Origin of the sequence: Acidipropionibacterium virtanenii, from assembly GCF_003325455.1 — a bacterium.
Taxonomy (GTDB): domain Bacteria; phylum Actinomycetota; class Actinomycetes; order Propionibacteriales; family Propionibacteriaceae; genus Acidipropionibacterium; species Acidipropionibacterium virtanenii.
This window is the reverse complement of sequence record NZ_CP025198.1, coordinates 857410-1318782: the sequence shown is the minus strand read 5'-3', so window position 1 is coordinate 1318782 and position 461373 is coordinate 857410. Positions and strand designations below refer to the sequence as shown.

424 protein-coding genes, 13 tRNA genes, 5 pseudogenes, 1 CRISPR repeat array, 1 riboswitch and 1 other annotated feature (2 of these 445 cut by a window edge) are annotated in these 461373 nt (G+C 68.3%); of the genes and pseudogenes, 180 read left to right on the top strand and 262 right to left on the bottom strand.

Features of this window, described 5'->3' with window-relative positions; all coding sequences use genetic code 11:
- The 3 genes from JS278_RS06030 to JS278_RS06015 all read right to left on the bottom strand — a co-directional run.
- Window positions 1-727, bottom strand: the 5' portion of a protein-coding gene (locus tag JS278_RS06030) for a hypothetical protein (protein ID WP_114044393.1). It extends 680 nt beyond the left edge of the window; the window shows 727 of its 1407 coding nt (coding positions 1-727); it begins with the start codon at window positions 725-727; its stop codon lies off the left edge, out of view.
- On the bottom strand, window positions 724-1539 hold the full coding sequence (locus tag JS278_RS06025) for an Fpg/Nei family DNA glycosylase (RefSeq protein ID WP_114044392.1): 816 nt from the start codon (window positions 1537-1539) through the stop codon (window positions 724-726). Before JS278_RS06025 ends, JS278_RS06030 begins: the two co-directional genes overlap by 4 nt.
- Window positions 1540-1813: 274 nt before the next feature.
- Window positions 1814-2284, bottom strand: coding sequence for a ribose-5-phosphate isomerase (locus JS278_RS06015; RefSeq protein WP_114044391.1), 471 nt, complete (start codon window positions 2282-2284; stop codon window positions 1814-1816).
- A gap of 88 nt (window positions 2285-2372) precedes the next feature.
- On the opposite strand from JS278_RS06015, the gene JS278_RS06010 reads away from it, so the two are divergent.
- Complete coding sequence (locus JS278_RS06010; protein ID WP_114044390.1) at window positions 2373-3659, top strand: GNAT family N-acetyltransferase; 1287 nt, start codon at window positions 2373-2375, stop codon at window positions 3657-3659.
- On the top strand, window positions 3659-4261 hold the full coding sequence (locus tag JS278_RS06005) for a GNAT family N-acetyltransferase (protein WP_114044389.1): 603 nt from the start codon (window positions 3659-3661) through the stop codon (window positions 4259-4261). Before JS278_RS06010 ends, JS278_RS06005 begins: the two co-directional genes overlap by 1 nt.
- Window positions 4262-4276: 15 nt before the next feature.
- Here JS278_RS06005 and ligA read toward each other — a convergent pair whose 3' ends face one another.
- Both ligA and JS278_RS05995 read right to left on the bottom strand, forming a co-directional pair.
- Window positions 4277-6490, bottom strand: coding sequence for an NAD-dependent DNA ligase LigA (ligA, locus tag JS278_RS06000; RefSeq protein ID WP_114044388.1), 2214 nt, complete (start codon window positions 6488-6490; stop codon window positions 4277-4279).
- A 141-nt stretch (window positions 6491-6631) separates the two neighbouring features.
- Window positions 6632-7234, bottom strand: a complete 603-nt coding sequence (locus JS278_RS05995; protein WP_181833840.1) for a mycothiol-dependent nitroreductase Rv2466c family protein — start codon at window positions 7232-7234, stop codon at window positions 6632-6634.
- Between the two features lie 237 nt (window positions 7235-7471).
- Between JS278_RS05995 and pepN the strand changes: the two genes are divergently transcribed.
- On the top strand, window positions 7472-10066 hold the full coding sequence (gene pepN, locus JS278_RS05990; protein ID WP_114044387.1) for an aminopeptidase N: 2595 nt from the start codon (window positions 7472-7474) through the stop codon (window positions 10064-10066).
- 9 nt (window positions 10067-10075) lie between these two features.
- Here the strand turns inward: pepN and JS278_RS05985 are convergent, their stop codons facing one another.
- The gene (locus JS278_RS05985) at window positions 10076-10342 is read right to left on the bottom strand and encodes a hypothetical protein (RefSeq protein WP_147243158.1); all 267 of its coding nucleotides are present in this window, start codon (window positions 10340-10342) and stop codon (window positions 10076-10078) included.
- A gap of 110 nt (window positions 10343-10452) precedes the next feature.
- On the opposite strand from JS278_RS05985, the gene gndA reads away from it, so the two are divergent.
- Window positions 10453-11898, top strand: a complete 1446-nt coding sequence (gndA, locus tag JS278_RS05980; protein ID WP_114044385.1) for an NADP-dependent phosphogluconate dehydrogenase — start codon at window positions 10453-10455, stop codon at window positions 11896-11898.
- Window positions 11899-12003: 105 nt separating this feature from the next.
- A complete protein-coding gene (locus JS278_RS05975) occupies window positions 12004-12543 on the top strand; it encodes a GNAT family N-acetyltransferase (RefSeq protein ID WP_220150046.1) in 540 nt (179 codons plus the stop codon).
- On the opposite strand, the gene JS278_RS05970 is transcribed toward JS278_RS05975, so the two are convergent.
- From JS278_RS05970 to JS278_RS05945, 6 genes are all read right to left on the bottom strand, one after another.
- A complete protein-coding gene (locus tag JS278_RS05970; RefSeq protein WP_114044383.1) occupies window positions 12527-12889 on the bottom strand; it encodes a type II toxin-antitoxin system VapC family toxin in 363 nt (120 codons plus the stop codon). The genes JS278_RS05975 and JS278_RS05970 overlap by 17 nt on opposite strands.
- Entirely contained in the window at window positions 12886-13227 is a 342-nt protein-coding gene (locus JS278_RS16180; RefSeq protein ID WP_220150045.1) for an AbrB/MazE/SpoVT family DNA-binding domain-containing protein, read from the bottom strand. Before JS278_RS16180 ends, JS278_RS05970 begins: the two co-directional genes overlap by 4 nt.
- A gap of 158 nt (window positions 13228-13385) precedes the next feature.
- On the bottom strand, window positions 13386-13856 hold the full coding sequence (locus JS278_RS05960; RefSeq protein WP_114044382.1) for an HIT family protein: 471 nt from the start codon (window positions 13854-13856) through the stop codon (window positions 13386-13388).
- 143 nt (window positions 13857-13999) lie between these two features.
- Window positions 14000-14878 carry an acyl-CoA thioesterase gene (locus JS278_RS05955; protein ID WP_114044381.1) on the bottom strand — a complete coding sequence of 293 codons (879 nt, stop codon included), beginning with the start codon at window positions 14876-14878 and terminating at the stop codon, window positions 14000-14002.
- Window positions 14878-16794, bottom strand: a complete 1917-nt coding sequence (locus tag JS278_RS05950; RefSeq protein WP_114044380.1) for an AMP-dependent synthetase/ligase — start codon at window positions 16792-16794, stop codon at window positions 14878-14880. Before JS278_RS05950 ends, JS278_RS05955 begins: the two co-directional genes overlap by 1 nt.
- Before the next feature lie 45 nt (window positions 16795-16839).
- Complete coding sequence (locus JS278_RS05945; RefSeq protein WP_114044379.1) at window positions 16840-18690, bottom strand: AMP-dependent synthetase/ligase; 1851 nt, start codon at window positions 18688-18690, stop codon at window positions 16840-16842.
- A gap of 231 nt (window positions 18691-18921) precedes the next feature.
- On the opposite strand from JS278_RS05945, the gene JS278_RS05940 reads away from it, so the two are divergent.
- Together JS278_RS05940 and JS278_RS05935 are read left to right on the top strand one after the other, a co-directional pair.
- The gene (locus JS278_RS05940) at window positions 18922-19413 is read left to right on the top strand and encodes a MarR family winged helix-turn-helix transcriptional regulator (RefSeq protein ID WP_114044378.1); all 492 of its coding nucleotides are present in this window, start codon (window positions 18922-18924) and stop codon (window positions 19411-19413) included.
- 27 nt (window positions 19414-19440) lie between these two features.
- Window positions 19441-22311 (top strand): FAD-binding and (Fe-S)-binding domain-containing protein, encoded by a 2871-nt coding sequence (locus JS278_RS05935; protein WP_114044377.1) that lies wholly within the window; start codon window positions 19441-19443, stop codon window positions 22309-22311.
- Between the two features lie 66 nt (window positions 22312-22377).
- On the opposite strand, the gene ettA is transcribed toward JS278_RS05935, so the two are convergent.
- From ettA to JS278_RS05915, 4 genes are all read right to left on the bottom strand, one after another.
- Window positions 22378-24066 (bottom strand): energy-dependent translational throttle protein EttA, encoded by a 1689-nt coding sequence (ettA, locus tag JS278_RS05930; protein WP_114044376.1) that lies wholly within the window; start codon window positions 24064-24066, stop codon window positions 22378-22380.
- Window positions 24067-24283: 217 nt separating this feature from the next.
- Window positions 24284-24799, bottom strand: a complete 516-nt coding sequence (locus tag JS278_RS05925; RefSeq protein ID WP_114044375.1) for a single-stranded DNA-binding protein — start codon at window positions 24797-24799, stop codon at window positions 24284-24286.
- 172 nt (window positions 24800-24971) lie between these two features.
- Window positions 24972-26309, bottom strand: coding sequence for a PrsW family intramembrane metalloprotease (locus JS278_RS05920; RefSeq protein WP_114044374.1), 1338 nt, complete (start codon window positions 26307-26309; stop codon window positions 24972-24974).
- 41 nt (window positions 26310-26350) lie between these two features.
- Window positions 26351-26426: transfer RNA gene (locus tag JS278_RS05915), tRNA-Arg, on the bottom strand.
- 103 nt (window positions 26427-26529) lie between these two features.
- Between JS278_RS05915 and orn the strand changes: the two genes are divergently transcribed.
- The 7 genes and pseudogenes from orn to JS278_RS05880 all read left to right on the top strand — a co-directional run bounded on the left by orn (window position 26530) and on the right by JS278_RS05880 (window position 31908).
- A complete protein-coding gene (orn, locus tag JS278_RS05910) occupies window positions 26530-27144 on the top strand; it encodes an oligoribonuclease (protein ID WP_114046150.1) in 615 nt (204 codons plus the stop codon).
- Window positions 27145-27247: 103 nt separating this feature from the next.
- Window positions 27248-27320: transfer RNA gene (locus JS278_RS05905), tRNA-His, on the top strand.
- 528 nt (window positions 27321-27848) lie between these two features.
- The gene (locus JS278_RS05900; RefSeq protein ID WP_114044373.1) at window positions 27849-28415 is read left to right on the top strand and encodes a type IV toxin-antitoxin system AbiEi family antitoxin domain-containing protein; all 567 of its coding nucleotides are present in this window, start codon (window positions 27849-27851) and stop codon (window positions 28413-28415) included.
- Window positions 28416-28587: 172 nt separating this feature from the next.
- Window positions 28588-29067: a nucleotidyl transferase AbiEii/AbiGii toxin family protein gene (locus JS278_RS16770; protein ID WP_425451474.1), complete on the top strand. Its 480-nt coding sequence runs from the start codon at window positions 28588-28590 to the stop codon at window positions 29065-29067.
- A pseudogene (gene istA, locus JS278_RS05890) lies at window positions 28973-30531 on the top strand (IS21 family transposase). The gene JS278_RS16770 and the pseudogene istA overlap by 95 nt, the downstream one beginning before the upstream one ends.
- 33 nt (window positions 30532-30564) lie before the next feature.
- Window positions 30565-31287 (top strand): ATP-binding protein, encoded by a 723-nt coding sequence (locus JS278_RS05885; RefSeq protein WP_245935214.1) that lies wholly within the window; start codon window positions 30565-30567, stop codon window positions 31285-31287.
- 81 nt (window positions 31288-31368) lie between these two features.
- On the top strand, window positions 31369-31908 hold the full coding sequence (locus JS278_RS05880) for a nucleotidyl transferase AbiEii/AbiGii toxin family protein (RefSeq protein WP_114044371.1): 540 nt from the start codon (window positions 31369-31371) through the stop codon (window positions 31906-31908).
- 195 nt (window positions 31909-32103) lie between these two features.
- Here the strand turns inward: JS278_RS05880 and JS278_RS05875 are convergent, their stop codons facing one another.
- Window positions 32104-32469 (bottom strand): GNAT family N-acetyltransferase, encoded by a 366-nt coding sequence (locus JS278_RS05875; RefSeq protein WP_181833839.1) that lies wholly within the window; start codon window positions 32467-32469, stop codon window positions 32104-32106.
- Between the two features lie 311 nt (window positions 32470-32780).
- Complete coding sequence (locus tag JS278_RS05870; protein ID WP_181833838.1) at window positions 32781-33734, bottom strand: hypothetical protein; 954 nt, start codon at window positions 33732-33734, stop codon at window positions 32781-32783.
- Window positions 33735-34413: 679 nt separating this feature from the next.
- On the opposite strand from JS278_RS05870, the gene JS278_RS05860 reads away from it, so the two are divergent.
- Window positions 34414-34857, top strand: coding sequence for an MmyB family transcriptional regulator (locus JS278_RS05860; protein WP_147243157.1), 444 nt, complete (start codon window positions 34414-34416; stop codon window positions 34855-34857).
- 166 nt (window positions 34858-35023) lie between these two features.
- On the opposite strand, the gene JS278_RS05855 is transcribed toward JS278_RS05860, so the two are convergent.
- A complete protein-coding gene (locus tag JS278_RS05855) occupies window positions 35024-35392 on the bottom strand; it encodes a VOC family protein (RefSeq protein WP_114044367.1) in 369 nt (122 codons plus the stop codon).
- A 71-nt stretch (window positions 35393-35463) separates the two neighbouring features.
- On the opposite strand from JS278_RS05855, the gene JS278_RS05850 reads away from it, so the two are divergent.
- On the top strand, window positions 35464-35901 hold the full coding sequence (locus tag JS278_RS05850; RefSeq protein WP_114044366.1) for a MarR family winged helix-turn-helix transcriptional regulator: 438 nt from the start codon (window positions 35464-35466) through the stop codon (window positions 35899-35901).
- Window positions 35902-36041: 140 nt separating this feature from the next.
- Here JS278_RS05850 and JS278_RS05845 read toward each other — a convergent pair whose 3' ends face one another.
- Window positions 36042-36392: a winged helix-turn-helix transcriptional regulator gene (locus JS278_RS05845; protein ID WP_220150044.1), complete on the bottom strand. Its 351-nt coding sequence runs from the start codon at window positions 36390-36392 to the stop codon at window positions 36042-36044.
- 71 nt (window positions 36393-36463) lie between these two features.
- On the opposite strand from JS278_RS05845, the gene JS278_RS05840 reads away from it, so the two are divergent.
- The gene (locus JS278_RS05840) at window positions 36464-37471 is read left to right on the top strand and encodes a zinc-binding alcohol dehydrogenase family protein (RefSeq protein WP_114044365.1); all 1008 of its coding nucleotides are present in this window, start codon (window positions 36464-36466) and stop codon (window positions 37469-37471) included.
- A gap of 82 nt (window positions 37472-37553) precedes the next feature.
- Here the strand turns inward: JS278_RS05840 and JS278_RS05835 are convergent, their stop codons facing one another.
- From JS278_RS05835 to JS278_RS05825, 3 genes are read right to left on the bottom strand one after another with little or no spacing between them, the layout of a single operon-like run.
- On the bottom strand, window positions 37554-38555 hold the full coding sequence (locus JS278_RS05835) for a putative glycoside hydrolase (protein WP_114044364.1): 1002 nt from the start codon (window positions 38553-38555) through the stop codon (window positions 37554-37556).
- 5 nt (window positions 38556-38560) lie between these two features.
- Complete coding sequence (gene pelF, locus JS278_RS05830) at window positions 38561-40285, bottom strand: GT4 family glycosyltransferase PelF (protein ID WP_114044363.1); 1725 nt, start codon at window positions 40283-40285, stop codon at window positions 38561-38563.
- Entirely contained in the window at window positions 40279-41700 is a 1422-nt protein-coding gene (locus tag JS278_RS05825; RefSeq protein ID WP_114044362.1) for a hypothetical protein, read from the bottom strand. The genes pelF and JS278_RS05825 overlap by 7 nt, the downstream gene beginning before the upstream one ends.
- A 511-nt stretch (window positions 41701-42211) precedes the next feature.
- Between JS278_RS05825 and JS278_RS05820 the strand changes: the two genes are divergently transcribed.
- A complete protein-coding gene (locus tag JS278_RS05820; protein WP_114044361.1) occupies window positions 42212-42976 on the top strand; it encodes a hypothetical protein in 765 nt (254 codons plus the stop codon).
- 48 nt (window positions 42977-43024) lie between these two features.
- Here JS278_RS05820 and JS278_RS05815 read toward each other — a convergent pair whose 3' ends face one another.
- Window positions 43025-43612, bottom strand: coding sequence for a DNA-3-methyladenine glycosylase I (locus JS278_RS05815; RefSeq protein WP_114044360.1), 588 nt, complete (start codon window positions 43610-43612; stop codon window positions 43025-43027).
- Between the two features lie 106 nt (window positions 43613-43718).
- Complete coding sequence (locus tag JS278_RS05810) at window positions 43719-44222, bottom strand: PEP/pyruvate-binding domain-containing protein (RefSeq protein WP_114044359.1); 504 nt, start codon at window positions 44220-44222, stop codon at window positions 43719-43721.
- A 95-nt stretch (window positions 44223-44317) separates the two neighbouring features.
- On the opposite strand from JS278_RS05810, the gene JS278_RS05805 reads away from it, so the two are divergent.
- Window positions 44318-44881 (top strand): TetR/AcrR family transcriptional regulator, encoded by a 564-nt coding sequence (locus JS278_RS05805; protein ID WP_114044358.1) that lies wholly within the window; start codon window positions 44318-44320, stop codon window positions 44879-44881.
- Here the strand turns inward: JS278_RS05805 and JS278_RS05800 are convergent.
- The 8 genes from JS278_RS05800 to JS278_RS05765 all read right to left on the bottom strand — a co-directional run bounded on the left by JS278_RS05800 (window position 44848) and on the right by JS278_RS05765 (window position 54925).
- Complete coding sequence (locus JS278_RS05800) at window positions 44848-48462, bottom strand: DEAD/DEAH box helicase (RefSeq protein WP_114044357.1); 3615 nt, start codon at window positions 48460-48462, stop codon at window positions 44848-44850. The two genes, JS278_RS05805 and JS278_RS05800, sit on opposite strands and share 34 nt — an antisense overlap.
- Window positions 48449-50362, bottom strand: coding sequence for a phospholipase D family protein (locus JS278_RS05795; protein ID WP_147243156.1), 1914 nt, complete (start codon window positions 50360-50362; stop codon window positions 48449-48451). The genes JS278_RS05800 and JS278_RS05795 overlap by 14 nt, the downstream gene beginning before the upstream one ends.
- A complete protein-coding gene (locus JS278_RS05790) occupies window positions 50355-51671 on the bottom strand; it encodes a DUF6361 family protein (RefSeq protein ID WP_114044355.1) in 1317 nt (438 codons plus the stop codon). The genes JS278_RS05795 and JS278_RS05790 overlap by 8 nt, the downstream gene beginning before the upstream one ends.
- 105 nt (window positions 51672-51776) lie before the next feature.
- Window positions 51777-52424: a CatB-related O-acetyltransferase gene (locus JS278_RS05785; RefSeq protein WP_114044354.1), complete on the bottom strand. Its 648-nt coding sequence runs from the start codon at window positions 52422-52424 to the stop codon at window positions 51777-51779.
- 184 nt (window positions 52425-52608) lie between these two features.
- Window positions 52609-52890 (bottom strand): DUF3175 domain-containing protein, encoded by a 282-nt coding sequence (locus JS278_RS05780; protein ID WP_245935213.1) that lies wholly within the window; start codon window positions 52888-52890, stop codon window positions 52609-52611.
- A gap of 55 nt (window positions 52891-52945) precedes the next feature.
- On the bottom strand, window positions 52946-53824 hold the full coding sequence (locus JS278_RS05775; RefSeq protein ID WP_114044352.1) for an aminoglycoside phosphotransferase family protein: 879 nt from the start codon (window positions 53822-53824) through the stop codon (window positions 52946-52948).
- Window positions 53821-54300, bottom strand: a complete 480-nt coding sequence (locus JS278_RS05770; protein WP_114044351.1) for a MarR family winged helix-turn-helix transcriptional regulator — start codon at window positions 54298-54300, stop codon at window positions 53821-53823. Before JS278_RS05770 ends, JS278_RS05775 begins: the two co-directional genes overlap by 4 nt.
- Entirely contained in the window at window positions 54281-54925 is a 645-nt protein-coding gene (locus JS278_RS05765) for a DJ-1/PfpI family protein (RefSeq protein ID WP_220150043.1), read from the bottom strand. Before JS278_RS05765 ends, JS278_RS05770 begins: the two co-directional genes overlap by 20 nt.
- A gap of 236 nt (window positions 54926-55161) precedes the next feature.
- On the opposite strand from JS278_RS05765, the gene JS278_RS05760 reads away from it, so the two are divergent.
- A complete protein-coding gene (locus tag JS278_RS05760; protein ID WP_114046146.1) occupies window positions 55162-55758 on the top strand; it encodes a protein-L-isoaspartate O-methyltransferase family protein in 597 nt (198 codons plus the stop codon).
- Here JS278_RS05760 and JS278_RS05755 read toward each other — a convergent pair.
- Window positions 55712-56317 carry an HAD domain-containing protein gene (locus JS278_RS05755; RefSeq protein WP_114044350.1) on the bottom strand — a complete coding sequence of 202 codons (606 nt, stop codon included), beginning with the start codon at window positions 56315-56317 and terminating at the stop codon, window positions 55712-55714. The two genes, JS278_RS05760 and JS278_RS05755, sit on opposite strands and share 47 nt — an antisense overlap.
- 246 nt (window positions 56318-56563) lie before the next feature.
- Here JS278_RS05755 and JS278_RS05750 point away from each other — a divergent pair, with 246 nt between their 5' ends.
- Complete coding sequence (locus JS278_RS05750) at window positions 56564-58021, top strand: amino acid permease (protein WP_114044349.1); 1458 nt, start codon at window positions 56564-56566, stop codon at window positions 58019-58021.
- 13 nt (window positions 58022-58034) lie between these two features.
- Here the strand turns inward: JS278_RS05750 and JS278_RS05745 are convergent, their stop codons facing one another.
- A complete protein-coding gene (locus JS278_RS05745) occupies window positions 58035-58535 on the bottom strand; it encodes a nitroreductase family protein (protein ID WP_114044348.1) in 501 nt (166 codons plus the stop codon).
- Between the two features lie 299 nt (window positions 58536-58834).
- Between JS278_RS05745 and JS278_RS05740 the strand changes: the two genes are divergently transcribed.
- The 5 genes from JS278_RS05740 (at window position 58835) to JS278_RS05715 (ending at window position 72363) form a co-directional block, all read left to right on the top strand.
- Window positions 58835-59509 (top strand): type I-E CRISPR-associated protein Cas6/Cse3/CasE, encoded by a 675-nt coding sequence (locus JS278_RS05740; protein ID WP_114044347.1) that lies wholly within the window; start codon window positions 58835-58837, stop codon window positions 59507-59509.
- Between the two features lie 87 nt (window positions 59510-59596).
- Entirely contained in the window at window positions 59597-60865 is a 1269-nt protein-coding gene (locus JS278_RS05735) for a type I-G CRISPR-associated protein Cas7 (RefSeq protein ID WP_114044346.1), read from the top strand.
- Window positions 60866-60867: 2 nt separating this feature from the next.
- Window positions 60868-62193, top strand: a complete 1326-nt coding sequence (csb2, locus tag JS278_RS05730) for a type I-G CRISPR-associated protein Csb2 (RefSeq protein WP_181833837.1) — start codon at window positions 60868-60870, stop codon at window positions 62191-62193.
- Window positions 62190-65918 (top strand): type I-G CRISPR-associated helicase/endonuclease Cas3g, encoded by a 3729-nt coding sequence (gene cas3g, locus JS278_RS05725; protein ID WP_114044344.1) that lies wholly within the window; start codon window positions 62190-62192, stop codon window positions 65916-65918. Before csb2 ends, cas3g begins: the two co-directional genes overlap by 4 nt.
- A 38-nt stretch (window positions 65919-65956) precedes the next feature.
- A CRISPR array of direct repeats spans window positions 65957-70018; the repeat unit is 29 nt; unit sequence ATCCGCCCCGCGTATGCGGGGGTGAGCCC.
- Between the two features lie 455 nt (window positions 70019-70473).
- Entirely contained in the window at window positions 70474-72363 is a 1890-nt protein-coding gene (locus JS278_RS05715; RefSeq protein ID WP_114044343.1) for an APC family permease, read from the top strand.
- A gap of 50 nt (window positions 72364-72413) precedes the next feature.
- Here the strand turns inward: JS278_RS05715 and JS278_RS05710 are convergent, their stop codons facing one another.
- Genes JS278_RS05710 through JS278_RS05700 form a run of 3 tightly spaced genes read right to left on the bottom strand, consistent with a single transcriptional unit; the run spans window position 72414 to window position 78150 of the window.
- On the bottom strand, window positions 72414-75848 hold the full coding sequence (locus tag JS278_RS05710) for an error-prone DNA polymerase (RefSeq protein ID WP_114044342.1): 3435 nt from the start codon (window positions 75846-75848) through the stop codon (window positions 72414-72416).
- A 33-nt stretch (window positions 75849-75881) separates the two neighbouring features.
- Window positions 75882-77453: a DNA polymerase Y family protein gene (locus JS278_RS05705; RefSeq protein WP_483894258.1), complete on the bottom strand. Its 1572-nt coding sequence runs from the start codon at window positions 77451-77453 to the stop codon at window positions 75882-75884.
- Window positions 77446-78150 carry a hypothetical protein gene (locus JS278_RS05700; protein WP_245935212.1) on the bottom strand — a complete coding sequence of 235 codons (705 nt, stop codon included), beginning with the start codon at window positions 78148-78150 and terminating at the stop codon, window positions 77446-77448. The genes JS278_RS05705 and JS278_RS05700 overlap by 8 nt, the downstream gene beginning before the upstream one ends.
- Before the next feature lie 10 nt (window positions 78151-78160).
- Between JS278_RS05700 and JS278_RS05695 the strand changes: the two genes are divergently transcribed.
- The 6 genes from JS278_RS05695 (at window position 78161) to JS278_RS05670 (ending at window position 82832) form a co-directional block, all read left to right on the top strand.
- Complete coding sequence (locus JS278_RS05695; RefSeq protein WP_245935211.1) at window positions 78161-79465, top strand: Mur ligase family protein; 1305 nt, start codon at window positions 78161-78163, stop codon at window positions 79463-79465.
- A complete protein-coding gene (locus tag JS278_RS05690; protein ID WP_114044341.1) occupies window positions 79462-80190 on the top strand; it encodes a type 1 glutamine amidotransferase in 729 nt (242 codons plus the stop codon). Before JS278_RS05695 ends, JS278_RS05690 begins: the two co-directional genes overlap by 4 nt.
- 65 nt (window positions 80191-80255) lie before the next feature.
- Window positions 80256-80328, top strand: a tRNA-Lys gene (locus JS278_RS05685).
- 126 nt (window positions 80329-80454) lie between these two features.
- Window positions 80455-80527: transfer RNA gene (locus JS278_RS05680), tRNA-Lys, on the top strand.
- A gap of 228 nt (window positions 80528-80755) precedes the next feature.
- Window positions 80756-81982 carry an AAA family ATPase gene (locus JS278_RS05675; protein WP_245935210.1) on the top strand — a complete coding sequence of 409 codons (1227 nt, stop codon included), beginning with the start codon at window positions 80756-80758 and terminating at the stop codon, window positions 81980-81982.
- Window positions 81983-82085: 103 nt separating this feature from the next.
- Complete coding sequence (locus JS278_RS05670) at window positions 82086-82832, top strand: glutamine amidotransferase (RefSeq protein WP_114046142.1); 747 nt, start codon at window positions 82086-82088, stop codon at window positions 82830-82832.
- Between the two features lies 1 nt (window position 82833).
- Here JS278_RS05670 and JS278_RS05665 read toward each other — a convergent pair whose 3' ends face one another.
- Both JS278_RS05665 and JS278_RS05660 read right to left on the bottom strand, forming a co-directional pair.
- A complete protein-coding gene (locus tag JS278_RS05665; protein ID WP_114044339.1) occupies window positions 82834-83184 on the bottom strand; it encodes a GroES family chaperonin in 351 nt (116 codons plus the stop codon).
- On the bottom strand, window positions 83181-83771 hold the full coding sequence (locus JS278_RS05660; RefSeq protein ID WP_114044338.1) for a DUF3618 domain-containing protein: 591 nt from the start codon (window positions 83769-83771) through the stop codon (window positions 83181-83183). The genes JS278_RS05665 and JS278_RS05660 overlap by 4 nt, the downstream gene beginning before the upstream one ends.
- 137 nt (window positions 83772-83908) lie before the next feature.
- Here JS278_RS05660 and JS278_RS05655 point away from each other — a divergent pair, with 137 nt between their 5' ends.
- From JS278_RS05655 to JS278_RS05620, 8 genes are all read left to right on the top strand, one after another.
- Window positions 83909-84388, top strand: a complete 480-nt coding sequence (locus JS278_RS05655) for a peroxiredoxin (RefSeq protein ID WP_114046141.1) — start codon at window positions 83909-83911, stop codon at window positions 84386-84388.
- A 32-nt stretch (window positions 84389-84420) separates the two neighbouring features.
- Window positions 84421-84502 (top strand) — tRNA-Leu (locus tag JS278_RS05650).
- Window positions 84503-84579: 77 nt separating this feature from the next.
- The gene (locus JS278_RS05645; protein ID WP_220150042.1) at window positions 84580-84717 is read left to right on the top strand and encodes a hypothetical protein; all 138 of its coding nucleotides are present in this window, start codon (window positions 84580-84582) and stop codon (window positions 84715-84717) included.
- A 157-nt stretch (window positions 84718-84874) separates the two neighbouring features.
- Window positions 84875-86119, top strand: coding sequence for a sensor histidine kinase (locus tag JS278_RS05640; protein WP_181833836.1), 1245 nt, complete (start codon window positions 84875-84877; stop codon window positions 86117-86119).
- 32 nt (window positions 86120-86151) lie between these two features.
- A complete protein-coding gene (locus JS278_RS05635) occupies window positions 86152-86787 on the top strand; it encodes a response regulator (protein WP_245935279.1) in 636 nt (211 codons plus the stop codon).
- Between the two features lie 146 nt (window positions 86788-86933).
- Window positions 86934-87842: an ABC transporter ATP-binding protein gene (locus JS278_RS05630; RefSeq protein WP_114044335.1), complete on the top strand. Its 909-nt coding sequence runs from the start codon at window positions 86934-86936 to the stop codon at window positions 87840-87842.
- Complete coding sequence (locus tag JS278_RS05625) at window positions 87839-88585, top strand: ABC transporter permease (RefSeq protein WP_114044334.1); 747 nt, start codon at window positions 87839-87841, stop codon at window positions 88583-88585. Before JS278_RS05630 ends, JS278_RS05625 begins: the two co-directional genes overlap by 4 nt.
- A 1-nt stretch (window position 88586) precedes the next feature.
- Window positions 88587-89339 (top strand): ABC transporter permease, encoded by a 753-nt coding sequence (locus JS278_RS05620; RefSeq protein WP_114044333.1) that lies wholly within the window; start codon window positions 88587-88589, stop codon window positions 89337-89339.
- Between the two features lie 455 nt (window positions 89340-89794).
- Here the strand turns inward: JS278_RS05620 and JS278_RS16765 are convergent, their stop codons facing one another.
- Entirely contained in the window at window positions 89795-89911 is a 117-nt protein-coding gene (locus JS278_RS16765; RefSeq protein ID WP_425451493.1) for a hypothetical protein, read from the bottom strand.
- 111 nt (window positions 89912-90022) lie between these two features.
- Between JS278_RS16765 and JS278_RS05610 the strand changes: the two genes are divergently transcribed.
- The 3 genes from JS278_RS05610 to JS278_RS05600 are packed head-to-tail and all read left to right on the top strand — an operon-like array spanning window position 90023 to window position 92476.
- Window positions 90023-90631: a hypothetical protein gene (locus tag JS278_RS05610; RefSeq protein ID WP_114044332.1), complete on the top strand. Its 609-nt coding sequence runs from the start codon at window positions 90023-90025 to the stop codon at window positions 90629-90631.
- A 43-nt stretch (window positions 90632-90674) separates the two neighbouring features.
- Window positions 90675-91838: a sensor histidine kinase gene (locus JS278_RS05605; RefSeq protein ID WP_147243154.1), complete on the top strand. Its 1164-nt coding sequence runs from the start codon at window positions 90675-90677 to the stop codon at window positions 91836-91838.
- Window positions 91829-92476, top strand: coding sequence for a response regulator (locus JS278_RS05600; RefSeq protein WP_281269213.1), 648 nt, complete (start codon window positions 91829-91831; stop codon window positions 92474-92476). The genes JS278_RS05605 and JS278_RS05600 overlap by 10 nt, the downstream gene beginning before the upstream one ends.
- 105 nt (window positions 92477-92581) lie before the next feature.
- Here the strand turns inward: JS278_RS05600 and JS278_RS05595 are convergent, their stop codons facing one another.
- From JS278_RS05595 to clpS, 11 genes are all read right to left on the bottom strand, one after another.
- Entirely contained in the window at window positions 92582-94030 is a 1449-nt protein-coding gene (locus JS278_RS05595) for a DNA polymerase IV (RefSeq protein WP_114044330.1), read from the bottom strand.
- A 3-nt stretch (window positions 94031-94033) separates the two neighbouring features.
- The gene (locus JS278_RS05590) at window positions 94034-94519 is read right to left on the bottom strand and encodes a dihydrofolate reductase (RefSeq protein ID WP_114044329.1); all 486 of its coding nucleotides are present in this window, start codon (window positions 94517-94519) and stop codon (window positions 94034-94036) included.
- Between the two features lie 25 nt (window positions 94520-94544).
- Window positions 94545-95357 carry a thymidylate synthase gene (locus tag JS278_RS05585; RefSeq protein ID WP_114044328.1) on the bottom strand — a complete coding sequence of 271 codons (813 nt, stop codon included), beginning with the start codon at window positions 95355-95357 and terminating at the stop codon, window positions 94545-94547.
- Between the two features lies 1 nt (window position 95358).
- On the bottom strand, window positions 95359-95994 hold the full coding sequence (locus JS278_RS05580) for a non-canonical purine NTP pyrophosphatase (RefSeq protein WP_114044327.1): 636 nt from the start codon (window positions 95992-95994) through the stop codon (window positions 95359-95361).
- Window positions 95991-96734 carry a ribonuclease PH gene (rph, locus tag JS278_RS05575; protein WP_114044326.1) on the bottom strand — a complete coding sequence of 248 codons (744 nt, stop codon included), beginning with the start codon at window positions 96732-96734 and terminating at the stop codon, window positions 95991-95993. Before rph ends, JS278_RS05580 begins: the two co-directional genes overlap by 4 nt.
- Before the next feature lie 92 nt (window positions 96735-96826).
- Entirely contained in the window at window positions 96827-97690 is an 864-nt protein-coding gene (murI, locus tag JS278_RS05570; RefSeq protein ID WP_114044325.1) for a glutamate racemase, read from the bottom strand.
- Between the two features lie 86 nt (window positions 97691-97776).
- A complete protein-coding gene (locus tag JS278_RS05565; RefSeq protein WP_181833834.1) occupies window positions 97777-98112 on the bottom strand; it encodes a FeoC-like transcriptional regulator in 336 nt (111 codons plus the stop codon).
- On the bottom strand, window positions 98109-100217 hold the full coding sequence (gene feoB, locus JS278_RS05560) for a ferrous iron transport protein B (protein ID WP_245935207.1): 2109 nt from the start codon (window positions 100215-100217) through the stop codon (window positions 98109-98111). The genes JS278_RS05565 and feoB overlap by 4 nt, the downstream gene beginning before the upstream one ends.
- On the bottom strand, window positions 100214-100510 hold the full coding sequence (locus JS278_RS05555) for a FeoA family protein (protein WP_114046137.1): 297 nt from the start codon (window positions 100508-100510) through the stop codon (window positions 100214-100216). The genes feoB and JS278_RS05555 overlap by 4 nt, the downstream gene beginning before the upstream one ends.
- A 53-nt stretch (window positions 100511-100563) precedes the next feature.
- On the bottom strand, window positions 100564-101175 hold the full coding sequence (locus JS278_RS05550) for a DUF2017 family protein (RefSeq protein ID WP_114044324.1): 612 nt from the start codon (window positions 101173-101175) through the stop codon (window positions 100564-100566).
- 25 nt (window positions 101176-101200) lie between these two features.
- The gene (clpS, locus tag JS278_RS05545; protein ID WP_114044323.1) at window positions 101201-101515 is read right to left on the bottom strand and encodes an ATP-dependent Clp protease adapter ClpS; all 315 of its coding nucleotides are present in this window, start codon (window positions 101513-101515) and stop codon (window positions 101201-101203) included.
- A gap of 223 nt (window positions 101516-101738) precedes the next feature.
- Here clpS and JS278_RS05540 point away from each other — a divergent pair, with 223 nt between their 5' ends.
- Entirely contained in the window at window positions 101739-103082 is a 1344-nt protein-coding gene (locus JS278_RS05540) for a nicotinate phosphoribosyltransferase (protein WP_114044322.1), read from the top strand.
- A 126-nt stretch (window positions 103083-103208) separates the two neighbouring features.
- Complete coding sequence (locus JS278_RS05535) at window positions 103209-103484, top strand: HU family DNA-binding protein (protein ID WP_114044321.1); 276 nt, start codon at window positions 103209-103211, stop codon at window positions 103482-103484.
- Window positions 103485-103701: 217 nt separating this feature from the next.
- On the opposite strand, the gene malQ is transcribed toward JS278_RS05535, so the two are convergent.
- Together malQ and JS278_RS05525 are read right to left on the bottom strand one after the other, a co-directional pair.
- On the bottom strand, window positions 103702-105819 hold the full coding sequence (gene malQ / locus JS278_RS05530) for a 4-alpha-glucanotransferase (RefSeq protein WP_114044320.1): 2118 nt from the start codon (window positions 105817-105819) through the stop codon (window positions 103702-103704).
- A gap of 52 nt (window positions 105820-105871) precedes the next feature.
- Window positions 105872-106756 (bottom strand): RDD family protein, encoded by an 885-nt coding sequence (locus tag JS278_RS05525; protein WP_342767032.1) that lies wholly within the window; start codon window positions 106754-106756, stop codon window positions 105872-105874.
- A 127-nt stretch (window positions 106757-106883) separates the two neighbouring features.
- On the opposite strand from JS278_RS05525, the gene JS278_RS05520 reads away from it, so the two are divergent.
- Entirely contained in the window at window positions 106884-107141 is a 258-nt protein-coding gene (locus JS278_RS05520; protein WP_114044319.1) for a DUF3039 domain-containing protein, read from the top strand.
- Between the two features lie 199 nt (window positions 107142-107340).
- Here JS278_RS05520 and aroQ read toward each other — a convergent pair.
- From aroQ to JS278_RS05495, 5 genes and pseudogenes are all read right to left on the bottom strand, one after another.
- A pseudogene (gene aroQ, locus JS278_RS05515) lies at window positions 107341-107760 on the bottom strand (type II 3-dehydroquinate dehydratase); the annotation flags it as partial.
- 2 nt (window positions 107761-107762) lie between these two features.
- A complete protein-coding gene (locus tag JS278_RS05510) occupies window positions 107763-108779 on the bottom strand; it encodes a cation diffusion facilitator family transporter (RefSeq protein WP_181833882.1) in 1017 nt (338 codons plus the stop codon).
- Complete coding sequence (locus JS278_RS05505) at window positions 108718-109788, bottom strand: phosphoheptose isomerase family protein (protein WP_114044316.1); 1071 nt, start codon at window positions 109786-109788, stop codon at window positions 108718-108720. Before JS278_RS05505 ends, JS278_RS05510 begins: the two co-directional genes overlap by 62 nt.
- Before the next feature lie 8 nt (window positions 109789-109796).
- Window positions 109797-110009, bottom strand: a pseudogene (locus JS278_RS05500) (Trm112 family protein); the annotation flags it as partial.
- A 30-nt stretch (window positions 110010-110039) separates the two neighbouring features.
- Window positions 110040-110432, bottom strand: a complete 393-nt coding sequence (locus JS278_RS05495; RefSeq protein ID WP_114044314.1) for a DUF3499 domain-containing protein — start codon at window positions 110430-110432, stop codon at window positions 110040-110042.
- Between the two features lie 50 nt (window positions 110433-110482).
- On the opposite strand from JS278_RS05495, the gene JS278_RS05490 reads away from it, so the two are divergent.
- Complete coding sequence (locus JS278_RS05490; RefSeq protein ID WP_114044313.1) at window positions 110483-110917, top strand: metallopeptidase family protein; 435 nt, start codon at window positions 110483-110485, stop codon at window positions 110915-110917.
- On the opposite strand, the gene JS278_RS05485 is transcribed toward JS278_RS05490, so the two are convergent.
- From JS278_RS05485 to JS278_RS05465, 5 genes are all read right to left on the bottom strand, one after another.
- Complete coding sequence (locus JS278_RS05485; protein ID WP_114044312.1) at window positions 110914-112344, bottom strand: DUF5719 family protein; 1431 nt, start codon at window positions 112342-112344, stop codon at window positions 110914-110916. The two genes, JS278_RS05490 and JS278_RS05485, sit on opposite strands and share 4 nt — an antisense overlap.
- Complete coding sequence (locus JS278_RS05480; RefSeq protein ID WP_114044311.1) at window positions 112341-115661, bottom strand: glycosyltransferase family 2 protein; 3321 nt, start codon at window positions 115659-115661, stop codon at window positions 112341-112343. Before JS278_RS05480 ends, JS278_RS05485 begins: the two co-directional genes overlap by 4 nt.
- Before the next feature lie 118 nt (window positions 115662-115779).
- On the bottom strand, window positions 115780-116037 hold the full coding sequence (locus JS278_RS05475) for a WhiB family transcriptional regulator (RefSeq protein WP_114044310.1): 258 nt from the start codon (window positions 116035-116037) through the stop codon (window positions 115780-115782).
- A 144-nt stretch (window positions 116038-116181) separates the two neighbouring features.
- Complete coding sequence (locus tag JS278_RS05470) at window positions 116182-116679, bottom strand: hypothetical protein (protein ID WP_114044309.1); 498 nt, start codon at window positions 116677-116679, stop codon at window positions 116182-116184.
- A gap of 33 nt (window positions 116680-116712) precedes the next feature.
- Window positions 116713-117789, bottom strand: a complete 1077-nt coding sequence (locus tag JS278_RS05465) for a mannose-1-phosphate guanylyltransferase (RefSeq protein WP_114044308.1) — start codon at window positions 117787-117789, stop codon at window positions 116713-116715.
- Between the two features lie 93 nt (window positions 117790-117882).
- Between JS278_RS05465 and JS278_RS05460 the strand changes: the two genes are divergently transcribed.
- Window positions 117883-118638, top strand: coding sequence for a TIGR03089 family protein (locus tag JS278_RS05460; protein WP_114044307.1), 756 nt, complete (start codon window positions 117883-117885; stop codon window positions 118636-118638).
- Window positions 118639-118641: 3 nt separating this feature from the next.
- Here the strand turns inward: JS278_RS05460 and JS278_RS05455 are convergent, their stop codons facing one another.
- Window positions 118642-119688, bottom strand: a complete 1047-nt coding sequence (locus JS278_RS05455; RefSeq protein ID WP_114044306.1) for a glycosyltransferase family 2 protein — start codon at window positions 119686-119688, stop codon at window positions 118642-118644.
- 92 nt (window positions 119689-119780) lie between these two features.
- Here JS278_RS05455 and JS278_RS05450 point away from each other — a divergent pair, with 92 nt between their 5' ends.
- Window positions 119781-120995, top strand: a complete 1215-nt coding sequence (locus tag JS278_RS05450; RefSeq protein ID WP_483894257.1) for an LCP family protein — start codon at window positions 119781-119783, stop codon at window positions 120993-120995.
- Window positions 120996-121127: 132 nt separating this feature from the next.
- Here the strand turns inward: JS278_RS05450 and purE are convergent, their stop codons facing one another.
- Together purE and JS278_RS05440 are read right to left on the bottom strand one after the other, a co-directional pair.
- Window positions 121128-121721 carry a 5-(carboxyamino)imidazole ribonucleotide mutase gene (gene purE / locus JS278_RS05445; RefSeq protein WP_114044305.1) on the bottom strand — a complete coding sequence of 198 codons (594 nt, stop codon included), beginning with the start codon at window positions 121719-121721 and terminating at the stop codon, window positions 121128-121130.
- Window positions 121714-122829: a 5-(carboxyamino)imidazole ribonucleotide synthase gene (locus JS278_RS05440; RefSeq protein ID WP_245935276.1), complete on the bottom strand. Its 1116-nt coding sequence runs from the start codon at window positions 122827-122829 to the stop codon at window positions 121714-121716. The genes purE and JS278_RS05440 overlap by 8 nt, the downstream gene beginning before the upstream one ends.
- A 292-nt stretch (window positions 122830-123121) precedes the next feature.
- On the opposite strand from JS278_RS05440, the gene JS278_RS05435 reads away from it, so the two are divergent.
- Complete coding sequence (locus tag JS278_RS05435; RefSeq protein ID WP_114044304.1) at window positions 123122-123628, top strand: PH domain-containing protein; 507 nt, start codon at window positions 123122-123124, stop codon at window positions 123626-123628.
- Here the strand turns inward: JS278_RS05435 and JS278_RS05430 are convergent.
- Both JS278_RS05430 and JS278_RS05425 read right to left on the bottom strand, forming a co-directional pair.
- Window positions 123604-124320 (bottom strand): Type 1 glutamine amidotransferase-like domain-containing protein, encoded by a 717-nt coding sequence (locus JS278_RS05430; RefSeq protein WP_114044303.1) that lies wholly within the window; start codon window positions 124318-124320, stop codon window positions 123604-123606. The two genes, JS278_RS05435 and JS278_RS05430, sit on opposite strands and share 25 nt — an antisense overlap.
- Before the next feature lie 15 nt (window positions 124321-124335).
- Window positions 124336-125052 carry a biotin--[acetyl-CoA-carboxylase] ligase gene (locus tag JS278_RS05425; RefSeq protein WP_245935275.1) on the bottom strand — a complete coding sequence of 239 codons (717 nt, stop codon included), beginning with the start codon at window positions 125050-125052 and terminating at the stop codon, window positions 124336-124338.
- Between the two features lie 165 nt (window positions 125053-125217).
- Between JS278_RS05425 and JS278_RS05420 the strand changes: the two genes are divergently transcribed.
- Genes JS278_RS05420 through JS278_RS05410 form a run of 3 tightly spaced genes read left to right on the top strand, consistent with a single transcriptional unit; the run spans window position 125218 to window position 127693 of the window.
- Window positions 125218-126792, top strand: a complete 1575-nt coding sequence (locus JS278_RS05420) for an acyl-CoA carboxylase subunit beta (RefSeq protein ID WP_114044302.1) — start codon at window positions 125218-125220, stop codon at window positions 126790-126792.
- A 41-nt stretch (window positions 126793-126833) separates the two neighbouring features.
- Window positions 126834-127037, top strand: a complete 204-nt coding sequence (locus tag JS278_RS05415; RefSeq protein ID WP_114046132.1) for an acyl-CoA carboxylase subunit epsilon — start codon at window positions 126834-126836, stop codon at window positions 127035-127037.
- Window positions 127037-127693: a Maf family protein gene (locus JS278_RS05410; protein WP_114044301.1), complete on the top strand. Its 657-nt coding sequence runs from the start codon at window positions 127037-127039 to the stop codon at window positions 127691-127693. The genes JS278_RS05415 and JS278_RS05410 overlap by 1 nt, the downstream gene beginning before the upstream one ends.
- Here JS278_RS05410 and JS278_RS05405 read toward each other — a convergent pair.
- Together JS278_RS05405 and JS278_RS05400 are read right to left on the bottom strand one after the other, a co-directional pair.
- Window positions 127674-128090: a hypothetical protein gene (locus JS278_RS05405; RefSeq protein WP_114044300.1), complete on the bottom strand. Its 417-nt coding sequence runs from the start codon at window positions 128088-128090 to the stop codon at window positions 127674-127676. The two genes, JS278_RS05410 and JS278_RS05405, sit on opposite strands and share 20 nt — an antisense overlap.
- Window positions 128087-129346, bottom strand: coding sequence for an arginine deiminase (locus JS278_RS05400; RefSeq protein WP_114044299.1), 1260 nt, complete (start codon window positions 129344-129346; stop codon window positions 128087-128089). Before JS278_RS05400 ends, JS278_RS05405 begins: the two co-directional genes overlap by 4 nt.
- A 114-nt stretch (window positions 129347-129460) precedes the next feature.
- Between JS278_RS05400 and JS278_RS05395 the strand changes: the two genes are divergently transcribed.
- Together JS278_RS05395 and JS278_RS05390 are read left to right on the top strand one after the other, a co-directional pair.
- On the top strand, window positions 129461-130162 hold the full coding sequence (locus JS278_RS05395) for an SDR family oxidoreductase (RefSeq protein WP_114044298.1): 702 nt from the start codon (window positions 129461-129463) through the stop codon (window positions 130160-130162).
- An 8-nt stretch (window positions 130163-130170) separates the two neighbouring features.
- The gene (locus JS278_RS05390; RefSeq protein ID WP_114044297.1) at window positions 130171-131271 is read left to right on the top strand and encodes a winged helix DNA-binding domain-containing protein; all 1101 of its coding nucleotides are present in this window, start codon (window positions 130171-130173) and stop codon (window positions 131269-131271) included.
- Between the two features lie 4 nt (window positions 131272-131275).
- Here JS278_RS05390 and JS278_RS05385 read toward each other — a convergent pair whose 3' ends face one another.
- Entirely contained in the window at window positions 131276-132079 is an 804-nt protein-coding gene (locus JS278_RS05385) for a hydroxymethylpyrimidine/phosphomethylpyrimidine kinase (RefSeq protein WP_114044296.1), read from the bottom strand.
- A 61-nt stretch (window positions 132080-132140) separates the two neighbouring features.
- Window positions 132141-132653 carry an NUDIX hydrolase gene (locus JS278_RS05380; protein ID WP_114044295.1) on the bottom strand — a complete coding sequence of 171 codons (513 nt, stop codon included), beginning with the start codon at window positions 132651-132653 and terminating at the stop codon, window positions 132141-132143.
- Window positions 132654-132931: 278 nt separating this feature from the next.
- On the opposite strand from JS278_RS05380, the gene JS278_RS05375 reads away from it, so the two are divergent.
- Window positions 132932-134707, top strand: a complete 1776-nt coding sequence (locus tag JS278_RS05375; protein ID WP_114046131.1) for an acetyl/propionyl/methylcrotonyl-CoA carboxylase subunit alpha — start codon at window positions 132932-132934, stop codon at window positions 134705-134707.
- Window positions 134708-134996: 289 nt separating this feature from the next.
- A complete protein-coding gene (locus JS278_RS05370) occupies window positions 134997-135731 on the top strand; it encodes a hypothetical protein (RefSeq protein WP_114044294.1) in 735 nt (244 codons plus the stop codon).
- A 24-nt stretch (window positions 135732-135755) separates the two neighbouring features.
- Here JS278_RS05370 and JS278_RS05365 read toward each other — a convergent pair whose 3' ends face one another.
- Window positions 135756-137150, bottom strand: coding sequence for an NAD(P)H-quinone dehydrogenase (locus JS278_RS05365; RefSeq protein WP_114044293.1), 1395 nt, complete (start codon window positions 137148-137150; stop codon window positions 135756-135758).
- Window positions 137151-137335: 185 nt separating this feature from the next.
- On the opposite strand from JS278_RS05365, the gene JS278_RS05360 reads away from it, so the two are divergent.
- Genes JS278_RS05360 through JS278_RS05345 form a run of 4 tightly spaced genes read left to right on the top strand, consistent with a single transcriptional unit; the run spans window position 137336 to window position 142478 of the window.
- Complete coding sequence (locus JS278_RS05360; protein WP_114044292.1) at window positions 137336-138151, top strand: purine-nucleoside phosphorylase; 816 nt, start codon at window positions 137336-137338, stop codon at window positions 138149-138151.
- 35 nt (window positions 138152-138186) lie between these two features.
- A complete protein-coding gene (locus tag JS278_RS05355) occupies window positions 138187-139872 on the top strand; it encodes a phospho-sugar mutase (protein WP_114044291.1) in 1686 nt (561 codons plus the stop codon).
- Window positions 139873-139918: 46 nt separating this feature from the next.
- Complete coding sequence (locus tag JS278_RS05350; protein WP_114044290.1) at window positions 139919-141841, top strand: DUF2207 domain-containing protein; 1923 nt, start codon at window positions 139919-139921, stop codon at window positions 141839-141841.
- Window positions 141842-141878: 37 nt separating this feature from the next.
- On the top strand, window positions 141879-142478 hold the full coding sequence (locus JS278_RS05345) for a uridine kinase family protein (protein WP_114044289.1): 600 nt from the start codon (window positions 141879-141881) through the stop codon (window positions 142476-142478).
- A 19-nt stretch (window positions 142479-142497) separates the two neighbouring features.
- Here the strand turns inward: JS278_RS05345 and metG are convergent, their stop codons facing one another.
- Complete coding sequence (metG, locus tag JS278_RS05340) at window positions 142498-144288, bottom strand: methionine--tRNA ligase (RefSeq protein ID WP_114046130.1); 1791 nt, start codon at window positions 144286-144288, stop codon at window positions 142498-142500.
- 76 nt (window positions 144289-144364) lie between these two features.
- On the opposite strand from metG, the gene JS278_RS05335 reads away from it, so the two are divergent.
- Both JS278_RS05335 and JS278_RS05330 read left to right on the top strand, forming a co-directional pair.
- Window positions 144365-144631, top strand: coding sequence for a type II toxin-antitoxin system Phd/YefM family antitoxin (locus JS278_RS05335; RefSeq protein WP_114044288.1), 267 nt, complete (start codon window positions 144365-144367; stop codon window positions 144629-144631).
- 4 nt (window positions 144632-144635) lie between these two features.
- A complete protein-coding gene (locus JS278_RS05330; RefSeq protein WP_114044287.1) occupies window positions 144636-145064 on the top strand; it encodes a type II toxin-antitoxin system VapC family toxin in 429 nt (142 codons plus the stop codon).
- Between the two features lie 59 nt (window positions 145065-145123).
- On the opposite strand, the gene JS278_RS05325 is transcribed toward JS278_RS05330, so the two are convergent.
- The 8 genes from JS278_RS05325 to JS278_RS05285 form a co-directional block, all read right to left on the bottom strand.
- Complete coding sequence (locus tag JS278_RS05325; RefSeq protein ID WP_114044286.1) at window positions 145124-146074, bottom strand: RNase H family protein; 951 nt, start codon at window positions 146072-146074, stop codon at window positions 145124-145126.
- A 54-nt stretch (window positions 146075-146128) separates the two neighbouring features.
- Window positions 146129-146533: a cytidine deaminase gene (locus JS278_RS05320; protein WP_114044285.1), complete on the bottom strand. Its 405-nt coding sequence runs from the start codon at window positions 146531-146533 to the stop codon at window positions 146129-146131.
- Between the two features lie 17 nt (window positions 146534-146550).
- Window positions 146551-147912, bottom strand: coding sequence for an ABC transporter permease (locus JS278_RS05315; RefSeq protein ID WP_114044284.1), 1362 nt, complete (start codon window positions 147910-147912; stop codon window positions 146551-146553).
- Entirely contained in the window at window positions 147909-149147 is a 1239-nt protein-coding gene (locus JS278_RS05310) for an ABC transporter permease (protein ID WP_114046129.1), read from the bottom strand. The genes JS278_RS05315 and JS278_RS05310 overlap by 4 nt, the downstream gene beginning before the upstream one ends.
- Before the next feature lie 70 nt (window positions 149148-149217).
- Window positions 149218-150819 (bottom strand): ABC transporter ATP-binding protein, encoded by a 1602-nt coding sequence (locus JS278_RS05305; RefSeq protein WP_245935205.1) that lies wholly within the window; start codon window positions 150817-150819, stop codon window positions 149218-149220.
- Between the two features lie 109 nt (window positions 150820-150928).
- Window positions 150929-152065: a BMP family lipoprotein gene (locus JS278_RS05300; RefSeq protein WP_181833880.1), complete on the bottom strand. Its 1137-nt coding sequence runs from the start codon at window positions 152063-152065 to the stop codon at window positions 150929-150931.
- A 145-nt stretch (window positions 152066-152210) separates the two neighbouring features.
- Complete coding sequence (locus tag JS278_RS05290; protein WP_114044281.1) at window positions 152211-153446, bottom strand: phosphotransferase; 1236 nt, start codon at window positions 153444-153446, stop codon at window positions 152211-152213.
- On the bottom strand, window positions 153443-154819 hold the full coding sequence (locus JS278_RS05285; protein WP_114044280.1) for a hemolysin family protein: 1377 nt from the start codon (window positions 154817-154819) through the stop codon (window positions 153443-153445). The genes JS278_RS05290 and JS278_RS05285 overlap by 4 nt, the downstream gene beginning before the upstream one ends.
- Window positions 154820-155190: 371 nt before the next feature.
- Here JS278_RS05285 and JS278_RS05280 point away from each other — a divergent pair, with 371 nt between their 5' ends.
- Window positions 155191-156057 (top strand): type IV toxin-antitoxin system AbiEi family antitoxin domain-containing protein, encoded by an 867-nt coding sequence (locus JS278_RS05280; RefSeq protein ID WP_114044279.1) that lies wholly within the window; start codon window positions 155191-155193, stop codon window positions 156055-156057.
- 13 nt (window positions 156058-156070) lie between these two features.
- Here the strand turns inward: JS278_RS05280 and JS278_RS05275 are convergent, their stop codons facing one another.
- Entirely contained in the window at window positions 156071-158329 is a 2259-nt protein-coding gene (locus JS278_RS05275; RefSeq protein WP_114044278.1) for an NADP-dependent isocitrate dehydrogenase, read from the bottom strand.
- Window positions 158330-158478: 149 nt separating this feature from the next.
- On the opposite strand from JS278_RS05275, the gene purU reads away from it, so the two are divergent.
- The 3 genes from purU (at window position 158479) to JS278_RS05260 (ending at window position 162304) form a co-directional block, all read left to right on the top strand.
- Window positions 158479-159357: a formyltetrahydrofolate deformylase gene (purU, locus tag JS278_RS05270; protein ID WP_245935204.1), complete on the top strand. Its 879-nt coding sequence runs from the start codon at window positions 158479-158481 to the stop codon at window positions 159355-159357.
- A gap of 118 nt (window positions 159358-159475) precedes the next feature.
- Window positions 159476-160459, top strand: coding sequence for a malate dehydrogenase (locus tag JS278_RS05265; RefSeq protein WP_114044277.1), 984 nt, complete (start codon window positions 159476-159478; stop codon window positions 160457-160459).
- A gap of 474 nt (window positions 160460-160933) precedes the next feature.
- Window positions 160934-162304: an aldehyde dehydrogenase family protein gene (locus tag JS278_RS05260; protein ID WP_245935203.1), complete on the top strand. Its 1371-nt coding sequence runs from the start codon at window positions 160934-160936 to the stop codon at window positions 162302-162304.
- A gap of 202 nt (window positions 162305-162506) precedes the next feature.
- On the opposite strand, the gene JS278_RS05255 is transcribed toward JS278_RS05260, so the two are convergent.
- The 10 genes from JS278_RS05255 to JS278_RS15985 all read right to left on the bottom strand — a co-directional run bounded on the left by JS278_RS05255 (window position 162507) and on the right by JS278_RS15985 (window position 172380).
- Window positions 162507-162707: a DUF3017 domain-containing protein gene (locus tag JS278_RS05255; RefSeq protein WP_342767036.1), complete on the bottom strand. Its 201-nt coding sequence runs from the start codon at window positions 162705-162707 to the stop codon at window positions 162507-162509.
- 92 nt (window positions 162708-162799) lie between these two features.
- Window positions 162800-163654, bottom strand: coding sequence for a bifunctional methylenetetrahydrofolate dehydrogenase/methenyltetrahydrofolate cyclohydrolase (locus JS278_RS05250; protein ID WP_114044275.1), 855 nt, complete (start codon window positions 163652-163654; stop codon window positions 162800-162802).
- A gap of 100 nt (window positions 163655-163754) precedes the next feature.
- A complete protein-coding gene (locus JS278_RS05245) occupies window positions 163755-164681 on the bottom strand; it encodes a hypothetical protein (protein ID WP_114044274.1) in 927 nt (308 codons plus the stop codon).
- Between the two features lie 3 nt (window positions 164682-164684).
- The gene (gene purH, locus JS278_RS05240; protein ID WP_114044273.1) at window positions 164685-166235 is read right to left on the bottom strand and encodes a bifunctional phosphoribosylaminoimidazolecarboxamide formyltransferase/IMP cyclohydrolase; all 1551 of its coding nucleotides are present in this window, start codon (window positions 166233-166235) and stop codon (window positions 164685-164687) included.
- A 74-nt stretch (window positions 166236-166309) separates the two neighbouring features.
- A complete protein-coding gene (gene purN, locus JS278_RS05235) occupies window positions 166310-166891 on the bottom strand; it encodes a phosphoribosylglycinamide formyltransferase (protein ID WP_114044272.1) in 582 nt (193 codons plus the stop codon).
- A gap of 57 nt (window positions 166892-166948) precedes the next feature.
- Entirely contained in the window at window positions 166949-167440 is a 492-nt protein-coding gene (gene ribH / locus JS278_RS05230) for a 6,7-dimethyl-8-ribityllumazine synthase (RefSeq protein ID WP_114044271.1), read from the bottom strand.
- On the bottom strand, window positions 167437-168717 hold the full coding sequence (gene ribB / locus JS278_RS05225) for a 3,4-dihydroxy-2-butanone-4-phosphate synthase (RefSeq protein WP_114044270.1): 1281 nt from the start codon (window positions 168715-168717) through the stop codon (window positions 167437-167439). Before ribB ends, ribH begins: the two co-directional genes overlap by 4 nt.
- The gene (locus JS278_RS05220) at window positions 168714-169346 is read right to left on the bottom strand and encodes a riboflavin synthase (RefSeq protein ID WP_114044269.1); all 633 of its coding nucleotides are present in this window, start codon (window positions 169344-169346) and stop codon (window positions 168714-168716) included. The genes ribB and JS278_RS05220 overlap by 4 nt, the downstream gene beginning before the upstream one ends.
- Window positions 169347-169511: 165 nt before the next feature.
- Window positions 169512-170651 (bottom strand): bifunctional diaminohydroxyphosphoribosylaminopyrimidine deaminase/5-amino-6-(5-phosphoribosylamino)uracil reductase RibD, encoded by a 1140-nt coding sequence (ribD, locus tag JS278_RS05215; RefSeq protein ID WP_114044268.1) that lies wholly within the window; start codon window positions 170649-170651, stop codon window positions 169512-169514.
- Between the two features lie 188 nt (window positions 170652-170839).
- A riboswitch (FMN riboswitch) is annotated at window positions 170840-170987 on the bottom strand.
- A 46-nt stretch (window positions 170988-171033) separates the two neighbouring features.
- Window positions 171034-172380, bottom strand: coding sequence for a cell division protein PerM (locus JS278_RS15985; RefSeq protein WP_181833833.1), 1347 nt, complete (start codon window positions 172378-172380; stop codon window positions 171034-171036).
- A 206-nt stretch (window positions 172381-172586) separates the two neighbouring features.
- Between JS278_RS15985 and JS278_RS05205 the strand changes: the two genes are divergently transcribed.
- Window positions 172587-174443, top strand: coding sequence for a hypothetical protein (locus JS278_RS05205; RefSeq protein WP_114044267.1), 1857 nt, complete (start codon window positions 172587-172589; stop codon window positions 174441-174443).
- A gap of 227 nt (window positions 174444-174670) precedes the next feature.
- Here JS278_RS05205 and sucD read toward each other — a convergent pair whose 3' ends face one another.
- Both sucD and sucC read right to left on the bottom strand, forming a co-directional pair.
- Window positions 174671-175564, bottom strand: a complete 894-nt coding sequence (sucD, locus tag JS278_RS05200) for a succinate--CoA ligase subunit alpha (RefSeq protein ID WP_114044266.1) — start codon at window positions 175562-175564, stop codon at window positions 174671-174673.
- Between the two features lie 4 nt (window positions 175565-175568).
- Window positions 175569-176744, bottom strand: a complete 1176-nt coding sequence (gene sucC, locus JS278_RS05195; RefSeq protein WP_114044265.1) for an ADP-forming succinate--CoA ligase subunit beta — start codon at window positions 176742-176744, stop codon at window positions 175569-175571.
- A gap of 366 nt (window positions 176745-177110) precedes the next feature.
- Here sucC and JS278_RS05190 point away from each other — a divergent pair, with 366 nt between their 5' ends.
- Entirely contained in the window at window positions 177111-178241 is a 1131-nt protein-coding gene (locus tag JS278_RS05190; protein ID WP_114044264.1) for a M23 family metallopeptidase, read from the top strand.
- A 72-nt stretch (window positions 178242-178313) separates the two neighbouring features.
- Here JS278_RS05190 and pcrA read toward each other — a convergent pair whose 3' ends face one another.
- A complete protein-coding gene (gene pcrA, locus JS278_RS05185) occupies window positions 178314-180809 on the bottom strand; it encodes a DNA helicase PcrA (protein ID WP_114044263.1) in 2496 nt (831 codons plus the stop codon).
- A 445-nt stretch (window positions 180810-181254) separates the two neighbouring features.
- Here pcrA and JS278_RS05180 point away from each other — a divergent pair, with 445 nt between their 5' ends.
- The 5 genes from JS278_RS05180 (at window position 181255) to JS278_RS05160 (ending at window position 185625) form a co-directional block, all read left to right on the top strand.
- Complete coding sequence (locus JS278_RS05180) at window positions 181255-182232, top strand: MetQ/NlpA family ABC transporter substrate-binding protein (protein ID WP_114044262.1); 978 nt, start codon at window positions 181255-181257, stop codon at window positions 182230-182232.
- Between the two features lie 14 nt (window positions 182233-182246).
- Window positions 182247-183305 carry a methionine ABC transporter ATP-binding protein gene (locus JS278_RS05175; protein ID WP_114044261.1) on the top strand — a complete coding sequence of 353 codons (1059 nt, stop codon included), beginning with the start codon at window positions 182247-182249 and terminating at the stop codon, window positions 183303-183305.
- Window positions 183305-183961, top strand: coding sequence for a methionine ABC transporter permease (locus JS278_RS05170; protein ID WP_425451471.1), 657 nt, complete (start codon window positions 183305-183307; stop codon window positions 183959-183961). Before JS278_RS05175 ends, JS278_RS05170 begins: the two co-directional genes overlap by 1 nt.
- A gap of 58 nt (window positions 183962-184019) precedes the next feature.
- Window positions 184020-185279 (top strand): phospholipase D-like domain-containing protein, encoded by a 1260-nt coding sequence (locus JS278_RS05165; RefSeq protein ID WP_114044260.1) that lies wholly within the window; start codon window positions 184020-184022, stop codon window positions 185277-185279.
- An 82-nt stretch (window positions 185280-185361) separates the two neighbouring features.
- The gene (locus JS278_RS05160) at window positions 185362-185625 is read left to right on the top strand and encodes a GlsB/YeaQ/YmgE family stress response membrane protein (RefSeq protein ID WP_114046125.1); all 264 of its coding nucleotides are present in this window, start codon (window positions 185362-185364) and stop codon (window positions 185623-185625) included.
- An 83-nt stretch (window positions 185626-185708) separates the two neighbouring features.
- Here the strand turns inward: JS278_RS05160 and JS278_RS05155 are convergent, their stop codons facing one another.
- A complete protein-coding gene (locus JS278_RS05155) occupies window positions 185709-186389 on the bottom strand; it encodes a LuxR C-terminal-related transcriptional regulator (RefSeq protein WP_181833831.1) in 681 nt (226 codons plus the stop codon).
- A gap of 23 nt (window positions 186390-186412) precedes the next feature.
- The gene (locus tag JS278_RS05150) at window positions 186413-187750 is read right to left on the bottom strand and encodes an ATP-binding protein (protein WP_114044258.1); all 1338 of its coding nucleotides are present in this window, start codon (window positions 187748-187750) and stop codon (window positions 186413-186415) included.
- Between the two features lie 129 nt (window positions 187751-187879).
- Here JS278_RS05150 and JS278_RS05145 point away from each other — a divergent pair, with 129 nt between their 5' ends.
- Genes JS278_RS05145 through JS278_RS05135 form a run of 3 tightly spaced genes read left to right on the top strand, consistent with a single transcriptional unit; the run spans window position 187880 to window position 189581 of the window.
- Window positions 187880-189076, top strand: a complete 1197-nt coding sequence (locus JS278_RS05145) for a PspC domain-containing protein (RefSeq protein ID WP_181833830.1) — start codon at window positions 187880-187882, stop codon at window positions 189074-189076.
- A complete protein-coding gene (locus JS278_RS05140) occupies window positions 189073-189270 on the top strand; it encodes a hypothetical protein (RefSeq protein WP_114044256.1) in 198 nt (65 codons plus the stop codon). The genes JS278_RS05145 and JS278_RS05140 overlap by 4 nt, the downstream gene beginning before the upstream one ends.
- Window positions 189267-189581: a PspC domain-containing protein gene (locus JS278_RS05135; RefSeq protein WP_114044255.1), complete on the top strand. Its 315-nt coding sequence runs from the start codon at window positions 189267-189269 to the stop codon at window positions 189579-189581. Before JS278_RS05140 ends, JS278_RS05135 begins: the two co-directional genes overlap by 4 nt.
- Window positions 189582-189657: 76 nt before the next feature.
- On the opposite strand, the gene guaA is transcribed toward JS278_RS05135, so the two are convergent.
- Complete coding sequence (gene guaA / locus JS278_RS05130) at window positions 189658-191211, bottom strand: glutamine-hydrolyzing GMP synthase (RefSeq protein ID WP_114044254.1); 1554 nt, start codon at window positions 191209-191211, stop codon at window positions 189658-189660.
- A gap of 242 nt (window positions 191212-191453) precedes the next feature.
- On the opposite strand from guaA, the gene cysE reads away from it, so the two are divergent.
- On the top strand, window positions 191454-192020 hold the full coding sequence (gene cysE / locus JS278_RS05125; protein WP_114046124.1) for a serine O-acetyltransferase: 567 nt from the start codon (window positions 191454-191456) through the stop codon (window positions 192018-192020).
- A gap of 113 nt (window positions 192021-192133) precedes the next feature.
- Here cysE and JS278_RS05120 read toward each other — a convergent pair whose 3' ends face one another.
- The 7 genes from JS278_RS05120 to groES form a co-directional block, all read right to left on the bottom strand.
- A complete protein-coding gene (locus tag JS278_RS05120; RefSeq protein WP_114044253.1) occupies window positions 192134-192445 on the bottom strand; it encodes a chorismate mutase in 312 nt (103 codons plus the stop codon).
- A 222-nt stretch (window positions 192446-192667) separates the two neighbouring features.
- Entirely contained in the window at window positions 192668-192922 is a 255-nt protein-coding gene (locus JS278_RS16760) for a DUF7134 domain-containing protein (protein ID WP_114044252.1), read from the bottom strand.
- A gap of 87 nt (window positions 192923-193009) precedes the next feature.
- Window positions 193010-194113 carry a GuaB3 family IMP dehydrogenase-related protein gene (locus JS278_RS05110; RefSeq protein WP_114044251.1) on the bottom strand — a complete coding sequence of 368 codons (1104 nt, stop codon included), beginning with the start codon at window positions 194111-194113 and terminating at the stop codon, window positions 193010-193012.
- 38 nt (window positions 194114-194151) lie between these two features.
- Window positions 194152-195669 carry an IMP dehydrogenase gene (gene guaB / locus JS278_RS05105; RefSeq protein WP_114044250.1) on the bottom strand — a complete coding sequence of 506 codons (1518 nt, stop codon included), beginning with the start codon at window positions 195667-195669 and terminating at the stop codon, window positions 194152-194154.
- 56 nt (window positions 195670-195725) lie between these two features.
- Window positions 195726-197213, bottom strand: coding sequence for a polyprenol phosphomannose-dependent alpha 1,6 mannosyltransferase MptB (mptB, locus tag JS278_RS05100; RefSeq protein ID WP_114044249.1), 1488 nt, complete (start codon window positions 197211-197213; stop codon window positions 195726-195728).
- Window positions 197214-197320: 107 nt separating this feature from the next.
- The gene (groL, locus tag JS278_RS05095; protein ID WP_114044248.1) at window positions 197321-198913 is read right to left on the bottom strand and encodes a chaperonin GroEL; all 1593 of its coding nucleotides are present in this window, start codon (window positions 198911-198913) and stop codon (window positions 197321-197323) included.
- Between the two features lie 11 nt (window positions 198914-198924).
- Window positions 198925-199221 (bottom strand): co-chaperone GroES, encoded by a 297-nt coding sequence (gene groES / locus JS278_RS05090; RefSeq protein WP_015071167.1) that lies wholly within the window; start codon window positions 199219-199221, stop codon window positions 198925-198927.
- A 281-nt stretch (window positions 199222-199502) separates the two neighbouring features.
- Here groES and JS278_RS05085 point away from each other — a divergent pair, with 281 nt between their 5' ends.
- Entirely contained in the window at window positions 199503-200171 is a 669-nt protein-coding gene (locus JS278_RS05085; RefSeq protein WP_181833828.1) for an SIMPL domain-containing protein, read from the top strand.
- A 4-nt stretch (window positions 200172-200175) separates the two neighbouring features.
- Here JS278_RS05085 and JS278_RS05080 read toward each other — a convergent pair whose 3' ends face one another.
- Together JS278_RS05080 and JS278_RS05075 are read right to left on the bottom strand one after the other, a co-directional pair.
- Window positions 200176-201363: a class I SAM-dependent methyltransferase gene (locus tag JS278_RS05080; RefSeq protein WP_114044246.1), complete on the bottom strand. Its 1188-nt coding sequence runs from the start codon at window positions 201361-201363 to the stop codon at window positions 200176-200178.
- A 115-nt stretch (window positions 201364-201478) separates the two neighbouring features.
- Window positions 201479-201964 carry an NUDIX hydrolase gene (locus JS278_RS05075; protein WP_114044245.1) on the bottom strand — a complete coding sequence of 162 codons (486 nt, stop codon included), beginning with the start codon at window positions 201962-201964 and terminating at the stop codon, window positions 201479-201481.
- A gap of 185 nt (window positions 201965-202149) precedes the next feature.
- Between JS278_RS05075 and amrB the strand changes: the two genes are divergently transcribed.
- From amrB to amrS, 3 genes are read left to right on the top strand one after another with little or no spacing between them, the layout of a single operon-like run.
- Window positions 202150-202968: an AmmeMemoRadiSam system protein B gene (amrB, locus tag JS278_RS16175; protein ID WP_114044244.1), complete on the top strand. Its 819-nt coding sequence runs from the start codon at window positions 202150-202152 to the stop codon at window positions 202966-202968.
- Window positions 202965-203564, top strand: coding sequence for an AmmeMemoRadiSam system protein A (gene amrA, locus JS278_RS16170; RefSeq protein WP_114044243.1), 600 nt, complete (start codon window positions 202965-202967; stop codon window positions 203562-203564). The genes amrB and amrA overlap by 4 nt, the downstream gene beginning before the upstream one ends.
- 1 nt (window position 203565) lies before the next feature.
- On the top strand, window positions 203566-204657 hold the full coding sequence (gene amrS / locus JS278_RS05060) for an AmmeMemoRadiSam system radical SAM enzyme (protein ID WP_114044242.1): 1092 nt from the start codon (window positions 203566-203568) through the stop codon (window positions 204655-204657).
- Between the two features lie 27 nt (window positions 204658-204684).
- On the opposite strand, the gene JS278_RS05055 is transcribed toward amrS, so the two are convergent.
- The 6 genes from JS278_RS05055 to JS278_RS16755 all read right to left on the bottom strand — a co-directional run bounded on the left by JS278_RS05055 (window position 204685) and on the right by JS278_RS16755 (window position 210856).
- On the bottom strand, window positions 204685-206019 hold the full coding sequence (locus tag JS278_RS05055) for a C1 family peptidase (RefSeq protein ID WP_114044241.1): 1335 nt from the start codon (window positions 206017-206019) through the stop codon (window positions 204685-204687).
- Window positions 206020-206115: 96 nt separating this feature from the next.
- Window positions 206116-207159, bottom strand: a complete 1044-nt coding sequence (gene tsaD, locus JS278_RS05050) for a tRNA (adenosine(37)-N6)-threonylcarbamoyltransferase complex transferase subunit TsaD (RefSeq protein ID WP_114044240.1) — start codon at window positions 207157-207159, stop codon at window positions 206116-206118.
- On the bottom strand, window positions 207152-207682 hold the full coding sequence (locus JS278_RS05045) for a GNAT family N-acetyltransferase (protein WP_114044239.1): 531 nt from the start codon (window positions 207680-207682) through the stop codon (window positions 207152-207154). The genes tsaD and JS278_RS05045 overlap by 8 nt, the downstream gene beginning before the upstream one ends.
- Before the next feature lie 7 nt (window positions 207683-207689).
- The gene (tsaB, locus tag JS278_RS05040) at window positions 207690-208388 is read right to left on the bottom strand and encodes a tRNA (adenosine(37)-N6)-threonylcarbamoyltransferase complex dimerization subunit type 1 TsaB (protein WP_114044238.1); all 699 of its coding nucleotides are present in this window, start codon (window positions 208386-208388) and stop codon (window positions 207690-207692) included.
- Window positions 208385-209329, bottom strand: a complete 945-nt coding sequence (gene tsaE, locus JS278_RS05035) for a tRNA (adenosine(37)-N6)-threonylcarbamoyltransferase complex ATPase subunit type 1 TsaE (protein WP_114044237.1) — start codon at window positions 209327-209329, stop codon at window positions 208385-208387. The genes tsaB and tsaE overlap by 4 nt, the downstream gene beginning before the upstream one ends.
- Before the next feature lie 57 nt (window positions 209330-209386).
- On the bottom strand, window positions 209387-210856 hold the full coding sequence (locus JS278_RS16755; protein ID WP_114046123.1) for a DEAD/DEAH box helicase: 1470 nt from the start codon (window positions 210854-210856) through the stop codon (window positions 209387-209389).
- Between the two features lie 1275 nt (window positions 210857-212131).
- Here JS278_RS16755 and JS278_RS05025 point away from each other — a divergent pair.
- The gene (locus tag JS278_RS05025; RefSeq protein WP_114044236.1) at window positions 212132-213292 is read left to right on the top strand and encodes a glycosyltransferase family 4 protein; all 1161 of its coding nucleotides are present in this window, start codon (window positions 212132-212134) and stop codon (window positions 213290-213292) included.
- 48 nt (window positions 213293-213340) lie between these two features.
- Here the strand turns inward: JS278_RS05025 and JS278_RS05020 are convergent, their stop codons facing one another.
- The 3 genes from JS278_RS05020 to glmS form a co-directional block, all read right to left on the bottom strand.
- Window positions 213341-214732: an NAD(P)H-hydrate epimerase gene (locus JS278_RS05020; RefSeq protein ID WP_114044235.1), complete on the bottom strand. Its 1392-nt coding sequence runs from the start codon at window positions 214730-214732 to the stop codon at window positions 213341-213343.
- A gap of 74 nt (window positions 214733-214806) precedes the next feature.
- Entirely contained in the window at window positions 214807-215160 is a 354-nt protein-coding gene (locus JS278_RS05015; protein ID WP_114044234.1) for a holo-ACP synthase, read from the bottom strand.
- Between the two features lie 157 nt (window positions 215161-215317).
- The gene (gene glmS / locus JS278_RS05010) at window positions 215318-217165 is read right to left on the bottom strand and encodes a glutamine--fructose-6-phosphate transaminase (isomerizing) (RefSeq protein WP_114044233.1); all 1848 of its coding nucleotides are present in this window, start codon (window positions 217163-217165) and stop codon (window positions 215318-215320) included.
- 125 nt (window positions 217166-217290) lie between these two features.
- Between glmS and JS278_RS05005 the strand changes: the two genes are divergently transcribed.
- Together JS278_RS05005 and coaA are read left to right on the top strand one after the other, a co-directional pair.
- On the top strand, window positions 217291-218115 hold the full coding sequence (locus tag JS278_RS05005; protein ID WP_220150041.1) for a methyltransferase domain-containing protein: 825 nt from the start codon (window positions 217291-217293) through the stop codon (window positions 218113-218115).
- 90 nt (window positions 218116-218205) lie between these two features.
- A complete protein-coding gene (gene coaA / locus JS278_RS05000; RefSeq protein WP_114044231.1) occupies window positions 218206-219189 on the top strand; it encodes a type I pantothenate kinase in 984 nt (327 codons plus the stop codon).
- A 27-nt stretch (window positions 219190-219216) separates the two neighbouring features.
- On the opposite strand, the gene JS278_RS04995 is transcribed toward coaA, so the two are convergent.
- Window positions 219217-219993 carry a hypothetical protein gene (locus tag JS278_RS04995; protein ID WP_114044230.1) on the bottom strand — a complete coding sequence of 259 codons (777 nt, stop codon included), beginning with the start codon at window positions 219991-219993 and terminating at the stop codon, window positions 219217-219219.
- Between the two features lie 5 nt (window positions 219994-219998).
- Complete coding sequence (gene glmM, locus JS278_RS04990) at window positions 219999-221351, bottom strand: phosphoglucosamine mutase (protein ID WP_114044229.1); 1353 nt, start codon at window positions 221349-221351, stop codon at window positions 219999-220001.
- A gap of 212 nt (window positions 221352-221563) precedes the next feature.
- On the opposite strand from glmM, the gene JS278_RS04985 reads away from it, so the two are divergent.
- Entirely contained in the window at window positions 221564-222280 is a 717-nt protein-coding gene (locus tag JS278_RS04985) for an SDR family oxidoreductase (protein WP_114044228.1), read from the top strand.
- A gap of 77 nt (window positions 222281-222357) precedes the next feature.
- Here JS278_RS04985 and rpsI read toward each other — a convergent pair whose 3' ends face one another.
- Window positions 222358-222885, bottom strand: coding sequence for a 30S ribosomal protein S9 (gene rpsI / locus JS278_RS04980; protein ID WP_114044227.1), 528 nt, complete (start codon window positions 222883-222885; stop codon window positions 222358-222360).
- A 22-nt stretch (window positions 222886-222907) separates the two neighbouring features.
- Entirely contained in the window at window positions 222908-223351 is a 444-nt protein-coding gene (gene rplM, locus JS278_RS04975; RefSeq protein WP_114044226.1) for a 50S ribosomal protein L13, read from the bottom strand.
- Window positions 223352-223722: 371 nt separating this feature from the next.
- On the opposite strand from rplM, the gene JS278_RS04970 reads away from it, so the two are divergent.
- The 10 genes from JS278_RS04970 to JS278_RS04925 all read left to right on the top strand — a co-directional run bounded on the left by JS278_RS04970 (window position 223723) and on the right by JS278_RS04925 (window position 232906).
- A complete protein-coding gene (locus tag JS278_RS04970) occupies window positions 223723-224196 on the top strand; it encodes a MarR family winged helix-turn-helix transcriptional regulator (protein ID WP_114044225.1) in 474 nt (157 codons plus the stop codon).
- Between the two features lie 19 nt (window positions 224197-224215).
- Complete coding sequence (gene trmB, locus JS278_RS04965; protein ID WP_114044224.1) at window positions 224216-225007, top strand: tRNA (guanosine(46)-N7)-methyltransferase TrmB; 792 nt, start codon at window positions 224216-224218, stop codon at window positions 225005-225007.
- Window positions 225004-225867 carry a tRNA pseudouridine(38-40) synthase TruA gene (truA, locus tag JS278_RS04960; RefSeq protein WP_114044223.1) on the top strand — a complete coding sequence of 288 codons (864 nt, stop codon included), beginning with the start codon at window positions 225004-225006 and terminating at the stop codon, window positions 225865-225867. The genes trmB and truA overlap by 4 nt, the downstream gene beginning before the upstream one ends.
- Before the next feature lie 30 nt (window positions 225868-225897).
- Entirely contained in the window at window positions 225898-226488 is a 591-nt protein-coding gene (locus JS278_RS04955) for a class I SAM-dependent methyltransferase (RefSeq protein WP_114044222.1), read from the top strand.
- 298 nt (window positions 226489-226786) lie between these two features.
- Window positions 226787-227455 carry a hypothetical protein gene (locus tag JS278_RS04950; protein ID WP_114044221.1) on the top strand — a complete coding sequence of 223 codons (669 nt, stop codon included), beginning with the start codon at window positions 226787-226789 and terminating at the stop codon, window positions 227453-227455.
- An 8-nt stretch (window positions 227456-227463) separates the two neighbouring features.
- Window positions 227464-228723, top strand: a complete 1260-nt coding sequence (locus tag JS278_RS04945; RefSeq protein WP_245935200.1) for an energy-coupling factor transporter transmembrane protein EcfT — start codon at window positions 227464-227466, stop codon at window positions 228721-228723.
- The gene (locus JS278_RS04940; RefSeq protein WP_114044220.1) at window positions 228720-230450 is read left to right on the top strand and encodes an ABC transporter ATP-binding protein; all 1731 of its coding nucleotides are present in this window, start codon (window positions 228720-228722) and stop codon (window positions 230448-230450) included. Before JS278_RS04945 ends, JS278_RS04940 begins: the two co-directional genes overlap by 4 nt.
- On the top strand, window positions 230447-231265 hold the full coding sequence (locus tag JS278_RS04935; RefSeq protein WP_114044219.1) for an ECF transporter S component: 819 nt from the start codon (window positions 230447-230449) through the stop codon (window positions 231263-231265). Before JS278_RS04940 ends, JS278_RS04935 begins: the two co-directional genes overlap by 4 nt.
- A gap of 133 nt (window positions 231266-231398) precedes the next feature.
- Window positions 231399-232019, top strand: coding sequence for a superoxide dismutase (locus JS278_RS04930; RefSeq protein WP_114044218.1), 621 nt, complete (start codon window positions 231399-231401; stop codon window positions 232017-232019).
- A gap of 197 nt (window positions 232020-232216) precedes the next feature.
- Complete coding sequence (locus JS278_RS04925; RefSeq protein ID WP_114044217.1) at window positions 232217-232906, top strand: glutamine amidotransferase; 690 nt, start codon at window positions 232217-232219, stop codon at window positions 232904-232906.
- A 7-nt stretch (window positions 232907-232913) separates the two neighbouring features.
- Here JS278_RS04925 and JS278_RS04920 read toward each other — a convergent pair whose 3' ends face one another.
- From JS278_RS04920 to JS278_RS04910, 3 genes are all read right to left on the bottom strand, one after another.
- Window positions 232914-233558, bottom strand: a complete 645-nt coding sequence (locus JS278_RS04920; RefSeq protein WP_114044216.1) for a hypothetical protein — start codon at window positions 233556-233558, stop codon at window positions 232914-232916.
- The gene (locus JS278_RS04915) at window positions 233555-234793 is read right to left on the bottom strand and encodes a glycosyltransferase (RefSeq protein ID WP_114044215.1); all 1239 of its coding nucleotides are present in this window, start codon (window positions 234791-234793) and stop codon (window positions 233555-233557) included. The genes JS278_RS04920 and JS278_RS04915 overlap by 4 nt, the downstream gene beginning before the upstream one ends.
- A gap of 246 nt (window positions 234794-235039) precedes the next feature.
- Window positions 235040-236280, bottom strand: a protein-coding gene (locus JS278_RS04910) for an IS3 family transposase (protein ID WP_245935140.1) whose coding sequence is annotated in 2 segments (ribosomal slippage) — window positions 235040-236001 and window positions 236001-236280 — 1242 coding nt in all. Because the reading frame shifts where the segments join, the coding sequence is not laid out codon by codon here.
- Window positions 235868-236002, bottom strand: a sequence feature (AL1L pseudoknot). It overlaps the preceding gene by 135 nt.
- 60 nt (window positions 236281-236340) lie before the next feature.
- Here JS278_RS04910 and JS278_RS04905 point away from each other — a divergent pair.
- Window positions 236341-237534, top strand: coding sequence for an IS30 family transposase (locus tag JS278_RS04905; protein ID WP_114044214.1), 1194 nt, complete (start codon window positions 236341-236343; stop codon window positions 237532-237534).
- A gap of 100 nt (window positions 237535-237634) precedes the next feature.
- Here JS278_RS04905 and rplQ read toward each other — a convergent pair whose 3' ends face one another.
- The 12 genes from rplQ to secY form a co-directional block, all read right to left on the bottom strand.
- Complete coding sequence (rplQ, locus tag JS278_RS04900; RefSeq protein ID WP_114044213.1) at window positions 237635-238192, bottom strand: 50S ribosomal protein L17; 558 nt, start codon at window positions 238190-238192, stop codon at window positions 237635-237637.
- 393 nt (window positions 238193-238585) lie between these two features.
- The gene (locus tag JS278_RS04895; RefSeq protein WP_114044212.1) at window positions 238586-239611 is read right to left on the bottom strand and encodes a DNA-directed RNA polymerase subunit alpha; all 1026 of its coding nucleotides are present in this window, start codon (window positions 239609-239611) and stop codon (window positions 238586-238588) included.
- A gap of 244 nt (window positions 239612-239855) precedes the next feature.
- Window positions 239856-240461 (bottom strand): 30S ribosomal protein S4, encoded by a 606-nt coding sequence (gene rpsD / locus JS278_RS04890; protein ID WP_114044211.1) that lies wholly within the window; start codon window positions 240459-240461, stop codon window positions 239856-239858.
- 35 nt (window positions 240462-240496) lie between these two features.
- Complete coding sequence (gene rpsK, locus JS278_RS04885) at window positions 240497-240904, bottom strand: 30S ribosomal protein S11 (RefSeq protein WP_015071209.1); 408 nt, start codon at window positions 240902-240904, stop codon at window positions 240497-240499.
- A gap of 87 nt (window positions 240905-240991) precedes the next feature.
- Window positions 240992-241366 (bottom strand): 30S ribosomal protein S13, encoded by a 375-nt coding sequence (rpsM, locus tag JS278_RS04880; RefSeq protein WP_114044210.1) that lies wholly within the window; start codon window positions 241364-241366, stop codon window positions 240992-240994.
- Between the two features lie 428 nt (window positions 241367-241794).
- Window positions 241795-241908, bottom strand: a complete 114-nt coding sequence (gene rpmJ / locus JS278_RS04870; RefSeq protein ID WP_056606235.1) for a 50S ribosomal protein L36 — start codon at window positions 241906-241908, stop codon at window positions 241795-241797.
- 100 nt (window positions 241909-242008) lie between these two features.
- On the bottom strand, window positions 242009-242230 hold the full coding sequence (gene infA / locus JS278_RS04865; RefSeq protein ID WP_015071212.1) for a translation initiation factor IF-1: 222 nt from the start codon (window positions 242228-242230) through the stop codon (window positions 242009-242011).
- Window positions 242231-242344: 114 nt separating this feature from the next.
- Entirely contained in the window at window positions 242345-242716 is a 372-nt protein-coding gene (locus JS278_RS04860; RefSeq protein ID WP_181833827.1) for a DUF1707 SHOCT-like domain-containing protein, read from the bottom strand.
- A gap of 76 nt (window positions 242717-242792) precedes the next feature.
- Entirely contained in the window at window positions 242793-243638 is an 846-nt protein-coding gene (locus tag JS278_RS04855; protein ID WP_114044207.1) for an endonuclease domain-containing protein, read from the bottom strand.
- 352 nt (window positions 243639-243990) lie between these two features.
- Window positions 243991-244830 carry a type I methionyl aminopeptidase gene (gene map / locus JS278_RS04850; RefSeq protein WP_114044206.1) on the bottom strand — a complete coding sequence of 280 codons (840 nt, stop codon included), beginning with the start codon at window positions 244828-244830 and terminating at the stop codon, window positions 243991-243993.
- A complete protein-coding gene (locus JS278_RS04845) occupies window positions 244830-245399 on the bottom strand; it encodes an adenylate kinase (RefSeq protein ID WP_114044205.1) in 570 nt (189 codons plus the stop codon). Before JS278_RS04845 ends, map begins: the two co-directional genes overlap by 1 nt.
- Entirely contained in the window at window positions 245396-246721 is a 1326-nt protein-coding gene (secY, locus tag JS278_RS04840) for a preprotein translocase subunit SecY (RefSeq protein ID WP_114044204.1), read from the bottom strand. The genes JS278_RS04845 and secY overlap by 4 nt, the downstream gene beginning before the upstream one ends.
- A 146-nt stretch (window positions 246722-246867) precedes the next feature.
- Here secY and JS278_RS15970 point away from each other — a divergent pair, with 146 nt between their 5' ends.
- Window positions 246868-247473 carry a hypothetical protein gene (locus tag JS278_RS15970; RefSeq protein WP_181833826.1) on the top strand — a complete coding sequence of 202 codons (606 nt, stop codon included), beginning with the start codon at window positions 246868-246870 and terminating at the stop codon, window positions 247471-247473.
- 48 nt (window positions 247474-247521) lie between these two features.
- Here the strand turns inward: JS278_RS15970 and JS278_RS04830 are convergent, their stop codons facing one another.
- The 27 genes from JS278_RS04830 to gltX all read right to left on the bottom strand — a co-directional run bounded on the left by JS278_RS04830 (window position 247522) and on the right by gltX (window position 268822).
- Window positions 247522-249246, bottom strand: a complete 1725-nt coding sequence (locus JS278_RS04830; RefSeq protein WP_181833825.1) for an ABC transporter family substrate-binding protein — start codon at window positions 249244-249246, stop codon at window positions 247522-247524.
- Window positions 249247-249403: 157 nt separating this feature from the next.
- Window positions 249404-251518, bottom strand: a complete 2115-nt coding sequence (locus tag JS278_RS04825; RefSeq protein WP_114044203.1) for an ABC transporter ATP-binding protein — start codon at window positions 251516-251518, stop codon at window positions 249404-249406.
- The gene (locus JS278_RS04820; RefSeq protein ID WP_114044202.1) at window positions 251515-252507 is read right to left on the bottom strand and encodes an ABC transporter permease; all 993 of its coding nucleotides are present in this window, start codon (window positions 252505-252507) and stop codon (window positions 251515-251517) included. The genes JS278_RS04825 and JS278_RS04820 overlap by 4 nt, the downstream gene beginning before the upstream one ends.
- Before the next feature lie 13 nt (window positions 252508-252520).
- Complete coding sequence (locus tag JS278_RS04815; protein WP_114044201.1) at window positions 252521-253504, bottom strand: ABC transporter permease; 984 nt, start codon at window positions 253502-253504, stop codon at window positions 252521-252523.
- A gap of 333 nt (window positions 253505-253837) precedes the next feature.
- Complete coding sequence (gene rplO / locus JS278_RS04810; RefSeq protein WP_114044200.1) at window positions 253838-254278, bottom strand: 50S ribosomal protein L15; 441 nt, start codon at window positions 254276-254278, stop codon at window positions 253838-253840.
- Between the two features lies 1 nt (window position 254279).
- Window positions 254280-254462 (bottom strand): 50S ribosomal protein L30, encoded by a 183-nt coding sequence (gene rpmD / locus JS278_RS04805; RefSeq protein WP_114044199.1) that lies wholly within the window; start codon window positions 254460-254462, stop codon window positions 254280-254282.
- The gene (rpsE, locus tag JS278_RS04800; protein ID WP_114044198.1) at window positions 254459-255103 is read right to left on the bottom strand and encodes a 30S ribosomal protein S5; all 645 of its coding nucleotides are present in this window, start codon (window positions 255101-255103) and stop codon (window positions 254459-254461) included. Before rpsE ends, rpmD begins: the two co-directional genes overlap by 4 nt.
- A 23-nt stretch (window positions 255104-255126) precedes the next feature.
- A complete protein-coding gene (rplR, locus tag JS278_RS04795; protein ID WP_114046120.1) occupies window positions 255127-255510 on the bottom strand; it encodes a 50S ribosomal protein L18 in 384 nt (127 codons plus the stop codon).
- Window positions 255510-256052: a 50S ribosomal protein L6 gene (gene rplF / locus JS278_RS04790; RefSeq protein ID WP_114044197.1), complete on the bottom strand. Its 543-nt coding sequence runs from the start codon at window positions 256050-256052 to the stop codon at window positions 255510-255512. Before rplF ends, rplR begins: the two co-directional genes overlap by 1 nt.
- A 31-nt stretch (window positions 256053-256083) precedes the next feature.
- Window positions 256084-256491 (bottom strand): 30S ribosomal protein S8, encoded by a 408-nt coding sequence (rpsH, locus tag JS278_RS04785; RefSeq protein WP_114044196.1) that lies wholly within the window; start codon window positions 256489-256491, stop codon window positions 256084-256086.
- 215 nt (window positions 256492-256706) lie between these two features.
- Entirely contained in the window at window positions 256707-256892 is a 186-nt protein-coding gene (locus JS278_RS04780; protein WP_114044195.1) for a type Z 30S ribosomal protein S14, read from the bottom strand.
- Between the two features lie 14 nt (window positions 256893-256906).
- Entirely contained in the window at window positions 256907-257539 is a 633-nt protein-coding gene (gene rplE, locus JS278_RS04775; RefSeq protein ID WP_114044194.1) for a 50S ribosomal protein L5, read from the bottom strand.
- Window positions 257536-257904, bottom strand: coding sequence for a 50S ribosomal protein L24 (rplX, locus tag JS278_RS04770; RefSeq protein ID WP_114044193.1), 369 nt, complete (start codon window positions 257902-257904; stop codon window positions 257536-257538). Before rplX ends, rplE begins: the two co-directional genes overlap by 4 nt.
- A complete protein-coding gene (gene rplN, locus JS278_RS04765; RefSeq protein WP_114044192.1) occupies window positions 257905-258273 on the bottom strand; it encodes a 50S ribosomal protein L14 in 369 nt (122 codons plus the stop codon). It abuts the gene before it with no gap.
- Between the two features lie 267 nt (window positions 258274-258540).
- Entirely contained in the window at window positions 258541-261033 is a 2493-nt protein-coding gene (locus JS278_RS04760) for an excinuclease ABC subunit UvrA (protein ID WP_114044191.1), read from the bottom strand.
- A 176-nt stretch (window positions 261034-261209) separates the two neighbouring features.
- On the bottom strand, window positions 261210-261485 hold the full coding sequence (gene rpsQ, locus JS278_RS04755) for a 30S ribosomal protein S17 (protein ID WP_015071240.1): 276 nt from the start codon (window positions 261483-261485) through the stop codon (window positions 261210-261212).
- A complete protein-coding gene (gene rpmC, locus JS278_RS04750; RefSeq protein ID WP_114044190.1) occupies window positions 261482-261721 on the bottom strand; it encodes a 50S ribosomal protein L29 in 240 nt (79 codons plus the stop codon). Before rpmC ends, rpsQ begins: the two co-directional genes overlap by 4 nt.
- Entirely contained in the window at window positions 261721-262140 is a 420-nt protein-coding gene (rplP, locus tag JS278_RS04745; RefSeq protein WP_015071242.1) for a 50S ribosomal protein L16, read from the bottom strand. The genes rpmC and rplP overlap by 1 nt, the downstream gene beginning before the upstream one ends.
- Window position 262141: 1 nt before the next feature.
- Entirely contained in the window at window positions 262142-262960 is an 819-nt protein-coding gene (rpsC, locus tag JS278_RS04740) for a 30S ribosomal protein S3 (protein ID WP_114044189.1), read from the bottom strand.
- A 3-nt stretch (window positions 262961-262963) separates the two neighbouring features.
- Window positions 262964-263428, bottom strand: coding sequence for a 50S ribosomal protein L22 (gene rplV / locus JS278_RS04735; protein WP_114044188.1), 465 nt, complete (start codon window positions 263426-263428; stop codon window positions 262964-262966).
- Window positions 263429-263446: 18 nt separating this feature from the next.
- Window positions 263447-263728: a 30S ribosomal protein S19 gene (rpsS, locus tag JS278_RS04730; protein WP_114044187.1), complete on the bottom strand. Its 282-nt coding sequence runs from the start codon at window positions 263726-263728 to the stop codon at window positions 263447-263449.
- A 15-nt stretch (window positions 263729-263743) separates the two neighbouring features.
- Window positions 263744-264580, bottom strand: a complete 837-nt coding sequence (rplB, locus tag JS278_RS04725) for a 50S ribosomal protein L2 (protein ID WP_114044186.1) — start codon at window positions 264578-264580, stop codon at window positions 263744-263746.
- 33 nt (window positions 264581-264613) lie between these two features.
- The gene (gene rplW, locus JS278_RS04720) at window positions 264614-264922 is read right to left on the bottom strand and encodes a 50S ribosomal protein L23 (protein ID WP_114044185.1); all 309 of its coding nucleotides are present in this window, start codon (window positions 264920-264922) and stop codon (window positions 264614-264616) included.
- The gene (gene rplD, locus JS278_RS04715; protein ID WP_114044184.1) at window positions 264919-265812 is read right to left on the bottom strand and encodes a 50S ribosomal protein L4, sunset domain variant; all 894 of its coding nucleotides are present in this window, start codon (window positions 265810-265812) and stop codon (window positions 264919-264921) included. Before rplD ends, rplW begins: the two co-directional genes overlap by 4 nt.
- Entirely contained in the window at window positions 265809-266480 is a 672-nt protein-coding gene (rplC, locus tag JS278_RS04710; protein ID WP_114044183.1) for a 50S ribosomal protein L3, read from the bottom strand. Before rplC ends, rplD begins: the two co-directional genes overlap by 4 nt.
- Window positions 266481-266491: 11 nt before the next feature.
- A complete protein-coding gene (rpsJ, locus tag JS278_RS04705) occupies window positions 266492-266803 on the bottom strand; it encodes a 30S ribosomal protein S10 (RefSeq protein WP_015071250.1) in 312 nt (103 codons plus the stop codon).
- Between the two features lie 618 nt (window positions 266804-267421).
- Window positions 267422-268822, bottom strand: a complete 1401-nt coding sequence (gltX, locus tag JS278_RS04700; protein WP_245935273.1) for a glutamate--tRNA ligase — start codon at window positions 268820-268822, stop codon at window positions 267422-267424.
- 174 nt (window positions 268823-268996) lie between these two features.
- Here gltX and JS278_RS04695 point away from each other — a divergent pair, with 174 nt between their 5' ends.
- From JS278_RS04695 to JS278_RS04685, 3 genes are all read left to right on the top strand, one after another.
- Window positions 268997-270697, top strand: a complete 1701-nt coding sequence (locus JS278_RS04695; protein ID WP_114044181.1) for a glutamine--tRNA ligase/YqeY domain fusion protein — start codon at window positions 268997-268999, stop codon at window positions 270695-270697.
- 52 nt (window positions 270698-270749) lie between these two features.
- Complete coding sequence (locus JS278_RS04690) at window positions 270750-271277, top strand: mycothiol transferase (protein WP_114044180.1); 528 nt, start codon at window positions 270750-270752, stop codon at window positions 271275-271277.
- Between the two features lie 164 nt (window positions 271278-271441).
- Complete coding sequence (locus JS278_RS04685) at window positions 271442-273106, top strand: alpha/beta hydrolase (protein WP_114046119.1); 1665 nt, start codon at window positions 271442-271444, stop codon at window positions 273104-273106.
- 147 nt (window positions 273107-273253) lie between these two features.
- Here JS278_RS04685 and tuf read toward each other — a convergent pair whose 3' ends face one another.
- From tuf to rpsL, 4 genes are all read right to left on the bottom strand, one after another.
- The gene (gene tuf, locus JS278_RS04680; RefSeq protein ID WP_114044179.1) at window positions 273254-274447 is read right to left on the bottom strand and encodes an elongation factor Tu; all 1194 of its coding nucleotides are present in this window, start codon (window positions 274445-274447) and stop codon (window positions 273254-273256) included.
- Window positions 274448-274765: 318 nt separating this feature from the next.
- Window positions 274766-276817, bottom strand: a complete 2052-nt coding sequence (gene fusA, locus JS278_RS04675) for an elongation factor G (protein ID WP_220150062.1) — start codon at window positions 276815-276817, stop codon at window positions 274766-274768.
- A 242-nt stretch (window positions 276818-277059) separates the two neighbouring features.
- Window positions 277060-277530 (bottom strand): 30S ribosomal protein S7, encoded by a 471-nt coding sequence (gene rpsG / locus JS278_RS04670; RefSeq protein WP_114044177.1) that lies wholly within the window; start codon window positions 277528-277530, stop codon window positions 277060-277062.
- A gap of 3 nt (window positions 277531-277533) precedes the next feature.
- The gene (gene rpsL / locus JS278_RS04665; protein WP_028700981.1) at window positions 277534-277905 is read right to left on the bottom strand and encodes a 30S ribosomal protein S12; all 372 of its coding nucleotides are present in this window, start codon (window positions 277903-277905) and stop codon (window positions 277534-277536) included.
- 175 nt (window positions 277906-278080) lie between these two features.
- On the opposite strand from rpsL, the gene JS278_RS15805 reads away from it, so the two are divergent.
- The gene (locus JS278_RS15805; RefSeq protein ID WP_147243151.1) at window positions 278081-278410 is read left to right on the top strand and encodes a hypothetical protein; all 330 of its coding nucleotides are present in this window, start codon (window positions 278081-278083) and stop codon (window positions 278408-278410) included.
- 163 nt (window positions 278411-278573) lie between these two features.
- Here the strand turns inward: JS278_RS15805 and JS278_RS15800 are convergent, their stop codons facing one another.
- The 18 genes from JS278_RS15800 to JS278_RS04575 form a co-directional block, all read right to left on the bottom strand.
- The gene (locus JS278_RS15800) at window positions 278574-279509 is read right to left on the bottom strand and encodes a hypothetical protein (RefSeq protein WP_147243150.1); all 936 of its coding nucleotides are present in this window, start codon (window positions 279507-279509) and stop codon (window positions 278574-278576) included.
- A 243-nt stretch (window positions 279510-279752) separates the two neighbouring features.
- Entirely contained in the window at window positions 279753-283631 is a 3879-nt protein-coding gene (locus JS278_RS04655) for a DNA-directed RNA polymerase subunit beta' (RefSeq protein ID WP_114044175.1), read from the bottom strand.
- A 174-nt stretch (window positions 283632-283805) separates the two neighbouring features.
- Window positions 283806-287288, bottom strand: coding sequence for a DNA-directed RNA polymerase subunit beta (rpoB, locus tag JS278_RS04650; protein WP_181833824.1), 3483 nt, complete (start codon window positions 287286-287288; stop codon window positions 283806-283808).
- Window positions 287289-287617: 329 nt separating this feature from the next.
- The gene (gene rplL / locus JS278_RS04645; RefSeq protein ID WP_114044173.1) at window positions 287618-288004 is read right to left on the bottom strand and encodes a 50S ribosomal protein L7/L12; all 387 of its coding nucleotides are present in this window, start codon (window positions 288002-288004) and stop codon (window positions 287618-287620) included.
- A gap of 70 nt (window positions 288005-288074) precedes the next feature.
- Window positions 288075-288653 (bottom strand): 50S ribosomal protein L10, encoded by a 579-nt coding sequence (gene rplJ, locus JS278_RS04640; protein ID WP_114044172.1) that lies wholly within the window; start codon window positions 288651-288653, stop codon window positions 288075-288077.
- A gap of 388 nt (window positions 288654-289041) precedes the next feature.
- Window positions 289042-289740 (bottom strand): 50S ribosomal protein L1, encoded by a 699-nt coding sequence (gene rplA, locus JS278_RS04635; protein WP_114044171.1) that lies wholly within the window; start codon window positions 289738-289740, stop codon window positions 289042-289044.
- A 102-nt stretch (window positions 289741-289842) separates the two neighbouring features.
- Complete coding sequence (rplK, locus tag JS278_RS04630) at window positions 289843-290274, bottom strand: 50S ribosomal protein L11 (protein ID WP_114044170.1); 432 nt, start codon at window positions 290272-290274, stop codon at window positions 289843-289845.
- A 137-nt stretch (window positions 290275-290411) separates the two neighbouring features.
- Entirely contained in the window at window positions 290412-291365 is a 954-nt protein-coding gene (nusG, locus tag JS278_RS04625) for a transcription termination/antitermination protein NusG (protein ID WP_425451469.1), read from the bottom strand.
- A gap of 60 nt (window positions 291366-291425) precedes the next feature.
- Window positions 291426-292040, bottom strand: coding sequence for a preprotein translocase subunit SecE (secE, locus tag JS278_RS04620; protein ID WP_114044169.1), 615 nt, complete (start codon window positions 292038-292040; stop codon window positions 291426-291428).
- A gap of 100 nt (window positions 292041-292140) precedes the next feature.
- Window positions 292141-292213: transfer RNA gene (locus tag JS278_RS04615), tRNA-Trp, on the bottom strand.
- A 225-nt stretch (window positions 292214-292438) separates the two neighbouring features.
- Complete coding sequence (locus tag JS278_RS04610) at window positions 292439-293704, bottom strand: aspartate aminotransferase type Ic (protein WP_114046117.1); 1266 nt, start codon at window positions 293702-293704, stop codon at window positions 292439-292441.
- Window positions 293705-293724: 20 nt separating this feature from the next.
- Window positions 293725-294774 carry a UDP-N-acetylmuramate dehydrogenase gene (locus JS278_RS04605; protein ID WP_245935271.1) on the bottom strand — a complete coding sequence of 350 codons (1050 nt, stop codon included), beginning with the start codon at window positions 294772-294774 and terminating at the stop codon, window positions 293725-293727.
- A 97-nt stretch (window positions 294775-294871) separates the two neighbouring features.
- On the bottom strand, window positions 294872-295327 hold the full coding sequence (locus JS278_RS04600) for a MaoC/PaaZ C-terminal domain-containing protein (RefSeq protein WP_114044167.1): 456 nt from the start codon (window positions 295325-295327) through the stop codon (window positions 294872-294874).
- Entirely contained in the window at window positions 295324-295773 is a 450-nt protein-coding gene (locus tag JS278_RS04595; RefSeq protein WP_114044166.1) for an FAS1-like dehydratase domain-containing protein, read from the bottom strand. The genes JS278_RS04600 and JS278_RS04595 overlap by 4 nt, the downstream gene beginning before the upstream one ends.
- Window positions 295774-295893: 120 nt before the next feature.
- Complete coding sequence (gene rpmG / locus JS278_RS04590; protein WP_114044165.1) at window positions 295894-296064, bottom strand: 50S ribosomal protein L33; 171 nt, start codon at window positions 296062-296064, stop codon at window positions 295894-295896.
- A gap of 56 nt (window positions 296065-296120) precedes the next feature.
- Window positions 296121-296195 (bottom strand) — tRNA-Met (locus JS278_RS04585).
- Between the two features lie 65 nt (window positions 296196-296260).
- Window positions 296261-296333, bottom strand: a tRNA-Thr gene (locus JS278_RS04580).
- Between the two features lie 183 nt (window positions 296334-296516).
- Window positions 296517-296599, bottom strand: a tRNA-Tyr gene (locus tag JS278_RS04575).
- Between the two features lie 180 nt (window positions 296600-296779).
- Here JS278_RS04575 and JS278_RS04570 point away from each other — a divergent pair.
- Window positions 296780-297274 carry a YajQ family cyclic di-GMP-binding protein gene (locus JS278_RS04570; RefSeq protein WP_114044164.1) on the top strand — a complete coding sequence of 165 codons (495 nt, stop codon included), beginning with the start codon at window positions 296780-296782 and terminating at the stop codon, window positions 297272-297274.
- Window positions 297275-297359: 85 nt separating this feature from the next.
- Entirely contained in the window at window positions 297360-298247 is an 888-nt protein-coding gene (locus JS278_RS04565; RefSeq protein ID WP_114044163.1) for an exodeoxyribonuclease III, read from the top strand.
- On the opposite strand, the gene JS278_RS04560 is transcribed toward JS278_RS04565, so the two are convergent.
- From JS278_RS04560 to JS278_RS04540, 5 genes are all read right to left on the bottom strand, one after another.
- Window positions 298248-299180, bottom strand: a complete 933-nt coding sequence (locus JS278_RS04560; RefSeq protein WP_114044162.1) for an enoyl-CoA hydratase/isomerase family protein — start codon at window positions 299178-299180, stop codon at window positions 298248-298250. It lies immediately after the preceding gene.
- Window positions 299177-300631, bottom strand: a complete 1455-nt coding sequence (gene mptB / locus JS278_RS04555; RefSeq protein ID WP_181833879.1) for a polyprenol phosphomannose-dependent alpha 1,6 mannosyltransferase MptB — start codon at window positions 300629-300631, stop codon at window positions 299177-299179. Before mptB (JS278_RS04555) ends, JS278_RS04560 begins: the two co-directional genes overlap by 4 nt.
- A 137-nt stretch (window positions 300632-300768) precedes the next feature.
- Entirely contained in the window at window positions 300769-301098 is a 330-nt protein-coding gene (locus JS278_RS04550; RefSeq protein WP_114044161.1) for a 4Fe-4S binding protein, read from the bottom strand.
- Entirely contained in the window at window positions 301095-301598 is a 504-nt protein-coding gene (locus tag JS278_RS04545) for an NADH-quinone oxidoreductase subunit C (RefSeq protein WP_114044160.1), read from the bottom strand. The genes JS278_RS04550 and JS278_RS04545 overlap by 4 nt, the downstream gene beginning before the upstream one ends.
- Window positions 301595-302044 carry an NADH-quinone oxidoreductase subunit B family protein gene (locus JS278_RS04540; protein WP_114044159.1) on the bottom strand — a complete coding sequence of 150 codons (450 nt, stop codon included), beginning with the start codon at window positions 302042-302044 and terminating at the stop codon, window positions 301595-301597. The genes JS278_RS04545 and JS278_RS04540 overlap by 4 nt, the downstream gene beginning before the upstream one ends.
- Before the next feature lie 279 nt (window positions 302045-302323).
- Here JS278_RS04540 and JS278_RS04535 point away from each other — a divergent pair, with 279 nt between their 5' ends.
- The 3 genes from JS278_RS04535 to JS278_RS04525 are packed head-to-tail and all read left to right on the top strand — an operon-like array spanning window position 302324 to window position 307457.
- Window positions 302324-304291 carry a 2-oxoacid:acceptor oxidoreductase subunit alpha gene (locus JS278_RS04535; protein WP_114044158.1) on the top strand — a complete coding sequence of 656 codons (1968 nt, stop codon included), beginning with the start codon at window positions 302324-302326 and terminating at the stop codon, window positions 304289-304291.
- Window positions 304292-304317: 26 nt separating this feature from the next.
- A complete protein-coding gene (locus tag JS278_RS04530; protein ID WP_114046116.1) occupies window positions 304318-305430 on the top strand; it encodes a 2-oxoacid:ferredoxin oxidoreductase subunit beta in 1113 nt (370 codons plus the stop codon).
- Window positions 305431-305447: 17 nt separating this feature from the next.
- Window positions 305448-307457 (top strand): M13 family metallopeptidase, encoded by a 2010-nt coding sequence (locus JS278_RS04525; RefSeq protein ID WP_114044157.1) that lies wholly within the window; start codon window positions 305448-305450, stop codon window positions 307455-307457.
- Between the two features lie 647 nt (window positions 307458-308104).
- Here the strand turns inward: JS278_RS04525 and JS278_RS04520 are convergent.
- From JS278_RS04520 to JS278_RS04440, 17 genes are all read right to left on the bottom strand, one after another.
- Window positions 308105-308923 (bottom strand): HpcH/HpaI aldolase/citrate lyase family protein, encoded by an 819-nt coding sequence (locus JS278_RS04520; protein WP_114046115.1) that lies wholly within the window; start codon window positions 308921-308923, stop codon window positions 308105-308107.
- Between the two features lie 100 nt (window positions 308924-309023).
- Window positions 309024-309998, bottom strand: a complete 975-nt coding sequence (locus JS278_RS04515; protein WP_114044156.1) for a polyprenyl synthetase family protein — start codon at window positions 309996-309998, stop codon at window positions 309024-309026.
- 226 nt (window positions 309999-310224) lie between these two features.
- Window positions 310225-311862, bottom strand: coding sequence for an NADH-quinone oxidoreductase subunit NuoN (gene nuoN, locus JS278_RS04510; RefSeq protein ID WP_114046114.1), 1638 nt, complete (start codon window positions 311860-311862; stop codon window positions 310225-310227).
- Entirely contained in the window at window positions 311862-313382 is a 1521-nt protein-coding gene (locus JS278_RS04505; RefSeq protein WP_114044155.1) for an NADH-quinone oxidoreductase subunit M, read from the bottom strand. The genes nuoN and JS278_RS04505 overlap by 1 nt, the downstream gene beginning before the upstream one ends.
- Before the next feature lie 13 nt (window positions 313383-313395).
- Entirely contained in the window at window positions 313396-315303 is a 1908-nt protein-coding gene (gene nuoL, locus JS278_RS04500) for an NADH-quinone oxidoreductase subunit L (RefSeq protein WP_181833823.1), read from the bottom strand.
- A gap of 11 nt (window positions 315304-315314) precedes the next feature.
- Window positions 315315-315614 (bottom strand): NADH-quinone oxidoreductase subunit NuoK, encoded by a 300-nt coding sequence (gene nuoK / locus JS278_RS04495; RefSeq protein WP_114044154.1) that lies wholly within the window; start codon window positions 315612-315614, stop codon window positions 315315-315317.
- Window positions 315611-316438: an NADH-quinone oxidoreductase subunit J gene (locus JS278_RS04490; RefSeq protein ID WP_114044153.1), complete on the bottom strand. Its 828-nt coding sequence runs from the start codon at window positions 316436-316438 to the stop codon at window positions 315611-315613. Before JS278_RS04490 ends, nuoK begins: the two co-directional genes overlap by 4 nt.
- Complete coding sequence (nuoI, locus tag JS278_RS04485; protein ID WP_245935199.1) at window positions 316435-316986, bottom strand: NADH-quinone oxidoreductase subunit NuoI; 552 nt, start codon at window positions 316984-316986, stop codon at window positions 316435-316437. Before nuoI ends, JS278_RS04490 begins: the two co-directional genes overlap by 4 nt.
- Window positions 316986-318359: an NADH-quinone oxidoreductase subunit NuoH gene (gene nuoH / locus JS278_RS04480; protein WP_114044152.1), complete on the bottom strand. Its 1374-nt coding sequence runs from the start codon at window positions 318357-318359 to the stop codon at window positions 316986-316988. The genes nuoI and nuoH overlap by 1 nt, the downstream gene beginning before the upstream one ends.
- Window positions 318356-320830, bottom strand: coding sequence for an NADH-quinone oxidoreductase subunit G (locus JS278_RS04475; protein WP_114044151.1), 2475 nt, complete (start codon window positions 320828-320830; stop codon window positions 318356-318358). The genes nuoH and JS278_RS04475 overlap by 4 nt, the downstream gene beginning before the upstream one ends.
- On the bottom strand, window positions 320827-322146 hold the full coding sequence (gene nuoF, locus JS278_RS04470; RefSeq protein ID WP_114046111.1) for an NADH-quinone oxidoreductase subunit NuoF: 1320 nt from the start codon (window positions 322144-322146) through the stop codon (window positions 320827-320829). The genes JS278_RS04475 and nuoF overlap by 4 nt, the downstream gene beginning before the upstream one ends.
- A gap of 26 nt (window positions 322147-322172) precedes the next feature.
- On the bottom strand, window positions 322173-322946 hold the full coding sequence (nuoE, locus tag JS278_RS04465; protein ID WP_114044150.1) for an NADH-quinone oxidoreductase subunit NuoE: 774 nt from the start codon (window positions 322944-322946) through the stop codon (window positions 322173-322175).
- Window positions 322943-324271: an NADH-quinone oxidoreductase subunit D gene (locus JS278_RS04460; RefSeq protein ID WP_114044149.1), complete on the bottom strand. Its 1329-nt coding sequence runs from the start codon at window positions 324269-324271 to the stop codon at window positions 322943-322945. Before JS278_RS04460 ends, nuoE begins: the two co-directional genes overlap by 4 nt.
- On the bottom strand, window positions 324271-324981 hold the full coding sequence (locus tag JS278_RS04455) for an NADH-quinone oxidoreductase subunit C (protein ID WP_114044148.1): 711 nt from the start codon (window positions 324979-324981) through the stop codon (window positions 324271-324273). The genes JS278_RS04460 and JS278_RS04455 overlap by 1 nt, the downstream gene beginning before the upstream one ends.
- Entirely contained in the window at window positions 324978-325574 is a 597-nt protein-coding gene (locus JS278_RS04450) for an NADH-quinone oxidoreductase subunit B (RefSeq protein ID WP_114044147.1), read from the bottom strand. Before JS278_RS04450 ends, JS278_RS04455 begins: the two co-directional genes overlap by 4 nt.
- Before the next feature lie 11 nt (window positions 325575-325585).
- Entirely contained in the window at window positions 325586-325954 is a 369-nt protein-coding gene (locus JS278_RS04445) for an NADH-quinone oxidoreductase subunit A (protein ID WP_015071310.1), read from the bottom strand.
- Window positions 325955-326030: 76 nt separating this feature from the next.
- Window positions 326031-327329 (bottom strand): geranylgeranyl reductase family protein, encoded by a 1299-nt coding sequence (locus JS278_RS04440; RefSeq protein WP_114044146.1) that lies wholly within the window; start codon window positions 327327-327329, stop codon window positions 326031-326033.
- 426 nt (window positions 327330-327755) lie between these two features.
- Here JS278_RS04440 and JS278_RS04435 point away from each other — a divergent pair, with 426 nt between their 5' ends.
- The 3 genes from JS278_RS04435 to JS278_RS04425 are packed head-to-tail and all read left to right on the top strand — an operon-like array spanning window position 327756 to window position 329657.
- Entirely contained in the window at window positions 327756-328901 is a 1146-nt protein-coding gene (locus JS278_RS04435) for an isochorismate synthase (protein WP_181833877.1), read from the top strand.
- 39 nt (window positions 328902-328940) lie between these two features.
- On the top strand, window positions 328941-329318 hold the full coding sequence (locus JS278_RS04430) for a hypothetical protein (RefSeq protein WP_114044145.1): 378 nt from the start codon (window positions 328941-328943) through the stop codon (window positions 329316-329318).
- A gap of 54 nt (window positions 329319-329372) precedes the next feature.
- Window positions 329373-329657, top strand: a complete 285-nt coding sequence (locus JS278_RS04425) for a MafI family immunity protein (RefSeq protein ID WP_220150040.1) — start codon at window positions 329373-329375, stop codon at window positions 329655-329657.
- Window positions 329658-329894: 237 nt separating this feature from the next.
- Here the strand turns inward: JS278_RS04425 and JS278_RS04420 are convergent, their stop codons facing one another.
- Window positions 329895-331640, bottom strand: coding sequence for a DUF6297 family protein (locus JS278_RS04420; RefSeq protein WP_114044144.1), 1746 nt, complete (start codon window positions 331638-331640; stop codon window positions 329895-329897).
- A complete protein-coding gene (locus JS278_RS04415; protein ID WP_114044143.1) occupies window positions 331637-332281 on the bottom strand; it encodes an ABC transporter ATP-binding protein in 645 nt (214 codons plus the stop codon). Before JS278_RS04415 ends, JS278_RS04420 begins: the two co-directional genes overlap by 4 nt.
- Here JS278_RS04415 and JS278_RS04410 point away from each other — a divergent pair.
- Genes JS278_RS04410 through JS278_RS04400 form a run of 3 tightly spaced genes read left to right on the top strand, consistent with a single transcriptional unit; the run spans window position 332280 to window position 336689 of the window.
- Window positions 332280-333050: a demethylmenaquinone methyltransferase gene (locus JS278_RS04410; protein ID WP_425451468.1), complete on the top strand. Its 771-nt coding sequence runs from the start codon at window positions 332280-332282 to the stop codon at window positions 333048-333050. The genes JS278_RS04415 and JS278_RS04410 overlap by 2 nt on opposite strands.
- Window positions 333047-334837, top strand: coding sequence for a TM0106 family RecB-like putative nuclease (locus JS278_RS04405; RefSeq protein ID WP_114044141.1), 1791 nt, complete (start codon window positions 333047-333049; stop codon window positions 334835-334837). Before JS278_RS04410 ends, JS278_RS04405 begins: the two co-directional genes overlap by 4 nt.
- A gap of 49 nt (window positions 334838-334886) precedes the next feature.
- Entirely contained in the window at window positions 334887-336689 is a 1803-nt protein-coding gene (locus JS278_RS04400; RefSeq protein WP_114044140.1) for an ABC transporter ATP-binding protein, read from the top strand.
- A gap of 108 nt (window positions 336690-336797) precedes the next feature.
- On the opposite strand, the gene JS278_RS04395 is transcribed toward JS278_RS04400, so the two are convergent.
- Together JS278_RS04395 and JS278_RS04390 are read right to left on the bottom strand one after the other, a co-directional pair.
- A complete protein-coding gene (locus JS278_RS04395) occupies window positions 336798-337082 on the bottom strand; it encodes an antibiotic biosynthesis monooxygenase (RefSeq protein WP_114044139.1) in 285 nt (94 codons plus the stop codon).
- A 51-nt stretch (window positions 337083-337133) separates the two neighbouring features.
- The gene (locus tag JS278_RS04390) at window positions 337134-338012 is read right to left on the bottom strand and encodes a 1,4-dihydroxy-2-naphthoate polyprenyltransferase (protein WP_114044138.1); all 879 of its coding nucleotides are present in this window, start codon (window positions 338010-338012) and stop codon (window positions 337134-337136) included.
- Window positions 338013-338148: 136 nt separating this feature from the next.
- On the opposite strand from JS278_RS04390, the gene JS278_RS04385 reads away from it, so the two are divergent.
- The 4 genes from JS278_RS04385 (at window position 338149) to dhaM (ending at window position 341605) form a co-directional block, all read left to right on the top strand.
- Window positions 338149-339426, top strand: a complete 1278-nt coding sequence (locus JS278_RS04385) for an MFS transporter (RefSeq protein ID WP_114044137.1) — start codon at window positions 338149-338151, stop codon at window positions 339424-339426.
- A 76-nt stretch (window positions 339427-339502) separates the two neighbouring features.
- Window positions 339503-340504 carry a dihydroxyacetone kinase subunit DhaK gene (gene dhaK / locus JS278_RS04380; protein ID WP_114044136.1) on the top strand — a complete coding sequence of 334 codons (1002 nt, stop codon included), beginning with the start codon at window positions 339503-339505 and terminating at the stop codon, window positions 340502-340504.
- Window positions 340492-341139 carry a dihydroxyacetone kinase subunit DhaL gene (dhaL, locus tag JS278_RS04375; protein WP_114046108.1) on the top strand — a complete coding sequence of 216 codons (648 nt, stop codon included), beginning with the start codon at window positions 340492-340494 and terminating at the stop codon, window positions 341137-341139. The genes dhaK and dhaL overlap by 13 nt, the downstream gene beginning before the upstream one ends.
- Window positions 341140-341149: 10 nt before the next feature.
- Complete coding sequence (gene dhaM / locus JS278_RS04370; protein ID WP_114044135.1) at window positions 341150-341605, top strand: dihydroxyacetone kinase phosphoryl donor subunit DhaM; 456 nt, start codon at window positions 341150-341152, stop codon at window positions 341603-341605.
- On the opposite strand, the gene JS278_RS04365 is transcribed toward dhaM, so the two are convergent.
- A complete protein-coding gene (locus tag JS278_RS04365) occupies window positions 341602-342060 on the bottom strand; it encodes a deoxycytidylate deaminase (protein ID WP_114044134.1) in 459 nt (152 codons plus the stop codon). The two genes, dhaM and JS278_RS04365, sit on opposite strands and share 4 nt — an antisense overlap.
- Window positions 342061-342337: 277 nt before the next feature.
- Here JS278_RS04365 and JS278_RS04360 point away from each other — a divergent pair, with 277 nt between their 5' ends.
- Complete coding sequence (locus tag JS278_RS04360) at window positions 342338-343126, top strand: nucleotidyltransferase family protein (RefSeq protein WP_245935267.1); 789 nt, start codon at window positions 342338-342340, stop codon at window positions 343124-343126.
- A complete protein-coding gene (locus JS278_RS04355; RefSeq protein WP_114044132.1) occupies window positions 343123-344325 on the top strand; it encodes a galactokinase family protein in 1203 nt (400 codons plus the stop codon). The genes JS278_RS04360 and JS278_RS04355 overlap by 4 nt, the downstream gene beginning before the upstream one ends.
- A gap of 16 nt (window positions 344326-344341) precedes the next feature.
- On the opposite strand, the gene JS278_RS04350 is transcribed toward JS278_RS04355, so the two are convergent.
- On the bottom strand, window positions 344342-345292 hold the full coding sequence (locus JS278_RS04350; protein WP_114044131.1) for a cation diffusion facilitator family transporter: 951 nt from the start codon (window positions 345290-345292) through the stop codon (window positions 344342-344344).
- A gap of 218 nt (window positions 345293-345510) precedes the next feature.
- Here JS278_RS04350 and JS278_RS04345 point away from each other — a divergent pair, with 218 nt between their 5' ends.
- A complete protein-coding gene (locus JS278_RS04345) occupies window positions 345511-346308 on the top strand; it encodes a hypothetical protein (RefSeq protein ID WP_147243149.1) in 798 nt (265 codons plus the stop codon).
- Window positions 346309-346384: 76 nt separating this feature from the next.
- On the opposite strand, the gene JS278_RS04340 is transcribed toward JS278_RS04345, so the two are convergent.
- Entirely contained in the window at window positions 346385-346654 is a 270-nt protein-coding gene (locus JS278_RS04340; protein ID WP_114044129.1) for a DUF1540 domain-containing protein, read from the bottom strand.
- Window positions 346655-346976: 322 nt separating this feature from the next.
- On the opposite strand from JS278_RS04340, the gene JS278_RS04335 reads away from it, so the two are divergent.
- Window positions 346977-348497, top strand: a complete 1521-nt coding sequence (locus JS278_RS04335) for a patatin-like phospholipase family protein (RefSeq protein ID WP_114044128.1) — start codon at window positions 346977-346979, stop codon at window positions 348495-348497.
- Between the two features lie 13 nt (window positions 348498-348510).
- Here JS278_RS04335 and JS278_RS04330 read toward each other — a convergent pair whose 3' ends face one another.
- Window positions 348511-349302 carry an HAD-IIA family hydrolase gene (locus tag JS278_RS04330; RefSeq protein ID WP_114044127.1) on the bottom strand — a complete coding sequence of 264 codons (792 nt, stop codon included), beginning with the start codon at window positions 349300-349302 and terminating at the stop codon, window positions 348511-348513.
- A 182-nt stretch (window positions 349303-349484) separates the two neighbouring features.
- On the opposite strand from JS278_RS04330, the gene JS278_RS04325 reads away from it, so the two are divergent.
- Window positions 349485-350465 (top strand): MsnO8 family LLM class oxidoreductase, encoded by a 981-nt coding sequence (locus tag JS278_RS04325; RefSeq protein ID WP_114044126.1) that lies wholly within the window; start codon window positions 349485-349487, stop codon window positions 350463-350465.
- A gap of 35 nt (window positions 350466-350500) precedes the next feature.
- On the opposite strand, the gene JS278_RS04320 is transcribed toward JS278_RS04325, so the two are convergent.
- The 3 genes from JS278_RS04320 to JS278_RS04310 form a co-directional block, all read right to left on the bottom strand.
- Window positions 350501-351829 carry a DUF222 domain-containing protein gene (locus tag JS278_RS04320; protein WP_114044125.1) on the bottom strand — a complete coding sequence of 443 codons (1329 nt, stop codon included), beginning with the start codon at window positions 351827-351829 and terminating at the stop codon, window positions 350501-350503.
- A gap of 123 nt (window positions 351830-351952) precedes the next feature.
- Window positions 351953-352585: a CE1759 family FMN reductase gene (locus JS278_RS04315; RefSeq protein ID WP_114044124.1), complete on the bottom strand. Its 633-nt coding sequence runs from the start codon at window positions 352583-352585 to the stop codon at window positions 351953-351955.
- Entirely contained in the window at window positions 352582-353769 is a 1188-nt protein-coding gene (locus JS278_RS04310) for an LLM class flavin-dependent oxidoreductase (protein WP_114046107.1), read from the bottom strand. The genes JS278_RS04315 and JS278_RS04310 overlap by 4 nt, the downstream gene beginning before the upstream one ends.
- 266 nt (window positions 353770-354035) lie before the next feature.
- Here JS278_RS04310 and mvk point away from each other — a divergent pair, with 266 nt between their 5' ends.
- The 4 genes from mvk to fni are packed head-to-tail and all read left to right on the top strand — an operon-like array spanning window position 354036 to window position 358253.
- Complete coding sequence (gene mvk / locus JS278_RS04305; protein WP_114044123.1) at window positions 354036-355058, top strand: mevalonate kinase; 1023 nt, start codon at window positions 354036-354038, stop codon at window positions 355056-355058.
- Window positions 355055-356053, top strand: coding sequence for a diphosphomevalonate decarboxylase (gene mvaD / locus JS278_RS04300; RefSeq protein WP_114044122.1), 999 nt, complete (start codon window positions 355055-355057; stop codon window positions 356051-356053). The genes mvk and mvaD overlap by 4 nt, the downstream gene beginning before the upstream one ends.
- Entirely contained in the window at window positions 356050-357141 is a 1092-nt protein-coding gene (locus JS278_RS04295; RefSeq protein WP_114044121.1) for a phosphomevalonate kinase, read from the top strand. The genes mvaD and JS278_RS04295 overlap by 4 nt, the downstream gene beginning before the upstream one ends.
- Complete coding sequence (fni, locus tag JS278_RS04290; RefSeq protein WP_114044120.1) at window positions 357138-358253, top strand: type 2 isopentenyl-diphosphate Delta-isomerase; 1116 nt, start codon at window positions 357138-357140, stop codon at window positions 358251-358253. Before JS278_RS04295 ends, fni begins: the two co-directional genes overlap by 4 nt.
- 136 nt (window positions 358254-358389) lie before the next feature.
- On the opposite strand, the gene budC is transcribed toward fni, so the two are convergent.
- Window positions 358390-359217, bottom strand: a complete 828-nt coding sequence (budC, locus tag JS278_RS04285; protein ID WP_114044119.1) for a meso-2,3-butanediol dehydrogenase — start codon at window positions 359215-359217, stop codon at window positions 358390-358392.
- 170 nt (window positions 359218-359387) lie between these two features.
- The gene (locus tag JS278_RS04280) at window positions 359388-359867 is read right to left on the bottom strand and encodes a hypothetical protein (RefSeq protein WP_114044118.1); all 480 of its coding nucleotides are present in this window, start codon (window positions 359865-359867) and stop codon (window positions 359388-359390) included.
- A gap of 111 nt (window positions 359868-359978) precedes the next feature.
- On the opposite strand from JS278_RS04280, the gene JS278_RS04275 reads away from it, so the two are divergent.
- Window positions 359979-360605, top strand: a complete 627-nt coding sequence (locus tag JS278_RS04275) for a PadR family transcriptional regulator (RefSeq protein ID WP_114044117.1) — start codon at window positions 359979-359981, stop codon at window positions 360603-360605.
- A 62-nt stretch (window positions 360606-360667) separates the two neighbouring features.
- Here JS278_RS04275 and JS278_RS04270 read toward each other — a convergent pair whose 3' ends face one another.
- Both JS278_RS04270 and JS278_RS04265 read right to left on the bottom strand, forming a co-directional pair.
- Window positions 360668-361297: an NAD(P)-dependent oxidoreductase gene (locus tag JS278_RS04270; protein WP_114044116.1), complete on the bottom strand. Its 630-nt coding sequence runs from the start codon at window positions 361295-361297 to the stop codon at window positions 360668-360670.
- 146 nt (window positions 361298-361443) lie between these two features.
- Window positions 361444-362850: an MFS transporter gene (locus JS278_RS04265; RefSeq protein ID WP_181833822.1), complete on the bottom strand. Its 1407-nt coding sequence runs from the start codon at window positions 362848-362850 to the stop codon at window positions 361444-361446.
- A 250-nt stretch (window positions 362851-363100) separates the two neighbouring features.
- Between JS278_RS04265 and JS278_RS04260 the strand changes: the two genes are divergently transcribed.
- From JS278_RS04260 to JS278_RS04250, 3 genes are all read left to right on the top strand, one after another.
- The gene (locus JS278_RS04260) at window positions 363101-363733 is read left to right on the top strand and encodes a TetR/AcrR family transcriptional regulator C-terminal domain-containing protein (protein WP_114044114.1); all 633 of its coding nucleotides are present in this window, start codon (window positions 363101-363103) and stop codon (window positions 363731-363733) included.
- 139 nt (window positions 363734-363872) lie between these two features.
- Window positions 363873-366464: a PEP/pyruvate-binding domain-containing protein gene (locus JS278_RS04255; RefSeq protein ID WP_114044113.1), complete on the top strand. Its 2592-nt coding sequence runs from the start codon at window positions 363873-363875 to the stop codon at window positions 366462-366464.
- A gap of 44 nt (window positions 366465-366508) precedes the next feature.
- Window positions 366509-366802, top strand: a complete 294-nt coding sequence (locus JS278_RS04250; RefSeq protein WP_147243148.1) for a hypothetical protein — start codon at window positions 366509-366511, stop codon at window positions 366800-366802.
- 55 nt (window positions 366803-366857) lie between these two features.
- Here the strand turns inward: JS278_RS04250 and JS278_RS16345 are convergent, their stop codons facing one another.
- The gene (locus JS278_RS16345; protein WP_245935198.1) at window positions 366858-367415 is read right to left on the bottom strand and encodes a CGNR zinc finger domain-containing protein; all 558 of its coding nucleotides are present in this window, start codon (window positions 367413-367415) and stop codon (window positions 366858-366860) included.
- 171 nt (window positions 367416-367586) lie between these two features.
- Between JS278_RS16345 and JS278_RS04240 the strand changes: the two genes are divergently transcribed.
- Complete coding sequence (locus JS278_RS04240; RefSeq protein ID WP_220150039.1) at window positions 367587-368462, top strand: NAD(P)-dependent oxidoreductase; 876 nt, start codon at window positions 367587-367589, stop codon at window positions 368460-368462.
- A gap of 39 nt (window positions 368463-368501) precedes the next feature.
- Here the strand turns inward: JS278_RS04240 and JS278_RS04235 are convergent, their stop codons facing one another.
- Both JS278_RS04235 and JS278_RS04230 read right to left on the bottom strand, forming a co-directional pair.
- Window positions 368502-368825: a hypothetical protein gene (locus JS278_RS04235; protein ID WP_114044109.1), complete on the bottom strand. Its 324-nt coding sequence runs from the start codon at window positions 368823-368825 to the stop codon at window positions 368502-368504.
- A 44-nt stretch (window positions 368826-368869) separates the two neighbouring features.
- Window positions 368870-369472, bottom strand: a complete 603-nt coding sequence (locus tag JS278_RS04230; RefSeq protein ID WP_114044108.1) for a TetR/AcrR family transcriptional regulator — start codon at window positions 369470-369472, stop codon at window positions 368870-368872.
- Window positions 369473-369606: 134 nt separating this feature from the next.
- Between JS278_RS04230 and JS278_RS04225 the strand changes: the two genes are divergently transcribed.
- A complete protein-coding gene (locus JS278_RS04225) occupies window positions 369607-370173 on the top strand; it encodes a hypothetical protein (protein WP_114044107.1) in 567 nt (188 codons plus the stop codon).
- Window positions 370170-371582, top strand: coding sequence for a dihydrolipoyl dehydrogenase family protein (locus tag JS278_RS04220; protein ID WP_114044106.1), 1413 nt, complete (start codon window positions 370170-370172; stop codon window positions 371580-371582). The genes JS278_RS04225 and JS278_RS04220 overlap by 4 nt, the downstream gene beginning before the upstream one ends.
- Here the strand turns inward: JS278_RS04220 and JS278_RS04215 are convergent.
- On the bottom strand, window positions 371564-371986 hold the full coding sequence (locus JS278_RS04215) for a VOC family protein (RefSeq protein ID WP_114044105.1): 423 nt from the start codon (window positions 371984-371986) through the stop codon (window positions 371564-371566). The genes JS278_RS04220 and JS278_RS04215 overlap by 19 nt on opposite strands.
- Before the next feature lie 61 nt (window positions 371987-372047).
- Between JS278_RS04215 and JS278_RS04210 the strand changes: the two genes are divergently transcribed.
- A complete protein-coding gene (locus JS278_RS04210; protein WP_114044104.1) occupies window positions 372048-372818 on the top strand; it encodes a TetR/AcrR family transcriptional regulator in 771 nt (256 codons plus the stop codon).
- Window positions 372819-372876: 58 nt separating this feature from the next.
- Window positions 372877-373548, top strand: coding sequence for a dihydrofolate reductase family protein (locus JS278_RS04205; RefSeq protein ID WP_114044103.1), 672 nt, complete (start codon window positions 372877-372879; stop codon window positions 373546-373548).
- Here JS278_RS04205 and JS278_RS04200 read toward each other — a convergent pair.
- Window positions 373521-374531: a hypothetical protein gene (locus JS278_RS04200; RefSeq protein WP_114044102.1), complete on the bottom strand. Its 1011-nt coding sequence runs from the start codon at window positions 374529-374531 to the stop codon at window positions 373521-373523. The two genes, JS278_RS04205 and JS278_RS04200, sit on opposite strands and share 28 nt — an antisense overlap.
- Before the next feature lie 109 nt (window positions 374532-374640).
- Complete coding sequence (locus tag JS278_RS04195; RefSeq protein WP_114044101.1) at window positions 374641-376992, bottom strand: excinuclease ABC subunit UvrA; 2352 nt, start codon at window positions 376990-376992, stop codon at window positions 374641-374643.
- Window positions 376993-377058: 66 nt separating this feature from the next.
- Here JS278_RS04195 and JS278_RS04190 point away from each other — a divergent pair, with 66 nt between their 5' ends.
- Entirely contained in the window at window positions 377059-378045 is a 987-nt protein-coding gene (locus tag JS278_RS04190) for a helix-turn-helix transcriptional regulator (RefSeq protein ID WP_114044100.1), read from the top strand.
- A gap of 153 nt (window positions 378046-378198) precedes the next feature.
- Window positions 378199-379719, top strand: a complete 1521-nt coding sequence (locus tag JS278_RS04185) for a sugar porter family MFS transporter (RefSeq protein ID WP_114044099.1) — start codon at window positions 378199-378201, stop codon at window positions 379717-379719.
- Window positions 379720-380050: 331 nt separating this feature from the next.
- Here the strand turns inward: JS278_RS04185 and JS278_RS04180 are convergent, their stop codons facing one another.
- A complete protein-coding gene (locus tag JS278_RS04180; RefSeq protein WP_114044098.1) occupies window positions 380051-381199 on the bottom strand; it encodes a Gfo/Idh/MocA family protein in 1149 nt (382 codons plus the stop codon).
- 52 nt (window positions 381200-381251) lie between these two features.
- Window positions 381252-381617 (bottom strand): nuclear transport factor 2 family protein, encoded by a 366-nt coding sequence (locus JS278_RS04175; RefSeq protein WP_114044097.1) that lies wholly within the window; start codon window positions 381615-381617, stop codon window positions 381252-381254.
- A 92-nt stretch (window positions 381618-381709) separates the two neighbouring features.
- On the opposite strand from JS278_RS04175, the gene JS278_RS04170 reads away from it, so the two are divergent.
- Window positions 381710-382606 carry an SDR family NAD(P)-dependent oxidoreductase gene (locus JS278_RS04170; RefSeq protein ID WP_181833821.1) on the top strand — a complete coding sequence of 299 codons (897 nt, stop codon included), beginning with the start codon at window positions 381710-381712 and terminating at the stop codon, window positions 382604-382606.
- A 13-nt stretch (window positions 382607-382619) separates the two neighbouring features.
- Here the strand turns inward: JS278_RS04170 and JS278_RS04165 are convergent, their stop codons facing one another.
- Together JS278_RS04165 and JS278_RS16750 are read right to left on the bottom strand one after the other, a co-directional pair.
- On the bottom strand, window positions 382620-382850 hold the full coding sequence (locus JS278_RS04165) for a hypothetical protein (protein WP_114044095.1): 231 nt from the start codon (window positions 382848-382850) through the stop codon (window positions 382620-382622).
- Window positions 382851-382962: 112 nt separating this feature from the next.
- Complete coding sequence (locus tag JS278_RS16750) at window positions 382963-383355, bottom strand: ATP-binding protein (RefSeq protein WP_220150038.1); 393 nt, start codon at window positions 383353-383355, stop codon at window positions 382963-382965.
- Between the two features lie 224 nt (window positions 383356-383579).
- Between JS278_RS16750 and JS278_RS16335 the strand changes: the two genes are divergently transcribed.
- From JS278_RS16335 to JS278_RS04135, 5 genes and pseudogenes are all read left to right on the top strand, one after another.
- On the top strand, window positions 383580-384059 hold the full coding sequence (locus JS278_RS16335; protein WP_245935196.1) for a helix-turn-helix domain-containing protein: 480 nt from the start codon (window positions 383580-383582) through the stop codon (window positions 384057-384059).
- Window positions 384060-384826: 767 nt separating this feature from the next.
- Window positions 384827-385480 (top strand): hypothetical protein, encoded by a 654-nt coding sequence (locus tag JS278_RS04145; RefSeq protein ID WP_114044092.1) that lies wholly within the window; start codon window positions 384827-384829, stop codon window positions 385478-385480.
- 17 nt (window positions 385481-385497) lie between these two features.
- Window positions 385498-385617: pseudogene (locus tag JS278_RS16745) on the top strand (helix-turn-helix domain-containing protein); the annotation flags it as partial.
- 207 nt (window positions 385618-385824) lie between these two features.
- Window positions 385825-386535 carry an ImmA/IrrE family metallo-endopeptidase gene (locus JS278_RS04140; RefSeq protein WP_245935195.1) on the top strand — a complete coding sequence of 237 codons (711 nt, stop codon included), beginning with the start codon at window positions 385825-385827 and terminating at the stop codon, window positions 386533-386535.
- Window positions 386536-386689: 154 nt separating this feature from the next.
- A complete protein-coding gene (locus JS278_RS04135) occupies window positions 386690-387622 on the top strand; it encodes a hypothetical protein (protein WP_114044090.1) in 933 nt (310 codons plus the stop codon).
- Window positions 387623-388230: 608 nt separating this feature from the next.
- Here JS278_RS04135 and mobF read toward each other — a convergent pair.
- The 6 genes from mobF to JS278_RS04100 all read right to left on the bottom strand — a co-directional run bounded on the left by mobF (window position 388231) and on the right by JS278_RS04100 (window position 398840).
- Window positions 388231-391794, bottom strand: a complete 3564-nt coding sequence (gene mobF / locus JS278_RS04125; RefSeq protein WP_220150037.1) for a MobF family relaxase — start codon at window positions 391792-391794, stop codon at window positions 388231-388233.
- 124 nt (window positions 391795-391918) lie between these two features.
- Entirely contained in the window at window positions 391919-393694 is a 1776-nt protein-coding gene (locus tag JS278_RS04120) for a DUF262 domain-containing protein (RefSeq protein ID WP_114044088.1), read from the bottom strand.
- Between the two features lie 38 nt (window positions 393695-393732).
- Window positions 393733-396297: a DEAD/DEAH box helicase family protein gene (locus JS278_RS04115; protein ID WP_114044087.1), complete on the bottom strand. Its 2565-nt coding sequence runs from the start codon at window positions 396295-396297 to the stop codon at window positions 393733-393735.
- On the bottom strand, window positions 396290-397936 hold the full coding sequence (locus tag JS278_RS04110; RefSeq protein ID WP_114044086.1) for an Eco57I restriction-modification methylase domain-containing protein: 1647 nt from the start codon (window positions 397934-397936) through the stop codon (window positions 396290-396292). The genes JS278_RS04115 and JS278_RS04110 overlap by 8 nt, the downstream gene beginning before the upstream one ends.
- The gene (locus tag JS278_RS04105) at window positions 397933-398589 is read right to left on the bottom strand and encodes an N-6 DNA methylase (protein WP_114044085.1); all 657 of its coding nucleotides are present in this window, start codon (window positions 398587-398589) and stop codon (window positions 397933-397935) included. Before JS278_RS04105 ends, JS278_RS04110 begins: the two co-directional genes overlap by 4 nt.
- Entirely contained in the window at window positions 398586-398840 is a 255-nt protein-coding gene (locus tag JS278_RS04100) for a helix-turn-helix domain-containing protein (RefSeq protein WP_114044084.1), read from the bottom strand. The genes JS278_RS04105 and JS278_RS04100 overlap by 4 nt, the downstream gene beginning before the upstream one ends.
- Window positions 398841-398984: 144 nt before the next feature.
- Here JS278_RS04100 and JS278_RS04095 point away from each other — a divergent pair, with 144 nt between their 5' ends.
- The 14 genes from JS278_RS04095 to JS278_RS04030 all read left to right on the top strand — a co-directional run bounded on the left by JS278_RS04095 (window position 398985) and on the right by JS278_RS04030 (window position 411987).
- Window positions 398985-399953 (top strand): helix-turn-helix domain-containing protein, encoded by a 969-nt coding sequence (locus tag JS278_RS04095; RefSeq protein ID WP_245935194.1) that lies wholly within the window; start codon window positions 398985-398987, stop codon window positions 399951-399953.
- 202 nt (window positions 399954-400155) lie between these two features.
- On the top strand, window positions 400156-401235 hold the full coding sequence (locus tag JS278_RS04090; protein ID WP_114044082.1) for an ArdC-like ssDNA-binding domain-containing protein: 1080 nt from the start codon (window positions 400156-400158) through the stop codon (window positions 401233-401235).
- Window positions 401235-402155: a bifunctional DNA primase/polymerase gene (locus tag JS278_RS04085; RefSeq protein ID WP_114044081.1), complete on the top strand. Its 921-nt coding sequence runs from the start codon at window positions 401235-401237 to the stop codon at window positions 402153-402155. Before JS278_RS04090 ends, JS278_RS04085 begins: the two co-directional genes overlap by 1 nt.
- Window positions 402152-402943 (top strand): DUF2637 domain-containing protein, encoded by a 792-nt coding sequence (locus JS278_RS04080; RefSeq protein ID WP_114044080.1) that lies wholly within the window; start codon window positions 402152-402154, stop codon window positions 402941-402943. Before JS278_RS04085 ends, JS278_RS04080 begins: the two co-directional genes overlap by 4 nt.
- Window positions 402944-403101: 158 nt before the next feature.
- Window positions 403102-403335: a hypothetical protein gene (locus tag JS278_RS15795; protein WP_147243147.1), complete on the top strand. Its 234-nt coding sequence runs from the start codon at window positions 403102-403104 to the stop codon at window positions 403333-403335.
- A 97-nt stretch (window positions 403336-403432) separates the two neighbouring features.
- Window positions 403433-404293, top strand: coding sequence for a hypothetical protein (locus JS278_RS04070; protein ID WP_114044078.1), 861 nt, complete (start codon window positions 403433-403435; stop codon window positions 404291-404293).
- Window positions 404294-404299: 6 nt separating this feature from the next.
- Window positions 404300-405310 carry a ParB N-terminal domain-containing protein gene (locus JS278_RS04065; protein ID WP_114044077.1) on the top strand — a complete coding sequence of 337 codons (1011 nt, stop codon included), beginning with the start codon at window positions 404300-404302 and terminating at the stop codon, window positions 405308-405310.
- Between the two features lie 32 nt (window positions 405311-405342).
- Complete coding sequence (locus JS278_RS04060; RefSeq protein WP_114046104.1) at window positions 405343-406032, top strand: hypothetical protein; 690 nt, start codon at window positions 405343-405345, stop codon at window positions 406030-406032.
- Window positions 406033-406047: 15 nt separating this feature from the next.
- Entirely contained in the window at window positions 406048-407688 is a 1641-nt protein-coding gene (locus JS278_RS04055; RefSeq protein ID WP_114044076.1) for a M23 family metallopeptidase, read from the top strand.
- Window positions 407685-407951 carry a DUF6112 family protein gene (locus JS278_RS04050; RefSeq protein WP_114044075.1) on the top strand — a complete coding sequence of 89 codons (267 nt, stop codon included), beginning with the start codon at window positions 407685-407687 and terminating at the stop codon, window positions 407949-407951. Before JS278_RS04055 ends, JS278_RS04050 begins: the two co-directional genes overlap by 4 nt.
- 40 nt (window positions 407952-407991) lie before the next feature.
- The gene (locus JS278_RS04045; protein WP_114044074.1) at window positions 407992-408537 is read left to right on the top strand and encodes a putative immunity protein; all 546 of its coding nucleotides are present in this window, start codon (window positions 407992-407994) and stop codon (window positions 408535-408537) included.
- A 227-nt stretch (window positions 408538-408764) separates the two neighbouring features.
- Window positions 408765-409085: a DUF6112 family protein gene (locus tag JS278_RS04040; protein WP_114044073.1), complete on the top strand. Its 321-nt coding sequence runs from the start codon at window positions 408765-408767 to the stop codon at window positions 409083-409085.
- Window positions 409086-409122: 37 nt separating this feature from the next.
- Window positions 409123-410520 (top strand): TrbL/VirB6 family protein, encoded by a 1398-nt coding sequence (locus JS278_RS04035; RefSeq protein ID WP_114044072.1) that lies wholly within the window; start codon window positions 409123-409125, stop codon window positions 410518-410520.
- A 6-nt stretch (window positions 410521-410526) separates the two neighbouring features.
- Window positions 410527-411987, top strand: a complete 1461-nt coding sequence (locus JS278_RS04030; protein WP_114044071.1) for an SCO6880 family protein — start codon at window positions 410527-410529, stop codon at window positions 411985-411987.
- Between the two features lie 3 nt (window positions 411988-411990).
- Here JS278_RS04030 and JS278_RS04025 read toward each other — a convergent pair whose 3' ends face one another.
- Entirely contained in the window at window positions 411991-412845 is an 855-nt protein-coding gene (locus tag JS278_RS04025) for a DUF4062 domain-containing protein (protein WP_114044070.1), read from the bottom strand.
- Window positions 412846-412928: 83 nt separating this feature from the next.
- Between JS278_RS04025 and JS278_RS04020 the strand changes: the two genes are divergently transcribed.
- The 7 genes and pseudogenes from JS278_RS04020 to JS278_RS03985 form a co-directional block, all read left to right on the top strand.
- A complete protein-coding gene (locus tag JS278_RS04020; protein WP_114044069.1) occupies window positions 412929-413708 on the top strand; it encodes a hypothetical protein in 780 nt (259 codons plus the stop codon).
- Window positions 413705-415189: a VirB4 family type IV secretion system protein gene (locus JS278_RS04015; RefSeq protein ID WP_114044068.1), complete on the top strand. Its 1485-nt coding sequence runs from the start codon at window positions 413705-413707 to the stop codon at window positions 415187-415189. Before JS278_RS04020 ends, JS278_RS04015 begins: the two co-directional genes overlap by 4 nt.
- A 30-nt stretch (window positions 415190-415219) precedes the next feature.
- Window positions 415220-415750 carry a hypothetical protein gene (locus tag JS278_RS04010; RefSeq protein ID WP_245935193.1) on the top strand — a complete coding sequence of 177 codons (531 nt, stop codon included), beginning with the start codon at window positions 415220-415222 and terminating at the stop codon, window positions 415748-415750.
- A gap of 23 nt (window positions 415751-415773) precedes the next feature.
- Window positions 415774-417528: a type IV secretory system conjugative DNA transfer family protein gene (locus tag JS278_RS04005; protein ID WP_245935192.1), complete on the top strand. Its 1755-nt coding sequence runs from the start codon at window positions 415774-415776 to the stop codon at window positions 417526-417528.
- Window positions 417529-417606: 78 nt separating this feature from the next.
- On the top strand, window positions 417607-418065 hold the full coding sequence (locus JS278_RS04000; RefSeq protein WP_114044066.1) for a single-stranded DNA-binding protein: 459 nt from the start codon (window positions 417607-417609) through the stop codon (window positions 418063-418065).
- Between the two features lie 19 nt (window positions 418066-418084).
- Window positions 418085-418645, top strand: a complete 561-nt coding sequence (locus JS278_RS03995) for a hypothetical protein (RefSeq protein WP_114044065.1) — start codon at window positions 418085-418087, stop codon at window positions 418643-418645.
- 407 nt (window positions 418646-419052) lie between these two features.
- A pseudogene (locus JS278_RS03985) lies at window positions 419053-420108 on the top strand (recombinase family protein); the annotation flags it as partial.
- 610 nt (window positions 420109-420718) lie between these two features.
- Here the strand turns inward: JS278_RS03985 and JS278_RS03980 are convergent.
- Window positions 420719-420792, bottom strand: a tRNA-Lys gene (locus tag JS278_RS03980).
- Between the two features lie 89 nt (window positions 420793-420881).
- Between JS278_RS03980 and JS278_RS03975 the strand changes: the two genes are divergently transcribed.
- From JS278_RS03975 to JS278_RS03940, 9 genes are all read left to right on the top strand, one after another.
- Entirely contained in the window at window positions 420882-421508 is a 627-nt protein-coding gene (locus JS278_RS03975; protein ID WP_114044063.1) for a hypothetical protein, read from the top strand.
- 408 nt (window positions 421509-421916) lie between these two features.
- Entirely contained in the window at window positions 421917-424559 is a 2643-nt protein-coding gene (locus JS278_RS03970; protein ID WP_147243146.1) for an SH3 domain-containing protein, read from the top strand.
- A gap of 87 nt (window positions 424560-424646) precedes the next feature.
- Window positions 424647-424722: transfer RNA gene (locus JS278_RS03965), tRNA-Glu, on the top strand.
- 141 nt (window positions 424723-424863) lie between these two features.
- Window positions 424864-425553, top strand: coding sequence for a DNA adenine methylase (locus JS278_RS16160; protein WP_220150036.1), 690 nt, complete (start codon window positions 424864-424866; stop codon window positions 425551-425553).
- 73 nt (window positions 425554-425626) lie between these two features.
- Window positions 425627-425914, top strand: coding sequence for a hypothetical protein (locus tag JS278_RS16155; RefSeq protein WP_220150035.1), 288 nt, complete (start codon window positions 425627-425629; stop codon window positions 425912-425914).
- Between the two features lie 15 nt (window positions 425915-425929).
- The gene (locus tag JS278_RS03955) at window positions 425930-426601 is read left to right on the top strand and encodes a hypothetical protein (RefSeq protein ID WP_114044061.1); all 672 of its coding nucleotides are present in this window, start codon (window positions 425930-425932) and stop codon (window positions 426599-426601) included.
- A gap of 11 nt (window positions 426602-426612) precedes the next feature.
- Entirely contained in the window at window positions 426613-427263 is a 651-nt protein-coding gene (locus tag JS278_RS03950) for an NAD(P)H-binding protein (protein ID WP_114044060.1), read from the top strand.
- A 105-nt stretch (window positions 427264-427368) separates the two neighbouring features.
- Window positions 427369-427442, top strand: a tRNA-Asp gene (locus JS278_RS03945).
- Between the two features lie 58 nt (window positions 427443-427500).
- A tRNA-Phe gene (locus tag JS278_RS03940) sits at window positions 427501-427577 on the top strand.
- A 278-nt stretch (window positions 427578-427855) separates the two neighbouring features.
- Here JS278_RS03940 and JS278_RS03935 read toward each other — a convergent pair.
- From JS278_RS03935 to JS278_RS03890, 10 genes are all read right to left on the bottom strand, one after another.
- Complete coding sequence (locus JS278_RS03935) at window positions 427856-428752, bottom strand: carbohydrate ABC transporter permease (protein ID WP_114044059.1); 897 nt, start codon at window positions 428750-428752, stop codon at window positions 427856-427858.
- Window positions 428752-429648, bottom strand: a complete 897-nt coding sequence (locus tag JS278_RS03930) for a carbohydrate ABC transporter permease (RefSeq protein WP_114044058.1) — start codon at window positions 429646-429648, stop codon at window positions 428752-428754. The genes JS278_RS03935 and JS278_RS03930 overlap by 1 nt, the downstream gene beginning before the upstream one ends.
- Before the next feature lie 170 nt (window positions 429649-429818).
- Window positions 429819-431135 carry an ABC transporter substrate-binding protein gene (locus JS278_RS03925; protein ID WP_114044057.1) on the bottom strand — a complete coding sequence of 439 codons (1317 nt, stop codon included), beginning with the start codon at window positions 431133-431135 and terminating at the stop codon, window positions 429819-429821.
- Between the two features lie 249 nt (window positions 431136-431384).
- Window positions 431385-432335: an alpha/beta hydrolase gene (locus tag JS278_RS03920; protein WP_114044056.1), complete on the bottom strand. Its 951-nt coding sequence runs from the start codon at window positions 432333-432335 to the stop codon at window positions 431385-431387.
- A 69-nt stretch (window positions 432336-432404) separates the two neighbouring features.
- The gene (locus JS278_RS03915; RefSeq protein WP_114044055.1) at window positions 432405-432611 is read right to left on the bottom strand and encodes a DUF3073 domain-containing protein; all 207 of its coding nucleotides are present in this window, start codon (window positions 432609-432611) and stop codon (window positions 432405-432407) included.
- Window positions 432612-432741: 130 nt separating this feature from the next.
- Window positions 432742-433833 (bottom strand): phosphoribosylformylglycinamidine cyclo-ligase, encoded by a 1092-nt coding sequence (gene purM, locus JS278_RS03910; protein ID WP_114044054.1) that lies wholly within the window; start codon window positions 433831-433833, stop codon window positions 432742-432744.
- The gene (gene purF, locus JS278_RS03905) at window positions 433830-435347 is read right to left on the bottom strand and encodes an amidophosphoribosyltransferase (protein WP_114044053.1); all 1518 of its coding nucleotides are present in this window, start codon (window positions 435345-435347) and stop codon (window positions 433830-433832) included. The genes purM and purF overlap by 4 nt, the downstream gene beginning before the upstream one ends.
- Window positions 435348-435384: 37 nt before the next feature.
- Complete coding sequence (locus tag JS278_RS03900) at window positions 435385-436674, bottom strand: MFS transporter (protein ID WP_181833820.1); 1290 nt, start codon at window positions 436672-436674, stop codon at window positions 435385-435387.
- 117 nt (window positions 436675-436791) lie between these two features.
- A complete protein-coding gene (locus JS278_RS03895; RefSeq protein WP_425451466.1) occupies window positions 436792-438135 on the bottom strand; it encodes a dipeptidase in 1344 nt (447 codons plus the stop codon).
- A gap of 120 nt (window positions 438136-438255) precedes the next feature.
- On the bottom strand, window positions 438256-438957 hold the full coding sequence (locus tag JS278_RS03890) for an endonuclease domain-containing protein (RefSeq protein WP_147243145.1): 702 nt from the start codon (window positions 438955-438957) through the stop codon (window positions 438256-438258).
- A 583-nt stretch (window positions 438958-439540) separates the two neighbouring features.
- On the opposite strand from JS278_RS03890, the gene JS278_RS03885 reads away from it, so the two are divergent.
- The 3 genes from JS278_RS03885 to JS278_RS03875 are packed head-to-tail and all read left to right on the top strand — an operon-like array spanning window position 439541 to window position 443408.
- Complete coding sequence (locus JS278_RS03885) at window positions 439541-441889, top strand: nitric-oxide reductase large subunit (RefSeq protein ID WP_245935191.1); 2349 nt, start codon at window positions 439541-439543, stop codon at window positions 441887-441889.
- Window positions 441886-442632: a hypothetical protein gene (locus tag JS278_RS03880; protein ID WP_114044050.1), complete on the top strand. Its 747-nt coding sequence runs from the start codon at window positions 441886-441888 to the stop codon at window positions 442630-442632. The genes JS278_RS03885 and JS278_RS03880 overlap by 4 nt, the downstream gene beginning before the upstream one ends.
- On the top strand, window positions 442629-443408 hold the full coding sequence (locus JS278_RS03875) for a slipin family protein (RefSeq protein WP_114044049.1): 780 nt from the start codon (window positions 442629-442631) through the stop codon (window positions 443406-443408). Before JS278_RS03880 ends, JS278_RS03875 begins: the two co-directional genes overlap by 4 nt.
- 110 nt (window positions 443409-443518) lie before the next feature.
- Here the strand turns inward: JS278_RS03875 and purL are convergent, their stop codons facing one another.
- Window positions 443519-445777: a phosphoribosylformylglycinamidine synthase subunit PurL gene (gene purL, locus JS278_RS03870; RefSeq protein WP_114044048.1), complete on the bottom strand. Its 2259-nt coding sequence runs from the start codon at window positions 445775-445777 to the stop codon at window positions 443519-443521.
- Window positions 445778-445861: 84 nt separating this feature from the next.
- Window positions 445862-446890 carry a methylmalonyl Co-A mutase-associated GTPase MeaB gene (gene meaB / locus JS278_RS03865; RefSeq protein ID WP_425451465.1) on the bottom strand — a complete coding sequence of 343 codons (1029 nt, stop codon included), beginning with the start codon at window positions 446888-446890 and terminating at the stop codon, window positions 445862-445864.
- Window positions 446891-447001: 111 nt separating this feature from the next.
- Here meaB and JS278_RS03860 point away from each other — a divergent pair, with 111 nt between their 5' ends.
- Window positions 447002-448309 carry an MFS transporter gene (locus tag JS278_RS03860; RefSeq protein ID WP_114044046.1) on the top strand — a complete coding sequence of 436 codons (1308 nt, stop codon included), beginning with the start codon at window positions 447002-447004 and terminating at the stop codon, window positions 448307-448309.
- A gap of 33 nt (window positions 448310-448342) precedes the next feature.
- Here the strand turns inward: JS278_RS03860 and JS278_RS03855 are convergent, their stop codons facing one another.
- Entirely contained in the window at window positions 448343-449338 is a 996-nt protein-coding gene (locus tag JS278_RS03855; RefSeq protein WP_181833819.1) for an asparaginase, read from the bottom strand.
- 7 nt (window positions 449339-449345) lie between these two features.
- On the bottom strand, window positions 449346-450836 hold the full coding sequence (locus tag JS278_RS03850; RefSeq protein WP_114044044.1) for an amino acid permease: 1491 nt from the start codon (window positions 450834-450836) through the stop codon (window positions 449346-449348).
- Window positions 450837-451146: 310 nt separating this feature from the next.
- Here JS278_RS03850 and JS278_RS03845 point away from each other — a divergent pair, with 310 nt between their 5' ends.
- Complete coding sequence (locus tag JS278_RS03845) at window positions 451147-452808, top strand: nitrite/sulfite reductase (protein WP_114044043.1); 1662 nt, start codon at window positions 451147-451149, stop codon at window positions 452806-452808.
- A gap of 73 nt (window positions 452809-452881) precedes the next feature.
- Here the strand turns inward: JS278_RS03845 and purQ are convergent, their stop codons facing one another.
- Genes purQ through purD form a run of 4 tightly spaced genes read right to left on the bottom strand, consistent with a single transcriptional unit; the run spans window position 452882 to window position 457715 of the window.
- Entirely contained in the window at window positions 452882-453559 is a 678-nt protein-coding gene (purQ, locus tag JS278_RS03840) for a phosphoribosylformylglycinamidine synthase subunit PurQ (protein ID WP_114044042.1), read from the bottom strand.
- Window position 453560: 1 nt separating this feature from the next.
- Window positions 453561-454895: a phosphoribosylaminoimidazolesuccinocarboxamide synthase gene (locus JS278_RS03835; RefSeq protein WP_114044041.1), complete on the bottom strand. Its 1335-nt coding sequence runs from the start codon at window positions 454893-454895 to the stop codon at window positions 453561-453563.
- A 24-nt stretch (window positions 454896-454919) separates the two neighbouring features.
- Complete coding sequence (purB, locus tag JS278_RS03830) at window positions 454920-456353, bottom strand: adenylosuccinate lyase (RefSeq protein ID WP_114044040.1); 1434 nt, start codon at window positions 456351-456353, stop codon at window positions 454920-454922.
- 45 nt (window positions 456354-456398) lie between these two features.
- On the bottom strand, window positions 456399-457715 hold the full coding sequence (gene purD / locus JS278_RS03825) for a phosphoribosylamine--glycine ligase (protein ID WP_114046101.1): 1317 nt from the start codon (window positions 457713-457715) through the stop codon (window positions 456399-456401).
- A gap of 237 nt (window positions 457716-457952) precedes the next feature.
- Here purD and JS278_RS03820 point away from each other — a divergent pair, with 237 nt between their 5' ends.
- Together JS278_RS03820 and JS278_RS03815 are read left to right on the top strand one after the other, a co-directional pair.
- Complete coding sequence (locus JS278_RS03820) at window positions 457953-458204, top strand: type II toxin-antitoxin system VapB family antitoxin (protein WP_114044039.1); 252 nt, start codon at window positions 457953-457955, stop codon at window positions 458202-458204.
- Window positions 458201-458593: a type II toxin-antitoxin system VapC family toxin gene (locus JS278_RS03815; RefSeq protein ID WP_114044038.1), complete on the top strand. Its 393-nt coding sequence runs from the start codon at window positions 458201-458203 to the stop codon at window positions 458591-458593. The genes JS278_RS03820 and JS278_RS03815 overlap by 4 nt, the downstream gene beginning before the upstream one ends.
- Here JS278_RS03815 and JS278_RS03810 read toward each other — a convergent pair.
- The 3 genes from JS278_RS03810 to JS278_RS03800 form a co-directional block, all read right to left on the bottom strand.
- Complete coding sequence (locus JS278_RS03810; protein WP_220150034.1) at window positions 458587-459369, bottom strand: phosphotransferase; 783 nt, start codon at window positions 459367-459369, stop codon at window positions 458587-458589. The two genes, JS278_RS03815 and JS278_RS03810, sit on opposite strands and share 7 nt — an antisense overlap.
- Window positions 459362-460648: an adenylosuccinate synthase gene (locus JS278_RS03805; protein WP_114044036.1), complete on the bottom strand. Its 1287-nt coding sequence runs from the start codon at window positions 460646-460648 to the stop codon at window positions 459362-459364. Before JS278_RS03805 ends, JS278_RS03810 begins: the two co-directional genes overlap by 8 nt.
- 135 nt (window positions 460649-460783) lie before the next feature.
- On the bottom strand, window positions 460784-461373 hold the 3' portion of the coding sequence (locus JS278_RS03800) for a GNAT family N-acetyltransferase (RefSeq protein ID WP_114044035.1). The gene runs 289 nt beyond the window's last position; 590 of the gene's 879 nt are visible here — the last part of the coding sequence; the start codon falls outside the window, past its right edge; its stop codon occupies window positions 460784-460786.

Genomic DNA, 461373 nt, shown 5'->3' with positions numbered 1-461373 from the left:
GGACGGCGGCGAAGGACGGCGCCCAGCCGAGCGCCAGCCGGGTGGTGCCGCGGGACTGGCGGACCTCCAGCTCGTGGAGCCCCGGCCGGCCCGCCAGCACCTGTCCGTCGGTCTCGGCGCCGTCCATCATGAGCCCGGCGTCGGGGGTGTCGCACCAGATCTCGGCGCCGTCGGTCTCGATGAGTTCGGCCGGCAGCCAGTCGGGAAGGTCTCGCAGCAGCTGCCGCGGCGAGGTGACCTCGTGTCCGCGCCAGGAGCAGCTGACCGCCTCGCCGGCGTCCAGCTCGATGACCGCGCCCAGGGGGAGGACGCCGTCGTCGCCGATCCGCGAGTCTCCCGCCAGCTGCTTCCACACCAGGTGCCGCCCGTCGCGGGGCGCGGTGGCGACGGCACCGTCGGCCCCCGCCGGCCAGGCGTGGACGGGGGTGTCTGTGAGGAATCGCCAGCGCGGCCCCGGCACCCGGATCCGCCGGTCTCCGATGGCCCTGATGGTGATGCGGATGTCCCAGGTCTCCTCGATGGTGTGGCGGATCCGCATGCGAGCCCCGTCGGGGTGCTCGGCGGTCACCTCGAGTTCCCGGCCGCCGCACTCCAGATCGACGGGCCGCCACGGCGGGGGGGCGTCGACCGACACCAGGCCCGCGGCCGTGCGGGTGGCGGCGACCGGCCAGCCGTGGGCATCGGTGGTGAGGCTGAGGACGGTCCGGTCCCAGAGGTCGTCGCTCATCGGTGCCTCCGCTGGCAGCGCGGGCACCAGAAGAGGTGCCGTCCGCCGAGATCGGTCTGGCGGACCGGTGCCCCGCAGACCAGGCAGGGCTGTCCCGCACGCCGGTACACGTACACCTCTCCGCCGTGCCGGTCGACCCGCGGGGGCCGTCCCATCGCCTCGGGGGTGTGCTCGGCGGCGACGGTGTCGATGCGGCCGTTCGCCACGCCCAGGCGCATCAGATCGACCAGATCGGCCCAGATGCGGGTCCAGGTGGCGTGGCTGAGCCGGTTGCCCGGGGTCGTCGGATCCAGCCGGGCCCGGAACAGCACCTCGGCCCGATAGATATTGCCGACCCCGGCGGCGATCGACTGGTCCATCAGCAGTGCCGCGACGGACCGGGAGCTGCGATGGACGGCCCGCCAGGCACGCTCGGGATCGGCGTCGTCACGGATGGGATCGGCGCCCACGGTGGCCAGCACTGCGCGGCGCTCGTCGTCGGTCAGCAGTCGGCACCACTGCGGCCCGCGCAGGTCCGCCACCGATGTGGAGTTCTCGATCCGCAGCCTCACCTGGCCGTGCACCGGGGTGACCGGCCCTACTGTGAGGCGTCCGATCAGACCCAGGTGGATATGCACCCAGTGAGCCTCGGGGGCCGCGAAGTCGATGAAGAGGTGCTTTCCCCAGGCCTCGGCTCCGCGCAGCACCGTCCCGTCCAGGTGCACCGACTCCACCGCGAATCGCCCCTGCGGGGAACTCACCGAGACCTCGTGGCCCTCGAAGACTGCAGTGAGCTCGTCGGCGAGCCGATGGATGACGTGCCCCTCGGGCAAGTGGACCTCCTGTGGTGGAATGGCGGGGTGAGCAGACAGGGCAGGAATTCTGGCACCCAGCGGCACACCGGTCCGGTGATCGATCGCGTGCGTGCGCTGCGAGCCCGCGACCTCCACCACAGTAGCGACCGGACCGGGACCCCGGTCCCGGGAACGCCCCCGCAGATGCCGGCTCCGGGTCAGGAGTGGGGCGTCATCCTGGCCGACCTGCGGCGACGAGCCGAGGGGGACTCTCCGTCGACCGACTGAGCCCACCCGTGGCGCGAGGCCCGCGTCAGATACTGCCCGTGTTCTCCCAGGCGGCGAGCTGGTCGATTCGGCGCTGGTGACGCTCGGCCCCGGAGAAGGGGGTGGACAGGAAGGTCTGCACCCATTTCCAGGCCTCCTCGACGGGCTGCATGCGCCCGCCGAGGGAGATGACATTGGCGTCGTTGTGCTCGCGGGCCAACTTCGCGGTCTCGTCGCTGTAGACCAGGGCGGCGCGGATGCCGTCCACCTTGTTCGCGGCGATCTGCTCGCCGTTGCCGGAGCCGCCGCAGACGATTCCCAGGGAGCCGGGCTCGGCGACGACCGCACGGGCGCAGGTGATGCAGGGCTTCGGGTAGTCGTCCTCGGGGTCGTACTCGGTCGCACCGTGGTCCACGACGTCGTAACCGGCGGCCAGCAGCTGTTCCTTGAGGTACTGCTTCAGCTCGAAAGCAGCATGATCGGTGGCGATATGCACATGCGAGGGTGTGAAACTCATGGGGTCATCCTCCCATCGCCGCGCCCTGCGGGGGCCACGGGGCCGCGATTCAGTCCGCTGCTCACCAAGGGTGGATACCGTGGGGCCCATGTCCGAGATCCAGGAAAGCCCTCAGCTGCCCCAGCCCTACCGCCTGACCCGCGTCGTCTCAGACGGCCGGCTCACCGATGAGCTGGCCAATGTGTCGCGTGCGGTGAATCTCGGCTTCCACATGGCCGAACCCGATCATGATTTCCTCGTCCACTACGCCGATCATGTGGCCGGGGAGAGGCTGTGGGCGGTCCGCGGACCCGAGCCGGAGCTCGAGCTGCCGGGCCTTCCGGTGGCCACCCTGGCCAGTTACGACTCGACGGTGAATACCGGCCATGGCCATCTGGAGCCGGCCGACTTCATCACCGACGTCACCGTCCGCCCGACCCATCGCCGTCGCGGCATCCTGCGCGGACTCATCAGCCATGACCTGGCAGTGGCCCGGGAGTCCGGCCGCTCGATGGCCGTCCTGACGGCCACCGAAGGGGCCATCTACGGCCGCTTCGGCTTCGGGGTCTCCAGCCACGACCAGCGCGTCGAGGTCATCAGCGACGGTCGGTTCACCCTGGCCCACGAGCCGGAGGGCTCTGTGCAGATGGTCGCCGCCGATGAGATCGACGACGTGCGCCGCGAGGTCTTCGACGCCTTCCACCGCTCCCACCGGGGCTCCCACGGCCGTCTGGACTGGTGGGTGGAGTTCGCCGCCGGACGCTGGGACTACGAGGATCAGAAGCCCAACCGGCGGGTCCGCTCGGCGGTCCACCGGGATGCGGACGGACGGCCGGACGGCGTCGTCTCCTACGAGGTGACCGAGAGTTTCGGCTCGACCCTCAAGGTGCGGGACATGGAGGCGGTCACCACGGAGGCCGAGCTGGCGCTGTGGGAGTTCCTGGCCTCGATCGACCTGGTGACCCGGATCACCGCCTCGAAGGTGAACCCCTCGACGCCGCTGCCCTGGGCGGTGCGCGACCCACGGGTGGTGCGGTTCACCGGCAATGCGGACCTCACCTGGCTGCGGATCCTCGACGTCGCCCGGGCCCTGGCGGTCCGCGGCTGGGACCACACCGGATCGGTGACCCTGCGCGTCATCGACCCGCTGGAGTGGTGCTCGGGCGCCTACCGCGTCGATGTCGCGGAGGCCGGCTCACCGGCCGAGGTGACGCCTGTCCGCGACCGGGACGCCGTGGCCCTCGACATCGCCTCGCTGGGCTCGCTGTACTTCGGCACCGTCCGGGCCGAGGCGCTAGCCGGCGCCCGGCGGCTGCGCGGCACCCCCGATCAGGTCCGCACCGTCGCCAGGCTCTTCGCCACCGACGACACCCCCCACAACATCACGGAGTTCTGATGACCTGGATCGATCCCGATCTGACGCTCACGGGTCGGCTGGTGCGTCTGGAGCCTCTGTCTGCGGGCCATCTGGACGGCCTGGTGGAGGCGGTGCGCGACGGCGATCTGGGGGAACGGCTGTGGTGGACGTCGACCCCGTCGCCGGAACGGATGGCCGAGGACATCGCCTCCAAACTCGCGGCCCGCGACGCCGCAACGATGGTGCCCTTCGCCTGCATACGGCGCCGCGACGGGCAGCCTCTGGGCGTCACCACCTACTACGACCTGACGCCGGACGTGCCCCGCCTGGAGATCGGCTACACGTGGACCCGCGCCTCGGCCCAGGGCACCGGCGCCAATGCCGACTCCAAGCTGCTGCTCATCGGGCATGCGATGGAGCAGCTCGGCTGCCAGCGGGTCGGGCTGCGCACCAAGTGGACCAACCAGCAGTCCCGGGCGGCGATCGAACGGCTCGGGTTCCGGCTCGACGGGGTGCTGCGGGCCTATGCCCGGCACGCCAACGGCGTCCTGGACGACGCCGTGTGCTACTCGCTGCTGGCCCACGAGTGGCCGGCGGCGAAACTCCGCCTCCAGGATCGGGTGGCCCGCCACCTGGGCTGAGGTCCGGGCGAGTACTCACCCGACGGTCGGGACCCTCTGGGGTCCGTTGTCAAGGAGGTGGCGGAACCCCGCCTCGTCGAGGATCGGGCGGCCCAGGTCCCGGGCCTTCGTCTCCTTCGATCCGGCGTTGGCGCCCACCACCACGTAGTCGGTCTTCTTCGACACCGAGCCGGCCGCCTTGCCTCCTCGCGCCAGGATGGCCTCCTTGGCCTCATCCCGGGTGAATCCCTCCAGGGAGCCGGTGACCACCACCGTCAACCCCTCCAGGACCTGCTGAGGGGCCTCGGATGCGTCGTCGGCCATCCGCACCCCGGCGGCCTCCCAGCGCTCGACGATCTCGCGGTGCCAGTCGACGGTGAACCAGTCGAGCACCGACTCGGCGATCACCCGGCCCACCCCGTCGGTCTCGGCGAGATCGTCGACCGAGGCGTCGCGGATCGCCTGAACCGAACCGAAGCGCGCGGCCAGCGCGCGGGCCGCCGTGGGCCCCACGTGCCGGATCGACAGCGCCACCAGTACCCGCCACAGGGGCTGGCTGCGGGCCTTGGTCAGCTCGTCGAACATCTTCTTCGTATTGGCGCTCGGCACCGAGGGCTTCTTCGCGGTGGGCTTGGTCCAGAAGTACAGCTCCTGCTGCCAGGGCCCCGGTTCCCCCTTGACCTTGCGGCGTCGCCACACCTTGACGTCGCTGACGTCGTCGGCGGTGAGCTCGAACAGCCCGGCCTCGCTGGACAGCACCGGGGTCTGCGGTTCGGGCATCTCCCCCTCCGCATCCTCGGGGGCCGGCCTGGAGTACTCGGGATCGGTGAGTGCGATGGCGGCCTCCCAGCCCAGCGCCTCGATGTCCAGGGCGCCGCGACCGGCCAGGGCGGCGACCCGCTCGCGCTGCTGAGAGGGGCAGGAGCGGGAGTTCGGGCAGCGCAGGTCCTTGTCGCCCTCCTTCTCGTAGGCCAGGGTCGTGCCGCACGACGGGCAGCTGTCGGGCATCACGAACTCGCGCTCGGTGCCGTCGCGCAACGCCACCACCGGGCCGAGGATCTCGGGGATGACGTCGCCGGCCTTGCGCAGTACCACGGTGTCGCCGATGAGCACGCCCTTGCGCTTCACCTCGGAGGCGTTGTGCAGGGTGGCCATCTCGACCGTGGAGCCGGCCACGGTCACCGGCTCCATCACACCGAAGGGGGTCACCCGGCCGGTGCGCCCGACGTTGACCTGGATGTCCAGCAGCCTGGTGTTGACCTCCTCCGGAGGGTACTTGTAGGCCACCGCCCAGCGGGGCGCCCGGGATGTGGCTCCCAGTGCGCGCTGCACGGACATGTCGTCCATCTTGACGACGACCCCGTCGATCTGGTGTGACGCCTCGTCGCGATGCTCCCCCCAGTGGCGGACGAAACTCAGCACCGCGGCCCGGGTGCCGACCAGTTTGTAGTAGGGCGAGACCGGTAGCCCCCACTCGGCGAGCTTGTCGTAGGCCTTGCCCTGGCTGGGGAACTGGTAGCCCTCCACCCGGCCCAGACCGTGGCAGATCATCGACAGCGGCCGGTCGGCCGTGATCCTCGGATCCTTCTGGCGCAGCGACCCGGCCGCCGCGTTGCGCGGGTTGGCGAAGGGCGGCTTGCCGACCTCCACCAGGTGGGCGTTGAGATCCTCGAAGTCCGTGACGGGGAAGAACACCTCGCCGCGCACCTCCAGCAGATCGGGGATGTCGTCGCCGCTCAGCCGACGCGGGATGGCGGAGATGGTGCGGACGTTGCCGGTGACGTCCTCACCGACCCGGCCGTCGCCGCGGGTGGCGCCGCTGACCAGCCGTCCGCGCCGGTAGACCAGGTCGATCGCCAGACCGTCGATCTTCAGCTCGCACAGATACCTTGTCCTCTCGGGGGCCTCGGCGCCGGCCCGGGCCATCCAGGCCTCCAGGTCGTCGATGGTGAACACGTCGTCGAGGCTGAGAAGCCGTTCGATGTGCTCGACGGGGGCGAAGTCGGTGATCTTCTGCGGGGCGCCGACCCGCTGGGTCGGGGACTCGGGGGTGCGCAGCGCTGGGTTGGCCTCCTCCAGCTCCTGGAGCTCGATCATCAGCCGGTCGTACTCGGCATCGGAGATGGTCGGGGCGTCCTCGCCGTAGTAGGCCTGCTGGGCGGCCTCGATGCGGGCCACCAGATCGCCCCAGTGCTGCCGCGGCTCGGACTCCTCGGCGCTGCCCTCCACAGGGGTCTGCTCGTTCACCATGTCTCTATCCTTGCGCACCCCGGTGACACTCGGCCGATCGCGGCGCAGGCCCGACCCGCGGCGCGAGGCAAGCGACGTGGACGAGATTCGAGCGTCAACGACCGCCACGAGAGCGGTGCAGGGGGAGTCGGCTCCCCCGCCTCAATCAAATACGGGCCCCACCGTGCGGGTGCGCTTGAGTTCGAAGAAGCCGGGGTAGGCGACCATCTTCTCGAAGCCGTCGAAGAGCTCGCCGGCCTGCTCCCCCTTGGGCGCCGGGGAGATCACCGGGCCGAACAGCGCCATCCCGTTCAGGTGGATCACCGGGGTGCCGACGTCCTGACCCACCGGATCCATGCCCTGGTGGTGAGAGGCGATCATCGCCTCATCGAACTCCTCGGTGGTCGCCCGCGTCGCGATGTCGGGGTCGTATCCGCACTCGCTCAGCGCTTGCGCGACCGTCGCCTCGTCGTGCGGCGCCTTCTGGAGGTGGTAGCGGGTGCCCAGTGCGGTGTAGAAGGGGCGCACGGCCTCGTCGCCGTAGGTCTCCACGACGCCGGTGGCCGCCCGGGCCCCGATCCACGCCCGGTCCATCTCCTTGCGGTAGCCCTCCGGGAGGTCGCGGCCCTGGTTGAGCACGGCCAGGCTCATCACGTGGAAGACGGTGTGCACGTCTCGCACCTCCTCCACCTCGAGCATCCACCTGGAGGTCATCCAGGCCCAGGGACAGGCGGGATCGAACCAGAAGTCAACTGTCGTCGTCATGTCCCCAAGTCAACCCGCCCCGGGCCGACCGCGGGAGGCCCGGGGCGACGACGTCCGCCATGTTCGCGGTCGGCTCACAGCCGGGCGGCCAGAACTCCCCGGCCCTCGCATCACGGTCCCGCGATTCCGCGGAACCGCCCCGCCTGCGGCCCCGGGAGCGCCGGGCAGCCGATACAGTCTGGCCAGGAAGCGGATACCGATCAGGAGAGCCCGCGCCGACTCGCATACGGAGGCACCATGAATCCGGTGAATATCACCCGCGATGAGGCGGAGCAGCGCTCGCGCATCGTCACCGCCCACTCCTACCGGGTGGTCGTCGACCTGTCGGGCCGTGATCCCCAGGGCAACCCGCTCGCCGATCCCGCCGGCACCTTCGTCTCCTCGTCGACGATCAGCTTCTCGAGTACCGGGGAGGCGACCCACGCCGATCTCATCGCCGACGGCGTCTACGCCGCCGAGCTCGACGGGGTTCCGCTGGATCCGGCTCTTCACCACGACCACCGGTTCCCGATCGAGGCCGGGGTCGGCGATCACGAGCTGACCGTCGTCGCGCTGTGCCGCTACTCCCACTCGGGCGAGGGGCTGCACCGATTCGTCGATCCGGCGGACGACCGGGTCTACCTGTACACCCAGTTCGAGATCGCCGATGCCCGCCGAATGTATGCGAACTTCGAACAGCCCGATCTCAAGGCCGCCTTCGCCCTGAAGGTCCTGGCGCCACAGGGATGGACGGTCATCTCGAACGGCACCACCCCCGAGCCCTCCGACGGCCCTTACGAGGGGATCGCCACCTGGCAGTTCCCCGCGACCCCGCCGATCTCGACCTATCTGACCGCTCTGGTGGCCGGCCACTACGCCGTCGACCACGGCACGGTGCGGACCCGCGAGGGCAAAGACATCGGCGCCGACATCCTCTGCCGCCGATCGATGACCGAGTTCCTGGATGCCGAGCGGATCCGCACCACCACCCAGCGCGGGTTCGAGGTCTACGAGGAGGAGTTCGGCCACCCCTACCCCTTCGGCAAGTACGACCAGTCCTTCGTCCCCGAGTTCAACGCCGGTGCGATGGAGAACGCCGGCTGCGTCACCCACCGCGACGACTACCTGTTCCGCTCCCGGGTGACCTCGGCCCAGTACGAGGCCCGCGACAACACGATCCTCCACGAGCTGGCGCACATGTGGTTCGGCGACCTGGTGACGATGACCTGGTGGGATGATCTGTGGCTCAACGAGTCCTTCGCCGAGTGGGCCTCCCACCACTGCCAGGAGAAGATCGCCGCGAAGCACGGCGGGGTGAACCCGTGGGTGTCCTTCGCCAACCAGCGCAAGACCTGGGGGTACCGGCAGGATCAGCTGCCCACCACCCATCCGATCGCCGCCGACATGGTGGATCTGGCGACGGTGGAACAGAACTTCGACGGCATCACCTACGCCAAGGGGGCCTCGACCCTCAAGCAGCTGGTCGCCTTCGTCGGCGAGGAGCAGTTCCTCGTCGGGGTTCGCGCCTACCTGGAGGCCCACAAATTCGCCAACAGCCGGCTCTCCGACCTCCTCGAAGAACTGCAGAAGGCCAGTGGACGCGATCTGTCCGGTTTCACCCGGGAATGGCTGCGCACCCCCGGCGTCAATACCGTGCGGCCCGACTTCGACGTCGACGAGGACGGCAACTTCACCCGTTTCGACATCGTCCAGAGCGCGCCGGCGCGGTTCCCCACCCTGCGGACCCATCGGATGGGGATCGGCATCTACTCCCTCACCCAGGACGGGCTGGTGCGCACCGACGGCCTGGAGGTCGACGTCCACGGGGAGCGGACGCCGATCGCCGCCCTTGCCGGGCGCGCCCGCGGCGACCTGGTCCTGCTCAACGACGCCGATCTCAGCTACGTCAAGGTCCGGCTCGACGAGCACAGCCTGAAGACCCTCACCGAGCACATCGCCGCCCTGAGCGATCCGCTCGCCAGGGCGCTGTGCTGGGGGGCGGCCTGGGACATGTGCCGCGACGCGGAACTGCGGGCGCAGGACTACGTCGCCCTGGTCATCGGAGGTCTGGGCAGCGAGACCGATCTCACGGCGGTCCAGTCGCTCATCCGCCAGGCCACCACCGCGGTGCTGTCATATACCGCCCCCGAACTGAGGTCCGAGGTCCGGACCGCCCTCATCAGCGCGATCGCCGTCCAGCTCAAGGACACCGAGCCCGGCGGCGACCACCAGGTGGCTCTCGCGGGCGGGCTGCTGGCGGTTCTCGGGGCCGAGGGGGCCGACCTGCTGACGGGCTGGCTGACCGGCGAGGAGGTCCCCGAGGGGCTGGTCGTCGACCAGGGCATGAGGTGGCGGATCATCGCCGCCCTGGCACGGCTGGGGAGGGCCGAGGAGCAGCTCATCGCCGACGAGCAGGACCGCGACAACACGATCGCCGGGGCCCAGGCCGCCGCCGGGGCGCGGGCGGCGGTCCCCACAGCCGAGGCCAAGGCCACCGCCTGGAAACGAGCGACCGATGAACGCGGCGTCCCCAATGAGACCTACCGCGAGATCGTCAGCCACTTCATCAATCCGGACCAGCAGGAGGTGCTGGCGCCCTACGCCGCGAAGTACCTCCAGCTGTGCGCCGCGGTGGACGCCGGGGAGGGTCAGTGGGCCACGGCCGGACACGCTCAGATCCAGAACGCCCTCCAGTGGCTGTTCCCGGTTGAGAATGCCGACCGCGCCTGGCTCGACGAGCTGCGCCAGTGGGCGTCGTCGCGCACCCTCACCAGCACGGTGAACAGGGTGCTCCTCGAGGAGTCCGATGCCGCCGAGAGGGCCCTGCGCTGCCAGGCGAGGAGTCTGTCCTGAGGCGGGCCGTCAGCTCAGCTGCGCGTGCTGGGGAGGTTCGGGGGTCGGTGCCGCTGCCGAATCCTCGGGATCGGCGATCTCGGCCTCGACCTCCTCATGACGGCTGGCGCGCAGCCATCCCGGGGCGTGACCGATGAGGGCGAAGAGCACCGCGACCGCGATCGGGGCCAGGAAGCAGAGCACGAACACATGGAATCCGCTGTATGAAGCCGCCGGCCAGCCGGGCAGCACCTTCATCGGGACCAGAGTGTTCATCACAACAGCGGCTTCGCTCATAGGCGGAAGACTAGCCCAGTGCGGCCCCGGCTGCCCGCCTCCCGATCACCGGGACAGCGCCTCCCGGCGGACCTGCCAGAATTGAAATCGATCGATCACAGGAGGAGCAGATGTCCGATTCGAGTGCACAGGCCGATGTCGGCGTCATCGGTATGGCGGTGATGGGGTCGAATCTGGCCCGCAACATGGCGCACAAGGGGTTCCGGGTGGCGCTGTACAACCGGACCGCGGCCCGCACCGATCAGGTGATGGCCGACCACGGCGACGAGGGGGTGTTCCTGCCCTCCCATGAGCTGGACGATTTCGTCGCCTCTCTGGAGCGTCCGCGACGGGTCGTGATGATGGTCAAGGCCGGCGCCGGTACCGATGCCGTCATCGGCGAGGTGGTCCCACTGCTGGAGCCCGGCGACATCCTGGTCGACGGAGGCAACTCCTTCTTCAAGGACACCCGTCGCCGTGAGGCCGCGCTGCGCGAGACCGGCATCCACTACGTCGGCACCGGGATCTCCGGTGGCGAGGTCGGCGCCCTGGAGGGGCCGTCCATCATGCCCGGCGGCTCGAAGGAGTCCTACAAGGCGATCGGGCCGGTGCTGGAGAAGATCTCGGCCCACGTCGACGGCGAGCCGTGCTGTGCCTGGATGGGCACCGACGGGGCCGGGCACTTCGTCAAGATGGTGCACAACGGCATCGAGTACGCCGACATGCAGTTCATCGGCGAGGCGCACGCGCTGCTGCGCGCGGCGGGCCTGTCCAACGCGGAGGCCTCCGAGGTCTTCGCCGGCTGGAACACCGGCGACCTGGATTCGTATCTGATCGAGATCACCTCGCGGGTGCTGGCCACCAAGGATCCGCGCGGTACCGGCCAGGACCTGGTCGACGTCATCGCCGATGCCGCGGGCATGAAGGGCACCGGCACCTGGACGGTGCAGACCGCACTGGAGATGGGGGTCGGCGTCTCCACCATCGGCGAGGCGGTCTTCGCCCGCGCCGTCTCCAGCGCCCCGGCGCTGCGCGCCGCGGGCCAGGCCGCACTGCAGGGCCCCGACCGGCAGATCGCGGTCGAGGACCGGCAGGGGTTCATCGACGACGTCCGCTCGGCGCTGTGGTGCGCCAAGGTGGTGGCCTACTCCCAGGGTCTCGACGAGATCCGCACCGCCGCCCAGGAGTACGGCTGGGAGGTCGACATGGCGAAGGTCGCCTCCATCTGGCGCGACGGATGCATCATCCGTGCCCGGCTGCTGCAGAGGATCCGCGACGAGTACGCCGCCCACGACCTCACAACGCTGCTCGAGGCGCCGTCGGTGAGGGCCGAGCTGGGCGAGTCCCAGGGGGCATGGCGTCGGGTGATCGCCCGCGCCACCGAGGCCGGTGTGCCGGTGCCCGGCTTCGCCTCGGCGCTGGGCTACTACGACCAGGTCCGTGCCCCGCGTCTCAATGCGGCCCTCACCCAGGGACTGCGCGACCTGTTCGGCGCCCACACCTACAAGCGGGTCGACGACGAGGGCTCCTGGCACACGCTGTGGAGCGGGGACGGTTCGGAGATCAGCGCCGACTGACCGCACCCGTTCTGAGTGCGACCGCCCCGTGAGCCACTCACGGGGCGGTCGCACCACAGGGGTCGGCCGGGGATGTCGTTGGGCGGGGGTGGCACCCTCGGCCCCGTGACCTGGCCATCGGCGGAACCCCTGACCACAGGCGATCTGCGCCTCGACCCGCTGCGGGTGGCCGATGCCGGCGAGATGGCCGGGGTACTGGCCGACGAGTCCCTGTACCGGTTCACCGGAGGCTCGGCTCCGGCCCCGAGCCGGCTGCGGGCACGGTACCGCTCGCAGGTACGCGGGGCCTCCAGCGACGGCACGCAGGGATGGCTGAACTGGATCGTGCGTCCCGAGCCGCCCGGAGCGGCTGTCGGGTTCGTCCAGGCTACGCTGGAGCGCCGTTCGCGGACGTTCGAGGACCTGCTCGTGGCCTCGCTGGGATGGGTGGTCGGCCCGGTCTGGCAGGGCCGCGGGATCGCGACCCGAGCCACCGGGGCCGTCCTCGAGTGGCTCGTCTCCCGGGGTGTGGCCGAGTTCAGGGCCCACATCCACCCCGACAACGCGGCCTCGCAGAAGGTGGCGGCCAAACTGGGATTCCGGCCCACCGGGCTGGTTCTGGACGGCGAGATCCGCTGGGTGCTGGAGGTCAGCGGATCTGGATGACCGTGTCGTCAGAGCCCCAAGCCTGATCGGCGGTCAGCACTGGGCCACCGAGCCTGCCGGTGAGAGCCAGGCAGAGACGGTCGGCCAGGGAGAGCCCCGAACCGGTGCGCCACAGGAGCGCAGCGCGCTCGGCGTCCTCGGCGGTCACGGGCTCGACCGCCAGACCGTAGCTGCTCAGCAGTTTGGCGGCGAGGGGCCAGTCCGCCCCGCGCTGCCGCACCTTCTGAGCGACCTCCGACCAGTTGGCCGCACCGATCGCCGCGTCCTCGAGAGCCTCCTCGACCCGATCGGCCCCCGCCTCGCCCTGCAGGAAGGCGAGCACCGCCGAGGCATCGAGCACCGTCACCGGGCGTCCTCCCTCCGGGAGGAGGTGCGGTTCTCATCGCGCGCCTCCGCACGGTCCTCATCGCGCGCCTCCGCACGGTCCTCATCGCGCGCCTCCGCACGGTCCTCATCGCGCGCCTCCGCACGACGCGAGTCCACGAGTTCATCGACGAGGCTCGCTCCGCGGAGCTGGTCGCGCACCAGGGCCTTGGCCTGCTCGCGGGTCGCCAGCAGCACACCGCGGTCGGTCTCCACGAACAGCAGGGGCGTGCCCTGTTCCCAGTTCTGCCGCTGCCGCAGCTCGGCCGGGACGACGAGCCGCCCGCGATCTCCCATCGGAGCCACGAAAGTGGTATTCATGAACCAACAGTACCATCCAGTCACATTCGATGGTCCATGCCCGAGCCGGCCGATGCACCTCCTTCTCGGCTCTGCCGGTCCCCAATGTGGCGCACAGCGGCACACACTCCGCATCCGGGTGACTCTTCGCCGCCTCACGCCACATTGGGGACGCGACGTCAGGAACCCAGCCGGGCGATCTCGCGGGCCAGATCCCGGCGCCAGCCGTCGTGGTCCGGTGACAGCCGCCACTTCGAGGCACTCCAGTGGTCCCGCGAATACAACCAGACCGGCATGGCCAGGCGCGCAGCCGGTTCCCAGTCGTAGCGCGGCCAGATGTGGATGTGCAGGGCCGCATAGGTGTTGCCGAGGATCTCGATGTTGACCCGACGAAAAGCAGAATCCCTGGAGCGGCAGACGTTGGTGACCGCCTCCGCCAGCAGGTCGACGTCGGACAAGTAGGTCAGTCGGTCCTTCCTTGGCAGGTCTGTCAGCACCTCGATACCGGGGCGATCGACCAGAGCGATGCAGTACCCGGGCAGGAACTGCACGTCCCCCATCACGGCGAACGACGTCGCGAGCCTTGCCAGCACGGTCGGATTCTCTCCTCTCAGCGCTGAGACGACACGATCGTCCCGGAAGTCAGTCATGACTGTCACGCTATCGACCGCGCTCGGTCCCCGTGACACCGCTGCCCGACCCTGTCCTCAATGTGGCGTCCGGCGGCGCAGACAGGTGGTGACGGGCCCCGGCGCCGCTGGGCGCCACATTGGGGACGGGTCGTCGGATCGGATCAGGGAAGCTGAACCAGGTGCCCGGCGAGATCGGCCCGGGTGGCATCGTCGATCGGCACCGCGGCTCCCGAGGACGGGTCCACGGACACCAGGACGGTGACCGCCTGAAGGGCGGTGCCCTCGTCGGTGGGGATGGCGGCCGACAGGGTCACCGAGGTGCGACCCAGCCTGGTCAGCGCGGTGTGCACCGGGCAGATCCCGATCTCCGGATGCACCTGGTGACGGTAGGCGATGTCCTGACGGGCCACCACCCACAGCCTGTTGCCGGCCCGCCTCATCCCGGGCGACCAGGAAGTCGTGGACCGGATCCGCGCCTCCTGGAGGTATCCGGCCTGGGCCACATTGTTGACGTGCCCGTAGCGGTCGACATCCGACCAGCGCACCGGGACGTCGACGACCTCGCCGAACCCCGCCACATCGGGGTTGGGGAAATCCGCCCAGTCGGAGGCCGGGCCGCTCATCGCCTCGAAGACCGCGCGTTCGTCGGCTGCCAGCCGTCTCGGCCGGCCCTGCTCGAAATCGAAGGGGCACACCGTCCCCCGCGCCCGGGCCACGTCGACGCCGTGGTGGCGGGCCCGGTACTCCAGCCGGATCCTCGCCGCACCGACGTCCGAGCACCACACGTCGACGTCCAGAGGCTCCTCGTCGACGGTGAATGGGGCGATGAACTCGACATCCTGATCCACCACGACGATCCCGGTACCGAAGAGCTTCTCCACCGGGGTCCCGGCCAGTGCCAGCGAGCGGGCCTCCTGGACAAGCTCGGAGATGCTCACATTGTTGACGTGGCCCTGATAGTCCATGTCCGACCAGCGCAGCGGGATACGGACCCCCACCGGGGCTGAAGATCCCGGCTCCGCATCGGCGGATACTGCCATCAGTCCTCCTTGTCGAAGGGCACAGACTGCTCGTCGGTGTACATCGCCGAGATCTGGTCGGCGTACTCGTCGATCACCTTGCCCCGGCGCACCTTCATATTCTCGGTCACCAGGCCCCGGTCGCCGTCGAGCTCGTGATCGAGGAGGGTGAATTTCTTGACCGTCTCCCAGCGTTCCAGATGGCTGTTGGCCCGATCGACGTAGCGCTGGATCGAGGCTCTGATCTCCGGCTCCTGGGTGAGCTGCTCATAGGACTTCTCGGGGCGGCCGTGGCGCGATCCCCACGCCATCAGGGAATCGTGGTCCAGGGTCAGCAGAGCGACAGCGTACTTGTGCCCCTCCCCCACCACGACGGCCTGGGACAGGTACGGGCAGGCGCCCATCAGCGTCGACTCCACATGCTGGGGAGCGATGTACTTGCCTCCGGAGGTCTTGATCATGTCCCGCTTGCGATCGGTCACGACCAGATGGTCGGCCTCGTCGAAGTATCCGATATCGCCGGTGTGGAACCAGCCGTCCTCGAAGGACTTGCGGGTCCGCTCCGGATCGTCGTGGTAGCCGTTGGCGACGATCGGCCCGCGCACCATCACCTCGCCGTCCTCGGCGATCTGCGCCTCGACGCCGGGACACACCGCGCCCACGGTGCCGAAGCGAGGCCCGAAGCGGCCCTTCTTGGGCACGTTGAAGAAGGCGATGGCCGAGGTCTCGGTGGATCCGTAGCCCTCCACCACGGGGATCCCTGCCGCGAAGAACCAGCGCTGCACCTGGGGCGACAGTTTGGCGCCGCCGGCGATCATCATCCTGATCCGACCGCCCATGGTCTTCTTGAGTTTGGAGAAGACCAGCCTCTCCGCGACGAGCTGGCGGACCGCCAGCCCCTTGGGCATCGGCCGGTCCTCCAGTCGGTAGGGGGCGCTCTCGGATCCCACCTTGAAGGCCCAGGCGGAGACCTGGCCCGCCAGGCCGCCTGCGGTGATGACCCTGGCGCGGACCTTCTCGAAGATCCGCGGCACCCCGCACATGAAGGTGGGGTGCACCTCTCCCATCCCGGTGACGATGCGGTCCACCCGCCCGTCGACCGCCGAGGCGAAGCCGATGGTGATCTGCACCGCCAGCAGGCACTTGCCGAAGACGTGGGCCAACGGCAGCCACAGGTACTGCAGGTCGCCGGGCTCCAGAGGGTCCCAGGACTCCATCGCGACGCCCATGTAGGTCCAGGCGCGGTGCGGCAGCTCGACCCCCTTGGGCTTCCCGGTGGTGCCCGAGGTGTAGATGAGGGTGGACAGGGAGGCCGGGGTGACGGCGTCGATGACCCGCTGGACGCACCCAGGATCGCGACGACGGCGCTTCCACCCCCGCTCGCGCAGCTCGGCCAGAGACATCACCCGGTCGTCCTCGGCCACGGTGCGCCGAGGGGAGTTCGGGGCCCCCTGGATGAGGCGGTCGTCGTCGACGAGGATGATGTGGCGCAGTAGCCCGTCGAGTGCGGGCCGACCGACCACCTTGATGGCCTGCTCGCTGTTCTGGGCGACGTAGATGCTCGACTGCGAGGCGGTGAGAATGTACTCGACGTCCTCGGGATTCGAGTTGGCATAGACGGTGGTGGTGGCCCCGCCGGCGCAGGCGATCCCCAGGTCGACGCGGATCCAGTCCAGCGTCGTGTCGGCGCAGATCGCCACCCGCTGCTCGCGTTCCAGGCCCAGATCGAGCAGCCCGGCCGCCACCTCGTGGCTGTCCTGCTGGATCTGGCTCCAGGTGACCGGGGTCCACTCCTCGGGCCCGTAGGTCTTGTTCTCGGGATACCAGAAGGCCACCGCGTCAGGGGTCTGATCGACCCGTCGCCGGAGCATGTCGCCGAGGTTGCGCGCGCTGCGCGCCAGCAGTTCCTCCCGAACGGCAAGCGTGTCAGTCGTCATTGGTGGGTCGCCCTTTCCCGCTGGTGCCGCATGAAGTTCTCGAGTTCAGCCTCTGGGATCCCCATCTGCGTCGTACAAGGACTCCCACAGGCCACGATAGCGGTTGTCGACCACATTCCTGCGCACCTTGAGGCTGGTCGTGACCATCCCCTCCTCGTCGTCGAGCTCGGTGTCGAGGATCGCGAATCGCTTGACGGTCTCCCAGCGCTCCAGATGGGTGTTCGCACGGTCCACGTAGCGCTGAATGGAGTCATGCACCTGGGGCATCCGGGCGAGTTCGGCGTAGCCGGCCCTCGGATACCCGTGACGGCGACCCCACAGGGCCAGCTTCTCCGGATCCAGGGTCACCAGGGCCACGATGTACTTGTGGCCCTCCCCCAGCGCCACCGCCTGGGACAGGTAGGGGCAGTTGGCCATCAGCGCGGCCTCCACCTTCTGCGGGGCCACGTACTTGCCCCCGGACGTCTTGATGAGATCGGTCTTGCGGTCAGTGATGTGCAGGCAGTCGTTCTCGTCGAGCTCGCCGATGTCACCGGTGCGGTACCAGCCGTCGATGAAGGCGGCAGCCGTCTTCTCGGGCAGGTTGTGGTAGCCACGGGCCACGATGGGTCCCTTCACCAGCACTTCTCCGTCCTCGGCGATCCTCGCCTCGCAACCCGGGCAGACCGGGCCGACCGTCCCGAAGCGGATGGTGCTCGGCTCGGAGAAGAAGGCCACCGCGCACAGCTCGGTGGCACCGTACCCCTCCACGATCGGCACCCCGGCCGAGTAGAACCACTCCTGGACCTGCGGGGAGAGTTTGGCCCCACCCGAGATCATGAACCGCACATCGCCGAGACTCCTGCGCAGCGTGGAGAAGACCAGCCGGTCGGCCACCCGGTAGCGCGCAGCCAACATCGGCGGCATCGGCCGGCCCTGGAGCCGGTAGGGACGCGAGTCGCGGCCGACCGCGAAGGCCCAGTGGGCGATCCGGCTCTGCAGTCGGCCCTGGGGTGCGCGAGTCATGACACCGGCGCGGATCTTCTCGAAGATCCGCGGCACCCCGCACATCACGTCCGGTTTCACCTCCGCGATGCTGCGCACCAGCCGCGGTATGCGGCCCTCGACCGCCTGGGTGACGCCGATCTGGATGCAGATCGCCAGCAGGCACTTGCCGAAGGCGTGGGAGAGCGGGAGCCACAGCAGATGGACGTCGTCGCCGTGGATGAAGTCCTTGTACTCCCAGGCAGCCCCCATATAGGTCCACGACCGGTGTTCGATCTCAACCCCCTTGGGGGTGCCGGTGGTACCGGAGGTGTAGATGAGAGTGGCCAGATCCGTCGGTTCGATCGACTCGATGACCCGGCGCACCAGATCGGGCTCGGCCGCCAGACGACGCCGGCCGCGCGCGATGAGATCGGCCATCGACATGACGCGCTCGTCGCCGGCGTCCCCCTCATCTCCGTCGAAGAGGATGATCGCGCGAACGTGATCGTCGAGTTCGGATCGGGAGCGGATCTTCCTCAGCTGCTCGACGGTGTCGACGAAGACGATTCGCGAGTCGGAATCGGTGAGGATGTAGGAGGTCTCCTCCGCATTCGTGTTGGGGTAGACGGTCGTCGTCGCCCCACCGGCGCAGGAGACGCCCATGTCGGCGACGATCCACTCGGTGCGGGTGCCCGACATGATCGCCGCCCGCTGCTCGCGTTCCAGGCCCAGGTCCAGCAGACCCGCGGCCACGGCGTGGGCCTGACGCCGGAACTCGGCGAATGTCATCGGCACCCAGGTGTTCGCCTCGTCGTCGGCGCCCCGCGGGATGAGGAAGGCGATCCGGTCGGGATGCTCATCGGCCTGCCGGTCCAGCAGCGCCCCGAAATTGCGCGCCGACCTGGCCGTCAGGCCATTCTGCAGGCTCACCGGTGATCACCTCTTCGTCTCGGTTGGATCCGGCCCGATCATCGGGACCAGTTCGATCGACAGGGCTCCGGTCACCTCACATCAACCTGTCCCGACTCTATGGCACCGAGCTCTGGCCGGTTCTCACAACGTCCCGTCGCCCGGCTTGAAGGGTCCGCCCAACCCGGTCCCCCAAGTCTTCCCTCTGCCCGGCCACGCGCGACCGTTCCCGCGCCCACTAGCATGTACGCCATGCCCAATAACGACCTCGAGGAGGCGACGCCCTGGCTCGACAGCGGGGAACAGCAGGTCTGGCGCCGATGGCTGGTCGCCACCGCACAGCTCTACCGGTACCTCGACGAGGGTCTGCGCCCTCACGGGATCGATCTGGCCGAGTACGACGTCCTGGTTCACCTCTCGGAGGCCGAGGACCACCGTCTGAGGATGGGCGAGCTCGCCGGCCAGGTCCACCTCTCACGCTCCCGCCTCACCCACACCGTCTCGCGGATGGAGAGTCAGGGCGTGGTGCTTCGCAGAACAGCCAGCCACGACCGGCGCGGTGTCGTGGCCGTCCTCACCGATGAGGGCATGGCGCTCATCGAATCCGTCGCCGCCCACCACGTCAGGGCGGTACGCAGGGCCTTCATCGACGCCATCGGCCGCAAGGACCTGATGGTGATCGACCGAAGCATGGCGGCCGTCATCGCAGCCACCGATCCGGCCAGCGGTCCCCCTGATCACTGAGTGGCACGCCGTGCCAGACTGACAGGCATGTCCGCACCCACCACTGTCGGCACCGGTCTTCTCGACGACTTCAGGGCGGCCCTCTCCCGGACCGACTCCCGAGCGGTCGACTGCCTTGACGACTCCACCCTCGCCCGCGCCCTGTACTCCAGCGACGCCTCCATCTACCGGGTCGTGCCGCGGGCCGTGGCCCACCCCCGCAGCGTCGAGGAGGTCGCGGCCCTGGTGAGTGCCGCCGCCCAGGCGGGTCTGCCGATCACAGGGCGGGGGGCGGGCACCAGCTGCGCCGGCAATGCGGTCGGCGAGGGGCTCGTCATCGATCTGGCCGCGCACCTGCACACCATCCACTCCCTGGACCCCGAGACCCGCACCGCCGTCGTCGATCCCGGCGTCGTCCAGTCCGCCCTGCAGGCCGCCGGGAAGCCGTACGGGCTGCGCTTCGGCCCCGATCCCTCGACGTCGACCCGCTGCACCATCGGCGGGATGATCGGCAACAACGCCTGCGGCCCGAGGGCGCTGGGCTACGGGCGCACCTGCGACAACGTCGTGGACGCCGACCTGCTCACCGCGGCGGGCACGACGCTCCGCCTGGCGGCCGGTAGCACCGACGATCCGCGGCTGTCTCATCTCCACGATCTGGCGACGGCCAATCTGGGCGTCATCCGCACCGAGTTCGGCACCTTCTCCCGGCAGGTCTCCGGTTACCAGATGGAGCACCTGGCCCCCGAGAACGGGTTCAACCTGCCGGCCTTCATCTGCGGCACCGAGGGCACCCTGGGCCTGGTGACCCGCGCCACGGTCAGACTCGTCGCCGACCCCCCGCACGGGGTCACCGTGGCGCTGGGCTACCCGACGATGGCCGAGGCGGCCGACGCCGTGACAGCCCTGCTGCCCTTCCACCCGGTGGCCTGCGAGGGGATGGACCGTCGCATCGTCGACGTCGTGGCCCGGGCCAAGGGCCCCTCCGCAGTCCCCGACCTGCCGCGCGGCGACGGCTGGATGTTCGTGGAGCTGCGCGGCGACGACGCCGCCGAGGTCGCCTCACGGGCCGAGCAGATGACCGCCGCATCCGGGTGCCTGGAGGGACGGGTGGTCTCCGATCCGAAGGAGGCCTCCGCGCTGTGGCAGATCCGCTCCGACGGCGCCGGGCTGGCCGGCGTCAGCCTGGAGAAGCTGGCCTGGGCGGGCTGGGAGGACGCCGCCGTGCCCCCCGCCGGCCTGGGCGCCTACCTGCGCGACTTCGAGGCCCTGCTGGTCGAGCACGGCCTGCACGGCATGCCCTACGGCCACTTCGGGGAGGGGTGCGTGCACTGCCGCATCGACTACCCCCTGGACGCCGACGACGGCCCGGAGCAGTACCGCGCATTCGTGGAGGACGCCGCCGCCCTGGTGGCCCGCCACGGCGGCTCGGCATCCGGGGAGCACGGCGACGGGCGGGCCCGCTCGGCCCTGCTGCCGGCCATCTACTCCCCCGCCGCGATCTCCCTGTTCGGGCAGGTCAAGGACATCTTCGATCCCGCGAACATTCTCAATCCCGGTGTCCTCGTCGATCCGCGTCCGGTGGAGGCCGACATCCGGATGCACGCGGCCCGCAGGTCTCCGCTGACCAGAAGCCACCCGCGGTTCGCCCACGACGTCCACCAGTGCACCGGGGTGGGCAAGTGCATCGCCGAGAACTCCGCGAACGGCGGGGTGATGTGCCCCTCCTGGCAGGCCACCCACGACGAGAAGGACTCCACCCGGGGACGGGCGAAGGTGCTCCAGGAGATGGTCAACGGCACCCTGGTGCACGGCTGGGACTCCCCCGAGGTGGCCAGGGCCCTCGACCTGTGCCTGGCCTGCAAAGGGTGCGCCCGCGACTGCCCCACCGGCATCGACATGGCCACCTACCGGTCCCGGGTGTTCCACGAGAAGTACTGCGGCAGGCCGCGCCCCCGCTCCCACTACGTGATGGGCTGGCTGCCGCGCTGGGAGCGGCTCATCGCGGCGGTGCCCGGTCTGGCGAGGGTGACGAATGCGGCGCTGGGGGTGCCCGGCATCAAGCATCTGGGACGCTGGGTGGCGGGGGTGGACCAGCGGCGTCCGCTGCCGACCTTCCGGGTCGGCGGGGCGGCCCGCAAGGGGATGGACGCCGAGCACTCCACGACGGCTGCCGAGGCGGTGCGGGCCGGACGCCGCGGCACCGACGCTCCTGCCGGACGAGTGGCGATCTGGGTGGACTCCTTCTCCGACATGCTCGAGGACTGCGATCTGGGCGCCGTGGTGGCGGTGCTGGCCGACGCCGGCTACCGGCCCGAGGTGCTCACCGACGACGTGTGCTGCGGCCTCACCTGGATCACCACCGGGCAGCTCGACGGTGCGAGGAAGAAGCTGCGGGCCGCTCTCGACGTGCTCGCCCCACTGGCCGAGGCCGGCATCCCGATCGTCGGCCTGGAGCCCTCCTGCACCACCGTGTGGCGCTCCGACGCCCTCGAACTGATCGGCGACGACCCGCGCACACAGACCGTCGCGAAGAACGTCCACACCATGGCCGAGATGCTGGAGGCCGCCGGATGGACGCCGCCGAGCCTGGCCGGCCACACCGTCGTCGCCCAGCCCCACTGCCACCACGCCTCGATCCTCGGCTTCGGCCCGGACCAGCGGCTGCTGGAGGCCTCCGGGGCCGACGTCGTCACGGTCGGCGGGTGCTGCGGCTACGCCGGCAACTTCGGGGTGGAGATCGGCCACTACGAGACCTCGGTGGCGGTGGCCGAGCACGACCTGCTGCCGGCCATCGAGCAGGCCGGGCCGGGCGCGATCGTGCTGGCCGACGGGTTCTCCTGCCGGCGTCAGACCTCCGACCTGGCCGGACGCCGCGCCCTCACCCTGGCAGAGCTGCTCGCGGCCCACATCTCCTGAGTGGCGGGGGTATGTGAACGCCCCGCACCCTGATGGGTGCGGGGCATCGCGGATTCCGCTACGGGATCACTCGCCGCGAGTGAGGCGACGGTGCTTGGAGGCGTGCGGACGGGCGGCCTCCGGGCCGAGGCGCTCGATCTTGTTGGCCTCGTAGTCGGCGTAGTTGCCCTCGAACCAGAACCAGCGCGGCACCCCGTCCTCGTCCTCGCCCTCCCAGGCCAGGATGTGGGTGGCGATGCGGTCCAGGAACCAGCGGTCGTGGGATGTGATGACGGCGCAGCCGGGGAACTCCAGCAGGGCGTCCTCCAGGCTGGAGAGGGTCTCCACGTCCAGGTCGTTGGTCGGCTCGTCCAGGATCAGCACATTGCCGCCCTGCTTCAGCGTCAGCGCCAGGTTCAGGCGGTTGCGCTCACCGCCCGACAGCACCCCGGCGGGCTTCTGCTGGTCGGGACCCTTGAACCCGAAGCTGGCCACGTAGGCGCGCGAGGGCACCTCGAAGTTGGCCACCTTGATGTAGTCCAGCCCGTCGGAGACCACCTGCCACAGGTTCTTCTTCGCGTCGATGCCGGCACGGTTCTGGTCGACATAGGAGAAGCTCACCGTCTCCCCCACCTTCAGGGTGCCCGAGTCGGGCTGCTCCTGGCCCACGATCATCTTGAACAGCGTCGTCTTGCCGACGCCGTTGGGCCCGATGATGCCGACGATGCCGGCCCTCGGCAGATCGAAGGACAGGTCCCGGTACAGCAGGTGATCGCCGAAGGCCTTGGTCAGCCCGTTCGCCTCCAGCACCACGCTGCCCAGCCGCGGGCCCGGCGGGATGTTGATCTCGGCGGTGTCGATCTTGCGGTTGCGCTCGGCCTCGGCGGCCAGTTCCTCATAGCGGGCCAGGCGGGCACGGTTCTTGGCATGGCGGGCCTTCGGCGAGGAGCGGGCCCACTCCAGCTCCCGCTCCAGGATCTTGGCGCGCTTGGCGTCCTTCTTGCCCTCGATCTGGAGGCGCTGGCGCTTGGTGTCGAGGTAGGTCGAGTAGTTGCCCTCGTAGCCGCGCAGCTTGCCGCGGTCGACCTCGCAGATCCACTGCGCCACGTTGTCCAGGAAGTACCGGTCGTGGGTGACGGCCAGCACGGCCCCGGCGTAGGAGCGCAGGTGGCCCTCCAGCCAGTTGACCGACTCGGCGTCCAGGTGGTTGGTGGGCTCGTCGAGCAGCAGCAGGTCGGGCGCCTCCAGCAGGAGCTTGCACAGCGCCACGCGGCGTCGCTCGCCACCGGACAGGACGTCGACGGGGGTCTCGGGCGGCGGGCACTGGAGCGCGTCCATCGCCTGGGCGAGCTGGGCGTCGATGTCCCAGGCGTTGGCGGCGTCCAGCTCGGTCTGCAGTTCGCCCATCTCGGCCATCAGGGCGTCGAAGTCGGCGTCGGGATCGGCCATCGCCGCCGAGACCTCCTCGAAGCGGTTGAGCTTCGCCTTGATCTCGCCGACTCCCTCCTCGACGTTCTCCAGGACCGTCTTGTCCTCGGTCAGGGGCGGTTCCTGGAGCAGGATGCCGACCGTGGCGCCCTTGGCCAGGTTCGCCTCGCCGTTGTTGGGCGTGTCCAGGCCGGCCATCAGCTTGAGCATGGTCGATTTGCCGGCGCCGTTGGGCCCCACGACGCCGATCTTGGCCCCGGGGTAGAAGGAGAGGGTGACGTCGTCGAGGATGACCTTGTCTCCCACCGCCTTGCGGACGTTGTGCATGGTGTAGATGAACTCTGCCATCGGCGCTCCTCGTGACTGGCGTGCTGAACTCGCGGCCCTGTGAACCCGGACCTCGTGGACTGGAAAGACCTGGACCGTCGCCGCGTTCCCCCGACCGGGCGACCCCGGCCAGTATGCCAGCCGCGCCCTGCCCGGGCCACCGACGGCGGCCCGGGCAGGTAGGAGGAACTCCAACTCGACGCTCCGGAGGAGAACGCGGGGAGTGCGGATCATCGGGTCACCCAGACAGCACCTCCCCCGTGTCACGATCGACGACCATGCCGTCGACCTCTGCCGGACCCTCTGCGAGGGGCTCCGGCCGCTCGGGCACCGGAGCGTCCTCGGCCTGCTCCGGGTCCGCGAAGCGACCCGTCGGGTCGCTGATCGGGGCCTCCTCGGGACGCGGCGCCGGGCGGATCATCCGGCTCCTGCCCCGCTGCAGGTCGTGGCCGACCGAGATGGCCTGCACCACCTGCTGCTCGCGCTGGACCCCTTCCTGGGTGGTCCATACCTGGGTGCGCAGCCGGCCCACGACGACCACCGGATCGCCCTTGTTCAGACTCTCCTTGCAGTGCTCGGCCAGTCTGCCGTTGACCCGCACCGACAGCCAGGTGGTCTCCCCGTCGATCCAGACCCCGTCCCGCATGAACCGCGGGGTCTGGGCGACGCGGAAGCGCGCCCCGCACCAGTTCTCCCTGCGGACGAAATCGACATCGGTGCCGAGATTGCCGGTGAATGAGATGTTCGCGTCCATCGCAACTCCTTCCCTCTCACCTCAGTTATCGGTGCGGGAGGGGTCGATCTGTCGGCTGCGGGCAGATCTGTGGACAACTTCTCGTGAGGGCCTCTTCGGGCCTCCCCTGTGGACAACTTCTCGTGAGGGCCTCTTCGGGCCTCCCCTGTGGACAACTCCCGGCGAGGGCGATTCAGGGACGCGGCGGAGCCCAGCCGGCGGCCGGACGCGAACCCGGCGCCGGGGGCGCGAATCTCCGCACGGCCTGGGCGATCTGGCGGCGGCGCGGCCACCATGCCGGCAGATGCGGCGGCACCGGGCGGGCGCCGGCCGACTCGGTGACGGCGCGGGGGCGCAGCCCCTCGATCCGGTCGAGCAGTTCCTTCTGGCGCGCCTCGGCCCCGTCCACCGTCCCGCGGGTCACGGCGTCGCGCAGGTAGGCGAGCTCGGTGGTGGCGCGCATGAAGGCCAGCGTCGCCCACCACGTCCGCAGTCCGTGGGACAGGGCCACGAAACCGATCCACCAGCGCCGCCGCATCGCTGACAGCACGATCGGGTCGCGCGGCGTCAACCATCCCATCACCACGTAATCGCCCAGCCGGTTGCGGATCATCCGGCCCTCGCGGAACAGCCGGATCACCAGGAACACCACGACGGAGGCCACCAGCCCCAGGGCGATGAACCAGTACGTCATGAGCTTGTCCTCCGGGACCACCGACAGGGTGCCGTTGAAGGCCATGTGGCCGATCACCGCTCCCAGGAATCCGGTGACCGGGGCGAGGATCCGCACCAGCCGGCTGCGCGAGCGCAGGCCCAGGGCCAGCCCGATGCCGGTCATCGAGGTGAACAGCGGGTGTCCGAATGAGGTCACGACGCCGCGCAGGAAGGCCTGCCTGCGGACCGCCTCGATGGGGTCGCCGGCGGCGATGGTGATGCGGGCGTAGTTGTCGGCCCGCGCGTAGTAGATGACGTTCTCGATGAAGGCGAAGCCGATCGCCGACAGCCCGGCCAGGCTCACCGTCTGCACGATCGAGGTGAGTCTCTCGCGCATGAACAGGGCCAGCAGGAACAGGATCGTGGCCTTGCAGGTCTCCTCGACGAAGGGCGCCGAATAGATCGCCGGCCCAGCTCCCTGGGTGGGGTCGACGCCGCCGTCGACCTTGAGCAGGCCGGCCATCCAGGTGTTGATGTGGAGGCTGGCGGTGGTGGCCACCGGTCCCCCCCAGGCGAAGACCGTGAACCAGATCGCCAGGTGGCGGGTGCGGAAGCGGTCCAGCCAGATGAACAGCAGCGACCACACCGCCGCCGTGGGCCAGGCGTACTGGAAGGCGATCTTGAAGGAGCGCATCGTGATGCCGGGGATCAGGTACTTCTTGCCGTCGACGGTGACGGGGGTGTCGGCGTGGAATATCCGGTACTGGCTGTACAGCAGCGCGGCCGAGGCGAGGATCGTCGCCAGCACGATCCAGGTCCACGGATTGCGCACCAGCCGCGACCACCAGGGCCGCTGGGACACGATCGAACCGGACATACCGGCCACCCTACCGACCGGGTGGGCATCGTCAGGGTGTGTGGCGGCCCGGGTGGGAATCGAACCCACGCGCGACAGATTAGAAGGCTGCTGCTCTATCCGCTGAGCTACCGGGCCAGCGCTCGCGAGTTTAGTGGATTCGGGCGTTCGGGCCCAGCTGCACCGTCACCGACCTGCCTGCGATCGGCGGGCGGCGTCTAGGGTTGGGGGTGTGAACAACATGCTTGTGTGGATCGACTGCGAGATGACCGGGCTCGACCTGGTCCATGACGGACTGATCGAGGTCGCCGCCCTGGTGACCGACGGCGATCTCAACGTCCAGGGTGAGGGGGTCGACGTCATCATCAAGCCCCAGCCGGCCTGGCTGGAGCACATGAACGATTTCGTGCGCGGCATGCACACCCACTCCGGGCTGCTCGACGAGCTGGACTCTGGATTGAGCATGGATGAGGCCCAGGCGCAGGTCCTGAACTACATCAAGACGTACGTGCCCGAGGCCGGCAAGGCCCCGCTGGCCGGCAACACGATCGGCACCGACCGCTCCTTCCTGGCCAAGGACATGCCGGAGCTGGAGGGCTACACCCACTACCGCAACGTCGACGTCTCCTCCATCAAGGAGCTGGCGCGACGCTGGTACCCCGGCGCCTTCCGCCACGCGCCCGCCAAGCAGGGCAACCACCGCGCCCTGGCCGACATCCAGGAATCGATCGAGGAGCTCATGTACTGGCGCGAGGCGCTGATGGTGGCGGCCCCCGGTCCGAGTTCGGAGAAGGCCACCGAGATCGCCGGGAAGTACCAGGGACTGCTCACCGGATCTGGGCGCGAGCAGGCCTGAGCCCGGCCGCGCACGCCTGGGATCGGGTGCGTAGAGCCCGGTTTGCCAAGCCCGCGCGAAACCCGATACTCTCTCCGAGTTGCCCGAGTGATCGGGCGGCATGGTGGATATAGCTCAGTCGGTAGAGCACCTGGTTGTGGTCCAGGGGGTCGCGGGTTCAAGTCCCGTTATCCACCCGGATGCAACGGCCTCGGTTCTTGGATCGGGGCCGTTTCCGTTTCCGGTATCCCCTGGTCAGGTGGGTTTTTCCTCTGGTTTGCAATGGTGATCGTGCACCCGGACGCGTCCGGTCTGGCGGTCTCTGGTGGTGCGCAACAGCGACCTTGGCTGCCTCTCGGCTCGATGCAATGCGCTGTGGAGCGTCGTGTGCGTGACACCGAGCCGGCGGGCTGTGGCCCGAACGCTGGCCCCGTCCGAGACTGCCCCTCGGGCGGACCGCAGTTCCTCGTCACTCAGCGCGCTCAGGCGACCATGGGTGTCGACGCCAGCCTCGCGCAGCCTCTTTCGGAGGGCTAGAACATGGATCCCGTGCTTCCGGGCGATGCGCTCCCGTGTGAGTCTGTTGGCGTAGTCAACAACGACTGGAACGAACTGGTGCGCCTTCTCGCGTGAAGTTCCCTCTGGTTCGCAACGGGCGGTGTGCCCCCTGGACTTCCTAAACGCTGACACGTAGCGTAGACGTGTATGCGGATAGGAGGTGTTGTATGGGTGCTCTGCCAGCAGCGTTCACTTTGGCCGACGCGCGTGCATCGGGTCTGCGCAAGGATCAGGTCTACAAGGGCGTTGACAGTGGTGCGTTCGAGCGCATAGGCCGCGGCGTCTTCGTCATGTCCGGGTCGTTCGACCCGTCACTGGAATCGCTTGCAGCGGCAACGGCCGTCCAGCCGTCAGCGACAATGTGTTTGACGAGCGCATTGGTCAATCACGGGCTGAGCGATGAGATACCCATAGGTATGGACATCGCTCTCCCGAGGGGGCTCCGCCACCCGGCAGGTTTCGATCATGTCACGTGGCACAGCTTCGACCCGACAACATTCCAGATCGGGCGTGAGGTACTGGATGGCAGTTCCGGATTGTTCGCCTATTCTGCCGAGCGGACGATCATTGACATGTTCAGATTGGCCCATCAAGAGGGAAGCGACACGGCGGTCACCGCGCTCAAACGATGGTTACACCAACCCGGCCACTACCCGTCGACGCTGCTCTCCATGGCGAAGTCGTTCCCGAAGGCGTACCTCTCGATCCGCACAACGCTGGAGGTCCTGACATGAGTCCGGCTCCACCTCGCGGACCCCTTCAGGTCGTACCTACAACGATCTGCGGAATCTGGCGAGGCGACAGGGACGCGATGTCGCCGAGTACCTGTCCCTCTTTGCACTGGAGGGGTTCCTCGCCCGACTGTCGGCGTCGCAGTACGCCGACCAGCTGATCCTCAAAGGTGGAGTGCTGATGGCGGCATTCTCGGCCCGGCGCCCGACGCGCGACATCGATCTGTCGGCATCCGGCTTCCCCAATGATGTTGCCGAGGCTGAGGACCGAGTCCGCTCGATCGCTGCCATCGAGCTCGATGACGGCCTCAAATTCGCGACCAGCTCGGTGCGAGGAGAGGAAATCCGGGACGATTCGGAATATCACGGCGTGCGAGTCCACATCATCGCGCACCTGGCTGAATATTTGCGCTCGTGGGTCCCGGTGATGGCGTGTGTGGGGGCCAGTCGTTGTTGGGCGGGATTGTGTGGGTGGGGACCACCTGTGGTGGTGTTGGGGACCGGTCTGCTTAGGCTCCCTCCGTCATGTGAGAGGCACGTGACGGAAGGAGCTATCCACGATGGTAAATCGGATTCCGGCGAAGCGAGTGCTCCGCCTACGCGCTCAAGGGCTGTCGGGCAGGGCGATCGCCACATCCCAGGGAGTCGCCCGTAAGAGCGTTGCCGCGGTCCTGGAGGCCGCCGATCGGCTCGGCGTGGGATGGGATGACGTGGCCGAGCGCGAGGACGGCGAGGTGTATGCCCTCCTGTTCCCGGGCCGGGGCGAGCATGTCAGCGTGTTCGTCCAGCCGGACTGGGCCGAGGTCCACCGGCAGTTGGCCCGGGTCGGGGTGACGTTGAAGCTGCTGCACGGCGAGTACGCCGACAAGGTCGCCGCCACCGGCGGGGTGGCGATGAGCTACGACCGGTTCTGCCGGGGATATGAGCATCACGTCGCGGTGAGCGGGGTGGACTCCCGAGTCGGCCACAAGGCGGGGCGCACGGTCGAGGTGGACTGGTGCGCCGCCCACGATGGAGCTGATCGACCCGGCCACCGGAGAGGTGGCCACGGTGTACCTGTTCGTAGCCTGCCTGCCGTTCTCCCGGTACGCGTTCGTCGAGCCGACCCTAGACATGCGCCAGGCGACCTGGCTGCGGGCCCATGTGGCGATGTACGAGTTCTTCGGCGGTTCGGTGCCCCGGATCGTGTGCGACAACCTGAAGACCGGGGTGATCTCCCATCCTCGTGACGGGGAGATCGTCGGCAATGACGCGTATCGGGAACTGGCCGGCCACTACTCGGCGGCCGTGCTGCCCGGGCGGGTCCGCCGTCCGAAGGACAAGGCGAGTGTGGAGAACACGGTCGGTCACGTCGCCACGGTGGTGATCGCCGCACTGCGGGATCGCACGTTCACGAGCCTGGCCGATCTGCGCGAGGCGATCAGAGAACGTGTCGAGGCCTATAACACCGCCCCGTTCCAGAAACGTCCCGGTTCCCGGTCCTCCGTGTTCACCACCGAGGAGCAGCCGCTCCTGCGGCCCCTGCCGGCAGTCACGTTCGAGGTCTCGACATGGGTCAGGCGCCGGCGGGTCGGCCGTGACGGGCACGTGACCTGGGCCAGGAATCACTACTCGGTGGGTTGGACCCATGCCGGAGAGCACGTCGATCTGAAGCTGACGGCCTCCACGCTGGAGGTCTGGTCGCCCGATCAACGCCTGGCCAGTCACCGGCTGCTGCCGGCCACGGCGGTCAACCAGTACTCGACCCGCGAGGCCGACATGCCGCCCGGAGGCGGCTGGCAGCCCTGGGATCAGGACCGCCTGGTCACCTGGGCCGAGCGGATCGGGACAGCCACCACCACAGTGATCGAGCGGATCTTCGCCTCCGTGCCCGCCGCCGATCAGCCGATCAACCCGGCTCTGGCGGTCCTGCGACTGTCACACCGCTACTCGGCGGCCCGTCTTCCCCGTCGCCCGTATCGGCCTGGAATCAGGGATCGGCTCGCCCCGCTACGCGCACCTGAACCCCATCCTGGCCGCTGGCCGTGACTGCGCCGACGACCAGGCAACCAGCCAGCCCGAGGACCCGGGGGCCGGATTCGTCCGCGGGGCCTCCTACTACGGAGGAGACCAGCAGTGAGCATCATCGATATCGAGACCGCATGCACACTCCGTGAGATGGGGTCGACCGATCTGCTGGGCGCTCTGGAGGCCCCCGACGAGCAGTTGTCGGTCGGTCTGGCGTTCGCCGACACGGATCCGCCTGGCCGTCGATGACGCCTACACGGCGTTCACCGACACCAAGATCACAGGCCTGCTCCGGCGGGCCGGGCTGCGCTACCCGGCCGCGGACCTGCGATCGGTGGACCTGGTCGACCAGCGCGGCCTGGATCGTTCAGTCCTGGCCGAACTGGGGGCCTGCGGGTTCGTGACCGCCCATCGCAACATCGTGCTCCAGGGCTTCACCGGATCCGGGAAGTCCTACCTGGCCTCGGCGATCGTCAGCCCCGCCTGCACCCACCGGTACCGGGCCCACGTCGTCCGGATGCCGGACCTGGCCGAGGCCTGGCAGGCCGCTGGTGACCGCCCCCAAGGCACCGCGAAGTTCATCAAGAAGTACACGGCCTTCACCGTGCTGGTCCTCGACGAGTGGCTCCTCGACCGGCCCGACGAGTCCATGAGGGCCATGCTGCTGGAGTTGATGGAACGCCGCTACGACACCGGGTCCACGATCTTCGCGACCCAGTACGCCAAGAAGGACTGGCATACCCGACTCGGTGGCGGAGTCCATGCCGACGCGATCACCGACCGCATCGTCCACAACGCCACCTGGATCAACACCGGCGAGATCAACATGAGGGAACACACCGCCCACGCGGCCCAAGCGCTCAGCTGACCCGCCCCTCCCAGACGGGGCCAGGGCCCATGGCCCCGGCAGCCACCAGCCCTGGCCCCCACACACGCCATCACCGGCCCCATGACACACGACTACCCGGCCCCCAAGAGCCCGAATATTCACCTGGCGTCTGCGAAGATTTCGTTCCACGTGGATGTCAACTTCGGCGACCCCGTGTGGCCTGCGCCTGTGAGGACAGGACTTCCGAGGTTGCTGGGGGGTGAGATCGATGTTCTGGCGTACCCGGTGACGATGGTCCTGGCAGAGAAGATCGTCACGGCCGTCGAGCGTGGCGCCGCGAACACCAGGTGGCGCGACTTCGTCGATGTAGCGTTGTTGGCTGCGAAGGTCGACATCGGTGGTGACGACATGATGCGCTCACTCGCCATCGTTGCTGCGAGTCGACAGGTAGAACTCGCGCCGCTGGCTGAGGTGCTGGACGACATAGCAGACGGCGCACAGCGAAAATGGACGGCTTGGCGACGCAAGCAGAATCTCGTCGCCACGACGCCCGAGAGCTTCCAGGGTCTCCTCGACAGCTGCTCCGCCTTTGCTGATCCGGTGCTTCGGCGGGAAGTCGAAGGGTTTCGTTGGTCCTCGTCCGACTACAAATGGTCCTGACACCCCTGTGGTTTCAGACTCTTGCCGACTGCTCGTCGTCCGTCAGACCAGCTTTGATGAGCACAGCACACACGGCCTTGCGGTCCACACCCAACGTCGGCCGATGCACGCATCGTCATGCCCTCCCGTGATAGACGAACCGCCTCGGATCGTGCCTGATCCGGGTACCGGCTGTGAATGGGTCAGGCGAGGATGTCATTCAAACCCGAGATGGCGATAGAGGCGTAGCGCTCGTTTATTGGCGGCGCTCACCCAGAGTCGTAGTTCGGGCATTCCGGCTTCTGACAGTACACGGCACACATGGGAGATTAGGGCTGAGGCCACGCCGTTCCCAGTCTTGCCTGGGTGTATGAACACGAAGGCGATGAACGGCGTCCCATCATGTTCTCGCGCGATGAGGATCGCGCCTATCGGAGCACCTGTTCCCACGTCGAAGGCGAGAAAGGACGCTTCAGCGAGCCACCTCCCGAAGCCGCCGTCCATCGTCGATCGGATGACCTCAACGGTGTCCTCCAGAGTCTCACCCTCGTCATCGGGAGTCCCTCGGTAGGCAGCCAGCATGGATGGAGCCAACTGCTCGGCTGAGGGGAGTGGCTCGAACCGTACCCGGCTTGTCGCCCGGCCCTCATCGATTACGACTCCGGTTGGACGCTGGAGATGGAAGTGCACAGGTGCTGTCAGCTCAGTCGGGTTCATCGATGCTCTTTCATTCGACCGTGGTCAGGGTGGTCTCGACCTCGTAGCGGTCGCCTCCGTTGCATTGCACCCAGCGGCGTTCGTCGGTGTCGAGGTCGGCAAGGAATGCGTACCGTGTGCGGACGGTCGCGATCCACTCATCAATTCGGACGGGCTTGGTGAGGTAGCCGATGTCTTCAGTCCGGAAGTCGCTCGAGGTCCTTGCTGTGAGGATATCGTCGGGTTCGATGGGTGGGGCACCCCGGCAAACGGCGACGATGTCGAGAAGGGCGGCATCGCGTCCGCATTTCGCGCCTCGGTAGTGGCGAACCAGGTGTCCTTCGGTGACGCGGCTCACGATCCACCTCCAACGCTGAGATATGGGTGGAGCCGGTCGTCGCTGACCCTTGTGACGGGGTCGTATCGTCCGCCCGGACCACGCGGCCCGATCCAGGCTGTTCGGCAGGTGAATCTGCGTCGACGATCTCTTGAGCGGCCTCACGATTGCCAGAGGCCTGGAGCAGATAGGCCGTGCGTTGTCTGGCAGCGGCGCTCGCAGCTGCCAGCAGACGAAGGACCTTGTCGGTATCGACATCGAAGGGCGCCTCCGACAGCCACTGTCCCAATCCTGCGATGCCCTTGTATCCGGACGGACGGATGCCGACGAGTAGACCCTCTCGACCCCACGTCGGCAAGCCGTTGATCACTGTGACGCCTTCGTCGGGAATCTCAATGCGGACGCAACGCCACTGTCCACTCATCGCCTTCGGGAACGCCACATCATCGGGCAGAGCAATGACCTCACGGTCGAGGATGCGCTGTGCCAGCCCGAGCAGACTGGCCGACGATTCCATCGCGAGAACGCCAGACCACCCCGTTCGGAGCGCGTGTTGGGCCCGGAACTCCAGGAAACGGTCACCTGAGGAATAGGAGCCAGCGCGAGAACCGGGGATGAACTCCCACGCACCCCGTGAACGGAGTGTGCCCAGCCAGCCGTCGCGCTGAAGCTCGTACGCGAGCATCCGGGGAGAGCCCGTTGTGCCGACCTCGTCCATCACCGAGGCGAGCCGGTCCACCGTCACGATCGTGTCGCCGTCCAGCTCCAACTGCTCGATGATGTCGGCAACCGGTCGCGTGATCATGCGTGCCACTGTCATTCACCTCCGCTCTTCGGTTCATCGTGACAAAACACGGTCAGATCTGACAGTATTCCGAGGTTGGCTCGGGGGACTTCTTCCTCTATAGGTCAGATGCTGCGGGCGGGTCCGATCGCTCTAGCGTGGACAAGCGCTACGCGCGGGCCTTGCGGTCCACACCCATCCGGCGTCCGATCGCCCGCACCGACATGCCCTCCCGTGACAGGCACACGGCCTCGGCTTGCTCCTGCTCATTGAGTCCCGGACGCCGCCTCGGAACCTTACGTCGCTGGAGGTGGGCGAAGACGGTGGCGCGGTGGATACCGTACCTCGAAGCCAGCTCCTGGACGCCAGATCCAGCCTCGTAGTCGGCGACCAGCTGGTCGACCTCGGACGCGGTGAGAAAAAGTTTGTATTGTCTCCACAGTCCTCACAACTGCCCCTCACTGGTCCATCGGAGCGGTGTCTGGAGACCGGTTCTGCGGTAGGTAATGCACGGGAGGACCCTGGCACCTTGATCTGGAGCAGGGCAGGGGCGCCAAGCCCTCGGACACCCTGCTCGACTCGAACTCGGATGCACTTGGTCTTGACGCTGCCGAGCACCGCCGCCTGATGCCCCTGGCCAGCGCCATTCGTCAGGCGGAAGCCCCGATACGCCGTAATCAGGATCGCGTTCCCGGACAACGCGAAGCGGATGCTCCGAGCGATAGGACTGCCCGCATTTGTGCTCGGTCGCCACCTCGATCTGCTTGCCTGGAACGACACCGCCGCAGACCTGCTCGGCGACCCGCTCGACCTGCCCCCGGACCGCCGCAACATGCTTCACGTCCTCTTCCATGACGACGATTCCAGGCTGCGCTGCAAGGGCTGGGAGACCATGGCTCTGGACTACATCGGTCTGTTCCGCGATACGATCGGGCACGATCCCACCGACCCGAGAGCCGTGAAGATCGTCGGAGAACTGGGCCTGCGCAGCACGCCCGGCCCGATGATGATCGTCTTCGTCCCCCAGCCCGGCCACGAGAACCGGCTGAGCCTGCTCAACACCGTCATGACCACCGAATGCACGCCTCATGCTCGCCACCCCTCACCGCGAGCCGACGAGGGCCCCGACCGTCCACAACGACTCGAGCGGTGACCAGAACCTCCGCCACCGCCCGTAAAACGGTCCCTCCTCCTTGCTGGCCGGGACTCAAGAATTGACGTCACTGCGGTGAGTCAGCGCTCCGGGAAGTTCATGATGAAGCGGCCGCCGACCGCCAGGAAGAGCCCCGGCGGGCTCGGCAGCGCAAGTCAGCGAGTGCTCATGCCTGGTCGTGCACGGTGACGGCGTATCCGTCGGGGTCGGCGAAGGTGAACGTCAAGCCGAACGGGCCGGGGGCGGGGGCGCTGAGGATCGTCGTGCCCGCAGAGACCAGCGAGTCGTGGAGTGCCTGCACATCGTCGCCGAACAGCCACAGCGCGACACCCAGGCCGGGGCGCGGGGTCTGGTCGAGGTCGACGCCCGGCAGTGGCTCGCGCACCGCGAACGGGATCGGACTCGTGGTGAACACGACTGCTCCGGGAGGGGCTGCGGGGGCGCGGCGCAGGCCGAGGCGGCTCTCGTAGAACTCGGCGGAGCGCTGCACGTCACGTACTTGCAGGGCGATGAAGTCGGGGCCGGTGACGGACACGATGGGATTCCTTCCACTCAAGAACTGATGTCAGGATACTGACTTCCTTCACTCTATGTCAGAATACTTACATGACGCAAGTGAACGACGACCTCGGCGCACTGGTGGGCTACCAGCTCAAGGAGGTGCAGTCGGCGCTGCGCTCCCGCATGGACGAGACCCTGCGACCACTCGGGCTGACGACCCCGCAGTACGTCTGCCTCGAACTGCTCAGCCGCACCCCGGGAGCCTCGAACGCGGAGCTGGCCCGCGGTGCGTTCGTCACCCGGCAGACCATGAACACCCTCCTACGCGGACTCCAGGAACGCGGCCTGATCGAACGCGCGACCCGAGCACCCAGCGGCAGAGCCCTCCCGACCATGCTCACCCCGGAGGGTCAAGGCCTGCTCGGCCAGGCGGTCGAACGAACCCACCAGATCGAAGCCCGGCTCGTCAGCAGACTCACCGATGACCAGCGCCGCGACCTGCACACCGCACTCGCCGCATGCATCGACGGACTCCGGGACTGAACACCGCCAGCACGGAGCGTCGAGCTCTCCGGTCGCGGCCATGAAGGTGTGGTTGTTGATGATCTCGAAGGACCAGGAGGGTGGCCGGTAAAGGAGGATGCGGCTCCGACGTTCAAGAAGAGATTCCTCCGAAGCGCGGTTCAGGCTGGGGCGGTGACGTTGTCTTCGACCCAGTCGCGCAGCTGAGCGAGCGGGATGGCGGCGGAGCGTCCCAGATCGGTGAGTTCGTATTCGACGCGGGCCGGGACTTCCGGGTAGACGGTGCGGGTGAGCAGGTCGTGGTCCTCAAGCCGCTTGAGGGTCTGAGAGAGGACTTTCGGGGTGATCCCCTCCAGGTGTCGCCTCAGTTCCCCGTTGCGCAGGGGCCCGTCTTCCAGCGCCCCGATGGCCAGGGCGCTCCACTTGTTGGCGAGCAGGTCGAGCATGTCGCGGCACGGGCACATCGCGGCGTACACATCGTTGCGGTCGCACTGGTCAGTCGGCAGGTTCACCCCACCATGATATCCGAAAGATACTTACTGTCATTGACGGTAACCAGTACCGCTGGGGAATCATGAGTGGCATGACACGAACACAGGCCATCGGCTACACCACGAATCTTCCCGCCACCGACCCCGACGCCCTGGTCACCCACAAGATCGACGCCCCCGAGCCGGGTCCGCACGACCTGCTGGTGGAGGTACGCGCCGTCTCGGTCAATCCCGTGGACGTCAAGCAACGCGTGAGCGCCCCGGCAGACGGCTTCGCCGTCCTCGGCTATGACGCGGCGGGCGTCGTGCGTGAGACCGGCGCAGGAGTCACGCTGTTCGCCCCCGGGGATGAGGTGTTCTACGCGGGCACTATCGACCGGCCGGGCACGAACCAGCAACTCCACGTCGTCGACGAACGCATTGTCGGGCGCAAACCCCGAAGCCTCTCGTTCGCGGATGCGGCGTCGCTGCCGCTGACGTCGATCACAGCATGGGAGACGCTCTTCGACCGCCTCCGCCTCACCGAGGACTCCCGCGGCACGCTGCTGGTGGTCGGTGCGACCGGCGGTGTGGGCTCTGCGATACTCCAGCTCGCCGAGGCTCTGCTCCCGGACGTCACGGTGATCGCGACGGCCTCGAATGCGGAACGCACCGCCTGGGTCGAGGGATTGGGCGCTGAACGTGTCGTAGATCATCACCAGGACCTGGCCGCCCAGGTGCTGGAGGTCGCGCCGGGCGGGGTGGACTGGCTGTTCACCGCTCACTCGGAGGGGCAGATCCCGCTCTACGCCCAGATCGTCCGCCCCTTCGGGCATATCGTCGCCATCGACGACGGCTCCCGTGACATCGGACCCCTGAAGGGCCGCAGCATCGCATGGCACTGGGAACTCATGTTCACCCGCCCTCTCCAGCGCACCCCGGACATGGTCGAACAGCACCGGCTCCTGAATCAGGTTGCCGACCTGGTCGACGCTGGGCGTCTGCGGGCGACGACCACGACGGCGCTCACACCGATCAGCCCGGAGACGTTGCGCGAGGCACACCGGTTGGTGGAGTCCGGGCGGACGATGGGCAAGGTCGTCCTCCACGACTGGGCGTGACATCACCATGAGCCCTGGCATCCGGACGCCGCCATGGTTCTCAGTTCTGTCCTTGAAGCCCATGAGAGGTTATTCCGTCCGGCTACGAGACTGCCATGTGCAGATACCCGGTCCTCGGCCCCAGCGTCACGCCGTCGAACGTCGCCTCGGTCGCGCTCAGATTCACCATGGCCGTGCCCTTCGTCAGACGCCGTGAGAAGCACCCGGGCGCGGGCTGGAGCCAGGGCAGCTCCGGCGCACCCAGGTCCGGTGTCTCGATCAACGGCATCGCCGAGTATCCGTCGTGCGATGTCGCAGTCACGGCGACATCGGCCTCGGGGGCGAACACCCAGGCGGCCGCCAACGCGAGGGTCAGGCCGGGATCGCCCGGCGTCCCGCTGCCGGGCACCCGGGTGATCGTCAGGCCGGGCGCCGTCAGCTCCGGCAGCTGCGCCAGGCAGTCGGCCAGGTCGAGCCACTCGTCCGGTCCTGTCCCCCACCCCAGGAAGCATTCCTCGAGGCCGCCTCCGAACCGCGAGTGGCGCCCCCAGCGTCCGGGCTCTCGACGGGCCTCGGCGATGTTGGGGACCAGAAGCTTTCCGATTCCCGCCAGCGCGGCGCCGGCGTCATCGACCAGCTGGTCGAGCCCCTCGCGCAGCACCATCGGATCGATGCCGTGCCCGTAGTAGTCGTCGAACACGTCATTGTCGGCCATCACGCCGTCGAACGCCGATCCGCTCATCCACGAGACGACGTTGCTCACCCAGAGGCTGCGGTAGACGGGATCCCAGACCTTCTGCTGGTAGTGACCCGGGTACCCCTCCCACTCGATGAGTTCGCCATTGCGCATCGCGCAGGTGCCGGCCCTGTCGGCCACCTGCGGCGAGACCCCGGAGGTGTAGCGCGGTCCGGGTTCATAGATTCGCACGGACGACAGGCACTGGTAGGCCAGCACCGTCACGCCCGGATCGGCGTCCTTGAGACGGCGGGCGGCGTCCTCCTCCCACGGTTGGAGGATCACCGCGCGGAATCGCCCGGCGGCGCGCTCCACCTCGTTCCGCTCGAGCGGTCCGGCGTACCTGATCCATGCCAGCGACGGAGCCATCGCTGTTATCCCGCCTGGCTCGGGCCGAGGTATCCGTCAGCGACGGTCTTCCGGAGCGTGCCGGGCTGGTACGGCAACCGGACCTCGGAGGAGACGTCGTCCGGTCCCTCGCCGAGATCGGCGGGCTGCGAGCTGATCGGTACCCACTGCACATCTCCCGCTCCGAGCTCGCGGTAGATGGTGTTGTACCGGCTCATGATCATGTCGATCATGAATTCCGCCCGCAGACGCTCCAGTGCATTCCCGTGCCACTCCAGATACAGCGCGGGATCATCCATCAGATGGCAGAGCCGGTCGGCGAACCCTGTGACGTCTCCGGGCTCGACCAGATCGCCGCACGGGCCGATGATCGTTCCGTCCGCAGCTGTCACCGGAAGGGTCACGGTGTGATCCATGCCGCCCACCCGGGTGCCGATCACGGGCAGGCCGCAGGCCATCGCCTCGAGGACGACGAGGGGCTGGCCCTCGTTGAACGACGAGAGGACGAGGGCGTCGTAGTCATGCAGGCACTCGCGCACGACGACCGTGCCCCGGAAGGTCACGACGCCCTGCATTCCGGTCTCCTCCACATGCCTGAGGCACTCCTGGTAGTACTCCGGGACGTGCTCGGTGGGGCCCAGGACGTCGATCTCGAAATCCCGGTACCCGCGCGAGACGGCCTCGGCCGCGATGTCGATCATCTGGATGATGCCCTTGATCGGCACGACGCGCGCGATGCATGCGAACCGCCATGGGCTGTGCTCACCCGCGGCGATGCTCTTGATCGGCCGCTTTCGCCGCGCCCGGCCGTAGGCGAAGTCGTCCCAGTTCAGGCCGTTGGGCAGCACCTCGGTGCGAGACTCGTCCGCGCCGAGCTCGATCGCCTCCTTCACCGCGGCGGGGTAGAGGTAGGTGATGTGATCGGCCGAGGGGTAGAGCGCGGCACCCAGATCGCACCACCAGCGGACCCACATCCGGTCCACGGGGTTGTCGGGCAGATCGCGGTAGCTGTACCGGGTGACCGGCAGGTTCATGTCGCGCCCGAGCAGCGTGTTGATCGTGTCGCGCAGGTAGAGGTTGTGCTCGGTGAGGAGGAACGCACTGTCGTTCTGGCGCGCGGCGCACGCCGCGATCAGGCTGGCGTAACCGGTCGTGTGGGCGTGGTACACCTTCGCCCTGGGATGAACCCGATCAGTCAGCGCGAAGGCCAAGCTGAAGAAGTCGCGCAGATTCCAGAAGAGTTCAGCCAGGGTCAGTGACGAGCTCTGGGGAACGGCGGCGACGCAGGCCTCCATGAACTCCGACGTGGTGAGCACCGGCCACAGCCGCGCATGGCGGGTCGCCGGATTGATGGTGTCATCGTAGAGCGACCAGAACGGGGCGGGGTTGTTGGCACTCAACGTGTAGAAGGCGACGCGAAGGCGTCGCGTCATGGCGGCGTAGTCGACGCCGGGCTCGGGGAGGCTCGCCTGCTGGAAGGGCCGCGCATCCTCGCCGAGGGACAGGTAGACGACGTCGACCCACGCCACGTTCTCGGGGACGCCGTACAGGTCTTCGGACGGGTCGTTGGAGTCCCAGGCGATGTGGATGATGCCGAAGACCAGATCCGGGTTGCGGGTCACGATGTCATGCACCACGCCGGAGACCCCGCCCTTGAGGAACGGGTAGGTGGATTCCATCACGATCGCGACGTCCACCTCGGGCAGTTCCGTCGAATCGTCCGGTCTGCGGTAGTAGGGGCCCTTCACCATGCGATCGCCTTCTTCCAGAAGAGTTCGTATCCGAAGGTCGAGAGCGTCGATCTCAGGGTGCGTCCGCCGCGGCCGATGAGCGCCACCTCCACGAGCACGATCACGGCGAGGGCCTCGGCCGCGGGCAGAAGTGCGATCGCCGCGCAGCTCACCATCAGATGCGCGGCGCACAGGATCGCGGCGTCCCGGCGCCCTGTCACCTGCGTGAGTTGGAACGCCATCAGTGTGCCTCCGAGGAACCACAGCGGTGCCGCGAAGAGCGCGAGCTGGAGCAGCGTCGGGTGCGTGCCGACCGCGGGCGAGCACAGCAGCATCCCCACGGCCGTCGAGCCCGCCACCGCGATCGTGCGTGAGGTGACCGCTCTGCACCGCCGATCGGCGACATCGGTGTCATGTTCCAAGCTGCTGATGGGTCGGTTCTTCAGCGACAGCCGCAGCCCGTCGACGACGGTCTGGAACTCCTGGTACTGCGAGGCGAAATAGACGGCCAGCGCGACGACCACGGGAATCAGCGTCACGTAGAGCAGCACGATGTTGAAATCCCCGTGGTAGAGGACGATGAACAGGAACTTGTCCACCCACAGCACCGAGCCGTACAGCAGGCCGTAACCCACGTCGCGGGCCACCGCCCGGGCATCGCCCCGGCGCGGCCTCAAGACCGATGACCAGGCCTTCCGAAGCATCACGACCGCCGGGATGCAACCGGCGAGCGGAACGAGGTACCAGAGATGCGGCGCGAGGAACAGCGCTCCCGCGTAGCAGATCCAGGAGAGCACCACCGTGCCGAACCGGTGGGTCTCCTGCACCGCGATCAGCATGTGGGAGAACAGCACGTTGGCAGTGAGGCCGATCAGGAAGAGCCCCATCAGCCCCGGGCGCCAGCCGAGGAACGCTCCCACGACGGCCGCGAAGGCGAGGATCGGGATGATGCTCCAGACGAGGACCGCCGGAAGAATGCTCATGAACGCGCGGAAGAATGCCGGCTCATCGTCACGGTCGACATCCGTGAGCTGACCGTATACGGGCATCGTGGTTGCGGCGGAGATCCAGGGAACGGCCACGGAGACCGCGAGAATGGCCCTCACGTGCCCGATCGCAACGATGTCGCCGATGATGAGGGGAAAGGTCGCCATCAGGAGCGCGGTGGGAGACATCAGCGAGACCAGTTGCCAGACGGCAGGTGCCGGCCGGACCGGCGCCTTGACCACGGATCTCACCACCAGCACCACGACCCCGATCAGCGTTCCGGCTCCCAGAATCGTCGGAAGAAAGGTCGGGAGCGGCACATGCAGCAGGCACCAGACCACCGTGATCACCACCGTCCACAGGACGAGCACCCAACTTGTCGGAATGGTCCGGTTGACGGGGACCGCTTCTCCCGCGTCCAACGACACCGAACGGAGGATCGTACCCATGGCTTGCTCCTGTTCAAAGGCGGCGGCTGAGGTCGACAAATCCCTCCCAAGGTACCTATTCCTGAATGCGATGCAAAACACGAGTAAACATCGGGCACATCACGAGCTATGGCTGTATGCCGCTGGCAAGGCCTTTTACCGCGATTTGCTGACTTCTGGACGCCCCGGACGCTACCCCCCGCCAAGGCCGCCGACGCCGCCCTCTACAATGTCGACCGGATATCGGGATCAGGTCTGAGGGCCCTGATTCGCTCTGTCATCGGTTACGAGCCGACGCCGCCTCGAGGAACACGGCACGAGGTCTGCGCCGGTGTCGGTACAGGCGCGTTTCACGGCCCGGCGCCCGTCGCGCTCATCGACAGCGACCCCGGTGACCACAGGAATGTGCGGGCCCGGGCCATCACGACGGATCACTTGATTTCGGGTGGCGGGTCTGCACGGCGATCGGGCAGGATGGGACTCGGTCCGAAGCAATGGATGCCATGTCCAGGGAAAGGCAGCGTGAACGACGATGTTCGAGGAGACCGGGTCACAGACAATGGATACCAATCAACCGATCGACGCCCCGACCGGATCGGCCACCGACACCGGAGAACGTGGCGGCGGGCTCAAAGGATGGATATCGTGGATCGTCATCCTGTCGTTTTTCGGTGGACTGATCGCCGGTACCTCACTCATGTTCAAGGAACGATGGGATCAGGCTCTTCAGTTCTGGCTGTTGGGTACTGTCGCCGGTGTGGTCGCGGGAATCTCTCTTGTGCGCACGAGGAAGCCGGTGAACGGGCCTCGGGCCCCGCAGGGGCAAGGCAGCCGTCCGGCAGGATCGACATACCGAGCTACACGCCTGTACAACCACGTCTTCCTGTGGATGAACGTAGTGATCGCGGCCCAGTGCCTCAGCGGTCTGATTCTCCCCGTGGACAGGAAATTATCCTGCGTGAGCATTTTCGGCTCTGTCTTCGCGATGCTCTTTGTCGCAATGGTCATCTACTGCGTGAGATCAAAACACTGGATGGGAGCGCTGGCGTTCCTCATCCTGCTTCTCCTGGTCCTGAACGCCTTGGGAACGGGATGGTTCGGTTGGCCATTCCTGCCGTCCTCGATCGGAATCATGTGGCTGGTGCGGATCGTCATGGTCGCAGTGGTGCTCGCCGCCGCGGCAATGCTGCCCGTCTACAAGTCCAATCAGGGCCTCTACAAGTCCACCCACATCGCCCGTGCGTATCTGGGGATCGTGATCGGGATCGTCGGTTTCGCTGTCACGTGGTTGATCTGAGTCCCGATCCTGAATCGCATGTTGTCAGTACTCGCACACAGACCGGTATCAGCCGGCTGACGCCCGCCAGCAGCCGGCCAGGTGATCGTCGACCATGCCCGCCGACTGCATCAGCGCGTACATCGTCGTCGGGCCGACGAAACGGAACCCGCGTCTGCGCAGCGCCGTGCTCAACGCCGTCGACTCCGGTGTGACGGCCGGCACCTGGGCCATCGAGTCGGGGCGGGGGTCCCTGGTCGCGGGGTAGGTCGGCGCGAACGACCACATCAGATCGTCGAACTCGCCGTCGGCCATCTCGCGCACCAGCGCCGCATTGGAGATGGTGGCGTCGATCTTCGCGCGGTTGCGGATGATGCCGGCGTCGGCCATCAGCCGCTCCACGTCCTGCTCACCGAAGCCGGCGACCCGCACCGGGTCGAAGCCCTCGAACACCTCGCGGAACCGCGGGCGCTTGCGAAGGATCGTGATCCACGACAGGCCGGCCTGGAACCCCTCCAGCGCCATCTTCTCGAACAGCGCGCGATCGCCGTGCAGTGGCACGCCCCACTCCTCGTCGTGGTAGCGGCGGTACACCGGGTCGTCCCCGACCCACGCGCAGCGGGAGCGCCCGTCAGGCCCGGTCACGATCGCACACACGGGGACAAAGTATCAGCGGCCGAACCGCGGCCGACGGCATCCACTGTCAGGCGCTCCGGTGGGGCGGCGCCGAGGTGTCCCGTCGTCGGCGGGCACGTCATCGCGGTCAGCAGGGATGACGCCGCCTGTTCAGGAGCGCTGTGGCCGCCGATGCGAGAACTGCTGTGGCGAGCATGAGGGCGAAGGCGTACCGGGCCCCGGCCTCGGGCGCGGCGCCCTGCGTCCAGGACGGCGTCGCCCCCCTCATCCCGAGGTAGGTGTCCTGCTGGCCGGCGAAACTCGCCCCGGCCAGGTCCTCCGCCGTCGCCGACGACCGCACCGCCATCGGCCCGCCGCCCAGCCGGGCACAGGCGTCGCGGATCGCCGCCTCCACGGATGCCGGGAGAGCCAGGTTCAGAATCCGTTGTCGCGCCGACGCGGGATCCTCCCGGGTGACGTCGGCGACCAGCTCCTCCGCGATGGCTGCGGTCGCCTCCCTGTACGCCTCGGTGCTCAGGCAGAACCCCGGCAGCACCGGCAGCCCGCTCCGCGCGCACTCGCCCAGGTTCGCGGCCTTGCCGCCCACCAGCTCCGTGTCAGCTGCCCTGATCTCATCGAACCAGACGATCATCCGGCACACCCCATTCCTCTATGCCCATAGAGACTCCTGCAACTCTATACTCATAGAGGATCGAGAGACAGACAACGGGAAGAAGAGGCGCACCAGTGACCGATCGTCGGACCCGGATCGCCGAGGCAGGCATCCGAATCCTCGCCGCACGAGGGGCCCGCGCCCTCACGCATCTGAACGTCGACCGGGACCTCGGCCTGGCCGAGGGATCGACCTCGTACTACGCCCGCACGCGACGCGACCTCATCGTCCTCGTCGTCGACCGTCTCGCCACGCGCACCGGCGATGACCTGGCCGCGCACGACGTCCCCGGGGACCTCACGCCGCGGACCGCGGCACGGCTGGTCGTGGCGGGCCTCGATGACACCATGCGGCGGGCCGACGACCACCGGGCCAGGCTCATCCTCCTCCTGGAGTGCCACGCCGACCCCGAACTCCGCGCCTCCCTCGCCACCCGGCCACGGATGCGCGAAAAGTTCGCCCGGACGGCGACCTCGATGCTCCGGAAATTGAACGTCGACGATCCCGACGTTCACGCCCAGGACCTGGCGGGTCTCGTCGACGCGCTGCTCATGCAGCGGATCGTCCGAGCCGCGCCCATCGACGAGGAGGACATCATCGCCGCCTACCTCACAGGCCTTGCGGCCCGCACCCCGTAGACGTCCTGTCCGCGGACGGTCCGCGTCCGCACTGTGAGGGGCGAGGTGACCGCGCTGCATGTGACGGCTGCCGGCCTGTGACCGCAGGAAAGCTGTCGGCCGTGTGGTGTCAGGTCGATCATCGCAGCCCGTGTCAGATCGACGTCGTCGCCGGCATCCGGGCCAAGAACCGCAAGCAGCTCCTCCTGCCGTGGCTGGCCGAAGGCCATGCGATAACTCCCGAGCATGCGGACCAGTCGACGGTACTGCCCCTGCTCCCGGCTGAACGGGAGTGGCAGGACGCGTCGTTCGATCCGGACCGCATCGGACGCATCCGGCGACCACACCCAGAGCGGTTGCATCTCATCGTCCCTTCCTGATGCGGCGATATCCTCCTCGGCAACCCTGAACACGGTCTCCCACGGGTCCTGGGATCGCCAGACCCTGGTGTCGGGGCCCCAGGTGAGCGCGACATTCTGTCGTACCGCCAGACACTTGTACCGATGGACCCGGCCCTCGCGCTGCTCCAGGTCGACGGGATTGCTGGGAAGATTCCAGTGGACGACGCAGCGGCAGTACCGGTGGAAGTCGATGCCCTCCTGGCCGGCGGAGGTCGTCGCCAGCACGAACGGCCAGAACGGCGAGTTGAAGGCCGTTCGCACCACCTCGGAGCGGTTCTCCGCCTGGTCGGTGGCCGCCACGTCGCCGTATCTCAGGGCGAAGCGGCACGGCATCTTCTCGGGCTCGGCCTCCATGACGCCGCCGTCCTGGAAGGTCAATGGCCGGAGCTGCTGATTGGCTGTCTTGATGGAAAGCGCCGCGACGACCTCGTCGACGACCCTGATCACCGTGTCTACCTCGCGTCCAGCATCGAGCATTCCGACGGACTCGCCGATCTGGTGAAGATACTCGGGCAGGACGGCATCCAGATCCCCGGCCTGGCACTGGTCCAGCACTGCTCCCAGGTACGCCTGCGACCTGGACTCCGGATCTTCCTCGGCATGCCGGCCGCCGTGGTCCACCTGGAAGCCTGCCCAGACGGCGGCCTGGATCTCGGGACGATCGAAGAGCCGAAGCATCGCCCAGCCGATACGGAACGCACCGCTTCGAACCGCCTTCGTCTGCAGCGCCTGCGCCCATCTACCCCTCGACTCCCCGGACTCGACCCCGGCGAGCGCTCTCAGGGCGCACACTCCCGGCGCGGCGAGCGCCTGCTCGGCGAGCCGGTCGGCGAGATCGTCGGGCTGAGCGCCGAGCCCCTCGGTGTCGTCGAGGGCCTCAAGGTGGGCCTGGATCCCTTTCGAACTCCCCGGCAGGCTGCCGACCAGACCGAGCTGTGCGGGCCCCACCCATGCGGTGCCCGTCGCCGCGGCGGCCTGACGGTCGAGCAGGACACCTGCGACGCCGTACCACCGGGCGTCGACCGTGCCGTGACCGTCGCCGTAACGCTTCTGAAGTTCGACGAGTCGAGAGCGGAGGCACTCGGCCACATCCCGCCGCTGCTCGTCCGGATCGACCGGAAGGTTCTGTCCGGTCCGCCGCGTGTACTCGGTGACGTCGCCGAGCCGGGCCAGAGCCCAGGAGGGATATGCCATCCCCCACGTCCACACCTTCGACAGCGACCCGGACTCCTTCCGGAGACCCGGACGCAGCGGGTACTTCAGCGGCTGCCACCCTTCGCCCAGGAGACTGCGCGCCGCGTCGCGGGCCAGCGACTGGGAGCGGTTGCTCACCAGGATCGAGATCGATTTCGGCGCCACCGCCCACCGGGAGAACACAAGACGCTTTGAGAAGCGCTCCGCGCCCCGATAGGGCCCGGACAACCGGTGACGCGGCATCGACGGAGGCACCCAGATCATCCTCCACGACTCGGGGACGCCGTCGGACCCGCGGCCATCACCCCACAGATCTCGCATCAGGGTGCGCATCTTCGGATTGCCGGCATCCAGCCGCATCCGGGACAGGCCGGTGAGCGAGTCCATGTCCAGTGGCGACTCGTCGAACCCGTCCTCGTCCGAGGAGTCGGCCGTGTCGTCGAAGGATGGAGCACCGACCCAGTGCCCTGCCCGCTCCAGCGCTCCGGCCACCTCACGGGTCGCGTGGCGGTCCACCTCGCCACGCTCATCAGGTTTCAGCAGGCGATGGAGGCGCTGGTCCAGGTCGTAGCGAGTCCGGTCGTCCATCATCGCCAGCGTGTGGGGAGCCGAGCGCCACAGCTCCAGGGGATCGTAGGACCCGACCGAGCGGGCGAGGGTCCGCAGCGAGATGTAATCCTTGACGTCCTCGGTCGTGAGAGGCCCGGCCGGGGTGTCCACGGTTGTGAGCATCCCGTCGCGGTCGGGGGTCGCGGCCAGCCTCTCGGTGCGAGACATGATCCGCCGCAGCTCGTCCTGGACCCGGTCGCGCGCCTGTCTGGCACGCTCCAGGTCGCGGGACCGCATGGCACGGCGGATATCTGCCAGGCCCTTCTTCACCGAGTCGGCATGAGGGTGCTGGGGCGGCGTCCCCTCCCGCGCATCGGCCAAGGCGCGGACGGTGGCGATGAAGTCGTCGTAGTGATCGTCCCCCTGCGCATCGCGGCCCTGGGAGTACATCCGGTAGGGCGTGGCCGACAGCAGCAGCATCCGCGACCGGCGATCGCCTCCACCCTGCCGTCCGAGCATCATCGCCATCAACCGCCTGCTGAACTCGGCTTCGGCCCGGTCCGCGGCATCCGCGGCAGGGTCGGGCAGGAGGTCCTTGAACCGCTGGAACTCGTCGAGGACCACCAGGTCCGGGCGGAATGACGCCGCGACGAGCCATGCCAGCCGACGTCGCAGAGCCACGACCGCCTCAGTGCGCCGGGCCGCCAGATCCGGGGGAACCTCGCGGTGCGCGTCCCGGAACTCCCGGGCGATCCCGATGAGGCGCGACGTGGTCAGGGGAGCCGTGGATCCGGCGCCTCCCCCGGGCTCGATGCCCTGATCCAGATCGCGGCGCAGAGCCTCGGCAAGACGCCGCTCATCCGCACCGACCCACCGCCGGCTCTCCGCCGACCGGCCGACCTCTTCCGAGAAGCTCTCGAAACCGGACCATCCGCGCAACAGGTCGATCCAGGCCTCGCGCGCCCCCGCTAGGCCCTCATCGATGACACCGGCGGATCTCAGGAGCAGATAGAGGCGGACTCGTTCGCCGGCCTGCCCCAGCTGATCGCCGAAGCTGATGGAGGTGCCCGGCGTGAAGGCGGTGAAGGTGAGGCGCTGCGAGGATGGGGCGGCCGGCATCAGGGTGAGGCGCGTCGCCGACTGTTCGGCGCGGGCGGCTCCCGGGCCCATCATGAGTTTGGGCAGGTTCTGCCGGGCGATCTGGACATTCGAGCAGACGTAGAGGATGCGAGCCTGGGAGCGGCCCTCGGCTCGCAGAATGTGGTCGGCGGTACGGGCGATGACGCCGCGGGCCACCAGGGTCTTGCCCAGCCCCACCTCGTCAGCGACCAGGAAAGAGTCGACCGGGTCGGCGTCGTCGTACAGCCGGTTGAAGGCGTTGTCGACGGTGCTGCGTTGAAAATCCTTGAGGGGCGCGAGTTCGGACTCGACGTCGAACTGCCATTCAGAATCGTCCATGCCGATCCTCCCCCTCGTGGTCCTCCGACATCGCGAGCGGGGCGAACGCTCCCCACACATCGCGCAGTTCCTGTAGCTCGGGGGCCTCCGGAGTCTCCGCCAGCAGCACGTCGATATCGCGTCCCACGCGGGCCAGCTGCGCCCGATCGGAATACGCCAGATGAACCAGGGCCTCCAGCATCTCCGGCATCGGCGCAGCAGAGGCTGCCACCGATGCCTCACCGGCATGCGCACTGATGAGGGGCTCTCCCGCCTCGGGCAGGACCGCCTCACCTCCGGCGATGAGCATGACCAGGTACGCCAGGATCCGGCCCGGGTCGGAGAGAAGCTCGCGCATCACGAACTCCTCCCGGTCGGCGGAAAGATCGGAATCCAGATCCAGATCGGCCTTGATGACACGGGTGAGATGGGAGGTCGCGTCGCCTGATACGGCGTCGACCTCGACCACCAGCCAGGGTGTGACGCGGGTGTGCTCGGTGAGAGTCCAGGCCGCCTCGGCATTGGTTGGCACCTGCACGGCCCACGTCTCAGGAACGCTGAGTGGGCGCACCGTCGACGTCCAGCCCGGCCGGTTGAGCCCGGACAGGGTTGCGGAGGGCACGTCCAGAACCATCCGGAACGCGGGTTCCGGCGCGCCGGCGACCGCACTGACGCGCAGTCTCGGGCACGCCAGGGCGACACGGGCCATGGCCAGTTCGATCTCGCGGTCCAGGGCCCGCTGCTCGGCCTCCTCATCCTCGGCGTCGCTGGTCGCGGGACGGTAGTCCTCCAGGACGTCGGCCAGGCCGGAGGCCTCGCCCAGAACGCCGGAAATCCATCCGTGTCTCTTGCGCAGGCCGGCCCACAGTTCGACGCCGAACTCGATGTTGCCGCCGAAGGCGGCCGAGGTGCAGTTCGCCGAGCCGAGGAGGACGTGGCCACGGTATGACTCCCACCACGCCAGCACCTTGGCGTGCAGACCTTCGCGGGACTCGACCGCCGAGTTCTCCTCAGAGACGGGCTGTGTCCAGCTGCTCATCACCTTGAGCTCGGGTCTGCGATGCAGCCCGTCGATCTCCCCGGCCAGGCGGTCGAGGGTGTCGGGACGGGAGATCAGGATGTGGGTATCGCCGGATCGCGGAAGACGTCGCAGCGTTCCGGGGTCCAGGAACGGGGAGACGACGCCCCAGGACCGCTCCCCCTTGGGGATCGGCCACTGAGCGTCCAGGTCCGCACCGGGTAGACCGAGGGGAACCAGACGGCCTCCCTTGAACGGCTCGGGGACCTCGAAGCCGCCGATCGCCGACAGCGACGCTATGAGGCTCCCCACCTGGCGCCGGTGCCCTGAGGCCAGAGCTCCAGAACCGGGAAAAGTGAGGAGGGCGCGCAGGAAGTCCACGAGCGGGGCCGCGTCGAGAACACCCGGGCCTTGGCCGTCGGGGTCCGATACCGACTCGTCGCAGCTGAGGATGGCGTCCCACATCGTCTCAGTGGTGATGTTGCGCGAGGAGCACACCAACCGGTGCCGGGGCTCGCATCCGGGAGCGATGAATCGCAGCGCCCAGATCTTGGGGTGGAAGATGCGGCCCTCGCAGGGCGCGGTGACCTGGACGACGGCGTCCTCAAGAAAGGTGTGGAAGGCCCGGTACGTGCTCGGCGCATGGATGTTGCCCGCCTGGGCGAAGACCGTGAGCCGGTCGGCGTACCGACGCAGCGAGGCCAGCATCCGGGTCGGGTGCGCGTCGGCGTCGTCGCCGGCCGGGCTCGAGGACAGGATGAATGGGATGAGCAGGAGAGCATCAAGGTTGAGGGAGTACGTCGTCCCGACGCCGATGTCCAGGTCGTAGCCGGTCGGTGGACGCAACGCGTCGGACAGGAGCAGGCGACTCGAAGGGTTGAGGATGTCCTCGCGTTCAGGCATCGGCCGGCTCCAGACCCGCATGGATGTCGTCCAGATGTCGGCGGGCGACCAACCAGCGGAAGTCGTAATCTGTGCTCATCAGTCCGCTGCGAGCCTCGCGCGCGGAAGCGTGGGTGAGGCGGGCGCGGCGGCCCTTGAGCGCGGCCTCGCGCGCGGAGATGAGGGCCCGAGTGGCCGGGATGTTGGTGCTGCGGTGCGAAGTGAGCGCGTCGCGGATCCCGTCCAGCCAGTCCTCGACGAATGTCACTGTGGTCCGGGGAATTCGAGGGTTGAGGCTCAGCACGAGGCGTCGGAAGTCCTCGAAGTCCTCATGCCCGGCGTCGCGGCGCCACAGTGCTCCGGGCTCCGAGGCCTCTGCCAGCCACTGGTCCAATACGTCTCGGGCGCTCTCGCTCACCGGACCGGTCTGGTCTGCGAGGGCCTCGGCGAGTTGGACGTTGTACTGGGCTGCGGCCCCGCGGGTCAGCAGGTTGAAGTCGCGGGCGTGAATCAGGACACGGCGGATGTCGTCGGGGACGGCGTCGAGGAGATCCCGGTTCCAGGGGTATCGCGCTCCAGAGGTCTCGCAGCCATTGTCGCGGATCAGCCAGCACATCATCGACCGGGCGAGCACCGGCCGATCCTGGACGGGTTCGACGCTCTGGAAGCGGCCGGCGAGGAATTCTGCCTCGTCGCGATTCAGCTCGAAGGTCAGAGCCGCATCGTCCTGGAGAAAGCTGTCGGGAGCCGGGGGCAGCGTCCAGGTCAGCCCGTCGGACAGGCGGTCTGTCTCGTCGGTCTCGTCGGAGGACCGCCGGCGTCTCGATGCGGCGCGGGTGTCGATGACGCGATGGAGAAGACGGATCGGGGATGTCTCCGCGCCGTCGTGAATCCTAAGGGTGTTCATCGTCGACCAGTAGATGCTGGAGGGCAGCATGCGCAGCGCCCGGCCGGACTGGGCGCCGATGATGCCTCCGGTGCGCTCCGCGGCCGGGCGCGAGTCGCCGTTCTGCCTCTGTTTGAGAGCCCCGACGAGCTCCTGGTTGACGCCAGCCAGCACGTCTCGAGCTCCCCGGGTGTCTTTCTTCGCCTTTCTGCTGCGGCTCGGATCCGCCGCGATGTGTCGGAACATCCAAGGGATGAACAGCAAGTAGCGGATGCGCGTGTGCTGAGTTGAGGTAGCAGGGAACAAGGCGTCGGCGAAGGCGTCCCGGATGGTCCCGAACCCGAGCTCGTCCAGCGCGGTCCTCTCCCCCGTGGCATTGAGCATGTCGACCATCCGCTGGCGCTGGTCCGTGTCGCCGTCGAGCCAGGCCAGTACGGTCACCATGGCGCTGATCGTAGCCTCAACGGACGCGCCGCAGCCTCTGCGACCCGACCGTCGGCATCAGGGCGATCCCCACCCGTACTCCTCTTTCGCTGGCTCCGTCGAAGGTCACATGGACGCCCGCTCGGCCAGTTCTTGCGGGGTTCCGGCCATGATCACCGCGGCATGACGGGTGATGGTCTCAATGGGCCAGTCCCACCAGCGCACGGCGAGCAGCAGGTCGATCTCCTCATCGGTGAACCTGGCGCGGACCGGGCGAGCCGGGTTGCCCGCCACCACCTGGTAGGGGCCGACGTCCTTGGTCACGACGCTGCACGCGCCCACCACCGCACCATCGCCGATGGTGACCCCGGGCATGATCGTGGCGTCGCGCCCGATCCACACGTCGTTGCCGATGACGGTGTCGCCGGGCTGGTCGACGGCCAGGAAGGTGTCCAGCGTGGCGTCGGCCCAGTCGCCGCCGAACATGGCGAACGGGTAGGTGGAGGGCCCGATCATCGGGTGGTTGCCGCCGGGCATGAGGATCGTTACGCCGGGCCCGATGGTGGTGAACCTGCCGATGCGCAGCTTCTGCGGCCCATAGAGGTACTTCACACAGCGCCGCTCGAAGGGGGTGGGATCGCTCTCGGAGTCGGCGTAGCTGAACTCGCCGACGTCGATGAACTCCGAGGTGACCTCGTTCTTGAGGAACACGACGTTGGTGAGACCGGGCCGGGTGGTCGGGGTGAGCCGGTCGGGATCGGGCACGTTCTTCATCACACCTCCATCATGGATGCCCTGGCCTTGATGCCCCCTGCGGGGCGTGACCCGGGACATGTCCCATGCTGCCGGGCCGCCCTCTGCAGCATCAGACGCGGTACCCGATGTGGCGCCAGGCGGCGCAGATCTCACCTTCCCACGCCAGGACGTCATCTCGAGCCACATTGGGGATTCAGGGCATTCAGCTCTCATCTCGCAGACGACGCAGTTCGTCCTTGGCCCGGTCCAGCACCTGGCGCTGCTCGTCGTCCAGACCGCTGCCGGCCCTGTTCATGTAGAAGGTCAGCATCGACATCGCCGACCGGTAGGGCGATGACGCCTTTCTCCTGGTCGACTCCTTCGCAGATCGCATCAGCGACGCCGCGATCCGGGCCGGGTCCTTCCAACTGAACACCCCCTCCTCCAGGTCCAGGGAGTCCGAGTGCTCGGTGACGTCCTGGGACCACTTCTTCCTGTCGCTCATCTCCATCCCTCCTTCACCGGCGACACGTCACCACAGTAGGTCGCGATATGGCCACCTACGAGACGTCGATGCCCCGCCGCAGAGCCGCCAGCGCCTCTGAGCGGTCCCACCATTCGACCTCGTCGGCCCCGTCGAGCTCGATTAGGGGTTCGAGCGCCTCGTAGAGGATCGCCCTCTCGCGCAGAGACTCGTCGCCGGCGCCATAGGCACGGATCAGTTCATCCCTGAAGGAACTCCCGAACTGGTACGTGAAGCGGGCGAAGTCGATGGCCGGGTCCGACAGCGCGCTGTCGCCGAAATCGATCACTCCGATCAGATGACAGGCGTCGTCGACGAACCAGTGATCGCCCCGGAAGTCACCGTGGACCGCCACCGGCGCCGGCTCCAGCGCCTCCAGGCGCCCCAGCATCTCGCACACCCGGTCCGCGTCCCCGCGCGGAAGGATCGGGGCGACGCGCTGAAAGGCCTGGGCGAGCGCATCGAGCTGTGATCGTTCCGGCAGTCCGAGCCGGCGGGCGGTCGACGGCGGAACGGCATGCACAGTCCTCAGGAATGACGCTAGTTCGCCGACGATCGGCCCGGTGTCCGGTGGCGGGCCGGCCATCGGCCGGCCCCCGATCTCACGGGTGATGAGCACCCGTGGCAGCCCGCTGGCAGGATCGTCGAGACTGAGGGCGTCGCGAGGCACCGGCAGGCCAAGCGATGCCAGATGGCGCAGCCAGGGCACCTCGAAGGCACGTCCGCCGCCCCATCGCCACGGCTGCGGGTAGTCGTTCGGTACGCGGACGATCCAGGAGGAGTCCCCCGCCAGCACGCGGTACGCACGACTGGAAATACCCTCGTCCAGGAAGACTGCGCCCGTCACGTCGGCATCGGGCAGCGCCGCCCGCAGCTCCTGCTGGAGGGCGTCGGGGACCGGTGTGCGGAAAGTCACCGGTCCTCCGACCTGCGGGACCCTTCGCGGTACTGTCGCGAGACGTCGATGACGCGGGCGATGAGCGTTCTCAGGGTGCGTAGATTCTCCAGACCGACGGCGCCCCCGACGCGATCCGCCCAGGCGTGCTGCTCATGGGCCATCGCGGTCACGGCCCGACGGCCCTCCTGCGTGGGGACCAGGAGCTTCGCGCGCCGGTGATGCGGGTTGACCTTCCAGTCGGCCCATCCCCGCGCGACGACATCGTTGGCCACCCGTTGCACGCTCTGCCTGGTCAGCCCCAGACCGATCCGGCGGGCGATCTCTGCGACCGGCAACGGCGTCTCCAGGACAGCACCGAGCACCTGCCACCGGGCGGGCGTCAGTTCGTGCGGCGCGCTGATCATGGCCGCGGCGGAGAGGAACTCGCCGTTCAACTCGAAGGCCGGCAGCACAAGGCCGGTGAGCGCGTCCCCCTCAGGCGTCCTGCCAGGCATGGGTCGCCTCCATCAGCTCATAGAACGCGGCTGCCTCACCGGCCGTGTAGAGACGTTCCCAGGCTGCGACGACGTCGTCGGGATACAGCTCCGTCAGGCGCATGACCTCCGCGGTGAAGGCGACAGGATGCACCCCGCTCGCGGTGGTGATGCCGTCGTCGGTGACCACCGGCTCGGCCACATAGCGCTCCCCTCCGCGATAGCCGGACATCTGCAGGAAGGCGGTATCGTTGGACGTGTGCCTGCGCCGGTCGAGCAACCCGGCGCGAGCCAGCAGAAATGTCGCACCGCAGATCGCGGCGACCGAAACACCGCGCCGCAGCAGCGAGGCAATGAGTTCGAGCAGTCGATCGTGTCCAGTGTCGTAATGATCTCCTCCGGGGATCACCAGGGCCGCGAGCGAGTCGTCGCCGGCGAGGTCGGACAGGTCGACGGACGGCCGGACGGGCATCCCCCCGAGTGAGGACACCTCGGCGAGCCCGTCGCCCGCGAGCACCAGGGCGAACCGGCCTGGGCGGATCTCCTCCGCCCGGGCGATCTGGGTCGTGAGATAGGCGTACTCCCAGTCCGCCATCGTCTCTGTCGCGTACAGGGCGATCGTGCGCATCGTCATCACATCCTTCATCGGTAGTGTGCTGTCTATTATGACAGCATGCTGTCGTGACGCTAGATGTGCTCACGAGCGGGGATCAGCAGGAGGCGTCCAGCGACTCCAGCGTGTTGCATCCGGTCGCGTTGCGGGGCCCGATGAATCCCAATGTGGCACCAGACGGCGCGGACCCGTCCGTCTGGGGACCCGACGTCGCCTCGCGCCACATTCGGGACCGACTCCGCCTCGCTGACACCGTGGACAATGGGGGCATGGGACGGGATGCGGATGAGACCGGCGCCGGCCGGATCGGCGACGTCTTCCTGGCTGTGCCGAGATCGGAATTCCTGCCGAAGACGCTGCGCCGTTACGCCGACGTGGACGCCGCCCTGCCACTGGGCGACGGGCCCACCTGCTCCCAGCCCTCGACCGTACGAGAGATGCTCATCCTGCTCGACGTCCGCCCGGGCCAGCGGGTCCTCGACGTCGGCTCCGGATCGGGCTGGACGACCGGCCTGCTGTCCCGGTTGGCGTCGCCCGGAGGAGAGGTGATCGGTGTCGAGCTCGAACCGCGCCTGGTCGATTCCTCCCGCAGGGCGCTGGCCCGGATCCCCGGGCTGGGCCCCTGGAGGGTCGAGATCGCCGAGCCCGGCGTCCTCGGTCTGCCGTCGGCCGGTCCCTACGACCGGATTCTCGTCTCGGCCGACGCCCGCGCACGGGTCCCCTCCTCACTGGCCGCCCAACTCTCGGACGGCGGCCTCCTGGTGGTACCGGTGGACGGCGTCATGACCCGTGTGAGGCGATCCGGCGATCACCTGAAGGTCAGTCACCACGGGCAGTACGCCTTCGTCCCCCTCCAGGAATCCTGAGCGCACGCCCCGCCATCGGGGACCGCCCGGTCCGAAGCGCCTCGGCGACCAGTTCCTCGATCCGGGCCAGCTCGGAGGGCCGCAGGCCCACCATCGGTTCGGGAGCGAAGGCGAGGACCCGTCCGCTCCTGCGGGCCCAGCGACGGGCCTCGGACTCGTGAGCCAGGTCGTCGTCCAGCCACACCGCGAAGATCGGATCGGTCTGATCGACATGATCGCGGATGCTCGCGAACTTCTGCCACCGGCCGTCGGCCGACAGGCCACGCGACGGCAGCCATGTCCAATCGGCTGAACCCTCCAGGCCGACCTGCTCCCCGAACACCGCGGCCTCCGACTCCCAGGTCGTCAGCCAGTACGGTGTGACCTCCGGCGCAGCGAGCAGCCGGTTGATCCGTGCCATCATCTCGGGGGGCCACATGAGCACACCCCCCGCCGACGTGTAGGCCGACCACTCGTCCTCGTCCGGATCGACCGGGTCTGCGCCCGTCCTGCCACGACGGACCGGCCCGTAGCGGTTGAGCACCCCGTCGATGTCGAGATAGATGTTGATGCCGCCCATAGCTGTACTCTGCCTCACCGGTCAGGGCTGCATGGTCTGATCAGGGCCGCGCGACGCGAACAGGCCCCGATCTCGTCCCGCCCGCCGAATGCCGTGAGATCCGTCACATATCATGGGCACGGCTTCCACCATGCGGACCGTCCGAGGAGCGATCCAGGCCCGGGCACAGACTGCACCCATGGCTCCGAACCCGACCCATGGCCCCACGGCCGCGCCCGCAATGACGATCCAGGCGGTGACTCCCCGGTGAGCGCCGAGACCCGGAGCACCAGCTCAGAGCAGAGCGTCGCGACCGGCGATTCCCAGGACACCGGGGACCATCTGCGACGAGACCTCTCCAATCGTCACATCCAGCTCATCGCCATCGGCGGGGCGATCGGCACCGGCCTGTTCATGGGGTCGGGAAAGACGATCCACACCGCCGGCCCCAGCATCGTGGTGGCCTACCTGGTCATCGGCATCATGCTCTTCTTCGTCATGCGGGCGATGGGCGAGGTGCTGCTGTTCAACCTCAATTACAAGAGTTTCCAGGACTTCGCCGCAGACCTCCTCGGCCCGTGGGCCGGCTTCTTCCTCGGCTGGACCTACTGGCTGTGCTGGATCGCCACCGGCATGGCCGATCTCATCGGGGTCACGAGCTACTGGGAGTACTGGGTCGGCTCGAAGGGCCTGGCAGTCATCCTGGCGGTGGGCACCCTGCTGCTCCTGCTCGGGCTCAACCTCCTGACGGTCAAGCTCTTCGGCGAGCTCGAGTTCTGGTTCGCCCTCATCAAGCTCATCGCCATCTCGGTACTCATCATCGCGTCGGTGCTGCTGGTCGTCATCGGCCTGCGGGCACCCGACGGGACGCAGGCGTCGATCACCAATCTGTGGGCCCATGGCGGGTTCATGCCCTCGGGCTGGAGCGGACTGTTCGCCGGCTTCCAGATCGCGGTCTTCGCCTTCGTCGGCATCGAGCTGGTCGGCACCACCGCGGCGGAGACGAAGGATCCCGTCAAGACCCTGCCCAAAGCCATCAACGCGGTGCCGGTCCGGGTGCTGCTGTTCTACGTCCTGGCGCTGCTGGGCATCATGTCGGTCACCCCCTGGGACAGCGTCCACGCCGACTCCTCCCCCTTCGTCCAGATGTTCGGGCTCATCGGCTTCGGCGCCGCGGCCACCGTGATGAACTTCGTCGTCCTCACCTCCGCCGCCTCGGGGGCCAACTCGGGCATCTACTCGAACTCCCGGATGCTCTTCGGCCTGGCCCACAAGGGCATGGCGCCGAGGACCTTCGGGAGGCTCAGCCGATCCGGCGTGCCCACCTGGGGCCTGGTCTTCACCGTCGTCCTGGTGGGCGGTTCGGTGATCCTCACCCTCTCCAGCTCGATCATGGCGGCCTTCACCCTGGTGACGACGGTGGCCTCGGTGCTGTTCATCTTCGTGTGGTCGATGATCCTCGTCAGCTACCTGCGCTACCGGAAGCTGCACCCGGGTGCGCACCGGGAGTCGGTCTACCCGATGCCGGGCGGCCGGGGGATGTGCTGGGTTGTCCTGGCCTTCTTCGTCTTCGTGCTGGTACTGCTCACCCAGGAGCCCGACACCTTGGCGGCCATGGAGCTGACGCCGGTCTGGTTCGCCATCCTCGGAGCGGTCTGGGCGGTGGTGCGACGCCGTGCCCGCACCGACGACTCGGGCACCGAGTCCGTCCAGCCGGGCAAGTAGCCCCAGCTCAGGCTCAGATCCAGAGGAGCTGGTCGACGTCGACCCGCTCGCGCACGCCGGGGCCGACGCCGGCCGGCGGCACTCCGATCGCGGTCATGGTAATCGGCACGAAGGGGGCCTCGATGCCGAACTCGGCGGCCAGCCCCTGCTGGTCGAAGGAGCCGAACTGGCGGACGTGCAGGCCCATCTCCTCGGCCTGGATGCTCATGTGGGCGACGGCGTCCCCCAGGTCGTAGAAGCCGATGCCCCGCTCGTCGGACTCGCAGATGTTGACCACCAGGGCGGCAGCGTCCAGGGCCCAGTCGGAGTGCCCGGTCACGAAGGGCTCCAGCCGGGAGCGGGTCTGGTCGCCGCGGATGCCCACGATGAACCGCCAGGGCTGCCGGTTCATCGCAGAAGGCGCCCACCGGGCCGCCTCCAGCAGGAGACTGACGTCGTCAGGGGAGATGGTCTGGATAGGGTCGTAGGATCGCGGGCTCCAACGCCCGCGCAGCACTGGTGCGATGTCGGTCATGGCGTCAGGATAGGGACCGCTCTCAGGGCCTCGGCGGTGACCTTGCCCTGGCGTCGCGCCAGCCGGAGAACCGCGACATCGCCTTTCCGGACGGCGTCGGACGTGTCACCCGCGGATCGGGGGTGCGCATCAGCGATCCGGCACAACAGAGACCCCCGCATACGCGAGGAGGTGACACGCTCCAGTTGATAACACAGCCGCACAACCGGCGCACCGATCCAACAGATCGCTGAGAGCGATGCTAGTCTCATGGCATCACGAGCAAAATTGTACAGAGCCGTACAACCTTAGGAACCTCCATGACCTTTCGCTATTCCTATCTCATGTCCCCGCCGCTACGGGACCTTCTCCTCCAAGACCGCGACCGAGGCCACGTCCACGTCATGTCCGCATTCGCGAGGATTGAAGGCGATGCTCCAAGAGCATCGATGGGGATCCTCTGGCACATTGATCGGCACCGGAGCATCCTCACAGTTCAGTCAGACGCTCCACCGGCCCATCCCGGGCTGCTGGGCGACCTCCAGAGAGTCCACGAAGTGGCGATCCCCTCTGCCGGCGATGAGCTGGAGATCAAGGTGCTGCTCGCCTGCCAGAAGACTCCGCCATCACAGGTTCCCCGGGCTCTGCGCGCCCAGCTCAAGGCACGTACCGACGGCGAGCAGCCTGGCACGCCTCATGCACCGGGTCAGGGGCGCGCGTATCGGTCGCGCTCAGTCACCGTGCCGGAGGAGGAGCGCGCCGCCTGGCTGTCGCACGTCTTCGATCGCCACGGCCTGTGGGTCGAGGAGAAGACTCTCGAGGTCTCATCCCTGCGTCACGCCAACCTTGGCAAGCATGGCCGTGGCATCCCGGCCGTCGAAGTGACCACCCGCGCCATCGTCGAGCGGGCGCCCGAGTTCACCCATGCGCTGCAGCACGGCGTCGGCAAGGGCCGCACCTACGGGCTCGGTCTTCTTCGTACTCGGGCCCTCTGACCCCTTTCTCCCTCTCCCTACCTCGCGCTTCGGGGTGCGCTCGAATATCTGAACCGTCACTGCCGTACCCATCCTCAGGAGGACACCATGTCGACCACCCTCAAGAACAACGTCATGCAGCACGTGAAGGACCCGGCTGTTGCAGGCCTGGTCCTCGAGACCGTGCATCGGCCTCTCGGCGGAGCCAGCGTCGCCGTGTCACCGCCTACCTATGCCCGCCCGGAGGGGGACAAGTCGCGGATTCCGCTGCACGCCGTCTCTGATACTGCGTTCATCCCGGAGCGGGACGATTCCGGATGGTACAGCGCTTTTCGTCGCGATCCCGACGGCAGTCCCGTCCTCGGTGCACGTGTCGCGCTCGACAGCGTCGGCGCCGAGAGCGGTATGGCGGAGACATGTCTCTGGAACGCGCAGGACCGGTTGGGGATCCGTCTGCCCGCGCTTATTGTCGGCGGCAGCGATGCACCGTCGGGCGCACCAGAGCCTGACTCGCAGATAGCAGCGGCGCTCAGGGTGGAGGCATCAACCTGGGAAGTCGCCCACCGCCAGAACGATGCCTGGATGAAGTTCGCGCAGACCGAGTCCGGCACCCCGGTCTGGCAGGACGAGGCCCCTGGATCGGTCAAGGAACTCATCACGACGACCAGCCCCCGCACCGGTGAACAGCTCTACCGGCACTTCCCGAACGCGGCCATCTACGGCTTCTGGCTCTCCTCGGGCTCAGCCGCCCGGCATAAGATGCCCCGCGCCTACTCCTCGGAGATCGTCGGCTACGGTGCTCATGGGGTGAGGACCGGCGCGACCAAGCTCGATCCTGTGGGCGGCGCGTCCGACTCATCGAGGGTGAGTTTCAAGGACAACGCGCTGAAGGTCGGGGGCGCGAAGGGGAAGAAGCCTTCCGAGGCAGGCTTCGGGCAGGTTCCCCGCACCGTGTTCGTGACGCAGTACGCGTGCGAATTGATCCTCCAGCAGGCGAGCATCTCCCTCAGCGTCCTCCGCTCGATCCACTTCGCCGATACCCAAGCGAAGGACAGCGCATTGACCACCCTGACTCTGCTCGCGCTGGCAGGCCACGCACTCGCCGGGGAGGACGGATTCCTCCGTACCGGGTGCGCGCTGGTGCCCGTTGAGGAGCGTTTCGGCTGGGTCTCCAGGGGTCACGCCTCACCGGAAGAGCTGACAGTCAACTCAACAGATGAGATCATCGAAGCATTGCAGGAATCCGCCAAGGAGACCGCAAGCCTCGGTCTGGCCTTCGCCGAGCCCATCCGCCTGCACTACTCCGGGGCGGAGCAACACCTGATCGCCGAACGGGTGAAGACCGAACGCGACAAGGCCTTCAGCGAAGGGGAATGACGGTGATCGCTGTCACCATCACCCTGCTGAGACCCGCCTTCCACGGGCTGGACAGCCAGGGACAGGCGCAGTGGCCGCCCGCCCCCGTCCGGGTCCTGGGTGCCCTGAAGGCGGGCGCACACGCACTCGAGGACTCACATACAGCGGACCTCGCACATGCAGCGATCGCGCGCATCGCAGGATCTCCTCCGCCGGTCATTCATGCACCTGACGCGGTAGATCTGGAAGTCCCCGGCACTTATACCGATAGGACCTCCCTGCCGGAGAAGCTCACCAAGTCCAACGACAGCAAGCCGGAACGGTTCCTCGGCCTTCAGCTCTTCGGCATGGACTCGAAGAACCGGGACCTCAAGCCCCAGGGAGGAATGGCCCTCGATGGGCGCGTGATCGATGTGCTCATCGACATCGACCTTCCGTCAGACGAGACCGCCGCGCTCGACGCCGCAGCCGCTCTCATCCCCTATTTCGGGCGCTCCCAGGACCCTGCGATGATCGAGGTCCGGCATGCAGAGCTGCTACCGGCGTCTCCGACGCGTGTCAGCTGGTATCCCCGCGAGGACGCTGCCGGTCGCACGCGCGGCTGGCAGCCGAACACTATCGAGTGGATGGACGAGAACTACGCACGCGTCTTCGGCGAGGACCCGGCGCTGAACGCCCTTCCACCGCTCCCCGCCGGGGCCTACACCCGTACGCTGACGTACAGCCCGGTGCGGGTGCGCCCGGGATCGATGACTGTGGTTCCCCTCGAATTCCCTGTCGAACAGCACCGGGTGCGCAAGCTGTTCCTTGAGATGGCGCAGGACCTGCCATCCGGTTGGAGGGCCTTCCCTCTCACCGTGAGTGGGCACACTGCCTCCGACGGACGGCTCGTCGGTATCGGGTTCCTCGGGAACGGTGGCCATGCGGATTACTCATCACCTGCAATGGTCGTGGCCGACGCCGTCGCGCGCTCGGGTCTTCGTGGCGGCCGACCCGTACGGCTCTCAGCAGCACACGAACCACGCACGTGGGAGAGAGTTTCACGCAGGTGGGTATCGACGACGCCGTTGCGCGCCTTTCCGGATCCCCGGGTCCTCGCCTTCGTCATCACCCAGGAGATCGCGGATCGGTACGGCACCACTGCGATCGTGCAGGAGGCCCAGGCCAGCCCGGTGTCAGCGCAGGATCACCGCTGGTCCGGGGAGGGGCTCACCGATGGTCTCGGTCAGTGGTGGCTGAGCATCGAGACCGCGGACGAGATCAAGGGACCACTCATGCTCGGCGCCTCGACCGAACAAGGCTTCGGCATGTTCCGTCCGACCGATCACGTCACAAGGAGTCAGTCATGACCACGAGTTCGGGGTTCCCGACGTTCTCGGAGTTCTTTGCAGCGGTTCACGGTTTCGAGCCGCATGCCTGGCAGGCCGACCTGGCACGCAGCGTCCAGGAAACCGGTCAGTGGCCCTGGACTCTCGCCGTTCCGACCGGACTCGGGAAGACATCGGCCATCGATGTCGCCGTCTACGAACTCGCCCGGCAGTGTCATGAGGACAGCCGCCGAACGGCTCCCCAGCGCATCTTCCATGTCGTCGACCGCCGTCGGATCATCGACTCCACAGCCGCGCATGCAGCCCACCTCGCGGCCTGCATCAACGATCCGACGACCGATGTACTCAGAGCGGTCCACGACTCCCTCGCTCCGCTTCGAAGCGCAGGTAACGAACTCGTCGTCACCGTGAGCAGTATCCACGGCGAACGTCCGGATGACAGAGTCTGGATGCAGGCCACGGGCTGCTCAGTCATATCGCTCACCTCCCACCAGTACGTCTCGCGGCTCCTCCTGCGCGGTTACGGGGTCAGTCCGGGAACCCGCTCGATCGCGGCCGGCCTCTGCGGCATTGATGCCCTCGTCCTCTTCGATGAACCGCATCTGTCGTCGCAGAGCATCCACACGATTCTGCGAGTGCAGGAATTGCAGGCACGGGCACCTGAGGATCTCGGAGTCCCTCCGCTCCAGATGGCCCTGCTCGGGGCCACCGTGCCGCCTGCTCTCGCGGATTTGCAAGGTAGCGATCGAGGACGACTCGCTATAGACAGTGCCTCTGAGAGAGGACACGCCGCCGTTGAGCGTCTCGCAGCGAGGAGGACGGCATTCGTTCAGTGGGTGAAGCCGACCGACGGCGAGATCAGGAATGCCCTCGTCGCCGCTGCCAAGGAGGCCTGGAAGCGAAATGCCCGACGGGTGATCGTGTTCGCCAACACGGTGGAGATCGCCCAGGCGGTGTATTCCGGGCTCGCCCGCCGGAGAAAGGCCGGCGCCTCTCCGCTCATGCTGCTGACCTCGCACTTCAGACCGTTTGACAGAACGGGGCTGGACAGTGAACTCCTCGAGGGGCCCTGCACGGTTGTGGCCACCCAGACCCTGGAGGTCGGGGTGGATGTCACCTTCGATGAGCTGATCACTGAGGCGCCGTCCTGGGCCTCATTGAAGCAGCGGCTCGGGCGCCTCAACCGGGACGGCACGTCGAATGAGCATGGTCGAGCAACCGTCGTCGCCGGGTGGAACGACGCCTCTGCAGAAGCCGTCGTGCGCAAGGGCAGTGCCGCTGTCTACGGTGAGCGCACTGTCGGGGCGGCAACACGCTTGTTGCACTCACAGGACGACCTGACAGCTCGTCAGGGGATCGACATGGGCTTCGACGGGCTGCGTGCCATCGAAATGTCGGACCTGTTCGACGCTGAGGCGCTGGAAGCCGAACCAGCCCGAATCGGGACACTCACGTCATCGCACCTTCCCCTGCTCGCGCAGACCCGCCCGGTTCCCGACCCCGATATCCCGGTCGATGCACTCATCAGCGGCCCTGATACCGAACATGCTCGGGAGATCGCTGTCGCGTGGCGCGACGAACTATCGGTCTTCGATGACCCGAGCTCACCACGTGTCGATCCGAGCGAATACGTCACCATTCGCCGAGACCTCTTCGACGTATTCCTCAGATCCCTGCAGTGGAATCCGTTAGGCGGCAGTGATCGGGAGCAGATCCGAATCTGGGATCCGAGACAGGAACGCTGGGCGATCCCAGGTAGCCGCTTCGAGGCCAGTGAGGCTTCACAGATCATTCTTTCAAGCAGTCTCGGAGGATATACCCCTGAGCTCGGCTGGACCGGCGCCAGGAACGATGCCGGCGGGCTCGACATCTCAACAGATGCGCTGATCCGTATGCTGACGGCGAGTGCGGGCGGGCCCGTGTCATCATCGGCAGATCTGGTGATCACTCATTCCCTGTGGCTGAGGCTGACCGACGACGGCGACGCACGCAGGATCGAGGGCGTCGACACGAATGGCCTCTCAGATGTTCTGGCAACGCTGGGGTCCCGGTCCTCCGGAGGGGCCGACGATGATGAGACTCTCGAAGCGCTGGAGGATGCGGCGCAGGACCTCGCCGAGAACGTTGCGGAGTACTGCGGTCTCGATATCAACTCTGACCGACTGCAGATTTTGCAGAGCAGCAACCAAGCGGTCGTCGTGAGGTTCGCGCAGGACATCAAGGCGAGAACCTCGGAAGAGCAAACTCTGGACTTGCACCGGCGGCAAGTTGCGGCGTGGGCAGACGCCGATGCCACGGCGGTCGGCCTCCCGCAACCGATCATCGACATGCTGCTGGAGGCGGGTCTTTGTCATGACGATGGAAAACTTCGCCCTGAGTGGCAGGCATATATCGGGGCTGATGACGTGCCATTGGCACGCTCAAGCCGGCGGCGCGCCGCTCAGGTGGAAGCTGCGCGATGGAAGGCGTGCGGTCTTGAGGACGGGTGGCGCCATGAAGCAGACTCGGTCCGTCGCCTCGAGACGGCTCCATCACTGCTCGGCCATCTTGTCGGTTCGCATCATGGGTGGTACCGGCCGATTCTTCCTCCCGTACGGACCTCGGGTGGAGGAATTCCTGAGTATCCGCGTGTACTCGGTCATGCCGATCAGTTCGCGGAACTTAATACCAGATTCGGCGTGTGGGGGCTGTCCTATCTTGAGGCGGTTCTCCGCCTCGCCGACTGGAATGCAGCGGCGAAGGCCGAGGAGTGCCGACCACGAGATATTTCAGGGAGCAGCCACAAGTCCGATCCTGCCATTCATGGACCACTTGGCGGTCATCCTGAGGTACGCCGGCTGGACGGACTGCGTACGCACCCCTTGACCGGCTGGCACGCAGCGACGGGGCTGCTGATCGCGGCACATATCGCCGATCCGGCAGCGACGATCCACTGGGAGCCGTTTGGAGGCCCTGGTGCCGCACCGATCATCCCGGTCCTGACAACGACTGCACCACTGGACGAGCTGGTTTCCCAGATCCTCCACGACCCGCAGTGGAACAAGGCACAAGCGCTCGCCACATCGCACGGACTCAGCAATATGGGGTTCGGAGTCAAGTATCAGAAACTGGAGCCGGCCGCCTGCCTCCACGGTCTCCTCCTTGATGCTGACGATGCAGAAGTTGGACTCGCCGCCGGGGTGGCGAGTGATCTTGCGGCGACAGAGACGAAGGGTGCGATCCCGATGCCGATCGTGCCTTTCGCCAACATGGCGTCCTACCCGAGCGTTGCACTGAAGATGGTGGCAGGGAATAACACACCTTCCCATTCAGATATCCACGATGTGTGCGCCGCTCTCCTCTCCGAGGCAAAGGGATTCAGCGATGAAAAGTGCGACGGCGGCATGGACAGACCGGAGGCTGTGAAGCCAGGGATCAATGGCCTCGGAAGCCCCGAGACCAGACAGACCCGTTCTGTGCTCGCTCCCCTGGCGATGTACGGCATAGGGCTCCTGGGGAGCGGACCGGTGCGTGGTCTTGGCGTGACGCGATCCGGAAAACTGGTCCTCCCGCTGCCGACAACGCCAGTGACGCTGAATGAGTTGCGCGCAATGACGTATGTGGGTGCTGTGCATCCGAGATGGCCTTGGGCGGTTGACGGCCTCGACTGGGTGTACAGCGCAGAAAAGAAGAAGGTCCCTGCGGCGGGAGACAAAGTTTTCCAGTGGCTCGGAGGACCGCGCTCGCGCAGGGCTAGTGAGGTCTGACAGGGGGCCACAGCCAGTATCGCCCGTAGTCAGTTAGTATCCGCCCCGCGTATGCGGGGGTGAGCCGCACGTCGAATTCGAGGAGGCGCGCCATGCCGAATCCGCCCCGCGTATGCGGGGGTGAGCCGACGGGCACATCCACCCACCGGCCAAGCGCGGGATCCGCCCCGCGTATGCGGGGGTGAGCCGTAGCCGGATTTCTTGCTGATCCGTTCAGCGTTATCCGCCCCGCGTATGCGGGGGTGAGCCCATCATGGCGTCCCGCTACGACGGTAAGAAGACATCCGCCCCGCGTATGCGGGGGTGAGCCCTCGACGCGCTGCCTGAGGGATCGGTGGTGCTCATCCGCCCCGCGTATGCGGGGGTGAGCCCGCGCTCGCCGCCGACTACAACGTGCGCGGCTGATCCGCCCCGCGTATGCGGGGGTGAGCCCACATGGAGCTGGTGACGAATGCCGAGAACGTCATCCGCCCCGCGTATGCGGGGGTGAGCCCACTTTGCTGGGTCGTCAGAGGTCGAACGGAACATCCGCCCCGCGTATGCGGGGGTGAGCCCTCAGCCTTGGCGCGAAGGCGCTGTACGGGGCGATCCGCCCCGCGTATGCGGGGGTGAGCCCCGCAGCCATCACAACCTCACCAGGTGAATATCAATCCGCCCCGCGTATGCGGGGGTGAGCCCGAGAACCGTCAGTCTCCAGCATTCGACGCCAAATCCGCCCCGCGTATGCGGGGGTGAGCCCCCATCATGACCACGCAACTCCAGCTATTCACAATCCGCCCCGCGTATGCGGGGGTGAGCCCCGTGGGAAACTGAGTTCCCACGGCGGAAGGTCATCCGCCCCGCGTATGCGGGGGTGAGCCCTCCGAGAATCCGATTTTGCCAGCCGAGGCGAGATCCGCCCCGCGTATGCGGGGGTGAGCCCCTCATACCGCCACCCTCCCGGACAGTGGAGAGATCCGCCCCGCGTATGCGGGGGTGAGCCCGCGGGCCAGACGGTCGGCGAGCGCCCTCATGGATCCGCCCCGCGTATGCGGGGGTGAGCCCTTCCCGCTCCCAGGTGAGATGCCAGCAAGGCAATCCGCCCCGCGTATGCGGGGGTGAGCCCATGTCGAGCTCGGAGGCCACCTGGTAGATGGTATCCGCCCCGCGTATGCGGGGGTGAGCCCCATGATGCGCACATTCACCGCAGCACTGACCAATCCGCCCCGCGTATGCGGGGGTGAGCCCAGCGCTTCCTGGTGTTGACCGAGACAGGCTGGATCCGCCCCGCGTATGCGGGGGTGAGCCTTGTGAGCAGCACCCGGATTTGCCGCACCGGATATCCGCCCCGCGTATGCGGGGGTGAGCCCCCCGACGGCGGACCGCTCGGAGCGAGCGACTAATCCGCCCCGCGTATGCGGGGGTGAGCCCCGCACATCCGGACACCCCCACCGATCCCAGCGCATCCGCCCCGCGTATGCGGGGGTGAGCCGAGGAGACCAGATGGGCGGCGTGGAAGCATGAGATCCGCCCCGCGTATGCGGGGGTGAGCCCGCTTGTTTGACCGGATGGCCGTCCCGGTGACTATCCGCCCCGCGTATGCGGGGGTGAGCCCCGGTGGTCGGGTCAGGGTGGGCCTCAGACCGGATCCGCCCCGCGTATGCGGGGGTGAGCCCCAGATGGAGGCGCACGGGGTCTCCACCCGAGGATCCGCCCCGCGTATGCGGGGGTGAGCCCCGGACGCGTTCATCGTGTCGTAGCAGTTGCAGATCCGCCCCGCGTATGCGGGGGTGAGCCCGGCGGTGGCGCCGCGTCGCCTCTCTGGCCGATATCCGCCCCGCGTATGCGGGGGTGAGCCCTACCTCGCGGCGATGGGTGAATCGCAGCGGCAATCCGCCCCGCGTATGCGGGGGTGAGCCGTCACCGGACGCCGACGCATAGATCGGCGTCCCATCCGCCCCGCGTATGCGGGGGTGAGCCGATGAATGCGGGGATGACGGTGTCCGCGCCGGAATCCGCCCCGCGTATGCGGGGGTGAGCCGCAGTACAGGACGCAGGCGCACCTGTACGGGCGATCCGCCCCGCGTATGCGGGGGTGAGCCAGTCCCAGCCGCATACGAAAGGCCGCCCGATCAATCCGCCCCGCGTATGCGGGGGTGAGCCGATCTCGACTCCTCGTGGACAGGTTCCAATCGAATCCGCCCCGCGTATGCGGGGGTGAGCCGATGCAGCGCCTGATCCTCGACGCGTTGACGGAATCCGCCCCGCGTATGCGGGGGTGAGCCGCCGGCCCGCCCGCTCCTGGCGCCCTGGACCGTATCCGCCCCGCGTATGCGGGGGTGAGCCCGCGGAGTGAGTGGTGTTGTCGGCGTAGCACATATCCGCCCCGCGTATGCGGGGGTGAGCCCGCCCCATCCTCACATTCATGTCCTCACGGTCAATCCGCCCCGCGTATGCGGGGGTGAGCCCCTGTCAGGTCGTCTCACGGCCTCCTCCTTTCAATCCGCCCCGCGTATGCGGGGGTGAGCCGCAGTCGGCCGCCGCACGCCAGGTCGCCGTCGCATCCGCCCCGCGTATGCGGGGGTGAGCCGTGCACGTCGGTCTTGGCCCCCTGGCCGGTGTTATCCGCCCCGCGTATGCGGGGGTGAGCCCGTGCTGGTGCTGCACACGACCGAGGGCAGTAGATCCGCCCCGCGTATGCGGGGGTGAGCCCCCATCCCCGAGGAGATCGCCACCATGATCGCCATCCGCCCCGCGTATGCGGGGGTGAGCCCGCCACAGACGCTCCTGTCGGAGGATGGCCAGTATCCGCCCCGCGTATGCGGGGGTGAGCCCATCGAGGGCATCCCCGATCCTCCGATCAGCTTATCCGCCCCGCGTATGCGGGGGTGAGCCCAGGCAGCAGATCGAGACCGTGCGCGTCGTCCCATCCGCCCCGCGTATGCGGGGGTGAGCCCAGTACCGTCGCATCGAACAGGCCAACAAGGACATCCGCCCCGCGTATGCGGGGGTGAGCCCGCCATGGGGTCGATGGCTCCGAGCTGGCAGCGATCCGCCCCGCGTATGCGGGGGTGAGCCCACTGCCAGCCGGTCCCCGTCGAAGTCGCGCGTATCCGCCCCGCGTATGCGGGGGTGAGCCCAGCACTGTCGTCTACCTGTTGACCTGCGCCGAAATCCGCCCCGCGTATGCGGGGGTGAGCCCCACCGAGATTGTCCATGTCGGCGAGAGCGGTTCGATCCGCCCCGCGTATGCGGGGGTGAGCCCACGCCCTCGTCGGTGACGTCCTCGCCGGACAGATCCGCCCCGCGTATGCGGGGGTGAGCCCTCCTCAAGCATGATCGGTCACCCGCTCGGGGTATCCGCCCCGCGTATGCGGGGGTGAGCCCGCTCGGAGGAATTCACCGCGTGGCATTGTTTCGATCCGCCCCGCGTATGCGGGGGTGAGCCTTTGATCGTCGGCATGCGTGCGGCGTTTGCTCAGATCCGCCCCGCGTATGCGGGGGTGAGCCCTGCATCATCCCCTGTTTGAATTGCGCCAAGGGATCCGCCCCGCGTATGCGGGGGTGAGCCCGGGGAAGCCGGGGACGTTGACGGCCAGCGCGGATCCGCCCCGCGTATGCGGGGGTGAGCCCCGCTGCCATCCGCTCATCATCGGCAGGCCATAATCCGCCCCGCGTATGCGGGGGTGAGCCCGACGCGGCGAACGTGCCCGCCGTCCTCCAGTCATCCGCCCCGCGTATGCGGGGGTGAGCCCTCCTACGTGCGCTCCTACAACTTCGGGGCGACATCCGCCCCGCGTATGCGGGGGTGAGCCCCCGTCGATGCCGGTCTGGATGGTCTGCTTCGTATCCGCCCCGCGTATGCGGGGGTGAGCCCCTGTCCGGCAAAGACGTCGGCATGGTCGCCGAATCCGCCCCGCGTATGCGGGGGTGAGCCCAGCACCCGCAGCATGGCGTCGACGTCGGTGACATCCGCCCCGCGTATGCGGGGGTGAGCCCAGCACCCGCAGCATGGCGTCGACGTCGGTGACATCCGCCCCGCGTATGCGGGGGTGAGCCCTCTGGGAATTCATGGAGCTCGCCGACGAGGTGATCCGCCTCGCGTATGCGGGGGCGAGACCAATCGAGTCGATGCCAACTGGTCGGCGCCCGCCGAGCACGCCGGTGGGCGGATCTGCTACCAGGGGGACGTCAAGGGCCTGTGTTCCTCGGAAGCCCTCACCGGGAGCTGCCTGGTCATCTCGGTCACATCCTCAAGGACGAGGTCCGGGTCTACCGGCGGCATCGCGATCAGCCACGCGAAGCTGCACACCCTCCGCGACGTCTCGGCGAACCTCCCACTGGGCGTGCTGTGCGGGGTCGCCGGATCCGGGAAAAGCTCCCTCATCGACGGCTGCATGCCCGCCGACGCCGGGGCGATCGTCATCGACCAGATCCCGATCAGAGGCACGCGGCGCAGCAATCCGGCCGACGTCCACATGCTGGACGCATCGTCCCGACCGGCCGTGTGTGGCCGATAGGCTGCCCCACTGGTCCGACCGTTGCCGGGCCCTAGGAACGCAGGAGGAAGACGCGTATGTCGTTGCTGGTCAAGAAGGGCCTGCACCAGGTCGAGGAGGATCTCGGCGACCCGGAGCGCAGTCTCAAACGCGAACTCGGGGCGATGGACATCGCCGTCATGGGCGTGGCCGTCGCCGTGGGAGCGGGCATCTTCTCGGTCGGCGCCCAGGCGGCCGCCGATTACGCGGGCCCCTCGGTCATCATCTCCTTCATCCTCGCCGCCCTGGTCTGCGGCCTGGCGGTGATGAACTACGCCGAGTTCGCCTCGTCGGTACCGGTCTCCGGCTCGGCCTACACCTTCTCCTACCTGTCCCTGGGCGAGTTGCTCGCATGGGTGATCGGCTGGGATCTCATCCTCGAGATGCTGATGGCCGCCTCGGTCATCTCGAAGTACTGGGGCATCTACCTCCAGAACGTCTTCGAATTCCTCCACGTCGACATCGCCACCGAGTTCCACATCGGCGGGGTCGCGGTCTCCTGGCCGCCCGCGGTCATCGTGGCCTTCTTCACCACCCTGCTGGTACTGGGCACCAAGCTGACCTCCCGGGTCAACGGCATCCTCACCGCCATCAAGATCACCGTCACCCTGTTCATCATCGTGGCCGGCGCCTTCTACGTGAAGGCCTCGAACTTCACGCCCTTCTTTCCGCCCTCGGAGGCGGTGCCCTCCGGCTCGGCCACCGGCGTCATGGGCCAGAGCCTGTTCTCCTTCCTGTCCGGAGCCGAACCCACCCGCTACGGCGCCTACGGCCTGCTGGGTGCCGCAGCCCTGGTGTTCTTCGCCTTCGTCGGATTCGACATCGTCGCCACCACCGCCGAGGAGGCCAAGGACCCGCAGAAGACCCTGCCCCGCGGCATCTTCGGCGGCCTGGCGCTGGTCTCCGTCCTCTACGTGGCCGTGACCATCGTCGTCACCGGCATGGTCTCTTACAAGGAGATGGCCAAGCAGAAGGACGTCTCCCTGGCCACCGCCTTCAAGCTGGTGGGAGCCAACTGGGTGGGGACCCTCATCACGATCGGTATCCTCATCGGGCTGACGACGGTGGTCATGGTACTGCTGCTCGGCCTGACCCGCGTCGTGTTCTCCATGTGCCGCGATGGCCTGCTGCCCCGTCAGGCGTCCCATACCTCGAAGCGCGGCACCCCGGCCAGGCTTCAGATCCTCTGCGGCATCATCGTGGCGATCGTCGCCGCCCTGGCCGACGTCGACCAGCTCTCGGAGATGATCAATATCGGCACCCTGAGCGCCTTCGTGCTGGTGAGCTTCTCCATCCCGGTGCAGCGCAAGCGCTACCCCGATCTCAAGCGCGGATTCACCGTGCCCTTCTCCCCCGTGCTGCCGATCATCTCCGGCGTCCTGTGTCTGTGGCTGATGAGCAATCTGGCGGTCGAGACCTGGTTGCGGTTCGTGGTGTGGCTGCTGGTCGGCTTCGTCGTCTACTTCGGCTACTCCTACCTGCACTCCAGGGTCCGAATCGAGGGACACGAGCTCAGTGTCGCCGCCAACTTCGGCGACGAGAAGAGCGGCGCCCAGGTTCCGGGAGACGCCGCAGCACCGATCCGGCACCACTGGGCGGCGGTCGTCCTCACCGTCCTGGCGGGAATCGTGGTGCTGGCCGAGGTGGTGCTCGCACTGATCGGCGTCATCGACGTCAAGGACATGTCGACCGGTCTGGTGTGGCTGTTCATGCTCGTCCCGGTCCCCGGCATCGTCGTCTCCCACCGGGCTCTGTCGCGGGCCGACGCCGTCGAGCAGTCCTGGGACGCCGTGCCGCGCGACAAGCTGCCCGTCTGGGCGCGCTTCGGCGCCGCTATCCGGATGCCGCTGAGCCTGTTGTCAGTGGGCTACGGCCTCACCGCCGTGGCGGTGGTGGTCGCCATCGTGCACATGGTCGAGGTGCTCTGACCTCCATGTCGACGTGGCGTTGAGACGCCGGAGCCCCCGGCCGCGCGGCCTCAGCGGAAGTCCCGGGAGGAGACGACCACACTCAACTGCAGCCTCTCCAGCCGGTCGGCGTAGAGGTTCATCACCGAATCATTGCGCTCCAGGATGCCCCGCACGATCATCGCCGATGACGTGCGTGCCACCTGCCGGTAGTGCTTCCAGGCCCCCGGGGTCACGATGACGTTGAGCAGGCCGGTCTCGTCCTCCAGATTGATGAAGGTGATTCCACCGGCGGTGGCCGGGCGCTGCCGGTGGGTCACCACCCCGGCCACCTCGATCCGCCGGCCGGGAACCACCGCGAGCAACTCCTCGACGGGCACCACCCCGCGCCGTGCGAGAAAGGCGCGCAGATGCCGCAGCGGATGATCCTGCGTGCTGATCCCGGTGGCGCGAAGGTCGTGGCCCAGCAGTTCCACGGCGGTCGGCTCGGGCAGCAGCGGCGGTTGACTGGGCACCTCGATGCCGAGCTGGCCCGGGGCCACCCCGTACATCTGTCCCGCCTGCCACAGGGCCCCGCGACGCGAACCGACCAGAGCGTCGAAGACCCCGGCCAGCGACAGGGCCTCCAGCTGGTCGCCGTCCAGGCCGGTGCGCCGCACCAGATCGTCCATCCCGGTGAAGGGCCCGCGGTCCCGCTCGGCGATGATCCGGTCTGCGGTCTCCTCGGAGATCGCAGAGACGTCGGCCAGCCCCAGGCGCACCGCGAGACCGCCGTCACGGCGATGAGCGGCGGAGCGGTCGGGGGCCCCGGGATCGAAGAGCCCGATCTCGGCCTCGGCGTGATTGCGCAGGCAGTCCGCCATCCCGCGGCCGGCGCCGTCCAGGGGCTCGGCCGGGGAGTCGCCCAACGGCTCCAGCCCGGCATGAAGACCCGAGAGGGCCAGATCGGGCGGCAGTACCCGCACCCCGTGCCTGCGGGCGTCGGCGACCAGGGTCGCCGGGGCGTAGAAGCCCATCGGCTGGGAGCGCAGCAGACCGGCCAGATAGGCCGCCGGATAATGGAGTTTCAGCCATGAACTGGCATAGACCAGCACCGCGAAACTCAGCGCATGAGACTCCGCGAAACCGAAATTCGCGAAGGATTCGATGCGATTGTATATCTCCTGGGCGGTGTCATCACCAATGCCGTTGGCGGCCATTCCGGAGAACATCTTCTCGCGCAGGGAATCGATCTTCTCCACGCCGCGCTTCGACCCCATCGCGCGGCGCAGCAGGTCGGCGTCGCCCGGGGTGCAGCCGCCCACCGTGGTGGCCATCTGCATGAGCTGCTCCTGGAACAGCGGGATCCCCAGGGTGCGGCGCAGCACCGGTTCCAGCAGGGGGTGCGGGTAGGTCACCGGGTCGCGGCCGGTGCGCCGCCGGATATAGGGGTGCACCGCCCCGCCCTGGACCGGGCCGGGGCGGATCAGCCCGATCTCCACCGCCAGGTCGTAGAAGGAACGGGGCCGCAACCTGGGCAGGGTGCCCATCTGGGCGCGGCTCTCCACCTGGAAGACGCCGATGGTGTCGGCCCGGCACAGCATGTCGTAGACGCCCGGTTCGTTACGCGGGATCGTCTCCATCGTCCATCGCTGCCCGCAGTGCTCGGCGGTCAGGTCGAAGGTGTGCTGCAGAGCGGCCAGCATGCCGAGCCCGAGCAGGTCGAACTTCACCAGCCCCATCCAGGCGCAGTCCTCCTTGTCCCACTGCAGGACGGTGCGCCCGGCCATTCTGGCCGGCTCGATCGGGCAGACCAGCCCCACCGGGTCGTGGGTGAGCACCATGCCGGCCGAGTGGATGCCCAGGTGCCGCGGGGTCCCCAGCAGTTGGCCGGCCAGATCGCGCACCGGAGCGGGAATGGCGTCGGCCGCCGGCTCCCCGGGCCCCGACGACCCCGACCCTGACGACTCAGGCCCCGACGAGTCGTCGCTGATCCGTGTCCCCCATCTCTCCACCTGCCTGGTCCAGGCGTCCTGCTGACCCTGGGAATGCCCCAGCGCCCTGGCCATGTCGCGGATCGCATTCCTGGGCCGGTAGGTGATGACGTTGGCCACCTGGGCGGCGTTGCGCCGGCCGTATCGACGGTAGACGTACTGGATCACCTCCTCGCGGCGCCGAGCGTCGAAATCGACGTCGATATCGGGCTCCTCATCACGCAGCGCCGAGAGGAATCTCTCGAAGGGAAGGCCGTAGAAGACCGGATCGACCACCGTGATTCCCAGCACATAGCAGACCGCGGAGGCCGCCGCCGATCCCCGTCCCTGGTAGAGGATTCCACGGCTGCGGGCAAAACTGACGATGTCGTGGACGATGAGGAAATACCCGGCGAATCCCTTCGCCTCGATGACATCGAGTTCCGAGGCGATCCTGGCGGCGGCCTCGCGGTCCTCCCCGTAACGGTCCAGGCGGCCCTGCTCGGCCAGGTGCCGCAGCCAGCTCATCGGGGTGTGGCCGTCCGGCACCTCCTGGTCGGGCATCCGGGGCCGGCTGGAGCGCAGCGAGAACCGGGTCTGCTCGGCGATCTCCACGGTGTTGGCCACCGCATCCGGGTAACGGGAGAACAGCCCGGCCATCTCCACTCCGCTGCGCAGCCGGGCCACCGGACCGGCGGGCAGCCAGCCGTCGATCTCATCGAGGCTGCGCCGGGCGCGCACCGCGGCCAGCGCGCAGGACAGCTCGAACCGGTCGGGGGTGGCGTAGTGGGCAGCGCTGGTGGCGACCACCGGCAGGCCCTGCGTCCGGGCCAGGCCGGCCAGCAGGTCATTGTCGCGGGTGTCGCGGGGGCGCCGATGATCGGTCAGTTCCACGGCCACGTTGTCGTCGCCGAACAGATCGGTCAGCCGATGCAGCTGACGGTCCGCCTCCTCGACGCCGTGGGCCAGTCCTCGGCGCACCAGCCCCTTGCGGCAGCCGGTGAGGATGATCCAGTGGCCGCCGGCCTGCTCGGCCAGGGCATCCAGATCGTAGATCGGGCGCCCCTTCTCCGCCCCGTCGCTCAGGTACGCGTCGGTCATGGCACCGGCCAGTCTGCGGTAGCCCTCGGCCCCTCGGGCCAGCACCAGCAGGTGGCTGCCGGCCGGATCGGCGACACCGTTCTGCGGAGCGGGCAGGCCGATCGACAGCTCGGCGCCGATGATGGTGGGCAGTCCGTAAGCCTCGGCCGCCTCAGCCATCCGCACCACCCCGTAGAGGCCGTCGTGGTCGGTGAGCGCCAGAGCCTCCAGGCCCAGCTCCACAGCCCTGTGCACCAGCTCCTCGGGGCTGGAGGCACCGTCCAGGAAGCTGTAATGGGAGTGGCAGTGCAGCTCCGCGTAAGGCACCACCGGTCCCGCCGGAGGGGTCGGGTGTCGAGTGACGGGGCGGCGCCTGCGCGAGTACGCCGGGCCGTCGGAACCCTCCGTCGGGGCGCCTCCCTGGATCCGGTGCTCCAGCTCCGACCAGGAGATGGGCGGATTGTCATAGCTCACGACGGTCCCCCGGCCCCGGAACCGGCCATGCGGCTAGTCATAGCGGGCCTCCGCCCACCAGGATGTGCCGCTGGCGGCCAGCACCCAGGCCTGCTGATCCTCGGTCACCAGCTGGAAGCGGTCCACCGAGGTGGCCTGGGCACCCCACCAGCGCTGCCGGACCGGCCACGGGCCGGCCCAGGCGATCACCCTCCGGCGCTGACCGGCGGGGGTGGTCAGCCACTCCGGGCCGGCTCCCGCCCCCGGCTCGCAGGGCCGCGCCGGGGAGCCGTCAGCGGTCTGGACCCGCACCGGGCGCAACTGCTCGAAGACGACGCCGGGGGCCGGCCCCGACAGCCGGCCGGGCCAGGGCTGATCGGGGCGGGAGCGCTCCTCGGGCAGCGAGCCGAAGGGGGTGAGCAGCCGGCGCTCCTTGAGCAGCCGCCCCCCGGCGACCGCCGGGGTGAGCACGGCCCGGGGACCGAGCCGGTCCTGGAGGCGGGTGAGGATCTGCATCAGATGTTCGGCCGGACGGGCGCCGAACAGCCCCTCGGCATGCTCGGCGGCCGGGCGGGCGGTCGGGACGAGGCGCACGGCCTCCACCCCCGCCGGGACGCCGCAGGCCTCCTCGTCCTCGTCACGGTGCTGCCTCCCGCCCAGCTGCCAGACCACCCGGGAGACCAGATCCGCCGAGGAGAACTGCCAGGGATGCCGCCACACCTGTTCACTCAGGCCCTCGGTGGAGCGGATCACGATCCGTACCTCGTCGCAGCTCATCCCGCGCCGACCGAGATCCTGGAGCATCCGGGAGGCGAGCGGCTCCACCCCGGCGGCAACCTGCTCGGCCAGAGCCAGGGGTTCGGGGAAGGCGATCTCGACGACGTCATCGCTCTGTGGGCGCCGCGAGGTCAGGGGGGTGGCGTCGATCCCGGCGGCGAGCCGGTGTGCGCGGTCCCCGTCCTGGCCGAAACGCGTCACCACCTTCTGATGATCGAGGGCCGCGAACCGGCCCAGGGTGCGCAGCCCGAGCCCGCGCAGCGCCCCCACCAGATCCGAGGGGCCGCGGTCATCGTTGAGGCCGGGACGCACCCCGGCGTCCAGGGCGCCGATCTCCAGACCCGACAGGAACTCCTCAGAACCACCGGCCGGCACGATCCGGACCGGTTCGGCGCGCAGCGCGGCCTGCCCGGCTGCGAACAGCCCGTCGGCGATCCCCACCCGGGCCTCCAGGCCCTGGGCCTCCAGCACCTGCCGCATCCGCTGCGCGGCCGCCCGCTCCCCGCCGTAGAACCGGGACACCCCGCCCGCCCGGACTGCGGCGACGCCGGGACGCACCACATGGACCGCGGGAGCCACCTGCTGCTCGATCGCCGTCACCACCGGCGCGAAGCACTCCTCCTCGACCCGGTGGTCGTAGGGCACGACGACGGCCTCCGGGCAACGCAACTGGGCGGCCCGCACCCTCAGGCCGGCCTCCACCCCCTCCGCGGCGGCGAGATCGCAGCGGGCCACCACCTTCCCCTTCTCGGCGACGATGACCGGATCGGTGTGACCGGTGCTCATCCTGACCGCCCGGATCGTCCAGTCGGGGACCAGGGCCAGCAGCACCCGCGGGATGTCAGGCACGGCGTCCTCCTGCCATGGCGTCCTCGGAGACCTCGACGACACCCCCGTCTCCCCGCACCAGGGTGACTGACCTGCTGGAGTGATGGCGGGTCACCGTGACCTCCAGACGCTGGGACTCCAGGGCCCCGTAACCGCGTCCCAGCCCCTGCCAGCCGAGAGTCCGGGCGCCGATCCGGGCGTGCGCCCCGGGCCAGTCGCCCTGCACCACGAGGGTGGCGCCACGGTCCCTCAGCCGGGCCACCAGCCGCTGGGCAGCCGCCGCAGTGATGGATGCCGGTGCGGCCGCCATCACGACGTCGAGCCCCTCGATGAGCGCGGCCACGGTCTCCAGCCAGGAGCCGGGGTCGGGGACCAGCACCAGCCGGGACAGTTCGACCCCCCAGTCGCGGGCGGCCTCGATCCCGGTCTCGGGCAGCCCGACCACCCCGCACCAGCCGTCCACCATCAGCCCCAGGCCCACCGACGCGGCCCCCGACAGGGTGTACACCTCCGACTGGAGCCCGCCCGGGAAGAGTCTCCTCAACCCCGGGTGGACGGCCCTTCCCTCAGACCCGTTGGCCACGGGATCCGTCCCGCGACTCACCGCAAGATGCGCCAGAGCGGCCGCGATCCGGGAATCGTTGCCGCGCCCTCCTGCCCTGCTGTCCATGGCGGGCACACTGCCAGCGCGCACCGACAGTTCCCGCGGTCCTGCCATGATGGGACCCATGACGAGATCGACCCGTACACCCCGGCGGCCACGACGGCCGCGAAACTCCGCCCGGCTGGAGGCGGCGCTGCTCGCCGGACGGGCGGCGGCCCTGGCCTCCCGTCTGACCGGCCGGGGGTCGGGAGCCTCGATCCGGGGCCAGATCACCACGAAGCTCGATCCTGGAGCCTTCGCCGAACTCGTCGCGTCCCGGCGGATCGCCGCGGTCACCGGCACCAACGGCAAGACCACCACCACCCACATGCTCACCGCGGCCGTCCGCGCCGGGCTGAAGGACGACGGCACCAAGGTGGTCACCAACGCCGACGGGGCGAACCTGCATCACGGCATCGTCTCGGCCCTGGGACAGGCCCCCGACGCCCCGGTGGCGATCCTGGAGACCGATGAGCGGGTGGTGGCCGATGCCGTGCGACTGGGGCATCCCGAGGTACTGGTGCTGCTCAACTTCAGCCGCGACCAGCTCGACCGCAATCACGAACTGACCTTCCTCGGCCGCGACTGGCGGTCCGCCCTGGCGGCCGCCGGCCAGGACGGGCCGATGGTGATCGCGAACGCCTCCGACCCGCTCATCGTGTGGGTCTGCCAGCGGGCCAGAGCAGTGGTGTGGGTCGACACCCGTCCGCGCTGGACCGCCGACTCGACCCTGTGCCCCAGCTGCGGCGGGGTGCTGGTTCACGATGAGGACGACTGGCACTGCCCGGACTGCCCGCTGCGCCAACCCGAGGCCGACTGGTGGGTGGAGGACGGGTACGCGGTCTCCCGCCGCGGGGATCGGCATCGCCTCGATCTCCAGGTGCCCGGCGATTTCAACCTCACCAACGCCACCTGCGCCCTGGCCGCCGCCGTCGAGATGGGCATCGAACCCGACGCCGCGCTGGCCGGGATGGCGACCGTCACCTCCCCGGCCGGACGCTACGCCACCACCACCATCGCGGGGACGAAGGTCCGGCTGCTGCTGTCGAAGAACCCGGCCGGCTGGACGGAATCCCTGCCGCTGACCGTCTCCGACCCACTCGTACTGGCCATCGACGCCGTGGCGGCCGACGGCAAGGACGTCTCCTGGCTGTGGGACGTCGACTACGAGCAGCTCGCCGGGCGCACCGTGATCTGCACCGGCCCCCGGGCCCTGGACCTGGCGGTGCGACTGCAGTACGCCGAGGTGGATCATGTCGTCATCGAGGACCTGTCCGAGGCCCTGGAATCCCCACTGCTGGCCGGCCACTGGGACGACGACCATCCCATCGACGTGCTGTCCACCTACACCCCCTTCCAGAAACTGCGCCGACTTGGAGGCCTGGCATGAGCACCGCACCGGTGAGGATCGTCCTGCTGTACCAGTCGCTGCTGGGGATCTACGGGGACCACGGCAACGCCATGGTGCTCACCAGACGGCTGCAGTGGCGCGGCATCGACGCCGAACTGATCAGCGTCGACCCCGGTGACCCGGTGCCCACCGACGGGGCCGTGTACCTGCTGGGCGGCGGCGAGGACACCGCCCAGATCACCGCGGTGAAGGAACTCAAGGATGACGGCGGGCTGTTCAGCGCCCTGGACGACGGAGCCGTGCTCTTCGCGGTGTGCGCCGGCTACCAGATCTGCGGCCACAGCTTCACGATCGGCGCCCGCGATGAGGTCATCAAGGGCCTGGGGGTGCTCGACGTCGAGACTCGCAGGGGGCCGGAGCGGGCCGTCGGGGAGTCCCTGTCACGGTGGACGCTGCCCGACGGGACGACCTCTCTCATCACGGGATTCGAGAACCACGGCGGCTGGACCAGTCTGGGCCCCGACGCCACCCCGCTCGCCGCCGTCGAGAAGGGTTGGGGCAACGGCGACTCGAGGACCGAGGGGGCGGTCCAGGGCCAGGTGATCGGGGCCTACCCCCACGGGCCGATCCTGGCCCGCAACCCCCAGCTGGCCGACCATCTCCTGGAACAGGCTCTCGGTCGGTCCCTGGATCCCCTCGACCTGCCGGAGATCGAGGCGCTGCGCACCAGGAGGGTCGCGGCGGTGCGGGAAGGACGCCCCTGACCGGCAGGCCGGCGTCATCCCGATTTTGCGCGGCGGGCCCGAGGCGCTAGTGTTTCCACCCGTCGGCGCTGCTAGCTCAACTGGCAGAGCATCTGACTCTTAATCAGAGGGTTCAGGGTTCGAGTCCCTGGCGGCGCACAGATCAGAAGGCCCCTTCATCACGAAGGGGCCTTCGCCATCCCTGTCGGGAAGCTGTGGGCGCTGCCCGTTGTGCATCTGAGTTTTGCATCCAGGTGGCGTCAGAGCTAGCATCGTCTGTTGCTGGCGCTGCTAGCTCAACTGGCAGAGCATCTGACTCTTAATCAGAGGGTTCAGGGTTCGAGTCCCTGGCGGCGCACAGATCAGAAGGCCCCTTCATCATGAAGGGGCCTTCGTCATAATGAGATCACCGCTCTGAGCTCAGTGTCCGACCGGGTGGAGGGAAGCCATGTCAGTTGCGCGGATCACCAAGTTGTTCCTCACCGAGTTCAAGTCGTTCCAGGACGAGATACTCCCTCTGGATGACCTCACCGTCCTGACCGGTCTCAATTCCAGCGGGAAGTCGAACGCCCTCGACGGACTGGACGTGCTCGCCCGGCTGGCCACCGGCGACGAACTCGGCGAGGCTCTTGACGGGAGACGTCGAGGGATCGGCCCTGTGCGTGGTGGATCAGCAGGATGTGCCCCCCACGGCAGTGATCGCTTCACCTTGGGCTGTGAGGTCGAGCTGGATGACGCCGCCTCCAGCCGTTACCGATATGAGGTGACGATACTTGCACGCCCCGAGCTGCGCGTCATCCAGGAACGCCTGCACGGTCCGGGACGCAACGCCAAGTCCGGGACGACGACGGATCGGGACCTTGTATGGGCGGCCAACGATGGAGAAGATGGTTCACCCGGTATCGCCGCCCGGATCGACAACGGCAAACGTGGCCAAAACCCTGCTGAATTCTTCCGAGACAGCCGCCTCGTCCTCACACAGGTCGCTGTCCGACTGCCCGGAAAGAACCTGGTCGAACGAGCGGTCCTCCGGGCTGTTGATGCTGTGGTCAGTCCTCTTCGCACCGTTTTCGAGCTCGACCCCGTGCCCAGCGTCATGCGCGGTTACTCATCGCGAAAGGATGTCGCCCTCAAGCGCGATGGCTCTAATTTCTCGGCAGCGATCGGGCATCTCCAACAAACCGATCCACAGCGCGCCCAGAACGTCATTGACTCCATCAAGAAGATCGCCGCCAACGCCGTCACCGACACCCGGATGGAGACGTCCACGCTGGACGACGTCATGTTCTCCCTCGTCGAAGGGGACGAGGTCACTCCTGCTCGGGAGATGAGTGATGGACTGCTGCGCTTCGCCGCTGTAGCGACGGCTCTTCAGTCAGGTGCGCAGGATCTGGATGTCGACACCGAGGATGACATCCTTGCCGTGGCCAGTCCACAGCAGGAACAGGTCGATGGTCGGATTCTGATGGTGATCGAGGAGATCGAGAACGGTCTTCACCCCTCGCAGGCCCGGCTGGTGCTCGACATGCTCCGCAGGTCCACCGAGGAGTCCGGTCTGCAGATCGCTCTGACGACTCACAGCCCGGCCATCCTCGATGTGCTCACCGGGGTGCTCAACAGCAGCATCATCGTCTGTTATCGCGGCGACGACGGACACAGCTGCCTCAGTCGGCTCACCGATCTCGAGGGGTACGCAGCAGCCATGGCCCACGGACAGATCGGAGAACTCGTCACGCGATCCGAGTTGATCCGCCCTGCGGAACCGAGGAACACCGACCCCTTGGACTTTCTGGACAGAATCGGCGCTCGATGACATCGGTCAGGTTTGTCGACACGTCAATGCTTCTCAACCTGCTCGAGGTACCTGAGATGATCCGGGACGTCGGTTGCGCGCATCCCGCGACGTCTGGGACACAATGGTGCCCGTGAAACCCTTCCTGCTGATCTCCACCCGCCCCGAGGACGAGGCCGCGCAAGGCGAGTACGACGCCATGCTCCGCTTCACCGGACTGGCCCCCGACCAGGTCGTCTACTCCCAGTTGGACCGGGCTCCCCTGCCATCGGTCGATCTTGACGGGTTGTCGGGGATCATCGTGGGAGGCAGTCCTTACAGCACCTCGGATCCCGACGACAGGAAGCCGGCCGATCAGCTGCGCGCCGAGCGGGAGCTCGATCAGCTGCTCGACCGCGTCGTCCCGGCCGACTTCCCCTTCTTCGGGGCCTGCTACGGAGTCGGGACGCTGGGCGTCCACCAGGGAGCGGTGGTCGACCGCACCTATCCGGAGCCGGTCAGCGCCATCACGGTGACGTTGACCGACGAGGGCCTGCGGGACCCGCTCATCCGCGCTGCGGGTCTCCCGGACAGCTTCGACGCCTTCGTGGGCCACAAGGAGGCCGTGCACACCCTCTCCGAGGACGCCGTACTGCTGGCCACCGGGACGGCGGCACCGGTTCAGATGTTCCGGATCGGGAGCAATATGTACGCCACCCAGTTCCATCCCGAGCTCGATGTCGCCGGGATCGTCCAGCGCATCCACATCTACCGGGAGAACGGCTACTTCGACCCGGCCGGAATGGACGAACTCATCGACACCGTCAGCACCGCCCGGGTCGATCACGCCCACACCCTGCTGCGGGCCTTCGTGACCCGCTACGCGCGCTGACTCACAGGTACAGGCCCCCGGCACCGGGATCGGCCCGCCGACCGGTGGAGACCGCGTGCAGATCCTCCTCGTGCAGCAGGACGTAGGAGGTGCCGTCCAGCTCTACCTCCGCGCGCGACTCGGGGTCGAAGAGCACCCGGTCTCCCAGCCCCACCTGGTGGACCGCCGAGCCGAGCGCCACGACGGTCCCCCAGGTCAGCCGATGGCCGAGCCTGACGGTGGCGGGAATGACGATGCCCGAGCCGCTGTGACGCTCCGAGCCCTGCTTCTCGGGGGCCACCAGGAGCCGGTCGCCGAGCATCCGGATCGGCAGGTCCCCGGAGACCGGGGATTGCGTCGGGACATCGCTCACTTCGAATTCTTGGATGCTGCGACGTTGTGGCCGCGCTCGTCGGCGGCCTCCGCGCGCAGCACCGCGGCCTGCTTGAGCATCGCCTGGGCGACGCCGCTGACGGTGGAGTCGTCGGTGGCGAGCCTGGCGACCTTGCCCGCGTGCTTCTTGTCGGCCTTGGCGAGCTTCTTGTCGGACCTGCGCCCGGCCTTGGCGGCCTTCGCGGCCCGCTTGGCGTGGGCGAGCTGCACCCTCTCCAGCTTGCGCCGGGTGGTGGCGCCGCTGGCCCGACCGACGACGGCCCGCAGCACGACCAGGGCACCGACCGCGGCGACCAGGCCGCCGCCGATCACCGCGAGCCTGTCGGTGCGCCAGCCGTTCTCGTCCTTGACCTCGGAGGTGAGACGGTCCCGGACGCTGGTGTACTCCTTCTGGGCGAAGTCCTTGGCCTGCCCCACTGCACGATTCTTGATGGCCACCGGATGAAACTCCTCGGTGAGCCCCTCGATCGTCGACGACATCCTGGCCCGCGCTGCGGCGATATCACGCCTGATCTGATCGGCGGAACGGGTGTCCTTCGCCTTCTTCTGCTGTCGGCCTTCAGCCATCTTGGTCTCCCTGAAACGCGATCATCGAATCCTCGGGTACGGTCTCACCCCGTGCCACGGCTGTACGGCGCCCGGACCGTCATCACAACGCGGACTCCGCGCGCCAAGCCGTGCCGACAGCCTATATCGTGGTCGTCATGAGCATGCGCCTCGCCCCTGGAACGATCGCACCCGACTTCACGCTGCCCAGCGCCGGAGGCGGGACGGTCACCCTTTCAGCGCTGGCCGGGCAGCACGTGATCGTCTACTTCTACCCCGCCGCGATGACCCCGGGATGCACCACCCAGGCGGTGGACTTCACCGCCCACCACAGCCGCTTCACCGAGGCCGGATACACGGTGGTGGGCATCTCGCCCGACCCCGTGGAGAAACTGCGCCGGTTCACCGAGAAGGAGTCGCTCACCCTGACCCTGCTCTCCGACTCCGACAAGAAGGTCATGAAAGCATACGGCGCCTACGGCCTCAAGAACGTCTACGGCAAGGAGATCGAGGGAGTCATCCGCTCGACCTTCCTGGTGGACGTCCAGGACGACGGGCGTCCGATCGTGGGTCTGGCCCAGTACAACGTGCGTGCCACGGGCCACGTCGGCAAGCTGTGCCGAGAGCTCGGGATCTGAGATCCCGTGTCACGGGTCGCCCAGGCGCCCGGGCCGGAGTGGTGGAACTGGCAGACACGCAGGATTTAGGTTCCTGTGCCTTCGGGTGTGAGGGTTCGAATCCCTTCTCCGGCACCCTTTCAGCACGACCTCGATGTGATCCCTGACTTTCGTCAGTGTTGCCGCCGGTGCCGACCTCCCATGATGAACGGGTGATCTCTTTCGATGCGGTGACAAAACGGTACGGCCCGAAGACGGCGGTGGACCGTCTGACGGTCCAGGTGCGCAGCGGCCATGTGACGGGCCTGCTCGGCCCGAACGGCGCGGGAAATACCACATGTCGGGTTTGACACCACTCTGAATGATGGAGTGGCGGCTGAGCTGCGGCGTGTCTCTTGTCTCGCTTCACAAGCCGAGTCGAGTACGGCTCGGACAGTCACCATGTGGTTGCTTGCTCGCTTCCGGCACCTGGGGCGAAGGGAGACGCAGACGATAGAATCGGGTGGCGTGCGAGCGAAGCAGGCCTGGGGCGATGGTTCATCTTCGCGTGCCCCCGCTGCGGACACGCCGTTTGGTGGATGGCTGCACCGTCACGCCCTGGTCATCGACATCGTCGTCGCGGTGGCGCTGTTTCTGTACGACTCGATGTACCTGGCCGGGCAGTACGCAGGCTTCGGATCACTTTCGATGCCCGCGTTCATCGTGATGGAGGTGGTGTCTGCTGCGATCTGCACGCTGTATGTCGTGCGGCGCAGGTGGCCGTTGACCGCTGCTGTCCTCGTTTTCGTGTTCTCGTGCGGGTACATCGTGACCGATCTCGGCCCCGCCCCCGTCCCACTGGTCGCGCTGGATCTGATGGCGTACTTCCTGGCTGCACAGCGCGGCTGGAGATTTGGGTTGCTCGCAGCTGCGGTGGCCTCCGTGTGGATCGTCGTGGCTGCGGAGCCGATCCTGCAGAGAGAGTATCTGCGGGTCGGCGAGGTAGGTGTGCTCGTGCTGGCGACATTCTTCGCTGCAACTATCGGGATGGCGACCAGGGCTCGGAGGCGTCATGTGGAGGGTCTTCGTGAGCTGAACGAGCAGTTGGCGCGTGAGCGGGACGCGCGTGCGCAGGTCGCGGCGGCAGAGGAACGCGCCCGGATCGCGCGGGAGATCCATGACGTCGTGTCGCATAGTCTCGGCACGATGGTCGTGATGGCCGATGGCGCGACACGGACCGTGGAGAGCAACGCCGAGCAGGCAGGGGCGGCGATGGCTAGAGTCCGCGATACTGGGCGTGAGGCGATGGCGGAGATGCGTCGGATGCTCGATGTGCTCCGGAGCGACGATCCGGCGATGCGCGCGCCGCAACCCGGATTGGGACGGCTGGACCGCCTCATCGGCGAGGCGAGGGCGTCGGGGCTGCGTGTCGATCTCCAGGTCACCGGGACGCCGGTCGCTCTGCCTTCGGGGATCGATCTGGCGGCGTATCGGATCGTGCAGGAGTCGCTGACGAACGCGCGTAAGCATGGCGGCCCGCTGCTGAGCCTGGTGACCGTCACGGTGCGCTATCTCGACGAGTCAGTTGAGCTGCGCATCGTCGATGACGGACGCGAGCCTGTCATGAGCGGCGCAGAGCCTGGGAATCCGGGACATGGCCTGGTGGGTATGCGCGAGCGCGCGACCGCGTACGGGGGGACGCTGGAGACCGGTCTTCGCGCATCGGGCGGGTTCGAGGTGCGCGCCGTGTTGCCGATCGGAGGGACAGTGTGACGATTCGTCTGGTGCTGGTGGATGACCAGGAGATGTACCGGGCGGGGTTCCGCATGGTGCTCGGCACGCGCCCGAAGTTCGAGGTGGTCGGCGACGCGGACGACGGTGATACTGCGCTGGAGCTGCTGCGCACGGTGGATGCGGATGTCGTGCTGATGGATGTGCGGATGCCGCGGATGGACGGTGTCGAGGCGACGCGCCGCATCGTCGAGTCGGGAGGCCCCCGGGTGCTCGTGCTGACGACGTTCGACCTGGACGAGTACGCCTATGATGCGATCCAAGCCGGCGCGTCCGGCTTCCTCCTCAAAGACGTGCCGCTGGAAGAGCTCGCAGCGGCGATCACTCATGTACACGACGGTGACGCCGTGGTCGCTCCAAGCACGACCCGGCGGCTGCTCGATCATTTCGCCACCAGCCGCCCGGAGCCTGCGGCCGCGGACGCGTGGGACCGCGCGGGGCTGTCGGAGCTGACGCCGCGGGAGCGTGAGGTGCTCGGATTGATGGCGGAAGGCCTCTCGAACGGCGAGATCGCTGACCGGCTCGTCATCGCTGAGAGCACGACACGGGTCCACGTCGGCCGCATCCTGTCCAAGCTCGGCCTGCGCGACCGGGTACAAGCCGTCGTCATGGCCTACCAGACCGGGATCGTCACGGTTCGCGACACCTGACGGCTTATGCCGCGGTAGCGCTACAGGCTCTGAGGTGCGCGTAAGCGCCGCGCTTACCCGGTGCGGTTCGCATACGCGATTCGTGTAGCGGAAGATCAGCGTCCAGGCAGACGACTACGGGAGCCGTCTTCGCGAGAGTGGATGGCATGTCGTTCGTCGTCGCCACCGAGAAGCTGACCAAGAAGTACGGGGATCGTGCCGTCGTGCAGGACCTCGACCTGCGCATCCCCGAAGGAAGCGTCTACGGGTTCCTCGGCCCGAACGGGTCGGGCAAGTCCACCACGATGAAGATGCTCCTCTCGCTCATCCGCCCCACCTCCGGCCACGCGGAAGTGCTCGGGCAAGAGATGACCCGAGCCACCCGCCGGCAGCTCCTTGGACAGATCGGGTCGCTGATCGAATCCCCTCCCGGCTATGCGCACCTCACGGGCGGGGAGAACATGCGCATCGTGCAGCGTCTTCTCGGACTCACCGACGAGCAGGTGGATGTCGCGGTGCAGATGGTGCGGATGCAGAACCAGATGGACAAGAAGGTCCGCGAGTTCTCCCTGGGCATGAAGCAGCGGCTGGGGATCGCGATGGCACTCGCGAGGCAGCCGAAGCTGCTGATCCTCGATGAGCCGACCAACGGACTCGACCCGGCCGGGATCGAAGAGGTCCGCGGTCTCCTGCGACGCCTCGCCGAGGGTGGTGTCACGGTCATGGTTTCTTCGCACCTGCTCGAAGAGATTGATAAGACCGCTACCGTGCTCGGCATCCTCAGCCAGGGCCGCATGATCTTCCAGGGAACGCGCGATCAGCTCTTCTCCGCTGCGACCCCTGACGTGCTCATCGACTGCACCGACCCCTCGCAAGCTCACAATGTGCTGACCCGCGAGTTCGGGACGACGCTGGAGAACCAGTCCGTGCTCCGCCTCAGCGGCGTCGATGACGGGGCGATCGCGCGTGCTGTCGCGGCGCTCGTCGGTGCCCGGATCGGGGTCCACGGGGTGCGGCGGGAGGAGCAGTCGCTGGAGGACGTGTTCATGAGCCTCACCGCAGGTGGTGGACTGTGAATGGGAGGGTCATCGCGAACGAGTTCGCGAAGATGCGCCACCTGCACATCTGGCTCCTCGCGACCATGCTGCTGGTCGTCATCACCGGCATCACCGTCTACGGGGGCGTGTTCAACCCCGACTTCGACCGCGCCACGGACGGTGCGTGGAACTCGCTGCTCAACACGTTCAGCGGCGGAGTCCTCCTCGCCGCTCCGCTGCTGCTGGCGATCATGGCCAGTCGGCAGACCGATGTCGAGCACGTTGGCGGCGGGTGGCTCCTGTCGGCGACCTCAGGTGTCACGCCCGGGACGCTCTGCCGGGCGAAACTCGTGTCGCTGGGCGTCCTCGTCACGGCGTCGACCGTGGCCAGCAGCGCCATCGTTGCGGGAACCGGGCTGCTGCTCGGCGTCACCGCCCCGTGGCCGGCAGGCCGGTGGCTGGGCTGCACGGCCGCCGTCCTGGTCGTGAACCTCGTCCTCCTCGCCGTCCATGTCATCGTCTCCGCCCGGATCGAGAACCAACTCGTCGGCATCGGCATCGGACTGCTCGGCACGATCCTCGCGCTCATCGCCAGCAGCCTGCCCACCTGGGTCACGCATCTGATCCCGTGGGGCTACTACAGCTTCGCCTCCGCCGCCGGGTATATCGGATCAGACCTCGTGGCCGTCACGCCGTCCTACGGGAGCATCGCCGGGCTCGCCGTGGTCACGGCGGTCGCTTTCGGGATCTTCACCAGTCGCTTCGATCGTCAGGAGGCATGATATGCACGCCATCGCTGCCGAACTCGTCAAGCTCAAGCGGTCCATGAGCTGGACCATCGTCATCTTTCTTCCTGTCGCCCTCGTGCTGCTGGGGACGTTCATGACGATCATCGAGGGCACCGGGCTCGAGGACGGCTGGCACACCCTCTGGATGCGGTCGTTCGTGTTCTACGGGCTGTTCCCCCTCCCCGTTGGCATCGCGATCCTCGCCTCCCTCGTCTGGCAACCCGAACATCGGGGCAGCAACTGGAACGCGCTCATGAGCGGACCCACCTCGTCACTGCGGATCGTCACCGCGAAGACGACTGCGATCACCCTGCTTGCGATCCTCATGCAGATCATCGCCCTAGCCGTGGTGGTCCTGCTCGGCAAGCTCGTCTTCGGACTGCCGGGGTTCGTCCCGGCGACGTATCTGGGTATCTTCGCGCTGCTCCTGCTCGCCTGCGTACCTGTCGCGGCGTTGCAGTCCTGGCTGTCGATGGTGATGCGCTCGTTCGCCGCGCCCGTCGCCGTCGCGTTCATCGGTGCGGGCTTCTCCTCCTTGCTGCTCGTGTTGAAGCTCGACCCGGTGATGTTCATCAGCCCCTACGCGGCGCTCACCCGAGCCACGCAACTCGGCACCGCAACCTTCGCCGACACTGGGGTGATCACCGCCACCGTGCTCGCAATGATCGCTGCCGCCAGCGTCCTGCTTACCGGCGTGATCACCGCGATTTGCACCGCCGTCCTCGAACGCGGCGACGCCCACATCTGACCCCCACGTGACCATTCGGAGGAACCGACCATCTGGGCACACGCGCCCACAGCAGACTTCAGCACCCCGGTCGACGACGCACCGGCCTCCGGCCGCAGACGCTCCGGACGCGGGTATGGGCTCACCGCCATCATCACCTCCGCAGTCGCGGTCGTCCTCGCAATCGTGCTGCCACACTTCGCCGCGATCCGGAGGAGACGAGCGTGTTTCCGCACTTGCCGCACGTGATCAGCCCCGACAGCAGGGTCTTGGAGGAGCGGCCCACGCGACGGTCGGGATGGTTGAACACTGCCCGGATACGCGTCGTCTCCTCCGGGGTGATGATCGCCTCCCAGTTCCCCGGCCCGAGGATCGCACGGTCGCGTCGCTTCCATGTTGCTGTCGTCTTCGATGCTGGTTCGTAGGCGCGCTGCCCGGAGATCCTGGCCGAGCACAGGATCGAGCTGACCGTGCTCTCATGCCACACGTTCAACCGGCTCTTGCCCTTCGACGGCAGCACCTGCCCAACCGTCGCGGTTGAGCCACCTGGTGATCTGCCGCACCGACTGACCCGCAAGGAACCGGTTGGCCATTTCGCGGATGACGGCGGCTTCTTCGGGGATGAGGACGCCGCCGACGCCGTACCCGTACTTCGCATCGCCGTGCTCATCGCCATCACCTCGTCGACATTGGGCAACGACTTCGTGCACGGCATCGACATCGGGGAGCACCCCGCGTCCCAGACCATGCCCGCGATCGACGCCCTCGGCCCCGCGGTGCAGTTCGGGCTGCTGACATTCGCGGCCTTCGCGATGGTGCTGATCACCTCCGAGTACGCGTGCGGCAGCATCCGCTCGACCTTCCAGGCGCAGCCCAGGCGGGCGGTCGTGCTGGCGGGCAAGACCGTCGTCGGCGCCGCCGTGGGCCTTGTCTCCGGCTGTGTCGCGGGCGGGCTGGGCCTCGCCGCGGCGTATCTCGCGCTGGACGGTCACGCCGCCCCCGCGGCCGAGTCCCCCGCCCTCACGGTGCTGCGGGTCGGTGCGCTGTTCGCCGTGGCGGCGGTCCTGGTCATCGCGATCGGTGCGATCGTCCGCAACGGCGTCGGCACCCTCGCCGTCTCCGTCGTGGTCCTGGTCGGAATGCTGACGCTGCCCTCCTCCGTGAGCGTGTGGACGCCCGCCGGCGCGGCTGCGCAGTTCGTCACGGCCAACGATGACGACTACCCGTCGGTGGTCGGCCTGCTCGTCGTCGCCGGCTGGGCGACCGCGGCGTACGCACTCGCGTCCGTGCTGCTGCGACGCCGAGACGCGTGAACCGGTGATGCGGCCCCGCGGGACCGAAATAGGATTGGGAACCGTGGACCACCGTCCGTCCCGGCCGATGACCCCCGTCCTCACGGGGGTCGGCGTCGCCGCGCAGGTCGCCCTGATCGGCTGGTGGGCCGCGACGGGCGCGACGGTCGTCTACGTCGTCCTGCAGCTGATGCTGCTCGCGGCGGCCTGGCTCGTCCTCCTCGCCATGAGGTACCGCCGTTTCCGGGCAGACTACGAGCACAGGATCGTGACGAACACGGTCCTCGCCGATCGCAGCCGCCTGGCCGATGAGATGCACGACGCGCTGGGCCACGAGTTGAGCGTCATCGCCCTCAAGGCGGGGAGCCTTCAGGTCCGGACCACCGGGGCGGTGCACGAGGAGGCCGCGAGCATCCGGGCCGATGTCGAGAGGGCCGTCGACAGGCTGCACCGGGCGCTCGAGGGGGTGCGCGGTCCCGTCGTCGAACCGGTCGACGCCATGATCGACCGCCTGGTGGCGTCCGGGGCGTCGATCACGCAGATCGGCCGGCTGCCCGGCCGATGCTCGGCGACGGCCGGGAGCCTGGTCGCCCAAGTCCTGCGGGAGGCGTTGACCAATGCGCTCAGGCACGCCCCCGGCATGCCCGTCACCATCAGCTACCGCGGCACGCCGACCGGCATCGCCGTCGAGATCCGCAACCCGATGCCCGATGAGGAGCCGCCACCGGCACCGGGCGCGGCGGGCACCGGGATCGATGCCCTGCGCCGCCGTGTCGCGCCGCTGGGCGCGCGCCTGAGCACCGCCGACGATCACGACGCGTTCGTGATGACGGCGCAGATCCCCCGGCATCCGCGACCGCTGCCCGCCCCGGAGCCCGGTCGGAGGCCCTCGCCGCTGGGCGAGACCCTCCGGTCGGCGCTGGCCCCCGCCGCCGTCGCCGGAGTCGTCCTGCTCGGCTTCTACACGTGGTCCGTCCATGACGCCGTCATCGAGGACCAGGACTTCGCCCGGCTACACACCGGCATGCCGACCGATGCCGCGGCGGACGTTCTGCCCGCCCGCCAGGCACCGGTGCGGCTCATCGGCACGGCGCCGCACCCGACCGACTGGTCCTGCGGCTACTACACCGACGGCAACTTCCCCCTCGGGATGGCGGTCTTCGAGGTGTGCTCCCACGACGGCTCCGTCGCACGGGTCGCCGATCTCCGGAAGAAGTCATGGCTGTGATCCGGGTACTGCTGGCCGACGACGAGCCCGCCATCCGTGCGAGCTACCGCGCGATCCTGGGCACCGACCCGGGCATCGAGGTGATCGCCGACGAGGCCTCCGACGGCCGGCAGGCCGTGGCGCTCACCCGTGCCAGACGCCCCGACGTGGTGCTCATGGACATTCGCATGCCCGGGCTGGACGGCCTGTCCGCGCTGGAGGAGATCCGCCGCTCCCGCCCGCGGCAGGCCGCGGTCATCGTGACGACCTTCGGCGACGACGAGTACATCGCCCGGGCCGTCGGCCTCGGTGTCAACGGCTTCCTCACCAAGTCGGGCGACCCCTACGACCTGATCCGGGGCGTCAAGGCGGCCGCCGGCGGAGGCGCGGCCCTCTCGCCGGCCGTCGCGGCCCACCTCATCGACGTCCTGCGGGCGGCACCGCAGGACGACGCGCACCGCCGTGTGGCGGGCCTCACCGCCAGGGAGCGCGAGATCCTCGCCCTGCTCGCCACCGGCCTGTCCAACGCCGAGATCGCCTCGGAGCTGTTCCTCGTCGAGGGCACCGTCAAGGGGTACCTCAGCCACATCTTCATCAAGCTGGGCACCCGGAACCGTGTCGAGGCCGCCATCCTCGCCCACCGGGCCGGCCTGACGTGAGGCCGTCCCCAATGTGGCTCCTGAAGGCGGGGACCGGCGCTCCGGGGACCGGGCGCCGCTGTGCGCCACATTGGGTGCAACCGCATCGGGCACAGGGGCACGGCCTCAGTCGTCCTCGGCGGAGACCTCCCGGTCCTCCTCGCGGACAGTGGGATGCGCCAGCGTCCAGGCCAGTGGCAGCGGCGCGGCAGGTCGCAGTTCCGGATCGTCGGCCTTGAACGACCTCACCCGTCCGACCCCGCTGCCCCGGTACTCGAAACGCACCGTCACCACGCCGCGTCCCGATCCCCACACCCAGCCGCGGCCCCACTCGTCGTGCTCCACATCGGTTCCGGGACGCCATCGTCGCACCGTCCCCTCGTCGAAGGAGGCTCGCCTGCCGAACGGCCCCGACACCGCCTCCCCACCCTCCACGGCGGCGTCCTCATCTTCGGCCGGCAGCCGCTCCAGAAGCTCCCCCGTCTCGTCGACGGCGAAGAGCTCCTCCTGGGCGGCCACCGTGAAGTTAGACACGCCCACCCCGAGCAGCCGCACGCCCTCGCGCAGATCGAGCCCCTCGAGCAGGTGACGGGCCGTCCGGCGGACCGTCTCCACGGAGTCGGTGGCACCCTCCAGGGTCGCCGACCGGGTCCACGTGGTGAAGTCGGCCATCTTCGCCTTGAGGGTCACAGTGCGGGCGAACTGCCCGGAGCGCTGGAGCCTGGCGCAGACCAGGGCCGCATCCCGCTCGATGATCCGCGCGCACTCGGCCCGATCGGTGAGGTCGTGCTCGAAGGTGTCCTCCACCGAGATCGACTTCGCCTGCCTGGAGGCCTGCACCGGCCGGTCGTCGCGGGCCCGTGACAGGTTCACCAGGGCGCTCCCCCAGGCCTGACCCAGCTCACGGATCAGTTCTTCGGGCCCGGCCGCCCTCACATCGGCGACCGTGCGCATCCCGAGCTTGTCGAGTTTGGCGGCCGCCACCGGTCCCACACCGGGGATAGCACGGGCGGGCAACGGGCCGATGACGTCCTCCTCGGTACCGGGTGCGATCACCGCAACCTGATCCAGATGGCCTCTGGAGGGCTTGGCGAGTTCGGAGGCCACCTTCGCCATGAACTTGCTCGTCCCGGCGCCCACCGAACAACTCAGCCCCTCCGTGCGCCGGGCGATCTCGGCGCGCAACCACACCGCCAATTCGTGGACGGCCTCCTCGTCGGCCACATCAAGATCCGCCTGCTCGAGGTCGACGAAGGCCTCGTCCAGACTCAGCGGCTCCACCAGCGGGGAGAGCTGGCGCAGGGTCGCCATCACCACCCGGCTCGATTCCCGATAGGCCTCGAACCGCCCCGACAGGAAGGCCGCATTCGGTGCCAGGTGGCGGGCCTGGGCGCTGGACATCGCCGAGTGCACGCCGAAGACGCGAGCCTCGTAGGAGGCGGTGGAGACCACACCGCGCCCTCCGGTACCGCCGACGATGACGGCCCGACCCGCGAGCGACGGCTTGTCGCGCTGCTCCACCGAGGCGAAGAAGGCATCCATGTCCAGATGCAGGACGGATGCGCGCGGCCGCACCGCTCAGCCCTCGGATCGGCTCTCGAGCGGCCTGAACTGCACGAAGTCGAACCCGTCTCGCCGGTTCCGCGAGACCTCGCGCCACCGGGACGCGGCGATCTCGGGGAATCGTGCGGCGCCCTCGGGGCTCCGGTGCACGGCCGTGATGTCCAGACCGGTGCACAGTTCCATGGCCGCGGCGTAGATCTGCGCCCCACCGGCGATGAAGCAGATGTCCTCGCCCGCCGCCCTCGCCATCTCGACGGCCCGCGGCACCGAGAAGGCGACGTCGACCCCCTCGGCGGACCAGTCAGGATCCCGGGTGCAGACGATGTGGCGACGTCCCGGAAGCTTCCCGATCTGCTCGAAGGTCCGACGTCCGAAGACCAGGGTGTGGCCCATCGTCACCTGCTTGAAGCGGCGGAAGTCCTCGCCGATGTGCCACAGCATGTCCTCGCCCGAGCCGATGACGCCGTTGTCGGCCACGGCCGCGATGGCGATCACCTGCATATCAGTCCCCTCGCTCATCCGCGCCTCATACCGCGATCGGGGCCTTGATGGCCGGATAGGGGTCGTACCCCTCGACGCTGATGTCGGACAGCTCGAAGGCGTCGATGGAGTCGACGTCGGGGTTCAGCACCAGCCTGGGCAGCGGGCGGGGGGTCCGCGACAGCTGCTCATGCACCTGGTCGAGATGGTTGAGGTAGATGTGGGCGTCGCCGATCGTGTGGATGAACTCGCGGGCCCTCAGCCCGGTCACCTGGGCCACCAGGTGGGTCAGCAGTGCGTAGGAGGCGATGTTGAACGGCACCCCGATGAAGGTGTCGCCGCTGCGCTGGTACAGCTGACAGGACAGCCATGCGGGCTCCCCCGCCTCGTCGGCGGTCACGTAGAACTGGAACAGCGTGTGGCAGGGCGGCAGCGCCATCTCGTCGACCTCGGCCGGGTTCCAGGCGCTGACGATGTGACGCCGCGACCACGGATCGGTACGGATCTGCTCGATGACCTTGGCGATCTGATCGATGACCCCGCCGTCGGGACCGGGCCAGGAGCGCCACTGCGCCCCGTAGACCGGGCCGAGATCGCCGTTCTCGTCGGCCCACTCGTCCCAGATGTGGATGTTGTTCTCGTGCAGCCAGCCGATATTGGTGTCCCCGCGCAGGAACCACAGCAGTTCCCCGAAGACCGCCCGGGTGTAGATCCTCTTGGTGGTCAGCAGCGGGAAGCCCTCGCGCAGGTCGAAGCGCATCTGGTGGCCGAAGACACTCTGCGTCCCGGTGCCGGTGCGATCGGGGCGCCTGGTGCCCTCGTCGAGGATCCGGCGCAGCAGGTCCAGATACTGCTGCATCTCAGGCCCTCCCCTCGTCGGTCCGGGGGCCCGTCACCTGGGCGACCACCTCGGGGACGATCGCCCTCACGGCCTGGCCGCGGTGGCTGATCGCGTCCTTCTGGGCGGGAGTCATCTCGGCGCTGGTGAGCTCCCCGTCCTGGTCATCGGGCACGAACATCGGGTCGTAGCCGAAGCCGTTGTGCCCACGGGGCTGCCCGATGACCCGTCCCTCCATGGTCGCGGTGCGGGTGATGACGGCGCCGTCGACCCCGACGAAGGCCATCGCACACACGAACCGAGCGGTGCACCGCTCGGGAGGCAGATCGAAGGTCTGGTCGAGCAACAGCCGCAGGTTCTTCTCATCGGTGGCCTGCGGGCCCGACCAGCGGGCCGAACGGATACCGGGCATCCGGTTGAGCGCGTCCACCTCGATGCCGGAGTCGTCGGCCAGAGCCGGCAGCCCGGTCCGCGCCACGGCCTCGCGGGCCTTGATGAGGGCGTTGTCGACGAAGGTGGTCCCGGTCTCCTCGGGAGGCTCGTAGGACGCCACGTCGGACAGTCCCACGATCTCGACGTCGGATCCGGCGGCCTCGAAGACCCGCTGCAGCTCGGCCAGTTTCGCCCGGTTGTGCGAGGCCAGGACCACGCGGCTCACAGCGACACCCCCAGCGCGGCCTCCTGAGCGGCCTTGAGCTCGGCGCATCCCTTGGTGCCCAGATCCAGCAGCCGGCCGAGCAGGGCCCGGTCGAAGGGCTGTCCCTCGGCGGTTCCCTGGATCTCGATGAAGTCCCCCGAGCCGGACATCACGATGTTCATGTCGGTGTCGGCCGAGGAGTCCTCCTCGTAGGCCAGGTCGAGCATCGGGACTCCCCCGACGATGCCGGCGCTGATCGCCTGCACCGATCCGGTCAGCGGCTCGCCGACCAGGGAGCCGCGCTCGCGCAGCCATCCGATCGCATCCCACAGGGCCACGAAACCCCCGGTGATGGAGGCGGTGCGGGTACCGCCATCGGCCTGCAGCACGTCGCAGTCCACCACGATGGTGTTCTCGCCCAGCGCCTTGTAATCGATCACGGCTCTCAACGAACGGCCCACCAGCCGGGAGATCTCATGGGTGCGCCCCCCGATCTTGCCCCTGCGGGACTCCCTGGGGCTGCGGTCATTGGTCGCCCGGGGCAGCATCTCGTACTCCGACGTCACCCAGCCCAGCCCCGAACCCCTGCGCCAGCGCGGAACGCCCTCGGTCACCGAGGCATTGCACAGCACAGTGGTGCGCCCGAAGCTCACCAGCACCGAACCTTCGGCCTGGGACAGCCAGGAGCGCTTGATGGTGACCTCCCTCAGCTGGTCCAGGGCGCGGCCGTCGATGCGGGTCTGGGATGAAAGTTCACTCACCCGGCCAACCCTAGCTGTCCTGTCAGAGGAAGGACGGCCCCTCCTCGCTCGCGCGTGCGCTCGCTGCCACCCCCGAACGGGCCGGGCACCGCTCAGGACTTGACGACGGCCAGATCGCCCAGCGGCGCAGGCGGCTCGTCCATCCCGACCCGGTGGACGTCGTGGACGAAACCCTGCATGAGGCGGCGTCCCAGCCTCTCGAACTTCTCCGCGTTTCCGGTGGTGAGGAAGTACCGGCTGGGTTCTCGCGGCCCGGTGTGCAGAATGCCCCGCCTGGTCAGTGCGGTGTAGGAGGCCCGCGCGCACTCCTCGGAGGAGGAGATGAGGGTGACCTCCTCGCCCAGCAGCAGGGTGATGAGCCCGGCCAGCAGCGGGTAGTGGGTACACCCGAGGATGAGGGTGTCGCAGCCGGCCTCGCGGATCGGTTCCAGGTATCGCCTGGCCAGCTCCTCCAGTTCAGGGCCGCCGGTGATGCCGCGTTCCACGTACTCGACGAAACGCGGGCAGGGAGTGGTCGTCAGGGAGATCCCGGGCACCGCGGCCAGGGCGTCCTCGTAGGACCGCGACCGTGCTGTCGCCTCGGTGCAGATGACGCCGATCCGGCCGTTGCGGGTGGCCAACGACGCGCGTCTGGCGGCGGGCATGATGACGTCGATGACGGGCACGTCATAGCGCTCCCTGGCGTCGCGGAGCACGGCCGACGAGGCGGTGTTGCAGGCGATGACCAGGGCCTTGACGCCGTGGAAGTCCAGCCTGTCCAGACACTGCAGGGCGTACTCGCGCACCTGGGCGATGCGCTTCTGCCCGTACGGCGCCCGCGCGGTGTCGCCGAGATAGACGATGTCCTCATTGGGCATCAGGTCCACGGCGGCGCGAGCCACCGTCAGCCCTCCGAATCCGGAGTCGAAGATCCCGATCGGGGACTCGACGACGCCGGAAGGACTCTCATCACTCACGGCTCACCACCCTAGTGGCCTTCGCGACGAGGACTGTCGCCTACCGTGCATCCACGCCCGGCCGCCAGGGGTCGCCCCCGGCCGGGTCAACGCAGCCTCAGCTCCACCAGGACAGGTCCGCGACGCAGCGGAGACGGTCCGGCGGCGCCGCACCCCGGGGTGCCCTCGGCGGTCGCCGACGCGCACGACGAGCAGCCGCCGCCCGGGCAGCCCGCGGACAGCTCCTTGGCCTGGATCCGGCCCATCCTGATGAGATGTCCGACGCTGGTGCGCACGATGGTCCCCGGCAGACCCGTCCGCTCGGCGATCTGGTCCAAGGAGCCGGCACCCTCCCGGAAGGCTGACAGCACCTGGCTGAGCGGCCCCCCGGAACGAGGCCGGGCGGGAGGACCGGCCACTACCGCTGCGGCGGCCGACGTCACCACAGCAGGCTTCCGATCTGGAAGATGGTCACCGCACCGACCCAGGCGATGGCCAGCTGCAGGACCAGCCCGAACATCGTCCAGCCCAGGCCGATCTCTCGCTTCTGGGTGGCCAGGGTTGCCACGCACGGCGTGTACGAGAGCATGAAGAACAGGAAGGCCCAGACGGCCGGATAGGTGTGGCCCTCGGAGCTCTGCTCGAAGGACTGCGTGATCTTCTGCTGCAGCGGCTCCTCCTGGCCGGTCTCCTCCGGATCGTCGACCGCGTAGGTCTGCGCCCACGAGGACAGCACGGCCTCCTTGGCGACGAAGCCGACGACCAGGGCCGAGGAGGTCTGCCAGGAGCCGAATCCGGCCGGCTCGAAGGCCGGGGCCACCGCCTGGGCCCCGACCCCGAAGGCCGAGTCCTCGGGAGCGGCCTCGCCGAAGCCGGCATGGCCGCCGACCGGGATGGACTGCAGCAGCCACACGGCGGCGACGGCCACGACGATGATTCCGGAGGCGGTCCTCAGGAATCCCTTGAGCCGCATCCAGGTGACGGCGGCGGTCAGCCTCGCGGTCGGCACCTGGTAGGGCGGCAGGTCGAGCACCAGGGGCTCGGAGCCCATGGTGCGCCACAGGGTCCTGCGCAGCAGGAGCCCGACCAGCACCACCAGCAGTATCGAGATGACGTACATGATGAAGCACACCGTTCCCGCCATCCCGGGGAAGAATGTGCTGGCCAGCATCACATAGACGGTGAGGCGGGCGGTGCAGGAGGTGAAGGGCACCAGCAGCGAGGTGAGGATCCGCTGGCGCGCCTGGGGCAGCGCCCGGGTGGCCGAGATCGCCGGAACATTGCAGCCGAAGCCGACGATCAGCGGGATGAAGGCCCGGCCCGGCAGACCGATGGCGCGCATCATCCGGTCGGTGACCACCGCGGCGCGCGCCATGTAGCCGGAGTCCTCCAGGACGGCCAGCAGGATGAACATGAGGGCCATCAGCGGCGCGAAGGTCAGCACGGTGCCCACTCCGGCGATGAGGCCGTCGACCACCAGCCCGTTCACCCAGCTGTCGCCCAGCCCGACCGCGGCGAGGCCCGAGTGCGCCCAGTCGGAGACCGACCCCGAGAAGAAGCCGTCCAGCCAGTCCTGGAACGGTGCCGCCACCGTTGTGGTGATCTGGAAGACCGCCCACATCACGGCGGCGAAGATCAGCGGCCCGAAGACCTTGTGGGTCACCCATCGGTCGATCCGGTCCGACATGGTCCGCCGGTCCTCACCCGAGGAGGTGGTGCCCGAGGCGACCACCGACTCGATGAAGGAGAACCTCTCGTCCTCGCGGGCCATCTCGGCGTCCTCGTCGAGCTCGCGCCCGGCGACGACGGCCAGAAGCTCGTCACCGAGGGCGATCTCGCGAGGGCAGGGCGGCAGGTCGTCGAGCTCGCGTCGCACGGCCATCGCCAGCGTCTGCTCACCGTGACGACGGCGGGGATCCAGGGCGACCACCGGGACACCGAGGCCCTCCGACAGGGCCCAGGTGTCCACCTCGATGCCGTGGCGCCGGGCGACGTCCACCATGGTCAGCGCCACAATCACCCGCAGCGGGAGCTCGCGCAGCTGGGCGACCAGATAGAGGCTGCGGGCCAGGTGCGCGGCATCGGCGACGACCACCACCAGATCGGGCGCCTCCGAAGGAGGGCAGTCGACCAGCAGGGCACGGGTGAGCGCCTCATCGGGGCTCATCGGATCGACGCTGTAGGCGCCGGGAAGATCGATGAGGGTCAGATCGCGGTCGTGGCCGGCGATGTGGTCGCAGTGGCACTCGCCCTCCGCGCAGGAGCAGTCGATCTCGACCGGTGCGCCCTGGGTGTGGCGCGTGCGCCAGACTCCCCGCGAGACCGAGACGGTGGTGCCGGGCCAGTTGCCCATGCTCACCCCGGCCCCGGTCAACAGGTTGAACAGGGTTGACTTGCCGACATTCGGTGCGCCGGCCAGAGCGACGACGGGAGCTCCGGCGGCAGTCTCGTCGGGGCCGTCGGAGCAGCAGGCCTTGGCGGACATCACGGGCCTGTGGGCCCGGCCGGTCAGCTCCCGGGTGGCGTCCTCCGCCACCTTGGGGCTCATGCGACCTCTCCTGTCGAGATATGCAGGCTACGCAGCATCGAACGGTCCAGCGCTATCCGCGATCCTGCCACTGAGACGACGGCGCCTCCCCCGGCGGTCCGCATCATCAGAGTCACCGGAGCGCCGCGCCGCAGCCCCAGCGCCGCCAGGCGCCTGCGCATCCGCAGGTCCCCCTCGGCACGCACCAGCACCCGTTCCTCGTCGACAACGCAGGACGCCAACGACTCGTCGACCGGTCTCAGATCCAGCACAGACTCAGGATCACCGGGAATCCCGGTTGCACTCGAACTCATGGCCATGAGTCTAGAAGACAGGCAAGGCGAACCTAACACCGGGGGGCCGGCTTCTATTCCCAGCTCACCTCGACGAGCATCTCGATGAGCACGCCGAGCCACTCGTAGGCGGGGTAGATGACGTCGGAGGGGTCATCGACAGCGGCCTGTTCGGCCTGTTCGGCAGAGGTCTCGTCGACGATCCCCAGCCGGGTGGCCAGGACCAGACGGATCGCGTTGATCGTCCTCAGCCAGTACTCGACGCGCTCGGGCTGCATCGTCAGCGGCTGGCTCGACAGCACGTCCAGATCCACCCGCACATCGAGGATCTGATCGAGCCGCTCCCGTCGCTGGCCGGCAGCGGTGAACCGGCGGAACTCCGCACTCGCCTGCGGATCGTCGGGGTAGGCGTCGGGGAAGAGCCGATGCGTCGCCGGATCCTCCTGCGCCTCCGAGCCGGCCTCCTCGCCGATATCGGCCTCCCAGAAGTCGAAGGGGTCACTGGGTTCACTCTGGTGCACGGCTCCCTTCAGCCCGGCGGGATCCTGGGGATCGAAGGGCCGCGCCTCATCGGTCTCCTCGCCGTTGACCAGGGACTCGTAGATGTCGAGCAGGACCCCGAGCATCCAGGTCTCCTCGGGCTCGAACTCCAGAACCCACGGAGGCTCGCCCGCAGTGATCCTCATCGTCGCATCCCGTACCCCGGCCGACTCACTGGTCCATCCTGCTGAGGGTCGCCCACAGTCCGTAGGAGTGCATCGCCGCCACCGCGGTCTCCATCCTCTCCTTGGGGCCGCTGGCCACGACCGCGCTCCCCTCGTTGTGAACGGTGATCATGAGGTCATTGGCCTTGGCCCGTGAATATCCGAAATACGTGGCGAAGACCCGTGCCACATAGCTCATCAGGTTGACAGGATCGTCCCACACCACGGTCGCCCAGGCGGGCTCGCCAGCGGTGAGCCTCTCGGTGACGGGTTCCCCGGCGGGCAGCGAACACTGCGGGCCGACGACGACGGGATCGAACATGCCCCCCATTCTGCCCTGAGGCCCGGCCGACCCAACCGATGCCGGTCCCCAATGTGTCGCACAGCGGCAGGATCGGGCACGTCGAGCGGCCAAGACCGCCCCTGCGCCACATTGGGAATCGTCGTGGGACCCGTCATGGGAACCCTCGCCGCGGACCGCCATCGGCCGGTCCCGGACGCGGGGCCGCGGCGCCGCCGGCGACGAATCCCCATAGAATTCCGGCATGTCGACCGCACTGCTCACTGACCACTACGAACTCACCATGGTGGAGGCTGCGATGAGGGCGGGGACCGCCTGGCGCAGGTGCGTCTTCGAACTGTTCTCCCGACGCCTCCCCGAGGGACGCCGCTACGGCGTGGTCGCCGGAGTGGGTCGAATGCTCGAGGCGCTGGAGGAGTTCCGCTTCGATCCGGCAGAGATCGACTTCCTGGCCGGGCGAGGCATCGTGAGCCGTGAGATGGCCGACTGGCTGGCGGGCTACCGGTTCACCGGATCGGTCCACGGATATGCCGAGGGGGACCTGTACTTCCCGGGTTCCCCGCTGCTCACCGTGGAGGGCAGCTTCGCCGAGGCCTGCATACTCGAGACCCTGCTGCTGAGCATCTACAACCACGACTCGGCGATCGCCTCCGCGGCCTCCCGGATGGTGATGATGGCCGAAGGGCGCCCGATCATCGAGATGGGCTCGCGGCGCACTCACGAGGAGGCCGCGGTCGCCGCCGCGCGAGCCGCCTGGATCACCGGTTTCGGGCCCACCTCGAATCTGGCCGCCGGGATGCGATACGGGGTCCCCACCTCAGGTACCGCGGCGCACTCCTTCACCCTGCTGCACGACTCGGAGGAGGCGGCCTTCGCGGCACAGTTGGAGACCTTCGGCGGCCAGACCACCCTTCTGGTCGACACCTACGACATCGACGCCGCGGTCCGCACCGGCGTGAGACTGACCGACGGGCAGCTCGGCGCAGTACGGATCGACTCGGGAGACCTCGCGATCGTGGCCCGTCAGGTCCGCGACCTGCTCGACGATCTGGGGGCCACGAAGACCCGCATCATTGTCACCAGCGATCTCGACGAGTGGCAGATCGCGGCGCTGCGCGGCGCACCGGTGGACGGTTTCGGAGTCGGTACCTCGCTGGTGACCGGATCGGGTGCCCCGACCTGCAGCTTCGTCTACAAGCTGGTGGCCCGGGCCGCCTCCGACGACCCGGAGGCTCCGCTCGTCCCGGTCGCCAAGAAGTCCTCCCACAAGTCGACGGTCGGGGGACGGAAGTACGCACTGCGCCGGCTGGGACCCGACGGCATCGCCACGGCCGAGGTGGTCGGGGTCGGGCAGCCGCCGACCGCTGACCACGACGACCGCGATCTCATCGTCCCGCTGGTCGTCGACGGCACGGTTGTGGGCGCCGAACCGCTGGAGGCCGCGCGGGCGCGCCACCAGGCCGCGATGCAGGAGCTGCCGCTCTCGGGACGGCGCATCTCCAGGGGGGATCAGGCCATTCCCACCATCATGGTGCACCACGGATCCGATGGATCCGACGCCGTTCTCGGCGGTGGACTCGAGCTCTGATCCGCCATCAGAGCGGGTCAGAGGGCGCGCCGCAGCTTGACTGCGAGCCTGGAACGGTTAGTGTCCACTAGTAATGGAACGGCCAAATGGTCGTGCCTGCCCTGTAGTCAGATATCAGGAGACCCCATGACCAAGTCCGAGCTCATCAAGGCTATTGCCAAGCAGGCGTCTCTCACTGAGGCGCAGACCAATGAGGCCGTCAAGGCTCTCACCGACGTGATCACCGACGCTCTGGCCAAGGGCGACAAGATCCAGCTTCCCGGCCTGCTCACCGCCGAGACCGTCGAGCGCCCGGCCCGTAACGGCCGCAATCCTCGTACCGGTGAGTCCATGACGATTCCCGCCCACAAGGCGGTGAAGCTGTCGGCCTCCAGCACGCTGAAGAAGGCCGTCTCCGACTGACCTGTCAACGGGACGACCCCTCCACGCTCGCGCAGGCGCTCGCTCCTCCCCGAGCGGGTTGAGTCTGCGTCCGTGGCCGGGCCTCCCCCAGCACCCCCTCGTGGCGGCGGCCTGTGCTGATCACAGATCTGCGTCGCAGGCCCTATACCGCGAGTCGGGATGTGTGCGGCGCGGACGCTGATGCGTCTGCGCCGCCGTCATGTCCGGCAGGGCTGTGTCATCCCCCGTCGAGAACCTCCGCGATCCTGGCCGCCCGCTGGTCGACGTAGAGATCCTCCAACCACATCGGACGTCCGTCAGGTCCCGACAGGGGCACCCGCCAGTTCGGATACTCGTTCACGGTGCCGGGCAGGTTCTGGGTCCGTCGGTCCCCCACCGCGTCGGTGAGAGTCGCGTTGAGGATCCTGGACGGCGTCAAGGTGAGCAGGCGGTGCATCGCGACAACCACCTCCTCGTCGGAGGGGCAGGCCGAGGAGAGCGCCCCGCGACGGCGCAACTCCTGCACCCACTGCTCCCGTTCCGCGACGGCGCGTGCGCGTTCGGAGTCCAGGCTCTCGGTGAGCAGCCCGAGCCGGTGCCGCAGTTCGATGTGATCGCCGGCAAGGTAACCGATGGTGGGCGGCAGGTCGTGGGTGGTCACCGAGGACAGGGCGTATTCGCGCCAGTACTCCGGAGCCAGCGGATGCCCGGAGCCGTCCAGCTCGAACCACATCACCGAGGTGCCGAATACGCCGCGTTCGCGCAGATAGTCGCGCACCCACGGTTCGACCGTGCCGAGATCCTCCCCGATCACCAGGGCCCCGGCCCGGTAGGCCTCCAGCGCGAGGATTCCGACCATCGCCTCATGGTCGTAGCGCACGTAGGCGCCCTTGCGGGGGCCAAGCCCTTGAGGGACCCACCACAGCCTGAACAGGCCCATGATGTGATCCATCCGCAGCCCACCGGCATGCCGCAGCGCACCGGCGACCATCTCCCGGAAGGGCCGGTAGGCCATATCCGCCAGGACGTCGGGACGCATCGGTGGCTGCCCCCAGTCCTGACCGGCCTGGTTGAACTGGTCGGGCGGCGACCCGACGCTGACCCCCTCGGCGAAGAGGTTGGGCAGCATCCAGGTGTCGGCGCCGCACCCGCTGACTCCTACCGCCAGATCACAGATGAGTCCGAGCGCCATGCCGGAGTCCCGCCCCGCCCGGTCGGCCGCCGACAACTGCTGTTCGGCGATCCACTGGAGCCACTCGTAGAAGTCGCTTCGGCTGGCGTGGGAGGCGACGAATGCGGCGACCTCCCGGCTGCCGGGATGCTGGAGCGGCTCGGGCCACAGCCTCCAGTCGGATCCGTGGACCTCCGAGATGGCGCACCAGGCCGCGAAGTCGGACAGCCGGGTCCCGTGCAACCGCTTGAACGCCCGGAAGGCCATCCTGCGGGCCGGGCCCAGGCCGGTCCGGTGGATCGCCTCGAGGACCGGACGCCTGCACGTCCAGCTGCGATCCCGATCGATCCGTTCGGCTGCGGCGTCATCGCCCACCGCCTCGATCCGGAGGCGCCGGGCGCGATCGCGTGCCGCGTCGTCAAGATCCTGGAACTCGGGGATCAGCTCCGGGCGCACATAGATCGGATTGATGAACAGCCTGCTGGAGGGAAGGTACGGGGAGGGCTCCATAGGAGTGACGACCTCGGCGGCATGCAGCGGGTTGATCAGCAGATAGTCGGCCCCCTGCGTGGCCGACCAGGTGCACAGATCCGCCAGATCGGTGAGATCTCCCATCCCCCATGAGTTGTGGGAGCGCACCGAATACACCTGGGCGGCGTAGCCCCAGACCCGTCGCGATCCCATGGAGGCGGGCAGGCCGACCCAGCCCGGGGTGACGATGAGGCTCGCGGTGCTGCGCCGGTCGGCGGTGGCGGCGACCACCGTGTGGTAGCCCAGCGGCAGGTCACCGGGAACGCTGAAGGTGGCCTCACCGACCGCGCGTCCGTCGATCTGACGGTCGGGATTCCAGTTGTCCACCTGCGAGCACGCCCTCGTCCTGCCGTCCTCGAGCTCCAGAGAGACATCGACCCCCTGCCCGGCCGGCAGGTGGATGTCGATGCGTCCCTCCTGACCCTGCCGGAGCACCGTGCACGGAGGAAGGGTCCGCCGCCACGGCCGCTCCTCGACCTCGACCAGCGCCGCCCGTGCCTTCTGGGAGGTGCCTGCGTCGATTCCGAGTCCGCCGAGCACTGCCCGGACGGTCTCTTCGTCGACGAAGGTCTGCCGGCCCTTCCAGTCGGTGAAGCTCTGGGCGACGCCGAAGTGTTCGGCCAGGGCGACGAGGGCGGGGTCAGTCAGCGGCATTGCGGAGGAGCCTTTCTCAGGTGTCGGTATTCAGGTGTCGATGGGCGCGGGGTCAGTCTCGGGGCAGGCGGATCACCTGCGTGCCGCCGACGATGTCGTGGATGGTCTGCCGACGGCGCTGCCACAGCGGCATGAGGTAGCTGAACAGGCCGAGGAATCCCAGGGTGGTCTGGCTGACGTACTCCACAGCCCCCCAGACGGCCGAGCGGAGCAGCGCCCGTCCCCAGCGGAGACGACGGTGCTCCTGACCGTGATCCGCCTCGACCACCCGCAGCCGGCAGATGAGCTGGCCGATCGAGGCCGAGCAGATCACGAGCATGATGAACTGGTAGAGGGCCTGGCCGATGATGGCACCACTGACGATCGCCGTCGACGCCGACACCAGTTCCTGGTCGCGCGCGACGGCCTCGTACATGGCACCGTACGAATTCATGCTCTCGGCCGAGAGTTGCATCGAGCGGGTCAGGAAGAGGGTGAACTGGTCACGGAGCACCACAGCCACCACGATCCACACCAGAGCGGCGTCGATGATCGTGGAGAGCACTCTCCACCACCAGCCGGCCAGAGGCATCCCGTCCCCGGTGCGCGCCTCGACGGTCCGGCGGGAGTCCGGCTGCTGCTCGGGGTGCCGGGATGCCGGGGCGGCGCGAGGGGCGTCGGCGGACCTGCGCTGCACCACCTGGTGACGGGCTCCTGCGTCACCCGTGGGAAGCGGATCCGCGGTCTGACGCAGCGATCCGGGCCGTCGGTCGTGCTGATCCGCGACCGTCTCGATCTCACGGGGAGCCCGAAGGTTGCGGGTCCAGCGGGATCCGTCCCAGTAACGCTCCTTCTCGCTGCCACCGGGATCGGGGTACCAGCCCATCGGGGGCAGCATCGGGGCGTCTCCCGGGTTCTCGGGTCGGGTGTCCCGTCGGGTCGGCTCTTGACTGCTCACTGGTCAACTATCCCACGTGCGCACTGCGGACCCCAGCCGGTCGGGCCCGCCGAGCGGACCTGCTGTATCGCTCTGCGCTGAGCCGGGCGTCGGCCCACGTGGTGCGCAAGCCGCCTAGAATCGGCCTATGAGCACCCAGGCCGCACCAGGATCCGAGACAGTCGTCGAGGAGCGCACCCAACCGTCCTTCCAGGATGGCGACGCTGAACGATTCTCGCACTATGTGCCCAAGGCGAAGCTCACCGACGCGATCGTCAACGGCACACCCGTCGTCGCACTGTGCGGGAAGGTGTGGGTCCCGACCCGCAATCCGGACCGTTTCCCGGTGTGCCCGGAGTGCAAGGAGATCTGGGAGTCCCTCAACCCCGGCAAGCCCGGCAAATGATCTGACGATCCGCGGTGCGGGTCGTCACTCATATTCTGTGCACTGGCCGGCGACGCCCTCCGTCCTCGAACTCAGTGACCGACCCTCACCGTTCAGGGGTCGCGAGGGGGTTGTCCCCCCGCCCCATCAACTCAGCCTGGGTCAGTCCCGGAGTGATCTGGGCCGGATCGGTGCGGGTCTCCTCGGACTCCATCAGGGCCGAGATGTGAGCGAGGGCGTAGTCGTATCCGGAGGCCCCGAGGCCGGTGATGGTGCCGGTGACATAGGCCGAGATCACGCTGTGGTGACGGAACTCCTCGCGTGCGGCGATATTGGACAGGTGCACCTCGACGACGGGCGCCTCGACCTGGGCGACGGCGTCGGCGATCGCGATCGAGTAGTGGCTCCACGCGGCGGGGTTGATGACGACCGGGAGCTGCTCGTCGGCGGCCTCGTGCAGCCAGTTGATCATCTCCGCCTCGGAATCGGTCTGTCGCACCTCGACGTCGAGCCCGAGCCCCTCCCCGGTACCGACCAGATGCTCGCGCAGCCCGGCGTGAGTGAGGGAGCCGTAGATCTCGGGCTGGCGTCTGCCCAGCCGCCCCAGGTTCGGGCCGTTGAGGACCAGGACTCTCGTCATCGTCAGTTCTCCTTCACGTCGGCGTCCGACGGGGACGGACGCAGGATGTCGGGTTCCAGGTAGAGGGGGCCCACCATGGGCACGGCCGCGCGGACCGCGGCCTCGGCGTCGTCGATGATCCTGGCGACGCCGACCGCCGAGTCCCCGGGATCGACCGCGATCTTCGCGGCCACCAGGATCGTCTCCGGGGCGACGTGAATGGTGCGCATGTGGATGATCGAGTCGACGCCGGAGGTGTCGCTGATCGCCTCGGCGACGGCGGCGCGATTCTCGGGGCTGGCCGACTCTCCCTCCAGCAGGGAGAGCATCTCCCGGCCGAGGATCACCGCGACCACGACCAGCAGCAGGCCGATACAACCACTGCCCACGGCGTCGAAGATCTCATTGCCGGTCAGAAGGGTCAGCCCGATGCCGGCCAGTGCGAAGACCAGACCGAGGACGGCGGCGGAGTCCTCCAGCATGACCACCGGCAGTTCGGGCGCCTTCGCCTGTTTGATGAAGTCCAGCACCGAGAGATGAGCCCTGGCCTTGTGGGTCTCCTTCAGGGCGGTCCGCAGGCTCAGCGACTCCGCGACCAGCGAGATCCCGACGACCACCAACGGAACCCACCACCAGGTGGACTCGGTGAGGGCGTCGTGCTCTCCGGCGCGCACGGCCATGATCTTCTCGTAGCATTCGTACAGGGCGAACAGGCCGCCGAGCGTGAACAGCACGATGGCCACCATGAAGGCGGCCAGGTAGCGGGCCCGGCCGTAACCGAAGGGGTGCTCCTCGTCGGGCTCGCGGACGGCGGCGCGACCGCCGATCATGAGCAGCAGCTGGTTCCCGGTGTCGGCGGTGGAGTGAATGGCCTCGGCGAGCATCGACGACGCGCCGGTCACGCCCCAGGCCGCGAATTTGGTGGCGGCGATGCCCAGATTGGCACTGGCCGCGGCAATGATCGCCCTGCGCCCGCCCTCAGTACTCACCGGGGCCCCGTTCCTCGGACCGGTCGAGGCGCCCCAGCCCCAGGCCCAGATAGGCGGCTGCGAAGCGCCCCTGGAGCATCAGGGTGACGTATGTCCCGACCGGCCCCTCCTCCCCGGTACCCATCGGCAGGCCGATGGTGCGCACCGCCACATCGCGACTCCGGCAGGCCGCCTCCAGCCGGTCCCGCGATCCGAGAGGGTCCGGCGCGCCGTCGTCCATGACGACCAGGACGGGCCGGTCCGCAGCCCCGTCGATCTCCGGATCGGCGAACGGATCGCGCGGCTCGGTGGCGGTGATGACCGGCATCAGGGCCTCGGCATCGGCCGACAGGGCGGACCGGCCGCTGGCCTGTCGCAGGGACTCGGCGAAGCGCCGGGAGGCGCGGGCCGCCAGGACCGAGCCTCCCCACAGGAGGGGGTCGGCGTCGGCCAACGCACAGGCCATGTCCTTGGCCGGGTTGAGGGCCAGGTCGCGGTGGGGAGAGGCGGCCTCGGCCACCATGTCGGCGGCCCGTGCCACCTGCTCGGGGATCACGGTGGGACCGATTCCGATCCGCCCGAGAACGGCGAGCACCGCGACCGCGGCGGCCATCGGGTCGCCGGTGGTCATCGGCAGGCGCACCGAGGATCGCCCTCCGGCGGCCGCCCAGGCCGGCGAAGCGGTCTCGGAGGCGAGCAGCACGGCGGCTCCGCGGCGGCGTGCCTCGGCGACGGCGTCGAGGCACGAGTGGGGCTCCTCGGCGGTCTGCGCCCGGGAGTCCAGCGCCACCACCAGGTCGAGGGGTCCGACCCATGCCGGCACCCGGTCGAGTGGCCAGGCGACCATGGGGACGGGGCACTGCGGCTCCAGCACGGATCTGATCAGCCGGGCCTCGGGACCGACCACCAGGACCCCTCGGGGTCTCTCGAGGCGGGCGGCCGCCTCAGCGCACCAGGCCTCCAGATCGCCGGTGTCGGTCCGTATCCGGGCACCCGTGCTGGCCAGCCGGCGCAGCGTCTGCTCGGCGGCCGGAGGCAGCGTCTGCTGCTCCAGCCGGGAATCATCGAAGGCGGGGCTCACTGCTGCTCCTGCCCCCCTGCGGGACGCCGTGCCGAATCGACCCGCAGATCCGGCACGCCGTCCGACACCGGGAAGGCGAGCCCGCAGACCGGGGAGGAGCACACCAGTTCGCCGCGGTCGTAGTCGAGGGCGAACTTCGAGTGGCACTCGGGACAGGCGGCGATCTCCAGGAAGGCCGGGGAGAGGTCGAGCGCCTCGGGGGTGTCGGGAAGGTCAGGCATAGTCACACCCTAGTGCCCTGACGATCCCGTTCAGTGCGTCCGGCCCGCGGCGTCGGTGGAATCCACGATGACGCTGAGATGGCCGCGGGAGGCCACGACCCGCACCGAGTCCGGAGCCGGCACGCCGCCGCCGAGGGGCCCGCCCGACTCCCCCTCGAGCATCCCTGTCTCGCGGACCGCCCGGGCCAGCGCCATCAGATCGTCATCCGGGGTGATCGCCGGCGCCTCGTCGATTCCGGGCAGGCGGATGACCTCCCAGCCTCGGGGGGCCGAGAGTGCTCCTGAATGGTCCTGGCACAGGTCGTAGGAATTGGGTTCCCGGGCAGGCCCGAGGGGGCCGAGTACCGCGGTGGACTCCGCGTAGACGTAGGTCAGTGTCGCGACCGCGGGCCGCGAACATCCAGGACGAGAACACTCCCTCACCCGCCGGAGCCTACGCCCGGCGGATCGGCTGGACCACTACCGTGGGCCCCATGTCGTCACGTCGTGATCGCCATGGCCGGGGAATGCGCGGCCCCCTCGTGGTGCCCAGGGAGCACGGCGGCGTCCTGCGCCGTCCCGCCCCGACCCGCACGGAGTTCTTCGCCGAGGCCGTCGGTTCGGCCCTGGACCATGTCGCGCAGACCTGTCCCGCCGCCCTCGACGGGGTCGTGGTCGGCATCGAGGAGGTGCCCGAGAAGCAGTCCTTCGTCGAGGACCGGGTGCCGTTGGCGTCGGCTCAGGACGGAGACGGCCACCGGCCCTCCCGGGTCGTGCTCTTCCGTCGCCCTCTGGAACTGCGGGCGGCCACCCCGACAGGCCTGGTGATCCTGGTCCACCGCACCCTTGTCGAACAGCTCAGCGCCCTCACCGGACTGCCCGTCGACGTCATCGACGGAAGCGACGGCCAGGACGGTCGGGAGGTCTAGGACAGCTGGGGATCGATGCCCATTCTGGGGCCCTTCACCGCACCCGCCACCAGGCTCAGCGGCACCGATGAGAGCCCATTGCGGGCGGTCCAGACCCCGGCTGTCACCGAACGCGTGGCGGTGATCTGCAGGAAGCCGACGTCAGACCCCAGATCCTTGGTGAAGGTGGCTCCGGGCGCCACCGAACCGCTGACGGCCACCTTCTTGCCGGCGGTGGTGGTGAACGAACCCGTGAACTGCGCCGCCTGCTGCGAGGGGTTCGAGACCGCCAGGGTGCCCCCGGCCGGGAGCGCCGACTGCAGCCTCGTGCCAGAACCCGCGGGCACGGCCATCGCCCGATCGGAACCCTTGACACTCATCAACTGGGCTGCCACCGGGCTGTCGGCGCTGACCTGAAGGGCCACCGCCTCCCCGGCCAGGGCCTTGCTCATGTCGACGGCGATGGTGGTCTGCGGGTCCACCTGGACCTGATCGGCCCCCTCCGGGGTGAACGCTCCCCCTGAGGCCAGCGCCTTCACCGACACGGTGGTCCGCGAACTGCCGGGGTTCGACAGCAGCAGTTCCGCCGAGGTGGCCCCGGCCGGGACGGCCGGCAGCAACAGGCCCTGGGAGGCCTGCGACATCGGATAGGCCTCCCGACCGCCGGAACCGCCGGTGCGTGCGGACGCCACGATCCGGCCCGACTCGGCGCGGACGGTCGCCGAGACCGGACTGGTACCGGTCGCCCACACCGACAGCGGGAGGGCCTTGCTGGATCTGGCCGGCACCGTGATCCCCCGGGAGCCCTCGCTGTCGATCGCGCCCTTGGCCCCGCTGAGGCTCACGTCGACCGTGGCCTCCTCGGAGTCGGGGTTGGTGACGATGATGTCCGCGGAGCTCGGGTCGGCGACGATGAGAGTGCCGCCGGTCGCCGCGGTCGTGCACGGGCTCATCGTCGAGGTGGCGGCCGCCCCCGATCCGACCGTCGACAGTGTCGTGGCCACCGGCCGGCCCTGACCGGTCACCGAGCGCACCAGACGCGCGCCGGTCCCGATCGACGCCGCCGCCGGCATCCGGAGGTCGGTGGGCTCCCCGGTCAACTCGCCGACCTGCAGACTCGGGCTCGTCGAGCCGACCGCCATCGACGCCTTCTCGAGCGACGGCTGGCAGACCAGGGTCTGGCCCGGTGTGACACCGGGAACGACCTGGGTGTCGGCCTGCTGGGAGGGGATCACGGAGGCGCCCAGACCCACGGCCAGGGCGACCACCCCGAAGAGGCCCGCCCGTAGTGGACCGAACCACGAGCGCCGGGTCCGGGATCCCTCGGCGGCGGCCGGTTCCTCCACGGCCGGCCGGCCTCCGGTGACCCTGCGCGGCCCGGGCGAGACCTGCTCCGGCGGCTCGTCGGCCTCGTCGCGAGGATCCTCTGCGGCTCTGCGTGGTCTCACTTGTCCGCCTCCATCGAGCGTCGGGGAGCCGGAGCGCGCCGTGAGGCGTTCGGTCCGGCAACGATCATCAGGACGAGCATCGCGCCCACCTCCACCAGGGCGACCCATCCCTGGTTCGGCATCGACCAGGTCAGCTCGCCGGACGCCGAACCCAGTCGGTAGGTCTGCCCGATGCCCCCCGAGGGTTCCGCGTCCTGGTGTTGGAGATCGACACCGCCGACACTCACCTTCCAACGGTCATCACGGGGTTCGGCGATCACGAGCCGGCGGTCGGCCGGCCCTGCCGGAACAGTCCCGGACAGTTGCGTGACGGTGCGTCCCGAGACCGACCAGGCTCTCGACGGGTCCCCGTCCAGGCTCCACACGGTCGTGTCCGCGTCAGCCCGGGCAGAGGTCAGTCCGGAGGCGTTGCTCACCTGGGCGACGACGTCGTCTCTGGCCCCTCGCATCCACACGTGGGCCACGCCCAACGCCTTGAGCCGGGCCGAGAAGTCCTCACCGACATCGCCGGTGGCCACGGCCCGGGCGAGTTCTGAGGCGTCCGTCCTGATCCGCTGGTCGGTGGAGATCACCGGCCTCTCCCCGGTCCCCCAGCCCGGAGTGCGCGAATCGACGAGGTTCCAGCTGGTGCCGCTGTCCTGGACCAGGACCACGAGCGTGCGGGTGCGACGTGGCGAGTCCTGGACCGCGGTCACATAGGCCGGAAGCTTCGAGGACACCCGGTGCAGCGGCTGCCCGGCCCCGCCCACCGCCCACCACAGGGAGGACGCCACCAGGCCGACCGTCAGCACTCCGGGAAGCACCTTGGAGCCCCATCGCGCCATGAGTTCCCCCAGGCTCGGGGCCCGATCGGGGTCGCTCTCGTCGGCCTGCGCGCCGTCCTCATCGGTCTGGACGGCCAGCATGGTCCCCTGCCAGGCCGTGGCGATGAGGGCGAGGAGCCCACCCAGGCCGATCATCTGCCAGGTCTCGATCTCGGGATGGATCTGGGTGCCCCACAGGCCCACCAGGCGTCGCGACGCGACTCCCGCTGCCAGGAATGCCAGCAGTGAGACGGACGCCGTGCCGATGACCCGACCGCGCCCGGCGGCCCCCTCGGCTCCCCGGTGGCGCAGCAGCCAGGTGAGTGCCCACAGCGCCGCGAACCACATCGGCAGGACGCCGATCAGGCTGGCCCAGGCCGGCACCGCGGCCACACTCACTCCGCCGCCCAGCAGCACCCACAGTCCGGCCCGCGGCGCGAAGGTCCCGGTCAGCAGCGGGTCTGCGCCGGTGATGAGACGCGCAGGGGCCGAGGCGATCCGCACCAGCCAGGGGCTCACCACCACCAGGGGGGTCAGCAGAGCCAGCAGGGCCTGGCGCCACACCGTCCGGTCGGCCCGGACGGCCGCCACCATGACGACCAGCACCAGCACCCAACTGACCGGGACCAGGCTCACCGCGACCGCCGTCCAGGCGGCGAGGGCACCGGCGCTGCGCCAGCGGTCGGGGGGACCTGACGTGGCACCGGCCCCCCAGAGCTCGTCGATGTCGATGGTCGCCGGGGCGAGCAGCCGCCAGCTGTGCAGCGCGACCTGGGGAATCACCACGGCCATGGCGAGGCCGGTGACCGACCCCCTGGCCAGACTGCCGGTGATCACCGGCAGCAGGCCCCACATCGACGCCACCACGACGGCGGGGGCCCCCAGCCCGAGCACCCGGCGGGTGAGGTGGTGTGCCGACATCGCCGCGGCAAGTGGTGCCAGCAGGAGGCAGGCCCTCGCGAAGACCTCGGGCTGGCCGATCGTGATCACCGAGCCGAGTGCCGCGATGCCCAGCCACGGCGCAGATCCGCCGTACTGGCCGGGCACGGCGCCCAGCCACGCCGACCAGGCTCCGCTCAGCCCGTCCGGGGCGGGAGCCAGCCAGGCGGACACGGCTGAGCCGGAGCCGAACAGCGAGCGTCCGGCCACCATGCCGAGGACCAGCATGACGACGAGCATCACGCTGTACGGGTTGAGCACGGTGTGGTGCTCCCTGCCGGTGAACTCGTCGTCGGCGGTGAGTTCGTCGATGGAGGTGCCCAGATCGGCGTCACGGCCCGGATGGAGCCGGTCGGAGATGTCACCGGCGAACTGGTCGGCGATCCTTCGCCACATCCGACGCCGGGTCGGCAGCAGACGCTCGGTATGACTGATGTCGTCCGGATCGCAGCCCTGCCGGAAGTCCCGGATCCGTTCGGCCATCTCGATCGTGACGGATCGGCTGCTCCACAGCCGGGCACCGGCGCGCAGTTCGTCGGAGGCCCGTCCCGGCGCCTTCCCGAGCAGCAGCACCACGGCGCGCACCAGGCACTGGAGCATCAGAGCGAGGCTGGTGCGGCTGACGGAGGCCGAGCGCGCCGCGACCATCCGCATGCCGACCAGTCGATCGGTGAGATCGGGTCTGGCGGCCAGTACCGAGTCCCTGGCCCAGCCCCGTCCGGCCTGCCGGTGATGGATCGCGCAGGTGGGCGCGGTGCGCACCACCAGACCGGCCTCATTGGCCCGCCAGCCGAACTCCACCCCGTCCCGGAAGATCGGCACCGCCGGATCGAATCCTCCGACCCGCCGCCATGCCGCCAAGGAGACGAACATGCCCGCGGTCGAACCACCGAGCACCCGCGCCGGTTCGCCCTGGTGCTGATCGATGTCCCCGCGGTCCACGACCGGCAGCACGCGGGCACCGGTGCCGCTGAGGGTCTGGCCCTGTTCCTCGATGAACTCGGGATAGTTGCGCATCGCGGGGCGCAGCAGGGTGGGGAATGCGACGTCGGCCATCGGAGCCCGGGACACCTCGACCAGCATCTGGTGGAGGCTGTCGGGGGTGAGTTCGAGGTCGTCGTGAAGGATCCACAGGTGGGTGATCACGTCGGGCAGGATCCCCACCGCGGCCGCCACCGCCTGTCCCGGCGCCCGGTCCGCCGGCGTCTGCAGGACCTCCTCGATCAGACCGTCCCGGCGTGCCGAGGCGAGCAGCCCGGAGGACTCGTCATCCGAGCCCATGTCGACGGCGATCGTCACCCCCGGGCGGTCCCTGAGCCCGGCGAGCCGGGAGAGAGTGCGTCCGAGCCACTCCCCCGCCTGATGCACGAGCAGGATCGCCGCCACCTGATCGGCTCCGACCCGGGTCGGCGGCTCGGGGCGGCGCTCGTGGGCCCAGGCCCAGTCCTCCTGCTTCACCGGCATCGAGGGAACGACCGGGATACTCCAGTCCGTCAGGCCCTCGGCGGTGCGAGGAACATCCCCGCCCGTCGGAGCAGGACCTGTGTCCGGTGCGTCTCCGGTCTGATCATTCACGATGCTGGCTCACCTGACTCTCGGGACTTCGCTGGGATCCGGGTCGCCGTGACGGCCCGGGCTCAACGCTACGGGAAGATTCCCGGGGTCGAGCATAGGTGCGAAGTGTAGCCAGCGGTCAGGCGCTTCGCCTCAGCCGACGTCGCTCCATCTCGGACAGCCCGCCCCAGATGCCGAATCGCTCGTCATTGGCCAGTGCGTAGTCCAAGCACTCGGCGCGCACCTCGCAGTGCTCGCAGATCTGCTTCGCCTCACGGGTCGATCCGCCCTTCTCCGGGAAGAACGCCTCCGGATCGGTCTGGGCGCACAGGGAACGGGCCTGCCACGACATGGCTTCGTCGTCGGTGCCGACCAGCACCTGGAACATATCCTCCATGTGAACTCCTTGGGCTCCGATATCGGCGATTGCCGCGTGCCGTCCAAGTTACACGGGTGTGGTTCGTCTCGTGACGCAATTCAGCAGTCCGCAATGACCCCGTGCGGGGGACGGCCGCATCGTCAGGACGCCCCCGGTCCGGGATCAGTCCGGTGTTCCGGAGCGGTGCTGTTCAGCAGCGGGGGGCGCACCCTGATCCTCGTCGCGGGCCCGCGACAGGACGACGAGGGCCACCGCGACCGCGGCCTTCACCGCCACCACCAGCAGGTCACCGACGAGGCCCACGATCACTCCGAACGCTCCGCCCGGGGCGTGAACGGTGGCCAGTACCGCCAGAACCAGGTCGATCACCGCCGACAGGCAGGTCACCGCGGCGACCAGCTTCCCGATGAGGCGTGCGTGGGAGGTCACCGGTGAGACCAGCCGGCACAGCAGCACCGCGGCGACGGTCACCGCCAGGGCGCTGATACCCAGCGAGCTTCCCGAGAGCCGACGGGAAGTCTCGAAGAGCCCCGAGTGCTCGTGGAGGACCGACCATCCGAAATCGCTGGCGAACACGGCCACGAATCCGACCGAGACGATCAGCATCACCCAGGCGAAGGGCTCCCTGGCCTGCCGCATCCGCTCCAGGACCGTGTTCACCTCAGATCCTCCCGCCGCGCGTCGCAGGCCGGTTCACGCGAACTCTCCCCCGACCTGGGCCGCCACCTCGGCCACCAGGTCCTTGACCTTCTGGGACTCCGAGAGGGGCACCACCAGAGTGGCCCGGTCGGTGGCCACCACCGCCATCCGGTGCAGACCGGCGACCGCGAGGACCGCATTGGGGCGCTGGTTGATGAGGAGGTTGCCATCGCTGTCGAGGCTCACGGTCAGGCCCCCGACATGGTTGCCGTGCCGGTCATCGGGCAGATGCGGGGCCAGACTCTCGAAGGAGCCGACGTCGTACCACTGGATGTCCAGCGGCACGGCCACCACGCGCGCGCCGGCGCGACCGAGGGAGACCGGTTCCATCACCGCGAAATCCACCGAGATCTTCTCGAGCGTGGGATAGATCTCGACGAGTCTCGACGGATCGGCCACCAGGTCCTCGATGGCGGAGCGGGTCCGCGGCCGCAACTCCGCCAGCACGTCGAGGAGGGTGGCGGCACGCCACACGAACATGCCGGAGTTCCACCAGTACTCGCCCGAGTCCAGATATCGCCGCGCCAGTTCGAGACTGGGCTTCTCCGCGAACTCCAGCACATCGCAGGCCCCCTGCCCCCCGGGCAGGCGCAGGCCCCGATGAAGGTATCCGTACCCGGTGTTGGGCTCCGTCGGGACGACGCCGAAGGTCACCATGAGCTCGGCATCCTCCTCCGCCAGCTGGAAGGCGCGGTCCAGGGCGGCCCGGAAATCGTCGACCGGCCGGATGATGTGGTCGGCGGTGACCGTGGCGATCACCGCATCGGGATCCCTGTCGGCGATGAGGGCGGCAGGCCATGCGACCGCGTTGAGGGAGTCCCTGCCCACCGGCTCCCCGAGGATGTTCTGCCTCGGCAGCTCGGGCAACTGGGAGGAGACGACATCGGCGTAGGCGCTGCCCGTGCAGACCAGGATGTTCTCGTCGGGGACCAGACCCTTCACCCGCTCATAGGACATCCTCAACAGGCTGAGACCGTCGATGAGATCGAGGAGCTGTTTGGGCTCGCCCTGCCGCGACAGCGGCCACAACCTGGTGCCCGAGCCGCCGGCGATGATCAGTACATGGCGCATGCGTACAGGCTATCCGCCGGCACCCGAACGCCTCGCCGATCCCGCCGAGCTCCCCGTCACCCGTCCGGTGCCGGGACCGGCCACAATGGGCACATGGTTCAGCTGTCATCCACCCCGTCGCACTCCGTTCCGGTCCCCCGCCGTGCCGGCGTCCCCGCCACCGGGCCAGTCGCCGGGCTGGAGCTCCGCCGTCAGGACGCCTCCCCGCTCCTCACCTGGTACCGGGGGCCGGACCGCGTGGAGCTGTCGGGACGCACGGTCGGCGGCTGGGTGGCCAAGACCGTCCACCTCATGGCCGAGGAGGGGATCGTCCCCGGAGATCGGGTGGGGCTGCCTCTGCTCGCCCACCACCGGCTGCACTGGGTCAGCCTCACCTGGCTTCTGGCGTGCTGGTGGGCAGGGGCCGTGCCGGTGGTCCGCGAGCGCGCCGCCGAGCCGCCCACCGATCTGGAGGTCAGCGGTCCGGACCCGGCGGGCAGCGACCCCCGGGTGCCGCTGGTGCAGTGCTCGTTGAACCCCCTGGGCGGGCCCTGTCGCAATCCGGCTCCCGGAGCGATCGATTTCAGCGACGCGCTCGCCATGCCCGACGAGATGCCCGCGCCGGCTCCGGCCGACCCCGCCCGCCCGGGGATGGAGGGAATGGCGTCACTGACCGGGGCAGGTCTGGACGCCGCCGCCCGGATCGACCGCCGTCTGCTGATCGCCGGGACCCCCGAACCGGATGAACTGGCTCTGCTCCTGGCGGGATGCCTGGCCGGATCCGGATCGCTCATTCTGGTGGAGGAGATGCCCTCCGGGTCCACCGGGCAACAGCTGGCGGAGCAGGAGGGCGCCGAGATCGCGCTCTGACAGTCAGTCCATCAGGGGGCTGTCGTCGGAGGCCGACTCCTCGCGGGAGGCGGACAGCCCGATCAGGAACCCGGCCCCCCAGCTGAAGTGCATCACCGCCAGCACCAGAGGCAGGCGGGCCCGCACCTCTCGCGACATCGTCCTGGGCATCAGGGCCGATCCCAGTCCCATCGCGGCCAGGTATCCCATCGGCAACGCCCATCCGAACAGCATCCCGCAGCCGCGTCCCCTCAGAGCCCTCACCGCACCGGCGACGCCGAGACCGGCACCGGCGGCGCAGGCCCCCACCGTGGCCGGGGCCACCAGGTAACGCAGGTTCACCGAATCGCGATGACGCCTCATGACCTCGCGACGCCACTGACCGGTCCGGAAGAACTGGCGGCCCAGGGCACTGATGCTGGACCGTGGGCGATAGGTCACCTTGAGCCGGGGACTGAACCACACCTGACGCCCCGACTGACGCAGCCGGTAGTTGAGCTCCCAGTCCTGGGCACGGTCGAAGGTCGGATCGAAACCGCCGACGGCCACCAGGTCCTTCTTGCGGAAGACCCCGAGAAAGACGGTCTCAGCGGGTCCTTCCGGAGAGCCCGCAAGGTGGAAGGAGGACCCTCCCAGGCCCAGCCGGGAGGTGTAGGCCACCGCCACCGCCTGCTCGAAGGGGGTCCGGCCGCGGGCGTCCATCATTCCTCCGACATTCGCCGCACCGGTCCGTTCGAGCAGTTCCACAGCCGTGGCGATGTATTCCGGGGCGAGCTCTCCGTGGGCGTCCACCCGCACGATGATGTCGTGGCTGGCCGCCGCGACCCCGAGGTTCAGCGCCCTCGGGGTGGTCGACCCCGGATTGGTCACCACCCGGATACGGTCATCGGAGGCCGCCAGCGACTCGGCGATCGTCTCAGTGGCGTCGCCGCCGGGGGCCACCACGAGGATCACCTCCATCTCACCCGGGTAGCCCTGGGCCAGGATTCCGTCGACGGAGGAGGCGAGATATCTCTCCTCCTCACGGACCGGCATCACGACGCTGACCGGTGGGGCGAGATGAGCTGACATGGCGCCCATTGTGCCAGCAGCCGGACGCCGGCGCCCGGGCCGCACGGCCACGTCACGGGCGGGCGCGCACCCGGCGCATTACCCTGTGGCGCATGGCCGAGCGACGAGACGACGAATCCCGCCAGGAGGATCTGGACTGGCTCTACAGGGACGAGGAGTCCGAGGCGGAGAAGACCCGCGTCGAGCCCCCGCCCGCCCCTCGCACGACCTCGCGCCGGCCGGGCACCGCCGGATCGCGGGCCTATCCGCCGCTGCGCACGCACCAGTCGCGACCCGCCGGGCCGGGACGGGGCGCACGGCCCCCGGCTCCTCCCGCACCGCCAGGAGGCGGATCCCGGCCGCACAGGCCGCGCCGCAGGCCGCGGATCGGACGCCTCATCGGCCGGCTGCTGGTGCTGTGGCTCGTCTGGCTGCTCGTGGTGCCCGTGATCGCCGTCGTCCGCTCCGGCACCGTGGAGGCCACGCCCGACGGCGACCGGCCCGACCAGCAGCCCGGCACCGCCACCCTGCTGGTCGGCAGCGATCGCCGCGACGACCTCACCGCGGAGGAGCAGCGCAAGCTCGGCACCGGCACCGCCGAAGGCACCCGCACCGACACCATGCTCATCCTGTACACCCCGCCCTCGGGCAGCAGCGTGCTCGTCTCCCTGCCCCGCGACTCCTACGTGCCGATCCCAGGACATGGCCGCAACAAGCTCAACGCCGCCTACTCGATCGGCGGCGCACCCCTGCTGATGCAGACCGTGGAGCAGGTCACCGGGCTGCGGATGGACGGCTACCTGGAGATCGGCTTCGGCGGATTCGTCGACATGGTCGACGCCGTGGGCGGGGTCAACGTCTGCCTGGACAAGGCCATGGTCGACCGTGACTCGCACACCGATCTGGAGGCCGGCTGCCAGGACCTGGACGGTCTGGAGGCCCTGGGCTACGTCCGGATGCGCAAGGCCGACGCCCAGGGCGACCTCGGACGGGTCAAGCGGCAGCAGGAGATCATCGGCAAGGTGGCGAAGAAGGTCCTCACCCCGTGGACGCTCATCAATCCGGTGCGTTACTGGAAGGTCAACATGGCAGCCGCCGGCGCCGTCCGGCGCGGCGACAACACCTCCGTGTTCACCATGGTCAAAGCGGGTATCGGGATGGTCAAGGTGACCGGATCCGACGGGATCAAGATGACGGTCCCGGTCTCCGACGCCGACGCCTACACGTCGGCCGGCTCCTCGGTGCTGTGGGACACCACCAGATGCAAGGCGCTCTTCAACGCCCTGGCCGAGGGGGACACCTCGGTGGCGAAGCAGTACGCGAAATAGTCAGAGGATGGGCGACCCCTCGACGAGCGGCTCTGCCGGAATCCGGGTCCGCGTCCGCGGCCCTGCGCTGCGGTTCAGGTCCGTGGTCGTGTTCCAGGATGCACTGTCTGCCCGACCGGGCCGCCCCCTGCCTCAAGAACTGGAGTGTTTGCGGACCTTCTCCCCTTTGGCGGTCGCGATGTCACGCAGCTGGGACTGGTAGTCCACCATCTTCACGGTGAGCTCCGAGTCCCCGGAGGCGAGGATCCGCACCGCCAGCAGGCCGGCGTTCTTGGCATTGCCCACCCCCACAGTGGCCACCGGCACCCCGCCGGGCATCTGCACGATCGACAGCAACGAGTCCATCCCGTCCAGATGGGCCAGCGGAACCGGGACCCCCACCACCGGCAGCGGGGTGAGGGCCGCCAGCATGCCGGGCAGGTGGGCCGCCCCGCCGGCACCGGCGATGATCACCTGGATGCCCCGTTCATGAGCCCCCCGTCCGAACTCCACCATCTGCTCGGGCATCCGGTGGGCCGAGACCACATCGGCCTCGAAGGGCACCCCGAACTCGCCGAGGACCAGGGCGGCGGGCTCCATCGTCGGCCAGTCGGAGTCCGAACCCATCACGATCGACACCCTGGGCGCCGCGACGTCATCGCCCGCCACCCGGCGCGCCTTGGTGCGCGGCTCGGACTTGGTCCGCCTCGGCGCCGTGCTCCTGGCGTTCTTCCTGTTCTCAGGCATTCCGGTCTCCCATCAGATATCCGGCGGCATGCCGGGCCCGGCGCCGCACCTCCTCGACGTCGGTTCCGACGCAGGTGACATGGCCCACCTTGCGTCCGGGACGCACCTCCTTGCCGTACAGCTCCACATGAAGCCCGCGATCCCGGGCGAAGCAGTGCTGCAGTGCGCCGGTCAGGTCGGGCTCCGACCCACCCAGCACATTGGCCATCACGACCACCGGGGCCCTCAGCGAGGGATCACCCAGAGGCAGATCCAGCACCGCCCTGATGTGGTTCTCGAACTGGCTGGTGACGGCGCCGTCGATGGTCCAGTGGCCGGTGTTGTGGGGCCGCATCGCGAGCTCGTTGACGACGACCTCGCCGTCGGCCCGCTCCATCAGCTCGACCGCCAGCACCCCCACGACTCCCAGCCGCCCTGCGATCTCCAGCGCCATCTGCTGAATCCCGGCGGCCCGCCGGTCGCTCATCCCCGGGGCCGGTGTGATGGTCTCGGTGCAGATGCCGTCCTCCTGCACCGATTCGCTCACCGGATAGGCCACCGCCTGACCCGACGGCGAACGCACCACGATCGCCGACAGCTCACGGGTGAAGTCGACATACTCCTCGGCCAGGATGCGGATCGGCTGCTGCCCGTCTGCCAGGCCCCCCATCGCCTCGAAGGGCTCGGCCACATCGTCGGGCCCATCGACCTTCCACACGCCCTTGCCGTCGTAGCCGCCGCGCGACGTCTTGGCGATCACCGGCCAGCCGACCCGCTCTCCGAAGGCGACCATCGACTCGGGCCCGCCGCACACCTCCCACTGCGGGCAGGGGACGCCGTCGTCACCGGCGCGCTGCCGCATCACCGCCTTGTCCTGGGCATGCACCAGAGCCTCGGACCCGGGGCGCACCGCCACGCCCATCTCCTCCAGCTCCCGCAGGTACTCAGTGGGGACGTGCTCATGGTCGAAGGTGACGACGTCGCATCCTCGGGCGAAGTCAAGCACCGCCCGCCTGTCCAGATGGGAGCCGATCACCACGTCGCTCATCACCTGGGCCGCCGACTCGTCCGGCCCGGTGGCCAGCAGCCGGGTGCGGATCCCCAGCCGGATCGCGGCCTGGTGCATCATCCGGGCCAGCTGGCCGCCGCCGATGACGCCCACTGTGTACTGACGATGACCCGCATCGGGGGATCCCCCGGGCCTTTCGGCCGGACTCCCGGCAGGACGCGATGACGGGGGCGTCTCCGCCCGGGCTCCTGACTGGCTGCGATCATTCGGGGATGAACTCACCGTCGATATGTTAGAGGATCGGGCGATCCCGGTGCCCCGGCGTGGTCGCCGGCCCGCACAGGCCCTGAACCTGCCCCCGTCCCGACCGAATCCCACGGTTCACCGGGCCGGATAGGACACACTGGGAGCCATGGCACTGTCCCGCAGACTGCTCGGCCCCCAGGAGGACGAGCTGATCCACATGCGCACCCACCCCAAGGCCCTCGTGGGCCCCGTTCTCGTGCTCATCGTCGTGGTGGCCGGAGAGGGAACGGCTCTGGGCCTGATGCCACCGGACCTCGGCGCCTGGGTCCCCTGGGCCGTGGTGGTCCTCGGCGCTGTCCTCCTGGTCGTCGGCACCGTCATCCCCTGGCTGAGATGGCTCACCACCACATACACCGTGACCACACGCAGGATCATCACCCGCCGCGGCATCTTCACCCGGACCGGCCACGATCTGCCACTCACCCGGATCAATGACGTCTCATATGAGCGGAGCCTGCTCGACCGCATGCTCGGCTGCGGCACCCTGGTGCTCACCACGGCCGCGGACGCCCCGGTGACCCTGTCCGACGTCCCCCACGTCGAACAGGTCCACCTGGAGATGAACGAGGTGCTGTTCGAAGACCCCCCTCAGAGCACCTCGACCGCAAGCTGATCGCGCAGCACCCCGGCCGCCGTCGGCGAGTTGCTGCTGGTGAACCGGCTCACCTCCGCGCCATCGCGCTCGGCCACCGCACCGGCGAACTCCCCCTCGACGAAATGCACCGCCGCCCCGTCGTCGACCGCGTACCCGCCGGGCAGCACTCCCGAGGCGATCGCCTGGGCGTAGGCCGGCGGGCGATCCGGTTCCCCGTCGAAATGCGGGCAGAAGGAGCCGGGAAGCAGCCCGAGGCCACCGCGCCAGGGACGCAGGTCTCCGAAGGCATCGGTCAACGATCCGGCGAACCAGCAGGCCGCTCCCGCCGAGACGCCTCCCAGCACGAGGTCGCGGTCCCGGCCCGCCATCTTCCTGATCACATGGTCGACGCCGTGAGCCCGCCACAGGGCCACCAGGTTGGCCGTCGATCCTCCCCCCGACAGCACGACGTCTGCCTGGGACAGCCGGTCCACGGACTCGGCGGCTCCCTGCCACAGAGTCAGCACCATGGTGCGCACCCCCAGTTCCGAGTAGGCCGTCAGGAACCGGTTCACATAGACCGGATCGTCGGCCGCCGCCGTGGGCGCGAAGCACACCAGCGGCGAACGCTTCCCCGACAGGTCCAGCAGATAGCGGTCGAGAGCGGTCGGGGCGCCACGGTCGGACATCGAGAAGCCGCCGCCGCCCATCGCGAGGATGTGGGTGGTCATGGGGCCAGTCTAAGATCACCCGGCCGGACGCAGGTGCTGGACGTCGGCGGCCGCGAAGGACCGGCGCACCCCCTGCGACTCCACCACGATCGACCCGTCCTCGGCGACGTCGACCCCGATCCCCTCGACCACCCGCGGACCGGCCCCCACGGTCTGCGGATCGAAGGTGAGGCGCACCGGCGAACCGATGGTGTCGCACCGGTCGCGGTAGGCGTCACGGACCGTGCCGTCGGCCAGCCACTCGCCCAGCAGCTCGTCCACCCCCCGGATGATCGAGGCGACCAGACGGGCCCGGTCGTGAGGCAGGCCGCACAGCGCCAGGGAGGTGGCCGTCGGCACCGGAAGGTCCTGCTCGCCCATCGAGGCGTTCAGGCCGATTCCGATGATCGCATGCGGACCCTCCGGCCCGTCGACCCGCTCCGAGAGAATGCCGCACAGCTTGCCGCCGTGTTCGCCCTCAGCGTCGACCAGCACGTCGTTGGGCCACTTCAGAGTGACCCGGCCCCGCTGCGCCCCGGCCTCCTCCACGGCCCTCACCACGGCCAGACCCGCGACCATCGACAACCACCCCCAGTCCGCCGCCGGACGGTCGTTCGGGATCAGCAGCGACATCAGGGCCGAGGTACCCGGGGAATCCTGCCAGGGGCGCGAGAAACGGCCCCGGCCGGTCTCCTGGTGATCTGTCACCAGGACCCGGAAGCCCGTGCCGCCCTGACGCACCCACGCGGCCAGATCGGCATTGGTGGAGCCGGTCGAGCGCAACCATGAGATGCCGTCGGCGCCGTGCCGGGTGAATCGCGTCCCGTTTCCCACGAGACCCGCGATCACGGAGGCCGGATCTGTCTGGCTGATTGGCACCGACACAGCGTATCGCCGCTGAACCGCTAGTCTCGCCCCATGGAGATCGACATCCACACCACGGCCGGGAAGATCGCCGACCTGGGGCGTCGCATCGACGAGGCGGTCAACGCCGCCTCACCCGCCGCTGTCGAGAAGCAGCACGCCGCGGGCAAGATGACCGCCCGGGAACGGGTCATGGCCCTGCTCGACGAGGGCACCTTCTCCGAACTCGACGAGTTCGCCAGGCATCGCTCGAACAAGTTCGGGATGGAACGCAGACGCCCCTACACCGACGGCGTGGTCACCGGCGTGGGGGCGATCCACGGCCGCCCGGTCTGCGTCTTCAGCCAGGACGTCACCATCTTCGGCGGCTCCCTGGGCAAGGTCTACGGCCAGAAGATCTGCAAGATCATCGACTTCGCCGTCAAGACCGGCTGCCCGCTGATCGGCATCAACGAGGGCGGCGGGGCGCGCATCCAGGAGGGCGTCTCCTCGCTGGCGATGTACGGCGAGATCTTCCGGCGCAACACCCGTGCCTCCGGGGTCATCCCTCAGATCTCGATCATCATGGGGGCCGCGGCGGGCGGGCACGTCTACTCGCCGGCGCTGACCGACTTCGTCGTCATGGTGGATCAGACCTCCCAGATGTTCATCACCGGCCCCGCCGTCGTCCGGCAGGTCACCGGCGAGGATGTCTCCCTGGAGGAGCTCGGCGGGGCCCGCACCCACTCCGAGACCTCCGGCAACTCGCACTACCTGGCGGCCGATGAGAACGACGCCCTCGAGTACGTCCGCGACCTCATCAGCTACCTGCCCCAGAACAACCTCGAGGACCCCCCGGTCTACGACGAGGGCGAGGCCGATCTCACCATCACGGACCACGACCGCGAGCTCGACACCCTCATCCCGGACTTCCCCAGCCAGCCCTACGACATGCACGAGGTGATCGCCACGGTGCTCGACGAGGACACCTTCCTGGAGGTCCACGAGCTCTTCGCGCCCAATGTGCTGTGCGGATTCGGGCGGATCGAGGGCCGGGCCATCGGCATCGTGGCGAACCAGCCGCTGGTCAACGCCGGCACCCTCGACATCGACGCCTCGGCGAAGGCCGCCCGCTTCGTGCGCGAGTGCGACTCCTTCAACATCCCGGTACTCACCTTCGTCGACACCCCCGGCTACCTGCCCGGCGTCCAGCAGGAGCACCGCGGCATCATCCGGCACGGCGCCAAGCTGATCTACGCCTACGGCGAGGCCACCGTCCCGCTGCTCACCGTGATCACCCGCAAGGCCTACGGCGGCGCCTACATCGTGATGGGCTCCAAGACCCTGGGCGCCGACATCAACCTGGCCTGGCCCACCGCCCAGATCGCCGTGATGGGGGCCGACGGCGCGGTCAACATCCTGCACCGCAAGGACCTCGCCGGTGCCGAGGATCCCCAGGCGATGCGCGACCAACTGGTCGACGAGTACGAGACCACCCTGGCCAACCCCTATGTGGCCGCCGAGGAGGGATACGTCGACCAGGTGATCCATCCTCATGAGACCCGCGAGACGGTCATCCGGATGCTGCGGCTGCTGAGATCCAAGCGCGAGGCGCTGCCGCCCAAGAAGCACGGGAACATTCCGCTGTGACCGCCATCACGCCCACGGCGGACGGGCAGCAGCGTCCCCCCATCCAGATTGCCGGTGGCCGGCTCACCGACGAGGAGCTCGGCGCACTGGTGGCGGTGCTGGCCGCCGTCACCGGCCCGGGCCCCGATCCCTATGTGCCCGAGGACCGGCCCCTGGCCTTCGGCTGGAAGTCCTACTGGCGCACCATCCGCGAGCCCTTCCTGCCCGGCCAGGCCGCCTGGCGTGGATCGCTGCGGAGATACTGATGCCCTCGGTCCCCGGGCGACGCGCAACGGCCTACCACGTGGTGCTGGCCTCCCGGTCGCCCGCCCGGCTCACCAGCCTGCAGCACGCCGGGATCGATCCGCAGGTGATCGTCTCGGGAGCCGACGAGAGCCGCGTCGGGGGTGAGACCGCCGCCGAGCTCACCAGCCGGCTCGCCGAGCTCAAGGGGGAGTCCGTCCTCGCCAGGATCCGGATCGACGGCCCGACCGTCGTGCTGTCCTGCGACTCGGTGCTCGACCTCGACGGTCGCATCCTCGGCAAGCCGCACACCGAGGAGGCCGCCCGCCAGTGGTGGTACCGACTGCGCGGGCGCAGCGGAGTGCTGGTCACCGGGCACCATGTGATCGTGCTCGACGAGCGCTCGGTGCGCCGCGCCACCAGGGTCGGTTCCACCACCGTCACCTTCGCCGACCTCACCGACGACGAGATCGCCGCCTACGCCGCCACCGGCGAGCCCCAGCGGGTCGCCGGAGCATTCACCCTCGACGGGCTGGGCGGACCGTTCATCACCCGGATCGTCGGCGACCCGCACAATGTCACGGGACTGTCCCTCCCGCTGCTGCGCCAGATGCTCCTCGACGTGGACGTGGCCTGGGAGGGCCTGTGGAGAGGCTCCCTCAGGGGGTCCGCAGAGTGAGGGCCGCCACCGACTCGGAGACCGTGTAGGCACCCTCCCAGCCCCGGCCCGTGAAGGTGAGGGACTGCTGCCCGTCGGCCGTGATCCGGAACCCGGCGCCGCTCAGATTCCGGCGCAGGAACTGATAGGTGGACAGCCCCTGGCCGACGTCGATCACCAGGGTGACGTTGTTCGGGTTGTCCACCCGGTAGTCGACGACCAGGTCCTTCGGGAGCATCAGTGCCGCCGGGCCGTTCTCGACGCCGAAATCCCTCAGCGAGGCGCCCTCGGAGGGGGCCGACGCCGCACTCGTACGGCCGGTCGCCGGCAGTGGGGTCTGCTCGGTGCCGGGGTGCGCGGCACCGCATCCCGCCAGCAGGAGGGCCGCCATGCAGGCAACCGCACGGCGCGCGATCATCGGGCCCCTCCAGACGAGCCGGCCGCCGGGACGCCGCCTGCCGGGGCCAGCGCGTCCCGCAGCACCGGGCAGGACATGCACCTGGGCCCGCCGCGGCCAGACCCCAGTTCCGAGCCCGGGATGGTCAGCACCTCGACGCCCGCCTCCTGCAGCCGCGCATTGGTCCTCACATTGCGGTCGTACCCGACCACCACTCTCGGCTCGAGGGCCAGCGTGTTGTTGCCGTCGTCCCACTGCTCCCGCTCCGCGGTCACCGGATCCAGAGCCGTGTCGATCACCCGGAGCCGGTCGATCCCCATCGCCTCGGCCGCCGAGTCGAGAAAGGGCCTGGGCGGACCGACCCGCATCTCATCGCCCTCCATCGTCATGGCGAAGGCCACCAGGGTGTCGGCCACCGGCGGATACATCACGACCGCGTCGGTGTCGACCATCGTGCAGATCGTGTCCAGATGCATGGTGGCCCGCTGCTGGTTGATGGGCACCGCCAGCACGATCCGCGCGGCATCCAGCTCGAAGGCGGTACGGGCGAGTCTCTCTGCTCCTGCGGGGGTCGTGCGCTCCCCCACGCCGACCGCGACCACTCCCGGGGCCAGGTGCATGACGTCGCCGCCTTCCAGACTCTCCAACCTCCACCCGTAGCAGGGAGCATGACCGGAGAAGCGCGGGTGGTAGGCGTAGATGAGTTCGGTCAGCTGGGTCTCCCGGCGTCTGGCAGGCATCGCCAATGAGGTGACCGCCGGGTGGCCGGCCACCCACACGCTGGAGTCCCGCGTGAACAGCAGATTCGGCAGCGGGGCGATGACGAACTCCTCCGGACTCAGCATCGCCGTCACCAGGGACCGCGGAGCGGCCGGCTCGAAGGCCGCCAGCTCGCCGTTGGCCAGGCCGCAGGTGAGGATCTCGGCCAGTCGCTCACTCGAGAGGTCCGCCATCCGGTTGGCCAGATAGACGCGCACCGCCTCCCCCAGACGACGACTGGTGACGACGTCGTTGACGGCCCGGGACCGCGCCTGCTGATCGTCGAGGGTCTGCTCCAGCAGGTCGCGCAGCAGCAGCACCTCGACGCCGTGGTCGGCCAGCAGCCCGGCGAAGATGTCGTGATCGCGCTGGGCCTGATCCACCCAGGGCAGGCCGTCGAACAGCAGAGCGTCGGAGTTGCGCGGCGTCAGGCGGCGCAACTCGTTGCCCGGCCTGTGGAGGATGACCGTCCGCAGCCGGCCGACCTCGGAGCCGACCTCACAGCTGATGTGTGCCATGCGACGACCATACGGTGCCCAGCCGGCGACGACGGACGAGGACCGATCACCGAGGAGAGGGGGAGCTGCCGCCGACACCGGGCGGGGCACCACCCCACCGCCTAGGCTGTCCACATGACAGACCCGAACCTCAGGCATGTGCTGGTGACCGGAGCCTCGCGCGGGATCGGCCGGGCGATCGCCGTCGAACTCGGAGTCGACCATCACATCCTGGTCGGAGGCACCCGGGCCGAGACCGTCCAGGAGGTGGTGGACGCGCTGCCGTCGGCGGAGCCCTTCGTCTGCGATCTCGCCGACGAGCAGTCCACCACCCGGGCCGCCTCCCGCCTGTCCCGCCTCGATGCACTCATCAACTGCGCCGGCATCAGCGCCGAGGGTACGACGATCGCCGAGACCCGGCGAGAGGAGTGGCGGCGGGTGCTCGAGGTGGACGTCATCGCCGTCGCCGATCTCACCCGCCTCGTGCTGCCGCTGCTGCGCGCCTCCCACGGCGACGTCGTGATGGTCAACTCCGGGTCCGGATTCAGCCGCCCCGGCCCGGGAGGCGGCGTCTACGCCGCCGCGAAGTACGCGCTTCGGGCCCTCACGCATGCGCTTCGGGAGGAGGAGCGCGGCACCGTCAGGGTGACCTCGATCCACCCCGGCCGGGTCGACACCGACATGCAGGTCGACCTGCAGGCCCGCGCCGGAAGGCCCTACACCCCCTCGGAGCACCTGCGTCCCGAATCGGTGGCCGCCACTGTCCGGGCGGCCCTGGAGGCCTCGTCGGAGGCCATGATCGAGGAACTGTCCGTGCGTCCGGTCTTCCAGACCTAGGGGCGATCATGGCCGTCACACTGTCGGATCCGACCACCCTCTCCCTGCTCCGGATGGCGGGTCTCGGCCTCGCCGCCGGATGGTCTCCCGATGAGGGGCCGCGGACGACCTCGGCGCTCTCCCCGGCCGAGGAGCTGGCCGCCACCGTCTCCCGGATCGGCGCCGTCCAGTCGCAGAACTGGCGAGGAGCCCTCCACACCCTGGCGATGCGCACCCCGGACCGCAGCCTCGACACCGTCCGGCAGGCCTTCGACCAGGGCCTGCTGGTGCGCACCTGGCCGATGCGCGGAACCCTTCACACGGTGGCCTCCGCGGATCTGCCATGGCTGCTGAAGGCGACTCTGCCGAGGATGGACCGGCAGACCTCCAGGAGAAGGCTCGAGCTCAACATCTTCGAGCCGGTGCTCGAGGCCGTCGCCGAAACCACCCATCAGGAACTCTCCCGGCAATCACTCACCAGGACCGACCTCGTCGCCCGATGGCAACAGGAGGGCCTGATAGGGAAGATGCCGGGACGCGCCTACCACATCTTCATGACCCTCTGCTACCGCGGCATGCTCGCCCTGGGGCCCACTGATGACACGGGGGAACAGCTCGTGGTGGAGCTCGACCTGCCCAAGCTCATGGCAGACCCGTATCCCGTCTACATCCAGCGCTACTTCCGCAGCCATGGCCCGGCCACCCTGGACGACCTCGCCCGCTGGAGCGGCCTCACGAAATCCAGCCTGCGCTCCGACACGAGCAAGGCCAGAACTCGCGGGATCCTGGCCTCCACACCGATCGGCACCCACCAGCTGTGGCACCGACCCGATCTCGACGAGATTCCCGAGGAGGTCCTGGACAGCTGCCGCGAGATGATCCTGCTGTCGGGATTCGACGAACTCATCCTCGGATACCGGGACCGCTCATGCACGATCTCCCCCGAGCAGGAGGGCCTCATCTGCCCGGGAGGCAACGGCATGTTCAAGCACACCATCGTGGAGAACGGGCACGTCGTGGGCACCTGGCGGCGAGGCAGTGCCGGCCACCCGGTGCCCGAATGGTTCACGGACCCCACCGGGCCGCAGCTGAGCGCCTTCGAGCGGGCCGGCGCGCAGCTGCCGTCCTGAGCGATCAGGCCCGGTACTGGCCCTGGTAGGCGCAGTCGAAGGGCGCATTGCCGTGCATGCGGTGCTCGATGGCCGAGACGACGACATTCTTGGCGGTGCGGCAGGCCGCCAGCGGGGTGGCGCCCTTGGCGATCTCCGCGGTGACGGCCGCCGCGAGGGTGCAGCCGGCGCCGGAGACCCGCTCCTGGCCGATCGCCGGTACCTCGAGCACCTCGAGGACGTCGCCGTCGTAGAACACGTCCAGCGCAGTGCCGGTGCCGAGCAGTGTTCCGGCCTTCGCGAGCACGGCGGGGACGCCCTGGTCGTGGATCCGCTTCGCGGCGTCCTTCAGCTGGTCGACGGACGTGATCTCGCCGACCCCGGCAAGAATCTGGGTCTCCAGGAGATTCGGTGTCACCACGTCGGCGAAGGGCAGCACCTTCTCCCGAAGAGCGTTGTCTGTGTCCAGGGCCGCGCCGGCCTCCTGCCCCTTGCAGATGAGGACCGGGTCGACGATCACCTTCGGGAACCGGTACTTCGACAGGGCCTCGGCGACCGCCTCGATCGTGGCGGGAGAGCCGAGCATGCCGATCTTCACCGCGTCGACGGCGCCGTGCACCGAGACCGCGGCCTCGATCTGGTCGGAGATCACCTGAGGATCGATCGGCACGACCCGGTGGGCCCAGTCATGGGCCGGATCGAAGGAGACGATGCAGGTCAGCGAGACGCAGCCGAACACGCCGAGCTGGTGGAAGGTCTTGAGATCGGTCTGCGCCCCGGCTCCACCTGAGGCTTCCGATCCGGCGATGGCAAGTGCAATCTTGGTCACCTCACCAGTTCTACCCGCCCGGAGCGCGCCCCGCATCCCGTCCCGACCGTCGGGACGGGAGTCACTGCGGATCATGCTCCATCACGACACCGTCGCGACCTTCCGAGTCCAGGGCCACCTCGATCCTCCTGGCATGGCGAGCCGACATCTCGGGAAGCGATCCGACCGGGAACCACCGCACCTCGGTGGACTCGTCGTCGCCGACCCCCGCCTCGCCGCCGGCCCAGCGGCACAGGAAGTCGTGGTCCAGATAGCGGCAGCGATCGCCATTGGGGTACTCGAGAGGCCCGGAGACGCAGACCCGGACCATGCGGACCACCTCGATCCGCACCCGGGCCTCCTCAAGGGCCTCGCGCACCACCGTCTCGGAGGGGAGCTCCCCCGGTTCCACGATGCCGCACACCGGCGTCCACGCACCATTGTCCGAGCGCCTCACCAGGAGCACCTCACGGCCCTTGCCACGGCCCGGCTCCCCCGCACCGTCGCGGACCACTGTGGCCGTGGCTCCCGACAGCCACAGCTCCCGGTGCCCGATGTCCTCGCGCAGGTCGGTGATGAATCCGGGTGTCGCCATGGCGCAGACGCTACCGGACGCCGCGCGAGGTCCTGACACTCCAGTCCTGCCCCTCCACTCCTTCCGCTCGATGCCGTGCGGCGGGAACCCTGATGTGGCACGAACCCGGCCACACCGTCCGGAACCGCAGCCGAAATCGTCATCCGCGCCACATTCGGACCTGATGGCAACGCCCCGCGGAACCTTGCGAACGTGAGCTGTGCCACATTCGCGGCGAACTGCCCCTAGACTCCACATGGACTCGTCCCGGCAGGGATTCGTGAAGAATGGAGGCAATCGTGGGTCAGACCATCCACCGTGTGCTCGTCGCCAACCGTGGAGAGATCGCGGTTCGCATCATCCGGGCAGCGGCAGACGCCGGCATCACCAGCGTCGCCGTCTACGCGGACTCCGACGCCGACGGACTCTTCGTGAAACTCGCCGACGAGGCCTACGCCCTCAATGGCATCACCCCCGCGCAGACCTACCTCGATATCGACAAGATCCTCGACGTCGCACGCCGCGCCGAGGTCGATGCGGTGCATCCCGGCTACGGGTTCCTCTCCGAGAACGCCGACTTCGCCCAGGCCGTGACCGACGCCGGGCTGATCTGGATCGGCCCGCCCGCCGAGGCGATCCGCTCGCTGGGCGACAAGGTGCAGGCCCGTCATATCGCCCAGAAGGTGGGGGCCCCGCTGGTGCCGGGCACCCCCGACCCGGTGTCCGGGGCCGAGGAGGTCGTCGAGTTCGCGAAGGAGCACGGGCTGCCGATCGCCATCAAGGCCGCATTCGGAGGTGGCGGACGCGGGCTCAAAGTGGCACGGACCATGGATGAGGTCGCGGATCTCTATGAGTCCGCGGTGCGCGAGGCCGTCACCGCCTTCGGTCGCGGAGAGTGCTTCGTCGAGCGCTACCTCGACAAGCCCAGACACGTCGAGACCCAGTGCCTGGCCGACCAGTACGGCACCGTGCAGATCATCTCGACCCGCGACTGTTCCCTCCAGCGCCGTCACCAGAAGCTCGTCGAGGAGGCCCCGGCGCCATTCCTGACCCCCGAGCAGACCGAGCGCCTCTACCAGTCCTCCAAGGCCATTCTCAAAGAGGCCGGGTACGTCGGCGCCGGGACCTGCGAGTTCCTCGTCGGGCGCGACGGCACCATCAGCTTCCTCGAGGTGAACACCAGGCTCCAGGTCGAGCATCCCGTCTCCGAGGAGGTCTCGGGAACTGATCTGGTCCGGCTCATGTTCCACGTCGCCGAGGGTGGGCGCCTCGACGACGCCGACCCCGTGCTGCGCGGCCACTCCATCGAGTTCCGCATCAACGCCGAGGATCCGGGTCGCGGGTTCATCCCCGCACCGGGAACCCTCACCGCATGGGTGCCCCCCACCGGCCCCGGAGTCCGGGTCGATGAGGGCTATCACACGGGCATGACGGTGCCCGGCGCCTTCGACTCCCTGATCGGCAAGCTCATCGTCACCGGCAGCAGCCGCCAGCAGGCGCTCGAACGGGCCCGGCGGGCCCTCGACGAGATGCGCGTCGAGGGAATGCCCTCCGTGGTGGCCTTCCATCGCGTCGTGGTCCGCGACCCGGCGTTCACCGCTGAGGACGGCAGTTTCGGTGTCTTCACCGACTGGATCGAGACCGAGTTCAACAACGAGATCGACGCCTACACCGGCGAGCTCGGCAATCCCGAGGAGATCGATCCCCCGCACACCGTGGCCGTGGAGGTCAACGGGAAGAGGGTCGAGGTGCGCATCCCGGCCTCCCTCCAGGCGGCCCGCACCGTGCCCGGCAGTAAGCCGCAGCGACCCAGGAAGCGCTCTCACGGCGGTCACCGCCCCGCCCAGCCCAGCGGCAACACACTCGCATCGCCGATGCAGGGAACGATCGTCAAGGTGGAGGTCGTCGAGGGCGAGCAGGTCAACGAGGGCGACCTCGTCGTGGTCCTGGAGGCGATGAAGATGGAGCAGCCCCTCACCGCCCACCGGTCAGGAGTGATCCGCAACCTCATCGCCGACCCCGGGGCCGCGGTCGCCAGCGGTGAGGTGGTCTGCGAGATCGTCGACGCCGAGTAGTCGAGAAGGGGAAGGCAACTCCCCCTCCGCTCGCGCAGGCGCTCGCTGACCCCCTCGAGCGCCGGCTCAGCCGGGTGCCCGGACGGGCGCCGCCGGCCACGCGCTGCGGCGCGGCTCTGAGACCACGGCCAAACCCTTCCTCCCCGAACGGGTCGGGTCAGCGCTCGCCGACTACGCAGCAGTGCGAAACCTCACAGATCGAGCTGAACACTGTGGCGCTCCTGTGATCATTAGTCCGCTGTGGGCCATTCACCTTGAGCACAGGTGCTGTTGACGGCAGGATGGGACCATGCTTGGGAATCTCGTCCTGCTCGCCATGTTCATGGTGGGGCTTGTCGCGACCATGGCCGCCATGTCGCGCGCTCAGAAGCAGGCGCGCGAGGTGGAGGCCCGACGGGCCAAAGCGATCGAGTCCCGCGTCAACCAGATGCGCAAAGACACCGAGGCCGATGTCACGGCCTTCGGGGAGAGTCTGCGCGAGCTGGATCTCGAGGTCGGGGCCGAGGACCTCTCCCCCGAGGCGCGCGACGACTGGAAGCGAGCCCTCGACTGCTACGACCGCGCCAAGGACCTGATGCTCTCCGATCCCGGCACCGGCAACATCACCCTGGTCACCGAGGCCCTCGAGGAGGGGCGTCACGCGGTGGCCTGCGTCAAGGCCCGCGAAGCCGGCGAACCGGTCCCCGAGATGCGCCCGCCGTGCTTCTTCGACCCCGCCCACGGCCCCTCGACGACCGAAGTCATGTGGTCGCCTGAGGGCGGGGTGGCGCGCAAGGTTCCCGCCTGCGCCGCCGATGCCGCCCGGATCCAGCAGGGCCGCTCGCCGTGGATCCGCACCGTCGCCATGGAGGGCCACCAGGTGCCCTACTGGGAGGCCGGGAACGACTACGCGCCATGGGTGCGCGGCTACTACCACCGCTATGAACAGAGCCCCGTGATGAACGGGCTCGCCGTCGGCGGACTGGGCATCCTCGGACTGGGGCTCTTCTCCGCCCTGTTCGACGACGGCCCGATGGGCCCCTGACCCCCTCGAACCCCGACCCCCGGCTCAGCCGAGGCCGCCCGCGAGCAGCCGGGCAGCCTCTGAGACGGATCCCGATATCGACGGGTACACCGTGAAGTCGTGCTGGAAGGCGTCCACGGGGATGCGCTCCGCCACTGCGATCGACACCGGATGGATGAGTTCGGAGGCATGAGGCGCCACGACGACGCCTCCGATGATGTTGCCGGTCGCGGGCCTGCAGAACAGCTTCACGAATCCGTCGGTGATGCCCTGCATCTTCGCCCGCGGATTCCTCGGCAGCGGCACGGTCACCGACCGCGCCTCGACCTCTCCGGAGTCCACCGAGCGCTGGCCCACCCCCACCGTGGCGATCTCCGGAGAGGTGAAGACGTTGGAGGCCACCAGACGAAGGTCCAGTGGCTGGACCGCCCTTCCGAGCGCATGCCAGATCGCGATCCTGCCCTGCATGGCCGCGACCGAGGCCAGTGCCAGCACCCCGGTGCAGTCCCCTGCGGCGTAGATCCCGGGGACGCTGGTCCGCGAGACGCCGTCGACCCGGATCCGCCCGCGATCGTCGAGCCCCACGCCGGCCTCCTTCAGGCCGATCCCGGTCGTGTTCGGTTCCGATCCCACTGCCATCAGGCAGTGCGAACCCGCCACGATACGACCGTCCGAGAGCCCCACCTCGACCGCATCTGTACGGCGAGTGACCGATACCGCCCGCGACCGCGACAGGACAGTCATCCCACGCTCCTCGAAGACCCTCTGGAGCACCGCCGCGGCATCGGGATCCTCCCCCGGCAGCACCTGGTCGCGGGAGGACACCAGGGTGACCTTGCAGCCGAGGGAGTCGTAGGCGGAGGCGAACTCCGCCCCGGTCACCCCGGAACCGACGACGATGAGATGCTCGGGGCGCTCAGACAGTCCGTAGAGCTGCTTCCAGTTGAGGATCCGCTCACCGTCGCACGGCGCCCCGGGCAGTTCCCTGGGCGTGGTCCCGGTGGCCACCAGGATCAGATCCGCCTCGAACCGGCGAACCTCGCCCCCGGTCGTCACCTCGACCGCTCCGGACCCGGCGAGCCGAGCCGTTCCGGTGACGACGCTGACCCCCATCTGATCGAGCCGGGCGGCGATGTCATCGCATTGGGCGGCGGCCAACCGGCCGACCCTGGCATTCACGGCCCCCAGGTCCACCTCGACGTCCTCCTCCGGGCGGGCGGAGGAGCCGCGGGTGCGCAGCCCGAGTTCGGGAGCGCGCCGGATCATCTCCATCAGCTCAGCGGTGGCGATGAGTGTCTTCGACGGTACGCAGTCGGTGAGGACTGCTGCGCCACCGACCCGCAGTCTCTCCACCAGAACCACATCGACGCCGTATCCGGCCGCCACCATCGCGGCCTCGTAGCCGCCGGGCCCGCCCCCGATGATCACCATGGAAGTCACGGCGACATTCTGGCATGCCCGGCATCCCTCTCCGGTCGGTCCCAGCCTTCTCCGGTCCCAATGTGGCGCACAGCGGCGCCGACGGCTCGCGATGCGTCCGCCGGACGGGTCCGTGCCACATTGAGTACGCCGTCACGCGAGAGAGTCTCCGGACGCCCACGCTCGAGGGGCCATAGAGTTGCCGCATGAGCTCTGACGAGGACTTCAGCGACCCCTGGGCCGTCGCCGACCGGGCCGCACGTGCGGTCACGGACCGGCTGGGTATCGACGGCGCCGATATCGGCCTGGTGCTGGGATCAGGATGGTCCGCCGGGGCCGACCGTCTCGGCGATCATCTCGGCTCGGTGCCGCTGGCAGACCTGCCCGGATTCAGCGCACCGGTGGTCGCCGGGCACGGCGGAGAGTTGCGGGCCGTGCGCACCAGGACGAGCCGGACGGCCGTCGTCCTCACCGGACGCACCCACCTGTACGAGGGCCGGGGCGTGGATCCAGTGGTGCACGGGGTCCGGACCCTGGCCCGACTGGGCGCCACCACGATGGTGCTCACCAATGGTTGCGGAGGCCTGCACCGCGAATGGGCGCCCGGCACCGTGGTCGCCATCAGGGACCACATCAACCTGTCAGGAGCCACCCCGCTGCGCGGAGCGACGTTCATCGACATGTCCTCGACCTGGGCCCCGCGCCTCATCGGCCTGGCGCATGAGGTGGAGCCGGACCTCCCCACCGGCGTCTACGCCCAGTTCCACGGCCCTCAGTACGAGACTCCGGCAGAGGTCAGGATGGCGGGACTGCTCGGTGCGGATCTGGTCGGGATGTCCACCGTCCTGGAGGCCATCGCCGCACGTCAGGCGGGCATGGAGCTGCTCGGGCTGTCCCTGGTGACGAACCCGGCCGCCGGCATCTCCTCAGAACCGCTGAACCACCAGGAGGTGCTGGCGGCCGGGCAGGCGGCGGCCTCCCGGCTGGCCGACCTGCTCTCCCGGCTGATCGTCTCCCTGTGACGGCTCCCCGCCTCCCCATCTCCGGAAGGAACGCCATGACACTGCTGTCCGCGCAACGACTCGCCGAGGTCGACGACTGGATCGCCCAGGATCCCGACCCGGCCACCCGCGCCGAACTCGCCGGACTGCGCGCACGCGCCGCGACCGACGACCAGGAGGCCGCCGATCGGATCAACGAGGCCTTCGCGGGCCCGTTGTCCTTCGGCACCGCGGGGCTGCGCGCCGCGCTGGGGCCGGGACCGGCACGGATGAATCGGGTCGTCGTGCAGCGCGCCGCCGCCGGGTTCGCCGCCTGGCTCCACGATCACGGCCACGACGACGGGGCCGTCGTCGTCGGCTTCGACGCCAGGCACAACTCAGACGTCTTCGCCCGTGACACCGCCGAGATCATGGCCGGCGCCGGATTCCACGCCCTGCTGGCCGACTCCGCGATCCCCACCCCGGTCACCGCCTTCGGCATCCGGCATTTCGGAGCCATCGCCGCGGTGATGGTCACCGCCTCCCACAATCCGCCGGCCGACAACGGCTACAAGGTGTATCTGGGCGACGGATCCCAGATCATCCCACCCACCGACGCCGAGATCGCCGGCCGGATCAGCAAGGCCGCGTCCCGTCCGGTCTCCGAGATCCCCCGCGGCCAGGACATCGAACTCATCGGCTCCGGACTCATCGACGCCTACGTCGCCCGGGCAGCCTCCCTGATCCCCGATGACGCGCCCGCCGAGCTGAACTGGGTCTACACCGCCATGCACGGAGTGGGCACCAGGATCGTCCGGCGCCTCGTCGACCGCGCCGGGCTGAGCCCCTTCACCGGCGTCCCCGAGCAGCTGGACCCCGATCCGGACTTCCCCACCGTCGGATTCCCCAACCCCGAGGAGCCGGGGGCGCTGGACCTCGCCCTCGACCTGGCCCGGCGCAGCGACGCCGATGTGGTGATCGCCAGCGATCCCGACGCCGACCGGTGCGCCGTCGCCGCCCCCGTCGACGGCGCCTGGCGGATGCTCACCGGCGATGAGCTGGGCACCCTCATCGGCGCCGATTTCCTGGACCGCGGCGTCGACGGCGTCTACGCGAACTCCGTGGTCTCCTCAACGTGCCTGGCGCGGATGGCCGCGAAGGCCGGACGCCCGCACGCTGTCACACTGACCGGATTCAAGTGGATCGGCCGGGTCCCCGGGCTGGTCTACGGCTACGAGGAGGCCATCGGCTACTGCTGCGACCCCGAGAAGGTGCCCGACAAGGACGGCATCACCGCCCTGTCGATCATCTGGTCGCTGGCCGCCCGGCTCCGCGCCGCCGGCTCCTCGATCGGGAGCCGCCTGGACGAGATCTGGCTGGAGCACGGACTGCACCGCACCTCCCAGCTGGCCGTCCGGGTCGCCGACCTTTCGCTCATCACCGCCGCCATGGATCGACTGCGCCAGACCCCGCCCCCTCAGCTGCTGGGACAGCCGGTGAGCGTCCGCGACCTGTCCGATCCGGACAACGGATCCGGTCTGCCGACTCAGAACGCCATCGAGCTGACCGCCGACAACGTCCACGTCGTGGCGCGCCCCTCAGGCACCGAGCCCAAGCTCAAGGTCTACCTGGAGGTCCATCACTCCCCCGAGAAGACCCGTGACGACCTGGCAGCCGCCAAGCGGGGCGCCGACGAGAGTCTGGCGACTCTCCGCTCGGAGATGGCACAGGCGCTGGGAGTACCTTCGGTCTCCGACCGCTGAAGCCTGGACAGTCGAGTCGTGGCCCGGCATTCCGTATTGTGGGGGCATGAGCAGTGCCCCGCTTCCCCACCCTCCGAATCCACTGCGACCAGCGGAATCGCCCACCACTGGAAGGGCGAGGCGTTCCGCCCGCCCGGGCCGGCGACTACTGGCAGCACTGGCCTGCCTGGTCCTGGTGATGCTGTCGGCGGTGACCGTCCAGGGCACCGTCCCCGCCCGGGCCGATGACGACACCCCGTCGAGCTGGAACATCCCCAGCTATGACCTCAAGGCCCAGGTCGACAAGAGCGGCGACGCCCACGTGACCCTCGACATGGCCTTCGACTTCGCCGACGACGAGGGGCACGGCCCTTACATCACCTTCTCCACACGCCAGAAGCTCACCGACGATCCCGACCACTGGCGGATGATCGACTACTCCGACATCAGGGCCTCCAGTCCGTCGGGGGCCGACGCCACGGTCGAGACCAAGAATGAGAGCGGCGCCATGATGATCCGTCTCGGCTCCGAGGGCCGGGAGTTCACCGGGGTTCAGCGCTATCGGATCTCCTTCACCGTGCACGGGCTCATCTCTTTGAAGAATCCGCAGAGCGGCATGGACGAGGTCAACTGGCAGGTCTTCAACGGATTCGACGTGCCGATGGACAGCGCCAAGGTGACCGTCACAGGACCCACCGGCCTCAAGAAGGTGGCCTGCTTCAATGACGGGGACCCGTGCGACGCCACGAGCTCCGGCTCCACCGGGAGCTTCGATGCCGGAATGGTCCCCGCGGACGATCCACTGCAGGTGGTCGCCGGATTCCCGGCCGGCACCTTCGACAGCACCGCCGAGGCCCGTACCACCAAGAGGTTCCATGCCGGCAACACCTTCGGGCTGGGAGTCGGCTCGGGTCTGGGCACGGCGATCGCCGCCCTGGTCGCCGGATGGTTCGCGGTCCGCGGCCAGCGCCGCCGGCGAGACCAGGAGTTCCTCGGGGTGCCACCGGGCGTCATCCCGCCGCAGGGGCAGGGCGATGTCGGCACCCGCAAGTCCTCACCTCAGGTGGCGGTGGCCTTCCAGCCGCCGAAGAATGTCTCCCCGGCCGAGGCCGGCACCCTTGTCGACGGGACGGCCGGCACCGACGATGTCACTGCGGCGATGCTCGACCTGGCGGTCCGCGGTCACATGAAGATCACTCCGAAGGGCACGGACAGGAAGGGCCGGACGAAGGACTGGACCTTCACCCTCAACCCGAACTCTCCTGACGAGCTGCGCCCATGGGAGAAGACATTCGTCCAGAAGTTCTTCCACGGCAGCGCCACCGTCGACACCGCGAATATGCGGACCCAGAACGACGACACCACGCTGCCGGAGACCAAGAGCGCCCTCGATCAGGTGATGGTCACCTATGGCTGGTACCGCAAATCCCCGTCGACCGCCCGGGCGCTCGCCTTCCTGGCGGGCCTGGGAGTCCTGTTCCTGGGCGTCCTCATCGCCGTCGTCGGGCTCTTCTTCGGCTATGGACTGGTCGGCGTCCCGGTGGCGATCATCGGCCTGGTGATGGCGATCATCGGCATCGCCAGGACGCCGGGCCGCACCGCCACGGGCACCGCGATCCTCGACCAGATCAACGGCTTCAAGCTCTATCTGACCACCGCCGAGGCCGATCAGATCCGCTTCGAGGAGGGCATCGACGTGTTCTCCCGCTACCTGCCCTGGGCCACCATGTTCGGGGTCGCCGACAGGTGGGTGAAGATCTTCGCCGACCTGCAGGCCAGCGGCCGCTACACCGGCTACTACGGCTGGTACGGCGGAGACATCAACGCCTTCAACATGGGCTTCGCGGCCGGTTTCGCCTCCTCGATGAGCGACATGACGTCGGCGATGAGTTCCTCGATGGAGTCGGCCGCGACGTCGTCCACCAGCTCCTCGGGATCCGGGTTCTCCGGCGGGGGCGGCTTCGGCGGAGGGGGCGGCGGCGGCTGGTGACCTCCGGCCACGGGAGGCACGGATACAATCTCCTCCCGTGGCATGCACCGTTGTCCTGCTCGCAGGTCCCTCCGGCTCCGGCAAGTCCCGTCTCACCCGCCAGCTCGGCGTCCCCCAGCTGCGGCTCGACGACTTCTACCGCGACGGTGACGATCCCGGGCTGCCGGTGATCCGCTCGATGGTCGACTGGGACGACATCGCCTCCTGGAGTCTGGACGCCGCGGTCACCGCGCTGTGCTCCCTGGTGGAGCACGGCAGCGCCCGGACCCCTCGGTACAACCTGTCGACCTCACGGGCCGAGGGCACCAGGCCGGTGATCACGGACGGGTCACCGGTCATCCTGGCCGAGGGGATCTTCGCCCCAGACCTGTTGGAGCCCTGCCGGCGCGCCGGCCTGAGGGTGCTGCCGATCTGGCTGGACCGCAGCCGTGACGTCAACTTCGTCAGGCGCCTGCGGCGCGACCTCCATCAGCACCGCAAGGCCCCGGCCGTCCTGGTGCGTCGCGGCCTGGCCCTGCGCCGTTCCGAGACCGCGATCCGCAACCGTGCCGTGGCGCTCGGATTCCAACCCTGCGGGATGAGGCGGGCCAGGGCCGACATCGGCGAGCTGCTGGAGCAGGTCGGCTCCCGCTCCTGATCCGCGAACCGCCGGAAGGTCAGTCGTGGGCGATCGGCGCCCACTCTGGGCCGGTCTCGGCCAGCTTCGCGTCGAGCTTGCGGAAGATCGGGGACGGCTTGGACAACGGGGTGCCCACGGCGATCGGCTCGCAGGCCCAGTGCGCCTTCTCGGCGGTGTAGTCGCCCTGCAGCACCGGATAGCTGCGGCCGTTCTCGCTCACCTCCACCATCTCGGGCTGGGCCGCCCACACGCCCTGGCCCCCCATCGCCTCGTACACCTTCTGCGCCGCATGCGGCATGAACGGTGTGAGCAGGGTGTTGCAGTCGCTGACCACCTGAAGGGCGACGTGCAGCACGGTGTCGCGGCGGGCCGGGTCGTTCTTGAGCTTCCACGGCTCCTGGGCGCTGATGTAGGCGTTGGCCAGCCCGACGATCCGCATCGCCTCGGTGATGGCGGCCTTGAACCGGGCCCGTTCGAGGTACTCCCCGACGGTGTCGAAGGCGGACCGGGAGGCGTCCAGCAGCTCACGGTCGGCGTCGGTGAGCTGGCCGGCCGTCGGAATCTGACCGCAGTTCTTGTGGGCCATCGAGACTGACCGGTTGACCAGATTTCCCCACTCGTTGGCCAGTTCGAAGTTCACCCTGCGAACGAACTCGTCCCAGGTGAAGTCGGTGTCCTGGTTCTCCGGGCCGGCCACCGCAATGAAGTAGCGCAGCGCATCGGGGCCGAAATCGCGCAGGAAATCCCCGACGAAGATCGTCGCACCGCGGGAGTTCGAGACCTTGGAGCCGCTCATGGTGAGGAACTCGCTGGAGACCACCTCGGTGGGCAGGTCCAGGGTGCCCAGCTGCTGCGAGGGCCGACCGTCCTTGGCCCCCTGGCCGTTGACGCCGAGCAGGATCCCGGGCCAGATCACCGAGTGGAAGACGATGTTGTCCTTGCCCATGAAGTAGTACGACTTCTCGTCCCCGCCGGTCCAGAAGGCCTTCCAGGCGTCCGGATCTCCGGAGCGCCGGGCCCACTCGATGGAGGCTGAGAGATATCCGATGACGGCGTCGAACCACACGTAGATGCTCTTCATGTGGTCGGACTCCCAGCCCTCCACGGGCACCGGGATGCCCCAGTCCAGGTCGCGGGTGATGGCCCGGGGGCGCAGCTCCTCCAGCAGGTTGTGGGAGAACTTCAGCACATTGGGCCGCCAGTCGCTGCGGGTGTCGATCCACTCGGTGAGGGCGTGAGCCAGCTCGGGCAGGTCGAGGAAGAAGTGCTCGGTCTCGCGGAAGTCCGGGGCGGCCCCGGTGGTCTTGGAGCGCGGGTTGATGAGATCGGCCGGGTCGAGCTGGCGGCCGCAGTTGTCGCACTGATCGCCCCGGGCGTCGTCGTAGCCGCAGTGCGGGCAGGTGCCCTCGATGTAGCGGTCGGGCAGGGTGCGCCCGGTCGACGGCTCGAAGGCCCCCATCTCGGCCTTCTTCACCAGGTACCCGTTGCGGTACAGGGTGCGAAACATCTCCTGGACCACCTGGGCGTGGTTGTCGGTCATCGTGTGGGTGTACAGGTCGTAGGACAGGCCCAGTCCCTGGAGGTCGGAGGCGATGATCCGGTGGTACTTCTCGGCACACTCCTGGGCGCTCAGGCCCTCCTGGTCGGCCTTCACCGAGATGGCGGTGCCGTGGCAGTCCGAGCCGGAGACCATCAGGACGTCGTGGCCCGACATTCGCATGAACCGGGCGAAGACGTCGGAGGGGACACCGAATCCGGACACATGACCGATGTGTCGGGGCCCGTTGGCGTAGGGCCACGCGACGGCGGCGAGAATGTTGGCACACATGACTCCCACCATATCGGTGAGACGCCGCGGTCACTCCTCCGGAGCGGCGCCGGCATCATGTGGCTATAATTGAGCCATGAATGTGGCCACCGTCGGCATCCGCGAGCTTCGGGACGGTATCAGCCGCCACCTCGCCGCAGTACGCGAAGGCGGAGAGATCGTCGTGACCGATCATGGCAGGCCCGTGGCACGGATCGTGCCGATCGATCACGAATCGGGGCTGGACCGCCTGATCCGCGAAGGAATCGCAACCGTGCCGAATCACCCCCGGAAACGTGCCTATCCCGAGCCGACCACGGCGAGCGGCCCGGTCAGCGACTTGATCGCCGAGCAACGTCGATAGCCCCATGACCGTCGGCTACTTCGACACCTCGGCCCTCGTCCCCCTCATGGTCGCCGAGACGGCCACCGATCGCTGCGCACGCGCATGGGACGCCGTCGATCTCGTCGTCACGACCTCGCTCGCCTGTGTCGAGACCCGTGCGGCGCTCGCAATGGCGATGCGGATGGGGCGCCTCACCTGCGAGGAGCACGCGACCGCCCTTCGTGCATTCGCTGCACGCTGGCAGGACGCGGTCATCGTGCATCCTGCCGACGAGCTGTTGCACCACGCCGGCAGGCTCGCCCTGGATCATGCTCTTCGTGGTTACGACGCGGTGCATTGCGCGACAGCGGTCGCCGTGGCCTCCGCCGATTTCGTCGCCGTCAGCGGAGACCGCGATCTGCTGCGCGCCTGGGGCGACCTCGGCATCCACACCATCGACACGACCATGTGAGAGTCTCACTGATCGCCGTTCCGAGAAGTCATGCCAGCCACATGCGCCTCAACACGGGGCTACCGGACCAGCGTGCCCTGGTGGAATCTCATTCGCCAGCCGTGGACGCCGCCGCGAGACCAGATCGACGCCCTCAGCACCACCCTGGAGCCGGCTCGCTCCCGCCAGCGGAACAGCACCGAGTCCTCGGACAGCCTCATCATCCCCAGCACCTCGAATTTCGGACGCACCTCCAGGGGGGCCAGCTCCGCCAGCATCCGGCCGCGCGTCCACAACCGGCCGCTGGATCCGTGCTCGACGAAGTCGGGAGCCAGCAGTTCGCCCATCCTCGCCGGATCCGAGCGCACCTCGTCGCTCAGGGCGAGCTTCTCCAGCCGGGTCAGTTCGACGACGAGTTCCTGATCGGGGGTCAGCGGCGTCTCGGGGAGGTCGAAGAGCCCGGCCTGGGCGTCTCCCCCGTCCTCGACGTCGTCCCCGCCCAAGCGGCGGGTCGCGGAGCTCGCCGGGCCGGCCGGCGGCCCCTCAGGGGCCTGACGTCCGCCTCTTCCGTCCCCGTCGTATCCGGGGCCCTCGTCGACCGGGGTGCCGTCGCGGTAGGCGGTGGCCGCGGCCCTGGCGCGCGCGTCGGCGGCCTCGTTGAGCCGATGCCCGGCATGCCCCTTCACCCATTCGAAGGTCACCTCGCGTCCGGACAGCTCGGCGTCCAGCTGCTCCAGCAGATCCCGGTTGAGCACCGGCTTGCCGTCGCGCTTCTTCCAGCCACGTCTCTTCCAGCCCGGGATCCACTTCGTGCAGCAGTTGATGGCGTACTGGGAGTCGCACAGCACGGTGAGCTCCTCCCCGGCCCCGGAGGTGGCGCGCAGCAGATCGAGGACGGCCATCAGCTCGCCCATGTTGTTGGTGCCGCGCGGCCAGCCGCCGGCCGCCCACCGCCGGTCGTCGACGTACCAGGCCCAGCCCGCGGGGCCCGGATTGTCCAGGGAGGATCCATCTGCGGCGGCGGTGATCATCGGCACTCCCTGTTCTCGGACGGCATTGCGTTCCCCGGCTCGACGGCCTTGGGGTCAGTCCCGGGACAACCCCAGGCTGTCGGCGTCGAAGGCCTGGGGAAGCACCCGGGCCATCGACTGCACCCCGGCCGGCGTGGCGACCGCCAGTTCGGGGCCACCATGTTCCCACAGCAGCTGGCGGCACCGGCCGCACGGCATGATGATGCCGCCCTGCCCGTCCACGCAGCAGAAGGCGACCAGGCGTCCCCCGCCCCCGGCGACCAGCTCGCTGATCAGGCCGCACTCGGCGCACAGGGTCACCCCGTAGCCGGCGTTCTCCACATTGCATCCGGACACGATCCGGCCGTCGTCGACCAGTCCGGCCGCACCGACCGGATAGTGCGAGTACGGGGCATAGGCCAGCCGCGTCATCCGCAGTGCCGCATCGCGCAGCCCCTGCCAGTCGATCCCGGATTCCATCTCACTCCTTGACGACCTCAATCTTTGACAAAGGGATCTCCGTCGGCGGCCGGGGCCCGCACCTTCCCGACCAGCCCGGCCACCGCGACGATCGTGGCGACGTAGGGCAGCAGCAGGAGGAACTGGCTGGGCATCGGGGTGCCGAGCGGACCGAGCTCGGTGGACAACTGCGTCACGAAGCTGAAGAACAGTGCCATCACCGCGGCCAGGCCGGGCTTCCACCGCCCCATGATGAGGGCCGCCAGGGCGATGAAGCCGTTGCCGACCGTGATGTCCTTGGAGAAGGAGCCCACCGTGCCGATGGTGAAGTAGGCGCCTCCCAGGCCGGCGAGCACACCGCCGGCCAGCACCGCCGACCAGCGGATACCGACCACCGAGATGCCCACCGTGTCGGCGGCCTCGGGGTGTTCTCCGACCGAGCGGATCCGCAGCCCCCAACTGGTGTGCCACAGCACCAGGTGGACCAGCGGAATGCAGCAGATCGCGATATACACCAGGATCGTCTGGTCGAACAGCACGGGGCCGAGGAAGGGGATCCTCGACAGGCCCGGGATCGCGATCGGCGACATGATGGGCGCCGTGTTGAAGTGCTCGGTGTCCTGTCCCATCAACTGGTTGTAGAGGAACCCCGTCAATCCTGTGGCGAAGAGGTTCACCACCACGCCCATGACCACCTCGTCGACCAGGTACTTGATGGTGAACAGGGCCAGCAGGGCTGCCATCAGGACCCCGGCGATGATTCCGGCGACCATCGCCGCCGTGATCGACTGGGTCATCGATCCCACCAGTGCGGCCGCGAAGGCCCCGGTGAGCATCTGACCCTCGATGGCCACGTTGACCACTCCGGAGCGCTCGCACATCACGCCGCACAGGGCGCCGAGAATGAGAGGCGTGGCCAGTGAGATGGTTCCCTGGAACTGGCTGGAGACCTGGAAGGGGAGATCGCGCCCGGCCGCGGCCCAGGTGAGGAAGCCGATGATGATGGTGGCCCCCGCGACCGCCCCGGCACTCGCCGAGACCGGCCGGCGGGAGCGGCCCAGGAAGAAGGCCACGGCGGCTCCTGCGCACAGCAGGCCGCAGACCAGGACGATCGGCGTCCCCGGGATCGTGAGTGTCCCGAGGGCCTGACCGGACAGGCTGTCCCCGAAACCGAAGTGCGCCTTGCCGGAGGTCATCGACACCAGCCAGAGCAGAATCGCGGCCATCAGCCCGATGAGCACCGACGTCGAGAGCCGATGGGTGCGCGCCTCCCGGGACTCCAGGTAGGTCAGTGCCACCTCCTCGGCGGGGGGACGGCGGACGTCGGGCGGCAGTTCGATGCCGGTCTCGGCGGGATCGGTCTCGGTCGGTCTGAGCAGACGGACGTCGCGCGGCGTCATGCCAGCGCTCCCTTCCTGGAGTCGCGCTCCGACGGGCCGGCGGGGGCCCTGCGCCGCCGCTCCCGTGCCGTCCTGAGGAAGGGCAGCACGGTCTTGACCAGCATCGGGGCGGCCACGAACATCACGATGACGGCCTGGATGACGCTCACCAGATCCAGCGAGGTCTGCGCCAGGGCCTGCATCCTCAGGCCGCCCTGGCTCATGGCGCCCCAGAACAGGCCCGCCAGCACGATCCCGAAGGGCCGTGAACGACCGAGCAGGGCCACCGTGATGGCGTCGAATCCGATCGATCCCACCAGCCCGATCGACAGCTGGGTGGGGGTGGCCCCCGAGATCGGGCCAAGGGCCACCTCGACGCCGGCGAATCCGGCCAGGGCTCCCGAGATGGTCATCGTGACCGCAGTGACGGTGGCCACATTCATGCCGGCCGTCGCCGAGGCCCGCGGGTTGGCGCCCACCGCCTTGATCTGGAATCCCAACCGGGTGCGGTCCAGCAGCCACCAGGTCGCGACCGCCAGCAGCAGGGCGATGAAGAATCCCAGGTGGAGCTGGGAGCCGGCCAGCCGCGGGAAGGTGGCGTTCCAGTCGACCACCGGGGCGATCGGATCGGTCCGCCCGGGCATCTGGAAGGCCTTGGTGGTGAGCAGCCAGGCCAGCAGTCCCGAGGCCACATAGTTGAGCATGATCGTGACGATCACCTCGTTGGCCCCCGCACGGGCCTTGAGGACGCCGGCGATGCCGCCCCAGACCGCTCCGCCGAGCAGACCGGCGAGCATCGCCAGCACCAGATGGGGCACCAGCGGCAGGGAGTGGAAGCTGAAGCCGGCCCATGCCGCCAGCGTCGCCCCGGCGATGGCCTGGCCCTGGCCGCCGATGTTGAACAGGCCGGCCTTGAAGCCCAGGCCGATGGCCAGGCCGCCGCAGATCAGCGGGGCCGCCTGCGCCGTGGTGGCGGTGATCGCCGACCAGGAGCCGAAGGCTCCCTGGAACAGCGCCACATAGGCGGCTGAGACCTCCGACCACGAATCGGTGAGGGCGTCGGGGCGGGAGAAGAGATAGCTCCACTCCTTGGAGATATCCGGGTCCGCGGCGACCATCACGACTGCGGAGACGATGAAGGCCAGCACGAAGGCGGCCACCGTCACCCACACGTCGTTCCACGGGAAGCCGCGCCGGGCCTTCCGCTCCTGGACGGCGGCCGCCTCGTGGCTGGTCACCGGCTCATCGGTGGAGATCTTCTCGATCACAGACTCGTCGAGCGGGGCCGGGGAGTCCGCCGACCCCGGGTCGAGAGGGCCCGGCTCGTCACTGCTGCTCATCGTCAGCCGCCTTCTTCTCCTCGTCGGGCCGCAGGCTCGTCACGGCCTCCTCATGGCTGAATCCGGCCATCATGAGGCCGAGCACCTCGCGCGGCGTCCCGGCGTCCACGACGCCGACGATCCGGCCCCGGTACATCACGGCGATGCGGTCGGCCAGGGCCTCGATCTCGTCGAGCTCGGTGGAGACGATGAGCACCGCGGTGCCCTTGTCCCGTTCGGCGACCAACCGGCCGTGCAGGAACTCCACCGCGCCGACGTCGACCCCCCTGGTGGGCTGGGAGGCCACCAGCACCGACAAAGGCCGCGACAGCTCCCGTGCCAGCACCACCTTCTGCTGGTTGCCCCCCGACAGCGATGACACCGGCAGGTCCACCGAGGGGGTCCGGATGTCGAACTCCTCGACCCGGTCGACGGCGTTGCGGCGGATCCTCGCCAGGTTGAGGTTGCCGCCACGGGTGTACTCGCCCAGATGGTTGATGACCAGGTTCTCGGCGACGGTGAACTCGCCGACGAATCCGTCGCGCTGCCGGTCCTCGGGCACGAAACCCAGACCGGCCGCGATGGTGTCGCCGGGATCCATGTGCGCGGTCTGGGCGCCGTCGATGCGGATCGTCCCGGAGGTGGGTCTCGACGTCCCGATCAGCGCCTCGGCGAGCTCGGTCTGGCCGTTGCCCTGGACCCCGGCGATGCACAGGATCTCGCCCCCGCGGGCCTCCAGGCTGACGTCGTCGACCACCACCGCACCGGTGGTGTCGGCTACCGTCAGGTGCTCGATCTCCAGGCGTGGATCACCGATCTCGGGGGGCTCCTTGGAGACCCTCAGGCTCACCGCACGGCCCACCATGAGTTCGGCGAGCCGACCCTCCGAGTCCTGCGGGGAGGCGGTGCCGACCACCTTGCCGCGGCGGATCACGGTGATGTCGTCGGCGATGGCCTGGACCTCCCGCAGCTTGTGGGTGATGAAGACGATGGCGCGGCCCTCGTCGCGCAGCGCCCGCATCACCGTCATGAGCTCGTCGATCTCCTGGGGGGTGAGCACGGCGGTGGGCTCGTCGAAGATCAGGTACTTGGCGTCGTTGGCCAGCGACTTGAGAATCTCGACCCGCTGCTGGACGCCGACCGGCAGGTTCTCCACGACGGCGTCGGGGGTGACGTCGAGGTGGTAGCGGTCCGACAGCTCGCGGACCCGGCGGCGCGCCTGCCGCATGTTGAGCACTCCGGCGCGGGAGGGCTCGCGGCCCAGGATGATGTTCTCGGCGACCGTGAACACGTCGACCAGCATGAAGTGCTGGTGGACCATGCCGATCCCGGCGGCCATCGCCTGCTTGGGGTTGCCGAAGTGCTGCGCGCGGCCGTCGATGTGGACGCTCCCCTCATCGGCCTCCAGGAGGCCGTAGAGGATATTCATCAGGGTGGACTTGCCGGCCCCGTTCTCCCCCAGCAGACAGTGGATCCGACCCGGCACGATGTCCAGGTCGATGTGATCGTTGGCGGTCAGGGTGCCGAACTGCTTGGTGATGCCACGCAGGCTCAGTCCCTCCGCCACGGGATCAGCGACCTTCGTCTCCTGAGTGATGGCGCTTGTCACGAGCATTCCTTCCACGTCGCCGGGTGACGTACAGACGCGGCGGGAGCCACGGGGCCGTACAGACGCGGCGGGAGCCGCGGGGCCTGCGCCCCGGGCCCCCGCCACCGGCTCACTTGGGCTGAGCCGTCGAGGTGATCTTGATCTTGCCGGAGGCGATATCGGTCTTGATCGAGTTCAGCTCCGACTTCAGGTCGGAGGGGACCTTCGAGTCGAAGGTGTGGAACGGGGACAGGCCGGTACCGCCGTCCTTGAGCGATCCCACATAGGGATCGCCGCTGAAGTTGCCGTCCTTGGCGGCCTTGATGGCGTCGTACACGGCGACGTCCATGCCCTTGTACACCGAGGTGATGATGCTCGAGCAGTAGGTCGGCTGGGTGTTGCAGCCGTCGGCGTCGACCCAGATGGCATTGGCCTTGCCGCCCGAGGACTTCACCACCTGCAGGGCGCCGTTACCGGCGTTGCCCGCCACCGGGAGGATGATGTCGGCCCCCTGGTTGACCAGCGTCTGGGCCGTGGTCTTGCCGCCCGCGACGTTCTGGAACGGGTTGGGCTGGGGGACGAACTGGCCGTCCTGCTTCTTCGCGTTCCAGCCGAGCACCTGGACCGACTTCTTCTTCTGGGTGTTGTAGTAGTCCACGCCCTGTGCGAACCCGTCCATGAAGATCGTCACGGTCGGAATCTTCTGGCCGCCGAAAGTGCCCACCTTGCCGGACTTCGTCAGGGCCGCGGCGAGGTAGCCGGCCTGGAAGGAGGACTCGGCGGTGTTGAAGATCAGCGGCTTGAGGTTCTTCGGGGCGTCGGCCGGCTGGGAGTCGACGATGGCGAAATCGATGTCCGGGTTAGCCTTGGCGGCGGCCACGGTGGCCTTCTCGAGGAGGAAGCCCACCGAGACGATCATCGTGCACTTGGCGTCGATCATGGACTGAATGTTGACGGCGTAGTCCTTGTCATCCTTGGACTCGACCTTCGCGGTGTTGACCTTGAGATCGGAGGCCGCCTTGGTGAGGCCGGCCAGGGAGGTCTGGTTGAAGGACTTGTCGGTGAACCCGGCCGAGTCCGAGACCATGCAGGCCTTGAAACTGCCGGTGCCCCCCGCCCTGGTCGAGGTGCTGGACGCCGACGCGCTGGAGCCGCCCGACTCGTCGGGGGCCTGGGCGCAGGCCGTCAGGGACAGGGCCATGGCTGAGATGACAGCCGCGGCAGCGGTGAGTGACTTCTTCACGGAATGCCTCCTGAAGCAGGACATCTGCTGGTCTGAATGCCCGTCGGAGGGACGATCCTCACGCCGGGCGGTCCACACTGTAGGCCCCTCGTGATCGCACCGCTGCCCGGATCGGCCCATCGCGGCCAGACGTGACCAGATCGTCACATATCGGCGGTGCGAGGACCGATCAGCAGACCTGCCGGACCAGCGCCTCGGCGGCGTCGAGGATGGCGATGGTCTCCTTCTCCCAGTGCGGCTCCTGGCCGCGATAGGGGCCGGTCGCCAAGGAGATGATGACAGCTGCCGCGCGCAGCCTCAGCTCGGTGGGATCGACCCGCTCGTCGAAGACCGGCACCCAGGTGCGGATGAGATGGTGCACCCGGGCGGCCTGCTGGGCATCCATCCGCTGCACGGTCGACAGGTGGGCGACCATGCAGGCCAGATCGTCGGCGCGGCGTCCCGGTCCGATCGTGTCCACGTCCAGGACCCCGCAGACCCGGCCGTCGGCCACATGCACCTGTCCCTCGTGGAAGTCTCCATGGGTGGCCTCATGGCCGGGCGGTACCGCCGCCAGCCCCTGAAGAATCATGGAGGACATCCACGACAGCCTCCCGGACTGCGAGGGCAGCGCGGTCGCGACCATCTGCGCGTAGTGGTCCACCGCCTCGGTCCAGGGAGGCCGTCTCTCCAGGGCGGCGACCGCGGTCGGCATGGTGTCCAGCACATCGATGAGATCATCGGCGGTGCAGGGCTCAACGGGATCGAAGATCGCCTTGGCCAGGGGGCGGCCCGGCAGCTCGGCCAGGATGAGCAGGTTGTCGTCCGTGATGCCGGCCACCTCGGGGGCCGGGACGCCGCCGCGAAGCAGGATCCGATGACGGGTGAGGATCTCGTCGAAAAGCCTGTCGCGCAGCACCTTGACGTAGAAGGTGCGCCGTGGATCGGTGACGTCGACACGCAGTACGGCCCGGCGACGCGGTCGGTATCCGATCATGTGAAGGCTCACCTGAGCAGGACTGACAGGGCGGCCCACCAGGCCGAGCCGGGTGATGAGCTCGGCCATCCGCTCGGGGTAGGCGGCCGTGGCCAGACCCGGCAGGTCAGGGTCATCGGGGTAGAGCCAGACAGCCACCTCCCGGTCCCCGTCGGCGAAGATCTCGGCCCTCGCGTCGCTGGTGAGCGGCCCGGCACTGCGGGCGCTCACCCCCAACAGCTCGGGGCGCGACCCGTAGGACCACCGCACCATGGCCTGGTAGGTGGCCGTGGTCGAGCGGCCGGGATTGGCGTCGACGTGATCCAGCCGCCAACTCTCCAGGGCCCCTCCGGCGTGTTCGACGGCAGCGCGCAGGAGGTTCTCCACGGCGGGGCCGGTGAGCAGCTGCGAGCCGTCCGGATCGGGGCCGTGCGCCTCCACCGATGTCACGGCCTTCGCTCCGGCCCGTCAGCACCCGAGAGGCCGGCCGGCACAGGGCCGATCCGGCGCAGTTCCAGCCAGGAGGCGCGCCGCCCGTCGAGCTCGGTGACTGTCATCTCCACATTCGGCTCCGCTTCCTCGTCGATCTGATCGGACGCCGTGTCACCGGCGTGCAGGTGCATGCTGATCTTCGCACCTTTGACCGGCACCTGACCGTATTGGAACATGAAGTATCCGGCCACTGTGTCGTAGGGCCCCTCGGGCAGCACCAGCCCGACCCTGTCCTGGAACTCCTCCAGGGTGAGCAGCCCGTCGATGTCGCGCTGCCTGGCGTGCATCGCGTCAGTGGGGGCTACGGTGTCGTACTCGTCTGTGATGTCGCCGACGATCTCCTCCACGAGATCCTCCATGGTGACGATGCCCGCGGTGCCGCCGTACTCGTCGAGGACCATGGCCAGGTGGGCCTGCCTGCGGCGGAGCTCCGCAAGTGCCTTGAGCAGTTTCACCGAGTCGGGCAGGGAGGCGACCGGACGAACGAGCTGGTGCAGCTTGGCATGGCGCTCGGCCGGATCGAGCACCAGCATGTCGCGCACGTGGACGAATCCGGCGATCTGGTCGACGGAGCCGTCGGTGACCGGGTACCGCGAGTGGGATCCGTCGCGCACCACCTCGAAGGCCCGTGCGGCCGTCATGGAGCCGTCCAGGAAATCGACCTCGGTACGCGGCACCATCACCTCGCGCAACGACTTCTCTCCCGCGTCGAAGACGTCGTCGAGGATCCGGCGCTCCTCCTTCCCGAGGCTCGCCGAGGACACCACCATCGATCTCAGTTCCTCCTCGGTGACCTCCTGGCGGGCCGCTCGGGGATCGCCGCCCAGCACCTCGACCACGAAATCGGTGGAGATGCCGAGGAACCAGATGAGTGGCCTGAAGGCGACCGATATCGCACCGGTGATGGGGCCGAGCACCAGAGCGAACCCCTCGGCGCGCTGCATCGCCAGTCGTTTGGCGGCGAGCTCCCCCAGCACGATGGAGAAATAGGAGATCACCGCGGTGATGAGAACCAGGGACAGCGGGCCGGCCACCGCTCCGGGCACACCCCGGCCGATGAGAACCGGGCTCAGATCAGTGGCCAGCGTCGCGCCGCCGAAGGCCGAGGCCAGGAAACCCGAGACGGTGACGCCGATCTGGACCGATGACAGGAACCTGTTCGGGTCCTCGACCAGTTTCTGGATCGCCCGGCCCCGGGAGCCTCGGGTGACCACGAGCTGCTGGATCTGGCTCCCACGCAGGGTGACCAGGGCCATCTCCGCGGCTGAGAACACCCCGCCCACCAGGATGAAGAGCAGGACCAGGGCGGCGTTCGACAACACCTCAGTCATCTGCCTGCCACCTCATCCCACCGCGGCCGGGACTGTCGCCCTCCGTATCGGAATGCGGCTCAATTCGGACTGTTCCCACGACCCAAGCGTAGAGACAGCGGGGCGAGCGACCAAGACGGCGTCCGCAGCCCGTCTGCCTCCCGCCCGACCGCCTCCTTTCCCGCCCGACCACTGTTCCCCCGATCCCAATGTGGCGGCCACCGGCGGAACCGGCCCTGACGCGGCGCCGGGCCCCGTCCTGCGCCACATTGGGGATAGGACGGCTCCGGACCAGGGCGCCGAGTTGTCCACAAGAAGCCGCCTCGGCGGAAGTTGTCCACAGATCTGCTCCGGGACGACAGATCGGGCATCGGACCGCCGATAACTGAGGTATGAGAGATGTCGATCAGATACCGGCCGCCGATCGCCCCGGCGGGGTCATCACCACCGCGGCGCTGCGCCGCAACGGATTCGGCCGGCTGGCCATCCGCCGCGGCCTTGCCGAGGGGCGCCTGACCCGGATCAGGCGCGGCTGGTACCACCTGGCCCGGCCGCAGGAGGCCGTGGTGAGTGCCGTACGCCGCGGTGGCGTCCTGTCGTGCTGCTCGGCGCTGGCCTTCCACGGCGTCTGGGTGCTCACCGATCACGGCCACATCAGGACTTCCCGGCACGCCAACGAGAGGCTGCACCGTCGCACCTGCTGCCACCACCGGCGACGCCGCGCCCCTGCAAAGGCTGTCGATGATGTGGACGTCGCACTTGAGGTGGCGATGGACTGCCTGCCCGACGAGGAACTGCTCATCGTCATGGAATCGGTGGTCGACAAGGGTCTGCTCAGTCTCGACGAGGTCGGCGCCATGGCGATCCTGCACGGCCGGCGCGTTCGACGACTGGCTGCGCGGATGGCCCCGGCGCAGTCCGGCACCGAGACCCTCATGCGGCTCGCGGTCGCCGCTCTGCGCTCACACGTCCGGTGCCAGGTGGGGATACCGGGGATCGGTCGGGTCGATCTGCTGGTCGAGGGGTGGCTGATCCTCGAGTGCGACTCCAGGCGCTGGCACCTCGATGTGCAGGCCTGGACGAATGACCGCCGCCGCGATCGCAAGGCCGCCGTGGAGGGGTTCCGGGTGGTCCGCCTCACCTACGACGATGTCGTGCTCCATATGCGCGAGACCATCCAGGACATCATCGCCGCCCTGAGACATCCCCCGGGACGGGCCACCCGGCGTCACCTCGCCGAACTGGTGGGCGCCGGCTGATGCCGGCGCCCGGTCACCCGACCGGCGAGTCCCCGCTGGCGGTCCGTGACAGGACCCGGTCGATGACGGCGTTGAAGGTCTCACTCGGCCTCATCGCGGCGGCGGCCAGCCCATCGTCGACGTGGTAGTAACCACCGAGATCCACACCACGACCCTGCACGCCGATGAGCTCGGAGACGACGGCGTCCTCATTGTCCCGCAGCGCTTCGGCGGTGCGCGCGAACCGGCCCGCCAGCTGCGCGTCATCGGTCTGGGTGGCCAGCGCCTGCGCCCAGTACAGGGCCAGGTAGAACTGGGATCCGCGGTTGTCGAGCTTGCCGACGGCCCGGGCCGGGGACCGGTCGTTCTCCAGGTACGCTCCGATGGCGGTGTCCAGTGTGCTGGCCAGCACCCCGGCCTTGGCGGCCCCGGCGTCCTCGCCGGCGTGCTCCGCGATGTGCTCGAGGCAGGCCTGGATGGCGCAGAACTCGCCGAGCGAGTCCCAGCGCAGGTAGTCCTGTTCGACGAACTGGGCGACGTGTTTAGGTGCAGAGCCTCCGGCGCCGGTCTCGAAGAGCCCGCCTCCGGCCAGCAGTGGCACGATCGACAACATCTTGGCGCTGGTGCCGATCTCCAGGATCGGGAAGAGGTCGGTGAGGTAGTCGCGCAGCACGTTGCCGGTGACCGAGATGGTGTCCTCTCCCCTGCGGACGCGCCCCAGGGTGAATGCCATCGCCTCGGCGGGGGCGAGAATGCGGATGTCCAGGCCGGTGGTGTCGTGCTCGGGCAGGTAGGCCTTCACCTTGGCGATCACCTGACGATCATGCGCCCGCTCGGCGTCGAGCCAGAAGACGGCAGGCACCCCGGTGATCCTGGCCCGCTCCACAGCGAGCCGCACCCAGTCGCGGATGGCGACGTCGCGAACCCGGCTCATCCGCCAGATGTCACCGGCGGCGACCTGCTGGCTGGACCGGACAAGACCGCCGCTGCGCACCTCGACACGACCTGTCGAGTCGATGATGAAGGTGGTCGGATGGGAGCCGTACTCCTCGGCCTTCTGGGCCATCAGGCCCACATTGGGCACATCCCCCATGGTCGCCGGGTCGAGCGCTCCGTTGGCCCGGCAGTCATCCATGATGGCCGCGTAGGTCGTCGCGTAACTGCGGTCCGGGATGACGGCCAGAGTCTCCTGCAGCTGACCGTCGGTGTTCCACATCCGGCCCGAATCGCGGATCACATTGGGCATCGACGCGTCGATGATGACGTTGTTCCCGGCGTGCAGATTGGTGATGCCCTTGTCGGAGTCCACCATCGCCAGAGCCGGCCCGGCCGCGAAACTGGCGTCGATGGCGGCCCTGATGGCGGCAGCCCGGTCCTGCGGCAGCGAGCCCAGTCGCGAATAGAGGTCGCCCAGGCCCAGGTCGGGGTTGACGCCGGCCGCCTCCAGATCGTCGCCGAACTCGGCGAAGACGTCTGTCAGGAAGGTCTTGACGGCCCAGCCGAACAGAACCGGGTCGGAGACCTTCATCATCGTCGCCTTGAGGTGGAGCGACCACAGAAGTCCCTCCTTCCTCGCCGTGCCCAGAGAGTCGGCGTAGAAGTCGCCGAGGGCGGCGACCGACATGAAGGTGCTGTCCACGATCTCCCCGTCGAGCACGTCCAGGCCGCTCGCCAGCACCGTCTCGGTGCCGTCCTCGGCGACGTGGACGATGTCGAGGCTCTCGCCGCCCGAGACGTAGGACTCCTCGTGGCCGAAGAAGTCACCGGACTCCATGTGGGCGACCCGGGCCCTCACCTGCGGGCTCCAGGCACCCAGGCGGTGGGGGTGGGCCTTGGCGTAGGCCTTGACCGCGGCAGGTGCCCGGCGGTCGGAGTTGCCCTGGCGCAGCACCGGGTTGACCGCCGATCCGAGCACCGCGGAGTATCGGTCGGCGATCCGGCGGTCCTCCTCGGTGGCGATCCGGGAGGGGTACTCAGGGACGTCGAAGCCCTGGTCGCGCAGCTCGGCGACGGCGGCCCTGAGTTGGGGTACCGATGCGGAGATGTTGGGAAGTTTGATGATGCAGGCGTGCGGATCGGAGGTGAGACGCCCCAGCGCGGCGAGGTTGTCGTCCATCCGCTGGCCGTCGGTCAGCCGCTCGGGGAACTGCGCGAGAATCCGCGCCGCCAACGAGATATCGGAAGTGCTGATCTCGACACCGGTACCGGTGAGGAATCCCCGGATGATGGGGAGCAGCGAGTACGACGCCAGCGCGGGCGCCTCGTCGACCTTCGTCCAGACGATGGTGGGCATGACCAGTGCACTCCTTGTCCTCAGGGGTCTCCGACGCCCGGAGACGCACCGGAAGCCTACCCGAGCAGACGCCTCCTCCTCGCGGACATGTGTCACGGGACGGACGTCACCGCCCCACAGCAGTGGCGACGGGCGCTACTGTGAGGCCCGTGTCGAACCCCGTGATCCCTCCCCCTCGCACCAGCGACGACGAGCTGGTCGTCACCTGGCAGTGTCCTGACCGGCCGGGCATCGTCCATGCGGTCACCGGCGCATGCGTGAGCGCGGGAGGCAATCTCACCGAGCTCCAGCAGTTCTCCAGCACCGACACCGGTCGCTTCTTCATGCGTCTTCAGGTACGGGACATGACCTCGTCCGAGGACCTCACCGCGGCTCTGCGCGGGATCGCTCCCGCCTTCGGCGCCACGGTCCACGTCGACCGTCTGGGCCGTCCCGTCAGGACGATGATCCTGGCCTCCAAGGCTCCGCACTGCCTGTCCCACCTCCTGTTCAACAGGTCCTCCGGCCGGCTTCCGATCGACGTCGTCTCGGTGATGTCCAATCACCCGGATCTGGCGGATCTGGCAGCCTTCCACGGCGTGGACTTCGAGCACCGGAAGGTCGACCGGACCAACAAGGAGGAGTTCGAGTCGGCGATCCTCGGGAAGGTCGCCGAGCAACAGGTCGAGCTGGTCGTCCTGGCCAGGTACATGCAGATCCTCTCCCCCCGCATGTGCGAGGAACTGGCCGGGCGCTGCATCAACATCCATCACTCCTTCCTGCCCGGTTTCAAGGGCGCGAACCCGTATCGGCAGGCCCACGAGCGCGGGGTCAAGCTCATCGGGGCCACGGCCCACTTCGTCACCAGCGACCTGGACGAGGGGCCGATCATCGAGCAGAACGTCCAGCGCGTCGATCACTCCCAGACGGTGGCCCAGCTGACCGGGATCGGCCAGGACACCGAGTCGACGACGCTTGCCGAGGCGGTCCGGCTGTTCTGCGAGCACCGGACATTCGTCGACGGCATGCGCACGGTGATCTTCCGCTGACCGGCACCCCCGGCCGAGCCCGGGCGGTGCAGGTACCGGGGCGCCCGCACCGGCGCCGAGGGCCACTACTAGAGTGTCGTCCACAACGTGTCATCGAGGACTTCTGAGGAGATTTTCCATGAGCACTGCTCCCGTCAAGATTGCCGTGACCGGCGCCGCCGGTCAGATCTGTTACAGCCTGTTGTTCCGCATCGCCAGCGGTTCGCTGCTCGGCAGCACCCCCATCGAGCTGCGACTGCTGGAGATCACCCCGGCCCTCAAGGCTCTCGAGGGTGTCGTCATGGAGCTCGACGACTGCGCCTTCCCGAACTTGGTCAATGTCGAGATCGGCGACGACCCCAAGAAGGTCTTCGACGGTGTCAATGCCGCCTTCCTGGTCGGCGCCATGCCCCGCAAGGCCGGCATGGAGCGCTCCGACCTGCTGAGCAAGAACGGCGCGATCTTCACCGCCCAGGGCAAGGCTCTCAATGACGTCGCCGCCGATGACGTCAAGGTGCTGGTGACCGGGAACCCGGCCAACACCAACGCGCTGATCGCCTCCACCAACGCCCCCGACATCCCGAACGACCACTTCGCGGCCCTGACCCGCCTGGACCACAATCGCGCCAAGACGCAGCTGGCCCGCAAGGTCGGCGCGAGCGTCGCCGACGTCAAGCACATGACCATCTGGGGCAACCACTCCTCGACCCAGTACCCCGACGTCTTCCACGCCGAGGTCGCCGGCAGGAGCGCGGCCGACCTGGTGGACGAGGCCTGGGTCGAGAACGACTTCATCCCGACCGTCGCCAAGAGGGGTGCGGCGATCATCGCCGCCCGTGGCTCGTCCTCCGCCGCCTCGGCCGCCAACGCGACCGTCGAGTGCATGCATGACTGGCTGGGCAGCAGCGCCGAGGGCGACTGGGTCTCGATGGCCGTTCCGTCGGACGGCTCCTACGGCGTGCCGGAGGGTGTCATCTCCTCCTTCCCGGTCACCGTCACCAACGGCAAGGTCGAGATCGTCCAGGGCCTGGACATCGACGCCTTCTCCCGCGCCAAGATCGACGCCTCCGCAGCTGAGCTGCAGGATGAGCGCGACGCGGTCAAGGAGCTCGGCCTCATCTGAGTTCGCCTCGACGACCTGATTCGGGGGAGCAACCAGATGTGGTTGCTCCCCCGAACTGCGTCCTGGATCGTCTCCCGAGCCGTCTCCACACCTGACCGCGGCCCTCTCCCCGGTCCCCAATGTGGCGCACGGCGGCGCAGAGTGCCCCGAGCCCTTGCCCACGCCGGCCGGCGCCACATTGGGGACACCGCCGGCGGAAGCACAGGCCGGGGCCGGAACAAGCAGAGACCGGAGGTCCACCCTGCTGCACGGATGCTCAGGTAGTGACCATCTGTGCAGCTCCCGTGATTCGGAGTGCACCTGTGGTCCGATCAGCCGCGATTCCTGGCGTGGCCGCATGTCATGCACGTACGTTCTTGCCACCGGGCATCGCCAGCCTGGCGCAGCACCTGGAGACCGGACACCGACCGCCCGCACCAAGCACCCGCTGCCGGACCGCAGCCGACGACGATGCGCACCGATGAGGAGCATGCCATGACAACCCCCATCATCTCTTCGATCACTGAACCCTCAGCAGGCTGCCCCGATGACCGCCAACTCGGAGCATTCGACGATGTGGCCGAAGCCACCCTTGCCGCCCAGACCGCCTTCGAGGCCTACCTGGACTGCACCCTCGCCCAACGCCGCATCTTCATCGAGGCCATCCGTGACGAAGCCACCCGTGAGGAGAACCTGCACCACATGGCGGTCGAGGCCGTCGCCGAGACCAGGATGGGCAACGCCGATCACAAGGTGCTCAAGAACAAGTACGCCGCCACCCTCACCCCGGGCGTTGAAGACCTCCTCATGGAGGCCTTCCAGTCCGACGCCGGGATGACGACGATGGAGTACGCGCCCTATGGCGTCATCGGGGCCATCACCCCGACCACCAATCCGACCGAGACGATCATCTCCAATGCGATCAGCATGCTGGCTGCCGGAAATTCCGTGGTCTTCAGCCCCCATCCCCGTGCCCGCCATCTCAGCGTCTGGCTGGTCGATCGGCTCAACCGGGCCCTGATCGCATCCGGTGCTCCCGAGAACCTCATCACCATTGTCCGCAAGCCCTCCATGGAGGCGACAGCCCAGCTGATGGCAGCCCCCCAGATCCAGATGCTGGTGGCCACCGGAGGCCCCCAGATCGTCAATATGGTGCTGTCCAGCGGCAAGAAGGCGATCGGGGCCGGTTCCGGCAATCCGCCTGTGGTGGTCGACGAGACCGCGGACATCCCGAAGGCGGCCCGGGACATCGTCAATGGCGCCAGCTTCGACAACAACTTGCCGTGCACCGCCGAGAAGGAAGTGGTCGCGGTGTCGTCAGTGGTCCCCGAGCTGGTGGACCGAATGGTCGAGGAGGGCGCCCAGGTGGTGAGCGATCCTGAGATCCTCGAGAAGTTGCGCGAGCTGCTGATGAGCCCCGACCGCCAGCACCCCCGCCCATCCTGGGTGGGTCAGGACGCCGGGGCGATCCTTCAGGCGGTGGGCGTGACACCGGATCCAGGCACCCGGCTCATCATCACCGTGACCACCCCCGATGACCCGCTGGTCCAGGTGGAGATGCTCATGCCGGTGCTGCCGATCGTCGCCACCGGGGACGCGGGCGCGGCCATCGACCTGGCGATCGAGCTGGAGCACGGCCACCATCACACCGCGATCATGCACTCCCGCGACGTGTCGAGGCTGGAGACGATGGCGCGGCGCAGCCGCACGACCATCTTCGTCAAGAACGGCCCGTCCTACTCGGGCATCGGAATCGAGGGAGAAGGTTTCGCCACCTTCACCATCGCCGGACCGACCGGTGAGGGGCTCACCTCCGCCCGCAGTTTCGCCCGGCGCCGGCGCTGCGTGCTGAACGCCTCGATGTGACCGTCGGGGCAGCCTCTTTCACCTGACAGTCAGGGCGCCCGTACCCGCCCTGGGACGTGTGCCCTGCTCCGACGGCCCCAATGTGGCGCTCAGCGGCGGCCGGCCGATGACCGGTGATCGGCCGCCGCTCAGCGCCACATTGGGACGAGGCCGGAGGGCGACAGTTCAGGCGTCACCGACATTCGGCGTCGGGCAGTCGCCGTCAGGCCGGCCGCGAGTGCGGGACGAACATCACCAGAGTCGCCATCAGGGCGCCAAGCCCCAACAGGATGAGACAGTCGATCCACTTGGCGCGGACAGCCAGGAGTCCTGCCCAGCGCTCGGGTAGCACCAGACGGAGTATCCCGGCCACCAGGACGGCCACCGCGAAGGCCATGGAGCCCTTCCGCCAGTGCCCGGTCATCATGATCCCGACCGAGCCGACCACCCCCAGCAGGCAGAGCACCAGCGCCCAGGGGGAGCGCATGTGCTCCCGGTATGCCGGCGAGGGGGAGGTCACTGCGCCAGCTCCTCCGCGCGGTCGACGACATTGGACAGCAGCATCGCCCGGGTCATCGGCCCCACCCCGCCGGGGTTCGGGGACACCCATGCGGCCTTGTCCCAGACGTCGGCGGCGAAGTCCCCCTGGATCTTTCCCTCCGGGGAGCGCGACACACCGACGTCGACGAGCACGGTCCCTTCCTTGATCATGGAGGCGTTGATGAGTCCGGGCACCCCTGCGGCACCCACGACGATGTCGGCGGTGCGGGTGTGGGCCGTCAGATCACGGGTCCCGGTATGGCACAGAGTCACCGTGCAGTTCTCACTACGACGGGTCAGCAGCAGCCCCAGAGGCCGGCCGACGGTGGTGCCGCGGCCCACCACGCAGACCTCCTTGCCGGGCAGCTCGATCCCGTGGCGGGTCAGCAGCTCGACGATCCCGCGGGGTGTGCACGGCAGCGGGGCGGGCTCGTTGAGCACCAGGCGGCCCAGCGAGACCGGGGCCAGGCCGTCGGCATCCTTCAGCGGATCGATAAGCCCCAGCGCCCAGTTCTGGTCGATGTGGCGCGGCAGCGGCAGCTGGACGATGTAGCCGGTGCAGGCCGGGTTCTCGTTGAGGCCGCGGATCTCGGCCTCCAGGGTCTCGGCGCTCACGTCGTCGGGCAGGTCCACCCTGATCGACTCGATGCCCACCTGGGCGCAGTCGCGGTGCTTGCCGCGCACGTACTGGTGGGACGCCGGGTCGTCCCCGACGAGCACGGTGCCCAGCCCGGGCACCACGCCACGTTCCCGCAGCACCGCCACCCGCTCGGCCAGTTCCGCCTTGATGGCGGCCGCCGTCGCCTTGCCGTCGAGCCTCTGTGCAGTCATCACTCTCCTGTCCGCGATCGATCAGGCGCCACTTGCACCCGACGCCGTCCCCATCCTGCCATGGACAACCGTTGACGGTCCGCGGCCACCGCCCGGCAGGTCAGGGGCTCAGCACCTCGGCGACGAGCTCGACCTGCGACTCATCGAGGACCGTGGGCAGGCACAGTATCCTCTCGGGCCAGGCGGCCCCGGCAGGCAGGTGTTCGGGCCGGTCCCAGTGGATCGGGCCCACCATGCCGTGACGGAACAGTTCATCGGCCAGCTCGTCGGCGTGCGGGTCCCGGATCACCAGTGGGCACACCGCCCCGGGGTTGACGACGTCAAGGCGGGGGACTCGTTCGGCAACCCGTCGACGGGTCTTCAGGATCCTCCGGGCGAACTTCTCCGTATCGAGGCCGGACAGGGCCGACAGGGCGTCAGGGTGGGGAGGCACCGGTGTCCACGCCTCGTCGGCGAGATCCTCGGCGGCCTCGAAGGAGTCGACGCCGGGCTCGGCCAGGAACTGTTCCCGAGCCCGGGTGAGGCGGTCGTCGAGACGGCCGCGGGGTTGACGGCCGTCATCCTCCCCCCGAGGCAACCCACAGATCCACCCGACCTCGGGCAGCGCGAACAGCTTGCGGGTGCTCACCACTTCGATCCACCCCGGTTCTCCGCGTCCACCCAGGAAGGAATGGGTGCGGTCAACCACCACCGGGACGCCGCCGGCCGCGGCTCCGTCGAGTACGGATCGCAGCGAGGTCCCGGCTCGCACGCCGAAGGTCTCGCAGTGCAGCACCGCCGGGATCTCGCCGCGATCCAGGCGGTACCGGACCCGCCGAGCCAGCTCGTCCGCCGACATCAGCAGGTCGGGCCCGACCGGCACCCGGTCCACCGCCATCCCCTCCAACTCCCAGGGAGTCACCATCGTCTGGCAGCAGTAGGCCGGCACCAGGACGGTTCGCCGACCGGCGTCGCGCAGGACGCGGGCCGCCAGGCTCAGGGCCTGGCGGCCCAGCGCCACCGTGATCGCGTCGCGTGGAGGCAGCACGGATCAGTGGAAGAAGTGCCGGGTTCCGGTGAAGTACAGCGCGATGCCGGCGGCCTGGCACACCTCGACGGTCTGCTCGTCGCGGATCGACCCGCCGGGCTCGACGATGGCCCTGATGCCGGCGTCGGCCAGCACCTGGGGGCCGTCCCCGAAGGGGAAGAAGGCGTCGGAGGCGGCCACGGACCCGGCGGCCCTGTCCCCGGCGCGCTCCACAGCCAGCCTGCAGGAGTCGACGCGGTTGACCTGGCCCATGCCCACGCCCACCGAGGCCCCGTCGTGGGCCAGCAGGATCGCGTTGGACTTCACCGAGCGGCAGGCCCTCCAGGCGAAGTCCAGGTCCTTGAGGGTCTGGGCGTCGACGGCCCGGCCGGCGGCCAGCGTCCAGTTGGCCGGGTCGTCCCCGTCGGCCTGGAACAGGTCGCGCTCCATCATCAGCAGCCCGCCGTCGATCTCGCGCAGCTCGTTCCCCGACAGGTCCGGCGCCGGGGCCACCAGCAGCCGGATGTTCTTCTTGCGCGACAGGATCTCCACCGCGCCGTCGTCGTAGGCGGGGGCGACCACCACCTCGGTGAAGATGTCCTTGACCTGCTCGGCCATCTCCACGCTGACGGGACGGTTGGTGGCGATCACCCCGCCGAAGGCGCTCATCGGGTCGCAGGCGTGGGCCTTGCGGTGGGCCTCGGCGATGTCGGCGCCGATCGCGATGCCGCAGGGATTGGAGTGCTTGATGACCGCGACGCAGGGATCGGTGAAGTCGAAGGCCGCCCGGCGGGCGGAATTGGTGTCGACGTAGTTGTTGTAGCTCATGGCCTTGCCGTGCAGCTGCTCGGCGCCGGCCAGCCCGGGGCCCTCGGGGGTGAGGTAGACCGCCGCGCCCTGGTGGGAGTTCTCGCCGTAGCGCAGCGTCTCCTTGAGCTCGCCGGTGGTGCCGACGAAGGTCGGGACGCCGTCGACGGCCACACCCTCCTGGGCACCGAACCAGCCGGCCACGGCGACGTCGTAGGCGGCGGTGTGGGCGAAGGCCCTCGCGGCGAGCCCTCTCCGCTGGGCCGGGGTGTAGCCGCCGGCCGCCAGGGCCTCGGCCAGCCCGTCGTACTGGGCCGGGGAGGTGAGCACGGCCACGCTCGCGTGGTTCTTCGCGGCCGCGCGCACCATCGAGGGCCCGCCGATGTCGATCTTCTCGATGCACTCGTCGAATCCGGCCCCCGAGGCGACGGTCTGGCTGAACGGGTACAGGTTGCACACCACCAGGTCGAAGGGCGCCACGCCCAGCTCCTCGAGCTGGTCGCGGTGCGACTGGAGGCGGCGGTCGGCGAGGATGCCGGCGTGCACCGCGGGGTGCAGGGTCTTGACCCGGCCGTCGAGGCATTCGGGGAAGCCGGTGAGTTCGCTCACCTCGGTGACCTCGAAACCTGCCGCGGCCAGCGCCTTGGCGGTCGACCCGGTGGAGACGACGGCCACTCCGGCTGCGCCGAGGATTCCGGCGAGACGGTCGAGACCGGTCTTGTCATAGACGGAGACGAGTGCTCGGCGAATGGGTTGACGTTCGGTCACTTCAGATCCCTTCACAGGTGGATGAGGCTGTCATGTGCGCGGCGGCCGGACCATGAGGTCCGGCCGCCGCGGGGTCAGTCGGTGGTGGGGACGGCCATCGCGAGGCGATCGACCGCCTCGACGAGCATCTGGCGCTCGACCACCTTGATGCGTTCGTGGAGGGTCTCCACGGTGTCGTCGTCCAGGACGTCGACGGCCCGCTGAGCCAGGATCGTCCCGGTGTCGATCCCGGCGTCGACCATGAAGACGGTCGCCCCGGTGATCTTGACGCCGTGCGCCAGCGCGTCGCGAGGGCCATGGGTTCCGGGGAAGGAGGGCAGCAGCGCGGGATGGGAGTTGATGGTCCGGCCGCCGAAGCGTCCCAGGAAGGCGGGGCCGAGCAGCTTCATGAAGCCTGCGCAGACGACCAGGTCGGGCTCGTGGGCGGCGACCGCCTCGGTGAGCCCGCGGTCCCAGTCGGCCCGGTCGCCGCCTCGCTCCAGCGGCACGGTGAAGGTGGGGACGTCGACGCGTCGCGCCCGCTCCAGGCCGGTGATGTCCCGGCGGTCTGCGCCGACGGCGACGATCTCGTACGCCCGGTTCCCGGCCCGGGCGTCGAGCAGGGCCTGCAGCAGGGTTCCACTTCCGGAGACGAGCACCACGACACGAAAGGTCACGGCCTCACTGTATAAGGACGGTTCACGCCGCACCTCCGTCCGTGAGACGACGTCGGTTCAGCATCCGGCCGCGCGGATGGCCGCCAGTGTGGCGACCGCGGCCTGGGCGGCCTCGAACCCCTTGTCCTCGTGGGAGCCGTCCAGTCCGGCGCGGTCCAGGGCCTGGGCCTCGTCGTCGCAGGTGAGCAGCCCGAAGCCGATGGGGGTCCCGGTGCTCACGCTCACCTGGGTGATTCCGGCGGTCGCGGCATCGCACACGTAGTCGAAGTGGGGCGTGCCGCCGCGGATCACCACCCCGAGGGCCACCAGGATGTCGAACCGTCCGGCCAGCCGGGAACAGGCGATGGGCAGTTCGAAGGATCCGGGCACTCGGACCAGTTCCGGATCGGTGACGCCGGCCTCCGCCAGGCCGCGCAGCGCACCGCCGACCAGGCCGTCCATCACCACCGAATGCCACCGGGAGGCGATGACGGCGACGCGCAGGCCGGTCCCGTCAGCGCCGTGCAGGTCGGGGGCCGCGTCCCCCGTGGTACTGGTTCTGGCGCTCATGCGATTCCTTCCGTGTTGTCGTGAGCGGTGTTGTCCGGACCTGTCTCGTCGAGTTCGATGAGGTGGCCCATCCGGTCGCGCTTGGTGCGCAGATAGGCGATGTCCTCGGGGCGCGGCGGGATCTGGAGCGGGCGGGGATCCACCTCGATACCGGCCCGGCGCAGGGAGGCGATCTTGGCAGGGTTGTTGGTGAGCAGCCGCACCGCGGAGACGCCGAGGCCGGCCAGGACGGCGACCGCTGCGCCGTACTCACGGGCGTCGACGGGCAGTCCGAGGGCGGTCTGGGCGTCCACGGTGTCCAGTCCGCCGTCCTGGGCGTGATAGGCGGCGATCTTGTTGATCAGCCCGACCCCCCGGCCCTCCTGCCCGCGGAGCAGGATCACCGCTCCGCCGTGCCGGGCGACCTGATCCATGGACCTGCTCAACTGTTCCCCGCAGTCACAGCGCAACGAGCCCAGGGCGTCGCCGGTGAGGCACTCCGAGTGCACCCGTACCCAGGGCGCACCCCCGTCATCGGCTCCGAGCCCGGTGCTCGGGATGAGGAGCAGGTGCTCGGCCCCCGTGAGGTGGTCGCGGTATCCGGTGACCCGGAACTCTCCGTGACGGGTCGGCAGGACGGCCTCGTCGCCGGCGGTGACGCGGGCGGCCGGGGCAGCCGGGAGGTCGTCGTGGTCTCGGCGCCAGGCGGCCAGCTGCTCGATGGTGATGACACAGAGGTGCTCCCGGGCACCCAGCGCCAGCACATCGGGGGTCCGCAGGCAGGCTCCGGCGTCGTCGACGATCTCGCCGATCAGGCCGACCGGCTCCAGCCCCGCCAGGCGCGCCAGATCGACGGCGGCCTCGGTATGGCCCCGGCGTTCCAGCACTCCGCCGTCGCGGGCTCGCAGCGGAAGAATGTGGCCCGGCCGGATGAAATCGGTCGACTGTGCATCGGGGCCGGCCAGCGTGCGGGCGGTGGCGGCCCGCTCCGCCGCACTGATCCCGGTGGTGGTGCCCGTCGCAGCATCCACCGACACCGTGTAGCGGGTGCGCAGCGGGTCCTGGCTGGAGGGCCACATCAGGGGCAGGCCGAGCCGATCGGCCCGTTCCTCGGTCATCGGGGCGCACAGGTAGCCGGAGGTGTGGCGGACCATCCAGCCGACCCATTCGGCACCGGCGGTCCCGGCGGCCAGGATCGCGTCGCCCTCGTTCTCCCTGGTCTCATCGTCGAGGACCAGCACCGGACGGCCGGCGCGGACCTGGGCCAGGGCCTCCTCGATCGTCGCGAATCCGGTCATCGTGCCTCTCCTTCGTCGTCGTGCGCGTCGGCGTCTCCCGACGCGGCTCCCAGCAGCGATTCCACGTATTTCGCGAGCACGTCGACCTCGAGGTTGACCTCCTCGCCGATGCCCAGCCGGCCCAGCACAGTGGTGGCCAGGGTGGTCGGGATGAGGCTGACCTCGAACCAGCCGGGCCCGGTCGCGGCGACCGTCAGGGAGATCCCGTCGACCGCGATCGACCCCTTCTCGACGATGTAACGGGCCAGCTTCTGAGGGGCTGAGAAGCGCAGCGTCTCCCAGCGATCTCCGGGAGTGCGCGAGACGAGGCGCGCGGTGCCGTCGACGTGCCCTTGAACGACATGACCGCCGAGTCGTCCACCTGCCGGCACCGGGCGTTCGAGGTTCACCTCTGTGCCGGGGACCAGCCGGCCCAGGCCGCTGCGGGCCAGGGTCTCGGCCATGACGTCGACGGTGAACACATCGCCGTCGACGCCGGTCACGGTGAGGCAGACCCCGTCCACCGCGATCGACGATCCCAATGTGGCGTCAGATGTGACCAGCGGTCCCCGGATCGCCATCACCGCCGATTCGGCGCCACTTTCGAGCGAGACGACCTCGCCCAGCTCCTCCACCAGTCCTGTGAACATCTCCGATTCTCTCCCGTGTCTATTGTCTGTCTGCTGACTGTCTGTCTCCGGTGGCCTGTCGCGTCCCGCGTCCGCGCCCCGGGTCCTGTTCGGCCGGTCCCTGCGCCGTGAGGGGACGATGCCCTGAGCCGTGTCCCCAATGTGGCGTCCAGCGGCCGTGCCGGCCTATTCATGATCCGGGCGCCGCTGTGCGCCACATTGGGGATCGAGGTGAGGTCTGACAGGGCGGTGCGGGAATCCGGGGCGCGGCCGGGATCCGGGGCGCGGCGGGGATCCGGGGCGAGAACGGGGTTCGTGTTCGCAGTCGGGGCGGGCCCGGACGCAGATGTCGGGGCCGATCATCGAGACCTCGTCGATCACCAGCCGGTGGGCCTCACCGAGGGTCGACACCCCCGCCCCGATCAGGGCCGGCGCCCCGTCACCGAGGAGTGCCGGCGCCAGATGGGCCACCACCTCGTCGACGAGACCGGCGCGCCAGAACGCCCCGGCGAGGGTCGGCCCTCCCTCCAGCCAGACCCGGCGGATCCCGCGCCGGTCCAGTTCGGCCAGCACCGCCGCCGGATCGTGCTCCCGCAGGAGGACGGTGGGCGCCTCCTCCGAGCGCAGCTGCGCACCGACCGGCAGTTCCCGGAGTCCCACCACGACCCGCAACGGCTGACGCGGCACGTCGACGCCACGGACGGTCAGTCGGGGATCGTCGGCCAGGGCGGTGCCGGTGCCCACCATCACGGCAGCGCACCGGGCCCTTTCCCGGTGCACTTGGACACGTGCCTGGGGCGAGGTGATCCAGCGGCTGGTCCCGTCGGCGGCCGCCGACCGGCCGTCCAGGGTCGCGGCATACTTCCACACCACTTTCGGCCTGCCGTGCCGCACCGCGAAGAGCCAGTCCTCGTTGAGCGCGACGGCCTGATCTTCGAGCAGGCCGCGGATCACCTGGATACCGGCCTCCTCCAGAGCTGCGGCACCACCGGCGGCCACCGGGTTGGGATCGGTCTGGCCGATCACCACCCGGGCGATTCCGGCCTCGATGAGTGCGCGTGCGCAGGGACCGGTGCGGCCGGTGTGGTTGCACGGTTCCAGCGTCACCACGGCAGTGAGTCCGGCTGCCGGGCGGGAGAGGCTGCGCAGCGCCTCGATCTCAGCATGCGGTGTGCCGGCGCCGTGGTGCCAGCCCTGACCGACGATCAGCCCGTGGTCATCGACGAGGACGCATCCCACCCTGGGGTTGGGATCGGGTGCCGGGCCGCGCACCGCCAGCTCCAGGGCGCGCTCCATGGATGTACGCCATGAGTCCTCGTGGTCCATCTGGCACCCCTTCCCGGTCCGCAGCGTCACGGATCCCGGGGTTGCCAGAGCCCTTCCAGGGCGGGCGATCGTGCCCGGCCGCAGATGCGCGGGAAACCGGTCGTGCGGTGACACGACCGGCGTCGGCCACCGGATGCGGGTGCGGGCGTGGCCGCGCACCCCGATTCCGGCGCGTCGCCGCGCGGGCCCTCGTGCTGCCTCCCATCCGGACTTTCACCGTCGGTACCGGATTTCCACCGGTTCGGCCGCCTTCTGCCAGGAGTGTTCCCCCGACATCGAAAACGGTTCGCGGACTGTCACCGCCGGTTCGGACTTTCACCGACCCCGGAGCACGTGTGCGTGACCAGTATGCACCTTCACAGCCGGAGATCCACGTCCGAGGTCACCGGACGGGCCGGGTCTCCTCCCCGGCCTCGTCCTCCCAGCTGCGGGGCCGCGGCATCCGGTGGGAGCCGCCCGTCCCGCCCTCCCGGGGTTCCAGCGATCGGTGATCACGGACCAGCGCGGTCACCAGAGATCCGAGGGCGCCTCCGACACCGAGCAGTCCCACGGCCAGGCCGAGCGTCTGGGGCATCATCGCTCCCGTACGCATCAACCGTCCGGATCCGATCGCGCCACTCGCGAACACAGCGATGAGGCTCACCAGCAGGCCGGACAGCACGCCTGCCACCGCGCCGAGGCCCACCGATCGTCCCACTCCGGTCCGGTCCCTGTTCCGCACGACCACCACTCCGGCGACCGCGCCGGCGAGCACCGGTACCGCAAGCACGATACGGACGGCGACGGCCGGTGCGCCGATGCCGGGGAGCGCGCCCAGCACCGGGATCGACGGGATCATGCCGAGCCGCACCGCGAACGGGCTGACGGCCGATCCTATTCCGATCGAGAATCCGGAGCCGAGAGTCCAGGCCGCGGCCCAGACGATGAGGTCGGGAAGCCATGCCAGCTGTACGAGGAGCAGGACGACACCGCCCCATCCCCCTGGGGCGAGGCTCTGATGCAGTGCGATCGCACGGTCCCCGTGCATCAGCAGGGTGACCGCCAGCGCGACGGCACCTGCGGCGAGCACGATCGCGACTCCCGCGGTCGCGGCTGAGGGAATGCCCCGTACTCCCGCAGGCAGCTCATCGGTCAGATCGAGTCGTGCCCCCCTGACCGCCCCGAGGAGCCCGGAGACGATTCCCACGGCCAGTCCTCCGACCAGTCCCCTCGGCCACGGATCCGCGCCCGCCGATCCGCACAGCAGGAGCACCAGGACCAGATGCGTCGAGGCGTGCACCGCGGCGACCTGACCCGCCGCCCGCGTGCTCGGCCCCCGGCCGGAGGCCCGGCGACCCGCCGACATGACCCGCGTCCCGTAACGGCAGGTCTGCTCCCCCACCAGCAGGATGATCAGAGTGAGGCCCAACGGGGCCAGGCTGAGGTGAAGACCCAGACCGGTCATCGGGACGCCGTGAGCCAGCAGCCACAACCTGGTCGCTCCACGGGTGAGATCGGAGAACCGCGCGTTCTTGAGCGCCAGCCATTCGGGGGCGAGGAGCCCGGTGAGCACGACCCACACCCCGCCGACCCCCAGCAGGCAACCGAGCACGGTCACCACGGGCCACGGCCAGCGGGGCTGGGCGGCACCGGTCCGGGGCCTGGCCGAGGACTCCACACTCAGGTCGACACCTCCCTCGCGCGGGTCGGAGGTGTTCCCCCGGCCACGGGAACGGTGTGATGAAGGCACAGCGCGATTTCCTTCCTTCGGATGACATTTCCTACCATTCCAGATGGTCGGCGGTCACAACCGATCGACGGACCGCGCCCCCGCTCAGGGCGGAACGGTGAGGTCCGGGACCGCCCCACGGTCTGTCGCACGCCCTCGCCCGGTCTGGTCCGGGTAAGCTCGCGCGAGAGCCGAGTTCGGTGAAGTCAAGTCCTGGAGGCACCCGAGTGAGCGACGAACCCACGAACCGACCCCGGCGGGCGATGCCCGCCGGGAAGGGTGACCAGACCCCGCGGGGACGCCGTGATGAGGCCGAGAATACCTCAGCTCGGACCCCCTCCTCCGGTCCCTCGGCATCGCCTCGGACGCCCGCATCCAACGGCTCCGGTCCGCCCCCTTCCGCCGGCTCCCAGGACGCCTCGGTCGCGAACGAGGGCGGTCTGCCCCCCCGCCGCGGCTTCATTCCCGACACCGATGACGGCCCGGTTTTCGAGGAGGGCCCTTTCCGTGCTCCGGCCCGCTCCGCCGTGACTCCGACCACCCCGGTGCCGCCGCCGGCCGGCGGCGCATCGCCTGCCGGCGATGGGTCCACCGACTCCACCGGGGGTACTGACGACGACTCCGCCTTCCGCCGGCCCGCCGGCGGTTCGCAGGCCCATCAGCCTCATCGTCGCCACTCGCGTCGCTCCCGCAACGACGAACCCACCGCCGCACCTCAGCCCTCACCTTCGCAGGGCCTGCCGGCCACCGACCGGAAGGCGGCCGAGGATGACGACGGGTCCCCCTCCGGGGACCAACTGGTCGTCGACCGGTCCCCCTTCCGCCACTGGTGGACCTGGGCGGTCGTGGCGGTCCTGCTGGGCGCGATCGTCTTCGTGGCGGTCTCCAGGCTCGGCGGCCGTACTCCGGTCGCCGGCCCCAGTGCCTCGTCGGCCGGTGGCAGTACCGTCACCCCGATTCCGCAGACGGCCCTGATGGACGCCGCGGACGTCAGGAAGATCGACGAGAAAGCGAACTGGCGGATCGACGGCACCGTCTCCAAGGTGGCCTCGAACGCCACCGACAGCATCTCCTGCATCGTCCGGGACACGGATCATCCGAATCCGGTATCAACCTGGCAGCGGGTCTTCTCGACCTCGACGAAGACGGCGACCGCCGCCCTGCACCGGGTCGACGGCTATGCCGACGACGCCACCGCCAGGAAGGCGTTCAAGGTTGAGGCCGCGTCCCTGGCCGCATGCGACTCGGTACCCACCCACATCGTCTCAGCGGCCTCCGTCAGCGGCCTGGGCGACGAGTCCGTCTCGCTGACGATCGCCTATCAGGGAGCGAAGACCCAGTACCGCACCGTGGTGCTCGCCCGATTCGGTCGGGAGATCCAGGCCGTCGACGCCGCCAACTACGACTCCGCGATCGACGCCCAGAAGACCGGCTCGGCGATGGCCGGTGCCGCCGCCCGCAGCTGCGACCTGGTGGGCGGTACCTGCCCGACCACGGTCACCGCGAAGAGCACCGTGCCCCCGGTGGCCGGGGACCCCGGATGGCCGGTGACCTCCGACTTCCCGCGGATCACCCCGGACCAGGGCGAGTGGCGCCAGACCGCCGAGGCGAATGTGTCGAGCAAGGGCACCCAGTGCGAAGGGCTGACGCTTGCCACCGCGGCGGGCCCCAGCGAACGCAAGCAGCGCACCTATCTGCTGTATCAGGATTCGACGGCGCCCCAGGGCTTCGGGGTCGATCAGCTGCGTTTCAGCTTCAGCGACGCCAAGGGTTCGGCCGCCTTCGCCAAGAAGATCGGCGACAGCATCGCCGGGTGCGGCAAGTCCGTCAAGACCGCCAAGATCAGCGACGCCAAGTCCTTCAGCGGGATCGGTGAGAAGAACGCCGCCATCGCCGGACGCTCCTTCATCGTCACCCAGGACACCGGGTCGGGTCAGAACGCCATCTACCAGGTGGCGGTCGCCTCGGTGGGCGACAAGGTCGTCTATCTTCTGGCCAATGTCTCGCCGAGCTACCGGTTCTCCGACGCGGACTGGTCCCAGCTGACCGTGCGCGCCGCCCAGCGCGCCACACAGATCAGCTGATCCCCGCTCCGATCCACCGACATGGGTCGACCGGCGAATCCGGGGGACTGTTGCGTGCCCGCCGCCCGGTACCGAATGTGGCGCTCAGCGGCGCCCGGGTCCGGATCCGGGCGCCGGCGCCGCTGAGCGCCACATCAGGACCCCGGCCCGGCCGGAAGGTCGCCGAGAACGACACCGGGGCCCCGCACCGATCGGTGCGGGGCCCCGGTGTTCGGGTGGAGGAGACCTCAGCGGTTGAGTTCCTCGATGGCCTCGTGGGCCAGCCGGGCGGCCTCCGAGGGGGTCTTGCCGACGCGCACGCCGGCCGCCTCGAGGGCCACCTTCTTGGCGGCCGCGGTACCCGAGGAGCCCGAGACGATGGCGCCGGCATGGCCCATCGTCTTGCCCTCCGGGGCGGTGAATCCCGCCACATAGCCGATGACCGGCTTGGTGATGTGTTCGGCGATGTAGGCGGCGGCGCGCTCCTCGGCATCGCCCCCGATCTCGCCGATCATCACGATGACGTCGGTCTCCGGGTCGTCCTCGAAGGCCTGCAGGGCGTCGATGTGAGTGGTGCCGACCACCGGGTCGCCACCGATGCCCAGCGCCGTGGAGATGCCGAGATCGCGCACCTCGTACATCAACTGATACGTCAGGGTGCCGGATTTGGACACCAGCCCGACCCGGCCGGGCCCGGTGATGTCGGCCGGGGTGATGCCGGCGTTGGACCTGCCGGGGCTGATGATGCCGGGGCAGTTGGGCCCGATGATGCGGGTCCTGCCGCTGCGCCGGGCCGCGGCCACGAACTCGGTCTCGTCCCTGGCGGGCACCCCCTCGGTGATGCACACCACCAGGGGGATCTGGGCCTCGACGGCCTCCAGGACGGCGGACTTCGTGAAGCGGGCCGGCACGAAGATGACGGTGACGTCGGCCCCGGTGGCCTCCATGGCCTCCTTGACGCCGCCGAAGACGGGGACGCTGACCCCGCCCGGGAAATCGACCGACTGGCCGGCCTTGCGGGGGTTGACGCCGCCGACGATCTGCGAGCCGGAGGCCAGCATCCGGGTGGTGTGCTTCATGCCCTCGGAGCCGGTCATCCCCTGGACGATGATCCGGGCGTTCTGATCAAGAATGATGGACACGGGTTCAGGCCTCCCTGGATGCGAGCTCGGCGGCCTTGCTGGCGGCCTCATCCATGGTTGCGGCCATGGTCACGAGCGGATGGTTGAAGTCGTTGAGGATCGCGCGACCCTGCTCGACGGCGTTGCCGTCCAGCCTCACGACAAGAGGCTTGGTGGCTCGCTCGCCCAGGCTCTCCAGGGCGGACTTGATGCCGTTGGCCACTGCGTCGCAGGCGGTGATGCCGCCGAAGACGTTGACGAAGACGGAACTCACCTGGGGATCGGACATGATGAGGTCCAGCCCGTTGGCCATGATCTCGGCCGAGGCGCCGCCGCCGATGTCCAGGAAGTTCGCGGGCCTGGGCGATCCGGGGAACTCCTCGCCGGCGTAGGCGACCACGTCCAGGGTGCTCATCACCAGACCGGCACCGTTTCCGATGACGCCGACGCTGCCGTCCAGCTTGACGTAGTTGAGACCCAGCTGGGCGGCGCGCAGTTCCAGCGGGTCGGTCGTCGCCCGGTCGACCAGGTCGGCATGCTCGGGATGACGGAACCCGGCGTTGCCGTCCAGGGTCACCTTGCCGTCCAGGGCCAGGATCCGGCCGTCCCCGGTCTTCACCATCGGGTTGACCTCGACGAGAGTGGCGTCCTCGCCCGTGTAGACGTCCCAGAGACGCAGGATGACCGGCACGATGGCCGACTGCTCGGCATCCGGGAATCCTGCCTCGGTGAGGATCTCGTGGGCCTTCGCCTCGTCGATGCCGTCGATCGGATCGACCGCGACGCGGGCCAGCGCATCCGGCCGTTCGACGGCCAGGGTCTCGATGTCCATGCCTCCCTCGCGGGAGCACATCGCCAGGTAGCGCCTCTCCCCCCTGTCCAGCAGGATGGAGAAGTAGTACTCCTCGGCGATGTCGGCGCCCTCGGCGATCATCACCTTGCCCACCGTGTGGCCCTTGATGTCCATGCCGAGGATGGCCTCGGCATGCTCAGCCGCCTCCTGCGCGGACCTGGCGATCTTGACGCCGCCGGCCTTTCCGCGGCCGCCCACCTTGACCTGGGCCTTGACGGCCACGACCGGTGTGGCGAGTTCGGCCGCCGCAGCAGCTGCCTGCCGGGGGGTCTGGGCGACGATGCCGCGGAGCACGGGGACGCCGTGCTTCTCAAACAGGTCGCGGGCTTGGTACTCGTACAGGTCCACAATCTCTCCGCTCTGCGAGGTTGCCGTTCCGAATGCTCGGATCCGGGTCCCTGGGCAGCGGCTTCTCACCGGTCGCCGCCCAGCGCGGTCAGGCTAGCAACCTTCCCTGTCAGCGGCATTCGGCCGAGCCACGTCGTCGCCCTCCGAAGGCCACTGGATGAGCGTTGCCTGAGAACATGATTGACACGCGCAGCCGACGGCCCGCCGATGGCCTCCAGCACATCCCCTCCCGAATTGGATCGCTTCCTGAGAGATGCTAAGGTTTTCTCAGCATCTCCGAAGAGGCCCGGTCCCGACCCCGTCACCGGTCCCCGAGGAGCAGCAGATCCCGTCAGGACGTCAAGTCCTGCGACATGTAGGAGTTCAGTGAGCACTCGCACGACCAGGCGCCACCACGGCCGGTTCGCACCTCTCGACGTCCTCCGCACCGCGATCGTCGCCGACGATGACGACTCGACCGCACAATCACCGCTCACCGACGAGGCGGCTCCCGAGGAGCCCTTCGCCGAGCCCCGACGCCGCTCCCGGTTCAAGGTGGCCGTGGCCGCCTCGGTCGTCGCGGCCCTGGGCCTGGTGACCGGAGGCGCGGTGATGCTGACCAGCGCCTCCACCTCTTCGGCCACCAACGTCCACTCTCTGGCGATCGACAAGAATCACCCCGACATCACCAAGGGCGAGCCCGAGACCGAGTCGTCCCGGAGCACCACGACCAAGAGGTCGAGCGCCGACAACTCCGCGGCGGCCGCCGACAAGGGTTCCCTGCCGGCACTGGACGGACGCGGGTCCAACGTCTCGCGCAGCACCATCCGTTCCGAGCTCGACAAGGCGATGAGCCAGTCCATGGCGGACCAGCGCAACAATGCGATGGACGCCACGGACAGCCAGGCCAGAGCCAAGGCCGACGCGGTCTCCGGGACCGCCCGCGCCAAGGAGATGGACGCCGACGTCGCCAAGGCCAAGGCCCGCGCCAAGGAGATCGCCGCCGAGAAGAAGGCCGCCGAGGCCAAGCTCGCCGCCGAGGCAGCAGCGGCCGGCACCCCGATCAAGACCGGCGATCTCAGTGCGGTGACCGCCTCGGGTGCTGCCTCTCTGCCGCTCGCCACGGGTTCCTACACGCTGGGTTCCCACTGGGGCGAGTACGGCTCCTGGGCGCGCTGGCACACCGGCGAGGACTTCATCGCCAGTTGCGGGACGCCGCTGCACGCCGTGTCCGCCGGGATCATCGGCCAGCCCACCGGAGGGTCCTGGGCCGGAAACCACGTCGTGATCCACATGGCCAACGGCGCCTCCGTGCTCTACGCCCACATGAGCAGCATCAACGTCTCCGTCGGCCAGACCGTCAAGGCCGGCCAGCTGCTCGGTTACTCCGGTGAGACCGGACGGGCCTTCGGCTGCCATATGCACTTCGAGTACTACCCGGCGGGCACCACTCCTGGCGACGTGTACAGCACCACCGATCCGCTGGTCTTCCTGAGGTCCATCGGCCTCAAGCCCTGACCTCCCTCGTTCCGAGGCCCTCCGCCAACCCGTCACGGGCACGGAGGGCCTCATCACGTCCCCTCAGGCCGGTCAGAGCTTCTCCAGGGGCGCGAACTTCAGGGCCAGTCGCTTGGTCCCCACCGATCCGAAATCGACGTCGACGTTGGTGTTGGCGCCGCTCCCCCGGGTCGCCAGCACCGTCCCGAGACCGAATGTGCTGTGCAGCACCTTGTCACCGGGGGTCAGCGAGAGCACCGGGCTCTTCGGGGCGTGCCGTGGGCCCTTCCCCGATCCGAAGGCCCGCCCGGACCCGGCCTGGCTGAACGATGCGCCGTCGCGGTCCAGGCTCTCCCGTGCCGAGCTGCTGCGGTCCTGGGACTGCCAGTCCCATCCCGGTGACGCCTCGGCGAGGCGCTCCCAGTCGATGAGACGGGCGGGGATCTCCTCGATGAACCGGCTGGGCGGGTTGTACTGGGGGGTGCCCCACATGGTGCGCACCACGGCCCGCGAGATCAGCAGTCGCTTGCGCGCCCGGGTCAGCCCCACATAGGCCAGACGCCGTTCCTCGGCGAGTTCCTTCGAATCCCCCAGGGATCGGGCGTGCGGGAAGACGCCGTCCTCGAACCCGGTGACGAAGACCGTGTCGAACTCCAGCCCCTTGGCGGTGTGCAGGGTCATCAGGGTGACGACCCCCTCCCCCTCCTCGGGGATGGAGTCGGAGTCGGCGACCAGGGCGATCTGCTCCAGGAAGGCGGGCAGGGAGTCGTCCCCCTCCAGGGCCGAGTCGTCGGCCGCCACGTCCTCGGCCTCCGTGTCCTCGCCACCGGCGAGGTCGATGGTGTGGGCGCGGGCCACGAACTCCTGGGCCACTGAGACCAGCTCGACCAGATTCTCCAGCCGGGTCTCGTCCTGGGGGTCCTTGGAGTTCTCGAGCTCCGCGATGTATCCGGAGTCCTTGAGGATCGAGTCGAGGATCTCGTCGGCCCGCGCCCCGGCGTCCACCATGGCGCGATGACGGGCCATCAGCTCGCCGAAGGATCTGATCTGGTTGACCGACCGGGTGGCCATCGCACCGATCTCGCCGACCCGGTCGACGGCCTGGGAGAAGGGGATCCGCCGGGCGGTGGCGAAGACCTCGAGGGAGGCCTCGGCCCGGGCACCGATGCCGCGCTTGGGGACGTTGAGGATCCGTCGCACCGAGACGTCGTCGGCGGGGTTGGCGATGGCACGCAGGTAGGCGACGGCGTCGCGCACCTCGCGACGCTCGTAGAAGCGGACCCCGCCGACCACCCGGTAGGGCAGGCCGGTGCGGATGAACACGTCCTCGAAGGGACGCGACTGGGCATTGGTGCGATAGAACACCGCGACATCCCCGTAGGAGGTGCTCCCGGCATCGACCAGGGAATCGATCCTGCGGGCCACCCAGGCGGCCTCATCGTGCTCGGTGTCGGCGACATAGCCGACGATCCTCTCTCCGTCGCCGGCATCAGTCCACAGATTCTTCGCGGGCCGGTCGGGATTGGCCTTGATGAGACTGTTGGCGGCCGTGAGAATCGTCTGCGTGGAGCGGTAGTTCTGTTCCAGCAGAATGGTCGTGGCTCCGGGGAAATCACTCTCGAAGCTGAGGATATTGCGGATCGTGGCACCGCGGAAGGCGTAGATCGACTGGTCGGAGTCCCCCACCACCATGAGTTCGGGGGGATCGACCCTCACCGCGGCCTCCTCCTCCGGATCGCCCGGGGGGACGGGCTCTCGTCCGCACAGCGCCCGGATGAACTCGTACTGGGCGGCATTGGTGTCCTGGTACTCGTCGACCAGGACGTGGCGGAATCGCCGCCGGTACTGTTCGCGCAGGTCCGGGCAGGTTCGCAGGAGGGTGACGACCGACATGATGAGGTCGTCGAAGTCCAAGGCGTTGGCGGCGCGCAACCGCCTCTGGTACTCATCGTAGAGTTCGGCGTAGGTGCGATCGTTCCCGCTGGTTGCGGCATCCTTGGCCGCGGGGGGATCGATGAGATCGTTCTTCTGGTTCGAGATCCAGTTCATGATCGCCCGGGGCTGGAATTTCTTCGGGTCCAGACTGGCATCGCGGGTGACCAGTGTGATCAGTCTCTTCGCGTCCGTGTCGTCGTAGATGGAGAAGTTGCGAGACATCCCCAGCCGGTCGATATCGGAGCGCAGCATTCTCACGGCCGCGGAGTGGAATGTCGACACCCACATCGGGCGCGCCCTGTTGCCGACCAGTTCGACCACCCTGGCCCTCATCTCGGCGGCCGCCTTGTTGGTGAAGGTGATCGCCAGGATCGAACCCGGATGGACTCCCCTCAGCTGCACCAGATGGGCGATCCGACGGGTGAGCACCCGGGTCTTGCCCGAGCCCGCCCCGGCGACCACCAGAACCGGGGATCCCGCGTGCAGGACGGCCTCGCGCTGAGGTCCGTTGAGGCCTGCGAGAAGGCCTTCCTCGGTGGTGGGACGTCGTGCGAGGGCAGCGGGATCGGGCCGGCCCGCGGGGCGCGGAGCCGCCTCCCCGTCGCGCGGAGCAGTGGCGAAGAATGAGAACAGATCGGGTGTGGCGTCACTCATGGCGCCCCCAAGCCTACGGCCTGCGTTGACATCGCCGCACGGGCCCATCTACGCTTGCGTCCAGGTTGTGAGACCGGGTGTCACCGCTCGGTCAGCGGATCGGCACGGGCATCGGCCCGCCGAGACACTCCAGCAGCCCCGGTATGGGCCTTCGGGCACACGAACGCAGGAGAGACACCATGGCGACCGCCACCATTCATCGCGTCCACGCCGACCGGCGTGCGTCGATGATGATGTGTGGCTGCGACGCCATGTGTTGCCGAATGTCCGGCACCTGCTGATCCGGCCCCGCGCCCAGCAGGACCACCGCCATGACCGGTCGGTCCGCCTTGCCCTCCTCGCCCCCGCGACGACCCGGGCCCCTACGGCACCGATCCCCCGTGGCCTCATCCATCCCCCGGGCCCCGCCCGTGTCCGGTCACATCTCTTTGTCCAGGAGACTCCCATGAGCACCTCAGACCATCAGCCCACCCCCGCCGAAGAGCCCGCCGCGCTTCCTGAGAAGCCCGGTGGCGGCCACCGGGGAATCATCATCACAGCCGTCGTCGTCGTGATCGCCCTCATCGCAGGCGCCATCGTGTGGGCCACCCAGCGCGGTTCGGGCTCCGCCGCCGGCGGCGAGTCGGCCACCGGCGGAGCGAAGGTCACCGTCAAGATCGGCACCACCGAGGCGGGTGCGAAGTTCTGGCCCATCTTCATCAAGAAGGCCGCCGCCCAGGGGATCACCATCGAGAAGGTCGACTTCAGCGACTACAACCAGCCCAACCGGGCGCTGTCCCAGGGCCAGATCGACCTCAACTACTTCCAGCACATCTTCTTCCTGGCCAACTACAACCACGAGAACAACGACAATCTGGTGCCCCTGGACTCCACCTACATCGTGCCGCTGTCGATCTACTCCAAGACCCACAAGAAGGTCAGCGAGATCCCCTCCGGCGGCAAGGTCGCCATCCCGAATGACGACACCAACCAGGGCCGGGCGCTCCTGCTGCTGCAGAAGGCCGGCCTGCTGACCCTCAAGGACGGCGGCTCTCCGCTGTCGACCCCGGCCGACGTCGTCGCGGCGAAGTCGAAGGTCACCGTCACCGCGGTCGACGCCTCCCAGACGGTCACCGCGCTGCCGAGCGTCGACGCCTCGGTGATCAACAACGGATTCGCCGTGGACGCCAAGATCGACCCCGACACCGCCCTGGCCGAGGACGACCCGTCCAGCAAGGAGGCCGAGCCCTATATCAACATCTTCGCCGCCCGCGCCAAGGACAAGAACAATGCGACCTACAAGAAGGTGGCCCGGATCTGGCACGATCCGGAGGTGACGAAATCGGTGCTCGCCGAGTCCGGGAACACCGCACACGTCGTCACCGGCAAGTCACAGGCCGATCTTCAGAAGGCCCTCGATGACCTGCAGGCCGAACTCAAGTGACCACCGGAGCCGCAATGGACGATCCGATCATCCACTTCGATCACGTCGGCAAGGTCTTCCAGACCCGATCGGGCCCGGTCACCGCTCTCGATGACATCAACCTGGACTTCCGGGCCGGTGAGATCTCGGCGGTGATCGGGCAGTCCGGGGCGGGCAAGTCCACCCTGGTCCGGCTCATCAACGGGCTTGAGAAGCCGACCCGGGGTCGCGTGATCGTCAAGCGCACCGACATCTCGCAGCTGCCCGAACGGGCCCTGCGCCCGCTGCGCACCGACATCGGCATGATCTTCCAGCAGTTCAACCTCTTCGCTTCGCGGACCATCTACGACAACGTCGCATATCCGCTGAAGCTGGCGAAGTGGTCGAAGACCGAGGAGCGGGCCCGGGTCACCGAGCTGCTCTCCTTCGTGGGTCTCACCGAGAAGGCGTGGACCCATCCCGACCAGCTCTCGGGAGGCCAGAAGCAACGGGTCGGGATCGCTCGGGCGCTGGCCACCCGGCCCACCATCCTGCTGGCCGACGAGTCCACCTCCGCGCTGGATCCGGAGACCACCGCCGGGGTCCTCGGCCTGCTGCGCAGGATCAACGAGGAACTCGGGGTCACGGTCATCGTCATCACCCACGAGATGGAGGTGGTGCGCACCATCGCCGACCGGGTGAGCGTGCTGGAGGCCGGAAGACTGGTCGAGTCCGGTCCGGCCCGGCAGGTCTTCGCCGCCCCGGCGGCAGAGACCACCCGGAGGTTCCTGGCCACCATCATCGGCCAGCACCCCGGGTCCGAGGAGCTGGAGAGGCTGAGCACCGAGAATCCGGGCTCCACCCTGGTCGACGTCACCAGCGTCGATGCCGCCGCCTTCGGTTCGGCGTTGGCCGAACTGGGCAGGCGGGGCGGCGTCAACTACCGGATCGTCCACGGCGGTGTCATCGAGGTGCGCGGAGGGGCCATGGGCAACTACACCCTGGCGTTGAGCGGCGCCGATCACGACGTCGAGGACGCGGCCCGGCTGCTGCGCTCCCTGTCGGGCGACACCGTCCCCGACAGCCCGGCGTCGACGACGGAGGGACGGGACTGATGGACTGGACCACTCTGAGACCCATCTACCTGGACGCCATCTGGCAGACCCTGTTCATGGCCGTGATCACCCTGATCGTCGGCGGAATCCTGGGACTGGTGCTGGGTATCTTCCTGTTCGCCACCCGCCGCGGCGGGCTGCTGGCCAACCGCACGGCCAATCTGGTACTGAACGTCATCGTCAACATCGTGCGCCCGATCCCCTTCATCATCTTCATGACGGCGATCGGCCCGCTGACGCTGAAGGTGGTCGGTACCACGATCGGCGTCCAGGCGGCCACCTTCCCGCTGTGCATCGCCGCCACCTTCGCCATGTCGCGGATCGTCGAGCAGAACCTCGTGACCGTCGATCCCGGCGTCATCGAGGCTGCGAGGGCGATGGGTGCGGGCCCGTGGCGAATCCTCTTCGACGTCGTGGCCCGCGAGGCTCTGGGCCCACTGGTCCTGGGCTACACCTACGTGCTCATCGCCATCGTCGACATGACGGCGATCGCCGGCGCCATCGGCGGTGGCGGGCTCGGCCAGTTCGCCATCCAGTACGGCTACCAGCGGTTCAACTGGACGGTCACCCTCATCGCTGTCGTGACGATCATCATCATCGTCCAGGCCGCCCAGTTCGCCGGGAACGCCCTGGCCCGAAAGGCCCTGCGCCGCTGATGACGTACCCGATGATCCGATCGGATCGTCATCCGCGAGCCCGGATAGAGTGAGTGGCATGGTCTCCTCCCAGCGCTCCACCGGACGTCTGCGCACCGCCCTGAACCGGATCGCCGGAGCAACGGCGTTGGCTCAGGTGGTCGCGGCCGGGGCGTTGATGGGATATGCGGCGGTCAAGCGCCGTGGCCGGCGGCCTTACCGCTTCCCCACCGCACCGGTCGCCCCGATCACGGCCGGCCCGGACGAGGTGAGCGTCTTCACCTTCGGCCGTGACCTCTACGAGCAGATGCTGGCCGACATCGGGTCCGCCACCAGCACCGTCTACTTCGAGACCTTCATCTGGAAGGCCGACGAGGTCGGCGAGAGGTTCCGCCAAGCGCTGGTCGACGCCGCAGCCCGAGGGGTCGACGTCTACGTCGTGTGGGACCAGTTCGCCAATCTTGTCGTCGACCCCCGCTTCTTCCACCACCTGGACGGGGTCCACACCCAGAGTCAGCCCGTCGTGGCGATGGCGATGCCGAGCCTGCGCAATATCGGGCGGGATCACCGCAAGCTCCTCATCGTCGACTCGAAGGTCGCCTACGTCGGCGGATACAACATCGGCTCGACCTATGCCGACCGGTGGCGCGACACCCATGCGAAGGTGGTCGGGCCCAGCGTGGCCGACCTGGAGAATGTCTTCGTCGATCACTGGAACCAGCGGCCCTACGCGTCGCTGGCGCGCAGACGCCGGATCCCCGAGCTCCGGTCACCGGGTTCCCGCCGCTGGGACACCGAGATCGACGTCCACCGGAACACCCCCCGGGTCGCGGTCTACCCGATCCGCAACATGTACCTGGAGGCGATCGACCGGGCCTCGGAGCGGATCTGGATGACTCAGGCCTACCTCATTCCCGACCACGACGTCCTCGCCGCCCTGCACGAGGCCTGCGAACGCGGTGTGGACGTGCGGATCATCATTCCCGCGGAGTCCAACCATGTGGTCGCCGACTGGCTGAGCAGGGGGTACTACGAGCGGCTGCTGGGCTACGGGGTGCATCTGCTGCTGTACCAGGGCGCAATGGTCCACGCGAAGACCTGCACTATCGACGGGATCTGGTCGACCATCGGCACCGCCAACATCGACCGGATGTCGCTACAGGGCAACTACGAGGTGAACATCTCGGTGATCGGCGACCAGGTGGCCTCCCAGATGGAGGAGATCTTCGGGATCGACTCCCGCAACTGCCTGGAGCTCGACGCCGATCAGTGGCGCGACCGCTCCGTGATGGCCAAGTTCACCGAGGCCCTGCTGGCGCCGTGGCGCCCGTTCTTCTGACCGGGTGCGGCGACCCCGGCAAGTCCCTGAGCCGGGCCCTGGTTCCTTCTCCGCGGCCCGGACGGGCCCTATCGTGGACGGCATGGGATTTCTAGGTTGGATCATGTTGGGGCTGATCGCCGGATCGATCGCCAAGGCCATCCTGCCCGGACGTCAAGGAGGCGGTTGGTTCGCCACCCTGCTCCTCGGAGTCGTCGGGTCGGTGGTCGGGGGTTGGATCGGAAGCAGCCTGTTCCATGTCGGTATCTATCACTTCTGGAGCCTGCAGTCGTGGCTGCTGGCCATCGTCGGCTCCCTCATCGTGCTGATCGTCTGGGGATTCATCAAGGGGCGCCGCAGCGCCTGACCCGGTCCGCAGCGCCCCACACAGCCCCTCCCGATCCGGGAGGGGCTGTTCTTCGCGTCCGATCCGCGCGCCGATGGGCGAGGTCAGATGAGCCGGCGGTCGGTGGCCCAACGAGTGAGTTCATACCGGTTCGACAGCTGCAGCTTGCGCAGCACATTCGACACATGGGTCTCGACGGTCTTGACCGAGATGAACAGCTCCTTGGCGACCTCCTTGTAGGCGTAGCCGCGGGCGATCAGCCGCATCACCTCTCGCTCCCGGGGGGAGAGCCGGTCGAGATCCTCGTCGATGCTGGCCACCTCGATCGATCCGGAGAAGGCGTCCAGCACGAAACCGGCCAGCCGCGGAGAGAAGACCGCATCGCCGGTGGCCACCCGTTCGATGGCGGACAGGAGGTCCTCCGAGGAGATCGACTTGGTGACATATCCGCGGGCGCCCGCCCGGATCACGGTGATGACGTCCTCGGCGGCGTCGGAGACCGACAGGGCGAGAAATCGGGTGGCCGATCCCAGACCTGCGGCCTCGCAGCGCCGGATGACCTCGGCACCTCCGCCGCCTGGAAGGTGGACGTCGAGCAGCACCACCCGGGGCAGGGACCCCATCACCGCGCTCACCGAGGTCTCGACGTCCTGCCCCTCGCCGACCACCGTCACCCTGTCCCGGTGCCGTTCCATCTCCGCCCTCACCCCCGACCGGAACATCTCGTGATCGTCCACCAGGACGATGCTCACCGGACCGTCCAGCTCGGTCGTTGTCTGGGTCATCTCCGCCTCATCACCGGCGCCGGTCATGGCGCCATCTCCAGCCGAATCTCGGTTCCCTCGCCGACTCCCGTACGGATGTGCGCGCATCCCCCGTGCCTCTCCATCCGCTCGATGATCGAACGTCGCACCCCCATCCTGTCATCTGCGATGGTCTCAGGGTCGAACCCGACCCCACGATCGCGCACGAAGACCTCCACGAGCTCCGGTTCGACCTCCGCGTAGACGTCGACCTTGGCGGCATGCGAGTGCTTCGCCGCGTTCATCACCGCCTCGGCGGCCGCCTGAACCATCGCCCGGAGTCGCTCGGTGATGTCGGTGTCACCGACGCAGACCAGTTCGACCGGCACCCCGCGCTCGGCCTCGATGCGCGAGGCCTCGGCCGCCAGCGCAGCCTTGAGGGTGGACGGCTCGGGGCCATCGCCTCCCGCCGGCGTGCCCGCGGATGTGGCGCTCGCGCCGCCGTAGAGCCACTCGCGGAGTTCCCGCTCCTGACGGCGGGCGAGGGTGGCGACGGCGCGGGGATCATCCGCCTCCCGCTGGATCAGTGCCAGGGTCTGCAGTACCGAGTCGTGCAGGTGGGCCGCCATGTCGGCCCGGGCGTCGGCGACCGCCCGTTCCTGGTCCGCCTTGCGGAGCCGCACCCGCCAGGAGTGCACCCAGGGTGCCGAGACGAGGCCGGCCCCGGCGAGCACCAGGACGGCCATCAGCGCCAGGGTCGGCCACTGCCCCATGCCGATCTGGGATGCGGCGACCAGCGAGATCGCGCTGCCCACCATCGCCATACCGGCACCCACCCGCGTCGCGGCGATCAGCCGTCCGCCACCCAGCAGGGGCGTGTACCAGCGGCGGGGCTCGTCGTCGGCCGTCGAGGAGGATGCCGAGTCCTCGGCCTGGCGCCACACCAGCGCGACGCCGCCGGCCGCCAGGGCCAGCGGCCAGAACCACCGGGCGGTGACACCGCTCCCGATGACCTGGACCAGAAGCACCAGTCCGATGCCGATCAGCACCACGGCGCCGGTACCGCCCGCGGAGCGCCCGCCGTCAGCGCCCCTGCGACGCAGGCCGAGGCGAGTCGCTGCCTCGAGGCCCGGGCTGGTGACGTCGGTCTCGCGCGGCATGAGTATCCACAGCGCGCCGTAGAGCAGCGCTCCGAGCAGCTGGATGGGGGTGAGCAGAATGAATCCGAGCCGCACGATCCAGACCGGGATGCCGAGGTGCCGGGCCAGTCCTGCGGCGACCCCTACGAGCCAGGCCTGGTCGGCGCTGCGAGTGGCACGCCGCGGCCACGGCTCCACGGCGTCCGGGGCCGCCGGGCCTTGACGGTCCCGGCCGGGTCCGGGTTCACCCGGCTTCTGCTCCATCTGGCGCCCTCCTGGTCAGCAACGATTCCACCCGCGCGTCCCCGGGAACAGTGCGGCTGCACGGAATGGGGACCGGATCAGGGTGGGCCCCTATGGGCAGGACGGTACCGCCGGGGCAGCATGGGGGCCATGAGTTCGCAGCCCCTACCGGTTCCGGTGCCCGATCGGGCGCCGATCTGGCGGCGCGCGCACCGGTCGTCGACCGGCCGGCAGATCGCCGGGGTGTGCTCAGGGGTTGCACGACGCCTCGACGTGGATCCGCTGCTGGTGAGGGCGCTGACTGTGGTGCTCGCGCTGAGTGCGGGGGCAGGTGTCATCGGCTATGCCGCGGCATGGCTGCTGATGCCCGATGATACGGAGACGTCCCTGGCCGACAGGCATCTGCCGGGCCTGGCGAGGCGGCGCACCGGGACGATCGTCGCCGTGGTCCTCACGGCGTACCTGCTCACGCTGCCGGTCTGGACGTCGATCACCCCCTTCGGTGTGGGACCTCTGGTGGTCATAGGGGTGCTCTCCTGGATGGCATGGCGCGCGAAGACCGGGACGGCCCGTCGGACTCCGAGGTTCGCCTCGGCCCGTCCGGTCGGCGCGAGTTCGTCTCCGGACACGATCCGGACGGCACGCCCGGCGGGAGCGGCCACGGCCATGGCATCACCGGAATCTCCCGGGTTCGATCCTTACCGGGCCGCACCGGCCCGGGCGGTGGGCCGATCCTCGGAGCGCCCCCACCGCAGCTGGTGGCTCACCGCTGCGATGATCATGACGGCCTCGGCGGCCGCCGCCATCGGCCTGTCAGCTCCCGGATCACATCCTGTTCTGCTGGCTCTGGCCGCCGCCCTGGGAGTCATCGGCGCCTTCGAGCTCATCGGCACGATTTCCCGCCGGCCTCATCTCGGCCCGTTGCTCGGCATCGTGGTGGCCGTCAGCCTGGCGGCGACTGCGGCGGCCCCGGCTCTGGGGCTGCCGAGCCGCGTGGTGGCGGGTCAGGAGGCCACCTCGACCTGGAGCAACGCCTCCGATCTTCAAGGCGGCCTCACGGTGGCCGGAAGTTCGACACGGATCGACGCCTCCGGCCTGGAACTCGCCCGGGATGCCCGGACCACCGTCGCCGTGATCGGGAGCGAGATTGAAGTCGTGACACCGAGATATGCGAACATCGTTGTCACGACCGATATCAGGGGTGGATCGGTGACCGACCCGCAGGGGCGCCAGATCACATCCGGCCGCCAGACCTTCTGGCGGCACCGGAGCATCCCGGGCGTGCCGACACTGACCGTTCACCTCCGGGTCTACGGCGGACAGGTGAGGCTGGTGGGCCCGTCATGAGCCACCGCCGCATCGACGTCGGCGCCTTCATCTGGGGCCTGCTGTTCGTCATCTGCTCGGGGCTGGGTGTCGCGCTGGCCCTGGGAGCCCATCTCCTGTGGCGCGACATCATCCGGATCGGTCCCCTCATCCTCATCGGTGTGGGGGCCCTCGGACTCGTACTGACAATCATCACGAAAGGACACCGAAGATGAGCAACAAACTGACCCGTCCCCAGGAAGGCCGCATGATCGGCGGAGTCTGCGCAGGAATTGCACGCAGCCTCGACCTCGACGTCACCCTCGTCCGCATCGTCACCGCCGCGCTGGTGATCTTCGCCGGCGCCGGACCGCTGGCCTACGTGGTGGCCTGGGCCATCATCCCCAATGAGACGACCGGCTCCAGCTTCGCCGAGGACGCCACCGCACAGGCCAAGGAGTCCTGGGCGAACCGGAGCCAGCCCCGGCACCCGCAGAGCCCCGACGAGTCGACCGGCGAGTCCTTCGATCCGTACAAGGAGTCATGATCGGCCGCTGACACATGACGACGCCGCGGCCCGGGATCGGATCCCGGGCCGCGGCGTCGTCATGAGCTCGCTGCGGCTACTCCCACTCGATGGTGGCCGGCGGCTTGCTGGTGATGTCGATCGCCACCCGGTTGATCTGCGGGCAGGCGTTGGTGATGCGGGTCGAGATCTTCTCGAGAACATCGAAGGGCACCCGCGCCCAGTCAGCGGTCATGGCGTCCTCACTCGTCACCGGGCGCAGCACGATCGGGGATCCGTAGGTTCGCCCGTCGCCCTGGACCCCGACCGAGTGCACATCGGCGAGCAGCACCACGGGACACTGCCAGATCCTGCGGTTGAGCCCGGCCGCGCCGAGTTCCTCGCGGGCGATGGCGTCGGCCTCGCGCAGCACCTCGAGCCGGTCGTGCGTGACCTCGCCGATGATCCTGATAGCCAGACCGGGACCGGGGAAGGGCTGGCGCCACACGATCTCCTCGGGCAGCCCGAGCTCCAGACCGACCGCCCGCACCTCGTCCTTGAACAAGGTGCGCAGCGGCTCGACCAGGGAGAACTGAAGATCGTCGGGAAGACCGCCCACATTGTGATGACTCTTGATGTTGGCGGCACCGTCCCCGCCGCCGGACTCCACGACATCGGGATAGAGAGTGCCCTGGACCAGGAAGTCGACGGGCTGGCCGTCGTTGAGCACGCGGGCCCGAGCCTCGAAGGCCCGGATGAACTCGCGGCCGATGATCTTGCGCTTCTGTTCCGGATCGCTGACCCCGGCCAGCGCCTCGAGGAAGCGCTCGGACTCATCGGCGACGACGAGATCGGCTCCGGTGGAATCGACGAAATCATGCTTGACCTGCTCCGCCTCGCCCTTGCGCAGCAGTCCGTGATCGACGAAGACGCAGGTGAGCTGGTCGCCGACGGCGCGCTGCACCAGGGCGGCGGCCACCGCCGAGTCGACCCCTCCGGACAGCCCGCAGATCACCCGGCGATCCCCCACCTGGGCGCGGATCCTGCTGATCTGATCGCCGACGATGCTGGACGCCGTCCAGTCGGGCCGGCATCCGGCCACGTCGAAGAGGAAGTGCTCCATGACCGCCTGGCCGGACTCCGAGTGCATCACCTCGGGATGCCACTGGACGCCCACCAGCTTGCGCTCGACGTCCTCGAAGGCAGCCACGGGGGCGCCCGCGGTGCGGGCCAGGGTCGTGAACCCCTCGGGAGCCCGCTCGACGGAGTCACCATGACTCATCCACACGCTGATGGTGTGCGGGATCCGTGAGAGCAGATGACCCGGAGCGGTGATGCACAGACTGGTGCGGCCGTACTCGCTGGTTCCGGTCTGCGCCACATGCCCGCCCAGAGCTTGAGCCATCGCCTGGAATCCGTAGCAGATGCCCATCACGGGCACACCCGCTGAGAACAGATCCGCATCCAGCTGCGGGGCCCCGTCGGCGTACACCGAGCTCGGACCACCCGACAGGATGATGGCGGCGGGGTCCTTGGCCAGCATCTGCGAGACCGGCATCGTGTGCGGGACGATCTCCGAATAGACGGCGGCCTCACGGACCCGGCGGGCGATGAGTTGGGAATACTGGGCGCCGTAGTCGACGACCAGGACGACATCATGGAGTTGTTCCATGAGGCGCAAGTCTAGGCCGATCCTCGCCCTGAACTCATCTCGGCCGGTGGTCACGAGAAGCCGCTGAGCTGGAGGCGGAAGTGCCGGTCCGGCCATCTTGGGAATGCCCTCTTCCGGACGGCCTCCTGTTTATCGCGAGCCAGCGGCTGCATGCCGGCCCTGCGCCGGTAGGATCGCGTCACGTGGTGAACGGGCTCGAGCTCGTCGTCCGCGACACGTCTCGATCGGTGAGGTGGAACTCCATGACACAACGACCCCTGCGTGAGCGTCTCCAGATGGTCCGGGAACGGATGTCAGAGGATCTCGACGCGGCGATGCGGGAGGATCCGGCCGCCACCTCGCGGTTCCTGGTGGCCATCTCCTACCAGGGGGTGCATGCCATCTGGTCCCACCGGATCGCCCATCTGATCTGGACGCGAACCCCCGCGCTGAGACCGCTCGCCCGGTTGATGTCGCAGGCCTCCCGGCATTGGACGGGAATCGAGATCCATCCCGGCGCCACCATCGGCCGACGCTTCTTCATCGATCACGGGATGGGAGTCGTCATCGGCGAGACCGCGATCGTCGGGGATGACGTGCTCATGTATCACCAGGTGACACTCGGCGGGCGGGCCCGTGGACGCTTCAAGCGGCATCCCACTGTGGGCGACCGCGTGCTGCTGGGCGCCGGAGCCAAGGTGATCGGCGACATCACGGTCGGCGATGACGCCAAGATCGGGGCCAATGCCCTGGTGGTCAAGGACGTCGCCCCAGGATCGGTGATAGTCGGCATCCCGAGCGTGGTGCACTCCGGGGACGTCATCGCATAGTTTTGAGCGGAGGGGGCGACCCCTCCACGCTCGCCAGGGCTCGCGGCCTCCCCGAACAAGTCAGGTTCGCGACCGTGCTCGGCGTCCCTCCACGCTCGCCAGGGCTCACGGCCTCAGACCGAAGGGTCGATCCTCTGGTGGGCCTCGGCGATATCGGCGTGGTGGCGCACCACTTCGGCGACGATGAAACTGATGAACTTCTCCGCGAACTCGGGGTCCAGATGGGACGCCTCCGCTAGCCGGCGCAGCCGGGCGACCTGCTCCTTCTCGCGCTCCGGATCCGCCGGCGGCAGCCCCTGCGTGGCCTTGAGCACACCGACCCGTTGGGTGATCTTGAACCGCTCCGCGAGCAGATGGATCAGAGCCGCGTCCATATTGTCGATGCTGTTGCGCAGCTCAGCCAGTTCCGGGTGCACCTCGCTCATGCCGCCCACATTACTGGCGCCGGCACTGTCTCCCCGGTATCTGGACGTCTCCGTCCCGGATCCCTCGAACCCGTGCCCCAACGTGGCGTCCAGCGGCCTCGACGGTCGTACTGGCCCGCTTCCGCCGGTCAGCGCCACATCGGGGACCGCTCGATCTCCCCGCAGAGTCATCCCGTCGGCATCAGAAGGCATGACAGCCTCCTTGCCCAGGATGATTGCGCGTCAGCATGTGGTGCGACGGTGCCACTGCCCAGTTGCGTGGCTCTGGTGGCCAGCCCATTCCCCCGGCCGATGCGGAACCGGGTCCCGGGCCCGACTGGCCACGTTATACAGCCCCAGCGCCAGCATGACGTCGGAGACCATCACCCCCGCGCCCAGAACGGCCTGCACCCCAGCGACGCTCGACATGGCCACGAACACGGCGACCGGACGCCGACGGCGCAACAGGTACAAGCCGCACAAGCCTGCCGAGATCACCAGACCGACCGTCCACCAGGAACTACCTACCGCCGCACTGGCATGAGCCTATCGATCGAAGACGGCCAGCAATGAGGCCCCGCCGGCTCAGTGCAGGATCAGCTCGATCCGCTGGAACGACTTGACGTCGGAGTAGCCGGTGGTGGCCATCGACTGGCGGAGCCCGCCGACCAGATTCATGGTGCCGTCGGGAATCCGCGACGGCCCGTTGACCACCTCCGCCAGCGTGCCCACCGAGTCGAAACGCACCCGTTCGCCGCGCGGCAGGGTGCCGTGCCAGGCCTCGGAACCCCAGTGCCAGCCCTGCCCGGGAGCCTCCTTCGCCCGTGCCAGCGGCGATCCGACCATCACGGCGTCGGCCCCGCAGGCGATCGCCTTGGCGATGTCACCGGACCGCCCCACCGATCCGTCGGCGATGACGTGGACGTAGCGCCCGCCGGACTCGTCCATGTAGTCGCGCCGGGCCTCGGCCACATCGGCGATCGCCGAGGCCATCGGCACCTCGATGCCCAGCACCTGGCGGGTGGTGTGGGCCGCCCCGCCGCCGAACCCGACGAGGACGCCGGCCGCGCCGGTGCGCATCAGGTGCAGGGCCGTCTGGTAGGTGGCGCAGCCGCCCACGATGACGGGCACGTCGAGGTCGTAGATGAACTTGCGCAGGTCGAGCACGTCGGAGCGGTCTGATACGTGCTCGGCCGAGACGGTGGTGCCGCGGATGACGAAGAAGTCCACCCCGGCCTTCTCCACGACGTCGGCGAACTGGGAAGCGTTCTTCGGCGACAGCGACCCTGCCACCGGGACCCCGGCCGCCCGGATCTGAGACATCCGCTCGGTGATGAGCTCCTTCTTGATCGGTTCGGCGTAGATCTCCTGCATCCGGTGGGTCGCCGCCAGCGGGTCGTCGATGCCGGCGAGTTCCTCCAGCAGGCCGCTCGGGTCCTCGTACCGGGTCCACAGGCCCTCGAGGTTGAGCACGCCCAGTCCGCCGAGCCGTCCGAACTCGATGGCGGTCCGGGGGCTCATCACCGAGTCCATCGGAGCCGCCATGATCGGGAAGTCGAAGGTGAGGGCGTCGATCCGCCAGTCGAGGCTCACCTGATCGGTGTCCCGGGTACGCCTGGAGGGCACGATGGAGACGTCGTCGAGTCCGTAGGCCCTCGTCGCGCGCTTGCTTCGTCCGATGTCGTACATGTTTCCTTTCCTGCCGGCCCCTTCGGACCGCCGCGGCCTCAGCGGCCGGAGTAGTTGGGGGCCTCGACAGTCATCTGGATGTCGTGCGGGTGGGACTCGCGCAGGCCGGCGGAGGTGATTCTCACGAAGTGGCCCTTGGCGTGCATCTCGTCGATGTTGCGCGCGCCGGTGTAGAACATGGCTTGGCGCAGCCCGCCGACCAGCTGGTACGCCACGTTGCCGAGCGGCCCCCGATAGGCCACCTGGCCCTCGATGCCCTCCGGGATGATCTTGTCGTTGGAGGAGACGTCGCCCTGGAAGTAGCGGTCCTTGGAGTAGGACAGCTTCTCCCCGCGCGCCGACATGGCACCCATCGATCCCATGCCGCGGTAGCTCTTGAACTGCTTGCCGTTGATGAAGACGAGGTCCCCGGGGGACTCCTCGCATCCGGCCAGCAGGGAGCCGAGCATGACGGTGGAGGCCCCGGCCACGATGGCCTTGGCGATGTCGCCGGAGTACTGAAGGCCGCCGTCGCCGATCACCGGCACGCCGTGGGGCCGTGCGGCCCGGGTGGCGTCGACGATGGCGGTCACCTGGGGCACGCCGACGCCGGCCACCACCCGGGTGGTGCAGATCGATCCGGGCCCGATGCCGACCTTGACGCCGTCGGCCCCGGCCTCGCACAGTGCCCTGGCGCCCTTGTAGGTGGCGATGTTGCCGCCGACGATGTCGACCCCGGCGGCCCGCTTCTCGTGCTTGAGCCGGGCGATCATGTCGAGGACGCCCTGGGTGTGGCCGTGCGCGGTGTCGACGACGATGAGATCGACGCCTTCCTCCACCAGGGCCATGGCCCGCTCCCACGAGTCCCCGAAGAACCCGATCGCTGCGCCCACCCGCAGCCTGCCCTGGGGGTCCTTGGTGGCCCGGGGGTACTGGTCGGACTTCACGAAGTCCTTGAGGGTGAACAGCCCCTTGAGCCTGCCGTCGGAATCGACCAGGGGCAGCTTCTCGATCTTGTGGGCGGCCAGGAGCCTGAGGGCGTCGGCGGGGGCGGTGCCGACCGGGGCGGTCACCAGCGGCATCGCCGTCATGACGTCGCGGATCGGGCGGGCCGGGTCCTCCTCGAAGCGCATGTCCCGGTTGGTGATGATGCCCAGCAGGCGGGTGCGCTCGTCGACCACGGGGACCCCGGAGATCCGGTAGGTGTGGCACAGCTCCTCGGCCGCGGCGAGGGTGGCGTCGGGGCCGATGGTGATCGGCTCGTCGATCATGCCGGCCTCGGACCGCTTCACCTGGTCGACCATGTGGGCCTGGTCGGCGATCGACAGGTTGCGGTGCAGGATGCCCAGGCCTCCCTCGCGGGCCATCGAGACGGCCATCCGCGTCTCGGTGACGGTGTCCATCGCCGCGCTGACAAGGGGAATGGCGATCCGGATATTGCGGGACACCAGCGTCCCGGTGTCCACCTCGGAGGGGATGACGTTGCTCTCCACCGGCTGCAGAAGCACGTCATCGAAGGTCAGCGCCAGGGGCGCGATCTCCTCGAGGGGGCTGCGTCCGGGGTCCGCGGCGGACATCCCGCTGTCATCAGGAACGCGATCACTCATGGGCGGCCTTTCACCTGGGGTGGTCGTCATCCTAGTCCTGAGGCGCCGCCCGCCTCGACCCTCTCACCGGCCCTCATCGGGTCTCCGGAGGCGGCCGCGGCCACCGACTCCCACCATTGATGCCCCCGGGCCGGAAGCCATACCACCAGCCAGGTCAGGATCGCGACGGGAAGTGCGAGGAAGGGTGAGGAGAACCACTGCAGGAAGCACAGCCCGGAGCCCAGAACGCCGGCCACGACCAGGCCGGCGGTGAGACGCCTGGTCAGCGGAGTGAGGCTGAGAACGGCCAGCGCCCCGATGAGATACCAGGGCTGCAGGCTCGCCCCGCAGATCGCGAAGGCGGCGAGGGCAGCCGCCTGGAGTGCCAGCGGCCGGCTGCCGGCCGCCGCCCGGTACCCGGGTACAGGACCCCATCGGGCCCAGCACCAGATGATCGCCGCGGCCGTGAGCACCAGGCTGATCGTCGTGGCGGGTCCGACGAGCCGGGCAACCGGGATTCCGGTCCATCCGATCACCTGGACCGTCATCGCGATGAGTGAGTCGCTGGTCACCGAGGCCGGGGTCCCGGCGGTGTCGTTGAGCCACCCCAGCCCGAGCCCGCCGATGGCCGACACCCCTGTGAAGACCGCGATCGCGGCCACGGCCCCGGTCAGGGTGCGCCCGACCAGGGCCCGCCAGGTGTCGCGTCCGCCATCGGTCACCACCTGCCGGTGCACCAGTGCCACCAGCCCCAGGCCCGCCAGCACCCCGGGCTGCTTGATCGTCCCCGCCAACCCGACCAGGGCTCCTCCTGCCAGCAGGCCGAGCCACGGCCGTCGTGCCCGGGCCAGTGACCACCCGGACCACAGGGCGACCAGGGCGATGGCCACCTGGAGGCCGTCGTTGTGTGCCCCGCCGATGATGTTGAGCAGCACGAGAGGGTTGGTGACGATCAGCCACAGGGCCAGCTGAGGGTCCGCCCCGGTCATCCGGGCCATCCGGGCCACCGCCACGGCGATGACGACCATCGCCACCACCGCCGGAATGCGCATCGCCAGGATCGACCAGTAGGGATGGTTCGCCGCCAGGGCGGTCATGGCCGCCTGGATCCACAAACTGCCCGGCGGGTAGACGGCCGTGGTGCCGCTCCAGTGCCAGTCGACATGGGCGGCCATCGGGCCGGCCTGCCCCTGGGCCACCAGGTAGGGGTTGTGCCCGTGGGCCAGCAGCCAGCCCTGAGCCGCGTAGGCCCAGGAGTCCTGGCTGAGCATCGGCCGGGTGACGAGCATGGGTGTCGACCAGCATGCCGCGGTGAGCCCGCGTCGGCTCTTCAGCGAGGCCGAGCGCAACCATGCCGTCAGGAGCAACACCAGGCCGAGCAGGCCGAGCAGCCAGGGTCCGATCTGGATGCCGTGAAGCTGTTCGGGATGGCCCGGCTCCTCGTCCAGCCACGCCCACCAGGCCATCAGTCCCGACCCGGCGAAGCCGACCGCGAGGACCTCGACGAGGCGGCGTCGGCGGGCAGTCAGGGGCATGCGGATCCTCCAGTCAGTGGCCCGGCCCACACTATCGGTGCCCGGAACGCGAATCGGCCCCGGCAGCAGCCGGGGCCGATCTCAGAACCTCAGAAGAGGTTCATGACTCACTTCTCGTCGTCATCCTCGGGCTTGTCCACCACCAGGGTCTCGGTGGTGAGCAGCAGAGAGGCGATCGAGGCGGCGTTGGCCAGCGCGGAGCGGGTGACCTTCACCGGGTCGATGACGCCGTCGGCGATGAGGTCGACGTACTCGTCGGTCCTGCCGTTGTAGCCGTGCCCGGGCTCCAGCTCGGCGACCTTGGAGACCACGACATAGCCGGGCTCCCCGCCGTTCTCGGCGATCCAGCGCAGCGGCTCGCGCACGGCCTTCTCGACGATCTGGACTCCGGCCTTCTCATCGCCGGTCAGGCCGAGGCCGCCGGAGAGCACGCGGGCTGAGTGGACGAGAGCCGAGCCGCCGCCGGCGACGATGCCCTCCTCGATGGCCGCGCGGGTGGCCGAGACGGCGTCCTCGATGCGGTGCTTCTTCTCGTTGAGCTCCACCTCGGTGGCGGCACCCACGCGGATGACGCAGACCCCGCCGGCGAGCTTGGCGATCCGCTCCTGGATCTTCTCGCGATCCCAGTCGGAATCAGAGGCGTCGTACTCGGCGCGCAGCTGGGCCACACGACCGGCGACGTCCTCGGTGGAGCCGGCGCCGTCGACGATGGTGGTGTCGTCCTTGGAGACGACCACCTTCTTGGCGCGGCCGAGCACCTCCAGGCCCACCTGGTCGAGCTTGAGGCCGACCTCGGGGGCGACGACCTGGCCGCCGGTGAGGGTGGCGATGTCCTGCAGCATGGCCTTGCGGCGGTCGCCGAAGGCCGGAGCCTTGACGGCCACCGAGTTGAAGGTGCCCTTGATCTTGTTGACGACCAGGGTGGACAGGGCCTCCCCGTCGACGTCCTCGGCCACGATGAAGAGCGTGCCGCGAACCCCGATGACCTTCTCCAGCAGCGGCAGGAGATCGTTCATCGACGAGATCTTGCCGGAGTTGATGAGGATGTAGGGGTCCTCGAGCACGGCCTCCATGCGGTCCTGATCGGTCACCATGTACGGGGACAGGTAGCCCTTGTCGAACTGCATGCCCTCGGTGAACTCGAGCTCGGTGCCGAAGGTCTGGGACTCGTCAACGGTGATGACGCCGTCCTTGCCCACCTTGTCGAAGGCCTCGGCGATGAGCTCGCCGATCTGCTCGTCACGGCTGGAGATGGTGGCGACGCTCGCCATGTCGGCGGTGGTCTCCACAGCGCGCGAGATGGACTTGAGCTCGTCGACGACGGCGGTGACCGCCTGATCGATGCCGCGCTTGAGCCCGACCGGGTTGGCCCCGGAGGCGACCGCGCGAAGACCCTCATGGACCAGGGACTGGGCCAGCACCGTGGCGGTGGTGGTGCCGTCGCCGGCCACATCGTTGGTCTTGGTGGCGACCTCCTTGGCCAGCTGGGCGCCGAGGTTCTCGTACGGATCGGTGAGGTCGACCTCCTTGGCGACGGTCACGCCGTCGTTGGTGATGGTCGGTGCACCGTACTGCTTGTCGAGGACGACGTAACGGCCCTTGGGGCCCAGCGTCACCTTGACGGTGTTGGCGAGGGTGTCGACGCCGCGCTCAAGGGAGCGGCGGGCCTCCTCGTCGAACTGAAGCTGCTTGGCTGCCATGTATCAGCGCCTCACTTCTCGACGATCGCGAGGATGTCGCGGGCGTTGAGGAGCAGGTACTCCTCGCCGTTGTACTTGACCTCGGTGCCGCCGTACTTGGAGAAGATGACGACGTCGTTCTCCTTGACGTCCATGGGGACACGGGTGCCCTTGTCGTCAACACGGCCGGGGCCGGCTGCGATGACGCGGCCCTCCTGCGGCTTCTCCTTGGCGGTGTCCGGGATAACGAGTCCGGAAGCGGTGGTCTGCTCGGCCTCGAGAGGCTGGACGAGGACGCGGTCCTCGAGCGGCTTGATCGTGGTTGCCACGTCAAGACCCCTTTCATGATGAAGACGAATCATTCGAATCACGCGCCTGGGGTTGCGAGCCCCGAGCTGCGAGCGGACCGCCGACGTCGCGGGTGCCACCGGTCCGTTGGCACACTCCCTAGGAGAGTGCCAACAAGAAAAGTACACCGGCGTTAGCACTCCTTCAACCCGAGTGCCAGAGACCGGCGTGCGGCCGTCACCTGGTGCCCGGTGCCGCGCCCTTCCCCCGGCGCTATGCCGATCCCCGCGAGGTGTCCGCGGAGTCGGACACAATGGCGTTCATGATCATCACCGTGAAGGGAACCTTCACGCTCAGCCTTCCGGCCGAACGTGGCACCGTGCGACTCACCTCCGGCGCGGAGGGGGACGACCGCGCAGTGGTCACCCGGGCGGCGACCGGCACGACCGAGGAGCTGCGGTACCAGCTCGTCGATCTCGAGGAGAGCGGCGCGGCCACCTGGTACTCGGTGGGGGCGCAGACCACCCAGGCCTGGCGACCGTACAACAGTGAGGGCATCGTGATGCCGATCCGTTATCGGACCTCGTCGGCGATCGAGGTGAAGTTCGCCGACTTCTCCGCCCTGTCGAGGTGGGGGACGCGGTGGGCCGAGACCCGCGGCCTGTCGGTCGATGAGGTCGAATGGACCCTCACCGAGAAGACCCGCGACCGGGTGGCCGATGAGGTGCTCACCGGGGCGGTGCGCGACGCCACCCACCGCGCGGAGGTGCTGGCGAAGGCCGCCGGGCAGCAGACTCCGCGGGCGCTGGCGGTCGCCGATCCCGGGCTGCTGAACGATGTGTCCGCAGTCGCGCCCGGAGGCGACCTCGAACCCGCGGGGTACCGCGCCCGGGCGATGGCCGCGACGGGGGCTCCCGGGGGCGAGTCGGTGAAACTCTCCCCCGCCGACATCGCCGTCAGTGCCACCGTGCACGCCCGGTTCCAGGTGTGAGCCCTCAGCCCTCGACCCGACGGGCCACCAGGGCCCGGGCGCCCTCGCTGGTGGGCATGAGGATGAATGTGGCACGGTTCGGACCCCTGGGCCGCAGCCTGCGCCGCAGCGCCGCCGGATCGACGTCCAGACCGCGCACCTTGATCTCCAGAGTGCCCACCCGGTGCTCGCGCACCCAGGACCGCAGGACCTTCTCCGCCAACGGCATCTCCGCGAGGATCCGGAACCAGGTGAGCCAGGGCGAGGCCACCGGCTCGGGGGCGAGCAGATAGGCGATCCCCGGGGCCGGAAGGTGCACGTCGGCGCCGGACGCAGCGGCTCTCATGGCCCGGGCACGGATCACCGCGGGATGGGGCTCGGCGAGGTGATCGGCCACCGGTCCGGTGCTCAGCGCCGGCTCTCCTCCCAGCAGGGTCAGAGGCGCTGAGGGGTCCTCCCCCACCAGGACGGCGCTGTGCCGAGAACCACCGGATCCAGACTCGGTGCCGGACCACAGGGCGGCCTCCACGAGGTCGCGCCGGTGCCCGACCCAGTCGACCCTCACGCCCTCGGGGAGAAGCTCCCTTGGCACGCCGGGGCCGAGTTTGACCACGGTCGTGAAGGGCCCGGCCAGCATCTGCCGGACGAACCCCCAGGACGGTCGGATGTCCTCGATCCGCCAGCTGCGCCCTCGTCCGGTGCGGCGGGCCGGGTCGAGCATCACGGCGGTGGCTGCGGCACCCGCCATCAGTTCGTCAGCCAGGGCCTCCACGTCGCCGCACAGCACTCGGGCGCCGGGCAGATTGAACCGGGCGAGTTCTGCGACCGCGGGATCGATCTCGACGGCGGTGACCTCCAGGCCCGCGTCCAGACAGGCGCGCGAGTCGGCTCCGCATGCGCAGCCCAGATCGACGACGCGCCTGATTCCGGCCTGTCTGAGGCGGGCGGCGCGCCAGGCCGACACCGGGCCGCGGGTGGCCTGCTCCAGGCCATCGCGGGTCCACATCATCTGGGCGCCCGCCGGACCGATCTTGTCGACGGCCCGGCTGCGCAGCGAGACCTGGTCCAGTGCAGCAGCCGCCAGATCCGGATCGAACCGGGAGCGCAGGCGCGTCGCGGCGCCCAGCGAGTCGGGGTCGGTCTCGGCGCGTGCCGCATCCAGGGCCTCGGCTCCCTCGGCCGAGGTGAGTCGCCGTGCCAGATCCGGATCCATGGCCTCAGCCTATGGCGCTGCTCCGGCCCCCAATGTGGCGCACACAGGCATCCGGAGGGGGAACCAGCCGGATCGCGCCGCCTGACGCCACATTGGGGATCGCCGGGGAGCAACATCACAACAGGGTGCGGCTCCACCCGGTGGGGCGGCCGTTCTCGTAAGGGATGCAGCCGTGGAACTGATGAACGGCCTCGTCGAAGACGAGTGGCAGGAAGAACCGGTCCCCCTCCCACATCGGGAGCTCGGACAGTCGGTCGATGCGCTCCCAGCTCAGCGGCCCTTCGGCGTTGGCGTCGGGGATGTCTCCGTGCCAGGAGTCGATGACGAAGATCAGCCCGAAATGGTCCTCGCCGTGGCGCCCGAAGCCGGGCCACGAGACGGTGCCGCGCAGCGACATCGAGTCCACCTCGATGCGGGCCTCCTCGCGCAACTCCCGGCGCATCCCGGACGCCGCGTCCTCGCCGGGCTCCACCTTGCCTCCCAGCCCGTTGTACTTGCCGAGCTGGTCGTCATCGGGACGGGCCACCCGGTGCACCATGAGCACCCGCTCGCGGTCGGGATGGAGCACGAATCCGAGGGTCGTCAGAACCGGAGTCATCATGGCCCCCCAGTCTGCCCCAACAGGCCCGGACCTCAGGAGATTCCTCACCCGGCAGCTCTGTCGTCAGGCCGCAGCACGCCTATCCTGGGGGCAGGACCGAACGCTGAGATGTCGCGTGCGCCAATGGTGTCGGGCAAGGGTGCATGGCGATGGTGTACGCCAGTGGTGGACAGGGGGTGACAACGATGAGAGCCCAGGACACGACCCGGCCCCCGGCGGTGGCCGGATTCTTCTACCCCGCCGATCCCGTCGAACTCGCCGGGACGATCGACCGGCTTCTGGCCTCGACGGACTCCGATGAGGAGGAGATCGATCCCGTTCTCCTGCGGGGGCTGATCGTCCCGCACGCCGGCTACGTCTACTCCGGGCAGGTCGCCGCCCACGGCTACCGGCTGCTCGCCCGCCTCGCCGTGCAGCGCCCGCCCCGCCGGATCGCCGTTCTTGGCCCCACCCACCGGGTCGCGATCAGCGGCCTGGCACTGCCGGCCACCTGCCGCTACGCCACGCCGCTGGGCGTCTGCCCCGTGGACGCGTCGGGGCTGGACGGCCTTGCCCAGGTGAGCGTGCATGCCGCCACCCATGCCGAGGAGCACTCGCTGGAGGTGCAGATCCCCTTCATCCAACGGATCCTCGGTGACGTGCCGATCACGCCACTGGCGGTGGGCCTGGCCGAACCCGGCTCCGTCGCCCAGGTCATCGAGAAGCTGGCGGCCGATCCCGACACATTCATCGTCATCAGCTCCGACCTGTCCCATTATCACGCCCACGACCAGGCCCGGCGCCTGGATGACCGCACGATCTCCCGGATCCTCGACCGGCAGGACACGATCTCCGCCGACCGGGCCTGCGGGGCCTATCCGCTCAACGGCATGCTGCACGCCGCCCGGCAGCTCGGCTGGCTCACGCACATCTTGGCCAGGGCCACCTCCGCCGACACGGCCGGGGACCCCTCGCGGGTCGTCGGCTACGCGTCCCTGGCGCTCACCACCGAGGCCTCGTCATGAGGCGGCGATCCCCCATCCACCACGAAGGCACCGCACGATCCGGCCTCCCCGCCGAAGCCGGCGCCTGGCTGCTGCCGGCGGCCCGCTCATCCATCGCCGCGCACCTGGGAGCGCCGGTCGAACCGCCCCCGACCCCCGCATGGGCGCAGAGCGAGGGCGCCTGCTTCGTGACCCTGACGGTGCGCGACGACGACAGTCTGCGCGGCTGCATCGGATCTCTGCGGGCATGGCGTCCACTGGCCGCCGATGTCGCCGGCAATGCGGTGGCCGCGGCCACCCGGGATCCTCGGTTCCCCGCCGTGACCCGGCGCGAACTCGACGGACTCCGTGTTGAGATCTCGGTGCTCTCGGCGCCCGAACCACTCGAGTTCGTCGACCAGGCCGATCTGGCGCACCGGCTGCGCCCCGGCATCGATGGCGTGATCCTGTCCTGGCGCGCCCATCGCGGCACCTTCCTGCCACAGGTGTGGGAGGAACTCCCCGATCCTGCCCGATTCCGGGACCAGCTCAAGCGCAAGGCGGGGCTGCCCGCGGACTGGTGGGACGACGACGCCGACATCGAGCGCTACACCGTCGCGGCATGGAAGGAGCCCTGAGATGACGCCCAGCACCGGAACCGTTCAACAGCAGACGAACGCCGCGAAGTGGTGGCACCGGCTCGACGACGGACGGATACAGTGCGACCTGTGCCCCCGCAACTGCCGTCTGCGCGACGGCCAGCGCGGGTTCTGTTTCGTGCGGCTGCGCGAGGATGACCACATGGTGCTGGACACCTACGGCCGCTCCTCGGGGTTCTGCCTGGACCCGATCGAGAAGAAGCCGCTGGCGCACTTCCACCCGGGCACCCCGGTGCTGTCCTTCGGCACCGCCGGCTGCAATCTGGGCTGCAAGTACTGCCAGAACTGGGAGATCTCCACCTCGCGGCAGTTCGACACCCTGGCGGCCGAGGCCGGCCCCGATGTGATCGCCGAGGCCGCGGAGAACTGGGGAGCCAGGTCGGTGGCCTTCACCTACAACGACCCGGTCATCTTCGCCGAGTACGCCATCGATGTGGCTCGGGCCTGCCGCGCACGCCGGATCGAACCGGTGGCCGTGACGGCCGGGTACATCAGCGATGACGCCCGGGCGGAGTTCTTCGCGCCGATGGCGGCGGCGAATGTGGATCTGAAGGGGTTCACCGACGATTTCTACCGCCGTGTCACGGGCGGACGGCTGGCCACGGTGCTGGATACCCTGACCTATCTGGTCCATGAGACCGAGGTGTGGACCGAGATCACCACCCTGGTGATCCCCGGCCACAACGACTCCGATGAGGAGCTCGCTCGGATGTGCGCCTGGATAACCCGGGAACTCGGCCCCGACGTGCCGCTGCACTTCTCGGCCTTCCACCCCGACAACCGGATGCTCGACGTCGCCCCCACCCCGCCGTCGACGCTGCGCCGCGCCCGCCAGATCGGGACCGACGCCGGACTGCACTTCGTCTACACCGGCAATGTCCACGACCGGGACGCCGACACGACCTGGTGTCCCGGCTGCGGGGCCGCGCTCATCGTGCGGGACTGGTACCAGATCATCGACTACCGGCTGACTTCCGACGGGTGCTGCCCGGACTGCGGGCTGTCGATCCCCGGACGCTTCGACCGGGAGCCCGGCGACTTCGGACGCCACCGGATCCCCATCAACATCTGAACGGGCCCGCCGCCCCCCTGCCTCAGCTCAGCCGAGCACATCCCATTCGGGCAGGACGATCGGTTCGGCGGCCCACTGAGCCCTGGCGGCCTGCGAGAGGCGCTCGGGGGCGACGACGACCTGGAAGACGTACTCGTCGAACCAGGAGTCGTCCATGGTGAAGAATCCCTTCCTCCCCACCTCATCGCCCCAGGAGTTCTCGACCCGCCAGCGGCGCGGCGCCCCGTCGACCAGATCGACCCCGACCAGTGTCATGGCGTGGGTGGGCGAGATCTCCCGCATCCTCATCCGCTCTGCCTTGGTCATGGACAGGTCCACCCCGTAGAGGGCGTCGTAGTCATGGAGTCGGGCGTCCCAGATCCCGGCGTCCTTGTCGAACTGGCGCTTGACGTCACAGCTGAACCAGACCGGTTCGCCGTCTCGGATCGCCGCAACCGCGGCTGCCTTGAGGTCCTCCAGCGGGGCGCTGAGGTGGGCGTAGGGAGTACCGCCCTCCAGGTAGGGGGTGTGGTCGATGACGTACTTGCGACCCACCGGATTCTCCGAGCGGGGGTCGTGAGCCAGGGTGAGGTAGCCGTACATCGCGTCCGGAACCACCTTCTTCGCGAACTCCACCGGCGTCATCTCGCCCTCGCTGTGGAAGGCCTTGTCCTTGTCGCGGTACTGCCAGGTGAAGGATGCCGGCGGGGTGCCCAGGTGGATCGCCAGCACCCGGTAGACGTCGCTCATCGCCTGGCTGCGTAGGATCTCGATCCGCTCGGCCCCCTCCATCGGGTCGGAATCGGTGGCGGCCCGCCGGATCCCCAGCACCGCACGTCGCAGCACGGTGGACAGGGCCCGGTTGAGCTGGGCGGTGTTGCCGGCGGACTCGGTGTCGGGCATCGCCCAGGCGGGCACCAGCCCGTACTTGGCCACGAGATCGAGGAACTGCGGCCAGTACCCGCCGTCGTCGGCGGTGTGCTCGAGGATGGTGCGGACCTCCTCGTCGTCCAGGTCGTGATCGGCGACCGCGACGGCCCTGACCAGAATGTGGTTGGCCTTCTCCAGCTTGTCGTGGAAGGCCACGAAATTCTGGGAGAGGGCGAGGTCCTCGAGGTTGAGGCTCTTGATGAGCCGGGCGCGCAGCACGTTGAGTCCGGCGAACTCCCAGCAGCGTCCTGAATGCTTCTGGTCGGTGACCGGCCAGGCGTCGAGCCTCTCGGAGACGGACTCGTCGAGGCGGTTGACGACGTCGCGGTCCAGGCTGACCTTGTCGGCGCCGGTGCCCGTCACCGCATTCTGGACGATCCGCCCCACCGGATCGGTGGAGAAGGCCCGGCGCTGCTGCGAGGCGAAGGCGGGATCGAGGTCGCTGCGAGTCATGAGGGCTCCCGGGTCGGTGACAGGGTCAGCCATTCACTGTGCCACCGTCACCGGCGACCCACAACGCGAGCGGTCCACAACAGATCCTGCAGCAGCTCAGACCAGGACCGTGGTGACCGGAAGTCCCGAGTCGGCGCCGATGTCCATCGACGAGGGCCGCAGCCCCGCCGTGACCACCTGGGCCCCCAGCGCGGCGATCATCGCGCCGTTGTCGGTGCACAGGCCCGGGCGGGGACGGCGCAGCTCGACGCCGGCGGCCTCCATCCGCTCGGCCAGCAGCGTCCGCAGCCGCGAGTTGGCGGCCACCCCTCCCCCGATGAGGAAGTGCTCCAGGCCGTACTCCCGGCACAGGTCGACGGCCTTGGCGGTGAGGACGTCGGCGACGGCCTCCTGGAAGCTGGCGGCGACGTCGTCGACGGGCACCGCGCGCCCGGCCCGCTGCTCGGTCTCCACCCAGCGCGAGACGGCGGTCTTCAGGCCGGAGAAGGAGTAGTCGAAACGGTGCTTCGCCATGTCGTGGCGGGCGGTCAGCCCGCGCGGGAAGCGGATCGCGGTCGGGTCGCCCTGGGCGGCGGCCCGGTCGATGACCGGGCCCCCGGGGTAGGGCAGGCCGAGCAGCCGGGCGACCTTGTCGTAGGCCTCGCCGGCGGCGTCGTCGATGGTGGATCCGACCTCGGTGATGCCGTCGGCGATCGAGGTCACCTTCAGCAGCGAGGTGTGGCCGCCGGAGACCAGCAGGGCTCCGCAGGGCATCGGCAGGTCGCCGTGCTCCAGCAGATCGACGGCCACATGGCCGGCCAGATGGTTGACGCCGTAGAGGGGCTTGCCGAGCCAGCCCGCCAGGGCCTTGGCGGCCGACAGGCCCACCACCAGGGCGCCCATCAGGCCCGGTCCGGCGGTGACGGCGATGCCGTCGAGCTCGGACAGGTCGATGCCGGCCTTCTCGGTGGCCGCCTCGAGCACCGGCACCATGGCCTCCAGGTGGGCGCGGGAGGCCACCTCGGGCACCACGCCGCCGAAGCGGATGTGCTGCTCCATCGAGGAGGCGACCTCGTTGGCCAGCAGCTCGTTGCCGCGCACAATGCCCACACCGGTCTCGTCACAGGACGACTCGATGCCCAGGATGAGCGGTTCAGACATGATTCTCCTCAGTTCTGGCGGGCCCCTCGGGGCTCGCGGGTTCTCCGGCCGGCAGCGGCGCCGACATCACCAGGGCGTCGCGGCCAGGGCCGTAGTAGCCGGGTCTTCTCGAGATGGTGGTGAAGCCGTGGGAGCGGTAGAGGCGCAGCGCCGCGACGTTCTCGTCGTGGGTCTCGAGGATCATCCGCCGGGCTCCCCGACCGGCGGCCCATCTCATGCCGGACTCGAGCAGGTCGCCTGCCAGACCGGCCCCGCGGGCTGCGGGAAGCACCATGATGCGGTCCAGATCGCAGGTCTCGGCCACGTGATGGAAGTCGGCGACGCCGAGGGCGCGGTCATCGTCGACCTCGATGAGCACCAGCCTTCCGGTGACGGCCCGGGACTCCGCGGCGGCGTCCAGATCGGCCTGCCAGGCGGTCGGGCTCCACGCCGTGCGCCGGCCCTTCGACCAGTCGCCGAAGCTCTCGAGCTCCACGCCCATCACCCGGTCCAGATCCGCCGGTCCGGCCGCACGCATCGTCATCGTCGGCTCATCCGCGCAGCGCCGCAGGCAGCGTCAGCCGGGCGGGAGTCAGGGTCGCCTTGCGGGTGGTGGGCACGGTGGCGTCGGGGTCGCGCAGGTACAGCGGCTCGAGGCCGACATCGGGCATCCGGGTCCAGGAGGCGGCCAGCACCCCGGCGTCCAGCTGCTCGGGGGCGCCCTCGGCGGGGGTCATTCGGCGGGCCGGGCAGCCCGGCCCGCCGACGGCCACTCCCTGCGGCAGAGCATCGGGGGAGCTGACGTGGGGGCCGTCCAGACGCTGCCCGGCGGCGTCGTAGCGGGCCCAGTAGAGCTCGTGGCGGCGGGCGTCGGTGGCGACGACGAATCCGCCCGCGGGGGCGGTACCGGCGTCGGCCCACTGCCGGGCCAGGATGTCGAGGCTGCACACCGGGTGCAGCTCGGTGCCGGCCAGATGGGCCAGCATGCGCGCGGTGACGATGCCGACCCGAAGCCCGGTGTACGGGCCGGGGCCGACGCCGACGCTCACCTCGCAGATCTCGCCGACCGCGATCCCGGCCTGCGCGCAGGCCTGCTCGACCAGCGGCATGAGCCTTTCAGCGTGGGCCCGCGGGTTGTCGTCGCGCAGCGCGATGACCCGGTCGCCGCGGGCCAGGCCGACGCAGACCGCGGTCGAGGTGTCGACGCCGAGGGTCCACCCCGTCGTCAGATCCGATGTGTGTGCCGTCATGACTGTTCTCCTCCGCGGAACTCCTCGTCGGCCTCGTCGCCCGTCTCAAGGGCGGTCAGGATGCCCAGGTCGACTCCCTCCCACCGGGTGCCGACCGGCTCCAGGTAGACGATCCGGGTGTCGTCGGCGGGATCCCCCGACCGACGGATGTCAAGACTGAGGTAGGAGCGCTCGAGTTCCTCGGCGATCCCCGCCCCCCATTCGACCAGCGTGACGGACTCGTCCATGGTCTCGTCCAGATCGAGATCCACCAGCTCGGCCAGGGAGCCGAGGCGGTAGGCGTCGACGTGGACGAATCCGGGCCGCCCGCCCGTCCCGGCATGGCGGCGCACCAGGACGAAGGTCGGGGAGATCACCGGCCCCTCGACGTCGAGCCCGGCACCGATCCCCTGGGCCAGAGTGGTCTTGCCCGCCCCCAGATCGCCGGAGGCCACCACGACGTCCCCGGCCCGCAGGATCGTGGTGAGCGCCCGGCCGAGATCGCGCATGTCCTCGGCGGTGGGCACCTCGACCCTCACCGGCAGCCTGCGCATCAGGTCGGCTGCGTCGGCGCGGAACCCGTGCTCGCGCAGCCTCGCCAGGAAGGCGCTGCGATCACCGGGATGGGTGCTCCACGGCTTGACGCGCAGGTCGGGGGAGCCCAGGTCGGTGGCCAGTTGGGCCGCCCCCTCGACCATCGAGACCTCGATGACGGCATGAGCGACGTCGGGGACGACCATGATCGCTGTCACGGCAGCATGACCCTCGACGTCGGACAGCCTCAGCACGCCGACCGTACGGTCGTCCTGGTCGGCCGCGACGCACAGGTCATGGCCGAGCCAGGTATCGGGGCTCCCGGCGTCCAGGACCCCGCCCAGCGTCGCGGCCACGGCCGCGACATCCTCAGGCCCGCCGATTCTCAACTGCACCTCGCCCGAGGGCGCCGGTGTGTTCTCCACCATTTTCACGTCTGGTTACCCTACCGCCGGTCCGCCTCGATCCGTCACGAGCGGGACGGCTCACCAGGTGTCATTGCCGGAGCGGCCGTACTTCTTCTGCTCCCCCTCGCGCGAGCCGTGGTCGTGATCCGCGCGCCTGTCTCCGTGGGAGCCCCGGCCGCCGCGCCCGCCGCCGTAGGAGCCCCGGCCACCGCGGTAGCCATGGCTGTTGCCGTGACCACGATGGCCGTCGTACTGTCCGCCGCGACGCGCCTTGCGCGACTTCTGCGGACGGGGCGCCACCAGGGCGTCGTAGTCGGCCTGCGAGATGGGCTCCCCGCTGACCGGGGAGCACTCGGCGATCCGGGCGACCGTCTCGTCCCCGAGATGGGCCTGGGTCTGGACCGGGGTGACTCCCGCACCGTGGAAGAGGCGGGTCATCGACCGGCGCTGATGAGGCAGCACCAGGGAGACGACGGCACCGTCATGGCCGGCCCGGGCGGTGCGCCCGGATCGGTGCAGGTAGTCCTTCGAGTTCATCGGCGGATCCACCTGCAGCACCATGCTGACGTCGTCGACGTCGATACCGCGGGCAGCGACGTCGGTGGCCACCAGGACCGGCAGACTGCCAGTCTTGAAGGCCGCGAGGACGCGGGCCCGGGCGCCCTGGGTGAGGCCGCCGTGCAGGGCTCCGGCCATCACGCCGGCGTCGCGCAGCTGCTCGGCCATCCGGGAGGCGCCGCGCTGGGTGCGGGCGAAGACGATGGTGTGGCCGGGACGGTTCGCGATCTCACACATCAGCTGCACCTTCTCGTGCGGCTTGATGTGGAAGGCGTGGTGGGTGGCGGTGGCCACCGACCCCCTCTCGGGATCGATCTCGTGGGTGACGGGATCGTGGAGGTAGCGCTTGACGAGCTTGCTGACCGCGTCATCGAGGGTGGCCGAGAAGAGCAGGTGCTGAGCCTGCCCCGGCACGGCATCCAGGATGGCCGAGACCGACGGCATGAATCCCATGTCGGCCATGTGGTCGGCCTCGTCGAGAACGGCCACCTCGACTCCGGACAGGTCGGCGTCACCGGTCTCCAGAAGATCCACCAGGCGCCCCGGAGTGGCGACGACGAGATCGACCCCCTTGCGGAAGGCCTTGGTCTGCGGGCCGTAGCCCATGCCGCCGGCGATGAGAATCGTCGACAGGCCCATCGAGGAGGCGAGCGGGCTCAGCACGTCGGCGATCTGCATGGCCAGCTCGCGGGTGGGCGAGAGGACCAGGGCGCGGGGACGGCGGTCCGGACGCTCGGCGGTGGCCAGCCGGGACATCACCGGGACGCCGAAGGCCAGGGTCTTGCCCGACCCGGTGGAGGCCCGTCCGAGCACGTCGCGCCCGGCGATGGCGTCGGGGATGGCGGCGATCTGGATGCGGAAGGGGGACTCGATCCCGGTGGCCTTCAGGGCCGCGACGATACGGTCGGGAACGCCCAGGGCCGAGAATCCGCCCTCGTGGTCGACGGTCGAGACGTCGAGATCGGTCAGCTCCTCGGCATGCCACTCCATCTGATCGGAGTCGGAGCCGTGATCCTCGAAGCGGTCGGAATATTCGCGGCGGTCGTACCCCTCGGAGTGCTCGCGGCGATCGTGCTGACGGTAGTCCCGCCGTCCCCCGCCACTGCGTCGGCCCTCCTCGCGGCGCTCGCCGAAGTCCTGGGAGCCGCGCCGGTCGCCGAGGTCCCGGGAGCCGCGGCGGTCGTCACGACCGCCCCCGGTGCTGTCGTCGTGCCCGCGGAAGGCCTCGGACCGCTCACCGCGGTACTCGCTGCGACGGTCGCGTGAGCGGCGACGGTCCTCCCAGTCGCGCTGGGAGCGGCGGTTGGCGCCTGTGCTCTCGCCCCGGCCGCCCCTGCGGCCGTTCCACTCGCCGTCACGGGACTTGTTCTGGCGATGGTCCTCCTGCCAGCCCTCACGGCGCGAATCGCCGTCGCGGCGGTCATCGCGCCTGTCCTCGTAGCGGCCGCGGCCCCTGGAGTCACGATCGGAGCGGTAGTCACGATCGGAGCGGTAGCCGCGGTCGGAACCGTATCCGCGGTCGGAGCGGTAGCCGCCGGAACGGCCCCCGCGATCGCTCCAGCGGTCGTCGCGACGTCCACCGCGGCGGTCGTCCTGACGATCGTCGGCGCGACGGTCCGCGCCGTCGCGGCGTCGGTCGTTCCAGTCCTGACGATCCTGGCGGTCGTCGGACTGCCAGGTCTGGAAGGTCCGGCCGTGCGAATCGGTGCGACCCCGTCCGCCGTCCCGGTAGTCCCGGCCCTTATCGCGGACGCCGCCGCCCTTGCGGGGCTTGTGGCCCTTGGCGGCGCGCTCGGCCGACGTCCAGCGCTTCTTGGGGGTGCCGTCGGCCTTGTACGACTTGGGCCTGCTGCTGCTCGAACTCATCTTCACCTCATGGGGATGCGGGCGCGCGACACAGGCCGGGCGTCCGCTCTGATCGGTACTGTCGACCTCGAGATCCCGCGATGGCACGGACTCGTGCGAGGACTGCTGGACGCAGTCCCCGAGCGAAGAGCTGCCGGGATGAGGGAGTGTCGCAGACGAAACCCGTCCGCACATGGCCCCGTGGATGGGGCGAATCGAGCAACTGAACGCATCATGGGCGCAAGTGTTCGCGCCGTGGTCAACCCGAGCAGCTTATCTCAATCGGTGCATTCGGTCCATTCGATGCCTGCCGGGCCGAACGCGAGCGATCCTCTCACCGCCCCGGACGCCGGAGCCCGTTCAGCTCGGCGTCATCCGGCCGGCTCGAAGGGTTCGCCCCTCCCGGTTACCATTCGAGGTGTGCGGGTAGCGATCATCTCGGAGTCGTTCCTCCCCCAGGTCAATGGGGTGACGAACTCCATTCTGCGAATTCTGGAGCATCTTCGTGCCCACGGTCACCAGGCCGTGGTGCTGGCTCCGGGCGATCCCGCCGAGGCCCCCCGCCAGTACGCCGGGTTCCCCGTCATCACCCTGTCCTCGGTGACCTGGCCGGGCTATCCCGACGTCCGGGTCTCGACGACCCCGCAGTGGACGCTCGAGCGCTACCTCAATGACTTCGGTCCCGATGTGGTGCACCTGGCCAGCCCGTTCATGATCGGCTACAAAGGGGCCCTGGCCGCAGCCACCCTCGGCATTCCCGCGGTCGCGATCTACCAGACCGACATCCCCAGCTACGCGGGACGCTACGGGCTGGGCCACCTGGAGTTCTACGGCTGGTACCGGGTGCGCCAGATCCACTCCCTGGTGGTCGCCACCTACGCGCCGTCGACCTACTCGCGCGACCAACTCGTCTCACACGGGGTGCCGCGGGTCGGGATCTGGGGCCGTGGCGTCGACAAGGTGCGGTTCGACCCGCAGAAGCGTTCCCCCGAGCTGCGGGAGCGGTGGGCACCGGACGGCGAGACCATCATCGGCTACATGGGACGCCTGGCCACCGAGAAGAGAGTCAAGGACATGGCCGCCCTGCGCGGCATTCCGGGGACCCGGATCGTCATCATCGGCCACGGCCCCGACCGGGAGGATCTGGAGAGGGAGATCCCCGAGGCCGTCTTCACCGGCGGCCTGACCGGGGAGGACCTGCCCCGTGCCCTGGCCTCGATGGACATCTTCTGCTCCACCGGTGAACTGGAGACCTTCTGCCAGGCGGTCCAGGAGGCGAAGGCCAGCGGTCTCCCGGTGATCAGCCCGCGACGGGGCGGCCCGATCGACCTCATCGATCCGTCACGCACCGGGTGGTTGTACGAGCCGGGCGACATGGCCGAGTTCCGCAGGCATGTCCAGGATCTGGCCGGAGATCCGTACAAGCGCGCCGCGATGGGGCGGGCGGCCCGCGCCTCGATCGAGAATCGCACCTGGGAGCACCTGTGCGGTGAACTCCTCGAGCACTACCGGGAGGCCGTCCGGGTGGGAAGCCTCAGCTCCGGGGCGGGATCCGCGACGGGAACTCAGCAGCTCGCGTGAACGAACCGGTCCGGGTCCGCGGACCGGCCCCCCAGGCTGACATGCCGGTCATCCCACCAGTCCGGCGATCGTCGAGGGGAACATGTCGGCGAGCTGATCGGGCGACCAGGGCCCTGGATTCAGGATCGCGGTGAGGGCCTGAAGGCTGGCTGCGCACACGGCTGCCTCCCGGGCCTCCATCCCGGTGGCCAGCAGGGTCCCGCACATGCCGGCGAGCACATCTCCCGAACCGGCCTGGCCGGTCCAGGCGGGTCCGGGAAGGGCCGCCACCACCTCCCCCGAGGGAGTCGCCACCCACTGGACCGATCCCTTGAGCAGCACCGTGGCGGCGAACATCCGGGCCCCCGCCAGACAGTGCCCACGCGGATCGTCCTCCACCTCGGAGCGGTCCACGCCGAGCATCCGGGCCAGCTCACCGGCGTGCGGGGTGAGCAGGCAGTTGCCGGGGATCCGGCGCGGCAGCACGGCCAGCGCGTCGGCGTCGACCACCACCGGCACGCCGTCGGCCAGGCGCCGGTCGAGCCGGGCGGCATTTTCCGCGGCCGGGCCCCAGCCCGATCCGACCACCCAGGCCTGCACCCGACCCTCGCCCAGAACCACACTCGGAGTCCGGGACACGACCCGGTCGCCGACATTGTCCGGGCCGGCGCAGCGCACCATCCCAGGACCGGTCCGCAGCGCCCCGAGAACACCCAGCACTCCGGCCCCCGAGTACTGCGCGGAACCGGTGTCCAGCCCGACGACGCCCCGGGAGTACTTGTCGGAACGCGGCCCGGGGACCGGCCACAGGTGCGCCACGTCCTCACGGGCCGTCACGTCATCGGCGTCGAGGACGTCCACGCCGATATCGGCCACCACCACCTCGCCGCAGCGCCGCGCCGCAGGATGCGTCAGGTGACACCACTTCCGGGAGGCGAAGGTGACGGTGGCGGCGGCGTGGACCGCCGTGGCGACCTGCCCTGAATCGGCCACCAGGCCCGACGGCAGATCGACCGCCAGGACCGGCGTGCCGGTCCGCTGCAGCCACTCGTCAGTACGCATGAGAATCCTGGGGATCCCGGGTCGCCCGCCGATACCGAGTACGGCATCGACAGCCAGGTCGTAGCGCTGGCGGAGGACGTCAGTGGGGGTGACCTGACGGCAACCGGCCGCCAGTGCGGCCCGCCAGCCCTCCGCGTGGGGGATGCCGAGCACCGAGAGGAGCTCGACCGAGCGGCCGGAGGAGGCGAGTTCGGCGGCGGCGAAGAGACCGTCCCCGCCGTTGTTCCCCCCTCCCACCATGACCAGTACACGTTGCCGGTCCGAGGTCGCGCCCAGCATCCGCTCGGCCTCCAGGGCCACCGCATGGGCGGCGACCTGCATCAGATCCTGTCCAGGGTGGGCGTCGAACCAGGTCTGCTCGGCAGCGCGCATCTGGTCGGCGGTGCAGACAGTGGTCATCGATCTCCTCGGTCAGGGCTCGGTCGGGGCGGGCGTGCCGTGCACCCCACCATATGCTGGGCCCCTCCGGGCAGTCAGGCCCGCTCGGCGACCACGAGAGCGACCGCCAGGCCTCCGTCGTGACTCAGCGACAGGTGGATCCTGTCGATGCCACGGCGCCGGGCCGCCTCACGGACGGAACCGTGCAGGCGGAACGCGGGCGCGCCCTTCTCATCGCCGACCACCTCGGCATCGTGCCAGCGCAGTCCCTCGCCACCGCCCAGGGCCTTGACCAGGGCTTCCTTGGCGGCGAACCGGGCCGCCTGGGACTCCGGTCGACGGTCGGCCTCGGCCGGGGTCAGGACCCTGGTCACGATGCCCGGATGGCGGCCCGTCGCAGCCTGCCACCGCGCCACATCACAGATGTCCACGCCGATTCCCACGATCACACCGCCATCCTGCCAGCCCGGCCGTCCCCGATGTGGCGCACAGCGGCCAGAACACTCCGGAACGGCCGGAGGACGTCATCTCGCGCCACATTGGGCACAAGGGCCCGCCGATCCACATTCGGATCGGCGGGCCCCATCAGCGATGAGCCGGGAAGGGTCACTCCACGGTGACCGACTTGGCCAGGTTGCGGGGCTGATCCACGTCGTGCCCCTTGGCGGTCGCCAGCTCGCAGGCGAAGGCCTGGAGGGGTACGGCGGCCACCAGCGGCTGGAGCAGGGTCGAGCACCTCGGCAGGGAGATGAGCATGTCGGCGAAGGCCGAGACGGCCGTGTCCCCCTCCTCGGCGAGCACGATGGTGCGTGCTCCACGGGCGCGGATCTCCTCGATGTTGGAGACCACCTTGTCGTGAAGCTGGTCGCGCCCCTCCGGGGGCACCACGACGAAGACCGGGGTGCCCTCCTCGACGACGGCGATCGCACCGTGCTTGAGCTCCCCGGCGGCGAACCCCTCGGCGTGCAGGTAGGCGATCTCCTTGAGCTTCAGCGCCCCCTCCAGAGCCACCGGGTATCCGACGTGACGGCCCAGGAAGAACACCGCATCCTCGTCGCGGGCCATCTTCCGGGCCAGTTCGTAGACCGGTTCGATCCCGTCGAGCACGCGCTGGATCTTGTCGGGCATGGACTCCAGCTCATCCACCAGGGCGCGGATCTCGTCGCCGTACTTCATGCCGCGGATCTGGGCGAGATAGAGCCCCAGGAGATAGCAGGCCACCACCTGGGTGAGGAATCCCTTGGTGGAGGCCACACCGATCTCCGGGCCGGCGTGGGTGTAGATCACCGCGTCCGACTCGCGCGGGATGGTGGCCCCGTTGGTGTTGCAGATGGCGATGACCCGGGCGTGCTGCTCGCGGGCGTGCCGGATGGCCATCAGGGTGTCGGCGGTCTCGCCGGACTGGGAGATGGTGATGACCAGGGTCATCGGGTCGATGATCGGATCGCGGTAGCGGAACTCACTGGCCAGTTCCACCTCGCAGGCCACCCGGGTCCAGTGCTCGATGGCGTACTTGGCGACCATCCCGGCGTAGAAGGCGGAACCGCAGGCCACGATGACGATCTTGTTGATCCGGCGCAGCTCCTCCGGGGAGATCCGCACCTCGTCGAGGACCAGCTCGCCGCGGTCCGACCAGCGGCCCAGCAGGGTGTCGGCGACTGCCTTCGGCTGCTCGAAGATCTCCTTGCGCATGAACCAGTCGTAGCCCTGCTTCTCGGCCGCCGACAGGTCCCAGTCGACGTGGTAGGGGTGCGCCTCGGAGGGATTTCCGGCGAAGTCGGTGACCGCCACGGAGTCGGGGGTGATGGTGACGACCTGATCCTGGCCGAGTTCCAGGGCGTCGCGGGTGTGCTCGATGAAGGCGGCGACGTCGGAGGCCAGGAAGTTCTCCCCCTCGCCCAGACCCACGACCAGCGGCGAATTGCGCCGCGCCGCGACGACGACGTCGGGCTCGTCGGCGCTCACCGCGACGAGGGTGAAGGCGCCGGCCAGCCTGGTGGCCACTCGGCCCATCGCCTCGGCCAGGCCGGCCCCGCGGGCGGTCTCCCGGCCGAGCAGATGGGCCGCCACCTCGGTATCGGTGTCGGAACTGAAGATCACGCCCTCAGCGATCAGCTCGGCCTTGAGGGTGGCGAAGTTCTCGATGATGCCGTTGTGGACGACGGCGACCTTGCCGTCGGCGGACAGATGGGGGTGGGCGTTGGCATCGGTCGGTGCGCCGTGAGTGGCCCACCGGGTGTGTCCGATACCCTGGTTCGAATCCGGGAGGCGATGGGTCTCCAGCTCGGTGGCGAGGTTGGCCAGCTTGCCCGCCTTCTTCGCCCAGTGAAGGGTCCCGTCCGCCACGACGGCCAGGCCCGCGGAGTCGTAGCCGCGGTACTCAAGGCGCCGCAGGCCCTCGATGATGACATGCTCGGCCTGCTGATGGCCGCAATAACCGACAATTCCACACATGGCAAGAAACGTACAGGATGACTGAGCGTTTCGCCGAACCGGGCGCGCCGCGGTCTGGCCCGGCGAGCAGTCCGCGATCCGGTTCGCCTCTGCCGCCCGACGGCCTGTGGCCTAGCATCGCAGCCGTGAGATCGTCGCACAGCTACGCCGAGAGCAGCTACACGCACGGCCATTCCGCACCGGTCCTGAACGCCCACGCCACCCGGACCGCCACGAGTTCAGCACACTACCTCCTCGGCTCCCTGCGTCCCGGGATGAGCCTGCTCGATGTCGGTTGCGGGCCCGGCACGGTGACCCTCGACCTGGCCGAACGGGTCCGCCCCGGCCTGGTCGTCGGCGTCGATCCCTCCGTCGAGGCCCTGGAGGCCGCCCGCGCAGAGGCGTCGCGTCGAGCGGACCGGACGACCACATTCATGGCGGCCGACGTCGTAGCGCTGCCCTTCGAGGACGGCAGCTTCGATGTGGTCCACGCCCACCAGGTGCTGCAGCACCTCCAGGACCCGGTCGCCGCGCTGAGGGAGATGGCCCGTGTCTCGGCGTCCCTGGTGGCCGTCCGCGACGTCGAGTACCGCACCATGAGCTGGTACCCGGACCTGCCCGGCCTGGACATGTGGCTGGACACCTACCGGGGCATCGCCCGGGCCAACGGTGCCGAACCCGACGCCGGCCGGCACCTCAAAGCCTGGGCCCGGGCCGCGGGTCTGGAGAACCTGCGGGTGACGGCGTCGACCTGGTGCTACTGCGACCCGGTCTCGGTGCGGTGGTGGTCGTCCAGCCAGGCGGCCCGGGTGAGCGGCGCGACCTTCACCCGCCAGGCCCTCTCGGCGGGCCGCAGCACCGCCGACATCGAGGAGATGGCCCGGGCGTGGATCGACTGGGGGCGGTCCCCCGACGCCTACTTCGTGATGGTGCACACCGAACTGGTGGCCGAAGTCCCAGCACGCGGGTGAGTTTCTTGGATATCGTCGCCGTGTTCCGAATGGGAGCGCGGCGACGCCCGCAGCGGGCCGCCGCGATCCCACCGACACGACGAGGCGCACATGGATCTCACACCGACTCCCCCGGTCGATGACGACAACACCGAGGCCGGTCCATACATCGAGCTGACCCGGAGGGCCTTCGCCGATCTGGCCGAACGCACCGATATCGACATCGACGATCAGACTCTCCGCATGATCAGGGGTCTGGGGGATCCGACCAGCCAGCGCGACGTCGTGGAGATCTACCGTCCGCTCACCCAGCTCATCCATCTCTACTGCATGCACACTGGAGCCCTCTTCGAGGCCTCGGACGCCTTCCTGAGACTCGGCGACCACGGCATGCGCCGCACCCCCTTCGTGATCGGCATCGCCGGCAGCGTGGCGGTCGGAAAGTCGACAGTGGCAAGGCTGCTCAAGGAGCTCCTGGCCCGCTCCCCGCGCCGCCCGGAGGTGGAGCTCATCACGACCGACGGGTTCCTCTATCCCAATGACGTCCTCGAGGAGAATGGGCTGCTGGAACGCAAGGGATTCCCCGAGTCGTACGACCGCAAGGCGCTGCTGCAGTTCGTCGTCGACGTGAAGTCCGGGGTGCCGGAGGTGAGTGCTCCGGTGTACTCCCACATCAGCTACGACATCATCCCCGACGAGAAGATCGTGGTGCGCCATCCCGACATCCTCATCGTCGAGGGGCTCAATGTGCTCCAGCCGCCTCGGCTGCGCAGCAACAACACCACGGGTCTGACGCTGTCGGACTTCTTCGACTTCTCGGTCTACGTCGACGCCCGCGAGGACGACATCATCGACTGGTATCTGAGCCGCTTCCTCACCCTGCGGGAGACCGCCTTCACCGACCCGGACTCCTATTTCAGGGAGTACGCGGCCCTGCCGGACGACCAGGCCGTGGCGGTGGCCAGGGAGATCTGGGATCAGATCAACGGCCCGAACCTGCGCCACAACGTGCTGCCCACCAGAGGCCGGGCCACCGCGATCCTGCACAAGGGCCATGACCACGAGGTCGAGAGCATCTGGATCCGCAAGATCTGAGGACGACGCCCGCCCGGGCCGGGACCCTCAGCGAGGCGGCGCGACCACCGGCAGGACCGGGGCCCGCCCCGCCCGTGACCCGAGAACCGTGCGCGCCTCCGGCGTGTCCGGGCCGACCAGCACGTGCTGATGATCGGGTGCCGCGAGCAGAACCCCTGAGACCTCGGGCAGGAACCTCTCGGCAACCTCGGCGGGCAGCAGTGCCCAGGACGCCGTCAGCCAGGAGGGCGAGGTGATCTCCACGACGCCGGCCGCCAGCTGCGTCGTCTCCACCGCAGCGGCCGCCAGGTCCTCGACGAGATTCTCCCGGCCCGCCTCGAAGGCGACATCCAGATCGCGCACCTCCGACAGGGCGGCGTCATTGAGGACGTCAAGGGTCTCCTGGCCGTCCCAGGCCAGGGCCAGCACGACCCCTTCGAGCTCTCCACCGGCACCCGTCACGGGCCGGGCGTACCGGAACGACCGGCCCATCCGCTCTGCATCGGGCAGCAGCCGCCACACGACGTGCTCACCGATCGTGGCGTCCGACAGCTGATCGGCGCCGTCGACCAGGGAGCGGATCATCCGCTTGACCACCTCGTCGACGATCACCGGCCAGGACCCGCGGTCCTGGTCGGCGCACTCACGGGCCACCTGCTCCAGGCTGAGGTGGCCCAGCGACGAGTCGATGTGCCCGCCCGCGACCGTGGCCTCGATCCCCAGCGACTCCAGGCAGGATCGCACCAGGCTGCGCACCCGTTCCGCGGAACGGGTGTCCAGCGAGGCCAGGTCCGGATCGGGCCGAAGCCGGTTGAACAGTCCCATCGGACTCAGATCGCCAGGCGCTGCTTGACGATGGTCGCCAGGTCCTGGCAGATCTTGTCGGCCTCCTTCTGGGTGCCGGCCTCGACCATCACACGCACCAGCGGCTCGGTGCCCGAGGGACGCAGCACGACCCGGCCCGTCTCGCCGAGCTTCTGGTTCGCGTCGGCGACCGCCCGGTTGACCTCCGGATCCATGCCGGCGCGCAGCTTGTCGACCCCGCGCACGTTCACCAGGGACTGCGGAAGCCGCTTCATCACCGAGGCGAGATCCTTCAGGGTCTTGCCGGTACGGGCCACCCGCGCGGCCACGTGCAGGCCGGTGAGCACCCCGTCGCCAGTGGTGGCGAACTCGCTCATGATGACATGACCGGACTGCTCGCCGCCCAGCGAGAAGCCGTTGGCGTTCATGGACTCCAGCACGTAGCGGTCCCCGACCTTGGTCTGGTCGACGTGGATGTCGTGCTCCCTCATCGCCAGGGTGAGGCCCAGATTGCTCATGATGGTGGCCACGACCGTGTTGGAGGCCAGCCGGTGGTCCTCCTGGAGCCCCAGGGCCAGGATCGCCAGCACCTGGTCGCCGTCGACGATATTGCCCTCATGGTCGACCGCCAGGCAGCGGTCGGCGTCCCCGTCGAAGGCCAGACCCAGATCCGCGCCGACCTCGACGACCTTCGCCTGGAGCTTCTCCGGATGAGTCGATCCGCACGAATCGTTGATATTGATGCCGTCGGGCGAGGCGCTGATGGCGGTGACCTGAGCGCCCTGCTCCCGGAAGGCGGTCGGCCCGGTCTTCGAGGAGGCGCCGTTGGCGCAGTCCAGGACCACCTTGAGACCGGCCAGGGTCTTGTCCTGGCGCAGGCTGGCGACGAGGTGGTCGATGTAGGTCCTCACCGCGTCGGTGGAGGTGCGGATCCGTCCGACGCGCTCGCCGGTCGGGCGCTGCCACGGCTCCTCCATCCGCGCCTCGATGGCGTCCTCCAGATCGTCGGCGAGCTTGACCCCACCGCGCTGGAAGAACTTGATGCCGTTGTCCGGCATGGGGTTGTGAGATGCCGACAGCATGACACCGAGATCGGTGCGGTACTCGTTGACGAGGTAGGCCGCAGCCGGGGTCGGGATCACCCCCACCCGCATGACGTCGACGCCCGCGCTGGCCAGCCCTGCGCACACGGCAGCCTCCAGGAACTCGCCTGACGCGCGTGGGTCGCGGGCCACCAGAGCCGTGGGCTGGCGGTGCCCGAAAGCACCGGCCTCCCCCAGCACGTGAGCCGCCGCGACCGAGAGGTCGAGTGCGAGTTCGGCGGTGAGATCCTGGTTCGCCACACCGCGTACACCATCTGTTCCGAAAAGTCGTGCCACGGAACGCCACTCTAGAGCATTGCTGCGCGGTCGCCGCCGGAGACGTCACCCTGATGATGTGACAGCCTGCCGCCGGGCCGCCCGCGAACACTCTCGATCACGCCGACGGATTGGTAGATTTGAAGGACAATGACGCGGGAGAGCAGACCCCGGGTCCCATATCGCATCCAGACCGCACGGCAATGACGCACGGACAGGGAAGGAATCGCACCATGAGCAAGGATCTGACAGGCCAGAGGGTCCTGGTGATCGGAGGCTCCCGGGATCTCGGACTCGCAGTGGCGCGCGCCGCTGCCGGCGCCGGAGCAGTCGTCATCATCGGGGCCCGGGACGAGCAGAAGGCTTCGGACGCGGCGTCGTCCATCCAGAATGCCGAGTGGGTGAGGATGGACGTCACCGATGAGGCGAGCATCGAGGCCGGGCTGGCCGGAGCGGGGAAGATCGATCACATCGTCGTCCTCACGGCCGCCCACCACAATGTGCCGGTCGACCGCCTCGACCACGACAGGACTGTCGCCGCCTTCGAGGCCAAGGTCATCGGCCCGCTGATGGTCGCCAAACACGCGGCCGGGATCCTCCCACCCACCGGATCGATCGTGCTCTTCTCGGGAGTGGCCGCCTGGAGTCCTCAGAAAGGATTCTCGGTGATGGGCATCACCAACGGTGCGGTGAGCTTCGCGGCCTCGCACCTCGCCAAGGACCTCGCCCCGATCCGCGTCAACGCGATCTCCCCGGGAATCATCGACTCCGGCTCATGGGACGCCATGGGCGCCAACAAGAAGAAGTTCCTCGAGGACGCCGCCGGAGGCAACCTCGCCGGCCGCTGGGGTGCCAGCTCGGATATCGCCGACGCCGTGCTGTGGCTGCTGGGCGCGACCTTCGTCTCCGGCGAGACCATCCACGTCGAGGGCGGCGCCAGGAACGCGTGACGGATCGGAACAGAGAATGCGGCCGACCCCCGGGGGTCGGCCGCATTCTGCACGTAGCGGGCAGGGCCCGCCGGGTATCAGCGCTTGCTGTACTGCGGAGCCTTGCGGGCCTTCTTGAGGCCGGCCTTCTTGCGCTCCTTGATCCTGGCGTCACGGGTCAGCATGCCGGCCTTCTTGAGGGCCGGACGCGAGGCCTCGGCGTCGACGGCGTTGAGGGCCCGGGCGATGCCCAGACGCAGCGCGCCGGCCTGGCCGGTCACACCGCCGCCGGTGATCCGGACGATGACGTCGTAGGAACCCTCGACACCGGCGGTGGCGAAGGGCTCGGAGGCGATCTGCTGATGCACCTTGTTGGGGAAGTACTCCTCCAGGGTGCGACCGCCGTTGATGCTCCACCTGCCGGAGCCGGGGGCGATGCGCACGCGGGCGATCGCCTCCTTGCGGCGGCCGGTGGCCTGGCCGGGGGCGACGACGGCGGGGCGGACGGCCTCGCCTGCGGCCACGGCCGGGTTGGAATCGGTGCGATAGGCGATCTCGCGCTCGCCCTCGGTGAACGGCTTGACCTCGGACTCGAGGTTCTCGTCGTGAGTGGTGGTTTCAGTCACAGTCACAATCCTTGTCTGACGATCACTGAGCGATCTGGGTGATCTCGAAAGGCTGCGGCCTCTGCGCAGCGTGGGGGTGCTCCGGCCCGCCATAGACCTTGAGCTTGCTCATCTGCTGGCGCGACAGCTTGTTCTTGGGCATCATGCCCCACACGGCGCGCTCGACGGCGCGACGCGGGTTCTTGGCCAGCAGCTCGCCGATGGTGGTGGTGCGCAGGCCACCGGGACGACCGGAGTGGTCGTGACGCAGCGACTTGGTCGCCTTGTTGCCGGTGACGGCGATCTTCGAGGCGTTGATGACGACGACGAAGTCACCGGTGTCGATGTGCGGGGCGTACTGCGGCTTGTGCTTGCCGCGCAGGAGGTTTGCGGTGGTGGTCGCCAGACGGCCCAGGACGATGTCCTCGGCGTCGATGACGTACCAGTTCCGCGTGACCTCACCGGGCTTGGGGCTGTAGGTGGTCACAGGTACCTTCTCGACTCGGTCCCCCGACGAATCGGGGGATTTCAACTCGATACCCGGGCCGGGACGGTCCGGGTAATTGACTCGTGGTCCCCGGGCCTGTCTGCTCGACGGCGTCGGACTCGGACGCCGGAGATTCGGCCACCGCATCACGACATCGACGTGTCGGACAGTCGGAGGAGCCGCGGCGGCTCACTCCCGTTTGCTCGAGGGCAACAGGCAGGACTCTACATCAGCGATCCGGTCCCGGGGAAATCGACGACGGGACGGGAAGACTCCCCCGTGAGCTCGCCGACACGGGGATCCTCCTACATTCACGAAGAGACGCGTACCATCGCTACCGTGCAGGCCACCATTGCGCGACAGAGCAGCTGATGCTCGCCGACGCCGCTCCTGGCCCCGGCCCGGCCACCACCGAGGAGGAGCTCACCTCGAGACTGACGACGGCCATCAGCCGGATCAGCCGCAGGATCAGGGTCCGGTCCTTCAACATGACCTACGGGGCGCTGTCGGCCCTGGCGACCATCGACCGGTCGGGCCCGCTCCGCCCGGCGGATCTGGCCGCCGCCGAGCGGGTCACCAGGCCCACGATCACCAGGATCGTCGCGGAACTCGAGTCCCATGGATTCATCACCCGCACCGACGACCCCGACGACGGCAGGGCATTCCTGGTCTCCGTCACCGCCGCGGGCATCATCGCGCTCAAGAAGGCCCGCGCCGAGCGGGCCAAGGACGTCACCGACCTCATGGAGGGCCTCACCGAGGCCGAGATCGACACCGTCCACCACGCCCTTCCGGCCCTGGAGAAGATCGCCCTGCACGTCTCGACGGGCGCCGACCGGCGCTGACGGGTTACCATCGGCGACCGTGACTGTGCAGTACAGGCGGGGGAACGACCACTCGGCCGGGGCCCACCGCGGCGACGACCGGTTCCGCCGCGGGGTGGTCTCCTTCGTGCGTCGCTCCCCGAGGATGAACACCTCCCAGGAACACGCGATGACCAGGTTGGGCTCCCGATACCTCGTCGAGGTGCCGCATGACACCACCAGCACCTCGGTGGCGCCGGGCTCCGACCTCGACCTTCAGCAGATCTTCGGACGCCGTGCCCCACTCACGGTCGAGATCGGATCGGGCTCCGGGGACGTCCTGGCGACGGTCGCCGCCGCTCATCCCGAACGGGATTTCATCGGCTTCGAGGTGTACCTGCCCTCGGTGGCCTCCTCCCTCACCCGGCTCGACCGCGCGGGTGCGCGCAACGTCCGCATCATCGTCGCCGACGCCGCCGCAGGCCTGGAACACCTCCTCGGCCCCGGCGACCTCGACGAGCTGTGGACCTTCTTCGCCGACCCCTGGCACAAGAAGCGCCACCACAAGCGCCGGATCGTCAACCCCGATCTCGCCCGCCTGGTGGCCTCCCGGCTCCGCCCGGGCGGTCTGTGGCGGCTGGCCACCGACTGGCAGGACTACGCCGACTGGATGCGCGACGTGCTGGGCGCCGAACCGGCCCTGGAGCCGGTCGGCTCGGGCCCCGACGGATACTGCCCCCGCTGGGCCGAGCGCCCCGTCACCCGGTACGAGAGGAAGGGTGTGGCGGCCGGCCGCACGGTGCGCGACCTGCTCTACGCGAGGGCGCAGGGACCCGACGGGCCGCACGGATGAGCGGCCCTGCCCCTACCCGGCGCTGGCGCCTGGACATCGCCTACGACGGCGCCGGCTTCTCCGGCTGGGCCGCCCAGCCCGGCCGGCGCACCGTCCAGGGAGAGCTGGAGCGCTGGATCCCGCGGGTTCTCCGGCTGGACCGCCCGGTTCCTCTGACGGTGGCGGGACGCACCGACGCCGGGGTCCACGCCCGGGGACAGGTGGCCCACATCGACCTGCCGGGCGGCCTCGACCCGAGACCGGACCTGGTGCGTCGGCTCGGCCGGGTCCTGGAGCCCGATCTCGCGGTGCGGCGCCTCAGCGCCGTCCCCGACGCCTTCGACGCCCGCTTCTCCGCTCTGTGGCGCCGCTACGTCTACCGGTTGTGGGACGCCGACTCGCGCCCCGACCCGCTGCTGCGCGGCCACATCGTGGCGCTGCGGGAACAGCTCGATCTCGATCTTCTCAACGCGGCCGGCGCATCCCTGCTGGGGCTTCGGGACTTCGCGGCCTTCTGCAAGCGACGCGACGGCGCCACCACGATCCGCACCCTGCTGGAGTGCCGGGCCACGCGCCTCGACGATCCCTGCGGCACCATCGAACTCACCGTGCGCGCCGACGCCTTCTGCCACTCGATGGTCCGCTCCCTGGTGGGCGCCCTCACCGCGGTGGCCGCCTCCCGACGCCCCCGGCAGTGGCTCGACGCGGTGGCCGCATCCCCGACCCGCGCCTCCAGCGTCGTCGTGATGCCCGCCGCCGGGCTCACCCTCGAGGAGGTCGGCTATCCCGATGACGAGGATCTGGCCGGACGCGCCGAACGGGCCCGTGCCGTACGCAGCGCCCACGAGCTGGATGCCGGCTGCGGCTGCGACCAGACGTGACGCCGGACGCGACGATGAGAGAGTGACTCTGTGAGCCACTACTTCGAAACCCCCACGGGCCCTGTCGAGACCCGCACCGTCCGGGCCCGGATCTGGGACGAGGACCTCACCTTCACCACGGCCGGCGGCGTCTTCTCCGGATCAAGGCTCGACCTGGGCACATCGGTGCTCTTCAGGTCTGTCGAGCCGCCGGCCTCCCCCGGCACCTTCCTGGACCTGGGCTGCGGATACGGTCCGATCGCCTGCGCCCTCGCCCTGGCCGTCCCCGGCGCCACGGTGCATGCCGTCGACGTCAACGACCTGGCCGTCAGCCTCACCAGGCGCAACGCCCTGGCACTGGGAGCCGCCGACCAGGTCCGAGCATCGCGACCCGAGGAGGTCGATCCGGCCGTCCGGTTCGACGAGATCTGGTCCAATCCGCCCATCCGGGTCGGCAAGCAGGTGCTCCACGAGATGCTGCTGGCCTGGCTCGAGCGGCTCGCCGAGGACGGCGTCGCGCACCTGGTGGTCGGTCGCAACCTGGGAGCGGACTCACTGGCCCGCTGGCTCGGCGAGCAGAGGTATCAGGTCGACCGGGTGTCCTCTGCCAAGGGATTCCGGGTGCTCGACGTCGCCCGCTGACCTGCGGCGGGCACTTCACACCGGGCCCGCGGGGACCTATGATGCTTGCGTCCTCGTCAGGGGACGCGCAGTCGAGTACGGCGCGGCCCTCCTGGGAGAATCCGGTGCAGAACCGGAGCTGACCCGCAACCGTGACGCCGCACCGCGGCGGAGCCGGACCGCCCGCGAGGACTCCGACCCTGGGGTCGCGCCGACGTCATGTCCCGCACCGCCCCGAATTCCGTCGAGGTCACGGAAGGGTCCGCGAGCTGCACCAGGCGCGGATCACGACCGGACCCGCCAGTGAAAGAAGCATCTCGTGCAGAGCACAGTTCATCCTCTCCGGCGCCTGTCCGCCCTGTTCTCGGCGCTGCTGCTGTGCGCCGCGATGATCGCCACCGGCGCCTCCTCGGCCTCGGCCGTCGGCCGGCCCTCGGGTACCCCTCAGGACTGCCTGAGCGCCGGCAACGTGTGGGTCTACGTCACCTACTCCGACGGATCGGTGCTGGCCAGCACCTGCGCCACCGAGTTCGGAACCGGCGAGGCGGCGCTCAAATCAGCGGGGGTCGACGTCGCCAAGGATGCCAAGGGCATGATCTGCGCCCTCGACAAGCAGCCGAACCCGTGCCCCACCACGTTCAACGGACAGTACTGGAACTACTACACCTCGACCGACGGCAAGACCTTCAGCTACTCCCAGAAGGCGGCCGACCAGTCGAAGCCCGCCAAGGGATCCATCGAGGCATGGTGCTACAACAAGGCCTCTGAGAAGTCCTGCACCCCCGGGACGCTCTCGTTGACCACCGACGTGCCCGACGCGGACTCCTCGGCGAGCCCGTCCGCCGCGGTCGGCTCCACGGCCGCCTCGGACTCCGGCAGCAGTGGTTCGTCGACCGGCTCCTCGACCGCCTGGGGGATCGGGATCGTCGCCGCCGTCATCGTGATCGGCGCCGTCGTCTACATCGTCATCCGGCGCCGCAGGAACTGATCGCCGAGGTGACCCGCATCCTCGAGCGGCCCCTCGACCCCGTCATCATCGATGACGGGGTCGAGGGGCGTCCCGCCCGCAGCCTCCCGGCATCCGGACCCACCGCCCTCCGCACATCCGCCGCCGGAGAACCCACCCACCCGATGGCGTGGTGGGCCTGGGCGCTGGCCACCGGAGCCGCGGTGAGCCTGACCACCAGCCCGCTGCTCATCAGCCTGCTGCTGGCCGCGATGGTGCTGGTGGTCGTCAACCGGCGCACCGACGAACCGTGGGCCCGCTCGGCCGGCACCTACATCACCCTGGCGCTGTCGGTGATCGTCATCCGGATGGTCTTCCAGATCGTCCTGGGAGGTTCGGGGACCGGCACCGTCGTCCTCCGGCTGCCGCAGATCCCGCTGCCATGGGCCGGGATGTCGCTGGGCGGCCCGGTCACCGCCGAAGGACTGGCCACCACCGGATACGACGCGCTACGGCTGGCCACCATGCTGGCCTGCTTCGGGGCCGCCAACACGCTGGCCGATCCCCGCGGCGTCCTGAAATCGGTCCCGGCCGCCCTCCACGACATATCGGTGGCGGTCGTCATCGCCCTGTCGGTCTTCCCTCAGCTCATCGTCTCGGTGGGCCGGGTGCGACGCGCCCGGCGGCTGAGAGGCGGCCGTGCCCGCGGCCTGCGAGCCTTCACGAGCATCCTCATCCCGGTCCTCCAGGACGCCGTCGAGTCCTCCATGGACCTGGCCCGTGCCATGGAGTCACGCGGTTTCGGACGCACCCGCGACAACCGGCGGGTACGGCCCGGCACCGCCCTGGGCCTGGTGGCCTCGATGGGCGGCCTGGTGATCGGCGCCTACCTGCTGCTGGCCGATCCGCGCTGGGCCTCGGCGCCACGACTGTCCGCGCAGCTGCTCGGGGCGGTGCTTCTGGGGTTCAGTGCGATCGGCGCGGTCGCAGGGCTGCGCTCGGCGGGACGCCGGCTGCGGGTCACCCGGTACCGTCCTCATCGGTGGACCCTGCGATCGATCGCCGTGATCGGGTGCGGTCTGCTCGTCATCGCCGTCATCGCGGCCCTGTCCGCACTGGCGCCCGTGGCGCTCAACCCGCCGACCAGTCCGCTGGAATGGCCGGCGCTGCATCCCCTCATGCTGGTCGCCGCGGCGCTGGTCGCGGCCCCCGCCTTCCTCACCACAGCGCCGCGGCGGCCCGGCCGCGCACCCCTGCCCTCCGCCCGCGCGCCCAGGCATCCGGGGCCTTCCGGCAGGAGCCGGACATGACCGCCCCGGCTCTCGTCCTGGACGACGTCTCCATCACCCTTCCCGATGCCGACCGGCCGGTCCTCTCGCATCTGAACCTGGCCGTCCGCGAGGGCGATCTCGCCCTGGTGGTGGGCCGCACCGGCTCCGGGAAGTCCACCCTGCTGGGAGCCCTCAACGGCCTGGTGCCGCATTTCTCGGGAGGGCGCCTTGACGGTTCGGTGACCGTCGCCGGCCTTGACACCCGGAGCCACCGGCCACGCGATCTGGCCGATGTCATCGGGGTGGTGGGACAGAACCCGATGGCCGGCTTCGTCACCGACACCGTCGAGGACGAGATCGCCTACGGCATGGAGCAGCTGGGCATCTCCAGCTCGATCATGCGCAAGAGGGTCGAGGAGACCCTCGATCTGCTGAATATCGCCGATCTGCGGTCGCGCCCGCTGCTCGACCTCTCCGGCGGACAGCAGCAGCGCGTGGCGATCGCCTCGGTGCTGGCCGCCCAGCCGCGCATCCTGGTCCTGGACGAGCCCACCAGCGCACTGGATCCCACGGCCGCCCAGGATGTGCTGGCCTCCATCACCACCCTGGTCGATGACGTCGGCCTCACCGTGGTGCTGGCAGAGCACCGGCTGGAGCGGGTGATGCATGCCGCCGACACCGTCATCTGGCTGCCCGGCGACAGCACCGCCGTCCAGGGCGACCCCTCCGAGGTGCTCCTGAGGGCCGACGTCACCCCGCCGCTCGCCCAGCTGGCCAGAGTCCTGGGCTGGGACTCGGTACCTCTGTCGGTGCGCCGGGCCAGACGTCGGGTGCGCGCCGCCGGGCAGGTTCCCGCACGCAGCGCGCCCGAGCCGACAGAGGCCCTCAGCTGGGCCGCGGATCCGGCCGCCGACGTCATGCGGCTGGAGAATCTCAGCGTCTCCTACGGCGATCTCAACGCCGTCGACCGGGTGGATCTGACTCTCCAGTCCGGCACCGTCACCACGTTGATGGGGCGCAACGGGGCGGGCAAGTCGTCCCTGATGTGGGCCGTGCAGGGGGCCACGCGCAGTTCCGGAAGCGTCCGGGTCCGGTCGAGCCACACTGCGAGCGGCGGCGACGTGGCGCAGCCGGGCTGGACGGATCCGCGCACCGCCTCCCCCGAACAGGCGCGCCGGCTGGTGACCCTGGTGCCGCAGGCGGCCGCCGACCTGCTCTACCTTCCCAGCGTCGGGGCCGAGTGCCAGCAGGCCGATCGGGAGTCCGAGGCCGACCCCGGAACCACCGCGTCGATCCTTCACCGGCTCGGGGTCGAGCTGCCGGCCGAGCGCGACCCCAGGGATCTGTCGGAGGGCCAGCGGCTGGCCCTGGTGCTGGCCATCCAGCTGGCCGCACGTCCCTCGGTGGTGCTGCTCGACGAGCCGACCCGCGGGCTCGACTACGCCATGAAGGCGCAGCTGTCACTGATCGTCCGCGCCATCGCCGACGGTTCCGGGCTCGCCGGCCCGGCCGGCTCCCCCGCTGCGGTCCTCATCAGCACCCACGACGTCGAGTTCGCCGCGATGTCCAGCGACCGCACCGTGGTGATGGCCGACGGTCAGATCGTCGCCGACGGCACGACGCGATCAGTCTGCACCTCCTCGCCGGCCTTCTCCCCGCAGATGGCCAAGGTCTTCCATCCCGCCGACCTGCTCACCCCGGGGGAGGTCGCGGAGGCCATGGCGGATCCCTCGGTGGATCTCACGGTGGAACGGGGGCCGCGATGAGGGTCACGGCCTTCGCCACCCCCCTGACCTCCAGGCTCATCCTCGTGATGACGGCCGTCCTCGGCCTGCTGGCCTTCACCTGGCCGCTCCTCCTCAACCCGGGCAGCCAGGCCGGGTACGAGTCCCGGGCCCCCTTCCTGCTGGCGGGCGTGCTGGCGCTGGGAGTCGTCATACTCCTCACGGACCTCGGATCGGCGGGCATCGACGCGAAGGCGCTGGCCATGCTGGGGGTGCTCACCGCCTGCGGGGCCGCGCTCCGGCCGCTGAGCGCCGGGACCGCGGGCATCGAGTTCATCTTCCTGCTCATCATCCTGGGCGGGCGGGTCTTCGGCGCGGGCATGGGTTTCCTGCTGGGAGTCACGACCTTCCTCACCTCGGCCGTGCTCACAGCCGGCTTCGGGCCCTGGCTGCCCTACCAGATGGTGGCCGCCGGATTCGTCGGGCTGGGGGCTGGGCTGCTGCCCCGGCTGTCGGGCTGGGCCGAGACCGCCGTGCTGGCCGGCTACGGGTTCATCACCGCTTTCGGTTACGGCTGGCTGATGGACTTCGCCTTCTGGCCCTTCAACCTGGGGATGTCGACGTCGATCAGCTATTCCGCCCAGGCCTCGATCGGCACCAACCTGAAACATTTCGTGATGTTCAACATCGCCACCTCGATGGCATGGAATCTCGGCCGGGCGCTCACCAATGTGGTGCTCATCGCCGTCCTGGGCCGGCCCGTCATGCGAGTGCTGCGCCGTGCCTCGCGCAAGGCGTCCTGGGGATCGGCCCCGGATCAGGGCGCCGCCCCGGGCCCGGCGACACGCCCGGAGTAGCCCCGCACGGGCAGAAACCTCCGTCTTCCGGAATGAACCGGCGTCCTGGCGCGCTATACCTCTTAACAAGGCCCCACAACCGGGGCCCGTCGGTGAGACACCGGCGGGTACGAACATGCGACTTGGAGGAAGTATGGCTGTTTACACCCTTCCCGATCTCGACTACGACTACGGCGCTCTCGAGCCCCATATCTCGGGTCAGATCATGCAGCTCCACCATGACAAGCACCATCAGACCTACGTCACGGGCGCCAATACCGCGCTGGAGAAGCTCGAGGAGGCTCGTGCGAAGGGCGATTTCGGGCCCATCAACAAGCTGGAGAAGGACCTCGCCTTCAATCTCGGCGGCCACATCAACCACTCCGTCTTCTGGAAGAACATGTCCCCCGACGGCGGCGGACGCCCGGAGGGCAATGAGCTGGCCTCCGCCATCGACGAGTACTTCGGCTCCTTCGACGGCTTCCAGCAGCAGTTCAACGAGACCGCCAAGGGCGTCCAGGGCTCCGGCTGGGGCATGCTGGTCTGGGATGTGCTGGGCCAGCGGCTCAACACCATGCAGCTGTTCGATCAGCAGGGCAACCTGCCCTCCGGACAGGTCCCGGTCCTTCAGCTCGACATGTGGGAGCACGCCTACTACCTGCAGTACCAGAATGTGAAGGCCGACTACGTCGATGCCTGGTGGAACGTCGTGAACTGGGCCGATGTCGCCGCCCGCTTCGACCGCGCCAGGACGCAGACCGCAGGTCTGATCTGATCCTCCGCAGACGCCCGGCCCCCGTCCCCCTTGGGACGGGGGCCGTCGTCGTCCCCGGGAGACCTCGCATCGTGAGACTCGCACCGTGGGTCTCCCATCCGCCGCACACCCTCACGGGATGACGTCATCGGGGCGGCGACGCGCCCTGGAGCGGTCCCGGATGGTTGAGTAGGGATGTCCAGTCACAGGAGGAACCCATGCCCACCGCCATCGCCCTGCGTCATGTCCACTTCGAGGACCTGGGGGTGCTCGAGCCCGTGCTTCGCGACGCCGGGTACGGGGTGCGGTACGTCGACGTCGCGGACGAGACCGAGGAGGTTCCCCGGCTGGATCCGGATCTGCTGATCGTGCTCGGTGCCCCCGTCGGGGCCGAGGATGTCGCCCGCTACCCGTGGTTGATCGCGGAGGAGGAGCTGCTGCGCCGACGGACCGGGCTCGGCGCCCCCGTGCTGGGGATCTGCCTGGGAGCCCAGCTGCTGGCCCTGGCCACCGGCGGCCATCTGGTCAGCGGAGGCTCCACTGAGATCGGATACGCCCCCGTCGAGCTCACCGAAGCCGGGCTGACCGGTCCGCTGCGGCATCTGCGCGGGACGCCGGTGCTGCACTGGCACGGAGACCGTTTCACCACACCGCCGGGAGCAGAACTCCTGGCCGGTACCCGGATCGATCCCGACCAGGGGTTCAGCATCGGTGCGGCGGTGCTCGGCCTCCAGTTCCACGTCGAGGCCGACCCGGCGCACATCGAACGGTGGCTGATCGGCCATGCCCACGAACTGGCCGCGGTCGGCGTCGATCCGGACAGGGTGCGCCAGGACGCCCGGCAGTACGGCGAGAGCCTGACCGGGGCCGCCCGGGCGATGATGCGGGAGTGGCTGTCCGGTCTGTGAGGACGGATCAGGCCGTCTCGCCGAAGGGCCGGTAGAGCCAGCGCTGGACTCCACGTCCGGTGAGCCAGGACTTCCAGACGCTGACCACGACGAAGGGAGCCAGCGCCAGGGCGCTGTCGAGCCGGGTGACCGGCCCCAGCGGCAGGACGTCGGTGACGGGCAGGAACCCCACCTGGCCGGCCCGGTTGCCCGATCGGGAGGCGCACACGTCGAGGGTTCTCCCCTCGATGCGGACTCTCAGCCAGGTGTGGCCGGTGTGGTACCAGGGGTGATGCTCCATCCTCACCCGGGCGGCGTGTACGGGCTGGACGCTGAATCCGAGCCGCCCGAGCACCTCTGCCAGGGCGAGGTTGTACTGGAAGGAGTTGCCCTGTCCGCGCTCCGCCGATCCGGCCGGCGTCAGCCAGAGGTGCCAGCTCGAGTAGTGGGTGTACATCCGGTGGACCATGACGGTGGCCAGGTTGACCAGCTCCCGGCCGGTGGCTCCGGAATCTTTCGCTGCGGCCACGACGTCATCGAGAGTGTCGATGGACCGCCGGCCGCCGTCGCGGGCCTCGACGGTCTGCCCGGCGGGCCGCGGGCGTGGAGCTCCGATGACCACGGGGGCCAGGGCCGCGGCGCAGGCCGCGAAGATCAGGAGTGGTCGTGTCATGTCAGGTCCTTCCCCCGGCCGGAGACGGGCGGGTCGTCCGTGGGGGCCAATGGGTCCGGGGCGCTGCGGTGCTCCTCGGCCCGTGACCGCAGAGTGGCCCTCCAGTAGGGCCTGGAGGGCACACTCTCGGCCAGCATGGCGTGCAGGTCGAGCATCCGGTCGACCGAGGCCTGCCAGGTGTACTTCTCGGCCCGGGCCCGAGCGGCGATTCGCAGGTCGGGTCCGAGGCGGACGGCAAGTCGCTCCACGGCGTCGGCCAGGCCGGTGGCGTCGGGAGTCCCGCACTCCCCCGAGGTCTCGTCGACCAGTTCGTGTGCGCCTCCTCGGTCGGAGGTGACCACCGGGGTGCCGCAGGCCATCGCCTCCAGGACCGCCAGGCCGAAGGTCTCGGCCGGGCACACCGACATGGAGATGTCGGCGGCGGCGAACCTGCGGGCGACCTCGGCGCGGGAGTCGACGAAGCCGTTGAAGAAGACCGGGGCGTCGCCCGCCTGCTGGCGCATCGCCTCCATGTCGGGTCCGACCCCGTACATGTCGAGGCGGAAGGCGACACCTCGCCGATGGAGTTCGACGGCTGCGGCGACGGCCAGCTGCGGGCTCTTCTCGTGAGACATCCGCCCGACGTAGCACAGTCTCAGGATGCCGTCTGGGGCCGGCGTGGGCGAATCCGGTTCACGCGCCCGGGTGGTGAAGGTCTCCAGATCGACCCCCAGGGGCACCTTGTACAGATGCGCGCCGGTATCGGCGAACTCCCCCGCCGAGTAGTCGGAGGTCACCACGACGGCGTCGAAGGCCTTGGACAGGTGGCGGTTGAGAGCTCCCACCGCCGCCTCCACGCCGAACTGGCGCCTCAGCAGGAGGGAGAGCATGTCGTCGAGGCGCTCGTGGCTGAACAGCACGGATCCGACGCCGCGCCTCCTCGCCCAGCCCGCGGCCGGGCTGAGGGTCCATTTGTCGGAGGACTCGATCGAGGTGGGACGGAACCGGTCGAGGATCCTCAGCGCCCGCCACGGGGTCGCGATCATCCGGTACTCCTTGGAGACCCTGGGTGCGGCGACCTGGACGATGATGCCGTTCTCGGTCTCGGCGACGTCGTCGTGGGCTCCCGGAATCACCAGGATCCGATCATGACCGGCCTGCACGTAGCCCTTGCCGAGGTGATCAATGGCCACCTTCATGCCGCCCGACACGGGCCCGACGAAATTGGCGAGCTGGGCGATGCGAAGTCTGGTCACCCCTCCAAGGGTAAGGGGTCGACGGCAGCATCGTCCTCATCCGGGGTTCCCGCGCTCCACGCTCCCCCGTCCCCAATGTGGCGCCCACCGGCACACACGACCCCAACCCCGCGTCCGCACGCATCTCGCGCCACATTGCGCGGCAGGTTCAGGGGTTCAGTGCAACACCCGGGAGTGAGAGGTGTTGTGATGAGTCGTTGGCCACAGTTGGGTGAGTGTCAAGTGTCGCGTTTGATGGAGGCTGATTTAGTTGGTTTCGGTGAGTGAGAGCTCGCGCGTTGTGGCGCGGTAGGTCGCTTCGAACTCGGCGGGTGGGACGTGTCCGATCTCGCCGTGCAGGCGACGGTTGTTGAACCAGTCGACGTATTCGGCGGTCGCGATCTCGACATCGTTGATGCCGGTCCAGGGGCCGCGGTTGCGGATCAGCTCAGCCTTGTAGAGCGAGTTCAGGGCCTCGGCCATCGCGTTGTCGTAGCTATCGCCTTTGGAGCCGACGGAGGCGACAGCGTCGCAGTCTGCGAGGCGTTCCGAGTAGCGGATGGCTCGATACTGGACGCCCCGATCGGAGTGGTGGATAAGGCCGGTCAGGTCGTCGCCGGCGTGCTGGCGACGCCAGATCCCCATCGTCAATGCGTCCAGCGCGAGATCGGTATAGAGGCGGGTGGAGACCTGCCAGCCGACGACGAGCCGGCTGAACACGTCGAGAACAAACGCGACGTAGACCCAGCCGGAGAACGTATGGACATAGGTGATGTCCGCGACCCAGAGTTCGTTCGGACGCGTCGCGACGAACTGGCGGTTGACCAGGTCCAGCGGGCGCCCGGTCTCCGGAGCCGGTTTCGTCGTCCGCGGGCCCTTCGCCCGCGAGATTCCGCGAAGCCCCGCCTCCCGCATGAGGCGACGGACCGTGGACTCGGCGACCTTCTCGCCCTGCCGGCGCAGCTGCGCATGGACTTTCCGGACCCCGTAGACGCCGTAGTTGTCGGCGTGGATCTTCCGGATCATCACCAGCAGCTCTTCGTCCCGGACTGACCGGGCCGAGGGCGCGCGGCCCACAGCGGCGTAGAACGTAGACGGGGCGACCTGGGCGGGCGTTCCTTCCAACGCCCGGCAGATCGGCTCGACCCCGTGCTCGTCGCGATGCTCCGCGACGAACCGGACGCGTTCGCTCATCGGGAGGGGCGGTCGAGCTCCGCCGCGAAGAAAGCCGACGCCTGCTTCAGAATCGTGTTCGCTCGCCGCAGCTCACGAACCTCCCGCTCCAGCTCCATGATCCGGGCGGCGTCGTCCGTCGTACGGCCGGGACGCAGGCCCTCGTCAGTCTCGGCCTGCTTCACCCACGTGCGCAACGCTTCAGGATGGACGCCGAGCTGCTCGCCGACACGCCGATAAGCGCCGGCACGCGTCGCGGGATCCTTCCGCGCGTCAATCGCCAATCGCGTCGCTCGCTCCTTGAGCTCAGCGGGGTACTTACGAGGTGCTGCCATGATGGCGGGTTCCTTCCGGGTGTTCCTACCCTCCATCAAACCCGACACGATTCAGAGTGGGTGCGGTTGCAGGTCCTGGACCTGGTGGGCCAGGGCATGTCGGCAATCGCCGCCTGTCGGCGTGCCGGGGTGTCCCAGGATCTGGGCGGTCGATGGATCCGTGAGGCCGGTATCAGTCTGGCTCGGGGCCACAATGGCGGGATGACAGGTGCCTATGTCGCCCAGGCTGTCGAGTTCCCCCAGGTCCGTCCCTCTCATGGGGCCCGGCTGGACCTGGCCGACCGGACCCTGATCCATGTCTACTGGTCCCAGGGACGGTCAATGCGCCAGATCGCCGCCGAGCTCGGGGTCGCGCCCTCCACGATCTGTCGGGAGATCGCCCGGGGATCGACGGCGGTGGGTTACCGGGCCCCGACCGCCCAGGAGCGGGCCGACCGGATGCGGGCCCGGCCCAAGCCCCGGAAACTGGATGCCGATCCGCTGCTGCGCGCCCGGGTCATCGAGGGCCTGAACGCCGGCTGGTCACCCGAGCAGGTCTCCGGACGCCTGGAACGCTGGTGGGGTAAAGAGGCTGCGGTGAGCCACGAGACGATCTATCAGGCCCTCTACGTCCAGGGCGCCGGGTCACTGCGTCACGAACTGGAGGTGGCCTCCGCCCTGCGCAGTGGGCGGAAGGGCCGTAAACCCCGTTCCAAGCTGCCCGCCCGCGGCAACCGGCCCTGGGTCACCGGCCACGAGATCACCACCCGTCCCCCGGAAGCCGATGACCGGGCGGTGCCCGGCCACTGGGAGGGGGACCTGATCATCGGGGCCGGCGGGGCCAACGCGGTCATCACCCTGGTCGAACGCCGGTCCAGGACCCTGTTGATGTCCCGGCTGCCGACAGACCACGACTCGGCGACCGTCGCCGAGGCGCTGGCCGGCCTGATCGCCGGGCTGCCCGACCAGGTCCAGATCACGACACTGACCTGGGACCAGGGCACCGAGATGGCCCAGAGTCCCGGGTTCGCCATGGCCAGCCATATCGACGTGTTCTTCTGCGATCCGCACTCGCCCTGGCAGCGACCCACCAATGAGAACACCAACGGTCTGATCCGTCAGTACTTCCCCAAGGGCACCGACTTCTCCCAGATCACCGACGAGCAGATCGCCCAGGTCCAGGACCTCCTCAACGACCGACCCCGCAAAGTCCTGGGATACGCCACTCCCCGCGAGATACTCTTCGAACAGTTCACTGTTGCACTCACCGATTGAATCCGCCCGCACCGGGGTGGTGCTGGTAGGCCAGATCCGTGAGAACGCACGACGGCCGCCCCGGACTGTTCCGGGACGGCCGTTGTGGTGAGAAGTGAGGTCAGGCCTCGGTCTTCTCCTCGGCGGGCTTGTCCTCGGCGGGAGCCTCGGACTCCTCGGCCCCGTCCTCGGTCTCCTCGATGTCGGCGCCCTTCTCGGCCTCGACCTCGTCGGCGGCGGCCTCAGCGGCCTGCACGGCAGCGGCCGCGGCGTTGATCTCCGACTTCGCGGCGTCGGAGGTCTGCGGGGCGGAGGCCTCGATCTTGTCGGTCACGATCTCGATGACGGCCATCGGGGCGTTGTCGCCCTTGCGGTTGCCGATCCGGGTGATCCGGGTGTAGCCGCCCTCGCGGCCCTCCATCCTGGGAGCGATCTCGGCGAACAGGGTGTACACGACGCCCTTGTCCAGGATCTTCTTGTTGACCTCGCGGCGATTGGCCACGGTGTCCTTCTTGGCCCGGTTGATCAGCTTCTCGGCGAGAGGCTGGACGCGCTTGGCCTTGGTGACGGTGGTCACCAGCCGGCCGTGCTCGAAGAGCTGGCTGGCGAGGTTGCGCATGATGATCCGCTCGTGGGCGGGGGTCCCGCCGATGCGGGGGCCCTTCGTGGGCTTCGGCATGTCTTTCTCCTTGTGTGTCGGTGCGGTGAGCAGGTGGACTCACCGCTGTCCGGCTTGAGGGAGGGCTGTCCGCTCTCCCCTCCCTGCCCCAAGGGGCAGGGGCCTGGCCAGGGTCCACCCCCCTGACCGCCGCCCCGGCTGGAACCCGGGTCGGAAAACTATTGAGTTGTCAGTCGGCGGGGGTCGTCATCTCGCGCCCGGCGCCTTGTGCAGTCCCAACCACACAACCCGCCACACGCGAGCTGAAAGGCTCTGCACTGACTCGACCCGCTCGGGGATGCAAGGGGGTCGTCCCCGTCCCCACCCCGCCGTGAGGCCGGCGACGCGGACTCTACATGCGCGCCACCGACCGCCACGAGGGTTGCAAGGGGGTCGTCCCCCTGCCTCATTGAATCAGTACTGCTCGGTCTCCGCGTAGTCGTCGTCCCCGTCTTCGCCGTTCTCCTCATATCGGTCGGCGGCGGCGATCGGGTCGAAGCCGGGGGCGGAGTCCTTGAGGCTCAGTCCCAGCTCGGCCAGCTTCTCCTTGACCTCGTCGATCGACTTGGACCCGAAGTTGCGGATGTCGAGCAGATCCTGCTCGGAGCGGGAGACCAGCTCGCCCACGGTGTGGATGCCCTCGCGCTTGAGGCAGTTGTAGGAGCGGACGGTCAGGTTGAGCTGCTCGACCGGCACCGACAGGTTCTCGGCGTACTGCTCGTCGACCGGGGACGGTCCGACCTCGATGCCCTCGGCCTCCATGTTGAGTTCACGGGTCAGTCCGAAGAGTTCGACCAGGGTGCGCCCGGCCGAGGCGACGGCGTCGCGCGGCAGCATGGAGGGCTTGGTCTCCACGTCCAGGATGAGACGGTCGAAGTCGGTGCGCTGCTCGACGCGGGTGGCCTCGACCTTGTAGGTGACCTTGAGCACCGGGGAGTAGATCGAGTCGACGGCGATCCGGCCGATCTCGGCGTCCGGGTTGTCGTTGAGCGCGCTGGAGACGTAGCCACGGCCCCGCTCGACGACCAGTTCCATCTCGATCTTGCCGTCCTCGTTGAGGGTGGCGATGTGCAGCTCGGGGTTGTGGATCACGACGCCGGCCGGCGGGTTGATGTCGGCGGCGGTGACCTCACCGGCACCCGCCTTGCGCAGGTACATGGCGACCGGCTCGTCCTCCTCGGAGGACAGCACCAGCTCCTTGAGGTTGAGGATGATCTCGGTGACGTCCTCGACCACACCCTCGATCGTGGAGAACTCGTGCTGGTTCCCCTCGATCTTGATGCTGGTCACCGATGCGCCGGGGATCGACGACAGCAGGGTGCGGCGCAGCGCATTGCCGATGGTGTACCCGAAGCCGGGCTCCAGGGGCTCGATGACGAACTGCGAGCGGTTGTCGGCGACGGCCTCTTCGGTGAGAGTGGGGCGCTGGGCGATGAGCATGTGATATTCCTTCCGCGCCGACCGCTATATGACGGCGCAAACGGGGATCGCGGGGAACTCCCCCGCGGGAGGCGGGCGGCCGGCCCGGCCGCCGATTCAGTTGTCGGTATCAGGTTGTGCCGATACGGTCCCAGACGATCCTGTGCCGGTATCGGGTTGTGGACCGGAGCGCTCCCGGCACGCGGTCCTCGGGGCTCCGGGGAGCCCCGAGGACCGGTGTCAGCGGGTCACGCGGACCACAGGATCACTTGGAGTAGAGCTCGACGATGCTCTGCTCATTGACGTCGACCACGATCTGCTCGCGGGTCGGCAGCTGGTGGACGAGGACGCGACCACGGTTGGGACGGACCTCGAGCCAGGCCGGCACGTCGCGGGACTCGAAGGTCTCGCGGGCGACGACGATCGGATGAAGGTTCTTCGACTTCTCGCGGACGTCGACGATGTCGTGGGCGGACACCCGGTAGGAGGGGATGTTGACCTTCTTGCCGTTGACCAGGAAGTGGCCGTGGCTCACGAGCTGACGGGCCTGGCGGCGGGTGGCGGCCAGTCCGGAGCGGTACACGACGTTGTCCAGACGGGACTCGAGGATCTGCAGCAGCAGGTCGCCGGTCTTGCCGGTGCTGCGGGCAGCCTCCTCGTAGTAGCGGCTGAACTGCTTCTCCAGGACGCCGTAGGCGTAGCGCGCCTTCTGCTTCTCGCGGAGCTGCAGCGAGTACTCGGAGTCCTTGGTGCGTCCACGGCCGTGGACGCCCGGGGGGTAGGGGCGGCGCTCGAACGACTTGTCGTTTCCGACGAGGTCGGTCCCGAGGCGACGGGACTTCTTGGTCAGGGGGCCGGTGTAACGGGCCATTGTGTATCAGTCCTTAGGTGTGCTCTCGGAGGGGATCAGACGCGGCGGCGCTTCGGCGGGCGGCATCCGTTGTGCGGAACGGGGGTGACGTCGGAGATCGGACCGATCTCCAGGCCGATGGCCCCGAGCGAACGGATGGCGGTCTCGCGGCCCGATCCGGGCCCCTTGACGAAGACGTCGACCCGCTTCAGTCCGTGCTCCATGGCACGGCGTCCGGCGGCCTCAGCGGCCATCTGGGCGGCGAACGGGGTGGACTTGCGCGAGCCCTTGAAGCCGACGGTGCCGGCGGAGGCCCACGCGATCACCTGACCGGCGGGGTCGGTGATCGCGATGATCGTGTTGTTGAACGTGCTCTTGATGTGCGCCTGACCGGCGACGACGTTCTTCTTCTCCTTGCGGCGCACCTTTGCCTTGGGGGCGCCCTTTCGGCCTGCAGTAGCCATGTGTTGTATCTCCTGAAGTCAGTGTGGTCTCAGCGTGGAAGAAATATGTTCGCGATGACGAGAATCAAGCGACTACGCGAACGCAGGTCACTTGGCCTTCTTCTTGCCGGCCACAGCCTTCTTCCTGCCCTTGCGGGTACGGGCGTTGGTGCGGGTGCGCTGACCACGGACCGGCAGGCCGCTGCGGTGACGACGGCCCTGGTAGGTGCCGATCTCGATCTTGCGGCGGATATCGGCCGTCACCTCGCGGCGAAGATCGCCCTCGGTGTGGTAGCTGGCCTCGATGAAATCGCGCAGGGCCACGAGCTGTTCGTCGTTCAGCTCGTTGACGCGCAGGTCACCGCTGATGCCGGTGGCCTTGAGGGTCTCGGCGGCACGGGTGCGGCCGATGCCGTAGATGTAGGTGAGGGCGACCTCGAGGCGCTTGTCGCGCGGCAGGTCGACTCCGATGAGGCGTGCCATGTGGCATCCCTTTCTGGTTCTCGGCCCCGGAGGGCCGCGAAGGTATCCGACGTGGAGCGTCCCCGTCACGTCCGGATCAGGAGTCTCCTGCCGATCCGTCGGCGCTGGATGAGATCTGCTCATCCGGCGGGGCCCCGGCCTTCGTCCGGGGGTGGATCGCCCGGATCCGTGCTCGATGGTTTCGAGCGGGGTTCCGGGACGTGCTTCCACGGTGTCCCCGGGCCCTGGAGAGGGTCCGGGAGGGCTGTCTTCGGTTGTCGAATTCAGCTGTCTGTTGAGTTGTTCTTCAGTTGTGGTGTCACCGACCCCGCCTGGCTGGTGGGGCTGACGGTGGACCTCAGGGGTCGGACCCCTGCATTCCTGCCGACCGGCTCAGGGGATATCGGATATCCCCCGTGATGGTCTGCGATCCCGTCCGCGGCGAGGGCTCAGCCCTGGCGCTGCTTGTGGCGCGGGTTCTCGCAGATGACCATCACGCGACCGTGGCGACGAATGACCTTGCACTTGTCGCACATCTTCTTGACGCTCGGATTGACCTTCATCGAGCTTCTCTTTCGCGTAACGGCCCCCCGAGGGGAACCTGGGTTGTGGCGTCGTCGTCCGACGACGTCGTGGCACGCCCGGGGCGCGCGATCACAGGACTCAGCGATGCCGGAAGACGATGCGTCCGCGGGTCAGGTCGTAGGGGGACAGCTCGACAACCACCCGGTCCGAAGGAAGGATCCGGATGTAGTGCTGTCGCATCTTGCCGCTGATGGTGGCAAGCACGCGGTGCCCGTTCTTGAGCTCGACACGGAACATGGCGTTCGGCAGAGCCTCGACCACGGTGCCCTCGAGCTCGAGTGCTCCCTCTTTCTTGGCCATTGCGTCCAATCTGTCAATCGGTGTCTGCCCGTTCGGGCGCGACAGGTCACCGAGTACACGTGACCGACGTGCAATACTACGCGACCCTGCCAGCGGCTCCAAATCCACCCCCCGTCAGAAGACGAGAATCACCGCGAGGATCAGGAGGACCAGCACCAGCGCCCCGCCGCCGACCGCCATCCACAGCGTCGTGGACGGGGCCAGCGTCCGATGGGGCGCCAGTTCCCCGGGCGCCACATCGCTCTGGGGTCCGAGATCGGGATCCGTGTAGGTCTTCCGGGCGGGAAGGCGCTCGACCACCGGGACCAGCTCGCCCAGGGTCACGGCGCTGTAGACGGAATCGAGCCCTTCGCGGAAGGTGGGCTCGTCGATCTTCCCCTCCGAGTAGGCGTCATTGAGCCGCGTGTTCAGATCGGAGCGGTCGGCGTCGGTGACCGGCTCGGCGGCGCGGGCGACGTACCTCGAGGATGGCGGAAGCTCGTTCACACCCCTGAGGCTAGCCCGGCCGGGCTCGCCTGCCCAGGATGTCCAGGACCCCCGGACGTCCTCGAGGCGAGCCCCCTCAGGTCCGTCGCCGCGGCCAGCGATGATCGCCGCGTCGGACGATCTCCAGGATCTGCGCCTCCACCTCCGCCCATCCGAACATCACCTCCTCCCAGGTGATCCGCATCACCCGGTATCCCATCGCCACCAGCGCCCGGTCACGGCGACGGTCCTTGCGATAGTTCTCCAGCCGGGTGTGATGGGCCTTGAAGTCCACCTCCACGACCAGCCGATCGCCCACCACGAGATCCACCTTCCCCACACCGGTGATGTGGATCTGGGAGCGCACCTTGAGGCCGAGGGCCCGCAGCCGGACCCGGACCAGGGACTCCTGACCCGAGTCGGCCAGATCGCGGCGCCGCAACAGGTCCCGGCCTCGGGGCGTGTCGCCCAGCGCGTCATCCAGTTCGGCACCCGTGACGATGTGCCGATCGACCATCGAGTCGAGAACCGCCACGGCGTTCTCGGTGTCGAGGCACCCGATCACTGCACGCGCCGCGATCAGCGGATGATCGACCGCGACCACCGGCGCCGGTCGGCGCCCGGCTGAGCAGTTCTTGATCGCGGTTCCCGCCACGAGCCCGCGACTTGCCCGCACATGGAGACAGTCATCGCCCAACGGCTTGTACACGCCCAGTCTCACCAGTGCCGAGACGCATGTCAGGACGCCACCGGCCCGCACGGCGGCGACCACTTCGGGATCCGCCCCCGACGTCGCCCACCAGCCCTCCCTGAGGTTCTCGGGGAGGGCGCCGGACAGGTGCAGAACCCGGATGTCATGGTAGGAGTAGCCCACGCTCCTGAGGACTCTGGTCGAGACGACCCCGCCGGGGCAGAGGTGCGCAGGGATTGAGAAGGTCTTCATACCCCAGTTATCGCTGTCAGGCCCCCTGATCTGTCGATCCGATCCATGCCTGTGGAATGAGTTCTGCCACCACAGCGCCGCCCTGTGGATAACTCGCGCGGTACCGCTCAGATGGCAGAACTCGTTCTCACCTCGGACGGGTTCCGGATGAGTTCTGCCCTCACGCAGCCGCGAGCCGCACTATCCGCTCGGCGCCCCCGAGATGACAGGACTCGTTCCCGACCCAGATGACCCGCACTTGAGTTCTGCCACCACACGGCCGGGGAGTGCAATATCCACCTGTCGCCCCTGAGGTGGCAGAACTCATCTCCCACGGCCGGGGTCGGGGACGGACGAAGGACGTCGGAACAGTTCAGTCCAGCGGGCCGAAGGGCACTCCCCTGGCCTCCAGCTCGGCCTTCCCTCCGTCGGGCTCGGTGAGCACCCACAGGCCCGAGCCGGTCACGGCCACGGTGTTCTCCCAGTGGCTGGCCCATGAGCCGTCGACGGTGCGCACCGTCCACTCGTCGTCCAGGGTCGCGGTGTCCTCGGAGCCCAGGGTGGCCATCGGCTCGACGCACAGGCACATTCCGGTGGCGATTCTGGGGCCACGATGGGCCCTTCCCCAGTTCGGCACGTCGGGATCCATGTGCATCTCGGTGCCGATCCCGTGGCCGGTGTACTCACGAACGATCCCGTAGTCCCGCTCGTGGGACTCCAGCGACATCTGCACGGCCGCCGACACATCACCGATCCTGGCCCCGGCGGCGATGGTGGAGATCCCGGCCCACATCGACTCCCGGGTGGCCTCCGACAGCTCCTTCGCCTCATCGGTGACCTCGCCGACCATGAAGGTCCTCGCCCCGTCGCCGTGCCAGCCGTCGATGATCGCGCCGTAGTCCACGGACACGATGTCGCCCTCGTGCAGCTCCCGCGAGTCCGGGATGCCGTGCACGATCACCTCGTTGACGCTGATGCAGGCCACCCCCGGGTAGGGCGGGATGCCCCAGTCGGCCCCGTAATCGAGGAAATTCGAGGTGGCCTTGTTGCGGGCCAGCACCTCGCGTCCCACCTGGTCGAGATCGGCGGTGGTGGCTCCGGGCACCGCCGCGGCGCCCATCGCCGCCAAGCCCTCGGCGACCACCAGGCCGGCGCGCCTCATGACGCGGATCTGCTCGGGGGTCTTGATCTGAATCCGGTTGCGTCCCAGCATCAGGCCCTGGCATCCAGAGCGGCGAAGATCCGGTCGCGCACCTCGGCGATCTCGCCGACGCCGTCGACCGGCACCAGCAGTCCGACCTGACGGTAGTGGTCGATCAGCGGGGCGGTCTGGGAGGTGTACACCGCCATCCGGTTGCGGATGGTCTCCTCGTTGTCGTCGGCGCGTCCCTCGATCTCGGCGCGCTTGAGCAGCCGGGCGGTGAGCAGCTCGGGATCCACCTCGAGGCTCACGACGGCATCCAGAGCGAGCCCCTCCGAGCTGAGATAGGTGTCCAGGGCCGTGACCTGGCTGAGATTGCGGGGGTATCCGTCGAGCAGGAATCCGTCGGCGGCGTCGTCGGCACCGAGCCGATCGACGACGATGGCGTCGGTGACCTCGTCGGGCACCAGCTCGCCGGCGTCCATGATCGACTCGACCTTCCTGCCGAGCTCGGTGCCGTTATTGATGTTGGCCCTGAAGATGTCGCCGGTGGAGACGGCGGGAATGCCGTAGTGCTCGGCGATCGCGGTCGCCTGAGTGCCCTTGCCCGCACCGGGAGCGCCGATGATGAGAAGCCTCATGATGTCAGGAATCCTTCGTAACTGCGTTGCTGGAGTTTGCTCTCGATCTGCTTGATCGTGTCCAGCCCGACACCCACGACGATGAGGATGCTGGTACCGCCGAACGGGAAGTTCTGGTTCGCGTTCAGGAAGACGAATGCCAGGGTCGGGATCAAGGAGATGAGGCCAAGGTACAGCGATCCGGGAGCCGTGAGGCGCGAAAGGACATAAGCGAGGTAGTCCTCGGTCGGCTTGCCGGCCCGGATGCCGGGGATGAACCCGCCGTACTTCTTCATGTTGTCGCTCATCTCGACCGGGTCGAAGGTGATGGCCACGTAGAAGTAGCAGAAGAAGACGATCAGCAGGAAGTAGACGATGTTGTAGACCGGGTGGTCGCCCTGGGTGAAGTTGGCGCTGATCCACTGGGCCGCCTTGCCATCCGGCCGGAAGGTGGCGTACAGCACCGGCAGATAAAGGATCGACGAGGCGAAGATCACCGGGATGACGCCGGACTGGTTGACCTTCAGCGGGATGTAGGTGCTGGTGCCGCCGAACATCCGCCGGCCCACCATCCGCTTGGCGTACTGGACCGGGATGCGCCGCTGGCCCTGCTCGATGAAGATGACGGCCGCCATCACCAGCAGCCCGACGGCGATGACGAGCAGGAAGATGAACCAGGCGTGGGCCTGGCCCTGGCCCTGGCGGCTCGTCTTGATCTGCCACAGAGAGTCGGGGAAGCGGGCGGCGATCTGGGTGAAGATGAGGATCGACATGCCGTTGCCGATGCCGCGGTCGGTGATGAGCTCACCGAGCCACATCACCATCGTGGTGCCGGCGGTCATGGTGAGCACCATGACGATGACCGGGAAGACCGAGACGTCGTTGACGACGATCGGGTCGGAGCAGGTGCGGAAGAGCTGGCCGCTGGTCGCCAGGGTGACGAAGGCGGTGGCCTGCAGCACGCCCAGCACCAGGGTGAGGTAGCGGGTGTACTGGGTGATCTTGTTCTGCCCCGACGCGCCCTCCTTCTTGAGGGACTCCAGCTTCGGGATCACGACGGTGAGCAGCTGCAGGATGATCGACGCCGTGATGTAGGGCATGATGCCCAGCGCGAAGATGGCCAGCTGCAGAAGTGCCCCGCCGGAGAACAGATTGATCATCGAGTAGAGCCCGGCGGCCGAACTGGTCTTCGACTGCGCCACGCACTGATCGATCTTGGCGATGTCGACGTTGGGGACCGGGATCGTCGAGCCGAGCCGGAAGATCACGAGGATGAACAGCGTGAAGAAGATCTTCCTGCGCAGGTCCGGTGTCTTGAAGGCACTGGCGAAAGCGTGAAGCATTCGGGCTCTCTCAATGGTCGATTACACGCCCCGCGGGCGGTCCGGCCCCCGGATGATCGTCCGGAGCTGCCGAATCGGGGCAAGGACACAGCGCGGGTAGCCTATCAACTCGTTGCGAATAGGCCATCTCACGATCAGGAGCCAGTATGCGCCCTCCCGTTGTCATCGCCTCGCACGGGGGCCGGATAGGGACGGCGGCGCTGGGCGTGGCGGCGCTGGGGCTGCTGGCCTGGGACGCCACGGTGGCCGGGCTGGGACAGGCCCTGCTGCACGCCCCCTTCGTGTTGCTCTTCATCTGGCTGGCCTGGCTGTTCTGGGGACTGGCCGCGATCAGGATCGACGACGACGGCGTCCACGTCATCAACCAGCTGCGGGTCTGGGACGTGCCCTGGGCCCGGCTGGAAGGGGTCTCGGGACGCTGGGGACTCACCTTGACCATCGCCGCACCCGAGGGGGACCGGAGCAGGACCGCCACCGCCGGGGCACGGGCGGTGAGGGCCTGGGCGGCCCCCGCCCGGGGCTCGGTGCAGAAATTCGCCCGCAGCGCCCCTGATGCCCCGATCATCCCCGAGTCCGGGGATCAGGCGGTGCGCGCCAGCCTGGACTCGTTCACCGCCGCCCGGCTCATCGAGATAGAGCAGGTCCAGCGCACCAGTGACGACCGGATCCGCAACGACGGGGTGCGGGTACGGCCTAACTGGCCGACGATCATCATCACCCTCGTGCTGGTCGGGCTGTCCTTCATCGCATGACGGGGCGGCCCGGCAGATGCCGGACCGCCCCTGGAGTTTCGGATCAGATCACTTGGTGTAGCCGATGTCCTCGGGACGGTACGACTGGAAGGTGGACGCACCGTAGTTGGCGAGGTTCTTCGGCACCGCGGTGAACATCACCCGCCGGTACAGCGGCAGGGTGTGGACGTTGTTCCAGATGATCTTGTCGGCCTGGTCGGTGAGGGCCTGGCGCTTGGCCACGTCCTCCTCGGTGTCGATCTGCGGGATGAGCTTCTCCAGCTGCGGATCGACGATCTGGGCGTAGTTCGACTCGCTGGGGGTCTTGGACCCCTGGGAGGCGGCGCCGTAGATCTGCCGGACGTTGTTCATCGGCCAGTCGGTGCCCTGCCAGGTGAACGAGATGGTGTCGAAGCTGTGGTTCTGCAGCACCTTCTGGTAGGTGTCCGAGGCCGTGTTGACCAGATTCACCTTGATACCGATGGCCTTCATGTTCTGCTGCAGCAGGGCGCCCTCGTTCTCGGAGGTCGACACCCCGGTGAGCATCGAGTAGTTGAAGGCCAGCTGCTTGCCGTCCTTGACCCGGTAGTCGCCGCTCATCTTCCAGCCGGCGGCGTCGAGATCCTTCTTGGCGGCCGCCGGGTCGTACTTGGTGGCGTTGTCCTTGTAGCCGGGCTGGCCGGGCAGGAAGAAGTGGTTGCCATACATCACGTCCTTCGGGTTGACCGGCAGACCGGCCAGGTCGGACCTGGCGATGGCCTCCCGGTTGATGCCCTTGACGATGGCCTGCCGCACCTTCTTGTCGGTGAGCACCCCGGCCTTGGAGTTGAAGGTGAAGTGCCTCCACTGCTGATGGCCGGCCTCGCGCAGTGCCGCGTCGGAGCGCTGCTTGGCGGTGGTGTAGCCGTCCTTGGTGATGATGGTGTCGACGACGTCGATCTCCTTGTTGGCGAAGGCCTTGGTCTGCGCCGACTCGTCGAGCTGACGGAAGGAGACGGTGTCCAGCTTGGCCTTGTTCCCCCACCACTTGTCATTGCGCTTGAAGGTGATGGTCTTCTGCGCCTGGTCGATCTTGTCCAGGGTGAACGGGCCGGTGTGCCACTCGGGGTGGAAGTTGTTGTTGGCCATGCCCTCGTTGTAGATCTTCGGATCGCTCATGGCCTCCTTCGGCATCACCGAGGGAGAGGCGCCGAGGACATTGGTCCAGTCGGGGTAGGAGGACTTGAAGGTGACCACGACGTCGGTGGCCTTGGAGCCCTTCTCGATCTTCTCGATCTGATTGAAGCCGTCTGTGGTCGCGGGCTTGAACGCCGTGTTGGTGCCGTTGTTGGCCTTCCAGGTGGCGACGTAGTCGGTGTAGTCGATGGTGCGCCCGGAGTTCCACTTGGCGTCGGGGTTCAGATGCAGGGTCACCTGCAGCTTGCCGCCGTTGTCCTTGGCCTCCTTGAGGTCGTAGGACTCCAGGTAGTCCTTGTTGATCTTCGGCTTCGCGTTCTCGTCGAAGTCGAAGTTTCCGGGCAGGGTGAAGTTGGCGATCGTCTGATTGTCGACGCCGTTGCCGTCGACCGAGTAGTAGTTCCAGTTCGGCGGGAGGAGGCTGATGGAGTACCTCAGCGCGCCGCCGTCCTTCACCTTGTCACGGGACTGCGGATTCATGTCCGACAGCTTCAGATTGGCGCTGCTGGTGGCGCCGGCCTGCTTTCCGCCCGTGTTCTGATTCTTCTGCCCGCACCCGGTCAGGGCCAGGGAACCCACCGCCAGCAGAGCGATGGCATTGATTGCCGCCTTGCGCACCAGAGACCTCCGATTCATCCCGGGCGAAGCCACCCGGACCATTTGGCTGTGATGAGCCTGTCATGATCGACGCGGGATGTGACCGGTCGTCTCACGTTCGACAGGCAATCGTTATGTTTCCGTGACTGATTCTTGACCGGCCCGCGATCTTGACGGCTCAGAACACGTCGACGGCCTCGGGGAAGTGACAGGCCACCAGCCGGTCCTCATGTCCGGGTGTCGGGCCGAGGACCGGCTCCTCGCCGGTGCAACGAGCCTTGTCGGAGTCCGGAAGCCGAAGGAACTTGGGGCACCGGGTGTGGAAGGGGCAGCCCTTCGGCGGGTTCGCCGGCGAGGGCAGGTCGCCCTCCAGGAGGATCCTGCTGCGGCTCTTCTCCTTGGCGGGATCCGGCACCGGGATGGCCGAGAGCAGGGCCTGGGTGTACGGGTGCTCAGGATTGTCGAAGACCTCTGAGACCGGGCCCAGTTCGACGATGTGACCCAGGTACATCACCGCGACCCGATGGGCGATATGCCTCACCACTGACAGATCGTGGGCGACGAAGAGGTAGGACAGCCCCATCTCGATCCGCAGTTTCTCCAGCAGATTGAGTACACCGGCCTGGATGGACACGTCCAGCGCGGACACCGGCTCGTCGAGCACCAGGAGTCTCGGTTCCAGGGCCAGTGCCCGGGCGATGCCCACCCGCTGTTTCTGGCCGCCGGAGAAATTGCGCGGATAACGGTTCGCGTGGGCGGGCTCCAGGCCCACCAGGTCCATCAGCTCCTCGACGCGTTCCGGTATGTCGCTCTTCGGGTATCCGTTGTATTTCAGCGGTTCGGCGATGATGTCGTAGATCGGCAGTCGCGGATCAAGGGATGCCATCGGGTCCTGGAAGACGACCTGGAGGTCCTGACGGACCTTCCTGCGGTCGGCCCGCGACAGGTCCGCGGTGTCGTGGCCGAGCACCATGACCCTGCCTTCCTCGGGCGCTCTGAGTTCCAGCACCGACATGATGGTGGTGGTCTTGCCGCAGCCGGACTCCCCCACCAGGCCCAGAGTCTCGCCGGCCCGGATGTCGAAGGAGATGTGGTCGACGGCATGCACGGTGCCGATCCGGCGCTTGAACACTGCGCCCTTCATGAGGGGGTAGGTCTTCACCAGGTCGTCGACGTGCAGGATCACCTGCTCGCCGCGGCCACGATCCTCGGCGGCGGGCGGCACGTCGGCCCGGGGGTAGACGTCGGCGTACTTCTTACCGGCCAGCTCGCCGTGGCGGATGCAGGCGGCGCGGTGATCGGGCCGGTCTGTCTCCAGCAGGGCGGGCTCGGCGGCCACGCAGTCGGAGGTGACCATCGGGCAGCGCGGCGCGAAGGGACAGCCCGGCGGCAGGGCCAGCAGGGAGGGCGGGTTGCCCTCGACCGGCGTCAGCGGCTCGTCCTTGTCCAGATCGGGCCTCGGCAGGGAGCCCAGCAGGCCGATCGTGTAGGGATGCCGGGAATGGTAGAAGGCGTCCTCGACGCTGGAGCGCTCGATGATCCTCCCGGCGTACATCACCGCGACGCGATCGGCCAGGCCGGCGACCACGCCCAGGTCGTGGGTGATCATGATGACCCCGGCGTGGGTCTCGCGCTGGGCCACTCTCAGCAGGTCGAGGATCTGGGCCTGAATGGTGACGTCCAGAGCAGTGGTCGGCTCGTCGGCGATGATGAGATCCGGATCATTGGCGATGGCCATCGCGATGACGACGCGCTGACGCATGCCGCCGGAGAACTCGTGGGGGAAGCTCTTGATGCGCACCTCCGGATTGGGGATACCCACCATCCTCAACAGCTCAAGGGCCCGATCCCAGGCCTGCCTGTCTGAGTACTTCCCATGCACCTGGAGGGCCTCGACGATCTGGTCGCCGACCGTGTACACCGGCGTCAGGGCGCTCAGCGGGTCCTGGAAGACCATCGCCACCCTCTTGCCACGAATCCTGCTCATCCAGTCGTCGGAGCGGCCGAGCAGCTCGGTGCCGTGGAGCTTCACCGACCCCTGCACGTCGGCGTTCTCGTCCAGCAGGCCCATCACCGACATGGAGGTCACCGACTTGCCGGAGCCGGACTCCCCCACCAGGCCGACGACCTCGCCGGCGTGGACGGTGAGGTCCACCCCGCGCACGGCGTGGACGACCCCGTCCTCGGAGGGGAAACGGACATTCAGGTCGCGGATCGCCAGGACCGGCGTCCCCTCACTGCGCTCGGGCAGTGCATCCGACTCGAAGACTGCTGTACTGCTCTTCCGGCTCATGCCTGGCCACCTGACTTGGAGGACGGATCGATGGCGTCGCGCAGGGCGTCGCCGATGAAGTTCACGCTCAACAGGGTGATCACCAGCACCGTGGCCGGAGCCAGGAAGATCCACGGCGAGGTGGTGGCCGAGTTCATCCCGTCGGCCAGCAGGGTGCCCAGCGACGTCTCCGGCTTCTGCACACCGAAACCGAAGAAGGACAGTGCGGTCTCACTCATCACGGCGTTCACGACGCCGAGGGTGAAGTCGATGATGAGGTAGGAGGCGATGTTGGGGATCACGTGCTTGACGATCACCACGAAGGACGGCACCGACATGAACTTGGCGGCCGTCACATAGTCCAGGCTCACCACCGACAGGGTCATGGCCCGTACCACCCGGGCCGACAGCATCCAGGAGAAGGCTGCCAGCAGCAGGATCAGCAGCCAGGTGGAGCTCTTCCTCCCGCCGGTGTGCTGGGAGATGATCGCGATGAGCAGGAAGGAGGGGATCACCAGCAGAAGGTCGGTGAACCACAGCAGGGTCTTCTCGACGGCCTTGCCGAAGTAGGCCGCCGCGGCGCCGATGAGGGCGGCCAGCACCTCGATGATGGCGGCCACCGCGAAGCCGATGAGCAGGGACTTGCGCAGACCCTCGACGGTCATCGCGAAGACGTCGAAACCCCCCTGGTTGGTGCCCAGCCAGTGGACGGAGTCCGGTGGGGACAGGAAGGCCATGTCGTCGGAGTAGAAGTAGTCCCAGTTGGCGACGAAGGGCCCCGCGAGAGCCAGGACGAGGATCAGCGCCAGCCCCACGACGCCGACCCTGGCGCCGATGGAGCGCCAGAACCGGCGCAGGATGAGCTGCCAGCGCGACAGGTGCTTCCCGCTGCGGGTGACTCCTTGGGGTTCATTCGACGGGTCGAGCAGGGGTTCTGTCAGCGGGGCGATGTCGACGGCGTCGTTGGGGCGCTCGGCGGCCGGGGTGGAGGTGAAATTGGGTTCAGTCATCGTGTCCTCCTCCTCAACGGGCCCGCACGCGCGGATCGATGACGGCGATCAGGATGTCGGACAGCAGCGCACCGGCCAGTGTGCACAGTCCCGAGAAGGCGACGATGCCGACGGTGCCGTTGATGTCCTGGCCGGTGATGGAATCCACCGAGTAGGAGCCCATCCCGTGCCATCCGTAAACCTTCTCGGTGATCGCGGCGCCGGTGAACACCGTGGCGACGCCGAAGGCGAAGTAGGTGGCCATCGGGATGATGGCGTTGCGCAGCGCATGGTGGCGGATGGCCTGGCTCTTGCGCAGCCCCTTGGCCCTGGCGGTCCGAACATAATCTGCACCCAGGGTGTCGAGCATGAGATTGCGCTGGTACCGCGAGTAGCTGGCGATTCCCATCACCGACAGGGAGATCGTCGGTAACAGCAGATGTTGCAGCCGATTGAGGAATGACGCGCCGAAGTGGTCCCCGTGGCTGCCCGATTCACCGATGAACTGGAAGAGGTCGGTTCCGGTCGCCTGATTGATCCTGGTGGCACCCATTTGCAGCAGCACCGCGAGCACCATGACGGGCATCGAGACGAACAGCAGGCACAGGAATGAGACGACGCGGTCGCTCCACCGGTACTGACGGACCGCCGACCAGGCGCCGACGGCCACCCCGCCGACCATGCCGATGAGAGTACCCAGGACGATGAGCCGCAGGGAGACACCGACTCTGGTGCCCAGCAGCGCGTTCACCGACTCGCTCTTGGGGGTGAATCCCCAGTCCCAGTGCAGGAAGACCATCTTGAGCCAGTTCCCGTACCGCTCCCAGACGCTGGTCAGCGGATTGATGTTGTACTGGGTGAGCTTCGCGTAGACGGAGGCCCGGTTGAGGTTCGGGTTCTGCCAGTCATAGGCGAGCCGTGGATCCAGCGTCGCCGAGGCCACCAGATAGGCCAGTGAGACCGCGATGAACAACAGGATCGCGTAGTTGACGATGCGGCGCACCACGTATCTGAGCACGAACGTCCTTTCCTGACTGGGACGGGCCCATGACACGGCGTCAACCAACGAGGAGGTCGGCCGATGCGCGGTGCGGAAGAACGAGCGCGACCCACTCCTCCCGGGCCCGTGGGACGGCCCGGATATTCCGGTCGCCGCCCGTCGGCTGCCCTGATGCTACACGCGGATTCGCCCGATGGATCCGATCGAAACCAATTCGCAACCTTTGGTCTCGAAGCCTCTGCGCAATAGAGCCAGAGAGTGCACGATGGCGGCGATGAACCCGATTTCGGGTTCATCGCCGCCATCACATTGACCGCCCCGCAGGGGGGCGATGCCGTGGTCCGCGACCGCTCAGCGAGCGGTGAGCGAGCCTCCGGCCTTCTCGATCTTCTCCTTGGCCGAGCCCGACCAGGCGTCGACGACCAGGTCGAGCTTCACGCTCACCTCGCCGGCGCCGAGCACCTTGACCAGCTCGGAGTCGCGGACCGCGCCCTTGGCGACCAGATCCTCGACGCTCACGGCGCCCCCCTCGGGGAACAGGGCGGTGAGCTTGTCCAGGTTGACCACCTGGTACTCGGTGCGGAACGGGTTCTTGAAGCCGCGCAGCTTCGGCAGCTGCATGTGAATCGGCATCTGGCCACCCTGGAAGCCCTCGGGCACGTTCTTACGAGCCCCGGTTCCCTTGGTGCCGCGTCCCGCGGTCTTGCCCTTGGAGCCCTCGCCACGACCCACGCGGGTACGCGCGGTCTTCGCTCCGGGGGCGGGCTTCAGATCATGAAGCTTGATTGCCATTTCAGTCCACCTCTTCGACGGTCACGAGGTGACGCACGGTGTTGGCCATACCCCGGAACTCGGGGCGGTCCTGTTTCACCACGCTGTCACCGATGCGCTTGAGACCGAGGCTGCGCAGCGTCTGCTTCTGATTCGCCTTGACGCGGTTCGCAGACTTGATCTGGGTCACCTTGAAGCTGCTCATGCCTTGGCCCCCGACTTCTCATCGGACCTGGTATGGGCAGCAGCCTCGTCGGCAGCCTTGCGGGCGGCCAGCATGGCCTTCGGGGCGACATCCTCGACGGACTTGCCACGACGGCGTGCGACCTCCTCGGGCTCCTCGAGCTGCTGGAGCGCGGCCACCGTGGCATGCACCACGTTGATCGCGTTGGAGGAGCCGAGGGACTTCGCCAGCACGTCGCCGATGCCGGCGCACTCCAGCACGGCGCGGGCCGAGCCACCGGCGATGACGCCGGTACCGGGAGAGGCCGGGCGCAGCAGCACCACGCCGGCAGCCTTCTCACCGGTCACCGGATGGGTGATGGTACGGCCGATACGAGGCACCTTGAAGAAGTGCTTCTTGGCCTCCTCGACGCCCTTGGCGATCGCCGCGGGCACCTCCTTGGCCTTGCCGTAACCGACGCCCACGGTGCCCTCGCCATCGCCCACCACGACCAGCGCGGTGAAGCTGAAGCGGCGTCCACCCTGGACGACCTTGGCGACGCGGTTGATCGCAACCACGCGCTCCAGATACTGATTCTTGTCACGATCGTTCTGGCCACGACGGTCGTCGCGGCCGCGACGCTCGCCACCTGCACCGCCACCGCGGCGCTGGGTTCCACTCATCGCTACTCACTTACCTTTCGTGGTCAGAAGTCCAGACCGGCCTCGCGGGCCGCATCGGCCAGCGCAGCGATCCTGCCGTGGTACTTGTTGCCGGCGCGGTCGAAGACGACCCGCTCGATCCCCGCGGCCTTCGCGCGCTCACCGACGAGGGTGCCCACGCGTGCGGCCTTGGCGGTCTTGTCGGCCTCCAGGCCACGCAGCTCGGGCTCCATGGTGGAGGCCGAGACCAGGGTGTGCCCGGCGGCGTCATCGATCACCTGCACGAAGACGTGCCTGGCGGAACGGGTGACCACCATCCGGGGGCGCTCGACCGAGCCGAAGACGTGCTTGCGGCCGCGCAGCTGACGACGATGACGCGATGCGGTCTTCGGGGCCAGGTTCTTGCCGCTCTTGAGTGCGACTCCCATCACTTACCTGCCTTTCCGACCTTGCGGCGGACGTTCTCATCGGCGTAGCGCACGCCCTTGCCCTTGTAGGGCTCGGGCTTGCGGATCTTGCGGATCTTGGCCGCGGTCTCGCCGACACTCTGCTTGTCAATGCCCTGAACCGAGAACTTCGTGGCGTTCTCCACGGCGAAGGTGATGCCCTCGGGGGCCTCCACGAACACCGGGTGGGAGAAGCCGAGGTTGAACTCGAGCTGCTTGGGCCCCTTCGAGATGACTCGGTAGCCGACGCCCTGGATCTCGAGCTTCTTCTCGTATCCCTGGGTGACACCGATCACCATGTTGTTGATGAGAGTGCGGGTCAGCCCGTGCAGCGAGCGGTTCTCCCGCTCGTCGTTCGGACGGGAGACCACGATCTGGCCCTCATCGTTCCTGCTCACCGAGATGGGCTCGGTGACGGAGAGGCCGAGGGTCCCCTTGGGGCCCTTCACCTCGACGTCCTGCCCATCGAGCTTCACCTCAACACCGGTCGGGACGGCGATGGGGAGCCTGCCAATACGCGACATTACTTAACTCCTTACTACAGTCTCGAACCGGTCACCATACGTAGGCGAGGACTTCCCCGCCCACGGACTTCTCGTGCGCCTGCCTGTCGGTCAGGAGGCCCTGGGAGGTCGAGATGATGGCGATCCCCAGGCCGCCGAGAACCTTCGGCAGTGCGGTGGACTTCGCGTAGACGCGAAGCCCGGGCTTGCTGATGCGGCGGACGCCTGCGATCGAACGCCTGCGGTCCTCGCCGAATTTGAGCTCGATGGTGAGGGTCTTGCCGACCTCACCCTCGGCGGGCTCGTTGACCTGGAACCCGGCGATGTAGCCCTCGGACTGGAGGATCTCGGCGATTCCCGCCTTGATCTTCGAGTGCGGCATGGTCGTCGAGTCGTGGAACGCCCGGTTGGCGTTACGCAGACGGGTCAGCATGTCTGCGATCGGATCAGTCATGGTCATGGCTGGTTGGCCTCTTTCTCACAACGGTTTCCCGGTTCGGGTGACCCCGCTCCGGGACCTGCTGTGTTGTCAGAATTGTGGTCGGCGAGGCATCCCTCGCCAGGGTCGTCGTGGCCCGTGGACGCCGAGGCGCCCGAGATCCGTGCGGACTGCCCGCAGGATTCGACCCCCGGGGCACCCGGCCGGGAGATCCCGGCCCGAGCCCCGGTCGCGGATCACCAGGAGGACTTGGTGATACCCGGGAGCTCGCCGGCGTGAGCCATCTCACGCAGGCAGACCCTGCAGAGCTTGAACTTGCGGTAGACCGAATGGGGCCTTCCGCACCGCTGGCAACGGGTGTAGCCACGAACTGCGAACTTCGGCTTGCGAGCCGCCTTGACCCTCAGAGCTGTCTTGGCCATCGGTTACTCCTGCCTCACTTCTTCTTCTTGGCGTAGTAGGCCGGGCCGCGCTTGACCTTGACCCTGGGATCGTCCTTGGCCTTGAACGGGAAGCCGAGGTGCTTGAGGAGGGCCTTGCCCTCCACGTCGTTCTTCGCCGTGGTGACGAAGGTGATGTCCATCCCGCGCACGCGGTCGATGCGGTCCTGATCGATCTCCAGGAACATCACCTGCTCGGACAGCCCGAAGGTGAAGTTGCCCTGGCCGTCGAACTGGTTGCCGTTGAGTCCGCGGAAATCGCGGATACGCGGCAGCGCCAGGGTGAGCAGACGGTCCGCGAACTCCCACATGCGGTCACCGCGGAGGGTGACGTGGCAGCCGATCGGCTGGCCCTCGCGCAGCTTGAACTGGGCGATGGACTTGCGGGCCTTGGTGACCTGCGGCTTCTGGCCGGTGATCGCGGTGATGTCGCGGATCGCACCGTCCATGACCTTCGAGTCGTGGGCCGCGTCGCCGACACCCATGTTCACGACGACCTTGACCAGGCCGGGGACGAGCATCGGGTTGGCGTAGTGGAACTCCTCCTGGAGGGCCCCGACGATCTCAGAGCGGTACTGCTTCTTGAGCCGCGGGCCTTCGTAGGTGGTCTCGGGGGCTTCGGCGCTCACTTGGCCTCTCCCTTCTTGAGGTAGCGGACGCTGCGCTTGGCGGCGTACTCGGAACCGTCGGAGCGGCGCTTGGTGACATCGACGCGACGGTAGCCGGCCCGGGTCACCACGTCCTCGTCGTCGACCTTGGTGACGAGCTGGACGTTCGACACGTGGATCGGGGCCTCGGAGCTGATGATCCCGCCCTTGGCGGCGGAGCCGTCGGGGTTCGGGGTGTCGCGGCGGTGGTGCTTGCGGATGTTGACACCCTGGACGACGACCCTCTCGCGGGCCGGGTCCACGGAGAGGACCTCTCCGATGGTGCCCTTGTCGTTTCCGGCGATGACCTTGACCTGGTCACCCTTCTTGATCTTGAGGGACTTCACTCAGATCACCTCCGGGGCGAGCGAGATGATGCGCATGAACTTCTTGTCACGCAGCTCGCGGGCGATGGGCCCGAAGATGCGGGTGCCGCGGGGCTGGCCGTCGCCGGCCAGGATGACGGCGGCGTTCTCGTCGAACTTGATGTACGAGCCATCGGGGCGACGGTGCTGCTTGACGGTGCGCACGATGACCGCCTTGACGACCTCGCCGCGCTTGACGTTGCCACCGGGAATGGCGTCCTTGACGGTGCACACGATGGTGTCACCGAGCCCGGCGTAGCGACGCTTGGTCCCACCGAGAACACGGATGCACAGAAGTTCCTTCGCACCCGTGTTGTCGGCGACCTTGAGTCGCGTCTCCTGCTGGATCATGTCTTCTCCTCCGTCCCCTGGTTCCCCGTGAGGGCCTGGCGGGACCGTTGAACACGAACCCCCTGGATTTTGCCAGGAGGCAGCCCGTGCCTGGCGGGATCACTCCCGTCGGACACGCAGCATCGCCCGCGAAGGGTCCCACTCGGCGAGGTACGGACGTTGAAGGTCCGCATCGTTCCACGAGGGCTCGGTCACAAGGCAACTTGGACAGCGTACCCCATGTGGTGATATCCGGTGAAATCGGGTGGCGCCCCTTCGCCGCGGGCGTCAGCGCGCCAGATATCGGCCCGTCACCGATCCCGGATCGGCGGCCACCTGGTCGGGGGTGCCGGTCGCCACGATCCTGCCACCCGCGGCTCCCCCACCCGGGCCCATGTCGATGATGTGATCGGCATGCCGGATGACGTCCAGGTCGTGTTCGATGACGACGACGGTGGCGCCGTGGGCCAGCAGGCTCCCGAGCACCCGGAGCAGGGTCGCCACGTCCAACGGGTGCAGGCCGACGGTGGGCTCGTCGAAGACGAAGACGGCGTCGCGCTGGTCCCGCGACATCTGGGAGGCCAGCTTCAGCCGCTGCGCCTCGCCTCCCGACAGGGCCGGGGTCGACTCGCCCAGGGTGAGGTATCCCAGACCGAGGTCGACCAGGGTGCGCAACCGGCGGCCCACCGCCGGGATGTCCCCGACGTCGTCGAGGGCCCGGGCCACCGAGAGGCCGAGAAGTTGCGGCAGGGTGACGCCGTCACGGCGGATCCGCCCGGCCTGCGGGCCGAACCGTGAGCCGCCGCAGTCGGGGCACACGATGTCGACGTCGGGCAGGAACTGCACATCGAGGGAGATCTGCCCGGTGCCCGAGCAGCTGGGGCAGCGCAGTGAGCCGGTGTTGTAGGAGAAGTCACCGGCGCCGTACCCTGCCCGTCGGGCGTCGTCGGTGCCGGCCCAGGCCTTCCGCAGGTCGTCCATCACCCCTGAGTAGGTGGCGACCGTCGAACGGACGTTGACCCCGATGGGGGTGGAGTCGATGAGGTTCACCCGGCGCAGCCCGTCGGCCTCGATTCCGCGCACCGGATCGGGAAGCGGCGCCTCCGCGATCAGGGCCTCCAGGCCGGGCACCAGGCTCTCCAGGACCATGGTGGTCTTGCCGGAGCCCGATACCCCGGTGACGACGGTGAGGCGTCCGCGTGGGATCGCGACCTGCAGCGGCCCGACCGTGTGAACCGGACCGGTCGTCATCCGGATGGAGCCCGCGGCATCGCTTCTGGACCCGGAGTCCATGCCCACGACGGCGGTGCCCGCCAGGAAGGGGCCGATGAGGGAGCGGGGATCGGCCGTCACCTCGGCGACGGAGCCGGTGGCCACCACGGCGCCGCCGTCGGCGCCGGACCCGGGCCCGATCTCGATGAGATGGTCGGCACGGCGCAGCAGCGCGACGTCGTGGTCGACGACGACCACCGAGTTGCCGTCGGCGAGCAGGTCGTCGATGACACCGAGCAGCCCGTCGACATTGGAGGGGTGCAGCCCGATGGAGGGCTCGTCGAGCACGTAGAGGACGCCGGTGGTGCGGTTGCGGACCGCCCTGGAGAGCTGGACGCGCTGCCTCTCCCCGGTCGACAGGGTGGCCGAGGCGCGGTCCAGGGACAGGTATCCCAGGCCCAGCTCCAGCAGCCGCCGGGCGGTCTCGATCATCTGGGAGATGATCGTGTTCGCCATGGCGGTCATGTCGGCGGGCACCGTGCCCACCAGGCCGGGAAGCCAGTCGACCAGGTCTTGAAGGGTCTTCTCAGTGGCCTGGGCGAGGTTGATGCCGTCGACCAGAGGCGCGCGGGCGGCCTCGGACAGCCGGGATCCGGCGCAGTCGGGACAGGTCTGGGCTGACAGGAACCGGTTGATCCTGGCCAGCCCCTTCTCGGACTTCGCTCCGGCCAAGGCCTCCCGGACGGCGACCCGCGCATTGCGGTAGGTCCAGTTGAGGTCGAAGACCTTGCCGTTCTTCGAGGGCACCATGATCTGCCGTTTGACCTGCGGACCGTCGAAGACGATCCGCCGCTCCTCGGACGACAGGTCGGCGAAGGGCACATCGGTGCGCACGCCGAGCTCGGCGACGACTCGGGGGTTCGGCGTCGATCCCATGATCTTCCAGGACTCGACGGCCCCCTGCTCGATGGTCAGCGACTCGTCGGGCACCAGGGTGGCGTCATCGACGTCGCGGACCACCCCGGTGCCCGAGCAGCGGGGGCAGGCGCCGGCGGAGTTGAAGGCCAGCGACTCGGCCCCCGGCGGCCGGAAGGTCTCCCCGCAGACCGGGCAGGTCAGCGAGCGGTCGAGGGCCACGTCGGTGGTCGGCTCGAGATAGTGGCCGTTGGGGCAGCGGTGGCGGGCCAGTCGGGAGTAGATGAGCCGGAGGCTGTTGAGCAGTTCGGTGGAGGTGCCGAAGGTGCTGCGCACGCCGGGGACGCCGGGCCGCTGCCGCAGGGCCAGGGCGGCCGGGACGTGCTCCACGGAATCGACGGCGGCTCGTGCGGCCTGGGTGAGACGCCGTCTGGTGTAGGTGGACAGGGCTTCCAGGTAGCGCCGCGACCCCTCGGCGTAGAGGACGCCCAGGGCCAGGGAGGACTTCCCGGAACCGGAGACCCCGGCGATCCCGACCATCTGGCCCAGGGGGATGTCGACGTCGATCCCCCGCAGGTTGTGGACTCTCGCACCTCTCACCCGGATCTGCCGCGGTCCTCGATCCGTCCTGTCCACCTGATCGTCGTGTGCCATGCTCCCCATCCTGCTCCGGATGAGTTCTGCCACCACACCGGGGCCGGGCGGAGTATCCACTCCGCGGCCGCCTCGCGGCAGAACTCATGTCCTCCGGAACGCACAGCAGGGCCCGTCCCCCCGGGGGACGGGCCCTGCTGCAGTCTCTCAACCTGACCGGGAAGGTCAGGCCGGGATCACTTGGCCTTCTCGACGATCTCGAGCAGACGCCAGCGCTTGGTGGCCGACAGCGGGCGGGTCTCCATGACCCTCACGCGATCGCCCTGGCCGGCCTCGTTCTTCTCGTCATGGGCCTTCAGACGGATGGTCTTGGTCATGACCTTGCCGTAGAGGGGGTGCTTGACCCGGTCCTCGACGGCCACCACGATCGTCTTGTCCATCTTGTCGGAGACGACCAGGCCCTCGCGCACCTTGCGGCGGGTGGTCCGCTCCTCAGCGGTGTTCTCGCTCATTCAGCGGCCTCCTTCGGGGCATCGGGATCGTCGACGATGTTGAGGTTGCGCTCCTGGATCACCGTGTAGACCCGGGCGATGTCCTTGCGGACCTCGCGCAGTCTGGCGCTGTTCTCCAGCTGACCGGTGGCCGACTGGAAGCGGAGTCCGAAGAGCTCCTCCTTCAGCTCGGTCACCTTGGCGCGGAGCTCGTCGCCCGGCAGGGCGCGCAGATCGGCAGCTTTCAGCTTCGCCATCAGTTCTCACCGCCTTCACGAGAGATGAAACGGGCCTTCATCGGCAGCTTGTGGATGGCCAGACGCATGGCCTCCCGGGCCACCTCCTCCGGCACACCGGCGAGCTCGAAGAGCACCCGGCCCGGCTTGATGTTGGCGATCCACCACTCGGGCGTGCCCTTGCCGGAACCCATCCGGGACTCGGCGGGGTGCTTCGTCATCGGACGGTCGGGGTAGACGTTGATCCACACCTTTCCGCCACGCTTGATGTAACGGGTCATGGCGATACGAGCGGCCTCGATCTGACGGTTGGTCAGGTAGGCGGGCTCGAGGGCCTGGATCCCGAAGTCCCCGAAGGCCAGCTCTGTACCACCCTTGGCCATGCCACGACGGCCGGGGTGGTGCTGCTTGCGGTACTTCACTCGACGAGGAATCAACATGTCAGGCTCCTGCGTTCTCGGGCTGGCTCGACGCCTTGGCTCCGGCCTGGGCGTCAGCGGGCGCCTTGGCGGCGTCGGCGCGACGGCGACCACCGCGGTCCGGACGGTCGCCGCGGCCACGACGGCCGCCACGTCCGCGCCCGGATCCCTGAGCGGCCTGGCGGGCAGCCTTCTGAGCTGCGCGCTCGGCGCGGGTACCGGTGACGTCGCCCTTGTAGATCCACACCTTGACGCCGATGCGCCCGTAGGTGGTGCGGGCCTCGAAGAAGCCGTAGTCGATGTCGGCGCGCAGGGTGTGCAGCGGCACGCGGCCCTCGCGGTAACCCTCGGAACGGCTCATCTCGGCGCCGCCCAGACGTCCGGAGCACTTGATCCGGATGCCCTTGGCACCCGAACGCATGGCGGACTGCTGGGCCTTGCGCATGGCGCGACGGAAGGCGACGCGGGCAGCGAGCTGCTCGGCGATGCCCTGGGCCACCAGCTGCGCATCGGTCTCGGGGTTCTTGACCTCGAGGATGTTGAGCTGGATCTGCTTGCCGGTGAGCTTCTCCAGCTCACCGCGCACGCGCTCGGCCTCGGCTCCGTTGCGTCCGATGACGATGCCCGGACGTGCGGCGTACAGGAAAATGGTCACTCGCTCGGAGCGACGCTCGATCTCGATGGACGAGATGCCCGCGCGCTCAAGGTTCTTCTTGAGCCATGCGCGGATCTTGTCGTCTTCACCCACGAGCTCGGCGTACTGCTTCTCGGCGTACCAGCGGGTCTTGTGATCGGTCGTCACACCGAGACGGAAACCATGGGGGTTGATCTTCTGGCCCATGTGTCAGGCTCCCTTCTCGGTCTCGGTCTTGACGGTGGTCGGACGGCCCTTCTTGGCCTTCTTGGGCTCGGGACGGGCGTCCTTGGGCTCGACGACCACAGTGATGTGGGCGCCGCGCTTGAGGATACGACTGGCCGACCCCTTGGCACGGGGGCGGATCCGCCGCATCGTGGTGCCCTCGTCGACGAAGGCCTGCGAGATATACAGGTCGTCGCCACGAAGGCCCTCGGTCTGCTCGGCGTTGGCGACCGCGGAGGCCACCACCTTGCGCACCGGCTCGGCCGCCGCCTGGGGCTGGAACTTCAGCAGGTCGACCGCCTCGGAGGCGTCCATCCCGCGGACCAGGTCCACCACACGGCGGCACTTGCTCGCGCTCATGCGGATGTGACGGGCGATGGCGAAGGAGCCAGCCCGGTCACCGAGCAGCGCGGCGCGGCGACGGCTGGGCTCATTCTCAGTGTTGCTCATGAATCAGCTTCCCTCTCGTCAGCGCCTGCGCGCCTTCTTGTCGTCCTTCACGTGACCGCGGAAGGTCCGAGTCGGGGCGAACTCCCCGAGCTTGTGACCGACCATGGCCTCGGTGACGAAGACCGGAACATGCTTGCGACCGTCGTGCACGCCGATGGTGTGCCCGATCATGTCGGGGGTCACCATCGAACGACGCGACCAGGTCTTGATGACGTTGTGCGTACCCGCCTCGTTCTGCGCATCGACCTTCTTGGCCAGATGCCCGTCAACGAAGGGGCCCTTCTTCAGACTGCGTGGCATTCCTCAGACTCCCAATCAGCGCTTCTTGCCGGACTTGCGGCGACGCACGATCAGACGGCTGCTCGCCTTTTTCTTGTTACGGGTGCGTCCCTCGGGCTTGCCCCAGGGGCTCACCGGGTGACGGCCACCGGAGGTGCGACCCTCGCCACCACCGTGGGGGTGGTCGATCGGGTTCATCACGACACCGCGAACGGTCGGGCGGACGCCCTTCCAGCGGCTGCGACCGGCCTTGCCCCAGTTGATGTTCGACTGCTCGGCGTTGCCGACCTCGCCGATCGTGGCGCGGCAGAGCACGTCGACCATGCGCATCTCGCCGGAGGGCAGGCGCAGCGTGGCGTACTTGCCCTCGCGGGCCACCAGCTGGACCGAGGCTCCCGCGGAGCGGCCCATCTTGGCGCCGCCGCCGGGGCGCAGCTCCACGGCGTGCACCGTGGTGCCGACCGGGATGTTGCGCAGCGGCAGGTTGTTGCCGGGCTTGATGTCGGCACCGACGCCGGCCACCACGACAGCGCCCTGGCGGACGCCGTCGGGGGCGATGATGTAGCGCTTGGCGCCATCGGCGTAGTGCAGCAGTGCGATGCGGGCGGTGCGGTTCGGGTCGTACTCGATATGAGCGACCTTCGCCGGGACGCCGTCCTTGTCGTACCGCTTGAAGTCGACGATGCGGTAGGCCTGCTTGTGCCCGCCGCCGATGTGGCGGGTGGTGATCCGGCCGGAGTTGTTGCGGCCACCGGTCTTCGACTTGGAGGTGACCAGCGACTTCTCGGGCGTGGAGCGAGTCAGCTCGACGAAGTCCGACCCGCTCGAACCGCGACGGCCCGGGGTTGTCGGCTTGTGCTTACGAATTCCCATGGATCTTCGTTCCTTGTCTTCCTAGCCTCGGGCTCACTCGCCCTGGCCGGCGAAGATATCGATGCGATCTCCCTCGGCCACGGTCACGATGGCGCGCTTGGTGTCCTTGCGCTTGCCGAGCCCGTCACGGGTGCGGCGCGTCTTGCCCTTGCGGTTCATCGTGTTCACGGCGGTGACCTTGACGTCGAAGATCTGCTCGATGGCGATCTTGATCTCGGTCTTGTTGGCGGTCGGCCTCACCAGGAACGTGTACGCGTTCTGGTCGAGCAGGCCGTAGCTCTTCTCGGAGACGACCGGCGCCAGGATGATGTCGCGCGGGTCGCGGATCTTGAGATCGCTCACTTGGCGTCCTCCTCAGCAGCAGAGCCCTTGTCGGACTTGACGGCGTTGACGAATCCCGCAGCCTCGGCGGCCGCGGTGGTGGCGAACCAGACCTCGGCGATCGTGCGTCCGTACCAGGGCGACTCCGGGGTGTGGAACTTCATCGAGCTCTCGTTGCCCTTGATGTCGAATCCCTCGGGCGGGTTGTCACCGCGGAAGGAATCGGCGCCGAAGGGGTGCAGGTCGGCCTCGTCGGTCTCGGGCACCTCGGCCTCGGCCGCGTCGTCACCCACGAATGCCGCGAGGGCGGCACGGGTGAAGACGATCTGATCGGCCTTGAGGACGTCGTAGGCGTTGAGCTGGTCGGCGACGATGACGTGCACCTCGGCGAGGTTGCGCACCGAAAGCCAGGACGTCTCGTCCGCGCGGTCGAGAACGACGAGGATCCGCTTGGGATCGCCGAGCTTCGACAGCGCCGACTTGGCGGCCTTGGTCGACGGCCTGTCACCCTCGACCAGGGAGGCCAGCACGACGATCTGCCCGTCGCGGGCCCGGTCGGACAGGGCACCGCGCAGGGCGGCGGCCACCATCTTCTTGGGGGTGCGCTGGGCGTAGGAGCGCGGCTGGGGGCCGAACACGATGCCACCGCCGACCCACTGGGGGGAACGGGTGGAACCCTGTCGGGCACGGCCGGTGCCCTTCTGGCGCCACGGCTTCTTGCCGCCGCCGGCGACCTCGCCGCGGGTCTTGGTGGAGTGGGTGCCCTGACGGGCCGCGGCCTGCTGGGCCACCACCACCTGGTGGATCAGAGGGACGTTGGTGGCCACGTCGAAGACATCGCCCGGCAGCTCGACGGAGCCGGACTTGGTGCCCTTGGCGGTCAGCACGTCGATGGTCTTGTTCTCGCTCATGCGGCATCCCCATTCTTGGCGGCCTGCTTGGCGGCGCTGCGGACGACGAGGAGGGAGCCCTTCGGGCCGGGAACGGCGCCCCGGACCAGGATGATCCCGCGCTCGGAGTCGACCGAGTGGATCGGCAGGTTCTGGACGGTGACCCGGTCATTGCCCATCCGGCCGGCCATCCTCATACCCTTGAGCACCTTGCCGGGGGTGGCGCATCCACCGATGGAGCCCGGGGAGCGGTGCTTGCGGTGCACGCCGTGGGTGGCGCGCAGGCCCTTGAAACCGTGGCGCTTCATGACGCCGGCGGTCCCATGACCCTTGGTGGTCCCGGTGACGTCGACCAGCTCGGCGATCTCGAAGACGTCGGCGGTGACCTCCTGGCCGAGGGTGTACTCGGACGCGTCGGCGGTACGCAGCTCGACGAGGTGCTTGCGGGGGGTGACCCCGGCACGCTCGAAGTGGCCGGCCTCCGGCTTGGTCACGTTCTTGGCCTTGACGGCGCCGAAACCGAGCTGGACGGCGGAGTAGCCGTCGGTCTCGGGGGTGCGCACCTGGGTCACCACACAGGGCCCGGCCTGGATCACGGTCACGGGGACGATGCGATTGTTCTCGTCCCACAGCTGGGTCATGCCGAGCTTGGTGCCCAGCACGCCCTTCACAGTGCGTTCATTGGTCATGCTGCTCAACCTCACGGAAGCTTGATCTCGATGTCGACGCCGGCCGGAAGGTCGAGACGCATGAGCGAGTCAACCGTCTTCGGGGTCGGGTCGAGGATGTCGATGAGCCGCTTGTGGGTGCGCATCTCGAAGTGCTCGCGGCTGTCCTTGTACTTGTGGGGTGAACGGATCACACAGAACACGTTCTTCTCGGTCGGAAGCGGCACCGGGCCTGCAACCTTGGCCCCCGTACGGGTCACCGTGTCGACGATTTTGCGCGCCGACGAGTCGATGACCTCGTGGTCGTAGGCCCGCAGCCTGATGCGGATCTTTTGTCCCGCCACAGTTGTTCCTTCTACTCGTCCCTGCCGCGCCCGGATAACTCCGGCACGCCCAGAGGGTTCCGGCATGGGACCCGGCTGGCGCCGGACCCCGCATTGTCAGATCCACATGGACCGCCCACCGCCCGACCGTCAAGGCCTGGCACCGGGTGACCCACAGGGCTCCTTCGGCTCCTACCACCGACCCCCGAGGTCGGGTGTGTCGGGCATCCGAGGCCGCACAACACCGAGCTCACCAGAAGAATCCAGGAAGGACATGTACCGGGGAACACTGTGCATTTGTGCTTCCTCCGAGGCTCGATCACCCGGCTGTGGGCCTAGCTTCGGGAGGATCCGCCACGACGGCGGTACCACTCGGAGCTGGTGGTCGGGGCGACGTTACGTCTCGGATGTTTCCACAGAATCATCCGGTGACACGACGAGGCCCGTTCGGAGCAACCTGAACAGTCTCTCACACACGCTGGCTGACGCCAAATTGAAGGGGAGGGATCCCCATCCGGGGGGAAGTCGCGGGGATTTCTCCTCCCAACACGCCGTGGCCGGGCTCTGGCGGGACGCGGGACGGCGTGTTGGGAGGAGAAAACCCCACCTCGAGGCCCGGGAGTCGGGGTCCCGCCAGGGTCAGCGCGCGAGGGTCTCGGCGAAGCGACGGAGCCGGGTCAGCGTGGAGTCCCTGCCGAGGATCTCCATCGACTCGAAGAGCGGCGGGGAGACCCGCGAGCCCGTCACCGCCACCCGGATCGGGGCGAAGGCCACCCTGGGCTTGATCTCCATCGTCTCGCAGATCCCGGCGCGCAGGGCGGCCTGGACCGGCTCGGCGGTGAACTCGTCCAGATCACCGAGCACCTCGATCGCCGCCGCGATGATCGCCGCCGGATCTCCCTTCAGCCTGGCCACCGAGTCCTCGTCGAAGGCCAGCTGATCATCGGCCTCCAGCAGGAAGGCCAGCTTCGGCACAGCCTCGGACAGCAGCGTCAACCGCTCCTGGATCAGTGGCATCGCAGCACGCAGGGTGACGACATCGGCGTCCGACGGATCGCAGAGCTGACCCGCCTCCACCGCATACCTCAGCACCCGGTCGGCCAGTTCCCCGACGCCCAGAGAACGGATGTACATACCGTTGAGCCAGTCGAGCTTCGTCGTGTCGAAGACCGGGCCGCCGGTGGAGACGTCCTCCCAGCGGAACCTCCGGACGAAGGACTCGAAGCCCTCCATCTCAGCACCCTCGGCGATGGTCGGGTAGGCCAGCAGCTGCAGGAAGTTGCGCAGCGCCTCGGGCAGGTAACCCTGCTCACGGAACCACATCAGCCGCGCGGCCGGGTTCTTGCGCTTGGAGATCTTGGACCTGTCGGCGTTGCGCAGCAGCGGCATGTGAGCGAACTGCGGAGCCTGCCAGCCCAGCCACTTGTAGAGCAGCAGATGCTTGGGGGTCGAGGAGATCCACTCCTCCCCGCGCACGACGGTGTCGATGCCCATCAGGTGGTCGTCGACGACGACGGCCAGGTGGTAGGTGGGGAAGCCGTCCGCCTTGAGGATCACCTGGTCATCGGGATGCGGGGCCTTCACCTCGCCCCGGATGAGATCGTGGAAGGCCAGCTCGACGTCGTCGGGGATCCGCATCCGCACCACCGGGGTCTCGGTGAATCCGGGCAGCTTCGCCCGCTCCTGCCTCGTCATGCCCAGGCACATCCGGTCGTAACCGGTGTCCGAGGAGTGGGCCTCGGCCCTCTCCCTGCGCAGCCCGGCGAGCCTGTCCTGCGAGCACCAGCAGTAGTAGGCGTGGCCGTCGGCGATGAGCTGATCGACGTAGGGCCGGTAGGTCTCCACGCGCTCGGACTGCTTGTACGGCGCGTACGGCCCGCCCACCAGCGGGCTCTCGTCGGGGCCCAGCCCCAACCAGTCGAGGGAGTCGTAGATCTGCTGCTCCGACCCCGCCACCAGGCGGTTGCGATCGGTGTCCTCGATGCGAAGCACGAACTGCCCCCCGGTCTGACGCGCCCAGGCCTTGTCGAAGAGAGCCATGTAGGCGGTGCCGACGTGGGGATCTCCGGTCGGTGAGGGGGCGACTCGGGTGCGTGCGGGTGCGTGCGGGGAATCAGTCATGATGGCCGCGATTCTAGTGGACATGGCCCCGGAAGGCGCTCCCACGATCCCTGGAGGGGCGACGCCCCCCGCGCTACTGGTAATTTTCGGATCATGGCTGAACCGTCCTCCTCGCCGTCACCGGCACCCTCCGATTTCATCCGCGACGTCGTCCGCGAGGACAACGCCCAGGGCACCTACGGAGGACGCGTCCAGACCCGCTTCCCACCCGAGCCGAACGGCTACCTGCACATCGGCCATGCCAAGGCCATCGTCACCGATTTCGGCATCGCCGAGGATTTCGGCGGCGTCTGCAACCTGCGTCTGGACGACACCAATCCCGGCACCGAGGAGACCGAGTACGTCCGGGCCATCGTCGAGGACATCGCCTGGCTCGGATACACGCCGGGGAGCGTCGTCCACGCCTCCGACTACTTCGAGCAGCTCTACAGCTGGGCGCAGTACCTCATCGAACGGGGCCTGGCCTACGTCGACGACCAGGATCCCGACACCATCTCGGCCCAGCGCGGGGGCTACGGCAGGCCCGGCGTCGAGAGCCCCTACCGCGACCGGCCGGCGGCCGAGAGCCTGGACCTGCTGGCCAGGATGCGCGCCGGCGAGTTCCCCGACGGATCCCGATGCCTGCGCGCCCGGATCGACATGCAGGACGAGAACATGTGGCTCCGCGACCCGGTGATGTATCGGATCCGTCACATGCACCATCACAGCACCGGAGACACCTGGAGGATCTTCCCCACCTACGACTGGGCGCACGGCCAGTCCGATGCCGTCGAGGGGGTCACCCACTCGCTGTGCTCCCTGGAGTTCAACAGCCACCGGCCTCTCTACGACTGGTTCCTGGCGCACCTTCCGCTGGAGGGCCCCGCCCCCAAGCAACGCGAGTTCGCCCGTCTGGAGCTCACCCACACCATCACCTCCAAACGCCGGCTCAAGAAGCTCGTCGACGATCACCTCGTCGACGGCTGGGACGATCCGCGGATGCCCACCCTGCGTGGCATGCGCCGCCGCGGCTACCCGGCTGCGGCGATCCGCGACTTCTGCACCGCGATCGGCACCACCCGCAACAACTCGGTGCGCGCCATCGAGGAGTTCGAGTCCTTCGTCCGCAAGGAACTCAACCACACCGCCCAGCGCCGGATGGCCGTCCTCCACCCCCTCAAACTGGTGCTCGACGGCTGGCCCGTCGACGCCGGCGGCAACCCGGTCGTCGAACACTTCGAGATCGTCAACAACCCGGAGAATCCAGACGACGGCACCCGACAGGTCGCCTTCTCCGGCACCCTCTGGATCGAACAGGACGACTTCCGCGAGGATCCGCCCCGCAAGTACTTCCGCCTCTCCCCCGGTCGCGAGGTGCGGCTGCGCGGCGCCTACCTGGTGACGGCCACCGACGTCGTCAAGGACGCCGAGGGCACTGTCGTCGAGGTGCACGCCTCCTACGATTCGGAATCCCGGGGCGGCACCGCGCCGGACGGACGCAAGGTGAAATCGACCATGCACTGGGTCTCGGCACCCCACGCCGTCGATGCCGAGGTGCGACTCTACGATCGACTGTTCACCGCCGAGATCCCCGGTGAGAGCACCGGAGAGGCCCTCGACGACCTCAACCCCGGTTCCCGGGAGATCCTCACCGGCTGCAAGCTGGAGGCCGCCCTGGCCGATGCCGGGCCCGGGCAGGTGGTGCAGTTCGAGCGCCTCGGATACTTCGCCGTCGATCCTGACCGGCCCATGGTCTTCCACCGGGCGGTCGGGCTGCGCGACGAATGGGCACAGATCCAGAAGCGCAACGGCTGAGCCCGGCGCCGCCTCCACCGGCCTCGTGGACGTCCCCCGATAGAGTGACGGCATGAGCGACGCGACCGTAATCCTGCATGACCTCGTCGGACGCATCCGCGACGAGGCGGCCTCGGTGTGCGACGGCCTGGCCGAGGAGCACGCCCGCTATCAGGTGAACCCTGGCACCAACACCATCTGCTGGCTGCTGTGGCACACGGCCCGGGAGATCGACTCCCAGATCCATCAGGCCCTCGGCGGGCCCCAGCTCTGGGACGAATGGGCCGACCGGCTCGGGCTGTCACTGCCGCCCGCCCGGCTGGGTTCAGGAGCCACCGGCTACGGCCAGAACCCCGACGACGTCATCTACGTCGTGGCCCCCGTCGACGACCTGCTGGAGTACCTCACCGAGACCTGCGACGAGACCGACGCCCTCATCGACGGCCTCGGCGTCGACGACCTCGGACGGATCATCGACGCCGCCTGGAACCCACCGGTCACGCTGTCGGTCCGCCTCGTCTCGATCCTGGCCGACGCCCTTCAGCACATCGGCCAGGCGGCCCTGGTGCGAGGCGTGGCGGAACGGGCCACAGCTGAGTGAGCGACACCCCTCACACCGCCGGACCGCCGACCGGCGGCCAGGACCGTGACGCGCCCGAGGAGGTCACGGTGGTCCGTGCGCCCGGCCCGACCGGGGTCACGGTCGCCCCCCTCGAGCGGGTCGAGGAGGAATGGGTCACGGCCGAGCGGACGCTGGCCCGGTACGTGCTGCGCCACGCAAGTCTCGGCGGGCTGATCGGCGCCCTGTTCGGATTCTGGTCGGCGTTGAGCCCCAGCCTCATCCCTCGCACCTGGTGGATGATCCTCATCAATGTCGCGATGTCGATGCTCTTCGCCTACGGGACGGGGCATCTCATCGGGTACGCGCTGCGACATCTCGCCCGCCTCATCAGTCTCCGGGTCACCGCTGCGGCACGGGCGGTCCGCATCATCCGGTGGCTCGGATATGCCGCCGTGCTGGCCATCTCCGTGGGCGTGTGGTTCTGGGCCATCCAGCAGCAGCGCGACGTCTCACGGACGGTCAACCTCAAGCGGCACTTCTGGCTGACCCAGATCTTCGGCGCCCTCTCCGGCATCCTCGCCTTCGTCGCGGTGCTGCTGCTGATCCGCACTGTCAGCCACGCGATCCACCGCCTCTACACCGGCGTCCACCGGTTCATCACCCAACCGCTGCTGGCAACATCGGTCTTCGTGGTCGCCCTGGCGCTGGCCCTGCTGGCCACCAACAACGTCGTCGTCCGCACTGCGGCCAACGCCGTCGCCCACCAGATGGAGACCGTCAACCGGCAGACCACGCCGGGGGTCCACCGACCCACCTCCGCCCTGCGGTCAGGCGGCCCGGGCTCCACCCGGTCCTGGGCGAGCCTGGGACGCAAGGGGCAGGACTTCGTCGCCTCGGGGCCCACGGCGGCCCAGATACGGAAGGTCACCGGCAGGTCGGCCATGGTTCCGATCAGGGCCTATGCCGGACTCCCCGCCGATCGGAACCTCAATACAGCTGCTCATGCCGTGCTGGACGAACTCATCCGTACCCATGCCTTCGATCGCAAGGTCCTGGTGATCTACAACACCACCGGTTCAGGATGGGTCGAGGAATGGTCGGTCTCCTCCGTGGAATACCTGACCGGCGGGGACTGTGCGACGGCGTCGATGCAGTACAGCTATCTGGGCAGTCCGGGTGCCTTCCTGCTGGACCGGGAGTCGCCGAAGGAGGGGGCCAAGGCGCTGTTCAACGTCATCCACGGATACTGGGACCGTCTCGATCCGGCGCGCCGACCCAGGCTGTACACCTCCGGGGTCTCTCTGGGGGCCTACGGCGGACAGTCCGCCTTCAGCTCCGCCGACGACATGATGTCGAAGGTCGACGGTGCGGTCTGGACAGGTTCGCCAGGGATCACCCCGATCTGGAACGAACTCACCTCATCGCGACGGCAGGGTTCGCCCGAGATCGCGCCGGTGATCGGCAGCGGTTCCCACATCCGCTTCATCCCGGGGATCAGGTACATCGACCGGGACCGCTGGGGGGCGTCGTATCCGCAGTGGAAGAGCCCTCGGATCGCCTACGTGCAGCACTCCTCGGATCCCGTGACGTGGTGGCAGCCCAGTCTCATCTGGCGTGAGCCCGACTGGATCCGCGAACGCGCCGGCATCGACACCAATCCGCGGATCTCCTGGACGCCGTGGTCCTCCTTCTGGCAGGTGACCGCCGACATGGCCATCGCCGTCTCCGCCCCGGGAGGCCACGGGCACAGCTACCACCAAGAACTCATCTGGGTGTGGTCGTCCGTCCTGGGTACCGACCACATCACCCAGGCGCAGAAACAGGCCATCGCCGAGGACCTGCCGAAGACCATCAAAGGCTCCGACTGAACCCCGAAGACGTCGGGCCCGGGGACGAGGGCAGGAGCAAGGGCCGGGGACGCGAAGGAGGCCCGCCCCTGACGGGACGGGCCTCCTTCATCCCCTGCCGGGGATCAGAGAGTCACAGACTCACCTGAGGATCCTTGATCCGGAGGATCACTTGAGGATCTCGGTCACGCGACCGGATCCGACGGTCCGGCCACCCTCGCGGATGGCGAACTTCAGCTGCTCCTCCATGGCGATGGGGTGGATCAGCTCGACGGTCATCTCGGTGTTGTCACCGGGCATGACCATCTCAGTGCCCTCGGGCAGTTCGACGGTGCCGGTGATGTCCGTGGTGCGGAAGTAGAACTGCGGGCTGTAGTGGGAGAAGAACGGCTTGTGACGGCCGCCCTCGTCCTTCTTCAGCACGTAGACCTGGCCCTTGAACTCGGTGTGGCCGGTGGTGGTGCCGGGCTTGCTCAGCACCATGCCGCGCTCCACATCCTCCTTCTTGGTGCCGCGCAGCAGCACGCCGATGTTGTCGCCGGCCTCGCCCTCGTCGAGGATCTTGCGGAACATCTCGACACCGGTGACGGTGGTCTTGGTGGTCGCACGGATGCCGACCATCTCGACCTCGTCGCCGGTCTTGACGATGCCGCGCTCCACACGACCGGTGACCACGGTGCCGCGGCCGGTGATGGTGAAGACGTCCTCGATGGGCATGAGGAAGGGCTTGTCCAGCTCGCGGGTCGGAGTCGGGATGTACTCGTCCACGGCGTCCATCAGGTCGAGAATGGACTGGGTCCACTTCTCGTCGCCCTGCAGGGCCTGGAAGGCCGACACGCGGACGACCGGGCAGTTGTCGCCGTCGAACTCCTGGGCGCTCAGCAGCTCCCGGACCTCCATCTCGACGAGCTCGATGAGCTCCTCGTCATCGACCATGTCGCACTTGTTGAGGGCGACGACGATGGCGGGAACGCCGACCTGGCGGGCGAGCAGCACGTGCTCGCGGGTCTGCGGCATCGGGCCGTCGGTCGCGGCCACGACGAGGATGGCGCCGTCCATCTGAGCGGCACCGGTGATCATGTTCTTCACGTAGTCCGCGTGTCCGGGGCAGTCGACGTGCGCGTAGTGCCGCTTCTCGGTCTGGTACTCGATGTGAGCGATCGAGATCGTGATACCGCGCTGGCGCTCCTCAGGGGCCTTGTCGATCATGTCGAACGCCTCGGTCTGCGGATTCAGCTCCGGGTCCTTGTCGTGCAGCACCTTGGAGATCGCCGCGGTCAGGGTCGTCTTGCCGTGGTCGATGTGTCCGATGGTGCCGATGTTGACGTGCGGCTTGGTCCGCTCGAACTTGGCCTTTGCCACTGGGGCTCCTTTACGAAAATGTCGCCCGCTCTTGCGCGGTACGCGTCATGTGGTCTGCCCGCAGGCGATCCCACGGACATCTTCTGGACGGCCCTGACCAGAGGTCAGGGAACTCACCCAAGTTTGCTGCATCAACTGCGACCAGTCAAACCGGAACGGCAGTCTAGCGCAGTGCCAAGGGCCCCGGTGCCGACTCGCGTCGGCCGGGACGCCCTTGACGAGGACCCGGGCGGGAAGATCGCCCCTCCCGCCCGGGCGGACGGCGCCGCCATCGCGACGCGCGCCGTCATGAGATCGGTTCAGCTCAGAGGGCCGCGATCACTTTCCTCCGTTGGCCTTGGCGATGATCTCCTCGGCCACATTGGCCGGGGTCTCGCCGTAGGAGTCGAACTCCATCGAGTACGACGCCTGGCCCGAGGTCTTGGACCGCAGGTCGCCCACGTAGCCGAACATCTCGGCCAGCGGGACCAGGGCCCGGACGACCTTGTTCCCGTGCTCGTCGACCATCTCCTGAATCTGGCCGCGGCGGGCGTTCAGGTCGCCGATCACGGTGCCCAGGTAGTCCTCGGGGGTGGTGACCTCAACGGCCATCAGCGGCTCGAGGATGCCGGGCTGCGCCTTGCGGGCGGCCTCCTTGAAGGCCATCGAACCGGCGATCTTGAAGGCCATCTCCGAGGAGTCGACCTCATGGTAGGCGCCGTCGAGGAGGGTGCACTTGAGATCCTCCATCGGGTAGCCCGCGAGGACGCCGAACTGCATGGCTTCCTTCACTCCGGCGTCCACCGAGGGGATGTACTCCTTGGGGATACGGCCGCCGGTGACGGCGTTGACGAATTCGTATCCGGAGCCGGCCTCGGTCGGCTCGATCGAGATGATCACGCGGGCGAACTGGCCGGAACCGCCGGTCTGCTTCTTGTGCGTGTACTCGAGCTTGTCGACCTTCTTGTGGATGGTCTCGCGGTAGGCCACCTGCGGCTTGCCGATATTCGCCTCGACGTGGAACTCGCGCTTCATCCGGTCGATGAACACGTCGAGGTGCAGTTCGCCCATGCCGGCGATGATGGTCTGGCCGGTCTCCTCGTCGGTGTGGACGCGGAAGGTCGGGTCCTCCTCGACGAGACGCTGGATGGCCACACCCAGCTTCTCCTGGTCGGCCTTCGACTTCGGCTCGATGGCCTGCTCGATGACCGGGTTCGGGAAATCCATCGACTCCAGAACGATCGGGGCCGAGGAGTCGCACAGCGTCTCACCGGTGGTGGTGTCCTTGAGGCCCATCACGGCGCCGATCATGCCGGCACCCATCTCGTCGACCTCCTGACGCTTGTTGGCGTGCATGAGGTAGATCTTGCCGATCCGCTCGCGCTTGCCCTTCGTGGCGTTGAGCACCTGCTCGCCCGCCTTGAGGACGCCGGAGTAGACGCGCACATAGGTCAGCTTGCCCAGGTGCGGATCCGAGGCGATCTTGAAGGCCAGCACCGACATCGGCTCGTCCTCGGTGGGCCTGCGCTCCAGCTTGACCGACTCGTCGCCGGGCTTGAAACCGACGATGGCCGGGACGTCCTCGGGCGAGGGCAGATAGTCGACGATGGCGTCGAGCAGGGGCTGGACGCCCTTGTTCTTGAAGGACGTGCCGCAGGTCACTGCGGTGAAGGCGTTGGCGAGCACGCCGCGGCGGATCGCGGCCTTCAGCTGCGCCTCGGTGATCGAGTCGGGATCATCGAGGTAGACCTCCATGAACTCCTCGTCGTTCTCCGCGACGGTCTCCAGCATCTCGGCGCGAGCGGCCTCGGCGGCGTCCTTGAGCTCGGCCGGGATCTCCTCGGTCTCATAATGCTGACCGAGCTCGGTCTCACCGCGCCAGGTCTTGGCGTTCATCTCGATCAGGTCGATGATTCCGAGGAAGTTCTCCTCCGCACCGATCGGCAGCTGCAGCAGCACCGGGATGGCGTGCAGGCGCTCCTTGATGGTGTCGACGCAGTGCTCGAAGGAGGCACCCGTGCGGTCCATCTTGTTGACGTAACAGATGCGCGGGACGCCGTAACGGGTGGCCTGGCGCCACACCGTCATCGACTGCGGCTCGACACCGGCCACACCGTCGAAGACGGCCACGGCGCCGTCGAGCACGCGCAGCGCGCGCTCCACCTCGACGGTGAAGTCGACGTGCCCGGGGGTGTCGATGATGTTGATCTGGACGTCATGCCAGAACGTGGTGGTGGCGGCCGAGGTGATGGTGATCCCTCGCTCCTGCTCCTGCTCCATCCAGTCCATGGTGGCGGCTCCGTCGTGGACCTCGCCGATCTTGTAGGACTTTCCGGTGTAGTAGAGGATGCGCTCGGTCGTGGTGGTCTTGCCGGCATCGATGTGGGCCATGATGCCGATGTTGCGGACCTTGGTCAGGTCTATGGTCTTGTCGGCCACAGTGTTCAACCTCAAATTCTCTGTTGAGTGGTCTGGGCAGGGATGATGCTCGACGCAGGAGCCCGAGGTGAACCTGTAACCGGGAGCCCGCGTGGGAAGTCGGCTGGAATCCGCCGGAAGCCGGGCTGGACCGGAGCCGGCGAATCCTCAGAACATGATCGTGCCCCCTCACCGACCGGTGAGGGGGCGCGCGATCACCAGCGGTAGTGGGCGAAGGCCCTGTTGGCCTCAGCCATCTTGTGGGTGTCCTCACGCCGCTTGACGGAGGCACCGAGACCGTTCGACGCGTCGAGGATCTCATTCATGAGCCGCTCGGCCATCGTCTTCTCGCGACGCTCGCGGGAGAAGGCGACCAGCCAGCGCATCGACAGCGTGGTGGCACGGGCGGGCTTGACCTCGACCGGCACCTGGTAGGTGGCGCCGCCGACACGGCGGGACTTGACCTCCAGGGAGGGCTTGATGTTGTCGAGGGCGCGCTTGAGGGTCTGCACCGGATCGGTGTTCGTCTTGGCGCGGCACCCCTCGAGGGCGCTGTACACGATGTCCTGGGCGACAGTCTTCTTGCCGTCCTGAAGGATCTTGCTCACCAGCTGGGAGACGACGGGCGACCCGTAGACGGGGTCGACCATGATGGGGCGCTTGGGCGCCGGTCCCTTACGAGGCATGGCTCACTTCTCCTTCTTGGCGCCGTAGCGGCTACGGGCCTGCTTGCGTCCCTTGACACCCTGGGTGTCCAGCGAGCCGCGAACGATCTTGTAACGGACACCGGGCAGATCCTTCACGCGGCCACCGCGCACGAGCACCATCGAGTGCTCCTGCAGGTTGTGCCCGATCCCGGGGATGTAGGCCGTGACCTCAATGCCCGAGGAGAGGCGAACACGAGCGACCTTGCGAAGAGCCGAGTTCGGCTTCTTCGGGGTGGTGGTGTACACGCGGGTGCACACTCCACGACGCTGCGGGGAGCCCTTCAAGGCAGGCGTGCTGTTCTTACTGAGCTTGTCAGTGCGGCCCTTGCGGACCAACTGCTGGATTGTAGGCACCGGCTGGTATCTCTTTCCGTTGGGTATTCGGATCCCTGGCTTGCGCACCTGCAGCCACCGGCGTCGGGATCACCGCTGTCCCTCGCTCTGGTAGCGCAGATACCGTACGAACTCCGCACTGACGGACCGTCTCGCAGCAACTCAAGAGGTCTGACCGCCATGCCAGGGCACGCACATGGTGTCCGGACGCACCGGACACGGTATTAAAGGATATCCTCTGTCTTCTAAAGAGGCAAAGAGACGACTCCTTGCGACCTCGGGCGGCACCATCACCGTCGACGCGATCGAGGACCCGAACGTCATCGAGGTGCGCACCGGCCGGACGAGCCGCACGATCAGGATTGCCCGTCGGCGCGTCCGGGACATGAATTTCGAACTGTCGGCCTTCCTGGACGCCACCGCGGATATCACCCGCTGCGCACTCCCCCAGCGCTGGACCACGGAGCGCCTGGCCCTCATGGAACAGGTCCGCGACAGCATCGGGCTGGAGCTGCCGGGCCGTTGACAGGGACGCCGGGCGAGACGCCGTCCTCACGACGCCCGGTGAGGTGCCCGGGACGGCCCGGCGAGTCGCCCGGGGCAGCACTGTGGGGCGCCCCGCGACCGGGACGCCCCACAGATTCAGCTACCGGGTTCCGAGCGTATTGAGTTGCCGCGAGCGATTCTGGTCAGACGCCGGTGCTCGGCAGACCGGGACGGTCGCTGCTGTGGTGGGCGGGAACCTTCGGGGTGGTGCCGGGATTGCCGCCACCATTGCCGTTGGAGTCCGGGCTCTGCCAGTAGAAGACCGAGCTGCGCACCTTGCCCGACTGGGAACCGGTCATGGTGATGTCGTAGTTGCCCGCCGGCCCGGTGGGCAGCACCACATTGCTGAACACGTTCTTCCGCTCGTCGCCCGAGGCACTGGCCGTCCGGGTGGTGTTCCAGTACACCTTCCCGGTCTTCTGATGGACCACCTTCACCCTGACGCTCTCACCGGCCTGGAAACCGTAGGTGGTCAACGTCAGGGCCTGACCCTGCCTCCATGACGTCGGGGAGAAGTCGATACCGGTCGGGTAGGCGAAGAAGCTCGCCTTGTTGCTCGGATCGCTGGCCTGCGTGTCTCCTGTGGTGCACACCGCCTGGGCCGCGTACCATCCGGCCACGGTCGTCTTCACCGACTGCGACCCGTCGAGGGCGGCGATCGGGTAGTCGGTCTTCTTGCCCTTCGCGTCCAGGACGCGCAGCAGGATGCCGTCGGCCGGAGCCGTGCAACCGGACACCCTGATCGTCACCGTCTGTCCCACATCGACATTCCCGCTGGCCGTCAGCGTCGGCGCAGCGACCTTGGCCGGGGTGGACGACGACGTGGAAGGCGTGGTCGACGGTGTCGGAGTCTCCGACGACGTCGAGGTCTCCGACGGCGACGGAGTGTCCTCCTGAGTCGACGGCGACGTCTCGGACCGGGTCGGGGTCGGGGAGGCCGACGGGGTGCCGGACGGCGTCGACGCACTCGCCCCGGGAGACGGCGTGGGGTCGGTGGCATAGGCGTTCACCCCGGCCAGTGGGGTGATGAGCAGCGCCAGACCAGCCACTCCACCGAGAAGAGACTTGGATCGCAACATTGATATCGGCCTTTCTGGATTCTCAGACGATACCCAGACGTTATCGATGAGAGTGTCACAGGATGCGGAGATGGCGATCTTCGCACCTGCACCTTTGCCGACCCGGCCCACAGCTGTGGCATCTGTCCTCGGATCTTCCCAGGACCTGACGGCGGGCCCGCCCCCGGGAGGGGCGGGCCCGCCGTCAGTCCGATCCGCCGGTCGGTACCGGCAGAACGGGATCAGCAGTAGGAGAACCAGGAATCAGCCCATATCGCCGAAGTCCAGGTCGTCCAGCGGCACAGCCGCGGAACTCGATCCGAAGTCGTAGTCGAACGGGTCGTAGTTCATCGTGAAGGCTGCCGCCTTCGCCTCGGCAGTCGGCTCGACGCGCATGTTGCGGTAGCGCTCCATACCGGTGCCGGCCGGGATGAGCTTTCCGAGCATGACGTTCTCCTTGAGGCCGACCAGGGTGTCGGTCTTGCCGTTGATCGCCGCATCGGTGAGCACCTTGGTGGTCTCCTGGAAGGAGGCCGCCGACAGCCAGGACTCGGTGGCCAGCGACGCCTTGGTGATGCCCATCAGCACCGGCCGGCCCTCGGCGGGACGCCCGCCCTCGGCCACCGCCGTGCGGTTCGCGGCCTCGTAGTGAGGACGATCGACCAGCTCGCCGGGCATCATCGGGGTGTCGCCGGACTCGATGACGGTGATCCGCCTCATCATCTGGCGGATGATGATCTCGATGTGCTTCTCGTGGATGCCGGCGCCCTGGGTGTTGTACACCTTCTGGACCTCGGCCACCAGATGCTCCTCGACCCTGCGCACGCCGAGGATTCGAAGCACGTCCTGCGGGTCCGCGGTACCGCCCATGAGCTGCTCGCCGGCCTCGACGCGCACCCCGTCACGGATGACGTGATGGGTGTCGTCGACGTCGAACTCGAGACGGGCGCGCCTGGGCACCGGGTACTCGACGTCCTCCTCGCCATCATCGCGGACGAGCACCAGCTTGCGCCGGTGATCGGACTCCTCGGCACGGATCACTCCGGCGGCCTCGGCGATCGGCGCCTTGCCCTTCGGGGTACGGGCCTCGAAGAGCTCGACGACACGCGGAAGACCCTGCGTGATGTCGTCGCCCGCCACACCGCCGGTGTGGAAGGTACGCATCGTCAGCTGGGTACCGGGCTCGCCGATCGACTGGGCGGCGATGATCCCGACGGCCTCGCCGACGTCGACCACATTCCCGGTCGACAGCGATCGGCCGTAGCACCTGGCGCAGCAGCCCAGGGTCGCGGCGCAGGTGAGCACCGAGCGCACCTTGATCCTGCTGATGCCGTGGGCGATCATCTTCTTGATCTCGGCGTCGCCCAGATCGGAGGCGGCCTCGACGACCACCTCCCCGTTCGCGTCGACCGCGTCGGCGGCCAGGCAGCGGGCGTACACCGAGGTCTCCAGGTCCTTGGCGGGCACCAGGCCACCGGCGCCGTCGTCGACCGCGATGATCTTGAAGATGCCGCGGGTCGTGCCGCAGTCCTCCTCACGGACGATGACGTCCTGGGAGACGTCGACCAGCCGTCGGGTCAGGTAGCCCGAGTCGGCGGTCCGCAGAGCGGTGTCGGCCTGGCCCTTCCGTCCACCGTGGGTGGAGATGAAGTACTCCAGGACCGTCAGGCCCTCGCGGAAGTTCGACTTGATCGGGCGGGGGATGATCTCGCCCTTCGGGTCGGCCACCAGGCCTCGCATGGCGGCGATCTGACGCATCTGGGTCATGTTCCCTCGTGCGCCCGAGTGCACCATCATGTAGATCGGGTTGGTCTGGGTGAAGTTGGCCTCCATGGCGGCGGTCAGCTCCGCGGTGGCCTCGGTCCAGATCTGGATGAGGTCCTGACGGCGCTCCTCGCCGGTCACGGCGCCGCGGTCGTACTCCTTGTCCACCTTCTCGGCGCGACGCTCGTATCCGGCCAGGATCTCCGGCTTGGTCGGCGGGGTCTGCACGTCGCCGATGGATACGGTGACGCCCGACAGCGAGCCCCACCGGTAGCCGATGTCCTTGAGGCGGTCGAGAATCTCGGCCACCTCAAGCTGGCTGCGCTCCTCGGCGAGGGTGTTGACGATCCTGCCGATCTCCTTCTTGCCGACCAGGAAGTCGACGAAGGGGTAATCGGCCGGCAGCACCTCGTTGAACAGGGCCTGTCCCAGGGTCGTGTCCAGGATCACCGAACCGTCGGCGCGGACCGTCTCGCCGTGCGGCGGGACGACGCCGTGCAGGCGCAGCTTGATCTTGGCACCGATCTCCAGCTCCCCGGCGTCATGGGCCATGATCGCCTCGGAGATCGAGGAGAACGCCCGCCCATGGCCCTTGAGGCCGTCCAGGGCCATCGTGAGGAAGTAGGCGCCGATGATCATCTCATGGCTGGGCAGCGCGACCGGTCGGCCGTCAGCCGGCTTGAGGATGTTGTTGGTCGACAGCATCAGCACCCGCGCCTCGGCCTGGGCCTCGGCGGACAGGGGCAGGTGCACGGCCATCTGATCGCCGTCGAAGTCGGCGTTGAAGGCCGAGCAGACCAGCGGGTGCAGCTGGATGGCCTTGCCCTCGATGAGCTGCGGCTCGAAGGCCTGGATGCCCAGACGGTGCAGGGTGGGGGCGCGGTTCAGCAGCACCGGGTGCTCCTTGATGACCTCTTCGAGGACATCCCAGACCACCGGGCGCTGACGCTCCACCATCCGCTTGGCGGACTTCACGTTCTGGGCGTGCTCCAGATCGGCCAGACGCTTCATGACGAAGGGCTTGAACAGCTCCAGAGCCATCGTCTTGGGCAGGCCGCACTGGTGCATCTTGAGCTGCGGGCCGACCACGATGACCGAACGGCCCGAGTAGTCGACGCGCTTGCCGAGCAGGTTCTGGCGGAACCGTCCCTGCTTGCCCTTGAGCATGTCGGACAGCGACTTCAGCGGACGGTTGCCCGGCCCCGAGACCGGGCGGCCGCGACGGCCGTTGTCGAAGAGCGAGTCGACGGCCTCCTGGAGCATCCGCTTCTCGTTGTTGACGATGATCTCGGGGGCGCCGAGATCCAGCAGACGCTTCAGCCGGTTGTTGCGGTTGATGACGCGCCGGTAGAGGTCGTTGAGGTCGGAGGTGGCGAAGCGACCGCCGTCCAGCTGCACCATCGGGCGCAGGTCCGGGGGGATCACCGGGACGGCGTCCAGGACCATGCCCACGGGCGAGTTGCCGGAGTCGATGAAGGGCTGGACGACCTTGAGCCGCTTGAGGGCACGGGTCTTCTTCTGGCCCTTGCCGTTCTTGATGATGTCGCGCAGGGACGCCGACTCGGCCACCAGGTCGAAGTCATGGAGGCGGCGCTTGACGGCCTCGGCCCCCATGAACCCCTCGAAGTACTTGCCGAAGCGGCTCTTCATCTCGCGGTAGAGCACCTCATCGCCCTCGAGGTCCTGCACCTTGAGGTTCTTGAAGCGGTCCCACACGGCGTCCAGACGGTCGAGCAGGCGCTGCGCGCGGTGCTCGATCTGACGGATCTCCTTCTCCCCGCCGTCCTTGACCTTGCGGCGAGTGTCGGCCTTGGCGCCGTCGGCCTCGAGCTGGGCGAGGTCCTCCTCCAGCTTGGTCCGGCGGGCCTCCAGCTCGGAGTCGCGGCGCTTCTCCATATGGGTGCGCTCCGCCTGCACCTTGGCCTCCAGCGACGGCAGGTCGCGGTGGCGCGCCTCCTCATCGACCGAGGTGATCATGTAGGCCGCGAAGTAGATGACCTTCTCCAGGTCCTTCGGAGCGATGTCGAGCAGGTAGCCCAGCCGCGACGGAACGCCCTTGAAGTACCAGATGTGGGTGACGGGGGCGGCCAGCTCGATATGGCCCATCCGCTCGCGTCGCACATTGGAACGGGTCACCTCGACGCCGCAGCGCTCGCAGATGATGCCCTTGAAGCGCACCCGCTTGTACTTGCCGCAGTAGCACTCCCAGTCCCTGGTGGGCCCGAAGATCTTCTCGCAGAACAGACCGTCGCGCTCGGGCTTGAGGGTGCGGTAGTTGATGGTCTCGGGCTTCTTGACCTCGCCGTGGCTCCAGGCGCGGATCTGATCGGCGGTCGCCAGACCGATCTGCAGCCTGTCGTAGTAATTGGTGTCCAGCACTGTACTTCTCTTTCCCCCACCGGTGGTGGGCGGTAGCCCCTCCTCGTCAGGAGAGGTTCCAGTTCGGGGGTTCACGCGGCGGCGGGTTGTCCGGGCCCGCCGTCACCCCCTGTGAAGGGACCAGATGACGCAGACCCCGGGCCGGTCCCCGATGGACCGGCCGGGGGGCGTCGTTCACTCGGCCAGGGCGTTGTCAGAGCCGGGTCGACGCGACAGGTCGATACCCAGGCCGGAGGGGCGCATGTCCTCCTCCGACTCGCGCAGGTCGATCTCCATGCCGTCGGAGTTGAGCACCTCGACGTTCAGGCACAGCGACTTCATCTCCTTGACGAGCACCTTGAAGGACTCCGGGATGCCGGGCTCGGGGATGTTCTCGCCCTTGACGATCGCCTCGTAGACCTTGACGCGACCGGGCACGTCGTCGGACTTGATGGTCAGCAGCTCCTGGAGGGCCCAGGCGGCGCCGTATGCCTCCATCGCCCAGACCTCCATCTCGCCGAACCGCTGGCCGCCGAACTGCGCCTTGCCGCCCAGCGGCTGCTGGGTGATCATCGAGTACGGGCCGGTCGAGCGGGCGTGGATCTTGTCGTCGACCAGGTGGTGCAGCTTGAGCTCGTACATGTAGCCCACGCCCACCTTCTTCGGGAAGGGCTCGCCGGTCCGGCCGTCGTAGAGGATGGCCTTGCCATCGGGGTCGACGAGCCGGTTGCCGTCCCGGTCCGGGACGCCGTTGGTGAGCAGCCCGGTGATCTCGTTCTCCTTGGCACCGTCGAAGACCGGGGTGGCCAGCCGGGAGTCGGGCTCGACCTGGGCCAGGCCCACATCGCGCAGCCGCTCGGCCCAGTCACCGTCGGCCTGGGTGATGTCCCATCCGGAGTGGGCGATCCAGCCCAGGTGCATCTCGAGCACCTGACCGACGTTCATCCGGGAGGGCACGCCCAGCGGGTTGAGCACCATGTCGACCGGGGTGCCGTCCTCCATGAAGGGCATGTCCTCGATGGGCAGGATCTTGGAGATGACGCCCTTGTTGCCATGGCGTCCCGACAGCTTGTCGCCGACCGAGATCTTGCGCTTCTGGGCCACGTAGACCCGCACCATCTGGTTGACGCCGGGAGCCAGCTCGTCACCCTCGTCGGCGTCGAAGACGCGCACCCCGATGACGGTGCCCTCCTCGCCGTGGGGCACCTTGAGGGAGGTGTCGCGGACCTCGCGGGCCTTCTCGCCGAAGATGGCGCGCAGCAGACGCTCCTCGGGGGTCAGCTCGGTCTCGCCCTTGGGGGTGACCTTGCCGACCAGGATGTCGCCGGTGCCGACCTCGGCGCCGATGCGCACGATGCCGTTCTCGTCGAGATTGGCCAGCATGTCATCGGAGACGTTCGGGATGTCCCGGGTGATCTCCTCGGCACCGAGCTTGGTGTCGCGGGCGTCGACCTCGTGCTCCTCGATGTGGATCGAGGTGAGCACGTCGTCCTGGACGATGCGCTCCGACAGCACGATGGCGTCCTCGTAGTTCAGGCCCTGCCAGGGCATGAAGGCGGTGAGCACGTTGCGGCCCAGGGCCAGCTCGCCCTCGTCGGTCGACGGTCCGTCGGCCAACGGAGTGCCGATCTCGACCCGCTGACCGGCCTTGACCACCGGCCGCTGGTTGATGCAGGTGCCGGCGTTGGAGCGGCGGAACTTCTCCAGCTTGTAGGTCTGGTAGGTGCCGTCATCGCAGGCGATGTCGACCAGGTCGGCGGAGACCGACAGCACCGTGCCGGGCTTCTCGGCCAGGGTGACGTCGCCGACGTCGGTGGCGCAGCGGTACTCCATTCCGGTGCCCACCAGGGGAGCCTCGGTCTTGATCAGCGGCACGGCCTGACGCTGCATGTTGGCACCCATCAGGGCCCGCGACGCGTCGTCATGCTCCAGGAAGGGGATCAACGCGGAGGCCACCGACACCATCTGGCGCGGCGAGACGTCCATGTACTGGATCTCGGCCGGGGGCACCTCGTCGGGATCGCCGTGGCGCTTGCGCACCAGCACCCGCTCGTTGGCGAAGGTGCCGTCATCGGTCAGCGCGGCGTTCGCCTGGGCGATGATGAAGCGGTCCTCCTCGTCGGCGGTGAGGTAGTCGACCTGATCGGTCACCTTCCCGTCGACGACCTTGCGGTAGGGGGTCTCGATGAAGCCGAAGGCATTGACCCGGGCGAAGGAGGCCAGCGAGCCGATGAGGCCGATGTTCGGGCCCTCGGGCGTCTCGATCGGGCACATCCGGCCGTAGTGCGACGGGTGGACGTCGCGGACCTCCATGCCGGCGCGGTCGCGGGACAGGCCGCCGGGGCCCAGGGCCGACAGGCGGCGCTTGTGGGTCATCTCGGCCAGCGGGTTGTTCTGATCCATGAACTGCGACAGCTGGGAGGTTCCGAAGAACTCCTTGATGGCCGCGGTCACCGGGCGGATGTTGATGAGGGTCTGCGGGGTGATGGCCTCGATGTCCTGGGTGGTCATCCGGTCGCGCACCACGCGCTCCATCCGACCCAGGCCGGTGCGCAGCTGGTTCTGGATGAGCTCGCCGACGGTACGAAGACGACGGTTGCCGAAGTGGTCGATGTCGTCGGGCTCGACGAAGATGTCGTCACGCCCCTCGCGCGGCAGGGTCTCCAGACCCTCGTGCAGGGCGCAGATGTAATGGATGGCCGCGACGATGTCGTCGATGGTCAGCACCTGGGTGTCGAAGGGCAGGTCCAGGCCCAGCTTCTTGTTGATCTTGTAACGACCCACCTTGGCCAGGTCGTAGCGCTTGCCGTTGAAGTAGTAGTTCTCCAGCAGCTGCTGGGCGGCGTCGCGGGCCGGCGGCTCGCCGGGACGCAGCTTCTTGTAGATGTCGAGGAGAGCCTGGTCCTGGGTCTCGACGCCGTGATCCTTCTCGAGGGTCTGGCGGATCGACTCGTACTGACCGAACTCCTCGAGGATCCGGTCCGGGGTCCAGCCCAGGGCCTTGAGGAAGACGGTGACGTTCTGCTTGCGCTTGCGGTCCAGGCGCACGCCGACGGTGTCGCGCTTGTCGATCTCGAACTCCAGCCAGGCGCCGCGGCTCGGGATCACCTTGCAGGTGAAGATGTCCTTGTCGGAGGTCTTGTCGGCGGTGCGCTCGAAGTAGACGCCCGGGGAACGGACCAGCTGGGAGACGACGACGCGCTCGGTGCCGTTGACGATGAAGGTGCCCTTCGAGGTCATCAGCGGGAAGTCGCCGATGAACACGGTCTGCGACTTGATCTCGCCGGTCTCGTTGTTGGTGAACTCGGCGGTCACGAAGAGCGGCGCGGCGTAGGTGGCGTCGCGGTCCTTGCACTCGTCGACGGAATGCTTGGGATCCTCGAACCGATGATCCCGGAACGACAACGACATCGTCTCCGAGTAGTCCTCGATCGGGGAGATCTCCTCGAAGATCTCCTCCAGTCCCGACTTGGTGTTGATGTCGGTGCGGCCCTGAGCCAGGGCCTCGTCGACGTGGGACTGCCAGATATCATTACCAACGAGCCAGTTGAAGGACTCCACCTGCAGGTCGAGCAGGTTCGGTACCTCCAGAGGCTCCTGGATCTTGGCGAATGAGATTCGCCCGCTCTGGGGCGAGATGACGTTGGTGTTCTTCGACGCGGTGCGCGTGGCGGCCAAGGTGCGGTCCTTCCGAGAACTCCTGAACTGGCGTGAGCACCAGTCCGGTGGCATGCAGAAAGGCCCATGTCAAGCACGGGCTTTCGCTGTCTGTGGGGCAAGAAGACAGAATAGACCCCAGAGTAGCACTTCACAAGTGCGCGGCGCCAATGCCGTACCTGCACTGTGCCTCAAACCGGCCCTCCGCGCAAGCACGGCGCGCAGCCCTGCTCCCCGCCCCATGACGCGGCGGGGACGATGAAGGCCCTCCCGCCGGGGCGGGAGGGCCTTCATGCACCGGGAGCCGTCGCAGGCTCCGGGGTGTGATCCCGGAAAGGATCAGCCGATCATCACTTGAGGGTGACGGTGGCGCCGGCGGCCTCGAGGGCCTCCTTCGCCTTCTCGGCGTCCTCCTTCTTGGCCTTCTCGAGGACCGCCTTGGGGGCGGCCTCGACGAGGTCCTTGGCGTCCTTGAGGCCGAGGCTGGTGAGGGCGCGCACCTCCTTGATGACCTGGATCTTCTTGTCGCCGGCGGCATCGAGAATGACGTCGAACTCGTCCTTCTCCTCCTCGGCCGGGGCCTCGCCACCGGCAGCCGGGGCGGCGGCGGCAACTGCCACCGGGGCGGCGGCGGAGACGTCGAAGGTCTCCTCGAACTGCTTCACGAACTCGGAGAGCTCGATGAGGGTCATCTCCTTGAAAGCGTCAAGGAGCTCGTCGTTGCTGAGCTTCGCCATGTTGGGCGTCCTTTCATGAATGGGTTGGCGGGCCTGCGACCCGCCGGGGTTCTCCTGGGCGATGGACGCCTCAGGCGTCTGCGTTCTCGGGCTCCTGGTCGGAAGCCTCTCCGGCTCCGCCGATCACTGAGGGATCGGCGGCGGCCTTGTCCTGCAGGGCGCCGAAGCCGCGAGCGGCCTTGGCGGGCAGGGCGCTGAAGACCTGTGCGGCCTTCGTGAGGTTGGCCTTGAGGCCACCGGCGAGCTTGGCGAGGAGGACCTCGCGGGACTCGAGATCGGCGAGCTTCTTGACCTCATCGGCTGACAGGACGCGACCGTCCATGTAGCCGCCTTTGATGACCAGCAGCGGGTTGTCCTTCGCGAAGTCCCTCAGACCCTTGGCCGCGGTGGCCACGTCGCCGCTGATGAAGGTCAGGGCGGTGGGACCGACGAGCTTGTCGTCGAGTCCCTCGATCCCGGCCTCATTGGCGGCGATGCGGGTGAGAGTGTTCTTCGCAACGGCGTAGGTGCTGCCTTCTCCGAGGGAACGACGCAGAGTCTGCATCGCCGCCACGGTCAGGCCACGGTAATCGGTCAGCACGGTCGCGTCGGCCGAGGAGAACTTCTCCTTGAGCGACGCGATGGCGGCTGCCTTGTCGGACCTCGCCATTGGGTCTCCTTCCCACTTCTCGTACGGCGCGCCGGGGGCGGACCCTCGGCGCCTTGTACCTTCGACCACCGGCCGGCCCGGCATCGGCCAGGGCCTGCGCAGAGATGGACCGGAACATGAAAAAAGCCCCGGCGCACAGGCACGGGGCACGCCCACAGGGGCGAAAAGCACTCAGAACCTGCGCGGGCCATCCTCGGCGGATGCTTGGCGGGCGAACCCGACCAGCGGTCATTGGTGAGACTGAACCTACTGCAAAGGGACGGCCCCTTGCAACTTCGAGCGGTGGCTCGGCGTCCGTCACCACTGCGTCGCGGGATATCCGGGAGCCTGACATGCGACGAGCCCCCGCCACAGGAGCGGGGGCTCGTCGGTGATCAGCGGGACGAGATCACTCGGTCACGCGGGCGGCCGCAGGATCCAGCTGGACGCCGGGGCCCATGGTCGAGGAGACGGTGATCTTCCTCAGGTAGCGGCCCTTGGAGGAGGACGGCTTGAGCCGCAGCACCTCGTCCAGGGCGGCGTAGTAGTTGTCCACCAGCTTGGTGGGCCCGAAGGACACCTTGCCGATCAGCAGGTGGAGATTGGCGTAGCGATCGGTGCGGAACTCGATCTTGCCGCCCTTGATGTCTGCGACGGCCTTGGCGACATCCATGGTCACGGTGCCGGTCTTGGGGTTCGGCATCAGGCCACGAGGGCCGAGCACCCGGCCCAGGCGGCCGACCTTGCCCATCATGTCGGGGGTGGCGACCACCGAGTCGAAGTCCAGGTACCCGCCCTGGACCTTGGCGATGAGATCGTCGTCACCGACCTCATCGGCGCCCGCCTCGCGGGCCGCCTCGGCCTTCTCACCGGTGGCGAAGACGAGGACCCGTGCCGTCTTGCCAGTGCCGTGAGGGAGATTGACGGTGCCGCGCACCATCTGGTCGGCCTTCTTCGGATCGACGCCGAGACGGATCACGACGTCGACGCTCTCGTCGAACTTCGCGGAGGCCACGTCCTCGACGACGGCCATTCCGGCCTCGGGGCCGTAGAGCTCGTCGGCGTCACGCTTCGCGGCCGCTGCGCGGTATCCCTTGCTGCGCTTCATATCTGGTTCCTTTCACCAGGTGTGGTCAGGGCTGCGCAAGCCCTCCCACGGAATTGATCAGGTCGCGACGTCGTCCTGCCGGACGTCGCGCTCGTGAGGGGATCAGCCCTCTACGGTGACGCCCATCGAACGGGCGCTGCCCTCGACGATCTTCATGGCCGCCTCGATGCCATTGGCATTGAGGTCGGGCATCTTGGTCTGGGCGATCTCGCGCACCTGGTCCTTGGAGATCTTGCCGACCTTGTGGGTCAGCGGGTTCTCGGTGCCCTTGGAGATACCGGCGGCCTTCTTGATGAGTTCGGCGGCCGGCGGGGTCTTCAGGACGAAGGTGAAGCTGCGATCCTCGTAGATGGTGATCTCTGCGGGGACGACGTTGCCGCGCTGCGACTCGGTCTGGGCGTTGTAGGCCTTGCAGAACTCCATGATGTTGACACCATGAGGACCGAGGGCGGTACCGACCGGAGGGGCCGGAGTGGCCTGACCGGCCTGCAGGGCGACCTTGACGAGCGCCGCTACTTTCTTCTTCGGAGGCATGTGATGGGTCCTTCGGTTGAACTTCCTCCCGGCCCGTCTGGCCAGGAGACTGCACGTGGTCCAGCCGTGACGACCGGCTGCACACGCACGCGCCGACCGAGTTTACGTGACTCGGCCGGCGCTCGCGAATCGGGGATTCAGATCTTCTCGATCTGGTTGAACTCCAGGTCCACCGGGGTGGATCGGCCGAGGATCTCGACCGACGCCTTGACGCGCTGGTTGTTGACGTTGATCTCGGTGATGGTGGCAGGCACCCCGGCGAAGGCGCCGTCGGTGATCTGAACCGACTCCCCCACCTCGTAGTCGGCCACCTCGACCTTGCGCCTGGCCTTCGGGGAGGGGGCCTGGCCGGCCATGTCGTGGTTCACCTGGGCGATGACCGAGGGGGTCAGCATCTTGACGACCTCGTCGAAGGTCAGCGGGACCGGCGTGGTGGACTGGCCCACGAAACCGGTGACCGAGGGAGTGTGGCGAACGGTTCCCCATGACTCGTCGGTGAGGTCCATGCGCACCAGGACGTAGCCGGGCAGGTAGACCCGGGTGATCGTCTTGCGGGCCCCGTTGCGGATCTCCACGACCTCCTCGGTGGGCACGACCGTCTCGTAGATGTAGTCCTCCATGTTGAGGGTCTGCACCCGGGCGTCGAGGTTCTGCTTGACCTTGTTCTCCATGCCTGAGTAGGTGTGCAGCACGTACCACTGACCGAACTTGGATGTCAGGTCGTCCTTCAGTCTCTCAACAGCGGCATCGACGGCGTCCTGGGTCTCCTGGGAGGCCTCGTCCTCGACGGGCTCCTCCTCCTCGTCGTCCAGGGCCTGGCCGATACCCAGGTTGCGGGCGACGTCCTCATCGGCCGGCCCGGACTCCTCGACGTCGAAATCGAGGTTGAGCGGGGCGTCCTCGGCCGGCTTCTCGTCGTCGGCCAGCGCACCCAGATCGATCTGGATGTCGTCGGTCTCCTCCTGGGAGGAGTCCGATTCGTCGGCAGAGAACGCATCGAGGTCGATCTGCGGCTCGGTCGCGCTCGCATCCTTGTCGTCATCCTCGGGCTTGTCGAGTCCCGCGTCGTTGAATTCTGGGCTGTCAGTCACCGGTCAATTCTCCGTCGTTGTGTGGGGTCTGCGCCATTCGCGCTCGGCGCAGACCCTTCGTCAGTTGCCGAGAGTCTTCAGCAGACCCCACGCGAAGAGGGCGTCCAGGCCACCCACCACCGCGATGATGAGGAGCACGAAGACGAGCACAACCAGGAAGTACTGGCCGGTCTCGGCAGCAGTGGGCCACTTGACCTTCTTGAGCTCGGCCACCGACTGCTTCGTGAACTTCACCGGGTTGGCGCGACCGCCCTCATCCTGGTCGTCGTCCTTCCCGAGCTTCGCCCTGCGGGTCGGAGCCTTGGTGATCTCGCGGCGCGGCACGTGCGGGCTCTCGGCCTCGTCGGTCTCGCTCTCGGAGGAGTCCTCCTCAGCGGCCTTCACAGCGGCCGTCCGGCGACGAGGGCGGCTGGACCGCGCCTTACGGGCGGCGTCCTCCGCCTCCCCCAGCTGCTCGGGATCGTCGATCACCATGTCCTCGGGATCGCCCTTGTCGGGCGTGAGATCGGGCTCTCCCTCCGACTCGGCCAGTTCCTCGGCCTCATCGTCGACCACCTCGTACCCCTCGGTGTCGGGGAGCCGGCCGGAGACCAGTTCCTCGCCGGTGGGGGCAAGCGGATCATCCGAGGACGGGGTCTGCCCATCAGCTCCGCGAGGATGCTGCTCGTCTGTCACGCTTGTCCTTCGGGTCGTCTGCCAGATTCGATGCTGCCAGTCTGCCAGCCCGATCGGGTGGTCGCGACCGCGACTGCGTACAGGAACTCATCCTGCATCGCAGGGCACGAGGGACTTGAACCCCCAACCTGCGGTTTTGGAGACCGCTGCTCTGCCAATTGAGCTAGTGCCCTTCGTCGGCCCTCGCGGTACGAATGCCGACAGCACAGAAAGTATAGGGGCACTCCTCTCACGTTGCCAACTTCGTCCGATCTGTCAGAGGAGGGGACGACGGGTCTCCGGGCGCGGTCGCAGACCTCATCCGCAGCGCGTGGCCAGCGACGCTGACCTTCACGACGTGAAAGGGATCGCTCGGGGTGGCAGGAGCGCAGCGACGCGGAGGGGTCGCCCTCCTCCGATCAACTCAGCAGTTTCTCGGCGGCCGCGAGCAGGACGCAGGTGGCCACCCCGTCCATCGCCGCCGAGAGCTCCCCCTCGCTCGGGAAGCTCGGAGCCAGCCTGATCGTGCGATCATGCGGGTCGTCGTGGAGCGGGTGAGAGGATCCCGCCGGGGTGAGGGCGATCCCCGCCTCCTTGGCGAGCTGCACCACCCGGCTGGCCGTCCCGTCGATCACGTCCAGGGTGACGAAGTAGCCCCCGGCGGGATGGGTCCACCGGGCGATCCCGGTGCCACCGAGCCGACGCCTGAGCACCGTGTCGACGATCTGGAACTTCGGGGCCAGCAGCGCGCGATGCTTGCGCATCAGCGCGCGAACCCCCTCGGCGTCCTTGAGGTACAGCGCGTGACGAAGCTGATTCACCTTGTCGGGCCCGATACTGCGAACCGCCGAGTGCTTGAGATACCAGTCGAGGTTCCCCGTCGACGACGCCAGGAAGGCCACCCCGTCCCCGGCATGGGTGATCTTCGAGGTGGACGCCAGCATGAGAATCCGGTCGGGGTTGCCGGCCTCCTGAGCCATCTGCAGGATCGGCAGCGGGGCCGGCTCGGCGTCGGTCAGGTGGTGCAGGGCGTAGGCGTTGTCCCACCAGATCCGGAAGTCGGGGGCCGCATCCATGGAGACCAGGCGCCTGGCGGTCTCCTCGTCGTAGACGACGCCATTGGGGTTGGCGTACATCGGCACCACCCACATGCCCTTGACCGACGGATCGGAAGCCAGCCTCTCCACCTCGTCCATGTCGGGGCCGTGCTCGCCCATCTCCACGGGGATCATCTCGATGCCCAGATGCTCGCAGATCGAGAAGTGGCGGTCGTATCCGGGGACCGGGGCGATGAACTTGATCCGCCGGCCGAACCAGGGCGCCTCGGCACCGGGCAGCCTGTGCAGCATCGCGAAGCTCAGCAGGTCGTGCATGATCGCCAGACTGGAGTTGTCGGCGGCCAGGATGTGGTCGACGTCGACCCCCAGCAGCTCCGCGAAGATCCTGCGGATCTCGGGCAGCCCCTTCGCACCGCCGTAGTTGCGGACGTCCTGACCGTCTGCCGCATGGCGCGGCACCCTCATCGACAGCAGTTCACGCGAGAGATCGAGCTGCCGCGGCGACGGCTTGCCCCGGGTGATGTCGAGAGTGAGACCCCGGGCCTCGAGTTCGGCATGGAGTGATCTCTGCTCGTCGAGAAGGGCGGACAGCTCGTCGTGGGACATCTGTGACAGCTCGATCGTCATGGGGGCATACTCCCACACGCTCACATCCCGATGAACCTCGGTTCAGGGACGAGGACGATCCCGTACGCCTTGTCGACCCCGTCGATGACCGTCCTCGCCAGAGCGGCGATGTCTGCCGCGGTGGCCCCGCCGCGATTGGTGAGGGCCAGCACGTGCTTGGTGGACAGGCTCGCCGGCCGGCCCTCCAGCGCATATCCCCTGCCGAACCCGGCGTGGTCGATGAGCCAGGCGGCCGAGGTCTTCACCCGGCCGTCCGCCTGCGGGAAGGCCGGGGCGCCCTGCGGCACCTGGTCGGCCTCGATGATCGGGTTGGTGAAGAAGGATCCGGCACTCCACGTGTCGTGATCCGCTTCGTCGAGCACCATGCCCTTGCCGGCCCGGATCCCCAGCACCGTCTCGCGGACGGTGCTGGCCAGCGCCCGCTCCCCCGGCTCGACGCCCAGCCGGCGGGCCAGCTCCTTGTAGCGGATCGGCAGGGACAGATCGCCGAGCAGGAACTGCATCGTGACGTCGAGCACGATGTAGCGCTCCGGATCGGCCTTGAAGCGGCTGTCGCGGTAGGAGAATCCGCACTCGGTGCTCATGAAGGTGTGCTGCTCGTCGTCGCGTCGGTCCCAGGTGCGCACCCTGGCCACGAACTCGGAGATCTCGACGCCGTAGGCACCCACATTCTGGATAGGGGTCGAGCCCACCAGCCCCGGGATTCCCGACAGGGCCTCGGGACCGCGCCACTCGCTGGCGATGCAGTGCTGCACGAATCCGTCCCAGGGCTCCCCGGCCGCGATCGTCGCCAGCGCCCCGCCGCAGTTGGACACCTCCGCCGACATCCCGGTGGTCGCCACCCGGACGACGGTGCCGTCGAAGCCGTCGTCGCCGATCAGCACATTGGAGCCCCCGCCGAGTACCAGGCAGGGCTCCCCGCGCCGGTCGCAGTCGCGCACGGTCTCCACCAGGTCGTCGGTCGTGGGGGCGATCACCAGGCGGGCGGCCGGACCCCCGACGCGCAGGGTCGTCAGCCCGGCCAGGGGCACCCCGGCACCCGATACCGGCAGCCGCGGATGGTTGGTCATCGCGTAGTCGAAGTGGGTCAGCGAGCAGCTCTCAGTGGTCTCGCAGTCCGGATCGCTGCCGTCGATGCCGATGACCACGCTGGGGCTCTGAATACCGTCAGTCATGGGGCTGCTCCTTCCCACGGGCCCGAGGCGCCCGGTTGTCGACGACGACCTCCACCCGGCCCAGCACGGACCGGCCGTCATGGGTGACGTCGAGCCTGATGGTCGCCATGTCCTCATCGGCCCTGATGACCGTCCCGGACACCTCGACCGATGTGCCCTCGTCGGTGTCGGGGACGAGCACCGGTCGGGTGAAGCGGGCCCGCTGGGATCGGATCGCCGCGGGGTCCCCGAGCCACCCGACGACCGCCCCCAGCGCGGCGCCCATGGTCCACATGCCGTGGGCCACGACGCCGTCCATGCCGGCCGCGACCGCATGGCGGTCCGACCAGTGGATCGGGTTGAAGTCGGTGGATGCTCCGGCGTACCGGACGATGCGCGACCGGTCCACGCCGATGCGGCGCGGACCGAAGGTCTGTCCCTCGGCCAGCGGTTCAGTGCGGTCGTTCATGCGGCGTCCTCCCCGGTGTGCCACAGCGTCGAGGTGGCCGTGGCCAGATGCTCGCCGTCGGGAGCGTCGAGGCTCACCTCGAGCCCGATGATGTCGGTGCCACGACGGTTGCGCACCGAGGTGATCTCCAGGGTGGCGGTGACGGCGTCCCCGGCCCTCAACGGCCTCACCCATTCGAAGGACTGGTCGGCGTGGATCGTGTGGTCCAGACGCAGCCCCAGATCGGCATCATCGAAGAGCTGCGACCACGCCTGGGCCGCGATCACCATGGCGAAGGTCGGCGGGGCGACCGGGTCCGGGCCGCGGTACGCGGAGGAATCGTCAGCCAGTGCGGTCGCGAACTCGGAGATCTTGGCGGCCGAGACGATGTACGGCTCGGTCGCCGGATACCGGCGTCCGACGTGCTCGGCGCTCAACCCGGGCGTCTGCTCAGATGTGGGAGGCATGTCACGAAGCCTAATCCAGCACAGAGAGCCCGAACCAGCCGTGCCGCCCGGGAGGCACAACAGGTCCGGAGACTCCCGTGACGGGAGTCTCCGGACCTGTCAGAGGTCGGACGCCTGGACTCAGCGGGTCTCGCGGTGAGCGGTGTGCTTGCCGCAGCGCGGGCAGAACTTGCTCAGCTCGAGACGATCGGGGTTGTTACGGCGGTTCTTCTTGGTGATGTACGTACGCTCCTTGCACACTGTGCAGGCAAGGGTGATCTTCGGTCGGACATCGCCGGACTTCTTGGCCATGATTCCTACTTTCGAGAGCTGTTCGAGCCTGCTGAGTGGCGGGGCGGTTACCCCTGTGGTAGCGAGGGCGGGAATCGAACCCGCGACACAGCGATTATGAGCCGCTTGCTCTACCCCTGAGCTACCTCGCCATTGTGATCGCCGACGCTGCTGACGCAACCGGAACCCACGGGCGATGGGGCCGACTCCCACTCAGAGCCCCCTAGCAGATTCGAACTGCTGACCTTCTCCTTACCATGGAGACGCTCTACCGACTGAGCTAAAGGGGCAACGACGTAGAAAGCTACACGGGCCGAAGCCTGCTTCGCAACTTTCCTTGTCACCTGTTTTTCCGGCCCTTCTCCCGCCATCCGTACGAGAGCCGTCCCGGAACCCGTCGACTCCCCCCATCTGCCGATGCGGGGCCCCTCAGGGCTGTGCAACCCCCGGATCCATCCGATCCGGGGGACGCGTGGCAGGTGTTGGATTTGAACCAACGTAGGCGTAAGCCGACGGTTTTACAGACCGCTCCCATTGGCCGCTCGGGCAACCTGCCTCGCTGGCGTCTGCCAGCGAGGAAAGACCTTAGCAGCCCCCAGCCAGGCAACGCCAATCGCGTGCTATCAACAGGGGGCCGACCCCTCGGCGTCGCTGCGCTCCTGCCTCCCCGACCTCCCCGAGCGGATTGGCAAGGCACTACGCTTCTGGTGCACGCACCCCCGCCCGAGGAGGGCCCATGGCATCCGAGAGTTCCTTCGACGTCGTCAGCAAGGTCGACCATCAGGAGGTCGACAACGCCATCAACCAGGCGGCCCGCGAGGTGCGCCAGCGATTCGACTTCAAGGGCACCGACACCTCCGTGGCATGGTCCGGCGACGAGGCGATCGCGATCGTCTCGGCGACCGAGGAGAAGGTGAAGGCCGCCCTGGACGTCCTCCAGTCGAAACTGGTGCGCCGCAAGGTGAGCCTCAAGGCCCTCGACACCGGCGAGCCACGGGTATCCGGCAAGACCTGGCACATCGACTGCGCCGTGCGCGAGGGCATCTCCGCCGAGAACGCCAGGAAGGTCTCCAAGCTCGTGCGCGATTCCGGCCCCAAGGGTGTCAAGACGCAGATCCAGGGAGACGAGCTGCGCATCTCCTCGAAGAAGCGCGACGACCTGCAGGCGGTCCAGCGGCTCATCACGGAGGCCGACTACGATTTCGCGGTCCAATTCGTGAACTATCGCTGAGCAGCCGCCCTACGGCGTCCGTATCACGCTCTTCAACAGGTCTAGGAGTCGAGACGGTGTCGCCCCCACATGGGAAGGTGGTGGCATGCGCATCGCCACCTTCAATCTCAATGGCATCAGGGCCGCGGGCAAGCGCGGCTTCTCCGACTGGCTGGCCGACCGCGGGTGCGACGTCGTCGCTCTTCAGGAGGTGAGGTGCCGCCCGGCGGACCTGCCCGAGCAGGCCTTCGGCGACTACCACGTCGCCTGGCAGCCCGGTCACCTTGCCGGCCGCAACGGCGTCGCCCTGCTGACGCGTCACGCGCCGGCCCAGGTGCGGGCGTGGGGGCCCGAGCTCATCCTCTCCGGGCCCGGTTCCGAGGCCGAGGTGCGCGACGGCTCGGTCTCCGGCCTGGCTCGCGATCTGCGCTCCTTCGCCGACGAGGGGCGCTATGTCGAGGTGGACCTGGCCGAGACCCCACTGACTGTCGCCAGCCTCTACCTGCCCAAGGGCGCCAGCCCCGATCCTTCCGATGGGAAGGCCCAGGCCAAGCAGGCCCGCAAGATGCGCTTCCTGGCAGGTTTCGCACGACATCTCACCTCCGCCCGGAGGGAGGCCGCGGCCAGGGGACGCGAGTTCCTGGTGATGGGGGACTTCAACATCGCCCACGAGAATGCCGACCTCAAGAACTGGCGGTCGAACCAGAAGAACGAGGGCTTCCTCCCCGAGGAGCGCAGCTGGTTCACCTCGATCCTGTCGCCGCGCACCCTGATCGATGTCGTGCGCACCCTGCATCCCGACCAGGATGGCCCGTACTCGTGGTGGAGCTGGCGCGGCCAGGCCTTCACCAATGACGCCGGATGGCGCATCGACTACCACCTCGCCTCGCCAACCCTTGCCAGGGCCGCCGTCTCCGGGGGCACCGACCGGGATGCCAGCTACGAGCAGCGCATCTCCGATCACGCCCCCGTGGTCGTGGATTATGAGATCTGATCAGACGTCGAACATGGCCTCGACCTCGGAGCGGGTGACCTCGGCCACCGAGGAGTGGCGCCAGTGCGGATCATGGTCCTTGTCGACGAGCTGGGCCCTGACCCCCTCGCAGAAGTCCGAATCCCGCATGAAGGACCGCCCGAGCCGCCTGTCGGTGGCCAGCACCTCCTCGAGCCCGGAGGCCTGCTCGGCCCGCTGGACGGCCTCCAGGGCCACGGCGACCGACAACGGGGATCGTGTGGAGATGAGGTCCGCGGCCGCTGCGGCCTGCGGCTCGGGACGTGACTCCAGAGCTCGGAGGATGCTCAGCGGATCATTGAACCGGTAGCAGTCCTGGATCCATCCGGCCTGCGCGGCCAGTTCGCTGTCGAGCGGATCGACATCGAGGGCGTTCCCGGACCCATCGACGACGCCGTCGACGAGTCCGGCCCACAGGGCCGAGGCCGCGTCGATGGACATGCCGGTCATGGCCAGGTGCCGTCCGGCCAGCCTGGGAGCCCGGGAGAGTTCCCAGCAGGCGCCGACGTCGGGCCACAGCCCGATGCCGGTCTCGGGCATCGCCAGCACCAGGTCCTCAGTGGTCTCCACCCGGTCCAGACGCAGGGACAGGCCGAGGCCGCCGCCCATGCTCACCCCGTGCAGGCGCGCCACCCCCCTGCCCAGCCGGGCGACAGCCAGGTCGACGTCGTACTCGGCGTCCAGCCATGCGATCGCCGCCTCGGTGTCCGCCAGCGCCAGGGAGCGCAGCTCCCGGATGTCGGCTCCCGAGCAGAAGCCCTTCTCCCCCACTCCCGACAGCTCCACCCGGGCAGCGCCGGGCAGCGCCTCCCCGATCCGGTGGAGCATCGCACCGGTGAGCGAGTTGATCGCCCTGGGGCGGTCGAGCCGGATCTTCAGCCGGTCCTCGGTCCTGCCGATCTCCACATCTGTCATTGATTCCTCCTGCGACGGTTCCTGACTCTGTGCCGCTCTCCGGCTGCGCGCAGCGCGCCGAGGCCCCATCGGCCCTCCCCGGTGCTGCGCTCGTGCCACAGATTGTGCACCGCGAGCACCACCACCGCGGCGACACCGATGGCGACTGCTCCGTTGCGCCACGACAGGTTCACCGCGGCGTAGGCCAGCAGGGCCACGGTGGCCCAGGTGGCGCTGCGGACGTAGCGGACGGCGTCGTCGACCATCGGCAGCAGGAGCGCACCCCACATCACGTACCAGGAGTGCAGCGCCGGGGCCGCGAGAGTGACGATGAGATAACCCCAGGCCAGGAAGGTGAGCGGACGCCGAGGCAACTCCTTGACGGCGATCACCGCCACCACCACCAGACCGCAGAGCAGGCCGATGGTCTGGCTCACCTTGATCGCGCCGACCGCGGCACCGGTGGCGCCGAAGAGGTTCAGAATCTGGCGGGCCCCCAGCCCGATGAGGGTCGAGGGGGAGACGGTGATGACCATGCCGGGGACGTCCACGGCGTGATACCAGCCGAAACCCAACCCGGTGAGCCAGGAGACCAGCGAGAAGGATCCGACCGACAGGGCCAGGGATGCGATCATCCGGCCCAGCGCCGGGCGCAGCTGGGCCCACCGCCACGACGTCATCGGATGACGCAGGAATGGCAGCGCCAGAGCGGCCATGAAGGCCGGCTGCTTGATCGACGCCGCGACTCCGACGATGAGCGCGGCCGGTATCCAGGAGGGGGCGGCGAGAGTGGCGACGAGGAGCCCGAGCACCATCAGGCCCATCATGAGGGAGTCGTTGTGGGCTCCACCCACGTAGTCGATCAGCAGGATCGGGTTGAGAGTGCCGAACCAGGCGGCGAAATAGGGGTCGTGGCCGGTGCGCCGGGCGATCCGTGACAGGAGCACGCCGATGAGGATGACGCCGAGCACCGCCGGGATCCGCATGGCGACGGCCGACCAGTACGGATTCTGTCCCACGAGGTTGACCATCAGGTGCTGGATCTGGATGGCCAACGGTCCGTAAGGGGTCTTGGTGTAGCGCCACTCCTGTGACACCTGGTCGGCGAAGGCCCCGGGCAGCAGGCCCGGATATCCGTCGTAGGGGCTGATGTCGTTGACGACGAGCCATCCCTGGGCAGCATAGGAGTAGGCGTCGTGGCTGAAGATGGGCGGAGCGAGAAGGAAGGGCAGCCCCCACACGCCGAGTACCGCCCAGGGATGCATCCCGGCCCGGATACCGCGCGGTCTCTCCCACTGACGTCCCGGGCGCAGCCGCAGCCAGGAGTCGATGAGAAGCACCACCCCGGCGAGTACCAGGATGGTGCCGACCACCCGCCAGGCCGGCCCGTCGAGGCCGAGTGTCCCGAGCCGGGACCACCAGGGCGAGTTCGCCGGAAGGTAGGCCGAGGTGAGTGACCCGACGACGATCATGGAACCGCCGATGAATCCCTCCCACACCACGGGGCTCCGCAGCGCCGACAGGTAGGCCAGACCGCTGATCCGCAGCGACCTCGTCAGGTGGCCCGGATGAGTGGCCGGAACGCCTCGGTCAGGTGTCACGGCCCCTCTCATAGCGACCCGCCGGAACCGTCGGTGGTCCCGCCGCCCGTCCAGGCCTGTCGCAGGCCGGGGCGCGCCTCGGCCGCGGGGTTGTGGCCGGCACGCCATTCCAGAGCGTCGAAGGGGCAGTCGGCGATGCAGATACCGCAGTACATGCACACGCCCCAGTCGATCTCGAAGCGATCGAGGACCTTGACGCTGCGGGGTCTCCGGTCATCCGGATCGCCGATACGTTCGGTGTGGGAGTCGATATGGATGCACCATGCCGGGCACTGCCGTGCGCAGATCATGCAGGAGGTGCATCGCTGCGCGATGAGGCCGATCGAACCATGGCTCATCTCCGCCTCCCCCGCTCACGGCCTCCGGGCGGTCCGCCGGCGCGGCCCGGGAGTTCGACTGATCGTCTCATCGGGGCGGCCGGCGTCGCGGACCGGCCGGGGTGGATGACCGGAGGACGCGGGTCTGCGCCGTCAACGGTGATTCCGAACTGATCGGCGATCTCGCGCTCGTACCAGGCCGCCCCGGCCACCAGATCGCGCACCGACGGCAACCGGTAGCCGTCCCGCTCATCCCAGGGGATCCGGGTCTCCAGACGAATGGCACGGCCCGCCTCACGGTCGAGGAGCCGGCAGCACACGACCATCTCCGGTCGTGCATCCGCCCGACCGCGGGCACCTCGTCGGCCCGCACCTCGCGTCGCCGATTCGCAGGACGCGTCCCAGGCGGTGATCAGGCTCAACCAGCGACATCCGGAGGCGATGGCCGCGGTCACGGCGTCGCGCCACTGCTGCGGTGTCACGTCGGCGACCTCGTCCGGCTCGAGGCCGGCGGCACTCATGCGGCTCCCGCCACGGTCTGCCGGTGGATCTCGTCGATGACACGCGCCAGTTCCCGGGCCGGTGGAGGGCAGCCCGGAATCCAGCGGTCCACCGGGATGGGGGCGGCGCCGGTGGTCGGCAGCGCGTCCATGCCGTTCAGCACGGGCAGTGAGTCCCAGTAGGGGCCCCCACCGCAGGCACAGGCGCCGAATGCGAGGACGACGGGCCGCTGGGCGGCGCAGCGAGCACAGTCCTCGGCAATCCTCCCGATCGCATCGACCACGGCGGGGGCCAGAGCCGACGAGATGGTTCCCGAGACCACCACGACACGGCGGGCCCCGGCCGGAGGCTCGACGACCGATTTCGCCTTCAGCGGGACGGCCAGGCCACTCTCGACGCCGCAGCACGCCAGCGCGAGGTCGGTGACGACCATCGTGGAATCCGCGAACCAGTCGAGATAATGCACTGTCTCACCCTATCCGCGCCCATGTCGTCGCATTCCGCGGAGACCGGGCCGCTGGGCCCTCGGCCCGGATCCTGAGATCTGGACCCCACGCTATTCCGCGATGTGGACCAGGGTCCTGAGATGTGGGCTCCATCCTGGTCTGGAAAATCGCCGATGGTAGCCTCGGTATTTGGTCGGTGAGGGTATGTGCGCGTCAGTCCGGAGGCCGGATCAGACCGCGTCGATCCCGCCACCACAAGCCCTTCGTGGACTCACCAGAGGTCCTCCATACGGCCACACATGAGGAAAGAGGTCTCAGTGCCCTCAGTCACAGAGCCGTCGACAACAGATTCGCCGGTCAGCACGCAGACGCCGCCACTCGCCGTCCAGACCCTGGACCGGGTCGTCATCCGGTTCGCGGGTGACTCCGGTGACGGCATGCAGCTGACCGGTGACAGGTTCACCGCCGAGTCGGCGGTGCACGGCAATGACATCTCAACCCTGCCGAGCTTCCCGGCGGAGATCCGCGCCCCACAGGGCACGATCCCCGGCGTCTCGAGCTTCCAGGTCCATTTCGCCAACTACGACATCGCCACCCCCGGCGACCAGCCGGACGTGCTGGTGGCGATGAACCCCGCCGCACTGGCCGCCAACCTCGGCGAGGTGCGACGAGGGGCGCTCATCGTCCTGGACAGCGCGGAGTTCACCAAGCGCAACCTCAAGAAGGCCAACTTCGCCGAGGATCCGCGCACCGACGGCACCCTTGAGTCCTACCAGGTCGTCGAGCTGGATCTCACCGCGCTGGCGGTCGGCGCCGTGGAGGGCTTCGATCTCGGCCGCAAGAACTCCGAGCGGTCGAAGAACATGTTCGCCCTGGGCCTGCTCAGCTGGCTGTACGGGCGCCCGCTGGAGCCCTCGGAGAGGTTCCTCAGGACCAAGTTCGCCGCCAAGCCCGACATCCGCGACGCCAATATCGCCGCGCTCAAGGCCGGGCACGCCTATGGCGAGACCTGCGAGCTGTTCACGGTGCGCTACGAGGTGGCCCCGGCCCCGACGCCGGCCGGCCTCTACCGTCAGATCACCGGCAATCAGGCCACCGCACTGGGTCTCATCACCGGAGCCAATCGTGCGGGGCTGCAACTCTTCCTCGGGTCCTACCCGATCACCCCCGCCTCCGACATCCTGCACGAGCTGTCCAAGCACAAGGATCTCAACGTCCTCACCTTTCAGGCCGAGGACGAGATCGGCGGCATCGGCGCGGCCCTGGGCGCGTCCTTCGGCGGTTCCCTGGGCGTCACCACGACGTCCGGCCCCGGGATGTCGCTCAAGGCGGAGACGATCGGCCTGGCTGTGATGACCGAGCTTCCGCTGGTCATCGTCGATGTGCAGCGCTCCGGGCCGTCCACCGGCATGCCGACCAAACCCGAGCAGGCCGATCTGCTGCAGGCGATGTTCGGGCGCAACGGCGAGTCGCCGGTCCCGGTGATCGCCGCGAAGTCCCCCTTGGACTGCTTCGACACCGCGGTGGAGGCCTGCCGGATCGCCATCAAGTACCGCACCCCGGTGGTGATGCTCTCCGACGGCTACCTGGGGAACGGCGCCGAGCCGTGGAGGATCCCCGCGCTGGCCGACATCGAACGGGTGGATCCCGGGTTCGCCACCGGACCCAACGCGAAGGCGGCCGACGGCTCCGACCGGTTCCTGCCGTACAAGCGGGATCCCGAGACCCTCGCGAGGCCGTGGGCGCTGCCCGGCACCAAGGGCCTGGAACACCGGATCGGCGGGCTGGAGAAGGCCGCCAATATCGGCAGCATCTCGTACAACCCGAACAACCACGAGGAGATGGTGCGGACCCGCGCGGCTCGGATCGCGGGTATCTCCCGCGACATCGGCGACGTCGAGGTCGATGATCCGACCGGTGACGCCGATGTGCTGGTGCTCGGTTGGGGCTCCACCTTCGGGCCGATCACCGCCGGGGTGCGCCGCGTACGCGACAAGGGCGAGAGGATCGCCCAGGCCCACCTGCGTCACATCAACCCCTTCCCCGACAATCTCGGCGAGGTGTTGCGACGCTACCGGCGGGTGGTGGTGCCCGAAATGAACACCGGGCAGCTCGCCATGCTGCTGCGCGCCAAGTACCTGGTCGACATCAGGACCATCTCGCGGGTGCGCGGACTGCCGATCTCCCCGGTGGACCTGTGCGACGCGCTGTGCGGGCACTGCTCCGACTTCACCTCCTCAACCGCCTCGAAGAAGGAGGCACGATGACCACAGATCAGATCCAGCCGTCGCCGATGCGGCCCCGCAACGGCCACTCCCTGCCCGCCGAGGGCGGGCTGGCCGGCGTCCCCCTGGCCCTCAGCCCGCTGAAGCGCCGCGACTTCGCGTCCGACCAGGATGTGCGCTGGTGCCCCGGCTGCGGTGACTACTCGATCCTGTCCACCTTCCAGGGCGTGCTCCCCGAGCTGGGGATCGCCAAGGAGGACGCCGTCGTCATCTCCGGTATCGGGTGCTCGTCGCGGTTCCCGTACTACATGGATGCCTACGGGATGCACTCGATCCATGGCCGGGCCCCGGCCATCGCCACCGGCCTGGCGATCTCGCGGCCCGATCTGGCGGTCTTCGTGGTGACCGGTGACGGTGATGCCCTGTCCATCGGTGGCAACCACCTCATTCACGCGATGCGTCGCAACGTGAACCTGACGATCCTGTTGTTCAACAACGAGATCTACGGGCTCACGAAGGGTCAGTACTCCCCCACCTCCGAGCAGGGCAAGGTGACGAAGTCCTCCCCGATGGGGTCCCTGGACTACCCGTTCAACCCGGTCTCGCTGGCGCTGGGGGCGGGCTGCTCCTTCGTGGCCCGGGTCATCGACTCCGACCGCAAGACCCTGGACGCGACGATGACCGCGGCGGCCAAGCACCGCGGCACCTCCTTCGTGGAGATCTACCAGAACTGCCCGATCTTCAATGACGGCGCCTTCGAGGATCTCAAGGGCCCTGACGCCGCCGACCATCTGGTGAAGCTGGCCGACGGTGAGCCGGTGCTGCTGGGGGCCGACAGGGCCCGCGGTGTGGTGCGCGACCCGGTGAGCGGCTCGCTGAGGGTGGCGGATGTCGCCGAGGCGGGTATCGACCATGTGCTCGTGCACGACGCCCACCGCGAGGACCCGTCGCTGGCGTTCGAGCTGGCACACCTGTGCGACTCCGGCGAGATCGCCCAGACCCCGGTCGGCGTCTTCCGGGAGGTGACGCGCCCGGCCTACGACGATCTGGCCCGTGAGCAGGTCGCCCGGGCGATGGGTGAGCGGACCGGCACCGAGGCCCAGGACGAGGATCTCCAGAATCTCATCAACGGGGTCGACAACTGGGAGGTCTCCGAGGACGGCCGGGTCACCGAGAACTGAATCAATACAGTGGGGTCATGACTCAAGCGCTGTTCCATGATCTCGATTCCTCCGTGCGACCTGCCGACGACCTCTACCGTCACGTCAACGGGACGTGGCTTGCCGGGGCCACGATTCCTGAGGACCAGGCCTCGACAGGCGCCTTCCGTGTGCTGAGGGACGCCTCCGAGGCCGCCGTCCACGAGATTCTGGAGGAGCTGGCCGCCGGTCGTGGCGCGGATCTCCTCGCCGACACCCCGGAGGCCACTGAGCACGAGGCCGAGCTGCTGGCCGGGTTCTACCGTCGCTTCATGGACACCGACGCCGTCGAGCAGGCCGGGGCACAGCCGTTGCGGCCGGTTCTGGACCGGGTGGACGCGATCGACTCGCCGGAGGCTCTGATGTCTTTCCTCGGCTGGGCCGGGCGCCACGGCGTCGGCGGGCTGTTCTATCTGGAGGAGGACTCCGACCCCGCCGACCCGGACCGTTACGTCCCCTGGACAGGACAGGCGGGCATCGGGCTGCCCGATGAGGCCTACTACCGCGATGACGACAAGGCGGAGATCCGGGCGGCCTACACGGCCCACATCAGCCGGTCGCTGCGGCTGGTCGGGGTGGCCGGCCCCGACAGCACCGACGACCGCGACGCAGACGCCACGGCGGCCCGGATCATGGAGTTGGAGACCGAGATCGCCTCCCACCACTGGGACCAGGTGCGCTGCCGCGACATGAAGGCGTCCTACAATCCCACCTCCTTCGAGGATCTGGCAGCCACCCATCCGGGGCTCTTCCTGGAGGCCTGGCGCGAGGCGGCGGCCATTCCCGAGGGAGTGCTGAGGACGGTGGTCGTCAACCAGCCGAGCTTCTTCGACGAGGTGGAGCCGCTGGTCACCGAGGAGCGGCTGAGCGACTGGAAGGCGTGGGCCGCCTGGCGGGTGATCCGGGCCTATTCGCCATTCCTGTCCTCGGATCTGGTGGAGCAGAATTTCGACTTCTACGGGCGCACGCTGTCGGGGACGCCGGTGCTGCGGGCCCGCTGGAAGCGCGGGGTGGGGTTCGTGGAATCGGTCCTGGGAGAGGCTCTCGGCAAGTTCTATGTGGCCCGGCACTTCCCGCCGGCCGCCAAGCAGCGGATGGACGAGCTGGTCGGCAACGTCCTGGAGGCCTACCGGATCTCGATCACCGGGTTGGACTGGATGGGCGAGAACACCCGGGCGGAGGCTCTCACGAAACTGGCGAACTTCCGCCCGAAGATCGGCTACCCGGACACCTGGCGTGATTTCGGCGGGCTCCAGCTGCCGGCCGGGAACCTCCTCGATGCCGTGCAGGCGGCCTCCTCCTTCGAGCTGGACCGCACCATCGAGAAGCTCTCGGGTCCGATGGACCCGAACGAATGGCTGATGTTCCCCCAGACCGTGAACGCCTACTACCACCCGCTGCGCAACGAGATCGTCTTCCCCGCAGCGATTCTCCAGCCCCCGTTCTTCAACGTGGAGGCCGATGACGCCGTGAACTACGGAGGCATCGGAGCGGTGATCGGTCACGAGATCGGTCACGGCTTCGACGACCAGGGCTCCACCTGCGACGGTCACGGACGCCTGCGGGACTGGTGGACCGCCGAGGACCGTGCTGCCTTCGAGCAGCGCACCAAGGCCCTCATCGCCCAGTACGACGCCCTGATTCCCGACCAGCTGCGGCCCGACGGCCCGCACGTCAACGGCGCGCTGACCATCGGCGAGAACATCGGGGACCTGGGCGGGGTGGGCATCGCCTATCTGGCCCTGCGGATCTCCTTCGGTGACAATCCGCCCGCCCCCGTGGACGGACTCACCTGGCAGCAGCGCTTCTTCCTGTCCTATGCGACGATCTGGCAGGGCAAGTACCGTGACGAGGCGCTGCGCTCGCGGATCGCCACCGACCCGCACTCCCCCGACGAACTGCGCTGCAACCAGATCGTGCGCAACGTCGACGCCTTCTACGAGGCCTTCGACGTGCAGCCCGGGGACGGTCTGTGGCTCGATCCGGCACAGCGGGTCACGATCTGGTAGTACACGGGCATGTCCGCACCGACACGAGTCCCCGAGAGTCTGGTCGCGATCGCCGACGCCCAGTGCCAGGTCGTCTCGAGGCGGCAGGCTCTGGCCTGTGGCTTGTCCCCTGACAACCTGCGGGGGCTCGTGGCGGGTACCGGGGCCTGCCTCGGGTTGAGAGCCGCTGCGCCCCAAGGAGGCGATCCGTGTGCGAATCCATGATCCACGGCACCGGGCGAATACGCAGCGTCTTGGATGCGCTCATCGTGCAGCGCGAGGAACAGGCTGGGAACAGACCCGCCCGTGGACGCCCGATACCTCTCGATCCGTGGTGGCCGGTGGTCACAGGCCCGCCCATCAGACGCTGGACGCCTGACGACAGCCGCGGCCGGTAGTGTCAGCCATAGGCGTTGCAGGAGGCTCTGGAGAACTGGTCAATTCGTGGGAAGGCCCCGTCGTACCTTCCCGGCAGGCCGATCCAGTAGTGATGACACCCTATGGCGCCGCGCCGCCTTGCCATCGACAGAATTCCCGAGACACGGCGACCGGAATGAATTCCGTGCTTCTGGTCCGGTCTGCGCCCATTCCCTCGAATTGCACCACTTCCAGGAGGAAGTCGGCGCCACATATGTCGGGGCCCCGAGCCACCCGCCCGGGGATCTCAATCAGGAGATCGCCTCGGCAAGCGCCAGGATCCTCCGTGCGGTATCAACATGAAGGTTCTCGATCATCCGGCCGTTGTAGGTGACGACCCCGGAGCCGTCTCCGGCCTCCCAGGCCTCGAGAACCCCCCGGGCATCGGCGATCTCGGCCTGCGAGGGTGCGAATATCTCGTTGGCAGGCCCCACCTGGGAGGGGTGGATGAGGGTCTTGCCGTCGAATCCCATGAGGTACGCCTCCTCGGCCTGTGCGCGAAAACCCTCGGCATCGCGGACGTCGTTGTAGACCCCGTCGAGGATCACTCTGCCGGCCGCGCGGGCGGCCAGGACGCACATCTGCAGGGCGGTGGTGACGGGGGCGCGTCCCGGCACGTGCTGGGCCTGGAGCTCCTTGGTGAGGTCGTTGGTGCCCATCACGAGCACTGCCAGCCGCGGCGAGGCCTCGGCGATGGCCAGGCACTCCAGGACCGCCCGCGGGGTCTCGATCATCGCCCACAACCCCATGCCGGACGGCGCACCGGCACCGTCCATATCGGCGGCGATGGTGCGGACCTGGTCGGCTGACCCGACCTTGGGCACGGCGACGGCATCGGGGCCGGCGGCGACCGCTGCGGCCAGGTCATCGTGATACCAGGGGGTGTCCATGCCGTTGACGCGGATGATCACCTCACGGTCGCCGTAGGGGTGCGACGCCACCGTCTCGGCGGCACGGCGTCGCGCCTCCTCCTTCGCGTCGGGGGCGACGGCGTCCTCCAGATCGATGATGATGGCGTCGCAGGGCAGGCTCTTGGCCTTCTCCAGCGCCCGGGCGTTGGCTCCGGGCATGAACAGGGGGGAACGACGGGGACGCAGCGCTTGATCCATGACCCCATCCTGCCAGGATCACGGCCACCGGGCGGAGACAGGGGGTCCGGCCCGGGACCGCTCAGGAGGAGCGGGAGACCACCTCGTCGCACAGCGCTGACAGGGCCTGACGCGGCTCGCTGTCCGGAAGTCTCAGCAGTTGCTCACGGGCCAGGTCGGCGCGACGCTGGATGTCGGCGCGGGCCTCGTCGACGACATGACTGTTGCGCAGTCCTTCCAGGGCTCGCTCGAGTGCCTCATCGCCGGTCAGGTCTGCGGCGAGCAGGTCCTTGAGTTCCTCGTCGCCGGGGTCGGTCGACCTGCTGAGGAGCAGCACGGGAAGTGTGGCCACCCCTTCCCGCAGGTCGGTGCCGGGGGTCTTGCCGGTGCGGGTGGAGGTGATGTCGATGAGGTCGTCGGAGAGCTGGAAGACCTCGCCGATCTCCTCACCGAAACGCCCCAGGGCCTCGAGAGTCTCGGGGGCGGCGCCCGAGACCATGCCGCCGAAGACAGCGGCGGCCGCGATGAGGGATCCGGTCTTGTCGGCGACGACGCTGAGGTAGTGCTTGAGCGGGTCGTCCCCCTCCGCCGGCCCCCTGGTCTCGGCGATCTGTCCCTGTACGAGGCGGGCGAAGGTGCGGGCCTGGAGTCGGACGTAGTCGGTGCCCAGTTCGGCGACCGTCTCGGAGGCTCGGGCGAAGAGGTAGTCGCCGACCATGATGGCCACCGAGTTCCCGTACCGGTGGTTGGCGGACTCCGCTCCCCGTCGCAGGTCGGCCTCGTCCATCACGTCGTCGTGGTAGAGGCTGGCGACGTGGGTGAGTTCCATCACCACCGCGGCACGAACGAGATCCTCGTCACGGACCTCACCGCCGAATCGCGAGCACAGCACGACGAGCAGCGGGCGGAACCGCTTGCCGCCGGCGGCGATGATGTGAGTGGCGGCCTGGTCGATGAAGGGCGTGTCGGCACCGGCCTGACGGGAGAGTTCCTGCTCGACCAGCTCGAGCTTGGCGCTCACCAGCTCGGTGAACTCGCTGCTGACGGGTTGCGACACGATGCTCCTGTTCCAGCCGGGGACGGTCCCGGTGCTCATTGTCGCCACGACCGGCGCCAGGCGGCGACGGAGGGTGGACGTACAGGCCCCAGCCTAATCATTGGGGTCCGCCTGCGCCCACCCGAGCCGCAGCGGCCGACCGGCGACGCCTACCCCGGCCAGCACCAACTCGACCCGTTCGGGGAGGAAGCGAGCCCTGGCGAGCGTGGAGGGGTTGCCCCCTCCTCTATCGGAGGAATGTACTGGCGTTGTCGAACATCTCGATCAGGGGCTGCGGGACGATACCCAGCCCCAGCGTGCCCAGGGCGCACACGATCAGCACGATCCACCCGCCGGTGCTGAGCGGGGCGACCTCCACCTCCTCGGCGGCGCGGCCGGGGGTGCGGAAGAACATCACCCAGATCACGCGCAGGTAGTAGTACGCGGCGACCAGGCTGAACAGGATGCCGATGAGCGAGAGCCAGGCGAGGCCCCCGCGCCAGCCTGCGGTGAAGACCATGAGCTTCCCGATGAATCCGGCGGTGAGCGGGATCCCGGCGAAGCTCAGCATGAACAGGGTCACCAGGGCGCCGAGCCAGGGATGGCTGCGGCCCAGGCCGGCCCAGGAGGCCAGTTCGGTCGACTCGCCTCCGGCACGGCGGATCATCGCGATGATGACGAACATGCCGATGGTGGCCAGACCGTAGCCGGTGAGGTAGACCATCACGGACGACCAGGAGCCGAAGCTGCCCTGCGCCATTCCGGTCTGAGCGGTGAAGGCCCCGGCGACCGCCACCAGGATGAATCCGGCGTGGGAGATGGAGGAATAGGCCAGCAGCCGCTTCATCTCGGTCTCGACGAGGCCGACCACCGAGCCGATGACGATGGTGGCCACGGCGACGACCGCAAGCAGGACCTGCCAGTCCCAGCGCAGGCCTCCCAGACCCACGTAGAGGACTCGCGTCAGCCCGACGACGCCGGCGATCTTGGTGGCCACCGACATGAACGCGGTCACCGGGGTGGGGGCTCCCATGTAGACGTCGGGGACCCAGTTGTGGAACGGCACGGCACCCACTTTGAACAGCAGTCCGACCGAGACCATCACCATGCCGGCCAGCACGATCCTGGAGGATCCCGCCTGGCCGGCGACGGCGGCGTCGACAGCAGCCAGGCTGAAGGAGCCGGAGACGCCGTAGAGCAGCGCGATGCCGTAGAGGAAGATGGCCGAGGAGAGGGCGCCCAGCAGGAAGTACTTCAGCGCCGCCTCCTGGGAGAGCAGCCGGCGCCGCCTGGCCATCGCGCACAGCAGATAGAGCGGCAGGGAGAAGATCTCCAGAGCCACGAACATCACGATGAGCTCGTTCGAGGAGGCGAAGATCATCATCCCCAGCAGCGAGAACATCATCAGCGGGTACACCTCGGTGTGCTGAAGATGGGCGGCGACGGCCTCTCGCTCCGGCTGCGACCCGGGAACGGTGGAGGCGCTGGCCACGAAGGCCGTCTCGGTGCTTCCGGAGCGCTCGGCGAACAGCGCCACGACCGCCAGGGAGAAGACGATGAGCAGCGTCCAGGTCGCATAGCTCGGGGCGTCCAGGGCGATCGCCTGTTCGGCGACCAATTGGAAGCGGGCCCCGCTCCAGGAGCTCAGGGTGGAGCCGAGGGCAGCCAGCAGGCCGATCGCGGTGATGGCCAACTGGGCCCCGCGACGCGCATCGCGCGGCGCGAGGGCCTCCACGAGCACCGACACGCACGCCGCCGCCATGATGATGAACAGCGGTGCCAGCAGGCCGTACTCGATGGTCGGCGCGCTCACCTCCATCGGAGATGCCGGGAGCGAGCCCGCCGCGGACAACCCCTGCGCGGACGCGAGTAACACAGTGGAGATCACTTGACACCCTCCTTGGCGACCGGGGCGGGATCGGTCGCTCCGACCTGTGACATGGTGGCCCGGGCAGCCGGTTCGATGACGCTGAGGATCGGCTTCGGGAAGAACCCGAGGACCAGCAGCACGATGACCAGCGGTGCCAGCACGAGCTTCTCCCGGCCGCTCGCGTCCTTGTCCACGTGTGCGGCGACATCATCGGTGACCGGCCCGGTCATGGTGCGCTTGTAGGCGCGCAGTACGTAGACCGCGGCCAGCACCATGCCGATGGTGGCCACCGCGACGTATACCGGGTGGCGTCCCCAGGCTCCGGCCAGGGAGAGGAATTCACTGACGAAACTGGACATTCCGGGCAGTCCGAGGGTAGCCAGTCCGGCTACCAGGAAGAGTCCGGCCAGCACCGGTGCGGTCTTCTGCGCCCCGCCGAAGGCGTTGACGTCGGCGGACCCGCGGCGGTGCACCAGGAACCCGAGGACCAGGAACAGGGCCGCCGTGGAGAATCCGTGGTTGAACATGTAGAAGATCGACCCGGTGATCGAGGAGGTGGTCACCGCGAAGATGCCCAGCACCATGAAGCCGAAGTGGCTCACCGAGGTGTAGGAGACCAGCCTCATGAGGTCCTTCGAGGTGGCGGCCATCGCGGCCCCCCACAGGATCGAGACGACGGCCAGCACCAGGACCACCGGCGTCGCCCAGGCCGAGGCCTGCGGGAACAGGCCCAGGCACAGCCTCAGCATTCCGAAGGTGCCGATCTTGTCGAGGATGCCGACCAGCAGGGTGGATGCCCCGGGGGTGGCCTGTTCGGCGGTGTCGGGCAGCCAGGTGTGTACCGGCACCATCGGCGCCTTGATCGCGAAGGCCACGAAGAAGCCGATGAACAGGTAGCGCCCGATCGAGCCGTCGAAGCTCACCTTCGCCAGGTCGCTGAGCAGGAAGGAGGTCTTCCCCGAGGATCCGGAGTGGACGCCCACCCCGATCACCGCGAAGAGCATCACCAGGCCGCCGGCCAGCGAGTAGATGAGGAACTTGACGGCAGCCTGGCGGCGCCGGGGCCCTCCCCATCCGGAGATGAGGAAGTACATCGGGATGAGGGTGGCCTCGAAGAACAGGTAGAACAGCAGGACGTCGACCGAGACGAAGCAGTAGAGGGCCAGGCCCTCCAGGATCAGCGCCAGGCCGAAGAAGGCCGATGTCGGCAGCCCTCCGGTCGCCGCGGTGCGCTCTCCGACATGCCATTCGGCGCCCAGGACGACGGGCACCAGGGCGACGGTCAGCAGCACCATCGTCATCGACAGCGGGTCCGAGCCCAGCGCGTACCACGCGCCGACCGCCGGGATCCAGCTGTGCGTCTCGGCCAGGTCGGTTCCCCGGGCGGCCGCCACGAAGGCGACGACGCCGAGAACCAGGATTGCCAGGGAGACCACCATTCCGGTCAGCCGGGCGGCGCGCCCCTTCATCAGGAGCACGACCACGCCCGCCAGGACCGGCAGCAGTGCCAGGACGGTGAGGATCGGGAAACTCATCTCATCTCCTCCCTCAGGCCATCCGGCCGAGGATCACGACGACGCCCACCAGTACGACACCGATGGCCGTCGTCAGCCCGTAGGTGCGCACATAGCCGTTCTGCAGTCTGCGCAGCCCGGCGGCCACACCGGCCACGAGGCCGGATCCGCCCATCACCGCACCGTCGACGACGCCCTTGTCGGCCGCTGCCAGAGTGTGGGCGGCCGAGCGGCCGGGCCGCACGACGAGGGCGTTGTTGATGGTGCGCCCGTACAGGTCGTTGCGGCCTACCAGCGCGATCGGGTTGCTGGTGGCCGGCTCCTCGCCGGGAACCTCGCCGCGGTTGAGCAGCCAGCCCAGGACGATGCCGGCGGCGACCACCACCAGGGTCACGGCCCCGATCGCCGACAGGTGCAGCAGTCCGGTGGGCTCGACATGGGATCCGGTGGCCGGGGCCAGCCAGTCGCCGATCCAGTTGTTCATCGCCGCTCCGGCGATGATCGACAGGAAGGCCAGCACCACCAGCGGCACCGTCATGGTGGCCGGGGACTCGTGGGGGTGGACCTCCTCGCGCCAGCGCTTGCGACCGAGGAAGGTCAGCACCATGAGGCGGGTCATGTAGTAGGCGGTGATGCCCGCGCCCAGCAGCGCCAGGATGCCGAACACCGGGCCGCGCTCGAAGGCCACCTCGATGATGTGGTCCTTGGAGAAGTAGCCGGCGGTTCCGGGGAAGCCGATGATCGCCAGGTAGCCGCAGGCGAAGGTCCAGAAGGTGATCGGCATCACCTTGGACAGCGCCCCGAAATGGTACACGTCGGTGTCGTCGCCGGTCCCGTGCATCACCGATCCGGCGCCCAGGAACATGTTGGCCTTGAAGGCGCCGTGGGTGAGCAGGTGGAAGATCGCGAATGCGGCCCCGGCGGGCCCGAGACCGGCTGCCAGCATCATGTAGCCGATCTGGCTCATGGTGGATCCGGCCAGCACCCTCTTGATGTCCTTCTTGGTCGAGCCGATCCAGGCTCCAGCCAGCAGGGTGACGGTGCCGACGATCGCGACCGCCAGGGAGGCGGCGTAGGTGTGCTCGTAGACGGCGTGGGAGCGGACCACCAGGTAGACGCCGGCGGTCACCATGGTGGCGGCGTGGATGAGCGCCGAGACCGGTGTGGGGCCCTCCATGGCATCCATCAGCCAGTCCTGCAGCGGCACCTGGGCGGACTTGCCGCAGGCGGCCAGCAGCAGCATGAAGCCGAGCAGGGTGGCCCATCCCGGGCTCAACGACGCGGCTCCGGCGGAGACGTCGGTGAAGCGAGCCGAACCGAACTGGGCCAGCATGGTGAAGATCGCCATGGTGAGGCCCAGGTCGCCGATCCGGTTCATGATGAAGGCCTTGTTGCCGGCCGCGGCGGCGGTGGGCCGCTCGTACCAGAAGCCGATCAGGAGGTAGGAGGCCAGGCCCACGCCCTCCCATCCGACGAAGAGCACCAGGTAGTTGTCGGCCAGCACGAGGGTGAGCATGGCGGCGATGAACAGGTTGAGGTAGGCGAAGAACCGGCGCCTGTTCGGGTCGTGGGCCATGTAACCGATGGAGTAGATGTGGATCAGCGAGCCGACGAAGGTCACCAGCAGCACGAAGACGATCGACAGCTGGTCGATCTGCAGCCCGACGTCCAGATGCCAGGAGCCGACGTCGACGAAGTCGTAGACCGGTACCCGCACGGCGCGCTGTGCGGCGTCGCGTCCGAGCATGTCGAGGAACAGCAGCAGGGCGATGATGAAGGAGGCGATCGGGGCCAGGGTGGCCATCAGATGCCCCCAGGCGTCGGACGCGCGGCCGAGGATCAGCAGCAGGGCGGCGCAGACGGCCGGTACCGCGATGAGCAGCCAGGCGTAGCTGAACAGGCCGCCGGCGGCGACCGGGGTCAGGGTTTCGAGAAGGTACACGCCGACACTCCTCAGTACTTCATCAGGTTGACGTCGTCGACCGAGGTGGTGCGACGGGAGCGGAAGATGGTGACGATGATGGCCAGCCCCACCACGACCTCGGCGGCGGCGACGATCATCACGAAGAACGCGCCGATCTGGCCGTCCAGGCCGCCGTGCACGTGGGAGAAGGTCACCATCGTGAGGTTGACGGCGTTGAGCATCAGCTCGACCGACATGAACGCGACGATGGCATTACGGCGGAACAGGAACCCGAGGATGCCGATGGCGAAGAGGATCGCCGACAGGATCAGGTAGTCGTTCGGGTTCATTCGAGTTCTCCTTCGACCTCGGCCCGCCCGGCGGTCACGGTGGCGAAGGCCCGCTCGGTGGGGGCCTTGAGCTCCCCGGCGTCGACGATGCCGCCGCGCGAGCGCAGCGCCTCCGAGATGGAGTCGGGAGCGACGGTGCCGTCGGGCAGCAGGGCCGGGGCGCCGATCGCATTGCTTCGGGCGTAGACGCCGGAGTTGGGCTTAGGCCCGGGATGGGCGCCGGACTCGGCGTAGGCCTTCATCCGCTCGCCGTAGCGCTCCCGCTGCCTCTTCTTGCCGCGCAGCCGCTCGCCGTGGGCGAGCACCATGGCTCCCAGCGCCGCGGTGATGAGCAGCGCCGAGGTGGCCTCGAAGGGGATGACGTACCTGCTGAAGAGCAGGTCGGCCAGTGAGTTGACGTTGTTGCCGCCTTCGGCGTTGGCGGCGGCCAGGCCGGTGGCCCGGTCGATGCCGAGCTGCCCGGCGGTGACGGCGTTGCCAACGGCCACCACGATCATGGCGGCCAGCACCAGGGCGACCAGGATCGAGGCGACCCGGTGTCCCTTGAGCACCTCGGAGACGCTGTCCTTGGCGTCGACACCGATCATCATCACGACGAAGAGGAAGAGCATCAGCACGGCGCCGGTGTAGACGATGATCTGCACCACGAAGAGGAAGGGCGCCTCCTGGGCGGCGTACTGCACGGCCAGGCAGATCATCACGACGGCCAGGCAGAAGGCCGAGTGCACGACCCGGCGGGCGAGGATCATGCCCAGGGCCCCGAGCACCATCAGCGGGGCGAGCAGCCAGAAGGCCCACTGGGCCGCTGCGACCATGACGATCATCGGGTCTCCCCCTCGGTGTTCGATGCGCCGGTTCTCGTATCAGGTGCGCCGGTGGGCGGAAGGCCGAGGAAGTAGGACTTCTCGTCGTCGCCCAGACGCCGCGGGTGGGGCGGCTGCTCCATCCCGGAGACCAGCGGGGCGAGCAGCTCCGCCTTGGTCCAGATGAGCTTGGCCCGCGTGGTGTCGGCCATCTTGAAGTCATTGGTCATGGTCAGCGCCCGGGTGGGGCAGGCCTCGATGCACAGTCCGCACAGGATGCAGCGCAGATAGTTGATCTGGTAGACGCGGCCGTACCGCTCCCCCGGGGAGTACCTCTCCTCCTCGGTGTTGTCCCCGCCCTCGACGTAGATGGCGTCGGCGGGGCAGGCCCAGGCGCACAGCTCGCAGCCGACGCACTTCTCCAGCCCGTCGGGCCAGCGGTTCAGCTGGTGCCGCCCGTGGAACCGGGGCGGCATCACCTTCTCCTTGCCCTTCTCCGGGTACCCCTGGGTGAAGGTCTTTCTGAACATGGTCCGGAAGGTGATTCCGAACCCAGACCAGGCTCCCATCAGTTGGCTCCGTTCTGGGTGGCGGACTTCTGAGTGGCGGACGGATCGCCGTCTGACGGTCCTGCGGCGGCGCCGGCCGGGGCGGCCTCGGAGTGGACGACGTCGTAACTGTCGGGCAGCTTCTGGCCGGGCAGCGGGGGCACCGGGTAGCCGCCGGCGAAGGCGTCGAAGGCCTCGGGTTCGGGTGCGGGAGGCTCCTTCTCGGAGCCGCCGAACATGATGAATCCGATCAGACCGAGCACGATCACCACGACCGCCCCGACGAAGACCGGGCTGGCGAGCCAGCCCTGGGCCCCGGCGGTGCGCCAGAAGGCGAGCAGCAGCACCCACACCAGGGACACCGGGATGAGCACCTTCCAGCCCAGCGCCATGAGGGACTCGTAGGTGACCCTCGGGACGGCGGCACGCACCCACACGAAGAAGAAGATCACCAGCTGGGTCTTGAGGAAGAACCACACGAGGCCGAACCAGCCCGAATCCATGAAGCCGATGAGGTTGAACGGCCAGGGCGCCCCGAATCCTCCGAGGAACAGGGTGGTGCAGACCGCCGAGAGGGTGGCCATGTTGATGTACTCGGCCAGGTAGTACATGCCGTAGGGGAAGCCGGAGTACTCGGTGCTGTACCCCGAGACCAGCTCCTGCTCGCACTCCGACATGTCGAAGGGGGTCCGGTTGGACTCGCCGAACATCGTGATGACGTAGATCACGAAGCTGGGCAGCAGCAGCAGCCAGTAGTGGCCGGGGATGTGGGTGTTGAACCCGCCGAGGACCAGCGGCCTGGCCTGGGCGGCGACGATGTCGGAGGTGGCCATCGACCCGGAGAACATGAAGACCGCGGCCAGCGACAGTCCCATGGCGACCTCGTAGGAGATCATCTGGGCGCTGGAGCGCAGCGAGCCCAGCAGGGAGTAGGTGCTGGCCGAGGACCATCCGGCCAGCACGATGCCGTAGATGCCGATCCCGGCGATGGAGAGGATGAACAGGGCGGCGACGGGGACGTCGGTGATCTGGAGGCGGGTCTGGTGGCCGAACATGGACACCTGGCCGCCCAGCGGAATGACCGCCCAGGAGGTGAAGCAGGCGATGCCGGAGATCACGGGTGCCAGGTAGAAGACGATCTTGTCGGCGCCCTTGGGAGTGACGACCTCCTTGAAGATCAGCTTGATGCCGTCGCCGATGGCCTGGCCCATACCACGGATGAAGGCCGTGTTCATGATGGGGCCGAGCCGGTTCTGCATCCGTCCCAGCACCCTGCGCTCGAACCACACGTTGAACAGGGTCCACATCAGCAGGACGACGAAGAGCACGACCACCTTGATGACGGTGATCCACCAGGGGTCGGTACCGAACAGGGCACTCTCGAGCGGGCTCATGCCGCGCCTCCCTCGGACTTGATGGAGATCTCGACCGGATCACCGGGAGACACCCCGAGGATCTCGCGCAGCGAGGAGTCTCCCCTCGCCGCGGACACGGGGCCCGACGAGGGCAGCCATGCCACCTCGTCGAGCATCGTGGGCTCCACGATCAGCGGTAGTTCCACCGAGCCGGCCGGCCCGGTCACCGCGACGGCCTGGCCGTCGGCGGCGCCGATCCTCTCGGCAGCGGCCACCGAGACGCGCACCTGGGCGGGTCGGGCGCTCTCGATGAGGTGGACGGCACCGGACAGGGCGGCGGAGTCGTCGAGCATCTGGTGCCACAGGTCGACCTTGAACCCCCCGGAGGAGTGGGCGGAGTCGCGCAGCCGCGCGGCCTCCTCGGCCGTCCCGGGGTCGGCGAGTGCGGGGCGCGGGCCCTGCCAGGGATCGATCTCGTTCCAGGCGTTGTGGGCGTCGACGACGGTGCGCATCCCCAGATCCGAGCCCATCGCGTCGGCCAGTGCGGCCAGCACCCGGATCTCGTTCATCGGGGTGGGGGCCTCCTTGTTGATGACCCGGACCCGTCCGGGACGGTGCTCCCAGTTGAGGAAGGTGCCGGAGGTCTCCTCCAGCAGGCTCACCGGCAGCACGACATCGGCGCGCTCGGTCACCTCGGAGGCCCGCTGCTCCAGGCTCACCAGGAAGTCGACGGCCTCCAGGGCCCGGCGGGCCGCCTGCGGGTCGGCGAGGTCGCGGGCCTGGACGCCGGAGACCATCAGGGCCCGGACTCCGCCCTCGGTGCCGACGGAGGCGAGCATCTGCCCGGCGTCCATGCCCGGGGTCGACGGCAGCGACCCGGCACCCCACAGGGTCGCCATGTCGACACGGGCCCGGGTGTCGCTGACCGGGCGACCGCCCGGCAGCAGGCCCGGAAGGCACCCGGTCTCCACCGCGCCGACGTCGCCGGCCCGCCGGGGCACCCAGGCGAGTCGGGCGCCGGTGACGCGGGCGGCGTCGACCAGGGCGGTGAGGGTGCCGGGGCTGGTGGCCGCCCGCTCCCCCACCAGCAGCACGGTGGAGTCGTCGATCTGCTCGGCCTCGACCATCCGCACCAGGGATGCGGCCTCGTCGCCGGGGGCGGTGGGCTCCAGGGTGGCGCCCATCTTGACCGAGCCGCGGGTGAGGTGGGATCCGATCACGGTGACCGGTACCCGGTGCTTGAGCCACGCCTTGCGCAGCCTCAGGAACACCGCGGGGCTCTCGTCCTCGGGTTCCAGATCCACCAGGACGACCCGTCCGGCCTTCTCCAGGTCGGCGTAGGTGACCGATTCGGCCAGGCTCCGCCCGGCCACCTCGGCGGCCAGGAAGGACGCCTCCTCGGCGGATGCCGGACGCGAGCGGAAGTCGATGTTGTTGGTGCCCAGCACCGCCCGGGTGAAGCGCGACCAGGCGAGACCGGTCTCAACCGTGAGCCGTCCGCCGGTGAGCACGCCGACGTGGTCGCCGGCGGCCTTCAGACCACCCACCGCGGCGTCGATGGTCTCGGCCCAGGAGGCGGGCCGCAGGACGCCGTCGCGGCGCACCAGCGGCCGGGTGATGCGGTCGTTGCCTCGGCCGTACCGGAAGGCGAAGCGGCCCTTGTCGCAGTTCCACTCCTCGTTGACCTCGGGCAGGTTGCCGGCCAGCCGGCGGGTCACCTGATAGTGCCGGTGATCGGTGCGCAACTCGCAGCCGGCTGCGCACAGCTCGCAGGTGGTCCTCGTGGAGACAAGGTCGAAGGGCCGTGAGCGGAACCGGTAGTCCTTGCTGGTCAGGGCTCCGACCGGACAGATCTGGATGACATTTCCGGAGAAGTAGGAGTCGTACCCGTCCTTGTCGTAGCCGCCGATCTGGGACCGGGCGCCGCGCTCCTGGAGGTTGATGAAGGGGTCCCCGGAGATCTGGTCGGAGAAGCGGGTGCAGCGCTGGCACAGCACGCAGCGCTCGCGGTCGAGCAGGATCTGAGCGGAGATGCTGATCGGCTTGGGGTAGGTGCGCTTGACCCCCTCGTAGCGGGACTCGGAGCGGCCGTCGGCCATCGACTGGTTCTGCAGCGGGCACTCGCCGCCCTTGTCGCAGATCGGGCAGTCGAGTGGGTGATTGATGAGCAGGAACTCCAGCATCCCCTCCTGGGCCTTGCGGGCCACCTCGGAGGTGTTCTGGGTCTTGACGATCATGCCCTCGGCCACCGGCATCGTGCAGGAGGGCTGCGGCTTGGGGAAGCCGCGGCCGTTGCCGGCGTCGGGGATGTCGACCAGGCACTGGCGGCAGGCGCCGGCCGGGTCCAGCAGCGGATGGTCGCAGAACCTGGGGATGGCGGTGCCCATCCGCTCGGCGGCCCGGATGATCAGGGTGCCCTTGGGCACGCTGACCGGCTGGCCGTCGATGGTCAGGGTCACCAGGTTCTCGGCGGCCACCTGTCCGGCGTCCTTCTCGGTATCGACACTCATGAGATCGCTCCCACCTCGGCGTCACTGAAGATGGCGCTCCTGTCGTAGGGAAGGAGCTCCCAGGCGGGCGTGCCGTGGCAGCCGGCCTCGAACTCCTCGCGGAAATGCTTCACCGCGCCGCGGATGCAGCCGACCGCCCCGTCGGCGAGGGCGCAGAAGGAGCGCCCGCCGATGTTCTCGTTGACGTCGAGCAGTTTGTCGACGTCACCGGGCTCGCCCTGGCCGGCCTCGATCTTGCGCAGCATCTGGACGAGCCACCAGGTGCCCTCCCGGCAGGGGGTGCACTTGCCGCAGGACTCGTGCTTGTAGAACTCGATCCAGCGCAGCGTGGCGCGCACCACCGACGTGGTCTCGTCGAAGCACTGCAGGGCCTTCGTGCCCAGGATCGTGCCGTTGGCGGCCATCGTCTCGTAGTCCAGCGGCAGGTCGATGTCGTCGCCGGTGAGGATCGGCGTCGATGACCCTCCCGGGGTGAAGAACTTCAGCCGGTGGCCCGCCCTCATCCCGCCGCTCATGTCGAGCAGGGAGCGCAGCGTGACGCCCATCGGGGCCTCGAACTGCCCCGGATTGGCGACGTGACCCGACAGCGAGTAGAGGGTGAAGCCGTCGGACTTCTCGGTGCCCATGGCCTTGAACCAGTCGCGCCCGTTGGCCACCACGGCCGGCACCGAGGCGATCGACTCGGCGTTGTTGATGACGGTGGGGCTGGCGTAGAGGCCGGCGACCGCCGGGAATGGCGGACGCAGCCGGGGCTGGCCCCGACGTCCCTCCAGGGAGTCGAGCAGGGCGGTCTCCTCGCCGCAGATGTAGGCCCCCGCCCCGGCGTGGACGACGACATCCAGGTCGTAGCCGGTGCCGAGGATGTCGCGGCCGATGTAGCCGGCCGAGTAGGCCTCGCGGACCGCCTGCTGGAGGCGGCGGATGATGTGCAGCACCTCGCCGCGGACGTAGATGAAGGCGACCTTGGCCTTGATGGCGTAGGAGGCGATCACCACTCCCTCGACCAGGGTGTGGGGGGAGGCCATCAGCAGCGGCATGTCCTTGCAGGTGCCCGGCTCGGACTCGTCGCAGTTGACCACCAGGTAGGTGGGGTTCGGGTTGTCCTTGGGGACGAAGGACCACTTCATCCCGGTCGGGAATCCCGCCCCGCCGCGACCGCGCAGGTTCGCGTCCTTGACCAGTGAGGTGACCTCCTCGGGAGCCATCGTGGCGGCCTTGCGCAGCGCGTCGTAGCCGCCGCGGCGCTCGTAGTTGGTGAGTTTCCAGGCGCGGTTGTCGTCCCAGTTGGCCGAGAGGACCGGCGTCAGGGGGTCGATTCCCGGACCGGCGTGAACGGTGGTGCTCACTTGCCCTCCTCCTCGGTGTCGGGCTGGGGAAGCCTGTTCGGATCGGGGGCGTGCCAGCCGTGCTCCCGGGCGATCCGCAGGCCCCGCAGCGAGGCCTCGCCGGCGGTGGGGCCCTCATCGGCGCGCCCGTCGGGGAATCCGGCGAGCACCCGCTCGGCCTGCCGCCAGGAGGTGATGGTGGCGCCACGGGTGGAGTGGACCTCCTCGCCGGCGGCCAGCGCGTCGAGGATCTCCTCGGCCTTCCGGGGGGTCATGTTGTCCATGTACTCCCAATTGACCATCATGATCGGCGCGAAGTCGCAGGCGGCGTTGCACTCGATGCGCTCCAGGGAGAACGTCCCGTCGGGGGTGGTCTGGCCCTCCTTGATGCCGAGCTTGTGCTCCACCTTGTCCAGCAGCACGTCCCCGCCGAGGATGGCGCACAGCGCGGTGGTGCACACCCCGATGTGGTGGGTGCCGCCCGGGCGGCGCTTGTACATGGTGTAGAAGGTGGCCACTCCGGAGACCTGGGCGGCGGTGATGCCGAGCACCTCGGCGCAGGCCTCGACGCCGGCCGGGGAGACCCGCCCGTCGACCGACTGCACCAGGTGGAGCATCGGCAGCAGGGCCGACCGGGAGTCCGGGTAGCGGGCGGCCAGGGAGCGCAGCTCCTCCATGGTCTGCTCGGTGATCGCCGTGGACTGATCGTCCTGGTCGACCAACGGGGCGTCGAAATGCGACTCGAACTCCTCCTCATAGGGGTAGGAGGACGACTGTGTGGGATCGGTCATCGATCAACACCTCCGAGAACCGGGTCGAGGGAGGCCAGGACGACGACGACGTCGGAGAGCATGGCGCCCTCGGTCATGGCCGGGATCGACTGCACGTGGATGAATCCTGGATCGCGCAGGTGCGACCGGTAGGGCCGCACCCCGCCGTCGGAGACCAGGTGGCAGCCGAGCTCGCCACCGGTCCCCTCGACGGTCTGGTAGACCTGCCCGGCGGGCACCGCGAATCCCTCCGTGACGATCTTGAAGTGATGGATGAGGGCCTCCATCGACTCCCCCATGATGTGCTTGATGTGCTCATGGGAGTTGCCCTGGCCGTCGGGCCCGATGGCCAGTTCGGCCGGCCAGGCGATCTTCTTGTCGGCGACCATGTGGGGCTGGCCCTGGGTGTCCTTGAGGCGCTTGAGGCACTGCTTGAGGATCTTGATCGACTCGAAGAGCTCGCCCAGGCGCACCTTGTAGCGGCCGTAGGCGTCGCAGCTGTCGGCGGTCTGGACGTCGAAGTCGTAGGTCTCGTAGCCGCAGTAGGGCTCTTTCCTGCGGATGTCCCAGGGCAGCCCGGTGGAACGGAGCACCGGTCCGGTGGCGCCCAGCGCCATGCAGCCGGCCAGGTCCATGTAGCCCACGCCCTTCGTGCGGGACCTGAAGATCGGGTTGGCGGTGAAGAACTGGTCGATCTCGGGGACGTTGTCCTCCATCCTCTTGATGAGATCGCGCAGCATGTCCAGGCCGTTCTCCGGCAGATCCGTGGCGGTGCCGCCGGGGCGGATCCAGGCGTTGTTCATCCGCAGGCCGGTGACGGCCTGGTTGAACTCCAGGCAGATCTCGCGCTCCCTCAGGCCGACCTCGGCGACCGATGAGGCGCCGAGCTCCAGGCCGCCGGTGCCGATGGCCACCAGGTGGGAGGAGATCCTGTTGATCTCCATGATCATGACGCGCAGGATGCTGGCCCGCTCGGGGATCTGGTCGGTGATGCCGAGCAGCTTCTCCACGGCCAGGCAGTAGACCGCCTCGTTGAAGAAGTTGGCCACGTAGTTGCAGCGGGTCATGAAGGTGACGCCCTGGGTCCAGGTGCGGTACTCCATGTTCTTCTCGATGCCGGTGTGCAGGAAGCCGATGCCGGGGCGCACCTTGGTGACGGTCTCGCCGTCGAGCTCCATGATGAGGCGCATGACGCCGTGGGTGGAGGGGTGGGAGGGGCCGAAGTTGATGACGACGGTCTCGTCGCCGCGCTCGGCGTTCTCCGAGACGATCTCGTCCCAGTCCCCGCCCTGGGCGAGGTACTCGCGTCTTCCGGCGCCCGTGTCGATTGTGCTGTGCTCGGTCATCAGTTGTAGCTCCTGCGCTGGTCAGGCGGCGGTACGACGGCGCCCTTGTACTCGACGGGGACGCCTCCCAGCGGGTAGTCCTTGCGCTGGGGGTGGCCCTGCCAGTCGTCCGGCATCAGGATCCGGGTGAGCGCCGGGTGCCCGTCGAAGATCACTCCGAACATGTCCCAGGCCTCGCGCTCCTGCCAGTCGGCGTGCGGATACACCGGGACCACCGATGGCAGGTGCGGGTGCTGGTCCTCGGCGTCGGCCAGCGCCACCTCGAGGCGGATCCGCCGGTTGTGGGTGTAGGAGAGCATGTCGTAGACGACGTGCATCTCCTTGCCGCTCATCTGCGGGTAGTGCACGCAGGTGAGACAGGAGCAGGACTCGAAGCGCAGCTTCTCGTCATCGCGCAGCGCACGGGCCAGGTCGAGGAGTTTGTCGGGGATCACGAAGAAGGTGATCTCGCCGCGGTCGACGAGGGTGAGGCCGGCGGAGAAGCCCGGGACCAGCTCGGCCATCCGGTCGGCGACGGCGTCGAACCAGCCGCCGTAGGGGCGGTTGGAGTCACCGGGCATCTCGATCAGCCGGGTGAGCCCGTTGTACCCGGAGGTGTCTGAGGAGCCCGAGGCCCCGCCCCACATGCCGGATTTCGTCTCGATCACGGGATTCTGGCCGGCTGCCTCCAGACCCGATCCCTGGGGAGCCTGCGGAGTCTGTTCGCTCATCGTCCGATCTCCTTGGCCGCGGTGCCTATCTCTTTGCTCGGGGTGGTCGTCTCCATCTCGAGGGTCGGGGTGGCGGCCAGGGCCAGCTGCTCCTTGGCCTTCTCGACCTCGGCCATGTGCCCCATCAGCGGCCAGTGCTGGATCTGCTCGCGGATCTTGAAGACGGCGTCGATCAGCATGTCAGGACTGGGCGGGCAGCCGGGCAGATAGACGTCGACCGGGATGATGTGGTCGCAGCCCTGGACGATGGCGTAATTGTTGAAGATGCCGCCGGAGGAGGCACAGGCACCCATCGAGATGACCCACTTGGGGTTGGGCATCTGATCGTAGAGCTGGCGCACCACGGGGGCCATCTTCTGGCTCACCCGCCCCGAGACGATCATCAGGTCAGCCTGGCGCGGGGAGGCGCGGAAGACCTCATGGCCCCACCGGGCGGCGTCGGCGCGAGGCCCGCCGTAGGAGATCATCTCGATGGCGCAGCAGGCCAGGCCCATCGTCAGGGGCCAGAAGGAGGTCTTGCGCAGCCAGCCGACGATGGCCTCCATCGAGGTCATCATGATTCCGGCCGGCACATCGGCGTCATGTTCAGCCATGTCGGCTCCTCTCAGTCCCAGTCCAGGCCGCGGCGGCGGTACACGTATATATAGGACACGAATACCGCGGCGATGAACAGCGCCATCTCCACCACGGCGAAGACGCCGAGCGCGGCGAATCGGTTGAAGGAGACCGCCCACGGGTAGAGGAAGACGATCTCGATGTCGAAGACGATGAAGAGCATCGCCACGATGTAGTACTTCACGGGGAAGCGGCCCCCGCCCACCGGCTGGGGGGTCGGTTCGATGCCGCACTCGTAGCTCTGGTGCTTCGACAGGTTCTTCCGGTTGGGGCTGAAGATCAGGTTGACCCCGATCATCACGCAGACGAACAGCGTCGCGATGATCAGCATGCTGATGAGCCCGACATATGCGTTCATGACCTACCACCTCGGTCGACGTTCATTTCCCCTCCGGAGCTTCCTGCGCCGCATCGCGCGCATCCGACCTCTGACATCATGCTGACGGCGCCATCCTGGTGAGGGCGTTGATGACGCGGTCCGCCGCGTCACCGCCTCGGGAGTCGGTGAGGTTGGCGAGCAGCTTGTTGACGACACGCATGAGCGACTTCCTCGGCAGCCCGTAGGTGGTGCACAACCTCATGATCCGTGGATCACCGATGAGTTTCACGAAGATCGTGCCCAGCCGATAGTAGCCACCGATGCTCGCCCGCAATGCACGAGGGTACGATTCCAGCGCCTTGAGCGCCGAACGGCTCCCGGATCCGCGGTAATGAGCCTCGGCGATCGCATCGGCGGCCAGCTCCCCGGCCTCCATGGCGTAGTCGATGCCCTCCCCGTTGAAGGGGTTCACCATGCCGCCGGAATCGCCGACCAGCATCAGCCCGCGATGATAGGCCGGCTGCCGGTTGAAGGCCATCGGGAGCGCGGCTCCGCGGATCGGGCCCTCCTGGTTCTCAGGGGTGAATCCCCACTCGGGCGGGGTGTGGCTCAGCCAGCGGGTCATCAGGGCCCGGTAGTCGGTCTTGTGGAAGGCGTCGGAGGAGTCCAGCATCCCCAGGCCGACGTTGACGGTGCCGTCCCCCTCGGGGAAGGCCCACCCGTAGCCGGGCAGCAGGTCGGACTCGTGGGGTCTGCCGTCCCACAGCTCCAGCCAGCTGTCGAGGCAGTCGTCGTCGGAGCGCGGGGAACGGAAGTAGGTGCGCACGGCCACGCCCATCGGCCGGTCGGCGCGGCGCTGGAGCCCCATCCGGGTGGCCAGCCGGGAGGAGACGCCGTCGGCGGCCACCACGACGGGGGCGCGGAAGGTGCGCCCGTCCTTGGTGCGCACCCCGACGATCCGGTCGGTGCGCTCGTCGATGACCGGATCGGTGACGTTGGCGCCGGTGATCAGTTCGGCCCCCTGCGCGGCGGCGTGCTCTGCCAGACGCTGGTCGAGCACCGAGCGGCGGCAGACCATGCCGAAATCGGGGTACTCGGCCAGTTCGGGCCAGGGCATCACGAAGGGCGGAATGGTGCCGCCTTGGATCCGAAGGCCGCGGGTGTGCTTCCAGCCGGCCTCCTCGGAGACGTCGACGCCGAGCCGGATGAGCTGTTTGACGGCGCGCGGGGTGAGCCCGTCTCCGCAGATCTTGTCGCGGGGGAAGGTCGCCTTCTCGAGCAGCGTGACGTGCAGGCCGCGTCGCGCGAGGTGCGCGGCAGTCGCCGAACCGCCGGGGCCCGCGCCGACGATGACGGCGTCGGACTCCACGACGGCTGGCGTGGCGGCGTCGCCACCGATCGCCTGCTCCGACATCGCGAGCCTCCTCGTTGAACCTTCGGGCATGAGTCTATTGCCTCTCAGCCATGTGTTCACAATTAGTTGACATGGCGTTGACTAGGTAGTTTACCGCACACAATAGACGAATTACGAGAGTTTTTCGTTGCATAATTCGTTTCGCCGCACCACGTGCAACCAGACCCCGCAGCCACGGCGGGCCGGTCCGGCCCGCCGGCGCGCGGCCATCGGGTCCGGCCGCCGCAATTCAGCATAATTGGTCCGACCGATTCTTTGGCCGGAACATTCGCGAAATTGCCGATGGACCGGTAGCACCATCGGCGAGTCTGAACTTGTATTGTGCGTGATGTGATCATCAACCCCGGGTCGAGCCGTCTGCGTGCGCGCACCGTGGCCGTTCGCGATCCGGGGCCGCTGGAGGCCTACCTCACCCCGACCCGCAGCATGTGTCTGGTGCATTCCGGGGAGGGGGTCGTCGGACTGGGCGAGGTGGCCCGGTTCGAGACCGACTCCCCCGATGCCGCCGATGTGTGGTGGGAGACGTTCAGCGCCGAGATCGAGGACGAGACGGAGATGCCGGGGCTCCACGGCACGGGGCCGATCGCCTTCGGCTCCTTCGCCTTCGACCCGGACCGCTCGGCCTCACCGTCGGTGATGATCGTTCCCGAGACCGTCATCGGCCACCGGGCGGGCTATTCCTGGGTGACGCAGATGTCCTACGACTCGGTGGACGCCGATCCGCCCCGCATCCAGGCTCCTCCCCGCCCGTCGGAGATCACCTCCGTCGCGGACGGAGTGATCGGGGTCCAGAGGTGGCGGGAGCTGGCGACCCAGGTGCAGGAGATCCTCGGCGAGGGGGACCTGGAGCGGGTGCTCCTGATGCGCGACACGATGGTGCGCACCGCGACGCCGATCGATCCGCGCTGGCTCGTCGAGACCCTGATCCGCCGGGAGCCCGACGCCTGGACCTATCTGGTCGAGGGGGCCATCGGGGTCACCACGAAACTCATGGTCGGCGACCTGGACGGGCTGCTGCGCACCCGGGCGCTGACCCACGGCCCCACCGGGAACCACTCCACCGAGGGCCGCATCCTCGACGCGCTGCGAGGCCGGGGGCCGATCGCCGCCGAGCACCGGCGCACCGTCGAGTGGTCGGCCGAGCGGATCGCCCCGTTCTGCAGCGCGGTGCGCCACTCCCCCTTCCCGGGTCTGGTGTGGGCGGCCGAGGAACAGCTGCTCTCCACCGACGTCACGGGCGCGGCGCTGCCGGGCACCCGGTCCCTGGCGGTGGTCGGCGGGCTGCACCCGGCACCCTTCGTCAGCGGCCTGCCGCCATGGAAGGCCGCCGACACCCTCGCCGAGGTCGAGGAGGTGGATCGCGGCCGGATCACCGGGCCCCTGGGCTGGGTCGACCGCGACGGCGATGGCGAATGGGTCACCGACTGGAGGGGCGCCCAGATCGACGGCACCGATCCGAACCTGGCCCACGTCTTCACCGGCCAGGCGGTCAGCCGCGACGACGACGTCGACGCCCTGTCGGCCGAACTCGAGGCGAAACTTCGAGCGACGCTCAGCGTGGTCGGCCTCTGAGGACCCCGTCTGAGCCGCGCAACAACGAGGAGGTACGCGATGGAGGAGGATCCGACTCTCATCGGCCGGCCTCTCCCCGATGCGGTCAAGATGCTCATGCGCCGCGTCCTGTCCTTCACGAACGAGCCGGAGGAGATCTGCGAGCAGCAGATCGAGGACACGATCATCGAGACTTTTGCACCGGACTGGATCAACGTCATAACGCCGACGTCCACTCCACAGTTCCGATCAGCCGCCAACCCGTTTCTCGACTATGCCAACGTCTACCGTGATGGTGAAATGGTAGGATTCATCCTCCTCTGGTGTGACGACCGGCGATTGTCGGCGATCGAGCAGGCGTGGGTCTCCGATGATCCGCCGGAAGGCTGGCCCGGACCGGACGACGTGCGATTCGAGCCCATCACCCTCCATCCCTGAGTCGGAACGAGATGAACCTGCTCACCCCGGTCTACATGAGAGAGCCACGGCAATATGGATCCTGATGACAGAAACGCAGTGTACTCAGCGCTCCGGGATGTGGCACAGATGGATGGTCTTCCCGCTGAAGATTCAGAAAATGTCACCTCGCTTCTCGACGTTGGAGAACTCCAGGTCGCATTCGAAATTCTATGCACGCAGCTCTACGAATACGACGTCGTCCTGACCGTAGACGCGATGCAGGACTTGCAGTCCTGCGAACGCCTCCTGCATACCGATCCCAAGTACCTCGACTGTCTGCGCGATTCCCAAGAACATGGAGAGGGGAACGCAACGTGAGCAGCGGCCACGAGTTGGCTGTCATTGGAAGGGCCGTCCCTGAGGACGCCGACTGGATCGGGAAGTGTAATACATCCCGACCAATTCGCCGATGACACCTGGGCATTCACAACGGACGCATCCCCGCTGTCCTCGGGTCTTGATAGAAACACGGGGAGCTGAAGTAGCCGGCGCTCAGCCGAAGGTTGCGCACAATCCGCATTCCGACGCCGCCCGGTCCGGGCGGCGTCGTCCCCCTCACTTCTTTCGGGTGATGACCTTGCGCTCCGCGGATCCACGGCCACCCCGGGCCGCGGCCTTCTGATCGGCCAGCTCCCGCTTGGCCTCCTCCTGGCGCTCCTGGAGCTCCTGCTGGTTCAGGCCGCCCATCCGCAGCACCGAGAAGGCGATGACGCCGACCACGATCGAGATCCACGGGGAGAGGCCCAGCACGATCCAGATGGTGACCAGGGCCACCATGTCCAGGCCACGGACGAGGTTGAACATCAGCCCCGGTGGCATCGCGCCCATCTGGGTGGCGACCATCGGCGCGGAGTAGTCGGCGGGCTTGGCCGAGACCCACCTGATCGCCCCGACATACCCGGCCAGGGCGGTGACGATCGCCAGCATGACGGCCTCGAACCAGCTGTGCTGCGTGCTGGCCGAGCCCAGGCCATGGAAGGCCGGGATCACCGCGATCGCCCAGATCCCGGCCAGCACACCGGGTACCACCGAGGCCGCGGTGCGCACCTCACCGGTGCTGAACGGCAGGCATCGCATCAGCCCCTGGGTGCGCGAGAGCACCCGCAGGCTGGTGAAGAACGGCACCAGGGCCGCCACCAGCACCAGCGCCGAGACGGTCGAGGACAGTCGGCCCATGCCCAGCGCCTCCACGGCGTAGGGCACCACCGCCGTCACGGCCAGGGTGAGCAGTGGCTTGGGGAACCGGATCACCCGCTGCACATCGCGCCAGATCAGCGTCTGCAGCCCGAGTCCCCGCCCCCTGGTGGGCCTCACCTGGCCACGCTCCACGGCGTCGCGCTCCTGGAGGATGTCGCGCATCAGCGCGAAGTCCAGGGCGAACGCCGCGCCCTGCATGCCGGCCGCCAGCGAGCCGCCCGACAGCAGTCGGGCACGCCGGATCCGATTCAGCCTGGCCCGCGCCAGGGCGCCGAAGAGCACCGTCAGCACGCCGGCGACCGCCGCGATCCCCCACGCCGTGGTGACCGCGACAGAGGAACTGAAGTCCAGCGACAGCCAGCCGGTCGCCGTGCAGACCACCGCCAGCAGGGCGGCCAGGCCCAGCAGCCCGGCCAGCGACCCGGCCAGCTTCACGCTCCAGACCCGTCCGGCTCCCTGCTGGGCGGCAGCGAAGGCCACCACGCAGGCTCCGCCCAGGGCGCAGGCCACCGTCCAGGCGATGATCGCCATCACCGAGGAGCCGGTGAGAGCCGAGACGAGGGCGCCGAGCAGGGCGCCTCCCGCCAGCCCGGCTCCCAGAGCCGCCCACAGACGCTTCCCGAGGAAACTGGACCGCCGGATCGGGGCGTCCATCAGCCAGAATCCCTCGGCCGCCGAGGCCAGCACCGGGCCGAAGATCCGGCCCGCCGCCAGGGCGAAGGCCAGCACGCCGGCGAAGGCCGCCCACGGCAGCATCTGCCGGGCCGTGCGGCATCCCACGGCGGTACAGCCGGCCGCCTGGCCCTGGGCCTGCACGATGAGGCTGATGAGCATCGCCAGCACCACCAGCAGCGAGAAGACCAGCACGTAAGCGTCGCCCAGGGCCTGCCAGATGTTCCTGGTGGTGCGGCCCTTGCGCCAGTCGCCCATCAGCAGCATCAACTGCTTCTCGTCCACCTCACCGGCCCAGAACTCGTCGGGCTGGTGATCGATCACCAGCTCCGGGGCCTCGACGTCGGACGGCGTGGGCTGCGGAACGGCCTGCGGGGCCTGCTCCTGCGGCTGGCTCTGCTTCTTGAATTTCTTACTTCTGCCCCGGCTCATCCGCGCCGCCCTCCCAGTTCCACGGAGCGGGCGCCGATGGCCTCGACCAGCGCCGGCTCATGGCTGGCCATCACGATCGCCAGCCCGTGCTTCATCTCCGCCTTGAGCCGCTCCCCGAGCCAGGCGACTCCCTCGACGTCGAGGCGGGCCTCCGGCTCGTCGAGGACCAGCAGCTTGCGGGGACGCACGAAGGCGGTGGCCAGCGCCAGGCGGCGTCGCTGCCCGGAGGACAGCGTCCCCGGCAGCTGACCGGACTGCGGCACCAGCTGCACCTCCTCGAGCACCTGATCGACCAGCTCATCGGCCTCGGTCAGGCCATGGGCCCGCGCCAGCAGGTCGAGATGCTCGACCACCGACAGGTCGGGGAAGAAGTCCAGATCGTCGATGACGGTGGCCACATTGCGCCGGAACTCCGGGTTGGTCTCGCTCACCTTGCTGCCCAGCACCTCGATGGTCCCCGAGCTGGGGCGGTCCGCCCCGACCAGGCACCGGAGCACCGTCGACTTGCCCGCACCGTTGCGTCCGGTCAGGGCCACCGCCTCACCCGTGCGGACTGTGAGGGAGAAGTTCGAGACGACGGTGTGGTCGCCGTAGGACTTGGTGAGGTCCTTGACGACAAGGACTTGGGAGTGCGAGGCCATGGCGCATATTGTCCCTCCCCCGCCGAGGTCTCCCAAAACGGGGCTCGTCTGCTGTGGGAGACTTGGGCCCGTGTTGACGACCAGGGCCACCCTCGACAAGCACCGCGCGGACGTCGCCTCGATGTTCGACGGTGTCGCGCAGCGTTACGACGTCATGAACTCCATCATGACGCTGGGGGCGGTGGACCGCTGGCGGGATCTGGTGGTCGACGCCGTGGAACCGGCCCCCGGCCAGGTGATCCTCGATCTGGCGGCCGGCACCGGCACCTCCTCGGCCACCTTCGCGGCCCGTGGCGCCGAGGTCTACCCCACCGACATCTCCATGGGCATGCTCCAGGTGGGCCATCAGCGCCAGCCCGGACTGCACTTCGTGGCCGGGGACGCCACCCGGCTGCCCTATGCCGACGACTCCTTCGACGCCGTCACGATCTCCTACGGGCTGCGCAACGTCGAGAACACCTCCGCGGCTCTGGCCGAGATGCTGCGCGTCACCCGGCCCGGCGGACGCCTCGTCGTCTGCGAGTTCTCCACCCCCACCTGGGCGCCCTTCCGCCGCGTCTACAAGGACTACCTGCTGGGCGCGATCCCGGCGATGGCCCGGCTGGCCAGCAGCAACCGCGACGCCTACGACTACCTGGCCGAGTCGATCCTGGCCTGGCCCGACCAGCAGCGGCTGGCCGATCTGATGTCCGACGCGGGATGGCGGGCCGTGGCCTGGCGCAACATCTCCGGCGGGGTGGTCGCCCTGCACCGGGCCTGGAAGGCATGAGCGCCGGGTCCCGTCCGATCCTGCTGGACTCCTGGGCGGCACGATCCTGCCCGGTCAAGACCCAGAACGCCTTCGACCCCTCTATCAGCCTGCCGGCCGGTGATGACGCCCCCGGCTGCGAGTCCGAGGCCGAGCTGTTCGCCGCCCCGGCGGCCTTCAACCAGGACGTCTGCGGCCGCCTGGCCACGGCCATCGGCGCCGTGGACCTGCGCCGGTCCGACGCCGGCCGTCGCGCCGCGACCTCGCGCGCCCTCGACGACGCGGCCCCCGTGGTGATCGCACCGCTGCTGGCCGCCTCGGCCTCAGGGCACCGGAAGGGCTCCCCCGACGCCCTGGTGCAGGCCGGCCGCACCGCCGACGGCCGACCCGGCTATCTGCCGGTGCACATCACACCGCACCCGGTGCTCGAGCGCCACCACACCCACGCGGAGTTCACCTGGCTGAGCCCGTTGGACGACGCGTCACCGCTGACAGCCGCGCTGAGCACCGAGCAGACCTTCCGCTCCGGACGGCAGGGCCCGCTGCTGCAGGCGGCCCACTTCTGGAGGCTCCTGGACGATCTCGGCCTGCTGCCGGCCCCCGACTTCCCCGGGCTGGCCGGGCGCCGCCTGGCCGGCCTCATCGGCACCGACACCCTCGATCCCGCCGACAGCCCCGTGGCGAGCTGGCTGGATCTGGACCACCGCTTCATCCGCACCTACTCCCGGACCGCGGCCTCGGGCTGGCGACGCCGCAGCGTGTTGGACCGCTACGACCACGAGCACGCCTTCCGGGTGGCGGTGGCCGCCCATGCCGCCTCGCCGGACCGCCCGGCGGGCCGCCCGATGGTGAGCCCGATCATGGTGCGCGAGTGCGAGTCCTGCCAGTGGTGGAGCGTCTGCCGGCCCCGGCTGGACGCCGACGACCTGTCGGTGCGGATCTCCAAGGCCCCGCTGGACGTCCGGGAGATCGCCGCCCTGCGACGTCTGGGGATCCGCACTGTCGACGACCTGGCCGCCGCCGACCTGGACACGGTGCTTCCCGGCTACCTGCCTCAGGTGCAGCACCGGCCCGAACCCGAGAGACGGATCCGCCTGGCGGCCCGCCGTGCCCGGCTCATCCGCGACGGCGTCGCCCTGGAGCGCAACGACGACGAACCGATCCTGCTGCCGTCCTCGCGGCTGGAGATCGATCTGGACATCGAGACCTCCCCCGACGACCGCGTCTATCTGTGGGGGTTGTGGGTCGACGACCCGGACGCCCGGCTGGCCTCCAGCACCTCCCACAGCGGCCCGTACTACCTGTCCTTCTCCAGCTTCGACGAGCTGGACGACGTTACCGAGGCCACCCTGGCCGCAGAGGCCGTCGAATGGCTCGACGAGGCCGTGCGAGCCGTGCCCGACTGCCTGATCGTCCACTACTCCGACTACGAACGGGTCCACCTGAGACGGTTCGCCAGGAACTTCTCCCGGCCCGGATCTCCCACCCACAGTCCCGACGCCGCGGCCCGGGCCGGGCACCTGCTCGATTCTGGACACTTCCTCGACCTGTTCACCGTGATGCGCCGGCACTTCTTCGGCACCGCAGGGCTGGGCCTCAAGGCCGTCGCCCAGGCCGGACCCGGATTCCGCTGGAGGGATCCCGAGCCCGGCGGCCTCAACTCCCAGACGTGGTGGTCACGGGCCGTCGGCGACCCCGATCCGGACGTCCGCCGGGAATCGGCGGAGCGGGTGCTGCGCTACAACGAGGACGACGTCCGCGCCACCCACGCGCTGCGGGCCTGGCTGAGGGGACTGTCTTCCTCCTGACGCGGAAGGACTCGTTGTCCCCGCGGGCCCGGGAATAGGATCTGCTGCCATGCGCTCATTGACCCGGATCCTGCGTTTCACGGGCTCCCTGTGGAAGTACTACGCAGGGGTCGTGGCCTCGGCCATGGTGGTGGCGGTCACCTCACTCGCGGTGCCATTCGTGGTGGGCCGGGCCACCGATCTGGCGGTCGCCGGGATGCGCACCGAGGGCCACAACGTCGTCCCGATCATCTGGCTGGCGGTGGGGCTGCTCGCCCTGGACCTCGTCAACTCGGTGACCACCAACGTCAACGGCTGGCTGGGCGACGTGATGAGTGCCCGGATGCGCCAGATCCTGTCCAGCCGCTACTTCTCCAAGCTGCTGTCGCTGCCGCAGTCCTGGTTCGACGAGGAGCTCACCGGTTCCATCACGAGCAAGCTGTCCCGCTCGATCACCAACGTCACCGACTTCGCCAAGGCCTTCGCCAACAACTTCTTCACCCTGCTGCTCACCACGGTGGCCGTGCTGGTGATCTCGGCCTGGTACTACTGGCCCCTCACCGTCCTGCTGGGGATCATCTTCCCGGTCTACGTCTGGCTGACCGCGCTCACCTCGCGGCACTGGCAGGCGCGCCAGCAGATCATCAATGAGCACATCGACACGGCCGGCGGGCGCTTCCAGGAGGTCATCTCCCAGATCCGGGTGGTGAAGTCCTTCGTCACCGAGCGCTCCGAGCAGCATCACTTCGATGAGCACTACGACCGGACGGTCGGCACCACCAGGGAGCAGTCCACCCACTGGCACCTCATGGACACGTTGCGCCGGGCCGTCCTCAACGTCGTCTTCTTCGCGATCTACGCCATCATCTTCGTCCAGACCGCGCGCGGCGTCTTCAGCGTGGGAGTCATGGTGATGCTCATCCAGCTGATGGCGATGGCGCGCCAGCCCGTCCAGATGATGAGCTACATCATCGACAACGCCCAGCGCGCGGTCTCGGGCTCCAAGGACTACTTCGAGGTGATGGAGACCCGCCCGTCATACGCGCCGAAGGTCACCGACGGATCCCGGCCGACCAGGGTCAGCATCGCCGAGGACCGGCCGGTCGTCTCCTTCGAGGACGTGTCCTTCTCCTACGACGGCAAGGATCAGGTGCTCGACAGGGTCGGCTTCACGATCGGTCGCGGCGAGCGCGTCGCCCTCGTCGGCGAGTCCGGGGGCGGCAAGTCCACCATCGTCAACCTGCTGCTGGGCCTGTATCCGCCGGGTTCGGGATCGATCGAGGTGGGAGGGCGCGCCACCTCTCAGATCCCGGTCGATGAGCTGCGCCGCAGCATCGGGGTGGTCTTCCAGGATCCGTCGCTGTTCTCGGGAACGATCAGGGAGAACATCGCCTACGGCTCGGGGTCCGAGGTCACCGAGGAGCAGCTTCTGGAGGCCGCGCGGAAGGCCTTCGCCGACCGGTTCGTACACCGCTTCCCCAACGGCTACGACACCCTCGTCGGCGAACGCGGCATCAAGCTGTCGGGAGGCCAGAAGCAGCGCATCTCGATCGCCCGGGCGATCCTCAAGGACGCTCCCGTGCTGGTGCTCGACGAGGCCACATCAGCCCTGGACACCAAGTCCGAGAGATGGGTGCAGGCCGGCCTGGAGTCGTTGATGGCGGGGCGGACCAGCCTCATCATCGCCCACCGGCTCTCCACCATCTCCAGCGTCGACCGCATCGTCACCCTGGACCAGGGCCGGATCGACGAGATCGGCACCCCGGCGGAGCTGGCGGTCTCGGGCGGCATCTACGCCGAGCTGCTGGCCCTCCAGGCCGCCGGTTCCAGAGCCGATCGCAAGCGGCTGGCGAAGTTCGGCATCAGGATGTGAGTCCGCACCGTTAATTTCTCTCTCCAGAACCCTCCGGTGTGCGCCGCTGACGCCGGAACAGGAACTCTGGAACGAGAAATCGCCGGGCCGATCGGGGCCTGAGGAAGCTCAGAGGATCTCGTAGCGGTGGGAGTGGCGCGGGGTGGCCTGCATCGGCTCCACGGCAGCCTTCCAGGTGAGGTAGTGATCGGTGGTGCGATGGGCCTCGACGGCGTCGACGTCCTGGTACTCCTCCACCAGGGTGAAGTTGGTGGGCACGTCGAGCTGACGGGTGAGGTCGAACCGGGTGACGCCCGGCTCCTGGCGGCTCGCCTCGGCGTTGGCCCTGCTCGCGGCGATGAAGTCGTCGATGCTCTCGGGCTTGATGTCCAGGAATGCCAGGGTGACGATCATGGGTCGGTCCTCTCGGTCGCAGATTTCGGGCACCACGTTATCCGAACCGGGCTATCCCAGCAGGGCGCCGGCCAGCAGCCCGAGGGAACAGCCGAGCTCGGCGAAGCCGGTGTCGCGCAGCGCCTTGACCAGCACCATCCCGGAGGCCCCGGTGACCATCGCCCGCACCGGGCCGATCATGAAGATCACCATCACCAGGCCGAGCAGCGCCCACCAGCTGGTCAGGACGGCCACCGCCACCACGCCGGCCGCCCCCAGCACCACCAGCAGCACGTAGAGCACCCGGGTGCCGCCGTGACCCAGCCGGGTGGCCAGCGTCCGCTTGCCCGAGACCCGGTCGCCGTCGATGTCGCGCAGGTTGTTGGCCACCAGCACCCCGCAGGCCAGCAGCCCGAAGATCACCGACGTCACCACGGTGGCGGCGTCCACCGCACCGGCGGTCACGAAGGCGGTGCCGCACACCGCCACCAGGCCGAAGAAGATGAAGACGAAGATCTCCCCCAGGCCGGCATAGCCGTAGGGATGCTTGCCGCCGGTGTAGAACCAGGCCGCCAGCACGCAGGCCACCCCGACCACCAGCAGCCACCACTGCCCGGTGAGAATCACGATCGCCAGGCCCGCCAGACCGGCGACCCCGTAGCACCCGAAGGCCGCCGCCCTCACCGTCCCGGGCTCGGCAGCCCCCGAACCCACCAGGCGGAGCGGTCCCACCCGGTCGGCCCCGTCGGAGCCGCGGATGCCGTCGGAATAGTCGTTGGAGAAGTTGACGCCCACCACCAGGGCCAGCGCCACAACCATGGCGAGAACCGCCGGCGCCGGGCTGAACCGCCCCAGGAACACCGCGGCCGCCCAGCCGCCGATCACAGACGAGATCGCGATCGGCAGGGTGCGCAGCCGCGCCCCCTCCACCCACTGGCCGAATGTCGCCATACCTGATCCGCCCTGCTTCCCCTGCCGAGATTGAGATTCGTCCGGGCCCGCCTGTCAGCCGGTCCGGCGCGGGTCTAACGTTAGGTCGTTGACCCCCCGTATGTCCTGCACCCCGGAGCCGCCCGGCATGAGAACGATGTTCGCCAGCCTGTCCATCCCCAACTACCGGATCTTCTTCGTCGGGACACTGGCGGCCAACCTCGGCCAGTGGATGGCTCGAACCGCCCAGTCCTGGCTCGTGCTGGTGATCCTCACCCACGGCAACGCCTCGGCCCTGGGCTGGGTGACGGCCATCAATTTCCTGCCCATCCTGCTGCTCACCCCGTGGGCCGGTGCACTGGCCGACCGCTTCCCCAAGCGCCGCATCATGGTCATCGCGCAGATCGTGCTGGGCATCGACGCGGCGCTGCTGTCGATCCTGGTGCTCACCGGTCACGTCCAGCTGTGGATGGTCTTCCTCTTCGCCGGTCTCGACGGTATCGCCTCCTCCTTCTACTCCCCCGCGATGCAGTCCTTCGTCTCCGAGATCGTGCCGCTCTCGCAGCTGTCCAACGCCATCAGCCTCAACAGCGCCTCCTTCAACGGCGCCCGGCTGCTGGGGCCGGGGCTCGGCGGTCTGCTCATCGCCGCCGTCGGGGTCGGCTGGGTGATGGCGATCAACGTGTGCTGCTTCATCATCTTCATCGCCTCGCTGGTCATGCTGCGCTCCGAGCAGCTGCATCCCGCCCCACCGGCCAGGGGGAAGGCCGGTGTGCGGGATGGCGTTCGCTACGTGCGCGGCCGTCCTGACCTCATGCTGCTGCTGGGGATCGGCTTCATGATGGGCACCTTCGGATTCAACTTCAACATCTCCGACGCCGTGATGGCCACCCAGGCCTTCGGCAAGGGCTCGGGCGAGTACGGGCTGCTCGGCTCCGTGATGGGGATCGGCGCGATCATCGCCGCCCTGGGCGCCGCCCGCCGTGTTCCCCGGTTGCGCTACATCGAGTTGGCCCTGGTGGTGTACACGGTCTCGATGGCCGCGGCCACCTTCGCCCCCGGTTACGCCAGTTTCGCGGTGCTGATGGCCCCGATCGGTTGGGGGGCGGTGTCCACCACCATCATCGCGAACTCCATGGTGCAGACCTCGGTATCCCCGCAGATGCGCGGCCGGGTGATGAGTTTCTGGGCACTCATGGTGATGGGTGGCACACCACTGGTCTCCCCGATCGTGGGCTGGCTGGGCGACGCCGTCAGCCCGCGCGCCACGATGGCCTTCGGCGCGGTCTTCCTGGGACTCACCTTCATCGTCGTCACCTGGGTGGTGATGCGAAACGACGTCATCCGGGTGCATTTCGACCCGTCTAAGAAGGCCCCCTGGCTACGGATCGTGCGAGGCCAGGTGACCCTCGACTACGACCGGCACGTCCGCTGAATCCCCTCACTCGTGCCATCCGTGCTGTTCCGGGAGTTTTCTTGGAGGGCCCGTCGGGGGGTGGTTCACTTGTGGCATGAAGAAGCTCATCAATGCTGTTGAGGACGTCGTCAGGGATTCCCTGGTCGGTGTGGCCGCCGCACACCCCGGTTCCCTCGCTGTCGATCTGGAGAACCGCATCGTGGCGCGCGCCGATGCACCTGTCAGCGGCAAGGTCGGTCTCATCTCGGGCGGAGGTTCCGGACACGAGCCGATGCACAGCGGGTATGTCGGCGCGGGCATGCTCGACGCCGCCTGCTGCGGTGAGATCTTCACCTCCCCGGTCCCCGACCAGATGATGGCCGCCGCCAGGGCCGTCGACGGCGGGGCGGGGATCCTGCAGATCGTCAAGAACTACACCGGCGACGTGATGAATTTCGACATGGCCGCCGAGATGGTCTCCGCCGAGACCGGGAGCCGGATCGAGTCGGTACTGGTGGCCGATGACGTCGCCGTGCAGGACTCCCTCTACACCGCCGGGCGGCGCGGCGTCGGCCTCACCGTCCTGATGGAGAAGATCCTCGGTGCGGCGGCCGAGGAGAAGCAGGACATCGACGCCCTGCTCTCCCTGGCGAAACGGGTCAACGACGGCGGCCGGTCCTACGGCGTCGCCCTCACCTCCTGCATCGTCCCCGCAGCCGGAAAGCCCACCTTCGACCTGGCCGAGGACGAGATCGAACTGGGCATCGGCATCCACGGCGAGCCGGGCCGCCGCAAGGCCAGGCTCGGTTCTGCCGCCGAGGTCGCCGGGGAACTCGTCGAGCCGATCCTCGCCGATCGCGACTTCACCGGTGCACCGGTCATCGCGATGCTCAACGGCATGGGCGGGACCCCTCTCATCGAGCAGTATCTGGTCTACGGGGAGGTGGCCCGGATTCTCTCCGGCAAGGGGGTGACGGTGGCCCGCACCCTTGTGGGCAACCACATCACCTCGCTGGAGATGGCAGGATGTTCCTTGACGCTTCTCAATGCCGACGATGATCTCCTGAGGTTGTGGGACGCGCCGGTGAACACGCCCGGACTCCGATGGGGATGCTGATATCGATGCCTGAACTCTCAACGCGACTCGTCTCGACGTGGCTGAAGGACTATGCCGACGTCATCAATGAGAACACCAACTACCTCACCGACCTGGACCGCCAGATCGGCGACGCCGACCACGGATCCAACATGTCGCGCGGCATGGCGGCGGTCGCGGCCCTCGACCCGACGACCTTCCCCGATGCCCCTGCGCTGCTGAAGAAGACCGGGATGACACTGGTTAGCACCGTCGGCGGCGCCTCAGGGCCTCTCTACGGCACCTTCTTCCTGCGGCTCGGCACCTCGTTGCCCGCCACCGGGGTGCTCGACGCCGCCATGTGGGCCGCCGCCATGAAGGCCGGCCTGGACGGGATCGTGGCCCGCGGCAAGGCGTCGTTGGGAGACAAGACCCTGGTGGACTGCCTGTCGACCGCGGTCGACGCCGCCCAGAAGGCCGCTGATGCCGGAAAGTCCTTCGCCGAGGCCCTGGCCGCCGCCTCGAAGGGGGCCGATGAGGGCCGTGACGCCACTGTCGACATGATCGCCCGCCGCGGCAGGGCCTCCTACCTCGGGGAGCGCAGCAAGGGCCATCTCGATCCGGGAGCCGCGTCGATGGCGATGCTCATCGACAGCGCAGCTCGCACTCTGGCGTGAGGGGCGGGCCATGACCGAGTCTCACGCTGAAGCCGCCGCCCAGACTCTGCGGACAGATCTGGTGGGGATCGTCGTGGTCTCCCACAGCCGCCCGCTGGCCAGGGCCGCGGTCGAACTCGCGTCGGAGATGGTCCAGGCCGATTCCCGGCCCACGATCAGGATCGCCGCAGGATTGGATGAGCACACCCTGGGCACCGATGCCGCCGCGGTCAGCAGCGCCGTGGAGGAGCTCAGCGGTTGTCCCGGTATCCTCGTCCTGGTGGACCTGGGATCATCGATCCTGTCGGCCGAGATGGCCGGGGAGTTTCTGGGCCCCGAGGTCTCCGCAAAGATGCGGATCAGCCCGGCACCCCTGGTCGAAGGGCTCCTGGTGGCGGCCATCACCGCTTCCACCGGGGTCGATCTCGAGGCCGTGGCCTCCGAGGCCGCCCGCGCCCTGGAACCCAAGCAGAAGCAGATCGGCTAGGCGTTCCAGTCGACGAGCCGGTCGACGTCGAACTCCCCGGCCGGCCACACCGCCCGCACCACGCCGGCCGCTGCCAGTGCCTTGCGGCAGCCGGGGCAGGGCTTGTCGGTGATGTAGGCCGTCGATCCCGTGGTGTCGCGGGTGGCGAAGAGGAGCGCGTTCACCTCGGCGTGGATGGCGATGCAGAATCCCGGCGAGCCAGGGGCGTCGTAGTCGCTCAGCGCGGCCACGTCGTCATAGCCGAGCCGGCCCCGCGGGCAGGCGCCCTCCAGGCAGTCGGGCCGTCCGGGAGCCGCCCCGTTGTAGCCGGTGGCGATGATCCGGTGCTCGTGCACCAGCACCGCACCCACACTGCGACGGGTGCATTTGGCCCTCGCCCCCACCGCCTCGGCGATGCCCAGGAAGTAGTCGTCCCATCCCGGAACCGTGATCGGCGAACCGGCCTGTCGCTGCATGGACCCACCCCTCTGCCCTCGGAAATCCCGACCCATTCTCGCACCGCCCCGGCTGCCCCGCTGGGGCGGCGGCCGTCGCCCTCGGGCGTGAGCACCCGGGTCGAGCGATGCTCCCACCGCCCTGCCCGCCGAGCGGTGGCCAGCCCATAGGATGACGGGTGTGACCGACGAGACCAGCACCAGGCAGACCACCACTGCGCCCCAGGACGACTCAGCTGCGCCGCAGGATGACACCACTGCGCCGCACGAGTACTCAGCACCCCACAAGGCTGTCATCATGGCCCGCGGGCTGGGCACCCGGATGCGCAGGGCCGCCGAGGGGATCGAACTGGACGACGGCCAGGCCTCGGCCGCCGCGGCGGGGGTCAAGGCGATGATCTCCATGGAGGGCGGGCGGCCCTTCCTCGATCACGTCATCTCCGCCCTGGCCGATGTCGGCTACGACGAGTTCTGCCTGGTGATCGGCCCTGAGCACCAGATGATCCGCGATTACTACGACGGTCTGGCGAAGACCCGGGTGTCGGTCTCCTACGCCGTCCAGGCCGAGCCCCTGGGGACCGCCGACGCCGTCGCCGCCGCCGAGTCCTTCGCCGGGCCCGATCGCGTCCTGGTGGTGAACTCCGACAACTTCTACCCGCCGAAGGCCGTGGCCCGGCTGGCCGAGGCACCGGCGTCGGCGACCCTCGGCTTCGTGAAGCACTCCATGATCGCCGAGTCGAACATCGACCCCGACCGGATCGCCGCCTTCGCGCTGCTGAGCACCGACGACGGGCAGCTCGCCGAGATCGTCGAGAAGCCCTCGGCGGAGGTGGTCGAGGCGGCCGGAGAGGACGCCCTGGTGTCGATGAACTGCTTCCTGTTCACCCCCGCGGTCTTCGCGGCCTGCCGCAGCATCGAGAAGTCCCCACGAGGCGAGTTCGAGATCGTCGACGCCGTGCGCCGGATGGTCGCGCAGGGGAATCGGTTCGACGTCATCGCGGTCGAGGCCGGCGTGCTCGACATGTCCAGCCGCGGCGACATCGCCTCGGTGGAGGCCGCTCTGGGGGCCGCCGAGGTCGTCCTGTGAGTGCCCCGGTGCGCTGGTTCGTCCCGGGTCGGATCGAGGTGCTCGGCAAGCACACCGACTATGCCGGCGGGCGCACCCTCGTCGCCGCCGTCGACCGCGGCGTCACCACCACCTGCACCCCCGTCGACGGGGACGGGGTCATCGCCTCCTCGAGCGCCGTGCCAGGTGAGCTGCACCTGGCCGCCGGGACCGACCCGCATCTCCCGGCCGGCCACTGGGGCGGCTACGTCCAGGCCGTCATCGACCGGCTCACCGACAACTTCGGCCCTCTGGCCCCCTGCCGCCTCGACGTCTCCAGCGATCTGCCGCTGGCCAGCGGGATGAGTTCCTCGTCGGCCCTGGTGAGCTCCGTGGTGCTGGCGACGGCCGATGCCAACGGCCTCACCGGATCGGCGAGATGGAGGCGCAATGTCGCCGACGAGGCCGATCTGGCGCAGTACCTGGCCTGCTTCGAGAACGGCATGAGCTTCAAGGAGCTGGCGGGAGCGGCCGGAGTCGGCACCTTCGGCGGCTCTGAGGATCACACCGCCATGGTGGCCAGTCGCGCCGGGCAGCTCGGCCAGTTCCGGTTCTGCCCGATCCGGCTGGAGAAGCGTGTCGGCTTCCCGGCCGATCTGGCCCTGGTGGTCGCGGTGAGCGGGGTGGCGGCCGAGAAGACCGGCGCCGCACGAGACCTCTACAACCGGGCCTCGCTGTCCACCAGGGAGATCCTGAGGCTGTGGAACGGTGCGACGGGCCGCGACGACGCGGTGCTCGCCAACGCCCTGGAGGCCGATCCCGGGGCCGTGGAGCTGCACAGTCTGGTGTCCGGCGACGACTACCTCACCCGCCGGCTGGATCACTTCCTGGCCGAGTCCGAGCGGATCATCCCCGCCGCCACCGATGCCCTGGGCTCCGGGGATCTGGAGGGCTTCGGGGCCGCGGTCGACGAGTCCCAGGAGGTGGCCGGCTCCCTGCTGGGCAATCAGGTTCCCCAGACCGTGGCCCTGGCCCGGATCGCAAGGGCTCTGGGCGCCGTGGCCTCGTGCTCCTTCGGGGCCGGGTTCGGCGGATCGGTGTGGGCGGCCGTGCCCGGCGCCGACGCCGGTGTCTTCGCCGACTCCTGGCTGCGGGGCTACCGCGCCGAGTTCCCGGTCGAGGCGGCCCGCGCCACCACGCTGATCACCGCTCCCGGCCCATCAGCCCGCCGACTGGACTGAGCCGCCGACCCACGGTTCAGACGTCCAGATCCTCGTAGGAGCGAGGATCCTCGATCGGCTCGAGGTGGCCCATCACCCGCAGGTCGGGCCACTTGTCGAGCAGTTCGTCGATGAGGTCCTCCATCGCGTCGTGACCGTGCTGAACGGTCCAGTCGCCGGGCACCAGCATGTGGAACTCGAGGAACCTGCGGTAGCCGGCCTCACGGGTGCGGATCGCGTGGAACCCGATCCGATCGCCGCTGTGCTGGTCCAGGAACTCGCGGATCGCGGCGTTGTCGTCCTTGGGCAGGGAGACGTCCATCAGGCCGGCGCCCGACTGGCCGATCAGTCTCGCACCGGTGACGAGGATGTTCAGGCCCACCGCGAAGGCCACGATCGGATCGAGCCGTTGCCAGCCGGTGAGCCACACCAGGCCGACGCCGACGACGACGCCGACCGAGGTCACGACGTCGGTCCACAGGTGCCGGCCGTCGGCGGTGAGAGTCATGGAATGACGACGTCGGCCATTGCGGATCAGCACTGCGGCCACCGCACCGTTGATGACCGAGGCGACTCCCGAGACCGCCAGTCCGATGCCGATGTTCTCCAGACCCTGGGGGTGCATGAAGCGGTCGACCGCCGAGACGAGGATGACCGCCGCGGCGACGAAGATCATGATGCCCTCGACCGCCGCGGAGAAGTACTCGGCCTTCGAGTGCCCGAACTGGTGGTTCTTGTCCGGCGGCTTGATGGATACCTTGAGGGCCACCAGGGCCACGATCGCGGCCACCAGATTCACCACCGACTCGGCGGCGTCCGAGAGCAGGCCGACCGATCCGGTGAGCAGCCAGGCCCCGGCCTTGAGACAGATCGTCGTCACCGCGGCCGCGATCGACAGCCAGGCGAAACGGCTGAGATCCTCCGGCGGGTCATGGCGCGGGGCCGGGTTGACTGCCGGAGGGATGAGGGAACTGCTCACTGCGCCCATTGTGCCAGTCCCCGCCTCGTTCGCCATCCGGCCGAGGAGCCGCCGCAGGACCACCCGGGCGGGGCCCGTCCACACTCTGAACCGGGGTTGGCCACAGCACCGACAAGAGTTTAGGCTAGCCTTACCTCAGCGAACGAGAGAGGTCGCTCATCACGATGTTCCCATCCACAGATCGCGCTGCCGTCAATGCCGATGCCTTGGCCGCTCGCACCCGCTCCATGGCCCACCGCCTTCTGTCGGGAGCCGGCTCGGCATCCCTGCTGGCCTATCGTCTCAGCCCCGATGAGTTCACCGCCTCCATCGCCCACGGGCTCACCCGCTCAGGGCAGTTCGTCGTGGCCGGACGGCCCGACCCGAGCGATCCGGTGACCACCGTCGACGCCGGCGAGCCGATCGACGTACGGGTGGATCTGCTCAAGGAGTCCCCCGATCCGGCGGTGCGCCTGGTGGCCGCGACAGTGCACGCCCTCGGCGTGCTGAGATGGCTGGCACCGGGCGAGGCCCGGAGGCTCTACGCGTGGGGTGAACTCCCCCGCGAGGTCGCCGATCTGGTCGAGGACGGCCGCGGCCGGCTGGGCGTCATCGACATCGAGCGGGTGGTGCTGCGCGACAGCCTGGGCGTCACCCCGATGGATTTCGAGGACCTGGTGGGGACGATCGTCAATGACCGGCCGCAGGCCTTCCCAGGGGCCGATGACGAGTGGAACGCCTACGACCTGGTGGCCTCGGTCAGCGAGACCCACCTCGCAGAGATGTGCCGCTCGGTCGACACCGGCGCGATCCCGGGTGCGATCTGCTGGCGCCGGCCCACGATGCACACCTGCGACCACACGCTGGGACATGTCTTCCTGGCCGATATCGACAGCACGGGAGTGACCCTCATGTCGGTGCGGGAGGACGAGACACTCGCGGCCTTCGCGGCTTTCCGCCGACCGGCCACCACTCTGGACGATCTGGCGGTCCAGGTGAGCTGTCTCATCGAAGACTCGGTTCCGGACAGCTCTCCGCGTCTTTGACGCCGGAACCGCGGGCAGCGGGCCTCGCTCTCGCGAGGCCCGCTGTGGCCCCTCATCAGACCTGCGTGAACGCGGCTCAGCGGACCTCATAGGAGGCGCAGGCAGCACCGTCGGCGACGTCGATGGCATCGATGGTGCACATCAGGTCCTTGTTGTGGACGCATTCCAGGCACTGGCAGGCGCCGACCTGGCCGGAGGCTGTCGGCAGGCCGCCACGGGCGTCGAGGGTGATGAAGGTGCTGCAGTCGGCCTTGCCGGTGATGGTCACGGCGAAGGCGGCGCAACCGCCGTTGTTGAAGGCGCAGGTGGTGGCTGCACAGGACTTGACAGCGGTGACGGTGCTCATGATCGGGCCTTTCCAGAGGGTTCGTCCGTGATTCGGATGCTCCCAGCATAAACACGATTCCAGGCCACTACAACGAAACTGAGCATTACCTACGACAGACTGTCGGAGATCACCCATTGATGGGCCTCCAGATCGCGATTCCCCATGAGTATCACCTTGTCAGATAGGTTCACAATTTACGTCATCTCCTCATTCCGAAAACCATCCCGTCCTCGAAGAACAAGCTCAGGCAAGCCTCACACAACTATTCAATCAGCCCAGTACGGCGACGACCGACCGTCCGAGCCAGGCTCATCGGCGCGGCCCGCATAGCATCGGGGGCATGGAACTCTCCTCCTGGCTCGGGCTGCCCACACTGCGGTTCGGCCGCAGCAATTCCCGCCCCGTTCAGGGCCTGGTGCTGGCCGGCGGTGGCGCGAAGGCGTCCTTCCAGATCGGCGCGCTGCGCCATCTCTACGACGTCGTCGGCATCTCCCCGACGGCGATCTCGGCCACCTCGGCGGGATCGGTCGTCGCCTGCTCGATCGCCCAGTGGTCCGACCGCCAGGACCAGTCCCGGGCCGTCCGCCAGCTGGAGTCGATGTGGATGACGATGCAGGAGCAGTCGGACATGTTCGCCCGCCGGGCATGGTTCAACCTCCTGCTCGACAAGGCTCCGGACTGGATGAAGCTGGTCGAACGGGACCGCAGGCGCACGCCGGTCGGCCTGAGCCGGCCTCGTCTCAACCTCCCCTTCGCCCACAGTGCGGACGGAGACACCGTCGTCGACCCGTCCGATCCGCGGGCCGGGGAGGACGACGAGCGGATGGCGGCCCCCCTGACCGGCCAGGCGGCCACCCTGGAGATGGCCACCAAGGATATCGAGCCCGACTCCGGATCGGCGTCGTGGAGCCCTTCGGTGATGCTGCAGCTGCTGGGAGTGCTGTCGAAGCTCACCCGCGACGGCGGCGACATTCAGACGATTCTGCGCGGCGCCGACGCCTCGGGTTCCACCTACCGGGCCGGTCCCCTGCTGGCGAAGCTGCTGGATCCGGAATGGTTCCGCAGTGAACGGTTGGCCGATTCCGGGCTGACCCTGCGCATCGCGACGGTGGCCCTGGAGTCCGGGGAGCTGCGCTTCATGACGGAGAAGGGTACCCTCGTCGACCGCGACAACAGGCCGGTCAGCGACATCCACCATGAGGTGACCGAAGGAGTGCTGGCGTCATGTTCGGTGCCCGGGGTGTTCCGTCCTGTCGAGATCGAGGGTGAGCACTACGTCGACGGCGGCGTGAGGGAGAACGTGCCGGCCGAGATCACCATCGGCCATCTGGGCGTCACCCATCCCTACGTCATCACCTGTTCCCCGCAGGGGTCGGCGGGAGACGGGGATTTCGGAACCAGGAACATGCTCGATCTGGCCACCAGGAGCATCGAGATCCTCACCGACGAGACGGAGCGGGACGAGGTCGCCTACGCCCTCAACGCAGGGGCCGTGGTGATTGCCCCGGATGTGGCGGTGCACAGCTCGATGACGGTGGATCCCGGCCTGCTGAGGATCAACCGGGACTACGGATGGATGACGTCGGCGCGGGTCCACGCGGAGTCCACGGCCGAGGACCGGCGGCTCGTCAATGAGCTGGTGCGGCTGAGGATGCACGGCTGGGAGCTGGAGAAGGCCTGGCTGGCCGGGACCGCGACGCGCACCGAGATGGATGAGCTCGAGCAGACCAAGCGGCAGCTGGTGGGAGCGACCGCCCGGCTGCCCCCGGAGCTGCGTCCCGAGGGGGTGGAGACCTGGGGCCGCGAACTGGAGGCCCACGGCCACATGGCCGAGGGCCTCACACCCCCCTGGGTCGTCTGAGAATGCCCGGCGATTACGGCGTGCTCAGGAGCGGCAGGAGGTCGTTGACGGAGTCGAGGACGATATTCGGCCGGTAGGGGTAGAGGTCGATGTCCTCGCGCCGGGTGATGCCCGAGAGCACGAGCACGGTGAGCAGCCCTGCCTCGATCCCGGCGACCATGTCGGTGTCCATCCGGTCGCCGATCATCGCGGTGGTCTCGGAATGGGCCTCGATGCGGTTGAGGGCCGAGCGGAACATCATCGGGTTGGGCTTGCCGACGACATAGGGCTCGCGGCCCCCGGTGGCCGCCTTGATGAGGGCTGCGACCGAGCCGGTGGCGGGCAGCGGTCCCTGGGGCGAGGGCCCGGTGGCGTCGGGATTGGTGCAGATGAAACGGGCGCCGCTCTCGATGAACCGGATGGCCTTGGTAATGGCCTCGAAGGAGTAGTTGCGAGTCTCGCCGAGCACGACGTAGTCGGGAGACGAGTCGGTGAGGATGAACCCTGCCTCGTGGAGGGCGGTGGTCAGTCCGGCCTCGCCGATCACGAAGAGCCGCGCACCGGGATGCTGATCGGCCAGGAACCGGGCGGTGGCCAGGGCAGAGGTCCAGATGTTCTCCTCCGGGATGGTGAGCCCGGTGGCCACAAGACGGGCGGCGAGGTCACGCTGGGTGAAGATGGAGTTGTTGGTGAGGACGAGGAAGCGCCGGGATGTGTCGACCCAGCGCTGAATCAGATCGCCGGCACCGGGGATCTCATGATCCTCGCGCACCAGTACGCCATCCATATCGGTGAGCCAGCACTCGATTTCTGCGGGTTCTCTCATGGGGCCCAGCCTAATGACGGCTCAACCGCGACGTGACCGCATGGACCAACATGGGCCGATGAACGTTGAGGGAAGAATCGGTGCCCCGTCGAGGTTGCAGCAGGAGTCCGCCGGTTCCGGTCGGGGCCGGCCCGCTCGCCCATGACGGCGGGCACTGAAGGAATCTCGATGACGGAGGCAGGATGCGACTGTCAGTTCTGGAGCAGCTACCACTGTTCGACGGGCACACGGCGAGCGGGACGCTGCGCGACGCCGTACGCCTGGTGCAGGGGGTCGAGGAGGCCGGGTACCACCGGTTCTGGCTGGCCGAGCACCACAACACGGACCGGATGCTCTCGACGGCCCCCGATCTGCTCATGACCCATCTGCTCGGCGCGACGTCGACCATCCGCCTCGGCTCGGGAGGGGTGATGGCGATGCACTACGGCTCCCTGCAGCTGGCCGAGCGTTTCGCCACCATGACCACCCTCTTCGGCGACCGGGTGGACATGGGCCTGGGGCGGGCGCCGGGCGGGGACATGCGGGCCTCCTACGCCCTGAACCAGGGCCGCGTCATCCACCCGGACTCCATCAACGAGCTCATCGTGGAGACCCTCGGGCTGATGCGGGGAGAGCTGGCCGAGGACCATCCCTACCGGCCGCTGGTGGTGGGGCCCTCCCTGGACACACTGCCCCAGTTCTGGCTCCTGGGATCCAGCGGCCAGTCGGCCGCCTGGGCCGGCAGGCAGGCCATGAACTACGCCTACGCCCAGTTCTTCACCGGGACGCAGAGCCCGGGGGTGATGGACCGGTACCGGGCCCAACTGCCCTCGGGCGTTGAGGGGATGACGCTGTCGGCGCTGTCGGTGAGCGCTGCGCCGACCCGTGCCGAGGCGATCGAGCAGGCTCTGGTGGCCGCGGACATGAAGACCGGTCTGGCCCACGGCCGGCCGATCCGTTTCGTGGCCCCCGAGCAGATGGACATCGGGCATCGCGACGAGTTGCGGCGCTACGTCGAGGCTCATCCCGACGAGTTCATGGTCGGCGACTACGACGAGGTGGCCGAGAGGATCACGACGTTCCGGGCCGGCCACGGCGTCGACGAGATCATGCTGGTGAGCTACATCGCCGATGTCGACGTCAAGATCGAGATGTACCGCCAGCTCGCCGCCCGCCTGGTCTGAGGGGTCGTCCGCCGTCCCGGCCCTGATCGGGCAACTCAGCCGAAGATGACGTCGATCCTGGGATTCCGGCGCGGCCGGTCACCGATCCGAGCCCCGTCGGGTGTGCCGGGCAGCCTGGTGGTGCGTCCCCTGGCCACGCGCCAGCGTCGTCCGGTGCGATTGGTCCACTCGTAGACGCCCGGCTCGGGCTGATCGACTGTCCAGAGTCCGGCGGTCTTGGCGCGGTGTTCCCGCCGGGCCAGCGGGCCGAGGTTGGAGATGCGGGTCTGGCCGGGCGGGGCCGGGGAACCCGGCGTCGACCGCCGGTAGGCCACGGTGTGATCCAGATCGGCGCTGCGAGACCTCGAGGTGGAGTACGGGAAGACGGAGTAGTCCTCCCGGATGACCAGCTGTCTGCGGATGCGGTCGGGGATCTCGTAGGCGTCCACCGCAGGGTCACCGTTGAGGTCTGTGACGGGCAGCACACGGATGCGGTGATGGCCCAGCAGATGCGCCAGCTGGTCGACGAGCACCGGGCCGACATCCCTGCCGCGGGCGGTCACCCGTGCGACACCCGTCCCGGTCTCGAGGTTCTCGGCGGCGATATGGACGACGACGTCGGCCAACGGCAGGGGCGGCGACGGGTTGGTGGGTGTGGTGTCCTGGTCGGGATTCTGGGGTGTGGCCAGCATCTCCAGTGCCCGGGCCCGCAACACTGGCAGAGGATCCTGGGCGCCCTCGAGGATCATCTGGTCGACGATCATGTCGAGCGAGGCCTCCAGCGTGAGCGCTGCGGCGGTGTCCATCCGGGCCGTCAGCACAGAGGTCGAGTCTCCCAGATGACGGATCGACAGGAACCGGTCGCGCCGGGCGGTCTCGGCCCGCGGTCTGGCCAGGTCGGCGTCGGCGCGCACGATGAGGCCGGTCAGGCGCCGTCGGATCCTCGGCCACGGCGCCGTACCCCACACCGATTCGAGTTTCTGATCGACCCACCGGGCGGCCTCGGCCGACAGTTCGTCGCAGGCCTGGGCGACCTTGCGGGCCTGCCACGCCTCCACGCGCAGGTCCGCCACCGCCGCCCAGAGGTGGGGGTGGCGGGCCCGCAGGTTCGCGACGTCATGGACCAGGCTCCAGGCCGTCGGCTCACCCAGCCCCAGCAGCGCACCGACCTCCAGGGCCACGAACTCCCCGACCGCACCGGCGCTCTCCGCCCCGGCGGAGACCACCCGTTCGGCGGCCGGAGAATCCACCAGCGGTGCCGGTGCGGGGTAGGTGTCGATCATCCCGGCCACCGCCAGCAGCCGGTCGGCCTCGGCGCGACGCATCGCGGTATCGGCGTCGACCAGCCGGTCGCCCGCCGCCCTGAACCGCGTCATCGCCTCCATGGATCAAGCCAACCAGGCCGGTCTGACAGTTTCCGTCGACAGAACCCGCCACATCTCAAAATGTGGACAGTGGTTTTCGACGAGTCGCTTCCGTTCCGCCCCGGACTGGACCAGACCCGTGGATCAGTGGCCCAGGGCCTTCATCATCTGCTCGAAATCGGCGGTGAGAGCAAGGTCGTCGTGGGGCGCGGCGCTCCCCTCCTCGAACGTCTCCCGGGCCTCGCCGCCGGTCGTGTCCGGCCGGGCGCCCAGCAGCGGCAGGAAGGCGGCCACGGCCTTCCCGATCCTGGCGTCCAGGCTCTCGGCGCTGCCCCAGTCGTCGGTGGCGGCGAACACCGAGACCGGCGCGACCAGCGCGTGCAGGTAGTGGAACATCGGCACCAGGGTCTGGTCGAGCACCAGGGAGTGCCGGGGCGTCCCGCCGGTGGCGCCGATCAGCACGGGCTTGCCGGCCAGGGAGCCCTCGTCGAGCACCTCGAAGAACATCTGGAACAGGCCGGCGGGGTGAGCGTTGAACACCGGTGCCACCACGACCAGGGCGTCGGCGCGGGCCACCTGATCCAGCACGGCGGCCAGCGCCTGGGTCCGCATGCCGGTGAGTTCGGCGTTGACCAGGTCATGGGCGTGCTCGCGCACCTCGACGACGTCGACCTGCGCATCGAGGCCGACGGCCTTCAGCCCGGCCACCAGCCGGTCGGTGAGCAGCCGGGTGGAGGAGGGCCGGCCCAGCCCCGAGCTGATAGCGGCGATCCTCATGAGGAGACCTCGATTCTGTCGGAGGTGCCGGTGACGTCGTCTCCGGTCTCGAATCGGTAGGCGTCGTCGGCAGCTTCTCCGGCGGCCACCAGCGACGCGTGGGTGGGGGCGTCCGGAATATCGGCGGGCCGCCCCTCCAGGAACCCCTTGCGCAGCTGCGGGAGGATCTCCCCGAGCAGGTCCATCTGCTCCAGGACGGTCTTCAACGGGAGCCCGGCGTGGTCGATGAGGAAGAGCTGGCGCTGGTAGTGGCCCACCTGATCCTTGAATCCGAGGGTGCGATCGAGGACCTGCTGCGGGGAGCCCACGGTCAAAGGCGTCGCGGAGGTGAACTCCTCCATCGAGGGGCCGTGGCCGTAGACCGGGGCGTTGTCGAAGTAGGGACGGAACTCACGGACCGCGTCCTGGGAATTCCTCCGCATGAAGAACTGACCGCCGAGCCCCACGATGGCGTGGGACGCCGGCCCGTGGCCGTAGTGCTCGAAGCGGGCGCGGTAGAGCTCGATCATCCGGCGGGTGTGGTCCATGTCCCAGAAGATGTTGTTGTGGAAGAAGCCGTCCCCGTAGTAGGCGGCCTGCTCGGCGATCTCGGGAGAGCGGATCGAGCCGTGCCACACGAAGGGCGGTACGTCGTCCAGGGGCCGCGGGGTGGCGGTGAATCCGGTGAGCGGGGTGCGGAACTTCCCGGACCAGTTGACGACGTCCTCGCGCCACAGCCTGTGCAGCAGGGCGTAGTTCTCCAGGGCCAGGTTGATGCCCTGGCGGATGTCACGGCCGAACCAGGGATAGACCGGGCCGGTGTTGCCGCGTCCCATCATGAGATCGACCCGACCTCCGGACAGGTGCTGAAGCATCGAGTAGTCCTCGGCGATCTTCACCGGGTCATTCGTGGTGATCAGCGTCGTCGAGGTGGACAGGATGATCCGCTGAGTCTGAGCGGCGATGTATCCCAGGGTCGTCGTCGGCGAGGACGATACGAAAGGAGGATTGTGGTGCTCGCCCAGGGCGAAGACGTCCAGCCCGATCTCCTCGGCCTTCCTCGCGATCGCGACGATGTTCATCAGGCGCTCGTGCTCGCTGGGAGTTTTTCCAGTCATGGGATCGGAAGTCACGTCGGAGACGGTGAAGACGCCGAACTGGACGGGCACCCGGGCCTCGGCCCGGGCCGTGGTTCCTGCCTGCATGGCGGATGCGGAAGTGGTCTCGGTCACCGTGAACTCCTGGATAATTGATGTGTCAACTACCAGAACCGCGGCCGCCCGGGAACTATTCCCGTCGGGCCGGGACCCGGGGTTCCCGTCGGATCCGCACAGGCTCTCCAGCCGATGGCGAAAGGGAGAATTACTCGTGGGCGACTATGCTGGCCAGCGGCCAGGTGACCGCCCCCGAGCACCCTTCTGCCCCTCGACGGCCCTGATATCCAGACACCTCGCAGCAGACAGGAGAACGCGTGACGACCGAGGTCGATGGCAGCTACCCCGCCGCACAGCGGACACCCGACGGCGGGCTCGCGTCCACCCCGATCAGCCCCGCCGTCCGCGATGAGCGGACGGCCATCGGCGCGGCTCACGCCAAGGCCATCCTTTTCGGTGAGCATGCCGTGGTGTACGGGGCCCCCGCGGTAGCGATCCCCCTGCACGCCCTCAGTGCCACCGCACGGGTGAGGCCCCGACCGGCCGGCACCCATATCCACAGCGCACTGTTCCGCGGTGAGGCCGACGAGGCGCCGGCACGCGTCCAGCCCCTTCTGGAGGCCCTGTACTCCGCCCTGAGGCGCGCCGGTCATACCGGCCAGGGCGTCGACCTGCGGCTCGACAGCACCATTCCCTATGAGCGGGGTCTGGGTTCCAGCGCGGCCGTCGCGGTGGCCGTGGCGCGGGCCGTGGCGGCTCTGGAGCATTGCGATTTCGATGCCGAGGACGTCCACGCGATCGCCATGGATGCCGAGAAGATCGCCCACGGCAAGTCCAGCGGTCTGGATCCGCGCACCGTCGCCTCCGCCGTCCCGATCCGCTTCCTGGACGGCAAGGTCGCTGCGGTCCCGGTCGGAGCCAGGCTCGATTTCGTGCTGGCCGACACCGGACGGGCCGGCGCCACCGGCAAGGCCGTCTCGGCGGTGCGCCGACGCCTCGAGGCCGAGCCCGACGTCGTCACTCCGCTCATCGACCGACTCGGCGAGCTGGCTGAGATCGGCATGTCGTGCATGGCCACTGGCGACCGCGAGGCCCTGGGAGCCCACATGTGCGAGGTGCATCGCCATCTCGCCGAACTCGGCGTCAGCGATCTCACCCTGGAGCGTCTGGTCGACGCCGCCGACCGGGCGGGCGCGATGGGAGCCAAGCTCACCGGCGGCGGGCGCGGCGGTTGCATCGTCATGCTGGCCCGCGACGAGGAGCACGCCGAGCAGATGGAGTCCGACCTGCGCAGGGCCGGCGCCACCCGCACCTGGCGGACGGCGGTGGAGGCCGCATGAGTTCGGCGACCGCCTGCGCCCAGCCCAATATCGCCCTGGTGAAGTACTGGGGCAAGCGGGACGAGGGGCTGATCCTCCCGGCTACCGGCTCGCTGTCGATGACCCTGGACGCCTTCACCACCACCACGACGGTGCGCCTCGGCGTCGAGGCCGACTCCTTCACCCTCAACGGCTCCCCCGCCGCCGAGGCTGCCATGTCTCGCACGACCAGCTTTCTCGACCTGGTCCGCGAACTCGCCGCCGACGATGGCCCGGCCGCCGTGACGTCCGTCAATGAGGCCCCCACCGGGGCCGGCCTGGCCTCCTCCGCGTCGGGATTCGCAGCTCTGGCGCTGGCGGCCTCGAAGGCCTACGGGCTGGATCTGGATCAGAGCGAGCTGAGCCGGCTGGCCCGCCGCGGCTCGGGGTCGGCCTGCCGATCGATCGTGCCCGGATTCGCCGTGTGGCATGCCGGACGCGACGACGCGAGCTCCTACGCCGAACCGATCCCGGCCCCTGACCTGCGGCTCGTGATCGTCACCATCGACAGCCACGAGAAAGCGGTCTCCAGCCGCGAGGCGATGCGCCTGACCCGCGACACCTCCCCCTTCTACAACGCCTGGATTTCCTCCACCGAGGCGGTCCTCGACGAGATGGTGTCCGCCTGCCGGACCGGCGACATCGCCCGCATCGGGGAGCTCACCGAGCTCCACGCCCTGCGGATGCACGCCGTCATCGCCTCCTGCCGCCCCCCTGTGCGATACCTGGCACCGGCCAGCGTCTCGGTCTTCGACGCCGCAGCGGCGCTGCGCGCCAGCGGCGTGCAGGCCTGGGCCACCGCCGACGCCGGGCCGAATGTCTGCCTGCTCACCACACCCGGGGAGGCCGGAGAGGTGGCCTCCGCGGTCTCCGGCCTCGGCAGGGTGCGCGTCGTGTCCCCGGGCCCCGGCGCCCGACTGGTGTCGCCCGGACTGGGCGCCCGGTCAGTACCGACCCCTGGATCGGAGGAGATGTGATCGAGACCAGCGCCCCGGGCAAGCTCTACATCGCCGGCGAGTACGCGGTGGTGGAATCCGGCCAGCCGTCGGTCCTGGTGGCCGTCGACCGTTGCATCACCGTACGGCTGTCCCCCAGCGCTGGGATGGGGCGGGTGCATTCCAGCCGTTACGGGCACGGCCCGCTCACCTGGGTGCGCGATGAGGACGACCAGATCATCGCCGACCACAATCCCTACGACTACGTCACCGCATCCATCACCGTGATGGAGAGGTTGCGCGCCGAGCGGGGCCTGGCCCCGCGATACTTCGACCTGTACATCAGCAGCGAGCTGGACGACTCCTCGGGCCGCAAATTCGGCCTGGGGTCCTCGGCCGCCGTCACCGTCGCGGTCGTCGCCGCCCTCGATGATTTCTACGGCACCGGCCTGAGCTGCGATGAGCGGTTCCGGCTGGCCCTGCTGGCCACCATCGAGGTGGCTCCCCGATCCTCCGGAGGCGACATCGCCGCAAGCACCTTCGGCGGCTTCATCCGCTACACCTCCCCCGACCGGGCCCGGCTGCGGCAGGCGGCATCGGAGGGCACCATCACCGACGCCCTGACCGACGAGGGCTGGCAGAACTGCCGGGTCACCCGGCTGAGCGCCCTCCCCGGGCTGCGGCTGCTGGTCGGATGGACCGGGACCCCGGCCTCCACCGAGGGGCTGGTCCGGCGGGTGTCGATGAGCGACGCCGAGCTGGACGCCCGGTACTCGGCCTTCCTGAGGATGTCCCGGGAGGCGGTGGATCAACTGGTCGAGGCCTGGGATCACGATGCCGAGACCATCCTGTCGGTGATCCGGCGCTGTCGGCGACTGCTTCAGCACCTGGGGCAGTTGCGGGGCACCGCGATCGAGACCGACCAGCTGCGCACCCTGTGCAATGTCGCCGAAGGAGCGGGCGCCGCTGCGAAGCCCTCGGGGGCCGGCGGCGGGGACTGCGGTATCGCCCTCATCCCCGATGACCATGACGTCGACGGCATTCTGGCAGCCTGGCGGGCCGACGGCGTCCTCCCCCTGGATCTGAAACCCCACGCGGCCACGGGCGAGCCGATCGGCGCCACCCGGTGAGCGGCGACCACGACGCCGAACGGCGCCACGACCGCAAGGAGGATCACGTCCGCCTGGCCACTGGGCAGTGGGAGCAGCAGGACGGGCCGGGGGAACGACCGGGCGGCGCCGGGAACGAGTTCGACGACCTGGAGTTCATCCATCACGCCCTCGATGCGGTGCCGCCGGAGTCGGTGGACCTGGGGGCCGAGATGTTCGGGCGGCCGGTGGCCTGGCCGCTCTACATCAATGGGATGACGGGCGGCACCGAGCACACCGGGCGGATCAATCAGCAGCTGGCGATCGCCGCCCGCGAGACCGGCCTGGCGATGGGCTGCGGCTCGGTCTCCATCGCCCTGGACGATCCCGATGCCCGGCCCGGCTTCCGGATCATCCGCGAGGAGAACCCCGACGGCCTGGTGATGGCCAACATCGGTGTCGGGCGATCCGCCGAGGACGCAATGCGCGCAGTGGATCTGCTGGGCGCCGATGCCCTCCAGGTACACATCAACGCCGTCCAGGAGACGGTGATGCCCGAGGGATCTCCCCGCTTCGGGGATTGGATGAGGGGCATCGAGGCGATCGTGTCGGCCAGCCCCGTCCCGGTGCTGGTCAAGGAGGTCGGGTTCGGGTTGAGTGCGCGCACCCTTCGACGTCTGGCCGACGCCGGGGTGCGCTACGCCGATGTGTCGGGGCGCGGCGGCACCGACTTCCTGCGCATCGAGAACGACCGACGTTCCGACGGTGACTACGGCTATCTCACCGGGTTCGGGCAGTCGGCCCCGGCCTGCCTGCTCGACGCCGCGACCCTTGAGGCGGCGTCCAGACCGATCCTGTTCGCCTCCGGCGGGGTCCGCAATCCCCTCGACGTCCTGAAGGCCCTGGCCCTGGGGGCCGAGGCGGTCGGGGTGGCGGGGGCCTTCCTGTCGACGGTGGTGGAGGTCGGCGCCGAGGGGCTGATAGATCTCATCGGCAACTGGCAACGTCACGTCTGCGAGCTGATGGCCCTGCTCGGGGCCGTCGACCTGCCAGCGCTGCGCCGCACCGATCTGCTGATCCGTGGCCGGCTGGGCGAATACACCCGGCTGCGCGGGATCGACGCCGGGGCCTACGCCCGGCGCCGCGAGAGCTGAGGGTCCGGGGTCTCCACCCGGACACGGCCAGCACTGAAACGCCGTCGGCAGTGCCCGCACGGAACGAAATACCGACGTAGCGCCAGAGTCTGCACGGAGCGCCTGAAATACCTGGCGCTCCGTGCAGACTCTGGCGCTACGTGCGAGGCCGCGGCGTCCCGCAGGAGGCCGTGATGCCGCCGTCGACCGGCAGCACGGCGCCGGTGATGTAGGAGGCGTCGGGGCTGCACAGGAACAGGGCGGCCCGGGCGATGTCCTCGGGTTTTCCGGCGCGGGGGACGCCGAGGCGGTCGTTGAGGGCGTCCCAGAACTCCGGGTCGTCGAGCCGGTCGCGGGTCTGCCTGGTGGCGATGAACCCGGGCGCGACGGCGTTGACGCGGATGCCGTCGCGGCCCAGGTCCAGGGCCATGCACTCGACCAGGGCGTTGACCGCGGCCTTGGTCGCGTTGTAGCCGGTCTGGTTCCAGTCCCCGCCCAGGCTCGCGATCGACGATGTGGCCAGGAGGACTCCCTTGGTGGCGCGCAGCGCCGGCACTGCGGCACGGGCGAGCAGGATGAGCCCGTCGAGGTTGATCGAGCGCATCCGGGTCCACGAGTCGGCGTCCAGGTCCTCGATGGTGCCCGGCAGCGAGAGGCCTGCGTTGGCGACGACGACGTCGATCCGCCCGTGGGTCTCGACCACCTCGGCGACGACCCTCTCGACTCCCTCGGGTGTCGACATATCGGCAACATGGATCGAGGAGTTCTGGTGCCCCTCGACGGTTCCGGCCAGCGGCTCGGCGCGCCGACCGGCCACCGCCACGGTGGCCCCCTGACTCAGGAAGGCCCGGGCGACGGCGCGCCCGATGCCCGATCCCCCACCGGTCACCAGCACCACCCGGCCGGAGTAGGGGTAGCGGGCCCAAATGCCGTCGGGCTCGGCGGGGGCGATCTCGGCACTCTGGTCGGCGGGGATTGCAGTCATGCTGTCTCCTTCAGGCGAGATGCCCCTTGGAGGGGCGTGCGACTCTGCGACGTCAGCAGTTTACGCGCGACAGCAGGACCGACGACTATGCCGGGCAGGCGCTTCTCGGGAGGTTGGGAACCGAGGAGCGCAGGAGCTCCACGGCCTCCGTCCGAGGATCCGTGCCCGGATCACTGGTCGACAGCGTGCCGCGCTCCGATCACCATCCACACCACCGTGAAGGGGATGACGGTGACATTCTTGACGGCCAGCCCCCAGGCCGAGGCCCGCCTGCGCCGCTCCTCATCCAGGTGCGCGACCACCGCATCGGGAATCACCTTGGAGACGACGGTGAGCGCCCCGAGCAGGGCCGCTCCGGCTGCGACGTCCTGCGGGTGGGAGCGTCCGTGACGCCAGATGCGTCGGGGCACCTCACGCGGAGAGACAGGACAGTCCCGAAACACCTTCGTCACGCACCAGACCGACAGTCCGACGCGAGTCGCGGCGGTGAACACCTCGCCGGGAGCGCCGCCCGCCCATGAGCTTCCGCGTCCGCCGCGAACAGCCATGAAACGCTGAACCGACGCCAGCAGTCCGTACGACGCCACCACCGGATAGTTCCGACCGAACCATCGCGCCGAACGGCCGAGAACCTCCCACGCCTCACTCATCTCTTCCCTCATGGCTTCCTACCTCCTTATTCGTTCCCCAGTCCGGCGCCGTGTTGGCTCAGTGCGGTTCGCATCAATGCAGACCGCCGTGGTACTGGATAGGCTCCTGGCGTGCGAAAGCCTCAGGAGCCCGACCGGAGAGACCGCGACCTGCCGGCACTGGCGGTGCTCGCACTTCTGTCGACCGGGCCCCGGCACCCGTATGACATCCATCGGCTTCTCATCGAGACCGGGAAAGTCTTCGTGACCGGGCTTCCGCGCAGCCTCTACCACGCCGTCGGCAAGCTGGAGAAGTCTCGTTTCATCGAACCAGTCGGCACCGAGCGCGAGGCCGGCCGGCCCGAACGGACCGTGTACGCCCTCACGTCGGCGGGCCGTGACGAGGTGCGTCGCCGCGTCCATGTGCTGCTGGCCACGCCGACTGCCGATTCCGACATCACCTATGCGGCGCTGTCGTTCATCGCGGTCCTGTCCCGACAGGAGGCCATGACGGTCCTTCGCAGCCGCGTCGAGGCCCTGACGGCGTCCGCCGAGCACCTTGAGGCCGATCTCGATTCGGCGTCCGATGTCGAACCACTGCTTCTCATCGAGTCCGAGTTCGAGATGACGCGTCTCAAGGCCGAACGCGCGTGGATGTCCGACCTGATGAGACGGCTCGAATCGGGACGACTCGAATGGCTGGACGTGTTCGCGGATCAGGATGTCACGAAGCCCGGCCGCACACACCCGAGGCCCTGAGCATCGTTGCGGACCGTCCGCAGCTGGGGGCCCATGACACCAACCCGAGCCGGCTGCGCCGTTCATGCGGCGCCGGCCCCGGTCACCTCGATGGCCCGTCGCACCAAGGCGTCGTCGGCCACGACGTCCAGCAGCGTGGAGGCCAGATCGGCCCGGGTCAGCTCGTTCAGGCCGCCGGTGAAGTCCCGGCCGTCCGGCATCCGCAGCACTGAACCCAGAGCCGGCTTGTCCACCAGCCGGTTCGCGCGCACGATGCGCCAGTCCAGATCCGAGTGGCGCAGCACCGACTCCATGTTGCGCGCGTCCGCGTACGAGTGACGCAGCAGGACGCGCACGAGCGCGAGGGCCGGCTTCGGCCTGGTCGCCACCAGCGCATGACTACTCGTCACCACCAATCTGGCGATCCCCGCCCTGCCCATGGCCTTCACCAGGTTCCGTGCGACCTGCTCGGCGAGAGTCGTCCGCTTCAGATCCGGTGCGGCCACGATCGACAGCACCGCGTCATGCCCGGACACCTGCGAGAGGTCATCAACAGACAGGCCGTCCCCCGACGCCACCCGCAGGTGCGGATGCCTCAGCAGCACCGCATCCGGGCGTCTCGTGAACGCCGTGACCTCATGGCCCCGGTCCAGTGCCTGCTCGACCACGAGGCTTCCGGTGCGCCCGGTGGCACCGACGATGAACAGCTTCATGATGCGCTCCTCCAGATAGAGCGGTACGCACTATTGCGTTATGCCATATTCTACCACGGTGCCGGTGCACTGAACCGCAAGCGTCGCGGCAGCTGATCGGCACCGCTGACGGCAACAGGGGCGGCGCAGGCGGGACGAGGACCATCTCAACGCGCTGACGACTCCTCGCCGGTCAACGCCGCACGGGCGATGCCGGAGGCCAGCGCCATGAGGAGGGCCAGGGCGCCCAGGGCCCAGCTGAATCGCGCGGCGACAGGTGCGTCCACGAGCAGGCCGAGGCCGGTGACCCCCAGCGCCGAGCCCATCTGCATGCCCATCAGTGCGGCCGTGGTGCCCCGACCCGCAGTCTTCTCGGGAAGGATGCGGTAGATGCTGGCGAATGTGGGCGCCGAGACCGCCCCGTAGGAGGCGCCGGCGAGCACCAGCAGCACCAGGCTCACGGTCATCTGCGTCCCAATCAAGAGGCACACCGCCACCGCCGCCAGTGCGAGGGCCGCACAAACCGCACCGACGGTCACGATGCGGCGCGATCCGATCCGGTCCGACAGGGCGCCCGAGGCGCTCATCGAGATGAGCACCCCCGTGCCGAAAGCCCCCAGCGGTACCGCCTGCGCCAGGCCACTCAGACCCCACGCCTCCCGGGCGATGAGCGGGACGACGGTGAGCATGGAGAACAGCAGTGCCCCGCCCAGGGCCATGATCGCCGCCGCACCGGCGAAGCGCGGGTCGGCGAACAGCCGGGGGTCGACGGCCGGATCCGGCATCCCCAGCGCCCGCCTCACGTAGATCACCAGCAGCGCCGCGCCCGCCAGTGCCGCACCCGCGACCGTCCACGGCGCCGCAGCACCCAGCCGCGCGAGGGCGAACACGACGCCGGTGAATCCCAGCCCCAGCAGGACCAGGCCGGCGAGGTCCGGGCGCGACGGCCCGTCCGGATCAGACCCGTCCCGTGGTGCGCCGGGAACGGGCTCCTCCCCCACACGTCGGGGAAGGGAGAGCAGCAGCAGGCCGGCCGCCAGCATCATCGGCGGAGCGGAGAACAGGAAGATGCCGCGCCAGCCGGCCCACGACAGCAGCACCGCCCCGAACACCGGGCCGACGACCGGGGCGACGTTGATCGCCGAGGCCATCAGCCCCATCACGGCACCGATGCGCCGACGGTCGGTGATCCGGGAGATGAGGGCCAGACAGGCCGGCTCCAGGGACCCGCCTCCCAGGCCCTGCACCGCGCGGGCCGCGATGAGCTGGTCGAAGGATCCGGCCAGCCCGCCGCCCAGCGCACCTGCCGCGAACACGGCGATCCCGATGAGCAGGACGAGCCGTCCGCCCGCACGATCCACCGCCCACCCCGCCACCGGCAGAGCCAGGCCGGCGGTGATGAGGAAGGCCGTCGTCACCTGGACGACCGCGGCCATGGAGACCCCCATGGCCGCAGCCAGCGGGGCCAGCGCCATCGAGGTCACCGAGCTCACCAGCACCGAGACGAACCCGACCAGCACCAGTGCGCCCACCGCGACAGGCTGGCTGCGCACGGCTCCTGAGCGGTCACCCATGGGAGGGCCTCCGCCAGGCCGCGATGACGGCGGCCAGGCCCGGCCGAGCCGCGGATTCCGGCGTCCTCCCCGGTCGGAGGTCCGACCGCCGGCGGCCATTGCGGAAGTGGCCTGCACCCCGAGCGGCCCGGTGCGCGAACCAGTCGTTCTCATGTCATGCGTCCCAGCCATGGGATATCTCCTCTCGTACACTGTATGTGATGCGATCACGGTACCCTTACGACGTAAGAGACACAAGAGGGAGGACGTCATGAACCAGCCGCGCATCCAGGGCAGGCACGCCGGCCTGAACCGGGACCAGATCCTCGAGGCCGCAGTGGCGCTCATCGATGCCGAGGGGCGCAGGGCCCTGTCCATGCGCCGGCTCGCCCAGGAGCTGGGGGTGGAGGCCATGACGCTCTACCATTACGTGCGGAACAAGGGCGCGTTGGAGGATGCGATCGTCGAGCACGTACTGGCGGAGTCGGTCGAGGAGCCGGATGGCGACGGGAGCTGGCAGGAGGTGCTCGCGGACTATGCCCGGGCCCTCCACCGCGGGCTGCTCGCCCACCCCGGCGTCGTGCCCCTGTTCGCGACGCGCCCGGCGCTGACCCCGCGGGGCGTGCGAACCCTCGAGGACCTGCTGGGGATCCTCACCGACGCCGGATTCACGCCCAGGACAGCCCTCACGATGGTGCATGCCACCGCGGCATGCGTTCTGGGCCAGCACGTCGGCCGCGGCGACGAGGACGCCGAGGAGGCCACGGCGTCGGCGCTCCCCGCCGGCGAGGATCTGCCGCTCATGCGTGCCGCGCTCGCCGACGGCGTCCCCGGTCTGGAGGAGCGGTTTCAGATCGTGCTGACGGCCCTGGTTTCCGGTTACGAGGCAACGCTGAGCGGATGAGCGTCCGCGTTTTTCCGACGCTGCCGCCGGGAGTACGCTCTCCAGTCACCAGCGGCCCGCCGGGCCGCACCGGCCATGACACCCAGTGGTCTGGACGCCGACCGGTGGCACAGCCGACAGGTGAAGAAGGCGACCGAGTATGAATCTGCTCTGGTTCCGTGACATCTCCCGCAATGACATCGCGACGGTGGGCGGCAAGGGCGCCAACCTGGGCGAACTGAGCACGGCCGGCCTCCCGGTCCCGCCGGGCTTCGTGCTCACCACCGAGGCCTACCGGCAGGCGGTGGCCGAGGCCGGCATCGTCGGCGAGCTGACGTCCCTCGCCGACGCCGTGGACCCCGAGGATCCCTCCGGGGCCCAGGAGACGGCCCGGCGGATCACCGGTCTGTTCGCCGGCGTCGCCGTCCCCGCCCCGATCCGCTCCGATCTGCTCGCCGCATGGACCGAGCTGGGCAACCCGCCGGTCGCCGTCCGCTCCTCAGCCACCACCGAGGACCTCGCCGACGCCAGCTTCGCCGGGCAGCAGGAGACCTACCTGCACGTCCGCGGCGAGCAGGCCGTCCTGGACGCCGTCCGCGACTGCTGGGCGTCCCTGTTCACCGCCCGCGCCCTCGCCTACCGGGCCGAGCGCGGGATTCCCGCCGAGGACCTGGCCCTGGCTGTGGTGATCCAGGAGATGGTCGCCGCCGACGCCGCCGGCGTCATGTTCACCTCGAATCCGGCCACGGGGCGGCGTGAGGAGACCCTCGTCTCCGCCGCCTGGGGGCTGGGCGAGGCCGTGGTCTCCGGGATGGTGGACACCGATGACCTGGTGGTCGACACCGCGGCGTCGGCCGTGCTCTCGCGCACCACGGCCGACAAGGCGGTGATGGTCGTCCCGGATCCGGACAACGGCACCAGGCGGCGGCCGGTGCCCGCAGAACTGCGCCGCGCACCGGTGCTCACCGATGCCCGGGCGCTGGATCTGGCCGCCTGGGGCGCGCGCATCGCCGACCACTACGGCGCCCCGCAGGACGTGGAGTGGGCGCTGGCCGGCACGGGCTTCGTCATCACCCAGGCCCGCCCCATCGTCTCCCTCCCGGAACCGGCGGGCCCCACCCCCACCACCTGGCCGGTGCCCCGCGGGCATGCCGCCTACTTCCGGGCGAGCATCGTCGAGCAGATGCCCGACCCGCTCAGCCCGCTGTTCGCCGACCTGGCCCGGGCGCACGTCCTGCCCGCCATGGACGAGACCCTCACCGACGTCTCCGGTCGTCCGGGATTCGCCCGCGGCAAGGGCATGGGCTTCCCCACCATCAACGGCTACGCCTACTACCAGTACAGCGACCGGGACATGGCCGCGCTGATGGGCAAGGCCGCCCTGATGATCCCGCGCGCGGTGACCAGGGGGCTGGGCGGGCCGACCTACTGGCGGACCACCGCACTGCCCCGCTACCAGGGCGTCGTCGCCCAGGAGTCGGCGCGCGACCCGGAGGCCCTGGGCGCCCGGGAGCTGCTGGACTCGGCCGAGCGCCTGGTCCATGCCGGGTTCGCCTACTACACGGCGGTGCAGACGGTGATCCCCCCGGTCGCGACCGCGGAGTCCTCGCTCACCGCCTTCTGCAAGCGGGTGCGCCGGCCCGGGGACCCCGATGCGGCCTCGCTGCTGTTCGGCTATGACAGCGCCCCCATCCGCGCCGAGCAGTCCCTCTACGACCTGGGCGCCCGGGCCCGCGAGGACGCCTCCCTGGCCCGGGCCCTGCTCGCCTGCGGCCGGTTCCCGAAGGAGCGCCCGGCCGAGGTGGCGCCCGAGACCTGGACGCGGTTCGAGGGGCGGCTGGCCGAGCATCTGCGCCGGCACGGGCACGCCACCTACACCCTGGACCTCATGCGGCCGGTCGCCGCCGACACCCCGGACCTGCTGTGGGAGGTGTTCGCCATGTACCTGCGGGGCGAGGGCACCGACCCCGCCGCGCGGCGCGAGAGGGCGGCACGGGCCCGCGACGCCGGTGCAGCCCGGATCCGCGGACATCTGGCCCGGCCGCTGCGCGCCGCCTTCGACCGGCTGCTGGGCTGGGCGCAGCGTCTGGCGCCGGTCCGCGAGGACGCTCTAGCCGGAATCGGCCTGGGGTGGCCGGCCGCCCGGCGCGCGCTGCGGGCACTCGGGGCGCGGCTGGTGGGAGCCGGCGCGCTGGCCGAGACGGACCAGGTCTTCTGGCTGCGCCGCGATGAACTGGCCGAGCTGGCGGCGTCGCTGGATGCCGGCGTCGGGGCCCTGCCGACGCGGGCCGCCGTGGTCGAGGAGCGGCGGCGCATCTGGCGCGGTCAGGCACTCGCCCAGCCCCCGCAGATGCTGCCCGACCGCTCGATCTGGCACGTCTTCGACCCGTTCATGCCCGCCGCCGAGGGGGCCGACGCCGCCGTGCTGCACGGCATCGGCGGCAGCGGCGGCACCGTGACCGCTCCGGTGCGGGTGCTCACCGACCCGTCGGAGTTCTCGACCTTCCGGCCCGGCGAGATCCTGGTGGCGGCGATCACCACGCCGGCCTGGACGCCGCTGTTCGCGATGGCCGCGGGGGTGGTGACCGACGTGGGCGGCCCGCTGAGCCACAGTTCGATCGTGGCGCGGGAGTACGGGATTCCGGCCGTCCTGGGGACCGGTTCGGCCACCCGCGCCCTGCGCACCGGGGAGACGGTCACGATCGACGGAACCAGCGGCACCGTGCGGCGTGCGGAGCACCCCGAATCCTGATCGCCGTCGTCCTCGGGGGGCCTGTCGGCGGGTACCGTGCCGCCATGAACACGTGGAGAGGGGCCGCATTCATCGGCGGGATGCTCGTGGCCAACAGCCTCCCGCACCTGGTGACGGCCGCCAGGCGCCGGTACCTGCTCACCCCCTACGGCGGGCAGGACTCGGGGCCCCTCGCCAATCTCGCCTGGGGGATGACGAACCTGGCGGCCGGCACCGCGGTCACCGTGTGCTCCCGGGCGCGGGTCCGGTGGCGTGCGGCCCCTGGCGGCGCCCTTCACCGCGGGAGCCACGGCCTTCGGCGTCTGGGCCGTGAGCTACGAGGCTTTCCTGGCCCCTGACCGCAGCAGCGGCTGATCCGGATCCGGCAAGACTGCGGGCCCTCCCCCGTCCCGTTCACCGCGCGACCATACGGAGTTTCTTGACCCTGTTGCCGCAGGTGTTCATGGAGCACCAGCGCCTGTTGCCGCCGCGACTGGTGTCCAGGAACAGGCCTCCGCAACCCGGGCCGTCGCAGGTCTTGATGCGTCCGGCGTCCTGTGTGCCGAACACGGCGATCGCATCCTGAGCGACCACCGAGAACGCATCGCGGACAGGACTCTCGCCCGACAGCCGCCAGCTCCGCCCACCCGCGGTGAGGACAGCTGCGGGACGTCCTCCCTCCGAGGTCGCGTTCAGGACGCCGCAGTCCCCCGCCGCCCATGTCCGACCGCGCGAGATCGCCCTGCCGACGCGGTGGATCGCTTCTCGCAGTCTCACCCCGGCGGCCAGTTCCTGCTCCGTGATGTCCGGTCCCGGGTCAAGGCCTGCCGCGCCGAGCCACAGCCGCAGGCGTTCCGGTGAGGTCAGGCGCTCCAGCGGGTCGGTGCTCGCGCGATGACTGAGAGTCGCGGTGAAGCGGAAGGCGAGCACCTCGTTGTCGAGACGGAAGACCCGCCCTGCATCCTCTGCCACCGTTCTTTCCCCCCGAATCCCGATGAACCGTCCTGGACGGTTCGACATGAGTGTACCGTTCCGTCATACTTGAACCGTCTCAGACGGTTCAGCGGGAAAAGGACGGAGGAGAAGGATGCGGAGGCCCAGGACATGGATGCACCGTTGCCGATCAATCACGTGGACATCACGATGACTGCCGTCTCGATCATCGGTCTGGGCGCCATGGGACGCCCCATGGCCCGCAACCTCATCGCCGCCGGGCACGACGTCACCGTGTGGAACCGATCCCCGGGACCCGTGGCGGACCTCGTCGCCGAGGGCGCCCGTCCGGCGTCATCGGTCGCGGAGGCGCTGCAGACCGGAACCGTGCTGTCCATGCTCTCCAACGATCGGGCGGTGACGGAGACCCTCCTGGACTCCGGCGTCCTCGCCCGGGCGCCCGAGGGCACGGTGCACGTCAACATGGCGACGGTGAGCACCGCGCTGGCCCGACGCGCCCGCGACGTCCACGCCGCCCACGGCATCGGCTATCTGGCCGCCCCCGTGTTCGGGCGGGTGCCCGTGGCCGAGGCCGGCAGGCTCAACATCCTCGCCGCGGGCGATCCGGCGCTCATCGACCGGGTCCAGCCGCTGTTCGAGGTGATCGGCACCAGGACCTGGCGGCTCGGAGACCGCCCCGAGCAGGCCCACCTCGTCAAGATCCTCGGGAACTACCTGATCGCCACCACCATCCAGTCCCTCGGCGAGGCCGTCAGCCTCGCCGAGCACACCGGTGTCGACGCGCACCAGCTCGTCGAACTGCTCACCTCGACCCTGTTCCCCGGGCAGACGTACGCCGCCTACGGAGATCTGATCGCCGACCGGCGCTATCGGCCCGCCGGGTTCACGACCGCGCTCGGACGCAAGGACCTCCACCTGGCTCTTGACGCCGCAGCCGAGCACGACGTCCCCCTGCCGTTCGGCGAACTGCTGCGTACCGTCTTCGATCAGGCCGTCGAGGACGGGTACGGGGACGACGACTGGGCCGCCATCACCGAAGAGCAGCCCCGGGAGGCCCACTCCTAGGACAGAGGGTCACGGAGTTCCGGAAGCCGCGGTCGGCCATCAGGTCGCGGAGCCGCGGCGGGCTTCACGGCGCTCGTCCTCGGCGAGAAGACCGCTCATCGGGGACACCTCGCGCATTTCAACGGCATCTCGGCCCAGACCCGTCATGACGCGCTTGAGGCCGCCCAGGTCACGTCCGTCCACGAGCACCGACCACCGTTCGACATTCCTCTCGTGCGGCTGGCCCGTCACTCCACCGCGTAGACATTCAAGATTGCGTTCGATGACAGGTTCCCACTCGTCGAAGCGCTCACGCGTCAGATCGATGGAGAGGCGGCGATGCAACAACCACGAGCGTCTTTCGGAGCGAGTGAGCGCCTGCATCGCCGGACGAGGGCCCGACGCATCCTGACCGGTTCATGGAGAGGTCATCCGATCCCCCGGGACGCCGTGACCACCGCCTCGAAGGCCCCCGTCAGGGCCCCGGCGACAGCCGATGACTCGCCCAGGTAGCCGTTCACCATCGCACCGTCGCGAAGGATCATGAGCTGGCGTGCCGCCGACTCGGCATCTGCGGCACCGGCCTGCGCGGCGATGCCGGCGAACTCATCGAGAATCCACCGGCGGTGGGCGTCGACGACCGCCCGGACGGGATCCTTCGGATCGGGGAACTCCGCGGCGGCGTTGATGAAGGCGCAGCCCCGGAAGCCGGGCTCGCAGCTTGCCGAACCGATGCCCGTCGCGAGCGCGCGCAGCGATCCCATGGGGTCGTCGGTGCGACGCATGCCCTGCATCCAGTCCCGCTCCGCGGTGGCCTGGGCGTCCAGGTAGGCGACCACCAGCCGGCTCTTGGTGCGGAAGTGGCGGTAGAAGGTGACCTTCGTGATGCCGACCTTCTCGATGATCCGGTCCGCGCTCGTCGCGCGGATCCCGTCGGCATAGAACAGCTCATTGGCCGCATCGAGGATGCGTGCCCGGGTGCGCGCACCCGAGGTGGTGCGCGTCGCGGCCTCGGCTGTGTCTTGGACCATGCTCTCCTCCGGTGCGGCTCGGACGGGTGTTGCGTCAACGCTGATCGTAGTCTACCTTTGCCATGTAGACGAACTAGTAACTCCACTTCGTCGAACCGATCAGATCCTGACCGACCAGAGAACAGAGAGACACCATGACCGCCATCACCGAGACAGCCGCCTCCCTGACCTACGGCAGGCTGCTGCGTCGCCTCTACTTCATCCGCTTCGTCTTCGCCATCGCCTGGGCGGGCCTCGTCTTCGCCACGGCCTCCGCGGCCGGCCCCCTCCTCACGGCGCTGCTCATCGTCTACCCGCTCTTCGACGCCGGTGCGGTGCTGTGGCAGCTCCGCGCAGCCCCGGACGCTCGCCGGTCGAAGACGCCGGAATGGATCAACGTGGTCGTCAGCGTCGCCGTGGCCATCGCGCTCGGCATCGCCTCGGCGACCGCCGTCCCCGCAGCCCTCGTCGTCTGGGGAGTGTGGGCCGTCGGCTCCGGCATCCCGCAGCTCATCACCGCGATCCGCAACCGCCGTTCCGGCGGTCAGGTGGCCCAGATGCTGTCCGGCGGCATTTCAGTCCTGGCCGGCGCCGGGTTCCTGCTCCAGGGGCTGCAGGGCGCGGGTAGCATCGCGGGCGTCGCCGGTTACGCCACCCTGGGCGGGGTCTTCTTCGTCATCTCCGCCCTCCGTCTCACCATCAAGCCGAAGGAGTCGGCATGACCGCCACGAAGAATCCGACATACGACTACGACCTCATCGTCATCGGCGCCGGGCCGGTCGGGGAGAACGTCGCCGACTACGCGACCAGGCGCGGGCTGCATACCGCGATCGTCGAGTCCGAACTCGTCGGGGGCGAGTGCTCCTACTGGGCGTGCATGCCCTCCAAGGCACTGCTGCGCAGCGGACACGCGATCCGCGCGGCCCGCCGGCTGCCCGGCGCACGCGAGGCGATAGGCGCGATCGACGCCCCGGCGGTGCTGGCCCGACGGACTGCCTTCACCAGCGGATGGCGGGACGACGGTCAGGCCGCCTGGGTGGAGTCCGCCGGCATCGGCCTCATTCGCGGGCACGGCCACCTGGCCGGTCCGCGCCGAGTGGAGGTCGGCGGGCGCATCTATTCGGCCAGAGCGGTCGCGCTGACGACCGGTTCGATTCCGGTTCTGCCCGCCATCCCCGGCCTGGCCGAGGCCGCGCCTTGGGGTACCCGCGAAGCTGCCGCCGCCGACCACGTGCCACCTCGGCTCATCATCATCGGCGGGGGCGTCGCCGGCACCGAGTTCGCCTTCGCGTTCTCATCGCTCGGCTCGCAGGTGACGGTCCTGTCACGGGACCGGCTGCTGGAACGCGAGGAGCCCTTCGCCGGCGAGCTGGTCGCCGCGGCTCTGAGCGATGAGGGTGTCGATGTGCGCATCGGGGCCTCCCCCGCGCGGGTCGGCCGCCACCGGGACGGGAGCGTCACTGTCACGCTGGACGACGGCGCCGAACTCGACGCCGATGAACTGCTGGTCGCTACGGGGCGCCGACCGAACACCGACGATCTGGGCCTCGACTCGATCGGAGCCTCCCCGTTGCCGGCCGTCGACGACACGATGCTCGTCTCAGGCACGGACTGGCTCTACGCCGTCGGGGACGTCAACGGACGCGCGCTGCTGACTCATCAGGGCAAGTACCAGGCGCGTGCCGCCGGCGAGGTGATCGCAGCCCGACTGAACGGCGCACCCGTCCACGACGGGCCATGGGGAGCCCATGTCGCCACCGCCGACCGGTCCGCGGTGCCGCGCGTGGTGTTCTCCGATCCCGAGGTCGCCGCGGTCGGGCTCACCGAGGCCGACGCCGAGACGGCAGGGCTCAACGTCCGTGCGGTCGAGTACGACCTCGGCCAGGTGGCCGGCGCCGCCCTCCACGCGGACGGCTACGCGGGGCGCGCGAAGCTCGTCGTCGACGAGGACCGCCGGGTCATCGTCGGCGCTACCTTCGTCGGTCAGGACGCCGCCGAGCTCGTGCACGCGGCGACTGTCGCACTGGTCGGCGAGGTCACCATCGATCGGCTCTGGCACGCGGTACCGGCCTACCCCACCCTCAGTGAGGTATGGCTCAGACTCCTGGAGGCCTACGGCCGACCGGACTGACCGTCCGACCCGCCGCGGGGCGCCTCGTCCATCCACTGCACGAGCTGCCAGATCAGGCCGTTCGGATCGGCGAACTGGCAGTACCGCTCGCCCCATGGTTCGGTCTCGGGCGGCGTGACGACCGGCGCCCCATGGGCCTGTATGCGCTCGAACTCGGCGTCGAGGTCCTCGACCACCAGCACCAGGAGCAGACCCTGGCCCGCCGGACCCGCGGCCTGGGCCGGCTTGAACGTGGGCAGTCCGGTCGCCAGCAGGATGAGGTTCATCCCCGCGGTGGGATGGGCGAGCGACACGAAGCCGTCGGCCGACATCTCCTCGGTGAAGCCGAAGTGGGTCTGAGCGAACGTCGCGGAGGCCTCCACGTCCTCGACATTCAGCGAGACGGCGGTCTGATTGATCTGCATGAGAGTCTCCTCACCGATAAATTCTGTACAGTGTACAGGAAATGAGTGTCAGGAGAAGCCCATGCCCGGACCGCTGATCGATCTGCTCTGGCGCGAGCACCCGGACGCCCCCTCCACCGGCAGCAGGGGGCCGCGCGCCAGGCACTCGCTCTCCGATGTCGTCAGCCGGGCCATGGCACTGGCCGACGAGTCCGGGCTGGGCTCCCTGACGATGCGCTCCCTGGCCGCGTCCCTGGGAGTCTCGCCGATGTCGATCTACACGCATGTGACCACCCGCGCGGACCTGGTGGTCCTCATGGCGGACGCCGCCCACGCCGGGATGCCCCTGCCGTCCTTCGGACGGTCGGGCTGGCGGAGGCGCGCAACGCGGACGGCGGAGGCCAACCTGGCCCTGTTCCTGGCCCACCGGTGGCTCCTGGACGTCCGCGATCCCCGTGTCGCCCTGGGCCCCGGGACGATCACCAAGTACGACCACGAGCTCCACATCTTCGACGGAACACCCCTCGACGACGTGCAGCGCGACGCCGCACTCACCTTCCTGCTCGACTTCGTCGCCTCCAGCGCCGCCTCACGGCTGGAGTCCTCAAGCAGCTTCGAGCCGATCTGGGCGCAATCGGCCGCCGGCCTTCAGCACTACCTCGCTGACGGGTTTCCGCTGGCGCGCAGAATCGGGCAGGCCGCAGGGGAACACATGGGCGCACCGTACAGCGCCTCCCAGGCATGGGCATTCGGCCTCGACCGGGTGCTCGCGGGCCTTGCGGAGATCATCGAGGCCGACGAGGCGCATCCCGGGCCGCATCGGTACCCGCGAGATGACCCCGCCCGGGGATGATGGGAGCAGGTTCTTCATCCGGCACCGGATCGGTGCGACCCGCAACAGGAGGTGCGTGATGTCGGCGACCGTGCTGTACATGTCGATGTCGGTGGACGGCTTCATCGCCGGCCCCAACGAAACCCGGCGGAACGGGCTGGGCGATGGCGGTGAGCGCCTGCACGAATGGGTGTTCGGCCCCAGAGGACCCGGCCGGAACGACCGGCAGGACGACGAGTGGTTCGGCGACCGCGGCGTCAACGACGGCCGCGCGATCGCCGAACGCCTCACCGGCGTCGACCGGCAGGTGTGGGACGAGTTCCTGTCGACCGGGGCGGTGCTCGCAGGCCGCGGCACCTTCGAGACCGCCGACGGCTGGGGCGGCGACCACCATGACGGCGTGCCGATCTTCATCCTGAGTCGTCATCCGGCTCCGGCCGAGTTCGCGGGATACCCGCTGGTCACCTACATCAGCGACCTGGATGACGCCGTGCATCGGGCGAAGGCCGCGGCCGGAGGGCGCAATATCATGGTCCACGGCGCCGGTGTGGCGCAGCGCATGCTGCGCGCGGGCCTGCTCGACGAGATCCAGCTTCATCTGATCCCAGTGCTGCTGGGACAGGGACGGCGACTCTTCGACGGGCTGCCGGCCGAGCAGCTCGAGCTGCGACCGATCAGCGCCCTCCAGGGAGCGCAGGCCCTTCATCTGCGCTACGTCGTCGACTACTCCCGGGACGCTGACGGGATCTGAGCCCCGCCAGCCGGCCCATTGAGATCGACGAGCAGGAAGATCCCGGTGACGGCGGCCACCGTGCCGACAACCACCTGGGTAAGGTTCACGAAGGGCACCAGGCCCTCCCCGGAGCCGGCCGGGCCGAGCCCGGCCGTTCCGATGAGCAGGAGCACCATCGGGTAGAGGCCGGTGCCGAAGACGGCGCCGCCGCCGATCCATGCCATGGCGAGCGGCACCCATGTCGGCATCCGTCCCGGGCGCCGGCGGACCAGTATCCACAGGCCGATCGCGGCGGCGACGGCGAACAGCGCGGTGCCGGCGTCGGCCGTCCATTCCGCTGCGCCCCTGTTGGCGATCTGGTCGGCGGACAGCCCGGAGTCCGATCCCGCGGCCCAGATCACGCGGGTCGCGGTCACCACGGCCAGCAGTGCGATCATCACCCCGAGGAGGAAAACCAGGGCCGGCTGGTACGGCCCGCCAGAACGGTCGCGCATCCGCCCGCCGAGGGCCTGAGGCCACCGGGCGCGCACGTAGAGGATGAAGGTGACGGCGATGCCGATCGCCTGGGCCCCGAAGCCGAGGTAGACCAGCGGTCCCACCCACGGCGCCAGAGATCCGTCCCCGCCCGACCCGGACCCGGCCACGACGGGTCCGGTAACGACGAAGGGTGCGAGCAGCCCCGTGCCCACCCATGCGGGCGCCAGGACGAGCCAGGCCGGGGCGCGCAGACCCCAGGAATGGGTGAACGCCAGAATGATGAACGCGGCGACGACCTCCAACGCCATGGTGACCGCATTGCCTCCCCAAAGGACGTCTGCGTCGATCGGTGATGCCGTCGCAATGCCGGCCGTGGATCCGGCGACCCAGGCCAGTTTGAGAATGAAGTACGGCAGGATCGCCGCGATCGACAGATAGCCGATCACCAGACGGGCCCTCCCGTGACGGCGGGCGGTCGAGCCCGGCCCTGTTGCCGGAGCACTCAGGTATTCATCGACGGTCATCAGTGACCTCCCGGATTCTGCGGTGCCGCCGCCCCGGGCCGCCGGAATCCTCGGGATCCCCGGCGATCGACGGCACCGTCGAATCGCGCCTGTATATCACCCGGGCGTGTCATGACCGGGATCCTGTCCGGTCGGCGAGCTGCACGGGCCGGAGGGGAGTCGGCAGGGTCCTGCGGAGGTATCTGCCGGTCAGGGAGCGCGCCGCCGTCGTCAGGTCCGCGGGCGGTCCCTCGTGGACGACGGTGCCGCCCTCGTGCCCGGCTCCCGGGCCGATGTCGATGACGTGGTCGGCGTGGGCGATGACGCGCAGGTTGTGCTCGATCGCGATGATCGTGGCCCCCTCGTCGACGAGCCGGTCGAACAGCACGAGGAGTCGGTCGATGTCTGCCCCGTGCAGGCCTGCGGTGGGCTCGTCCAGGACGATGCGCAGTCGCGAGGCCGCCGGGGTGTCGGCGAGGTGGCGGGCCAGCAGGAGCCGTTGGCGCTCCCCTCCCGACAGGGTGTCGGCGCCCTGCCCGATGGCCAGATAGCCGAGCCCCACGTCCTCCAGCCATCCCAGCCGCCCGGAGATCCGGGCGTCGGAGGCCATCAACTCCGCGGCCCGGCCGGCGTTCATGGCCAGCACGTCGGCGATGGTCTGCCCGTCCAGGGTCGCGGCCAGCGCGGTCGGGTTGAAGCGTGAGCCGCCGCAGGCCTCGCAGGTGGTGACGACGTCGTCGAGGAAGGCGAGATCGGTGGTGACGACGCCCCTGCCCCTGCATGCCTGGCAGCCGCCGCGTCCGTTGGCGCTGAACCAGGAGGGCGCCATGCCGGTCGCGGCGGCGAATGCGTCGCGGACGGGCTCGGCGACGCCCATCACCGTGGCGGGCGTGGACCTGCCGCCGCCGTGCAGCGGTTCCTGGCCGATGAGGGCGAATTCCGTGTGCTGGCGGACGAGCTCGTCGGCCATCAGGCTGCTCTTTCCCGATCCGGCGACCCCGGACACCGCGGTGAGGACGCCGAGCGGCACGTCAACGGTGACGTCGCGCAGGTTGTGCATCCTCGCGTGCTCAATAGTGACCCTCCCGGTAGGCGGGCGTGGCCGGGTGTTGAGCCGGACAGGATCGCGCAGCATCCGGCCGGTCATGGTCGTGGAGCGTGCGAGGGCCCGTGGCGGGCCCTGGAACTGGATCCGTCCCCCGGCCGTCCCCGCGCCCGGCCCCAGGTCGACGACATGGTCGGCGGCGGCGATGACGGCGGGATGGTGCTCGACGACCAGAACGGTGTTGTGGGCGTCGCGCAGCCGGGCCAGCAGCGCGAGGAGCCGGTGGACGTCGTGGGGGTGCAGACCGGCGCTGGGCTCGTCGAAGACATAGCAGACGTCGCTCAGGGCGCTGCCGAGGTGGCGGACGATCTTCACGCGCTGGGCCTCCCCGCCCGACAGCGTCGTCGAGAGGCGGTCCAGACTCAGATAGCCCAGCCCGACCGCATCCATTGCCGCGCAGCGCTCCCCGATCGCCTCTACCAGCGGGGTCACGCGGGCGTCGTGGACCCGGGAGACGACCGGCCGTAGCTCGCCGATCGGCATCTCCTGCCAGTCGGCGATCGAGCGCCCGTCGATGAGACTCGACCGCGCGGCGGCGTTGAGGCGTGCGCCGCCGCACTCCGGGCAGACGCGCCGGGTGACGATGCGGGCCAGCCCCTCCTTGATGTCCTCGGTGAGGTGGGACGGCGTCCTGCGCAGATAGGAGTCGCGCAGTCTGGGAATGACGCCGTCGAAGTTGCTGGACTTCGGGTACTGCGGGTCGGGGTGCTCCAGGGGCAGGTCCTCGGCATGCAGCAGGGTGTGCAGGTCGGCCTCGGGCAGCTGGGACAGCGGCACGTCGGGATCGACGAGACCCGAGTGCACCATGCGCTTCCACCGGTAGGTGCCCGGCCTGAACGTCGAGAAGCGGATGGCGCCCTCGTTGAGGCTCTTCGTCCGGTCCAGCAGGGCGTCCAGGTCGATGTCGTCGACCGTCCCCAGGCCCTCGCAGGCCGGGCACATGCCGGACGGGTCGTTGAACGAGTAGGCCGGGGAGTAGCCGGCCGAGGGCGCCCCGATGCGGGAGAACAGCATGCGCAGCAGCGGGGCGATGTCGGTGGCCGTTCCCACCGTCGAGCGGGCGTTGCCGGTGAACGGCCGCTGGTCCACCACCGTGGTGAACATCAGCCCGTCGACGCGATCGACGTCTGCGCGCCCGATCCGTCGCAGCCGGTTGCGCACGAACAGCGGATAGGAGTCCGCCACCAGCCGCTGGGCCTCCGCGGCGATCGTGCCGAAGGCCAGCGACGACTTCCCCGATCCGGAGACGCCGGTGAACACCGTGATCCGGTGCTTTGGCACCCGCACCGAGACGCTCCTCAGGTTGTTCGTGCGCGCGCCTTCGACGGTGATCCAGCCCGCCCGGCCGGTGAGCTCCTGCGGTGTCTGTCCAGTCATGCGTCCACGCTACGATCAGTTGTGGTCAGGAACTGTCCACAACTGATCCGATGGAGAGGGGATCGCATGTCGTCCCGGACGCCGCGCGAGCGCATGCTCCGGCTGCTGTCGCTGCTGCAGACCGGACGGCAGTGGCCGGCCGCCGATCTCGCGCGGGCGACCGCGACCACGCCCAGGACGTTGCGCCGCGACATCGGCTTCCTCCGGGAGCTCGGCTACCCCGTCCAGAGCGCCCGGGGGCCCGGCGGCCACTACCGGCTCGTCGCGGGACGGGCGCTGCCGCCCCTCATGCTCGAGGACGACGAGGCGATCGCCACCGTGCTGGGTCTGCGGCTCGCCGCAGCCGGGGGCGCCGGTTCCGGTGCCACGGCCGAGGCCGCCGGACGGGCCGCCGACAAGCTCCGACGGCTCCTTCCGCCCCGGCTGCGGCGGACCACCGATGAGCTGCTCGACGCCGTCGAGATCTCCGCCACCTCGGTCGCGCTCCCCGCACCCGCGCTCCTGGCCACGCTCACCCGGGCCGCGTCACGGTCCACGACGGTCTCCTTCGGCTATGAGAGCCGCACCGGTACTGCTGAGCGGGAGGTCGGCCCTGTCCGGCTGCTGCGGCTCAAGCAGCGCTGGTACCTGTTCGCATGGGACCTCGACCGCCACGACTGGCGCACCTTCCGCCTCGACCGCATCATCGGAGACCCCGAGGAGGGCGGACCGCTCCCTCGCCGGCCGTTACCCGCCGAGGACCTCCAGACCTACCTGCGCGAGCACTTCCGCGGCGTCCCCGAACTCACCGTCGTCCTCACGCTGCACGCCGGCGCAACCGATGCCGCGTCCAGGCTCTACCGCGTCGACGGGACCCTCGAGCCGCTCGGCGACGACAGCTGCCGCTACGTGGCGCACGTCGACTCCTACCAGTGGCTCACCGTCGTGCTCACCCTCTCCGACGTCGACTTCACCGTCGAATCACCTGAGGACTACCGGAAATACCTGTCGCGCCATGCCTCACGACTGATGGACGCCACCGGATCCAGCTCCCTCCGTTTGGAAGAGCCGTAAAACACCTGCACTGTGCGACGTTTCAATTTACGCTGTCTCGGGACAGCAGTATCTCCGGTGCCAGGCCGATGGCGACCCGGCAACGGCGTGGTCGTCGCCCCGCGGATGGACTGATCCGGTTCCCGTCCCTGTCCAGAGGAGGACACATACCTCATGAGTGAACACGCAGCCGTCCTGGACGGGTCCTCGGACATGGATGAGGACGGGGGCGATGCCAGGGGCGTCGTCCGGATCGCCTCGGTCGCCGCGCTCGGCGGCCTGCTCTTCGGCTATGACAGTGCCGTCATCAACGGCGCGGTCTCGGCCATCGGGGAGGTCTGGCATATCGGTGCGGGCGCCCTCGGCTTCGCCGTTGCCGCAGCCCTCATCGGCGCCGCCGCCGGTGCGATGACCGCCGGCCGTCTCGCCGATCGCGTCGGCCGCCTGATGGTGATGAAGATCGCGGCCGGGCTCTTCATCCTCAGTGCCGTGGGCTGCGTGCTCGCCCCGGAGACGACGGCGGGGCTCGTGATGTTCGTCGTCTTCCGCATCATCGGCGGCGCGGGCGTCGGCTTCGCGTCGGTCATCGCACCCGCCTACATCGCCGAGGTCTCCCCGCCTCGAATCCGCGGCAGGCTCGGCTCCCTGCAGCAGCTCGCCATCGTCACCGGCATCTTCCTCTCCCTGCTGGTCGATGCCCTCCTGGTCCACGCCACACCCACCGGCCAGCCCGATGGCATGCTCTGGTTCGGCCTGGAGGCCTGGCGGTGGATGTTCCTCGTCCTGGCCCTGCCGGCCATCGTCTACGGCGTCCTCGCCTTCACCATTCCGGAGTCGCCGCGCTTCCTGGTGGCCGCCCACCGTATCCCCGAAGCCCGCAAGGTCCTCACGCTGCTGCTCGGCGAGAAGAACCTCGAGATCACCATCCACCGCATCCAGAGCAGCCTCGCCGGAGAGACCAAACCCTCCTGGCGCGACCTGCGCAACAGCCATACCGGCAAGATCTACCCCATCGTCTGGATCGGCCTCATCGCCTCGATGCTGCAGCAGTTCGTCGGCATCAACGTCATCTTCTACTACTCGAACACCCTGTGGATGGCGGTCGGCTTCGACACCTCCTCGGCGTTCACGATCTCGGTCATCACCTCGGTGGTCAACATCGCGACCACCATCGTTGCGATCCTGCTGGTCGACCGGATCGGCCGCAAACTCCTGCTGATCATCGGATCTGTCGGGATGACGGTCTCGCTCGCCGCCCTGGCGATCTGCTTCGGCACCGCTCCCATGGTTCTGGACGCCGCCACAGGCGAACTCGCGCCGGTCCTCAACGGCGCCGCCGGCCCCATCGCCCTGGTCGCCGCGAACGTTTTCGTCATCGCCTTCGGCATGTCATGGGGCCCGGTGATCTGGGTCCTGCTCGGCGAGATGTTCCCGAACCGCATCCGCGGCGCCGCGCTCTCCCTCGCTGCCGCCGGGCAGTGGGTCGCCAACTGGATCGTGACCGTCACCTTCCCCGGCCTCAAGGACGTCTCTCTCGGTCTCGCCTACGGCATCTACACCGGGTTCGCACTCATCTCACTGATCTTCGTGGCGAAATGGCTCACGGAGACCAAGGGCCGCACCCTCGAGGACATGGACGACGCCCTCGGGGAGGACAACCCGGAAGCAACACCGCCGGCACCCGCGACCGCTTGAATTCTGCGGGTCTATCCGGGAGTTCGGCCGTGTCGGAGCATCAGGCCGTGCCAGTATTGGAGACTGCTTTCTAATACCCTATGCCGCTGCGCACCGGATCCTCGGCGACGCTGCGCCGCCCCGGCCGTGGCTGACCGACGCCGTGACGGCGGCCGCTCTCGCGGTGCTGGGCGAGACGGGGCCGTCATGAGTCTCCAATCCAGCGCCGCGCTGCGGGAGACCCGGCTGGCGGGCCGGCGTCCCCCAGGTGATCGTCCCGCTGGGAGGCGACCAGGCCTGGTGGACCGGGCCGTCCACCGTGTGGCATCGGGGGCCTGACCGGGAGGTGGGCTCACGGCCGTAGCATGCTCGGCTCATCGACCCACGGGCGGTCGGGGTCGGTCTCGTGCGGACGCCCGTCGGTGGCAGAGTCGTGGGCGAGCAGCGCCAGATACTGGTCCTCGGCGGCGTCGGCGATGCCGTAGAAGGCCGGCCCCCCGGCCACATATCCGGCCATCGCGGAGAGCACGGTTGCGATGGCGATCTCTTCGTCCGACAGCCGGGCCGGGGCGAATGGGTTGGTGTACGCCACCCGTTCTCCGAGGGTGATGCGACGCAGGAAACTGCCCTCCAGGTCGCCGTCGGCGCCGGTGACGTCGCGCCTCAGGCGCAGGTGGAGGGGATCGGCGGGGCCGGCGAGCAGGTGGACGTCGTCGTCGAACACCTCGCCCCGCTCGCCGGCGATCTGCACATGGCGGCTGCGGATCGGCGAGAAGTACTGCTCGTGCGAGAAGTCCGAGACGCCGAGCAGACCTCGCCCGGGCACCTCGAAGCGAGCCGTCAACCGCTCGACCTCTCGCACCTGAAGCGATGAGTCCCAGCCGTCGCGACCCAGCGAACTCGTGACCCGGTCGGCGAAACGGGACGCGGACACCCGCACCTCCTCGAAGCCCAGCCGGAGCGCGGCTCGCAACAGGGCGACGCCGTGGTAGTCGTGGCCGGCCGAGACCAGCGCCGAGTGCACCGGCCCGAGGGTCCCTGATCCGGCGATGTGGAGCCGGGCGGCGTGCTGAGGTTGCAGCCGGTACTGCTCGGCGGACTGGACGCGGGCCCCGGCGGGCAGCTCCGCGAACAGGCGCCGAAGTGCGTCGGCGTCGGGAGCCAGAGGGGTCTCGACGAGCACGGGAAGGCCCCGGTATGCGAGCTTCAGCACCCAGGGCACTGTCGCCTGGCGCGCCACGCACACCAGGATGAAGTCCATCGGCCCCGAGCCGAGGAAGGCGTCGGAGTCGGTGGTCGTCGCGATACCGAAGCGTCGCCCGAACTCCTCGGCCGTCGTCTCGGTGCGAGTCAGCGCAGCGACGATGTGGAAATGCTGGGGCAGGGCTCGCGCCACGGTTGCGAAGAGCCCGGCGCGCCAGCCGGCGCCGACAACACCGATGCGCGCCGGTTCGTCGGGGCCCGACGACGGTGCGACGGCATCTGACCACGCAGCGGACATCGCCCCATCCTATGGGCGTCGAGGAACACTGGGGAAGTCATTCCGGCCGTCGCTACTGCACGGGTACCGGCGTCTGCTGGTACAGGACGAGGCGCCAGGAGCCGTTCTTCCGGGTGTAGACGCTGGACATGAGGGCGACGAACTCCGGGGCCCCTTCGGCGCGGTAGCCGCGGCCGGTGTAGACGATGGCCGCGTCGTCATGGCCCAGAGTGACGAGCCGCTCCTCGCTGATGTCGTAGGTCCGCCATCCAGGTGCGTCGTTGAGGGAGTCGATGACGGCCCGCCGATCGAAGACCTGGCCGTGGGCGAGCACCATCACCGCGTCCTCGGTCATGATCCTCCCGTAGAAGTCCGCACCGGTGCCATCACATAGGGACTGCCAACCCTGGTGTTCGAGTTGGAGAAGATCGTCAAGCATCTGAGCCTCCTACGTCGGTGACACCAGCCTATGAGGCGGGTGTCAGGGTTCCAAGCCGCCGGCCGCGCCGGAGGATCATTAGCATGGGTCCCATGGATCCGGTGACCTTCCGCGGGAAGACCGCGCTCATCACCGGCGGGAATGGCGGCATCGGACTCGGGATCTCGCGCGGCCTCGCCGCAGGTGGCGCCCGGCTTCTGATTCCGGTGCACAACCGTACGAGGGGCGAGATCACCGCCGCGACCCTGCGGGCGGAGTTTCCAGGGGCCGACATCAAACTGTTCAGTCTCGATCTCGAAAGTCTGGCATCCGTGCGAGCCTTGAGCGCGCAGCTGCGCAAGTGCGGCGAGCCGATCCATCTCGCGATGCTGAACGCGGGTGTCGTGCGGCTGGCGGAGGGACCGCGTGAGGTCACTGTCGACGGCTTCGAGGCAACTTTCCAGGCGAACTACCTGGGCCACATCGCACTGATCACAGCGATCATGCGCTTGCTGCGCGCCGGCTCGGCACGTGTCGTCGCGCAGGTGAGCCTGGCCGCCGACCGGGGCCGCATCCACTGGGAGAACCTCCAGGGCGAGACCGGCTATCGCTCCTTCACCGCATACAGCCAGTCCAAGGTCGCGCTCGGCCTCAGCACTGTGGAACTGGCTCGGCGCAGCCAGGACCATGGGTGGGGAATCTCCGCCGGGCTGGCTCACCCGGGGGTGGTGCCAGGCTCCGGGATCGCACCGCGACTGCGGCGGATGTTTCCCGCCGGCATGGTCCACTGGGCCGAGCGAACCCTCGGGAATCCACCGGCTCAGGCGGCCGGGCCCGCGCTCGCCGCACTTGCCTCACGCGAGTCCTGCATGTGGGCGCCGTCACGATGGTCGGAGACGGCTGGCCCCGCAGTGAAGCGGACGCCGTTCTCCTCCCTCACGGATCTCGGCGACGCGGCACGCCTCTGGGGGGCCACCGAATCACTGCTGGGCATCTGCGCCGCGCAGTAGTGGGCGTCTGGCATCATCCGTCCCTGGGCCCCTCCGGCACAGTACCCCGGCGGTAGGTGAGGAATTTGGGGTCCGGCTCCTCATGGAGCATCCGGTACTTGAGCGTGTACTCATCATCGGCGACCGCGACCACGGAGAAGTCGGGGATGTCGATGCTGGACAGCTCGTCGGCGTAGTCGCGGCCGGGATCATGCCGGAACACCAGACTTCGGTGCGCGAACTCCTCCGCCAGAGGCGGAAGCACGCAACCGAACAAATTTATCGGCCTGGTGCGTCTTTCCTGTGCTGGAGGCACATCCGACCCGACTCGGTCAACCGGCACCCTTGCGCTTTGCTTCGGGACTTCTCCGGCAGGGTCATCTCCAGCAGCCCCCGTCGATGAACGGGACGATGTGCCGGGAGTAGTTCTGCGACAGCGGCTGCAGCCCAGCAGCAAGCAGATCGTTCCGGTGCACGGGTCCATTGACAGCTGCGCTCAACATGACTACTTCATGCCTACCATCATTGCTATTCGTGTAGTCATGATTCTGAACTACAAGTTGCGCCCTATGGTGCTCAATACGGATCGTCCCTGTGACGCGGTCATGAATCCGCTCGAACTCGAGGTGGGCAGCCCTGACCTCTGCGCTCCTACCGAAGACGCGCTGGACGCCGGTGCCCCACTGCTCCATGATCCCGGCTTCTCGGAAGATCCGCGCCCGTGACGCGTTGCGCAGACCAGGCGTCTGCCGCGTTGACTCGATCGTCATCCCCGGCGACAACAAGCCCGGACGGCGGCACGGCGGGCGTCCTCCATGTCTAAGTACAGCCTGAGCAACTGCATATCGCAGGTGGTTGTGGTGGTTGAGCTCATGGCCTGTTCCCCTCATCGGGGATCACCTGGAGAGGACCGGTCGGGAAAGGAGAATCCCTCAATCTTCCCATCGCTTCGGATGGGAACCGGTTCCTGCCATAGTCAGAGGCGCATCAGTGGGTGCACCTGCGTAGAGAGTTTGAGAACTTTTCCTCCGCTGCCCAAACCCTGTCTTTCCGCTGGTCGAGGGGTCACTATGCCCGTGTCGAGCGAGCCGCTGGACCCTCGCTGACGGACCTCCGCGGCCCGAACGTACGCGCGATTGAGACGGCTCAAACTTTTCTCACCGCGCAGCAGATCGACGACTTGGTGGACCTATACGAGGATGGGATGCCGATTGGGCAGATCGCGGAGAAGCTTGAGATCCATCGTCACACCGTCGCCCGGCACCTTGAGCACAGGGGCATCACCATCCGCGTGCGCGGCCTGGCGAACGAGCACATCGCAGAGGCGATCCGCCTCTATGAGGGCGGGCTGACGCTCGCTGAAGTTGGCCAACGTTACGGAGCCAGCGCTCAGGCCGTTCGCCGCGCGATCAGCGCCAAGGGAGTCACCATTCGTCCCCGAGGACGGAACCGACACCTGGTGGGCTCGGCATAGATGGCAGGGCGTTCGCAGAAAGCACTACGCGGCGTTCAGCGCGTTGGCATAGGTAGGGCTCCCCGACGCGCGGACCGTTCGAGCCACCGCCTGCGACCCAGCGTCAGAACGCTCACCGGCCCCATGACGATGAACTTCATGGCGTTCCAGGCAGCCACAAGGATGATCAGGTTCAACCAGCCCGGGCCCCCATCGGCAACTGAACGCGCACACCACACCACTACCGCAAGGTACGGGACAGCAAGAAGCATGGCTGGGAGGCCCCACTTGAGGCCGCGCCTGGTCCGGATGAAGTCCAGCAGGATGTTGGTGGGAAGGTAGCGGCGGGTGAGATCCCGAGTTCGGACACTCGCCGCCCAGAGAACGCAAAGCATGATCGGCCTCTCGTCACACGTAGTACTCCATCGAGGAGGCAACTTGTGTGATGAGCACCCGTGAGGGCTGTCCCGGAGGACCCGCAGATAGAGGACGTGCCTCACGAGCCATTCTACCCGTCAGACACCCGCACGCACCCCCCGATCGGAAAGTCGTGACAGCCAGGTGCCCCGCCAGAAAGCCGCCCTCCGCTACGCGAGCAACTTGCCAGCAACGCTGCTCTGCCATTCTCGCGGACTACCACTCCGTCAAGCCCGCTGCCCGTTGAGGCCCATGCCTCAGAGGGCAACGTCGATGGGCCCCTACTCGCTTGATCCAACCTGGAGGGCTGTTGCGCGTTTTTTGACCGCACTTGTGGTAGCATTACACGCATCTGGTCGAAAGGAGACCCCGTGACCGTCGCGACACTAGTCCCGCTCAGCCCGCCCAGCGACGAGCAACGGCTCGCCCAGTTTGGATTGTCCACCGAACTGATCCACATGGGCATGCGTCCCGGCTTAACCAGGGCCGCGAACCGTACCTCGCTGGCCTTGCGCTCTACCCCCGGAACTGACATCTACCATGACGGCATGGAGCAGCTCAACCGTCTGCTCGTTGAACGTGGATGGGATCTTGTGTACATCGACCACCAACCACGACTGTTGCATCCCGACAGAATCATGGCATTCACGATTGCCTCAGGTGTGGATGTCGCGAACCCGGATCGCAGGAAGCAGCCTTATACCCGCCGCAAGGGCGATGCTACCCGTAGCTCGCTTGATCAATCAGGAAACAAAACCGCATCTTTGTTCGAAGTGCCGGATATCGTTCAAGAAAAGAAACTGGTTGCCGCAACGGAGGCCGCTCCCTTGTGGCTGCTCATACACGAACGTACCGAACGCGGGATGAATCTTGAGCTCTCGCGCCCTGCTGTGATGACAGAGAGCGGACGGATCACAGACTGGAGCGACAGGATTCTGATCAAATTTCTAGATCTCGATGGCGACCTCACCGTATTCGACCACTCCGACGACGGCGACATTGACGTGAATGTCGAACCGCTCTAACCGACTTACTAACGACAATGTTCAATCCTTCACAGCTCCGATTGGCGCGAAAGCGTCGCGCACTTACACTGACCAAGCTCGCTGAACAGAGTGGGGTGTCGCTCCGCTCTCTGACCAGCTATGAGAACGGAAGGCAGCCTCCGAACACAGAGAACTTAGATAAGCTCGCGTCCGCTTTGTCTGTTCCGTCGACATTTTTCTCACGTGAAACTGTCGAGACAATCCCCGTCGCGGCCGCTAGCTTCCGCAAACTCAGCAAAACATCAGCCACGAGACGCGACGCCGTACTCGCCAACGCAAGTCTGACGGTACAGTTCTTCGGGACTGTCGCGACGAGATTTCGCTTGCCAGAACCTGAAATCCCATCTCTAGATAAGCTTGCCCCCGCAGAGGCCGCCGAACTGGTGCGCCACCGATGGGAGCTCGGCGACCGTCCAGTTGCCAATATGATCCACCTATTGGAAGCTAAAGGCGTGCGCGTAGCTGCCTTGGGTCATGAGTACACGGACATTGATGCGTTCTGCTTCTTCCGAGATAGCATCCCTTACGTATTTCTAAATACCTCCCGATCAGCAGAGCGTCAGCGCTTTGACGCCGCTCATGAACTCGGCCACCTCGTCTTGCACGGCGAACAAGACATGGATCCGAGTTCATCCAAGGAACGAGAAGCACAGGCAAATGAGTTCGCTGCAAACTTCCTGATGCCGAGTTCCAGGGTACTGTCTCAGTCCATGCGCGCCGCCAGCATCGATCGAATTTTGGCAGCTCGCTCCTTCTGGAAAGTGTCCGCAATGGCCATGACGCACCGTCTTCATGAGCTAAATCTTCTCAGTGACTGGCAATACCGAACCACGTGCATAGAACTTTCAGACCGCGGATATCGATCTTCGGAGCCTGGGGGTATATCGGCGGAGAGCTCACAGCTGCTTCGCAAAGTCATGTTCGGATCAGCAAACAAGGTCACAATCTCCGCAGCCGCAAGGTCGCTTGACCTGGAGACAGATGACGTGGCGGAATTTGTGCGTGATTTGGTTCCAACACTAGTAGGAGCGTAGTGGTATATCCAGACACGTCGCACTGAAATTCTGCTCAGAATCTCATTGCCTCCGAAGGCCTTGACTTGTCTCACAGAGTAGCGCTACAGGAGAGGTCACGTCCGGTTCAACTCAACTACTGCATACATCTCAACCTAACCACAAAGGAGCCCGCATGGGACGCCGGACGCTAACGGCATCAACACTCACATTTCACCAAAAACGCAAGCGTAATGCCTCAAGTTATGCACCTGCGGATCTTGAAGGAGAAGATCTGCTGAAGCTGTTTCAAGACTGGGCAAACGATCTCGGCGTCGAAACTTCGCAGGATGACAGGCATCAGAGCTGGGTGAGTATTGCAAATGTGCGAAGTGTCGCACCACGGGTCGTGCTGCTAGATCTCAGGGTCGGCTACTACGGAGAGCCTGGTGAAATCGTTGACGTTACCAGCGGCGATACAGTCGGAACCATTCTTGATGACCAAGCGCCCACTGGAGCAAACCGAGCCCTCCTCTTCGTCCCAGAACAAGGCGCTACTGCATACTACTTGGCTGAAGAGTCGTCACGTGGATCAGCCGGAGCACGAGTACTGCGGCTGTTCAAGCGCTATTTTAGTGACTACACGGATTTGATTACGATGACGACTCAGACTGTCACAGAGAGCGAAGCGTGGTCGAAGGGTGCGAAGCTGAAGGAGGTCGAAGTTCGATTGAGCGGACATAGTGCGGACATCGCAGATGGACCGCAAGTTGAAGTTGGAACAATCTCCTATGTCGCTCGCCCAGAACGTCGGAATGTTTTTCCTGGCCGTTTGCTTCCACAACTCCATAAGAAGGAGGTGGTGGGCGAACTGGTTTCAGTGCCTGACCTGCCCGATGGCAGCGATGTGTACGTCACTATGGAGCGAGACGGCCGAACAAAGAAGTTCATATTGGGATCAGAAGGCGCCCCTGCAGTTCGTGAGGTTCTTAACGATGCGAGCCAACCAGTGTTGACGGATATCGAACTACTTGAAACTTGCTCCGAGAAGGTCTCTGATATGTGCAGTAGAAATTCAGATGTCTGGATTTCTGACTGGAGCAGGTTAGGAAAACATGGTGATGAGTGATGAGCAAGTCGTCACTGTTTGGTATCCCTAGAGATCACTTTAAGACGCTTTACGATGCTCAAACCGGTAAGGTCCGCTGGAGGGACCTGACGAGCCAAATTGTTGTCCCGCTGGTTTGTGGAGCCGTGACTGCGCTTAGCGGGGCGAGGCTTGCTGATGTATCCGCGGCGGTTGCAGGCATATCTATTGTCGCTGGCCTCTTGTTTTCAATGGCAGTGTTTCTATTTCAGCTGCGAATCTCACTGCCAGACGATCGGCGTCTTCTACCAAAGGATCTTGATCTTATTGACGAATGCATGAAGAACACTCTGTGGGCGATTGTGTGGGGATTGACGCTCGTGCTCTTCCTAGTAGTCGTCGGCGCGGGTGGATGGATCTCAACGGACGGTGCTGGACCTATTTTGACGGGAGTCACCGTTGGCGCCTCTGTTCATTTCTTGCTCGTGATTGGCATGTGTCTAAAACGCCTTCGTCGCGCTTATGAACGGATAGGAATGAGGCGCGACTAGAACCCTTCTTTCAATTGAATCGTTGGGTTTCCTCTACGACGACGGATGAACTGCTCCGAACGATTTGGCACCAATGAATCCTCAAGTGTTCCGTATCGTTCATATTGAGAGACGCACGACCCGTGACTCTGAGCGTCGCGCAGCATCCTCGTTCTGAGGTCTGTCTGTGGCGACCGTACGGGCCGCGTCGAGCGCTGCCCGGGCGCGCGCCGCGTCGACCTTCTGGGCGACGGTATCAACCTGGGTGCCGAGTGCCGCGTCGGTGGTGACGTGGTACCGGTCTCGGTAGGCGGCCACCACTCGGGCGGAGCGCCGCCAGGTGGCCAGCTTCCTGGAGTTCGTGGGCTGCGGTCCCAGCTGCGCCAACCACGGCGCTGCCTGGTCGAGTGCACGGTCGAGGACGGCGTCGGCTCGGGCTTCGATGAGGTCTCGGCGTTCGTTGAGCGTCTGCCGCATGTCACTGGTCATGGCCCCGGTGGCTTCCGGGATGAGCCCAGCGATGAGGCGAGGTGCCTTGCGGGTGCGTCCTGATCCGGCTGGGCGTGCGGTGGCCATGGCCACTCGGTGGTGAAGGACGGCTGCGACGTCCTCGGCGTCTTCGAGCCGTCGCGCGCGAACCAGCTTCGGGAGAAGGGCATCGACGTTGTGATAGTTCGCTTCCGCGCGGCGCAGTTCTGCGGTGAGTGGCCCGAAGGCGTCGGAGGTAAGCACGTCGGCGGCCTGGGTATAGGTGAGGCCGGAGTTCTGGATGAGGGTGGCCCAGCGGTCGTGTTGGGCGGCTGCGGCGATGGTCTCGTATTCGGCAGCGAGCTGGGCGATCGAGCCCCAGGTCTCCTGCTCGGCGGTGATCTTCTCGTGGGCCGATAGTTCTGCGCCCGCGTGTTTCAGGACGCCGTACAGGACAGTGCGGCCGGTGGCAGCCTGGTTCTCGCCAGGGTGCGGAACGTCATGGGCCGGATCGGGTTGGTCAACGGCGACGTAGGTGACGTTCGCGTCCCGTCCTCGGGTCATGGCCACGTACAGGTTCTCCCGAGTCATCGCCGAATCGACGAGAACGTGGGCGGTGTCGGTGGTGATGCCTTGTGCCCGGTATGAGGTGACCGCGTACCCGAGTTCGATGTGCTCAGCGACGTAGTCGGCGGGGACGATGACCGTCGCACCCCACGTGGCTCCAGCGCGTTGGAGGGCGATGGACCCATCGTCACGGACGTCCATCACGTTCCAACGGTCGCCGTTGCGCACCCATCCGCGCCCGGCCCTCAAGCGCCTGTCATTGCGTCGGGTGATGACGACATCCCCAGTGGCAGCGCGAGTGCCGTCGTGGAGACCTGCTTCGCGAGTCCCTCGGACGACACCGTCAAGGATCAAGTCGGTGCGCGCGCGAATGTTCAAGGCGGTGACCGACTCGTTGGAATCCGACACCAACACAGTGGCCTTGCCTGCCAGCAGATCTGCGCGCCACGCGGTGTAGGCGGAGTCGACCATCTCCTCGGTCTCACCATCGCGGATGCGGTCATGAACGTCGTAGGTGTCGATGATGTCGGTGTGGCCGTGCCGTAGGTCCAGAGAAGCGGTCTTCTCCCACGCATGGGTAAAGCGGTGGACATCGACGAGTTCGGGCGCGTCGCCTCGGTCATGGACCAGGAGCCCGAATGCGCCACCCGCATCAACGGATTGGAGCTGGGCGTAGTCGCCGACCAGCAGCACCTTCGCGCCCGCCTCGGCTGCGAGACCGGTGATTCGGTCCAGGGAGAGTGTGCCTGCAAGTGAGGCTTCGTCCACGATGACGAGTTGCCCCGCGTGGAAGGTGGCGCCCGTGGTCTGGTGGGTCTGCCACCATTTCGCAGTGTTCTCCGTCGCGATACTCAGGTCCTCTGCCAAGACCTGGGCGGCACCCGCGGACGGCGCCAGCCCGACGACCGAACCTGAGCCGTGCTCGCTCTCCCATGCTCGACGCAAGGCGTTCATCGCAGTGGTCTTCCCAGCACCTGCGGGACCGACCAGCACGTCCAGGACGCGGCCAGAAACCGCGATCCGTACGAGGGCATCTGTCTGGTCCTGACCCAGCAAGCGTCCTTCGGGGTCTGGGCGCCTGGCGATGCGTTCCATTGTCCCCAGGCTGACCGTCGGACCGGTCGTGTCGTGACTGCGCTCAAGGAGCCTGTCCTCAGCGTCAAGGAGCTGGTGGGAGGAGTAGATGGTGGAGTTCTTCGGCCTGAAGACCGAGGTGGCGTCCGGGCGGCGGAACGCGGCGGGGCTGGAGGCCAGCTCGAACGGGGTCAATCTCAGGGACACTGCCTCTGCGGCATCCACGACCAGTCCGACGATGGCTTCGCGGTCCTGGGCGGTGGTGAATCGGTAGTCCATGGTTTGGCGGGCGGCTTCGGCGGTGAGGTTCCAGCGTCGCCAGGTTGAGCGTTTCTCGCCGACCGCAGCGACGACGCTCTCACCGAGGTTGCGGACGATATCGAGGGGGATGTCGTCGGCCCGTAGCAACAGCGGCTGCTCGTTGGCTGCAACCCGGCGTGCCCACCCGGTTGCATCCTCACCCAGCACAGTGGCAGCTCGGTTGCGCCATTTTGCAGTCAGGTCTGCCAGGGAGTGCACGGTCTTCTCGGGGCGTGTTGAGAGCGTTGCTTGGGCGCGCAGCTTCATGATCGCCGCGGCCGACGGGCGCCGCCCGTGCTCGGCCACATATTTGTCTATCAGCCGGTCGGTTGCCTCATCGATGTGTCGTGCACGCGTGGAGAACTCCGCAACCAGCTCCTCGGGAACGTCGGCAATCGACCATGCCGGATTGCGGTCACGGCCACGGCCACGGGCACGCGACTCCCACTCGACCCCGAGCATCCGCGTCAGATGATCGGCAAAGACTGCCTCGTGCAGCTCTGAGAGAGCCACGGTAGCTGCGTGCAACGGCCTCCCGTCCAAGGATCTCCACTTCCCATCCAAGACGGTCTGAACCTTGTTGCTGATCACCACGTGCGTGTGAAGGTGCGGGTCACCAGCACGGGAGTCGTAGTGGTCGTAGGCGGTGGCTATGACACCGCGAACGTCAACCTGAGCGACCGCACCGTCGCCAGCGTTTGCGCCGGTGCGAGTGGCTGCAACCTCACGCTCCATGTAGGCGATCATGTCCGCAACCGCGTCGTGATGCGCCTGGGCGATCAGGGATTGCGTGCCTGCATCCGCGACAGCCCACAGCACACTGGCGGACTTGGGGATCGAGAACGTGAAGTCGAACCCTGCAACCGCCCGCCGCGTCCCGCGTTCGGCTTCTTCGCCCTCGATTGCAGTGATTGCGCGGGCGCGTGCTGCCGGATCAAGGTGCGGATCGAGAGTTGCGGTGCGCTCTTCGACGCGTTGCGCAACGGTCTTGTAGACCGGATAGGCGCGGCCCAGCGGCGCACCCGTCACCGGGTCACGGCCCATCCCCACCAGGAGCTGGAGCTGAGCTTCACTGACCTCGTCGCCCGACGTGATCTGACCGGTCCCGAGCGCTGGGAGACCGCTGCCCATCCATCGACCAGGAGGAGTGCCCTCCACGTTGTAGTAACGGGTCAACGGCGTCGACAGCGACCGGTCCCCATCCCCGGCGGCCACGGTGCGCAGGAGGTACTTGTAGCCGTTCCCGGCCGACATCACCCGCATCGACACCGTCACGCCCACTCACCTTCCCTCCATCAGGAAGAAGGTGAGCTACCGGGGCCACCGAACCTCGATCTGCAAGAGGCGTGGCGGCTCGGATGAAGGGTCGATTGGCGGCGGCGGTCAGCGCCAAGCAGGCTCAGCTCTGATGTGCGCTTTCTGCTTGGCTCGTCGTTCCGAGCGCTGTGACGAGCCGGGTTCGGATGCGCTGCTTGCGCTGGGCGAAGAACACCGGGAATCCCTCCAGGTCCAAGGGGAGGTTGTCCAGATCATTCTCGGCGATGTAGGTCGCTCGCTTCTCGGATGTCGGGAAGGCAGCCTCGATCCACTGCGCTGGGAGCGCATCCTGCTTCTCGATGTTGGCGGTGCCCGCAAGGAGCTGGAGGTTCGGCATGAGGTTCACCGAGTTCAGGTAGTCGTCGATCTGGTCGGCAGGCACACCGGCCGCCGCGAGACGCTTTCGCGTGAACCGTGACTTCGGGAAGATGTGGTCCTCGTGGAACTTCTTACCCAGGTCCAGTCCTGGGTAGAGGACGGAGAGCACCGCGAAGGTGCGCTGCCCGCCGTACTTGAGGTTGAGAAGTTCGTCGATCTCGGCATCGTCGAAAACGAGTCCCTTGCCCACGGCAGCCATTGCAGTCTCGACTGCTTCGATGGGGAACCTGCTGGTGGAGTTCGTGCGGAGGACGTCTCGGAGGCGTGTGAGGAGCGTATCGAGCCCGGACCCCCAGACGCCGCGCTTGATGAGCGAGCGTGTGACCCAGCGTTGCAACGTGAGCCGGTCGACGGCGTCGGCTGTGGAGTCGAGGTAGGAGTCACCGGCGCCGCGCAGGTAGAGGTAGTAGGCCATCGGGATGATGACGCTGTTCGCGGTGAGGTTGCGCTCGTTGAAGCCGAACTGCTGGAGCAAACTTGCTGCGCGGAGCAGGGCCCCTTTGGTCTCGGGCCACGCCGCCTCGACCTTCGCCATGTTCGTTTGAGTGAAGTTCTTGACCTTGAACTGGACGTCCACGCCTGCAACCGTCAGCGCGGTCTTGAGTACGACGTCCTTGGAAAAGGAGAACTGGCGTCCCGCACTGGAGTTGAGTTCAGCGACCAAGGACCGGACCTCCTCGCGTGCGTCGAGTTCTTGCCACTGGTTGGTGGCCATCGACAGCAACAGATCGGAGTAGGACAGCGTCGTGCCGCCGCTGTTGACGCGGACGAAGATCTCCAGCACCTTGTCGGCATCTTGGTCGGTCACCAGGAAGTAGTTCATCGGTTTCAAGTCGCGTACGGCGCGGTAGAGGTCGTAGAGACGACGGGCCGCCGTCCGGTAGTCCGAAATCCCTCGCTCGGCGACCTCATCCATGATGGCCGGACCGGAGTCATCGAGGCCGAGGACGGCGCCGACCCGGTACCACTTGTCCTCTGCTCCGTCCTCTGCGGCGGCCTCCTTGTCGGTGAGGAAGCGCAGGTCGTACTTGAGGCCCAGTTCCTCATCGTCGGGGTCGTCGGTGAGGTTGAGGTAGAGCCGCTTAGTGGGGAACGCGTCGACGCTGTTCCACCACGCGTACTTCTTCTTCTCCGCGTAGCTGCCGTACAGGGCGATGTTCAACGCGGTGAGCCGCTGCTGCCCGTCCAGAACGGCCGTTGTTCCGCTCCCTGTAGGGACCGTGGCCTTGTCTGCGTACGGGTTGTCGCGCTCGTGATAGTTGGTGAGGAACTCGTAGAACGTGTAGGACTGGGCAGTCTCCGGCTCCACATTCCACAGGAGGAACGACCCGACCGGGTAGCCGCGCATCAGGCTGTCCACCAGCTTGGCTATCTGGTCGGAGTTCCAGACGAACTCTCGCTGTATCGCGGGCAGCAGGTACTCGCGCTTGTGGATCGCGGTGAGCATCTCCTCGATGCTGCGCGGCGTCTGGAACGACATGGAGCGGAACCTTTCGATACGGCCGTCGGGTGGGACAGTCAGTGGGGGTCGTAGATGGAGACGACGGTGTCGTAGAGGCCGTAGTGGCGTAGGCCCTTGTGGGATTCGATGCCGGTGTAGGACAGGGAGGAGTCTTCGTAGCGGCGGAAGGCGAAGACGGCCTGGTTCATGTGGGTGGCGTTGAAGACTCCGAGGTTGACCAGCAGGTTGAAGTCGGCCACGGTCAGGCCGGTGACGGCCTTGAACAGGTCGGGCTCCAGCTTGGTGATGACGTCCTGGAGGGTGTTCTCCCGGAAGTCAGTCAGGTACATGAACGCGGGGATGCGGGTCGCGAACTTGACCAGCTTCTCCTGAATCTGCTTCCGCTTGGACTTGTACTCCTTCTCCTCGTCGGAGAGCTCCTTCTTCTCCTTCGGCGTGAGGTCCTCGCCCCGGTCCTTCTTGGTGGCTTTGACCTGCTCGGACTTGTTGACCACGGTCTCGAAGATCGCCGACCCGAGGGCCCGGAAGCCCTCGATGTTCATGACGGCGTTCATGGCGTCCTCGTTGCCCATGATGCGCCGCAGCGTGTCGTTGTCGACGTTGACGAGGATCGCGGACTCCCACTTGCGGGCCAACAAGGTCGCGGACGTTCCGGACATGGCGATGTCGAGGATGCCGCCCGCATCGACCTGCGTCATGTTCGACCCGTCGTAGGCCAGCACCGGCAGGAACTTCACCAGCTCCTCGACCGCGTGTTCGGGGTTGGGGGCTTCTGGGGACAGGCCGATCCCGTAGTCGGAGATCTGGCGCAGCGCCCGGGTGGGCGCGAAGTCGAACACGAAGCAGGCTGGCTTGAGGATCAGCTCCTCGCTCGGATCGTCCCCGTCGGGGTTCTTGATCGACCACGGGGACTGGACCCGGAACGCGGCCTGGAAGTAGGTCTCTGGCGAGTTGAGGTTGCGCAGCATGAGGATCGACGACCACTGCTTGACCGTCACCCCAGTCGTCAGCTTCCCGCACGACAGGGTGATCGTCTTCGTGTCGTGCCCATCCTTGATTGCCTCGCGTACCGGCGGCAGCGCGTCCAGACCGATGCCCGCATTGGGGCCCGCGACGGTGAGCACGGTGTAGTCGTGCCAGTACACGTTCTGCCGCTCGGCCAGCAGGTTCTCCATCGCCTGGCAGGAGGCAACCGTGGGCAGGAACCAGAACGAGTGCTGAAGGTACGGCAGCAGCCGGGCGTCCGAGTACGGGAACGGCGGGCGGGTGCCCATCCGCATCGCGTCGAGCTGAGTGGGCATGTGGGCGCCGCGGATGATGTCCAGCCACTTCTGCACATCCGACTTGTGCACAAACTCCGCCATCACGCCCGTGCCGGTGGCCTCGAAGAACGCATTCAGATCAAACTCGTCGAACTCGCCCTGACTCGCCACCGAGATCAACTCATCAGGCATCTGGTAGGTGAACAGCCGCATCTCCGGCAGCGCCCCGTACGGATTCCACACGCCCGGATGCTCCGCCGCGTACTGCTGTTTAGCTCGCTGCTCGTCGGTGTAGGTCCAGTTGAAGATCTGCTCCTCAATGAACTCACCAGTCGCCAACGCCTTGAACGGTGTCCCTGACAGGTACAGGTAGGCCCGTGTCGTGATAGGCAGGAACTCGTCCTCGTCGTTGCCCAGCTCGTCGAGTTCCTCATCGAACGCGACCAGACCATCGTGGTACTCGGCAGCCAGCTCCTTCCTGGCGACCTTCTCGTCCTCGCCCTCGAACAGTTCCTTCGCCGACTCCCGCCACGCACCGAAGTGGTACTCGTCGAAGATCACCAGGTCCCACGGTGTGGTGTGGACCCACTCGTTCTTCGCCTTGATCAGCCCCGTCTTCTTATCCCGCCCGAGCAGGTCCTGGAACGACCCGAAGTACACGAGCGGCCGATCACGGTCCATCTGGTCAGGCGTGCCGCCAGTGGCCTTGGATAGGTACTGCCAGCCATCGAAGTCCGCGTGCGATTCGAGGTCGGTCTGCCAGGCGTCCTCCACGGCGGGCTTGAACGTCACCACCAAGACCCGGCGGGCCCCCATCTTCTTGGCCAGCTGGTAGGAGGCGAAGGTCTTGCCGAACCGCATCTTCGCGTTCCACAAGAACCTGGGCACCGCGTCAGCGTCCTCGGCCCAGATCGAGTCGTAATACTCAGACGTCTTCTCCACGGCCTCGGCCTGCTCGGGGCGCATCGCGAACGTCTCATGGTGCGTGCCTGAAAGCTGGGTGCCGGTGCGCAGCTCTGTGATCGCTGTCCGGACGTCATCAGGCGAGCACCGCATCCACTCCCTGGCCGACCCGAAGACCGGATTCTCGAAACCCTTGGCGACCAGCCGGCGCCGGACGTCAGTGTCGCGGAAGATCGAACCATCCTCGCGTTCGGCAGACTCGTTGACGTGAAGGGTGTACGGCTGCTGCATCTGACCCTGCGACTCGCGGATACGCTCGTTGACGTCCGCCTTCGTCGTCTGACCGACCTTGATCAAGCCCACATAGTCGGCGGGCGGATCGTTCGGGGTCCACGCATAGATCCGCAGCCGCGCAGCGGGCTTCTCGGGAAACAGTTCCTCGTCGGGCTTACTCATCGGCCAGTTCCATCGGGCGAATTCGAGACTCTATGCAGTCGATCTCGTCCTGGGTGAGGTCGTACTTCGCATACAGGTCGGCGTCTGTCCACTCCTGATCCCACGTCTGCAACGGCACCCACTGATAGGTGGAATGCGTCGCGTGCTGTGTGATCTTCCGCAGGGAGACGAGGAACCGGAAGAACCTTGTCGCGTAATACGAACGTATGCTGCGGATCTCGGTCTCTGTCTGGGCATAGAAGAACAGGAACGACTGCGTGCAGACGGACGGTGAAGGCGCCATAAGTGAAGGACCGAGGACAAGGTCGACACCTGTTCGTTCCCGCTCCCGCCCAGAACCAACCTCAGGGACGAGGAGCTTCCACGTGTCGATGAGTTCGGTGCTCTTTGTGACTTCCTCGCGAGCGATGTAGCCAGTTCTGCGCTTCATCGACTTGATGTAGTACAGAGGCACGTCGCCAGGTTTGGCTACACTGTGGTAGCCGGTGAAGTTTGAGGTCCAGCCGAACTCCTTGTCTCGCGCCAAGATCGTGTTCACGGACGGCTCTCCGTGGGCGATCACTTTGCGGAGAATGGGGAGGGCGCGTGCGTCGCGGACGAGGATGTCGAACTCGTTGAGCTGTCGTAGCTCGGGGCCTGTCTTCTCGCCTCCCCAGATGCTGGTGACGTTGCAGCGTCCGTCGTAGTTGAGGTCCCACAGGAAGTAGCAGGCGCCGCCGTTGATGCCGACCTCTGAGAAGACCTCAGCGGCGTTGGGGTAGTCAACGAGGTCCCGGATGTGGGTGTCGTTGAGCATCGTCTTGCGGAAGTCGTTGAGCCCCAGGCCGGTGGCCATCCACCGGGAGGGGATGACCATCGTTAGGTAGCGAGGTTCAAGGCGCTTTGCCTGCTCAACGAAGTGCTGGTAGATGGGGACATCGCGTGTTCCGCCGTCGGAGCCGAGCTGGTAGGGCGGGTTGCCGATGATGACGTCGAACTGCATGGTGTCTCCGAACAGCTCGCGGATGCGGGCTTTGATGTCGTCGGTGTGGATGAAGGCGTAGGCGTGGGTCTCCAGCTGATCGCCTCGGTTGTACGAGTCCTCGCTCGCTCCGCAGTAGCGGCACTTGCGGTGCGTGTAGACGACCTTCTCGTCTCCGGTGAGTGGGTCGGCGCGGTATTCGCGCGTGCCCCCGGTCCAGGTGTGTTCGGTGCGCTGGAACCAGATGTTCCCGTCTTCGCTGTCGAACGATGTGGCGATCGAGTGGGGACCGTTGGCGTACTTGGAGCAGTACACCGACCGGCGGGCCAACAGGGCGGTGAGCTGGGTGATGCCGATGCCGTAGACCTGACGGGTGAGGATGTGGTCAACCCTCTGTGCCCGGTCAGGGAAGACGCGGTAGAGGCCGTCGGTGAGGCGGCGGGTGATCTCGCGCAGGAACACGCCGGACTTGGTGAACGGGTCGAGGAACGTGACGTTGGGGTCGGCCCAGATGTCGGCGCCATCGTGGGCGTCAGCCCACCGCTGGGCGAGCAGGTCGAGCATGGCGCCCGCCATCTCGGGCGGGGTGAAGACTTCGTCGTTGGACAGGTTCGCGATGCAGGTGAGCACGTCGGGGTTGTGGCCGCGCAGCGCGAATGGGGCCTGGGTGATGCTCATGCGGCATTCACCTGCCCGGCCAGGTCCGCCACCGACATCGTCGGGTACGTCGTCTGAGGGGCGAAGAGGTCGGCTCCCATGTCGGCGAACAGAGACCCCTCGGCCTCCCAGGCGGAGCGCTGAGTCAGCTCGTCGTAGCGGAAGTCGCGGCGCTGGAACTTCCCTTTCCCCAGGTACCCCCATTCGGCGAACGTGATCGGCCCACCACTCGGAGTGGTCATCGTGAGAGCGTCACCCTGGACAATGTTCACCTCCAGCACCGCCCGGGCGGCGCGAGCCCAGTCGTCGGTGTCCTGGTCGATGCCGAGGAACGCGTTGAACAGGGTGGCGAGGTTACTGCGGCACTCGGCGGCATTGTCGGGCAGGAGTTCAATGCCGTACGTGCACATCAATGCGAACAGCGCGTAGTGGCGCTTCTCGAAGTCACTCTTGCCATGCTTGGCGGCCACAGTCAGGAGCTTGCGGGTCAGGACGGGCACGAGGAAGTTCCCCGACCCGCACGCCGGCTCCAGCACCCGGGAATCGATGCGTTCGGATTCTTCCTGGACGAGGTTGAGCATGTCCTCGACCATCCAGGAGGGGGTGAAGACTTCGCCGTGGTCGGCGACGCGCTGCTTGGACTTGACCAAGCGTTCGGTCTCGTTGGCGCTCATCGCCCCTCCTTCCGTTTCGACTGGGTGCCTGCCTGCTCAGGGTAGGGGCCACCACCGTCATGAGTGTGCGGGCTGTCGCTGGCTGCGGCGCCGGTGCGCACCCACTCGTCGACCTCGGTGGCTTGGCACTTCCACAGGCGCCCGATCTTGTGGGCGGGCATGCCCTTGTCGGCGATCCACGCATACACGGTGTCTTTGGTGACGCCGAGGTGGGCCGCGATCTCGTCCGTGGACAGCCAGGGCTCGCTCACGAGGTGCCTCCTTGGATCGGTAGGAGCAGCACAGCTCCAACCGGGCCCAGTCTAGCGGATCAGACCGTTTCAAATCGGGTTTGAACGGGAATCAACCGTGTTCAATCCCCGTCGAATGGGGTGTGAGTGCGAGACAATGGGGGTATGGAGAGGATCTTCCCGGGCAGCGCAGGAGCTGTCAGGCAGCGAGCACCCGGGCCGATCCATGTCGAGACCGAGTCCTCCACCCGGGTGGTGGAGCCGGTGGCGTACACGTGCCTGCGGTTCATGCTGGTGCGGGAGGGCCGCCTGTTCGTGCACTCTCGCCACGGGACGGCACATGCCCGGCCGGGGATGCTGGTGATCGTGTGCGCCGGGACCCTGTGTGGGGCGATCCCCGAGCCCAGCGCGACGGTGACGACCGCGTTCGTGAACTTGGACTACCTGCTGGACCAGCTCACGTGGCGGCTGAACGGGCTCCTGCGGGATCGTCACGAGGCCGAGCTGATCGCCGCCAAGGCGTTCCGCCACAACATGTGGGCCACCACCCCGCCCGCCGAGGCGACGGCTGACATGCTGGACCTGCTGGACCGTACCGAGGCCATCCAGAACGCTGGGGGCGGGTTCTACGACATCGAGTCCGTGTTCGCCGCGTTCCTGGCCGACCTGGTGCCGCTGATGCCATACCGGGAGCTGCCCGGCGAACCGGTCGTGTCCCTGGCCGGGGACGGCGTGGGCGGTAGGTTCCCGCCGCTTCGCCCGGAGATCGTCGCCGTCGGGGACGCCATCCACGCCGACCTGTCGCGCAGGTGGTCGCTGGAGGACATGGCGCAGGTCGCCCACATCTCCGGGCGGCACCTGGCGCGCGTGTTCAACGAGTCCTACGGCCTGCCGCCGGTGCAGTTCCTGGCGGCTCTTCGCGCCAAGGAGATGGCGCGCCTGCTGCGGGAGAAGCCAGGATGGTCGGTGGAGGCGGTGGGCCGCCAGGTCGGCTGGGAGGGCCGCTCGCATGCCCGCCATCAGTTCGTCCGCGAACTCGGGCTGTCGCCCGATGAGTACCGGCGGCGGGCTCATGGTCTGGATCTGGCCACACCTGGACCGGAAACGGACGAGAACACCCCTGACCCCTCGTAGAACCCACTATCGCGTTGCTATGAGTGGAGGATGCGTCAGGTGTCACGCCGGGTCCCTGACGGCCAACCCCGCCAGCGACCCCCAGCGTTGGGCACCCGTTTCACAACTGTACTGACCGTCACCGTCTCGCAGGACTCCTCGGCGCACCTCATGGCCACAGCCCCACCCCGGGGCACGGGCCGTGAGGCGGGAGGAGCGCGAGATGACATCACGAGGAGAGGACCAGCAGGCGGCCCGTGAGGCTCGCCTCGACGAGCTGCACGACAAACTCACCACGGCCGTCGACCAGCTCGTGTCTGGTGAGGACTGGAAGCGTGCGCTGGCGTTCGCCGCGAACTTCCGCTCGCGCAGTTTCAACAACACGCTGCTGATCTGGGCCCAACACGCCGCCGCCTTTGAGCGCGGCCTGGTGCCCGAGCCAACCCCGTCATACGTGGCCGGATACAAGCAGTGGCAGGGCCTGGGCCGCCAGGTCCAAAAGGGCCAGCCGGGCTATCAGATCATCGCTCCCGTGACGGGACGTTTCGCCTCGGCGAGCCCGCAGGATGCCGAGTCGTGGCGCAGGTTGGGGAAGTTTGAGAAGCCCCGGCCCGGTGAGACGGTGCGCTCGAAGATGGTCGGGGTGCGCCCGGCCTACGTGTGGGACGCCTCCCAGACCGCAGGCGACGACATCCCCGAACCGCCCCGCCCGCACCTGCTGGAAGGCGAAGCCCCCGCAGGTCTGTGGGAGGGGCTGGCAGCTCAGGTGAAGGCCGCCAGGTTCACTCTGGCCGAGGCCGCGTCGGCCTCGGAGATTCATGGGGCGAACGGGGTCACCGACTACCTCGCCCACACCGTCACCGTCCGGGCGGACATGGATGCGGCGGCCCGCGTGAAGACCCTGGCGCACGAACTGGGGCACGTGCTCATGCACGGGCCGGACAATCAGGAGGCTCGGCAGCATCGTGGGATCGGCGAGGTTGAGGCGGAATCCGTCGCCCTCATGGTCGGCGCGGCTCATGGCATGGACACGACGAGCTACACGATCCCGTACGTCTCCACCTGGGCCGCGCAGGTGGAGGGACGCGAGCCTGCCGAGGTCGTCAAAGCCACCGGGGAGCGCGTCCGGTCGGTCGCGCTGAAGATCCTCGACCAACTCGACACCACCCAGGTCGGCAACGGCACCCCACCCGGGCTGGAACGCGACACCCCAGCGCGAGAGGCGACGCGGCAGACATTCGCCGCTGACCGGCCAGCACCGGCGCGACGCGAGCCGGTGCTCGCTGAGGCCAGGAGCCTGTGATGCCCGGACTGTCCGCGTTCACACAGGCGCTGATGCGCATGCCGCCTGGCGCCTCGATGGGCGAGGCGGCGATGGCGCTGGCATCTGCTGGCGTTCCCGTGTTCCCGGTCGCCGTGAATGGGAAGCAGCCGATGACCCGGCACGGATTCCACGACGCCACCGCGAACCTCGCTCAGGTCCGCGACTGGTGGTCGGCGTTCCCGCGGGCGAATGTCGGGATGCCGACGGGCGCCAGCTCGGGGGTCGTCGTGGTGGACGTGGATGTCCACGGGCCCGCCAACGGGTACGTCGCCCTGGACCGCGCCGACAACGCAGGACTCCTGGCCGGGTGGGAAGGCCTCATCCAGACGCCCACCGACGGGCTCCACGCCTACTACCCAGCCACCTCGGGCAGCGAGCAACGATCGTGGCAGGTCGCACGGGCGGGCATCGACTTTCGCGGGGACGGCGGTTACATCATCGTCCCGCCATCCAGCCGAATCATCGACGGCCAGCGCTGCGTCTATCGGCTAGAGCAGGTGACCCGCGACCAGCCTCAGCCGCTGGATGCGGGGCGGCTGCGCCGGTTCCTCGATCCACCACCGCCGCGGACACACGGCCCGGACTCGCAGGCGATGGATCACGGGGTCGACGTTGAACGTCTCGCCGCCTGGGTCGGACGCCTCCAGGAGGGCGAACGCAACCACGGATTGTTCTGGGCAGCCTGCACCATGGCCGAACACCACGTCCCACCCGGGCAAACACTCGATGTCCTCACCACTGCCGGTGGCCAGGCCGGACTCTCCGTGCGCGAAGTGACCGTGACGGTGCGCTCGGCCTACCGCACCGTCACCACCGCACCCATCAGCCCCAGTGCTCCGGCTGCGGCGTTGGAGCATCCGCCGCCCAGAATGGCGGTCCCGGTTCGGGGCCTGCCATGAACGCGATCCCGGGGCACCGCTGGGCAGTGATGACGGCCGTGGCGGGAACCGTGTTCATCGCAGCGGGCGCCTTCTGGCTCTCCTTCACCTCGCTCGCCGACCTGGCGCGGCGCTCGGGGATCGGTGCGGGCCAGGCATGGGCGTGGCCACTCATCGTGGACGGCATCATCGTCGTCGCCACAGTCGCCGTCGTCGCCCTGGCCGGAACCCGCACCTCCTGGTACCCCTGGGCCCTACTCATCGGCGGGGCCAGTGTGTCCGTGACGGCCAACGCGATCCACGCCGTCATCGCCGCCGACGCCGACGTCCCCAGCATCCTGGCCGGTGCCGTCGCCGCGGTCCCTCCCGTCGTGCTCCTGGCCATCACCCACCTGACCGTCATCCTCACCCGACCACCCGAACCTCACACCACAGCGGAGCCTCCCGATGGTGAGTTCCGCCCGTGGCTCGACATCGACGACGTAGCGCCAGTCGATTTGGTGCTTCCCGAAGCCATGCCGTCACCGGCGCCCGCCTCCGACGAGCCCGACGGCGAACCCACACCCATCGGCGACGACTTCGGCCTGGAGCCCTCGGCGGATCGACGAGAGCGCGCCGCGGGCCTGCACGAAGCGGGGTGGTCGAACAAGAAGATCGCCCGCCAGCTCGGCGTCCACCCCTCCACGATCGGCCGCTGGCTCACCGCCCACACCGCATCCCCAGACGACGAGTCCGCCGACGAGACGGACACGAACGACACATCCGAAGGCCTGAGTGATCAGGACACCAACCACGAGGAGAAGTCATGAATACCGACGAGCAGACCCCCAACCCTCTAGTCGGGGACGTCGCGGGCGCCGCTGGCACACCGGACGCCCTCGAAGCCCGCCACACCGCCCAAAGGGACAATCCGGCGGTCGACCCGGCGCTGAGCCGAGAGCACCGAGTGGGGCGTGGGGTGGAGTGGGTGCGTCCCACCGACCTGATGGCCCGCACCGGCTCGCGCATGGCGGGCGCGGGGATCGACTTCCAGGCCGAGATAGCCCGCCGATCCCGCCACGCCGCCACCACGAGCGCCCGCGCCCTGGCGGTGCGGGCCCGCAGGCTGGCGGTGCGGGCCCGCAGGCTGCCGCCGGTCTCCGCGTTCGGCCGCGGGCACGCGGACCGCGCGACCACCCGCGATGCGGTCGGCATCCCCTGACCCCCAGCGGCCCGACCCGCAAGGTCGCCCGTTGCCCCGCTCGCTTGGCGGTGTGGGAGCCGGTGCGCACCTAAGGGTCAAGGAGGTGCCACCAACCATGACCACCACGATCAAGCACCCTGAACAGGGCGAGGACTTCACGACCAGTGAGGGCCTGCGCCACGTCCTCGTCCGGCTCCACGAGGCAGGCCCAGCCAGCTGGGAGCACGACCCCACCGCCGCCAGCCTCGTCGCCTTCGCGGCCGACAAATACGCAGGGCTCGCCCGCAAACACGGGCTCGACCCATGGGAGGCCGCCAGCGCCGCCTTCGAAGCGATGCGCAACGAATCCACCCGCACCGCGCGCGACCCCTGGGCCGTGGTCACCCGCGCCGTGCAGATCACCTGCGTCGCCGAGGAACGCGGCCAAGGCCTGCTGTGCTCGACCCATCAAGCCCGCCGCCGCAAGTACGAGGATGTCCACGACCCCGAGCGGATGTCCGACCGGGAGACCCCACTGTCGGACTACCACCCGTGTTTCCACGTCTACGACCACATCGACGACCCCGACACGGAGGATGAGAGTGATGGCACCGGGCCGCAGGCCGAGGAGCTTTCGGCCCTGAACGCGGTCGATGAGTGCGTCGCCTTGTTCACCGGGCTCGGCTGGCCGCCCGACACGGCCCGCACCGCGATCCACTACGTGACCACCGCCCTGTCCAGGACTCGCTCGCGGATGTCGGCCTACGAGGCGCTGCGCCACGACAAGTACGCCCTGGCGTTCCTCGACCTGACGCGCAACACCTGGGCAGTCCTGCTCCACGCCCTGCTCGGGAACCCGCACCCCGCCTTGCAGGCCACGCCTGCCGGGCGAGGGGTTCTCATGCGCCTGGTCATCGGGGAGCCCGTCTGCTCGATCCTCCACGATGAGGACCTCATCCTCTCCATCGCGCTGGCAGCCCCGGGCAGGGCCAGGTGACATGCCATGGCCGCAACCGACGGGCACATCGAACTGGAACGGACCGTGAGTTCGATCCAGATCGGGGCACGCCACCGCCACGACCTCGGAGACCTCGACGCCCTCGCGGCCTCGATCCAGAAGTACGGGCTGCTCCAGCCGATCACCATCACCCCCGACGGCGTCCTCGTATGCGGAGCACGCAGGCTCGCGGCAATCAGGAGGCTCGGGTGGGACACCGTCCGAGTCTGGGTGCGCTCAGGCATCTCGGACCCGCTCGCACACCTGCTGGCCGAGCAGGACGACAACGTCCTGCATAAGCCGCTCACCCAACTGGAGCAGGCTGCCCTCTACCGGGAGATCACCGACCTGCTGCGCGAGGACGCCGAACGACGCCGAGAAGCGACGAGGTTCTCCAGTGACCATCAGCCCGGAGACGACGGTCCCGCAAAATTTGCGGGACCGTCACAATCGTCTGGTGAGCGCAGGAAACAGGCAGCCGACATGATCCCCGGCGGCGCCTCCTACGCCACGCTGGACAAGGTCACCTGGCTCCAAGACACCGCCAACGATCCCGGCCAGCCCGAGCACGTCCGCCGCCAGGCTGCCGAAGAGCTGGAGAAGATCGAGCAGGGCGCGCCCGTGCATCCGGCATGGCAGCGCGTCCGCGACCTCACCACCACTGTCACCACCTCCCGCTCACAGGACGCGGCACGCCTGGCCGAGGAGGCGCTCGCCAAACTCCGGTCCGAGCAGCGCGCAGGAAAGAAGCGTCCTGTCACGTCGCGGACGCAGACGCCCGTCGTTGAGGATCGGGAGGCGTGGCCGCCTCGCACGTTCGTCCACACCTGGCAGTCCTTCACTCCCACCTGGTGGGACCACTTCGACGTCGCCGTCCTGGTCGACAAGCTCACCAGCACCGAGATCGACGAGTTCCTCACCTTCGTCGATCAGGCCACGGCCTTCGCAGACCAGATCCGCACCGCCCTCACCAGCCCGGCAGACGCCGAACAGCGGCCCAGGCTCACGGCCATCTGACGAGCCGGGGGCGCGTGGCGTACCTGCCGGTCATGAAGACTCCTGCTGACCTGCGCGCCCGACGCCGACTCATCGTCCTCATCGCCACGGGAACGGCACTCGTGGTACTGGTGGTGTTCGGCGTCTACGGACTCCTCACCGGCCCCACCCGGACGCCGACGGAGAACACGGCCCCGACGACCGAGACATCTTCGCCTTCGGCGCCATCGCCTGGCGTCTCACCCAGGCCGTCGCGGCCGGTGGTGCCGCCGGTGCGGGCCAGCCGGGACCCGGAGACGTTTGCGGGCACTGTCGCCCACGCCCTGTTCACCTGGGACACCACCACCGGGCTCATGCCCCTGGACTACACGTCCGCCCTCCTCGACGTGGGCGACCCGACCGGGACCGAGCAGGCGGGGCTCGCCGCCGACCTCGCCACCTACCTGCCCACCCGACAGGCCTGGGCCAAGCTGCGCCCCTACGCCACCACCCAGACCCTCGCCATCGACTCGATCCGTGTCCCGGACTCGTGGCCGCAGGCCGTCCAGCAGGCGCACCCAGGCCAACTCCCCGAAGGCGCTACGGCCTACACGATCCACGGCACCCGCCACCGCGACGGCACCTGGAACGGGAAACCGACCTCGGCCGAACAGGACGTGGCGTTCACGGTGTTCATCGCCTGCCCTCCCGGTAGGGACTGCTACCTGCTGCGCCTGTCCGGGCTCGACAACCCATTGGACTGACAGGGGGGCCACGTCATGTTGAAGAAGCTCACCATTCTCGCCGCCACTCTCATGTTCCTCGGGCCCACCCTCGGACTCGTCGGCGTCGCCCTGGTCATGAATCCCGCCGCCAACGCCGCCTGCACCACCACCAGCGGCCCGGGAGTCGCGGTCGGGAATGTCCCAGAATCGCTGGAGGTGACCACCGCGGCCGGGGAGACGTTCACGCTCAACCACCAGCAGCTCACCCACGCCGCAACCATCATCACCGAAGGCTCCACAATCGACGGAGTCACGCGGGACGGGCTGAAGATCGCCCTCATGGCCGCGCTCACCGAGTCCACGCTGCGGATGCTCGCCAACACCAGCACCTACCCCGAATCCGGGGACTACCCGAACGACGGAAACGGCTCCGACCACGACAGTCTCGGCCTGTTCCAGATGCGCCCCCAATCCGGATGGGGCACCGTCAAGCAGCTCATGGACCCCACCTACCAGGTCAAGGCGTTCTTCGGTGGCGCCACAGGCCCCAACTACCCCTCACCCCGCGGGCTACTGGACATTCCCGGCTGGGAGCAGATGGGCCAAGGCGAGGCCGCCCAGGCCGTGGAAGTCTCCGCCTACCCCGACCGGTACGACAACTACGCGCCCGTCGCCGAGAAGATCCTCACCACCCTCACCACCGGCGGGATGGGTGATGGCCCTGGCGTGGCACCCGTGGTGAAGGGTGAAACCTCCCGGGTCGTCTTTCCACTCCCGGAGGGCACCTGGGTGCAGACCTCGCAGTTCGGGCCAAGAGTCGACCCGATCTACGGGGAATCCCGCATCCACTCCGGCATCGACCTCGCAGCCCCGCAGGGCACACCGATCATGGCTGCCGCCGACGGCACCGTCACCGTCGCCCGCTACACCGAGGCGGGCGGCGGGATCATCGTCATCGAACACCACATCGACGGCACCACCCTGGCCACCGCCTACATCCACATGTGGCAGACCGGCATCCACGTCACCCCGGGGCAGAAGGTGACCGCGGGCCAGCACATCGGCGACGTCGGATCGTCCGGGCACTCCACCGGGCCACACCTGCATTTCGAGGTCCGCCCTGGCGGCACCGACAGTGAGGCCATCGACCCCGCGCCCTGGCTGAACCAGCACCACGCTGCGGACCTGCCCGAAGCCACCGGCGGCACCGACAGCCACGGCTGCTCAACCTCCACCACGGCGGGCGACCCCGCCGCCTTCCCCGGAGGCAACCCCGACAAGCTGGTGGACGATCCGACCACCGGAGGGCAGATCACCGCGCGCATGGCCTACGTCATGGCCCAGACGAAGCAGGCCTTCCCCGACACCTCGTGGTCCTGCTACTCACCGCGCACCGGCACGAAATCCGAGCACCCACTGGGGCGGGCCTGCGACATCACCTTCGGCAACCCCATCGGGAAGCGCCCCACACCGGCGCAGCTCGCGGCCGGGTGGGAGGTCACCAACTGGGTCAAAGACCACGCCAAGACGCTCGGCGTCCAGTACCTCATCTGGCAGGGCACCATCTGGAATATCGACCGCGACGCCGAGGGCTGGCGCCCCTACAACGGCGGCGGCATGCACGACCCCACCGACATCACCGGCGGGCATTACGACCACCTCCACATCACCGTCAAAGAAGGAGCCCTGTCATGAACGTGTTCCCCAACTTCGACGGCCTGAGCGGCATCGGCGACCTGAAAACCGTCATCGGCGCCGCCCTCACCATCGTCCTGGTCATCGCGGTCCTCATGATCATCGTCTCCGCCATCATCTGGGCCATCGCCACAGGAACCGGCAACACCAGCGTCGCCGCCAAAGCCCGAGCAGGCGTCCTCGTCGCCCTGGGCGCAGCAATCCTCGCCGGGGCCGCAGTCGCCTGGATCAACTGGCTCATCCACCTGGGCCAGCAACTCTGAGTCGCACGGCGATAGCAGACCAGAGTGAGATGATTGGCCAGTGACCCCGGTGAGCGGAGATTTTGACCTGAGCATGGATGAGCTACGCGCGGTCGCCCGCTTTGTCACAGAAGCCGCGGAGAGCGTTCTGCCTCGCTTCACGGAAGCCGTGCCGGACGATCCGCGCCCTCAAGCCGCAATTGCCGCAGCCCGAGAGTTCATCGACGGTGCCGGTCGCTCGAAGCGTCAGCGTGTCACCTCGCTGGATGCTCACCGGGCCGCGAAGGAAGCACCAGACGACGTCTCCCGTCTCGCCGCGCAAGCCGCCGGTGATGCTGCATCGGCGGCGTACCTTCATCCCATCTCGAAGGCCACCCAGGTCGGCCACATTCTGCGGGCTCACGCAAACCTCGCACTCATCGCGCAGATCGACGCCGATGGGAACCCTGAGGCCGCCGCTGTTCAACTGGACAAGGTCTGCGGCAACGCGCCTTCGATAGTTGTCGACGTCCTGCGCCGCTACCCTCCCGCCCCGAAGGGGAAGAATCCTGCTTCGCAGCTCATGGCACGACTGGACACCAAACTGCGGACCAGACACGGAGACTGAACGGCCCATCCCCATGCGTTGAACGGCGCCGTGCTGGCGGGGCCGGAGTCGCCTGGATCAACTGACTCACCCACCCCGCCCAGCAACCCTCAACAGACCACCTCAGCCCGTCTCGGATCGTTTCCGAGGCGGGCGTCTTGCTGTCCTGGAGAGACGGGTGCACCTGCTGGTCGACCGCAATTCCTCTGCCACCCCTGCGTGGGTGGCCGACCATCCGGGAGTTCCTCATGATCGACCTCGCATCCGCCCTGATCCAGCTGCCCGTGTTGGTGCCGTTGGACATCAACATCAGCCCCAACGATTCCGGACTTCCCGGCATCTCCCAGCTGCGCACCATCGTCGGCGCCGTCATGACCATCGGGCTCATCCTGTCCGTCCTGGCGCTCATCATCTCGGCGATCGTGTGGGGCTTCGGCGCCAACTCCTCCAACCCGCACCTGGCCGGGCGCGGCAAGATCGGCGTCCTCGTCTCCTGCGGGTCGGCCGTGATCTGCGGCGCTGCCGTCACACTCATCAACTTCTTCTGGAACGTCGGCCAGCAGGTCTGAGGCCAGCCACGCTCCGTTTCATCTTGGGAGGTTTGTGATGGGTGTCTGCGATGTTCCCGTCATCTCAACGGTCTGCGACGCTGCCGGTGAAGCCGCCGCCACCCTCGTGTCGGCGCCCTTCGACTGGCTGGCCTCCACCATGGGCCAGGCCGCCGGATGGCTCATCGAGGCCATGTGGAAAGTCTTCGACTCCACCACTCTCGTCGACGTCACGGCAGACGGCTACCTGGACGTGTACAACCTGCTCTTCGGCATCGGCGTGCTCATCGTCCTGCTCTTCTTCTGCTTCCAACTCATCCTCGGCCTCATCCGCCGAGAACCCTCCGCCCTCGCCCGAGCAGCCCTGGGGGCGGGCAAAGCCGTCCTCGGGTCCTTCCTCGTCACCACCCTGACCGCCACCGCCCTGGAGATCGTCGACCAACTCTCGATCGGCATCGTCCAAGCCGCAGGGGAAACCACCGGAACCATGGGCGACAAGATCGCCCTGCTCACCGCGGGACTCACCGGCATCAACATCGCCGCACCCGGGGTGGGCGCGATCGTAACGATCTTCCTCGCCGGGCTCATGATCTGCGCGGTCGCCATCGTCTGGTTCAGTCTCCTGATCCGCAAAGCCCTGCTGCTGGTGGCGATCGTCCTGGCCCCGGTCGCGTTCGCCGGTGCCGCATGGGATGTCACCCGCTCCTGGATCGGCAAATGGGCGGCGTTCGTGGTGGCGTTGATCGTCTCCAAGCTCGTCCTCGTCGTCGTTTTCTTGATCGCGATCACCCAGGTCGCCACCCCCATCGAGGCGGACCTGTCGGCGGTGACCGAACCGATCTCGGGGATCGTGCTGCTGTTCATCGCCGCGTTCGCCCCCTACATGGTCTACCGGTTCATCTCCTTCCTCGGCTTCGACCTCTACCACGCCATGGGCACCGAGCAGGAAGCCAAGAACGCCCTCAACCAGCCCATCCCCGTCCCCACCAAGCCCCAGTCGGACGGGGTGAAGAAGATCCTCGACGGCGGCGACAGCGAAGGCTCGGGTGGCGGTGGTTCTCCGCCGCCGACCGGAGGTCCACCGCCCACGACCACGGCGACCGCACCAGGGTCGGCCGCGGCCACCACCGAGACCGCCGGGGCCGGAGGAGGCGCCGCGGCCTCGGCAGGACCCGCCGCCGCAGTCATCGTCGCCGCCGAGGTCGTCAAAGACGCAGCCGAAGCCGGTCCCACGCTCGGTCACGAAGTCGGCGACCAGGCCGAGTCCGCCGCTGACGCCGCCGACCAGACAGGCAGCCCCACGCCACCCGCACAGAACGATCCCAGCGCGCCAGCGCCGCCCGCGACGCCGCAGCCGAACCCGCCATCGAGCGACCCCGCACCGCCACAGGGCCCGCCGCCCGCTGACCCGAAGCCACCCGTCGATCCGCCCGCACCCCAGCCACTCAAGGAGTGACCCGTCATGACGTCAAACAATGCTCCCGGGACAGAGCTGGTGCCGCTGAAGTTCTCCCGGCTGACCCGCCGCGGCATTCTCCTTGGCCTCTCCGCCACCCAGCTCGTGACACTCGGTGTCGGGGTCGTCTCCCTGGTATGGGCGTTCTACGCAGGCGGCGGCATCCTCATCACGCTGACCGCACCCATCTGGCTCCTGTCCGCAGCCCTCACCTGGATACCGGTCTCCGGGCGCCCGATCGTCGAATGGGTGCCCGTCGGCTTCTGGTGGATGTGGAGAACCACCGGCGGCCAGCTGCTCTACCGCCGCCGCATCGTCAAACCTCGCCCCGCGGGCACCCTCGCCCTGCCCGGGGACACCGCGCGCCTGCGCGAGTACCGCGACCCCATCACCGGGGCCGGAATGATCCACGACCCAGCTGCCGCCACCCTGACCGCTGTCATCTCCGTGACGCACCCGGCATTCGTCCTCCTGGACCCCGGCGAACAAGAACGCCGTGTCACCTCTTGGAGCCGGGTGCTGGCTACCGTGTGCCGGTCCGGGCGGGTCTCCATGCTCCAAGTTCTCGAACGCACCCTGCCGGATTCAGGCACGGGCCTTGCCGAATGGTGGTCCACCCACGGCACCCACGATTCGTCGTGGGCATCCACGACCTACAGTGAGCTGATCGACCGGGCCGGGCCCGCAGGAGAACGCCACGCCACCACCTTGTCCTTGTCACTGGACATGAAGGCCGCCGCCCGGCAGATCCGCACCGCAGGCGGCGGCATCCGCGGCGGCGCCGCCGTCCTCCGCCAAGAAATGAACACTCTCGTCGCCGCGCTGCGCTCCGCCGATCTGGCGCCGTCGGCGTGGCTGACCTGCGGACAGATCGCCGTCATCCTGCGCTCCGCCTACGACCCCGCCGTCGCCGCCGCTCTGGAACGTCACGGGGAACTCGGCCAGAACCTCGCCACCGCAGGGCCCGTCGCCGTCAACGAATCCTGGAACCGGCTCCGCACGGACTCCGCCCACCACGCCGTCCTCTGGATCTCGGAGTGGCCGCGCTCCATGGTCTACCCGGGGTTCCTCGCGCCCATCCTGCTGTCGAATGGCATCCAACGATCCTTCTCCCTGCTTTGCACCCCGATGCGCTCCGACCAGGCAGCGCGCGACATCCGGAAGAAGAAGACCGAGTACATCTCCGACGCCGCGCAACGCCAGAAGATCGGGCAGATCGAGGACGCCGCCCAGACAGCCGAATACCACGACGTCCTCCAGCAAGAAGCCGACCTCACCGCAGGCCACGGCGTCCTGCGCTACACCGGACTCATCTCCGTGTCAGCGCCCAACGCAGAAGACCTCGACGCTGCGGTCGCCGCCATCGAGCAAGCCGCCATCCAAGCCTCCTGCGAAACCCGGCTCCTCGTCGGCCAGCAAGCCCGAGCCTTCACCGCCGCGGCACTGCCGCTGTGCCGAGTCGTGTGAGATCTACTGGACGTCGAAGGTCCTTTCACGGTGTTCGCCGTCTTCCAGCCATGCCACCTTCAACTTCGGACCGTCAGTACCCATCGAGTACGCGACCGGCAAGCGCCACGAGGTTCCCGCTTGGAGAGTGACCGGGGCCGACGGGGGGATGATCCGCATGAGTCCGGAGTCAGCCTCGGCATCGAAGGTGACGTCCACGGCGTCCTCGCTGCCGTCGTTGAAAACCTCGAACCATCGCTTCGTCTTGTAGCCCATCTTGCCGCGCTTATCCAGCCCGGTGGCTTCCTGTTCTTGCTGCGACTGGACGCGAATGCGAACACCTGCTGGCTCTCGCTGGAGCGTGGGTGCTCCGAGGTTGAGCTTGGCGATGTCGAACTCGATCGCCTTCCAGACCTCGTGCTCCAGTTGGCCTGGGTTGGCAAACTCGCCCAGGAGGCCTCTCTGGCTGATCTGCTCTCGGAACTGTCGCAAGCCTTCGAGTTGCGAAGTGTCTACATCGTGTGGAAGCGGTGCCGTGGAGAAGTAGAGGTGGACAGGCTTTCCAGTGGCAACAGACCGCTCGATCTCCTCAACTGTTCCCGAAACCGCATCAGGTGTTGGAGAACCCAGGCGGCTGCCGAAGAGGGCGATCACGATGTCGGCACCGTCGACGCCTTGCTCGTTAATCTGGGCCTGCGGGTGTCCTCCGAGCAACGGTACTGAGGATGTCTCCCACCGCCAGGGCAGGAGAATGATCTGCTTCGAGACGGTGTTGGCGTCGTTCCAGTTGTGAAGCGCTTTCTCGACGGCGTCGCGGGCACCGGTGGTGTCGGAGGGTGAAGCGATGGCGACGCGAAGCACGTTGGCTGGGAAAGTCATAGCTCAAGCGTACGGATGGGCACTGACATCTTGACGGGTCCAGTGGCGCACCTGTTTCCCACACGACCATGAGGGAGGCTGTCATGCCCACGTTCTACGATCCCGGCGCGGACGCCGGGGAAGCTTCCGAGGCGCTACGCGGGCTCGCGCACGCCACCCGCACCATTGAGCATCCGCAGGACATGTACTCGGTGCTCGGTGACCTGCTGTCGGGAGTGAGGTCGCTGCGGCAGGTCCTCGACCAGCTCGCATCGGCTCACGCCAGCAACCGGGAACTGGCGTTCGACGATTATGGGGATCATGCGTCCGGATCTGCCGATGCTCTGGCCGCCGCGGACGAACTCCACCAGACCGCAACCTTGATCGACCAGGCGGAGGACCGGCTCAACGTGGCGATGTCGGCAGCCGGGCGGATCGCCTGGCACAGCGAGCCCTCAACCGAACAGGTGCCGGTGCGTCGCTGGGTCTCCGTGGTGTTTCTTCAAGGGTCGGAGGCCGATGAGGTGCTCGACATGATCGACCGCGACGGCCCCGACGCCGCAATAACGTACTTGAAGAATTGGGACTACGGGGACGAGACGACAGACGCGGCCATGGAGAACGGCCACGTCTACGACCTCCCACCCGCAGGCATGCTGGATCGGGAAGTCCGATACGGGGACTACCAGATGACCTACAACCACTCTTTCGGCCACGTGGGCCTCTACCGGCTCCACACCATCGAGCCCGACGACGTCCTGGACGACGAACCCACCCGTCCGGCCATCGCTCATGCTGAAGAGATGAGGGCGGTGCCCGACGGGTCCTGGTTCGAGCATTCGGGCGTCGCCGCAGTCAAGCAGTCGCGGGGGCTGGGACTGTGACCGCTCACGAACCTGAGACCCTGCACACTGCGGTCCTCGTCGCTCCGGCGAAGGAACGACGGCATCTGCGGAAGCGGCGCCGTCAGGCTGCGGCCCGGCTCCAGTCCGAGCAGCGTGCCGCCGAACGTGAAGCGGCCCGTGCGAAGGCCGACGCGGAACGCGCCGAACGGAAGGCCACGACCTACCTGCCTGCCGCCGGTGAGCCGGGACCCGCTCAACTGCGTTCACCGGGCAAGTTCCGGCTCCCGCGCCATCAAGATACGTCCGCGACCTTGGCCGGGGCCTACCCGTTCCTCGCCGAAGGCGGACTGGGCTCCGATGGCGTGTTCGTTGGGCAGGACCTCTACTCGGGTGGCAGCTTCGTGTACGACCCGTGGGTGCTCTACGCCCGCGGCGTCATCACCGCACCCAACCTGGTCCTTGCGGGGATTGTCGGCTCCGGGAAGTCCTCACTGGCCAAGAGCCTCTACACCCGCTCACTCCCATTCGGGCGCCGCGTCTACGTGCCCGGAGACCCGAAAGGAGAACACACCGCCGTCGCCGAAGCCGTCGGCGGCCGGGCCATCGTCCTCGGACACGGCCTGTCGACCAGGCTCAACCCGTTGGATGAGGGATACCGGCCCGCAGGGATGGAGGATGTCGAATGGGCCTCCACCATCGCATCCCGACGCCGCGACCTCATCGGCGCACTGGCCGAAACCGTCCTGACCAGACCCCTGTCGCCGTTGGAGCACACCGCCATCGACACCGCCCTGACCGAAACAGTGCGCGGGAATGACGTGCCGATCCTGCCCATGGTCGTCGACCACATCCTCAACCCCAGCACATCAGCAGACCCAGACGGGAGGCTCGCCGAGGACGGGCGCCTCGTCGGCCACGCCCTACGCCGCCTGGTTGCAGGCGATCTGGCCGGGCTCTTCGACGGCCCCTCCACAGTCACCTTCGACCCCACGCTGCCGATGATCTCCCTCGACCTTTCCCGCGTCGCCGAGAACTCCACGTTGATCTCCGTGCTGATGACGTGTTCCAGCGCGTGGATGGAGTCCGCCCTGCTGGACCCGGCGGGCGGGCAACGGTGGTGCATCTACGACGAGGCCTGGCGCCTCATGTCCCACCCCGCCCTCTTGAAGCGCATGGATGCGCACTGGCGGCTGGCCCGCCACTACGGCATCGCCAACATGCTGATCTTCCACAAACTCACCGACCTGGAAAACGTCGGCGACCAAGGGTCCGCCATGCGATCCCTCGCCAACAGCCTCCTCGCGAACGCGGAGACCAGAATTATCTACCGGCAAGAATCAGACCAGCTTGGCACCACCGCCCGCACCCTCGGTCTGACCGGCACGGAGCAGAAACTCCTGCCAGGGCTGGGGGTCGGGCAGGGCCTCTGGCGTATCAAAGACCGCTCGTTCGTCTGCCAGCACCAGCTGCACCCCGACGAACTCGCCCTCTTCGACACCACGACTCGTATGACCAGCTGACGTCTGGGGTGCGCGGTGCACCTGATGGGCATGAGTATTCACCACAGTCACTCCGCGGACCCCGACGAGACGCCAATCAGCCTGCCGCTGGCCATCATCACGGTCGATCCCTACGGGGTCCTTACCGTCAGTTTGGATGGCGCCGAGTATCCGCCGCCCTCGCCAACGGCACCGTGGACGAAAGGCCGGTTCGGGGAGCTTCTCGACGTCCTCACCGCGGACCGCACGCGGACCATCCGAGTCGAGATCCACGAGTCCGACGGCAGCACCTTCACCGACATCATTGATACCGCCCGCACACCGCGCCCTGAGTCAGCTGCTCAGTCGCCTGCGCCTCGTCGGGCCCGGCACCGCCACGCACCAGACACCATCGAGGTGACCGGGGCCGGATTCCAACCAGGCGAAGACGTTACCGTCGGCCTCGTCCGGAGCACCGTCGAGGCGACCGCGGCCGGGGCTGTCCGCGTGACACTGGATCTTGGGGAGCTGCCCACGGGTGGCACCGACGTCTTATTGGTCGGGACCACTTCGGCGCGGGTTGTGTGGCGGCGGGTGCCATGAGCATGCAGCGCCAGTCTGGCTCGATGGGTGACGAGCTGACGAACATCCTCATGGTCGGGCTCGCCGCCCTCTTCGGCCTCATCCTCACCATCCGCGGCGCAGGGTCCGTCGCCGCGTTCGTGACCGGCGCCGACCAGCCACAAACAGGCGTCGCCGGTGGCCTGGCTGTCTTGTTCAGTCCTGGCGATCCCGCGGGCGCGCTCCACGCCGACGGACTCAACCCGATCGCCTACTGGATCACCCTGACGCTCATGCTCGGCCTCCTCGCAGCCGGAGGCACTTGGGGTTGGATCAAGTGGCGACGTCACTCCCGCGCGGTCGATGTGGACCCACACCGGCTCGCCGGGACCGCCACCGCACACGAAGTCACCACGGCAGCCTCAGCGAAAGCACTGGTCCACCGAGCCGGGACACTCCGCCCGTCCCTCGACACGCCAGAACCGCACGACGTGGGGTTCGTTCTCGGTCAGTCGAAGGGCAAACAGGTGTGGGCCAGCGTCGAGGACTCTATCCTCCTCATCGGCCCGCCGCGCTCCGGCAAGGGCCTGCACATCGTCATCCCCGCGATCCTCGACGCACCCGGTGCCGTGGTCACCACCAGCACCCGGCCCGACAACCTCACCGCCACGCTCAAGGCTCGCCAGCATGTCGGGCCCGTCGCCGTCTTCGACCCTCAGCACTTGGCCGACGGCGTTCCCGCAGGTCTTCGCTGGTCGCCCATCCGCGGCTGCGACGACCCACTCACCGCCATGATCCGCGCCACCGGGCTCGCCGCCGCCACAGGCCTCGCCGACGGCGGGGTCGACGGAGGCGGATTCTGGGAAGGCAAGACCCGAGTCGCCCTCCAAGCCCTCCTGCACGCCGCCGCATTGGATCACCGCACACCCGCCGAACTGTTCCGCTGGACCCTCGACCCCTCCGCCGCGGCAGACGCCGTCGCCATCCTCACCGGTTCACCCCACTCAGCGACAGGCTGGGCCGAATCCCTGGAAGCCATGATCGACGCCGACCCCCGCACCCGCGACTCCATCTGGCAAGGAGTCTCCCTGGCACTGGCGGCTCTCGCAGATCCCCGCGTCCTGGACGCCGTCAGCCCTCGGCCTGGTGAACAGTTCGACCCTGAAGCCTTCATCCGAGACAAGGGCACCCTCTACCTGCTCGCCACCGGCGCCGGGGCAGGCAACAGCGCCGCCCTCGTCGCCGCGTTCGTGGAAGACCTCGTCGAAACCGCCCGGCGGATGGCCGCCCGCTCACCCGGCGCACGGCTCGACCCGCCACTCCTGCTCGCCTTGGACGAGATCGGCAACCTGGCACCGCTCCCGTCACTGCCGACTCTGATGGCTGAAGGTGGAGGCACCGGGATCACGACCATGCCCGTTCTCCAATCGCTCGCCCAGGCCCGGGACAAGTGGAGCGACAACCAGGCCGGGGCCATCTGGGACGCCAGCATTGTCAAGATCATCCTCGGCGGCGCCTCCAACAGCCGCGACCTTCAAGACCTCGCCACCCTCATCGGTGAACGCGACGAGTACACCGATTCCATCACCCTCGGCGACCACGGCACCCGCTCAAACCAGCGCTCCGTGCGTCGGGTGCCGATCCTGCCACCCGACCGCATCCGCACCCTCCCATTCGGCACCGGCGTCATCCTCCTGCGCTCCACCCCGCCGATCATCACCGACCTGCATCCCTGGCCGAAGCGCAGCAACGCCACTCAACTCACGCGAGACCGCGCGAGCATCGAAGCCCTCCTTCAACGACCACCCAGCACCGACTAACCGAATGCCGGGAAGCCACGTGCACCTGCCTGGCACAGCGGTCACCACCGGGTGACTGACCAACTCCAGGAGCACATCATGGCCATCCACGCGCAGCAGTCCATCTCCGGCTTTATTGCGTCGGAACCGCAGCTCACGACTACGTCGAAGGGCGATCCTCGCTTGTACCTCAGGTTCGGTCAAGAGCACTTCCGACGGGAGGAGGACGGAACCTTCACGCAGATGGAGACGACGTATCACCACTTGGTGATGTTCGGCCGTTCGGCAGAACGTCTGAGCAGCCGGTTCTCCAAGGGCGACAACTTCTTGGCCGAGGGATATGTCCGCCCGGTCAACTATGAGCGGGAAGGTCAGGCCGTTGAAAGCGAGGAGTTCGTCGCCAAGCGGATGGGGCATGACGCAGTGCGAACGCGCTACGACGTCGACCGCTCACCCCGTACCTTCGCAGCTCGGGAAACCGTTCAACGCGAACAGGAGCGTGCCTTCGACCCTCGGTTGCGGCGGCCGACGACCAGCGCTCCGGTGCTCGGTCGCTGAACGTTGAGAGAAGCGCATCATGACTTCGCACACGCCAGGGTTTGACGATCAGCCCGACTACGACGACACGCAGAACCTGGTCGCCGAGCCTCCGCACCCCATCAACTGGAATCTGTTGACGGCTGACGATCTGGAGCAGGAGCTGCTGGAGCTGAACCGGTGGGTGGACTGGCTGCGCCACACCTACGGACTCCCGGCCTCCGTCATCCCGCCCTACTGGCACCGCCACCCCGAACTGCTCTGGGAACTCTCTGCCCTCCACCTGCACTGGCTCTGTGCCTATGACCCTGACCAGAACGGCTCCGCGCCGCTGGGGTGGCATCGCGACTTCGCTGATGCCCGCCAGCGACTGCGCGACTGGGTGACTGCCTCCGGCACCCGCCTCGACCGCGACCGGCCCACACGGCAGACCACCTGGCCCGGGGAAGAACCTGCCGAACACGCAGAAGAGATGACAATTGTCGACCGTGACGAAGACTTCGTCGAGTTCGTCCTTGACCAGGTTGAAGCCCGCCAGAAAGCCGAGGACGCGTTCTACGCCAGCATCGACCACGACACCGGGGAGGTGCGGGACGAGTGAGTACGTACTCCAAGAAGACGGGGCAACGTCCGAACGATGAGCGGTCTCTGTCGGTCCGAGCCGTACACCGGAATCCGGTCGACATCCATAAGCTCGCCGAAGCGCTCATACGCCTCACGTTGCAGGAGTCCGGCAAGGCGCGAGCCGATGCGCGAGCCACCGAGCTTCCCGAGACCTTGAAGGATCGACCGAACGGCCCTGTCGGAGTGACAGTCCAGCCGGTAGAATGAGCACCAAGCCTCGCGTCAGACGTGGGGTGTTGTGGTCCTAAACCCCGCCCATGGCGGGCACGCGAAACGTGGCCGATTCGGCCTAGTCCTAGAGCCTTCGGGTTCCTCTCACAAGCAACACCCCGCCGGGCGTTCCAACCCGACGCGAGGGACGCACCGCGTGAGAGTTGGACCAAAATGACTGACCGAGACCCCGCCATCCGCACCGATCCTGTGCGCAGTCTCATCGACCCACCCCAAGGCACCGCACAGGCGGTGTCCTACCTGCGCGTCTCCACCAAGGAGCAAGCCGAGAAGGGTGGTACCGACGAAGGATTCTCGATCCCCGCCCAGCGGGAAGCCAACAGGCGCAAGGCTGAACAGCTCGGGGCCGTCATCGTCGAGGAGTTCGTTGATGCAGGCGAGTCCGCCCGCAAGGCGGACCGCCCAGACCTCATGCGGATGATCAAGTACGTCAAACAGCACCGCGTCGCCTACTGCATCGTCCACAAGGTGGATCGTCTCGCACGCAACAGGGCGGACGATGTCACCATCCACCTCGCACTCCAGGAGTCCGGGGTCATGCTGGTGTCCGCCACCGAGAACATCGACGAGACGCCCTCGGGCATGTTGTTGCACGGCATCATGTCAACGATCGCCGAGTTCTACTCCCGCAATCTGGCCACCGAGGTTATCAAGGGCATGACCCAGAAGGCTGCCAGCGGCGGGACGATCGGCAAGGCGCCCATCGGCTACCTCAACGTCCGTGAGCGGGACGAACTGGGACGCGAAGTTCGTACCGTCGACTTTGACCCCGACCGGGCACCCCTCGTCGAGTGGGCTTTCAAGGCCTACGCGTCTGGCGACTGGACCGTCAGCCAGCTCCACGACGAGCTGACCTCACGCGGTCTTACCACACCAGCCACCCCGAAGCGCCCGTCAAAGATGCTCGCCGTCTCCAGCGTCCACCGGATGCTCACGAATCCCTACTACAAGGGCGAGATCACCTACCGCGGAGTCCTCTACAAGGGCTCCCACACCCCGCTGGTTCCGGCCGAAGTCTGGTACCAGGTCCAGTCCGTCCTCACCGCACACAAGACCGCATCGGAGGCCACCCAAGTGCACGATCACTATCTCAAGGGCACCGTCTACTGCGGGCAGTGCGGGTCTCGGCTCATCGTCTCCAACGCCAAGAACAGCTACGGCAACGTCTACCCGTACTTCGTCTGCTCCGGGCGCCACGCCAAACGAACTGATTGCTCGCGTCAGGCCATGCTCATCGACGAGGTCGAACACCTCATCGAGCAGTACTATCAACGAGTCCAGGTCACCCACGCCCAGCGCCAGGCACTCAGCGGCATGATTCACGCGGAGTTCGACCGGCTCATGTCTGCCGAAGCCGACGAACTCGGACAGCTCACCGCCCACCGTGACCGTCTCGAACACGAACAGGACCGGCTCCTTCAGGCCCACTACGCCGAGGCCATCCCGTTGTCTGTCCTCAAGCGGGAACAGGACCGCATCCTTGGCGAACTCGACCAAGTCACACGGCGCATCGACGCCCACTACGGTGAGTACACCGACGCCCGTGCCCACCTCGATGATGCCCTCAACCTATTGGAGAATTGCGCCGAGATCTACGCACGCTGCGACGATGCGAATCGGCGCCTGTGCAACCAAGCGTTCTTCACCAAGATCTACATCGACGAGGACGGCGACGTGCGAGCCGAGAACGCCCGACCCTTCGAGATGCTCCTGGACCCCGAGGTCAACGCGGACGCCCTCACCTGGGCCGCGAACGCGGACAAGGCCCAAACCCAGCCCGATGATTCATCGGGCCAAAGTTCGAGCCTTGTGCGTTGGGTGCCCCCACTGGGACTCGAACCCAGGACCCACGGATTAAAAGTCCGTTGCTCTAACCAACTGAGCTACGGGGGCCCGCCCAGTGTAGCGGCCCCCACCCTCCAGCGCCGCCCCGTGTTCTGAGGGGAAGCGCAACACCTACCTGGACGTGACAGGCTGGAGTCATGCAGATTCCGGCCGGGATGTGGGTGATCCTGGCGGTCGGCCTGGTGCTGCTCATCGTGGCAGCGCTCGCCGATCGCAGGTCACGGCGTCACGCCGAGGCGCAGGACGCCGCCACGCCCGCGGGGCGTCCGCCCGCGATGTCACGTGATCTGTGCACCCGGCTCGATGAACTCATGGCCGGCGACCACCTCACCATCTCTGCGACGCTGGCCTCGGCCGCCGCGGCGACCCACACCTCCCCCGACGGCACGCCCACCGCCGTCGTTGAGGACGCCCGCGTCATCGTCTGCCCGGATGCCCTCGAGGGGGCCCGTGTGATCCAGGCCGTTCTGATCGGCAACCCGGACGCCAAAGACCTGGCCGTCCTGGCGCCGTCCTTCGACGAGTTCGCACTCGGGGTGATCCTGGCCAACCACCTCCATGGGCAGTCCCACGTCATCCCGGTCATCGCCGACGAGGACGACCGGGATGCGGTGACATCCGCCCTGGGCTCCTCCCAGACCTCGCTCCAGGCGATCCGCAGCGGCTGGTTGCCCACCGAGGTGTGGGGGCTGGCCCGCCTCGTCGTCTCCGACGAGATCTCGACCACCCTCGTCGCCGAGGTCGATCTGCAGGCCGGGAGCTGACCGCTCCGACATCCCGCCATGAGGACCGATCTCTCAATCACGGCTTGAGGGAGCACTGAGGGTCTCGCGGTCTCGGATCGAATCCCCTGAGCAAGCTCTGAAACTCGCCTGAGAAATCTCATAAAACAGTGACCACACCGCTACGGCAAGGGGAAATCCTGCAACCAGGCAGCCCTTGAACGCACTCGAACGACACTGCTGTCATTATTGCCCCGCGAGCGGCGTGTCGCATTGACTCACGCACTTCACAGCATTCGCCGGAGCTGGAGCCATCCCGCTCGTTCCTCGTAGATTGCCAGTGTCACTGAGGAGCGCGGTCCCCGACCGGACCCGTGGACGGGTCCGAGGAGATCCGGGCCGCCTCCCCACGCGATTGACGGGTGCGCTCGTCGGAAGGGAGTCGATGGGATGGGTGAACTGCATCCATTTCGGATCGGAGTAGCAGCTGTCGCGGGCGTCGGCCTAGTAGCCGGAAGCGCCCACCTGCTCGCGAACTCAGTAGACGACCAGTCGAGCCGGCCGCCCGCGCAGCACAGCACGCCGCCGGCGACGCCGAGGGCGAGCTGGTCCGCGACGCCTCAGGCCACCAGCACCACGACCACCACCCGTGCACCGGCCACTACTGCGGCCCCGGAGGCTGACACGCAACTGCAGCTCGCGGCACCCAGCGCCGTGGATCCGGGCCAGGACAGCGAACCCCAGAGCCTCTCTCAGAGTCTCTCGACCTCCTCGCAGGAAAGGGCGACGAGCCAGGAGACCACGGCATCCGGGGACCGGGCCGCCACCGGAGGCCAGACGTCGACGTCAACCCCCACTCCCCGCACGACGACCGCGAAGAAGCTTCAGCAGAAGCAGCTGAAGACCTCCCCGGCGCCGGAGTCGAAGTCCACGGCGCGTTCGACCGTGACATCCACGGACTACCTCAACGTCCGCAGCGCGCCCTCGACATCGGCGTCCCGGGTCGGTCTGCTCTCACCGGGCGACTCGGTGGAGACGACCGGCCGGCTGAGCGACGGCTTCCAGGAGATCGTCTACCGGGGTACGGCCCGCTGGGCATCGGCATCCAGTCTCAAGGCCGTACCAGCCGCCGAGACGTCCACCGACAAGACGGCCGACAAGAGCACGGACACGTCTTCGTCGACCGACGCCGACAGCGGTGCCGCCCCCGCGGCCACGGCGACGTCGGCCACGGCGACTCCGAAGGCGACGACGTCGGCCGCCCCGAGGGCGACGGCTTCAGCGACTCCCGAGTCGGCCGCGCCCAAGGCGAAGAGCTCCACCAGGACGAGCGCAGGGGCGAGGACCTCGACGAAGAGTGCGACGACGTCGGCCGGCAAGACCGTCTACACCTCCACCGCAGTCAACCTGCGATCCGGAGCCGGCACCACCTACCGCACCTACGGCCTCCTCGCCGCCGGCAAAACCCTGACCACCCGAGGCGCCGTCGTCAACGGCTGGACACCCGTGTCCTACAACGGACGCGCCGGATGGGTGAACACGAGCTACCTCACCACCACCAAGCCCGCCGTCACCAAGCCGACACCGGCGAAACCGGCCACGAGCATCGTCTACGCGACAACCTCGGTGAACGTCCGCTCGACGGCGTCGACCAGTGGCAAACTGCTGGGCACACTCAATCGGGGCGACCACGTCGGAACCAGGGGCGCCGCCGTCAACGGTTGGACACCCGTCTCCTACAAGGGCACCGCGGCCTGGGTCAGTTCGAGCTACCTCTCGGCCACCAGACCCGCCACCACCAGCACCTCCAGTTCGAGTGCCGCCGGTAAGACCGTCTACACCTCCACCGCAGTCAACCTGCGATCCGGAGCCGGCACCACCTACCGCACCTACGGCCTCCTCGCCGCCGGCAAAACCCTGACCACCCGAGGCGCCGCCGTCAACGGCTGGACACCCGTGTCCTACAACGGACGCGCCGGATGGGTGAACACGAGCTACCTCACCACCACCAAACCCGCGGCTTCCAGCTCGAACTCGAGTGCATCCGGCAAGACCGTCTACACCTCCACCGCAGTCAACCTGCGATCCGGAGCCGGCACCACCTACCGCACCTACGGCCTCCTCGCCGCCGGCAAAACCCTGACCACCCGAGGCGCCGCCGTCAACGGCTGGACACCCGTGTCCTACAACGGACGCGCCGGATGGGTGAACACGAGCTACCTCACCACCACCAAACCCGCGGCTTCCAGCTCGAACTCGAGTGCATCCGGCAAGACCGTCTACACCTCCACCGCAGTCAACCTGCGATCCGGAGCCGGCACCACCTACCGCACCTACGGCCTCCTCGCCGCCGGCAAAACCCTGACCACCCGAGGCGCCGCCGTCAACGGCTGGACACCCGTGTCCTACAACGGACGCGCCGGATGGGTGAACACGAGCTACCTCACCACCACCAAACCCGCGGCTTCCAGCTCGAACTCGAGTGCATCCGGCAAGACCGTCTACACCTCCACCGCAGTCAACCTGCGATCCGGAGCCGGCACCACCTACCGCACCTACGGCCTCCTCGCCGCCGGCAAAACCCTGACCACCCGAGGCGCCGTCGTCAACGGCTGGACACCCGTGTCCTACAACGGACGCGCCGGATGGGTGAACACGAGCTACCTCACCACCACCAAACCCGCGGCTTCCAGCTCCGGTTCGTCCTCCTCCTGGGCCACACTGACCGCGAATGGGTCGTCGGGGTTGAGCGGCCTGCGCCCGAACGCCGTGGGCATCGTCAACCGCGTTCTGACGGCCTTCCCACAGATCAAGACGGTCTACGGGGTGCGCTCGGATTCGATCGATGATCATCCCAGCGGTCACGCCGTAGACCTGATGCTGCCGCGAGGCACCAGTGACCGGGCCCTGGGCCAGCAGATCGCCAACTACTTCCGCGCCCACGCCAAGGAGCTGAACGTCCAGTACGTCATGTGGAACAAGCAGATCTGGAACATCTCACGGAACTCCGAAGGGTGGCGCGCGGTGGCCGACCGCGGCTCGGCGACCGCCAACCACATGGATCACGTCCACATCACCACCGTCTGGGACTGACGCCAGTATCCGACGCCCCGTCGCCCCCCTCCGTTTGTCGCCTCCGTCGCGCCACCGGTAGCATGGTCGGGCCCGGCGCGGCGTCACGTCCCGATCGTCCAGCGGCCTAGGACATCGCCCTTTCAAGGCGGTAACGCGGGTTCGAATCCCGTTCGGGATACCAGGACCGTCACCCCTGGCCAGATTTGGTTTGGCCAGGGGTCCACTTGTCTCGCCCGTCGGCACGGCTCCTCGATGTGGTCTTGACAGCTCAGGAAATTGTCCGACCTCCCCCCTATGGTTTGAAGCGAGGACAGGAGCAGCCATGACAACACAACTGGTGACCGCCGCAGATGGCAGGGCGCAGGTCCGCGCCTACCCGCATCTGCGTTACATGGGCTCGAAGTACAAGCTCCTGCCCACTCTCGCATCGGTGTTCGCCGAGATCGGCGGCCAGACCGCCCTCGACCCATTCTGCGGGTCCGGGGTCGTGTCCTACCTGCTCAAAGCCATGGGCTATCAGGTGACCTCCGGCGACTACATGGCCTTCCCTGTCGTTCTCGCCCAGGCAGCGTGCGTGAACCAGAGCCAGACTCTCGCCGGTGATGATGTCGCCAAGATCGTTTCCGGGAACGCGGACGGCCGGGATTTCATCGAGCGCACCTACGATGGTCTGTTCTTCACACACGATGACCTTCGATTTCTGGACGCCGCCTGGTCGCAGATCGATCGGCTCGACGGACCGAAGAGATCGTTGGCAATCGCCGCACTGGTACTGGCAGCGGCCCGCAAACAGCCTCGTGGCGTCTTCACCGTGACGGGATTGCGCTACGACGACGGACGGTCTCAACTGCATCTGCCTCTCGCCCAGCAGTTCAAGATGTCGGTCGAGGCATGGAATGGCGCAGTGTTCCAGAGAGCACCTTGTCAGGCGGTCAGAGGAGACGCTCTGGAAGCCCCGACCGGAGCGGGTTTGGTCTACCTCGACCCCCCCCTACGCTCCGCCACGCGATGACAACGACTACATCAAGCGATACTGGTTCCTGGAAGGTCTGGCTGACTACTGGAACAACGGCACCGCTCCGGTCATGACCGAGACCCTGACCAGGAAGTTGCCCAAGCGGGCCACTCCATTCGGCTCTCGACGGACTATCGAGGCGGCCTTGACCGGTGTGCTGGAGAGATTCAGCGACTCAACGCTCGTGCTCTCCTACGGTTCGAACGCGGTGCCCTCACTGGATCGGCTCACCGGGATGCTGAAGGATGTGAAGGGATCGCAACCGGAGGTGTTCACAGTGAATCATCGATACAACTTCGGCACCCACTCCGCGGCAACTCGCAGGCTGGCCGAGGAGTACATCATCGTCGCGGCCTGAGTCCAGGAGTTCACCATGCCAGTCACACCTTTCGAGGACTATTTGGGCTCTCTGGGGCATCTCACCGCGCGGATTGACCCGACAGCCTCAACGCCCGCTGCCGAGCACATTCACGCTGCCGCCGAGAGCCTGGAAGCGCTGCCACAGGTCGATGAGACCTCCCTGGTCGGATGGACCCAGGACCATCCGAAGCAGGTGTATGTCCTGGGTCTGGCAGTCGGCATCGGGCGCGAGAAGCTCAAGAACCAGCTGACCGACTGGTTCGGTACCCAGAGCTGGGCGAAGGCTTCCAAAGAGCACGGACCGGAACTCATCCGCCGCCTTGACGACGATTACGACCTGCTGCGGCTGCTAGCCGCCCAGCGCGGGCGCGACTATTCCTTCGCCGATGTACTCGTGGCACGGGCCGGCACTCGAAGTACCGCCACCAATGCAGGACAGTCCGGACGAAAGATCGAGGACGAACTCGAGAGGATTGCGCAGGACCTCAGACTGCCATACCAGATGCGTGGTCGCTTCGAGGGCCGCAATGGCCGTACAGCCCCAGCGGATCTGGCGATCCCGGCCGTCGGGCGCGGCTGTGTCGTTGCAGTCGCGGCCAAAGGATTCGACTCCACCGGCAGTGACGCAACGACATCGCATCTTGTCCCGGCGTCTACTGTGATCAGTGAGGACCGGAACCACTGAGAGGTAGCACCATGTCGAAACTCACCATCATCGGCGGCCACGGCAAGGTCGCCCTGCTGCTCGAGCCGATACTCATCGCCGCCGGCTACGAGGTCGACGCCGTGATCCGCGACTCCCGCCAGGCTGCCGATGTCGAGGGCACCGGAGCCAACCCGGTCGTCCAGGACATCCAGAGGCTGTCGACCGACAATCTCGCGGAACTTCTGCGCGACTCCGACGCCGTGGTCTGGTCGGCCGGAGCAGGCGGAGGCGATCCGGCCCGCACCTACGCCGTCGATCGTGACGCCGCAATCCGGACGATCGACGCCGCCGCACAGTCCGACACCACGCGTTTCATCATGGTGTCCTACCTGGGAGCCGGACCCGATCATGGCGTCCCCAGCGATGACGCCTTCTTCCCCTACGCCGACGCCAAGGCGGCCGCGGACGCCCATCTGCACGCCTCCGGTCTGGACTGGACGATCATCGCTCCCGGCTCGCTCACCCTCGATCCGCCCACCGGACTCATCGAGGCGGATCCCACCGGCCCAGGGTCGGTGCCGCGCGCCGACGTCGCCGCTGTCATCGCAGCCGCCCTCGCCGACCCCACCACCGTCCACCGCACCATCGGCTTCGTCTCCGGCCCCACCCCCATCGCGGACGCCGTCCGGCATGGCGCCTGAGCAGGCTCGGCAGAGACCGACGGGCTCCGATTTCACATCGGCGACGATCTCCTGCTATATTTTTCGAGCTGCCTGAGGCAGCAGCCAGGGCCCGGAAGGGCCTGAGGCCCCGTAGCGCAGTTGGTTAGCGCGCCGCCCTGTCACGGCGGAGGTCGTGGGTTCAAGTCCCATCGGGGTCGCTCGGGCGGTGCTGGTCACCGTCTCAGTGTGGAGAGTCATCCTCTCAACGCGTCACTTGGCCGGGTAGCTCAGTTGGTAGCAGCGTTCGCCTGAAAAGTGAAAGGTCACCGGTTCGACCCCGGTCCCGGCCACCATCCATGCCCCTCCTCGGAGGGGCTTGCGTCGTATCCGGATGCCCCGGTTGCCGCCGCGAACGTCCGGACGGCGAGGAACGGGCCCAGCCGCGATGGCTGGACCCGCCCACCTGGTCCCGGAACGGCCGGCCCGACCAGGGGCTCGGGAGCCCGATGACTCCCGCCCCGGCTTCCCCTCGGACCGGTGCTCAGGGTTCTCGGGCGACCGCGGTCACGGCGTGCGTGGTCCGGCCGCCCCGACCGGAGGAAGGACTCCTCCGGCTCGACCTATCTCTCTCCTACTTCACCGAGCCACTCATCAGGCCGGCCACGAAGTACTTGCCCAGCACGATGTAGACGATGAGAGTCGGCAGGGAGGCGAGCAGGACGCCCGCCATGATCTGTGGATAATTCGGGTTCTGGCCCGACGCCAGGGCATTGAGGCCGAAGGTGATCGGGCCGTTGTTCTGGTTGGTGAGGAAGAGCGCGAAGAGGAAGTCGTTCCACGCGCTGGTGAACTGCCAGATGAGGGTCACCACGAAGCCGGGCATCGAGACGGGCAGCACCACCTTGGTGTAGGTCTTCCAGGTCTGCGCACCGTCGACGCGCGCCGCCTCCACGATCTCGGTGGGCACCGCTGTGGCGTAGTAGTTGCGGAAAATGAGGGTGCAGATCGGGATGCCGTAGACGACGTGGCACAGGATCAGGGTCGGGATTCCGGAGAACCAGGGAGCGCTGCTCTGGATATTCAGCATCATCCCGGACAGCGGGATCATGATCGCCTGGTAGGGGATGAACATCCCGAACAGGAAGAGCACGAAGATGAGATGCGACCCGGGGAATCTCCATTTGGCGAAGATATATCCGTTGAAGGAGCCCAGGATCGAGGAGATCACCGAGGCCAGGACGGCCATCACGATGGTGCGTCCCAGGGCCGGGCCCAGGGTGCCCCAGGCCGCCGACCAGCCCTCCACCGACCACACCTTCGGCAGCAGCCAGGCGGTGGACTGGTCGTATCCGGCCGGCTGTTTGAAGCTGGTCGCCAGCAACACGTACAAGGGCAGCAGGATGCCCAGGCCGAAGATGGTCAGGAAGACGTACTGGATGGCGCTCCAGGTCTTCTCCCCACGGGTCCTGCGGTGACGCCGGTGCGGCACGGCGGCCAGCGCCTCGCTCTCGAGAGTGGCGGCGGACATCAGCGGCCTCCCTTCTCGGAGCGATTGGTGTAGATGAGGTACGGGATGACGGCGACCGCCACGATGAGCAGCAGGACGGTGGCGTTGACCGCGGCGGCGGTCGGGTCGTTGAGCTGGAACATCTGGGTCCACATCAAGGTCGCCGGCACCTCGGCGGTGTAGGAGCTCTGGCCGGCGATGGAGTAGATGAGATCGAACATCTTCATCGACATGTGACCCACGATGATGAGTGCGCTCAGCGCGATGGGCGACAGCTGGGGGAAGAGCACGTGGCGGTAGAGCCTGATCTCGCTGGCGCCGTCCACCCGGGCGGCCTCGCGCTGATCCTCGGAGATGCCGCGGAACCCGGCCAGGAACAGCGCCATGATGTAGCCCGACAACTGCCAGACCGCCGGGATCGCCATCGAGGCCATGTTGAACTTCCCGGCGGAGTACCAGGAGGACTGCAGCCCCGACAGCCCCAGGTACTGGAAGAGCTGATTGAGACCGACCGCGCCCTCGCCCTGGGCCGGGGAGAGCAGCCAGCGCCAGACGACGCCGGCGGCCACGAAGGAGACCGCCATCGGCGCCAGCAGGATCGATCGGTAGACGCCCTCGAACTTCACCCCCCGCTCCAGCAGCAGGGCCCACAGCAGTCCGAAGAACATCGTCCCGGCCACGAACACCACGGTGAGCACCAACAGGTTCCACAGGGCGTGCTGATATCGCGGGTCACCAAGGAGATCGGTGTAATTCTCGAACCCGCCGGGGGCCTTGATCCTGCCTGATTTCGTCTTGACTGCCTCGAATGATGTCGCAACATTCCGGATGATGAATCCGTAGACGAATATTCCGATCAGGATGATTGACGGCAGCACGAACAGGAAGCTGGGCAGCCAACCCCGAATTTTTCTCATGTTGAAGATTCCTTGTCGACCGGCCGGATCGCTCCGACCAGCACGTGGGCCCGGCGCCCCTGACGGGCCCACAGGTTCACGACGACGTCCCCCGCGGACACGCGTCGCCGTGTCGGGTCACGGTGCGGTGCGGCCGTACCGGATACTCCTCCCGGTACGGCCGCAATGACTCATTGCGCGTACTTGTCGTGCGAGGCCACCAGCGATTTCACCAGGTTGTCGGTGCTCTTGTCCTGGTAGAACTTGCTCATCGCGGTGTTGATCTCCGAGCTCCAGGCCAGCGGGACAGCGGCGCCGTGGGCGATCGAGGACACGATCTTCACATTGGAGGAGTCCTTGAAATCCTTCATCGCGGACTGCTGGTACTCGCTGAACTTGGCGGTGCTGACGTCAGTCCTCGGCGGGATCGAGCCCTTGACGGAGTTGAAGGCCTCCTGGGCGTCCTTCGATCCGACGAACCGCAGCCAGTCCTTCGTGCCCTCGGGGTTCTTGGTACCGGTCGGCAGGGTGAAGGAATCGGCCAGGAAGTCGAAGATCTTGTCCTTGCCGGGCATCGCGAAGGCGTCCCAGTCGGTGTGGTACTTCTTGCCCTTCATCTCGAACTCGGCGACCGCCCAGTCGCCCATGACGTTGTAGGCGGCCTTGCCGTCCGCCACCATGTCGGTGGCATTGGGCCAGTCGTCGCCGTCCGAGGCGGTGTTGGCGAAGCTCAGGGCCTTCTTGTACTGCTCGATGGACTTCTTGACGCCGTCCGAATCCCACTTACCGTCCTTGGTGAACAGCTTGTTGTACTCGTCTGCGCCGAGGTTGGCCGCCAGGATGGACTCCAGCAGCTCGGTCTGGGTCCAGGTGCCGCCGATCGACAGCGGGGTGGAGACCCCGGAGGCCTTGACCTTCGCCATGTCGGCGAGCCACGCGTCCACCGACGTCGGAGCGCTGGTCACCCCGGCCTTCTTGAGCAGCGCGGTGTTGCTCCACACGACATTGGCGCGGTGGATGTCGACGGGCACCGAATAGATGTGTCCCTGGACGGTGAGGCGGTCGAGCAGGGTCTTCGGGAAGACGGAGGTACCGCCGAGCTGCTTGATGATGTCGTCGACGGGCTCGACCTGATCGTTGTCGATGTAGTCCATCAGCTCGGCGCCGGCATGGCCCTGGAATGATCCGGGCGGGTTGCCGTTCTTGAGGTCCGAGGCCAGCTTCGCCTTGGCGTTCGAGCCCGATCCGCCGGCCACCGCGAGGTTCTTGAAGGTGTCGTTGGGATACTGCTTCTTGAACAGGGTCTCCAGGGAGTCCAGGCCCTTCTTCTCCGAGCCGTCGGCCCACCAGGTGAAGACGCCCACCTCGCCGCCGGCCCCACCGGCCTTGGGAGTTGACGCCGACGTCGTCTCTGTCGAGGAGCCGCTGCCGCCTCCCGATCCACAGGCCGTTCCACTGAGCACCAGAAGCGATGCCGTTGCAAGTGCCGCGAACTTCTTGCCATGCATGTCTGAAAACCTCCACGGTCATCCCCAGACATCCTGTTGTCTGGAATCGGACGCCCTCGTCCGGTTGATTGCGATTCTCGCAGAGCCGCGACAGGGCGGCAACCACTGTGTTGACGCAACCATGAGATTGTGACCGACTCGTGACCTTCAGTCGACAAGGAGGATCACCAGTGGGTCGGGACCGACGGGGGTGCCCGCGGACGCACCGGCCCGGCCTGCGATTCCCACACGACCGGGCATCACCGGCCGTCAGGACAGATAAGCCCGCACCCAGCGCCTCATCTGCGCGAAGACCTCGGCCCGCACCGGCGGCGCCGACAGCACCAGGTCGTGCAGCCCGCCCTCGACCCGCACCAGGGTGAGATGACGGCCGAGCCTCACCGAGGCCGAGGCCAGCCGCTCGACGTCGAGGACGGTATCGGCCCGCCTCATCCCCTCGTTCCAGGCGGCCGTCAGGTCGCTGCGGGCCGACAGCATGATGAGTATCGGCGCCCCGATCCCCAGGCCCTGCTCGACCCGGGCATGACCGGCCAGCACGGCGGCGAGCCAGCCCGCCCTCACCACGAACCTGTCGCCCGCGCTCTTCTCGGGCGGGATGTCCCACTCCCCGCCGAACTCGCGGCGCACCGCTCGGGCGAAGTTGTCGTGGATTGGCAGTGGCAGGACGGCTGTCGGGGCGGTCTGGGTGAGGGCCCGGGACACCGGCCCCGCGGCCAACCTGGCCAGGAAGGATCCCTGGAGGTCGATCCAGGGCGAGTTGAGGATGAGGCCGTCGACGTCTCCGGGATGCCCGGCGGCCCACAGCGCTGCGGTCAGTCCGCCGGTGGAGTGACCCATCAGAGTGATCTCGTCGTGGTCGGCGCCGATCGCCGTCAACGCGGCCTCGATCTCCTGGCCGTACTCGTCGAGATCCGCGATCCAGCCGGCCATCTGACCGGGCACGAGGTTGCGGCCGTGGCGGCGCAGGTCCACGGCATGGAAGTCCATCCCCCAGGACTCGACCTCATCGGCCAGATGAGCCTGATAGAAGCAGTCCGACCAACCATGGAGGTACAGCAGTGCACGCCGCCGTTGCGGCTCATGGCCTCTGATGAGGCTCGCATGGAGCTCATCGGGATCTCCCGGGACGTGCTGAGCCTCGGGAAGAGCGATGGCGGCGCACTGAAAACCCGACAGCAGCGGGTCAGCAGTCCATCTCATCGACGTACCGGAGGAACGTGGCGAGAAGCAGGATCCGCCTGCGGCCGGGCACCGGCCGCAGGCGCGCGATCACTGGTCGTCGTCTCCGTAATGGGCGTACTTCTCAGCCAGGTCGGCGTACTTGTCGGGGAGCTCATCTTCCCCGTCATCCTGACTCTCACGAGCCTGGTCGCCTCTCAATTCGCGCTCCAAGGACTCGAGATCCATATCAACCGAGCGATATTTCAGATCGCGAGCAACCTTGGTCTGCTTCGCCTTTGCACGGCCGCGCCCCATATGGGTCGACCCCCTCGCCTCGTTCGTCGCGGCATTGCCGCGCGCGTGTCATGTACTGTCGTGACACACAGGTTACCCGAGCCGAGACACTGCTGACAAAGTGCCCGGCCTGTGAGTTCGTGCGCCCGCCTCAGCCCGCCAAGTAGTTCCCCACAAGCTGAACCGCAGGGGCGGCGTCCCCAGTGAGAGCGGTCACCGTGCCGCACCGCCAGCTCCGCAGTCCCCGGCCGGCCATCCGGCTGACGGCCTCCTCGGCCCGGTCGACGGGAAGCACCAGCACCATCCCGATCCCCATATTGAGGGTCGCCTCCAGATCCGGTCGGCTGACCCGCCCGACCTCCTGGACCAGCCCGAAGATCGGGGCGGGGGCCCATGTGTCGCGCTCCACGACGGCGCCCAGGCCGGCGGGGAGCACCCGGGCCAGATTGTTGGCCAGCCCGCCGCCGGTGACATGGCTCATGGCATGCACCGGCACCTCCTTGATGAGGGCCAGCAGGTCGGCCGCGTAGACGGTGGTGGGGGTCAGCAGTTCCTCGCCGAGGGTCCGACCCAGCTCGGGTACGGTCCGCTCGAGCTTCCAGCCGGCCTGGGCCAGCAGCACATTGCGCACCAGCGAGTAGCCGTTGGAGTGCAGGCCGGAGGAGGCCACCGCGACCAGGGCATCGCCCTCCTGGACCCGCTCGGGCCCGAGGATGTCCTCCTTCTCGACGGCTCCCGTGGTGGCCCCGGCGACGTCGTACTCGTCGGGGGCCAGCAAACCGGGATGCTCTGCGGTCTCCCCTCCCAGCAGTGCGCACCCGGCCTTCCGGCAGGCGGCCGCAATGCCCTTCACGACGTCGGCGATGCGTTCGGGGCGGACGTGTCCGCAGGCGATGTAGTCGGTGACGAACCAGGGCTCGGCGCCCACCACCACCAGGTCGTCGACGAGCATCCCGATAAGATCGAAGCCGATGGTGTCGTGGATGTCCATGGCCTGGGCGATCGCCACCTTGGTACCCACCCCGTCGGTGGAGGTGGCCAGCACCGGATGCCGGTAGCCGGTGAGCGCGGAGGCATCGAAGAAGCCGGCGAATCCGCCCAACCCGCCCAGCACCTCGGGCCTGTGGGTCTTGGCGACGTGCTCCTTCATGAGGGTGACGGCGCGCTCCCCCGCCTCGATGTCGACCCCCGCCAGCGAGTACGCGGAGGGGACGGCGTCGGCGGTGCTGGGCTCAGGGGTCATGACTGGTCTCCCTCGGGTTCTTCGGGCAGTTGGGGCTGGTCCGGGCGGGCGGTCGACAGGGAGTCGGCCAGCATCGGCTCGACGCCACGCGGCACCTGCACCGGATAGACGCCGTCGAAGCAGGCCCGGCACAGGTCCTCGGCCGGGACATGGGTGGCGGTGATGAGGCCGTCGAGGCTGACGTAGGCCAGCGAGTCGGCGCCGATGGACCGGCAGATCTCGTCGGTGGACAGGCCCGCGGCGATGAGCTGGGCCCGGGTGGCGAAATCGATGCCGTAGAAGCAGGGCCACTTCACCGGCGGGGAGGAGATCCTCACATGGACCTCCTTGGCGCCCGCCTCCCGCAGCATCCTCACGAGCTGGCGCTGGGTGTTGCCGCGCACGATCGAGTCGTCGACCACCACCAGGCGCTTGCCCTCGATGACGTCGCGCAGCGGGTTGAGCTTGAGCCGGATGCCGAGGTTGCGCAGGGTCTGGGAGGGCTGGATGAAGGTGCGCCCGACGTAGGAGTTCTTCACCAGGCCCATCCCGTACTTGATGCCGGACTCGTCGGCGTAACCGATCGCGGCCGGCGTGCCGGACTCGGGAACCGGGATCACCAGGTCGGCGTCGACCGGGGCCTCGGCCGCCAGGATCTTGCCGATCTTGACCCGCACATTGTGGATCCGCCGCCCCGCGATGAGAGTGTCGGGCCTGGCCAGATAGACGTACTCGAAGATGCAGCCCTTGGGACGGGCCTGGGCGAAACGGGCGCTGCGCAGCCCGGCGGCGCTGATGGTGACCATCTCGCCGGGCTCGATCTCACGGACGAAGGTGGCCCCGACGATGTCGATGGCGGCGGTCTCGGAGGCCACCACCCAGCCGCCCTGGAGACGCCCGAGGACCAGCGGCCTGATGCCCTGGGGATCGCGCGCGGCACACAGCGTGGTGTCGTCCATGAAGACCAGGCTGAAGGCCCCCTTGAGGCTGGGCAGCACCTGGAGCGCGATCTCGTCGAGGGCACCCTCGTAGGTGGCCATCAGGGCGGTCATCAGCGTCGTGTCGGAGGTGGAGTCCATCCGGTCCTTGTGCGGAACCACGGCGTGCGGGTCGCGCTGGGCGATGACTTCCTCCAGCTCCTCGGAGTTGGTGAGGTTCCCGTTGTGGGCCAGGGCCAGGCCTCCCCCGCCGGGACGCGACCGGAAGGTCGGCTGGGCGTTGTCCCAGACGCTGGAGCCGGTCGTCGAGTACCGGGTGTGGCCGATCGCCAGGCCGCCCCTCAGCGAGTTCAGGGTGGCCTCGTCGAAGACCTGGGAGACCAGGCCCATGTCCTTGAAGACCATCGTGCGCGCCCCGTCCGAGACCGCCATCCCGGCCGACTCCTGGCCGCGGTGCTGGAGGGCGTACATGCCGAAGTAGGTGAGCTTGGCGACCTCTTCGCCGGGAGCATAGATCCCGATGACGCCACAGGCGTCCTGGGGGCCATGATCCTGGGGATCGAGGTCTGCGGTGAGAAGTCCGTCAGCGCGGGTCACGCACCCAAGCTATCGCAGCTTCGCCGTCACGGCGTCCTCAGTTCACCGCGGGCTCCCCCGCCCCTGGCCCGTCGGCGGCCACTGCATGCTCCTGCGGCGTCACCCGGGCGGCCAGCAGCCAGCCGAGCAGACAGGCCACCAGAGCCGCGGCCACGGTGACCGCGTAGGCCGGGGTGTGGCCTCCCCAGTCCGCCAACCGCCCGGCGATCGAGGTGCCCACGGAGTAGCCGAGGCTCGTGGTGGCCGCCAGCATGGTCATCACCATACCGATCCGGGACGGCCTGGCGGCGCGCTCGGCCACCGAGTACAGGGTGATGAGGTAGGGGGCAACAGCCAGGCCCAGGACCAGCAGCTCGGGCACCAGAGTCCCCAGCGATCCGACGGCCAGCAGAGGCAGCGCCAGGATCGCCAGGGCCGTGGCGAAGATGTGCCAGCGCCGCACCAGGCCGATCCGCCTGGCCAGCCGGGGAAGCAGCAGACCGGCGGTCGCGCTTCCCACCGACAGCAGGGCGTGCAGCAGGCCGGCCAGGCCCGGGCGTCCTTCGGCGGTCGCCAGGGTGGTGGTGCCGGTCTGCACCGAACCGAAGATCGTCCCGATCATGAGCAGGCCGACCAGGGCCGCCAGCACACCGGGGGTCAGTACCGGCTCGCGACGGCCGCGACGAGAGGTTCCGGCACGAGCGGCCGCGACGCCGGGAGCCGCGGGCATCGCGGCGACCAGGCGCACCGTCGGGTCGACGGCGAACCAGCATCCCAGGACGATGAGCATGACGCCGGCGGCGATGATCGCCGGCACCGGGCCCATCAGCACCGCGAGGACGCCGGTCAGTGCCGGGCCCAGCGCGAAGGAGGCCTCGTCGGCCGATCCCTCCCAGGCGAAGGAGGTCTCCAGGATCCCGGCCTTCCGGTCCGGATGCGCGGCCGCCACGGCCCGCCAGCGGACCCTGGCCATGGTGCCGACCTGGGGCGTGAAGAACCCGGCGACCGCACCGATGAGGGCCACCAGGGCCCACGGGGCACCGACGACCGCGACCGCCGCCTCGACGATCAGGGCGGCGCCACCGATCAGAGACTGGAGCAGCAGGATGCCCCGCTGCCCGCGGCGGTCGGTCAGCGAACCGAAGATCGGGGAGCCGACCGCGTTGGCCAGGGCCACCGCTCCGGCGGCCACCCCGCCGGGGCCCATCCAGCCGGCCACCATCGGGCTGGAGACCAGCAGCATGGTGCCGAGCTGGCTCATCGCCAGGGGCAGGCGGGCGCCGAACCCGACCGCGACGAAGGCGGGCCCGGAATAGGAGAACAGACGGGAGTAACGGATCGCTGGCACGGGGCTCCTCACGGGACGACACAGCCCGCGTCACCCCACCCTTCTGAGACGCGGAAAGCCCTGCCTGACGGCGTGGTGGAGATCCTACGCCGTCAGACAGGGCGGCTGCGTCGGTCGTTACTCGGCCAGGCCGGCCAGCAGCAGGGCCTCGGTGAGGATGGCCCTGCGGAAGTCCCCCAGGTGCAGGGACTCGTCGATGCCGTGCATCCGCGAGTCGGGGTCGGTGACTGCGGTGACCAGAACCGTGGCGTCAGGGAAGGCGTTCTGCAGGTCGGTGACCAGCGGGATCGCACCGCCGGTGCCCATCTCCACCGGCTTGTGGCCCCAGGCCAGTCTGAAGGCCTCGTCGACCACCTCTCCGGTGTGCCGCCCGGCTTTCACGATGCCGGGAGCACCGGTCTCCCCGGGGGTGACGGTGACGTGGGCGCCGAAATCGGCGTGGGTCTTCAGGTGGTGCACCAGGGCGGAGAGTGCCTGCGCGGCGTCGTCGCCGGGTGCCACCCGCAGGCCCACCTTGGCGCGGGCCGCCGCGGGCAGGATGTTGATGGCCCGGGCCACCGGAGTGGCGTCGATGGCCAGCACGGAGACCGACGGCTTGGTCCACATCCGCTCCACGAAGGAGCCCTTGCCGACCCATTCCACACCGTCCAGGAGGGCGGTCTCGGTGCGCAGCCGGTCCTCCGGGTATTCCAGATCGGGGCCGGGGAAGGCCTTGAGCCCCTCGACCGCGACCTCCCCGTCCTCGTCGTGGAGGGTGGCCAGCAGCCGGCACAGGGTGGTCAGGGCGTCGGGGACGATGCCGCCGAACTGACCCGAGTGCAGCGGATGGTCCAGGGTGCGCACCTCGACGGTGCAGTCGGCCACCCCGCGCAGCGTGGTGGTCAGGGAGGGCTCACCCTGGTCCCAGTTCACCGAGTCCGCGATGACGATGACGTCGGCGGCCAGCTCGTCGGCGTGCTTCTCGATGATGGAGGCCATCGACGGGGAGCCGATCTCCTCCTCGCCCTCGATGAACAGGGTGACCCCGACCGGAGGCTTCCCGTCGAAGGCGCGGATGGCGGCCAGGTGGGCTGCGACCCCGCCCTTGTCGTCGGCGGTGCCGCGGCCGTAGAGGCGGTCCCCCTTGCGGGTGGCGACGAAGGGTTCGGTGTGCCACTCGGACAGGTCTCCGGTGGGCTGCACGTCGCCGTGGGAGTACAGCAGCACGGTGGGCCTGCCCTCGGGGGCCGGCCAGTGCGCGATGACGGCCGGAAGCCCGTCTCCCTCGGTGACCACGGTGGCGTCGGCGGCCCCGGCCCGGCGGGCCAGGTCGGCGATGTGCGCTGCGTTGGCGACCACCCCGTCGGGTTCCTGGGAGCTCACCGAGCGGATGGCGACCATCGTGGTCAGCTCCTCGATGGTGGGCTCCAGCAGGCCGTCCACCTTGACTTCCAGTTCACTTCTTCGCTCGGCGAGACTCATGCCCACAGCCTATGAGTCCCGGCGGACAGCGGCCACCGCGCCCCTGGCGAGACGAATCTTCCGCTCAACGGGGGTGTTCGCCTCCCCAGCGCCCCGAACCCCCGTTGAGCGGGATTCCCGTCACCCGAACGTCCAGAACCCCTGGTCGGACGGCCGGTACGTGATAGCTCCGGGCAAGGAATCGGGTCGATGTCTACGGTGGAGCCGGGCGACCAGGTCCTCGAGGAACCCCTTCGGATCATGCCGCATCTGCGTCGGGGTGACCGGCATGACGGTCCACCCTGCTGCCGTGAGGGCTCTGATCTTCTCCGCATCCGATTCGAAGGACTCGTCGGTGTCGTGGAACTCGCGCCCGTTCATCTCCACATCGAGCATCTCGGCCGCGAAAGCGCCATCAAGGAAGTACCTCTGCGCGGAGATCCTGTGGCGATCGTCCTCCCGGCGGAGGATCACCTCTCTGTTGCCGGTCCACCCGGTGACATGCGTGAGCCTCAGCAACTCGTGCATCTCCAGTTCCGCGACCGACCACGGCGCGTCCCGGGTGAACCGGACCGTCCTCCTCAACGCCTCGGCATCACGGCGGTGGGGCAGGAGGTCCAGGGCGGCCCGGATCTCCTGGGGTGACACCTTGCGTTTTCGCAGTGCCAGGCATACGGCCTCCCAGTCGCCGCGCGCCCCCAGGAACAGGCAGGCGGCCGCAACGCTGGCCGTCGGCCCACCACGGGCGACGCTGAGGAGCTCGCCGGGCAGAGTCCCCCGATGGATCCGCACCCGCCGACGACCGGACAACCTGTGGGGAAGGAGAAGGTCGATGGAGTCCATCGGGATCCGGGGAAGGCACTGAGCCCGGAGGGCGGCCCGCCCGGTGAGAACGGCATCAGGACGCCAGCACCTGACAGCACGGATCCACGCGTCCGGATTGTCCGTGAGAGTCGCGTCCATGAGGACTCCCGGTAGCGGACGGACGGCGAACCCGCCCGCGACGGCACTGCGGGCCTGGCGTGCGAGCGACCCGGCGCTCGGCACGGAGGTCACTCCCTGGGTGTGAAGTATCGAAAGCAGTTCCACATCCCAGTTATCGCGGCCGGATCCCCGAAGTGTCGGTCGGCCGAGAATCTGTGGACAACTTCCTCGGGATGGCCTGAGGCGATCGCCCTGTGGAAAATCCTGGGAGTACGAGTTGGAGAGACGAGAATCCCGCTCAACGGGGATGTTCGCCTCCCCAGCGCCCCGAACCCCCGCTGAGCGGGATTCCCGTCATGCGACGGACATCGGGACAGGGTCCTCGGGCTCCACGGTCCACGATGCCCGGGTTCCTGGCGGCACGGCAGGGTCGACCCGTCAATGGTGATTCAGTATTCGACTTTTTTACATGAGCGTATCCGCAATAACTAGAGTGCTGCCCATGACGAAGACGCGACCGCAACGACGGCCGATGGTCGTGGGCAAGGGCTGGGTCCAGGGCGTGGTCCTGGTGATGCTGCTCGGCTTCACGATCATGGGTGCCGTCACCTGGGCCACCTACACCGACTCGATGCCGCTTCCCCAGAAGGTCACCACGACCCAGGGCAAGCAGTTGTTCACCAAGTCCGACATCACTGCCGGTCAGGTCATCTTTCAGAACCGCGGACTGATGGAGTACGGCGCGATCGTCGGACACGGCGGCTACCTCGGGCCCGATTTCACCGCCGACTACCTGCGGCGGGCCACCGATCACACGCTGCAGCAGCGCCGCGAGGCCGGGGCCCACGATCCGACTGAGGCCAACAAGACCGACTGGCGCACCAACCGGTACGACGAGAAGACCGGAGTCCTGGTGCTCTCCGCCGAGCAGGCCTCCGCCTACCAGTATCTGGTCGGCTACTACGCCGACTACTTCGGCAAGAACTCCCACAACCTGGGGCTGCTCGCCGACAACATCAAGGATCCCGTCCAGATCAAGCAGCTCACCAGCTTCTTCGCCTGGACGGCCTGGGCCTCGGCGGCCGAACGTCCCGGCAAGAATTACTCCTACACCAACAACTGGCCCTCCGAATCGCGTGTCGGCAACACTCCGACGGCCGACATGGTGCTGTGGTCGGCGCTGTCCCTCATCGTCCTTATCGGGGGCACCGGCATCATGTTCGCGGTCTACGGCCGATGGAGCCGCACCATCGGCTGGCACGCCTCCGAGGTGCCGTCCCTGTCCTTCATCCGGCCCAGGGAGGTGGGTCTCACCAGATCCCAACGGATGTGCTCGTGGTTCTTCCTGGTGATCGCCGCGCTCTTCCTGGTCCAGACGATCGTCGGGGCGGCCGCCGAGCACTACCGGTCGGATCTCACCAGCTTCTTCGGCTTCGACCTGGCGAGCTGGTTCCCCTACAACCTGGCCCGGACCTGGCACGTCCAGCTGTCCCTGTTCTGGACGGCCGCGGCCTTCCTGGCCGGCGGGATCTTCCTGGCCCCCTTCATCTCCGGTCGTGAACCGAAGAACCAGGGTCGATGGACCGGCGTCCTGCTCGCCGCGGTGGCGATCGTCGTGTTCGGATCCCTGGGCGCCGAGATGCTGTCGATCTACGGAGTGTCCTGGGCCCACGGTCCGCTGTTCGGCCAGCAGTGGGAGTATCTCGATCTGCCACGGTTGTATCAGACGCTGTTGACCGTCGGAATGTTCCTGTGGGTGTTCATCATCTGGCGCTCGATCCGCGGTCGCCTGAAGAGCGAGTCGCGCGGGAACATGCCCTGGGTCTTCTTCTTCTCCGCCCTGTCGATTCCGATGTTCTACGCTGTCGGCCAGCTCGCCACCTCGGGCAGCCACCTGTCGGTGGCGGAGTTCTGGCGGTTCTGGGTGGTCCATCTGTGGGTGGAGGATTTCCTGGAGCTGTTCACCACCGTCCTGGTGGCCTACATCTTCGTGATGCTCGGAGTGGTCCGGGAAAAGGTCGCCCTGGGGATCATCTACATGGACGTCATCCTCTACTCGGCCGGCGGCGTACTGGGCACCATGCACCACCTGTACTTCTCGGGAACACCCAGCTCGAGCATGGCCGTGGGCGCCTTCTTCTCGGCCGCGGAGGTCATCCCACTGACCTTCCTCACCGTCGAGGCATGGGCATTCATGCAGCTGGGCGCCCGACAGGAGTCCCAGTCGAGAACCCCCTTCCCGCACCGCTGGTGCGTGATGTTCCTGGTCGCGGTCGGCTTCTGGAACTTCGTGGGCGCCGGGGTCTTCGGATTCATCATCAACCTGCCCATCGTCTCCTACTACGAGATCGGCACGGCGCTCACCGCGAACCATGCCCACGGCGCCATGATGGGCGTCTACGGGATGCTTGCGCTGGCCCTGGGAATGTTCGCGCTGCGGTACCTCATCCCCGAGGAGAGGTGGAACGACGGGCTGGCGAAGATCTCCTTCTGGTCGACCAATATCGGCCTCATCTGGATGGTCTTCGTGACCCTGCTGCCGCTCGGGCTGCTCCAGCTCTACCACGCCGTGGGGGCCGGGTACTACGAGGCCCGATCGCTCAACTACATCACCTCCCACCGCAACTCCGTTCTCGAATGGATGAGGATGCCGGGCGACATCGTCTTCATCGTCGGCGGCGTCCTGCCCTTCCTCTGGATGGCCTTCCAGGGGTGGCGCTTCCGCAACCACGGCAGGATCGTCGACGAGCTGGCGGTGGAGAGCCTGTTCACCGTGTCGGGAACCACCGGGGACGCCGCCGCGCCCACCGGGGAGGAGCAGGCCGTGGCCACCGAGGATCCGCGACCGTGAGCACCTCCCTCGAGATCTTTCTCGTGTGCGGCTACGCCGGTCTTCTGATCGGCGTGGCCTGGCTGCTCGACGTCCTGGGACAGCGCAGCGCCAGACGTTCACGGCAGTGGAAGGAGACGAATTTCGTCTTCCATGAGGACAACGGCGCCTGGAAGTGCCATGAGGACCACTGGCTGTGGCCGGCGAGCTTCGACCCGGAGAAGCGGGTCATCCGGTACCGCGGCCAGCACGAGATCTGCGGCCGCTGCCCGGTCAAGGACTCCTGCGCCCCGGGGGTCGGCGCCCGGGAGATCACCGCTCCGGTCGATCCGTGGCCCTATTCGGAGGCCGGCATGTTCCACCGCGGGATGAGCCTGTGCATCCTGATCGCCGCCTTCGTGCTGCCGGCCGCGATGCTCCTGGCGGCCCGCAGCACCGCCGAATATGTCACCCTGACGGCCACTCTGGTGGTCGTCGCCCTGGCGGCCTGGCCGATGGCCAGTTCGCTGCGGAATCGCCCGGTCTCCATCCCCGAGGAGATCCCGATCGAGTCCTCGGCGTCAGCGGATTCAGGATTCGACGAGACGATCGGTCCACGGACCCGCACCGTCACCCGGGGAGCCGTCGGCCAGCCGCTCACGGATCGCGCCGCGGACGAGGCCGCGCAGCTGATCCGGCGGTACAGCTCCCACTGGTCGAGCGGCCGCACCCGGTACGGTGCCGACCACAGACCCGACAACTCCCGCACCGGAGGAACCCGATGAATCACACCGAATGGCTCTTCACGACGATCGCCCTGGTGGTGCTCGTCGCCGGGATCCTGGTGACCTGCCTCAAGATCATCCCCGAGTACGAGCGCGCGGTGATCTTCCGGCTCGGCCGGCTCCGGCCTCTCCACGGGGCCGGGCTGGTGTTCATCGTCCCGGGGCTGGACAGGCTGATGCGCGTCGACACCAGGACCGTGACCCTGACAATCCCGCCGCAGGAGGTCATCACCCAGGACAACGTGCCGGCCCGGGTCAACGCGGTGGTGCTGTTCAACGTCACCGACGCCACCCACGCGGTGATGAATGTCGAGAACTACGCCGTCGCGACGAGCCAGATCGCCCAGACCACCCTGCGCAGCGTGCTCGGGCGGGCTGACCTGGACACCCTCCTGGCCCACCGCGAGCAGCTCAACGCCGACCTGCGCGAGATCATCGAGGTGCAGACGCAGCCCTGGGGGGTCGACGTCTCGGTGGTGGAGATCAAGGATGTGGAGATCCCCGAGGCGATGCAGCGAGCGATGGCCCGCCAGGCCGAGGCGGAACGGGAACGGCGCGCCAAGGTGATCAATGCCCGCGGCGAGCTGCAGGCCTCCGGGGAGCTCAAGCAGGCGGCCGACGTGCTCTCGCAGAGCCCCGCATCGCTCCAGCTGCGCTACCTTCAGACTCTGCTCGAACTGGGTGCCGATCAGAACTCGACAGTCGTCTTCCCGCTGCCGATGGACATCATCACTCCGCTGCTGGGGGCGATGGGGAAGGGGCGCGGGTCCGACTGACAGGACGAGAATCCCGCTCAACGGGGGTTCCCGCCTCCACAGGGGCCCTGTCCCCCGTTGAGCGGGATTCTCGTCGCCCCATCACCGGCGGACCGACGACGGCCCGCCCCTCAGACCTCCATCGCAGCGGGGATCGGGGCCTCCCAGGCGGTCCGCAGCTCATCCAGATCGAGGGTGAACAGCCCCTGGACCTCGATCTCGCCCGAGTCGAGCACCTCGCCCAGGCGGGCCACCGGTACCCGGTGCTCGGCGCACAGGGCGGTGAAGCGCTGGTAGGCGGTTCCGGGCAGGGAGACCAGGGCGCGGGCCGGGGTCTCGGAGAACAGCATCACGGAGGGCTCGCCCTCGGGCAGGGTGAGGCTGACCCCGACTCTCCCGTCGAGGCAGGCCTCGACCAGAGCCTGCGACAGGCCCCCCTCCGACAGATCGTGGGCCGAACTGAGCAGTCCCTCGCCGGCGGCCGCGGCCATCACCGCGGCCAGCGCCTTCTCGGCGGCGAGCTTCGGCATCGGCGGCATCCCGCCCAGATGCCCGTCGTGGATGACGTCCTCCCAGGCCGAGCCGCCCAGCTCGAGCCTCGTCTCGCCGAGCAGCAGGACGGCATCCCCCGGATGGGCGAAGGAGGCCGGGATCCGGGTGGTGACGTCGTCGATGATGCCGAGCATCCCGACCAGCGGAGTGGGGCGGATCGACCGGTCTCCGGTGCGATTGTGAAGACTGACGTTGCCACCGGTGACCGGAACCTCCAGATTCCGGCAGCCGTCCACCAGCCCCAGAATCGTCTCGGAGAACTGCCACATCACGTTGGGATCGTAGGGCGATCCGTAGTTGAGGCAATCGGTGACGGCGACCGGGGTGGCTCCGGCGACGGCCACGTTCCGGTAGGACTCCGAGAGCGCCAACTGGGCGCCGAGATAGGGGTTCAGCATGGTGTAGCGGGGGTTGGCGTCCAATGACAGGGCGATCCCCAGCCCGGACTCCTCGTCGACGCGGATCATGCCGGCGTCCTCGGGTTGGGCGAGCACGGTGTTGCCCCGAACGAAGCGGTCGTACTGGTCGGTGATCCAGGAACGGTCGCACAGGTTCGACGAGACGGCCAGAGCCGTGACCTGACGGGCCAGCTCGGAGCCGTCATTGCTGCGCGGCAGGTTGTTGGCGTGATCGGCGTTGAGGGGGTCGATCCAGTCGGGCCGGGCCACCGGCATGTGCAGCTCGGGCGAGTCGTGGGCCACAGTGTGGGGGTCGACGTCGACGATCCGCTCGCCGTGCCAGTCGACGAGCAGCCGGTCGCCGTCGGTGACCTCGCCGATCACGGTGGCGGCCACGTCCCAGTGCTCGCAGATCTCCATGAACCGTTCCAGGTTGGCCGGTGTGACCACGGCGGCCATCCGCTCCTGGGACTCGCTCATGAGGATCTCCTCGGGGGCGAGGTTCGGGTCGCGCAGCGGCACCAGGTCGAGTTCGACGTGCATGCCGCCGTCCCCGGCGCTGGCCAGCTCCGAGGTGGCGCAGGAGATGCCGGCGGCGCCGAAGTCCTGGAGGGCCTCGCAGACACCGGCGTTGAACAGCTCCAGGGTGCATTCGATGAGCAGCTTCTCCATGAAGGGATCGCCCACCTGGACGCTGGGCCGCTTCGACTCACCCTCGGACTCGAAGGACTCGGAGGCCAGGATGGAGGCGCCGCCGATCCCGTCGCCGCCGGTGGCCGCACCGAACAGGACGACCAGGTTGCCGATCCCGGAGGCCTTGGCGAACTGCAGGTCCTCGTGGCGCAGCACGCCCACGCACAGCGCGTTGACCAGCGGGTTCCCGTAATACGTGGGGTCGAAGAGGGTCTGCCCGCCGATGGTGGGAAGACCCAGGCAGTTGCCGTAGTCGCCGACCCCGGAAACCACGCCGGGCAGCACCCGGGCGGTGTCGGGGGCGTTCAGGGGTCCGAAGGCCAGCGCGTTCATGACGCCGATCGGCCGGGCGCCCATCGCCATGATGTCGCGCACGATGCCGCCCACACCGGTCGCCGCTCCCTGGTGCGGCTCGACGTAGGAGGGGTGGTTGTGGGACTCCGCCTTGAAGGTGACCGCCAGCCCGTGGCCGATGTCGACCACTCCGGCATTGTCTCCGATGCCCGCCATGAGCGGCCCGCGAGGGGTCTCCTGAGGCAGCGCACCGAACTTCTTGAGGTAGATCTTGGACGACTTGTAGGAGCAGTGCTCCGACCACATCACGGAGTACATCGCCAGTTCCCCGCCGGTGGGGCGTCGACCCAGGATCTTGCGAATCCTGCTGTACTCGTCCTCGGCGAGCCCGAGCTCAGCCCAGGGCTGGCCCAGATCCGGGGTGTTGCGGGCATTCTCTACGGTGTCGGCCACGGGGCCAATCTACCGAATGAGATCGTCGAGGTGGTATGGCATCCCTCTCCCGGGCGCCGTGCTCTCCCGGGAGAGGGCCCGGAGTCATCCCGCTGAGGGCCGGCCCTGCGCCCAGGGCTGATCGGGGACGCGCCGGGCGAAGAGCCTGAGGATCTGCTGGGCGCCGTCCAGTGCCTCGGTGGCCTCGGTGCCCAGGCCGGCCTCGATGCCGGCCATTCGGTCGGCCACCACCGGATCCTTCCTGAGGGACTCGACGATGGAGTTGCGGACGATGTTCCACATCCATTCGTGCTGCTGCTCGGCGCGACGCCGGCTCAGCGAGCCGTTGTGCTCCAGCCAGTGCCGGTGGTCGACGACGGCCTGCCACACGTCCTCCAGGCCGGTGCCCTCCAGCGCCGAGCAGGTGAGCACCGGGACGGTCCGCTCGCCCGCCTGGGCGGACACCAGTTCGAGGCCCTTGCTGAAGTCCTCGGCGGCCTGGCGGGCCCGGGGTGCGTTGTCGCCGTCGGCCTTGTTGACGGCCATCACGTCCGCCAGTTCCAGAATGCCCTTCTTGACTCCCTGGAGATCGTCACCAGCGCCGGTGACGGCGACCAGCAGGTAGGTGTCGACCATCCCCGCGACCGCGACCTCGGACTGCCCGACGCCGACAGTCTCGATCATCACGACGTCGTACCCGGCGGCCTCCATGATGATCATCGACTCGCGGGTGGCCCGGGCCACCCCGCCCAGGCTGCCGCCCGACGGGGAAGGACGCACGAAGGCGTCGTCGCGCTCGGCCAGTTCGCCCATCCGGGTCCGGTCGCCCAGGATCGATCCCCCGGTCTGGGAGGACGACGGGTCGACGGCCAGCACGGCGACCTTGAGGTGGTGCTCGTCGACCAGCCTGCACCCCAGGGCGTCGATGAAGGTGGACTTCCCGGCTCCGGGGACTCCGGAGACGCCCAGCCGGATGGCCCGGCCGGTGTGCCGGGACACCAGCCTCAGCAGTTCGCGGGTCCGCTCGCGGTCCTCCGCCCGGCTGGACTCCACCAGGGTCAACGCCCTGGCGATGTGCGGCCTGCTTCCGGCCACCACGCGCTCGGCAAGGTCCTCGACGTCGATCTGAGCCATCTGCCTCATTCCCCGTTCGTGCGTGGACCGGTGGGGTCCGCTCCGAATCCCACCATATGGGGCCGGACTCACAGCGATCGAGGCACCCCGGCAGGAATAGGATGGCCGCCCGTGGCGGAATCGAGAACGTCGAGCAGGGCATGGATCGTCTGGGGAGCCGGCGTCCTCGCCTACACCCTGGCGGTGCTGCATCGCAGTTCACTGGGTGTGATGGGGCTGACAGCGGCCTCCCACTTCCATGCGACCGCCGGGATCGTGGCCACCTTCATGGTGCTGCAGCTGGCGGTCTACGCCCTGGCACAGCTGCCTGCCGGGATGCTGCTGGACCGGGTGGGTCCGCGATTCGTCATCACCCTCGGAGCGGTCCTCATGACGGCGGGGCAGACGACGATCGCCCTCACCGACCAGGTGCCGATCGCGATCCTGGCCCGCGTTCTGGTGGGCACCGGGGACGCCTGCACCTTCAGCTCGGCGATCCGTCTCATCCCGTCCTGGTTCCCGGTCCGGATGGTGCCGATGCTCACCCAGCTCACCGGTCTGCTGGGCCAGGTGGGTCAGATCGGCTCCACAGTCGGGCTGGTCGCCCTGGTGGGCAGCGAGGGTTGGCGCACCACCTATCTGGTGGCGGCCGGTATCGGTGCCCTGGGCGTGATCACCAGCGCAGGGCTGCTGCGCGACGCCCCGTCGGGTGCCGCCGGGCAGCGCAGCGGCGTCGCGCTGCGCCAGATGCCCCACGAGGTGCTCGAGGTGATCCGCCATCCCGCCACCGGCGTCGGGTTCTGGTCGCACTGGTCCACCAACCTCGGCGGCATCGTCTACTCGATGATGTGGGGAATGCCCTATCTCACCCGGGCCGAGGGACGTTCCACCGGCACGGCGTCCGGCCTGCTGACCCTGTACATCGTCATCTCCGCGCTCACGGGGCCGATCGCGGCGCGGCTGACCCAGCGCCATCCGCTGAGGCGCAGTTCCCTGGTGATCGGCATGGTCTGCCTGGCCGTCATTCCGTGGCTCGTCGTGCTGCTGTGGCCGGGGCGCGCGCCGCTGTGGCTGCTGGCGGGCCTGTCGGTCGGACTGGGACTGGCGCTTCCCGGCGGCTCGGTGGGATTCGATGTGCTGAGGACCGAACTTCCGGCCCACCGGCTGGGTACCGCGACCGGAATCGCCATCATGGGCGGGTTCACGGCGTCGCTCCTCCTCATCCAGATCATCGGGCTGATGCTGGACGTGCTGTGCCCCGGTGGCGCCTACAACCTGTCGGGATTCCGCTGGTCGATGAGCGTCCAGCTGATCTTCTTCGCCGTCGGCATCGGCGGAATCGTGTTCTGCCGCGGCCGGCTGCGACGCATCTCGGCAGGCCGCGGCACCGTCGTGCCGACCTGGCGGCAGGTCATCGAGCGGGAGCGCCGGAAGCGCTGAGCCGGCCGATCGGCTCATTTCTCCGGCTGCCGATCAGCTCAACTCCCCGGTCAGATTCGTCCCCATCCAGTGGCGCACCTCGTCGGCCTCCAGCCCTTGGGAGAGCAGGAAGTTCAGCTTCGCGTAGACCGCCTCCAGCACCATGTCCCCCGAACCCACGGCGCCGGCCCGGGCCAGTTCGAATCCGGCCTCGTAGTGGCCCAGCTGCACATCGGCCTGATGGCACTGGGAGGTCACCACGACGGGCACACCGGCGCCGATGGTCGAGGTGATGACGTCGAGGAGTCCAGGCTCGTCGCTGGGGATGTTGCCCACCCCGAAGGCGCGCAGCACCACGGCCCGGGGAAGCGGGTCGAGGGCGGCGGCCAGCCTGGCTGCGGTGATACCGGGAGCGAGGTCGAGCACCGGCACGTCCTGGCGGGTGTAGGGCGCAGGATCCGTCCATCCGCAGCCCTTGGGCACCTCGTACCGGCTCCACTGCCACGGGGCTCCGGTACGGGCCAGCTCGGGCACGCTGGGCGAGTCGAATCCCTGGAAGGCCCAGGTGGAGGTCTTGGTGACCCGGGTGCCGCGCAGCAGCACGTGGCCGAAGAAGATCGCCACCCCGAAGTGGTTCCCGGTCATCGCGGCGCGCAGCGCCCCGGTGACATTTGGAGCGGCGTCGGAACCCACGACCCCGAGCGGGTACTGGGAGCCGGTCACCACGACGGGCTTGTCGAACCCGGTGAGGGCGAAGGCCAGCGCCGCCGAGGTGTAGGCCATCGTGTCGGTGCCGTGCAGCACCACGAAGGCGTCGGCGTCGTCGTACTGGCGCCACAGCTCGTCAATGATCGCCTGCCAGTCCGACGGTGTGGCGTTCGAGGAGTCGATGAGCTTCTCGAAGGAGGTGACGGTGACGCCGTGGTCGAGTTCGGTGCCGGCGACCAGCCGGTGCAGCCATCCGTCGAGATCGGCCCCCGGAGCCAGCCCGCGTGGGGTGTCGACCATTCCGATGGTGCCGCCGGTGTACAGGATCGACACTCTCATCACGTCTCCCCTATTCCTCGTGTTGCCCGTGCGGGTCGGCCACGGCGGGAGCGTCCTCGTCGAGGATGGTGTCGAGCAGGTCCCCCTTGATGCGATGGCGCACTCCGAACCAGCCGATCACCAGCAGCGCCACGACCCCGCCGAACATGTAGATGGTGGGCCGGCCGATCTCGGCGTCGAACCACATGGAGACGATGATCGCGGCCAGGAAGACGACGGCGACGACGTTGGTCACCGGTGCGCCGTGGAGCTTGAAGTCGGGGCGGGTCGCCTCTCCCCTGCCGGCCTTTCGGACGAACAGGATGTGGGAGATGAGGATGGAGATCCAGGTGCCGGCGATGCCGATGCCGGCCAGGTTCATGACGATCTCGAAGGCGCCGGTCGGGTAGATGTAGTTGATGAGGACGCCGATGAGTCCGAGCGAGGCGGTGATGGCGATGCCTCCGGCGGGCACCTGGTGCTTGTTGAGCTTCGCGGCGACCTTCGGCGCCTCCCCGGCCACCGCCATGGAGCGCAGGGTGCGGCCGGTGGCGTAGAGGCCGGCGTTCAGCGAGGACAGCGCCGCGGTGAGGACGACCACCTGCATGATGTCTCCGGCGTGGGGCACCCCGATGCCGGCGAAGAAGGTGACGAACGGGGACTCATTGGCCGAGTAGGCGGTCCAGGGCAGCACCAGGGTCATGAGGATGACCGAGCCGACGTAGAAGATGAAGATCCGCAGGATCATCGAGTTCACGGCCTTCGGCAGGATCTTCTTGGCCTCCTCGGCCTCGCCGGCGGCCACCCCGACCATCTCGGTGCCGCCGAAGGCGAAGACGACTCCCAGCGAGAGGGTGAGCAGCGGGGCGACGCCCATCGGGAAGAAGCCGCCGTGATCGGTGAGGTTGGAGAACCCGGCGTGCCCGGAGCCCACCGCATGCCCGGTGACGATGGCCCAGATGGCCACGATCATGAAGACGACGATGGCGGTCACCTTGATGGCGGCGAACCAGAACTCGGCCTCGCCGAAGTACTTCACGCTGAACAGGTTCAGGGTGAAGACCAGCACCAGCGCGATCATCGCCAGAAGCCACTGCGGCACGGGCTGGAAGAAGGTCCAGAAGTGCAGGTAGAGGGCGACGGCGGTGATATCGGCCATCACGCTGGTGGCCCAGTCCAGGAAGAACAGCCAGCCGGTGATGTAGGCGCCCTTCTCCCCCATGAACTCGCGGGCGTAGGAGACGAAGGCCCCCGAGGAGGGCCTGTGGATGGACAGCTCGCCCAGCGCCCGGACCATGATGAAGGCGAAGATCCCGCAGATGGCGTAGGCGATCGCCAGGGCGGGGCCGCCGTTGGCCAGCCGGCCTCCGGCACCCAGGAAGAGCCCGGTGCCGATGGAGCCGCCGATGGCGATCATCCGGATGTGGCGGGTCTTCAGGCCCTTCTGGTACCCCCTGTCCCCCTCGTCGACGACATGGCCATCGTTCTGGTCCGTGGGTGAGGCCGGTCCGGTCCCGCTCATCTCCGCTCCTTCCAGCAGTGTCAACGTCCCGGGTCGAGGGCCCGCGCCGACTGCTGGGCGAGCCGGATCCTCGGTGAGGAGAGTCGCTCGACGAAAGGCTGTGCGATCTCGGCGCCTGTGATTCTCCCACACCCTTTCCGGCGCGGCGAAGGCACCGGCATCCATCCCGGCGGATCCGCCGCGACCCGAGCGGCACGCAGATCGGTGACGTCTCATATTCCAGACATTGCGCCACATTCTGGACGATTTTCCGGTTCGAGCAGACCTCCCGGGTACCGTTCCGGCAAATCCGCGAATGCTGGAGGAACACATGCCGACTCGCACTCCCACACGTGACCAGGGCCAGTGGGCAGTCTCCGGGCGCGCTCCGCTCAACTCCGACGAGGTGCTCAAGCAGGAGGCCGACGGGCTCACCTCCCGCGACCGGGTCATCAGCACGTACGCCAAGGAGGGGTTCGGCTCGATCAGCCAGGAGGATCTCTTCGCCCGGCTGAAGTGGTGGGGCGTCTACACCCAGCGCAAGCAGGGCATCGACGGCCACCGCACCGCCAGCCTCACCCCCAACGAGCTGTCCGACGACACCTTCATGATGCGGGTACGCATCGACGGGGGCCAGCTCACCACCAAGCAGACGAAGGTGCTCGGAGCGCTGTCGCACGAGTTCGGCCGCGACACCGCCGACATCACCGACCGCCAGAACATCCAGTACCACTGGATCCGCGTCGAGGACATCCCCGAGATCTGGGAGCGGCTCGAGGCCGTCGGCCTGCGCACCACCGAGGCCTGCGGCGATGTGCCGCGAGGATTCCTGGGCTCCCCGGTGGCCGGGATCGCCGCCGACGAGATCATCGACCCCACACCGACCATCCGCGGCATCGTCGACCAGTGGATCGGCAATCCGGAGTTCTCGAACCTGCCCCGCAAGTTCAAGACCGCGGTCACCGGTCACCCCAGCATCGACATCCCGCACGAGATCAACGACATCTCCTTCGTCGGCGTCGTCCATCCCGAACTCGGCCCCGGCTACGACGTCTGGGTCGGAGGGGCGCTGGCCACCACCCCCAAGCTCGCCAAGCGGCTCGGCGTCTGGGTCTCCCAGCAGGAGACCACCGAGGTCTGGTGCGGGGTGGCCTCCATCTTCCGCGACTACGGATACCGGCTGCGCCGCACCCACGCCCGCCTGAAGTTCCTCGTCGAGGACTGGGGACCCGAGAAGTTCCGCCGGGTGCTGGAGGACGAGTACCTGCACCGAAAGCTCCATGACGGGCCGGCCGCCCACCCCGACGGTTCCCCCGACGACCACATCGGCGTCCATGCCCAGAAGGACGGCAATCTGTACATCGGCTTCGCCCCGACGGTCGGCCGGCTCTCCGGCCCCAGGCTCACGGCTATCGCCGAGGCGGCCGAGAAGGCCGGATCCCATCGCATCCGGCTCACCCCGTACCAGAAGCTCGTGGTGCTCGACGTCCTGCCCGATCGGGCCGACGACCTGGTCGCCGAGCTCGGGGAACTCGGCCTCCAGGCTCACCCGTCCTCATTCCGGCGGGCCACCATGGCCTGCTCCGGGATCGAGTTCTGCAAGCTGGCCTTCGTCGAGACGAAGGGCCTGGCCGCCCGGACCGTCGACGAGTTGGAGAAGCGCTTCGCCGGCGAGAGGGTCGAACCGCCGATCACTCTCAACATCAACGGCTGCCCCAACTCCTGCGCCCGTTTCCAGGTCGCCGACATCGGCCTGAAGGGACAGATCATCAAGGGCGAGTTCGGCTTCCAGGTCCATCTGGGAGGACGCCTGGAGACCGGGCGACACACGGGGGAGAGTCGGCTGGGACGCACCGTCCGCGGTCTCAAGGTGACCTCCGAGGGCCTCGCCGACTACGTCGAGCGGGTCGTCCGCAGCTATCTGGCCCACCGCGATGAGGGGCAGGACTTCGCCCACTGGGCCGTTGAGGCCCCCGAGGAGCAGCTGGCCTGAACATCCCCCCGCGACGCAGGACGGCCGGCCCCCTCGGGGGTCGGCCGTCCGCGTTCGTGCCTCGGGATCCGGCTCAGACCTGGACGCTGAGGAACTTCAGCACCGAGGAGATGAAGGTGAGGCCGTCGGTCGAACCGCCGGTCAGATCCTCCACGGAATGCTCGGGGTGGGGCATGAGACCCACCACATTGCCGGCCTCATTGGTGACGCCGGCGATGTCGTGATCCGAGCCGTTGGGATTGTCGACGTAACGGAAGACCACCTGATTGTTGGCCTCGACGGCCGCCAGGGTGGCGTCGTCGGCCACATAGTTCCCCTCGCCGTGCTTGGCGGCGATGGAGATGTGCGCGTCCGGGGCGAAGTCGCAGGTCCACACCGTGTCGATACTCTCGACGACCAGCTCCTGGACCGAGCAGTGGAACCGCCGCTGCTCATTGCGCATCAGGGTGCCCGGCAGCAGATGGGCCTCGCACAGCACCTGGAAGCCGTTGCAGATGCCCAGCACCGGCAGGCCCTTGGCGGCGGCCGCGCTCACCGAGCGCATCACCGTCGACAGGGAGGCGATGGCTCCGGCCCTCAGGTAGTCGCCGTAGGAGAACCCGCCCGGCAGGATGACGGCGTCAACCCCCTGCAGGTCCTGCGAGGCGTGCCACAGCGGGACCGGTTGTGCCCCGCCCAGGCGGACCGCACGCGCGGCGTCGGCGTCATCCAGCGACCCCGGAAAGGTCACCACCCCGATCCGTACCGCCATCTCAGTCCTCCACGCGCACGTCGTAGGACTCGATGACGGTGTTGGCCAGCATCCCCTCGGCGATCGCCCGGATCTCGTCGAGACGATCGGCGACGTCCTCACCGGTGATCTCGAAACGCTTGCCCTGACGGACCGTCAGTCCGTCATGCCCCAACCTGCCCAGGGCTCCCGTGATCGCCTTGCCCTGAGGGTCGAGGATCTCCGGCTTGGGCATGACATCCACCACAACACGTGCCATGGCGCCGATCCTATCGGGCTGCGCCGGCGCGGCAGAAGGCTCCTCAATGATGGACGCCGGTTCCTGCTCGGAGGCGACGACGGGCTCCGACGCCTCCTCCGGTACGGCGGCAGGCCCGGAGACGTGGCCCGGAGCAGGCTCCGGAACCGACTGCGGCTCGGCCCCGGACGCGACGTCATCAACCGTCCGCCCCGCACGGGCATCCTGCCCCGCGTGCTCCCCCGACAGCGGATCGGCGATCCCGGTGAGCATCGACCATGCCTCCAGATACCGGTTCCGGGTGGCCGTCACCACATTGGCGGGCAGCTCCGGGGGCTCCTCGCCGGACCGGGGGTCCCAGCCCGAGGCGAAGGTCAGCCAGTCCCGGACGAACTGCTTGTCGAAGGAGGGATTCTTCCCGCCCGGATGCCAGTCGCGGGCGTCCCAGAAGCGAGAGGAGTCCGGGGTGAGCACCTCGTCGCCGAGCACGACGGTGCCGTCGGGGCGGCGTCCGAACTCCACCTTGGTGTCGGCCAGGACGATGCCGCGCTCCCGTGCGATCTGCTCGGCCCGCACGTAGATCGCCAGGGAGAGACGCCGCAGCCGGTCGGCCGCCTCGGCGCCGACGATCCCGGTCAGGGTCTCGAAGTCGATGTTCTCGTCATGCTCGCCGTACTCGGCCTTGGTCGCCGGGGTGAAGATCGGCTGCGGCAGGCGCGACCCGTCCTTGAGGCCCTCGGGCAGCTTGATTCCGCACACCGACCGGGACTTCTGGTACTCGGCCAAACCAGATCCGGTGAGGTAGCCGCGCACGACGCACTCCACCGGGAACATGTCCAGTTCCTCGACGATCATCGCCCGGCCTGCCACCGCGTCGGGGACGTCGGTGGACACCAGATGGTTCTCGACCACGTCCGAGAGCTGATCGAACCACCACAGGGAGATGCCCGTCAGGACCTTTCCCTTGTCGGGGATGTCGGGGCTGAGAATGTGGTCGTAGGCGCTGATCCGGTCGGTCGCGACCATCAGCAGCCGGCCGGTCTGGTCGGGCAGACGGTACAGACGACGCACCTTGCCCTCGCTGAGAAGGGGCAGCCCGAGATCATCGGCAGAGGTCATGGGGGCAGTATGGCACGCGCCGCTCTACAGCACCTTGCCGGGGAGGTAGCGGGCCGCCTTCGGGTGCTCGGCGACGATCGCCTCCACCTTCTCGACGAGAGTCGCGACCTGATCGCGCGCTCCCCCGGTGAGCTCGATCGGGTCGCTGACGAGGTGTTCCAGCTGGACGCTGGACAACGGAATGCGATCATCGGCCGCCAGCCGCTCGAAGAGGTCGTTGCGCGTCGATCCGGTCTCGCGCATCTCCAGAGCCAGACCCACGGCGTTCTCCTTGATGGCCTCGTGGGCGTCCTCACGTCCCACCCCGGCCCTCACGCAGGCCATCAGCACCTTCGTGGTGGTGAGGAACGGCAGGTAGCGCGACAGCTCGGCCTCGATGACCGCCGGGAAGGCGCCGAAATCGGTGAGGATCGTCAGGAACGTCTCGAACATCCCGTCGATGGCGTAGAAGGCGTCGGGCAGCGCGATCCGGCGCACCACCGAGCAGGAGACGTCGCCCTCGTTCCATTGCACACCGGCCAGCCCGGTGACCATCGTAAGGTGGCCGCGCAGCACCACCAGGAAGCCGTTGACCCGCTCGCAGGAGCGGGCGTTCATCTTGTGGGGCATCGCCGAGGAGCCCACCTGGCCCGGCTTGAACCCCTCGGTGACCAGCTCGTTGCCGGCCATCAGGCGGATCGAGGTGGCCAGGTCCGAGGGCCCCGACGCCACCTGCACCAGGGCCGAGATCACCTCGAAGTCCAGCGACCGCGGATAGATCTGCCCGGTCGAGGTGAGCACGTGGTTGAAGCCCAGGTGCGCTGCGATCCGGTGCTCCAGCTCGGCGAGCTTCGCGGCGTCGCCGTCGAGCAGGTCGAGCATGTCCTGGCTGGTGCCCATCGGCCCCTTGATGCCGCGGGCCGGATAGTGGTCGATGAGCTCGATGACCCGCTGGTAGGCGACCAGCATCTCGTCGATGACGGTGGCGAAGCGCTTGCCCAGGGTGGTCACCTGGGCGGCGACGTTGTGGGAGCGCCCGGCGATCGGCTGGTCGGCGTACTCGCCGGCCAGCCGGGCCAGCTGCGCCAGGGCGGCCACCATCCGGTCGCGCACCAGGTTCAGCGAGACGAGCACCTGATGCTGCTCGATGTTCTCGGTGAGGTCGCGGCTGGTCATCCCCTTGTGGATGTGCTCGTGGCCGGCCAGCGCGTTGAACTCCTCGATGCGGGCCTTGACGTCGTGGCGGGTGATCGCCTCCCGACGGGCGATGGACTCCAGGTCGACATGATCGATCGCCGCCCGGTAGTCGGCGAGCACCCGGGCGGGGTCGTCATCGCCCAGACCCACGCCCAGGTCGATCTGAGCCTCCAGGACAGCGATCCACAGCCTCCGCTCGGCCTTGATCTTGTTCTCCGGGGACCAGATCTCGCGCATCTGCGGGGATGCGTATCGGGTCGCCAGCACATTGGGGACGCTCACGAGGGCTCCTTGGAGGTGATGGGTGACTGCTCGGTTGCGGATGGATCAGTCGTTGGCGCCGGGATCCCCGAGGGACTCCTTCGGCTCCGACAGTGCGGTGAAGGCCTCCTCCTCTGCGGCCGTCAGCGCGATGTCGCCCCGGTGGAAGCCACCTTCCAGAGACACCTTCTCGATACGCGCATAGGCGGCCTGGCGGGCCCCGGTCAGGGTCTCGCCGTGCCCCAGGGCCACCAGCACCCGCCCGCCGGCCGACACCAGCCGGTCACCGTCGGCAGCCGTACCGGCCTGGATGATGTCGGGATCGGAGTCGCCGTCGGCGGACAGCACCCCTCCGACCGGGCGGCCGGTGACGACCTCTCCGGGATATCCCTCGGAGGCCAGCACGACGCCGACCGCGAACCCGCGGCGGAACCGCAGGCCGTCGAACCCGCTGAGATCCCCCGTGGCCGCGGCGCGCATCACCTGACCCAGCGGGGACTCGATCATCGACAGCAGGGGCTGGGTCTCCGGATCGCCGAAACGCACATTGAACTCGACCACCCGCGGGCCGTCGGCTGTGAGCGACAGGCCCACGTAGAGCAGCCCCTGGAAGGGTGTGCCGCGACGGTTCATCTCGGCCAGGGTCGGGCCGATGACGGTCCTGGTGACCGTCTCGACGAGATCGGCGGGCGCCCACGGCAGTGGCGTGTAGGCGCCCATCCCTCCGGTGTTCGGCCCGGTGCCGCCGTCGCCGACCCGCTTGAAGTCCTGGGCTGGCTGGAGTGGCAGGGCTCGCGAGCCGTCGCAGATCGCGAAGAGACTGACCTCAGGCCCCTTGAGGTACTCCTCGATCACGATCGGGTGACCGGCCTCGATGCAGTGCCTGGCGTGGTCCACGGCCTCGGAGCGCTCGGAGGTGACGACCACGCCCTTCCCGGCGGCCAGCCCGTCATCCTTGACGACGTAGGGAGCCCCGAACCGGTCGAGGGCCGCCTCGGCCTCTTCGACGGTGGTGCAGGCCACGGCATCGGCGGTGGGCACCCCGGCGGCCCTCATGATCTCCTTCGCGAAGGCCTTGGAGCCCTCGAGGCGCGCCGCCTCCTTACCCGGGCCGAAGCAGTCGATGCCGGCCGCGCGCACGGCATCGGCCACCCCGGCGACCAGCGGGGCCTCAGGGCCGACGACGACGAGGTCTGCTGAGATCTCGCGCCCCAGGGCGACCACCGCATCCGGATCGGTCTCGTCGACCTCGTGGTTGGTGGCGAAGGAGGCCGTTCCGGGATTGCCCGGGGCCACATGCACGGCTTGAACCTGCGGATCCTTGGAGACGGCCAGGGCGATCGCGTGTTCGCGACCTCCCGAGCCCAGGATGAGGACTGTCATCTCGGTCACGGGCGCAACTGTAGTAGAGGCCGCGAATCCCCGATGCGGCGTCCCGCGGCATCGGCTCGCGGAAACGGGGCCCGGCGCCGCCGGGCGCCACATTGCGTTCACCAGATCGGGACACGGAGCCGAGGCGGGCGCGCCCGCTGCAGGCCGGAACACGTCGACGCAGGATTTTCTTCCTACTGATCTGCCTGTCTTCACAAAACGAAAGAACAGCCGCCTACCATTGGCCCTATGGCTCTCAACATCAAGGATGCCGATACCGATCGGCTGGCCCGCGAACTGGCCGCCGAGACCGGCGAGACCATCACGACCGCACTGCGCACAGCGGTGGCCGAGCGTCTGGCGCGGGTCCGACGGCAGCATCACGTGTCGGCGCGTCCGGACCTGCATCGCTATATCGACCGGGCCCGGGCAAGGACCGTACTCGACGGACGGGACGCCGACGAGATCCTCGGCTATGACGAGAACGGACTGCCCCGATGATCGTCGACAGCTCGGTGCTGGTCGCGGTGCTCACCGGCGAGCCCGATGCGGAGCACTATCTGGACCTCATGATCGGCGCCGATCACCTCGTGGTGAGCGCCGCCGGCCTGGTCGAGAGCTCGGTCGTCCTCGAGGCCCGGGCCGGGGCGGAGGCTGTCACCGATCTCCAGGCACTCCTCGCCGATCTGGAGGCCGACGTCCTCCCTCTCGACGAGGACCAGGCGATCCTGGCGTCACAGGCATGGAGCAGGTTCGGGAAGGGACGCCACCTCGCGGGCCTGAACCTGGGTGACCTCTTCGCCTACGCCGCGGCGTCCGGTCTGGGCGAGCCGCTCCTGTTCAAGGGGGACGACTTCGCCCAGACCGACATCCCGTCGGCCGATCACTGACCGGATGCGGCCCGGATGTCGTCGAGGACGTGGGCCCACAGGTCGCGGTGCTCCTCCACATAGCAGGCCGCCCGGTCCCAGTGCGCACCGTGCCCGGCCGTGTACATGGCGGCCCAGGGTTGTCGACCGGTCTCGTGCGAGGCGGCCAGCAGCTGCCACATCGCACGCGCCCGCCGCGCCATCGCCGCCGGCAGCGCGGCGCGCAGTGACGGATCGGCCCGATAGCCCGCCACGAAGGCCGACAGGTCACCGGCTGCCGCATCGGGATCCCGGTCGGGATCGTTGAGGGCGAACGCCTGCGCGCTGTAGGCGAGGTCCCAGAGGCGGGTACTGGGCCCCGCCCCGTCCCAGTCGATGAAGACACGGCGAGTCCCGAGTACCAGATTCCACGGGGCGAGGTCGTTGTGGCAGATCACCGGCTCGCCGGGCAGGTCGGCGGGCACGGGCAGGACGACCTCCCAACGGGCGTCGGCGGGAGGGGTGAATGCGGCGCTGGCGTCGTGGACGGCCCGCACCATGGCACCGATCCCGGCCAGCACGGCAGTGCCCGGAGGCGGGCCGTCGATGGCCATGGGTCCGGGCAGATACTCGATGACCTGCCGGTTCCGGTCGTCACGGCCGAGGAACCGCGGTACGTCGAGGCCGGCGTCGCGCAGGAACGTCATGTACCGCCCGACGGCCGGGCTCGACCTCGTCCACGGTTTGCGGACCGTGTCCCCGATCCGCACCACGTCCCCGCTCGCGTTTCCGCCGCTCAGCGCCTCCTCTTCAGTCAATGAGATCGTTGATCATCACCGACTGCTCGCGGCCCGGGCCCACCCCGATGCCGGAGATGCGGCAGCCGATCAACTCCTCCAGGCGCCTGACGTAGGCCTGGCAGTTGGCCGGCAGCTCGTCGAAGCTGCGGGCACCGGTGATGTCCTCGGTCCAGCCGGGCAGGTACTCGTAGATCGGCCTGGCGTGGTGGAAGTCGGACTGGGTCATCGGCATCACGTCGTGACGGACCCCGTCGACGTCGTAGGCCACGCACACCGGGATCTGCTCCCACCCGGTGAGCACGTCGAGCTTGGTGAGGAAGACGTCGGTCATCGCGTTCACCACGACGGCCTGCTCCACCAGGGGCGCGTCGAACCAGCCGCAGCGGCGCGGACGCCCGGTGGTCACCCCGTACTCGCCGCCCTCGGTGCGCAGCTTCTCGCCGGTCTCGTCGAGCAGTTCGGTGGGGAAGGGCCCCTCGCCGACGCGGGTCGTGTAAGCCTTGGCGATGCCGATGATCCGGTGGATCCGCGACGGCCCGACACCCGATCCGGTGCAGGCGCCGGCGGCGATGGGGTTGGAGGAGGTGACGTAGGGGTAGGTGCCGAAGTCGACGTCCAGGTGGTGGGCCTGGGCCCCCTCGAAGAGCACGACCTTCTTCTCGTCGAGGGCCTTGTTGAGCAGCCTGGCGGCGTCGACGACGTGGGGGCGGATCCGGTCGGCGTGGGAGAGCAGCATGTCGGAGACCTGATCGGCGTCGATCTCGCGACGGTTGTAGATCTTGACGAGCTCGGCGTTCTTGCGTTCCAGCGCCGCCTCCACCTTCTGGCGCAGGATCGACTCGTCGAAGAGGTCCTGGATGCGGATGCCGATCCGGTTGATCTTGTCGGAGTAGGCCGGCCCGATGCCGCGCCCGGTGGTGCCGATCCGCCGCTTGCCGAGGAAGCGCTCGGTGACCTTGTCCATCGTCTGGTGGTAAGGGGTGATGATGTGCGCGCTGGCGCTGATGAGAGGGTGCGGGATCTCCAGGCCGCGGGCGGCCAGCTCGTCGAGCTCCTGGTGGAGCACCTCCAGGTCGATGACGACGCCGTTGCCGAGCACCGCGGTGGAGTTCGGGTTGAGGACGCCGGAGGGCAGCAGGTGCATGGTGAACTTGTCACCGTTGACGACGACCGTGTGCCCGGCGTTGTTACCGCCGGAGTAGCGGACGCAGTAGTCGACCCGCTCGGAGAGCTGGTCGGTCGCCTTGCCCTTTCCCTCGTCGCCCCACTGGGCTCCGACAACGACGATTCCAGGCATTCTCACTTCGCTTCCCCGGCCGCCTCGTCTGCGTCACAGCATTCGGCAGCCGATCCGGGTGGCCCGACGCCGACGTCCGGCGCTCGGCACAACGTTCCGCATTGTACGGGATGGGCGGCCGGGGCAGGCCGCCGTCTACCTGTCGGCACCGGGGACGACAACGTCGAGGGGGAGCTCCAGGAGGAAGAGGCGGGCCCCCTCCAGGGGCAGTCTCGCCGCCAGCGGCCCGAAGTGGGGATCCTCCTGATGACCGTCGAAGGCCAACCGGCGCACCCCTCGCCGCCACGACGCGGAGACGACGTCGGCCACGGCCCTGGCCAGCGCCTCGTCCCCGTCGGGGGTGTCGCGGGCCACGGTCTCGGCGCAGACGGTGGGGGCGCCGTCGTCGTCGAAGACGAAGGCCACCGCGGCCGGCTGCCCGTCGACCAGGGCGACGCTGGTGTGCTCCAGGTCGAGCTCGGCCGCCTCGGCGCGCACCGCCGCCCGGGCCTCCTCCGTGTCGTCGACCGGGGACCAGTCCGCGTGGACCCACTCGTAGTACCGGCTCCACAGGTGCTCGGGTTCACCGGGCGACAGGGTCGCGGCGGAGATGACGTCGTCGTGGCCGCCGAGCATCTCGCGCACCCGCCCGAACTGGCGGCGGGCCAGCTCCAGCGGCGGGCAGGTGGCGTACGCCCGTCCGCCAAGACTGCGGATGAAGGCCTCGGCGTCGGATCCCTCGACGG

Excerpts from the sequence above, each read along its gene's own strand:
- JS278_RS05950 (WP_114044380.1), bottom strand. The coding sequence starts at position 16,794 with ATGACGACTGACACGCTTGCCGTTCGGGAGGAACTGCTGGCGCGCAGC.
- JS278_RS04115 (WP_114044087.1), bottom strand. The coding sequence starts at position 396,297 with ATGAGTAAGCCCGACGAGGAACTGTTTCCCGAGAAGCCCGCTGCGCGG.
- JS278_RS03915 (WP_114044055.1), bottom strand. The coding sequence starts at position 432,611 with ATGGGGCGCGGCCGTGCAAAGGCGAAGCAGACCAAGGTTGCTCGCGAT.
- JS278_RS05840 (WP_114044365.1), top strand. The coding sequence starts at position 36,464 with ATGACACGAACACAGGCCATCGGCTACACCACGAATCTTCCCGCCACC.
- mptB (WP_181833879.1), bottom strand. The coding sequence starts at position 300,631 with ATGATCGTCGTCGGGTCACTCACCTCGGCCTACCTTCCGGCGAACTCG.
- JS278_RS05360 (WP_114044292.1), top strand. The coding sequence starts at position 137,336 with ATGAGCTCTGACGAGGACTTCAGCGACCCCTGGGCCGTCGCCGACCGG.
- JS278_RS05315 (WP_114044284.1), bottom strand. The coding sequence starts at position 147,912 with ATGACGCCGCGCGACGTCCGTCTGCTCAGACCGACCGAGACCGATCCC.
- rpsH (WP_114044196.1), bottom strand. The coding sequence starts at position 256,491 with ATGACCATGACTGATCCGATCGCAGACATGCTGACCCGTCTGCGTAAC.
- clpS (WP_114044323.1), bottom strand. The coding sequence starts at position 101,515 with ATGTTCGATCCCGTCGTCGTCGGCCCGCAGTGTTCGCTGCCCGCCGGG.
- JS278_RS05745 (WP_114044348.1), bottom strand. The coding sequence starts at position 58,535 with ATGACCGACATCGCACCAGTGCTGCGCGGGCGTTGGAGCCCGCGATCC.
- JS278_RS03930 (WP_114044058.1), bottom strand. The coding sequence starts at position 429,648 with ATGAGAAAAATTCGGGGTTGGCTGCCCAGCTTCCTGTTCGTGCTGCCG.
- ribB (WP_114044270.1), bottom strand. The coding sequence starts at position 168,717 with ATGACCGGATTCGCGACGATCGAGGAGGCCCTGGCCCAGGTCCGCGCC.
- rplV (WP_114044188.1), bottom strand. The coding sequence starts at position 263,428 with ATGAGCAACACTGAGAATGAGCCCAGCCGTCGCCGCGCCGCGCTGCTC.
- JS278_RS16160 (WP_220150036.1), top strand. The coding sequence starts at position 424,864 with ATGACAACACAACTGGTGACCGCCGCAGATGGCAGGGCGCAGGTCCGC.
- pepN (WP_114044387.1), top strand. The coding sequence starts at position 7,472 with ATGAATCCGGTGAATATCACCCGCGATGAGGCGGAGCAGCGCTCGCGC.
- JS278_RS04280 (WP_114044118.1), bottom strand. The coding sequence starts at position 359,867 with ATGAGTGAGGCGTGGGAGGTTCTCGGCCGTTCGGCGCGATGGTTCGGT.
- guaA (WP_114044254.1), bottom strand. The coding sequence starts at position 191,211 with ATGGAACAACTCCATGATGTCGTCCTGGTCGTCGACTACGGCGCCCAG.
- JS278_RS04270 (WP_114044116.1), bottom strand. The coding sequence starts at position 361,297 with ATGAAGCTGTTCATCGTCGGTGCCACCGGGCGCACCGGAAGCCTCGTG.
- JS278_RS04445 (WP_015071310.1), bottom strand. The coding sequence starts at position 325,954 with ATGAACGCATATGTCGGGCTCATCAGCATGCTGATCATCGCGACGCTG.
- rplL (WP_114044173.1), bottom strand. The coding sequence starts at position 288,004 with ATGGCGAAGCTCAGCAACGACGAGCTCCTTGACGCTTTCAAGGAGATG.
- JS278_RS05600 (WP_281269213.1), top strand. The coding sequence starts at position 91,829 with ATGGCTGTGATCCGGGTACTGCTGGCCGACGACGAGCCCGCCATCCGT.
- rplA (WP_114044171.1), bottom strand. The coding sequence starts at position 289,740 with ATGAAGCGCAGCAAGGGATACCGCGCAGCGGCCGCGAAGCGTGACGCC.
- JS278_RS05395 (WP_114044298.1), top strand. The coding sequence starts at position 129,461 with ATGACAGACCCGAACCTCAGGCATGTGCTGGTGACCGGAGCCTCGCGC.
- rpmG (WP_114044165.1), bottom strand. The coding sequence starts at position 296,064 with ATGGCCAAGAAGTCCGGCGATGTCCGACCGAAGATCACCCTTGCCTGC.
- JS278_RS05630 (WP_114044335.1), top strand. The coding sequence starts at position 86,934 with ATGTCGTTCGTCGTCGCCACCGAGAAGCTGACCAAGAAGTACGGGGAT.
- JS278_RS16755 (WP_114046123.1), bottom strand. The coding sequence starts at position 210,856 with ATGGAGTGGCATGCCGAGGAGCTGACCGATCTCGACGTCTCGACCGTC.
- JS278_RS05660 (WP_114044338.1), bottom strand. The coding sequence starts at position 83,771 with ATGGCTGAAGGCCGACAGCAGAAGAAGGCGAAGGACACCCGTTCCGCC.
- rpsS (WP_114044187.1), bottom strand. The coding sequence starts at position 263,728 with ATGCCACGCAGTCTGAAGAAGGGCCCCTTCGTTGACGGGCATCTGGCC.
- JS278_RS16180 (WP_220150045.1), bottom strand. The coding sequence starts at position 13,227 with ATGAATACCACTTTCGTGGCTCCGATGGGAGATCGCGGGCGGCTCGTC.
- rplK (WP_114044170.1), bottom strand. The coding sequence starts at position 290,274 with ATGCCTCCGAAGAAGAAAGTAGCGGCGCTCGTCAAGGTCGCCCTGCAG.
- JS278_RS04970 (WP_114044225.1), top strand. The coding sequence starts at position 223,723 with ATGCTCGCCGACGCCGCTCCTGGCCCCGGCCCGGCCACCACCGAGGAG.
- purE (WP_114044305.1), bottom strand. The coding sequence starts at position 121,721 with ATGCCTGAGAACAGGAAGAACGCCAGGAGCACGGCGCCGAGGCGGACC.
- JS278_RS05350 (WP_114044290.1), top strand. The coding sequence starts at position 139,919 with ATGAGCAGTGCCCCGCTTCCCCACCCTCCGAATCCACTGCGACCAGCG.
- JS278_RS04505 (WP_114044155.1), bottom strand. The coding sequence starts at position 313,382 with ATGAGTTTCCCGATCCTCACCGTCCTGGCACTGCTGCCGGTCCTGGCG.
- tsaE (WP_114044237.1), bottom strand. The coding sequence starts at position 209,329 with ATGGTGGAGAACACACCGGCGCCCTCGGGCGAGGTGCAGTTGAGAATC.
- JS278_RS04340 (WP_114044129.1), bottom strand. The coding sequence starts at position 346,654 with ATGAGCACCGTCACCGCTGTCAAGTCCTGTGCAGCCACCACCTGCGCC.
- JS278_RS04195 (WP_114044101.1), bottom strand. The coding sequence starts at position 376,992 with ATGACTGGACAGACACCGCAGGAGCTCACCGGCCGGGCGGGCTGGATC.
- JS278_RS05755 (WP_114044350.1), bottom strand. The coding sequence starts at position 56,317 with ATGGGCGGCATCAACATCTATCTCGACATCGACGGGGTGCTCAACCGC.
- JS278_RS05800 (WP_114044357.1), bottom strand. The coding sequence starts at position 48,462 with ATGGACGATTCTGAATGGCAGTTCGACGTCGAGTCCGAACTCGCGCCC.
- JS278_RS05175 (WP_114044261.1), top strand. The coding sequence starts at position 182,247 with ATGGACGATCCGATCATCCACTTCGATCACGTCGGCAAGGTCTTCCAG.
- JS278_RS05995 (WP_181833840.1), bottom strand. The coding sequence starts at position 7,234 with ATGACGACGACAGTTGACTTCTGGTTCGATCCCGCCTGTCCCTGGGCC.
- rplJ (WP_114044172.1), bottom strand. The coding sequence starts at position 288,653 with ATGGCGAGGTCCGACAAGGCAGCCGCCATCGCGTCGCTCAAGGAGAAG.
- JS278_RS05820 (WP_114044361.1), top strand. The coding sequence starts at position 42,212 with ATGTTCGAGGAGACCGGGTCACAGACAATGGATACCAATCAACCGATC.
- JS278_RS05770 (WP_114044351.1), bottom strand. The coding sequence starts at position 54,300 with ATGCCTGGCAGGACGCCTGAGGGGGACGCGCTCACCGGCCTTGTGCTG.
- JS278_RS05785 (WP_114044354.1), bottom strand. The coding sequence starts at position 52,424 with ATGAAGAACGTGCCCGATCCCGACCGGCTCACCCCGACCACCCGGCCC.
- JS278_RS03950 (WP_114044060.1), top strand. The coding sequence starts at position 426,613 with ATGTCGAAACTCACCATCATCGGCGGCCACGGCAAGGTCGCCCTGCTG.
- amrS (WP_114044242.1), top strand. The coding sequence starts at position 203,566 with ATGACGCCCAGCACCGGAACCGTTCAACAGCAGACGAACGCCGCGAAG.
- JS278_RS03970 (WP_147243146.1), top strand. The coding sequence starts at position 421,917 with ATGGGTGAACTGCATCCATTTCGGATCGGAGTAGCAGCTGTCGCGGGC.
- JS278_RS03845 (WP_114044043.1), top strand. The coding sequence starts at position 451,147 with ATGCCGACTCGCACTCCCACACGTGACCAGGGCCAGTGGGCAGTCTCC.
- JS278_RS04315 (WP_114044124.1), bottom strand. The coding sequence starts at position 352,585 with ATGAGGATCGCCGCTATCAGCTCGGGGCTGGGCCGGCCCTCCTCCACC.
- JS278_RS04760 (WP_114044191.1), bottom strand. The coding sequence starts at position 261,033 with ATGGCACACGACGATCAGGTGGACAGGACGGATCGAGGACCGCGGCAG.
- rpsQ (WP_015071240.1), bottom strand. The coding sequence starts at position 261,485 with ATGAGCGAGAACACCGCTGAGGAGCGGACCACCCGCCGCAAGGTGCGC.
- JS278_RS04170 (WP_181833821.1), top strand. The coding sequence starts at position 381,710 with ATGGATCCGGTGACCTTCCGCGGGAAGACCGCGCTCATCACCGGCGGG.
- JS278_RS05735 (WP_114044346.1), top strand. The coding sequence starts at position 59,597 with ATGTCGACCACCCTCAAGAACAACGTCATGCAGCACGTGAAGGACCCG.
- JS278_RS04345 (WP_147243149.1), top strand. The coding sequence starts at position 345,511 with ATGGCCCACCGCCTTCTGTCGGGAGCCGGCTCGGCATCCCTGCTGGCC.
- JS278_RS04825 (WP_114044203.1), bottom strand. The coding sequence starts at position 251,518 with ATGAGCCGGAAGAGCAGTACAGCAGTCTTCGAGTCGGATGCACTGCCC.
- JS278_RS04190 (WP_114044100.1), top strand. The coding sequence starts at position 377,059 with ATGTCGTCCCGGACGCCGCGCGAGCGCATGCTCCGGCTGCTGTCGCTG.
- JS278_RS05790 (WP_114044355.1), bottom strand. The coding sequence starts at position 51,671 with ATGGTGACCGTACTGGCCTGGCTCGACGGCGACACGGACCAGCGCCAG.
- JS278_RS05300 (WP_181833880.1), bottom strand. The coding sequence starts at position 152,065 with ATGTCCTGCTTCAGGAGGCATTCCGTGAAGAAGTCACTCACCGCTGCC.
- JS278_RS05280 (WP_114044279.1), top strand. The coding sequence starts at position 155,191 with ATGAGAGATGTCGATCAGATACCGGCCGCCGATCGCCCCGGCGGGGTC.
- nuoE (WP_114044150.1), bottom strand. The coding sequence starts at position 322,946 with ATGACCGATCCCACACAGTCGTCCTCCTACCCCTATGAGGAGGAGTTC.
- JS278_RS05670 (WP_114046142.1), top strand. The coding sequence starts at position 82,086 with ATGGTGCCCGTGAAACCCTTCCTGCTGATCTCCACCCGCCCCGAGGAC.
- ribH (WP_114044271.1), bottom strand. The coding sequence starts at position 167,440 with ATGAGCGCCAGAACCAGTACCACGGGGGACGCGGCCCCCGACCTGCAC.
- JS278_RS05920 (WP_114044374.1), bottom strand. The coding sequence starts at position 26,309 with ATGTCCGGTTCGATCGTGTCCCAGCGGCCCTGGTGGTCGCGGCTGGTG.
- JS278_RS05460 (WP_114044307.1), top strand. The coding sequence starts at position 117,883 with ATGGTTCAGCTGTCATCCACCCCGTCGCACTCCGTTCCGGTCCCCCGC.
- JS278_RS04365 (WP_114044134.1), bottom strand. The coding sequence starts at position 342,060 with ATGCAGCGACAGGCCGGTTCGCCGATCACGGTTCCGGGATGGGACGAC.
- JS278_RS04230 (WP_114044108.1), bottom strand. The coding sequence starts at position 369,472 with ATGGTCCAAGACACAGCCGAGGCCGCGACGCGCACCACCTCGGGTGCG.
- JS278_RS05985 (WP_147243158.1), bottom strand. The coding sequence starts at position 10,342 with ATGAGCGAAGCCGCTGTTGTGATGAACACTCTGGTCCCGATGAAGGTG.
- JS278_RS03875 (WP_114044049.1), top strand. The coding sequence starts at position 442,629 with ATGAATCACACCGAATGGCTCTTCACGACGATCGCCCTGGTGGTGCTC.
- JS278_RS05275 (WP_114044278.1), bottom strand. The coding sequence starts at position 158,329 with ATGCCCACCATCGTCTGGACGAAGGTCGACGAGGCGCCCGCGCTGGCG.
- JS278_RS04260 (WP_114044114.1), top strand. The coding sequence starts at position 363,101 with ATGAACCAGCCGCGCATCCAGGGCAGGCACGCCGGCCTGAACCGGGAC.
- JS278_RS06010 (WP_114044390.1), top strand. The coding sequence starts at position 2,373 with ATGTCCGAGATCCAGGAAAGCCCTCAGCTGCCCCAGCCCTACCGCCTG.
- rpsM (WP_114044210.1), bottom strand. The coding sequence starts at position 241,366 with ATGGCACGCCTCATCGGAGTCGACCTGCCGCGCGACAAGCGCCTCGAG.
- JS278_RS05370 (WP_114044294.1), top strand. The coding sequence starts at position 134,997 with ATGCTTGGGAATCTCGTCCTGCTCGCCATGTTCATGGTGGGGCTTGTC.
- gltX (WP_245935273.1), bottom strand. The coding sequence starts at position 268,822 with ATGGCTCTCTTCGACAAGGCCTGGGCGCGTCAGACCGGGGGGCAGTTC.
- JS278_RS05825 (WP_114044362.1), bottom strand. The coding sequence starts at position 41,700 with ATGGGTACGATCCTCCGTTCGGTGTCGTTGGACGCGGGAGAAGCGGTC.
- JS278_RS04415 (WP_114044143.1), bottom strand. The coding sequence starts at position 332,281 with ATGGCCTCGCACTCCCAAGTCCTTGTCGTCAAGGACCTCACCAAGTCC.
- JS278_RS05430 (WP_114044303.1), bottom strand. The coding sequence starts at position 124,320 with ATGACCACCCACATCCTCGCGATGGGCGGCGGCGGCTTCTCGATGTCC.
- JS278_RS05540 (WP_114044322.1), top strand. The coding sequence starts at position 101,739 with ATGTCGACCGCACTGCTCACTGACCACTACGAACTCACCATGGTGGAG.
- JS278_RS04605 (WP_245935271.1), bottom strand. The coding sequence starts at position 294,774 with ATGACCAACCATCCGCGGCTGCCGGTATCGGGTGCCGGGGTGCCCCTG.
- JS278_RS04225 (WP_114044107.1), top strand. The coding sequence starts at position 369,607 with ATGACCGCCATCACCGAGACAGCCGCCTCCCTGACCTACGGCAGGCTG.
- JS278_RS04490 (WP_114044153.1), bottom strand. The coding sequence starts at position 316,438 with ATGATCGTCATGGTCGCAGCGGCCCAGTGGGCCTTCTGGCTGCTCGCC.
- JS278_RS04935 (WP_114044219.1), top strand. The coding sequence starts at position 230,447 with ATGAGGGTCACGGCCTTCGCCACCCCCCTGACCTCCAGGCTCATCCTC.
- JS278_RS05250 (WP_114044275.1), bottom strand. The coding sequence starts at position 163,654 with ATGACTGCACAGAGGCTCGACGGCAAGGCGACGGCGGCCGCCATCAAG.
- JS278_RS04135 (WP_114044090.1), top strand. The coding sequence starts at position 386,690 with ATGGGACGCCGGACGCTAACGGCATCAACACTCACATTTCACCAAAAA.
- JS278_RS03995 (WP_114044065.1), top strand. The coding sequence starts at position 418,085 with ATGACTTCGCACACGCCAGGGTTTGACGATCAGCCCGACTACGACGAC.
- JS278_RS05165 (WP_114044260.1), top strand. The coding sequence starts at position 184,020 with ATGGTCTCCTCCCAGCGCTCCACCGGACGTCTGCGCACCGCCCTGAAC.
- budC (WP_114044119.1), bottom strand. The coding sequence starts at position 359,217 with ATGACTGCAATCCCCGCCGACCAGAGTGCCGAGATCGCCCCCGCCGAG.
- JS278_RS05620 (WP_114044333.1), top strand. The coding sequence starts at position 88,587 with ATGCACGCCATCGCTGCCGAACTCGTCAAGCTCAAGCGGTCCATGAGC.
- JS278_RS04060 (WP_114046104.1), top strand. The coding sequence starts at position 405,343 with ATGAAGACTCCTGCTGACCTGCGCGCCCGACGCCGACTCATCGTCCTC.
- JS278_RS05585 (WP_114044328.1), bottom strand. The coding sequence starts at position 95,357 with ATGCAGCAGTATCTGGACCTGCTGCGCCGGATCCTCGACGAGGGCACC.
- rplC (WP_114044183.1), bottom strand. The coding sequence starts at position 266,480 with ATGACCAATGAACGCACTGTGAAGGGCGTGCTGGGCACCAAGCTCGGC.
- secY (WP_114044204.1), bottom strand. The coding sequence starts at position 246,721 with ATGCTTCACGCTTTCGCCAGTGCCTTCAAGACACCGGACCTGCGCAGG.
- JS278_RS16155 (WP_220150035.1), top strand. The coding sequence starts at position 425,627 with ATGACCGAGACCCTGACCAGGAAGTTGCCCAAGCGGGCCACTCCATTC.
- JS278_RS05135 (WP_114044255.1), top strand. The coding sequence starts at position 189,267 with ATGAGCAACAAACTGACCCGTCCCCAGGAAGGCCGCATGATCGGCGGA.
- JS278_RS05260 (WP_245935203.1), top strand. The coding sequence starts at position 160,934 with ATGACAACCCCCATCATCTCTTCGATCACTGAACCCTCAGCAGGCTGC.
- JS278_RS05935 (WP_114044377.1), top strand. The coding sequence starts at position 19,441 with ATGTCCGCACCCACCACTGTCGGCACCGGTCTTCTCGACGACTTCAGG.
- JS278_RS04335 (WP_114044128.1), top strand. The coding sequence starts at position 346,977 with ATGGAACTCTCCTCCTGGCTCGGGCTGCCCACACTGCGGTTCGGCCGC.
- JS278_RS04855 (WP_114044207.1), bottom strand. The coding sequence starts at position 243,638 with ATGAAGACCTTCTCAATCCCTGCGCACCTCTGCCCCGGCGGGGTCGTC.
- JS278_RS04175 (WP_114044097.1), bottom strand. The coding sequence starts at position 381,617 with ATGCTTGACGATCTTCTCCAACTCGAACACCAGGGTTGGCAGTCCCTA.
- JS278_RS04560 (WP_114044162.1), bottom strand. The coding sequence starts at position 299,180 with ATGACAGATGTGGAGATCGGCAGGACCGAGGACCGGCTGAAGATCCGG.
- rplD (WP_114044184.1), bottom strand. The coding sequence starts at position 265,812 with ATGAGCGAGAACAAGACCATCGACGTGCTGACCGCCAAGGGCACCAAG.
- JS278_RS06005 (WP_114044389.1), top strand. The coding sequence starts at position 3,659 with ATGACCTGGATCGATCCCGATCTGACGCTCACGGGTCGGCTGGTGCGT.
- rpsE (WP_114044198.1), bottom strand. The coding sequence starts at position 255,103 with ATGAGTGGAACCCAGCGCCGCGGTGGCGGTGCAGGTGGCGAGCGTCGC.
- dhaK (WP_114044136.1), top strand. The coding sequence starts at position 339,503 with ATGAAGAAGCTCATCAATGCTGTTGAGGACGTCGTCAGGGATTCCCTG.
- meaB (WP_425451465.1), bottom strand. The coding sequence starts at position 446,890 with ATGGCTCAGATCGACGTCGAGGACCTTGCCGAGCGCGTGGTGGCCGGA.
- JS278_RS04320 (WP_114044125.1), bottom strand. The coding sequence starts at position 351,829 with ATGGAGGCGATGACGCGGTTCAGGGCGGCGGGCGACCGGCTGGTCGAC.
- coaA (WP_114044231.1), top strand. The coding sequence starts at position 218,206 with ATGGATCTCACACCGACTCCCCCGGTCGATGACGACAACACCGAGGCC.
- rpmD (WP_114044199.1), bottom strand. The coding sequence starts at position 254,462 with ATGAGCAGCTTCAAGGTGACCCAGATCAAGTCTGCGAACCGCGTCAAG.
- JS278_RS05635 (WP_245935279.1), top strand. The coding sequence starts at position 86,152 with ATGTACCGGGCGGGGTTCCGCATGGTGCTCGGCACGCGCCCGAAGTTC.
- pcrA (WP_114044263.1), bottom strand. The coding sequence starts at position 180,809 with ATGAGTGACGCCACACCCGATCTGTTCTCATTCTTCGCCACTGCTCCG.
- purM (WP_114044054.1), bottom strand. The coding sequence starts at position 433,833 with ATGACCCCTGAGCCCAGCACCGCCGACGCCGTCCCCTCCGCGTACTCG.
- JS278_RS04025 (WP_114044070.1), bottom strand. The coding sequence starts at position 412,845 with ATGACTTTCCCAGCCAACGTGCTTCGCGTCGCCATCGCTTCACCCTCC.
- amrA (WP_114044243.1), top strand. The coding sequence starts at position 202,965 with ATGAGGCGGCGATCCCCCATCCACCACGAAGGCACCGCACGATCCGGC.
- JS278_RS04210 (WP_114044104.1), top strand. The coding sequence starts at position 372,048 with ATGCCCGGACCGCTGATCGATCTGCTCTGGCGCGAGCACCCGGACGCC.
- JS278_RS05535 (WP_114044321.1), top strand. The coding sequence starts at position 103,209 with ATGACCAAGTCCGAGCTCATCAAGGCTATTGCCAAGCAGGCGTCTCTC.
- metG (WP_114046130.1), bottom strand. The coding sequence starts at position 144,288 with ATGTGTGCCAACATTCTCGCCGCCGTCGCGTGGCCCTACGCCAACGGG.
- JS278_RS05045 (WP_114044239.1), bottom strand. The coding sequence starts at position 207,682 with ATGACGATGCGTGCGGCCGGACCGGCGGATCTGGACCGGGTGATGGGC.
- JS278_RS04610 (WP_114046117.1), bottom strand. The coding sequence starts at position 293,704 with ATGACGATCGAGCTGTCACAGATGTCCCACGACGAGCTGTCCGCCCTT.
- JS278_RS04985 (WP_114044228.1), top strand. The coding sequence starts at position 221,564 with ATGAGCAAGGATCTGACAGGCCAGAGGGTCCTGGTGATCGGAGGCTCC.
- JS278_RS05860 (WP_147243157.1), top strand. The coding sequence starts at position 34,414 with ATGCTCCGAGCGATAGGACTGCCCGCATTTGTGCTCGGTCGCCACCTC.
- pelF (WP_114044363.1), bottom strand. The coding sequence starts at position 40,285 with ATGGTGAAGGGCCCCTACTACCGCAGACCGGACGATTCGACGGAACTG.
- fusA (WP_220150062.1), bottom strand. The coding sequence starts at position 276,817 with ATGGCCCACATCGATGCCGGCAAGACCACCACGACCGAGCGCATCCTC.
- feoB (WP_245935207.1), bottom strand. The coding sequence starts at position 100,217 with ATGAGCCCCAAGGTGGCGGAGGACGCCACCCGGGAGCTGACCGGCCGG.
- JS278_RS04265 (WP_181833822.1), bottom strand. The coding sequence starts at position 362,850 with ATGGGTGACCGCTCAGGAGCCGTGCGCAGCCAGCCTGTCGCGGTGGGC.
- orn (WP_114046150.1), top strand. The coding sequence starts at position 26,530 with ATGCTTGTGTGGATCGACTGCGAGATGACCGGGCTCGACCTGGTCCAT.
- nuoK (WP_114044154.1), bottom strand. The coding sequence starts at position 315,614 with ATGAACCCGAACGACTACCTGATCCTGTCGGCGATCCTCTTCGCCATC.
- JS278_RS04565 (WP_114044163.1), top strand. The coding sequence starts at position 297,360 with ATGCGCATCGCCACCTTCAATCTCAATGGCATCAGGGCCGCGGGCAAG.
- JS278_RS04525 (WP_114044157.1), top strand. The coding sequence starts at position 305,448 with ATGACTCAAGCGCTGTTCCATGATCTCGATTCCTCCGTGCGACCTGCC.
- JS278_RS03885 (WP_245935191.1), top strand. The coding sequence starts at position 439,541 with ATGACGAAGACGCGACCGCAACGACGGCCGATGGTCGTGGGCAAGGGC.
- JS278_RS05140 (WP_114044256.1), top strand. The coding sequence starts at position 189,073 with ATGAGCCACCGCCGCATCGACGTCGGCGCCTTCATCTGGGGCCTGCTG.
- amrB (WP_114044244.1), top strand. The coding sequence starts at position 202,150 with ATGAGAGCCCAGGACACGACCCGGCCCCCGGCGGTGGCCGGATTCTTC.
- JS278_RS05120 (WP_114044253.1), bottom strand. The coding sequence starts at position 192,445 with ATGAGCGAGGTGCACCCGGAACTGGCTGAGCTGCGCAACAGCATCGAC.
- JS278_RS04000 (WP_114044066.1), top strand. The coding sequence starts at position 417,607 with ATGGCCATCCACGCGCAGCAGTCCATCTCCGGCTTTATTGCGTCGGAA.
- JS278_RS05955 (WP_114044381.1), bottom strand. The coding sequence starts at position 14,878 with ATGGCAGTATCCGCCGATGCGGAGCCGGGATCTTCAGCCCCGGTGGGG.
- JS278_RS05420 (WP_114044302.1), top strand. The coding sequence starts at position 125,218 with ATGGAGATCGACATCCACACCACGGCCGGGAAGATCGCCGACCTGGGG.
- JS278_RS04040 (WP_114044073.1), top strand. The coding sequence starts at position 408,765 with ATGATCGACCTCGCATCCGCCCTGATCCAGCTGCCCGTGTTGGTGCCG.
- JS278_RS04460 (WP_114044149.1), bottom strand. The coding sequence starts at position 324,271 with ATGACCGAGCACAGCACAATCGACACGGGCGCCGGAAGACGCGAGTAC.
- map (WP_114044206.1), bottom strand. The coding sequence starts at position 244,830 with ATGCTGGGACGCAACCGGATTCAGATCAAGACCCCCGAGCAGATCCGC.
- JS278_RS05835 (WP_114044364.1), bottom strand. The coding sequence starts at position 38,555 with ATGGCTCCGTCGCTGGCATGGATCAGGTACGCCGGACCGCTCGAGCGG.
- mptB (WP_114044249.1), bottom strand. The coding sequence starts at position 197,213 with ATGCCCCTGACTGCCCGCCGACGCCGCCTCGTCGAGGTCCTCGCGGTC.
- JS278_RS04330 (WP_114044127.1), bottom strand. The coding sequence starts at position 349,302 with ATGAGAGAACCCGCAGAAATCGAGTGCTGGCTCACCGATATGGATGGC.
- rplF (WP_114044197.1), bottom strand. The coding sequence starts at position 256,052 with ATGTCGCGTATTGGCAGGCTCCCCATCGCCGTCCCGACCGGTGTTGAG.
- JS278_RS05405 (WP_114044300.1), bottom strand. The coding sequence starts at position 128,090 with ATGATCGCGCGCCGTGCGGTTGCCTGCATGGCGGCCCTCCTGCTGGCG.
- JS278_RS05400 (WP_114044299.1), bottom strand. The coding sequence starts at position 129,346 with ATGGCACACATCAGCTGTGAGGTCGGCTCCGAGGTCGGCCGGCTGCGG.
- JS278_RS03820 (WP_114044039.1), top strand. The coding sequence starts at position 457,953 with ATGGCTCTCAACATCAAGGATGCCGATACCGATCGGCTGGCCCGCGAA.
- ribD (WP_114044268.1), bottom strand. The coding sequence starts at position 170,651 with ATGGACCACGAGGACTCATGGCGTACATCCATGGAGCGCGCCCTGGAG.
- JS278_RS04570 (WP_114044164.1), top strand. The coding sequence starts at position 296,780 with ATGGCATCCGAGAGTTCCTTCGACGTCGTCAGCAAGGTCGACCATCAG.
- JS278_RS04180 (WP_114044098.1), bottom strand. The coding sequence starts at position 381,199 with ATGTCCGCTGCGTGGTCAGATGCCGTCGCACCGTCGTCGGGCCCCGAC.
- JS278_RS04425 (WP_220150040.1), top strand. The coding sequence starts at position 329,373 with ATGGATCCTGATGACAGAAACGCAGTGTACTCAGCGCTCCGGGATGTG.
- JS278_RS05900 (WP_114044373.1), top strand. The coding sequence starts at position 27,849 with ATGGGTGCTCTGCCAGCAGCGTTCACTTTGGCCGACGCGCGTGCATCG.
- JS278_RS04895 (WP_114044212.1), bottom strand. The coding sequence starts at position 239,611 with ATGCTCATCGCCCAGCGCCCCACTCTCACCGAAGAGGCCGTCGCCGAC.
- ettA (WP_114044376.1), bottom strand. The coding sequence starts at position 24,066 with ATGGCAGAGTTCATCTACACCATGCACAACGTCCGCAAGGCGGTGGGA.
- JS278_RS04050 (WP_114044075.1), top strand. The coding sequence starts at position 407,685 with ATGAACGTGTTCCCCAACTTCGACGGCCTGAGCGGCATCGGCGACCTG.
- rplR (WP_114046120.1), bottom strand. The coding sequence starts at position 255,510 with ATGGGAGTCGCACTCAAGAGCGGCAAGAACCTGGCCCCGAAGACCGCA.
- JS278_RS04030 (WP_114044071.1), top strand. The coding sequence starts at position 410,527 with ATGACGTCAAACAATGCTCCCGGGACAGAGCTGGTGCCGCTGAAGTTC.
- JS278_RS04420 (WP_114044144.1), bottom strand. The coding sequence starts at position 331,640 with ATGAGCCGGGGCAGAAGTAAGAAATTCAAGAAGCAGAGCCAGCCGCAG.
- JS278_RS05490 (WP_114044313.1), top strand. The coding sequence starts at position 110,483 with ATGTCGTCACGTCGTGATCGCCATGGCCGGGGAATGCGCGGCCCCCTC.
- JS278_RS05925 (WP_114044375.1), bottom strand. The coding sequence starts at position 24,799 with ATGGACGCGAACATCTCATTCACCGGCAATCTCGGCACCGATGTCGAT.
- JS278_RS05020 (WP_114044235.1), bottom strand. The coding sequence starts at position 214,732 with ATGACCACTGTCTGCACCGCCGACCAGATGCGCGCTGCCGAGCAGACC.
- JS278_RS04220 (WP_114044106.1), top strand. The coding sequence starts at position 370,170 with ATGACCGCCACGAAGAATCCGACATACGACTACGACCTCATCGTCATC.
- tsaB (WP_114044238.1), bottom strand. The coding sequence starts at position 208,388 with ATGACGGCACACACATCGGATCTGACGACGGGGTGGACCCTCGGCGTC.
- JS278_RS04110 (WP_114044086.1), bottom strand. The coding sequence starts at position 397,936 with ATGAGCATCACCCAGGCCCCATTCGCGCTGCGCGGCCACAACCCCGAC.
- JS278_RS04400 (WP_114044140.1), top strand. The coding sequence starts at position 334,887 with ATGCGCTCATTGACCCGGATCCTGCGTTTCACGGGCTCCCTGTGGAAG.
- JS278_RS04435 (WP_181833877.1), top strand. The coding sequence starts at position 327,756 with ATGTGTCTGGTGCATTCCGGGGAGGGGGTCGTCGGACTGGGCGAGGTG.
- JS278_RS03805 (WP_114044036.1), bottom strand. The coding sequence starts at position 460,648 with ATGCCTGGAATCGTCGTTGTCGGAGCCCAGTGGGGCGACGAGGGAAAG.
- JS278_RS03890 (WP_147243145.1), bottom strand. The coding sequence starts at position 438,957 with ATGGACTCCATCGACCTTCTCCTTCCCCACAGGTTGTCCGGTCGTCGG.
- ligA (WP_114044388.1), bottom strand. The coding sequence starts at position 6,490 with ATGGTGAACGAGCAGACCCCTGTGGAGGGCAGCGCCGAGGAGTCCGAG.
- JS278_RS04085 (WP_114044081.1), top strand. The coding sequence starts at position 401,235 with ATGCCCGGACTGTCCGCGTTCACACAGGCGCTGATGCGCATGCCGCCT.
- JS278_RS04020 (WP_114044069.1), top strand. The coding sequence starts at position 412,929 with ATGCCCACGTTCTACGATCCCGGCGCGGACGCCGGGGAAGCTTCCGAG.
- JS278_RS05475 (WP_114044310.1), bottom strand. The coding sequence starts at position 116,037 with ATGGAGGATATGTTCCAGGTGCTGGTCGGCACCGACGACGAAGCCATG.
- JS278_RS04390 (WP_114044138.1), bottom strand. The coding sequence starts at position 338,012 with ATGGCGACATTCGGCCAGTGGGTGGAGGGGGCGCGGCTGCGCACCCTG.
- JS278_RS04010 (WP_245935193.1), top strand. The coding sequence starts at position 415,220 with ATGAGTATTCACCACAGTCACTCCGCGGACCCCGACGAGACGCCAATC.
- JS278_RS04360 (WP_245935267.1), top strand. The coding sequence starts at position 342,338 with ATGGCCCGCGGGCTGGGCACCCGGATGCGCAGGGCCGCCGAGGGGATC.
- JS278_RS05435 (WP_114044304.1), top strand. The coding sequence starts at position 123,122 with ATGGCACTGTCCCGCAGACTGCTCGGCCCCCAGGAGGACGAGCTGATC.
- JS278_RS04690 (WP_114044180.1), top strand. The coding sequence starts at position 270,750 with ATGAGCGACGCGACCGTAATCCTGCATGACCTCGTCGGACGCATCCGC.
- JS278_RS04185 (WP_114044099.1), top strand. The coding sequence starts at position 378,199 with ATGAGTGAACACGCAGCCGTCCTGGACGGGTCCTCGGACATGGATGAG.
- JS278_RS15800 (WP_147243150.1), bottom strand. The coding sequence starts at position 279,509 with ATGTTGCGATCCAAGTCTCTTCTCGGTGGAGTGGCTGGTCTGGCGCTG.
- JS278_RS05150 (WP_114044258.1), bottom strand. The coding sequence starts at position 187,750 with ATGGAGCAGAAGCCGGGTGAACCCGGACCCGGCCGGGACCGTCAAGGC.
- rpmC (WP_114044190.1), bottom strand. The coding sequence starts at position 261,721 with ATGGCGAAGCTGAAAGCTGCCGATCTGCGCGCCCTGCCGGGCGACGAG.
- JS278_RS04535 (WP_114044158.1), top strand. The coding sequence starts at position 302,324 with ATGAGGAAAGAGGTCTCAGTGCCCTCAGTCACAGAGCCGTCGACAACA.
- JS278_RS05265 (WP_114044277.1), top strand. The coding sequence starts at position 159,476 with ATGAGCACTGCTCCCGTCAAGATTGCCGTGACCGGCGCCGCCGGTCAG.
- JS278_RS05330 (WP_114044287.1), top strand. The coding sequence starts at position 144,636 with ATGACCGTCGGCTACTTCGACACCTCGGCCCTCGTCCCCCTCATGGTC.
- JS278_RS05520 (WP_114044319.1), top strand. The coding sequence starts at position 106,884 with ATGAGCACCCAGGCCGCACCAGGATCCGAGACAGTCGTCGAGGAGCGC.
- nuoH (WP_114044152.1), bottom strand. The coding sequence starts at position 318,359 with ATGAGCCCGCTCGAGAGTGCCCTGTTCGGTACCGACCCCTGGTGGATC.
- JS278_RS04530 (WP_114046116.1), top strand. The coding sequence starts at position 304,318 with ATGCGGCCCCGCAACGGCCACTCCCTGCCCGCCGAGGGCGGGCTGGCC.
- rplP (WP_015071242.1), bottom strand. The coding sequence starts at position 262,140 with ATGTTGATTCCTCGTCGAGTGAAGTACCGCAAGCAGCACCACCCCGGC.
- glmS (WP_114044233.1), bottom strand. The coding sequence starts at position 217,165 with ATGTGTGGAATTGTCGGTTATTGCGGCCATCAGCAGGCCGAGCATGTC.
- JS278_RS04350 (WP_114044131.1), bottom strand. The coding sequence starts at position 345,292 with ATGGGCGCAGTGAGCAGTTCCCTCATCCCTCCGGCAGTCAACCCGGCC.
- JS278_RS05875 (WP_181833839.1), bottom strand. The coding sequence starts at position 32,469 with ATGCTGGCTGCCTACCGAGGGACTCCCGATGACGAGGGTGAGACTCTG.
- JS278_RS04925 (WP_114044217.1), top strand. The coding sequence starts at position 232,217 with ATGCCCACCGCCATCGCCCTGCGTCATGTCCACTTCGAGGACCTGGGG.
- JS278_RS04005 (WP_245935192.1), top strand. The coding sequence starts at position 415,774 with ATGGGTGACGAGCTGACGAACATCCTCATGGTCGGGCTCGCCGCCCTC.
- JS278_RS04120 (WP_114044088.1), bottom strand. The coding sequence starts at position 393,694 with ATGTCGTTCCAGACGCCGCGCAGCATCGAGGAGATGCTCACCGCGATC.
- JS278_RS05320 (WP_114044285.1), bottom strand. The coding sequence starts at position 146,533 with ATGGAATCCGGGATCGACTGGCAGGGGCTGCGCGATGCGGCACTGCGG.
- cas3g (WP_114044344.1), top strand. The coding sequence starts at position 62,190 with ATGACCACGAGTTCGGGGTTCCCGACGTTCTCGGAGTTCTTTGCAGCG.
- JS278_RS04600 (WP_114044167.1), bottom strand. The coding sequence starts at position 295,327 with ATGAACGACCGCACTGAACCGCTGGCCGAGGGACAGACCTTCGGTCCG.
- JS278_RS04215 (WP_114044105.1), bottom strand. The coding sequence starts at position 371,986 with ATGCAGATCAATCAGACCGCCGTCTCGCTGAATGTCGAGGACGTGGAG.
- rpsG (WP_114044177.1), bottom strand. The coding sequence starts at position 277,530 with ATGCCTCGTAAGGGACCGGCGCCCAAGCGCCCCATCATGGTCGACCCC.
- JS278_RS05440 (WP_245935276.1), bottom strand. The coding sequence starts at position 122,829 with ATGATGCACCAGGCCGCGATCCGGCTGGGGATCCGCACCCGGCTGCTG.
- JS278_RS04695 (WP_114044181.1), top strand. The coding sequence starts at position 268,997 with ATGGCTGAACCGTCCTCCTCGCCGTCACCGGCACCCTCCGATTTCATC.
- truA (WP_114044223.1), top strand. The coding sequence starts at position 225,004 with ATGAGCGGCCCTGCCCCTACCCGGCGCTGGCGCCTGGACATCGCCTAC.
- JS278_RS04395 (WP_114044139.1), bottom strand. The coding sequence starts at position 337,082 with ATGATCGTCACCCTGGCATTCCTGGACATCAAGCCCGAGAGCATCGAC.
- JS278_RS03835 (WP_114044041.1), bottom strand. The coding sequence starts at position 454,895 with ATGACCTCTGCCGATGATCTCGGGCTGCCCCTTCTCAGCGAGGGCAAG.
- JS278_RS04550 (WP_114044161.1), bottom strand. The coding sequence starts at position 301,098 with ATGAGCCATGGTTCGATCGGCCTCATCGCGCAGCGATGCACCTCCTGC.
- JS278_RS05960 (WP_114044382.1), bottom strand. The coding sequence starts at position 13,856 with ATGACTGACTTCCGGGACGATCGTGTCGTCTCAGCGCTGAGAGGAGAG.
- JS278_RS04065 (WP_114044077.1), top strand. The coding sequence starts at position 404,300 with ATGGCCGCAACCGACGGGCACATCGAACTGGAACGGACCGTGAGTTCG.
- JS278_RS05285 (WP_114044280.1), bottom strand. The coding sequence starts at position 154,819 with ATGACTGAGGTGTTGTCGAACGCCGCCCTGGTCCTGCTCTTCATCCTG.
- JS278_RS05700 (WP_245935212.1), bottom strand. The coding sequence starts at position 78,150 with ATGGCAGGACCGCGGGAACTGTCGGTGCGCGCTGGCAGTGTGCCCGCC.
- rplN (WP_114044192.1), bottom strand. The coding sequence starts at position 258,273 with ATGATCCAGCAGGAGACGCGACTCAAGGTCGCCGACAACACGGGTGCG.
- JS278_RS04440 (WP_114044146.1), bottom strand. The coding sequence starts at position 327,329 with ATGTCGGAGCAGGCGATCGGTGGCGACGCCGCCACGCCAGCCGTCGTG.
- JS278_RS05355 (WP_114044291.1), top strand. The coding sequence starts at position 138,187 with ATGACACTGCTGTCCGCGCAACGACTCGCCGAGGTCGACGACTGGATC.
- purD (WP_114046101.1), bottom strand. The coding sequence starts at position 457,715 with ATGACAGTCCTCATCCTGGGCTCGGGAGGTCGCGAACACGCGATCGCC.
- JS278_RS06015 (WP_114044391.1), bottom strand. The coding sequence starts at position 2,284 with ATGAGTTTCACACCCTCGCATGTGCATATCGCCACCGATCATGCTGCT.
- JS278_RS15805 (WP_147243151.1), top strand. The coding sequence starts at position 278,081 with ATGGTGTCCGGACGCACCGGACACGGTATTAAAGGATATCCTCTGTCT.
- JS278_RS04095 (WP_245935194.1), top strand. The coding sequence starts at position 398,985 with ATGGAGAGGATCTTCCCGGGCAGCGCAGGAGCTGTCAGGCAGCGAGCA.
- JS278_RS04255 (WP_114044113.1), top strand. The coding sequence starts at position 363,873 with ATGAATCTGCTCTGGTTCCGTGACATCTCCCGCAATGACATCGCGACG.
- purQ (WP_114044042.1), bottom strand. The coding sequence starts at position 453,559 with ATGGCGGTACGGATCGGGGTGGTGACCTTTCCGGGGTCGCTGGATGAC.
- JS278_RS05715 (WP_114044343.1), top strand. The coding sequence starts at position 70,474 with ATGTCGTTGCTGGTCAAGAAGGGCCTGCACCAGGTCGAGGAGGATCTC.
- rpsK (WP_015071209.1), bottom strand. The coding sequence starts at position 240,904 with ATGGCTACTGCAGGCCGAAAGGGCGCCCCCAAGGCAAAGGTGCGCCGC.
- groL (WP_114044248.1), bottom strand. The coding sequence starts at position 198,913 with ATGGCAGCCAAGCAGCTTCAGTTCGACGAGGAGGCCCGCCGCTCCCTT.
- JS278_RS04545 (WP_114044160.1), bottom strand. The coding sequence starts at position 301,598 with ATGAGTGCCGCCGGCCTCGAGCCGGACGAGGTCGCCGACGTGACACCG.
- mvaD (WP_114044122.1), top strand. The coding sequence starts at position 355,055 with ATGAGTTCGGCGACCGCCTGCGCCCAGCCCAATATCGCCCTGGTGAAG.
- JS278_RS04780 (WP_114044195.1), bottom strand. The coding sequence starts at position 256,892 with ATGGCCAAGACAGCTCTGAGGGTCAAGGCGGCTCGCAAGCCGAAGTTC.
- JS278_RS05880 (WP_114044371.1), top strand. The coding sequence starts at position 31,369 with ATGACACACGACTACCCGGCCCCCAAGAGCCCGAATATTCACCTGGCG.
- JS278_RS05255 (WP_342767036.1), bottom strand. The coding sequence starts at position 162,707 with ATGACCGGGCACTGGCGGAAGGGCTCCATGGCCTTCGCGGTGGCCGTC.
- JS278_RS04105 (WP_114044085.1), bottom strand. The coding sequence starts at position 398,589 with ATGAGCGCCAACGAGACCGAACGCTTGGTCAAGTCCAAGCAGCGCGTC.
- JS278_RS05465 (WP_114044308.1), bottom strand. The coding sequence starts at position 117,789 with ATGCGCCATGTACTGATCATCGCCGGCGGCTCGGGCACCAGGTTGTGG.
- tsaD (WP_114044240.1), bottom strand. The coding sequence starts at position 207,159 with ATGTCTGAACCGCTCATCCTGGGCATCGAGTCGTCCTGTGACGAGACC.
- JS278_RS05220 (WP_114044269.1), bottom strand. The coding sequence starts at position 169,346 with ATGTTCACAGGACTGGTGGAGGAGCTGGGCGAGGTCGTCTCGCTCGAA.
- JS278_RS04235 (WP_114044109.1), bottom strand. The coding sequence starts at position 368,825 with ATGCAGGCGCTCACTCGCTCCGAAAGACGCTCGTGGTTGTTGCATCGC.
- JS278_RS04250 (WP_147243148.1), top strand. The coding sequence starts at position 366,509 with ATGAACACGTGGAGAGGGGCCGCATTCATCGGCGGGATGCTCGTGGCC.
- JS278_RS04070 (WP_114044078.1), top strand. The coding sequence starts at position 403,433 with ATGACCACCACGATCAAGCACCCTGAACAGGGCGAGGACTTCACGACC.
- rpmJ (WP_056606235.1), bottom strand. The coding sequence starts at position 241,908 with ATGAAGGTCAATCCGAGCGTCAAGAAGATGTGCGACAAGTGCAAGGTC.
- JS278_RS05765 (WP_220150043.1), bottom strand. The coding sequence starts at position 54,925 with ATGAAGGATGTGATGACGATGCGCACGATCGCCCTGTACGCGACAGAG.
- JS278_RS04920 (WP_114044216.1), bottom strand. The coding sequence starts at position 233,558 with ATGACACGACCACTCCTGATCTTCGCGGCCTGCGCCGCGGCCCTGGCC.
- JS278_RS04430 (WP_114044145.1), top strand. The coding sequence starts at position 328,941 with ATGGAGGAGGATCCGACTCTCATCGGCCGGCCTCTCCCCGATGCGGTC.
- JS278_RS05655 (WP_114046141.1), top strand. The coding sequence starts at position 83,909 with ATGAGCATGCGCCTCGCCCCTGGAACGATCGCACCCGACTTCACGCTG.
- JS278_RS03815 (WP_114044038.1), top strand. The coding sequence starts at position 458,201 with ATGATCGTCGACAGCTCGGTGCTGGTCGCGGTGCTCACCGGCGAGCCC.
- JS278_RS03925 (WP_114044057.1), bottom strand. The coding sequence starts at position 431,135 with ATGCATGGCAAGAAGTTCGCGGCACTTGCAACGGCATCGCTTCTGGTG.
- JS278_RS03850 (WP_114044044.1), bottom strand. The coding sequence starts at position 450,836 with ATGAGCGGGACCGGACCGGCCTCACCCACGGACCAGAACGATGGCCAT.
- JS278_RS03920 (WP_114044056.1), bottom strand. The coding sequence starts at position 432,335 with ATGAGATGGACTGCTGACCCGCTGCTGTCGGGTTTTCAGTGCGCCGCC.
- dhaM (WP_114044135.1), top strand. The coding sequence starts at position 341,150 with ATGACCGAGTCTCACGCTGAAGCCGCCGCCCAGACTCTGCGGACAGAT.
- JS278_RS04940 (WP_114044220.1), top strand. The coding sequence starts at position 228,720 with ATGACCGCCCCGGCTCTCGTCCTGGACGACGTCTCCATCACCCTTCCC.
- nuoI (WP_245935199.1), bottom strand. The coding sequence starts at position 316,986 with ATGGGAGCCTGGTCTGGGTTCGGAATCACCTTCCGGACCATGTTCAGA.
- JS278_RS03975 (WP_114044063.1), top strand. The coding sequence starts at position 420,882 with ATGCAGATTCCGGCCGGGATGTGGGTGATCCTGGCGGTCGGCCTGGTG.
- infA (WP_015071212.1), bottom strand. The coding sequence starts at position 242,230 with ATGGCCAAGAAAGAGGGAGCACTCGAGCTCGAGGGCACCGTGGTCGAG.
- JS278_RS04595 (WP_114044166.1), bottom strand. The coding sequence starts at position 295,773 with ATGCCTCCCACATCTGAGCAGACGCCCGGGTTGAGCGCCGAGCACGTC.
- JS278_RS05160 (WP_114046125.1), top strand. The coding sequence starts at position 185,362 with ATGGGATTTCTAGGTTGGATCATGTTGGGGCTGATCGCCGGATCGATC.
- JS278_RS04090 (WP_114044082.1), top strand. The coding sequence starts at position 400,156 with ATGACATCACGAGGAGAGGACCAGCAGGCGGCCCGTGAGGCTCGCCTC.
- malQ (WP_114044320.1), bottom strand. The coding sequence starts at position 105,819 with ATGCCGCTGACTGACCCCGCCCTCGTCGCCCTGGCCGAACACTTCGGC.
- JS278_RS04995 (WP_114044230.1), bottom strand. The coding sequence starts at position 219,993 with ATGGGACTGTTCAACCGGCTTCGGCCCGATCCGGACCTGGCCTCGCTG.
- JS278_RS04310 (WP_114046107.1), bottom strand. The coding sequence starts at position 353,769 with ATGCAGGCAGGAACCACGGCCCGGGCCGAGGCCCGGGTGCCCGTCCAG.
- JS278_RS05740 (WP_114044347.1), top strand. The coding sequence starts at position 58,835 with ATGACCTTTCGCTATTCCTATCTCATGTCCCCGCCGCTACGGGACCTT.
- JS278_RS04455 (WP_114044148.1), bottom strand. The coding sequence starts at position 324,981 with ATGAGCGAACAGACTCCGCAGGCTCCCCAGGGATCGGGTCTGGAGGCA.
- JS278_RS05380 (WP_114044295.1), bottom strand. The coding sequence starts at position 132,653 with ATGGCGACACCCGGATTCATCACCGACCTGCGCGAGGACATCGGGCAC.
- JS278_RS05795 (WP_147243156.1), bottom strand. The coding sequence starts at position 50,362 with ATGCCTGAACGCGAGGACATCCTCAACCCTTCGAGTCGCCTGCTCCTG.
- JS278_RS05155 (WP_181833831.1), bottom strand. The coding sequence starts at position 186,389 with ATGACCCAGACAACGACCGAGCTGGACGGTCCGGTGAGCATCGTCCTG.
- JS278_RS04385 (WP_114044137.1), top strand. The coding sequence starts at position 338,149 with ATGTTCGCCAGCCTGTCCATCCCCAACTACCGGATCTTCTTCGTCGGG.
- JS278_RS05810 (WP_114044359.1), bottom strand. The coding sequence starts at position 44,222 with ATGATCGTCTGGTTCGATGAGATCAGGGCAGCTGACACGGAGCTGGTG.
- JS278_RS05075 (WP_114044245.1), bottom strand. The coding sequence starts at position 201,964 with ATGATGACTCCGGTTCTGACGACCCTCGGATTCGTGCTCCATCCCGAC.
- JS278_RS05550 (WP_114044324.1), bottom strand. The coding sequence starts at position 101,175 with ATGAGGATCACTGCGGGCGAGCCTCCGTGGGTTCTGGAGTTCGAGCCC.
- JS278_RS03935 (WP_114044059.1), bottom strand. The coding sequence starts at position 428,752 with ATGTCCGCCGCCACTCTCGAGAGCGAGGCGCTGGCCGCCGTGCCGCAC.
- rplO (WP_114044200.1), bottom strand. The coding sequence starts at position 254,278 with ATGGCAATCAAGCTTCATGATCTGAAGCCCGCCCCCGGAGCGAAGACC.
- JS278_RS05085 (WP_181833828.1), top strand. The coding sequence starts at position 199,503 with ATGATCATCACCGTGAAGGGAACCTTCACGCTCAGCCTTCCGGCCGAA.
- JS278_RS04845 (WP_114044205.1), bottom strand. The coding sequence starts at position 245,399 with ATGAGGCTTCTCATCATCGGCGCTCCCGGTGCGGGCAAGGGCACTCAG.
- JS278_RS04475 (WP_114044151.1), bottom strand. The coding sequence starts at position 320,830 with ATGAGTGTCGATACCGAGAAGGACGCCGGACAGGTGGCCGCCGAGAAC.
- JS278_RS04520 (WP_114046115.1), bottom strand. The coding sequence starts at position 308,923 with ATGCCCGGAGCCAACGCCCGGGCGCTGGAGAAGGCCAAGAGCCTGCCC.
- JS278_RS04450 (WP_114044147.1), bottom strand. The coding sequence starts at position 325,574 with ATGGCTGAACATGACGCCGATGTGCCGGCCGGAATCATGATGACCTCG.
- dhaL (WP_114046108.1), top strand. The coding sequence starts at position 340,492 with ATGGGGATGCTGATATCGATGCCTGAACTCTCAACGCGACTCGTCTCG.
- JS278_RS04325 (WP_114044126.1), top strand. The coding sequence starts at position 349,485 with ATGCGACTGTCAGTTCTGGAGCAGCTACCACTGTTCGACGGGCACACG.
- rplQ (WP_114044213.1), bottom strand. The coding sequence starts at position 238,192 with ATGCCGAAGCCCACGAAGGGCCCCCGCATCGGCGGGACCCCCGCCCAC.
- JS278_RS05110 (WP_114044251.1), bottom strand. The coding sequence starts at position 194,113 with ATGTACGACATCGGACGAAGCAAGCGCGCGACGAGGGCCTACGGACTC.
- JS278_RS04205 (WP_114044103.1), top strand. The coding sequence starts at position 372,877 with ATGTCGGCGACCGTGCTGTACATGTCGATGTCGGTGGACGGCTTCATC.
- JS278_RS05335 (WP_114044288.1), top strand. The coding sequence starts at position 144,365 with ATGAATGTGGCCACCGTCGGCATCCGCGAGCTTCGGGACGGTATCAGC.
- JS278_RS05940 (WP_114044378.1), top strand. The coding sequence starts at position 18,922 with ATGCCCAATAACGACCTCGAGGAGGCGACGCCCTGGCTCGACAGCGGG.
- JS278_RS04410 (WP_425451468.1), top strand. The coding sequence starts at position 332,280 with ATGGCGCATATTGTCCCTCCCCCGCCGAGGTCTCCCAAAACGGGGCTC.
- JS278_RS15970 (WP_181833826.1), top strand. The coding sequence starts at position 246,868 with ATGCGCCCTCCCGTTGTCATCGCCTCGCACGGGGGCCGGATAGGGACG.
- JS278_RS05455 (WP_114044306.1), bottom strand. The coding sequence starts at position 119,688 with ATGTCAGCTCATCTCGCCCCACCGGTCAGCGTCGTGATGCCGGTCCGT.
- JS278_RS05590 (WP_114044329.1), bottom strand. The coding sequence starts at position 94,519 with ATGCAGGTGATCGCCATCGCGGCCGTGGCCGACAACGGCGTCATCGGC.
- JS278_RS03895 (WP_425451466.1), bottom strand. The coding sequence starts at position 438,135 with ATGAGTCTCGCCGAGCGAAGAAGTGAACTGGAAGTCAAGGTGGACGGC.
- JS278_RS04820 (WP_114044202.1), bottom strand. The coding sequence starts at position 252,507 with ATGACTGAACCCAATTTCACCTCCACCCCGGCCGCCGAGCGCCCCAAC.
- JS278_RS05410 (WP_114044301.1), top strand. The coding sequence starts at position 127,037 with ATGCCCTCGGTCCCCGGGCGACGCGCAACGGCCTACCACGTGGTGCTG.
- JS278_RS05170 (WP_425451471.1), top strand. The coding sequence starts at position 183,305 with ATGGACTGGACCACTCTGAGACCCATCTACCTGGACGCCATCTGGCAG.
- JS278_RS16750 (WP_220150038.1), bottom strand. The coding sequence starts at position 383,355 with ATGACGATCGAGTCAACGCGGCAGACGCCTGGTCTGCGCAACGCGTCA.
- rpsD (WP_114044211.1), bottom strand. The coding sequence starts at position 240,461 with ATGGCCCGTTACACCGGCCCCCTGACCAAGAAGTCCCGTCGCCTCGGG.
- JS278_RS05145 (WP_181833830.1), top strand. The coding sequence starts at position 187,880 with ATGAGTTCGCAGCCCCTACCGGTTCCGGTGCCCGATCGGGCGCCGATC.
- JS278_RS05555 (WP_114046137.1), bottom strand. The coding sequence starts at position 100,510 with ATGAGTTCGAGTGCAACCGGGATTCCCGGTGATCCTGAGTCTGTGCTG.
- JS278_RS16765 (WP_425451493.1), bottom strand. The coding sequence starts at position 89,911 with ATGGCCAACCGGTTCCTTGCGGGTCAGTCGGTGCGGCAGATCACCAGG.
- JS278_RS05450 (WP_483894257.1), top strand. The coding sequence starts at position 119,781 with ATGGCCGAGCGACGAGACGACGAATCCCGCCAGGAGGATCTGGACTGG.
- JS278_RS04055 (WP_114044076.1), top strand. The coding sequence starts at position 406,048 with ATGTTGAAGAAGCTCACCATTCTCGCCGCCACTCTCATGTTCCTCGGG.
- JS278_RS04930 (WP_114044218.1), top strand. The coding sequence starts at position 231,399 with ATGGCTGTTTACACCCTTCCCGATCTCGACTACGACTACGGCGCTCTC.
- JS278_RS05690 (WP_114044341.1), top strand. The coding sequence starts at position 79,462 with ATGAGCACCGCACCGGTGAGGATCGTCCTGCTGTACCAGTCGCTGCTG.
- JS278_RS05695 (WP_245935211.1), top strand. The coding sequence starts at position 78,161 with ATGACGAGATCGACCCGTACACCCCGGCGGCCACGACGGCCGCGAAAC.
- JS278_RS05760 (WP_114046146.1), top strand. The coding sequence starts at position 55,162 with ATGGGACGGGATGCGGATGAGACCGGCGCCGGCCGGATCGGCGACGTC.
- JS278_RS05055 (WP_114044241.1), bottom strand. The coding sequence starts at position 206,019 with ATGACTCGCAGCGACCTCGATCCCGCCTTCGCCTCGCAGCAGCGCCGG.
- JS278_RS05390 (WP_114044297.1), top strand. The coding sequence starts at position 130,171 with ATGGCCGTCACACTGTCGGATCCGACCACCCTCTCCCTGCTCCGGATG.
- cysE (WP_114046124.1), top strand. The coding sequence starts at position 191,454 with ATGACACAACGACCCCTGCGTGAGCGTCTCCAGATGGTCCGGGAACGG.
- rplB (WP_114044186.1), bottom strand. The coding sequence starts at position 264,580 with ATGGGAATTCGTAAGCACAAGCCGACAACCCCGGGCCGTCGCGGTTCG.
- guaB (WP_114044250.1), bottom strand. The coding sequence starts at position 195,669 with ATGTCCGCCGCGGACCCCGGACGCAGCCCCCTCGAGGAGATCGCGCCC.
- JS278_RS04240 (WP_220150039.1), top strand. The coding sequence starts at position 367,587 with ATGACTGCCGTCTCGATCATCGGTCTGGGCGCCATGGGACGCCCCATG.
- JS278_RS05180 (WP_114044262.1), top strand. The coding sequence starts at position 181,255 with ATGAGCACCTCAGACCATCAGCCCACCCCCGCCGAAGAGCCCGCCGCG.
- JS278_RS04405 (WP_114044141.1), top strand. The coding sequence starts at position 333,047 with ATGAGCGCCGGGTCCCGTCCGATCCTGCTGGACTCCTGGGCGGCACGA.
- gndA (WP_114044385.1), top strand. The coding sequence starts at position 10,453 with ATGTCCGATTCGAGTGCACAGGCCGATGTCGGCGTCATCGGTATGGCG.
- JS278_RS04035 (WP_114044072.1), top strand. The coding sequence starts at position 409,123 with ATGGGTGTCTGCGATGTTCCCGTCATCTCAACGGTCTGCGACGCTGCC.
- JS278_RS03955 (WP_114044061.1), top strand. The coding sequence starts at position 425,930 with ATGCCAGTCACACCTTTCGAGGACTATTTGGGCTCTCTGGGGCATCTC.
- JS278_RS05325 (WP_114044286.1), bottom strand. The coding sequence starts at position 146,074 with ATGATCACCGCCGCCGCAGATGGATCCTCCCTGGACAATCCGGGCCCC.
- rpsC (WP_114044189.1), bottom strand. The coding sequence starts at position 262,960 with ATGGGCCAGAAGATCAACCCCCATGGTTTCCGTCTCGGTGTGACGACC.
- JS278_RS05780 (WP_245935213.1), bottom strand. The coding sequence starts at position 52,890 with ATGAGCGACAGGAAGAAGTGGTCCCAGGACGTCACCGAGCACTCGGAC.
- JS278_RS05080 (WP_114044246.1), bottom strand. The coding sequence starts at position 201,363 with ATGGATCCGGATCTGGCACGGCGACTCACCTCGGCCGAGGGAGCCGAG.
- JS278_RS04200 (WP_114044102.1), bottom strand. The coding sequence starts at position 374,531 with ATGACCGTCGATGAATACCTGAGTGCTCCGGCAACAGGGCCGGGCTCG.
- JS278_RS04080 (WP_114044080.1), top strand. The coding sequence starts at position 402,152 with ATGAACGCGATCCCGGGGCACCGCTGGGCAGTGATGACGGCCGTGGCG.
- JS278_RS05850 (WP_114044366.1), top strand. The coding sequence starts at position 35,464 with ATGACGCAAGTGAACGACGACCTCGGCGCACTGGTGGGCTACCAGCTC.